This is a genomic window from Billgrantia sp. C5P2 (genome assembly GCF_051062895.2).
On record NZ_CM128542.1, the window covers coordinates 4,139,033 to 4,587,910 of the forward strand.

417 protein-coding genes, 11 tRNA genes, 6 rRNA genes, 1 other RNA gene and 3 pseudogenes (1 of these 438 running past the window's edge) are annotated in these 448,878 nt (G+C 64.8%); 185 read left to right on the plus strand and 253 right to left on the minus strand.

The window, feature by feature from the left end; translation table 11 throughout:
* From ACRWQA_RS19205 to ffh, 8 genes are all read right to left on the minus strand, one after another.
* Positions 1-332, minus strand: the 5' end (the start) of a protein-coding gene (locus ACRWQA_RS19205) for a homoserine dehydrogenase (protein ID WP_263582317.1). 985 nt of this gene lie to the left of the window's left edge; 332 of the gene's 1,317 nt are visible here — the first part of the coding sequence; it begins with the start codon at positions 330-332; its stop codon lies off the left edge, out of view.
* A 75-nt stretch (positions 333-407) separates the two neighbouring features.
* Positions 408-1,163 (minus strand): DsbC family protein, encoded by a 756-nt coding sequence (locus tag ACRWQA_RS19210; protein ID WP_434230378.1) that lies wholly within the window; start codon positions 1,161-1,163, stop codon positions 408-410.
* A 3-nt stretch (positions 1,164-1,166) separates the two neighbouring features.
* Positions 1,167-2,069: a site-specific tyrosine recombinase XerD gene (gene xerD / locus ACRWQA_RS19215; RefSeq protein WP_434230380.1), complete on the minus strand. Its 903-nt coding sequence runs from the start codon at positions 2,067-2,069 to the stop codon at positions 1,167-1,169.
* Positions 2,070-2,156: 87 nt separating this feature from the next.
* Positions 2,157-2,513 carry a 50S ribosomal protein L19 gene (rplS, locus tag ACRWQA_RS19220; RefSeq protein ID WP_263582314.1) on the minus strand — a complete coding sequence of 119 codons (357 nt, stop codon included), beginning with the start codon at positions 2,511-2,513 and terminating at the stop codon, positions 2,157-2,159.
* Positions 2,514-2,667: 154 nt separating this feature from the next.
* Positions 2,668-3,429, minus strand: a complete 762-nt coding sequence (gene trmD / locus ACRWQA_RS19225; RefSeq protein WP_263583904.1) for a tRNA (guanosine(37)-N1)-methyltransferase TrmD — start codon at positions 3,427-3,429, stop codon at positions 2,668-2,670.
* A 26-nt stretch (positions 3,430-3,455) separates the two neighbouring features.
* The gene (gene rimM / locus ACRWQA_RS19230) at positions 3,456-4,013 is read right to left on the minus strand and encodes a ribosome maturation factor RimM (protein WP_434230381.1); all 558 of its coding nucleotides are present in this window, start codon (positions 4,011-4,013) and stop codon (positions 3,456-3,458) included.
* A 23-nt stretch (positions 4,014-4,036) separates the two neighbouring features.
* Entirely contained in the window at positions 4,037-4,285 is a 249-nt protein-coding gene (gene rpsP, locus ACRWQA_RS19235; protein WP_104204845.1) for a 30S ribosomal protein S16, read from the minus strand.
* Between the two features lie 245 nt (positions 4,286-4,530).
* A complete protein-coding gene (gene ffh / locus ACRWQA_RS19240; RefSeq protein WP_263582312.1) occupies positions 4,531-5,940 on the minus strand; it encodes a signal recognition particle protein in 1,410 nt (469 codons plus the stop codon).
* A gap of 298 nt (positions 5,941-6,238) precedes the next feature.
* Between ffh and ACRWQA_RS19245 the strand changes: the two genes are divergently transcribed.
* Together ACRWQA_RS19245 and ACRWQA_RS19250 are read left to right on the plus strand one after the other, a co-directional pair.
* The gene (locus ACRWQA_RS19245; RefSeq protein ID WP_263582311.1) at positions 6,239-7,039 is read left to right on the plus strand and encodes a cytochrome C assembly family protein; all 801 of its coding nucleotides are present in this window, start codon (positions 6,239-6,241) and stop codon (positions 7,037-7,039) included.
* Between the two features lie 75 nt (positions 7,040-7,114).
* Positions 7,115-8,401, plus strand: coding sequence for an HlyC/CorC family transporter (locus ACRWQA_RS19250; protein WP_263582310.1), 1,287 nt, complete (start codon positions 7,115-7,117; stop codon positions 8,399-8,401).
* On the opposite strand, the gene ACRWQA_RS19255 is transcribed toward ACRWQA_RS19250, so the two are convergent.
* Positions 8,402-9,070: a 1-acyl-sn-glycerol-3-phosphate acyltransferase gene (locus ACRWQA_RS19255; protein ID WP_412031212.1), complete on the minus strand. Its 669-nt coding sequence runs from the start codon at positions 9,068-9,070 to the stop codon at positions 8,402-8,404.
* 53 nt (positions 9,071-9,123) lie between these two features.
* Complete coding sequence (locus tag ACRWQA_RS19260; protein WP_263582308.1) at positions 9,124-9,741, minus strand: TetR/AcrR family transcriptional regulator; 618 nt, start codon at positions 9,739-9,741, stop codon at positions 9,124-9,126.
* Between the two features lie 159 nt (positions 9,742-9,900).
* On the opposite strand from ACRWQA_RS19260, the gene ACRWQA_RS19265 reads away from it, so the two are divergent.
* Both ACRWQA_RS19265 and ACRWQA_RS19270 read left to right on the plus strand, forming a co-directional pair.
* The gene (locus ACRWQA_RS19265) at positions 9,901-10,575 is read left to right on the plus strand and encodes an SOS response-associated peptidase (protein ID WP_434230385.1); all 675 of its coding nucleotides are present in this window, start codon (positions 9,901-9,903) and stop codon (positions 10,573-10,575) included.
* Positions 10,576-10,580: 5 nt separating this feature from the next.
* The gene (locus tag ACRWQA_RS19270) at positions 10,581-13,463 is read left to right on the plus strand and encodes an insulinase family protein (protein WP_434230387.1); all 2,883 of its coding nucleotides are present in this window, start codon (positions 10,581-10,583) and stop codon (positions 13,461-13,463) included.
* A gap of 58 nt (positions 13,464-13,521) precedes the next feature.
* Here the strand turns inward: ACRWQA_RS19270 and sbcB are convergent, their stop codons facing one another.
* The 4 genes from sbcB to minC form a co-directional block, all read right to left on the minus strand.
* A complete protein-coding gene (gene sbcB / locus ACRWQA_RS19275) occupies positions 13,522-15,012 on the minus strand; it encodes an exodeoxyribonuclease I (RefSeq protein WP_434230388.1) in 1,491 nt (496 codons plus the stop codon).
* A gap of 61 nt (positions 15,013-15,073) precedes the next feature.
* A complete protein-coding gene (minE, locus tag ACRWQA_RS19280) occupies positions 15,074-15,325 on the minus strand; it encodes a cell division topological specificity factor MinE (protein WP_010630224.1) in 252 nt (83 codons plus the stop codon).
* Positions 15,322-16,140, minus strand: a complete 819-nt coding sequence (minD, locus tag ACRWQA_RS19285) for a septum site-determining protein MinD (RefSeq protein ID WP_167120165.1) — start codon at positions 16,138-16,140, stop codon at positions 15,322-15,324. The genes minE and minD overlap by 4 nt, the downstream gene beginning before the upstream one ends.
* 51 nt (positions 16,141-16,191) lie before the next feature.
* Complete coding sequence (minC, locus tag ACRWQA_RS19290; RefSeq protein ID WP_263582304.1) at positions 16,192-16,938, minus strand: septum site-determining protein MinC; 747 nt, start codon at positions 16,936-16,938, stop codon at positions 16,192-16,194.
* A 254-nt stretch (positions 16,939-17,192) separates the two neighbouring features.
* Here minC and ACRWQA_RS19295 point away from each other — a divergent pair, with 254 nt between their 5' ends.
* Positions 17,193-19,976: a DUF349 domain-containing protein gene (locus ACRWQA_RS19295; RefSeq protein ID WP_434230389.1), complete on the plus strand. Its 2,784-nt coding sequence runs from the start codon at positions 17,193-17,195 to the stop codon at positions 19,974-19,976.
* Positions 19,977-20,037: 61 nt separating this feature from the next.
* Here the strand turns inward: ACRWQA_RS19295 and phbB are convergent, their stop codons facing one another.
* Positions 20,038-20,784, minus strand: a complete 747-nt coding sequence (gene phbB, locus ACRWQA_RS19300; RefSeq protein WP_263582302.1) for an acetoacetyl-CoA reductase — start codon at positions 20,782-20,784, stop codon at positions 20,038-20,040.
* Positions 20,785-20,982: 198 nt separating this feature from the next.
* Between phbB and ACRWQA_RS19305 the strand changes: the two genes are divergently transcribed.
* Positions 20,983-21,059 (plus strand) — tRNA-Met (locus ACRWQA_RS19305).
* Positions 21,060-21,345: 286 nt separating this feature from the next.
* Here ACRWQA_RS19305 and ACRWQA_RS19310 read toward each other — a convergent pair.
* Complete coding sequence (locus ACRWQA_RS19310; protein ID WP_434230392.1) at positions 21,346-22,287, minus strand: GlxA family transcriptional regulator; 942 nt, start codon at positions 22,285-22,287, stop codon at positions 21,346-21,348.
* A gap of 183 nt (positions 22,288-22,470) precedes the next feature.
* Between ACRWQA_RS19310 and ACRWQA_RS19315 the strand changes: the two genes are divergently transcribed.
* Positions 22,471-22,926, plus strand: a complete 456-nt coding sequence (locus tag ACRWQA_RS19315; RefSeq protein ID WP_434230394.1) for an SRPBCC domain-containing protein — start codon at positions 22,471-22,473, stop codon at positions 22,924-22,926.
* Positions 22,927-23,068: 142 nt separating this feature from the next.
* Here the strand turns inward: ACRWQA_RS19315 and ACRWQA_RS19320 are convergent, their stop codons facing one another.
* The 4 genes from ACRWQA_RS19320 to ACRWQA_RS19335 form a co-directional block, all read right to left on the minus strand.
* Entirely contained in the window at positions 23,069-25,045 is a 1,977-nt protein-coding gene (locus ACRWQA_RS19320) for an acyltransferase family protein (RefSeq protein WP_434230396.1), read from the minus strand.
* 130 nt (positions 25,046-25,175) lie between these two features.
* Positions 25,176-26,042, minus strand: a complete 867-nt coding sequence (locus ACRWQA_RS19325) for a PP2C family serine/threonine-protein phosphatase (protein WP_434230399.1) — start codon at positions 26,040-26,042, stop codon at positions 25,176-25,178.
* The gene (locus ACRWQA_RS19330; RefSeq protein ID WP_263582299.1) at positions 26,032-27,015 is read right to left on the minus strand and encodes a kinase; all 984 of its coding nucleotides are present in this window, start codon (positions 27,013-27,015) and stop codon (positions 26,032-26,034) included. Before ACRWQA_RS19330 ends, ACRWQA_RS19325 begins: the two co-directional genes overlap by 11 nt.
* Before the next feature lie 29 nt (positions 27,016-27,044).
* Positions 27,045-27,713, minus strand: coding sequence for a vWA domain-containing protein (locus ACRWQA_RS19335; RefSeq protein ID WP_263582298.1), 669 nt, complete (start codon positions 27,711-27,713; stop codon positions 27,045-27,047).
* 196 nt (positions 27,714-27,909) lie between these two features.
* Here ACRWQA_RS19335 and ACRWQA_RS19340 point away from each other — a divergent pair, with 196 nt between their 5' ends.
* Complete coding sequence (locus ACRWQA_RS19340; protein WP_434230402.1) at positions 27,910-28,842, plus strand: tetratricopeptide repeat protein; 933 nt, start codon at positions 27,910-27,912, stop codon at positions 28,840-28,842.
* Between the two features lie 49 nt (positions 28,843-28,891).
* Here ACRWQA_RS19340 and ACRWQA_RS19345 read toward each other — a convergent pair whose 3' ends face one another.
* A complete protein-coding gene (locus tag ACRWQA_RS19345; RefSeq protein WP_434230404.1) occupies positions 28,892-30,070 on the minus strand; it encodes a MalY/PatB family protein in 1,179 nt (392 codons plus the stop codon).
* A gap of 36 nt (positions 30,071-30,106) precedes the next feature.
* Here ACRWQA_RS19345 and ACRWQA_RS19350 point away from each other — a divergent pair, with 36 nt between their 5' ends.
* The 8 genes from ACRWQA_RS19350 (at position 30,107) to ACRWQA_RS19385 (ending at position 34,858) form a co-directional block, all read left to right on the plus strand.
* A complete protein-coding gene (locus tag ACRWQA_RS19350) occupies positions 30,107-30,541 on the plus strand; it encodes a hypothetical protein (RefSeq protein ID WP_263583903.1) in 435 nt (144 codons plus the stop codon).
* A gap of 30 nt (positions 30,542-30,571) precedes the next feature.
* Positions 30,572-31,387, plus strand: coding sequence for a hypothetical protein (locus ACRWQA_RS19355; protein WP_263582295.1), 816 nt, complete (start codon positions 30,572-30,574; stop codon positions 31,385-31,387).
* Positions 31,388-31,462: 75 nt separating this feature from the next.
* The gene (locus ACRWQA_RS19360; RefSeq protein WP_263582294.1) at positions 31,463-31,876 is read left to right on the plus strand and encodes an acyl-CoA thioesterase; all 414 of its coding nucleotides are present in this window, start codon (positions 31,463-31,465) and stop codon (positions 31,874-31,876) included.
* Complete coding sequence (gene ybaK / locus ACRWQA_RS19365; protein ID WP_263582293.1) at positions 31,873-32,343, plus strand: Cys-tRNA(Pro) deacylase; 471 nt, start codon at positions 31,873-31,875, stop codon at positions 32,341-32,343. Before ACRWQA_RS19360 ends, ybaK begins: the two co-directional genes overlap by 4 nt.
* Positions 32,344-32,429: 86 nt before the next feature.
* Positions 32,430-32,759: a hypothetical protein gene (locus ACRWQA_RS19370; protein WP_434230406.1), complete on the plus strand. Its 330-nt coding sequence runs from the start codon at positions 32,430-32,432 to the stop codon at positions 32,757-32,759.
* Positions 32,731-33,252: a DUF501 domain-containing protein gene (locus ACRWQA_RS19375; protein WP_434230408.1), complete on the plus strand. Its 522-nt coding sequence runs from the start codon at positions 32,731-32,733 to the stop codon at positions 33,250-33,252. Before ACRWQA_RS19370 ends, ACRWQA_RS19375 begins: the two co-directional genes overlap by 29 nt.
* 66 nt (positions 33,253-33,318) lie before the next feature.
* The gene (locus ACRWQA_RS19380; protein WP_434230410.1) at positions 33,319-33,876 is read left to right on the plus strand and encodes an LOG family protein; all 558 of its coding nucleotides are present in this window, start codon (positions 33,319-33,321) and stop codon (positions 33,874-33,876) included.
* Between the two features lie 10 nt (positions 33,877-33,886).
* Entirely contained in the window at positions 33,887-34,858 is a 972-nt protein-coding gene (locus ACRWQA_RS19385) for an NAD(P)H-quinone oxidoreductase (RefSeq protein ID WP_434230413.1), read from the plus strand.
* Positions 34,859-34,875: 17 nt separating this feature from the next.
* On the opposite strand, the gene ACRWQA_RS19390 is transcribed toward ACRWQA_RS19385, so the two are convergent.
* Positions 34,876-35,376, minus strand: a complete 501-nt coding sequence (locus tag ACRWQA_RS19390; protein ID WP_263582288.1) for a hypothetical protein — start codon at positions 35,374-35,376, stop codon at positions 34,876-34,878.
* A gap of 56 nt (positions 35,377-35,432) precedes the next feature.
* Positions 35,433-35,951 carry a tetratricopeptide repeat protein gene (locus ACRWQA_RS19395; RefSeq protein ID WP_434230416.1) on the minus strand — a complete coding sequence of 173 codons (519 nt, stop codon included), beginning with the start codon at positions 35,949-35,951 and terminating at the stop codon, positions 35,433-35,435.
* Between the two features lie 245 nt (positions 35,952-36,196).
* Between ACRWQA_RS19395 and ACRWQA_RS19400 the strand changes: the two genes are divergently transcribed.
* Positions 36,197-37,228: an NADP(H)-dependent aldo-keto reductase gene (locus tag ACRWQA_RS19400; protein ID WP_263582286.1), complete on the plus strand. Its 1,032-nt coding sequence runs from the start codon at positions 36,197-36,199 to the stop codon at positions 37,226-37,228.
* A 112-nt stretch (positions 37,229-37,340) separates the two neighbouring features.
* On the plus strand, positions 37,341-38,120 hold the full coding sequence (gene yaaA, locus ACRWQA_RS19405; protein WP_434230417.1) for a peroxide stress protein YaaA: 780 nt from the start codon (positions 37,341-37,343) through the stop codon (positions 38,118-38,120).
* Positions 38,121-38,124: 4 nt separating this feature from the next.
* Here yaaA and ACRWQA_RS19410 read toward each other — a convergent pair whose 3' ends face one another.
* Positions 38,125-38,700 (minus strand): isochorismatase family protein, encoded by a 576-nt coding sequence (locus ACRWQA_RS19410; RefSeq protein WP_434230420.1) that lies wholly within the window; start codon positions 38,698-38,700, stop codon positions 38,125-38,127.
* A gap of 100 nt (positions 38,701-38,800) precedes the next feature.
* On the opposite strand from ACRWQA_RS19410, the gene ACRWQA_RS19415 reads away from it, so the two are divergent.
* Positions 38,801-39,610 carry a Tim44 domain-containing protein gene (locus ACRWQA_RS19415; protein WP_434230423.1) on the plus strand — a complete coding sequence of 270 codons (810 nt, stop codon included), beginning with the start codon at positions 38,801-38,803 and terminating at the stop codon, positions 39,608-39,610.
* Between the two features lie 3 nt (positions 39,611-39,613).
* On the opposite strand, the gene ACRWQA_RS19420 is transcribed toward ACRWQA_RS19415, so the two are convergent.
* The 10 genes from ACRWQA_RS19420 to ilvC form a co-directional block, all read right to left on the minus strand.
* The gene (locus tag ACRWQA_RS19420; protein ID WP_434230425.1) at positions 39,614-41,560 is read right to left on the minus strand and encodes a methyl-accepting chemotaxis protein; all 1,947 of its coding nucleotides are present in this window, start codon (positions 41,558-41,560) and stop codon (positions 39,614-39,616) included.
* A 125-nt stretch (positions 41,561-41,685) separates the two neighbouring features.
* Complete coding sequence (locus ACRWQA_RS19425) at positions 41,686-41,874, minus strand: hypothetical protein (RefSeq protein WP_263582281.1); 189 nt, start codon at positions 41,872-41,874, stop codon at positions 41,686-41,688.
* 315 nt (positions 41,875-42,189) lie between these two features.
* A 5S ribosomal RNA gene (gene rrf / locus ACRWQA_RS19430) occupies positions 42,190-42,305 on the minus strand.
* A gap of 104 nt (positions 42,306-42,409) precedes the next feature.
* Positions 42,410-45,299 (minus strand): 23S ribosomal RNA (locus tag ACRWQA_RS19435).
* A 303-nt stretch (positions 45,300-45,602) separates the two neighbouring features.
* Positions 45,603-45,678: transfer RNA gene (locus ACRWQA_RS19440), tRNA-Ala, on the minus strand.
* 44 nt (positions 45,679-45,722) lie between these two features.
* Positions 45,723-45,820, minus strand: a tRNA-OTHER gene (locus ACRWQA_RS19445).
* Positions 45,821-45,836: 16 nt separating this feature from the next.
* A tRNA-Ile gene (locus ACRWQA_RS19450) sits at positions 45,837-45,913 on the minus strand.
* 93 nt (positions 45,914-46,006) lie between these two features.
* Positions 46,007-47,546: ribosomal RNA gene (locus ACRWQA_RS19455) — 16S ribosomal RNA — on the minus strand.
* Together the 16S, 23S and 5S rRNA genes with 3 tRNA genes alongside form the textbook arrangement of a ribosomal RNA operon.
* 758 nt (positions 47,547-48,304) lie before the next feature.
* The gene (gene pssA / locus ACRWQA_RS19460; protein ID WP_434232654.1) at positions 48,305-49,186 is read right to left on the minus strand and encodes a CDP-diacylglycerol--serine O-phosphatidyltransferase; all 882 of its coding nucleotides are present in this window, start codon (positions 49,184-49,186) and stop codon (positions 48,305-48,307) included.
* A gap of 150 nt (positions 49,187-49,336) precedes the next feature.
* On the minus strand, positions 49,337-50,353 hold the full coding sequence (gene ilvC / locus ACRWQA_RS19465; protein WP_434232651.1) for a ketol-acid reductoisomerase: 1,017 nt from the start codon (positions 50,351-50,353) through the stop codon (positions 49,337-49,339).
* Between the two features lie 176 nt (positions 50,354-50,529).
* Between ilvC and ilvY the strand changes: the two genes are divergently transcribed.
* On the plus strand, positions 50,530-51,417 hold the full coding sequence (gene ilvY, locus ACRWQA_RS19470; protein ID WP_434232649.1) for an HTH-type transcriptional activator IlvY: 888 nt from the start codon (positions 50,530-50,532) through the stop codon (positions 51,415-51,417).
* Positions 51,418-51,476: 59 nt separating this feature from the next.
* Here ilvY and ilvN read toward each other — a convergent pair whose 3' ends face one another.
* The 5 genes from ilvN to rluD all read right to left on the minus strand — a co-directional run bounded on the left by ilvN (position 51,477) and on the right by rluD (position 58,692).
* Positions 51,477-51,968: an acetolactate synthase small subunit gene (gene ilvN / locus ACRWQA_RS19475; RefSeq protein WP_104205163.1), complete on the minus strand. Its 492-nt coding sequence runs from the start codon at positions 51,966-51,968 to the stop codon at positions 51,477-51,479.
* Positions 51,968-53,692, minus strand: a complete 1,725-nt coding sequence (locus ACRWQA_RS19480) for an acetolactate synthase 3 large subunit (protein WP_434232646.1) — start codon at positions 53,690-53,692, stop codon at positions 51,968-51,970. The genes ilvN and ACRWQA_RS19480 overlap by 1 nt, the downstream gene beginning before the upstream one ends.
* Before the next feature lie 496 nt (positions 53,693-54,188).
* On the minus strand, positions 54,189-56,771 hold the full coding sequence (clpB, locus tag ACRWQA_RS19485) for an ATP-dependent chaperone ClpB (RefSeq protein ID WP_446326214.1): 2,583 nt from the start codon (positions 56,769-56,771) through the stop codon (positions 54,189-54,191).
* 196 nt (positions 56,772-56,967) lie between these two features.
* On the minus strand, positions 56,968-57,723 hold the full coding sequence (gene pgeF / locus ACRWQA_RS19490; protein WP_434231143.1) for a peptidoglycan editing factor PgeF: 756 nt from the start codon (positions 57,721-57,723) through the stop codon (positions 56,968-56,970).
* 9 nt (positions 57,724-57,732) lie between these two features.
* Complete coding sequence (rluD, locus tag ACRWQA_RS19495; protein WP_263581380.1) at positions 57,733-58,692, minus strand: 23S rRNA pseudouridine(1911/1915/1917) synthase RluD; 960 nt, start codon at positions 58,690-58,692, stop codon at positions 57,733-57,735.
* Between the two features lie 119 nt (positions 58,693-58,811).
* Between rluD and ACRWQA_RS19500 the strand changes: the two genes are divergently transcribed.
* Positions 58,812-59,636 (plus strand): outer membrane protein assembly factor BamD, encoded by an 825-nt coding sequence (locus tag ACRWQA_RS19500; RefSeq protein ID WP_434231145.1) that lies wholly within the window; start codon positions 58,812-58,814, stop codon positions 59,634-59,636.
* A 97-nt stretch (positions 59,637-59,733) separates the two neighbouring features.
* On the opposite strand, the gene ACRWQA_RS19505 is transcribed toward ACRWQA_RS19500, so the two are convergent.
* Positions 59,734-61,365, minus strand: coding sequence for an NAD+ synthase (locus tag ACRWQA_RS19505; protein WP_434231148.1), 1,632 nt, complete (start codon positions 61,363-61,365; stop codon positions 59,734-59,736).
* 98 nt (positions 61,366-61,463) lie between these two features.
* On the opposite strand from ACRWQA_RS19505, the gene ACRWQA_RS19510 reads away from it, so the two are divergent.
* The 3 genes from ACRWQA_RS19510 to ACRWQA_RS19520 all read left to right on the plus strand — a co-directional run bounded on the left by ACRWQA_RS19510 (position 61,464) and on the right by ACRWQA_RS19520 (position 62,613).
* A complete protein-coding gene (locus tag ACRWQA_RS19510) occupies positions 61,464-61,727 on the plus strand; it encodes an HTTM domain-containing protein (protein ID WP_263581383.1) in 264 nt (87 codons plus the stop codon).
* 120 nt (positions 61,728-61,847) lie between these two features.
* Positions 61,848-62,375 carry a GspH/FimT family pseudopilin gene (locus tag ACRWQA_RS19515; RefSeq protein ID WP_263581384.1) on the plus strand — a complete coding sequence of 176 codons (528 nt, stop codon included), beginning with the start codon at positions 61,848-61,850 and terminating at the stop codon, positions 62,373-62,375.
* Positions 62,376-62,406: 31 nt separating this feature from the next.
* The gene (locus ACRWQA_RS19520; protein ID WP_434231150.1) at positions 62,407-62,613 is read left to right on the plus strand and encodes a DUF3565 domain-containing protein; all 207 of its coding nucleotides are present in this window, start codon (positions 62,407-62,409) and stop codon (positions 62,611-62,613) included.
* A gap of 23 nt (positions 62,614-62,636) precedes the next feature.
* Here ACRWQA_RS19520 and ACRWQA_RS19525 read toward each other — a convergent pair whose 3' ends face one another.
* From ACRWQA_RS19525 to ACRWQA_RS19550, 6 genes are all read right to left on the minus strand, one after another.
* Positions 62,637-62,816, minus strand: coding sequence for a PLD nuclease N-terminal domain-containing protein (locus tag ACRWQA_RS19525; RefSeq protein ID WP_263581386.1), 180 nt, complete (start codon positions 62,814-62,816; stop codon positions 62,637-62,639).
* 105 nt (positions 62,817-62,921) lie between these two features.
* On the minus strand, positions 62,922-65,258 hold the full coding sequence (locus ACRWQA_RS19530; RefSeq protein WP_434231153.1) for an ATP-dependent DNA helicase: 2,337 nt from the start codon (positions 65,256-65,258) through the stop codon (positions 62,922-62,924).
* A complete protein-coding gene (locus tag ACRWQA_RS19535) occupies positions 65,255-66,985 on the minus strand; it encodes a VRR-NUC domain-containing protein (protein ID WP_434231155.1) in 1,731 nt (576 codons plus the stop codon). The genes ACRWQA_RS19530 and ACRWQA_RS19535 overlap by 4 nt, the downstream gene beginning before the upstream one ends.
* Positions 66,986-67,028: 43 nt before the next feature.
* Positions 67,029-68,069 carry an NAD(P)H-dependent flavin oxidoreductase gene (locus ACRWQA_RS19540; RefSeq protein WP_434231157.1) on the minus strand — a complete coding sequence of 347 codons (1,041 nt, stop codon included), beginning with the start codon at positions 68,067-68,069 and terminating at the stop codon, positions 67,029-67,031.
* A complete protein-coding gene (locus ACRWQA_RS19545; RefSeq protein ID WP_434231159.1) occupies positions 68,066-69,052 on the minus strand; it encodes a YihY/virulence factor BrkB family protein in 987 nt (328 codons plus the stop codon). The genes ACRWQA_RS19540 and ACRWQA_RS19545 overlap by 4 nt, the downstream gene beginning before the upstream one ends.
* Positions 69,053-69,078: 26 nt before the next feature.
* Positions 69,079-69,606 (minus strand): retropepsin-like aspartic protease family protein, encoded by a 528-nt coding sequence (locus ACRWQA_RS19550; RefSeq protein ID WP_263581391.1) that lies wholly within the window; start codon positions 69,604-69,606, stop codon positions 69,079-69,081.
* Between the two features lie 160 nt (positions 69,607-69,766).
* Here ACRWQA_RS19550 and ACRWQA_RS19555 point away from each other — a divergent pair, with 160 nt between their 5' ends.
* The gene (locus ACRWQA_RS19555; RefSeq protein WP_434231162.1) at positions 69,767-71,002 is read left to right on the plus strand and encodes an E22 family MetX-like putative esterase; all 1,236 of its coding nucleotides are present in this window, start codon (positions 69,767-69,769) and stop codon (positions 71,000-71,002) included.
* A 10-nt stretch (positions 71,003-71,012) separates the two neighbouring features.
* Here ACRWQA_RS19555 and ACRWQA_RS19560 read toward each other — a convergent pair whose 3' ends face one another.
* Both ACRWQA_RS19560 and ACRWQA_RS19565 read right to left on the minus strand, forming a co-directional pair.
* A complete protein-coding gene (locus ACRWQA_RS19560; protein ID WP_434231165.1) occupies positions 71,013-71,762 on the minus strand; it encodes a sulfite exporter TauE/SafE family protein in 750 nt (249 codons plus the stop codon).
* Positions 71,759-73,144, minus strand: a complete 1,386-nt coding sequence (locus ACRWQA_RS19565) for an MFS transporter (protein WP_434231167.1) — start codon at positions 73,142-73,144, stop codon at positions 71,759-71,761. The genes ACRWQA_RS19560 and ACRWQA_RS19565 overlap by 4 nt, the downstream gene beginning before the upstream one ends.
* A 120-nt stretch (positions 73,145-73,264) precedes the next feature.
* On the opposite strand from ACRWQA_RS19565, the gene ACRWQA_RS19570 reads away from it, so the two are divergent.
* From ACRWQA_RS19570 to ACRWQA_RS19585, 4 genes are all read left to right on the plus strand, one after another.
* Positions 73,265-74,383 (plus strand): PQQ-dependent sugar dehydrogenase, encoded by a 1,119-nt coding sequence (locus ACRWQA_RS19570; RefSeq protein WP_434231170.1) that lies wholly within the window; start codon positions 73,265-73,267, stop codon positions 74,381-74,383.
* 253 nt (positions 74,384-74,636) lie between these two features.
* Positions 74,637-75,998, plus strand: a complete 1,362-nt coding sequence (locus tag ACRWQA_RS19575) for a substrate-binding periplasmic protein (RefSeq protein WP_434231171.1) — start codon at positions 74,637-74,639, stop codon at positions 75,996-75,998.
* A complete protein-coding gene (locus ACRWQA_RS19580) occupies positions 75,995-77,263 on the plus strand; it encodes a GGDEF domain-containing protein (protein WP_434231174.1) in 1,269 nt (422 codons plus the stop codon). The genes ACRWQA_RS19575 and ACRWQA_RS19580 overlap by 4 nt, the downstream gene beginning before the upstream one ends.
* 70 nt (positions 77,264-77,333) lie before the next feature.
* Entirely contained in the window at positions 77,334-77,678 is a 345-nt protein-coding gene (locus ACRWQA_RS19585; protein ID WP_263581398.1) for a sll1863 family stress response protein, read from the plus strand.
* A 17-nt stretch (positions 77,679-77,695) separates the two neighbouring features.
* Here the strand turns inward: ACRWQA_RS19585 and ACRWQA_RS19590 are convergent, their stop codons facing one another.
* From ACRWQA_RS19590 to ACRWQA_RS19610, 5 genes are all read right to left on the minus strand, one after another.
* Positions 77,696-78,913, minus strand: coding sequence for a toxic anion resistance protein (locus ACRWQA_RS19590; RefSeq protein ID WP_263581399.1), 1,218 nt, complete (start codon positions 78,911-78,913; stop codon positions 77,696-77,698).
* Between the two features lie 61 nt (positions 78,914-78,974).
* Entirely contained in the window at positions 78,975-79,922 is a 948-nt protein-coding gene (locus ACRWQA_RS19595; protein ID WP_263581400.1) for a cobyrinic acid a,c-diamide synthase, read from the minus strand.
* A gap of 72 nt (positions 79,923-79,994) precedes the next feature.
* Entirely contained in the window at positions 79,995-80,693 is a 699-nt protein-coding gene (locus ACRWQA_RS19600; protein WP_434231178.1) for an extensin-like domain-containing protein, read from the minus strand.
* 12 nt (positions 80,694-80,705) lie between these two features.
* Positions 80,706-80,882, minus strand: a complete 177-nt coding sequence (locus tag ACRWQA_RS19605; RefSeq protein ID WP_263581402.1) for a hypothetical protein — start codon at positions 80,880-80,882, stop codon at positions 80,706-80,708.
* An 87-nt stretch (positions 80,883-80,969) separates the two neighbouring features.
* Entirely contained in the window at positions 80,970-82,604 is a 1,635-nt protein-coding gene (locus ACRWQA_RS19610; protein WP_434231181.1) for a BCCT family transporter, read from the minus strand.
* 171 nt (positions 82,605-82,775) lie between these two features.
* Between ACRWQA_RS19610 and ACRWQA_RS19615 the strand changes: the two genes are divergently transcribed.
* From ACRWQA_RS19615 to ACRWQA_RS19640, 6 genes are all read left to right on the plus strand, one after another.
* Positions 82,776-83,771 (plus strand): LLM class flavin-dependent oxidoreductase, encoded by a 996-nt coding sequence (locus ACRWQA_RS19615; RefSeq protein WP_434231183.1) that lies wholly within the window; start codon positions 82,776-82,778, stop codon positions 83,769-83,771.
* Positions 83,768-84,484: an AzlC family ABC transporter permease gene (locus ACRWQA_RS19620; RefSeq protein WP_434231186.1), complete on the plus strand. Its 717-nt coding sequence runs from the start codon at positions 83,768-83,770 to the stop codon at positions 84,482-84,484. The genes ACRWQA_RS19615 and ACRWQA_RS19620 overlap by 4 nt, the downstream gene beginning before the upstream one ends.
* Entirely contained in the window at positions 84,481-84,792 is a 312-nt protein-coding gene (locus ACRWQA_RS19625) for an AzlD family protein (RefSeq protein WP_263581406.1), read from the plus strand. Before ACRWQA_RS19620 ends, ACRWQA_RS19625 begins: the two co-directional genes overlap by 4 nt.
* A gap of 85 nt (positions 84,793-84,877) precedes the next feature.
* On the plus strand, positions 84,878-85,264 hold the full coding sequence (locus ACRWQA_RS19630) for a hypothetical protein (protein WP_434231189.1): 387 nt from the start codon (positions 84,878-84,880) through the stop codon (positions 85,262-85,264).
* 72 nt (positions 85,265-85,336) lie between these two features.
* Positions 85,337-85,699: a hypothetical protein gene (locus ACRWQA_RS19635; protein WP_434231191.1), complete on the plus strand. Its 363-nt coding sequence runs from the start codon at positions 85,337-85,339 to the stop codon at positions 85,697-85,699.
* A 7-nt stretch (positions 85,700-85,706) separates the two neighbouring features.
* Positions 85,707-86,099 carry a c-type cytochrome gene (locus ACRWQA_RS19640; protein WP_434231193.1) on the plus strand — a complete coding sequence of 131 codons (393 nt, stop codon included), beginning with the start codon at positions 85,707-85,709 and terminating at the stop codon, positions 86,097-86,099.
* A gap of 3 nt (positions 86,100-86,102) precedes the next feature.
* Here the strand turns inward: ACRWQA_RS19640 and ACRWQA_RS19645 are convergent, their stop codons facing one another.
* The 8 genes from ACRWQA_RS19645 to ACRWQA_RS19680 all read right to left on the minus strand — a co-directional run bounded on the left by ACRWQA_RS19645 (position 86,103) and on the right by ACRWQA_RS19680 (position 93,931).
* Positions 86,103-86,909: an ABC transporter permease gene (locus ACRWQA_RS19645; protein WP_412031182.1), complete on the minus strand. Its 807-nt coding sequence runs from the start codon at positions 86,907-86,909 to the stop codon at positions 86,103-86,105.
* On the minus strand, positions 86,900-87,670 hold the full coding sequence (locus ACRWQA_RS19650; RefSeq protein ID WP_263581410.1) for an ABC transporter ATP-binding protein: 771 nt from the start codon (positions 87,668-87,670) through the stop codon (positions 86,900-86,902). The genes ACRWQA_RS19645 and ACRWQA_RS19650 overlap by 10 nt, the downstream gene beginning before the upstream one ends.
* Entirely contained in the window at positions 87,667-88,650 is a 984-nt protein-coding gene (locus ACRWQA_RS19655) for a PQQ-dependent catabolism-associated beta-propeller protein (protein WP_434231196.1), read from the minus strand. The genes ACRWQA_RS19650 and ACRWQA_RS19655 overlap by 4 nt, the downstream gene beginning before the upstream one ends.
* 11 nt (positions 88,651-88,661) lie before the next feature.
* Positions 88,662-89,873 (minus strand): ABC transporter substrate-binding protein, encoded by a 1,212-nt coding sequence (locus ACRWQA_RS19660; protein ID WP_434231199.1) that lies wholly within the window; start codon positions 89,871-89,873, stop codon positions 88,662-88,664.
* Between the two features lie 67 nt (positions 89,874-89,940).
* The gene (locus tag ACRWQA_RS19665) at positions 89,941-90,582 is read right to left on the minus strand and encodes a hypothetical protein (RefSeq protein WP_434231202.1); all 642 of its coding nucleotides are present in this window, start codon (positions 90,580-90,582) and stop codon (positions 89,941-89,943) included.
* Positions 90,579-91,421 (minus strand): quinoprotein dehydrogenase-associated putative ABC transporter substrate-binding protein, encoded by an 843-nt coding sequence (locus ACRWQA_RS19670; protein WP_434231204.1) that lies wholly within the window; start codon positions 91,419-91,421, stop codon positions 90,579-90,581. Before ACRWQA_RS19670 ends, ACRWQA_RS19665 begins: the two co-directional genes overlap by 4 nt.
* Before the next feature lie 43 nt (positions 91,422-91,464).
* On the minus strand, positions 91,465-92,004 hold the full coding sequence (locus tag ACRWQA_RS19675; RefSeq protein WP_263581415.1) for a c-type cytochrome: 540 nt from the start codon (positions 92,002-92,004) through the stop codon (positions 91,465-91,467).
* 103 nt (positions 92,005-92,107) lie between these two features.
* On the minus strand, positions 92,108-93,931 hold the full coding sequence (locus tag ACRWQA_RS19680) for a methanol/ethanol family PQQ-dependent dehydrogenase (RefSeq protein WP_263581416.1): 1,824 nt from the start codon (positions 93,929-93,931) through the stop codon (positions 92,108-92,110).
* A 333-nt stretch (positions 93,932-94,264) separates the two neighbouring features.
* On the opposite strand from ACRWQA_RS19680, the gene pqqA reads away from it, so the two are divergent.
* From pqqA to gfa, 8 genes are all read left to right on the plus strand, one after another.
* The gene (gene pqqA, locus ACRWQA_RS19685; RefSeq protein ID WP_081786101.1) at positions 94,265-94,336 is read left to right on the plus strand and encodes a pyrroloquinoline quinone precursor peptide PqqA; all 72 of its coding nucleotides are present in this window, start codon (positions 94,265-94,267) and stop codon (positions 94,334-94,336) included.
* Between the two features lie 92 nt (positions 94,337-94,428).
* Positions 94,429-95,355, plus strand: a complete 927-nt coding sequence (gene pqqB, locus ACRWQA_RS19690) for a pyrroloquinoline quinone biosynthesis protein PqqB (protein ID WP_434231209.1) — start codon at positions 94,429-94,431, stop codon at positions 95,353-95,355.
* Positions 95,356-95,421: 66 nt separating this feature from the next.
* The gene (pqqC, locus tag ACRWQA_RS19695) at positions 95,422-96,204 is read left to right on the plus strand and encodes a pyrroloquinoline-quinone synthase PqqC (protein WP_434231212.1); all 783 of its coding nucleotides are present in this window, start codon (positions 95,422-95,424) and stop codon (positions 96,202-96,204) included.
* Positions 96,204-96,488 carry a pyrroloquinoline quinone biosynthesis peptide chaperone PqqD gene (pqqD, locus tag ACRWQA_RS19700; RefSeq protein WP_263581419.1) on the plus strand — a complete coding sequence of 95 codons (285 nt, stop codon included), beginning with the start codon at positions 96,204-96,206 and terminating at the stop codon, positions 96,486-96,488. Before pqqC ends, pqqD begins: the two co-directional genes overlap by 1 nt.
* Positions 96,481-97,632 carry a pyrroloquinoline quinone biosynthesis protein PqqE gene (pqqE, locus tag ACRWQA_RS19705; protein ID WP_446326215.1) on the plus strand — a complete coding sequence of 384 codons (1,152 nt, stop codon included), beginning with the start codon at positions 96,481-96,483 and terminating at the stop codon, positions 97,630-97,632. The genes pqqD and pqqE overlap by 8 nt, the downstream gene beginning before the upstream one ends.
* Entirely contained in the window at positions 97,629-100,130 is a 2,502-nt protein-coding gene (locus tag ACRWQA_RS19710) for an insulinase family protein (RefSeq protein WP_446326216.1), read from the plus strand. The genes pqqE and ACRWQA_RS19710 overlap by 4 nt, the downstream gene beginning before the upstream one ends.
* A 145-nt stretch (positions 100,131-100,275) precedes the next feature.
* Positions 100,276-101,385, plus strand: coding sequence for an S-(hydroxymethyl)glutathione dehydrogenase/class III alcohol dehydrogenase (locus ACRWQA_RS19715; protein ID WP_446326217.1), 1,110 nt, complete (start codon positions 100,276-100,278; stop codon positions 101,383-101,385).
* A 26-nt stretch (positions 101,386-101,411) separates the two neighbouring features.
* The gene (gene gfa / locus ACRWQA_RS19720; protein ID WP_434229972.1) at positions 101,412-102,143 is read left to right on the plus strand and encodes an S-(hydroxymethyl)glutathione synthase; all 732 of its coding nucleotides are present in this window, start codon (positions 101,412-101,414) and stop codon (positions 102,141-102,143) included.
* Between the two features lie 69 nt (positions 102,144-102,212).
* Here the strand turns inward: gfa and ACRWQA_RS19725 are convergent, their stop codons facing one another.
* From ACRWQA_RS19725 to ACRWQA_RS19875, 31 genes and pseudogenes are all read right to left on the minus strand, one after another.
* A complete protein-coding gene (locus ACRWQA_RS19725) occupies positions 102,213-102,689 on the minus strand; it encodes a MarR family winged helix-turn-helix transcriptional regulator (protein ID WP_434229975.1) in 477 nt (158 codons plus the stop codon).
* A 102-nt stretch (positions 102,690-102,791) separates the two neighbouring features.
* Positions 102,792-103,751: a helix-turn-helix domain-containing protein gene (locus ACRWQA_RS19730; RefSeq protein ID WP_446326218.1), complete on the minus strand. Its 960-nt coding sequence runs from the start codon at positions 103,749-103,751 to the stop codon at positions 102,792-102,794.
* An 86-nt stretch (positions 103,752-103,837) separates the two neighbouring features.
* Positions 103,838-105,166 (minus strand): alginate export family protein, encoded by a 1,329-nt coding sequence (locus tag ACRWQA_RS19735; RefSeq protein ID WP_434229980.1) that lies wholly within the window; start codon positions 105,164-105,166, stop codon positions 103,838-103,840.
* Between the two features lie 114 nt (positions 105,167-105,280).
* Positions 105,281-106,630: an aminotransferase class III-fold pyridoxal phosphate-dependent enzyme gene (locus tag ACRWQA_RS19740; protein WP_434229983.1), complete on the minus strand. Its 1,350-nt coding sequence runs from the start codon at positions 106,628-106,630 to the stop codon at positions 105,281-105,283.
* 83 nt (positions 106,631-106,713) lie between these two features.
* Positions 106,714-108,138, minus strand: a complete 1,425-nt coding sequence (locus ACRWQA_RS19745) for an aldehyde dehydrogenase family protein (RefSeq protein WP_434229984.1) — start codon at positions 108,136-108,138, stop codon at positions 106,714-106,716.
* A 71-nt stretch (positions 108,139-108,209) separates the two neighbouring features.
* Positions 108,210-109,661 (minus strand): APC family permease, encoded by a 1,452-nt coding sequence (locus tag ACRWQA_RS19750; protein WP_434229986.1) that lies wholly within the window; start codon positions 109,659-109,661, stop codon positions 108,210-108,212.
* A gap of 246 nt (positions 109,662-109,907) precedes the next feature.
* The gene (locus ACRWQA_RS19755; RefSeq protein ID WP_434229988.1) at positions 109,908-110,753 is read right to left on the minus strand and encodes an intradiol ring-cleavage dioxygenase; all 846 of its coding nucleotides are present in this window, start codon (positions 110,751-110,753) and stop codon (positions 109,908-109,910) included.
* A gap of 81 nt (positions 110,754-110,834) precedes the next feature.
* Positions 110,835-111,893 (minus strand): maleylacetate reductase, encoded by a 1,059-nt coding sequence (locus tag ACRWQA_RS19760; protein ID WP_434229990.1) that lies wholly within the window; start codon positions 111,891-111,893, stop codon positions 110,835-110,837.
* A gap of 9 nt (positions 111,894-111,902) precedes the next feature.
* Entirely contained in the window at positions 111,903-112,469 is a 567-nt protein-coding gene (locus tag ACRWQA_RS19765) for a nuclear transport factor 2 family protein (protein WP_434229993.1), read from the minus strand.
* 48 nt (positions 112,470-112,517) lie between these two features.
* Positions 112,518-113,444, minus strand: coding sequence for a flavin reductase (locus ACRWQA_RS19770; protein WP_434229996.1), 927 nt, complete (start codon positions 113,442-113,444; stop codon positions 112,518-112,520).
* Positions 113,445-113,477: 33 nt separating this feature from the next.
* Positions 113,478-113,672: pseudogene (thmT, locus tag ACRWQA_RS19775) on the minus strand (2-hydroxymuconate tautomerase); the annotation flags it as partial.
* Positions 113,673-113,690: 18 nt separating this feature from the next.
* Positions 113,691-114,662 (minus strand): PDR/VanB family oxidoreductase, encoded by a 972-nt coding sequence (locus ACRWQA_RS19780; RefSeq protein ID WP_434229998.1) that lies wholly within the window; start codon positions 114,660-114,662, stop codon positions 113,691-113,693.
* Positions 114,663-114,667: 5 nt separating this feature from the next.
* Positions 114,668-115,426 (minus strand): SDR family NAD(P)-dependent oxidoreductase, encoded by a 759-nt coding sequence (locus ACRWQA_RS19785; RefSeq protein ID WP_434229999.1) that lies wholly within the window; start codon positions 115,424-115,426, stop codon positions 114,668-114,670.
* A complete protein-coding gene (locus tag ACRWQA_RS19790; RefSeq protein ID WP_434230002.1) occupies positions 115,426-115,920 on the minus strand; it encodes an aromatic-ring-hydroxylating dioxygenase subunit beta in 495 nt (164 codons plus the stop codon). Before ACRWQA_RS19790 ends, ACRWQA_RS19785 begins: the two co-directional genes overlap by 1 nt.
* A complete protein-coding gene (locus ACRWQA_RS19795; protein WP_434230005.1) occupies positions 115,917-117,185 on the minus strand; it encodes an aromatic ring-hydroxylating oxygenase subunit alpha in 1,269 nt (422 codons plus the stop codon). The genes ACRWQA_RS19790 and ACRWQA_RS19795 overlap by 4 nt, the downstream gene beginning before the upstream one ends.
* 60 nt (positions 117,186-117,245) lie before the next feature.
* A complete protein-coding gene (locus ACRWQA_RS19800; protein ID WP_434230007.1) occupies positions 117,246-117,593 on the minus strand; it encodes an IacB protein in 348 nt (115 codons plus the stop codon).
* Between the two features lie 32 nt (positions 117,594-117,625).
* The gene (locus ACRWQA_RS19805) at positions 117,626-118,771 is read right to left on the minus strand and encodes an acyl-CoA dehydrogenase family protein (RefSeq protein ID WP_434230009.1); all 1,146 of its coding nucleotides are present in this window, start codon (positions 118,769-118,771) and stop codon (positions 117,626-117,628) included.
* Positions 118,752-119,909 (minus strand): amidase, encoded by a 1,158-nt coding sequence (locus ACRWQA_RS19810; protein WP_434230012.1) that lies wholly within the window; start codon positions 119,907-119,909, stop codon positions 118,752-118,754. Before ACRWQA_RS19810 ends, ACRWQA_RS19805 begins: the two co-directional genes overlap by 20 nt.
* Positions 119,910-120,009: 100 nt before the next feature.
* On the minus strand, positions 120,010-121,299 hold the full coding sequence (locus ACRWQA_RS19815; RefSeq protein WP_434230014.1) for a TRAP transporter large permease: 1,290 nt from the start codon (positions 121,297-121,299) through the stop codon (positions 120,010-120,012).
* Positions 121,296-121,772, minus strand: a complete 477-nt coding sequence (locus ACRWQA_RS19820) for a TRAP transporter small permease (protein ID WP_434230015.1) — start codon at positions 121,770-121,772, stop codon at positions 121,296-121,298. Before ACRWQA_RS19820 ends, ACRWQA_RS19815 begins: the two co-directional genes overlap by 4 nt.
* Before the next feature lie 72 nt (positions 121,773-121,844).
* Positions 121,845-122,891 carry a TRAP transporter substrate-binding protein gene (locus ACRWQA_RS19825; RefSeq protein ID WP_434230017.1) on the minus strand — a complete coding sequence of 349 codons (1,047 nt, stop codon included), beginning with the start codon at positions 122,889-122,891 and terminating at the stop codon, positions 121,845-121,847.
* Positions 122,892-123,013: 122 nt separating this feature from the next.
* Positions 123,014-124,720: a DEAD/DEAH box helicase family protein gene (locus tag ACRWQA_RS19830; RefSeq protein WP_434230019.1), complete on the minus strand. Its 1,707-nt coding sequence runs from the start codon at positions 124,718-124,720 to the stop codon at positions 123,014-123,016.
* Positions 124,721-124,813: 93 nt separating this feature from the next.
* Entirely contained in the window at positions 124,814-126,022 is a 1,209-nt protein-coding gene (locus ACRWQA_RS19835) for a benzoate/H(+) symporter BenE family transporter (protein ID WP_434230022.1), read from the minus strand.
* Between the two features lie 100 nt (positions 126,023-126,122).
* Positions 126,123-127,376 (minus strand): benzoate/H(+) symporter BenE family transporter, encoded by a 1,254-nt coding sequence (locus ACRWQA_RS19840; RefSeq protein ID WP_434230025.1) that lies wholly within the window; start codon positions 127,374-127,376, stop codon positions 126,123-126,125.
* A gap of 71 nt (positions 127,377-127,447) precedes the next feature.
* Complete coding sequence (gene benD / locus ACRWQA_RS19845; RefSeq protein WP_434230027.1) at positions 127,448-128,239, minus strand: benzoate diol dehydrogenase BenD; 792 nt, start codon at positions 128,237-128,239, stop codon at positions 127,448-127,450.
* Positions 128,236-129,276 carry a benzoate 1,2-dioxygenase electron transfer component BenC gene (gene benC, locus ACRWQA_RS19850; RefSeq protein WP_434230030.1) on the minus strand — a complete coding sequence of 347 codons (1,041 nt, stop codon included), beginning with the start codon at positions 129,274-129,276 and terminating at the stop codon, positions 128,236-128,238. Before benC ends, benD begins: the two co-directional genes overlap by 4 nt.
* Positions 129,277-129,307: 31 nt before the next feature.
* Positions 129,308-129,793, minus strand: a complete 486-nt coding sequence (gene benB, locus ACRWQA_RS19855) for a benzoate 1,2-dioxygenase small subunit (RefSeq protein WP_263581429.1) — start codon at positions 129,791-129,793, stop codon at positions 129,308-129,310.
* 14 nt (positions 129,794-129,807) lie between these two features.
* Positions 129,808-131,175, minus strand: a complete 1,368-nt coding sequence (locus ACRWQA_RS19860) for a Rieske 2Fe-2S domain-containing protein (RefSeq protein WP_434230032.1) — start codon at positions 131,173-131,175, stop codon at positions 129,808-129,810.
* A 112-nt stretch (positions 131,176-131,287) separates the two neighbouring features.
* Positions 131,288-132,256, minus strand: coding sequence for a catechol 1,2-dioxygenase (gene catA, locus ACRWQA_RS19865; RefSeq protein ID WP_263581431.1), 969 nt, complete (start codon positions 132,254-132,256; stop codon positions 131,288-131,290).
* A 55-nt stretch (positions 132,257-132,311) separates the two neighbouring features.
* Positions 132,312-132,602: a muconolactone Delta-isomerase gene (gene catC, locus ACRWQA_RS19870; RefSeq protein ID WP_434230035.1), complete on the minus strand. Its 291-nt coding sequence runs from the start codon at positions 132,600-132,602 to the stop codon at positions 132,312-132,314.
* Positions 132,603-132,617: 15 nt separating this feature from the next.
* Complete coding sequence (locus ACRWQA_RS19875; RefSeq protein ID WP_434230037.1) at positions 132,618-133,736, minus strand: muconate cycloisomerase family protein; 1,119 nt, start codon at positions 133,734-133,736, stop codon at positions 132,618-132,620.
* A gap of 102 nt (positions 133,737-133,838) precedes the next feature.
* Between ACRWQA_RS19875 and ACRWQA_RS19880 the strand changes: the two genes are divergently transcribed.
* Complete coding sequence (locus tag ACRWQA_RS19880) at positions 133,839-134,741, plus strand: LysR family transcriptional regulator (protein WP_434230039.1); 903 nt, start codon at positions 133,839-133,841, stop codon at positions 134,739-134,741.
* 15 nt (positions 134,742-134,756) lie between these two features.
* Here the strand turns inward: ACRWQA_RS19880 and ACRWQA_RS19885 are convergent, their stop codons facing one another.
* The 4 genes from ACRWQA_RS19885 to ACRWQA_RS19900 form a co-directional block, all read right to left on the minus strand.
* Complete coding sequence (locus ACRWQA_RS19885) at positions 134,757-135,365, minus strand: class I SAM-dependent methyltransferase (RefSeq protein ID WP_434230042.1); 609 nt, start codon at positions 135,363-135,365, stop codon at positions 134,757-134,759.
* Positions 135,366-135,410: 45 nt separating this feature from the next.
* The gene (locus ACRWQA_RS19890) at positions 135,411-136,034 is read right to left on the minus strand and encodes a LysE family translocator (RefSeq protein WP_263581436.1); all 624 of its coding nucleotides are present in this window, start codon (positions 136,032-136,034) and stop codon (positions 135,411-135,413) included.
* Positions 136,035-136,202: 168 nt separating this feature from the next.
* On the minus strand, positions 136,203-136,607 hold the full coding sequence (locus tag ACRWQA_RS19895) for a GFA family protein (RefSeq protein WP_434230045.1): 405 nt from the start codon (positions 136,605-136,607) through the stop codon (positions 136,203-136,205).
* 47 nt (positions 136,608-136,654) lie between these two features.
* Positions 136,655-137,293 (minus strand): LysE family translocator, encoded by a 639-nt coding sequence (locus tag ACRWQA_RS19900; protein WP_434230048.1) that lies wholly within the window; start codon positions 137,291-137,293, stop codon positions 136,655-136,657.
* 246 nt (positions 137,294-137,539) lie between these two features.
* Between ACRWQA_RS19900 and ACRWQA_RS19905 the strand changes: the two genes are divergently transcribed.
* Positions 137,540-138,253, plus strand: a complete 714-nt coding sequence (locus tag ACRWQA_RS19905; RefSeq protein ID WP_434230051.1) for an SDR family NAD(P)-dependent oxidoreductase — start codon at positions 137,540-137,542, stop codon at positions 138,251-138,253.
* A 6-nt stretch (positions 138,254-138,259) separates the two neighbouring features.
* Here the strand turns inward: ACRWQA_RS19905 and ACRWQA_RS19910 are convergent, their stop codons facing one another.
* The 5 genes from ACRWQA_RS19910 to pobA form a co-directional block, all read right to left on the minus strand.
* Positions 138,260-139,483 carry a CaiB/BaiF CoA transferase family protein gene (locus ACRWQA_RS19910; protein ID WP_263581439.1) on the minus strand — a complete coding sequence of 408 codons (1,224 nt, stop codon included), beginning with the start codon at positions 139,481-139,483 and terminating at the stop codon, positions 138,260-138,262.
* A 57-nt stretch (positions 139,484-139,540) separates the two neighbouring features.
* Positions 139,541-141,046: a tripartite tricarboxylate transporter permease gene (locus tag ACRWQA_RS19915; protein ID WP_263581440.1), complete on the minus strand. Its 1,506-nt coding sequence runs from the start codon at positions 141,044-141,046 to the stop codon at positions 139,541-139,543.
* A 38-nt stretch (positions 141,047-141,084) separates the two neighbouring features.
* Positions 141,085-141,585 carry a tripartite tricarboxylate transporter TctB family protein gene (locus ACRWQA_RS19920; RefSeq protein ID WP_434230054.1) on the minus strand — a complete coding sequence of 167 codons (501 nt, stop codon included), beginning with the start codon at positions 141,583-141,585 and terminating at the stop codon, positions 141,085-141,087.
* 78 nt (positions 141,586-141,663) lie between these two features.
* Positions 141,664-142,590, minus strand: a complete 927-nt coding sequence (locus ACRWQA_RS19925; protein WP_263581442.1) for a Bug family tripartite tricarboxylate transporter substrate binding protein — start codon at positions 142,588-142,590, stop codon at positions 141,664-141,666.
* A 256-nt stretch (positions 142,591-142,846) separates the two neighbouring features.
* Positions 142,847-144,031 carry a 4-hydroxybenzoate 3-monooxygenase gene (gene pobA, locus ACRWQA_RS19930; protein WP_434230059.1) on the minus strand — a complete coding sequence of 395 codons (1,185 nt, stop codon included), beginning with the start codon at positions 144,029-144,031 and terminating at the stop codon, positions 142,847-142,849.
* Positions 144,032-144,176: 145 nt separating this feature from the next.
* Here pobA and ACRWQA_RS19935 point away from each other — a divergent pair, with 145 nt between their 5' ends.
* The gene (locus tag ACRWQA_RS19935; RefSeq protein WP_434230062.1) at positions 144,177-145,118 is read left to right on the plus strand and encodes a helix-turn-helix domain-containing protein; all 942 of its coding nucleotides are present in this window, start codon (positions 144,177-144,179) and stop codon (positions 145,116-145,118) included.
* A gap of 27 nt (positions 145,119-145,145) precedes the next feature.
* Here the strand turns inward: ACRWQA_RS19935 and ACRWQA_RS19940 are convergent, their stop codons facing one another.
* The 4 genes from ACRWQA_RS19940 to ACRWQA_RS19955 all read right to left on the minus strand — a co-directional run bounded on the left by ACRWQA_RS19940 (position 145,146) and on the right by ACRWQA_RS19955 (position 148,865).
* On the minus strand, positions 145,146-146,435 hold the full coding sequence (locus tag ACRWQA_RS19940) for a TRAP transporter large permease (RefSeq protein WP_263581445.1): 1,290 nt from the start codon (positions 146,433-146,435) through the stop codon (positions 145,146-145,148).
* Complete coding sequence (locus ACRWQA_RS19945; protein ID WP_263581446.1) at positions 146,425-146,952, minus strand: TRAP transporter small permease subunit; 528 nt, start codon at positions 146,950-146,952, stop codon at positions 146,425-146,427. The genes ACRWQA_RS19940 and ACRWQA_RS19945 overlap by 11 nt, the downstream gene beginning before the upstream one ends.
* A gap of 3 nt (positions 146,953-146,955) precedes the next feature.
* A complete protein-coding gene (locus tag ACRWQA_RS19950; protein ID WP_263581447.1) occupies positions 146,956-147,984 on the minus strand; it encodes a TRAP transporter substrate-binding protein in 1,029 nt (342 codons plus the stop codon).
* Between the two features lie 209 nt (positions 147,985-148,193).
* Entirely contained in the window at positions 148,194-148,865 is a 672-nt protein-coding gene (locus tag ACRWQA_RS19955; protein WP_263581448.1) for a GntR family transcriptional regulator, read from the minus strand.
* Between the two features lie 177 nt (positions 148,866-149,042).
* On the opposite strand from ACRWQA_RS19955, the gene ACRWQA_RS19960 reads away from it, so the two are divergent.
* The 3 genes from ACRWQA_RS19960 to ACRWQA_RS19970 are packed head-to-tail and all read left to right on the plus strand — an operon-like array spanning position 149,043 to position 152,157.
* A complete protein-coding gene (locus tag ACRWQA_RS19960) occupies positions 149,043-150,110 on the plus strand; it encodes an aromatic ring-hydroxylating dioxygenase subunit alpha (RefSeq protein ID WP_434230067.1) in 1,068 nt (355 codons plus the stop codon).
* Positions 150,107-151,075, plus strand: coding sequence for a PDR/VanB family oxidoreductase (locus tag ACRWQA_RS19965; RefSeq protein WP_434230070.1), 969 nt, complete (start codon positions 150,107-150,109; stop codon positions 151,073-151,075). Before ACRWQA_RS19960 ends, ACRWQA_RS19965 begins: the two co-directional genes overlap by 4 nt.
* A gap of 35 nt (positions 151,076-151,110) precedes the next feature.
* Positions 151,111-152,157 carry a TRAP transporter substrate-binding protein gene (locus ACRWQA_RS19970; protein ID WP_434230073.1) on the plus strand — a complete coding sequence of 349 codons (1,047 nt, stop codon included), beginning with the start codon at positions 151,111-151,113 and terminating at the stop codon, positions 152,155-152,157.
* Between the two features lie 67 nt (positions 152,158-152,224).
* Here ACRWQA_RS19970 and ACRWQA_RS19975 read toward each other — a convergent pair whose 3' ends face one another.
* Entirely contained in the window at positions 152,225-153,484 is a 1,260-nt protein-coding gene (locus ACRWQA_RS19975; RefSeq protein WP_263581452.1) for a benzoate/H(+) symporter BenE family transporter, read from the minus strand.
* Between the two features lie 68 nt (positions 153,485-153,552).
* Complete coding sequence (gene salA / locus ACRWQA_RS19980; RefSeq protein ID WP_434230076.1) at positions 153,553-154,857, minus strand: salicylate 1-monooxygenase; 1,305 nt, start codon at positions 154,855-154,857, stop codon at positions 153,553-153,555.
* Between the two features lie 206 nt (positions 154,858-155,063).
* Here salA and ACRWQA_RS19985 point away from each other — a divergent pair, with 206 nt between their 5' ends.
* The 8 genes from ACRWQA_RS19985 (at position 155,064) to ACRWQA_RS20020 (ending at position 164,371) form a co-directional block, all read left to right on the plus strand.
* Positions 155,064-155,969: a LysR family transcriptional regulator gene (locus ACRWQA_RS19985; protein WP_434230079.1), complete on the plus strand. Its 906-nt coding sequence runs from the start codon at positions 155,064-155,066 to the stop codon at positions 155,967-155,969.
* A 218-nt stretch (positions 155,970-156,187) separates the two neighbouring features.
* Positions 156,188-156,958, plus strand: coding sequence for a crotonase/enoyl-CoA hydratase family protein (locus tag ACRWQA_RS19990; RefSeq protein ID WP_434230081.1), 771 nt, complete (start codon positions 156,188-156,190; stop codon positions 156,956-156,958).
* A 10-nt stretch (positions 156,959-156,968) separates the two neighbouring features.
* Positions 156,969-157,754, plus strand: a complete 786-nt coding sequence (locus ACRWQA_RS19995; protein ID WP_434230084.1) for a 3-hydroxyacyl-CoA dehydrogenase — start codon at positions 156,969-156,971, stop codon at positions 157,752-157,754.
* Positions 157,755-157,756: 2 nt separating this feature from the next.
* Entirely contained in the window at positions 157,757-159,541 is a 1,785-nt protein-coding gene (locus ACRWQA_RS20000; protein WP_434230086.1) for an acyl-CoA dehydrogenase, read from the plus strand.
* A gap of 144 nt (positions 159,542-159,685) precedes the next feature.
* Entirely contained in the window at positions 159,686-160,672 is a 987-nt protein-coding gene (locus ACRWQA_RS20005; protein WP_434230089.1) for a helix-turn-helix domain-containing protein, read from the plus strand.
* Positions 160,673-160,740: 68 nt separating this feature from the next.
* Positions 160,741-161,661 carry a SphA family protein gene (locus ACRWQA_RS20010; protein ID WP_434230091.1) on the plus strand — a complete coding sequence of 307 codons (921 nt, stop codon included), beginning with the start codon at positions 160,741-160,743 and terminating at the stop codon, positions 161,659-161,661.
* A gap of 14 nt (positions 161,662-161,675) precedes the next feature.
* Entirely contained in the window at positions 161,676-162,893 is a 1,218-nt protein-coding gene (locus ACRWQA_RS20015) for an MFS transporter (protein ID WP_446326219.1), read from the plus strand.
* Between the two features lie 38 nt (positions 162,894-162,931).
* Positions 162,932-164,371 carry an amidase gene (locus tag ACRWQA_RS20020; protein ID WP_434230553.1) on the plus strand — a complete coding sequence of 480 codons (1,440 nt, stop codon included), beginning with the start codon at positions 162,932-162,934 and terminating at the stop codon, positions 164,369-164,371.
* A gap of 108 nt (positions 164,372-164,479) precedes the next feature.
* Here ACRWQA_RS20020 and ACRWQA_RS20025 read toward each other — a convergent pair whose 3' ends face one another.
* From ACRWQA_RS20025 to dctP (ACRWQA_RS20050), 6 genes are all read right to left on the minus strand, one after another.
* Positions 164,480-165,547 (minus strand): DcaP family trimeric outer membrane transporter, encoded by a 1,068-nt coding sequence (locus ACRWQA_RS20025; RefSeq protein ID WP_434230554.1) that lies wholly within the window; start codon positions 165,545-165,547, stop codon positions 164,480-164,482.
* Positions 165,548-165,668: 121 nt separating this feature from the next.
* A complete protein-coding gene (locus ACRWQA_RS20030; RefSeq protein ID WP_434230555.1) occupies positions 165,669-166,859 on the minus strand; it encodes a thiolase family protein in 1,191 nt (396 codons plus the stop codon).
* Positions 166,860-166,877: 18 nt separating this feature from the next.
* Positions 166,878-168,437: an acyl CoA:acetate/3-ketoacid CoA transferase gene (locus tag ACRWQA_RS20035; RefSeq protein WP_434230557.1), complete on the minus strand. Its 1,560-nt coding sequence runs from the start codon at positions 168,435-168,437 to the stop codon at positions 166,878-166,880.
* Between the two features lie 123 nt (positions 168,438-168,560).
* On the minus strand, positions 168,561-169,859 hold the full coding sequence (locus ACRWQA_RS20040; RefSeq protein WP_263581461.1) for a TRAP transporter large permease: 1,299 nt from the start codon (positions 169,857-169,859) through the stop codon (positions 168,561-168,563).
* A 12-nt stretch (positions 169,860-169,871) separates the two neighbouring features.
* Entirely contained in the window at positions 169,872-170,381 is a 510-nt protein-coding gene (locus tag ACRWQA_RS20045; protein WP_263581462.1) for a TRAP transporter small permease, read from the minus strand.
* Between the two features lie 55 nt (positions 170,382-170,436).
* A complete protein-coding gene (dctP, locus tag ACRWQA_RS20050; RefSeq protein ID WP_434230560.1) occupies positions 170,437-171,570 on the minus strand; it encodes a TRAP transporter substrate-binding protein DctP in 1,134 nt (377 codons plus the stop codon).
* Positions 171,571-172,321: 751 nt separating this feature from the next.
* Here dctP (ACRWQA_RS20050) and ACRWQA_RS20055 point away from each other — a divergent pair.
* Positions 172,322-173,140, plus strand: coding sequence for a LysR family transcriptional regulator (locus tag ACRWQA_RS20055; protein WP_434230563.1), 819 nt, complete (start codon positions 172,322-172,324; stop codon positions 173,138-173,140).
* A 58-nt stretch (positions 173,141-173,198) separates the two neighbouring features.
* Here ACRWQA_RS20055 and ACRWQA_RS20060 read toward each other — a convergent pair whose 3' ends face one another.
* The 3 genes from ACRWQA_RS20060 to ACRWQA_RS20070 all read right to left on the minus strand — a co-directional run bounded on the left by ACRWQA_RS20060 (position 173,199) and on the right by ACRWQA_RS20070 (position 175,253).
* Complete coding sequence (locus ACRWQA_RS20060; RefSeq protein WP_263581475.1) at positions 173,199-173,561, minus strand: hypothetical protein; 363 nt, start codon at positions 173,559-173,561, stop codon at positions 173,199-173,201.
* Between the two features lie 38 nt (positions 173,562-173,599).
* Entirely contained in the window at positions 173,600-173,965 is a 366-nt protein-coding gene (locus ACRWQA_RS20065) for a cupin domain-containing protein (protein ID WP_263581476.1), read from the minus strand.
* A 295-nt stretch (positions 173,966-174,260) separates the two neighbouring features.
* Positions 174,261-175,253 carry a quinone oxidoreductase family protein gene (locus tag ACRWQA_RS20070; RefSeq protein WP_434230565.1) on the minus strand — a complete coding sequence of 331 codons (993 nt, stop codon included), beginning with the start codon at positions 175,251-175,253 and terminating at the stop codon, positions 174,261-174,263.
* Between the two features lie 64 nt (positions 175,254-175,317).
* Here ACRWQA_RS20070 and ACRWQA_RS20075 point away from each other — a divergent pair, with 64 nt between their 5' ends.
* Complete coding sequence (locus ACRWQA_RS20075) at positions 175,318-176,268, plus strand: LysR family transcriptional regulator (RefSeq protein WP_434230568.1); 951 nt, start codon at positions 175,318-175,320, stop codon at positions 176,266-176,268.
* Between the two features lie 34 nt (positions 176,269-176,302).
* Here the strand turns inward: ACRWQA_RS20075 and ACRWQA_RS20080 are convergent, their stop codons facing one another.
* The gene (locus ACRWQA_RS20080) at positions 176,303-178,141 is read right to left on the minus strand and encodes a feruloyl-CoA synthase (RefSeq protein WP_434230571.1); all 1,839 of its coding nucleotides are present in this window, start codon (positions 178,139-178,141) and stop codon (positions 176,303-176,305) included.
* A 336-nt stretch (positions 178,142-178,477) separates the two neighbouring features.
* Between ACRWQA_RS20080 and ACRWQA_RS20085 the strand changes: the two genes are divergently transcribed.
* A complete protein-coding gene (locus ACRWQA_RS20085; protein ID WP_263581483.1) occupies positions 178,478-178,936 on the plus strand; it encodes a MarR family winged helix-turn-helix transcriptional regulator in 459 nt (152 codons plus the stop codon).
* Positions 178,937-178,984: 48 nt separating this feature from the next.
* On the opposite strand, the gene ACRWQA_RS20090 is transcribed toward ACRWQA_RS20085, so the two are convergent.
* The 3 genes from ACRWQA_RS20090 to mdlC form a co-directional block, all read right to left on the minus strand.
* The gene (locus ACRWQA_RS20090; protein WP_263581484.1) at positions 178,985-180,436 is read right to left on the minus strand and encodes an aldehyde dehydrogenase; all 1,452 of its coding nucleotides are present in this window, start codon (positions 180,434-180,436) and stop codon (positions 178,985-178,987) included.
* Between the two features lie 80 nt (positions 180,437-180,516).
* Positions 180,517-181,536: a TRAP transporter substrate-binding protein gene (locus ACRWQA_RS20095; RefSeq protein ID WP_434230573.1), complete on the minus strand. Its 1,020-nt coding sequence runs from the start codon at positions 181,534-181,536 to the stop codon at positions 180,517-180,519.
* A gap of 42 nt (positions 181,537-181,578) precedes the next feature.
* The gene (mdlC, locus tag ACRWQA_RS20100; protein WP_434230575.1) at positions 181,579-183,159 is read right to left on the minus strand and encodes a benzoylformate decarboxylase; all 1,581 of its coding nucleotides are present in this window, start codon (positions 183,157-183,159) and stop codon (positions 181,579-181,581) included.
* Positions 183,160-183,264: 105 nt separating this feature from the next.
* Here mdlC and ACRWQA_RS20105 point away from each other — a divergent pair, with 105 nt between their 5' ends.
* The gene (locus ACRWQA_RS20105) at positions 183,265-184,179 is read left to right on the plus strand and encodes a LysR family transcriptional regulator (protein WP_434230578.1); all 915 of its coding nucleotides are present in this window, start codon (positions 183,265-183,267) and stop codon (positions 184,177-184,179) included.
* Here the strand turns inward: ACRWQA_RS20105 and ACRWQA_RS20110 are convergent.
* From ACRWQA_RS20110 to ACRWQA_RS20175, 14 genes are all read right to left on the minus strand, one after another.
* Positions 184,169-185,350: an epoxide hydrolase family protein gene (locus tag ACRWQA_RS20110; RefSeq protein ID WP_434230580.1), complete on the minus strand. Its 1,182-nt coding sequence runs from the start codon at positions 185,348-185,350 to the stop codon at positions 184,169-184,171. The two genes, ACRWQA_RS20105 and ACRWQA_RS20110, sit on opposite strands and share 11 nt — an antisense overlap.
* A 295-nt stretch (positions 185,351-185,645) precedes the next feature.
* The gene (locus ACRWQA_RS20115; RefSeq protein ID WP_434230583.1) at positions 185,646-186,809 is read right to left on the minus strand and encodes a low temperature requirement protein A; all 1,164 of its coding nucleotides are present in this window, start codon (positions 186,807-186,809) and stop codon (positions 185,646-185,648) included.
* Positions 186,806-187,399 (minus strand): TMEM175 family protein, encoded by a 594-nt coding sequence (locus tag ACRWQA_RS20120; protein ID WP_434230586.1) that lies wholly within the window; start codon positions 187,397-187,399, stop codon positions 186,806-186,808. Before ACRWQA_RS20120 ends, ACRWQA_RS20115 begins: the two co-directional genes overlap by 4 nt.
* A gap of 263 nt (positions 187,400-187,662) precedes the next feature.
* Positions 187,663-188,289 (minus strand): glutathione S-transferase family protein, encoded by a 627-nt coding sequence (locus ACRWQA_RS20125; protein ID WP_434230588.1) that lies wholly within the window; start codon positions 188,287-188,289, stop codon positions 187,663-187,665.
* 218 nt (positions 188,290-188,507) lie between these two features.
* Positions 188,508-188,666: a hypothetical protein gene (locus tag ACRWQA_RS20130; RefSeq protein WP_434230590.1), complete on the minus strand. Its 159-nt coding sequence runs from the start codon at positions 188,664-188,666 to the stop codon at positions 188,508-188,510.
* A 202-nt stretch (positions 188,667-188,868) separates the two neighbouring features.
* The gene (pcaG, locus tag ACRWQA_RS20135) at positions 188,869-189,501 is read right to left on the minus strand and encodes a protocatechuate 3,4-dioxygenase subunit alpha (RefSeq protein WP_434230591.1); all 633 of its coding nucleotides are present in this window, start codon (positions 189,499-189,501) and stop codon (positions 188,869-188,871) included.
* Positions 189,502-189,532: 31 nt separating this feature from the next.
* The gene (gene pcaH / locus ACRWQA_RS20140) at positions 189,533-190,273 is read right to left on the minus strand and encodes a protocatechuate 3,4-dioxygenase subunit beta (protein WP_434230593.1); all 741 of its coding nucleotides are present in this window, start codon (positions 190,271-190,273) and stop codon (positions 189,533-189,535) included.
* Between the two features lie 125 nt (positions 190,274-190,398).
* Positions 190,399-191,340, minus strand: a complete 942-nt coding sequence (gene pcaQ / locus ACRWQA_RS20145; protein ID WP_434230594.1) for a pca operon transcription factor PcaQ — start codon at positions 191,338-191,340, stop codon at positions 190,399-190,401.
* Between the two features lie 9 nt (positions 191,341-191,349).
* A complete protein-coding gene (locus tag ACRWQA_RS20150) occupies positions 191,350-192,543 on the minus strand; it encodes an MFS transporter (RefSeq protein ID WP_434230596.1) in 1,194 nt (397 codons plus the stop codon).
* Between the two features lie 108 nt (positions 192,544-192,651).
* On the minus strand, positions 192,652-193,848 hold the full coding sequence (locus ACRWQA_RS20155; protein WP_263581497.1) for an alpha/beta fold hydrolase: 1,197 nt from the start codon (positions 193,846-193,848) through the stop codon (positions 192,652-192,654).
* A 72-nt stretch (positions 193,849-193,920) separates the two neighbouring features.
* Positions 193,921-195,123 (minus strand): 3-oxoadipyl-CoA thiolase, encoded by a 1,203-nt coding sequence (pcaF, locus tag ACRWQA_RS20160; protein ID WP_263581498.1) that lies wholly within the window; start codon positions 195,121-195,123, stop codon positions 193,921-193,923.
* Between the two features lie 62 nt (positions 195,124-195,185).
* Complete coding sequence (locus tag ACRWQA_RS20165; RefSeq protein ID WP_263581499.1) at positions 195,186-195,959, minus strand: CoA-transferase subunit beta; 774 nt, start codon at positions 195,957-195,959, stop codon at positions 195,186-195,188.
* Positions 195,959-196,789: a CoA transferase subunit A gene (locus ACRWQA_RS20170; RefSeq protein WP_263581500.1), complete on the minus strand. Its 831-nt coding sequence runs from the start codon at positions 196,787-196,789 to the stop codon at positions 195,959-195,961. Before ACRWQA_RS20170 ends, ACRWQA_RS20165 begins: the two co-directional genes overlap by 1 nt.
* A gap of 175 nt (positions 196,790-196,964) precedes the next feature.
* Entirely contained in the window at positions 196,965-198,305 is a 1,341-nt protein-coding gene (locus ACRWQA_RS20175) for a class-II fumarase/aspartase family protein (protein ID WP_263581501.1), read from the minus strand.
* 148 nt (positions 198,306-198,453) lie between these two features.
* Between ACRWQA_RS20175 and ACRWQA_RS20180 the strand changes: the two genes are divergently transcribed.
* The 3 genes from ACRWQA_RS20180 (at position 198,454) to ACRWQA_RS20190 (ending at position 201,124) form a co-directional block, all read left to right on the plus strand.
* Positions 198,454-199,239: an IclR family transcriptional regulator domain-containing protein gene (locus ACRWQA_RS20180; RefSeq protein WP_263581502.1), complete on the plus strand. Its 786-nt coding sequence runs from the start codon at positions 198,454-198,456 to the stop codon at positions 199,237-199,239.
* Between the two features lie 72 nt (positions 199,240-199,311).
* The gene (locus ACRWQA_RS20185) at positions 199,312-200,091 is read left to right on the plus strand and encodes an IclR family transcriptional regulator (protein ID WP_263581503.1); all 780 of its coding nucleotides are present in this window, start codon (positions 199,312-199,314) and stop codon (positions 200,089-200,091) included.
* 76 nt (positions 200,092-200,167) lie between these two features.
* Complete coding sequence (locus ACRWQA_RS20190) at positions 200,168-201,124, plus strand: AEC family transporter (protein ID WP_263581504.1); 957 nt, start codon at positions 200,168-200,170, stop codon at positions 201,122-201,124.
* Between the two features lie 67 nt (positions 201,125-201,191).
* On the opposite strand, the gene ACRWQA_RS20195 is transcribed toward ACRWQA_RS20190, so the two are convergent.
* Positions 201,192-201,743 carry a PaaI family thioesterase gene (locus ACRWQA_RS20195; protein ID WP_263581505.1) on the minus strand — a complete coding sequence of 184 codons (552 nt, stop codon included), beginning with the start codon at positions 201,741-201,743 and terminating at the stop codon, positions 201,192-201,194.
* A complete protein-coding gene (locus tag ACRWQA_RS20200; protein ID WP_434230601.1) occupies positions 201,740-203,239 on the minus strand; it encodes an efflux transporter outer membrane subunit in 1,500 nt (499 codons plus the stop codon). The genes ACRWQA_RS20195 and ACRWQA_RS20200 overlap by 4 nt, the downstream gene beginning before the upstream one ends.
* 91 nt (positions 203,240-203,330) lie before the next feature.
* On the opposite strand from ACRWQA_RS20200, the gene ACRWQA_RS20205 reads away from it, so the two are divergent.
* The 5 genes and pseudogenes from ACRWQA_RS20205 to ACRWQA_RS20225 all read left to right on the plus strand — a co-directional run.
* A complete protein-coding gene (locus ACRWQA_RS20205) occupies positions 203,331-203,948 on the plus strand; it encodes a TetR/AcrR family transcriptional regulator (protein WP_263581507.1) in 618 nt (205 codons plus the stop codon).
* 187 nt (positions 203,949-204,135) lie between these two features.
* Positions 204,136-205,155: an efflux RND transporter periplasmic adaptor subunit gene (locus ACRWQA_RS20210; protein ID WP_446326220.1), complete on the plus strand. Its 1,020-nt coding sequence runs from the start codon at positions 204,136-204,138 to the stop codon at positions 205,153-205,155.
* A complete protein-coding gene (locus ACRWQA_RS20215) occupies positions 205,152-208,238 on the plus strand; it encodes an efflux RND transporter permease subunit (RefSeq protein ID WP_434230606.1) in 3,087 nt (1,028 codons plus the stop codon). The genes ACRWQA_RS20210 and ACRWQA_RS20215 overlap by 4 nt, the downstream gene beginning before the upstream one ends.
* A gap of 16 nt (positions 208,239-208,254) precedes the next feature.
* Positions 208,255-209,061: an oxidoreductase gene (locus tag ACRWQA_RS20220; RefSeq protein ID WP_434230608.1), complete on the plus strand. Its 807-nt coding sequence runs from the start codon at positions 208,255-208,257 to the stop codon at positions 209,059-209,061.
* Between the two features lie 84 nt (positions 209,062-209,145).
* Positions 209,146-209,271: pseudogene (locus tag ACRWQA_RS20225) on the plus strand (beta-ketoacyl-ACP synthase II); the annotation flags it as partial.
* A gap of 27 nt (positions 209,272-209,298) precedes the next feature.
* Here ACRWQA_RS20225 and ACRWQA_RS20230 read toward each other — a convergent pair.
* Positions 209,299-210,672, minus strand: a complete 1,374-nt coding sequence (locus ACRWQA_RS20230; RefSeq protein ID WP_434230610.1) for a GntR family transcriptional regulator — start codon at positions 210,670-210,672, stop codon at positions 209,299-209,301.
* A 217-nt stretch (positions 210,673-210,889) separates the two neighbouring features.
* Between ACRWQA_RS20230 and dctP (ACRWQA_RS20235) the strand changes: the two genes are divergently transcribed.
* The 6 genes from dctP (ACRWQA_RS20235) to ACRWQA_RS20260 all read left to right on the plus strand — a co-directional run bounded on the left by dctP (ACRWQA_RS20235) (position 210,890) and on the right by ACRWQA_RS20260 (position 216,960).
* Positions 210,890-211,879, plus strand: a complete 990-nt coding sequence (gene dctP / locus ACRWQA_RS20235) for a TRAP transporter substrate-binding protein DctP (RefSeq protein ID WP_263581512.1) — start codon at positions 210,890-210,892, stop codon at positions 211,877-211,879.
* A gap of 56 nt (positions 211,880-211,935) precedes the next feature.
* The gene (locus tag ACRWQA_RS20240; protein WP_263581513.1) at positions 211,936-212,457 is read left to right on the plus strand and encodes a TRAP transporter small permease; all 522 of its coding nucleotides are present in this window, start codon (positions 211,936-211,938) and stop codon (positions 212,455-212,457) included.
* Positions 212,458-212,459: 2 nt separating this feature from the next.
* Positions 212,460-213,752: a TRAP transporter large permease gene (locus ACRWQA_RS20245; protein WP_263581514.1), complete on the plus strand. Its 1,293-nt coding sequence runs from the start codon at positions 212,460-212,462 to the stop codon at positions 213,750-213,752.
* Between the two features lie 21 nt (positions 213,753-213,773).
* Positions 213,774-214,220: a type II 3-dehydroquinate dehydratase gene (locus ACRWQA_RS20250; RefSeq protein ID WP_446326221.1), complete on the plus strand. Its 447-nt coding sequence runs from the start codon at positions 213,774-213,776 to the stop codon at positions 214,218-214,220.
* A gap of 180 nt (positions 214,221-214,400) precedes the next feature.
* Positions 214,401-216,143 carry an FAD-dependent oxidoreductase gene (locus ACRWQA_RS20255; RefSeq protein ID WP_434229676.1) on the plus strand — a complete coding sequence of 581 codons (1,743 nt, stop codon included), beginning with the start codon at positions 214,401-214,403 and terminating at the stop codon, positions 216,141-216,143.
* A complete protein-coding gene (locus ACRWQA_RS20260) occupies positions 216,136-216,960 on the plus strand; it encodes a sugar phosphate isomerase/epimerase family protein (RefSeq protein ID WP_434229678.1) in 825 nt (274 codons plus the stop codon). Before ACRWQA_RS20255 ends, ACRWQA_RS20260 begins: the two co-directional genes overlap by 8 nt.
* A 34-nt stretch (positions 216,961-216,994) precedes the next feature.
* Here ACRWQA_RS20260 and ACRWQA_RS20265 read toward each other — a convergent pair whose 3' ends face one another.
* Positions 216,995-217,855, minus strand: coding sequence for a shikimate dehydrogenase family protein (locus ACRWQA_RS20265; RefSeq protein WP_434229681.1), 861 nt, complete (start codon positions 217,853-217,855; stop codon positions 216,995-216,997).
* 80 nt (positions 217,856-217,935) lie between these two features.
* The gene (locus tag ACRWQA_RS20270; RefSeq protein ID WP_434229683.1) at positions 217,936-219,780 is read right to left on the minus strand and encodes a bifunctional sugar phosphate isomerase/epimerase/4-hydroxyphenylpyruvate dioxygenase family protein; all 1,845 of its coding nucleotides are present in this window, start codon (positions 219,778-219,780) and stop codon (positions 217,936-217,938) included.
* Positions 219,781-220,212: 432 nt separating this feature from the next.
* On the opposite strand from ACRWQA_RS20270, the gene ACRWQA_RS20275 reads away from it, so the two are divergent.
* From ACRWQA_RS20275 to ACRWQA_RS20290, 4 genes are all read left to right on the plus strand, one after another.
* Positions 220,213-221,220 carry a tripartite tricarboxylate transporter substrate binding protein gene (locus ACRWQA_RS20275; protein ID WP_434229685.1) on the plus strand — a complete coding sequence of 336 codons (1,008 nt, stop codon included), beginning with the start codon at positions 220,213-220,215 and terminating at the stop codon, positions 221,218-221,220.
* Positions 221,221-221,271: 51 nt separating this feature from the next.
* A complete protein-coding gene (locus ACRWQA_RS20280) occupies positions 221,272-221,748 on the plus strand; it encodes a tripartite tricarboxylate transporter TctB family protein (protein WP_263581521.1) in 477 nt (158 codons plus the stop codon).
* A 15-nt stretch (positions 221,749-221,763) separates the two neighbouring features.
* Entirely contained in the window at positions 221,764-223,266 is a 1,503-nt protein-coding gene (locus tag ACRWQA_RS20285) for a tripartite tricarboxylate transporter permease (RefSeq protein ID WP_434229688.1), read from the plus strand.
* Between the two features lie 67 nt (positions 223,267-223,333).
* Positions 223,334-223,990: an HAD family hydrolase gene (locus ACRWQA_RS20290; RefSeq protein ID WP_263581523.1), complete on the plus strand. Its 657-nt coding sequence runs from the start codon at positions 223,334-223,336 to the stop codon at positions 223,988-223,990.
* A 70-nt stretch (positions 223,991-224,060) separates the two neighbouring features.
* On the opposite strand, the gene ACRWQA_RS20295 is transcribed toward ACRWQA_RS20290, so the two are convergent.
* From ACRWQA_RS20295 to napE, 6 genes are all read right to left on the minus strand, one after another.
* The gene (locus ACRWQA_RS20295) at positions 224,061-224,663 is read right to left on the minus strand and encodes a NapC/NirT family cytochrome c (RefSeq protein WP_434229691.1); all 603 of its coding nucleotides are present in this window, start codon (positions 224,661-224,663) and stop codon (positions 224,061-224,063) included.
* 10 nt (positions 224,664-224,673) lie between these two features.
* On the minus strand, positions 224,674-225,132 hold the full coding sequence (locus ACRWQA_RS20300; RefSeq protein ID WP_434229694.1) for a nitrate reductase cytochrome c-type subunit: 459 nt from the start codon (positions 225,130-225,132) through the stop codon (positions 224,674-224,676).
* A 13-nt stretch (positions 225,133-225,145) separates the two neighbouring features.
* A complete protein-coding gene (napA, locus tag ACRWQA_RS20305) occupies positions 225,146-227,641 on the minus strand; it encodes a nitrate reductase catalytic subunit NapA (protein WP_434229695.1) in 2,496 nt (831 codons plus the stop codon).
* Entirely contained in the window at positions 227,622-227,918 is a 297-nt protein-coding gene (locus tag ACRWQA_RS20310) for a chaperone NapD (RefSeq protein ID WP_263581527.1), read from the minus strand. The genes napA and ACRWQA_RS20310 overlap by 20 nt, the downstream gene beginning before the upstream one ends.
* A 9-nt stretch (positions 227,919-227,927) precedes the next feature.
* Positions 227,928-228,452, minus strand: a complete 525-nt coding sequence (gene napF / locus ACRWQA_RS20315) for a ferredoxin-type protein NapF (RefSeq protein WP_434229697.1) — start codon at positions 228,450-228,452, stop codon at positions 227,928-227,930.
* Positions 228,453-228,535: 83 nt separating this feature from the next.
* Positions 228,536-228,739, minus strand: coding sequence for a periplasmic nitrate reductase, NapE protein (gene napE / locus ACRWQA_RS20320; RefSeq protein WP_263581529.1), 204 nt, complete (start codon positions 228,737-228,739; stop codon positions 228,536-228,538).
* 109 nt (positions 228,740-228,848) lie between these two features.
* Here napE and ACRWQA_RS20325 point away from each other — a divergent pair, with 109 nt between their 5' ends.
* Entirely contained in the window at positions 228,849-229,358 is a 510-nt protein-coding gene (locus ACRWQA_RS20325; protein WP_434229699.1) for a DUF4142 domain-containing protein, read from the plus strand.
* 55 nt (positions 229,359-229,413) lie between these two features.
* Here the strand turns inward: ACRWQA_RS20325 and aroQ are convergent, their stop codons facing one another.
* The 6 genes from aroQ to trmB (ACRWQA_RS20355) all read right to left on the minus strand — a co-directional run bounded on the left by aroQ (position 229,414) and on the right by trmB (ACRWQA_RS20355) (position 235,902).
* Positions 229,414-229,857 (minus strand): type II 3-dehydroquinate dehydratase, encoded by a 444-nt coding sequence (gene aroQ / locus ACRWQA_RS20330; protein WP_263581531.1) that lies wholly within the window; start codon positions 229,855-229,857, stop codon positions 229,414-229,416.
* Between the two features lie 40 nt (positions 229,858-229,897).
* Positions 229,898-232,879 carry a bifunctional [glutamate--ammonia ligase]-adenylyl-L-tyrosine phosphorylase/[glutamate--ammonia-ligase] adenylyltransferase gene (gene glnE / locus ACRWQA_RS20335; RefSeq protein WP_434229701.1) on the minus strand — a complete coding sequence of 994 codons (2,982 nt, stop codon included), beginning with the start codon at positions 232,877-232,879 and terminating at the stop codon, positions 229,898-229,900.
* Between the two features lie 87 nt (positions 232,880-232,966).
* Entirely contained in the window at positions 232,967-233,338 is a 372-nt protein-coding gene (locus ACRWQA_RS20340) for a diacylglycerol kinase (protein ID WP_263581533.1), read from the minus strand.
* A 30-nt stretch (positions 233,339-233,368) separates the two neighbouring features.
* Positions 233,369-234,727 (minus strand): D-alanyl-D-alanine carboxypeptidase/D-alanyl-D-alanine endopeptidase, encoded by a 1,359-nt coding sequence (gene dacB / locus ACRWQA_RS20345; protein ID WP_487247142.1) that lies wholly within the window; start codon positions 234,725-234,727, stop codon positions 233,369-233,371.
* A gap of 138 nt (positions 234,728-234,865) precedes the next feature.
* Positions 234,866-235,198, minus strand: a complete 333-nt coding sequence (locus ACRWQA_RS20350) for a DMT family transporter (RefSeq protein WP_412031234.1) — start codon at positions 235,196-235,198, stop codon at positions 234,866-234,868.
* Complete coding sequence (gene trmB, locus ACRWQA_RS20355; RefSeq protein ID WP_263581536.1) at positions 235,195-235,902, minus strand: tRNA (guanine(46)-N(7))-methyltransferase TrmB; 708 nt, start codon at positions 235,900-235,902, stop codon at positions 235,195-235,197. The genes ACRWQA_RS20350 and trmB (ACRWQA_RS20355) overlap by 4 nt, the downstream gene beginning before the upstream one ends.
* A gap of 320 nt (positions 235,903-236,222) precedes the next feature.
* On the opposite strand from trmB (ACRWQA_RS20355), the gene ACRWQA_RS20360 reads away from it, so the two are divergent.
* From ACRWQA_RS20360 to ACRWQA_RS20370, 3 genes are all read left to right on the plus strand, one after another.
* A complete protein-coding gene (locus tag ACRWQA_RS20360) occupies positions 236,223-238,100 on the plus strand; it encodes a beta-ketoacyl synthase (protein WP_434229766.1) in 1,878 nt (625 codons plus the stop codon).
* A gap of 78 nt (positions 238,101-238,178) precedes the next feature.
* The gene (gene coaD / locus ACRWQA_RS20365) at positions 238,179-238,658 is read left to right on the plus strand and encodes a pantetheine-phosphate adenylyltransferase (RefSeq protein ID WP_263581537.1); all 480 of its coding nucleotides are present in this window, start codon (positions 238,179-238,181) and stop codon (positions 238,656-238,658) included.
* 77 nt (positions 238,659-238,735) lie between these two features.
* Positions 238,736-238,984: a YfhL family 4Fe-4S dicluster ferredoxin gene (locus ACRWQA_RS20370; protein WP_167117662.1), complete on the plus strand. Its 249-nt coding sequence runs from the start codon at positions 238,736-238,738 to the stop codon at positions 238,982-238,984.
* A gap of 87 nt (positions 238,985-239,071) precedes the next feature.
* On the opposite strand, the gene ACRWQA_RS20375 is transcribed toward ACRWQA_RS20370, so the two are convergent.
* Entirely contained in the window at positions 239,072-239,311 is a 240-nt protein-coding gene (locus ACRWQA_RS20375) for a hypothetical protein (protein WP_434229706.1), read from the minus strand.
* 302 nt (positions 239,312-239,613) lie between these two features.
* Between ACRWQA_RS20375 and ACRWQA_RS20380 the strand changes: the two genes are divergently transcribed.
* From ACRWQA_RS20380 to ACRWQA_RS20390, 3 genes are all read left to right on the plus strand, one after another.
* On the plus strand, positions 239,614-241,005 hold the full coding sequence (locus tag ACRWQA_RS20380; protein WP_434229708.1) for an MATE family efflux transporter: 1,392 nt from the start codon (positions 239,614-239,616) through the stop codon (positions 241,003-241,005).
* Between the two features lie 93 nt (positions 241,006-241,098).
* A complete protein-coding gene (locus ACRWQA_RS20385; protein WP_434229711.1) occupies positions 241,099-242,409 on the plus strand; it encodes a short-chain fatty acid transporter in 1,311 nt (436 codons plus the stop codon).
* Positions 242,410-242,479: 70 nt separating this feature from the next.
* Positions 242,480-242,860, plus strand: a complete 381-nt coding sequence (locus ACRWQA_RS20390) for a DUF1622 domain-containing protein (RefSeq protein WP_263581541.1) — start codon at positions 242,480-242,482, stop codon at positions 242,858-242,860.
* A gap of 24 nt (positions 242,861-242,884) precedes the next feature.
* On the opposite strand, the gene ACRWQA_RS20395 is transcribed toward ACRWQA_RS20390, so the two are convergent.
* The 4 genes from ACRWQA_RS20395 to ACRWQA_RS20410 all read right to left on the minus strand — a co-directional run bounded on the left by ACRWQA_RS20395 (position 242,885) and on the right by ACRWQA_RS20410 (position 249,659).
* Entirely contained in the window at positions 242,885-245,020 is a 2,136-nt protein-coding gene (locus ACRWQA_RS20395; RefSeq protein ID WP_434229714.1) for a TRAP transporter permease, read from the minus strand.
* Positions 245,021-245,250: 230 nt separating this feature from the next.
* Positions 245,251-246,279 carry a TAXI family TRAP transporter solute-binding subunit gene (locus tag ACRWQA_RS20400; RefSeq protein WP_434229717.1) on the minus strand — a complete coding sequence of 343 codons (1,029 nt, stop codon included), beginning with the start codon at positions 246,277-246,279 and terminating at the stop codon, positions 245,251-245,253.
* A gap of 202 nt (positions 246,280-246,481) precedes the next feature.
* The gene (locus ACRWQA_RS20405; RefSeq protein WP_434229720.1) at positions 246,482-247,858 is read right to left on the minus strand and encodes a sigma-54-dependent transcriptional regulator; all 1,377 of its coding nucleotides are present in this window, start codon (positions 247,856-247,858) and stop codon (positions 246,482-246,484) included.
* Positions 247,848-249,659, minus strand: coding sequence for a sensor histidine kinase (locus ACRWQA_RS20410; RefSeq protein ID WP_434229769.1), 1,812 nt, complete (start codon positions 249,657-249,659; stop codon positions 247,848-247,850). Before ACRWQA_RS20410 ends, ACRWQA_RS20405 begins: the two co-directional genes overlap by 11 nt.
* Before the next feature lie 171 nt (positions 249,660-249,830).
* Here ACRWQA_RS20410 and ACRWQA_RS20415 point away from each other — a divergent pair, with 171 nt between their 5' ends.
* Positions 249,831-250,349: an acyl-CoA thioesterase gene (locus tag ACRWQA_RS20415; protein WP_434229723.1), complete on the plus strand. Its 519-nt coding sequence runs from the start codon at positions 249,831-249,833 to the stop codon at positions 250,347-250,349.
* 51 nt (positions 250,350-250,400) lie between these two features.
* Here the strand turns inward: ACRWQA_RS20415 and ACRWQA_RS20420 are convergent, their stop codons facing one another.
* From ACRWQA_RS20420 to ACRWQA_RS20430, 3 genes are all read right to left on the minus strand, one after another.
* Complete coding sequence (locus tag ACRWQA_RS20420) at positions 250,401-250,670, minus strand: I78 family peptidase inhibitor (protein ID WP_263581546.1); 270 nt, start codon at positions 250,668-250,670, stop codon at positions 250,401-250,403.
* A gap of 172 nt (positions 250,671-250,842) precedes the next feature.
* Positions 250,843-250,974 carry an entericidin A/B family lipoprotein gene (locus ACRWQA_RS20425; protein ID WP_263581547.1) on the minus strand — a complete coding sequence of 44 codons (132 nt, stop codon included), beginning with the start codon at positions 250,972-250,974 and terminating at the stop codon, positions 250,843-250,845.
* Between the two features lie 105 nt (positions 250,975-251,079).
* Complete coding sequence (locus tag ACRWQA_RS20430) at positions 251,080-251,214, minus strand: entericidin A/B family lipoprotein (RefSeq protein WP_263581548.1); 135 nt, start codon at positions 251,212-251,214, stop codon at positions 251,080-251,082.
* Between the two features lie 138 nt (positions 251,215-251,352).
* On the opposite strand from ACRWQA_RS20430, the gene ACRWQA_RS20435 reads away from it, so the two are divergent.
* On the plus strand, positions 251,353-251,778 hold the full coding sequence (locus ACRWQA_RS20435) for an HIT domain-containing protein (RefSeq protein ID WP_263581549.1): 426 nt from the start codon (positions 251,353-251,355) through the stop codon (positions 251,776-251,778).
* 7 nt (positions 251,779-251,785) lie between these two features.
* Here ACRWQA_RS20435 and ACRWQA_RS20440 read toward each other — a convergent pair whose 3' ends face one another.
* The 4 genes from ACRWQA_RS20440 to ACRWQA_RS20455 are packed head-to-tail and all read right to left on the minus strand — an operon-like array spanning position 251,786 to position 254,471.
* Positions 251,786-252,862, minus strand: a complete 1,077-nt coding sequence (locus ACRWQA_RS20440; protein ID WP_263581550.1) for a nickel/cobalt transporter — start codon at positions 252,860-252,862, stop codon at positions 251,786-251,788.
* Entirely contained in the window at positions 252,853-253,527 is a 675-nt protein-coding gene (locus tag ACRWQA_RS20445) for a DUF1007 family protein (RefSeq protein ID WP_263581551.1), read from the minus strand. The genes ACRWQA_RS20440 and ACRWQA_RS20445 overlap by 10 nt, the downstream gene beginning before the upstream one ends.
* A gap of 33 nt (positions 253,528-253,560) precedes the next feature.
* Positions 253,561-253,920 carry a hypothetical protein gene (locus ACRWQA_RS20450; RefSeq protein ID WP_263581552.1) on the minus strand — a complete coding sequence of 120 codons (360 nt, stop codon included), beginning with the start codon at positions 253,918-253,920 and terminating at the stop codon, positions 253,561-253,563.
* Positions 253,920-254,471: a hypothetical protein gene (locus ACRWQA_RS20455; RefSeq protein ID WP_434229729.1), complete on the minus strand. Its 552-nt coding sequence runs from the start codon at positions 254,469-254,471 to the stop codon at positions 253,920-253,922. The genes ACRWQA_RS20450 and ACRWQA_RS20455 overlap by 1 nt, the downstream gene beginning before the upstream one ends.
* A gap of 275 nt (positions 254,472-254,746) precedes the next feature.
* Here ACRWQA_RS20455 and ACRWQA_RS20460 point away from each other — a divergent pair, with 275 nt between their 5' ends.
* Positions 254,747-255,220 carry a Dps family protein gene (locus ACRWQA_RS20460; protein ID WP_263581554.1) on the plus strand — a complete coding sequence of 158 codons (474 nt, stop codon included), beginning with the start codon at positions 254,747-254,749 and terminating at the stop codon, positions 255,218-255,220.
* Positions 255,221-255,412: 192 nt separating this feature from the next.
* Positions 255,413-255,976, plus strand: a complete 564-nt coding sequence (locus tag ACRWQA_RS20465) for a type 1 glutamine amidotransferase domain-containing protein (RefSeq protein WP_263581555.1) — start codon at positions 255,413-255,415, stop codon at positions 255,974-255,976.
* 84 nt (positions 255,977-256,060) lie between these two features.
* Here the strand turns inward: ACRWQA_RS20465 and ACRWQA_RS20470 are convergent, their stop codons facing one another.
* Both ACRWQA_RS20470 and ACRWQA_RS20475 read right to left on the minus strand, forming a co-directional pair.
* Positions 256,061-257,539 carry an aminoacyl-histidine dipeptidase gene (locus ACRWQA_RS20470; RefSeq protein WP_434229733.1) on the minus strand — a complete coding sequence of 493 codons (1,479 nt, stop codon included), beginning with the start codon at positions 257,537-257,539 and terminating at the stop codon, positions 256,061-256,063.
* Between the two features lie 26 nt (positions 257,540-257,565).
* Positions 257,566-259,707, minus strand: a complete 2,142-nt coding sequence (locus tag ACRWQA_RS20475; RefSeq protein WP_487247143.1) for a tRNA(Met) cytidine acetyltransferase TmcA — start codon at positions 259,705-259,707, stop codon at positions 257,566-257,568.
* 305 nt (positions 259,708-260,012) lie between these two features.
* Here ACRWQA_RS20475 and ACRWQA_RS20480 point away from each other — a divergent pair, with 305 nt between their 5' ends.
* The 7 genes from ACRWQA_RS20480 to ACRWQA_RS20510 all read left to right on the plus strand — a co-directional run bounded on the left by ACRWQA_RS20480 (position 260,013) and on the right by ACRWQA_RS20510 (position 268,420).
* Positions 260,013-261,116 (plus strand): TRAP transporter substrate-binding protein, encoded by a 1,104-nt coding sequence (locus ACRWQA_RS20480; protein ID WP_434229739.1) that lies wholly within the window; start codon positions 260,013-260,015, stop codon positions 261,114-261,116.
* A gap of 80 nt (positions 261,117-261,196) precedes the next feature.
* Entirely contained in the window at positions 261,197-261,796 is a 600-nt protein-coding gene (locus ACRWQA_RS20485) for a TRAP transporter small permease subunit (RefSeq protein ID WP_263581559.1), read from the plus strand.
* 21 nt (positions 261,797-261,817) lie between these two features.
* Complete coding sequence (locus ACRWQA_RS20490) at positions 261,818-263,188, plus strand: TRAP transporter large permease (protein WP_434229742.1); 1,371 nt, start codon at positions 261,818-261,820, stop codon at positions 263,186-263,188.
* A 383-nt stretch (positions 263,189-263,571) separates the two neighbouring features.
* Positions 263,572-264,675 (plus strand): TRAP transporter substrate-binding protein DctP, encoded by a 1,104-nt coding sequence (gene dctP, locus ACRWQA_RS20495; protein ID WP_263581561.1) that lies wholly within the window; start codon positions 263,572-263,574, stop codon positions 264,673-264,675.
* A 68-nt stretch (positions 264,676-264,743) separates the two neighbouring features.
* Positions 264,744-265,244 carry a TRAP transporter small permease subunit gene (locus ACRWQA_RS20500; RefSeq protein WP_434229746.1) on the plus strand — a complete coding sequence of 167 codons (501 nt, stop codon included), beginning with the start codon at positions 264,744-264,746 and terminating at the stop codon, positions 265,242-265,244.
* On the plus strand, positions 265,241-266,575 hold the full coding sequence (locus ACRWQA_RS20505) for a TRAP transporter large permease (protein WP_263581563.1): 1,335 nt from the start codon (positions 265,241-265,243) through the stop codon (positions 266,573-266,575). Before ACRWQA_RS20500 ends, ACRWQA_RS20505 begins: the two co-directional genes overlap by 4 nt.
* 168 nt (positions 266,576-266,743) lie before the next feature.
* Complete coding sequence (locus ACRWQA_RS20510; protein WP_434229749.1) at positions 266,744-268,420, plus strand: ABC transporter permease; 1,677 nt, start codon at positions 266,744-266,746, stop codon at positions 268,418-268,420.
* Here ACRWQA_RS20510 and ACRWQA_RS20515 read toward each other — a convergent pair.
* Positions 268,406-269,503: an ABC transporter ATP-binding protein gene (locus tag ACRWQA_RS20515; protein WP_263581565.1), complete on the minus strand. Its 1,098-nt coding sequence runs from the start codon at positions 269,501-269,503 to the stop codon at positions 268,406-268,408. The two genes, ACRWQA_RS20510 and ACRWQA_RS20515, sit on opposite strands and share 15 nt — an antisense overlap.
* A gap of 284 nt (positions 269,504-269,787) precedes the next feature.
* On the opposite strand from ACRWQA_RS20515, the gene ACRWQA_RS20520 reads away from it, so the two are divergent.
* Positions 269,788-270,816 (plus strand): Fe(3+) ABC transporter substrate-binding protein, encoded by a 1,029-nt coding sequence (locus ACRWQA_RS20520; protein ID WP_263581566.1) that lies wholly within the window; start codon positions 269,788-269,790, stop codon positions 270,814-270,816.
* 100 nt (positions 270,817-270,916) lie between these two features.
* Here ACRWQA_RS20520 and ACRWQA_RS20525 read toward each other — a convergent pair whose 3' ends face one another.
* A complete protein-coding gene (locus ACRWQA_RS20525; RefSeq protein ID WP_263581567.1) occupies positions 270,917-271,834 on the minus strand; it encodes a LysR family transcriptional regulator in 918 nt (305 codons plus the stop codon).
* 156 nt (positions 271,835-271,990) lie between these two features.
* Between ACRWQA_RS20525 and ACRWQA_RS20530 the strand changes: the two genes are divergently transcribed.
* From ACRWQA_RS20530 to ACRWQA_RS20540, 3 genes are read left to right on the plus strand one after another with little or no spacing between them, the layout of a single operon-like run.
* Entirely contained in the window at positions 271,991-273,373 is a 1,383-nt protein-coding gene (locus tag ACRWQA_RS20530; RefSeq protein ID WP_434229754.1) for a uracil-xanthine permease family protein, read from the plus strand.
* Between the two features lie 13 nt (positions 273,374-273,386).
* The gene (locus ACRWQA_RS20535) at positions 273,387-274,868 is read left to right on the plus strand and encodes an amidohydrolase family protein (protein WP_263581569.1); all 1,482 of its coding nucleotides are present in this window, start codon (positions 273,387-273,389) and stop codon (positions 274,866-274,868) included.
* Entirely contained in the window at positions 274,865-275,578 is a 714-nt protein-coding gene (locus ACRWQA_RS20540) for a sulfite exporter TauE/SafE family protein (RefSeq protein ID WP_263581570.1), read from the plus strand. Before ACRWQA_RS20535 ends, ACRWQA_RS20540 begins: the two co-directional genes overlap by 4 nt.
* Positions 275,579-275,584: 6 nt before the next feature.
* Here the strand turns inward: ACRWQA_RS20540 and polA are convergent, their stop codons facing one another.
* Entirely contained in the window at positions 275,585-278,368 is a 2,784-nt protein-coding gene (polA, locus tag ACRWQA_RS20545) for a DNA polymerase I (protein WP_263581571.1), read from the minus strand.
* A gap of 159 nt (positions 278,369-278,527) precedes the next feature.
* Here polA and ACRWQA_RS20550 point away from each other — a divergent pair, with 159 nt between their 5' ends.
* The 3 genes from ACRWQA_RS20550 to speA all read left to right on the plus strand — a co-directional run bounded on the left by ACRWQA_RS20550 (position 278,528) and on the right by speA (position 281,815).
* The gene (locus tag ACRWQA_RS20550) at positions 278,528-278,824 is read left to right on the plus strand and encodes a DUF2782 domain-containing protein (RefSeq protein ID WP_263581572.1); all 297 of its coding nucleotides are present in this window, start codon (positions 278,528-278,530) and stop codon (positions 278,822-278,824) included.
* Between the two features lie 109 nt (positions 278,825-278,933).
* Positions 278,934-279,896, plus strand: a complete 963-nt coding sequence (locus ACRWQA_RS20555) for a homoserine kinase (protein ID WP_263581573.1) — start codon at positions 278,934-278,936, stop codon at positions 279,894-279,896.
* Positions 279,893-281,815, plus strand: a complete 1,923-nt coding sequence (gene speA, locus ACRWQA_RS20560; RefSeq protein WP_446326222.1) for a biosynthetic arginine decarboxylase — start codon at positions 279,893-279,895, stop codon at positions 281,813-281,815. The genes ACRWQA_RS20555 and speA overlap by 4 nt, the downstream gene beginning before the upstream one ends.
* 89 nt (positions 281,816-281,904) lie before the next feature.
* Here speA and ACRWQA_RS20565 read toward each other — a convergent pair whose 3' ends face one another.
* From ACRWQA_RS20565 to ACRWQA_RS20605, 9 genes are all read right to left on the minus strand, one after another.
* A complete protein-coding gene (locus tag ACRWQA_RS20565; RefSeq protein ID WP_263581575.1) occupies positions 281,905-282,570 on the minus strand; it encodes a fumarylacetoacetate hydrolase family protein in 666 nt (221 codons plus the stop codon).
* 108 nt (positions 282,571-282,678) lie between these two features.
* Positions 282,679-283,671, minus strand: a complete 993-nt coding sequence (thpD, locus tag ACRWQA_RS20570; protein ID WP_434232721.1) for an ectoine hydroxylase — start codon at positions 283,669-283,671, stop codon at positions 282,679-282,681.
* A 207-nt stretch (positions 283,672-283,878) separates the two neighbouring features.
* Positions 283,879-283,954, minus strand: a tRNA-Thr gene (locus tag ACRWQA_RS20575).
* A gap of 43 nt (positions 283,955-283,997) precedes the next feature.
* A tRNA-Gln gene (locus tag ACRWQA_RS20580) sits at positions 283,998-284,072 on the minus strand.
* A gap of 6 nt (positions 284,073-284,078) precedes the next feature.
* Positions 284,079-284,154, minus strand: a tRNA-Phe gene (locus ACRWQA_RS20585).
* Positions 284,155-284,246: 92 nt separating this feature from the next.
* Positions 284,247-284,519, minus strand: a complete 273-nt coding sequence (locus ACRWQA_RS20590) for an oxidative damage protection protein (RefSeq protein WP_263581577.1) — start codon at positions 284,517-284,519, stop codon at positions 284,247-284,249.
* Between the two features lie 31 nt (positions 284,520-284,550).
* The gene (gene mutY, locus ACRWQA_RS20595) at positions 284,551-285,642 is read right to left on the minus strand and encodes an A/G-specific adenine glycosylase (protein ID WP_434232341.1); all 1,092 of its coding nucleotides are present in this window, start codon (positions 285,640-285,642) and stop codon (positions 284,551-284,553) included.
* Positions 285,643-285,716: 74 nt separating this feature from the next.
* Entirely contained in the window at positions 285,717-288,065 is a 2,349-nt protein-coding gene (locus ACRWQA_RS20600; protein ID WP_434232344.1) for an AsmA family protein, read from the minus strand.
* Entirely contained in the window at positions 288,062-288,517 is a 456-nt protein-coding gene (locus ACRWQA_RS20605; RefSeq protein ID WP_263581580.1) for a PanM family protein, read from the minus strand. Before ACRWQA_RS20605 ends, ACRWQA_RS20600 begins: the two co-directional genes overlap by 4 nt.
* Positions 288,518-288,704: 187 nt before the next feature.
* Here ACRWQA_RS20605 and hisB point away from each other — a divergent pair, with 187 nt between their 5' ends.
* The 5 genes from hisB to ACRWQA_RS20630 all read left to right on the plus strand — a co-directional run bounded on the left by hisB (position 288,705) and on the right by ACRWQA_RS20630 (position 292,116).
* Positions 288,705-289,298: an imidazoleglycerol-phosphate dehydratase HisB gene (gene hisB, locus ACRWQA_RS20610; protein WP_434232347.1), complete on the plus strand. Its 594-nt coding sequence runs from the start codon at positions 288,705-288,707 to the stop codon at positions 289,296-289,298.
* Positions 289,299-289,328: 30 nt separating this feature from the next.
* Complete coding sequence (gene hisH, locus ACRWQA_RS20615) at positions 289,329-289,970, plus strand: imidazole glycerol phosphate synthase subunit HisH (protein ID WP_263581582.1); 642 nt, start codon at positions 289,329-289,331, stop codon at positions 289,968-289,970.
* 64 nt (positions 289,971-290,034) lie between these two features.
* The gene (hisA, locus tag ACRWQA_RS20620) at positions 290,035-290,793 is read left to right on the plus strand and encodes a 1-(5-phosphoribosyl)-5-[(5-phosphoribosylamino)methylideneamino]imidazole-4-carboxamide isomerase (RefSeq protein WP_434232350.1); all 759 of its coding nucleotides are present in this window, start codon (positions 290,035-290,037) and stop codon (positions 290,791-290,793) included.
* 3 nt (positions 290,794-290,796) lie between these two features.
* On the plus strand, positions 290,797-291,570 hold the full coding sequence (gene hisF, locus ACRWQA_RS20625) for an imidazole glycerol phosphate synthase subunit HisF (RefSeq protein WP_263581584.1): 774 nt from the start codon (positions 290,797-290,799) through the stop codon (positions 291,568-291,570).
* Positions 291,571-291,615: 45 nt separating this feature from the next.
* Positions 291,616-292,116 (plus strand): hypothetical protein, encoded by a 501-nt coding sequence (locus ACRWQA_RS20630; protein ID WP_263581585.1) that lies wholly within the window; start codon positions 291,616-291,618, stop codon positions 292,114-292,116.
* A gap of 17 nt (positions 292,117-292,133) precedes the next feature.
* Here ACRWQA_RS20630 and ACRWQA_RS20635 read toward each other — a convergent pair whose 3' ends face one another.
* On the minus strand, positions 292,134-292,724 hold the full coding sequence (locus tag ACRWQA_RS20635) for a YjaG family protein (protein WP_434232355.1): 591 nt from the start codon (positions 292,722-292,724) through the stop codon (positions 292,134-292,136).
* 54 nt (positions 292,725-292,778) lie between these two features.
* Complete coding sequence (locus ACRWQA_RS20640) at positions 292,779-293,072, minus strand: MGMT family protein (RefSeq protein ID WP_263581587.1); 294 nt, start codon at positions 293,070-293,072, stop codon at positions 292,779-292,781.
* A gap of 52 nt (positions 293,073-293,124) precedes the next feature.
* On the opposite strand from ACRWQA_RS20640, the gene ACRWQA_RS20645 reads away from it, so the two are divergent.
* On the plus strand, positions 293,125-293,820 hold the full coding sequence (locus ACRWQA_RS20645; protein ID WP_434232358.1) for a type 1 glutamine amidotransferase: 696 nt from the start codon (positions 293,125-293,127) through the stop codon (positions 293,818-293,820).
* An 11-nt stretch (positions 293,821-293,831) separates the two neighbouring features.
* Here ACRWQA_RS20645 and mnmH read toward each other — a convergent pair whose 3' ends face one another.
* The 5 genes from mnmH to ACRWQA_RS20670 form a co-directional block, all read right to left on the minus strand.
* Positions 293,832-294,953 carry a tRNA 2-selenouridine(34) synthase MnmH gene (gene mnmH / locus ACRWQA_RS20650; protein ID WP_263581589.1) on the minus strand — a complete coding sequence of 374 codons (1,122 nt, stop codon included), beginning with the start codon at positions 294,951-294,953 and terminating at the stop codon, positions 293,832-293,834.
* On the minus strand, positions 294,950-295,987 hold the full coding sequence (gene selD / locus ACRWQA_RS20655; protein ID WP_263581590.1) for a selenide, water dikinase SelD: 1,038 nt from the start codon (positions 295,985-295,987) through the stop codon (positions 294,950-294,952). The genes mnmH and selD overlap by 4 nt, the downstream gene beginning before the upstream one ends.
* A gap of 53 nt (positions 295,988-296,040) precedes the next feature.
* Positions 296,041-297,417, minus strand: coding sequence for a DNA repair protein RadA (radA, locus tag ACRWQA_RS20660; protein WP_434232361.1), 1,377 nt, complete (start codon positions 297,415-297,417; stop codon positions 296,041-296,043).
* A 108-nt stretch (positions 297,418-297,525) separates the two neighbouring features.
* Positions 297,526-297,975 carry a copper resistance protein NlpE gene (locus ACRWQA_RS20665; protein ID WP_263581592.1) on the minus strand — a complete coding sequence of 150 codons (450 nt, stop codon included), beginning with the start codon at positions 297,973-297,975 and terminating at the stop codon, positions 297,526-297,528.
* Positions 297,976-298,092: 117 nt separating this feature from the next.
* Entirely contained in the window at positions 298,093-298,989 is an 897-nt protein-coding gene (locus ACRWQA_RS20670) for an AEC family transporter (RefSeq protein WP_263581593.1), read from the minus strand.
* A gap of 116 nt (positions 298,990-299,105) precedes the next feature.
* On the opposite strand from ACRWQA_RS20670, the gene hisC reads away from it, so the two are divergent.
* Both hisC and gloA2 read left to right on the plus strand, forming a co-directional pair.
* The gene (gene hisC / locus ACRWQA_RS20675) at positions 299,106-300,161 is read left to right on the plus strand and encodes a histidinol-phosphate transaminase (protein ID WP_434232364.1); all 1,056 of its coding nucleotides are present in this window, start codon (positions 299,106-299,108) and stop codon (positions 300,159-300,161) included.
* Positions 300,162-300,216: 55 nt separating this feature from the next.
* Positions 300,217-300,621 carry an SMU1112c/YaeR family gloxylase I-like metalloprotein gene (gloA2, locus tag ACRWQA_RS20680; protein ID WP_263581595.1) on the plus strand — a complete coding sequence of 135 codons (405 nt, stop codon included), beginning with the start codon at positions 300,217-300,219 and terminating at the stop codon, positions 300,619-300,621.
* Between the two features lie 51 nt (positions 300,622-300,672).
* Here the strand turns inward: gloA2 and rrf (ACRWQA_RS20685) are convergent.
* From rrf (ACRWQA_RS20685) to tyrS, 6 genes are all read right to left on the minus strand, one after another.
* Positions 300,673-300,788, minus strand: a 5S ribosomal RNA gene (gene rrf, locus ACRWQA_RS20685).
* Positions 300,789-300,892: 104 nt separating this feature from the next.
* Positions 300,893-303,782, minus strand: a 23S ribosomal RNA gene (locus ACRWQA_RS20690).
* 199 nt (positions 303,783-303,981) lie between these two features.
* A tRNA-Ala gene (locus ACRWQA_RS20695) sits at positions 303,982-304,057 on the minus strand.
* Positions 304,058-304,174: 117 nt separating this feature from the next.
* Positions 304,175-304,251, minus strand: a tRNA-Ile gene (locus ACRWQA_RS20700).
* Positions 304,252-304,450: 199 nt separating this feature from the next.
* Positions 304,451-305,990, minus strand: a 16S ribosomal RNA gene (locus ACRWQA_RS20705).
* A 780-nt stretch (positions 305,991-306,770) separates the two neighbouring features.
* The gene (tyrS, locus tag ACRWQA_RS20710; RefSeq protein ID WP_263581596.1) at positions 306,771-307,970 is read right to left on the minus strand and encodes a tyrosine--tRNA ligase; all 1,200 of its coding nucleotides are present in this window, start codon (positions 307,968-307,970) and stop codon (positions 306,771-306,773) included.
* A 113-nt stretch (positions 307,971-308,083) separates the two neighbouring features.
* On the opposite strand from tyrS, the gene ACRWQA_RS20715 reads away from it, so the two are divergent.
* On the plus strand, positions 308,084-309,214 hold the full coding sequence (locus ACRWQA_RS20715; RefSeq protein ID WP_434231499.1) for an anhydro-N-acetylmuramic acid kinase: 1,131 nt from the start codon (positions 308,084-308,086) through the stop codon (positions 309,212-309,214).
* A gap of 42 nt (positions 309,215-309,256) precedes the next feature.
* Here the strand turns inward: ACRWQA_RS20715 and ACRWQA_RS20720 are convergent, their stop codons facing one another.
* Positions 309,257-310,399, minus strand: coding sequence for a PilT/PilU family type 4a pilus ATPase (locus ACRWQA_RS20720; protein WP_263581598.1), 1,143 nt, complete (start codon positions 310,397-310,399; stop codon positions 309,257-309,259).
* 31 nt (positions 310,400-310,430) lie between these two features.
* On the minus strand, positions 310,431-311,465 hold the full coding sequence (locus ACRWQA_RS20725) for a type IV pilus twitching motility protein PilT (protein ID WP_263581599.1): 1,035 nt from the start codon (positions 311,463-311,465) through the stop codon (positions 310,431-310,433).
* Positions 311,466-311,543: 78 nt separating this feature from the next.
* Here ACRWQA_RS20725 and ACRWQA_RS20730 point away from each other — a divergent pair, with 78 nt between their 5' ends.
* Genes ACRWQA_RS20730 through ACRWQA_RS20760 form a run of 7 tightly spaced genes read left to right on the plus strand, consistent with a single transcriptional unit; the run spans position 311,544 to position 316,425 of the window.
* On the plus strand, positions 311,544-312,254 hold the full coding sequence (locus ACRWQA_RS20730; RefSeq protein WP_263581600.1) for a YggS family pyridoxal phosphate-dependent enzyme: 711 nt from the start codon (positions 311,544-311,546) through the stop codon (positions 312,252-312,254).
* A gap of 59 nt (positions 312,255-312,313) precedes the next feature.
* The gene (gene proC / locus ACRWQA_RS20735) at positions 312,314-313,138 is read left to right on the plus strand and encodes a pyrroline-5-carboxylate reductase (protein ID WP_434231504.1); all 825 of its coding nucleotides are present in this window, start codon (positions 312,314-312,316) and stop codon (positions 313,136-313,138) included.
* A gap of 55 nt (positions 313,139-313,193) precedes the next feature.
* Entirely contained in the window at positions 313,194-313,784 is a 591-nt protein-coding gene (locus tag ACRWQA_RS20740) for a YggT family protein (RefSeq protein WP_263581602.1), read from the plus strand.
* A 49-nt stretch (positions 313,785-313,833) separates the two neighbouring features.
* The gene (gene metX, locus ACRWQA_RS20745) at positions 313,834-314,991 is read left to right on the plus strand and encodes a homoserine O-succinyltransferase MetX (protein ID WP_434231507.1); all 1,158 of its coding nucleotides are present in this window, start codon (positions 313,834-313,836) and stop codon (positions 314,989-314,991) included.
* Complete coding sequence (metW, locus tag ACRWQA_RS20750; protein WP_263584027.1) at positions 314,991-315,593, plus strand: methionine biosynthesis protein MetW; 603 nt, start codon at positions 314,991-314,993, stop codon at positions 315,591-315,593. The genes metX and metW overlap by 1 nt, the downstream gene beginning before the upstream one ends.
* Positions 315,594-315,630: 37 nt before the next feature.
* Positions 315,631-316,092 carry a DUF4426 domain-containing protein gene (locus ACRWQA_RS20755; RefSeq protein ID WP_434231509.1) on the plus strand — a complete coding sequence of 154 codons (462 nt, stop codon included), beginning with the start codon at positions 315,631-315,633 and terminating at the stop codon, positions 316,090-316,092.
* A 3-nt stretch (positions 316,093-316,095) separates the two neighbouring features.
* Entirely contained in the window at positions 316,096-316,425 is a 330-nt protein-coding gene (locus ACRWQA_RS20760) for a Rieske (2Fe-2S) protein (protein WP_263581605.1), read from the plus strand.
* Here the strand turns inward: ACRWQA_RS20760 and sfsA are convergent.
* Both sfsA and ACRWQA_RS20770 read right to left on the minus strand, forming a co-directional pair.
* On the minus strand, positions 316,384-317,142 hold the full coding sequence (sfsA, locus tag ACRWQA_RS20765) for a DNA/RNA nuclease SfsA (RefSeq protein ID WP_263581606.1): 759 nt from the start codon (positions 317,140-317,142) through the stop codon (positions 316,384-316,386). The genes ACRWQA_RS20760 and sfsA overlap by 42 nt on opposite strands.
* Before the next feature lie 11 nt (positions 317,143-317,153).
* Positions 317,154-318,314 (minus strand): aminotransferase class I/II-fold pyridoxal phosphate-dependent enzyme, encoded by a 1,161-nt coding sequence (locus tag ACRWQA_RS20770; protein ID WP_263581607.1) that lies wholly within the window; start codon positions 318,312-318,314, stop codon positions 317,154-317,156.
* 228 nt (positions 318,315-318,542) lie between these two features.
* Here ACRWQA_RS20770 and dksA point away from each other — a divergent pair, with 228 nt between their 5' ends.
* The 11 genes from dksA (at position 318,543) to ACRWQA_RS20825 (ending at position 330,709) form a co-directional block, all read left to right on the plus strand.
* A complete protein-coding gene (gene dksA, locus ACRWQA_RS20775) occupies positions 318,543-318,980 on the plus strand; it encodes an RNA polymerase-binding protein DksA (protein WP_111415238.1) in 438 nt (145 codons plus the stop codon).
* Positions 318,981-319,067: 87 nt separating this feature from the next.
* Complete coding sequence (gene gluQRS, locus ACRWQA_RS20780; protein ID WP_263581608.1) at positions 319,068-319,946, plus strand: tRNA glutamyl-Q(34) synthetase GluQRS; 879 nt, start codon at positions 319,068-319,070, stop codon at positions 319,944-319,946.
* 9 nt (positions 319,947-319,955) lie between these two features.
* Positions 319,956-320,132 carry a hypothetical protein gene (locus ACRWQA_RS20785; RefSeq protein ID WP_197448823.1) on the plus strand — a complete coding sequence of 59 codons (177 nt, stop codon included), beginning with the start codon at positions 319,956-319,958 and terminating at the stop codon, positions 320,130-320,132.
* Positions 320,122-323,079: an ATP-binding protein gene (locus ACRWQA_RS20790; protein WP_263581609.1), complete on the plus strand. Its 2,958-nt coding sequence runs from the start codon at positions 320,122-320,124 to the stop codon at positions 323,077-323,079. The genes ACRWQA_RS20785 and ACRWQA_RS20790 overlap by 11 nt, the downstream gene beginning before the upstream one ends.
* Positions 323,057-324,451, plus strand: coding sequence for a sigma-54-dependent transcriptional regulator (locus ACRWQA_RS20795; protein WP_263581610.1), 1,395 nt, complete (start codon positions 323,057-323,059; stop codon positions 324,449-324,451). Before ACRWQA_RS20790 ends, ACRWQA_RS20795 begins: the two co-directional genes overlap by 23 nt.
* 859 nt (positions 324,452-325,310) lie before the next feature.
* Positions 325,311-326,714, plus strand: a complete 1,404-nt coding sequence (gene pcnB, locus ACRWQA_RS20800) for a polynucleotide adenylyltransferase PcnB (RefSeq protein WP_263581611.1) — start codon at positions 325,311-325,313, stop codon at positions 326,712-326,714.
* Positions 326,711-327,214 (plus strand): 2-amino-4-hydroxy-6-hydroxymethyldihydropteridine diphosphokinase, encoded by a 504-nt coding sequence (gene folK, locus ACRWQA_RS20805; RefSeq protein WP_434231515.1) that lies wholly within the window; start codon positions 326,711-326,713, stop codon positions 327,212-327,214. The genes pcnB and folK overlap by 4 nt, the downstream gene beginning before the upstream one ends.
* Positions 327,215-327,323: 109 nt before the next feature.
* Entirely contained in the window at positions 327,324-328,115 is a 792-nt protein-coding gene (gene panB, locus ACRWQA_RS20810) for a 3-methyl-2-oxobutanoate hydroxymethyltransferase (RefSeq protein WP_263581613.1), read from the plus strand.
* Between the two features lie 31 nt (positions 328,116-328,146).
* Positions 328,147-328,995 carry a pantoate--beta-alanine ligase gene (gene panC / locus ACRWQA_RS20815; RefSeq protein WP_263581614.1) on the plus strand — a complete coding sequence of 283 codons (849 nt, stop codon included), beginning with the start codon at positions 328,147-328,149 and terminating at the stop codon, positions 328,993-328,995.
* A gap of 36 nt (positions 328,996-329,031) precedes the next feature.
* A complete protein-coding gene (gene panD / locus ACRWQA_RS20820) occupies positions 329,032-329,412 on the plus strand; it encodes an aspartate 1-decarboxylase (protein WP_263581615.1) in 381 nt (126 codons plus the stop codon).
* A gap of 121 nt (positions 329,413-329,533) precedes the next feature.
* Complete coding sequence (locus ACRWQA_RS20825) at positions 329,534-330,709, plus strand: acetyl-CoA C-acetyltransferase (protein WP_263581616.1); 1,176 nt, start codon at positions 329,534-329,536, stop codon at positions 330,707-330,709.
* A gap of 91 nt (positions 330,710-330,800) precedes the next feature.
* On the opposite strand, the gene pnp is transcribed toward ACRWQA_RS20825, so the two are convergent.
* From pnp to rlmE, 15 genes are all read right to left on the minus strand, one after another.
* Positions 330,801-332,933: a polyribonucleotide nucleotidyltransferase gene (gene pnp, locus ACRWQA_RS20830; protein WP_263584028.1), complete on the minus strand. Its 2,133-nt coding sequence runs from the start codon at positions 332,931-332,933 to the stop codon at positions 330,801-330,803.
* A 198-nt stretch (positions 332,934-333,131) separates the two neighbouring features.
* On the minus strand, positions 333,132-333,401 hold the full coding sequence (gene rpsO, locus ACRWQA_RS20835) for a 30S ribosomal protein S15 (RefSeq protein WP_263581617.1): 270 nt from the start codon (positions 333,399-333,401) through the stop codon (positions 333,132-333,134).
* A gap of 102 nt (positions 333,402-333,503) precedes the next feature.
* A complete protein-coding gene (truB, locus tag ACRWQA_RS20840; protein ID WP_434231520.1) occupies positions 333,504-334,421 on the minus strand; it encodes a tRNA pseudouridine(55) synthase TruB in 918 nt (305 codons plus the stop codon).
* Complete coding sequence (gene rbfA, locus ACRWQA_RS20845) at positions 334,421-334,837, minus strand: 30S ribosome-binding factor RbfA (RefSeq protein ID WP_263581619.1); 417 nt, start codon at positions 334,835-334,837, stop codon at positions 334,421-334,423. The genes truB and rbfA overlap by 1 nt, the downstream gene beginning before the upstream one ends.
* A gap of 18 nt (positions 334,838-334,855) precedes the next feature.
* Entirely contained in the window at positions 334,856-337,387 is a 2,532-nt protein-coding gene (gene infB, locus ACRWQA_RS20850) for a translation initiation factor IF-2 (RefSeq protein WP_434231522.1), read from the minus strand.
* Positions 337,388-337,414: 27 nt separating this feature from the next.
* Complete coding sequence (gene nusA / locus ACRWQA_RS20855; protein ID WP_263581621.1) at positions 337,415-338,908, minus strand: transcription termination factor NusA; 1,494 nt, start codon at positions 338,906-338,908, stop codon at positions 337,415-337,417.
* A gap of 52 nt (positions 338,909-338,960) precedes the next feature.
* Positions 338,961-339,422: a ribosome maturation factor RimP gene (rimP, locus tag ACRWQA_RS20860; RefSeq protein WP_263581622.1), complete on the minus strand. Its 462-nt coding sequence runs from the start codon at positions 339,420-339,422 to the stop codon at positions 338,961-338,963.
* A gap of 212 nt (positions 339,423-339,634) precedes the next feature.
* Positions 339,635-339,711: transfer RNA gene (locus ACRWQA_RS20865), tRNA-Met, on the minus strand.
* A gap of 121 nt (positions 339,712-339,832) precedes the next feature.
* Positions 339,833-339,919 (minus strand) — tRNA-Leu (locus ACRWQA_RS20870).
* A 24-nt stretch (positions 339,920-339,943) separates the two neighbouring features.
* Complete coding sequence (gene secG, locus ACRWQA_RS20875; RefSeq protein WP_263581623.1) at positions 339,944-340,303, minus strand: preprotein translocase subunit SecG; 360 nt, start codon at positions 340,301-340,303, stop codon at positions 339,944-339,946.
* 4 nt (positions 340,304-340,307) lie between these two features.
* Entirely contained in the window at positions 340,308-341,057 is a 750-nt protein-coding gene (gene tpiA / locus ACRWQA_RS20880) for a triose-phosphate isomerase (RefSeq protein ID WP_434232751.1), read from the minus strand.
* Between the two features lie 72 nt (positions 341,058-341,129).
* Positions 341,130-342,479, minus strand: a complete 1,350-nt coding sequence (gene glmM / locus ACRWQA_RS20885) for a phosphoglucosamine mutase (protein WP_263581625.1) — start codon at positions 342,477-342,479, stop codon at positions 341,130-341,132.
* Positions 342,472-343,338, minus strand: a complete 867-nt coding sequence (gene folP, locus ACRWQA_RS20890; RefSeq protein ID WP_446326223.1) for a dihydropteroate synthase — start codon at positions 343,336-343,338, stop codon at positions 342,472-342,474. Before folP ends, glmM begins: the two co-directional genes overlap by 8 nt.
* Before the next feature lie 84 nt (positions 343,339-343,422).
* Positions 343,423-345,426, minus strand: coding sequence for an ATP-dependent zinc metalloprotease FtsH (gene ftsH / locus ACRWQA_RS20895; protein ID WP_263581626.1), 2,004 nt, complete (start codon positions 345,424-345,426; stop codon positions 343,423-343,425).
* Between the two features lie 199 nt (positions 345,427-345,625).
* Complete coding sequence (rlmE, locus tag ACRWQA_RS20900) at positions 345,626-346,282, minus strand: 23S rRNA (uridine(2552)-2'-O)-methyltransferase RlmE (protein WP_434230968.1); 657 nt, start codon at positions 346,280-346,282, stop codon at positions 345,626-345,628.
* Positions 346,283-346,447: 165 nt separating this feature from the next.
* On the opposite strand from rlmE, the gene yhbY reads away from it, so the two are divergent.
* On the plus strand, positions 346,448-346,774 hold the full coding sequence (yhbY, locus tag ACRWQA_RS20905; protein WP_263581628.1) for a ribosome assembly RNA-binding protein YhbY: 327 nt from the start codon (positions 346,448-346,450) through the stop codon (positions 346,772-346,774).
* 99 nt (positions 346,775-346,873) lie between these two features.
* Here the strand turns inward: yhbY and greA are convergent, their stop codons facing one another.
* The 4 genes from greA to dapB form a co-directional block, all read right to left on the minus strand.
* Positions 346,874-347,350 (minus strand): transcription elongation factor GreA, encoded by a 477-nt coding sequence (gene greA, locus ACRWQA_RS20910; RefSeq protein WP_263581629.1) that lies wholly within the window; start codon positions 347,348-347,350, stop codon positions 346,874-346,876.
* The gene (gene carB / locus ACRWQA_RS20915; protein WP_434230972.1) at positions 347,347-350,592 is read right to left on the minus strand and encodes a carbamoyl-phosphate synthase large subunit; all 3,246 of its coding nucleotides are present in this window, start codon (positions 350,590-350,592) and stop codon (positions 347,347-347,349) included. The genes greA and carB overlap by 4 nt, the downstream gene beginning before the upstream one ends.
* Before the next feature lie 51 nt (positions 350,593-350,643).
* A complete protein-coding gene (gene carA, locus ACRWQA_RS20920; RefSeq protein WP_434231022.1) occupies positions 350,644-351,789 on the minus strand; it encodes a glutamine-hydrolyzing carbamoyl-phosphate synthase small subunit in 1,146 nt (381 codons plus the stop codon).
* 262 nt (positions 351,790-352,051) lie between these two features.
* A complete protein-coding gene (gene dapB, locus ACRWQA_RS20925; protein ID WP_263581631.1) occupies positions 352,052-352,855 on the minus strand; it encodes a 4-hydroxy-tetrahydrodipicolinate reductase in 804 nt (267 codons plus the stop codon).
* 134 nt (positions 352,856-352,989) lie between these two features.
* On the opposite strand from dapB, the gene ACRWQA_RS20930 reads away from it, so the two are divergent.
* Positions 352,990-354,954: an MBL fold metallo-hydrolase gene (locus ACRWQA_RS20930; protein WP_434230974.1), complete on the plus strand. Its 1,965-nt coding sequence runs from the start codon at positions 352,990-352,992 to the stop codon at positions 354,952-354,954.
* On the opposite strand, the gene ACRWQA_RS20935 is transcribed toward ACRWQA_RS20930, so the two are convergent.
* The 5 genes from ACRWQA_RS20935 to grpE form a co-directional block, all read right to left on the minus strand.
* Positions 354,936-355,865 carry a DMT family transporter gene (locus ACRWQA_RS20935; protein ID WP_434230977.1) on the minus strand — a complete coding sequence of 310 codons (930 nt, stop codon included), beginning with the start codon at positions 355,863-355,865 and terminating at the stop codon, positions 354,936-354,938. The genes ACRWQA_RS20930 and ACRWQA_RS20935 overlap by 19 nt on opposite strands.
* Entirely contained in the window at positions 355,862-356,143 is a 282-nt protein-coding gene (locus tag ACRWQA_RS20940; RefSeq protein ID WP_434230980.1) for a DUF2218 domain-containing protein, read from the minus strand. The genes ACRWQA_RS20935 and ACRWQA_RS20940 overlap by 4 nt, the downstream gene beginning before the upstream one ends.
* Before the next feature lie 179 nt (positions 356,144-356,322).
* Entirely contained in the window at positions 356,323-357,474 is a 1,152-nt protein-coding gene (dnaJ, locus tag ACRWQA_RS20945; protein WP_434230983.1) for a molecular chaperone DnaJ, read from the minus strand.
* Positions 357,475-357,579: 105 nt separating this feature from the next.
* The gene (dnaK, locus tag ACRWQA_RS20950; protein WP_434230986.1) at positions 357,580-359,511 is read right to left on the minus strand and encodes a molecular chaperone DnaK; all 1,932 of its coding nucleotides are present in this window, start codon (positions 359,509-359,511) and stop codon (positions 357,580-357,582) included.
* 122 nt (positions 359,512-359,633) lie between these two features.
* Positions 359,634-360,263 (minus strand): nucleotide exchange factor GrpE, encoded by a 630-nt coding sequence (gene grpE, locus ACRWQA_RS20955; RefSeq protein WP_263581642.1) that lies wholly within the window; start codon positions 360,261-360,263, stop codon positions 359,634-359,636.
* A 218-nt stretch (positions 360,264-360,481) separates the two neighbouring features.
* On the opposite strand from grpE, the gene recN reads away from it, so the two are divergent.
* Positions 360,482-362,158 carry a DNA repair protein RecN gene (recN, locus tag ACRWQA_RS20960; RefSeq protein ID WP_434230991.1) on the plus strand — a complete coding sequence of 559 codons (1,677 nt, stop codon included), beginning with the start codon at positions 360,482-360,484 and terminating at the stop codon, positions 362,156-362,158.
* 86 nt (positions 362,159-362,244) lie between these two features.
* On the opposite strand, the gene fur is transcribed toward recN, so the two are convergent.
* A complete protein-coding gene (gene fur, locus ACRWQA_RS20965; RefSeq protein WP_263581644.1) occupies positions 362,245-362,691 on the minus strand; it encodes a ferric iron uptake transcriptional regulator in 447 nt (148 codons plus the stop codon).
* A 72-nt stretch (positions 362,692-362,763) separates the two neighbouring features.
* On the opposite strand from fur, the gene ACRWQA_RS20970 reads away from it, so the two are divergent.
* Positions 362,764-363,249 carry an outer membrane protein assembly factor BamE gene (locus ACRWQA_RS20970; protein WP_263581645.1) on the plus strand — a complete coding sequence of 162 codons (486 nt, stop codon included), beginning with the start codon at positions 362,764-362,766 and terminating at the stop codon, positions 363,247-363,249.
* Between the two features lie 14 nt (positions 363,250-363,263).
* Here ACRWQA_RS20970 and ACRWQA_RS20975 read toward each other — a convergent pair whose 3' ends face one another.
* Positions 363,264-363,560: an RnfH family protein gene (locus ACRWQA_RS20975; protein WP_263581646.1), complete on the minus strand. Its 297-nt coding sequence runs from the start codon at positions 363,558-363,560 to the stop codon at positions 363,264-363,266.
* Between the two features lies 1 nt (position 363,561).
* Positions 363,562-363,996 (minus strand): type II toxin-antitoxin system RatA family toxin, encoded by a 435-nt coding sequence (locus ACRWQA_RS20980; RefSeq protein WP_167119411.1) that lies wholly within the window; start codon positions 363,994-363,996, stop codon positions 363,562-363,564.
* Between the two features lie 129 nt (positions 363,997-364,125).
* On the opposite strand from ACRWQA_RS20980, the gene smpB reads away from it, so the two are divergent.
* Both smpB and ssrA read left to right on the plus strand, forming a co-directional pair.
* Positions 364,126-364,617, plus strand: coding sequence for an SsrA-binding protein SmpB (gene smpB / locus ACRWQA_RS20985; protein ID WP_263581647.1), 492 nt, complete (start codon positions 364,126-364,128; stop codon positions 364,615-364,617).
* Between the two features lie 122 nt (positions 364,618-364,739).
* Positions 364,740-365,119: a transfer-messenger RNA gene (ssrA, locus tag ACRWQA_RS20990) on the plus strand.
* A gap of 91 nt (positions 365,120-365,210) precedes the next feature.
* On the opposite strand, the gene ACRWQA_RS20995 is transcribed toward ssrA, so the two are convergent.
* Positions 365,211-365,954: a Crp/Fnr family transcriptional regulator gene (locus ACRWQA_RS20995; RefSeq protein ID WP_263581648.1), complete on the minus strand. Its 744-nt coding sequence runs from the start codon at positions 365,952-365,954 to the stop codon at positions 365,211-365,213.
* 352 nt (positions 365,955-366,306) lie between these two features.
* Between ACRWQA_RS20995 and ACRWQA_RS21000 the strand changes: the two genes are divergently transcribed.
* The 3 genes from ACRWQA_RS21000 to ACRWQA_RS21010 all read left to right on the plus strand — a co-directional run bounded on the left by ACRWQA_RS21000 (position 366,307) and on the right by ACRWQA_RS21010 (position 370,097).
* The gene (locus tag ACRWQA_RS21000; RefSeq protein ID WP_263581649.1) at positions 366,307-367,506 is read left to right on the plus strand and encodes a saccharopine dehydrogenase family protein; all 1,200 of its coding nucleotides are present in this window, start codon (positions 366,307-366,309) and stop codon (positions 367,504-367,506) included.
* The gene (gene nspC, locus ACRWQA_RS21005; protein ID WP_434230995.1) at positions 367,503-368,654 is read left to right on the plus strand and encodes a carboxynorspermidine decarboxylase; all 1,152 of its coding nucleotides are present in this window, start codon (positions 367,503-367,505) and stop codon (positions 368,652-368,654) included. The genes ACRWQA_RS21000 and nspC overlap by 4 nt, the downstream gene beginning before the upstream one ends.
* Positions 368,655-368,798: 144 nt before the next feature.
* Positions 368,799-370,097, plus strand: a complete 1,299-nt coding sequence (locus ACRWQA_RS21010) for an aspartate kinase (RefSeq protein ID WP_434230997.1) — start codon at positions 368,799-368,801, stop codon at positions 370,095-370,097.
* A gap of 140 nt (positions 370,098-370,237) precedes the next feature.
* Here ACRWQA_RS21010 and ACRWQA_RS21015 read toward each other — a convergent pair whose 3' ends face one another.
* The 8 genes from ACRWQA_RS21015 to ACRWQA_RS21050 all read right to left on the minus strand — a co-directional run bounded on the left by ACRWQA_RS21015 (position 370,238) and on the right by ACRWQA_RS21050 (position 380,073).
* Positions 370,238-371,365, minus strand: coding sequence for a Gfo/Idh/MocA family protein (locus ACRWQA_RS21015; protein ID WP_434230999.1), 1,128 nt, complete (start codon positions 371,363-371,365; stop codon positions 370,238-370,240).
* Positions 371,366-371,437: 72 nt separating this feature from the next.
* Entirely contained in the window at positions 371,438-372,340 is a 903-nt protein-coding gene (gene iolE / locus ACRWQA_RS21020; protein WP_434231001.1) for a myo-inosose-2 dehydratase, read from the minus strand.
* Between the two features lie 58 nt (positions 372,341-372,398).
* Complete coding sequence (gene iolD, locus ACRWQA_RS21025) at positions 372,399-374,246, minus strand: 3D-(3,5/4)-trihydroxycyclohexane-1,2-dione acylhydrolase (decyclizing) (protein ID WP_434231003.1); 1,848 nt, start codon at positions 374,244-374,246, stop codon at positions 372,399-372,401.
* Positions 374,243-376,195 carry a bifunctional 5-dehydro-2-deoxygluconokinase/5-dehydro-2-deoxyphosphogluconate aldolase gene (locus ACRWQA_RS21030; RefSeq protein WP_434231005.1) on the minus strand — a complete coding sequence of 651 codons (1,953 nt, stop codon included), beginning with the start codon at positions 376,193-376,195 and terminating at the stop codon, positions 374,243-374,245. Before ACRWQA_RS21030 ends, iolD begins: the two co-directional genes overlap by 4 nt.
* 59 nt (positions 376,196-376,254) lie before the next feature.
* A complete protein-coding gene (locus ACRWQA_RS21035; RefSeq protein WP_263581657.1) occupies positions 376,255-377,058 on the minus strand; it encodes a TIM barrel protein in 804 nt (267 codons plus the stop codon).
* Positions 377,059-377,075: 17 nt separating this feature from the next.
* Positions 377,076-377,951, minus strand: coding sequence for an ATP-binding cassette domain-containing protein (locus ACRWQA_RS21040; RefSeq protein ID WP_434231008.1), 876 nt, complete (start codon positions 377,949-377,951; stop codon positions 377,076-377,078).
* A gap of 1 nt (position 377,952) precedes the next feature.
* On the minus strand, positions 377,953-379,083 hold the full coding sequence (locus tag ACRWQA_RS21045) for an ABC transporter permease (RefSeq protein WP_263581659.1): 1,131 nt from the start codon (positions 379,081-379,083) through the stop codon (positions 377,953-377,955).
* A 51-nt stretch (positions 379,084-379,134) separates the two neighbouring features.
* Positions 379,135-380,073, minus strand: coding sequence for a sugar ABC transporter substrate-binding protein (locus ACRWQA_RS21050; RefSeq protein ID WP_434231011.1), 939 nt, complete (start codon positions 380,071-380,073; stop codon positions 379,135-379,137).
* 192 nt (positions 380,074-380,265) lie between these two features.
* Here ACRWQA_RS21050 and ACRWQA_RS21055 point away from each other — a divergent pair, with 192 nt between their 5' ends.
* The 3 genes from ACRWQA_RS21055 to iolB are packed head-to-tail and all read left to right on the plus strand — an operon-like array spanning position 380,266 to position 382,987.
* Positions 380,266-381,129 (plus strand): MurR/RpiR family transcriptional regulator, encoded by an 864-nt coding sequence (locus tag ACRWQA_RS21055; RefSeq protein ID WP_263581661.1) that lies wholly within the window; start codon positions 380,266-380,268, stop codon positions 381,127-381,129.
* Positions 381,130-381,170: 41 nt separating this feature from the next.
* Positions 381,171-382,166 (plus strand): inositol 2-dehydrogenase, encoded by a 996-nt coding sequence (gene iolG, locus ACRWQA_RS21060; protein ID WP_434231014.1) that lies wholly within the window; start codon positions 381,171-381,173, stop codon positions 382,164-382,166.
* Positions 382,167-382,183: 17 nt separating this feature from the next.
* Positions 382,184-382,987 (plus strand): 5-deoxy-glucuronate isomerase, encoded by an 804-nt coding sequence (gene iolB, locus ACRWQA_RS21065; protein WP_434231016.1) that lies wholly within the window; start codon positions 382,184-382,186, stop codon positions 382,985-382,987.
* A 154-nt stretch (positions 382,988-383,141) separates the two neighbouring features.
* Here the strand turns inward: iolB and gap are convergent, their stop codons facing one another.
* Complete coding sequence (gap, locus tag ACRWQA_RS21070) at positions 383,142-384,164, minus strand: type I glyceraldehyde-3-phosphate dehydrogenase (protein ID WP_263581664.1); 1,023 nt, start codon at positions 384,162-384,164, stop codon at positions 383,142-383,144.
* Between the two features lie 364 nt (positions 384,165-384,528).
* On the opposite strand from gap, the gene pyk reads away from it, so the two are divergent.
* From pyk to pgi, 3 genes are all read left to right on the plus strand, one after another.
* Positions 384,529-385,995, plus strand: a complete 1,467-nt coding sequence (gene pyk, locus ACRWQA_RS21075; protein WP_446326224.1) for a pyruvate kinase — start codon at positions 384,529-384,531, stop codon at positions 385,993-385,995.
* Positions 385,992-386,480 (plus strand): methylglyoxal synthase, encoded by a 489-nt coding sequence (locus ACRWQA_RS21080; RefSeq protein WP_434231571.1) that lies wholly within the window; start codon positions 385,992-385,994, stop codon positions 386,478-386,480. Before pyk ends, ACRWQA_RS21080 begins: the two co-directional genes overlap by 4 nt.
* A gap of 68 nt (positions 386,481-386,548) precedes the next feature.
* Positions 386,549-388,201, plus strand: coding sequence for a glucose-6-phosphate isomerase (gene pgi, locus ACRWQA_RS21085; RefSeq protein ID WP_434231568.1), 1,653 nt, complete (start codon positions 386,549-386,551; stop codon positions 388,199-388,201).
* Between the two features lie 23 nt (positions 388,202-388,224).
* Here the strand turns inward: pgi and crcB are convergent, their stop codons facing one another.
* Positions 388,225-388,617, minus strand: a complete 393-nt coding sequence (gene crcB, locus ACRWQA_RS21090) for a fluoride efflux transporter CrcB (RefSeq protein ID WP_434231565.1) — start codon at positions 388,615-388,617, stop codon at positions 388,225-388,227.
* Complete coding sequence (locus ACRWQA_RS21095; RefSeq protein ID WP_434231562.1) at positions 388,614-389,006, minus strand: CrcB family protein; 393 nt, start codon at positions 389,004-389,006, stop codon at positions 388,614-388,616. Before ACRWQA_RS21095 ends, crcB begins: the two co-directional genes overlap by 4 nt.
* Before the next feature lie 279 nt (positions 389,007-389,285).
* On the opposite strand from ACRWQA_RS21095, the gene ybiO reads away from it, so the two are divergent.
* From ybiO to ACRWQA_RS21110, 3 genes are all read left to right on the plus strand, one after another.
* On the plus strand, positions 389,286-391,592 hold the full coding sequence (gene ybiO / locus ACRWQA_RS21100) for a mechanosensitive channel protein (RefSeq protein ID WP_434231560.1): 2,307 nt from the start codon (positions 389,286-389,288) through the stop codon (positions 391,590-391,592).
* A gap of 211 nt (positions 391,593-391,803) precedes the next feature.
* Positions 391,804-392,205, plus strand: a complete 402-nt coding sequence (locus ACRWQA_RS21105; protein WP_263581671.1) for a hypothetical protein — start codon at positions 391,804-391,806, stop codon at positions 392,203-392,205.
* Positions 392,202-394,349 carry a pyrroloquinoline quinone-dependent dehydrogenase gene (locus ACRWQA_RS21110; protein WP_434231557.1) on the plus strand — a complete coding sequence of 716 codons (2,148 nt, stop codon included), beginning with the start codon at positions 392,202-392,204 and terminating at the stop codon, positions 394,347-394,349. The genes ACRWQA_RS21105 and ACRWQA_RS21110 overlap by 4 nt, the downstream gene beginning before the upstream one ends.
* Positions 394,350-394,453: 104 nt before the next feature.
* Here ACRWQA_RS21110 and ACRWQA_RS21115 read toward each other — a convergent pair whose 3' ends face one another.
* The 4 genes from ACRWQA_RS21115 to hemC are packed head-to-tail and all read right to left on the minus strand — an operon-like array spanning position 394,454 to position 398,974.
* Positions 394,454-395,704, minus strand: coding sequence for a heme biosynthesis HemY N-terminal domain-containing protein (locus tag ACRWQA_RS21115; RefSeq protein ID WP_263581673.1), 1,251 nt, complete (start codon positions 395,702-395,704; stop codon positions 394,454-394,456).
* Positions 395,701-397,230, minus strand: coding sequence for a uroporphyrinogen-III C-methyltransferase (locus ACRWQA_RS21120; protein WP_434231554.1), 1,530 nt, complete (start codon positions 397,228-397,230; stop codon positions 395,701-395,703). The genes ACRWQA_RS21115 and ACRWQA_RS21120 overlap by 4 nt, the downstream gene beginning before the upstream one ends.
* Before the next feature lie 6 nt (positions 397,231-397,236).
* Positions 397,237-398,034, minus strand: coding sequence for a uroporphyrinogen-III synthase (locus tag ACRWQA_RS21125; protein WP_434231552.1), 798 nt, complete (start codon positions 398,032-398,034; stop codon positions 397,237-397,239).
* A 1-nt stretch (position 398,035) separates the two neighbouring features.
* Positions 398,036-398,974: a hydroxymethylbilane synthase gene (hemC, locus tag ACRWQA_RS21130; RefSeq protein ID WP_263581676.1), complete on the minus strand. Its 939-nt coding sequence runs from the start codon at positions 398,972-398,974 to the stop codon at positions 398,036-398,038.
* 256 nt (positions 398,975-399,230) lie between these two features.
* Between hemC and argH the strand changes: the two genes are divergently transcribed.
* From argH to ACRWQA_RS21165, 7 genes and pseudogenes are all read left to right on the plus strand, one after another.
* Entirely contained in the window at positions 399,231-400,643 is a 1,413-nt protein-coding gene (gene argH / locus ACRWQA_RS21135; protein ID WP_263581677.1) for an argininosuccinate lyase, read from the plus strand.
* A gap of 32 nt (positions 400,644-400,675) precedes the next feature.
* Positions 400,676-400,786, plus strand: a pseudogene (lptM, locus tag ACRWQA_RS21140) (LPS translocon maturation chaperone LptM); the annotation flags it as partial.
* 60 nt (positions 400,787-400,846) lie between these two features.
* Complete coding sequence (gene lysA, locus ACRWQA_RS21145; protein ID WP_434231549.1) at positions 400,847-402,139, plus strand: diaminopimelate decarboxylase; 1,293 nt, start codon at positions 400,847-400,849, stop codon at positions 402,137-402,139.
* Positions 402,139-402,972, plus strand: coding sequence for a diaminopimelate epimerase (dapF, locus tag ACRWQA_RS21150; RefSeq protein ID WP_434231546.1), 834 nt, complete (start codon positions 402,139-402,141; stop codon positions 402,970-402,972). The genes lysA and dapF overlap by 1 nt, the downstream gene beginning before the upstream one ends.
* Before the next feature lie 34 nt (positions 402,973-403,006).
* Positions 403,007-403,744: a DUF484 family protein gene (locus ACRWQA_RS21155; RefSeq protein ID WP_263581681.1), complete on the plus strand. Its 738-nt coding sequence runs from the start codon at positions 403,007-403,009 to the stop codon at positions 403,742-403,744.
* A complete protein-coding gene (locus tag ACRWQA_RS21160) occupies positions 403,737-404,648 on the plus strand; it encodes a tyrosine recombinase XerC (RefSeq protein ID WP_434231542.1) in 912 nt (303 codons plus the stop codon). Before ACRWQA_RS21155 ends, ACRWQA_RS21160 begins: the two co-directional genes overlap by 8 nt.
* Positions 404,645-405,406, plus strand: coding sequence for an HAD family hydrolase (locus ACRWQA_RS21165; protein WP_434231540.1), 762 nt, complete (start codon positions 404,645-404,647; stop codon positions 405,404-405,406). The genes ACRWQA_RS21160 and ACRWQA_RS21165 overlap by 4 nt, the downstream gene beginning before the upstream one ends.
* An 8-nt stretch (positions 405,407-405,414) precedes the next feature.
* Here the strand turns inward: ACRWQA_RS21165 and yihA are convergent, their stop codons facing one another.
* A complete protein-coding gene (yihA, locus tag ACRWQA_RS21170; protein WP_263581684.1) occupies positions 405,415-406,032 on the minus strand; it encodes a ribosome biogenesis GTP-binding protein YihA/YsxC in 618 nt (205 codons plus the stop codon).
* Positions 406,033-406,292: 260 nt separating this feature from the next.
* Here yihA and ACRWQA_RS21175 point away from each other — a divergent pair, with 260 nt between their 5' ends.
* The 5 genes from ACRWQA_RS21175 (at position 406,293) to ACRWQA_RS21195 (ending at position 410,680) form a co-directional block, all read left to right on the plus strand.
* Positions 406,293-406,913 (plus strand): c-type cytochrome, encoded by a 621-nt coding sequence (locus ACRWQA_RS21175; RefSeq protein WP_434231536.1) that lies wholly within the window; start codon positions 406,293-406,295, stop codon positions 406,911-406,913.
* Positions 406,914-407,099: 186 nt separating this feature from the next.
* Positions 407,100-407,750, plus strand: coding sequence for a thiol:disulfide interchange protein DsbA/DsbL (locus ACRWQA_RS21180; protein ID WP_263581686.1), 651 nt, complete (start codon positions 407,100-407,102; stop codon positions 407,748-407,750).
* Between the two features lie 83 nt (positions 407,751-407,833).
* On the plus strand, positions 407,834-408,589 hold the full coding sequence (locus ACRWQA_RS21185; protein ID WP_434231576.1) for an endonuclease/exonuclease/phosphatase family protein: 756 nt from the start codon (positions 407,834-407,836) through the stop codon (positions 408,587-408,589).
* A gap of 128 nt (positions 408,590-408,717) precedes the next feature.
* On the plus strand, positions 408,718-409,266 hold the full coding sequence (locus ACRWQA_RS21190) for a TRAP transporter small permease subunit (protein ID WP_263581687.1): 549 nt from the start codon (positions 408,718-408,720) through the stop codon (positions 409,264-409,266).
* A 10-nt stretch (positions 409,267-409,276) separates the two neighbouring features.
* Entirely contained in the window at positions 409,277-410,680 is a 1,404-nt protein-coding gene (locus ACRWQA_RS21195) for a TRAP transporter large permease (protein ID WP_434231574.1), read from the plus strand.
* 2 nt (positions 410,681-410,682) lie between these two features.
* Here ACRWQA_RS21195 and ACRWQA_RS21200 read toward each other — a convergent pair whose 3' ends face one another.
* A complete protein-coding gene (locus ACRWQA_RS21200) occupies positions 410,683-411,114 on the minus strand; it encodes a YqaA family protein (RefSeq protein WP_263581688.1) in 432 nt (143 codons plus the stop codon).
* Positions 411,115-411,162: 48 nt separating this feature from the next.
* Between ACRWQA_RS21200 and thiD the strand changes: the two genes are divergently transcribed.
* From thiD to dtd, 3 genes are all read left to right on the plus strand, one after another.
* Positions 411,163-411,975, plus strand: a complete 813-nt coding sequence (gene thiD, locus ACRWQA_RS21205; protein WP_263581689.1) for a bifunctional hydroxymethylpyrimidine kinase/phosphomethylpyrimidine kinase — start codon at positions 411,163-411,165, stop codon at positions 411,973-411,975.
* Positions 411,976-412,057: 82 nt separating this feature from the next.
* Positions 412,058-412,903 carry a universal stress protein gene (locus tag ACRWQA_RS21210; RefSeq protein WP_263581690.1) on the plus strand — a complete coding sequence of 282 codons (846 nt, stop codon included), beginning with the start codon at positions 412,058-412,060 and terminating at the stop codon, positions 412,901-412,903.
* A 60-nt stretch (positions 412,904-412,963) separates the two neighbouring features.
* Positions 412,964-413,401, plus strand: coding sequence for a D-aminoacyl-tRNA deacylase (gene dtd, locus ACRWQA_RS21215; protein WP_434231531.1), 438 nt, complete (start codon positions 412,964-412,966; stop codon positions 413,399-413,401).
* Positions 413,402-413,470: 69 nt separating this feature from the next.
* Here the strand turns inward: dtd and ACRWQA_RS21220 are convergent, their stop codons facing one another.
* A complete protein-coding gene (locus ACRWQA_RS21220) occupies positions 413,471-415,423 on the minus strand; it encodes an ATP-binding cassette domain-containing protein (RefSeq protein WP_434231529.1) in 1,953 nt (650 codons plus the stop codon).
* A gap of 77 nt (positions 415,424-415,500) precedes the next feature.
* Between ACRWQA_RS21220 and ACRWQA_RS21225 the strand changes: the two genes are divergently transcribed.
* The 7 genes from ACRWQA_RS21225 (at position 415,501) to ACRWQA_RS21255 (ending at position 421,546) form a co-directional block, all read left to right on the plus strand.
* The gene (locus tag ACRWQA_RS21225; protein WP_434231527.1) at positions 415,501-416,025 is read left to right on the plus strand and encodes a TIGR02444 family protein; all 525 of its coding nucleotides are present in this window, start codon (positions 415,501-415,503) and stop codon (positions 416,023-416,025) included.
* A 102-nt stretch (positions 416,026-416,127) separates the two neighbouring features.
* Positions 416,128-417,144 (plus strand): TRAP transporter substrate-binding protein, encoded by a 1,017-nt coding sequence (locus ACRWQA_RS21230; RefSeq protein ID WP_446326225.1) that lies wholly within the window; start codon positions 416,128-416,130, stop codon positions 417,142-417,144.
* A 208-nt stretch (positions 417,145-417,352) separates the two neighbouring features.
* Positions 417,353-417,931 carry a TRAP transporter small permease gene (locus ACRWQA_RS21235; protein WP_434232667.1) on the plus strand — a complete coding sequence of 193 codons (579 nt, stop codon included), beginning with the start codon at positions 417,353-417,355 and terminating at the stop codon, positions 417,929-417,931.
* Between the two features lie 24 nt (positions 417,932-417,955).
* Positions 417,956-419,239 carry a TRAP transporter large permease gene (locus tag ACRWQA_RS21240; protein ID WP_263581696.1) on the plus strand — a complete coding sequence of 428 codons (1,284 nt, stop codon included), beginning with the start codon at positions 417,956-417,958 and terminating at the stop codon, positions 419,237-419,239.
* A gap of 30 nt (positions 419,240-419,269) precedes the next feature.
* Positions 419,270-419,713 carry a universal stress protein gene (locus ACRWQA_RS21245; RefSeq protein ID WP_263581697.1) on the plus strand — a complete coding sequence of 148 codons (444 nt, stop codon included), beginning with the start codon at positions 419,270-419,272 and terminating at the stop codon, positions 419,711-419,713.
* A gap of 104 nt (positions 419,714-419,817) precedes the next feature.
* Positions 419,818-420,501 (plus strand): BamJ family beta-barrel-assembly machinery protein, encoded by a 684-nt coding sequence (gene bamJ / locus ACRWQA_RS21250; protein WP_434232671.1) that lies wholly within the window; start codon positions 419,818-419,820, stop codon positions 420,499-420,501.
* Between the two features lie 10 nt (positions 420,502-420,511).
* Positions 420,512-421,546 (plus strand): alpha/beta hydrolase family protein, encoded by a 1,035-nt coding sequence (locus tag ACRWQA_RS21255; RefSeq protein ID WP_434232674.1) that lies wholly within the window; start codon positions 420,512-420,514, stop codon positions 421,544-421,546.
* Between the two features lie 17 nt (positions 421,547-421,563).
* Here ACRWQA_RS21255 and ACRWQA_RS21260 read toward each other — a convergent pair whose 3' ends face one another.
* A complete protein-coding gene (locus tag ACRWQA_RS21260) occupies positions 421,564-422,154 on the minus strand; it encodes an SCO family protein (RefSeq protein ID WP_446326226.1) in 591 nt (196 codons plus the stop codon).
* A complete protein-coding gene (locus tag ACRWQA_RS21265) occupies positions 422,151-422,663 on the minus strand; it encodes a hypothetical protein (protein WP_263581701.1) in 513 nt (170 codons plus the stop codon). The genes ACRWQA_RS21260 and ACRWQA_RS21265 overlap by 4 nt, the downstream gene beginning before the upstream one ends.
* 156 nt (positions 422,664-422,819) lie before the next feature.
* Here ACRWQA_RS21265 and ACRWQA_RS21270 point away from each other — a divergent pair, with 156 nt between their 5' ends.
* Positions 422,820-423,737, plus strand: a complete 918-nt coding sequence (locus ACRWQA_RS21270; RefSeq protein ID WP_434232809.1) for an AEC family transporter — start codon at positions 422,820-422,822, stop codon at positions 423,735-423,737.
* Between the two features lie 424 nt (positions 423,738-424,161).
* Here ACRWQA_RS21270 and trmB (ACRWQA_RS21275) read toward each other — a convergent pair whose 3' ends face one another.
* The 3 genes from trmB (ACRWQA_RS21275) to thiS are packed head-to-tail and all read right to left on the minus strand — an operon-like array spanning position 424,162 to position 425,982.
* Positions 424,162-424,902 (minus strand): tRNA (guanosine(46)-N7)-methyltransferase TrmB, encoded by a 741-nt coding sequence (gene trmB, locus ACRWQA_RS21275; protein ID WP_263581703.1) that lies wholly within the window; start codon positions 424,900-424,902, stop codon positions 424,162-424,164.
* A gap of 23 nt (positions 424,903-424,925) precedes the next feature.
* Positions 424,926-425,723 carry a thiazole synthase gene (locus ACRWQA_RS21280; protein ID WP_263581704.1) on the minus strand — a complete coding sequence of 266 codons (798 nt, stop codon included), beginning with the start codon at positions 425,721-425,723 and terminating at the stop codon, positions 424,926-424,928.
* Positions 425,724-425,781: 58 nt separating this feature from the next.
* Complete coding sequence (gene thiS / locus ACRWQA_RS21285; protein ID WP_434231367.1) at positions 425,782-425,982, minus strand: sulfur carrier protein ThiS; 201 nt, start codon at positions 425,980-425,982, stop codon at positions 425,782-425,784.
* Positions 425,983-426,084: 102 nt separating this feature from the next.
* On the opposite strand from thiS, the gene ACRWQA_RS21290 reads away from it, so the two are divergent.
* Positions 426,085-426,486: a DUF423 domain-containing protein gene (locus ACRWQA_RS21290; protein ID WP_263581706.1), complete on the plus strand. Its 402-nt coding sequence runs from the start codon at positions 426,085-426,087 to the stop codon at positions 426,484-426,486.
* Here ACRWQA_RS21290 and ACRWQA_RS21295 read toward each other — a convergent pair.
* Positions 426,462-426,875: a PaaI family thioesterase gene (locus ACRWQA_RS21295; RefSeq protein ID WP_263581707.1), complete on the minus strand. Its 414-nt coding sequence runs from the start codon at positions 426,873-426,875 to the stop codon at positions 426,462-426,464. The genes ACRWQA_RS21290 and ACRWQA_RS21295 overlap by 25 nt on opposite strands.
* Positions 426,876-427,082: 207 nt before the next feature.
* Between ACRWQA_RS21295 and ACRWQA_RS21300 the strand changes: the two genes are divergently transcribed.
* The 6 genes from ACRWQA_RS21300 to ACRWQA_RS21325 all read left to right on the plus strand — a co-directional run bounded on the left by ACRWQA_RS21300 (position 427,083) and on the right by ACRWQA_RS21325 (position 434,430).
* On the plus strand, positions 427,083-427,835 hold the full coding sequence (locus ACRWQA_RS21300; RefSeq protein ID WP_434231371.1) for a response regulator: 753 nt from the start codon (positions 427,083-427,085) through the stop codon (positions 427,833-427,835).
* Between the two features lies 1 nt (position 427,836).
* Positions 427,837-430,356: a PAS-domain containing protein gene (locus tag ACRWQA_RS21305; protein ID WP_434231374.1), complete on the plus strand. Its 2,520-nt coding sequence runs from the start codon at positions 427,837-427,839 to the stop codon at positions 430,354-430,356.
* A 122-nt stretch (positions 430,357-430,478) separates the two neighbouring features.
* Complete coding sequence (locus ACRWQA_RS21310) at positions 430,479-431,498, plus strand: sugar ABC transporter substrate-binding protein (RefSeq protein WP_434231376.1); 1,020 nt, start codon at positions 430,479-430,481, stop codon at positions 431,496-431,498.
* Between the two features lie 55 nt (positions 431,499-431,553).
* Complete coding sequence (locus tag ACRWQA_RS21315) at positions 431,554-432,639, plus strand: ABC transporter permease (protein WP_263581711.1); 1,086 nt, start codon at positions 431,554-431,556, stop codon at positions 432,637-432,639.
* Positions 432,636-433,415, plus strand: a complete 780-nt coding sequence (locus tag ACRWQA_RS21320) for an ATP-binding cassette domain-containing protein (RefSeq protein WP_263581712.1) — start codon at positions 432,636-432,638, stop codon at positions 433,413-433,415. Before ACRWQA_RS21315 ends, ACRWQA_RS21320 begins: the two co-directional genes overlap by 4 nt.
* 82 nt (positions 433,416-433,497) lie before the next feature.
* Positions 433,498-434,430 (plus strand): substrate-binding domain-containing protein, encoded by a 933-nt coding sequence (locus tag ACRWQA_RS21325; protein ID WP_434231379.1) that lies wholly within the window; start codon positions 433,498-433,500, stop codon positions 434,428-434,430.
* Positions 434,431-434,527: 97 nt separating this feature from the next.
* On the opposite strand, the gene ACRWQA_RS21330 is transcribed toward ACRWQA_RS21325, so the two are convergent.
* Positions 434,528-436,702, minus strand: coding sequence for a malate synthase G (locus ACRWQA_RS21330; RefSeq protein ID WP_263581714.1), 2,175 nt, complete (start codon positions 436,700-436,702; stop codon positions 434,528-434,530).
* A gap of 308 nt (positions 436,703-437,010) precedes the next feature.
* Here ACRWQA_RS21330 and ACRWQA_RS21335 point away from each other — a divergent pair, with 308 nt between their 5' ends.
* Together ACRWQA_RS21335 and ACRWQA_RS21340 are read left to right on the plus strand one after the other, a co-directional pair.
* Complete coding sequence (locus tag ACRWQA_RS21335) at positions 437,011-437,994, plus strand: alpha/beta hydrolase (protein WP_434231382.1); 984 nt, start codon at positions 437,011-437,013, stop codon at positions 437,992-437,994.
* Complete coding sequence (locus tag ACRWQA_RS21340) at positions 437,988-438,482, plus strand: hypothetical protein (protein ID WP_263581716.1); 495 nt, start codon at positions 437,988-437,990, stop codon at positions 438,480-438,482. The genes ACRWQA_RS21335 and ACRWQA_RS21340 overlap by 7 nt, the downstream gene beginning before the upstream one ends.
* 13 nt (positions 438,483-438,495) lie before the next feature.
* Here the strand turns inward: ACRWQA_RS21340 and ACRWQA_RS21345 are convergent, their stop codons facing one another.
* From ACRWQA_RS21345 to ACRWQA_RS21355, 3 genes are all read right to left on the minus strand, one after another.
* Positions 438,496-439,551, minus strand: a complete 1,056-nt coding sequence (locus tag ACRWQA_RS21345) for a sodium:calcium antiporter (protein WP_263581717.1) — start codon at positions 439,549-439,551, stop codon at positions 438,496-438,498.
* A 133-nt stretch (positions 439,552-439,684) separates the two neighbouring features.
* Positions 439,685-441,190, minus strand: a complete 1,506-nt coding sequence (locus tag ACRWQA_RS21350; RefSeq protein WP_434231385.1) for a YifB family Mg chelatase-like AAA ATPase — start codon at positions 441,188-441,190, stop codon at positions 439,685-439,687.
* Between the two features lie 236 nt (positions 441,191-441,426).
* Positions 441,427-441,756: an accessory factor UbiK family protein gene (locus ACRWQA_RS21355; RefSeq protein WP_263581719.1), complete on the minus strand. Its 330-nt coding sequence runs from the start codon at positions 441,754-441,756 to the stop codon at positions 441,427-441,429.
* A gap of 291 nt (positions 441,757-442,047) precedes the next feature.
* Here ACRWQA_RS21355 and ACRWQA_RS21360 point away from each other — a divergent pair, with 291 nt between their 5' ends.
* From ACRWQA_RS21360 to glnK, 3 genes are all read left to right on the plus strand, one after another.
* Complete coding sequence (locus ACRWQA_RS21360) at positions 442,048-442,386, plus strand: P-II family nitrogen regulator (RefSeq protein ID WP_163559241.1); 339 nt, start codon at positions 442,048-442,050, stop codon at positions 442,384-442,386.
* Positions 442,387-442,424: 38 nt separating this feature from the next.
* Positions 442,425-443,747, plus strand: a complete 1,323-nt coding sequence (locus ACRWQA_RS21365) for an ammonium transporter (RefSeq protein WP_434231390.1) — start codon at positions 442,425-442,427, stop codon at positions 443,745-443,747.
* A 136-nt stretch (positions 443,748-443,883) separates the two neighbouring features.
* The gene (glnK, locus tag ACRWQA_RS21370; protein WP_086509163.1) at positions 443,884-444,222 is read left to right on the plus strand and encodes a P-II family nitrogen regulator; all 339 of its coding nucleotides are present in this window, start codon (positions 443,884-443,886) and stop codon (positions 444,220-444,222) included.
* A gap of 142 nt (positions 444,223-444,364) precedes the next feature.
* Here the strand turns inward: glnK and ACRWQA_RS21375 are convergent, their stop codons facing one another.
* The gene (locus tag ACRWQA_RS21375; RefSeq protein WP_263581721.1) at positions 444,365-445,141 is read right to left on the minus strand and encodes a ferredoxin--NADP reductase; all 777 of its coding nucleotides are present in this window, start codon (positions 445,139-445,141) and stop codon (positions 444,365-444,367) included.
* 146 nt (positions 445,142-445,287) lie between these two features.
* Here ACRWQA_RS21375 and ACRWQA_RS21380 point away from each other — a divergent pair, with 146 nt between their 5' ends.
* On the plus strand, positions 445,288-446,214 hold the full coding sequence (locus ACRWQA_RS21380) for a LysR family transcriptional regulator (protein WP_263581722.1): 927 nt from the start codon (positions 445,288-445,290) through the stop codon (positions 446,212-446,214).
* Positions 446,215-446,224: 10 nt separating this feature from the next.
* Here ACRWQA_RS21380 and ACRWQA_RS21385 read toward each other — a convergent pair whose 3' ends face one another.
* Positions 446,225-448,288 carry a methyl-accepting chemotaxis protein gene (locus ACRWQA_RS21385; protein WP_263581723.1) on the minus strand — a complete coding sequence of 688 codons (2,064 nt, stop codon included), beginning with the start codon at positions 448,286-448,288 and terminating at the stop codon, positions 446,225-446,227.
* A gap of 123 nt (positions 448,289-448,411) precedes the next feature.
* Positions 448,412-448,840 (minus strand): host attachment protein, encoded by a 429-nt coding sequence (locus ACRWQA_RS21390; RefSeq protein WP_263581724.1) that lies wholly within the window; start codon positions 448,838-448,840, stop codon positions 448,412-448,414.
* Positions 448,841-448,878: the final 38 nt, after the last annotated feature.

Consider the following 448,878-nt stretch of genomic DNA (forward strand, 5'->3'; position numbering starts at 1 on the left):
TTGCCGTGCACTGCGATCAGCGCCTTGTTGGCGGTAACCACGTGCTTGCCATTGGCGATGGCGGTAAGCACCAGCTCGCGGGCCACGTCATAGCCGCCGACCAGTTCGACGAGCACATCGACATCCGGGTTGCGGGCCACCTCGAAGATGTCGTTGGTGGTCTTGATACCGGTGAGGTCGCACTCCGGGTTGGTGCTGCGCAACGCTACCTGCTCGATGACGATCGGGCGGCCGGCACGCCGCGCAATCTCGTCGGCGTTGCGCGTCAGCACGTTGAAGGTGCCGCCGCCGACGGTACCCAGACCACAGATTCCCACTCTCACCGGTTTCAATGTCCTGCTCCCCTGATGGTGTCAATGTCCAGCATTCGGTTGCATTCGGCAGCTCATGGTCTGCCGTCGCTTATATCACTCTGCCAGGCCGAGCATGTCGGCGAGGCGTTCGGCTGGCACGTAGCCCGGCACCAGCCGCCCATCTGGCAACACGATGGCCGGCGTACCCTGCACGCCCATGGCCATGCCCAGATGATACTGATCCTCGACCGGATTGTCGCAGTCGGCGCTACCTGAAATCGCTTCCTGCCGCTTGCCCGCGTTCATTGCCTCGCTGCGATTGTCGGCACACCAGACCTGCTCGAGTATCCTGGCCCCCTGGGAATTCATACCGGCACGCGGAAATGCCAGGTAGTGCACCTCGATGCCCATCTCGTTGAGTGCCGGCACCTCCTCGTGGAACTGCCGGCAATAGGGGCAGGTGGTATCGGTGAACACGACGAGCGTGGCACGGCCCTCGCCGGTGCCGCGAAACACGACCCGCTCGCTCTCGGGTACCTGGGCGAGCTGCTCGGCGCGCTCCACGTTGCGCGACTGCTCGGTCAGGTTGGTCAGCCCACCCTCGCCATTCTCGTAGAGGTCACCGACCAGAAAAAACTTGCCCTCGGCATCGCTGTAGAACGCCTCGCCGGTTTCCAGGCGCACCTGATAGAAGCCCTCCAGTGGCGTCTCGTGCACACTGGCAACGGGCATCGACTGGCCGCTGACCTGCAGACGCTCGGCCAGGCGTTCGGCACCATCGGCCAGGGCGGCGGCGGGTAACAGGAACGCTGCAAGGGGAACGGCCAGGGCAAACAGGGAACCGGCAAGACGATGGGATAACGCGATCATGATTCAGCCTCGAGGATGATGGTCGGCATGCAGGGCTTCGAGTCGTGCCTGCGCAACGTGGGTATAGATCTGCGTGGTCGACAGGTCGCTGTGACCGAGCAGCAGCTGTACGACACGCAAGTTGGCCCCATGATTCAACAGATGCGTGGCGAATGCATGCCGCAGCGTATGCGGCGACAGCGGTCGCGCGATACCGGCCGCGCGCGCGTGGATCTTGATCCGATGCCAGAAGGTCTGACGTGTCATGCAGTTGTCGCCGCGCCCGGGAAACAGCGCCGGCCGCGTCACGTCGCTCATCAGCGCACCACGGGCGCTGCGCAGATAGCGCGTCAGCCAGTGTACGGCCTCTTCCCCCAGCGGGACCAGTCGATCCTTGTCGCCCTTGCCCCGCACCCGCACCACGCCTTGGCGCAGGTTGACGGCATCCACGCTGAGGCCCACCAGTTCCGACACCCGCAGGCCGCAGCCGTAGAGAATCTCGAGCATGGCGCGGTCACGCAGGCCGATATCGGTGGCAAGGTCAGGCGCGGCGAGCAGGCGCTCCACCTCGTCCTCCTCGAGAGTATCGGGCAGGTTGGGCCTCACCCGTGGCAGGCGCACCTCGGCCAGCGGATCGCGCTCGATACGCTCCTCGGCCAGCGCCCAGCGGTAGAAGCCACGCAGGCTGGAGAGCAACCGGGCATTGCTGCGCAACTGGTAGCCGGCGGCACGACGCTCGTCGAGCCAGGTCGGCAGCAGGCCCGCGCCCGGCGCAAGCAGCGTATCGCCCGCCTCCGCCAAGCGAGCGCACCAGGCCTCCAGGTCCCGGCGATAGGCCGCCAGGGTATGCTCGCTCGCCCCGCGCTCGAGCCATAGGGCGTCCAGGAACGTCTCGACAAGGGCAAGGGACTGAGGGTCGTGTGTCATGTCATCGCCCAATACGGCGAAGCCCCGCCCCGCGTGAGCGGTGGCGGGGCTTCGCGATGGCGCGCAAGCGCCGTCAGCCAACCCGGATCAGGAGAGCTTTTCCTTGATACGGGCAGACTTGCCGCTGCGCTCACGCAGGTAGTACAGCTTGGCCTGGCGCACGTCACCACGACGCTTGACTTCGATGGAGTCGACCAGCGGGCTGTAGGTCTGGAAGGTGCGCTCGACGCCGACACCGTGGGAGATCTTGCGCACGGTGAAGGCGGAGTTCAGGCCGCGGTTGCGCTTGCCGATCACCACGCCTTCGAAGGCCTGCAGACGCTCACGGTTGCCTTCCTTGACCTTGACCTGGACAACGATGGTGTCGCCCGGAGCGAAATCCGGCACCTGCTTGCTCATCTGCTCGGTTTCGAGCGCCTGGATCACCTTGTTCTTGCTGCTCATGACGTAAACTCCTCAATGTTCGGCACCGCCGCTCATTACAAGCAGAGCGGTGCGTGATCCCGGCGCTCGAGCCTGGCTCGAGAGCGCGGGAGATGATGGGTGACGCAAGTCCGCGAGCTCAGCGTGAGCCGGCGTCCTGCACCTCCGCCCCGATCTACCTGGTAGGCGAGGCGTATTCTTCGATGAACTCCTCGAGCAGCGCCTGCTGCTCGGCATCCAGCGCCCTGCCTTCCAGCAGGTCGGGGCGCCTCAGCCAGGTTCGCCCCAGCGACTGCTTGAGCCGCCAGCGCCGGATCTCGCCATGATGGCCGCTTAGCAGCACATCCGGCACCCGCCGCCCGTCGATCTCCTCGGGGCGCGTATAGTGCGGGCAATCCAGCAGCCCTTCGTTGAAGGAGTCCTCGACCGCGGAATCGTGGTGCCCCAGCACACCGGGAACCAGTCTTGCCGCGGCGTCGATCAGCACCATGGCCGGCAGCTCGCCGCCGCTGAGCACATAGTCGCCGATCGACCACTCTTCATCGATGTCGCTCTCCACGATACGCTCATCGATGCCTTCATAGCGTCCGGCCACCACCACCAGCGGGGGACCGGAAGCCAGTTCGCGTACGCCCTGCTGGTCGAGCCTGCGCCCCTGGGGAGACAGGTAGATGACCTTGGGCCGCTGCCCCGTGGCCTCGCTCGCCCGCTTGCGGGCGGCGTGGATGGCCGCGCGCAGGGTGTCGACCTTCATCAGCATCCCGGGGCCACCGCCGTAGGGACGATCGTCCACGGTGCGATGCCGGTCGCTGGCGTAGTCACGCGGATTCCAGAACTCCAGCGCTACCCGCCCCTGACTGACCGCCCGCCCCGTGACGCCGTGCCGGGCAATGGCCTCGAACATCTCGGGAAACAGCGATACGACGCCAACCCACATGCCCGGCGACTCATCCGTTTCGATGGTCAAAACGTCGGATCCCAGTCGACGGTCATGCTGCCTCCCGGCAGATCCACCGCGACGATCACCTCTTCGGGCAGGAAGGGCAGCAGGCGCTCGCGGTCGTCGATGGCCGGCGGCTCCCCTTGCGGGTCGCCCTGGACCACCAGCACGTCGTTGGCGCCGGTCTCGAACAGGTATTTGACGCGACCCAGGACGAGGCCCTCACGGGTCACGACCTCGAGACCTTCCAACTGGTGCCAGTAATACTCGTCACCGGCGAGCGCAGGCAGCTCCGCCTTGGGCAACAGGATCTCGGCGCCGGCCGCACGCTCGGCGGCTTCGCGCGAGTCGATGCCTTCCAGCAGGACCACCAGCCCCTTGCCTTGTCGCCGCCCCTGCAGCAACCGATGTCGCGTCAGGGCATCACCCTGCCTCAGCACCCACGCCGGGTACTCGAGGATGCCGTCCATCGGGCTGGTATGGGAGTAGACCTTGAGCCATCCCTTGACGCCATAGGGGCTGGTCAACTTGCCCAGCACCACATGCTCGTCGCGCTCGTTGCTTGAGGCCTGCTCGCTCATGAGATCACCCGGGCACGACAGGCTCAGGCCTGCTTGCGAGCTTCCTTGACCAGCTCGGCCACGCGGTCAGACATCTGCGCGCCCTGGTCTTGCCAGTGGGCGATGCGGTCCAGGTCGACGCGCAGGCGCTCTTCCTGACCGCGGGCGATCGGGTTGAAGAAGCCCAGACGCTCGATGAAACGACCGTCGCGGGAGTTGCGTGAATCGGTCACGGTCAGGTGGTAGAAGGGACGCTTCTTGGCGCCACCACGTGCCAGACGAATGGTAACCATGGCGTTAACTGTCCTTCGGTTGAGGTTACATTTTATACCGATGCGCCGGACCCGGCTCACGACCGGGATTCTCGGCAACTGCCAGGAAAGCGGGTCCTTGGACCCGCTTTCGCGTCATTCGGTCACTTTCTTAACAAGCGCTTCTTTACAAGCGTGCAGGCGGGCAGAGCCACGGTCCTGCCATGAAGACGCAGCATTCTACGGAAATCAGCCCCACTTTGAAACCCTTTTATCGAGTTCCACCCTCAGCGCCACGGGAAGCCACCAGGGCCGCCCATGCCACCCATTCCTCCAGGGCCACCGGGGCCCCCGCCGCCCATCATGCCGGACATACCGCGCATCATCTTCTGCATGCCGCCCTTCTTGCCCGCCTTCTTCATCATCTTCTGCATCTGCTTGTGCTGCTTGAGCAGGCGGTTGAGATCGGGCACCTGCAGTCCGGCACCGGCGGCGATGCGACGCTTGCGCGAGCCGTTGATGATCTCGGGTTTACGCCGCTCCTGGGGCGTCATCGAGTTGATCAGCGCCTCGAGCTTGCCCAACTCCTTCTCGGGCCCTGGCCCCTGGGCCAACTCGGCCATCTGCCCCATGCCCGGCAACTTGCCGAGCAGGCCGCCCATGCCACCCATCTTCTTGAGTTGCTGGAGCTGGTCGCGGAAGTCCTCGAGGTCGAAGCCTTCGCCCTTCTTGACCTTCTTGGCCAGCTGCTCGGCTTTTTTCTTGTCGACCGTACGCTCGGCCTCCTCGATCAGCGACAGCACGTCGCCCATGCCGAGGATGCGCGAGGCCACCCGATCCGGGTGGAAGGGCTCGAGCGCATCGACCTTCTCGCCCACGCCCATGAACTTGATCGGCTTGCCGGTGATGTGACGTACCGAAAGCGCCGCACCGCCGCGTGCATCACCATCGGCCTTGGTCAGGATGACGCCGGTCAGCGGCAACGCCTCGTTGAATGCCTTGGCTGTGTTGGCGGCGTCCTGGCCGGTCATGGCGTCGACCACGAACAGGGTTTCCTGCGGCTGACAGGCACGGTGCAGCTCGGCGATCTCGGCCATCATGGCCTCGTCGACCGCCAGGCGGCCGGCAGTGTCGACGATCACCACGTCGTGGAACTGGATCCTGGCGTGCTTGATCGCTGCCTCAGCAATGGCCACCGGCTTCTGGTCGGATTGCGAAGGGAAGAAGTCGACGCCGACTTCGCCGGCCAGGGTCTCAAGCTGGTCGATGGCCGCCGGACGATAGACGTCGGCGGAAACCACCAGCACCTTCTTCTTTTCACGCTCCCTGAGGTAGCGCGCCAGTTTGGCCACCGAGGTGGTCTTGCCCGCCCCCTGCAGGCCGGCCATCAGCACCACCGCGGGCGACCCCTTGAGCGAGAGACCCTCGTTGGCCTCGCCCATGATCGCCTCGAGTTCCTGCTGGACGATCTTGACGAACTGCTGGCCCGGCGAGAGGCTCTTCGATACCTCCTGGCCCACGGCGCGTTCGCGCACCCGCTCGACGAAAGCCTTGACCACCGGCAGGGCGACATCGGCCTCGAGCAGCGCACGACGTACCTCGCGCAGCGTATCCTTGATGTTGTCCTCGGTCAGGCGCGCCTGACCCTTGATGGACTTGAGCGTCTGGGAAAGCCGCTCACTGAGGTTCTGGAACATAAGCCACTCCGGCTGTCAGGCTGTCGGCTCGGCACGATGTCTCGCCGCTTGGCGAAGGGGACCTGCGGCGAAGCGACGCGCTCTCCGCAAAGATGATGGTCCATCCGGCGACGCAACAGCCCTGATAAAGCGGTTGAAGAATCTGCGCGCCAGTATACGCCCTGCGGCGGCCAGTCTCCATGCATAGGCCGCGCGCCACGGCTGTGCGCCGCAGCGAGGATTGGGTATAGTGGCCCTCGGCAGACTCCATCCACCCTGGGATCCACAGACGCCGGCGACGGCGCACGGACGACGACTGATGCAGGCGCTTCCTCTGGCCATCATGGCCCTCATCCTTTACCTGGGCGCAGCTTCCTGGCAAGGCCTCACGCTGCTTCGGCGCGTGCCGCAGCGTCCCGCCCTGGTTCGCGTCCTGGGCCTGCTGGGCCTGCTGTTCCACCTGCCCGTGGCCTTCCAATTGATCGACCAGAGCCCCGGCCTGATGCCCGGCCTTTCGACCAGCGCGGTGGTGTTGACCGCCATCATGGTCATCCTGCTGCTCAGCGTGAGCCTGGCCAAGCCGGTACTGAGCGTGGCCGTGGCCCTGTTCCCGGTATCTGGCCTGGCGCTGCTGCTGGCAGTCGGCCTGCCGAGTCCGGAACGCACCGGTGGCATGACACCGGGTATCGCCTTGCATGCCATGAGTTCAGCGCTGGCTTTCGGCATACTCTTCATCGCCGCCTGCCAGGCCATACTGCTGGGGCTTCAGAATCAGGCTTTGCGCCATCATCACACCCGCGGCATGGTGCAGGTGCTGCCGCCGCTGACCACCATGGAGCGGGTGCTGTTCGAATTGATCTGGGCCGGCATGGCGCTGCTCACCCTGTCGATTTTCAGCGGCTTCCTGTTCGTTGAAAGCATGTTCGCCCAACACCTGGCCCACAAGACTATCCTGTCGCTTGCCGCCTGGGTGATATTCGCCATCCTGCTGATCAGCCATCATGTACTTGGCTGGCGTGGCATGCGTGCCGTACGCTGGACGCTGGGCGGCTGCGCCGTACTGCTGCTGGCTTATTTCGGCAGCAAGTTCGTGCTGGAGATCATCCTCAATCGCACCTGAATCGGAAGTCGCCTTGACACTGCCGAACCGAATCCCTACAAACGGGGCTGACACGCTAGTGAGGATCCTACGACCTTGAGCGACGACTTCCCTCTGGGATTGCTGTTCGGCCTGCTTTTCCTGCTCGTCTGTCTTTCCGCTTTTTTTTCGAGCTCCGAGACCGGCATGATGTCGATCAACCGCTATCGGCTGAATCACGAGGCCAATAGCGGAGACAGTCGGGCTCGTCGGGTCCTGAGGCTGCTGGCACGCCCGGACCGGCTCATCGGCGTAATCCTGATCGGCAACAACCTGGTCAACAATCTGGCGGCTGCCATCGCCACCGTGCTCGCCATTCATTTCTTCGGCGAGGTCACCGGTCCGGCAATCGCCCCGCTGATTCTGACCATCGTGATCCTCATCTTCGCCGAGGTCAGCCCCAAGACCTACGCGGCGATCAAGCCCGAACGCGTTGCCTATCCCTCCTCGCTGATTCTCGAACCGCTGCTGAAGGTGCTTTATCCGCTGGTGTGGCTGGTCAACGCCATCTCCAACGGCCTGCTCAGGCTGGTCGGCATCAGGAGCCTCGAAGGCGGCGCGGACAGCCTGACCCGCGACGAACTGCGCACCGTGGTGCACGAAGCGGGCACGCTGATCCCCCACCGCCACCAGGCGATGCTGCTGTCGATCCTCGACCTGGAAAACGTCACGGTCAACGACATCATGGTGCCGCGCCACGAGGTGGTGGGTATCGACCTCGACGACGAACTTGAGGCCATCCTGGCTCAGATCCGCACCAGCCAACATACCCGCCTGCCGGTATTCAAGGGCGACATCAACAACATCATCGGCATGCTGCATCTGCGCAATGCGGCACGCTTCCTGTCGCGCGACGAGGTAACCAAGGCTTCGATCGTGCAGGAGGCGCGCGAGCCCTACTTCATTCCCGAATCGACCCCGCTGCACACCCAACTGCTCAACTTCCAGAAGCAGAAGCGTCGCATCGGCATCGTGGTGGATGAATATGGCGACGTGGAGGGGCTGGTCACGCTGGAAGACATTCTCGAGGAGATCGTCGGCGAGTTCACTACCGACGTGGCCGGCCAGGACCAGGAGATCCATCGCCAGGAAGACGGCAGCCACGTGATCGACGGCACCGCCAACATTCGCGACATCAACCGCGCCCTGGGCTGGAAGCTGACCACCGACGGCCCCAAGACGCTGAACGGCCTGATACTGGAGCATCTCGAGGCCTTCCCCGACGGACCCGCCTGCCTGCAGATTGGCAATGTCCGCATGGAGATTCTCGAGGTTCGCGACAACCTGATCACCTCGGCGCGCTGCTGGCAGGTGGTGCGCAGCGGTCGCCAGCGTCAGCCGTGATCAGCGTCGCCGTGGCGGGGAGGGCATCTCGAGCGGGCAGGCCCAGCCATCGGCCTCGGCCTTGAGCGCCCGCACGCGCGCCTCCAGCAGGTCACGACGCGCCAGCCTGGGCGGAATCGGCTTGCCGAAATAGAGCGCCACCCTGGCACGAAAACGGCGCGGCCCCCTGGATAGCGCCGGCCCATCGCGATGAGAGGTCCACGAGCCCCACAGGCCGGACAGCCCGGCGGGGATCACCGGCACCGGATCGCGCGCCAGAATCGTCTCGAGTCCACGGCGAAAGGCCTGCACCTCGCCATCTGGCGTCAGTCGCCCCTCGGGAAAAAGCATGACCACTTCACCACTGCGTAGCGCCCGACTGACTTCCTCCAGGGCGCGTCGCACGCTGCCGGGATCGCGCCGGTCGGACTCCACCGGGATCGCCCCCACCAGACGAAACAGCCAGTTGAGCCAGGGCGACTCGTAGATCGGCCGGTCCATCAGGAAGCGCAACGGGCGCGGGCTGGCCCCTCCCATGACCAGCGCATCCATGAAGCTGACATGGTTGCATACCACCACTGCGGCCCCACTGGCCGGGATGAAATCACGCCCACGCAGGCGCAGCCGATAACAGCAGTGGACCAACAGGAAGATGAGAAAGCGAATGAACGGCCGCGGCGCACGAGCCACACGCCAGCTCCCGAGCAGCAACAGGGAGCCGAACACCCCGTACAGCACGAGCGTCACGCGATATCGGACCTGTGCTTCAGGCCGGCGAGGATGGTGTAGAGCAGTTGGTCGAGCAGCTCCGGCACTTCGAGCTGCTGCCCCTGCCAGTAGCCCAGGCGCTCATTGAGACCCAACTGCACCAGGCCATGCACGCTGCCCCACAGGGTGCGCCCGAGGCGCCTGGCCTCCAGATCGCCGAGCGCCGGCTGGTACTCCTTGAGGCTCTTCTCGACGCGCAGGAACAGCGCCTCGATCATATCGGACTGGCGCTGGTCGAGTTCCCCCTCCTGGGCCAGCGGATAGTCGAACAACAGCTGCCAGCGAAACGGCTCGCGCTGCGCGAACTGCCAGTAGGCCAAGGCCAGGGCACGCATCTGCCTTTCGGGCTCCGCCCCCTGGGTCAACGGTTCGATGACCATGCGCAACCTTGCCAGGGTCTCGATGTTCACATGCTGAAGCAGGTTGCCGAAACTGCCGTAGAGCTTGAGCAGCGTACTCGGCGCACAGCCTACCTCGCGCGCCAGGGCGCGCAGCGAGAGTGCATGCACAGGGTTATCCTGCAGCCAGTCATCGCATGCAGCCATGACCTGGGCATGGAGCGCTTCGGGCGCATGCTGTCGGGGACGAGCCATCGAGTTCCTCGCAGGAGGTTTCACATCACGGGCGACAGGGCTTCGCTCGGTAGCTTAGGATAGCGCACATCGAACACTGTTTTCGACCATTGCAGACCAACCCTTTTCTGTTTTCTTCGGCTTGGCTAACCTGACGCCATTCCGTCACCCGGAGACTCCATGGCCGGCCGCCTCTACATTCCGCCATTCGACATGGCTCGACTGCTGCCCGAACTTCGCCAGGAGACCCCTCTGCTGACCGCCGTCAACCTGGCGCCAAGGCATCAGGTTTCACACATTCGGCTGGAAGCGGGCCGCGCCAGCCTGACCCAGGTCTTCTGGGGGCTGACGCCCTCCTGGCTGGCCGTGTTCGATCACGCGCCCCACTGTGCTCGGGCCGAGTCGCTCGAGGCCCGCCCCATGTTCCGCGACGCCTTTGTCGCCCGCCGTAGCCTGGTACCGGCGGGGGGCGTCTATGTATGGAAAACGCAGCCGCGCTTCAAGCAGCCTTTCCTGGTGACCCACATCGATCGGAGCCCGATGCTGCTGGCCGCCATCTGGTGTCGCTACCACACGACCCCGACCGAATATGCCGATTCGATGGCGCTGGTGACGGTGCCGACCAGCGATTTCATGGCGCCGCTCAGCGACCGACTGCCGGCGCTGATCGATGCCGCCGATGCCATGCGCTGGCTCGATCCGAACACCCCACCGGAAACCGCTCGTTCGTTGTTGCGTCACGCCCCTCGGGAACTGTTGGGCGCCTTTCCGGTATCAAGAAGGGTGAATGACCCTGCCAACCAGGACCCCGCCTGCGCCCATCCGACGGGCCCCATGCTGCGCTGGAACGAATAGGAGAGATGATGCTCAAGCCCCGCCCGCCCCTGCACTGCCCAGGCCGTCGAGACTCGCGGCCTGGGCTTGCACGCCTGCTGCTGGCCGGCTTCCTGGTGACCAGCCTCGCACAGGCCCAGCCGCCTGACGATACCGCCGCCGAAGAGGCGGTCGATGAGGTCGTGCTTCCCCACGTCAGCCCCCATGACAACCGTGACTATCGCGTGTTGCGGCTCGACAACGGCCTCACCGCCCTGCTCGTCAGCGACCCCGAAGCCGACCGAGCGGCGGCCTCGATGAACGTCGGCGTGGGCAGCGCCCAGGATCCCGATGACCTGGCGGGGCTTGCGCATTTCCTCGAGCACATGCTGTTCCTCGGCACTGAGCCGTTTCCCGAGGCCGATGCCTATCAGGACTACCTGCAACGTCACGGCGGTAGTCATAACGCCTTCACCGCTCCGCAGGACACCAACTACTTCTTCGACATCGAGCCCGAAGCGCTGCCCGGCGCGCTGGATCGCTTCAGCGAGTTCTTTCTCTCTCCTCTGTTCAACGCCGAGAAGCTCGAAAGTGAGCGAAATATCGTGCACTCCGAGTACATGTCGCGCATCCGAGACGACGGTCGGCGCGAGAACGACGTACTCAACCAGGTGCTCAATGCCGACAACCCCACCACCGGCTTCTCCGTGGGCAGCCGCGAGACGTTGGCGGACCGCTCCGAAGGCGAACCCAGCCTGCGTGAACGGGTGATCGATTTCTACGAACGCCACTACGATGCCAATGTGATGCACCTGGCGCTGGTGGCACCACAGCCACTGGACGAACTGGAGGCGATGGTGACCGAGCGCTTCGCCGCCATTGCCGACCGTGGCCTGGAACGCCCGGTCATCGAGGAACCGCTGGTACGGGAGGGAAGCCTGCCGCGCAAGGTGGAATTGCAATCGGTACGCGACAGCCGCCAGGTGAGCTTCATGTTCCCGGTGCCCGACCCCATCCAGCACTATCGGCACAAGCCTGCCGACCTTCTTGCGCACCTGCTGGGCCATGAGGGCGAGGGCAGTCTGTTCGCCGTTCTGCGCGAAGCGGGGCTGGCCGACGGATTGTCCGCCGGCGTGGGGCGCGGTGACGAACGCCACGCGCTGTTCACCGTCAGCATCAGCCTGACGCCCGCCGGTGCCGAGCGCATCGACGAGATCGAAGCCACACTGTTCGCCGCCATCGAGCAGATCCGCGAGCAGGGCTTGGAGGAGTGGCGCTACGCCGAGCAGGCCCAGCTTGCCGAACAGCAGTTCCGCTTCCAGCAGCATGGCTCGACGTTGCAGAGCGCCATGCGCCTGGCCATGAATCTGGCCCGCTTCCCGATGGAAGACGTACAGTACGCCGCCTACCGCATGGACGGCTTCGAGCCCGAACTGGTCGCGGAATATCTCGACGCCCTGCGCCCCGAGTCGCTGCTGCGTGTCTACAGCGGCCCTGATGTGGAGGGCGAGCGCACCTCACCCTGGTTCGACACCCCTTGGCGTGAGATCGAACCCTCAGACGCCTCTGCCCAACCGCTAACGGGCCTTGCCCTACCCGGCCCCAACCCCTTCATCGCCGAGGACCTGGCCCTTCTCGAAGAGCAGGACGAACGCCCCGAGCAGTTGCTGGAAGCACCCGGCTTCGAGCTGTGGCACATGGCGGAAGCCAGTTTCAACACACCCAAGGTGGAGTGGCGCTTCAGCCTGCAGAATCCCGCCGCCAGCAGCGACCCGCACCATGCCGTACTGGCCGACTTGCTGGCCGGCTGGCTGGACGACAGCCTCAACGAGGAGTTCTATGCTGCGCGTCTGGCCGGGCACGATGCCGAGGCGTATGCCCATGCACGAGGCATCACTCTGGCCTTCTCGGGTTGGCGCGACCGCCAGGACCGGGTCATGCGCCGCACCCTCGAGCAGTTGCTCGAGGGTGACATCGATGAGGCGAGCTTCGAGCGCGTGCGCTACCGCCTGCAGCGCGAATGGCGCAATGCCCCCCAGGCAGCCCTGTTCCGCCAAGGACACCGCACTCTGGCCGAGGCCCTGATGCGCCCCCACTGGCCGACTCAGAGCCTATTGGAGGCCAGTCGCGAACTGACGGTGGACGACCTGCGCGATTTCCGTCAGGAGTTCCTCGGCGAGCTTCGCCTGCAGGCACTCGCCATCGGCAATCTCGATGCCGAACTGGCCCGGCGCGAAGGACAGCTCGTGGCCGAGATGCTTGCGCCCACACTGCCTAAGGAGGCGATCCCCGACCTGACACCGCTGCGCATCGACGATGCACTGCCTACCCTGCATCCGCTGACCACCCGCGAGGAGTCGCTGGTACTGCGTTATCTGCAGGGCAGCGACCGCTCACTCGACGCCCAGGCGCGCCTTTCGGTGCTGGGACAGGTGATCGACACGCCCTTCTATCAGCGTCTGCGCACCGAGGAGCAGCTCGGCTATGTGGTCAGCGCCGGCTATTCGCCGCTGCTCGACGCGCCAGGGCTGAGCCTGCTGGTTCAATCACCCGATGCCCGGAGTGACGAGATCCAGACCCATATCGACGCCTTTCTCGAGGCGTTCGGCCAGCGCCTAGCGGAGATGGACGATGCCGACCTGGCCCCCTACCGCCAGGCCGTGCACGACAGCCTGCTGCAACGCGACACCAGCCTGTCGGGGCAGACCAACCGCCTGTGGCGTGCGCTCTCATTCGGCGATACCGAATTCGACCGTCGCGAGCGCCTGGCGCAGCGCGTGCTTGCCGTTACTGCCGACGACCTGCACGATGTCTGGCCTGAGCTGATCGAGTCGCCCAGTGCCATCGTTGCCTATGACCCCGGTGACGAACCCAGCGATGTGGCGGCCCTGAGCCGGCACCTGCAGCCGCTGCCCGAAGCCGACGACTGAATGCCCCATACCAAAGCGCCCGGCCAATGGCCGGGCGCGGTCGTGTTACGTTCTGCCGTCAGCCGAAGGCCTGTGCCGGCATCATTGCCTCCACATGCATGACGAGCTCCTCGAGAATCAGGCGGTCACGGTCGCTCAGGGCAACCTGGTTGAGGCGCTCGATCTCGCGGGCGAAGTCCTTCAGCGTGAACCCGGCCACGGCGCCGTCGTTCATGCGCTCCCAACGGTAAGTCTCCCAGCGCGCCTGCTCTTCACCGCTGAGGGTATCGGGGTAGTTGCGGGCGCGATAACGGAACAGCATCTCCTCCAGGCGGGGGTCCTGAAAGGCGAATCTGGCATCCACCAGGTCCCAGGGCGCCGTTGCGCGCACCCGTTCCATCTGTTGGCGATCGGTAGGCGAGAAGAAACCGCCGCTGTAGAGCATCAGGTCGGGGTCGTGTGGGCCCTCGGGGGGCGGCTGGGCGAAGACCTCCGCGACTTTGTGCGCCACCTCGGGGCTCGCCGCGAGTCGCTTCCAATTGGCACGACACGCGACCAGGTCGAGCCCCAGGCGCTCGACGATCTCACCGTACTCGCCCTGGCGTGGCCCCTCCACATCCTTGAGCGCCGCGGCGGGCAGGATCACCGGGCTGCGATTGATGTGGATGACCTTGAGTGGAATCCGCTCCTCGCCTTCCGCCAGGTCGTCGCTGCTGACGAAGACACGCTGGCGTATCTCCTCGGCGCTCAATTCGAGCAGCGCCTGAGGATCCACCGATAGATCGTAGACGATCACGCCGTTGGAGTTGGTGGGGTGCTCGGCCAGGGGCATCACCAGCGCACTGCAGCCGCGACTGGCCGGGTAGCGACGCGACACGTGCAGCACTGGCTTGCGACCGGTGATGTCGAGGCGCTTGGCCACCTCACGCTTGTTGCGCAGCGCCAGCAGATGGTCGAACAGACGGGGATTGCGCTGCCGCAGCAGCCGCGCCAAGGCGATGGTAGCACGCACGTCGGCCACGGCATCATGGGCGCCTTCGTGGGCGATGCCGTTGGCCGCGGTCAGGTGCTCGAGCCGGAAGCTGGGCGAGCCATCCTCGCGGCGCGGCCACTCGATGCCCGCCGGGCGCAGAGCGTGAAACGCCCTCACCGCATCGATCAGGTCCCAGCGCGAATTGCCGTTCTGCCACTCGCGGGAGTAGGGATCGAGCAGATTGCGGTAGAACAGACAGCGGCTCACTTCATCGTCGAAGCGCAGGCTGTTGTAGCCCAGCGCACAGGTACCGGGCTCGCTCATCAGCGCATGGATACGTCCTGCGAACTCGGCCTCGGGCACCCCGCGGCGGCGCGCCTGCTGCGGCGTGATGCCGGTGATCAGGCACGCTTGCGGGTGCGGCAGGTAATCATCGGCCGGCTTGCAGAAGAGTTCGATCGGCTCGTCGATCTCATTGAAGTCGGCATCAGTACGTATCGCGGCGAACTGCGAGGGCCGGTCGCGACGAGGGTCGGCGCCGAAGGTCTCGTAGTCGTGCCACAGGAAGGTCATCGGGGCGGCATTGGGCTTCGCCATGGGCGCGGTGTCTCCTGACTGCGTCCTGAGTGGCACAGCCTATCATAGCCCCGCGAACGACTCAGCTGCGCGGCAGGGTGACGTTGAGCTCCAGTACCGAACAGTTGTCCTCGCTGTCCAAACTGATGTTGATGGCGTCGTCATCGACCTGCACGTAGCGCCGAATCACCTCCAGCAACTCCTTCTCCAGCATCGGCATGTAGTCGGGTTGGCCACGCTGGCTGCGCTGATGCGCTACGATGATCTGCAGCCGCTCCTTGGCCACCGAGGCGGTTTTCTTGCGTTCGCGCTTCAGAAATTCCAGTAACTTCACCGGCGACCTCCTCCGAACATGCGACTCAGCAGGCTCTTCTTCTGGAGCTCATGGAAACGCAGCGGGATTTCTTCTCCGAGCAGGCGCGAGACGGTATCCATGTACGCCTGACCCGCATCGCTGTTGTCATCATGGGTCACGGGCACCCCCTGGTTGGAGGCACGCAGTACCGCTTCGGACTCGGGAATGAGGCCAATCAGATCAATGGCCAGTATCTCGCGAATATCCTCGAGGTTGAGCATGTCGCCATGATCGACCCGGGTCGCATTGTAGCGAGTGATCAGCAGGTGCTCCTTGACCGGATCCTCGCCGCGCTCGGCACGCCGCGTCTTGGAGGCGAGCAGCCCGAGGATGCGATCGGAATCTCGCACCGATGACACTTCGGGGTTGGTGACCACGATCGCCTCGTCGGCGTAGTACATGGCCAATTGGGCGCCGCGCTCGATGCCGGCGGGGGAATCGCACAGGATGTAGTCGAAGTCCTTGCCCAGGGTATCGAGCACCTTCTCGACGCCTTCGGACGTCAGTGCGTCCTTGTCTCGGGTCTGGGAGGCCGGCAGGATGTGCAGGTTGTCGACCCGTTTGTCGCGAATCAAGGCCTGGTTGAGCCCGGCCTCTCCCTGGATCACGTTGACCAGGTCGTATACCACGCGGCGCTCGCAACCCATGATCAGGTCCAGGTTGCGCAGCCCCACGTCGAAATCGATGACCACGGTCTTGTTGCCTCGCAGCGCCAGCCCGGTGGCGATGGCCGCTGCACTGGTAGTCTTGCCGACCCCACCCTTGCCTGAGGTCACTACGATGATCTTGGCCAAGTTACACGTTCCTTTGGATAGACGAAGAAAGACGAATAGAGCGTAAGCTGCCTAGGCCAGCGAGGTAATTCCCAACTGGGCATCGCGCAGGGTGACCTGAACCGAGGAACCCAGCAAGTGCGGGTCGATGTCCTCGAGACGCTTGTAATTTCCCGCCACCGAGAGCAGCTCGGCACGCAGCTCACGGCAGAAGATACCGGCGGCGGTATCGCCATGGATACCGGCCAGCGCACGGCCACGCAGGGCGCCATAGACGTGAATGCTGCCGGCGGCCAGCACTTCCGCCCCGGCATTGACGGCGCCGATGACCACCAGATCACCATCGGGCGCACTCACCTGCTGTCCCGAACGCACCGTGCCGCGATAGATACGTCCACCGCTGGCCACCGAGGAGGCTCCCGACTCGGGCTCGCCAGCGCCTGGTACCGCCTCTTCGAGAGGCGGTACCTCCTCGAGCGAGCGTGCACGCGACCCGTCGGTGGGCGGAAACCAGCCCAGACCCAGCGCCCAAGCGGACTGCTTCACGGGATCGGCACCGCCACGTACCGCCACCGGCAACAGCTTGTGAGTTCGGCATACGGCACAGATCCGCTCCAGAGCCAGGTGGGGCTCGTCAAGCTTCTCGACGCTGAGGACCACAGGGGTATGCTGAAAGAAGGCAGGAGATTGGCTAAGCTTGCCCGAAAGCTGCTCGCGGATCTGCTCCGGATCCGCACTCGCCAATTCCATCACGGTCATGGGCAGCATGCCCCCCTTGAAGGTGAATGCCATGTCTGCCCTGTCCACTTTGAGGCTCATTGCCGGACTCCACTCGGGTGTTGTCGGGTCGTGGGACTAAAGCTAAGCGACTCCCATCCCCCCTGCAACTGATGATACGGCCAGCCAAGGCTCGATGGCCATTGTCGCCATTCGCCCACACTCTCCTGTTCCAGCAGGCTTTTCCATAACCGCGGCGCGTGCTTAGATAACATACCTTAGACGAAAGACGCCGACTCGACAGCAACAATACGGCTTGCGCGCCAACCGCTGCGCTTCTCACTGCAGGATGTCTCATGCCCGGATTCCTTCGCCGCCTTTTCGCCCCGCGCTGGCAGCACCCCGATGCCAAGGTCCGATCTCAGGCCATCGGCCGGCTCGATCCCGCACGCCCGGAACAGCGTCAGGCTCTGGAAACGCTGTGCCTCGATACGGATGCCACCGTGCGCCAAGCAGCGTTGGAAAGAATCGATTCGCCCGAGACGCTTCTCGTTCTTCTGGCCCGCCAACCGGAACTGACTGAAATCCGCCGCCGCCTGGTCGTGCTGCTCAGCGGCCAGGACGGCGGCCACGACCTGGCCCAGCGCGTGCGTATCGTCGAAAGCCTCGATGACCGGGTCCTGCTGTCGCGCTTGGCGCTGGAGGGCGACAACCAGCAGCTGCGCCTGGCCGCCGTGGAACGCCTGACAGCGGAAGAGGATCTCATCGAGCAGGCCTGCGACAACGGCATCGCCGCCGTACGCCACGCCGCCGCGACGCGTGTGACCAGCGAAGCCGGCCTGCAACGCCTGGTCCAGCAAGCGCGCCGCGACCGCCAGGTCGTACGCCACGCACGCGAGCGCTTGAACCGGCTGCGCAAGGATGCGGCCTCCCTGGCGGCGGCGCAGGCTCAGCGCGAAGCCCTGCTGGCCAAGCTGGAGGCGCACGCCCGGGCTCCCTGGGAACCCCTCTATGCGGGCCGGTTCCGACACTTCGTACGCGAATGGGAAGCGTTCGACGACCTACCCGAAATCGAACAGGAGCATCGCTTTCAGGAAGCCTGCCTGAGCTGCCGCAAGATCATCTCGGATCACGAAGCGCATGAACACGCCATCGCCGAAACGGACCGCCGCCGGGAGCAGGCCGCGGAAGCTCGCGAGTCGCTGCTCGAGGCGCTGGAGGAGAGCCTCGCCGGCCTGCCCCGCGGCGACCGCCTCACGGGGCAGGACATCGCCAGCCTGCGCGCTCAGAAGGTACTGCTGGCCAACCGCTGGCAAACGCTCTCCGACCTGCACGTCACCGACGAGGCGCTGCGACAGCGCTACGACACCGTCCTGAGAAATTACGATGAGGTCCTCGCTGCCTGGGAGCGTTTAGAGAGCCACGCCAGCGATATCGAACAGGCCTTGAAGGAGAAGGACATCGAGCGGCTGCAGAGCGTCATCGCAACGTGTAACTGGCCCGACACGCTACCGAAGTCACCACTGCTCGTCCGCGCGCAGCAGATGCTGTCCGGCCGGGAGGAGCCGGAAGAAGAGGCCTTGGAGGCACGCCTTGATCGCTTCACCCAAGACCTCGAGCAACTAGAGCAGTTGCTCGACCGTGGCGCCTTCAAGGGCGCCAGCCGTCTTCACCAGAGCCTCAGGCATCGCGCCGATACGCTGCCCGCAGCGAAGCTTCGCCCCTACCAGGCCACGCTCAAGCGGCTTGGCGCCCGACTGGCCGAGCTGCGCGACTGGCGCGGCTTCGTCGCCGGCCCCAAGCGCGAACAGCTATGCCAGGCCATCGAACTGCTTGCCGACGATACCACCCTCCCTGATGCCGAGCTCGACCGCCGTCACCGCCAGTTGATACGCGACTGGAAGGGGCTCGGCGATGCCGCCGCCAGCCGCGAGCTCTCCGAGCATTTTCGCAGCGCCTCCGACCGTATCCACGAGCGCCTGGCCCCATGGCGCGAACATCAGGTCCATGAGCGCTCGCGCAACCTCGAGGCACGCATCGCCCTGTGCGAGCAGCTCGAAGCCCTGCTGGACATGCCCGCCGCCGATGCCGACCCGGATGCCCTGAGGCGTATCCGCGACCAGGCGCGTGAAGAGTGGCGCCGCCACTCCCCTGTGCCGCGCGAGCAGGCCCAAGCCATCGGGCGGCGCTTCGGCCGCATCCGCTTCGCGCTGCAAAGCCTGATAGACCAGCGCGCCAAGGAGGTGGCCGACGCCAAACGACAGCTCATCGACGAGGCCCAGGCGCTGATCGAGCGCCCGCTGCCCCCCGATGCCCGAGCGGCACGAGCCAAGAGCCTGCAGCAGCGCTGGCGCGAACTAGGCCGTGCCCCACGCGGGGAAGAACAGACGCTGTGGCGCGAGTTTCGCTCGGCCTGCGACCAGATCTTCGTCCTGCGCGAAGCCCAGCGTGACGACCGCATGCAGCGGGGGCGTCAACGCCTCGACGAGATGCAGGCCCTCATCGACCGGCTCGACGCCTGGCAGCCGACTCGCCACGCCGACGGTGCTGTGCTGGAGCAAGCCATCGACCAGGCCGCCGCCCTGGAACCGCTACCTTCGGGAAGACGCACGGAAGGCATGCGGCGGCGCTGGAGCGGCATCGTTCGCACCCGCCGTGAGCGCCTGGCACGCCTGGCCGTTGTAGAAGAAATTCAGCGCTGGGAGGCCTGCCGCTCACTGCTCGACGCTCATCTGGCAGCGGATGCAGCGTGCCTCGAGGGGAGCGCCTGCGAGGAGGTTCCCTTCGACCAGGGGCTCGACCTGTCCACAGACATGCGCAGCGCTCACGAGCAGCGCAACGCCTCACGGCACAACCCGCCGCCCCCTCAGGAAGTCAGTGAGCAGTTGGCGCGTCTGCGCGTACATCTCTCGCTGCTCGCCATGGGCCGCGTCAGCCAGCATGATGAGCCCCTGCGCCTGGCCATCCAGGTCGAGCGTCTCAACGAAGGGCTTGGCCGCGAACTGAGCCGCGCCGAGGAAGTCAGCATCGTACTGCGCAACCTGTTGGCGACGGGGCCGGTCTCCCCCGAGCAATGGGAACGGGAAGTGGGTGAACTCGACTCGCTCCTCACGCGCCTGACACGCCTGCCACCTCCTTGATGCCCCGGTAGAACGAGAACGGGAGGCCCAGATGGCCTCCCGTAGGACCCCGCTTTGGCATTCAGCCCATGAACTGGCCGCCGTTGATATCGATGTTGGCCCCGGTGATGAAGCCGGACTCCTTGTCGGCCAGGAACACGACCAGCCTTGCGATCTCCTCAGGCGTGCCATAGCGCTTGACCGGGATGGTCTCGCGAATGGCTTCACGCACGTTCTCGGGAATCTTCATGATCATGTCGGTGGCAATGTAGCCGGGCGACACGGTATTGACGGTGATGCCTTTGGTGGCGGTCTCCTGGGCCAGCGCCATGGTCAAACCGTGCATGCCGGCCTTCGCCGCCGAGTAGTTGACCTGGCCGAACTGCCCCTTGCGGCCATTGATCGAGGAAATATTGATGATGCGCCCATGCTTGTGCTCGAGCATGCTCTCGATGACGCTACGGCAGGTGTTGAATACGGTGTTGAGGTTGGTGTCGATGACTTCGTGCCACTGCTCGGGGGTCATCTTCTTCATCGTGCCATCGCGGGTGATGCCGGCACAGTTGACCAGTACGCTGATCGGCCCATGGGCCGCTTCGATCTCCTTGACCCCTCCTTCGCACGCCTGGTAGTCGGTCAGATCGACACCCGACAGGGAGATATTGTCGTATCCGTCGGCCTTCTGAGTCTCGAGCCAGGACTTTGCCTTTTCCGGATTGTGGTAGCCCGCCACCACGTGGTAACCCGCCGATGCCAATGCACGGCAAATCGCCGAACCAATACCACCGGTTCCGCCAGTGACCCACGCTACGGGTGCTGATTGAGTCATATTCCACCTCCCTGATCATGACGCTTGTAATCGCATTGCCGGTCCTGCCGGGGCAGGCCAGCTATAACAGGATGCTGGCAGAAGGGCTCGCCTTCAAGCTTCCCCCTCCTGATTATGGACACAAGCGGCGCCCTTGCACGCACAACGTCGCCCTCCTTGACACAGCGCAGAAAAAGCGTAGTATACGCCTCACGTTGATGCGGGGTGGAGCAGTCTGGTAGCTCGTCGGGCTCATAACCCGAAGGTCGTCGGTTCAAATCCGGCCCCCGCTACCAACCAAAAATTGCAATCGACCCGCCCCTGTGGCGGGTTTTTTGCGTTTAAGAGATTGCAAGAATTCCCGCCCCTACACATCGATGAGCATTTCACTCCCGGCGAGAGTCAAGAATGGTCTCGTCGTTCAAGAGTCGCAGCAACTCAGTTGCTCCAGTCGCCTTCCACGGCTTCGTCCTGCAAAAACGGCTGATAGCTGAACGACGTGCGCCCTCGCTTTCTCAACGGCGGCAGATCCGGCCGGATCGAATCAGAGGCAGGCTCAACGATTCGAGGCAAAAAGGCCATTCACACCAGCAGGCTGCTAAGGCGGTTGCGTTGTCGGTACTGCGCCGGGGTCACGCCCGCACGGCGCTTGAACAGCTTGCGGAAGAAGGTCGAGTCTTCGTAACCTACTGCGGCGGATATCTCTTCAATGCCCATCTCATCGGTTGCGAGCATCTGCTTGGCTTCCTCGATCCTGAGCGCCTGAACATATTCGACAGGTGTATATCCCGTGGCTGCGGAAAAGCGACGTTTGAAGCTACGCTCTGACAGGCCAGAGCGGCCTACCATGGCAGTGACCGGATTCGGCGTGACGTAGTTATCGACGAGCCACTCCTGAATTCTGGATATGACGGCGTCATTATGTTGTCGCGGCCGCGCCATGGATGCAAAGGGCAACTGACCGTAGCCCCTGTCGCCGAGCAGAAAAAGATGTGCAACTCGGGCAGCTTCTTTCGCACCACAAAAACGCCCAATCAGATAAAGGGCAAGGTCCTGCCAAGAGGACGCTCCGCCTGTTGTGATCAGTTGGCCGTTGCGTCCGCTGTCGCATAGGATTCGCTCCGGCCGAAACTTGATGCTTGGATAGCGGTCGCGAAACAGGTCGGCCATGGCCCAGTGCGAAGCCGCCTCGAGGCCATCCAAGAGGCCCGCTTCGGCCAGGAGCACGGAACCGCTGCACGTCGAACATACGAGGGAACCATGATCGAAGTGGCGGCGCACCCACGCGATCTCCTCCGGCCATCGACCTTCAGGTGAGTCATCGAGGTTCAGGTGGATGTCGCAGATGATGATAACGTCAGCACAGTTTCCCTTCAGGCCCTCGTCAGGTGTGACCTGCAACCCGGTGCTGGACCTATACGTCTCGCTGCGGCTCGCAACCAACTTCGGATGAATGGGGCGGGACAGTGCTTTGCTATTCGTTCCCGTGTCTCCAAGGACTTCATGCAAGCCAAAGGCTGCCATCGTCCCACTTTCGGGCAGGCTCAGTATCGAAACTCGAAGCGGATCTGTAGAGCACGGGCGCATTGGCATTCTCGAATTCTGGCACAAATGCCCTGAAATCGTAGAGTCTGCCCCTGAACTTCGCAATTGCTTTGGTCCAATCTGGTGCTGCGTCACAAACACTGCCAGAAAGAGGACATTCGCATGAGCATTGTAGTGGGCACTATTGAACTGAAAAAGGATGTCGATCGACCGCTTAGTGCTGCTTTCTTGGCCTGGTCGAGCGAAGAAGCGCAGCGGGCATGGGGTGATCCAGGAGATGGCTGGGTGATGGCCTTCGACCAGTTCCGCTTCACCGTCGGTGAGTCGGATATCTGCCGCTTCGGTCCCAAGGGTGGTCAGCAATACATTAACGAGAACCATTACCTCGCAATCGAGCCCGAACAGCGCATCGTCTATTCAACATCGCTCAGCAGCGCTGGCCGACTCAACTTTGCCGGCACAGTTGCCATCACATTCGAGGCGACGGATAGCGGGGCGCGCATGAGGCTGATCGAGCAGGGCCTCTATTTCGATGGGCAGGAAGACATAGCAGGCCATCGGTCCGGCTGGGAGGGCATGCTCAGCGCTCTTGGTAAATACCTGCTCAGCCGTCCGTGAGTACCACCGCACAACCTAACCGCCGACTAATAGGTAGCCGGCCTTCTGGTGCCAATCGGCTCGATGGCGCCGGCACACAAAGAACGAGGCCATGAGGCCTCGTTCTTTATGTTCGCTCGGTTACTGAACCGAAGACCGCATACTACAGAAGCCACTCGATATCGTTGCGTGCATGGGGAGAAAGCTCCCTGGCGGCACGAGTCGTGAGATGATGCTCGTCTCGATACACCACCGTATCCCCCAGGAGCGAGTGGCATCTTCCCCCCGGGCATAACCGCGCATAAAAATCGACGATCCTGACGTCCGCTTCTTCCTCGGCTATCTCGTGCATGACGGCAAGGATGGCCTCCCGTCTCTTTTCCAGCCGTCGCTGGAAAGTACTGCATGATTCTACCGTCCGCCTGGCCAGGCAATCCGTCATGGGAACGCTGAAAACGGGTGTGGGCGCCACGACAATCACTCGCAGCCCGTAATCAAGCAGCATATCGACGGTATCCCTGAGCCCCTCTTCCGCCAGGGATAAGTGGGTTTCACTGCTGGGCCGCCCCAGCCAACTGGCACTCAGCACGACCCCCGAGAGCCCCCGCTCCGCCAACCGGGAGAGTTCGCTCGCCATCTCCTCCTTGAACAGCTCGCAGTTCCGGTCGTTCTCCTGGGGATGGCCTTGAGTATAGCCATGGGAATAACCCATCAATGGGGGACAGGTACTAAAGGTTCGTTGGAGAAACGCAAACTGCAAATCATCCGAAAGCTCATCCAGCATCGGTGAATAGTGGTCCGCATGGGAATCACCCCAGAGCAACAAGTCCGGAGCCTCTCTATCGGACCTGTTCACACAAATGGATTCGTCCGGAAGCCCTTGGAAAGGAGAACTCAAATGGCATTTCCCACGAAGGTCGGGCACGTCTTCCGCAGCACTTTCCAACTGGCGATAGAACCCCATGCTCTTCTGTTGGTTGGCATGACTCATCAGCCCGAACGCAGCGAGAGCGAGCAGAACGGAGGAAAAAGCTCCCAACTTGACGAGCTGCTGATTGGATACGGATCGCTGCGTAAAAAATCCTACGACAGGCTTTTCCACCAAACGGTATGTCAGGTAGGCCAGTAAGAACGAAAGGGACGCCAGCGCCACATCGCGTATCAGATCCCCCTCTCCCAGTTGATAGGCTCGCGCCATGGCCAGCAGGGGCCAGTGCCAGAGATACCAGGGGTAAGATATCTTCCCTACGAAGACGAAGGGCCGCGTCGAGAGCAGTCGGGAGACGGGATTCGCACTACTGCCGAACCCGGCCACGATCAGCGCCAATGCCGAGAGGACCGGAAGCACGCCTGCCCAGCCAGGATACGCATGGGAACCTTCGATGACGAATGCCGCGACCAGCAACAGCCCCGCTCCGAACCAAGCCAGCGCAGACACGGCGGCGGGCGAGGCTCGTACGAGCAGCACGCGGCCAACGGCACAGGCCAGCAGCGCACCCGCCAGAAGCTGCCAGCCACGGGAAAGGACGGAGAAGTAAGCCGCGTTCGGGTTGGTGTTGGACAGCCATACGCCATAGAAGAAGGAAGCACCGATACCCAATACAGCCAGCATCGAAATAATCGTCCACGCCCTTTTTTGGTAGCGCTTGGCGATGGCCACGCTGACGATGAGCAGGACAGGCCAGACGGCATAGAACTGCTCTTCCACGGACAGGGACCACATGTGCAACAGCGGAACCTGATCGGTGGGGCCGTCGAAATAACCTCCCGTCGTCGCGATAAAATAATAATTGGCGAAGAATGCAATGGAAGCGATAGCGGACTCGGCAAGACTTTGCTGCTGGCCGATGGGAGTGAGAAGAATATAGCCAAGGACAAGGGAGGCAGTTATCACGACGACCATTGCCGGCATCAGTCGTCGGACACGGCGTCCGTAGAAGGAGAGGAGGCTTATGCTGCCAGTGCTCTCCAACTCTCTTAGCAGTAGGCTCGTGATCAAATAGCCCGAGATGACGAAGAAAACGTCTACGCCAATGAACCCGAACCCAAATCCCGGCACTCCCGCATGGTAGGCGACAACCAGGATGACGGCTATCGCCCTCAGGCCATCGATATCCGGCCTGTACTGCGGTTTCTGCATCCCTTTCCCCATCCTTGGTTCTTCCATTCGAAGCCTGGTGTCGTCTCTCCTACCCAAGGTCGCCGATAGCGAACCATTCCCGGCATTATGGCAAGAAGGCGGTTTCTGGCGACATACAGGAAAGCATAGCCTACGGAGTGCCTACCTCATCCAGGCCCCTGGCCAACAGGGCGATGCTGCGATCGTCGCCGCCGGTGCCACGGCAGAACCCTTCGCTGTAGAAGCAGCGCACCAGATCGCGCTGGCGCAGCCGCCCCTGGCGCAGATCGTCGAGCCAGAGGCTGAGTTGCCCCGAGACCTGCTCGCCATCGAGCGAGACCAGCTTTTCGGCGGCGCCGTCGCTCATCAGGGCGATTCCGGTCAGGGCCGCCATCGGTTCGCAGCCGTACTGCACCTGCGCGAAGACCAGGCGTTCATCGACAAAGATCGTCTGGTTGGCAAACTCGCCCTTGCCTCGCTCGCCCAAGGTGGAAAGGTGCGGCAGCAGCCCGGGCTCTCCTCCCTCCTGCGCGTCGCTGGGCACCGCCCTCTCCAGTACGATCTCGCCATCCCCCACCTTGAGCCACAGCAGCCGCTCGCGACCCACCAGGGCCAGCAGCAACGTACAGCGCAGGTCGCGCGCCGGCCGGCTCTGCTCGGCAGCGCGGTCGACCAGGCTACCCTGGGCATGGCGAGCGAGCAGTTCGGCGAATTGATGCAGCGCCTCCGGGGAGGGCGCAACCCGGCCGTCGAGCAACCAGGCGAGCTGCGCCTCAAGGGTATCGGCCAATCGCAGCATGGCGGCAACCAGGAAACGCGCGCCCAGATCCGAGGCCGGCGAACTGCCTGCACCGTCGGCCACCACCAGCACAGGACGCGAACTTGCCACCGCACCCACGGCGTCCTGACACGGCAATGGCGGCGTGCCCTCGAGGTGGGCCAACCCGGCGGTAGCGACACTCAGAGCCGACCATACGGCCACCGGCTCGCTATTGCGGATATCCGTCTCAACGGGCATGCAGCACCTGCGAGCGCTGAGGCCGCCCCGGCTTGGCCAGATGCACGGCACACTGGCCCGTCGACATCGCCTCGCGATAGTCACTCAACGCGGCATGCCACTGGGCCAGCGTAGCCCGCTGGATGGGCGCGTCGGCCCCTACTGTGAAGGTGGTCACGAACATGTCACGAATGGTGTCGGGCAGTTCGCTCCAGAGTTCGTACCAGACGCCTTGAGGCACGTCGCGCTGGCCGCGGCCGTAGGCGAAGTTGCCGCGCCGCAGGTTGCGCACCGGGTCATCCCCACCGACGATGTCGTAGGGGTGACGACCCAGCATCAGGCACTTGAACAGTACGATGGCCAGCGAGAAGGCCTCGCTGCGCGGCGAACGCACGATATGGCGGAAGGAGACGCCCTGATGCTCCTTGGGCGTCATGTCGGGGCTGCCCACGGGACAAGGGTAGAAGGTGCCGTCGACCCGCAACTGGTAGCTGTCGCAGTCGATCAGTGTCACCTGCTCGGATGCAGGGACACAGAAGACGTTGTTGAGGTTGTAATCGCCGATGCAGACCCCGGCCTCGTGCAACTGCTGCACGATCTCGACGAAGCGGATCAGGTAGCCGACGATCCGGCGCCGATCGAGACCGGGAAAGTAGCGCTGGTAGAGCAGGGCATGGGCGAGGAAGCTCATCTTCACGCCACGCGCGCGATACATGGCGAATCCTATCCAGCGATGCTGTTCGTCGAACACGCGGATCAGGGGCCAGCAAACGTCGCGGGTCATGTGGGCATCGCGCAGGCCGCGCATGGCCTCGACCTTGCGGTGCAGTTCCTCGCCGCGCTTTTCGAGCACCTCGGGGTAGTACCATTTGACGATCACGTCGAGGCGGTCGCGCAGAGCGAAGATCTCGCCCTCGCCTCCGCGCTCGAGACGCTTGCCGAGCCGGCGCTCCTTGCCCTGAGAATCCGTCACTACCAGTGCGCGTGCCAACACTCGGCCTCCTTCGACGTCACGCATCCGTGCTAGATGCTGTCCCAGCTGTCCGTCGGCGGCAGCTTGACCTGGTCGGTGGTCGACGAGGACGCCGAGACGCGGCTCATGCTGGCCGAGAGCCAGAGGAAGAATTCACGGAACTTCAGCCCTTCGAGGCGCTTGGCAGATCGTGTGGAGAAGGCGCTGAGCGCCTCGAGATCGGCCTCCTCGACGCCCACCGGCATGACTACCAGCTTACGCTGCTGGGCCAGGGTACGCGCTCTCACCGAGGCCGCCTGCCACTGATCGGTCGGCACGCCGTCACTGATCACGACGAGCCAGGGCTGGTAGTAGGCCACACCCGCCTTGCGGTAGGCCGCGGTGCGCTCTTCCAGACGATCCAGCGCCAATTCCATGGCACCGCCCAGCGGCGTCAGTCCGGAGGCAGTGAACTGGCGGCACTGCGAGATGTTCATGGCCGTGGTGAAGGGCAACTGCTCGGCCACCTTGCCGCCGGCGGTAATCACACCGAGCTCGACCGAGCAGGCAGCCATGTCGTCTTCCTGAATGGCCGAAATGAAGGCCTGGACGCCAGCGTTGAGCTCACGAATCGGCGGGCCGGACATCGACGCAGACGTATCCAGCACCAGCATGCAGGCACAGCGCGGTGAAGGGTTGTCGATCAGGTCGCTATCGCCGTTGAGTCGGTACGTTGCCATCCACGGATCCTCATGTCTGGATGCCCGGCCCCGATACGGCCGGACGTAGACGAGACTATCACAGCCCCGGGATGGATGCCGTGCCCACGGCGGCCCGCTAACCAACGCGACGGCCAGTCCGACACCTGCCCCTTGAATCCCGCGGCCTTTACCCGCATCTTTCGAACAAACTCACTCTTTGAGCAAGGCCGTTTCCATGTCCATCGTCGACCCTCGCAATGGTGCCCCGCTGACGGCGCCTCAGGATTCTCCCTCTTCCTCGCAGGAAGCGGCGCCCAGCGATGAACAACTGATCATCGATGTCGACCGCAACAATATCCAGCAGGTGCTGGAAGTCTCCATGCAGGTGCCGGTACTGCTCGACTGCTGGGCCCCTTGGTGCCAGCCATGCAAGGCGCTGATGCCGATCCTCGAAAAATTGACCCGGGAGTATCGCGGCACCTTCATCCTGGCCAAACTCAACATCGAGGAGAACCAGGAGATCGCCGCCCAGCTCGGCGTTCGCTCGGTGCCGGACGTCAAGCTGATCAGCCAGGGCGGGCTGGTGGATCACTTCCAGGGGGCGTTGCCCGAGAAGGAAATCCGCGAATGGCTGTCGCGCTACTTCCCTGCACCGGAGCACACCCCGGCCAGCCCCGAGGAGCAAGCTGCTGAAGCCTTGGCCCAGGGCGATGCCGCCACGGCCATCATCCTTTACCAAGAACTCATGCAGCAGCACCCCGAGCACTACCCCTATCAGGTGGAGTTGGCCCGAGCGCTGGTAGCGGAAGGCCGCAGTGAAGAAGCGCTGGCCCTGCTGGATAACCTGCCCCCCGAGGAGCGCGACGCCGCCCCGGCGCGAGGCGTGCGTGCCAGCATCGAGTTCCGCAAGGAGGCGCCGAGCGACGAGGAACTGGCTGCCCTGGCCGGCCGTGACGACAGCGAGGCGAACTTCAAGCGTGCCCTGCGCCAAGTCGCCGACGGCGACTACGAGGCCGGGCTGGAAGGGCTTCTCGACGTGATGCGCAAGGATCGAAGCTACGGAGATGATGCGGCACGCCTGACCCTGCTGCGAGTCTTCGATGCCCTGGGTGCAGATCATCCCTTGACCGTCACCTATCGGCGCAAGCTGTTCACGCTGCTGTACTGATCCGGCACCATCCGATCCATGGCGGCCCTGAGGGCCGCCGCAGCTCTTGTCACCCCTTCAGCACCGTGTCGAGGCGAACCAGCGCCTCTTCGAGCTGTGACGCGGTGGTACCGAAATTGAGCCGCACGAAGCCCGGCCAGCCGAAATCGGCACCGTCGGAGAGCGCCACGCCAGCCTGCTCCATCAGGACCTGCTGGGGCGAGCCTCCATATTGCGCCAGCCCTTCGGCATGGCGCAGGTCGAGCCAGGCAAGATAAGTGGACTGGGGAGCGCTCATGCTGACTCCCGGCCACTGGGCGACACGCTCGACCAGGGCCTGGCGGTGGCCACGCAGCACCGCGATCAGCGCCCGACGCCAGGGATTGCACTGCCCATAGGCCACCTCGGCGGCAACCAGCCCCAGTACGTTCACGTCCGGCATCAAACCTCGCGTTGCCGCGGCAAAGCGTTGCCGCAGCGAGGCATCCGGAATCACCGCACAGGCCGCGGTGAGGCCGGCCAGGTTGAAGGTCTTGGAAGGCGCCCAGAGGGTGATGGTACGTGCCGCCAAGCTCGGGAACGCTGCTGCCAGCGGCCGGTGCACGGCCCCTTCGTCGAGCAGCAGATCGCAGTGCAGCTCGTCGGAAACCACCAGCAGGTCGTGACGCTCGACCAGCTCCGCCAGCCCGGCCAGCTCCTCGTGGCGCCACACCCGACCGGTGGGGTTGTGAGGATGACACCACAAGAGCAGCCGCGTCTCGGGCGTGATCGCCGCCGCCAGCGCCTCCAGATCGAGTCGCCATGGCTCGCCCGGAGCAGCCGGCTCGCCCAGCGGCGCCTGCTGGGCCAGTCGCCCGGTGCGCTCCGCCACTTTGAGAAACGGCGGATAGATCGGTGTGCCGGTCAACACGCCCTGCCCCGGCTCGGTCAGCGCCAGGCTGGCCAGGTGCAGGGCCGGCACCACGCCGGGTAGCCACAGTTGCCACTCCGGCTCGATCGGCCAGTCGTATTCCCGTGCGCTCCACTCGCACAGGGTACGCTTGAGACTGTCGGGGACCAGTCCATAGCCGAAGACGCCATGATCGATCCGCTCTCGCAGCGCCTCGATCACTTGCGGCGGGGAGCGAAAATCCATATCGGCCACCCACAGCGGCAGGATGCTGGCATCATAGCGATGCCACTTCTGCGATGGCCATTCGCCATGATCGGGGTGGCGACGCTCGATGGGCGTGGCAAAATCGAACTCCATGTTCTTTCCTCGGGAAGCAGCAGTATGAGCAAGACCATGCCGCAAAGCGGCTTCTATGCCAAGGTACGTCGGGGCATGCCGGCGCTGATCGGCCAGTGGCTCAAGCTCGGCCAGGGCGAGCCGGACCGCCTCGCCCTGATCCTGGCCGAGACGGCACGAGTGGCCCACCTCGGCGAGCCCGAGTCCACTCCCGATGGGGCAATGCTCCAAGCATGGAGCCAGCCCGAGTCAGGGGACCGCATTCCGCTATGGGCGGCACGCACCGCCACCTTCCTGCTGATACAGATGCCGGCGCGCCCGCTGCCGGAAGACGATGACGAGGCTTGCGCCTGGGCCTATTGCTGGTTGCGCAACCGCGAGTTTGCCAGCGTCGACGAGGCACGCACCGCCCTGCCCGCCCATCTACGTGAGATACTGGCCCACGCGGTGGGCGCCGCCTGGGCCGATCGCCAGGGCCTGCGCCTCGTCTAGTAGCGTTACCTCTCTTTCAAGGAATCAGTCATGGACGTTCCCCTGAGCTGGCAGCTGGCCAAGCTCGCGGTATCGATCGGTATCGTGCTCGGCCTGTCGGTCGTTGCCGAGCGCGTCAGTACCCGTGTGGCCGGCCTGCTTTCCGGCTACCCACTGGGCACTGCCATCGCCCTGTTCTTCATCGGCTTGGAAATCTCACCGGACTTCGCCGCCGAGAGCGCCGTGTTCAGCCTGGCAGGCTTCACCGCCACCATGGCGCTGGGGGGCGGCTACCTGGTTTGCGGGCGCCGCGACGGCCTGGTTGGCGTGCTCGCCGGCACGGCGGGCGGTCTCATCGCCTGGTGGCTCGCAAGCCTCGTGCTGACCCGCTTCGAATTCGATCGCCTGAGCGGCACCCTGGTGACCTTGGTAGCCATTTTCGTCTTTACCTGGCTCTATCGACACGTACCGGAAACCCGGGTCACGGTGCACCATGGCAGCTCACGCTGGAAGCCGCTTGTGCTTCGCGCCGGGCTTGCCACCGCCATCGTCTTCCTGGTCACCGGCCTGGCCCACGTGCTGCCGGTCTCCTGGGCCGGCATGCTGGCGGCCTTCCCGATCTCGATGTATCCGCTATTGGTGATCCTGCACCTCACCCACGGCGCGGCACCGGCCGCCACGGTGATCAAGCACTATCCGGCCGGCCTGGGTGCGCTGCTCTGTTATGCGCTCTGCGTGTCGCTCACCTACGCCACCCTGGGCCTGCTATGGGGCACTCTGGCGGGCTTCGCCGTGGCGACCCTGTGGCTGCTGGCCTGGATGCGCCTGCAGGCGTGGCACGGCGCAAGGCAGGCGGCCCGCACTTGACCTAGCGTTTGCTCGGGGCAATGCTGTTAGCCTGCCAACGACACGCCACAAGACCAGAGTGATAGAGGAATTCCCATGTTCGTGCGCACCATCGAGCCGGCCTTCTACGACACCGATGCCCTCGGGCACGTCAACAATACTCGCCTGCCCGCCTGGTTCGAGCTGGCACGCAACGACCTGTTCCGCCTGTTCACGCCGGACCTGGATCCGCGCAAGTGGCGGCTGATCATGGCGCGCATGGAGATCGACTACCGCGCCGAGCTGCACTATGGCAGCGACATCGAGATTCACACCTACGTCTCGCGGCTGGGCAACAGCTCCTTTACCGTAACCCAGGAGGCGTGGCAGAAAGGCCAGTTGACCAACCTCGGCCATACCGTGATGGTGCACTTCGACCACGCCACCAAGCGCGCCGTGCCTATCGAAGGCGAACTGCGCGCAGCGCTCGAAACCCACCTGCAGCCCATCGCTGAGCCAGCCGACGCATGACTCCGGCCGTCAAGGCGTTGGAACGCGATGGCGCCGCCTTCGAGCTGCTCAGCTATGAGCACGACCCGCGCGCACCGGCCTATGGCGAGGAGGCCGCAAGTGCCCTGGGACTCGACCCGAACACGGTGTTCAAGACCCTGATTGCCCGTCTCGACGATGGCCGCCTGGCGGTAGGTATCGTGCCGGTGACCGGCCAGCTCGACCTCAAGGCGCTGGCCAAGGCGGCCGGGGCGCGTCGCGCCAGCATGGCCGAAGCGGCCGAAGCCGAACGGGCGACTGGCTACGTGTTGGGCGGCATCAGCCCCTTGGGGCAGAAGAGACGCTTGCCGACGTTTCTCGATGACAGCGCTGAGGCGCTAGGGAGACTGCATGTCAGCGGCGGGCGGCGCGGCCTGGAGATTGCCCTGGCGCCTGCCGATCTGATGCGCCTGTGCCAAGCACGCCTGGCCCCGCTGGCACGTGCCTGATCTCATGAGCCGAACCCGGTCTCATGTGGTCAAAACTCCATGACCCGGCAGAACGACGGGCCATTCATCGCTGGCAGGAGTCCATCATGGCCATCCGCTACAACCTCTGGCTCGACCCCGACAACGTGGCCCAGCACCGCGCCGTGGAAGCCGACCTGGAGCGCTACTTCATGGAGCGGTTCGCCGACTTCCCGCATATCCGCTTGTTCGGCGCCGACCCCTACGATTATGATGCGCCGTTCAATCGCCTCTACGACGCGCTGATGGCACGGGCCAACGAGTACTGCGAACGCCAGTGGCGTGGCTACGTGCCCACACCCGAGCAGCTCAACCGAACCTTCTTCCGCGCCGTGGGCCGCTCCAACAAGTTCGTAAGGGAACCCGCCGATGGTGATCCAGACCGACCAGATGCCTGACGCTCGCCAGCTCGCCATCATTACCGAGCAATTAGGCCGTGCTCCGCGCGGTATCGAGGCGGTCGCGGCCGTTGATGGTGAAGGCACTCCGCTGGTGCTGCGCATGGCGCCTATCGTCGATGGCAAGCCCTTTCCCACCCTCTACTGGCTCTGCTCCGAGCAACTCAAGATCGACATCTCTCGCATCGAAGCCAGTGGCGTCATCAAGCAGATCGAGGCAAGACTTCGGGAGGATGGCGACTTTCTTGCCGCCTACCATGCCAGCCATCGCGACTATGTGGAGGCACGCTGGCAAAACATGAGCGCTGCACAGCGCCATGAGGTCGAACGGCTCGGCTATGAGGGCATATTGCGCGAGCGTGGCATCGGCGGCATTGCCAACTGGGACCAGGTGCGTTGCCTGCATACCCAATACGCCCACCACCTGTGCGGTAATAACGTGATCGGTCAGTGGCTCGATGCCGAGTTCGCCGTGGCCGACTACCTGCCCTGACGCTATTTCGACGCTTCCGAAGCCAATCCCTGGCAGCTAGGATAGGAGCTTGCCAAGGAGACGCGCATGTCGAAATTCTGTGTTTACCTGGGCTCCCGCGATGGCCGGGACCCTGCTTTTGTTGAAGCCACCCGTGCCCTCGGGCATGAGCTCGCCGCGCGCGGCCATGGCCTGGTCTATGGTGGTGCTCGTATCGGCCTTATGGGAGAGCTGGCCAACGCCGTACTCGCCGGTGGCGGCGACGTGATCGGCGTGATGCCCGACCATCTGGTGGAGCGCGAGCAGGCCCACGAGGGGCTACCGACGCTGATACGCGTGAACAACATGCACGAGCGCAAGGCCAGCATGGCTGCCCACGCCGACGCCTTCATCGCTCTCCCCGGCGGTATCGGCACCCTGGAGGAGCTGTTCGAGGCCTGGACCTGGCAGTACCTGGGGCTTCACGACAAACCCATCGGCGTGCTCGATATAGCCGGCTTCTATTCCCCTCTGCTGGCCTTCCTCGACCAGACCGTGGAGCACGGCTTCCTCAATGCCCGCACCCGGACCCAGTTGATCGATGCCGAGGAACCCGCCGCCCTGTTGGATGCACTGGAAGCCCGGCTCGCCGAATCCGCCACCTAGGAGGCCCTCCATGCACGCCATCGTCATCGAGCAGGAGCGCCTGCACTGGCGTGAGCAACCGGCCCCCAGAGGGCCCGCTGCCGGCGAAGTGCGCCTGCGCGTCGCCTGGGCCGGCGTCAATCGCGCCGACCTGATGCAGCGCGCCGGTCATTATCCTCCGCCACCCGGAGTCAGCGACATCCCGGGCCTGGAGGTCAGCGGCACAGTGGCCGAGGTCGGCCCCGACGTCGATGGGCTTCGCCCTGGCGACCGGGTCTGTGCCCTGCTGGCGGGAGGTGGCTACGCCGAGGAGGTGGTGGTCGACGCACGACAGGTGCTGCCGCTGCCTGAAGGGTTCGGCCTGCGCGAAGCGGCCGCCCTCCCCGAGGTATTCGCTACCGCCTGGCTCAATCTGTTCATGGAGGGCCAACTGGCCTCCGGTGAGCGTGTCTTGCTGCATGCCGGTGCCAGCGGCGTCGGCACCGCAGCGATACAGCTCTGTCATGCATTTGGCCACCCCTGCTTCGTCACAGCAGGTAGCGACGCCAAGCTCGCCGCCTGCCATGAACTGGGGGCCGACGGCCTCTTCAACCGCCATGAGGGCAGTTTCGTGGATGCCGTGAAGGCCTGGGGCGGTGCCGACGTGATCCTCGACCCGGTAGGCGCTTCCTATCTCTCCGACAACCAGCACGTGCTCAACGCCGATGGCCGCCTGGTGCTGATCGGCCTGATGGGCGGACGCCACGCCGAACTCGACCTGGGGCGCATGCTGATGAAGCGGCAGAGATTGATCGGTTCGACACTGCGCGCCAAGCCCCCGGCAGCCAAGGGCGCCATTCTCGACGCGCTGCTGGCGCATGTCTGGCCACGCCTGACGAGCGGTGAGATCCGACCGCTGATCGATCGCACCTGGCCGATCGACGAGGCCGAAGCCGCCCATGCTCATGTCGAGCGGGACGCCAATATCGGCAAGGTGTTGCTCGCGGTGAGCGGCGAAGGCTGACGCCGACTTCCTGGAGGCTAGCCGCAGTCGGCCTGCTGGCGCGTACGCTGGTAGGTGAGCTGCAGCAGCCGTGCATCCTCGCTGGCACGATGACGGCGGATCCCCAACTCCTTGACCAACGCCTCACGGGTCATGTGCCAGAACACAAGCTGCTGCTCGCTGAGCAGGATACGCAGCGCCTCGAGACGGAACGCCGGCAGCACGCCGGCATGATGGAACAACAGCGACAGCCAGGTATTGTCGTAGCCCCAGCTGTCGCTATAGGCCACCCCGATCTCACTCAACTCGTCGTTGAGCCAGCGCGCCACCTGAGCCACGGGCAGGCCTTCGCGTTGCAGGCGTGCCCGGGATATCCCATGCAACAGCTCGGCCTTGGGGTCCCAATGCGTCCACTCCTCCAAGGGTTGGACGAGGAAGGCACAGCAGCTACCATCGGCCCTTGCCAGGCCGATCTCGATGGGGTAGCTACCGCGCCCGAACCCGGACGCCTCGATATCCAGCAGTGTCGGCAGCGTCACGAATGGGCACGTCCTCGGAAGCAGGGCTGAGTGGTAGGGAGCGCGACAGGTTAGGGTTAGTGTCGGGCCTGGACAACGTCGCTGTCCAGTTCCTCACCCTCCAGCCCGGCATGACGGTCGGCCAAGGCCTGCCAGCGCTCGGCCTGGGCACCATCCACCGGCAGCCCCAGCTCGCCCAGGCGATAGGCCCTGGCCAGGCGCAGCGCAGCGAGCGAATGACCGGCCTCGCCGGCACGCGCATACCAGGTCACGGCGCGCTCCTCACGGCGGGGATACTGGGCGCAGCCGTGTTCGAGAATCAGCCCCGCCTGGTACTGGGCCTTGAGATTACCGGCCTGCGCCGCCTCGAGAACGTAGCGAGCGCCACGCGCCTTGTCCTGTGGACTGATGCCACGATGGAAGAGCATGTGCCCATAGAGCGATAGCGCCGCAGGGTGCCCGGCGTCGGCGCAGCGCTCGAAGAGATGCATGGTCAAGCGCTGGGTACGCGGGGAGCGTGGCAGCCAGCGCGTGTGGAACAGTTGTTCCGCAAGACGATATTCGAGCCGGATGAACAGTGATGATGCCTGCGTCATTTTGCAAACAACCTTGCTTTTGCTTGAAGCTGGCCACATGACGCTGCGCTCACACCCTGTGAACATCGTCATGGCCTGTCTTGAGCTCGCCGCGGGACTCCGCCGGGCCGCTGAGGGTCGCCAGCATACGCTCGCCCCGACGGTGACTCAACCCCCCATGATTTGCTGCTCAGGTAGGCCTCGGCTAGCATGGCTTGGATAAGCCACGAGAACGCTTCCGACCCCTACCTCTTACAGGAGCGATGATGCAGACGCGATTGCTTGGCGACACGGGCATCGAAGTCAGCCGCCTGTGCCTGGGCACCATGACGTTCGGCGAGCAGAACAGCGAAGCCGAGGCCCATGAACAGCTCGACCGCGCCGTAGCCTTCGGCATCAACTTCATCGACGCGGCCGAGATGTATCCAGTCCCACCTCGAGCCGAGACCCAGGGCCGCACCGAAGCCTACATCGGTAGCTGGCTCAAGCGGCGCGAGAGCCGCGACGATGTCATCATCGCCACCAAGGTCACGGGCCCCCGAATGGAACATATTCGCGGCGGCTCGCGCTTGAGCCGCGAGCAGATCCATCAGGCCATCGATGCCAGTCTCATGCGGCTGCAGACCGATTACGTCGATCTCTATCAGTTGCACTGGCCCGAGCGCTCGACGAACTATTTCGGCAAGCTGGGCTATGTTCACGACGACGAGGAGGATACGGTCGCTCTGGAAGAAACTCTCGCTGCACTCAAGGAGTTGGTGGAGGCGGGCAAGGTGCGTGCCATCGGCCTCTCCAACGAAACCCCCTGGGGCGTGATGAAGTCGCTGCAACTGGCCGAGCACCTGAACCTGCCACGCGTCGCCTCGATCCAGAACCCCTATAACTTGCTCAACCGCACCTTCGAGGTCGGTCTGGCCGAGATCGCCCATCGCGAAAACGTTGGATTGCTGGCCTATTCGCCGCTGGCCTTCGGCGTGCTCTCTGGCAAGTATCTGGATGGGGTCCGCCCCGAGAACGCTCGCCTCACGCTCTTCGAGCGTTTCCAGCGCTACACCTCTCCGCTCGCCGAACAGGCCACCCGCGCCTATGTGGACATTGCCCGTGAACATGACCTGGACCCCGCCCAGATGGCGTTGGCGTTCGTCAATTCACGCAGCTTCCTGACCAGCAATATCATCGGCGCCACCACCATGGAACAGCTCGAGGACAACCTCGCCAGCGAATCACTCAAGCTTGAGCAGAGCGTGCTCGATGCCATCGATGAAGTCCATCGGCGCATTCCCAACCCCTGCCCCTGAGGCCCGATCGAGCGTAAGCCTGGGGCTATCGCTGCGATAGCCCCGTCGTCGTGCCGCTGCTGGTATAATCCCGCCATTCCCGACTCGTCTCTTTCAGGTACAGGAGTGCCCCATGCTGAGCGTGATCTCGCCAGCCAAGACGCTGGACTTCGAGACTCCGGCCACGACGGCCATCCACACGCAGCCGGACTTTCTCGACCGGAGCCAGCGGTTGATCACTATTCTGCGAGACTACTCTCCGCAGCAGCTCAGCGATCTGATGGGGATCAGTGACAAACTGGCCGGCCTCAATGCCGCCCGGTTCGCCGAATGGCGACCGCCCTTCTCCCCGGACAACGCCAAGCCGGCAGCCCAGGCCTTCCAGGGCGACGTCTACATGGGACTCGAGGCGGCCACCTTCAGCGACGACGACAATGCCTTTGCCCAGCAGCACCTGCGCATTCTCTCGGGCCTGTACGGCCTGCTGCGGCCACTCGACCTGATCCAACCCTACCGTCTGGAGATGGGCACTCGGCTGCCCAATCCGGCCGGCAAGGATCTCTACGCCTTCTGGCAGGCTTCCCTGACCGAAGCGCTCGACCAAGCCATCACCGATAGCGGCTCGAAGGTGCTGGTGAACCTGGCTTCCAACGAGTACTTCAAGGCCGTCGACGCCAAGCGGCTCGACGCGCGGGTGATCACACCGATATTCAAGGACGAGAAGAACGGCAAGTTCAAGATCATCAGCTTTTATGCCAAGAAAGCCCGGGGACTCATGGCCGCCTGGATGATCCGACAGCGCCTGGACGACCCGGAAAGGCTCAAGGAGTTCGATGTGGCTGGCTATGCCTACAACCCGGCCATGTCGGAGGGCGATACGCTGGTCTTCACTCGCCGCGAAGACCAGCACTGAGCCCCTAGAAGAAGCGCAGCGGGCGAGCCGAGCGCGGCTTGAGAAAACGCTTGTGGATCTGGCGAAAGCGTTCGTCATCACAGCGCTCGAGCCACTCGTAGGCGACCATGTCGGCACTCACTGGGATTGCGCCCGCGCGTACCATGCGTTCGCGGGCGAGCATCGCCTCCTCCGCGCGCCGGCTGACCGATGCCTCGCTGAGCCAATACACTTCATAACCTGCCTCCAATAGCCCCAGGCCGGTCTGCATGACACAGATGTGTGCTTCGCTACCGCACAGCACGATTTGTCGCTTGCCACTCTCCGCCAGCGCACCGGCAAAGTCCGGCTCGGCATGGGCATTGAAATGCACCTTCTGCCACAGCTGGTAGTCAGGGAGCGCTTCAAGCAGCCGTGGATCGCTCCCCCCCAGGCCCTGCGGATACTGCTCGGTCAGCCATACCGGGATGGTCAGCGCGCAAGCGACACCTCCCAACCATACCGCCTCGTTGACGGCTTGATCGCCGCCATCGATTACCGGTAGCAGGCCCGCTTGCAGATCGACGATCAGCAGCAAGCTCTCTTCACTCTTCAGGCGCACGACTTTGCCCCTTTATTTGTCATCACTTTCGACAGCATAGCCGCTAGAATGGGGCCACCAAAATTCCCTTTCTCCTCCATCCCCATAAAGAGATCTTTCGATGCGCCACTTTCTCGTCATGCTCATGGTTGCCGTGCTGGGCTTCGGCCTGGCCGTCGAACATGCCGAAGCCCGCCGACTGGGCGGCGGCAGCAATGTCGGCAGCTTCTCCCGCCAGGCTACCGCACCCAAGCAGGCCGCTCCGGCGCCCCAGGCCCAGCCCACCCGGGCCGCTGGCTCACGCATGCCGGGCATGCTGGGCGGCATGCTGGCCGGAGGTCTGCTGGCGGCGCTGTTCTTCGGCGGCGCCTTCGACGAGCTGCGTATGATGGACATTCTGCTGATGGCCGGCCTCGGCTTTCTACTGTTCCGACTTTTCGCACGGCGCCGTACCTCCGCGGTCGGCGGACCGCCGCCCAGCGAGCGTCAGCCTTACGCCGAGCCCCAGGCTTTCCAGCCGGCACCCGGAGCCACCATGGGCGGTGGTACCTTCAGTAGTCTGCCGGACTGGTTCGACCGTGAGCGCTTCCTGTCGGGTGCCAAGGAGCACTTCATGACCCTACAGCGCGCCTGGGACAACAACGACTTTGGCGGTATTCAAGAGTACGTCACCCCCGAACTCTACAACCTGCTGCGTGAGGAGCGCAGCAAGCAGCCGGCGAACAACCGCACGGAGATCGTGCGCCTGTTCGCCGAACTCGGCGACGTACGCGAGGTAGGCGGTCAGGCCGAAGCCACGGTTATCTTTCACGGCGTTCTCGAAGAAAACGGCGAGCAGACCGAGTTCAATGAGACCTGGCACCTGATTCGCGAGGTGCGTGACGGCGCCCCTTGGTACCTCCAGGGCATTGAGCAGAACGCCGCGGTTTGATCCTTACAGGGCATCCAGTGCCAAGGGTCGGCTTCGCTCCTCGCGGGGCTGGCCCTCAGGCATCCCCACTGCCTGACTCAACCTCTGGAGAGGCACTGGGCAACTCTTCAGCTTGAAGCGCCCCACCATGTCTGCCAGGCGATCTGCCTGCTCCCGCAACTGCTCGGCAGCCGAAGTTGTCTCTTCTGCCAGCGCCGCATTCTGCTGCGTCATTCGGTCGAGTTCCGCCACGGCGATGTTGACCTGGGCGATACCGTCACTCTGCTCACTGGCAGCGTGGCTGATCTCTCCCAGCATGCAAGCAACCCCATCGACCCCCTCCATGAGGCGCTGCATGGCGTCGCCGGTTTCGCGTACCAAGTGCGTGCCGTCCTGCACTTTCTCACTCGACACCTCGATGAGCTGGCGTATGTCACGCGAAGCCGACGCACTGCGCGTGGCCAACTGACGCACCTCACCGGCTACCACGGCAAACCCCCTTCCACTCTCTCCTGCCCGCGCCGCCTCGACCGAGGCATTCAGGGCCAGCAGGTTGGTCTGGAAGGCGATGTCGTCCATGACCTTGACGATATCGGCAACTCGTGAGGAGGCATTCTGAATCTCACCCATCGTCGAGATGACATGCTCGACCCTGCCGGAGGTACGCTGTGCCAGGTCTGATGCCGCCTGCGAAAGAACGCTGGCCTCCTGCGCGGAGCCAGACGTGTTGGCTACGGTGCCATTGATCTCCTCCATCGAAGCCGAGGTCTGCTGGAGGCTGGAAGCGGCCTGGTCGGTGCGGCGTGACATGTCATGACCGCCGCTGGCGATCTCCTGCGCAGCCAGCCGAACCGAATCGCTACTGCTTCTCACCTGCGCCAGAACATCGTGCATCTTGTCAGCAAAGGAGTTGAATTGAATGGCCAGCTCGGTGCTTTCATCCCGGCCTTCGACCGGCAGGCGTAGCGTCAGGTCGCCGTCACCTTCGGCGACTTCCCTCATGGCTTGGGCCGTGCGCCGTATTGGTCGGAATAACGCTCTCAGAAGCAGAGCGATGACGGCCAGGCTTGCCACCAGAATCAACGCCACACTCAGTACGACCAGCAGGACGGCCCGGTTGAGATCCGCGAACAGTTCATTCCGCGGAATCTGGGCAAAGGCAACCCAGTCGGTACCCGGCACGTCGATGGCAGCCACCAATTGCTCAGTACCCTCGGCGTCCTTTGCTATCGCGTAACGATACCCCTCGCCGCTTACCAGCTCTTCCGCTATGTTCTCCCAGCCCGGCAGGGTCTCCATGGGCTCTCCCACCCGGTCAGCCCCCTCGGGATGAATGCTGATGGTGCCATCTCGGTTTGCTAAAAAGACGCTGCCACTCTCGCCCAGCCGATAGTTGCGTATCATCTCCGCCATAGCGTCCAGCGAATAGCCGACACCGGCGATCCCCACACGCTCCCCATCGGCCTCGATGACATGGTTGATGAATACCTGGACCTCTCCGCCTTCGGTATCGACGTTCAACTGGTAGGCCTCACCATCGCTGGCATCCACCAGATCGTAGAACCAATGGTCTCGGTCACGGCTCAGCGTGCGCTCGACGCCATTCCCCGTGTAGTAATTCCCGCTGTGTGCCGAAACGTAAAAGACGATACTGGCACCAGTACGCTGTTGTATATCCTGAAAGTAGTCGGCTGCCTGCGTGGCTCCTTCTTCGGGCTCTCCTGCCGACAGCCAAGCCTGCAGGTAACGGTTGTGCGCCAGGCTCTGGGCAGTAGTAACAGGACCTGTCAGTGTCGCATCGATGTCATTGCGGATACTTTCCAGTGTGGCAGGCAGCTCTGCCGCCGTGACTCGTTCTGTGACCAGATCACCGAAGAGCCTGTATTGGACGATTGTGGAACCGCCGACTATCAACAGCATGCACAGGCTGATACAGAGCAGCAGCTTCTGGGCTATCGTGAGGTTAATCATGGCTTTCCCTTTGGCTGTGGCGCATCGCCAGGGTAAGACGCGCCTATCTTGACCATATGGTCAAGATAGGTATCGGCGGCCAACAGGGAAACTGTAGGGCTAGAGAGGCAACTTACGGAACACCATCATTGCCCCTCCTCTTCAGCGTCCTCTTCGATCTCTTCGCTGACCTCTTCAATGCGTTCTTCCACGCCCTTCATCGCCTCGTCGATATTACGCTCAGTCCTGTCGCCGGGGCCCGTATTGTCGCAGCCCATCAGCCCCGTGCTCACGGCAGCCAGCCATGCAGCTATCAGATATTTTCTTGATTGCATTCACTCTGCTCTTGGCTCGAGGGTTTCTGTGGTTCTACGCTACTCGTAACCTGGCACCCCCGCCACTCGTTGCTGTGTGGGGCTGTTCGCCTTTGTAAGGCCTATTCGCATGCAGCGCGACTTGAGTAACGACTCCTGTCCCGGCCTGACCTCGAGGCAAAGAAAAACCCCGAGCTCTTTCGAACTCGGGGTTTTGGGAGTGATGCCTGACGATGTTCGGGCCGGCCATCCGGCGGGCGGCGCTCCGCTACGCTCCATGGGAGGCTCTGAAACGGCGAAACCCAGCCTCTTTCGAAGCTGGGTTTCTGAATAGATGCCTGACGATGACCTACTCTCGCATGGGGAGGCCCCACACTACCATCGGCGCTGAGCGGTTTCACTGCTGAGTTCGGCATGGGATCAGGTGGTTCCCACTCGCTATGGTCGTCAGGCGAAAACGGTTGGAATCATGCTGGCGTGATCGTCTCGACACGGCGCTCGCCGTGCCTGCGTATCCGTCAATCGTGTGCGCAATGCGCAGACCCCTTGGGGTTATATGGTCAAGCCTCACGGGCCATTAGTACCGGTTAGCTCAACGCCTTGCAGCGCTTCCACACCCGGCCTATCAACCAGCTGGTCTCGCTGGGCCCTTCAGGAGGCTCGAGGCCTCGGGGATGTCTCATCTTGAAGGGGGCTTCCCGCTTAGATGCCTTCAGCGGTTATCCCGTCCGCACGTAGCTACCCGGCAATGCCACTGGCGTGACAACCGGAACACCAGAGGTGCGTCCACTCCGGTCCTCTCGTACTAGGAGCAGCTCTTCTCAAACATCCAACGCCCACGGCAGATAGGGACCGAACTGTCTCACGACGTTCTAAACCCAGCTCGCGTACCACTTTAAATGGCGAACAGCCATACCCTTGGGACCGACTTCAGCCCCAGGATGTGATGAGCCGACATCGAGGTGCCAAACACCGCCGTCGATGTGAACTCTTGGGCGGTATCAGCCTGTTATCCCCGGAGTACCTTTTATCCGTTGAGCGATGGCCCTTCCATACAGAACCACCGGATCACTAGAACCTACTTTCGTACCTGCTCGACGTGTCTGTCTCGCAGTCAAGCACCCTTATGCTCTTGCACTCAATGCACGATTTCCGACCGTGCTGAGGGTACCTTCGTGCTCCTCCGTTACTCTTTGGGAGGAGACCGCCCCAGTCAAACTACCCACCACACACTGTCCTCGATCCGGATCACGGACCTGAGTTAGAACGCCAATGATGCCAGGCTGGTATTTCAAGGTTGGCTCCACCCGAACTGGCGTCCGGGGTTCCTAGCCTCCCAGCTATCCTACACAAGCAACATCAGCGTCCAGTGTGAAGCTATAGTAAAGGTTCACGGGGTCTTTCCGTCTAGCCGCGGGTACACAGCATCTTCACTGCGATTTCAATTTCACTGAGTCTCGGGTGGAGACAGCGTGGCCATCATTACGCCATTCGTGCAGGTCGGAACTTACCCGACAAGGAATTTCGCTACCTTAGGACCGTTATAGTTACGGCCGCCGTTTACCGGGGCTTCGATCAAGAGCTTCGCCCGAGGGCTAACACCATCACTTAACCTTCCGGCACCGGGCAGGCGTCACACCCTATACGTCCGCTTGCGCGTTTGCAGAGTGCTGTGTTTTTAATAAACAGTTGCAGCCACCTGGTATCTTCGACCGGTTCGAGCTCCAGCAGCAAGTGCCTTCACCCTACGCCGGCGTGCCTTCTCCCGAAGTTACGGCACCATTTTGCCTAGTTCCTTCACCCGAGTTCTCTCAAGCGCCTTGGTATTCTCTACCTGACCACCTGTGTCGGTTTGGGGTACGGTCCCACTGTATCTGAAGCTTAGAGGCTTTTCCTGGAAGCGTGGCATCGATGACTTCCTGACCGTGGTCAGTTCGTCTCGCCTCTCGGCCTTGGGGATCCGGATTTGCCTGAATCCCCAGCCTACGGGCTTTCACCAGGACAACCAACGCCTGGCTCACCTAGCCTTCTTCGTCCCCCCATCGCAATACAGTGAGGTACGGGAATATTGACCCGTTTCCCATCGACTACGCCTTTCGGCCTCGCCTTAGGGGCCGACTCACTCTGCTCCGATTAGCGTCGAACAGAAACCCTTGGTCTTCCGGCGGGGGAGTTTTTCACTCCCCTTGTCGTTACTCATGTCAGCATTCGCACTCGTGATACCTCCAGCAGACTTCTCAATCCACCTTCATCGGCTTACACGACGCTCCTCTACCGCTTGCCATTCGGCAAGCCCGTAGCTTCGGTACCTGGTTTAGCCCCGTTACATCTTCCGCGCAGGCCGACTCGACTAGTGAGCTATTACGCTTTCTTTAAAGGATGGCTGCTTCTAAGCCAACCTCCTAGCTGTCTGAGCCTTCCCACATCGTTTCCCACTTAACCAGGATTTCGGGACCTTAGCTGACGGTCTGGGTTGTTTCCCTTTTCACGACGGACGTTAGCACCCGCCGTGTGTCTCCCACGCTTGCACTCACCGGTATTCGGAGTTTGCCTCGGGTTGGTAAGCCGGGATGGCCCCCTAGCCGAAACAGTGCTCTACCCCCGGTGGTGATACGTGAGGCGCTACCTAAATAGCTTTCGAGGAGAACCAGCTATCTCCGGGCTTGATTAGCCTTTCACTCCGATCCACAAGTCATCCAAATCTTTTTCAACAGATCCTGGTTCGGTCCTCCAGTTGATGTTACTCAACCTTCAACCTGCTCATGGATAGATCGCCCGGTTTCGGGTCTATTTCCAGCGACTGGTCGCCCAGTTAAGACTCGCTTTCGCTACGCCTCCCCTATTCGGTTAAGCTCGCCACTGAAAATAAGTCGCTGACCCATTATACAAAAGGTACGCGGTCACATGACTTGCATGCTCCCACTGCTTGTACGCATACGGTTTCAGGATCTATTTCACTCCCCTCGCCGGGGTTCTTTTCGCCTTTCCCTCACGGTACTGGTTCACTATCGGTCAGCCAGGAGTATTTAGCCTTGGAGGATGGTCCCCCCATGTTCAGTCAAGGTTTCACGTGCCCCGACCTACTCGATTTCACATGCTCAGGTTTTCGGCTACGGGACTATCACCCGCTATGGTCGAGCTTCCCAGCTCGTTCGCCTAACCAGTCACATGCTTAAGGGCTAGTCCCCGTTCGCTCGCCGCTACTGGGGGAATCTCGGTTGATTTCTTTTCCTCGGGGTACTTAGATGTTTCAGTTCCCCCGGTTCGCCTCCCAACACCTATGGATTCAGTGTGGGATACCCAGCTTGTGCTGGGTGGGTTTCCCCATTCGGAAATGCCCGGGTCACAGGTTGTTTGCCACCTCACCGAGCCTTATCGCAGGCTACAACGTCCTTCATCGCCTCTGGCTGCCAAGGCATCCACCGTATGCGCTTAATCGCTTGACCATATAACCCGAAAGGGTCTGGTCCGCGATTACGTACGACAATTGCCGGATACGCTTGAGACGTATCACTTTTGCTTTCTCCTTGCGGAGAAAACGTGTCAGCATGATTCACATTGTTAAAGAGCAGACTGTCAATCGACAGTCATAAACCCGACATCGCACGGTGCGACGATGGCTTATGACTGCAGATCCGATCAGGGTAGACTGTGGGGAAGTGGCGAAGCCAAACGATCTGAGGCTAGGCGAAAGGTGACGACGCATAGTTCGCTATGCGAGGAGCCTTTCAACGACGCATCAGGAAGTTTGGTGGAGCCAAGCGGGATCGAACCGCTGACCTCCTGCGTGCAAGGCAGGCGCTCTCCCAGCTGAGCTATGGCCCCGAAAGTAATTTGTGTGAGACTTTCAACAACGTATCACGCAAATTTGGTGGGTCTGGGCAGATTTGAAATAAACCCGGCGACCTCACCCTTCTCTATGACAGAACTTCCGGGGGTGCGCTCTCACCAACTGAGCGACAGACCCGGCCGAAGCTCGAGAATGGTGGGTCTGGGCAGATTTGAACTGCCGACCTCACCCTTATCAGGGGTGCGCTCTAACCAACTGAGCTACAGACCCATTGGTCGCGCTGGGTCCATACCCAAACAGTCTTTGCTCTGGCCGATCAGGTAATTCATTGTGGGCACTTGCCGCGAGGCGTGATACGTCGTTTAAGGAGGTGATCCAGCCGCAGGTTCCCCTACGGCTACCTTGTTACGACTTCACCCCAGTCATGAACCACACCGTGGTGATCGCCCTCCCGAAGGTTAGGCTAACCACTTCTGGTGCAGTCCACTCCCATGGTGTGACGGGCGGTGTGTACAAGGCCCGGGAACGTATTCACCGTGACATTCTGATTCACGATTACTAGCGATTCCGACTTCACGGAGTCGAGTTGCAGACTCCGATCCGGACTGAGACCGGCTTTCTGGGATTAGCTTGCCCTCGCGAGCTCGCAACCCTTTGTACCGACCATTGTAGCACGTGTGTAGCCCTACCCGTAAGGGCCATGATGACTTGACGTCGTCCCCACCTTCCTCCGGTTTGTCACCGGCAGTCTCCCTAGAGTTCCCGACCGAATCGCTGGCAAATAGGGACAAGGGTTGCGCTCGTTACGGGACTTAACCCAACATTTCACAACACGAGCTGACGACAGCCATGCAGCACCTGTCACTCGGTTCCCGAAGGCACTCCGCCGTCTCCGGCAGATTCCGAGGATGTCAAGGGTAGGTAAGGTTCTTCGCGTTGCATCGAATTAAACCACATGCTCCACCGCTTGTGCGGGCCCCCGTCAATTCATTTGAGTTTTAACCTTGCGGCCGTACTCCCCAGGCGGTCGACTTATCGCGTTAACTGCGCCACAAAGTCCGCGAAGGACCCAACGGCTAGTCGACATCGTTTACGGCGTGGACTACCAGGGTATCTAATCCTGTTTGCTACCCACGCTTTCGCACCTCAGTGTCAGTGTCAGTCCAGAAGGCCGCCTTCGCCACTGGTATTCCTCCCGATCTCTACGCATTTCACCGCTACACCGGGAATTCTACCTTCCTCTCCTGCACTCTAGCCTGACAGTTCCGGATGCCGTTCCCAGGTTGAGCCCGGGGCTTTCACAACCGGCTTATCAAGCCACCTACGCGCGCTTTACGCCCAGTAATTCCGATTAACGCTCGCACCCTCCGTATTACCGCGGCTGCTGGCACGGAGTTAGCCGGTGCTTCTTCTGTGGGTGATGTCCTTCCTCCCGGGTATTGGCCGGAAGGCTTTCTTCCCCACTGAAAGTGCTTTACAACCCGAGGGCCTTCTTCACACACGCGGCATGGCTGGATCAGGCTTGCGCCCATTGTCCAATATTCCCCACTGCTGCCTCCCGTAGGAGTTCGGGCCGTGTCTCAGTCCCGATGTGGCTGATCATCCTCTCAGACCAGCTACGGATCGTCGCCTTGGTGAGCCATTACCTCACCAACCAGCTAATCCGACATAGGCTCATCCGATAGCGCAAGGCCCGAAGGTCCCCTGCTTTCTCCCGTAGGACGTATGCGGTATTAGCCTGGGTTTCCCCAGGTTATCCCCCACTACCGGGCAGATTCCTATGCATTACTCACCCGTCCGCCGCTCGCCACCAGGAAGCAAGCTTCCCGTGCTGCCGCTCGACTTGCATGTGTTAGGCCTGCCGCCAGCGTTCAATCTGAGCCATGATCAAACTCTTCAGTTTCAAATCATTGCGGTTCTTACTCATCCCTTCCCGAAGAAAAGGACAAAAGCGAACCAAACTTGGCTCAAGGTCAAAGCTTCTCAAAAAGACCCGAAGGCCTTCGACGAGTCGCTTGCCTCGATATGGTGTGACTTCTCACCACCTCGTCGACAAGCGCCCACATGAATTACCTGATCGATTGTTAAAGAGCGGCTCCAAACCCTCTTCAAAACACAACATGAAGAGTGGAGCGTCTCGCTTGCTGCCGTGGCCGTTCGATCCAAGGACCGTGGGGCCTCGCCAGCGCCCTGCGAGGAAGGCGTATTCTACCGATTCGACCGAACTTGTCAACTCGCTTCATGGTCGTCACCGAGGTGAACCTGACCGTGAAGCCCTGCGTCGCAGGGGTCGTGAGAGCCCTCAGCGAGGCCTCTCATGAGTGGGCGCATTCTACCGAATCCGCCGTGGGCGTCAAGCGGGAATTTTGCGAAGCGATTCGAAAAACCCAAAGCGTGACAGCCACTTACCACTCTCTCCACCGCTGGCAACGTTGCTCGTTGCCGGCAGCGGATGCGTACTTTACGGTTTTCCCCGCGCCCCTGCAAGGGCCGTTTGTAAAAAAGTTTCAGGCGCGTGACGAGGTCGTGTCGGGCCGATGACAGCCAAGCTATTCCCAGGCGTTCTCCACAGGCCCGCATGGCGGGGCCTGTGGATAGAAAAGCGAGGAACGAAGATGACAACGCCCGCTCGAGGCGGGCGTTGGTTCGGCGCGAATACACTTAGCTTCCGGGGGGGGCGTGACGCATCTTGCGCATGATGGCCAGCGTCGGCCCAGAAGCTACGTATGTGCCGAATAGCAGCAGCAGCATCACCGACGGCTCCACCGAGATCACCACGAAGCCGAGCACGATGGCGAGCAGCACCACGAAGGGCACCGGCCCCTTGAGATCGATGTCCTTGAAGCTGTAGTAACGGATATTGCTGACCATCAGTACACCCGCCGCGGCCACTACCAATAGCATCAGCAACTTGAAACCGACGGCGTCGGCGTCGAAGCTGTGAAACGTCCATACGCTTGCCGCCACGAAAGCCGCTGCAGAGGGACTGGGCAACCCGATGAACCATTTCTTGTCGACGCTACCTATTTGCACATTGAAGCGTGCCAGGCGCAGTGCAGCGCAAGCGACGTAGAGAAAGGCCACGACCCAACCGGTCTTGCCAATATCTTGAAGAATCCAGGTAAACGCCACCAACGCTGGCGCCACGCCGAAGGAGAGCATGTCGGAGAGGCTGTCGTATTCGGCACCGAAAGCGCTCTGGGTATTGGTCAGCCGCGCCACGCGTCCGTCCAGGCCGTCGAGCACCATGGCGATGAAGATCGCCACCGCAGCCGCGGTAAAATCGCCATTGATACCAGCCACCACCGAGAAGAAACCGGCAAACAGGGCGGACGTGGTAAACAGGTTGGGCAATAGGTAGATACCCCGGCGCCGGACTTTCTTGCCGTCCTCGATCGACTCCTCTACCACCTCCGTCTCGCGCACGAAGGCAGCCGCCAGATCCTCCTCGTCTGAACGCTGGTCCTTGCCGGCGGCGGGATCTGCGTGGGCGCCACCACAATGGATGTCGTCGTGCTCGGTATTACGGGAATCCTGACTCATTCGTCTCATCCGTTGCCAGAATGGGGACACTCGAAGGTGTTGCCTTCATTCTACACGGTGCTGCCGAGGCGAAAAGCGAAGCGGCTATCAGCCAGATACGACAAGGGCGCGGAAATCCGCGCCCCTGCATGATCAAGACGATCAGATGATTCAGTTCTTGGTCTTGTCGACCAGTTGGTTGGCAGCAATCCACGGCATCATGCCACGCAGCTTGGCGCCCACCTGCTCGATGTCGTGTTCGGCATTCAGGCGGCGACGCGCGGTCATCGAAGGGTAGTTGGTGTTGCCTTCCTGAATGAACATCTTGGCGTATTCACCGGTCTGGATGCGCTTGAGTGCATTGCGCATGGCTTGGCGAGACTGCTCGTTGATCACCTCGGGGCCAGTCACGTACTCGCCATACTCCGCATTGTTGGAGATGGAGTAGTTCATATTGGCGATGCCGCCCTCGTACATCAGATCGACGATCAACTTGAGCTCATGCAAACACTCGAAGTAGGCCATCTCCGGCGCGTAACCAGCCTCGGTCAGCGTTTCGAAGCCGGCCTTGACCAGTTCTACCGCACCGCCACACAGCACGGCCTGTTCACCGAACAGGTCGGTCTCGGTCTCGTCCTTGAAGGTGGTCTCGATGATGCCGCTACGACCGCCGCCGATGGCTGCGGCATAGGAGAGCGCAAGTTCCTTGGCCTTGCCGGAAGCGTCCTGATGGATGGCGATCAGGTCGGGAATGCCGCCGCCCTTGACGAATTCGGAGCGCACGGTATGCCCCGGCGCCTTGGGGGCGACCATGATCACGTCGAGATCGCGACGCGGCTCGATCTGGTTGTAGTGAATGTTGAAGCCGTGGGCGAACGCCAAAGTGGCGCCTTCCCTGAGGTTCGGCTCGATCTGGTTTTCGTAGATCGCCTTCTGGTTTTCGTCCGGCGCCAGGATCATTACGACATCGGCACTCTTGCATGCCTCTTCGACGGAAGCGACCTTGAGGCCGGCCCCCTCGGCCTTGGCCGCGGATGAAGAGCCCGAACGCAGCGCGACGGTAACGTCGACGCCGGATTCCTTGAGATTGTTGGCGTGGGCGTGGCCCTGAGAGCCGTAGCCCACGATGGTGACCTTCTTGCCCTGGATGAGGGAGAGGTCGCAGTCCTTGTCGTAATAGACGCGCATGGTGATGCTCCTGGTATGAAGTCGGTGAAATCAATGTCAGCGTTGATGGCCACCCGCGCCGTCTAACGCGGCACTGGGATTCGGCTCATTCGATGGATCCACCTTAACGCCAGAGTCACGTTGCGTAAAACGCTATATTTGCAACGTTACGTGCCGAATTATGCAATAATCCAGGCATGGACATGCGCCCTCTCAAGCAGTTTCTCACCCTGGCCGATACGCTGCACTTCGGCCGTGCCAGCGAGCTGTGCCATGTGAGCCCCTCGACGCTCTCGCGCACTATTCGTCAACTCGAGCAGAGCCTCGATGCGCCATTGTTCGTGCGCGACAATCGCCACGTCAGCCTGACTCGCCAAGGCCTGGCCTTTCAAGCCTATGCCCGCGAGGCGCTGACCCAGTGGGAGATGCTGCGCCATACCTTGAGCAACCAAGCCGGTGAGCTCGCCGGTGAGATCAGCATCTACTGCTCGGTCACGGCGAGTTACAGCTTTCTCTACGACCTGCTCAGCGATTTCCGCCTGCGTCATCCGCGCATCGAACTCAAGCTGCATACCGGCGATCCGGCTGAGGCCATGAACCGGGTACTGGCCGGCGAAGAGGATATGGCGATCACGCCACGGCCTCGCAGTGCACCGGCGGGACTAGCCTTCAAGTCGCTGACCCGCTCGCCGCTGGTATTCATTGCTCCGGTAGAACAGACATCATGGACCCCGACCACGCCCACCTCCCCTTCCGCCGAGCAGTGGCGAGCCGTGCCGATGATTCTCTCGGAAGCGGGGCTGTCACGAGAGTATGCCGACACCTGGTTCCGGGCACTGGGCGTGGCACCGACCATCTATGCCCAGGTAGCCGGTCACGAGGCGATCGTCAGCATGGTGGGGCTGGGCTTCGGTATCGGCGTGGTGCCGAAGATCGTGCTCGACAACAGCCCGCTCGCCGAACGGGTGCGCGTGCTGCCGGTGAAACCCGAACTCCCCCACTACGATGTCGGCCTGTGCGTGCTCAATCGGCAGTTGAAGAGCCCGCTGATTCAGGCGCTGTGGGATGAGGTCAAGGAGCGTTAGGTCGGAGCCCACGAAAAAGCCGCCCCGAAAGGCGGCTTGTCGATACGCAGGCAACAGAATCAGAGACTGAGAACCTTGTCTCCCCGGGCGATGCCGGATACGCCGGTCCGCGCCACCTCGAGGATCCCCACCGGCCCCATGGCCTGCAGGAAGGCATCGAGCTTGGAAGCATCCCCGGTAATCTGCACGGTGTAGAGGCTCGGCGTCACGTCGACGATCTGCGCACGAAAGATATCCACCGTCCGCTTCACCTCGTCACGCGCTGCTCCCAGCGCCTTGACCTTCACCAGCATCAGTTCGCGCTCGATGTGGTTGCCCTCGGTGAGGTCGACCAGCTTGATCACGTCGATCAGCTTGTTGAGGTGCTTGGTGATCTGTTCGATTACGCGGTCGTCGCCGACGGTGGTCACGGTCAGCCGCGACAGCGACGGGTCCTCGGTGGGCGCCACGTTGAGCGTCTCGATGTTGAAGTTGCGCTGCGAGAACAGCCCTACCACGCGAGACAGTGCGCCCGGTTCGTTTTCCATGAGAATCGAGATGATATGGCGCATCAGGTCCGCTCCGTCTTGGAAAGCAGCATGTCACGCATGGAGCCCAGGGGCACCTGCATCGGATAAACGTGCTCGCGCGGATCGACGATGACATCCACGAACACCAGCTCGTGCTTGTCGGCGAAGGTGCGTTCCAGCGCCGGGCGCAGCTCGTCCATCGTCTCCACCCGCAGTGCGGTGAAGCCATACGCCTCGATCAGCTTGGCGAAGTCGGGCAGCGATTCCATGTAGGAGTGCGCATGGCGCGACTTGTAGTTGAGGTCCTGCCACTGGCGCACCATGCCCAGCGACGCGTTGTTGAGGTTGATTATCTTCACCCCGCCACCGAACTGCTTACAGGTCGAGAGCTCCTGCATCATCATCTGGAAGCTGCCCTCACCCGTGACGCAGATCACCTGCTCCTCGGGGAAGTTCTGCTTGATGCCCATTGCGGCCGGAAAACCGAAGCCCATGGTGCCGAGCCCGCCCGAAGTAATGAAACGGTTGGGCTTGTCGAACTTGTAGTACTGGGCAGCGAACATCTGGTGCTGGCCCACATCGGTGGTCACATACGCCTCGCCGCGCGTCACTTCGCACAGCGCCTCGATAACCTCCTGCGGCTTGAGCTGCTCGCCCGGCTTCGACGGCTCGTAGAGCTTGCCGCGGCGCTCCTCGCGCCAGCCATCGATCTTCTGCCACCACTCGGTCAGCGCCTCGGGATGAGCGATCTCCTTGCCCTGTACCAGACTGATCATTTCATCGATGACGCTGGCCGCCGGCCCCACGATCGGCACGTCGGCACGCACCGTCTTGGACACCGAACTGGGGTCGATGTCGACATGGATGATCTTGGCCGTAGGACAGAACTTGGAGGTGTTGTTGGTCACGCGGTCGTCGAAACGCGCACCGATGGCGATGATCAGATCGGCGTGGTGCATGGCCATGTTGGATTCGTAGGAGCCGTGCATGCCCAACCAACCCAGGCACTGGCGATCGCTCTGCGGATAGGAGCCGATGCCCATCAGCGTAGTGGTGATGGGATAACCAAGCCGCTTGACCAGGTCGGTCAGGCCCTCGCAGGCACGGCCGGTGACCACCCCGCCACCGGTATAGAAGACCGGCCGCTTGGCCTTGAGCATCATCTCCACGGCCTTCTTGATCTGGCCGGTATGCCCCCGCGCCACCGGATTGTAGGAGCGCATCTTGACCTTCTTCGGGTAGACGTACTCGTAGCGCTCGGTGGGCGCGGTCATGTCCTTGGGAATATCCACCACTACCGGTCCGGGGCGCCCCGTCGCGGCCAGGTAGAAGGCCTTTTTCAAAACTTCTGGAATCTCGGTCGGATGCTTGATCGAGAAGCTGTGCTTCACGATCGGGCGAGTCACGCCGATGATGTCGGTCTCCTGGAAGGCGTCATCGCCGATCAGGTGGCTCATCACCTGACCGCACAGCACCACCATGGGAATCGAATCCATGTAGGCGGTGGCAATACCGGTAACGGCGTTGGTGGCGCCGGGGCCGGAGGTGACAAGGACCACGCCGGGCTTGCCGGCAGCTCGGGCGTAGCCGTCGGCGGCATGGGTCGCCGCCTGTTCGTGGCGCACCAGGATGTGCTTGACCTTGTCTTGGCGAAACAGCGCATCGTAGATATGCAGCGCCGCACCGCCGGGATAACCATAGATATACTCGACGCCTTCATCCTGCAGGAATCGGGCGATCATGTCCGCGCCGGAAAGCAGTTCCACTTGTGTATCTCCCCTGGAGGTCTCGAGTGCGATCCGCGCCCAGAATGGGCACGGGGTCGAGTGCGGCGGTACGCCGCTGCCGGCCTTGCCGGCACCTGATGCCAAACCCTGGCATTGGATGCGACCTTGCCGGTACGCATCCTACTGGCCCGGTTGGGGCCTGCACTCTCATCACGGCGGATCGCCGCGTCGGGGCGTTGGCCGGATCCGGCGGTTGGCCGGTTCCGGAATCCTTCGGCGGGTAGAGGCCCGTTGGCCTACCCTTCGCACGGGAATGGGGGGTCACCCTCGGTTATCCGTGCCCGCAAATCAGGAACGCTCAAGATTCCAACAGCCTAGCGGCAGTGTCAACCGTGGCGCGACTGCGTGCATGTCGATAGCGTAAAAAAGCCCGCCGGCAATATGCGGGCGGGCAAGGGGGTTACAGGACGCAACCTATAAAGCAGTGTAGGACGCTCGCCGGCGGCTGTAGCGGCCTAACGCGTAACGTTGTGTATCAGTCGTGAAACACCAGCTTATCGTCCTCTACTTCGACTCGGATGACGTCCCCGGGAACGAACCGGCCGGCCAGCAGATCCTGAGCCAGCGGGTTCTCGATTCGGCTCTGGATCGCCCGCTTGAGTGGTCGAGCGCCGAATACCGGATCGAAGCCCGCCAGGGCGAGCTGGGCCATGGCCTCGTCGCTGACCTCGAGCTGCATGCCGTGCTCGGCCAGGCGAGCGCGCAGGCGGTCGAGCTGGATGCCGGCGATGGCCTCGATCTGCGCCTGACGCAGAGCATGGAATACCACCACTTCGTCGATGCGGTTGATCAGCTCGGGGCGGAAATGCATGCCCACCACGTCCATGACGGCGCTCTTCATCTCGTCGTACTGCTCGTCGGCCCCGCCCATGCGCTGGATGATGTCCGAGCCCATGTTGGAGGTCATTACGATCACGGTGTTGCGGAAGTCGACGGTGCGCCCCTGGCCGTCGGTTAGACGACCGTCTTCCAGCACCTGCAGCAGGATGTTGAAGACGTCAGGGTGGGCCTTTTCCACCTCGTCGAGCAGCAGCACCGAGTAGGGCTTGCGCCGCACCGCCTCGGTCAGGTAACCACCCTCCTCGTAGCCCACGTAGCCGGGAGGCGCACCGATCAGCCGCGCCACGGAGTGCTTCTCCATGAACTCCGACATGTCGATACGCACCATCGCCTCCTCGGTATCGAACAGGAAGCTCGCCAGCGCCTTGCACAGCTCGGTCTTGCCCACCCCGGTCGGACCGAGGAACAGGAACGAGCCGTTGGGCCGGTTGGGGTCGGCAAGGCCGGCACGCGAGCGGCGCACGGCATTGGCCACCGCGGTGACCGCCTCCTCCTGGCCGATGACGCGCTGGTGCAGCGCTTCTTCCATGCGCAGCAACTTGTCGCGTTCGCCTTCGAGCATCTTGGCCACCGGGATGCCGGTCCAGCGCGACACCACCTCGGCGATCTCCTCCTCGGTGACATTGGAGCGAAGCAGCTTGTGCCGCGACGTGTCGGCCTCGGTTTCGCTCGACTCGGCGATTTTCTTCTCCAGTTCCGGGATCACGCCGTACTGCAGCTCCGACATGCGGCCGAGATCACCCTGGCGACGCGCCTGCTCCAGATCGATGCGGGCACGTTCCAGCTCGTCCTTGAACTGCGCCGCGCCCTGGATGCTGGCTTTCTCGGCCTTCCAGATCTCGTCGAGGTCGGCGTATTCGCGCTCCAGATCGTCGATCTGCTCCTGGAGGCTCTCGAGGCGCTTCTTCGACGCCTCGTCGGTCTCCTTCTTGAGGTGCTCGCGCTCCATCTTGAGCTGGATCAGTCGTCGGTCGAGGCGATCCATCTCCTCGGGCTTGGAGTCCAGTTCCATGCGAATGCGCGAGGAGGCCTCGTCGATCAGGTCGATGGCCTTGTCGGGCAACTGACGATCGGTGATGTAACGGGTCGAGAGCTTGGCCGCGGCGATGATGGCACCGTCGGTGATATCGACCTTGTGGTGTACCTCGTAGCGCTCCTTGAGGCCGCGCAGGATCGCCACGGTGTCCTCCTCGGAGGGCTCGTCGACCAGAACCTTCTGGAAGCGCCGCTCGAGTGCGGCATCCTTCTCGATGTACTTGCGATACTCGTCGAGGGTGGTGGCGCCCACGCAGTGCAGCTCGCCACGCGCCAGCGCCGGCTTGAGCATGTTGCCTGCGTCCATGGCGCCCTCGGCCTTGCCGGCGCCGACCATGGTATGCAGTTCGTCGATGAACAGGATCACCCGGCCTTCCTCCTGGGCCAGTTCCTTGAGCACCGATTTCAGGCGCTCCTCGAACTCACCGCGGAACTTGGCACCGGCCAGCAGCGAACCCATGTCGAGCGACAGGACACGCTTGTCCTTGAGCCCCTCCGGCACCTCGCCGTTGACGATGCGCTGGGCCAGGCCCTCGACGATGGCCGTCTTGCCCACGCCGGGCTCGCCGATCAGCACCGGGTTGTTCTTGGTGCGTCGCTGCAGCACCTGGATGGTACGGCGAATCTCGTCGTCGCGACCGATCACCGGGTCGAGCTTGCCGTCGGCGGCACGCTCGGTCAGGTCGAGGGTGTACTTCTCCAGCGCCTCACGCTGCTCCTCGGCGTTGGGGTCGTCGACCCGTTCGCCGCCACGTACGCTGTCGATAGCGCTCTCCAATGCCTTGCGAGTCACGCCGGCCTGGGTCAGCAGCTTGGTCACCGCATGGCCCATCTCAAGAGCGGCAAGCAGCACAAGCTCGCTGGCGATGTACTGGTCGCCCCGTTTCTGCGCTTCACGGTCGGTGAGGTTGAACAGCTTGATCAGGTCGCGCGATGGCTGCACCTCACCGGTGAACTGGCCGACCTGGGGCAGATCGTCCAAATGACCCACCAGGGTGTCGCGCAGACGCGCGGCATCGCCGCCGGCCTTCTGAATGAGCGCCTTGAGGCCGGCATCACGCGTATCCAGCAGCGCCAGCAACAAGTGGCCGGGCTCGAGCTGGTTGTGGCCTCGCCCCACGGCCAGGGACTGAGCGTCGGCCACGGCGTTCTGCAGCTTGGCGGTGAACTTGTCGAAACGCATTCGCTTTCCTCCATCGGGGTGGCGGCGCGTTCGGACGCACCGCTTTGCCCTGTCGTATCGTATTGACAGATTCAATGGAGTCAGCGTGGCCGGCTTTCAAGTCGCCGGCCAGGGAAAGGATGCGTCAGCTTGACGCGGGTCAATGCTGCAGGTTGGGGCAGGAGTCTGGCTCTACGCTCGAAGCTCGTGGCCGGTGCTATCTGAGCCAGATCACGCTGGCCATGCGTCCAGTCTTGCCATCATCGCGACGATGCGAGTAGAAGCGCGACTCGCAGGCGGTGCAGAAGTGGCCGCCGCTGACGTACGCCACGCCGAGTCGCTCCAGGCGCAGGCGAGCGAGCTTGTAGAGATCGGCCATGTAATGACCCAGGCGGTATGGGCTGGGATCGAACGCCGCGGCCGCCTCCGGGTGTACACCGGTGAAGGCCTGCTGCACCTCGGGGCCCACTTCGAACTGGGCGTTGGAAATCGCCGGCCCCAGCCAGGCCATCAGCTCTTCCGGTGGGCTGGAGAGCGCGGCTACCGTGGCCTCGAGTACTCCACCGGCCAGCCCGCGCCAGCCGGCATGGGCCACGCCGACACGAGTACCGCGTCGGTCGCAAAAAAACACCGGCAGGCAGTCGGCGGTCAGCACCACGCAGGCGTAACCGCGATCGAAGGCCACCGAGGCGTCGGCTTCGGGAACGGCCTCGGTATAGTTCGCCTGAACTCGGGCCCCATGCACCTGCTTTAGCCACAGCAGCGGCCGGTCGTCGTCGAGTTCGTTGCCGATCAATCGCCGGCAGAGCCCCACGTGGGCAGGGTTGTCACCCACCCCGTCGGACGGGTTGAAACAGGCGAACTCATCCTGGCTGGGCCCGGCCTCGCGCGTGGTGACGAAGGCACCCACGCTGGCGGGCGCCGGCCAATCGGGCTCGATCAAGGTCGGTTGCAAATGGGGGGCGTCGCTCATCCGGGCTCCTCAGCGCATGATTTCGTGATCGTTACGCAGGTAATCGATCAACAGCAGCAGGTCATCGGGCAGCGGCGCACGGAACTCGACCGGCTCGCCGCTGCCGGGATGCAGGAAAGCCAGCTTCCGAGCGTGCAGCGCCTGGCGCGGAAACTCCCGCAGCAAATTCTTGAGCTCGTCGTTCGCCCCAGCCGGCAGCTTGAGCCGCCCACCGTATACCGGATCGCCGACCAGCGGGAAGCGTCGATGCGCCAAGTGCACACGGATCTGGTGGGTGCGACCGGTCTCGAGCCGGCACCGCACGTGAGTATGGGTACGAAAGCGCTCGACCACGCGGAAGTGTGTTACCGCGGGCTTACCGCTGGCGTGTACCGCCTGGCGCTTGCGATCCTTCGGGTGCCGGCCGATGGGGGCGTCCACCGTACCGCCCGTTGTCATCACGCCGACACAGACCGCATCGTACTCGCGCGACACCGTGCGCGCCTGGAGCTGCTCCACCAGCGCGGTCTGGGCAGCCAGCGTCTTGGCCACCACCATCAGGCCGGTAGTGTCCTTGTCCAAGCGATGCACGATACCGGCCCGCGGCACCGTCGCCAGACTCGGGCAGTGATGCAGCAAGGCATTGAGGAGGGTGCCATCCCGGTTACCCGCGGCCGGATGCACCACCAGCCCGGCCGGCTTGTCGATCACCAGCACCTGTTCGTCTTCATGCACGATATCGAGCGGAATCGCCTCGGGCTCGAAGCGCGCGTCCTCCTCGAGGGTCGCCGCCAGCTGTAGCCACTCGCCGCCGGCCATCTTGTCCTTGGGCTTGCCTGGGCGGCCGTCAACGGTCAGCATGCCCTCCTTGATCCAGCCCTTGAGACGCTCGCGGGAATGGTCGGCGAAGAGTTCGGCAGCGGCCTGGTCGAGGCGGCTCCCGGCCAGGGAAATGGGCACGCGCTGCTGGGCTTCCACGGTCTGGGGCATAGGGGGACTGTCGTTGTCAGCATCCTCGGACTGCGTTTTCACGCGAGGTGCTTTATAGTGGACGGGTTTACGGTCGATTCTACCACGGCCGACACGGCTTGTTAGACACGAGGATCACGATGCGCGTTTCCCCCATCGCCACACGCCTTATTGCCCTGCTCCTGGCCGCCACTCTGGTTACCGGTTGTGCAGGTAGGTCCGACACGGAAGAGGAACAAGACGAGTTCGAGGGCGTTGCCGAGCAGCAGCTCTACGACGAGGCGCGCGATGCGCTCGAGGGCGGACGTTACACCACGGCCATCTCGCGACTGGAGGCCATCGATACGCGCTACCCCTTCGGCCGCCACGCCGAACAGGCACAGCTCGAGTTGATCTACGCCTACTACGAGACCAGCGACTGGGAAGCCACCCGGGCCGCTGCCAGTCGTTTCATTCGTCTGCACCCGACGCATCCGCAAGCCGACTATGCGCTCTACATGCGCGGGCTGGCCTCGTGGCAGGCGGGTCGTTTCAGCCTCGAGCGTCTGCGCTTGATCGATATCTCCAAGCGCGACCTTGGCGCCTCGCGGGACGCCTATACCGATTTCCGCGAGCTGGTGTCGCGCTACCCCGATAGCGAGTACGCTCCCGACGCCGAGCAGCGCATCGTCTACCTGCGCAACGTCCTGGCTCGTCATGAGCTTCACGTCGCCGACTTCTACTTGCGCAAGGGTGCCTACCTGGCCGCCGTCGAACGCGGCCGTTGGGTGGTCGAGAACTATCCCGAGGCCGAGGCCACCCGTGATGCGCTGGCCGTCATGGTCGAAGGTTATCTGGGACTCGACATGCGCGATCGTGCCCGTGAAGTGCTCCAGGTACTGATCGAGAACGACCCGAACAACGACCGCCTGCGCGGACGCACCTTCCAGCCGCAGCACGTGCGGGCGGAATCGCTCTCGGCCTGACAGCTACGGGCTAGTCAAGGCTCAGCCGCCAAAACGCGAACGCCACCGCCCATTCGGCGGTGGCGTTCTTTTTGGCTCGGGCTCGTGGCTCTAGAGCCTACTCGCCAGGCTGCCAGCCGTTGACGATGGGATAGCGACGATCGCGGCCGAACCCGCGCGGCGTGACCCGCACCCCTACCGGCGCCTGGCGCCGCTTGTACTCGTTGCGATCGACCAGCTTGACCACCTGGTAGACGTCATCGCGCTCGAAGCCGGCGTCGATGATCGCCTCGGCACTCATGTCGCCCTCGATGTAGCGCGCCAGGATGGCGTCGAGGGTATCGTAGTCGGGCAGCGAGTCGGTATCCTTCTGGTCGGGTGCCAACTCCGCCGACGGCGGACGAGTGATCACTCGTTCAGGAATTGCCGGCGACTGAGTGTTGCGCCAACGGGCCAGGCGATAGACCCAGCTCTTGTAGACGTCCTTGAGCGCATTGAAGCCACCCACCATGTCGCCGTAGAGCGTGGCATAGCCCACCGCCATCTCGCTCTTGTTGCCGGTGGTCAGCACCATCAGGCCCTTCTTGTTGGAAATGGCCATCAGCAGCACACCGCGGCAGCGCGACTGCAGGTTCTCCTCGGTGGTATCGCGTTCGGTGCCGGCAAAGGTCTCGGCCAGCGTCGACATGAAGGCGTCGACCATCGGCTCGATCGGCAACACCTCGTAATGCACGCCGAGCAGTCGCGCCTGTTCGGCAGCGTCCTCTTGGGACATGTCAGCAGTGTAGCGGTAGGGCATCATCACCGCATGCACCCGCTGCGGCCCCAGCGCATCCACGGCGATGGCCAGCGTCAAAGCCGAATCGATACCGCCGGAGAGGCCCAGCACCACGCCATCGAAGCCACTCTTGTTGACGTAGTCGCGTACGCCGCTGACCAGCGCGCAGTAAAGGCTCTCCTCGGGCTCCTCGTCCGGCTCGATCTCGCCTTCCTGCGGCACCCAGCCACCCGTTTCCTGGACGAACTGCACCGGCATCAGTCCCGCCTGCCAGTAGGGCGCTACCACCCGTACCCGACCCTTGGCATCGACACAGGCCGAACCGCCATCGAAGACCAGTTCGTCCTGGCCACCGATGGTGTTGACGTAGACCAACGGCAGCGACACCTCGGAGGCGCGCTGCTCGAGCAGGCGCAGGCGCTCGGCCGGCTTGTCCTGATGGTAGGGCGAGGCGTTGAGCGTAACGAGAATGTCCGCTCCCGCATCGCGGGCCGCCCGCACCGGCGCCCCATCCCAGATGTCTTCGCAGATCAGCACACCGAGCCTGACTCCCTTGTGCTCGACCACCAGGCTCTGCTCGCCGGTGGAGAAATAGCGCCGCTCGTCGAAGACCTGATAATTTGGCAGCACCTGCTTGGCGTACTCGCCGATCCATTCGCCGTTGTAGAGCAGCCCGGCCATGTTGTAGCCCAGCCCCTCGCGCCGGCCGGGGTAACCGATGATCACCAGCACATCGCGGGACATCTTTGCCGCCATGCGCGAACGCGCCTCACGCAGGCGAGTCTCCATGGAGGGGCGTAGCAGCAGATCCTCGGGGGGATAGCCGCTCAGGAACAGCTCGGGAAACACCACGATGTCGGCGCCATGTTCGATGCGCGCCTCGCGAACGGCTTCGATGGCACGGTCGGCGTTGCCGGGGATGTCCCCTACCAGCGGGTCCAACTGCGCCATCACCAGCGTCAAATCTTGCATGGGCGTAGAAATCTCTTGAGAATCCGAAGTCATTACATTGTCCCGCAAGGGCGCCCGGCTGGCAAAGCCGCTAGCCCTCATCTGGGAGACGAAAAAGGATGAATCTTTTGCTCATTCGCTTGATCATTTTCGCCGTGCTGTTCTTCGCCGGCCTAAAGCTCTACCGCATGTACCGTGAGTGGAAGCTGGAGCGTGAGGGCCAGCTTGACGGCGAGTCGCACCAGGAGGGGGGGCAGATGGTGCGCTGCGCCTGGTGCAAGGTGCATGTACCGGAAGCCGATGCCCTGCGCGACCAGGGTGAATGGTTCTGCAGTAGCGCCCATCGCGACCGCTTCCTGCAGGAGCAACGCCCCGAGGAGTAGGCCGACAAGCCATAGCGGCAATCGCCTACAAACTCCATCGGCAATGGCTGATAGATTCATCTCCAGGCTCGACTAGAGTGAATGCCTCATGACCAGAGGACATCTCTCCAGGAGAGCTTCATGGACGCAGCTCGTGCCTCGCTTACCGTCCCTCAGCGCCAGCGCGGCCTTACCCTTATCGAACTCCTAGTCGTCGTCGCCATGGCCGTCGTGCTGATGGGCTGGGCGGTGCCCGGCCTTCAGGCGATGAACGCCCGCCAGGAAGTCGCCGCCGAGACGCATCGGCTACGGGTAGCGCTCTCCCTGGGACGCAATACGGCCATCACTCGGCGCAGCACGGTCGTCGTCTGCCCCAGCCCCGACCGTAGACGTTGTGACACCAACGACTGGAGCGCCCCGTTGGCCATCGTGCTCGGCCCACTATCGGGCAATGCTTTCGATGAGGATGCCCTGCTGCGAGTGGTCGAAGCCGGTCGCGGCGTGCGCGTCAGCTATCGCCAGGACGGCAAGCCGGTACGCTATGGCACACTGGGACGACCAGCGGGGCATAATGGTACCTTCCGCATCTGCGGTCGCCACGATCAGGGCGCCCAGTTGGTACTCAGCAACTTCGGGCGGGTACGCTCGGGTAGCGCCATCGACTGCTGAGTTCCCCTGCCGCCTCGCCACAGGAGCCTGAATGCGGCAAGCCATCGTGGGTTACCACCTGGACGACGAATGCCACTGGGTTGCCGAGCTGGCGTGCGGCCACAACCAGCATGTTCGTCACCAGCCGCCCTGGGTCGAGCGCCCCTGGGTCACGACAGAGGCCGGACGCCGTTCGCGCCTCGGCCTCGAGCTTGAATGCGTCAAATGCGAACGGGGCGAGCCACGAGACAATCCGTGAGTCGCGGCCCACTGCCCATACCGCTACCCCTTGGGGCCCATCAACAGCCAGATGATCAAGCCAATCAGCGGGAATACCAACAGCACGATGATCCACAGCAGCTTGGCAACGGGGCCGGCCGTACTCTTGGCCACCTTGACGATGGCCCAGACCAGAATGATCAGCCAGATCAGGCCCAGCAGGCCGCCCACTTCGATTCCCATCAGACATCTCCTTGTCCAGCGGTAGGTGATGGTTCAAGAAGTAGCACGCAGCGGCAAAGGTAACAAACCGAAACTGTTACGCCAGGTAAGCTCAGGTAACTCATCTCAGCCGACTTGCCACCACTCGGGCAGCAGCCGTCTCACGTCCCGATGCTGGAAGCGATCGTCCATCAGCACCAGGGTGCCACGGTCCTTGGGGCTGCGGATGACCCTTCCGGCTGCCTGTATCACCTTGATCAGCCCCGGAATGCGATAGGCATAGGCATCGCCATTGCCGAACCGCGCCTGCAACCTGGCCTTGAGGGTTTCGTTGAAGGGATCGAACGGCGGCAAGCCAAGGGTGGCAATGAAGGCACCGACCAACCGCTCGCCGGGCAGGTCGATGCCCTCGCCGAACGCCCCGCCCAGCACCGCAAAGCCGATGCCCTGCCCGCCCGCCTGGAAGCGCGCCAGGAAGGCGTCGCGCTCGGCTTCACTCATGCCGCGAGTCTGGCTCCAGCGGGACAGCTCGGGGTGAAGCCGTGCCAGTCGCGCCTCTACAGCCTGCAGGTAGGCGAAACTGCTGAAGAAGGCGAGATAAAGCCCAGGTCGACGCTGGTACTGCCCGGCCAGCTCGGCAACGATGGGATCGAGCGAGGCCTCGCGATCGCGCAGGCGCGTCGAGATGCCGCCCTGAATGCGCACCTCGAGCTGGTCGGCCCGGAACGGCGAGGCAACCGACTGCCATACGCTATCGCCAGGTAGTCCCAGCAGATCGTGGTGGTAATGGGCGGGGGACAGGGTGGCGGAGAACAGCACGCTGCTGTGTGCCTGGGCGAAGCGCGGCGCAAGGAAGTCCGCCGGGATCAGGTTACGCAGTCCCAGGATCGCATGGCCGCGGCCGTGCCGGGTGAGATCACACAGCGAATGCTCGCCGAACGAATCGGCCAGGCGTATGAATGCCTGGACTTCGAACAGCCGCTCCTGCAAGGCCGGCTCGGCATCGCCTGGATGCTCTGCCAGATAGTCGGTGATGGCTGCCGCCGCCCGCTGCATGGCGCCAACGAGCCGCTCGGGCAGGCCTTCCAGGACCCGATAGGTGGGCCGCCCCGCCTGCCCCTCGTCGGCTCCGCCCTGCTCGCGCACCATCTCCTGCCACTGACGTACCAGCCGCCCGAGAGGTTTGACCAACGGCGCCGGAGCGCTACGGTGCAGCTGGCTGAAAGCACGCTGGTCCAGCTCGATGCTGTACATGCCACGGGCGCGCTCCACCAGGTTGTGCGCCTCGTCCACCAGCAGCGCCAGGCGCCAGGCATTGGCCTGGGCCAGGCCGTGCAGCAGCGCGGAGGCATCGAAGTAGTGGTTGACGTCACCCACGCAGACATCGCTCCAGCGCGCCAGCTCCTGCCCCAGGTAGTAGGGGCAGACACGGTACTCGAGCGCCACTTCACGCAGCGCCTCGCGGCCGAGCCAGCCGCGTGTCACCGCGGCCTGGCGCGCCGCCGGCAGCCTGTCGTAGAAGCCGGCGGCCAGCGGACAGGCATCGCCATGACACGCCTTGTCGGGGTGCTCACAGGCTTTGTTGCGAGCCACCAGCTCCAGCACTCGCAGAGGAAGCCGTCCCCCGCCACTCTCCTCCGGGTTCTGGTCTCTGCTCTCTCCTTCAGCCCCCAGCCGGGCCAGGGATTCCAGCGCCAGGCGCCGACCCGGCGTTTTCATGGTCAGGAAGGCGAGTCGGTCGATGCCTTGGCGTGGCATCGCCTTGAGGGTGGGAAACAGCGTGGCCACGGTCTTGCCGATGCCCGTAGGTGCCTGTGCCAGCAGGCAGCGCCCGGTGGCTGCCGCCTTGTAGACGCCCTCGGCCAGCTCGCGCTGCCCGGGGCGAAACTCGGCGTGGGGGAAGACGAGGCCGGCCAGCGCGGCATCGCGCGCCTGGCGATGGGCCCGCTCCTGCTCGGCCCAGCCCAGGAAGCGCTCGCATTGAGCTTCGAAGAAGGCGGTGAGTTCGCCGGCGCTGGCCTCCTCGGTCAACAGTGTCTCGCGCTCGCTGGCGATGTCCAGATAGACCAGCGCCAGGGTCAGCGACTCGAGCCCCCGTTCCGCACACAGCAGCGCTCCGTAGACCCTGGCCTGAGCCCAGTGCAGGGCGCGCTGGTTGGCGGCCATGCGCGACAGGTCGCCACGATGGGTCTTGATCTCCTCGAGGCGGTTCAAGGCAGGATCGAAGCCGTCTGCCCGGCCACTGACGGCGAGGCCGCGATAGCGCCCACTCAGCGCAATCTCGCTTTCATAGCCGTCGCCACGCCGTCCGGTTACCAGGACATGGCCGGCCATGCCCTCGCGGGCGCTGGGAGAGGGTGTGAAACGATGGTCGAGATCGCCTTCCCGAGCGGTGAAATCGCATAGCGCCCGTACGGCGACCCGGTAGAGCGGCGTTTCGGCACTCTTCACGGCATCACTCATGGCACCGCATCCTGTTGCCAGGTCACGTGGCAGACCACGGCCTCAATGCCTTGGGCCTCGAAGAACGCCAGCCAGCGGCGCTGGTTATCCTGCAGCCTGTCGCCCGGTCCCTTGACCTCGATCAGCCGATAACGAGGCTCAGCGCCGTCTGCTCCGGGCAGGAATTGGATCAGGTCGGGCAGACCGGCGCGGTTGGCCTTGAGGTCGGTCAACAGGCGCTCGAAGCAGGCCCGCAGGTGCACAGCAGGAATGCAGACGAGCGCTTGCTCAATCAGCGCCTCATCGAGCCCCTCCCAGTACACGAAGGGCGATACCACTCCATGCTTGTCATGCCAGACGCGCCAAATGGCCTCACCGTGAGTTCCCTCATCGAGCCGGGCCAGGCAGGCCGCGAACCGCTCGCGGCGGCGAGCCACGAAGTCGTCTCGATAGAGATCCGCCGGCCCGCTGTGGAAGGGGTGGAAGAAGGACCCGGGCAGTGGCGTAAACAGCGCCGGCCAGCAGAGCAGGCCGAACAGGCCGGTCACGAGGGCGTTCTCGACGTAGCGCACAGGCGCTTCGGGGCGGCTCAGGTGCTCGGCTACGGCCTGCTCGACGCTCGGCGTGGCAGGACGCGGCAGGCTAAGGTCCATCCGCCGTGGCACGATTTCGGGTTCGTGACTTGGTGGCGCCAACCCCAACCGGCGACAGAGCCTGGGCATCAGCCGTGCCAATGCCTGGGCCTCCTGCTCGCTGGCAGAAGACGTCCAAGCGTGAGTCGCCAAGGTATGGGCTTGGCGGTATTCGCCCAATCGCTCCAGCAGCCGCAGGCGGCGAATGCGCGCCTCCACCTGACCGCCTGGCTCCTCACCGCTTTCGCCATAGAGCGCCAACGCCAGCGCCTCCTGTCCGGCCCGCTCGGCGGCGTGGCCCAGGCGAAACAGCAGCCGGCCCCGCCGCTGCGCCAACCAGGCGTTGTCTTCCGCGACTGTCGGCACGTCGGCGACCAGCCGCTCGGGTGGCTCGCCCGTCTCGAGGCGCTCGCGCAGCCTGTGCAGGGTCAGGTAGGCATCCACCTCCTCGCGGCGGTGAAAGGCGCGCGAGCCCGGCGTCAACTCGACCCGCTCGAAGCGCTGCAGGCCGAGCTCCGTGAGCACGAACTCGGCCCAGTCCTGATGCAGGTTGCCGAAGAACATCAGTCGCAGCCGATCGCACCATGGCATCACGGCCAAGCGCACGATGCGTACTCCTGCCAGCGCTGCGTCGGCCTCGGGCCACCACTCGGACAAGCGCTTGGCCTGGCTCTCCTGCGCCAGCAGCGCCTCGCCCAGCGCGGTCTTGCTCGCCTTGGGCGAAAGCCCTGCGGCGGCGATCTCCTTCGCCAGCGCCCGGCGCAGTTCGTCCAGGCGCAGCAGGCGGAACAGCTCGTCAAGCGCCAGTGCCGGGTTCGCGTCGACCCAACCGGCCTCGACGAGCGGAGCCATCGCGCGCTGGGTATCACCGATCTCGGCATAGGCGAGTTTGTCGCTGCGAAAGAGCTCGCCCTTGCGCATCACCATGCGGACCAGCAGCGCCTGGGATGGCTGTGGCATGGCTTCGAAGTTCTCAACGAAACCCTGCTCCGCCGCGGTCAGCAGTTCACCGTGACGCTCGCACACCCAGCCGAGGACGAAGCGGAAATTCGCCAAATAGTAGAGCGGATCGTCGAGCGAGGCGGTGACGGGAGCAGTGCCTGGAATACTGTTCATGCATCCATGATATCAGCCCTGCGGCGCCTCGCCATCCTTGTGTTCAGCGCAGGCCTGCGGCGAGTGCGCGCACCACCTCGGAAGCCGATATTTCACGGCAGGCGGTGGCGTTCTGCCCCGCCCACAGCGGCGAGAAATCGGCGCTGCCGGCCGCCTCGGCAGCACTGCGCAACGGCGCAATGGCGGCGGTGGCCAGGGGGAAGGCCGGCGCCACATTGCTGAGCGGGCCGAGCTCGCGCATCAGCCGGGTGACGATCCCGCGAGCCGGTCGCCCGGTGTAGAGGTTGGTCAGCGCCGTATGTCGCGCAGCTTCGCTCTGCAGCGCCTGGCGATGCAGTACCGAGGTGGTGGCTTCATGGCAGCAAAGGAAGGCGGTGCCGGCCTGGACCGCAGACGCCCCCAGGGCAAGAGCGGCCGATACGCCCCGTGAATCGGCAATCCCCCCGGCGGCGATCACCGGCACCGAGACGGCTTCAACTACCTGCGGCAGCAGGGCGAAGGTACCGAGCTGGGTGCTGATATCTTCGCTGAGGAACATGCCGCGGTGGCCACCCGCTTCCATGCCCTGGGCGATCACCGCGTCGACGCCGTGCGCCTCGAGCCAGCGCGCCTCCTCGACCGTAGTGGCGGACGACAGTACCAGCGCCCCCCAGCCCTTGACCCGCTCGACCAGCGACGGCTCGGGCAGGCCAAAGTGGAAGCTGACCACCTCGGGGCGGAAGGGTTCGAGTGCGTCACAGGCCTGATGATCGAACGGGCGGCGCCCGGCCCCCGCCGGCACGCTGTCGATGTCGAGGCCGTACTCGGCGTAATAGGGCGCCAAGGCCCGGTGCCAGCGCGTCAGCCGCGCCTCGTCCGGCGTCGGTGGAGCATGGCAGAAGAAGTTGACGTTGATCGGCCGTGCCGTCGCCCCGCGGATGCGCTGTAGCTCGGCCGCCATGGCCTCGGGCGAGAGCATGGCGCAGGGCAAGGCCCCAAGGCCGCCCGCCTCGCTGACGGCCGCGGTCAGCTCGCCTCCCTGCACCCCGGCCATGGGTGCTTGCAGGATGGCAAGCTCGATACCGATCTGGCGAGTCAGGCTCATGAATCTTCTCCCTCTTGTCGTTTGCGCTGCCACGGCCGCTTCGGCCCCAGGGTATCGGCGGCATAGGCGCCTCGCTCGCCCATGGGCCGGGGCTCGCCCACCGTGGTGTCGCGTCGGGTCTGGCGTTCCATTTCAGCGTTGATCTCGGCGCCGAGCAATACGACGAACGAGGAGAGCCAGAACCACAACATCAATACCACGACGGCTCCCAGGGATCCGTACAGCTCGTCCATATCGGTGAACTTGCCGACATAGAGCGACAGGCCGCCGGAGCCGAGCAGCCACAGCAGCGTCGCCACCACCGTACCCACGCTGACCCACTCCCAGCGCGGCGAACTGCGATAGGGGCCGAAGCGATAGAGCACGGCAATCACGAACATCATCATCAACAGCAGGGCCGGCCAGCGCAGCCAGGTGATCAGCGTGACGAGAGGCCCCTCCAGGATGAGCCAGCCGACAGCTATGGGGTATAGGGCCACGAACACGGTGCCCGTCAGCGACATCACGATCAGCCCGAAGGTCAAGGCGGCCGTCACCAGCATGCGCTGCACCAGGCCGCGCCGGTCTACCTCGCCATAGACCACGTTGAGCCCCACCATCAGGCCGATCACGCCCCTAGAGGCGAGAAGCAATGCCACGGCCAGGCCGAACAGGGCCGTCAGGCTCAGGCCGGTACCGGTGTTTTCACTGACCGCCCGGGCCCGTTCACTGATCAGCCGAGCGCCTCCCGGCGGCATGTAGCGACTCAGTTCGCCGATCTGACTGGCCATTTCGAGCGGATCGAAGGCCAGCGCCCACAGCGAGATGACCGCGCCAATCGCCGGGAAGAGTGACAGCAGCGCATAGAAAGCGATAGCCGCGGCCAGCATGCTGACCCGATCCTCCGCCAACTGCTCCTTGACCCGCCAGAAGACGTCCAACCACCCCGGGCCGGATATCTGGTTCGGATTCTCGGCTCGCCTGCCTCGCCAGACCTTCTTCATGCGCTCCTCAGGATTGCGGCTCGGGCTCAGGGCTTCTGCGCCGGGCGCAGGACCATGCGGGCATCCCGTATCTCGATGTCGAACCGATTCAAGAAGCTCATGCCCAGCAGGGCCACGTCGCCCTCGAGCCCCGGACTGATGGAGCCACGCACCTCAGCGGCGCTGAAGCCTCCCAGGCTGACTTCATCGAGCCATGTGAGGTCGCCGCGCACACGTCCGTTGGCGGTGTTGAACCAGGCGGAACCCGCGCGCTCCAACTCCAGCCGTTCGGCTAGACCAGCGGACACGGCCACGTAGGTAGCGCCGGTATCGAGCAGGAACTCGACCGGCTCGCCGTTGATGCGTCCGGTGGCGATGAAATGTCCCGAACGGTTGCGTTCGAGCACGATCGATTCTTCCGCTCCGACCACGGCATTGACCAGGTGGGCGTTGGGATTGCGCTGGGTCTCGAGGAAGCCGTGGAACCACCAACTGCCGAAGCCGATGAACGCCACCCAGAACAGCAGCATCATGCCCATTCCGGCGCGCCGGATAGAACCGCATTCTCGCTGCATCGACTCCCCCCCCGATTGGCAAAGCCAATCCGCTTTGACACCCTCGAATCCGCTGTCTGTACTGGAGAGCGGTCAGTTTTCTTGGCCAGGCAACCCGAGGCAGGCGCCGGGCACCATCGCCTTTCGACAATATCGATTCGACAAGAACAAGGATAGCCACATGCCAGACAGCATCGGACATTCGACCGCTTTCGTCTTCCGTCATTCCCCAGCCGCTTCAATACTGGCCGGAATCACCCTGGTCACCTCCCAGCTGCTGACCGGCATGCCAGTGGCGGCATGGGACGGGCTGGTGGAAAAGCAGGTCTTCGAGATGGAGGAGTACACCACCGTCGGCGGCGAGGCCATCGCCCCGGTACGCATCGGCTGGGAGGCCTATGGCGAGCTCAACGAAGAGAAGGACAACGTCATCCTGATCACCCACTTCTTCTCCGGCACCAGCCATGCCGCCGGCCGCTACGCGGAAGACGACGCCGCCCCTGGCTACTGGGACACCATCATCGGCCCGGGCAAGCCGCTGGATACCGACGAGTACTACATCATCGCCTCGGACACCCTGGTCAATCTCAACGCCCATGATCCCAACGTGACCACTACCGGGCCGGCAACGACCAACTCCGAAACCGACGAGCCGTGGGGTACCGACTTCCCGCTGGTCACCATTCGCGATTTCGTCGAGGTGCAGAAGGCCCTGCTCGAAAGCCAGGGTATCGAGCGCCTGCATGCGGTAATGGGAGCGTCGATGGGCGCGCTGCAGGCCTACGAATGGGCCAGCGCCTATCCCGAGCGCGTCGAACGACTGATCCCGGTGATCGGCGGCGGCGTTTCCGACCCGTGGCTGCTCGCCACCCTCAGCGCCTGGGGCGCGCCCATTCGCCTCGACGCCAACTGGAACCAGGGCGACTACTACGACGGAGAACCGCCGCTGGACGGCCTGCGCGAATCGCTCAAGCTGGTGACGCTGAACGCCAATCACTGGCAGTGGGCCAACGAGACCTTCGACCGCAGCTGGGCCGACGAGGATGCCGACCCCGCCCGCGAACTCGACGCCCGCTACGCCATCGAGCGGACCCTGGACGACATCGCCGCTTCCCGTGCCGAACTGGCCGATGCCAACCACCTGCTCTACCTGGTGAAGGCCAACCAGGCGTTCATCACCGGCCACGGCGAAAGCCTCGAGGAGGGTCTGGCACGCATCGATGCCCCCACCCTGATGCTCTACAGCGAAAACGACCTGGTCTTCGCCCCGCAGGGCGTACGCAAGACCGCCGAACTGATCGAGGCCGGCGGCAGCGAGGTCGAGCTGATCACGCTGGATGGCAACCGCGGCCACCTCGACGGCGTGCTCTCCATCGACCAGGCCGGCGATCGCCTCCGCGCCTTTCTCGCCGAGTGAGACGTCTTGGCTAGCCCGTCAGCGACCGCAGCAGCAGGTAGGCGCCCATGGCCAACAGGCCGCTGAGGAAGACGCGCCGAAAGGTCGCCTCGGAAAGCCGTTGGCGCAACCGCTGACCGAGCCGCATGCCGATGATGGCCGGTATCACTGCGCCCAAGGAGAGCAGCGCCAGCTCCACGCTGAGCAGGCGCTGTTCGCCCATGGAGACCCCCAGTGCCATGGTAGTCACCACGAACAATACCCCCATGGCCTGGATCAGCATGTCCCGCGGCAGGCCGAGAGACTGCAGATAGGCAACACCGGGAAACACCGAGGAGCCGGTCATACCGGTGAGCAGGCCGGTCAGGGCACCATTCATAGGAGCCGCATGACGGCCACGACTGACCAGCTTGCCGAGGCCGAGGCTGAACAGCCCGGAAAGGGCATAGAAGGCGATCAATACACCTAGCAGGCCGGAAAGCCAGCGAACGTCGACCCTGGCCAACACGCCCACGCCCAGCCACACGGTCACCACCGAGGCCAGCAGGAAGGGCCACAGGCGCCGCAGGATCTGCTGCAGATGGCCGCCCACAAGCGCCTGCCACACATTGGTGACAATGGTCGGCACCAACAGCAGCGCCATGGCAGACGGCAGCCCCACCGTGGCCGTGAGCAGGGCCAGCGACACCGTAGGCATACCCATGCCGACCACCCCCTTGACAAGGCCGGCGACGACGAAGGTTGCCGCCACCAGTGCCAGCAGCAAGGGATCCAGGGTCATCGCTCGTCGTCTCCCGGTATGGCGTGACCATTACGCGCCTCCCACTCGACGGCCGCCTGCTGCCCCCGGGCCTGATCGACCGCCAGGCAGATCAGGATCGCCACGATGAACAGTGCCGCGCACAGCAGGATAGAGGCCTGCAATCCCACCACCGACTGCAACAGCCCCAGGCCGACGATGCCAATGACCCCGGCGAGTTTGTTGGCCAGCCCCCAGAAGCCGAAGAACTCGGCGGCCTTGCGCGTGGGCGAGAACAGCCCCACCAAGGCACGGCTGGCCGACTGGCTCGAGCCCAGCGAGAGCCCGGCCAGGCAACCGACGAACAGGAACAGATGCTGAGCTTCCCAGTCCAGCCCCAGACTGGCATTGAGGAGAGCCGTGACCTCCGGCGTAGCCCAGATGGCAAATATTGCCGCCACCCACAGAAGCAGGGTCAGTTGGTAGGTGAACTTGGTGCCGATACGATCCTGCAGGAAGCCGAAACCGAGAGCGCCGGCCGCAGCGGTGACCTGCACGATGATGAACATGACGTTGCGCACTGACTCGTCCCAGCCGATCACCTGGGCGCCGTAGATGAAGGCGAAGGCGATGATGATGTAGACCCCGGCCATGGAGAACAGCAGCGACACCAGGAAGATCCCCAAGTCACGAAAACGGCGGAGTTCGTGCAGGGTAGTGGAGACGCGCTCCCAGGCGATCTCGCGGTAGGTCCTGGCATGCGGCTGCGGGGTGCCGCGCTCCCTCACCCACAGAAATGTGGGAATGGCGGTGACCAGGAAGAACACCGCGGCGAAGGGGCCCACCCAGCGAATGCGCTCGAAGTTCTCGGCGGTGGCCTCGCCCAGTGCTATCAGGGTGAAACCGGCGGCAAACAGCCCGCCCACGTAGCCCAGCGCCCAGCCGAAGCCGGAAATCTTGCCAAGGTCCTGCGGCGGGCCGAGGTCGGGCAGGAAGGCGGCGATGAACGACTCGCCCATCGAGTAGGCGTAGTTGGACACCACGATCAGCAACAGTCCGAGAAGGACATAGCCCGGCGCCACGAAATAAAGCAACGCGGTGGCCACCACGGTGACGATATAGCTGATGAACAGAAAACGCTTCTTGGCCGCCCGATAGTCCATCACTGCGCCGCATAGCGGACCGGTGATCACCACCAACAGGTAGCTGGTGGCCAGCGCCAGGCTCCACAGCAGATTGGCCAGGCGGAAGCCATCATCGCGATCACCGACGATCACCGTGGTGAACAGCTCGCCGAACACCACGGTGATGATCAGCAGCGTGTAGGCCTGGTTGGCGAAGTCGAACATCGCCCAGCCGAAGATCTCCTTCTTCGGCGCCCGCTGCCGGGGTGCCGTACCGTCAACGGCCGGTATCGCGCTCATCGCCCCTTCTCTCCTGCCTGCCCTGTTCGAAGCGCCTAGACTAGCAGCTTATCGGAGCAAAAATGACGACAAGTCTGCTTTCACTACACTGAGAGCAACATTTCAGACTGGAGGCAAGCAATGGAACGCTTGAGCGCTATTTCCTTGACCATGGCCCTGGCCGTGGCATCGGCGCATGCCGAAGAGAAGCCCATGGACACCGAGCATCAGAACTTGCGGTTGGTACCGGTGGCGGAAAACCTCGAACAGCCATGGGGTGTGGCGGTCCTGCCCGGCGGACTCTTCGTCATCAGCGAGCGCACCGGACAGATCCAGACGTTCTACAACGGCGAACGGCAGGAGGTCGAAGGCCTGCCCGGCATTCACGTCGAGGGCCAGGGGGGCCTGCTCGACATTGCCGCTTCTCCCGACTACCCCGATACCGGCTGGCTCTACTTCACTTACTCGAACGGCGATACCGGCTCCACCGCCACGGCGCTGGCACGCGGCCGCCTGGCCGGCGACCGACTGGTGGACGTAGAGGAACTCTTCGAGCAGAACCGGCGCTCCGAACCCGGCCCTCAAGCCGGCTCACGGCTGGCCTGGCTGGAGGACGACACCCTGCTGATGTCCGTCGGCGACCGGGGCTCCCCTGAGCGGGCCCAGGATACCCAGGACCACGCCGGCTCCATTTTGCGTCTCGACCCGCAGGGTCTGGCGCCGGAGGACAACCCCCTTCTCGAAGAGGCCGGCTACCTGCCCGAGATCTACTCCTGGGGGCACCGACATGTACTCGGCCTGGCCGTGGATGAGGATCGCGACAACATCTGGGCCGTGGAAGCCCGCAGCAACGGACACGACGAACTCCTCCTCATCCAACGCGGGGAAAACCACGGCTGGGCAGACGAGGATGAGGACTCGGGTATGCTGGAACGAGGCGCCAGCAGCGGGTTCTTCAATGAGGATGAAGTCGTCGAGCCCGCCTATCGCTTCTCCGAAGACGTGTCGCCTTCCGGCCTGGCCGTGGTCAACGGCGAGCACTATCCACAATGGCAAGGCAACCTGCTCGTCGGCGGGCTGGAGAGTGAACAGCTTTATCGAATCGAAGTGACCGATGGCAATGAAGTCGCCGGAGTGGAAGAACTGCTCGACGAGCCCCTGGGCCCGGTTCGCGATGTGCGCCAGAGCCCCGACGGCTATCTCTACGTTCTTGTCGGCGACGAGAATGGCATGCTCTATCGGCTCGAGCCCAATGAGTGACGCTGTCAGCCCATTCGGCCGCCCTGCGAGACCAGCGGTCCGGTGTATCCGTTCGCGCAGCGTGGAGAAGGGGGTTCTTCACTTCTCACAGTACGACGGGCATTATCCTTGTTAACCTGGGTTAAGCATTTTTGTCATGCTGTAGGCTTCAACCAGGCGCTACCTGGATGGGCAAGCGCAGACAGGCGGCTCGGAACCGTGACTGACACCGTCACGCGGAGGTCAGAAGAACAAGCAGGCAGGGGTGGGGCGCATGAAAAAGTGGCTGATGCTGATGCTGGTACTGCTGCCTCTCCCGGCGGCAGCCGGCCTGGAAGGGCTGACCTTCATCACCGAAGAGTACCCACCCTACAACTATCGGCAGAACGATCGCCTCGAAGGCATTTCCATCGAGCTACTCGAACGGATCTTCGCCGAGACCGATACCGCGCTATCCCGTGAGGACGTCCTCTACTACCCCTGGGCACGCGGCTACGATACCGCCCTCTCCGAGCCGGGTACGGTACTCTTCTCCACCACACGCACCGAGCAGCGTGAAGAACTGTTCCAGTGGGTGGGGCCGATTGCCACCAACAGGGTCAAGCTGATCGCGCGTCGTGACAGCGACATCCAGCTGAACGACATCGAGGATGCGATTGACGGTGGCTATCGCATTGCCGTCATCCGCGAGGATATCGGTGCCCAGCGGCTCCAGGAAGCCGGAGTACCGGATAGCCAGGTGCATGCGGCGATATCCAATGTCAGCGCCCTGCGCATGCTGGAGCGTGGTCGGGTCGACTTGTGGGCCTATGGCGAGGACGTGGCCTTCTGGCTGATGGAGGAGGAGGGCCTGCCTGCTACCGACTTCGCTCCCGTGCTGACGATCAGTGAATCCGACCTCTACTACGCCCTGCACCGCGACACCGACCCCAGCCTGGTCGCGCGCATGCAGGCGGCTCTGGATCGCTTGCGTGAACAAGGCGTCGTCAGCGAGATCCTTGGCGGTACCATCACTTTCAATACCGAGGAGTATCCACCCTACAACTACCTGGACGAAGACGGCCAGGTGACGGGGAGCGCCACCGAACTGCTGCGGACCGCACTGGATGACGCCGAACTCAACGCCAATTTCCGCCTGCTGCCATGGGCGCGCGCCCTGACCGAGGCCCAGTTGCGCGAGCGCCACTGTGTCTATTCGACTACCCGCACGCCAGAGCGTGAGTCGCTGTTCACCTGGGTGGGTCCATTGGTGTCGAGTACCTGGGCTGCCTTCGCCCTCGAGGAGGCCGATATAGACGCCGACTCGCTGAACGACCTGGCTGAGCTGCGCGTGGGCAGTTTCCGCGAGGATGCCGTCGGCCAGTACGCCGCCAGCCAAGGGGTTCCCATCGTCGTGGCCAGCGCCGAGCGCGAGAACATCGGCCGCCTGCGGGCCGGGCTGATCGACGCCTGGGTCACTGGTGAACAGACTGCCCGACTACTCGCCGAGGAGGCCGATCTGTCACTGCGTCGTCTGTTCGCCTTCAACGAAGTCAACCTCTACCTGGCTTGCCACCCCTCGGTTCCCGATCCGTTCATCGCTCGATTGCAGGCCGCTCTCGATCGGGCACGGGCCGACACGGAGACGCCTCAGTGAGCCCTACTCCTGGCATGGATCGCCAGACCGGCAGGCGTAGCCTGACCGCCAAGCAGGCCGGACTCACCCTGGCCATCGCACTCTTGCTCAGCATTCTCGCCGGCGCCATCGAGCTGGCCCTCGATGCCCGCGAAATGCGCCAGGAGATCGTCAGCGAGACCCGCTACCGCCTCGAGCTGGTGCAGGGCACCGCGGCAGAAGCCGCCTTCCAGCTCAACCCCGACCTGGCGACCCAGGTCGTGGATGGCCTGTTCAACGGCGGCCGTGTCGCCAGCGTGGCCATCCGGGACGACTTCGACCGCACCATGGCCACGCGGCAGCGCGAGTTCGAACCCGTCTCCGGTTGGGTGGCCCACGCCCTGTTCGACGATATCCTCCACTATCAGCAAACGCTGTATTACCTGGCCGGCCCCGGCGACTCGGCCCAGCCAGTCGGTGAACTCGAACTGACCCTGGCGCTCGACCGCCTGGCACGCGACTTCACCGACCGCAGCCTGCTGATCTTCTCACTGGGCGTCGCCAAGTCACTCGCCATTGCGGCACTGCTGGCCCTGGTATTTCACTGGTTCGTGACCCGCCCCTTGCTCCGCGTGCACGCCGCGATTGCCAACACCGACCCGCGCCAACCCGGCCGCTGGCCGAAACCCGCCATGGGCCGTCATGGCAACGATGAGCTGGGGCACCTGGTAGAGAGCGTCGACCAATTGCTGCTGGCCTTCCAGCAGGGTCTCGACCAGCGCGACCAGCTGCATCAGATCTCGACCATGGATGGACTGACCGGTATCGCCAATCGTCGTCACTTCGACGCCTTTCTCGTACGCGAGTGGCAACGTGCCAGGCGCAATGGCCATGCGCTCTCGCTGGTCTTTCTCGATATCGACCACTTCAAGGAGTTCAATGACCACTACGGCCACGTCGCAGGCGACGATACTCTGAGAGCCATCGCTGAAGCGCTCACGCGGGTCGTCCATCGCGCCACCGACCTGGTCGCCCGCTATGGCGGCGAGGAGTTCGTCTGCGTGCTGCCCGACACCGACCTGGAGGGCGCCCTGCGGGTTGCCGAACGGATTCACCTGGAAATACGCGCACTCGACATTCCCCACGCATACGCGACCCGCACCGGCCGGGTCACTGCCAGCCTCGGGGTTGCCAGCAGCACACCGGCACTCGACGATATCGGCCATGAGGAGCTGATGGCCCAGGCCGACAACCAGCTTTATCGCGCCAAGCGCCAGGGCCGCGACCAAGTGGCCGCGCAGACCTGAGAACTTCCGGGGAACCGGCCCGGCAGAGAGGAATCGATAGGAGTAGCATCAGCCAGAGGCGGAGAGCCGCATGAACAGACGCGACGAGTTCATTGAGCAGATGAAGGCCCGACTGGACGAATGGAACACCGAGATCGAGGCACTGGCTGCCCGCGCGCGTAAGGCGGGCGCCGAGGCACAGACCCGGTACCAGGACGACATCGAGCGACTGCGGCGACGCCGCGACGAGACCCGCCGCCGGCTCGAGGAGTTGCAGTATGCCAGCGAGGCGGCCTGGGACTCCTTGAGGCAAGGACTCGATGATGCCTGGGAGCTGATGCGCAAGGCGCTGCGCGACGCCCAGCGGCACGAGCCGCCGCCCAAGGACGTCAATGAAGACGATGGCCCGGGCCACTCCCCGGGGGGCTCGCCCTAGGAAAGCGGAGGCCTGGCCTAAGGCTCATGCTGAGATGGCGGTTCCTTCTCTTCCGAATCGGATGACTGGATCTCATTGCCACGCTGCAGCCTGTCGATGGCGTTGCCGCCGCGGCGCGCCAGTTGCGCCAAGCGGTCGATCTGGGCATCGAGCTGGGGCAGCGCTTCCTGGCGATAGTGAGACAGGTCGTCGATCGCGCCTAGCACGTCGTCGAAGGCCTGCTCCAGCGCCTGCATGTCGAGCTGCGCCGAGGCGGCACGAGTCTGGATCTCCACCCCCTGCTGACGCAGCGTCCTCGCCGTTCCGGCAATCATCTCCGAGGTGGTGGTATTGAGCGACTCGACTCGGTCGAGGACCAGGCGCTGGTTGGCCAGCGCCAGTGCCACGGCCACGGCCACGGTCAGCGCCGACACGGTCACGTGGATGGCTCGGTCGACGCCGCGAATCAGTTCTCGATTGTTGCGGATGATCACTTCCAGGGCCAGCACGCCCTGCTGGCTGACCGCCTGCTGCTGCTGAAGGTCGACGATGCGCTGGCGCAGCGGGAAGAGCAGCTCCTCCTCGATGAAGGCGCGCTGCGGATGCGCGTCGCCGAGCCGTTCCAGTGCCTGCACCAGGCGACGGTCGATCAGCCGACCCAGGTCGACCTGGCGCTGCAGCCGTCCCAGCAGTTGGCGCAGGTTCTCCTGGTCATCGCTGAGCGTTATGTTGTCGCGACGCAGCATGTCGCGCCCCGCTTCCAGGTCGGCGATGATGGCATCCAGCGCCTGCTGGGCATTCTCGAACTTGCGGAAGTAGCGCTGCACGCGGCTGCCGGCGCCGGGAATGCGCGCCAGCAGGCGGTCGAACGGCCCCGCTGACAGGCGATGCTGGTGCGGGTCGAGATCCTGCATGTGCCCGCGCAGATCGATCAGCGCCTTGGCCACCGGGCCGCCCTCGTCGCCCTGATGGGCCAGCTTGCGCAGCGGTGCCTGCAACATCTCGCTGTGATGCGCCGCCTGTTGCTGCAACTCGAGGCCCATCTCATCCACCGCACGCCGCTGGCGCTCGAGGGCGGCGCCTTCGCTGGCCAGCACCTCGTCGACGAAGGAGTCCGCCAACTGCTCGAGCTCCGGGTCATTTATCACGACCTCTTCACTATCCATCGGCTCGGGGGCGACCTCTTCGAGCTCACTGGCGATCTGCTCCACCGGTGGCAGCGAGAGCGGCGAGCCACGTTCGGACGACTGGTTCATAGTGCTTCCCTCCCCCTTCAGGCGCTTACCCACACCTTAGCAACCAAAGTCGGCGCATGGATCAACGGCGCTCATGGCGACTGTAGCGTTCCGCTCCTTCGATGAAGCGTCGCAGTTCCTCGAGCGCCCGGTCGGTGGCAAGCGTGGCCTGAGGACGTCCCGTCTCGACCCGGGCGAGAGCCACCGCCGTATCGTCGAGCAGGGTCAGAGCCGACTCGTTGCGCGCGACCAGGCGGCGCAGGCGGCGGTCGGTTTCCTCGATCAGCTCGAGCCGGCGTTTGAGCGCAATCCGCTCCTCGACGGACAAACGAGCACCCTCCTGCTCCAGGCGCCGGCGCACATAGTCGCCGTCCAGCCCCATCACGCCACGCGCCTGGGCCGCCATGGAGGTGAAGGTATCCACCGCACCGAGGCAGACCTCGGTGATCAGTCCGCGGGAGCGCTCGAAGGCCAGCTCGCTGCGGTCGAAGCGGGCCGCCAACAGCTCCATCACATGGGCATAGCGGGTGTAGAAGCGATCGACCTGGCTCGCCAGGTCGGCACGCTTCACGTCGAGCAGGCCTTGCTTGGCCCGGCACAGCGACAGCACCAGCTCGTCGGCACCCACCGGCGGCCGGGCCGGGTCCAGCTCGGCCACGCCGGTTTCGCGCGCGGCACGTTCCTGCTCGGCGCGCCGCCGCTCGCTTTCGACCGCCAGCCGCTCCTGCAACCGGCGTTGATGCCGCCGAGCACGCCAGCGGCGCCAGCCACGTTCCACGGGCAACGATACGCCCACCGCCACCAGACCGGCGAGCCAACCGCCCAGGCTCGGTCCGAAGCCACCCCACAGCGACGTCAGCCACAGTACCGTGCTGATGAAGGGCACCAGCAGGCAGTAGCGAAACAGCACCTGGAAACGATTGGGGTTATCGGTGGCTACCGCCAGCCGCGGATTGGCCAGCCCAACCAGACACCATGGCAGACAGGTGACGAAGAGCCCGTAAGCGAATCCCTGCAAGAATCCCAGCATAAGCCTCGTGCGCCAGCGGGTAGATGCCTCTGAGTGTACGGGGGCCGACGACAGCGTGCGAGCCTGAAGACTTCAGCGGCACAGACGGAAGCCCCGCATGCCGAAGTGGAAATGGTCGGCATGGGCGCGGTTGTACGCCGGTCCCAGCACGCTGCCGAACAGGTCGCAGGCGCCATCTCTCGCTTCGCGCAGGAAGGCTCCCCGCGAGTTCTCGTCGTCCCAGTGTTCCAGCAAGGTGATCCGACGCCCGTCCTCCAGGCCGAAGGCGGCTATGTCCAGGGCCTCGGCCGTGGCGTGCTCGCTGCGCCGCCCACTCTCGCGTCCGTAGACATTGCGACAGGAGAAGCTCCCGAAATGTTCGACACGTGCCACACGGGTGCCGAAGTGGGTCTCTGCCGCCGGCTGCAGCCGCTGGCGTTCGTACATGACCCAGGCCAGGGCCAGCGGGCAGCTCGCGACGAAGCTGGCATTGAACTCGACATCACTGCCGTGGACGCGCACCACGTTGCTCAGCGGGCAACCGGGGGCCGGCTCGTGGTCGTCGAGCGGCGTCATCCGCAGCGCCTCCTCCGGCGCCGTGCCGAGCGCTGTCAGGCACGCCTCGCGGTCGTCAGCCAGGCGCCGGAGTTTCCACTTGGTGACCGGGGTCAGGGTATCGTCGACGCTCAGCGGCTTCCAAGGATGCCAGTGGGAGGGGATCCGTTCCTCGAACTGCCACCAGGCCACGCCAGCGGCGGCAATCAGTACGACCAGGACCAGCAATGAACGCATCTCGCCTCGGCGCTACAGCAGCAGGTGAAGTACCAACGCCACGCCCCCTACCGTCAAAGCGGTGAGCACGGCAATGTCCACCGCACGGTCTAGCCAGCGATCGAAGCCTCCCGGGCGGCGGTGCTTCGGCTGTCGCCGGCGGGTGGCACCGCGCTGCAACGAGCGCTGGCGTGAGCCGATGAGAGACATGGTCAGCGTCCGGTTCCCCATTTTTCTTAGAGCTTACGACCTGCGCTCCATGCTGGCTACCGGCAATCGCTGTTAGACGCATCTTGCCTAACCGCCTTCGCGGCGGTTGATGCGTCGGTTGACCACATTGGGAGCGCGACGCAACCGCTCCTGTTCGCCCAACAGCTCGGCCTCGAAGGCATCGGCACCCACCGGTGTTTCGCCATGGCGGCGGTAGAGCTGGGTGAGCATGGACTGGCGATCGGCACGCAGCTCACGCACCAGCACCACGATCATGCCGTAGAGAATGAAGGTAAAGGGCAGTGCCGAGAGTACCGCCGCCGACTGCAGCCCGGTCAGGCCACCGGCAGCGATCAGGGTGAGGCAGATGGCCGCGATCAGCACGCCCCAGATCACCCGCTTGAACAGCGGCGGGTTGATCGAGCCGTTGTCGGTCATCTGGGCCACGATATAGGAGGCCGAGTCGGCCGAGGTGACCAGAAAGATGAAGATCAACAGCATGGCGACCACCGAGAGCACGCCGGTAAAGGGCATGAGCTCGAACATCTCGAACAGCGCCACGGTGATGTTGGCCTCGGTGGCGCTCGCCAGGCCGACGTCGCCGGCAAGCTCCATTTGCAGGGCGGCGCCGCCGAACACGCCGATCCACAGGCAGGCCAGCAGCGGTGGCACGATCAGCACGCCGAACACGTACTCCTTGATGGTGCGCCCGCGCGACACCCGTGCCACGAAGGTGCCGACGAAGGGCGACCATGCAATCACCCAGGCCCAGTAGAAGATCGTCCAGTTGGCTGCCCAGGTGTTATTGCTGAAGGGCGAGATACGCAGGCTCATGCCGATGAAGTTCTGCAGGTAGTCGCCGATGCCCAGGGTAATGGTCTCGAGGATCGCCACCGTAGGGCCGGCCACCAGCACGTAGAGCATCAGGCCGATGCACAGGATCATGTTGAGATTGGAGAGCCGGCGGATGCCCTTGTCCAATCCCGACCAGGTGGAAGCCATGTAGGCCAGGAACATGACGAACAGGATGAGGGATTGCCACAGCACGTTCTCGGGCAGACCGAACACGGCATTGAAGCCGCCATTGAGCTGCAGCACACCCAGCCCCAGCGAGGTCGCCACGCCCATCACCGTGGCCACCACGGCGAACACGTCCAGGGTCGGTGCGTAGGGGCGCACCCGGGGGTACTTGGCCGCGATCGACGACAGCACCGAGGAGACCAGCCCGGCCTGTCCCTTGCGGAACTGGAAATAGGCGATGATCAGCCCGACCACGGAAAAGGCCGCCCACTGGTGGATGCCCCAGTTGAAGTAGCTGTACTGGATGGCGTAGCGCGCCGCCTCGGTGCTCTCGGCGGCCACGTCGCCGTAGGGCGGTTCGACGTAATGCAGCATCGGCTCGGCCATGCCGTAGAACACCAGGCCCACGCCGAAGCCCGCCGCCAGCAGCATGCTCACCCAAGAGAAGAAACTGAAACTCGGCGTACTGTCCTGCGGCCCGAGGCGGATCTTGCCGTACTTGCTCAACGCCAGCGCCAGCAGAAAAAGCACGAAGCCGAACACCGAAAAAAGATAGAACCAGCCGAATAGCCGGGTCACGCCGGCGAGCGCCGCATCGGCCGCCTCGCCGAAGGCCTCGGGAAAACCGGCGCCCAGTGCCACCAGCGCCAGAATGATCAGGGCCGATACGGTAAAGACCCGCTGCCCTCCGTGGTTGGCCATGAGGTGCTCCTTGCTTCGTCCTTGAACGCCCTCATCCTAGCAGGCCAACCCTGACGCCACACAATCCACTGTCACTGCCGTCGATTCGGGCCACAAAACCATTGCATCGCGGCCTCGAGACGACGATTCTGGAGAAACCAAGCAGGCTAAAGGTTATAACGAGTCTCGAACATGTCCCGACTTTCCGACACCCCACTGTCCGTCCTCGATCTGGCGCCGATCCGCCAGGCCGGTACCATTGCCGACAGCTTCGCCGAGAGCGTGGCGCTCGCCCGGCTGACCGAACGCCTGGGTTTCACCCGCTACTGGCTGGCCGAGCACCACAGCCTCGACGGCATCGCCAGCGCCGCCACCGCCGTGCTGATCGGTCATATCGCCGGTTCCACCTCACGCATCCGCGTCGGCAGTGGTGGCATCATGCTGCCCAACCATCCGCCGCTGGTGGTCGCCGAGCAGTTCGGTACCCTGGAGACGCTCTATCCGGGGCGTATCGACCTGGGGCTGGGCCGAGCGCCGGGCTCCGACGCCGCCACCATGGCCGCGCTGCGCCGCGACCCCTATGCCGGTGCCGAGAATTTCCCTGAGCTGCTGGCCGAGCTCCAAGGCTTCCTCGGCGAGGAGAGGCCGGGCCAGCGCGTACGCGCCGTGCCCGGCCAGGGCACCAACGTCCCGCTCTGGCTGCTCGGCTCCAGCGGCTACAGCGCCCAGCTCGCCGCCCGCGAGGGGCTGCCGTTCGCCTTCGCCGCCCAGTTCGCCCCCGGCTACCTGCACGAGGCGCTCAGGCTCTACCGCGACAACTTCCGCCCCTCGGCGCTGCTCGAACGCCCCTACGCCATGGTCGGGCTGCCGGTGATCGCCGCCGAGAGCGATGAGCGTGCCCAGTTCCTCGCCTCCACCACCCGCCAGAAGTTCCTCGGCATGGTGCGCGGCCGTCGCACCCGCTCGCTGCCGCCGGTCGAGACCCTCGACTGGACGCCCATGGAACGGGTGCAGGTGGAACAGTTCCTGGGCGCGGCGGTGATCGGCGGACCCGATACCGTGCGCGAGGGGCTCGAGCGCTTCCTCGAGCTGACCGGGGCCGACGAACTGATGCTCAATACCGATACCTACGCCAGCGAGGATCGACTGCGCAGCTACGAGATCGTCAGCGAGGTGTGGCACGCATGACCCCACCTGCACCCGGCGCCCAGCTCGATCTTGCCGGTATTCTCATCGGCATCCGCCGCATGGCACCGCTTTCGCTGTTCGTGGTGGTTTTCGGCCTGGCCTACGGTGTGGCCGCCCTGTCGCGCGGCCTGTCGGGCCTGGAGGCCATGCTGATGAGTGCGCTGGTATTCGCCGGTGCCTCGCAGTTCGCCGCCCTGGAGCTATGGGGGCCGGAAATCCCGCTGCTGCCACTGATCGCCACCACCTTCGCCATCAACGCCCGACACCTGCTGATGGGGGCCGCCATCCAGCCCTGGCTGGCCCACCTGCCTCCCGGCCAGCGCTACACCAGCCTGGTGGTGATGAGCGACTCCAACTGGGCCATGGCCGCCGCCGATCGCCAGCGCGGCGAGACCAATGTCGGCATGCTGGTGGGAGGCGGCATCGCCCTGTGGCTGACCTGGCTTGCGGGCACGCTGCTCGGGGTAATCTTCGGCAGCGGTATCGAGGAGCCCGAGCGCTTCGGACTCGACGTGATCATGGGCTGCTTCCTGCTGGCCATGCTGGTAGGCGGGCGTCGCGACCTGGCGATGCTGCTACCGTGGGGCGCCGCCGCGCTGGCCGCCCTGGCGGCCATGACCTGGCTGCCGCCGCACTCCCATGTGATCGTCGGTGCCCTGGCCGGCGGGCTGGCGGGCATGCTGTTGCCGCGCCGACAGAAGGAGCCCGCATGACCCTGCCCTCGACGACGGCGGGAGCCGTCATTGCCATCATGGTCATGGCGTTGGTTACCTACCTGACCCGCGCCGGCGGCGTGTTCGTGATGTCGCGAATCCCCATCGGCCCCAAGGTGGAACGCTTCATCAATGCCATGGCGGGCTCGGTGCTGGTCGCGGTGATCACCCCCATGGCAGCGCAAGGCGACTGGGGCGCGCGCCTGGCGCTGCTGGCCACGCTCGTGGTGATGCTGACCACCCAGAAGGCCCTTGCAGCGATCAGCGCCGGCATTCTCACCGCTGCCCTGTGGCGACTGGTCGCATAGTTTCCAGGGAACGATCCATGTCCCACAGTCTCAAAGGGACAGTCATTTCGCACGCCGCGCTGCGGCGTCATCATCGGAGACGTGCATGTTCGACCGCAACGATCCTCGCCGCAATGCCGCCTGGCAGGCTGCCCAACAGTGGCGCACCCGGGCGAATCAAGCGCCCCGCGGCCCCCTGGGTGGGTTGAAGCTGATCCTGACCTGGCTGCTGTTCGGCCTGCTGCTGATCGTGGGCACCGTACTCGGTCTGTTCTTTCTGCTGCTCGGCTGGGCCATGCTGCCGATCGTGCGCTACCGCATGAAGAAGCGCCTCGAGCAGATCCGTGCCGAGCAGGCCAAGGATGCCGGCAGCGGCTACCATTACAGCGAGACCCGCTATCGTGAGACCCACCACCGCGGACGCCCCAGCCCCGGGGAGCACGAGCTGCTGGAAGGCGACTACCAGGTGCGCGACGACGAACGCAACGGCTGACCGGTTATGGAAAAAAGCTCTCGATTGCAATAACTTGAAGCCATATCCCTGATGCTTCCGGAGACAACAACAATGCCTCGACTTCGGACGACAGCAGCCGGTGTGCTGCGCCAGACGGTGCTCGCCTGCCTGCTGCTCCCCCTCGCCACGACGAGCCTGGCCAACGACTACCCCACCGAGGCGCGTGTCGACTACGTGCTGGGCTGCATGGCGTCCAATGGCAACGACTACCTGACCATGCAGAAGTGCTCCTGCAGCATCGACGTGATCGCCGAACACTTGCCCTACGAGACCTACGAACAGGTCGAGACGGTGCTGGGTATGCAGGACCAGCGCGGCGAACTCGGCGTGCTGTTCCGCACCGAACGCGGCATGCAGGATCAGGTCGACGCCCTGCATCGGGCCCAGGCCGACGCCAACCTGCGCTGCTTCTGAGGTGCCCGTGTCGCACGCCTTCCGGCTCGGCCTGACGCCGGCCGTCCTCGCCCTGCTGGCGATGCTTTCAACTCCGGTGCCAGGCGCGGCTGACGAACATGCCCAGGGCGAACGATTGTTCCGCTCGCAGTGCATCGGTTGTCACAGCATCGAACCCGGTCGTCACCTGGCCGGCCCCAGCCTGCACGCCCTGGTCGGCCGACCGGCCGGCAGCCTCGAGGACTTCGATTACTCGCCGGTCCTGGAACAAGCCGACCTCACATGGAACCGCGAGAACCTGGACGCCTTCCTCGCCGGACCCCAGGAGTTCCTGCCCGGCACGCGCATGGTGCTGTGGGGGCTCGACGAGCGCTCGCGCCAGCGCATCATCGACTACCTGGAAAGTATCGCCAAGCCCTGAGGCTCAGTCCCCGCCGCCCTTGCGGGCCATCATGCCACGGGAAGGGTTATAGCCGAGGATTGCCAGCGCCAGCAAAATCGCGGCTACGACCACACTGATCGTTGCCGCATCAGCGTTGAAGCGCTCGTACATGGCGAAGCGGATCATCTCCACGGCATGGGTGAAGGGGTTGAGCGCGGCGATCTGGTAGACCAGGTAGCTGCCCTCGCGGATGCGCCATAGCGGATAGAGCGCCGAGGAGAGGAAGAACATCGGGAAGATGACGAAGTTCATCACTCCGGCGAAGTTCTCCAGTTGGCGAATGAAGGAGGAGAGCAGCAGCCCCAGGGCACCGACCATGAAGCCGGTCACCAGCAGCGCCGGCAGCAGGTAGAGGTAGCCCATCAGGGGCGCCTGGATGCCGTAGGCCCAGGCGATGGCAAGAAAGACGTAGACCTGCACCACCGACACCAGGGTACTGGCGAGCAATTTGCACACCAGCAGGTACCAGCGCGGAAAGGGACTGACCAGCAGCACCCGCATGCTGCCCATCTCGCGGTCGTAGACCATCGACAGCGAACTCTGCATGCCATTGAACAGCTGGATCATGCCCACCAGCCCCGGCACGATGTAGACCTCGTAGAGAATGTAGGTCTGGTAGGGCTCGGTCATGGCAACACCAAGCGCCATGCGAAAGCCGGTAGCAAACACGAACAGCCACACCAGCGGCCGCACCAGTGCCGCCAGGAAGCGGCTGCGCTGGTGCAGGAAGCGCAGCAGTTCGCGCCCCACCACGCCGCGCAGGCAGTTCAGCCAAGGCATCAGGCGCATGTACCCTCCCCGCCCACCAGGCGGTCGAAAGCCTCGCCCAGGCTATCGACGCCGAGCCGAGTGGGCAACGCCTCGGCCCGCTCGTCGGCCAGCAGGCGGCCTCGATGCAGCACCAGCACCCGGTCGCCGGGGCGCACCTCGTCGATCAGGTGGGTCGCCCACAGTACCGCCACGCCCTCCTCGGCGCACAGCCGGTGAGCATGCTCGACCAGCTCGCGGCGCGAGGCGATATCCAGCCCCACGGTGGGCTCGTCGAGCAGCAGCAGGCGCGGTGAGTGCATCAGCCCGCGGGCGATCTCCACCCGCCGTCGCTGACCGCCTGAGAGCTGGCGCACCCGCGTGCGACGCTGGTCGGCCAGCCCCACCCGTTCGAGCTGCGCCTCGGCTCGCAAGCTCGCCTCGCGCCGCCCCATGCCGTGCAAGGCACCGTGGTACGCAAGGTTCTGCGCCACGCTGAGGTCGGGGTCGAGGGTCGGCTGCTGGAACACCACGCCGATGCGAGCATGCGCCTGCACTGCCTGACGGCGCACATCGAAGCCGCCGATGCGGATCTCGCCCCGGCGGCGATCGTGAAGACGGGTGATCAGCGAGAACAGGGTGGTCTTGCCGGCACCGTTGGGCCCCAGCAGCACGACGAACTCCCCCGCCGCCATGGCCACGGAGAGTGCCTCGAGCACCGGTTTTCCATCATAAGTGAAGCTCAGCCCGGCAATCTCGAGGGCAGGTGCCGTTCCTCCACGCACAGCGGTCACTTCGCTCACGGTTCGACGATCACTCCCCAGGGGAAGCGCCCCACCGGAATCGACTTGACCGCCCGCAGGCCATCCACTTCGATCATGGTGACGTCTCCGCTGACCCCGTTGGTGGTGTAGAGCCGGCTCTCGTCGCCGTTGAGCGCCAGGTGCCAGACCCGCTGACCGACCAGGATGTAGTCGAGCACCTCGTAGCTCTGCTGGTCGATCACCGCCACGCGGTTGGAGGGGCCCAGGGCGACGAAGGCGTAGCGACCGTCCGAGGTCAGCACGACCCCCACCGCCTGCACGGTCTCACGCGGTACGCCGGGAACGTCGAAGCGAATGGTGTGCTTGATGTCGAAGGTTTCCTCCATGTCGAGGATCGTCACCAGTCCGGCGATCTCCGACGAGACCCAGGCCTCGCGGCCATCATGGGTGAACTCGGCGTGCCGCGGCCGGGCTCCTACCAGGCGATGGTGCACCGCCTCCATGGTCTCGAGATCGATGATGTGTGCCATGTTGGAGGTTTCGGTGGTGGAGATCAGCCAGCGTCCGTCGGGGCTGATGCCGAGCCCCTCGGGCTCGACGCCCACCGGTATCTCGGTCACCAGGGTGCGGCGCTCGTAGTCGAGCACCGAGACGATGTTGTCGTCCTCGTTGGAGACGTAGACGTAGGGTCGGTTGGGGTCGACGCGGATCACTTCCGGGTCCTCCCCGGAGGACTGGCTGCGCACCACCTGCAGCGTCTCGAGATCGATCATGTCGATGGACTCGTCGTCGCCCACCGCCACGAACAGCTCGCTGCCATCGCTGCTGAAGGCCATCGCACGGGGGCGGCGCCCGACGCGTATGGTCTCCACCACCTCGAGGCTCGCGCCGTCGATCACCGAAACGGTATTGTCCTTCTCGTTGGAAACGAAGATACGCTCGGCCTGGGCGGCCAGGGGCAGCATCAGCAGACTCGCCAATCCCAGCCCGAGGGCGGCATGCTTGGTGGCGGGAGGCATGCTCCCTCGGCTCAGAAGCGGCATGTCGATTCCCCCTCGTCGACGCCCAGCGAATCGAGTGGCGTGCGTGGATGCAGGTAGCCCTCCTGCGGCGACACCGAGGCTACCATGCGCGGCCCGGTGACCAGGATGGGCTGGCGCAGTTGGTGGTTCCAGGTGCGGTAACTGACTGGCAGGCCCAGATAGCCGGCGAGCTCGAACTCCTCGCTCAGCATGTACTCGAGGATCGTATCGCGCTCGACGGAACCGGTACGCGCCGCTGCCTCGCCCAGCGAACGCACCGCCAGCCAGGCGCCGAAGTCGCGCGGCGTCATCCAGCGCTCGGTGAGTTCCTCGAAGCGTCGCTGCAACTGCACCGCGCCCCAGGATTCGTGAGCGCGGTGCCAGGATGTGGCGATCAGCCCCTGGGTACCCACCACCAGGCGCGGCGTCCAGGTCTGGTAGGGGAAATATTCACCGAAATAGTCGGTCTCGTCGGCGATCACCAGCACGTCGTGCTCGGGCAAATCCTGGACGAACACCGGGATCTCGCGCTGGATGGCATGGAAACCGCCCTCGGCGCGGCGCGCCAAGGGGTCGTGCGGCCACTGCCGGTCGACCACGATGCGATGGCCGTAGCGTTCGGCCGCGGCGCGCAGCACATCGGCCAGGATACGATCCTCCTCGGTGTTGCCGTAGACCAGCGCCCAGCGGTTCCACTGCTTGAAACCGAGGAACTGGGCCAGGGCGTCGGCCAGCATGCGTCGGCTCGGGGTGGTGTGGTAGAGCTCGGGGTGGCAAGCCTCGCCGCGCAGCTCGTCGTCCGGCGCCCCGGCGTTGAAGACCACGCGGTCGCCGCGGGCGGGGTGCGCCATCACCTCGGTCAACACCTCACCGGGCAGGCCGCTGACGATCCACTCCACACCCTGCTCGACCAGGCTCTGCAGCGCCTCGCCGACGTCACCCCCCTGGGCGACCTCCACCTCGTGCAGGATGAATTCCTGGCCCAGAAACTGCGCCGAGGCGTTGTTGTCGCTGACCCCGAGGCGGGCGCCCTGAATCCCTTCGTCGTCGAGCACGGGGTCGAGCACCGAGAGCGGCTCCCGGTCGTCGGGCCGCTCCATGCCCAGGTAGCCCACGACGATAGGTTCGAGCGTGTCGGCCGAGAGCAGCGGCGACCACCCGAGGCCGCAGGCCAACCCACCTACCGCCAGCCAGCGAAGGGATCGCGGTAGTGTTCTCATGCGTACTCCTCAGGCAGTCGGCGCTGCCGCTGTTGTCGTTATGGTCCTCACTACCAGCCAAGCCAGCTCACGGCATTCGCGCCATGATCTCCCTGACCATGCGAGACAGCCGCTCTTCCAGCAGGTAGGGCTGGTCGCACATGGCCGGTAGCGCCTGCTGGCGATGCTGGAAGGTGCGCTGCTCCCAGAACAACGCCTCGGAGAGCCGCTCGATCTCGGCCGTATCCGCCTCGTCGTCGGCGCGCCGCTCCTCCAGCTCGTCGACCATGGCGGAAACCGTCTCCAGGCGTGTCAATTGGGCGCGCGAGGCTCGGCGAATCCCTTCGATGGCACGCCTGCGCTCGCGGTTGGTGAGTTCGAACAGGCCGGAGAACAGCAGGGTCAGGCGCTGCTCGGCTTCCTCCTCGTCCACCGTATCGATGAACTCCCTGACCCGCGCCAGCGCCTGCTCCTCGGGGGTCGAGCGAGAGGTGGCAAAACGCACCACTCGTCCGATCTCCTCATCCTCCCACCAGTCCTGCTCAAGTTCGTCCAGCGGCGGGCCGGTCCAGATGGTGCCCCAGGCCAGTTCGGGGATCAGCCGCTGCACGCAGGGCCAGTCGGGCGGACCCGCCGCCGCGCGCTGGGCCTCGACCTGAGCCATGCCGCCCAGCATCAAGCCCATGGCGACTCCCAGTGGCAGAAGGCGCAGGCGAATCGCTCGGCTCATGAATCACCTCCCTCGCCCGCCTCGATCAATTGGCCACGCCGGTCGAGCAACGGCACGTGATAGTCGGTCAGGATGGCCTCGATCTCCTCCTGGTGACGGTCGATGAAGTCGTTGATCCAGTCCTTCCAGTGGGGCTCGCCATGGCGAATGCCCATGGTGATGCGGTAGTCGAGCTGCGCCCCGGAGTCATCGCCGACCAAGGGAATGACCTTCAACGGCGGGTCCTGGCGCGCCGCGTAGTAGCCGGCCAGCGGCCCCCACAACACGGCACCCTCGGTGTTGCCCTTCACGACGTCCTCGACGGCGTCGCGCACCGGCGCGCGCACCCGGGTATCGACCATCAGCGGGTAGCTTTGGATCCGCGCCCCGCTGCGCCGCAGTGGCACCAGCGGTGGGGTCTCCGCCACCACGCCGATACGCCGCCCGGCGAAGGCCGGATCGCTCAGGCGGGTCGCCTCGAGTTCGGAGTCCTCGGGCACCACCAGGGAATACACCGAACGATAGTAGGCATTGGTGTTCTGTACGAACCCGTAGCCGGCCACGGCGCCGATCATCACATCGCAGACGCGAAGCTCCAGGGTGTTGCGCACGAAGCCCATCACCTGCGGTGCCCACACGTAGGTCAGCGGCACGCCCAGGTCTTCTGCCATCAGCTCGGCGATGCGGTTCTCGAAGCCTTCGCCGGCCTGGTTGCTGAAAGGGAGATTGTTGCCATCGGCGCAGACCCGCAGGGCCTCGCGCTCCTGGCGCTCGGGGGGTTCGGCGACGGCAGCACAGGCGGCGACCAGGCCCAGGGCCAGCGTCACGGCTCGTACCATCTGACGACAGGCTGCTCTCATGCATCCTCCGCGGGCGGAAATGGCATTGCGAACGGTGCCACGTTTACTCGGCGCTCGCTTCCTCGGCGGCCTCGTCTTTTTCTTCTGCCTCGTCTTTTTCTTCTTCCTCAGCCTTTGCGTCGCTCTCCTCGTCCTGCTCCTGCATCGACTCGATGATCTTCGGGCGACCGCGCCCCAGGCCACCCTCGCCGCGCGCACGCAGATAGCTGAATATCTTGGGGATGTTGCCCATGACGTTGGGGTCATCGGCGAAGGAAGGCATCACCTGGCCAGGCTGAACCTCGCGCCCGGAGGCGATGGTACCGGCGAAATTTTCCCAGCCGCGCCGCTCCACGGCGCGGACCAGATTGGGCGCGAAAGAGGAGCCCATGCCGTCGGGCCCATGGCAAGCCATGCAGACTCGGGTGTAGATGAGGTAGCCCTCGTAGGTGTCGGGGTCGACCTTGCCGTCCTCGACGACGAAGGCGCCTGGGGCCTCGCCGGTGATGCGATGCTCGTCGGCCAGGGCCTGGACCAGGCCCAGCGTCAGCAGGGCGACGAAGATGGAAAGGATAACGCGGCAGGAACGTGCAAATACCGTCATGCAGGACTTCCTTCTACAGCTCGGGCACGTCGTAGGTGACGCTGCCGGAAAGACAAGGTTGGGCGGGCATGGCATCGCCATACCCGCCCGATCATGAACCGGCTCAATCCGGCAGGGCGAAAACCGTCAGCACGCCACCTAGCTTGGTGTAGTCCCCCAGAGCGGAGAAGGCACTCACCGCACCCAGTCCGTCCTCGGGGTTCTCCAGGCCAGCCGCGAGCCCGATGCCGGCCCACCCGCCGACGCCGGAAAGCACGGCCACGTACTGCTTGCCTTCGTGCTGGAAGGTGTTGACGTTACCGATGATCCCGGAGGGAGTCTTGAAGCGCCACAGCTCCTCGCCGGTTTCGATATCGACCGCCTTCACGTGCCCTTCCAGCGTGCCGTAGAACGCCAGGTCACCGGCCGTGGCCAGCGCCCCGCTCCAGACCGCGAAGCGCTCGTCCACTTCCCACACGGTTTCGCCAGCCACCGGATCCCAGGCGATGAAGCTGCCCATGCGGCCTTCCATGCTGCCGTTCTGCGTCGGTGCCGGCATCATGGTCAGGGTGGCGCCGACGTAGGGCTGGCCTGCCACGTATTCGGCTTCGAAGGGCTCGTAGTTCATGCAGATCCGGTTGATACCGGCATAGATCAGCCCGGTGCGCGGCGAGTAGGCACTCGGCTGCATGTTCTTGGCGCCCATGGCGGTGGGGCAGATGTCGGTGGTATTGACGTCCACTCCCTGGCGGTAGGTGCTGTACTGCTCGTTGACGTTGGGCCGGCCGGTCTCCATGTCGTAGTCATCGGCCCAGTTGGTTTCGGGGGCGAACTTCTCCGCCACCAGCAGCTCACCGGTTTCGCGGTCGAGCAGGAAGCCGAAGCCGGTACGGTCGATGATCGCCAGCCCCTTGCGCTGTTCGCCCTCGTATTCGATGTCGATCAGCTGGTTCTCGTTGACACCGTCGTAGTCCCACTCGTCGAAGGGCACCTTCTGGTAGACCCACTTGACCGTCCCGTCCTTGGGGTCGCGGGCAAACACCGTGATCGCCCACTTGTTGTCGGCGGGCTCACCATCCTTGGTGCGCTGCTCGGGGTTCCAGGTGCCGGGGTTGCCGGTACCGTAGTAGACCAGGTCAAGCTCGGGGTCGTAGGTGACCCAGCCCCAAGGAGCACCGCCGCCGCGTTCCCATTCGCCCTCGGGCCAGGTGGAGACGCCAAGGTCGGCCTCACCGATCGGCTCGCCCAGCATGGTGGTGGTCTCGGGATCGATCAGCACTTCGTCGTCGGGGCCGGTGGAGTAGCCGCGCCACACCTGTTCGCCGGTCTCGACGTCATAGGCGGTCATATGGCCGCGAATGCCGTACTCGCCGCCGCTGACACCCATCAGCACCATGTCGTGCACCACCAGGGGCGACATGGTATTGGTCTCGCCGACGGTGTGGTCGCCGTTGCTGACGTCCCACAGCAGTTCGCCCGTCTCGGCATCCAGTGCGATCAGAGTATTGTCGGCCTGGCCAAGGAACAGGCGGCCATCGGCGTAGGCCAGGCCGCGGTTGACCGTGTCGCAGCACATCACCGGTATGACGCGGGAGTCCTGGTCCGGCTCGTAGCTCCAGACCACGCGCCCTTCGTCTTCCAGGTCGAGGGCGAATATCTTGTTGGGGAAGGGGGTGTGGATGTATAGCCGCCCGTCGCCGACATAAAGAGGGCCGCCTTCATGACCGCGCAGCACGCCTGTGGAGAACTGCCAGACTGAGCGCAGCTCGCCCACGTTGTCGCGGTTGATCTGGTCCAGCTCGCTGAAACGGTTGCCGTGATAGTTGCCCAGCTGAGTTGCCCAGTATTCGGGGTTCTGCTGGAGTTCGAGTTGATTCTGGTTGGCGTGTGCCACCGATGCGGCCAGCAATCCCACGGCCGCTAGTGCGTAACCTGTCTCCCTAAGCATGGCGTCGTCTCCGTCTCACTGAAGGTGTGCCTGGGGAAACGGCACATCTTGTATAGTTGTGTTTCAGCTATTGACATTGAGAAGGTCTAGCACAACTTTGCCTAGGCACAGGTCGACAGGGGTAAATTAGGCACCGCTTTGGGCTCAAAAGACTATTGCCCCTTGGCAACAATCCCTTCGCTTCGTTATCGAGCCGCGTCACAGCGGCGTTTCAACGCGTTACATTCGTGCCAGCTTTTCACGCATGCGACTTAGGTCGAAAGGCAACCGCGCCGTTCACTGCTTTACTGGGGAGTGCATGCAAAGAAATCCACCCAATGTGGAGGGCCTCCTATGTGGACCAAGCCTGCGTATACCGATCTTCGTCTCGGTTTCGAAGTAACGCTGTACATCTCCAACCGTTGAACCCGACTCAGGATCAGGATGTAGCATCGACCGGCTGACGCCCACCTCGGGCGTCAGCCGTGTTTCGTTTATCACCGGCAACGGAGCTCTGCATGCATGTACTGGTTCTGGGCGCGGCTGCTGGCGGCGGCTTTCCCCAGTGGAACTGCAACTGTTCACTCTGTCGCGGCCTGCGCGACGGCAGCATCGCGGCCACCCCTCGCACTCAGTCGTCGATCGCCATCAGCAGCGACGGGAAAAACTGGCTGTTGTGCAATGCTTCTCCCGACATCCGCACCCAGCTGGCCACCAATCCCGAACTGCATCCGCGCCGGATCCCGCGCGACAGTGGCATCGGCGGAGTGCTGCTGATGGACGCACAGATCGATCACGCCACCGGCCTGCTGTCGCTGCGCGAAGGCTGCCCCTTTGACGTGTGGTGCACGCCCAACGTGCATCAGGACCTGAGCAGCGGCTTCCCTCTGTTCACCATGCTGAAGCACTGGGGTGGCCTGAACTGGCAGCCCATCGGCGTCGACGAAGCTCATCTCGAGGCCGAATTCGAGGTGCCGGCCTGCCCTGGCCTGATAGTTACCGCCGTGGCGTTGAGCAGCAACGCGCCGCCCTATTCGCCGCGGCGCGGAGCCCCCTCGCCGGGCGACAACATCGGCCTGCTGATCGAGGACCGCGATCGCGGCACGCGGCTGTTCTATGCGCCGGGGCTCGGCCGGCTCGACGAGCGGGTGCGTGGTTTTCTGCGCCGGGCGGACTGCGTGCTGGTCGACGGCACGCTATGGCATGACGACGAGTTGATTCGCGCCGGCGTGGGCCAGGCCACGGGTGCCGACATGGGCCATCTGGCGCTGGCGGGCGTGGACGGTCTGCTGGAAGAACTGGCCGACCTGCCGGCGTCCACCCGTCGGGTGCTGATCCACATCAACAACACCAATCCTATCCTCGACGAGCGCTCGCCCGAGCGAGCCACCCTGGGTGATGCCGGCATCGAGGTTGCCTTCGATGGCATGCGCCTGGAGATATGAACCGGCAACGTCGGATAACGTCACAACAATAACCATCATCACGCCATGCAAGGGAAGGAAGCGTCCATGAGCTCCATCGCATCCCCTTTCGCCGCGGCCGAGACCGACGCGCCGGCCCTCTCTTCCGAAGCCTTCCGCGAGGCCCTGCTGGCCAAGGGCGCTTATTACCATATCCACCACCCCTATCAGGTCGACATGGCCGAAGGGCGCGCCACACCGGAGCAGATCCGCGGCTGGGTGGCCAATCGCTTCTATTACCAGGTCAACATTCCCCAGAAGGACGCCGCCCTGCTGGCCAACTGCCCCGACGCCGCCACGCGCCGCCGCTGGATCCAGCGATTGCTCGACCACGACGGTCACGACAACGATGGCGGCGGCATCGAGGCCTGGCTGACCCTGGGCGAGGCGGTGGGGCTGACCCGCGACGAGCTGTGGGCGCAGGAGCACGTGCTGCCGGGTGTGCGCTTCGCGGTGGATGCCTACGTCAACTTCGTGCGCCGTGCCGACTGGCGCGAGGCGGCCATCTCATCGCTGACCGAGCTGTTCGCCCCCGAGGCACACAGGAGCCGACTCGACACCTGGCCGACCCACTACCCCTGGATCGACGAGGCCGGCTACGGCTACTTCCGCAAGCGCCTGAAGGAGGCGCGCCGCGACGTCGACCACGGCTTGGAGGTGGCACTAGCGGTATGCACCACCGCCGCTGCCCAGCAGCGCGCCCTGGAGATCCTGCAGTTCAAGCTCGACGTGCTATGGTCGATGCTCGATGCCATGACCCTGGCGTACCAGCTCGAGCGGCCGCCCTACCACAGCGTCACCGACCGGCGCGTCTACCACCGGGGGCTATGATGACCATGATCGAACCCGCTATCGTCTACCGCCTGCGCCCCGGCTGGCGCCTGCAGTGGGAGGAGGCCCAGGGCCGCCATGTGCTGCTTTATCCCGAGGGCATGGTGCAGCTCAACGACAGTGCCGGCGCCATCCTCACCCAGCTCGACGGCCAGCGCGACGTGGCGAACGTGGTGGCGAACCTGCAGGCCCGGTTCCCCGATGCTCCCGCCGCGGCGATCGAACAGGACGTGCACGAATTCCTGCTCGATGCCGCCCGACAAGGGTGGATCCAACATGACTGACCGTACCCATACCGCCGCCGTCAACGGCGCCACCGGCGCCCCCCTGTGGCTGCTCGCCGAGTTGACCTATCGCTGCCCGTTGCAGTGCGCCTACTGCTCCAATCCGCTCGACTTCGCCGCGGTGAAGGAGGAGCTAACCACCGACGAGTGGATCGAGGTGCTGACCCAGGCCCGTGCCATGGGGGCGGTACAGATGGGCTTCTCCGGCGGCGAGCCGCTGGTGCGCCAGGACCTCGAGACGCTGGTGGCCGAGGCGCGCCGGCTCGGCTTCTATACCAACCTGATCACCTCCGGGCTGGGGCTCGACGAGGCGCGCATCGCGGCGCTGCACGAGGCCGGGCTCGATCACATCCAGATCAGCCTGCAGGCCTCCGACCCCGAGGTCGCCGCGGCGGTGGCCGGCTCGCCCAAGGCTCACGCCAAGAAGCTGGCCATGGCGCGCGCGGTCAAGGCCGCCGGCTACCCCATGGTGCTCAACGTGGTGCTGCACCGGCACAACATCGACCGCCTCGACGACATCATCGCCCTGTGCGACGAGCTGGGCGCCGACGCCGTGGAGCTGGCCAATTGCCAGATGTACGGCTGGGCCCAGCTCAATCGCGAGGGGCTGCTGCCCAGCCGCGAGCAGCTCGAGGTGGCCGAGGCCACCACCGCCCGCTGGCGCGAGCGGCTGGCGGCGCAGGGGCGCGACATGCGCCTGCTGTTCGTGGTACCCGACTACTACGCCGAGCGCCCCAAGGCGTGCATGGGCGGCTGGGGCGCGATCTTCATGACCGTGGCGCCCGACGGCGCGGTGCTGCCCTGCCACAGCGCGCGGATGCTGCCGATGACGTTCCCCAACGTGCGCGAACGCCCGCTGCGCGAGATCTGGTACGACAGCGAGGCCTTCAACCGCTACCGCGGCGACGCCTGGATGAGCGAGCCTTGCCGCAGCTGCGACGAACGCCACCAGGACGTCGGTGGCTGCCGCTGCCAGGCCTACCTGCTGACCGGCGATGCCACCGCCACCGACCCGGTCTGCTCGCTGTCGCCGGATCATCACCTGATCGAGGCCGCCCGCCGCGAGGCCGACGCCAGCGCACCCTCCATGGAGGCGCTGACCCCACGCAACGTGCACGAGTCGCGGGTGTTCTGCCGTACATGAATGCTCCAACGACTGCCCCCAACGACGACGAGACTGCCCGGCGCGCAGGGCTACCGCCGGGTAGCCGCTTGCATGAGACCCGCTTGGCAAGCGGCCTGACAATCGCTGCAGCGGAGGTGCCAGGCGCTCGCCTGCAACGCCTGGTCGGTGCGGTGGGCGTGGGCTACCTGGACGAACCTGGCGACTGCCGCGGCCTGGCCCACCTGCTCGAACACGCCATGTTTCTGGGATCGGCAAACTTTCCCGACTCGAGCGAACTGGCCTGCTGGGTCGGCGAGCGTGGTGGACGTTACAACGCCCGCACCGAAGAAACCGTCACCGACATTCACCTGCACCTGCCGCCCGGCGATGCCGACGAAGGGCTGGCCCGTCTGGTGGACATGCTGGCCCAACCACGCTTCGAGCTCGAGCGCATCGCCCAGGAAGTGAAGGTGCTCGATGCCGAGTTCCAGGCCCGGCTGGCCGACCCGGTCCTGCACCGGCGAGCAGCGCTCGGCCGGCTCTGTCGCGAGGGGCATCCCGCCCGGCTCTGTCATGCCGGTAACCGCAATACCCTGGGCGATGATACGCCCCGGCTGGTTGCACAGCTCCGCGATTTCCACCGCCTGCACTACGGCGCCGAGCGCATGGTGCTGGTCATGCTGGGGCCGCTGCCGCTCGAGGAACAGTTGGAGCTGCTTGCACGGCACGGTGCGGCGTTACCGGCTCGCGAGGCCAGGGCGCCGATACGAAACTGGCGCTGGAGCGAACCGGGAGGTGTGGCCTGGCATCCGCCCACGGCCAAGGCCGGCACCAAGTCCCGAACGACGACGCTGGAACTCTTCTGGCCCCTGCCCGAGGAACAAGCAAGTGCGCATGCCGACTGGCTGGCCAGCGTGGCGGCCCGGCTGGCCGATGGCCGGCTTGCCGCCACCCTGCAGGCCGCCATTGAGCTGGAGCAGTTGGAAGTCACACTCGCTCCCGATGGCATGGGTAACGCACTGGCTCTGTGCCTGTCGCCGGCACCCGATAGGGAGGCGGTGCAGGCGATGGTGAGCGCCTGTCACAGCGCGTTGGAACGGGCTCTCGCCGCGCCGCTGCCCACCCCACCCGCTGCTCCGCTGGATCTCGATGCCTGGCCGCGCCGGCGCGCCACTGAGTTGGTAGCCAACCACCAGGACACGCCCCAGCCGGCCGACGCGTCTACCGAGCCGCTATTGCCCTGGCTCGCTCCCGAACAGTGCCGGTTACTGTGGCAATCGCCCTTGACGCCGCACCGCTGGGCGACGCTGGCGGAAACCGGCACCGCCTGGCACGCCCTACCGCTGCCGGGCGAGAGCATGCCGCTGCCCTGGCGGGCGCCACCGGCGCTCACCGTCCGCTCGACCCACCCACGCGCCGGCGACCCAACGCCACGTCAGTTGCACCGGAACGAGCAGTTTACGCTCTGGACCGGGGACCCGATTCTATTGCCCGATGCGCCGCCGGCCAGTCTCTGCCTGGGCTGGCCCGCGCCAGCCTCGCAGCAGGCCGCGCGCCTGGCCCAGTGGCGGCAGAACACCCTGCCGCTACGCCAAGCGGCCGCCAGCCACGGCATGCGCTTGAGCTGCGCGGGCGATGCTCGCGGCGATTGGCTCATCGCCACGGGCACGACCGAGCGCCTCGAGGCGCTGGTGGAGCTGGCCGTGGCCTGCTGGCCGGAGAAGACCGCGCCGGCCTCCACTGGCCCGGCCGAAGGACTGCTGGCCCAACGCATGCTGGCGCGGCTCGAGACCCTGCCTGCCCCCGTGGCGCATGACGCCGGGGCCGGAGACCTGCTGGGATGGGCAAGTGGCTGCGCCGATGAACGGGCGGCCGAAGCGCTCATCCGGCATCTGGCCGAACGGCTGGCAGAGGCGCCAGCGCCGGTTGACGAACCGCGGCACGGGGCGCAGGAAGATACGCACTGGCTGCCTCCTCAGGGCAGCGACCATGCCGCCATGCTGGAGCTCCTCGGCCCCGACGACACTCCCCGCAGCCGCTGGCTGCTGCGGTTGCTGGCCCAGTGCCACGATGCCGCCTTTCATCACGAAATGCGCCAGCGCCGCGGCCTGGGCTACGTGGCGGCGGTGCGCTATCGCGAGGCGTCGGGCTTCCCGCGACTGGGCTACGTGATCCAGTCTCCCGGCACCGAGGCAGGCGCTCTGCGCCAGGCCATCCTCGACTTCCTCTCCCGGCAGGGCGAAGCGCTGGCGAAACTCTCCCCAGCAGAGATGATACAGCGCCGGCATGGCTTGCTCAGCCACGCCGGCCGCCCCGAGACTCACGCCGAGGCCACGGCCCGGCTATGGCAGGCACTGCGCCGCCAGGCAGCGGCGGGTAGCGACACCTCGCCCTGGCAGCCACTGCCCTGGGAGGCCGAGGAGCAAGCGCTGGCAGCGCTGCACTGCGACGATCTCCTCTGCCTGGCGAAGGATCTCGCCATGGACCGTTTAGCAATGCGCTGGTGGCTTCACCGCCCGAGCGGGGCAGACGCGTAACCCACGCTGGACAATGTTGCCCGTATGCAACTCTGTTGTGTCACCACGTCACAATCCGTTTGCCCCGGCTCACCTAGACTGTCATCAGCGTCGACCCTTTCACGGCCTAACGCGGCCCTACGACAACAACCCAGGGAGACCTGCCATGAAATCACGCGCCGCCGTCGCCATGGCCGCGGGCCAGCCCCTCGAACTCACCGAAATCGACGTCCAGGACCCCAAAGCCGGGGAAGTGCTGGTGCATATCGCCGCGACCAGCGTCTGCCACACCGACGCCTTCACGCTTTCGGGCGCCGACCCGGAGGGGCTGTTCCCCTCGGTGCTGGGCCATGAGGGCGCCGGCATCGTCGAAGCGGTGGGCGAAGGGGTCACCAGCGTCCAGCCCGGCGATCACGTCATCCCGCTCTATACCGCCGAGTGCGGCCAGTGCAAGTTCTGCCGTTCGGGCAAGACCAACCTGTGCCAGGCGGTACGTGCCACCCAGGGCCAGGGCCTGATGCCCGACGGCACCTCGCGCTTCTCGCTCGACGGCCAGATGTTGCACCACTACATGGGCTGCTCGACCTTCAGCGAGTACACCGTGCTGCCCGAGGTCTCGCTGGCCAAGGTCTCCAAGGAGGCGCCGCTGGACAAGATCTGCCTGCTCGGCTGCGGCGTGACCACCGGCATCGGTGCGGTGCTCAACACCGCCAAGGTCGAGCCGGGCTCCACCGTGGCCGTGTTCGGCCTCGGTGCCATCGGCCTGGCGGTGATCCAGGGCGCGCAGATGGCCAAGGCCAGCCGCATCATCGCCATCGACGTCAACCCGGACAAGTTCGAGCTGGCGCGCCAGTTCGGCGCCACCGACTTCGTCAACCCCAAGGAGCACTCGGACCCGATCCAGCAGGTGATCGTCGACCTGACCGACGGCGGGGTCGACTACTCCTTCGAGTGCATCGGCAACGTCAACGTGATGCGCTCGGCGCTGGAGTGCTGCCACAAGGGCTGGGGCGAGTCGGTGATCATCGGCGTGGCCGGGGCCGGCGAGGAGATCTCGACGCGGCCGTTCCAGCTGGTCACCGGCCGGGTGTGGCGCGGCTCGGCGTTCGGCGGGGTGAAGGGGCGCAGCGAGCTGCCCGGCTACGTGCAGCGCTACATGGACGGCGAGCTCAAGATCGACGAGTTCATCACCCACGAGATGCCGTTCGAGAAGATCAACGAGGCGTTCGAGCTGCTGCACGCGGGCAAGAGCATCCGTACCGTGCTTCGGTATTGACGCGTCCAAGGGACAAGGAGGCAACCATGAGCTTGATGGACATGATCCAGCGCTGGTTCGGCGGCAAGCCCGCCCCGCCGCGTGCCGCGCCTGGCAGCAGCACGAGAACCGCCCCAACGCAGAGCACGCCCCGTACGCCGCCTCCCGCGGCGACAACGACAACACAGGGGAGTCAGCCCACCATGAGCCACCATAGCGTTCACATCCATCCCGCCGTCGACGACGGCGTCAAGCGGGGTAGCGAGAGTTTCACCGGTGGCAAGCTCTACTGCCACTGTAGCAGCAACCAGGTCGAGGTGACGGTCGACGCCCAGTGCGCCCACAATCACGTCTGCGGCTGCACCAAGTGCTGGAAGCCCGAAGGCGCGCTGTTCTCGATGGTGGCCGTGGTACCCCGCGACCAGCTCCGGGTCACTGCCAACGAGGACAAGCTCGAGGTGGTCGATCCGGCCGCCGCCATCCAGCGCCACGCCTGCCGCGAATGCGGCGTGCACATGTACGGCCGCATCGAGAACACCGGCCACCCCTTTCATGGACTGGATTTCATCCATACCGAGCTCTCCTACGACGACGGCTGGGCCGGCCCCGAGTTCGCCGCCTTCGTCTCGTCGATCATCGAGTCCGGCGCCGACCCTGACAACATGAGTAACGTGCGCTCACGGCTCCAGGAACTGGGCCTGCCACCCTACGACTGCCTCTCGCCGCCGCTGATGGACGCCATCGCCACGCATACCGCCAAGGCCAAGGGAGTGCTTTGATCTAACCATAAGGCCCCGGGCTCCTAATCAACAGATGAGGGGTCCGGGGCCTTTCACGTCAAGATCGACTCAAAGCGCGTTGAGATTGCGGAACATCTTGCTCAAACACTGGTTGATGTAGACAACCTCGTCCTTGCGCAGCCCCCTGAAGGCCTTCTCCACCACCTGAGCGGTAAGCTCCCTGGCCACGGCCAGCTTGGCCTCGCCGCCTTCGGTCAGCTCCACTTCCGTGACCCGACCGTCCTGGGGCGAGGGAGCGGTCTTGAGCAGCCCCGCCTCCTGCATCTTGTAGACGATCTTGGTGATGGTGGAGAGCTTGGCCACCGCGTGGATGGCGATATCCGACATGCTCAGGCGGCCTTGCTCGTGCAGGATCATCAGCACCCGCCACTTGGAGGAACTCAGTCCATGGGGCTTGAGCAGCGTGTCCACGTCGGCGCTGTACTTGGCGTTCAGGCGGGCCACCCAGTAGAACGGGAAATCCTGGGCACGATAGTCATCGGAAAGCGGGAAGAAGGAGGATGCCAGCTCGTCCTTGTCGACCATAGGGTGGGCACTCCAGGGCGATAAAATAGTGGAATATTCTAACATGTGCCCACCGTAACGACAGCCGCGACCTGTTATGTCGAGCAGGGATTCGCTCACCACTCACTCCAGCCTTTGTGTCTCGGACGGATACTCCCCGAACAGCTTGTGGTAGCTGGCCGAGAAGTGGCTCAGGTGGCGAAATCCCATCTCGTAGGCCGCATCCCCGACGGTACATTCCCAGGTGGATGTGCTTGCCAACTTCCTGCGTACCGCATTGAGCCGAATGCTACGCAGGAACTCCACCGGGCGAATGCCCACCACCCGCTGAAAGCTGTTCTGCAGCGTTCGGCGACTCACCCGCAAGTGCTCGCATAGATCGAGCACGCTGAGCGGACTGTCCGGATCGGCCAGGACAAGCTCCTGGCTTTTCTTGACGATATACGAACTCACGGCGAGTTCGCTGCGCTTCTTCTCACCATGCGCCTGCAGCAGAAGATCGAGTAGCACCGCCATCAAGGTATCCTCGATGTCCTTCTCGATAATGGGTGCCTCATGCTCCCCCGGACGAATGAAGCCATCGAAGTTCCGGCACACCTGTACCTTTATCTCTTTCAACAGCCGCATCGGCACGTTCATCCCCGGCATGGAGACCAACTGGGCGAACTGGGCCGAACCCAGCTCGATCTCCGCCAGGCGGGTGAATCGCTCGAGATCGACGCCCAACGACATGAACGCCATCCCTTCCGGGGCATGCAGCAGAAACTCTTCGCCATCGCGCAGCAGCAGAACGCTGTTGGAACTGACCTTGCAGCCTTGAATGATGGGTGGCCTTCCCGTGGCAAAGGCCATGCAGAACCGCTGCCTGGGCGCGTGCCCCCGCTGGACGACGCGCTTGTCGAGCACCTCATGGAAGACCTGAAAGCGCTCGCCCGACACCTGGAAAAGCTCGCTGGAAAGGCGGCCGGCGCCAAGTTGGTCGTAGACCTGCCGCCAGCCCTGTATCGCAGCCGCATGCTGCTGAGGGTCATGGAAGGAACGAACTTCATAGCGCATACCCGCCCCCCATGAAAAACGCGTCATTTGAAACTCGGCAGCATGATTCGGTTAACGGCACCAGCCGCCCATCACAATAGAACTAGCAAAAAAGAGCTATCAGAATAGAGTCATCAGAAGAACGCCGCCAAGATGAGCTGGGCGTACACGTTGGTACCGTTGCCGCCCACCTGGGTGCCCCCCTCGGTTTCGTCTCTCCTGGGCTTGTACAAGCCCAGCAAGGGGCTGATGACGATGTTGTCGGTCACGGCCCACTCCAGGTACAGGTCCAGCTCCCTGCCATCCAGATTCAGCGTATCGCGTCCCTTCAGGGTGCTGAAGTCGAAGAACAGCGCCCCCAGGGTGAGGTTCTCCCTGGGGCTGGCCCTCAAGGCGATATGATGAACGTCGTTGTTGCGCGCAAAGGGTCCCGCATAGTTGGCCGCCACTTCGCCCTGGAACCAGGTGCCCAGCTCGGGGCTGCTCAGGCCGGTGAACAGCGAGTCCCACTCCCCCGAATAGCGGGTATAGCGATACGTCAGGCTGGGCGACCAGGGAACATCGGCGAAGGTGTAGCCGGCCTCGGCGTACCAGGCGGTTTCCGAGCCGGCCTCCTTGTCCTGCCAAGCGTATTCGAAGGCGAAGTTGGCGTTCTCGATGCCGACGTCGCCTTCCCCCCGCAGGCTGTAGACGTTCATGCCGTCACGCTGCTCGAGAAATTCGTCGGCCCACTCGCGGTTGACGTCGAGACCGTGCACCCAGGTCAGTCCGATGAGGCCCGCATCGCCGGCATAGTCGAGGGTAGCGGCGGCCAGTTCGGTCTCGGCCTGGGCCAGGTTGTCGGACTTGAGCCAGGCAGCCATCCCGTGCAGGCCCTGCTCCCCGCCGAGGCGCAGCACTGCGGTGCGATCGAAGGCATGCCTGGCCGCCAGGTAGTAGGCGCCACCACGGTCCAGGGCGCCGTCAGCCGGGCCCCGGCCCAGGTTCAGCCCATCGTCATTGATGATGAAGCCCCTGCCGAGCTGGACGACCTGCCGGCCCAGCGAGACATCCACGCCATCCGTCCCGAGGGCGGGAAAGCGATCCGCGGAGCGCCATCCCAGGTAGGCGTCCTCGAGGGTGGTGCTGCGTTCCGTGCCCACGCTGTTGCCGCCGGCATCGCCATCCCCCCAGGTGGCGGAGCTGACCCAGTTGAGGCCACCGTACAGGGTGCCGGTGTATCCCAGCCCCTGATGGCCACTGAAGCCATACTTGATGAAACCCTCGCGCCAGCTCGAGCCATCCTCCCTACCGTCGTAGTTCTTACGGCTGTTCATCCAACCATGGACGGCCAGCAGATCGGCGTTCAATGCCCCGTCGGCACTCGTCAGCAGTTCGTAGGCCTGGGCCTGACCTTCCTGTCCAAGAGAAATCGTCAGCGCGAGGACCCCGCCGGCAACCCAAGTCGTCTTATGAGAGTTCATGTTCGTACCTTGATGTCTTGTTGTTGTCGGCTCGCTCGATGAATGAGCCGCGAGCCGTTCGGGTCGAGCGCGCCCCTCCCCCCCTCTGGGACCACACGCGCTCGTTCACTGCCTCTAGCCCTGCCGCGACAGGGCCACCTCCAGCGCCTGGGCGATCATGCCGGCCTCGTCGGTCGTCAGGGTCAAGGGCGGAGAGAGGATGATCTTGCTGCCGACCGGGCGCACCAGCACCCCCTCCTTGCGCGCCTCCTCGGCGATGCGGGCCGCTTGCCCCCCGGCAGGGTCTATCGGCTGCCGGGTGCGCTTGTCGGCCACCAGGTCGAGCGCGACCATGAGCCCCTTGCCGCGCACTTCACCGACCACGTCGAAGCGCTCGCTCAGCGGCTGCAGCTGCTCGATCAGTCGCGCCCCCACCTTGGCGGCGTTGTCCGGCAAGGCCTCCCTCTCGACGATGTCCAGCACCGCCAGGGCCGCGGCGCAGGCGGTGGGATGGCCGCTGTAGGTGTAGCCATGCATGATGACGTTGCCGAACCCGGGCGAGTTCTCGATCGCCTCGACGATGCGCCGGTTGAACACCGTCGCGCCCAGGGGGATGTAGCCCGCGGATATTCCCTTGGCCAGGCAGAGAATATCGGGCGCCACGCCCCACCCACGGCTGCCCAGCATGCAGCCGGTACGGCCGAACCCCGTGACCACCTCGTCGGCGATCAGCAGGATCTCGTGGCGGTCGCAGACCTCCCGCAGCTGCTGCCAATAGCCGTCCGGCGGCACGATCACTCCACCGGCGCCCTGCACCGGTTCGGCGATGAAGGCGGCAATGGTCTCGGGGCCGAGGAACTGAATCTGCTCCTCCAGCTGACGAATGCAGTGAGCGGTCAGCTCTACCGGATCGCGACAGTCCCAGGGGTTGCGGTAGAGCCAGGGGGTGTCGAGGTGGTAGCAGCCCGGCAGCAGCTGGCCATGGTTGTAGTGGTAGACGCCGTTGCCGCCCACCGAGGTGCCGCCCACATGCACGCCATGGTAGCCATTGCGCAGCGAGAGAAAGCGGGTGCGGCCGGGCTCGCCGGCGGCGATCCAGTATTGACGCGCCATCTTCAGCGCCGTCTCGACCGCATCGGAGCCGCCCGAGTTGAACAGCACCCGCGTCATCTCCTCCTGGGCGAACAACGAGGTGAGCCGCTCGGCCAGGTCGAAGACCCGCGGGTGCGCGATGCCGTCGAAGGTCTGGTAGTAGGCCAGCTCGTCGAGCTGCGCGGCGATGGCCGCCTTGACCTCCGGACGGTTGTGGCCGACGTTGACGTTCCACAACCCGCCGACGCCGTCGAGCATCCGGTGGCCTTCGATATCGGTGATGTAGTTGCCGTCGGCACGGGCGATCACCAGCCGCCGGGCCTGGTTATCCGGCGCCGACGAACTCATCGGATGCCAGAACTTCTTCTCTGCCGTCTTGTATTTCTCGTACATGGCTTGATCTCTCGGGTTCTTATGCAATTTCTTATGCACTGTCTTTTCAATGCATCGCTTGGGTATCGGCCTGAAGTGCCCAATCACGTCTTTGCCGCGGGTTTACGAACGAACAGCAGCTGCGGAGTGGTGAATTCGAGCAGCCCCTCCAGGCCGAACTCGACGCCGAAGCCGGACATCTTGCGGCCGCCGAAGGGCGTGTTGGGCTGGATCTGGGCGTGGCAGTTGACCCAGGCCACGCCGCTCTCCAGTCGGCTGGCGATGGTCTGCGCCCGGGCCTGGTCCTCGCCCCACACCGAACCGCCCAGTCCCATCTGCGATGCATTGGCACGCCGCAGGGCATCCTCGACGTCGTGGTAGGCGATCAATGGCAGCACCGGGCCAAACTGCTCTTCATCCACCAGACGATGGCCATCGCTGACCCCGGTGACGATGGTGGGCGGGTAGAAGAAGCCCGGGCGATCCAGGCGGGCGCCTCCGCACAGCACCTGCGCGCCCTGGGCACGGGCATCGTCGACGAGTTCGCTCACCAGCTCGAGTTGATCGAGGTTCTGGATCGGCCCGAAGGTGACGCCCTCCTCCAGGCCAGCGCCGACCACCTGCCGCTCGGCAATGGCCGCCAGGGCCTCGGCGAACTCCTGGTACTGGGATTCGTGCACGTAGAGCCGCTTCAGCGCCGCACAGGTCTGGCCCATGTTGAGGAACGCCGCCTGGAAGATGTCCTCCACCACAGCGTCCACCGGCGTGCCCGGCAGCACGATGGAGGCATCGTTGCCCCCCAGCTCCAGGGTCAGGCGCTTGAGGTTGCCAGCCGCCGCCTGCATGACCCGCTGCCCCGTCTCGGTGGAGCCGGTGAAGACGATCTTGTCGATGCCGGGATGAGCGGTGATGGCGCTGCCGAAGCCCTGCTCGCCGGTGACGACATTGATGACGCCCCTGGGCACGTGGCGGGCGATGATCTCCACCAGGCGAATCGTGCTCAGCGGGGTGAGACTGGAGGGCTTGCTCACCACGCAGTTGCCCGCCCGCAGCGCCGGCATGATGTGCCACACCGCGATCATGAAAGGCCAGTTCCAGGGCGTGATGGAGGCCACCACGCCCACCGGCTTGTGGTGCAGCTCGATGCGCTGGGTGGGCGTCTCTTCCACCAGCTCCACCGGCACGTCCTGGCTGGCCGCATAGCGTGTCCAGGCCGCGCCGCCGCCCACCTCGGAGTAGGCCAGGGCCAGCGGCTTGCCCTGTTCCATGACGATCAGCCTTGCCAGCTCGACCGCCTCATGCTCGATGTCGTCGGCGATGCGACTGAGCAGCTCGCATCTCTGCGCATGAGAACTGAGCTTCCATTGATCGAAGGCATCGCGGGCGGCGCTGACCGCTTGATCCAGCTGTTCGGTCGAGCCGGCCGGACACCGTGCGAAGGGCGCCCCCGTAGCCGGATCGATGACCTCGAAATGCCCTGCGGCACCCGGTACCTTGTCGCCGTTGATCGACAGTTCGTAGTTACGCATACAGCCGTCCTTCCTGCTTCGATGCCTGGCCGGGAAAGGCAGGCCTTTCCCGGCGATCAAGGCAGAGTGGTTTACAGTCGATGAGAGCCGAGCTGCTGGAATTGCTCGGGAGAGGTTTGGCGCAGGCGCATGGCCATCGCCCCGCCCACGGCAAGCGCCAGGGCGATGAGAATGCAGAGACCGTAGGAGAGCAGTTGGCTGGAACCGGTCAGAACGTCGAAGTGCATCACCGCGATGACCAGCATGGTGAGCAGCGCGAGACTGGAGAATGCGGGAAGAATCTTGCCTCTCCACGGGCCCACAGCCAGCTCGGGATGGCGGCGGAAATAGCGCAATACCGCCAGGGAGGTGATCGCCATCAGCAGGATCAGAGAGAGCGCGGCCAGGCTGGAGAACCAGGCGAACAGCTGCAGGATGGGGTCGCCACCGAAGGCCGCAAAGACCATCACCGCCGTTGCCGCGATCAGCGTCTGCAGTAGCGAGCCGACATGGGGGCTCTGATGCACGGGGTGAGTGGTTCCCAGGGCACTCGGCAGCAGGCCGTCGCGGCCGATGGCATAGAAATAGCGGGCCGCCGAATTATGGAAGGCCACCAGACCGGCATAGATCCCTACCAGGAACAGGACGCGAATGACCTGCGTCATTTCAGGCCCGACGTAGTGGTCGGACAGGCCGTAGATCAGCGTGGTCGGATCCTCGAGCGCGTACAGGGTGGGCACGATCTTGTCGACGCCAACGCCGATGATCATCGACCAGGTGGAGACCGCATAGAAACAGCCAATCAAGAGGATGGCGGAATAGGTCGCCAGCGGAACGTCGCGGCGGGGATTCTTCGCCTCTTCACCATAGATGGTGGTCGCTTCGAAACCGATGAAGGCGGCAAAGCAGAACAGCAGACCGATGGAAGGGGCGCCGCTGAACACATGCTGGGCCTGGAAGGAGTCGAAATTCACTCCGCTGTCGCCACCGCTGGTGAGTATCGCCACGTTCAACACGAGGATGACGAGATACTCCACCATGACGATCACGCAGAGCACCTTGGCCGAGAGGTCGATCTTGCGGTAGCCGAGAAACGCGATGCTTGCCATCGCCACCAGCGAATAGATCCACCATGGCAGGTGCAGATCGAATACGGCGCTCATGGTGCCGGCGGCGACGCCGCCAAACATGCCGTAGAGGCCGATCTGCAGGATGTTGTAGGCAAAGATCGCCAGCCCCGCAGCCGCACCGCCGGCAATCCCGCCCAGGCCCCGCGCCGAGAAGGCATAGAAGCCGCCGGCATTGGTCACGTAGCGGGCCATGGTGGTATACCCCACCGAGAATATCAGCAGAACCGTCAATACGAGGCCGATCAGCACGGGAGTGCCCGCACCATTTCCCAGCATCATGCCGATCGGAAAGCCGCCTGCCAGGACACTGAACGGGCTTGCCGCGGATACGACGAAGAAGATGATGAAACCGACACCCAAGGCGCCACGCCTTAGCTCTGTCGAGACAATCGCAGGGGAGGAAGTTACGCTCATTTTTCGAACCTTCATATTATGATTATAGGAATCACCAACGCCACAGCTTTTATCTTATTACCACTCCGGCAAGTGGCGTTATCCCAAATCGGCACCACGATTCTCTTTTTATTCAATGAGATACATATCAACTACGGACCAAATCCACACTATCCCGCCATCGACTCCAAAAGTAAAAACCGGACAGACTCAGAACTTTTCACGGATGCGAATTACGTCAATAAGCCGCGTTTCTCTTAGAACGATTTATTTCTTCACCATGACGAAGTCGAAGTTGGCCTTCCATTTCACATGGGAGTCCCACACTTCACGATAATCGATGATCAGTGAACTCTTGACGCCGAACACTGCGTCCGATGTCAGGTAGTCATCCCCCGCGACGAAGGTATGGGTGACGATGCGCTCATAGTCGGGGTGCTCGAGCATGAAGTGCATGTGCGCCGGCCGCCACGGATGGCGCCCCAGGCTTGCCAGCATCCGGCCCACCGGGCCGTCATCGGGGATCGGGTAAGGCACCGGCTTGATGCCGATGAAGTCGTAGCGGCCGTCGGCACCGGTAATGAACAGGCCGCGGTTGTTCCACTCCGGCTGCTGGTCCGGCTGCTGGACGTCGTAGAAGCCGTCGCTGTTGTCCGACCAGACGTCGATGCGCACCCCCTCGACGGGGTTGCCCCCCAGGTCGAGCACGCGACCCTGGTAGCGGCAGGCTTCGCCCTTGCCATCCAGCGAGATGGAAGCCCCCATGGGCAGCTCCGGTGCCCCGTCCACGTGGAAGGGACCGAACACCGTGTTCTCGGTCGCGCCCGCCGGGCGGCGGTGCTGAATGGCATCCACCAGCATGGAGACCCCGAGGGTATCGGAGAGCAGAATGAACTCCTGACGCTTGTCGTCGCACTTCTGCCCCGTGCGGGTCAGGAAGTCGATCGCCGCCTCCCACTCGGCCTGGGTCAGCCCCACTTCCTTGACGAAACCATGCAGATGGCGGATCAGCGACGCCATGACCTCACGCAGCCTGGGGTCGGTCTCCTCGCCCATGCGTGCATTGACCGCCTCGACGGAGTTCGCTTCGGTGAAATAGTCGATCTGGGACATGCTTCATTCTCCTCGATGGCCCTTTCGCTCCGGCCTGGGTAAGCCGCTCGGGCCTGAATGAATCGCTCTCGCCTAGGTGAATCACCGGGGCCGGGAACCGCTCCAGGCGCGCTGGAGCAGCTCGCGTATGGCGTCGCGCTCCACCGGCCGGGGGTTCCAGTAGGGGTTCTTGGCCGCCAGGTCGGCCGCTTCGTCCAGGTCGGATTCGCGCAGCCCCAGCGCCTCGAGGGCAAGGGGGGCTCCGAGAGAGCCGGCAAAGTCGTAGAGGCCACCGCCCAGTTCGCCGCCAAACAGGCTCGCCGCCGGCGCCAGGACCTCGGCGGCCGCCTGGGCGTTGTACGCCGCGGTATGCGGCAGCAGGATGGCGTGGGTCTCGGCGTGGGGCAGGTCGAAGCTGCCGCCCAGTGTGTGGCAGAGCTTGTGGTGCAGCGCCATGCCCACGCTGCCCAGCACGGTGCCGCACAGCCAGGCGCCATACAGCGCATCACTGCGCGCCTGTAGGTCCTGCGGGCGTTCGACGATGGCCGGCAGCGCCTGCTTGAGACTGCGCAGGCCCTCCATGGCCATCAGGCCGGTCAGGGGGTTGCGGTCCTTGGCATAGAGTCCCTCCACTGCGTGCGCCATGGCGTTGAGGCCGCTGGTCACGCTGGTCGCCACCGCTAGCCCCAGCGTCAGCTCGGGGTCGTAGATCACCACCTCGGGCAGGATGGCGGCGCCTTTGACGGTGCTCTTCAGGCCGTTCTCGGTCTGCCCCAGGATCGGCGTGACCTCGGAGCCGGCATAGGTGGTGGCCACCACCAGCTGCGGCGCATCGTTGCGATAGGCGATCGCCTTGCCCAAGCCGATGGTCGAACCCCCGCCCAGGGCGACGACGCAATCGGCGGCGGCGTCCTCGAATGCCGACATGGCCTGCTCGGTCACGTGCACCGGGGTGTGCATGACCGCCCCGCTGAAGACCCCGGCCCCCAGTTCGCCCAACTGCACGTTCAGGCGCAGGGCATCCTCGCGTCGCGAATGCGTCGACAGCACCAGGGCCCGGCGACAGCCCAGCAGGCGCACCTCGTCGGCGATCCGGGCCAGGCTGCCGGGGCCAAAAAGAATGCGCGCCGGATTGGCCGTGTACACAAAATCGTGCGACATGACGCCCCCTCAGTCCTTGAGCAGCACCGACTCGGACGGGTAATCAGTCGCCCAGCCCTCTTTCAGCGGCGCGACGAAGACGTTCTCCGTACGCGTTCGGGTGATCTTCCAAGTGCCATCGGGCTCCTTGCGGAAGGCGTTATTGAGCCGAGACGAGCGCAGCAGCGCCTTGCCATCGGAGAAGATCCAGGGCTGGCAGTGCACCCACTGGCCCTCCGCGACGTCGTCCCTGACATGGATCTGCTCCGAGGTCAGGTAGTGCACGTTGAGCAGCAGCTTGGGATCCTGGTCCTTGTTCCAGAACCCCTGGAAATGACGCCGGATGGCCGCCGCCCCTTCGGCGCGGCCGAACTGGTTATCGTAGTACTCGCCAACGCCTTCCCACACGGCGTCTTCGGTATACAGCGCCATGATCAGCTCGATGCGCTCTTCATCGCTCTTCACGCCATATTCGGGAATCGGCGTGTCGCACAGGAACATGTAGCGCGCCTGGAGGCGACGGATCTCTGCCTCGGCCTCCAATGTCTCGATACGCGCCACCAGGGCCTTCATCTCGGCACTCGTCACTTCCGACATGTCTCTCTCCTTTGCTTTCTTCAGCGGAATGGTCTCGCCCGGAGGCGGCTATAGAGGGGCACCGAGGCGCTCTATCACGCGCCCCAGGCCCGACTTGATCGCGCTTACCTCGGCCGGCTCCAGATTCTCGAACAGGCGTCGCTCGTAGTCGTCGGCCATGGCCAGCAGGCGCAGCGCCAACGCCTGCCCCTCCTCGCTGAGCCGGACGCAACCGTCTTCGCCCGGGCCGACCAGGCCACGCTCACGCAGCCCGTCGAGGGTGTCCTCGAGATCCGCCTGGGGCTGGGCCACGCGCTCCGCCAAGGTCTCGGCGGCCTGAGGGCCGCGGTCCGCCAGCAGGGTCAGGATCCGCCACTCGTTGTCGTTGACCCCCAGGCTGCCGAGCCGCGGATAGAAATCGCCGCGGTAGGCGGCCAGCGCCTGGCGCATCAGGTAGAGCAGGTGCTTGCCCAGTCGGCCGTTCAACGCCGGGTGCTCGCCGACATTGAGCAGCAAGGGATGCGGCTCGGGCACGGCATAGCGCCCGTTATGGAAGACCAGGGCGCTGCCCTCGTTGCGATAGGCGTAGCGCACCACTTCACCGACGATGATCAGGTGATCGCCGCCCTCGTAGACGTTCCACGTGCGGCATTCGAAATGGGCCGCGGCCCCCTTCACCTTGGCCACACCGCCGAGGCCCTCCTCGATGGCAATGCCGGCGAACTTGTCCTCGCCCCGCCGCGCAAAGCGATTGGAGATATCGACCTGCTCATTGCTGAGCACGTTGACCACGAAGTGCTCGGCATTGCGGTAGGCATTCAGGCTGTAGGCGCCCTTGTCGATGCTCCACAGGATCAGCGGCGGCTCCATCGACACCGAATTGAAGCTGCTGGCGGTGACGCCATGGTTCTCCTCGCCCTCGCGCGCGGTGACCACCGTCACGCCGGTGGCGAACTTGCCCAACGCGCTACGGAAATCTCTCGTATCGAAGCTCATAAGCGGCTCTCCCTCCCAGACGCGGGATCGTTGTCAGCGCCCTAATTTCTCGCCGGTGGTGCCGGCGATACCGTAGTGGCTCTTGGGTATCTCGCTGATGATGACCCGCACGTTTGCTTCGGGGGCATCGATGGATTCGGCGATGGCGTCCGTCACCTTGCGGATCAGAGTCTCCTTCTGATCCTGGGTACGACCCGCCATCATGTAGACGTGAACGGTTGGCATTGTCTTGTCCTTTTGTTGTCGTCAGAGATCGAGAACGATCCGTTTACCCTTGGCCCGAGAGCAGCAGACGCACATCATCTCGCCCTCCCGCTTCTCCTCCTCGGTGAGAAAGTGATCGCGATGATCGATCTCGCCTTCGAGGACGTCGGCCACGCAGGTACCGCACACGCCCTCCTCGCATTTCACCTCCACTTTCACGCCGGCCTTGGCGAGGGCTTTGGCAATCGTCTCCTCGCTACCGACGGAGACACTGATGCCGGACCTTTCGGCAACCACCTCGAAGGCGTCGCCCGAGACATCGACGTCGGCGGAGAAGAATTCGCGATGAATGCGGTCGTCGCCGATACCGAACGCCTGGGCACGGGAGATCACCCAATCCATGAATCCCTGAGGGCCACATACGTAGACATGCGCACCTTCCCTGGCAGCGGCGAGCTCGGCATTCAGATCGAGCTTGGTCTCGAATTCGTCGTCATGGTGATAGACGACGACGTCGGAAAGCCCGGCCGCCTCCACCTCGCCGCGGAAGGCCGTCAAGCTGCGCGACCGCGTGCAGTAGTGCAGCGTGAAGTCCTTGCCCAGCGCGCGCAGGCGACGGGCCATCGCCATCATCGGCGTGACCCCGATGCCGCCGCCGAACAGCAGGCTCTGCGGCGCCTCTTCGTGCAGCGGAAAGTGGTTTCTCGGCCCTTCGATCTCGAGGGTTTCCCCCTCCCTGGCGATTCGGTGCAGGGTCTCCGACCCACCGCGGCTGTTGGGGTCGCGCAGCACGCCGATCTCGTAGAACTCGCTCACTTGCGGATCCGAGCAGAGCGAGTACTGCCGCCACAGGTCGATCTCGCCATCGCGCACATGCACGTCCAGATGCGCGCCGGCGGTGAAGGGCGCCAGCGGCGCGCCGTCCAGCGAGCGCAGCCGCAGCCTGGCAATCCCGCCCGGCTCGTCGATGCGCCGGTCGATCGCCAGCGTCAGGCGTTGGTTAGCGGTATCCATTGGCATCACCTCATGTAGATTCCACCGTTGACGTCCCAGCAGGCGCCGTTGACGAACGCCGCCCTGGGGCTCGCCAGCAGCACCACCAGCTCGGCGACGAAGTGCGGATCACCCAGGCTGCCCACCGGGATGTTGGCAATGGCCTGCTCGAGATTGCCGCCCAGCACGGAGCGCACCATGGGCGTATCCATCGGGCCGGGCGCGATGGCGTTGCAGGTGACGCCAAAGGGGGCGAGATCGCGGGCAAAGATCTTCGTCAGCGTGAGGATGGCGCCCTTGGAGGCGGCATAGTGCGCCCCGGTGGCCGTGCCGCCGTTCTGCCCCGCCAGGGAGGCGAGATTGACGATTCGCCCGTAGCCACGCGCCTTGAAGTGACGGCCGAATATCTGGCTGCCGGCGAAGGTGCCGCCGGCATTGGTGGCCAGCACGGCATTGAAGTCCGCGGGGTCGATCTCCAGCAGCCCCTGAACGGCCGTGCGCGCCGCGTTGTTGACCAGCACCTCGACCGATCCCCAGCGTTCGATGCACTTGTCGAGCACGGCCTGGAAGTCCTCGGGCCTCGACACATCGAGGGTGGCGGATACGGCGGTGTCGCCCGCCAGGTCGAGTTCGGCGGCAAGCGCCGCGGCCGGCTCGGGTTCGATGTCCGAGATCACCACCCGGAAACCGGCCCGATGCAGGGCGCGCACGGCTTCGGCGCCGAAACCACGCGCCCCGCCGGTCACCACCGCCGTCTGGATCTTGTCAGGAGTCGGCGTAGTCATCAGAACAAATAGCTGAATGAATTCAGCACTCCGTCGGAGTTGAGCAGACGCGCCACCTTGTGGCGGATCTTGAAGCCGCCCGGCGTGACGATGAGGGTGTAGGTCAGGTTCGCGGCCCAGATCCGCTGGCGACCGAACTTGTCTTCGATCAGATGCTCGGCGCAGCGCACCGTCACTTCGTCGCCCTCGGCCTTGTCGATGACGAAGCGCGACACCGTGCGGATGGTGCGGGCCGGCGGCGCCGAGGAGATCGAGAATCCCTGCTGGAAGCGAGTGATGCGATCACGCCGCATCTTGGCATCGTCATGGCAGAGGTTGAGCGCGTTGTCGAAGTCCTCGCTGTCGCCGATCGGCAGGGTGTAGAAGCCTTCCTCGCTCCACAGGGCGAGCCAGGCGTCGTAGTCCTGGCGGTCCAGCATGTCCGCCTCGGCCCAGACGAAGGCCTGCGCATCCTGCAGCAAGAGCTCCTTTTCCATCTTGATCATCTCGTTCATGACTGCATCATCCTCTTCCACATGTCGTACGCCGCCCGCATGCCGGTCTCGGCACTGATATGGCCGCGGGGCCCCACCTCGCCCGGCTGCTCGTCGACGAGACCGCGATTGAGCAGGATGGGCAGCTCCGCCCCGCCCTTGGTGCCGCGCTGGACCCGCTCCCACACCTCCGCATCGTCGGGCGAGCCGAAGCCCATCGGGCCCTGGAAGTGCTCGTGCAGGCGCAGACGTGCCTGGTTGGCCGCCTCGGGGCCGCCATCCATGCCGATGGCAATGTGGCGAATGTCGGTCCGCTCGACGTTCACCGGCGTCAACACGCGGAAGAACGCCAGCGAGAACGAGACGTTGGGGAAGAGATTGAGGTTGAAGCCCGCGCCTCCCACGGCACGTACGATGCGTCTCACCTGCTCGTCGGGGTAGCCGTCGGCGCGCAGCTCCTGGGCCAGCGCCTCGAAGCGCTCGGGGATCGGTGCCTCGAGGTTTTCGTCGAGATCCACCAGCTCGGGGATCATGACCATCACCGAGTGGCCGTTGCCGAGATCCTCCACGTACCCCTTGCCCTGATCCAGGAAGGAGAAGACCTCCTCGGTTTCGTCATCCAACGACTGCAGGAAGGATTTGTGGACGACGGGGAAGTGATAAGCGTCGGTGGTGTTCTCCAACTGGACCTTCCAGTTCATCGGCACACTGAACTGATGCTCGCCCAGCACCTTGACCGGATAACCCGCCCCTTGCTTCATGAACAGGTCGATCCACTTGGTCACCGGGCCGAGGAACTCGACCAGCGGCTCGGCTTCCTCGTTGAAGGTGGCGAAGACCATGCCGGCGTAGGACTCGGTGCGCAGCTTGAGCAGGCCGTGCTGCGCCTTGTCGAAGTCGTCGCCGTACTGCTCGGGATAAGGCAGCGCCCGCAGCGAGCCATCGAGCCCATAGCCCCAGCCGTGGTAGGGGCACTGGAACGAGGAGGTCTTGCCCTTCTTCACCTCGCACACCGTGGCCGCGCGATGGCGGCAGCGGTTCACCATGACGTGGATCGCGCCCTTCCTGTCGCGTACCACGATCACCGGCTCGAGCCCCACCTGGGAAAGCTTGAACGAGCCCTTGTCGGGGAACTCGCTTTCGTGGGCGACCCACACCCAGGTCTTCTTGAAGATTTTCTGCATCTCCTCCTCGAACAGCCTGGGATCCTCGTACATTGGCGTGCGAATGTAATCCTTGAACACGAGTTCGTGAGGGGTGATGTCGATCTTGTTTTGGCTATTCATGATGACCTCGAAATATCTATTGGCCGGCCTTGTTGGCAACGGCTTGTCGATGGTTTTTCGTCATTCGGGCACGACGAGTTCGCGCCCGATGCGCGCCTCGACCCGGCAGTATTTCCAGAGCTTGTAGGTGCCGTCGCCCACCGGCGTGGTGCGGAAGAAGTTGCAGGCCTCGACGATGGATTCGTAGTCCTGCACGTCCGCCATGATGTAGAAGGTCCAGGGGGCGGAGATGGAGGGGCCGACCTGAATGCGGTCGTCGTCCATGATGCCCAGGATCGTCAGGCCGGGCAGGCCGTCGATACCCTGCAGCATCTCGCGGGTGGCCTCCCACACCTGCTTGGCCTCCTCGGCGGTGGCGTTCATGAAGTTCTGGTTGATGCCACAGCAAAACAGTACGCGATGCTTCATGATGATCTCCGTTCTTCAGTGGTCGTTTCGGTTCACAGGTAGCCCGGCAGGGGGGCGTGATCGAAGAAGATGGCGCCGGCGTTCTTCCAGGTGATCTCGCCCATGAAGGCGTGCTGGGTGCACAGCAATGCGTCGCGCAGAATCCGTGACAAGGGGTGGCCGTTCTCGGCACCGGTCATGCCGCTGATCTGGTACACGCTGCGAATGGCCTCGGCGCACTCATGGGTCAGGTGGGTGGCGGAGAGACGCAGCAGGTTGATCTGCTCGCGACTCGGCTCGCCGCCGGCCTCAACGGCGCTCCAGGCCGACTCGGTGCTGTCGTAGAAGAAGGCACGGGCGGCACGCACCCGGGCCTCGGCCTTGGCCAGGCCAATCTGGGCGTACTCGCGCTCGCCCAGATTGGGCGCCCCGGTGACCGACTTGCGCCCCCCGGCCATGGCCCGCACCACGTCCAGTGCCTCCCGGGCCAGTCCCAGGGTGGTGACCGCCAGCACCTGGGTGGCAAAGGAGAGGGCGGGATAGCGGAAGAAGGGCGCGTCGATGGTGGCCTTGGCGCCGCGCACAAAGGTCCACTCCTCGGCGACGTAGGCGTCGTCCACCACCAGGTCGTGGCTGCCGGTGGCGACCATGCCTAGCATGTCCCAGGTGGGGTCGATGCGAACCTGCTCGCGGGGCAGCACCGCCATGCGCGGCAGGGCACCGGGCTCGTCGGGCTGGATCCCGACGCCGCACAGCGAGGCGCTCATGCAGCCGCTGGCGAATTTCCAGCGCCCCTTGATGCGAAAGCCGCGGTCGACCCGCTCGGCGGGATGGGGCGGAAAGATGCCCCCCGCGAACACCACGTCGGGAGAGTCCTTCCAGATCTGGGTGATGGTCGCCTCGGGCAGCGCCGCCAGGTAGGCGGGGTTCATGCCAAAGCTGGCCACCCAGCCGGCGGAGCCATCGGCCGCCGAGATGGCTTCGACCATCTTCAGGAACTCGGCGGGGGACTTCTCATCGCCGCCGTGGCTGGCCGGCACCATGGCGCGATAGACGCCGATGGCCTTGAACTCCTCGACGATGTCCGCCGAGAGGTGTCGCTGTGCTTCGAACTCGTCACGCCGCTGGCGGATATTGTCGAGCAGCGCATCGAAGCGCTCCTCTCCGCCCCACTGGGCTTTATCGACCTGGCTGTGCATGGGCTTCTCCTGTTGTTTGAATGGCCTCGTCATGCCGTGTGCCGATGAGGTAACGCGCGGCCCGGCAGACGCCGGCGTCATCGCCACGCCGGCCGACGAGCTGCAGGCTCACCGGCCGACCCCGGCTGGGGGGCAGAGGCAGGCTCAGGGCGGGATGCCCCGAAAGGTTGAAGGGCCGCACGAGGGAAGAGACGGTCAGATCCTGCCGCCCCTCCTCGGCTGCCGCCCGGGTCAGTGGGAAGTGCGGCAGCGTCGGCAGCGCCAGCACTTCGTAAGTCTCGAGCAGCCGGTCCACGCCGGCCGTGAAGGCCCGGCGTACCGCTTCGGCCTCGCGCAGCTCGGCGTCGGTGGTCTCGGCGGCCGCACGCAGGCGCCGCTCCACGTCACTCCCCAGTCGGCCGCTGTCGAGCCAGGCGGCACAGGCCACGTAGGTTTCGCGGTTGATCAGCGCCATGGCCGCCTCGTAGGCCTCGTCCATCAGGGGCAAAGCGCGCGTTTCACCGGCCAGCCCGGCGCCTTCGAGACACGCCTCCAGCGCGCCGAGGATCGTCGTATCGGCCGCCACCGCCAGCCCGCACAGGCGCGGCATCGCAGCACTGCTTCCTACGGCGAAGCTTGTATCCACGGCCGTCATGAAGGCGATCAGCTCGTCGAGATCGGCACTGAGCGGTCCCACGCAGTCGAGGCTGCTGTGCACGGGCATGACGCCGCGACGCCCGAGCCGGCCGAAGGTGGGCTTCAGCCCGTACACGCCGCAGCAGGCCGCCGGCACCCGGATCGAGCCTCCCGTGTCGGTGCCGATGCCGATCTCCGCCACGCCCGCCGCCACCGCCGCCGCCGAGCCGCTGGACGATCCCCCCGGGATGAACGACGGGAAGCGCGGATTCTCGGGGGTGCCCGTCCAGGCATTGAGCCCGGTCATGCCGAACGCCAGCTCATGCAGGTTGGCCTTGCCGACGATGCGGTACCCGGCTGCCAGCGTGCGCTCGACGATCTCGGCATGCCTCTCCGCTGCCGGCGTATCGGTCAGCGCCGCAGAGCCCGCCCGGGTCGGGTAGCCGGCGATATCGATACTGTCCTTGACCACGACTCGCTTGGGGCCCGTGCCGAGGTCGAGAGGTTGGATGAGAGATGTCATGGCAGCCTTTTGTTTATTTATCACATGAAATTTCAAGTATTTGATGACACTCGGTTTCGCTTCTTGGTCTACTTCCGTTGCCTACAGGCCTACCTTCGCTTCAGAGAGCGAACAGGACGATCTCGGGCACCAGCAGCAGCAGCGCGATACATATCAGGTAAGGCGACATAAAGTAGCCGACGCCGCGAAATATCTCGCCGAAGCTGAGCTCGGGATCGAGGCTCTTGACGATGAAGGCGTTGACTCCCACCGGCGGTGTGATCGCCCCCATGCTGGTCACGATGCAGACCATGATGCCGAACCAGATCGGGTCGTAACCCAGTACCATCGCCACCGGGAAGAAGATGGGGATCGAGATGATCAAGAAGCCCATGGCATCCATCAGCGCCCCGCCGATGACGTAGATCAGCAGCACGCAGGCCATGACCAGCACCGCCGGCAGGGGCAGCGCAGCGGCCCATTCGCCGACCAGGAAGGGCAGCCGCGTGACGGTCAGGAAGCGGCCGAACACCACCGCACCCGCCACCAGCATCAGGATCATGGCGGAGGTTCTGAGGGTGTTGCTCAGCGATTCCCGCAGCATCTCCCAGGACAGCCGCCCGCGCAGGCCGATGATGGCCATGGCGCCGACACAGCCCACCGCCGCCGCCTCGGTTGAGGTGAACCAGCCGGCGAACAGCCCTCCCAGCACCAAGGTGAAGAGCACGAAGATCTCCACCACGCCCTTGAGCGAGGCCAGGCGTGCAGCCCAGGAGGAGCGTTCACCGGCCGGCGCCATGGCCGGGTTGCGCCAGCAGAGATAGGCTATGGTCAGCACGAACAGCGTCATCAGCATCAGGCCAGGCACGATGCTGGCGATGAAGAGATCGCGAATGGCCAGCTCGGCCTGCAAGGCGATCACGATCAGCACCGCGCTGGGCGGGATGATGACGCCCAGGGTGCCGCCGGTGGCGACGCTGCCGGCGCTCAGCGCCCTGTGGTAGCCGAACTTCTTCATCTCCGGCAGGGCGATGGTACCCACCGTGGCGGCCGTCGCGGTGTTGGAGCCGCAAACCGCGGCGAAGCCGGCGCTGCTCAGGATCGTCGTCGTGGCCATGGAGCCCTGGCGATGGCCCGTCCAGGCATAGGCGGCAGCGAAGAGCTTTTCGGTGATTCCCGAGCGAAACAGCAGCTCCCCCATGAAGATGAACAGCGGGATGACGCTCAGGGAGTAGGAGGAGAGCTGTTCCCAGATACCGGAGCTGACGATGTTGTATGCCGCCATGGAACTCGTGATGTGCAGCATTCCAAAGAAGCCGACGATGAACATGGCAAAGCTGATCGGCATCTTAAGGACAATCAGCACGAAAAGGGCCAGCACGCCGATCAGGGCCACCAGGGTGAAGCTCATGACGCCTTCCCCCTCTTCAGGCACTCCAGCACATCCACCAGCAGCACCAGGCAGAACGCGGTGAAGCCGAAGGCGACCAGATAGATGATGGGGTAAACGGCCAGGCGCAGGGATTGAGACAACGTGCCCCGCTGCATGGCAAGCAGACCGTACTGCCAGAGCTTGAACGCCACCATGGCGAAGAACAGCAGGCTCGCCAGCAACACCAGGGCTTGAATCCCATGCTGCAGACGCCGGGGCAAGCGAGCCACCAGCATGTCCAGATCGATATGCGCCTTTGTCACCTGGGCATAGGCCAGGGAGAGCGCAACCACCACCGCCGTCAGCCAACCGACCACCTCGGTGGTACCACCGAACGAGGAGGCGACCTGGCGCATGACGATGTTGGTCACCACCAGGAGCACCATGGCCAGCAAGGCACCGCCGGCGAGGGCGAGCAATAGCCGACTGACCAGGAGAGAAAATCTATTCATGAGCCAGACCCGTCGTGTCGAATGTTTCCCGGGCCGAAGCCCGGGCACCTGTCACTACTGCTGGTCCTGTCACTACTGTTGATATTGCTCGAACAGCTCAAGCATGCGCTCGTTGAACTCGTAGGCGGGAAGGCCTAGCTCGGCAACGTGGGCCAGGCGTTCCTCGTTGATCGGCTCCAGGCGTTCGGTCCAGCGAGCCGCCTCCTCCTCGCTCAGCGAGAGCACCTCGACCCCCTCTTCCTCATGCGCCCAAGCCAGTGACGCTTCGACATGGGAATCGAGATAGTCGCCGGCAAAGAAGGCCATTTCGGCGCCCAGCTCATCGATGACCTGCTGCACGTCCTCGGGCAGCGCCTCCCAGCGCTGACGATTCATGACCGCCACAAATACCGCACTGCTCAATGGGTAGTCGGTCACGTACTTGACGGTGCGCGCATAGCGCAGGTCCCTCAACACCTCCCGTGAACTCACGTAGCCGTCGACGACGCCCGTTTGCAGTGCCTCGCCGGTGTCGGCCTGCGAGAGCGCTATCGGCACCCCGCCCAGTGCCGCCAGAACGTCGGTACTATCACCAGGCACACGAATCTCCTGACCATGCAGCGCGTCCAGGGAAGTCACCGGCTCCTTGGTGTGCAAATAGCCGGGTTCTGAGGTGAAGGCAGTGATGACCTTGTAATCATCAAGGCCCAGCTGCTCGGGGGGGAACTCCTGAATCAACTCATAGACGGTCTGACTCGCCACGGTCGAATTGACCTCCAGCCCAGTCAGGCTGCCGGCCAGGTTGAGCAGCGGGAAGCGGCTCGGCTCGTAGGAGGTGATCGAGAGCCCGATGTCGGCAACGCCGCTCAACACGCCGTCATACATGTTGTTGGCGGATAGCAGCGTACTGCCGGGAAAGGTGTTCACCGTCACCCGCCCGTCGGTGCGGCGCTCAAGCTCCTCCGCCCAACGCTCCATCTGCACACCGGGGAAGGTGCTGGCAGGCGAGATGAAGGCATAACTGAGGGTGATGTCGCTGGCCGAAGCGAGCGGACTTGCCAGGGCACTCATCAGCACACCCGCCAGCCCAATGGCACCCGCCGCGCGCCGAATGTTCGGCACTGTTGTCTTCGTCGTCATGGGGTCTACCTCTGTTTATCGTTGTTGTTGGGTGCTTCTGTGTCACCCAATACAGTCAATATCACATGAAATTTCAAGCAATGCAAATAACGCGCAAAGGTTCGTATTGCGAACATTACTGGCTAGTCCGGCATCCCCAGCACGGCAAACAGCTCGGCGAGCCCCGCCTCCTGGCGCCTGGCCTGCAGCAGCTCGGCATCCTCCACCGCGAAGCGGCCCGAGATGGCGCGCAGGTACGTCTTGCCGCTCGTGGCATCGACGAAGCGGACCTCCGGCACCTTGGCGAGGCACTGCTTGAGGAATGTGCAGTTGTTGGCCACCGCGAGCACGTCGCCGCCAGGATAGACCTCTGCGGGGCACGTCGCCGCGGTGTTGATCTTCTTGTAGCGCTCGATGGCGACCAGGCCCAGGGGATCCAGGATATGGAGCATCTCGCGGGTGCCGTGGGCGACGACCGCCGGCGGGGTGTGCTTGGGCACACTGTTGTCGAGAAAGACGTACTTGAAGCGCGGCCGCGGGCTGTCCAGCCACTTGAAGAACACTCTGGGCATGCCGTCATAGGCTTCCACGCAGTGCCCCAGGAAGTCCGACACCGCCTTGTAGCGCCCCCGCTCCAGCCCTCGCTGCCAGCCCCGCTCCACCGTGGCTTCCGGCGGGGTGATGATGAAGTACATGTGCATCGTAGCGACGTACTTGGCGTAGGTATCGTCGAGGATTCGCGCCACCGTCTCGGTGGAGAAGCTGTCGAAGCGAAAGCGGTCGATCAGCAGATGAGGAATGGTGCCGTCCCGCTGCGCCTTGTCGCGGATGTAGCGATCGAGCTTGGCGTCGATCAGCTTGACCTCCTTGCCCGCCAGGCGACCGGCGTACTTGTAGGCTTCCCCCAGCGCCTCATAGTCGAGCAGCAGGCGACGCCAGATGTCGGGGGTGATGGTGCCGTACCGATCCGGTGGCAGGCCCAGGTCCTGCAGCGTATGTCTCAGCAGGTGTCGCAGGGAGCTCTTGCCAGCCGCCGAGGCACCCTTGAGGCTGACCAGAATCGGCTCGTCGGCAAGAGGCACCCTATCGTAGCCCTCCTGCTCGATGGCCCGCTCGACGTTCGGCGCCAGCAGGTGGCCGATCAGGCGGCTGCCGTAGTCGTTGCAGGCATGCCGAGTGATCAAGCGCACCAGCACTTCGCGGTCCATCCCGATATGGCCCTGGGCAGCGGCAATCGAACTCAGCACACGGTAGGCGCTCTTGTAGACGGCCTGCTCCAGCTCGTCCCGGGCAGCCAGCCCGCGCTGCTTGATACCCTGGATGGCATCGTGGTGGCGCTCCTCCAACGAGCGGCGATCCGGTGGCCGCGGCGGGGCGGGCCGCTTGCCCAGCCAACGAGCCAGCAAGGAGACGGGCTCGGCATCGCTCGCCTCCGGTTCGGGGGCGAAGGCTGCTTCCAGGATCTTCCCCGCCCTGCCTCGTATCGACGCGCAGAGTCGGTCGAATGCCTGCTGGAATGCCGGCAGCTGGGGAGAAAGGTAGTCGGCCAGGATCTTGAGCACGATGCGGCGGAAGTTGTGCCCCAGCACCTCTTCCTGTTCACCCTCATGCACCAGGATGTCGGCGGTGACCCGCACGATCAGCTCGTGCAGCACCAGGCGCTCGGCGCGGAACGCGACCAGCTCCTCCTCCTCGAGCCCGGTGAGCGCCCTTAGTTCGGGAATTTCGGCCAAGTCGGAAGAGACGTTGGCCGGACGATGAATGGTCTCCAGGGGCCGGTAGCGCCTGGGCAGGTCGGCCTCGAGGCCGGGGTTCCACGCCGAGAACTCGGGAGCAGCTCGATCAAGCATAGGCGCCACGCACATGCTGAGGTTTCAGGCCGATGGACGGCGGTCATGCCTCGACATTGGCCGAATTTCTCATGCGGGGCAATCTCGGCTCGATCACGACTTCTCCTCGGCGGCAGCCGCCGCCCGCCGCACCGGCAGCGCCAGGGGCCGGTGCAGGACCAGGTACGCCGCGCAGCCGATCACCACGCCCCAGAAGGCCGAGCCCAGGCCGAACAGGCTCATGCCCGACGCGGTGGCCAGGAAAGTAATGATCGAGGCCTCGAGATGCTCCTTCTCGGCGGCCGCCGCGCTGAGGTTGCCGGCGATGGCGCCGATCAGCGCCAGCCCCGCCAGCAGGGCGACGAAGGTCACCGGCAGCGAAGTGAACAGCAGCACGATGCTGCCCGAGAACAGCGCCCCGAGCAGGTAGAAGCCGCCGTTGGCCACGCCGGCCACATAGCGCCTGGCGGGGTCGGGATGGGCCGCCTTGCCGGTGCACAGCGCCGCGGTGATAGCCGCCACCACCGTGGTGATGCCGCCGAACAGCGCCATCGGCAGCGACACCAGGCTCGTCACGGTGAGAATCGGCCGGGCCTGGACCTCATAACCGGCGCCGCGCAGGATCGCCATGCCCGGCAGGAACTGCCCGGTGAGGCTGACCAGCGCCAGCGGCAGGGCCAGGCTCAGGGTCGCGCCCAGCGTCCACTCGGGGCGAATCGGCTCGGGCGACGCCAGCCGCCACGACACGCCCGCCAGGCTGGCGCCCTCCAACAGCACCGCGAGCACGATCCCCACCAGCAGCAACAGCACCAGGAAGTAGCGCGGGAAGAGCCGCTTGAACCCCAGGTAGGCGGCGAGCATGCCCAGCGCCAGCAGCGGCGCCTCCTCCAGCGAGGTGAACACGCCGACGCCGAACTGGAACAGGATGCCGGCCATCATCGCTGCGGCGATGCCGGGCGGGATCAGCGCGACGATCCGATCGAAGGAGCCGCTCACGCCGACCGCGAAGACGATCAGCGCCGCGGTGAGATAGGCGCCCACCGCCTCGTTCAACGACAGCTCGGGAAACAGTGTGACCAGAAGCGCCGTGCCGGGCGCCGACCAGGCGGTGACGACGGGCACCCTGAGCCACAGGCTCAGCCCGATGCCCGACACCGCGGCGCCGATGGAGATGGCCCACACCCAGGAGCTCATCATCTGGGGGGAGATCTCCGCGCTCTGCGCGGCCTGGAAGAAGATCGCCAGCGGGCCGGCGTAGGAGATCAGCACCGCCACGAATCCGGCCGTCACGGCCGGCAGCGACCAGTCCTGGCGCAATGACATGTTTCACCTCGCATGGAAGAGATGGGGGATTTCAAACGGATAAAAAAGGCCCGTAGCGAGGGATCGACCACGGGCCAACGGAGGAAGGTCTGACCGCCCGCTAGCGCGCCGTGGCGGTCTCCCCCTGCGAGCTGCGAGACTCGCGGGAGAAATCGAAGTCGCGGAACTCCACCAGCATGGAGAGACCCGCCCCCAGCACCAGTGCCCAGAAGGAGGAGCCGATGCCGAGAATCTGGATCCCCGACACGGCGATCAGGAAGGAGAACATCGCCCCCACCTCATGCTTGCCGGAGAAGGTCATGTGCATGGCCGAGCTGATGACCCGCAGAAGCGCCAGCCCGGCGACGATGGCGATGAAGTAGCTCGGCATCGCCTCGATCAGGCTGAACACGAAGCCGTAGAAGGGCGCCGCCGTGACGAAGATGATGCCGACGATCACCGCCGCCACCCAGCGCTTGTCGTGGCTGCCGGCTTCCGGCCCCGAGCAGATCCCGGTCATCGGCGCGGCGATGCAGGTACTGTGCAGGTTGAAGAAGGCCGACACCATGGTGCCGAAGCCGCCCAGGGCGGTGATCGCGTTGGCCGGGGCGCTCTTGTAGCCCATGCCCTTGACCAGCCCCACCCCGGCCGGGGTCTCCATGCCGACGAGAATCAACGCCAGCGGCAGGCCGTAAGCCAGGAAGGCCTCCAGTGTAAAGGCCGGCATGATGAACTCGGGCAGCTTGAAGGAGAACGTCACGCTCGAGAAATCGGCGCCGGAGAGCGCCATGTAGCCAACGCCCACCAGCAGCGTGACCACCAGTGGCGGCACCCGGCGCAGGTAGCGCGCGGCGAAGAAGAAGGAGAGGATCATGATCGCCGCCGGCACCAAGGCATTCTGCAACGGCATCACCATGTTGGTGCCGAACTTGAGCAGGATGCCCGCCACCATGCCCATCACGATGGGCATCGGAATCAAGCGCATGACCAGGCTCATCCACCCCGCCAGGCCCACCACCAGCGCGATGCCCCCGGCGATTAGCGTGGCGCCAAGCGCCTCGTTGAGGCCCACCAGGGGAATGACGGCGGCGAACAGCAGCGCGCCGGGGATCGAGTTGGCCATCGGCAGCGGCAGCCGGTAGTAGGCCGGCAGGAACAGCCCGAACAGGCCGTTGATCATCAGGTAGCTGATCACCCACAGCAGGGTGAATTCCTGGGGGAGCCCCGCCGCGGTGCCGGCGCTGATGTGGATGACGCCGGCGCTGAGGCCGAAGATCCCGGCCACCACGCCGGCACTCAGGTTGTCGGCGTTGAGGTCACGGATGAAGTCGCGTGGCGCCGTGGCGAGTCCGGCGCCCTTCTCGATATGTTTCACGGTGTACTCCAGGGGAATGTTGTTATCGTTGAGTGAGTGGTGCGTACCGGTGAACGTGGCGTGAAGAACGATCAGCCGCTATCACCTCCCGCCACCGGCAATACGCAGCCGGTGATGTAGCCGGCCTCGCGCGAGGCCAGGAACAGGATCGGGCCGGCCTGTTCGTCGAGGGTGCCGTAGCGCCCCATGAAGCTGGTGGCCTTGGTCTGATCGATCAGCTGCTGGTACCACGCCTTCTCCTGCTCGCTGGGCTCGGCGGTGTTGCGCGGGATCACCCGCGGCGGCGCCTCGGTACCGCCGGGGGCGGTGGCGTTGACGCGAATGCCGTGCTCGGCGTACTCGAAGGCCAGCGCCACTGTCATGGCGTTGACCCCGCCCTTGGCGGCGGCATACGGCACCCGGTTGATGCCGCGGGTGGCCACCGAGGAGACGTTGACGATGTTGCCCCGACTCTCCAGCAGGTAGGGCAGCGCCGCGCGACAGCACCACAGGGTGGGAAACAGCGAACGGCGCACCTCGGCCTCGATCTGCTCCGGCCGGTAGTGCTCGTAGGGCTGGGCCCAGATGGTGCCGCCAACGTTGTTGATCAGCACGTCGACCCGGCCGTAGTGCCCCTGGACCTGGCGCATCACGCCCTCGGCGCCTTCCCAGCTCTCCAGGTCGGCCTTCAGGGCGATCGCCTCGATGCCCGCCTCGCGCAGCTCGGCCGCCACTGCATCGACATGCTCGGCGCGATCCACCAGCGCCAGCCGGGCGCCCTCGGCGCCGGCGCGCTCGGCGACGCGCCGGCCGATGCCCTGGGCAGCGCCGGTGATCACCATCACTTGCTCCTGGAAACGTGAGCCTTCAAAACGCGCGCTCATGCCACCGCCTCCTTGGCTGTTTCCGGGGCCAGGCTCGGGGTGAACTTCTCGTAGTGGAAGCTGGCCGGCGAGATGCCCTGCTCGCGGAAGTGGGTGAGCACCGCATCCACCATCGGCGGCGGCCCGCACAGGTAGACGTCGACCTCGCCGTCGTGGAGCAGCTCGGGGGCCATGTGGTGGGTCACGTAGCCCTTGCGTGGATGCTCGCTCGCCGCATCGGCCACCACCGTGGTGTAGGCGAAGTCGGGCAGCGCCTCGGCGAAGGCGTCGAGCTCGTCGAGCTTGACCAGGTGGTCGTCGACGTTCACTCCGTAAAGCAGTCGCACCGGCTGGTCGCAGCCGCGCGCCTGCAGCTGGCGCAGCATGGAGAGGAACGGCGCCAGCCCGGTGCCGCCGGCCAGCATCAGCACGGGGCGCTCGACCTCGCGCAGGTAGAAGCTGCCCATCGGCCCGGTCAGGGTCAGGTCGTCCTCGGGTTTGGCCGCCCCGGTCAGGTAGCCGCTCATCAGGCCATTCGGCACGTTGCGGATGAGGAAGCTGGCACGGCGCCCGCCGGGCAGCGAGCTGAACGAGTAGGAGCGGGTCTCGTCGCGGCCCGGCACCTGGATGTTGACGTACTGCCCCGGCAGGAAGGCGAGCCCCTCGCCTTCGTCAAGGTCGACGACCAGCTCGAAGCTGTCCTCGGAGAGGCGCTCGACTTCGGCGACCCGGCCGGGAAACTCGCCGACGCCGGTCTTGCACAGGGTCGAGGCCACCGGCACCTGCACCACACAGTCCGACGACGGCACCATCTGGCAGGTCAGCACCTTGCCCTCTGCGAGTTCTTCGTCGGAGAGCGCCTCGTCGATGTACTCGTCGCCCAGGTCGAACTCCCCCTGCTCGCAGCTGCCCTTGCAGGTGCCGCAGACACCGTCGGAGCAGTCCATCGGCAGGTTGACCTTGTGGCGATAGGCGGCGTCGAGCACCGTCTCGCCGTCCTTGCAGCTGATGAAGCGGGTCACACCGTCTTCGAAGTTGAGGGCTATGGTGTAGCTCATGCTCGTCTCCTCCCACCGGGATCGCGGTCGCTCAGACGTGGTAGACGTCGATGACCTGGTGGATGTAGTCGTTGTTCAGCACCACCTTCTTGTAGGTGATCAGCGGCGCGACGCCGCTTACGTCCAGGGTGTAGAACGACGTGCCGAAGTAGGCGCTGGTCTGCTGGTAGCGATGGCTCAGGGTGTGCCAGTTGAAGCGCAGCTCGACCGTGTCGCCCTCCTGCGAGAGCACCTCCAGGTTGGAGACCTGGTGGGTGGTGCGCGGCTCGGGAATGCTGGTCGCCCCGGAGCGCTCGGTCTTGATGCGGTAGACGCGGTCCTCCAGCCCCTCGCGGTTGGGGTAATAGATCAGCGAGATCTCGCTCTGCGGGTCCTCGGTCAGCCGGTCGTCGTCGTCCCAGGCCGGCATCCAGAAGACCACGTCCTTGTGGTAGCAGGTCAGCCACTCGTCCCACTGGCGGTCGTCGAGCAGGCGGGCCTCGCGATGGACAAAGGCCTGAATATCGAGATAAGTCATGACGGTGCCCTCCCTCAGGCCGACGCGGTGGCAATGAACTGGCTGCGCTCTTTTTCGATGGCGCGCAGCATCTCCTCGACCCAGTGCTTGTGGTGCATCACGTAGAGGCCCTCGTCCTCGGGCGAGGCGCCGCTGAGCAGCGGCTTCATGTCGATGGCGCGGGCATTGTCGTCGGCGCCCTCGATCCACTGCTTGGCGCCGCGGGAGAGGTCGTTCCACTCGGCGTCGAGGCCGGCGTAGCCGTTCTGGCAGGCGCGGAACTCCTCCAGGTCGTCCGGCGTGCCCATGCCGCTGACGTTGAAGAAGTCCTCGTACTGACGGATACGCAGGGCGCGGTTCTCGGCCGATTCGCCCTTGGGCGCGAAGCAGTAGATGGTGACCTCGCTCTTGTCCACGGCGATCGGCCGGATCACGCGGATCTGAGTGGAGAACTGGTCCATCAGGTAGACGTTGGGGTAGAGGCAGAGATTGCGGGTCTGGTTGACGATGGAGTCGGCCCGCGCCTCGCCGAGCTCCTGCTCGATGCGCTCGCGCTGGGAGTAGACCGGGCGCACCTCGGGGTTGAGCAGGCGCGTCCACAGCATCATGTGGCCGTTCTCATAGGAGTAGAAGCCGCCCATGCTCTTCGACCAGCCATTGGCGTCCACCGCCTTGGTGCCGCCGGCATCGTAGTTGCGCCGCTCCATGGTCGAGGCGTAGTTCCAGTGCACGGTGCTGACGTGATAGCCATCGGCGCCGTTTTCGGCGCCCAGCTTCCAGTTGCCGTTGAAGGTGTAGGAGGAGGTGCCGCGCAGGATCTCGATGCCCTCCGGCGCCTGGTCGACGATGTTGTCGATGATCTTGGTGGTCTCGCCCAAGTATTCGGTGAGCGGGGCGACGTCGGCACTCAGGCTGCCGAACAGGAAGCCGCGGTAGTTCTCGAAGCGCGCCACGCGCTTGAGGTCGTGGGAGCCCTCCTGCTTGAAGCCCTCGGGGTAGGCGCCGGTCTTCTCGTTCTTGGCCTTGAGCAGCTTGCCGTCGTTCTTGAACGACCAGCCGTGGAAGGGGCAGGTGAAGGTGCCCTTGTTGCCGCGTTTCTTGCGGCACAGGGTGGCGCCGCGGTGGGCGCAGGCGTTGATCAGCGCGTGCAGCTCGCCCTGCTTGTCGCGGGTGATGATCACCGGCTGGCGGCCCATGGTGACGGTCATGTAGTCACCCGGTTCCGCGACCTGGCTCTCGTGGGCCAGGAACAGCCAGTTGCCCTCGAAGATGTGCTTCATCTCCAGCTCGAAGAAGGCCGGGTCGGTGAACATGCTGCGATGGCAGCGGAAGATGCCGTTCTCGGGGTCGTCGACGACGGCTCCGCGAACGCGCTTCTTGAGACGATCAAGCTGTGCGGTCATGGCTCCAACTCCTCGTGGCTCTTGTCAGGTCGTGAGGCTCCCCTACCCGCCGGCCAAGGCCGGCGGGGGAGCGCTTCGTATCGTCAGGTGACTTGCGGAAAGCGTCGGGCGATCAGGCCTCGGCGGGCTCACGCTTGCCCGCTGCCGCCTCGTCCTCCAGCGCACGCGGGCGCTTGTGGCGGCTCTGCAGTTCGGGGTCGGCGGTCGAGGCTAACTCGACGTCGAATACCACCTCGGTGAAGGGGGCTTCGAGCCCGCGCTTGGCGGCCTCGGCTGCGTCCTCGATGCGGGTGGCCTCGACCACCAACTCCTCGCGGGTGGCGAAGGCGAAGTCGTCGTAGGTGTACTCATCGCCGGCCAGATTGATCTGGGTGGTCAGGTGACGATGACCCGGCGCGGAGACGAAGAAGTGGATATGCGCGGGGCGCTGGCCGTGGCGACCCAGCAGCTTGAGCACCTGGTCGGTGGGGCTGCCTGCCGGCACGCCGTAGCCGGAGGGGATGATGCTGCGCGCGCGGTAGCGTCCCTCGGCGTCGGCGAGGATGGTGCGGCGCAGATTGTATTCAGACTGCGAGGGATCGAAGAACGAGTAGTTGCCCTTGGAGTCGGCGTGCCAGATCTCCACCTGGGCGCCGGGGATCGGCTTGCCCTGGGTGTCGCGCACCTGGCCGGTCAGCCACATGACCTCGGCGTCCGTGTCGCTACCGTCGTCCATGCGCGCCTCGCCCTCGGCCACCGGTGCGCCCGCCACGTAGAGCGGGCCCTCGATGGTGCGCGGCGTGCCGCCGGTCAGGCCGGCCTGCTCGTCGGCAGCGTCCATGCGCATGTCGAGGTAGTGGTCGAAGCCGAGCCCCGGGGCCAGCAGGCCGAACTGGCTCTCCTTGCCCAGCTCGTTGAGCAGGCTGACGGCGGACCAGAACTCCTCCGGGGTGACGTCGAAGTCGTCCATCAAGCGATAAACGTCGGAAAGCAGGCGATGCAGGATCTGCTTGGCGCGGTGGCTGCCGCCCTGCTGGTCGAAGCCGGCCACGGCCTTGAGAAAGTTCTGTACCTCGGGGGTGTCATGGATCTTCACGGTCATGGGTCTGTCCTCGTTGTCGTTGGTTGCCCCACGGGGCTGGCGTGAATCGTCGGGATCAGCTGTCGTCGTCACGAATGGATGAGGGGTGGCGGCACAGCGGCTTGACGCCGATCTCCATCCACGGGAAGAGCGGCAGGCCCGCGACGATCTCCTGCAGCTCGGCGTTGTCGCGCACGTCGAAGATGCTGACGTTGGCGTAGCTGCCGGCGACCCGCCATAGGTGGCGCCACTTGCCCTGCCGCTGCAGCTCCTGGGCGTACTCCTTCTCGCGTGCCTTGATCGCGGCGGCCTCTTCGGCCGGCATCGACGGCGGCAGCTTGACGGTCATTTCCACCTGAAAAAGCATGAGTGCGTTCTCCTGTCACTGGCGGGTGTAGTGGGCGAGCTTGTCTTCATCCAGGGTGATACCCAGCCCCGGCCCTTTCGGCAGCTCCACGCCGAACTCGCCGTAGGCCAGCGGCTCGGCGACGATATCGTCCTTGAGCAGCAGCGGGCCGAACATCTCGCTACCCCAGGCCAGCTCGGGCAGCGTCGCCCAGGCGTGCAGCGAGGCGGCGGTGCCGATGGTGCCCTCGAGCAGGGTGCCGCCGTAGAGGCCGATGCCGGCTGCCTGGGCGACCTGGGCCAGCGCCAGGGCACCGCGCGGGCCGCCGGCCTTGGCGATTTTCAGCGCATAGGCGCCGCTGAAACCGGCCGCCGCCAGGGCGAAGCCGTCGCGGGCGTCGGCCACCGCCTCATCGGCCAGCATCGGCACTTCGAAGCGATCCGCCAGACGAATCAGCCCGGCATGCTCGCGGGCGGGTATGGGTTGTTCGATCAGCTCGATGCCGGCGGCCTGCAGCGCGGCGATGCCGCGCACGGCGGTGCTCTCGTCCCAGGCCTGGTTGACGTCGACCCTGATGCTCGCCCGCTCGCCCAATGCCTCCTTGATCGCGGCCACGTGGCGCACGTCGTCGTCCACGGCGTTGGCGCCGATCTTGAGCTTGAAGTCGCAGTGACGGCGCTGCTCCAGGCGCTGGAAGGCCTCGTCGATGTCGCGGCCGGTGTCGCCGCTGGCCAGGGTCCACAGCACCGGCAGGTGGTCGTGGCGCGCGCCGCCGAGCAGCTCGGCCACGGGCAACCCCAGGCGCTTGCCCTGGGCATCGAGCAGCCCGGTTTCCAGCGCCGACTTGGCGATGGCGTTGCCTCGGGCATGGCGGTCGAGGCGTGCCCGCAGCGCCGCAACGGCGCCCGCCGGCTGACCGATCAGCAGCGGCGCCAGGTAGGTGTCGATGTTGCGCTTGATGCTCTCGGGGCTCTCGGGGCCGTAGGCAAGCCCGCCGATGGTGGTGCCCTCGCCCAGGCCCTCGACGCCGTCGGAGTCGCGCAGACGCACGATGACCAGCGTCTGATAGGCCATGGTGGTCATGGAGAGCTTGTGGGGGCGGATGGTCGGCAGGTCGACCAGCAGCGTTTCGATGGACTCGATGACAGATGACATGCGCGCTCCGGCGGTTCGGTGTTTCGATACCTTGGCAGTCTGCTTGCCCCGACGCGGCCGAACCAATATCGTTTAGGTCCCGAGCCATACCCTGGAGGTATCATGGAGCTGCGACACCTACGCTATTTCTGCATGGTCGCAGACGAGCTCAACCTGACCCGGGCAGCCGCCAAGCTGCACATGGCCCAGCCACCTTTATCCAGGCAGATCAAGCAATTGGAGAGCGAGATAGGCGCAGAACTGTTCGAGAGGAGCGCGCGTGGGTTGCGCCTGACGCCGGCGGGACAGTTCTTCCATGAGCATACTCTGCAGATACTGGAAAAGGTCGACACCACCGTCGCAGCCACCCAGCGCCTGGCCCGCAGCAAGCGCGTGATGTTCGGCATCGGCTTCGTTCCTTCGGTGTTCTACGGGCAGTTGCCGCTGCTGGTGCGGGAATTACGACAAAAGGATAACGTCGAGCTGATGCTGGCCGAGCTGACCACGGTGCAGCAGATCAAGGCGCTCAAGAGCGGACGCATCGACATGGGCTTCGGCCGCATGCGTATCGACGACCCCGATGTAGAGCAGGAGAACCTGTTCGACGAGCCACTGATGGCGGCGCTGCCCGAAGGGCATCCGCTGTCAGAGACCAAGCCGACCCTGGCCCAGCTCGCCGAATATCCGCTGGTGCTGTTTCCCGCCCAACCGCGCCCGAGCCTGGCCGATATGACGCTGGGGCTGTTTCGCCGCCGCGGCCTCAAGGTCACCGTGGCGCAGGAGGCCAACGAGCTGCAGACGGCGCTGGCACTGGTCGCCTCGGAAATCGGCATCACCCTGGTGCCGGAGCAGGTCAAGCGCGTGCGTCGCGACGGCATCGTCTACGTCTACCTCGCCGACCCGGGCCTGACCTCGCCGGTGATCTGCAGCCGGCGCAAGGGCGAGGCGCCCTCGACGATCATGCAGGAGGCCAATGCCATTCTCGAGGTGCTGGTGGAGAATCGCCGCAGCGGTAGATATCCATGAACTGTCGGTGAAGGGTCAGTCGACTGGCCGGGCCACGACCAGGCACGATGTCCGACTGCCATGACGCGACAGAAGCGTGAACTCCTCCAGCGCCAGGCCGGCGTCGCGAATCTGTTCCTTGAAGGCATCCTCGTAGGTCACCTGGCCGAAATCGATGCTGGTGAGCCGCTTGAGCATGGGCTTGAGGCGCTCCATGAAGCGTGAAGGCCGCTGCTGGATGGTCTGGGTGAAGTAGAGTCGTCCGCCCGGATTGAGCAGTGTGCGGCAATGGCGCAGTGCCCGCTCGGGCTCCGGCAACAGCATGAAGCTGGCGGAGAAGTAGACCGCATCGTAGGGCCCGCCGCGATGATCGTAGACGGACTCGAGACGCACCTCGGCACGCTCGATCAATAAGGAATCGTGCAGCCGCCTACGGGCACGTGCGACGTAGTCGGCGTCGATATCGATGCCGGTAATGCGCAGGCGCTTTTGCTGCACCCGTTCGGCGTTGGCCAGCAGCGCCCCGGCGGTACCGACCCCGACGTCCAGCACCGTCGCCCCCTCGGGCAACCGCTCGAGTACCTCGGCGTACCAGCGGGCGGTGAGCCGCAGAATCAGGGTGTCGTAGAGCAGGCTTCGGAGCATGTCTCGCATCTCAGCAGAACGGAGGCGCGCACCGATGAACCAGTGCTATCGGCTCAAGATAAGTCGTAGCCCCAAACCTCCCAGGCAGCTGGCTGTCACCCGGTCGATGATGCTCTTGAAATGCATGTAACCATCTCGAAAACGTGGGATGGAAAAGGCACAGGCGACAAAGGAAAACCACACGAACTCATTCAGAAAAACAACCAGCAGAAGCGCGGCTATCAGGCCATTCGAAGGCTGTGGAGGCAGCAGCGTGATCAGGATCGAACCCATGAAGACAACCACCTTCGGATTCGACAACTGTACCAACAACCCTCTAAAGAATGATTTGCACTGTGAAACGGCTGGCTTGGCAACTGAGACATCAAAGTGCATGGGTAATTTGGCATTTCGCCAGAGCTGAAACGCGAGATAAAAAAGATAGGCAGCACCGACGACCTTCATGCCGGTATAGACCCAGGGGGCCATGGCGAACAGCAAATGAAGCCCGAACAACGCGGCAAGCACCCAAATCACCGATCCCACCCCAATGCCGAGTGCCGTCCAGATTGCCGCATTCCGCGAGGTGGAGATCGCTGATCGGGCCACTACGAGCAGGCTCGGTCCTGGGCTGATAACGGCCAGTAGATGTGCAACGCCGACTCCAACCAGAATCAAGAGGAGTTCCATGGGCTACCTCGTTAAATTAAATGGCGGCGGGTCAATAAGCGCATTCTGGACCAGTTCGGCACTCTTTGCCTTGCGAAGGAACGGAATGTGGCCAACGAGCAGCAGAACTCGCCGGTGACTTGCAGCCGCCGCAATGGCGACTCGTGGCACTCCGAGAGGGACGGATCGTCATTTGCCCTGGCGGTCCGAGGGATGGTTGATGCCATCCGATACCAGCACCTCGCCCAGCTCGAAAGGATTGACGCCCTCCAGGCAGCCGACGTTGTAGCCATATTCATTGGGATCGGAACGCCGCTGGTGGTGCGTATAGATCCCGCAGTTCGCGCAGAAATAGTGTTTCGCTGTCCTGGTGTTGAACTGGTAGAGCCTCAAGACATCCTCGCCCTTGACGACGCGCAGCCCATCGAGACCCACCGAAGCGACGATGGCGCCTTTTCGCCGACAGAGGGAGCAGTCACAGCGTCTCGGGTTCTCGATCCCGTTGGGAAGTGTCAGCTCGCGTTCGACCGCACCGCAGTGGCAGGTCGACTTGTGCTTGAGCCGTATCTCGGTATTGCCGACGTTCCTGATCATGTCCCTACCTAAACATTTCTGGATTGGCACGTATCTCTTTAACGCCATCACCTTGCACTGGGTCTCTCAAGGAGCGCAACAGACAAGCCAGCCGCAATGAATGCCGCTCCCGCACCCAAATTGAGCCCCAGGATTGTCCGTGGACTTTTCTGCAACCACTGCGACAGGAAAGAGGAAAAGATACCCAGGAGAGTGAAAGTCACGAAGGCCAGCAGCACGAGCCATATCCCCAGAACCAGCGACTGCCACTCAACGGCACCCTGCACAGGCGACACGAACTGAGGAAGGAAGGCAAGAACGAACAGCGCCGGCTTGGGGTTGAGAAGATTGGTAAGGAATCCCGATACGAACATGGATGACATCGTCGTCCGTTTCTCGGGGAACAGAGAAATCATATCTCTCGAGCGCAGGATATTCAGCCCGACCCATATCAAGTACGCAGCGCCGACAATCTTCACTACGGTGAAAGCCACTACCGAAGTCTGCATGAGCACCACCAACCCGAAAACTGCAGCCAGCACGTGAATCATGAGCCCGCATGAAGCTCCCGCACTGGACACCAGTGCCGCCAGGCGCCCTTGGCTGAGCCCACGGCTAATCGCCAGAATATTGTCCGGCCCGGGAGCTAGAATGATCAGGATGCAAGCGGCGGTATAGGCGATCCACGTTTCGATCGATATCAGCATTCCCTTCCTCCCCTCGTCGAATACCGTTCGAATCACGCTACGACGCAGCACCCCGGCATCTTCGGAATGAGGCGTCATTTGACACTAGCACCAACAGGGAAGAGGCAACAGACAGTTGATCCTCCAGCTCTCTGTAAAAACCGTCCCAGACCAAGGTCGGGTTGCGACGCGTCTGCTGGAGCGCAACCATTTGGCGAACGCATGTGCGCCAGGTGCACTCACGATCTCGCTTACCAAGGTCCGAACATGACAGAACCCTGCGCAATCGTCACCGGCGGCGCCCGCAATATCGGTCAGGCGATTGCCCTGCGCCTGCAACAGGACGGCTACCGGACCATAGTGCTGGACATCGTCGAGCCAGAGGCCGGGTCGCTCAGGGCCGATGCACGCCAGGTCGACCTCGCCGAGGTTGAAGCGACTCGGGCGGTACTCGCGGAGATCGTCGAGACCCATGCCGTGGAGTGCCTGGTCAATAACGTGGGAATCGTCGCACCCGCGCTGCTCGACGAGACGCGAGTGGAGGATTTCGATCGCCTGATGCACCTCAACGTGCGCTCGGCACTGGTCTGCACCCAGGCGCTGTTGCCAGGCATGCGCGAAAGGCGCCACGGTCGTATCGTGATCAACGCCAGCCGTGTGGTGCTGGGCAAGGAGGCGCGCAGCCTCTACAGCGCAACCAAGGGTGCGCTGCAGTCCATGGCCCGCACCTGGGCGCTGGAGCTGGCCGGGGACGGCATCACGGTCAACTGCGTCGCACCCGGCCCCATCGCCACCACCGCCTTCTGGGAGAACAACCCGCCGGACTCCGAGCGTGCGCGGCGCATCATCGACAACATCCCGGCGCAGCGCATGGGTCAGCCCGAGGACGTGGCCCAGGCGGTGAGCTTCTTCTGCGACGCGCGCAGCGGCTTCATCACCGGCCAGACCCTGTTCGTCTGCGGCGGCGTCAGCGTCGGCTGATTCGCTCTAAACGACCCCGCGCTTTCTCAGTTCGGCAACCTCCCCCGGTGCCTTGCCGAGCAGTCGCGCCAGCACGGCCTCGGTATCCTCGCCAAGAGCCGGCGGCGCCTTGCGATACTCGATCCGCGTGCGTGAGTACTTGATCGGGTTGGCCACGCCGGGTACCGGTCCGTGATTGGACTCGAGTTCGATCTTCATCTCCCGCGCCTTGACCTGGGGGTCGTCGAAGACCTGGGTGATGTTCTGGATCGGCCCGCAGGGCACCGCGATCTCGCTGAGCAGCGCTATCCATTCTTGGCAGGTGCGCGTACGCGTGATCTCGACCATCAGCGGCACCAGCTCGAGGCGATGTCGGACCCGCTCGGGATTGGTGGCGAACCGCACATCCTCAGACAGCTCGGGCCGTCCCACCGCCCGGCAAAAGCGCTGGAACTGGCCGTCATTGCCGATGGCGATGATCACTTTCTCGCCGTCGGCAGTGGGAAACGGCTGATAGGGCACCAGGTTGGGGTGGTACTCGCCGGTGCGGCTGGGCGACGTGCCGCTGCAGAAATAGTTCTGCGCCTGGTTGGCCAGCCAGCTCACCTGCACGTCGAGCAGCGCCATGTCGATGTACTGCCCTTCGCCGGTCAGGTGACGATGATGGAGCGCGCCGAGGATGGCGATGGTGGCGTTCATGCCGGTGGTCAGGTCTGCCACCGCCATGCCGACCCGCTGCGGACCGGCGCCGGGTTCGCCGTCGGCCGCGCCGGTAATGCTCATCAGCCCGCCCTGGGCCTGGATCAGGTAGTCGTAGCCGGCCTTGGCGGCCATCGGCCCGGTCTGGCCGAAGCCGGTGATGGAGCAGTAGATCAGCCCGGGGTTGATGGCCTCGAGGGTGGCATAGTCGAGCCCCTTGCGCGCCAGGCCGCCACTCTTGAAGTTCTCCACCAGGATGTCGCTCTGGGCGGCCAGCTCGCGGATCAGCGCCTGACCCTCGGGCTTGCTCATGTCCACGGTCACGGAATGCTTGCCACGGTTGGCCGAAAGATAATAGGCCGACTCGCGGGTCTCGTTGCCGTCGCGATCCTTCAGCCAGGGCGGTCCCCAGTGGCGCGTGTCATCGCCGCTCACCGGACGCTCGACCTTGATCACTTCCGCGCCCATGTCGGCCAGTATCTGGGTGCACCAGGGGCCGGCCATCACGCGGCTCAGGTCGAGCACGCGCAGGCCTGTCAGCGGTCCCGCCATGTCATTGTCTCCGCTCGCTGTGGTTCCACCCTTGTGGATTCCGCCTGTGCTTGGTGTTTACGGCGTCTCCTGCGTCGTCTCGCTGGTTGTCGGCTGGCGACGCGCAGTGGCGTAGCGGTAGAGCGCCAGCAGGATCGAGCCCAGCGTCAGGGCGATGAAGAACCAGGTGATCGGACCACGCACGAAGATCGAGAGATCGTTATGGCCGATCAGCAGCGAGCGACGCAGATTGTCCTCGAACATCGGCCCGAGGATGAAGCCGATCAGGAAGGGGGCCGCCGGAATCGCCGCCCGGTTGAAGATGTAACCCAGTACGCCGAAGCCCAGCATCAGCCAGACGTCGAAGGTGTCGTTGTTCACGGCATAGGCACCGTAGACGCAGAACATCAGCACGATGGGAAAGAGGATCTCCTTGGGGATGTCCGCGATCAGCGAGAAGTACTTGATGGCGCCGTTGCCCACCAGCAGCAGCACCAGCGAGCTGAACATGATGCCCATGAACAGGGCATAGATCAGCGGCAGGTTCTCCTGGAACATGAGCGGGCCAGGCGTCAGGCCATGAACCATGAAGGCGCCGAGGATGATGGCGGTGATCACGTCCCCCGGAATGCCCAATGACAGCAGCGGAATCAGGGTCGCCCCGGCCACGCCGTTGTTGCCCGCCTCGGCCGCGGCCACGCCTTCCACCTCGCCCTTGCCGAAATTGTCGCGATTGGGCGAGCGGCGACGGGCGTCGCTGTAGGAGATGAAGGCCGCGGCGGTGGCCCCGGTGCCGGGAATGGCGCCGATGATCACGCCGATCAGGCTGCCGCGGATGATGCTCTTCAGGCAACGCTTGAGCTCCGCCAGCGAGAGGCCCGCGCCGCTGGCCTTGGCCTTGAGGTGAGGCAACGCCTTCTTGCGATAGAACTCGATGATCTCGGGAATGGCGAACAGCCCGATCAGCAACGGGATGAACGAGATGGAGTCCATCAGGTTGTAGTTGCCGAAGGTCAGCCGCTGGGAGCCGAAGACCTCGTCCAGTCCCACCAGCGAGAGCAGGATGCCCATCAGCGCGGCGAGCAGCCCCTTGATCATCGAACCGCTGGCCAGCGAGATGATGATGGTCAGCGAGAAGCAGATCAGCCAGAAGAACTCGGGGGCACCGAAGTTCAGCGCGATCTTGGCCAGGTAGGCGGCAAAGAAGATCAGCGCGATATTGGAGATGAAGTCGGCGATCACCGATGAGTAGAGTGCCGTCTTGAGCGCCTTCTTGGCATGGCCCTGCTGGGCCATGGGGTAACCGTCGAGCAGCGTACAGGCGGAAGCCGGCGAGCCCGGGGTACGGATCAGGATGGCGGTGATCGAGCCGCCGTACATGCCGCCCTTGTAGATGCCCACCAGCAGCAGGATGGCCGCCACCGGCTGCATGGAGAAGGTGAACGGCAGCGCCAGGGCCACCGCCATGGTGGCGGTCAGGCCGGGGATCGAACCCACCACCACGCCGATGACGACACCCAGCGCAATGGCCAGGAAGTTATCCAGGCTGAGGAAGAGATCGAGGACTTCCGACAACATATCCATAGGTCACCGAAGGCGGGGGTGAGAGCGAGCACCTTTCATCAGAACGGCATCAGCGGCAGCGGTACGTTCATGACCTTCACGAACAGGAAGGTGACGGCAACGGGAAACACGAATGCCAGGCCATAGACCCACCAGGTCCTGACCGGATGCGCGGCAAACAGGATCAGGGTGGCCAGGATGCCGCTGATCACCGCGCCCAGCGCCTCGAACAGGCCCACATAGACGACCAGGGCCACCACCATCATGGCGGAGCGCAGCCAAGGCCCCTTCTCGATACGCCGGCCGTCCTCCTTGTCGGTGTTGTCGACCAGCAGCCCCTGAACGATCAGCAGGCACGAGAAGCCGAGCATCAGCCAGCCCACGATGCGCGGCAGCCAGCGCGGCGACATCATCGGGTTCTGCAGGATGGGCGGCTCGCCAATGTAGTTCGGAATGAGATAGAACAGCAGTGCGGCAGCGGCGGCCAGCAGCACAGACCCTGCCAGAACATCGCCGGGGTCACGGAGCGCCCTGACACGCTTGGGAAACGAGGTCGACATGACACCCCTCCACGGACACACGAGCGAGGCGAGGACGATGCCCTCGCCTCAGCGGCTGTTTGCGTTCGGCCCTCCGCGTTACTGGCTGATGCCAGCCTGCTCGGCAACACCCTGCCAGCGCTCGACTTCTTGCGTGATGAATTGCTTGAACTCCTCGCCGGCCACCTGGCCCGGCTCGGCGCCCAGTTGATTCGCAAAGTTCACGAACTCCTCGCGCTGCATCACGGCGTCGAGCGCCTCGCGCATGGTGTCCTGGGCGTCCTGGGGGAAGGACTCATGGGCAATCAGGCCGAACCAGGCGGTGGTTACGAACTGATCGAGGTTGTAGTCACCGATCTCGGTCAGGGTCGGCACGTCCGGCAGGTGCTCGGAGCGTTCGGCGGAGGTCACCGCCAGGGCCTTCAGGTCGCCGGATTTGATGTGCGAGAGCACGGTCGGCATGTTCTCGAAGGAGACGTCGACGTCGCCACCCAGCAGGGCCGGCAGCGCCGCGCCGCTGCCGGCGAAGGGAACGGCCGTCATGTTGGTCTCGGTCAGCGTCTTGAACAGCTCGCCCGACATGTGGATGGAGCTGCCCACCCCACTGTGACTGAAGGTCATGTTCTGCTCGCGCGCCGCCTCGACGAACTCCTCGACGCTGTCATAGGGGCTGTCGGCCGGCACCACCATCACGTTGGGGATGTCGATCAAGTTCTGCAGGAAGACGAAATCCTCGACCGGGTCGTAGGCCAGGTCGGGATAGATCGCCGCGCCGATGGTGTGGCCAGGGGACGCCATCAGGATGGTGTGATCGACGTCGCGGCCGCCGCGTGCCAGGCGGCCGGTGGCCACGGTGGAGCCCGCACCGGGGCGATTCTCGACTACCACGTTGGCGTCCAGTTCCTCCTGCAGCAGATCGGCAACGCGACGCGACAGCACGTCGGTGGTACCGCCCGGCGCGTAGGGCACGACGAGACGCACGTCGTCGGTCGGCCAGTCGTTGGCTTGGGCCGTCGAAACGGACATCGCAACAGCCAGACCACCGCTGCATGCCGCCAGGCATGCCTTCCTGAGTAAGCTCGTCATCACGCCACCTTTTCTTGGTTTAGCTTCGCCAGATTTGTTCGCTTAGCGCACATCTATTCGTAATTTGATCGAGGTTACTGCGTTACGACTTGGCCCCAAACCCGACCTTAGTCTTATTCAGAGCTCTCGCGAGGAAAGGAAAAACCCGGGCCAATCGCTTGGACCCGGGTCAAGGAGGAAACACTGGAGGGTGGGGTCACTCGAGGGGCTCGTAAGGCAGGCCGACGTAGTTCTCGGCGATAGTCGTGAGGCCCGCTTCCGATGAGGTGAGGTAGTCGAGTTCAGCCTGTTGCATGCGGGTCTCGAAGTCTTCCTCGTCGGAGAACTTGTGCAGCAGCGAGGTCATCCACCAGGAGAAGCGCTCGGCCTTCCAGATGCGCTTGAGGCAGGTCTGCGAGTAGCGGGGGATCAGGTCGGTGCGGCCCTCATGGTAGACCTTGACCAGCAGCCGGTAGAGCGTGTTGACGTCGCTGGCGGCGAGATTGAGCCCCTTGGCGCCGGTGGGCGGCACGATATGGGCGGCATCGCCGACCAGGAACAGCTTGCCGTACTGCATCGGTTCGACCACGAAGCTGCGCAGCGGGGCGATGCTCTTCTCGATAGAGGGGCCGGTGACCAGCTTCTCGGCCACGTCGTCGGGAATCCGCCGCTTGAGCTCCTCCCAGAAACGCCCGTCGGACCACTCCTCGACCTTCTCGTCGAGCGGCACCTGCACGTAGTAGCGGCTACGTGTCGGCGAGCGCATGCTGCACAGGGCGAAGCCACGCGCGTGGCGGGCGTAGATCAGCTCATCGGAAACCGGCGGCGTATCGGAGAGCACGCCGAGCCAGCCGAACGGGTAGACCTTCTCGAACACCTTGAGGCGATCGGCAGGGATCGACCGCCGCGATACGCCGTGGAAGCCGTCGCAGCCGGCCACGTAGTCGCAGTCGAGGCGCAGCGTTTCGCCGTCCTTGTCGAAGGTGACATGGGGGCTGTCGGATTCGAGATCGTGGGGTTGGACGTTGTCGGCCTCGTAGATCGTCGTGCCGCCGCTTGCCTCGCGGGCCGCCATCAGGTCGCGGGTCACCTCGGTCTGGCCGTAGACCATCACGGTCTGGCCGCCGGTCAGACCGGCCAGGTCGACCCGCACACGGCGGTTGTCGAAGGCGAGCTCAACGCCGCTATGCGGATGGCCCTCCGCATTCATGCGCTCGTCGACGCCGGCCTCGCGCAGCAGGTCGACCATGCCTTGCTCCAGCACACCGGCCCGAATGCGGCTGAGCACGTAATCGCCGCTCTTGCGCTCGAGAATCACGTTGTCGATGCCGTGGCGGCTCAGCAGTTGGCCAAGCAGCAGCCCGGATGGGCCAGCACCGATGATGGCTACCTGGGTCTTCATGGAGCAATGCCTCGTCGCGTCGGGGATGACATGAGTTGCATTTTTCAATGAAACGAAACGGCTTTTAAGGCAAGATTGGCACCAATACTTGGACTTTTTACGCATCCGGCATCGACTTTGGTCGAGCCAGATCCAGGAGGCGCCCATGTCACGCTCAGCGCAGGCTTCCGTCCCCGTTTTCAAGCTCTATGGCGAGACCCACCACTGGCCAACGCCGGACCTGCTGCACTGCGAGTCGATACCCGAACGCAGCCGGCTGCACGACTGGTACATACGCCCCCACCGGCATGCCGACCTGGTGCACGTGCTGCATGTCGCCAGCGGGCAGGTAGAGCTGGAACTGGAGGGCTCCCAGCACGCCCTCCAAGGCCCGCTGGTGATCGTGGTACCGGCCATGACGATTCATGGATTTCGCTTCTCTCAGGATATCGAGGGGCACATCGTCACCTTGGCACAGCCGCTGGCCGAGCAACTTGGCCAGCGGCTAGAGGAGCAAGCCAAGGTGCTCAAACACCCTGACTACCACCTACTGGGGCAACCGCCGAAGGCGCGGCGCCTGGCCACCCTGATGTCACAGATCGATGCCGAGTATCGTCAGCCCGCGCCGGGGCGAGATCGCATGCTGGGTGGCCTGATCCAGGCCCTGGCGGTAGAGCTCGCCCGGCTGGCCGAACCGCACGGCCTGACCGGCACCGCCGCCCCCGGGCCACGTCAGCGCGACCGCGGCCACGAGCACCTGGCAAGCTTCCAGGCGCTGATCGAGGCGCAGTACCGCCAGCAGCCCAGCATCGAGCGGTTTGCCGAACAGCTCGGCATGAGCAGCGCACACCTCAACGCCCTGTGCCGCCGCCTGGCCGACCGCAGCGCACTGCAGCTGCTTCACGAACGCCTGCTGCTGGAGGCCAAGCGCCAGCTCACCTATACCAACATGACCATCAGCCAGGTTGCCGACAGCCTCGGTTTTTCCGAGCCGGCCTATTTCACCCGCTTCTTCAAGCGCAACACCGGCCTCTCGCCGCGGGACTTCCGGCTGCGGCAGCATGCAGCGGAACCGCAGATGCATGACGCCCCCGGTCAGGCGAGCTGACCGGGGGCAAACCATGACGCGAAGGGTCTAGAGCAGAAACAGCGTCGTCAGCACCGGGAACGCCACCAGCAGCGCCAAGCGGATGAAGTCCGAGACGATGAAGGGCGCCACGCCACGGAAGATCTCGCCCAGCCCCACGTGGGGCGCCATCGCCTTGATCACGAACACGTTCATCCCCACCGGCGGCGTGATCAGCCCGAGCTCCACGGTCAGCACCGTGATGATGCCGAACCACACCGGATCGATGCCCAGCGACTGAATGATGGGATACACCACCGGCACGGTGATCACCAGCATGGCGATGGAGTCCATGAACATGCCCAGCACGAAGTAGAGCAGCAGGATGCACAGCACCACCACCATCGGGGTCAGGTCCGCGCCGTAGAGGAAATCGCTGATCGAGAACGAGATGCGCGACACCGAGATGAAGTAGCCCAGGGTCTCGGCCCCCACCAGCATGAAGAACACCACCGCGGAGAGCGCCAGGGTCTCCTGCACGCTCTGCCATAGCCCATGCCAGCGCATGCCCTTGGCCAGTGCGTAGAGCAGCGTGGCGAACGCCCCGACGCTGGCCCCTTCGGTGGGGGTGAAGGCGCCGAAGTAGATGCCCAGGATCATCACCAGGAACACCGCGAAGAAGGGCACCAGCCCGCCCATCGAAAGCAGCTTCTCCTTCCACGGCGTGGGCTCGCCGGCCACCGCCAGGGAGGGGCGCAGGCGCATCACCACGCTGACCGTGAGCGCATACATCACCAGCCCCATCAGCCCCGGCACCAGGCCGGCCATGAACATGTCGCCCACCGACTGCTCGGTGAGGATGGCGTAGATCAGCAGCGCGATGGAGGGTGGGATCATGATGCCCAGGGTGCCGCCGGCGGCCAGCGCGCCGGTGGCCAGGCCGCGATTGTAGCCGTAGCGCTCCATCTCCGGCAGCGCGACCCGGGTCATGGTGCTGGCGGTGGCCAGCGACGAACCGGAGATCGCCGAGAAGACCCCACAGGAGCCAATGGCAGAAATTGCCAATCCGCCTTTCCAGCCGCCGCAGATGCTGCGTGCAGAGTCGAACAGCTTGCCGGCCATGCCGGAGTGCGCCGCCAGCACGCCCATCAGGATGAACATTGGCACGGCGCTGAAGCTGTAGTTGGAGAGCACCTCTACCGGCACGGTCTTCACCTGGGCGATGGCAGCATCCCAACTGATCACCTGGGCGAAACCCACCATCCCGACGATCAGCATGGTCAAGGCTACCGGCACGCGCAGCACCATCAGTACCAACAGCATGCCAAGCCCGATGGCGCCGATCATCTCACTCCCCATGGGACACCTCCTGTTCGACACCGAAGACTGCGCCGAGCAGCGCGTGGATCAGGCTACGCACGCCGAGCAGCAGGCTGAGCGCCGCGGCCGCCTGGTAGATGGGGCCCATGGGCAGGCGCAGGTCCTGGGTGACCTCGCCGTGACGGGTCGCCGCCACGGCCGAATCGAGCAAGCCGAGGAATAGCACCAGGCCGAGAGCCGCGAAGCCCAGCAGGTAGAAGCCGTGCAGACGGTTCTTGATGGCGGGCGCGAGACCATGGGAGAAGGCCTCCACCACCACCTGGCTTTTCTCCACGTTGGCCGCCATGGCGGCCAACAGCGCACAGAGCATCAGGTAGCTCACCAGCTCCACGCTGCCGGAGACGCGCAGAGCGATGGCTCCTTCGGTGAGACGATAGAGGTAGCGGGTGCCGACGTCGGCGATGGTCACCGTCAGCAGCGCCAGCAAGGCGACACCGGCGACGACGCGACAGACCAGGGCCAGCCAGTGGCTGGCCCGTTCGAGGAAGGCCCGCATGGCTTACCCCTGATCGCCCGCGCAGGACTCGCTGGCGGCAAGCGCGGCCTCGTATACCTCACGCGCAGGGAGGCCGCGCTCCTCGACTTCCGCCAAGTAGCTCTCGATACCGTCCTGGAGCGGCCCCTGCCAATCCGGGTTCTCGAGCGGGTTCTCGATCTCGCGGATGGTGTGGCCGGCGTCCCTGGCCTCCTGCTTGCCCTCGACGTCGAGCCGGTCGAAGACGGCGCCGGCGTTCTCGGCCCACTTCATGCCGGAGTTGGCATCGATCACGGCCTGCTGCTCGGCGCTCAGGCCGTCATAGGTGCGCTGGCTCATGGTGGCGACGAAGATCAGCGTGTAGAACGGCACCTCGGTGTGATACTCGACCAGTTCGTTGATGCGGAAGCCCTTGAGGCCTTCCCACGGGAAGCTCAGGCCATCGACCACGCCGCGCTGCATGGCGGAGTAGATCTCCGGCGCCGGCATGCCCACGGGGTTGGCACCCATGTTCTCGAGCATCTGGCCGGCCACGGCGGTCGGCCGACGAATGCGCAGGCCCTCGAGGTCGGACGGCACCTGTACGTCGGTGTCGATGGTGTGGATCCCGCCCGGCCCGGTGGTGAACATGAACAGCGGCCGCGTGTCGCCATACTCCTCGTCGAGATGGCCTTCGTCGTAGAGTGTCTGGAGCACGCAGGCGCCCTGGGTGGCGGTGCTCGCCACGCCGGGCAGCTCGACGATCTGCGACAGGGGGAAACGACCGGCGGTGTAGCCCTGTGCCGTGGCGCCGATATCGGCGATGCCGTTGCCGACTGCGTCATAAATGGCGTCGGGCTTGGCCAGGGTGCCGGAGGGGAACATCTCGACGCGCAGCTCGCCGCCGGACTCCTCCTCGATGGTCTTGGCCCAGGCCTCGAAAATGTCCTGGTTGATGCCCGAGGCACCCGGCCAGAAGTGGGCCATGCGCAGGGTGGTCGCGGCTTGCGCCGAAGCTACGGTGAGACTGGCGATGGATGCCGCCAGCAGACAGCGCGTCAGGATACGGTTCATGGGGTGCCTCCGAGTATCATTATAATGATCAGCGCATTTGTTCGGCATCCGAATATACGTTCGGATTTATGGATAAGCTACCCCACCAATACGCATTCCGATAATCGACATTAGTCTAGGGTGCTTGGATTTTTCACTTATCCAACTAGTTGATTCAAAGCATAATGTTTGCCCCAACAAGGATTATTGCCACCCTTTTCTTGGACTTTTCACGCACCCAACAACTCCCCATAGCGCAGGCCAATGAAGGCGTGTTCGCGCATCAGCATCTCGGCCCGGGCACCCTCGCCGTGGCGCAGTGCCTGGACCACCAGCTCATGCTGCACCTGGGCCAGCTGCAGCTTGCGGAATTCACGATCGAGCGCCTCGCTATCGATGATGATGGAGTCGGCAGCCGCGAAAGGCAGATGATTATTGCGGGCAATGGCGTCGCCGATCACCGGGCTGCCGGACGAACCGACGATGGTCTGGTGAAAGTGGCGGTTGAGCTCGCTCCAGACATCGACGTCGCGCTCCTCGAGAAACCCCTTGGCCAGCAGCTCACGCCCTCTTTGGATCCAAACTTCCAGTTCGGCATCCAGTTCCCTGGTAATGCCCTGCTCGGCCAGTCGCCGCGCCGCCAGCCCCTCGAGCACCCCACGCACCTCCACGGCACAGAGCACATCGGCCTCGGTGAACTCCCGCACCATGAAGCCGCGCTTGCCGGCTCGCTGCAGCAAGCCCTCCTGTTCCAGGGTGCGGAAGGCCAGGCGCACCGGCGTCCGTGAGACGCCCAGCTGTTCCGACACCGCCACCTCGCCGAGGCGCTCCCCCGGCCGATAGGTTCCCTCGCCGATCAGCTTGCGCAACCGGCTCACTACGCTCTTGTCGCTGTTAGTCACTCGATCTCCTTGATGTCCTTACCCATTCTCGCCACCCCCCGCCTGGATCCAACTAAAGCATAAGTTGACCAATTATACGCCTTGAAGCTCTACTTTGGATCCAAACATAACATTCTCAGCAAAGACGGAAGCGCCGCTTCATGCCGTGACCATGAACCGCTCCCGAGGAGAAGAACCGTGACTCACCATGCCCCCTATCCCAAGAATACCTGGTACGTCGCCTGCACCCCGGACGAGATCGAGGACAAACCGCTCGGACGCACCATCTGCAACGAATCGGTCGTCTTCTTCCGTGGCGACGAAGGCCGCGTGGCCGCGGTCGAGGACTTCTGCCCCCACCGCGGCGCCCCACTATCGCTGGGCTTCGTACGCGACGGTAAGCTGGTCTGCGGCTACCACGGCCTGGAGATGGGCTGCGACGGCAAGTGCGCCAGCATGCCGGGCCAGCGAGTGCGCGGCTTCCCCAGCATTCGCGCCTACCCGGTGGTGGAACGACACGGCTTCGTGTGGCTCTGGCCGGGCGACCCGGAGAAGGCAGATCCCGACCTGATTCCATCTCTGCACTGGGCCGACAGTCCCGACTGGGCCTACGGCGGCGGGCTCTACCATGTCCGCTGCGAATATCGCCTGATGATAGACAATCTCATGGACCTGACCCATGAGACCTATGTGCACGCTTCCAGCATCGGCCAGCCGGAGATCGAGGAAGCCGCTCCCGAAACCCGCGTCGACGGCGACGAAGTCATCACCAGCCGGCACATGGAGAACATCCCGGCCCCTCCCTTCTGGCAGGCGGCTCTGCGCGGCTGCGGCCTGGCCGATGACGTGCCGGTGGACCGCTGGCAGATCTGCCGCTTCACCCCGCCGAGCCACGTGCACATCGACGTGGGCGTGGCCCATGCCGGAAACGGCGGCTATGACGCCCCGGCGGAGGTCAAGGCGTCGAGCATCGTGGTCGATTTCATCACCCCCGAGACCGACACCTCGATCTGGTATTTCTGGGGCATGGCGCGCAACTTCAAACCCGAAGACGGCGAACTCACCGCCAAAATTCGAGAAGGACAGGGCAAGATCTTCGCCGAAGACCTGGAGATGCTCGAAGCCCAGCAGCGCAACCTGCTGCGCTATCCCGAGCGCCAGCTGCTCAAGCTCAACATCGACGGCGGCGGTGTCCAGGCGCGACGCATCATCGACCGGCTACTCACCGAGGAGCGCGAAGCCAGCCAAGAGGAGGCCTCGGCATGAGCGGCACGCCCCTCTCGCTGATCGTCGAGGTCAAGGCGCGTCACGATGAAGCCCAGGATATCGCCAGCTTCGAGCTGGCCGATCCCCACGGTCGGCCGCTACCGGCGTTCAGCGCCGGGGCGCATATCGACGTGCGGGTGAAGGATGGGGTGATCCGCCAGTATTCGCTGTGCAACCACCCCGAAGAGCGCGACCGCTACCTGATCGGGGTACTGCGCGACCCCGCTTCACGGGGCGGCTCGGTGGCCATGCACGAGGAGATCAAGGTGGGCGATCTGGTCCAGATCAGCGCACCCAAGAACCACTTCGCGCTCAAGCCGGCCGGGCGTACGCTGCTGCTGGCGGGCGGCATCGGCATCACGCCCCTGCTGTGCATGGCCGAGCGCCTGGCCCACACCGACGCCGACTTCGTACTGCATTACTGCACCCGCTCCGCCGAGCGCACTGCCTTTCGTCAGCGCATCGCTGCCTCCGGCTTCGCCGAGCGGGTGCACTTCCACTTCGACGACGGCGCAGCGGAGCAGAAGCTGGACCTGGAAGCCCTGCTGGCCACGCCGGAGCCCGACACCCGGGTCTATGTATGCGGCCCCACCGGCTTCATCGAAGCGGTGCTGTCGACCGCCAAGGCCAGCGGCTGGCCCAGCGAACGGCTGCACACCGAGTACTTCGCCGGCGCCGTGGCCGACACCAGCGACGACGGCAGCTTCGAGGTCAAGATCGCCAGCAGCGGCGCCAGCTTCACCGTACCCGCCGACAAGACGGTGTACGAGGTCCTCGCCGAGAACGGCATCGAGATCATGGTCTCCTGCGAACAGGGGGTCTGCGGCACCTGCCTGACCCGTGTACTGGAGGGAGAGCCCGACCACCGCGACCTCTACCTGGACGACGACGAGCACGCCGCCAACGACCAGTTCACCCCCTGCTGTTCACGAGCAAAGAGCAAGGTCCTGGTGCTGGACCTGTAAGCGTTTCAACAACATAACGACAAGAGGAACCCCCCATGACACCCAGCAAGACCGTGCCCCCAATCACTCGTATGAGCACCCTGAACCGCGCCCTGACCGGCGCACTGGCCGTCGCGCTCGTCGCCATCCCCTCCCTGGCCGAGGCGAATACCCTGCGCATCGCCCATGTCTGGCCCGGCGGTTCGCTGATCGACCGCGAGCTGTTCCAGGCCTGGGGGGAAAGCGTCGAAGCGGCCTCGGATGGCCGTCTCAAGGTGGAGATCTACCCCAGCCAGACCCTGGCCAAATCCGACAAGACCTACGAAAGCACCACCAGCGGCGTCGCCGATATCGGCGCCTCGGCCCAAGGCTACAATGCAGGGCGCTTCCCGCTCACCCAAGTGGTAGAACTCCCCGGCGTCTCGGCCAGCAGCCGTCAGGGCTCCTGCATCCTGCAGTCCCTCTACGAGCAAGGCCACTTCGCGGAGGAATACGCCGATACCCGACCGCTGTTCATGTTCACCACCGGCCCCGGCTATCTGCACACCAAGGAGCGCCTGATCGAGACGCCCGAGGACCTGGAGGGTCTGCGCCTGCGCCGCCCCACGCCGGTGGTCGGCGACATGTTCACCCGGCTCGGCGCCCAGGCCGTGGGCATGCCCGCCCCCGAGGTCTTCACCGCCATGCAGCGCGGCGTAGTCGATGGCCTGAGCTTCAACTGGGAGGGCATGAAGACCTTCCGCCTCAACGAACTGGCCAGCTACCACACCGAGGTGCCGCTCTACGACCTGTCGCTGTTCGCCACCATGAGCCAGCGCACCTATGACGGCTTGCCCGAGGATCTGCAGCAGGTGATCGACGACCACAGCGGCATGGAGTGGTCGCTGCGCGCCGCCGACGTCTACGACGAACTGATCCGCCAGGGCCGCCAGGACGCCGAGGAAGCCGGCCACGAATTCCTGGTCATCGAGGATGCCCTCGGCCACCCCGAGTGGGGGCCCGTGCTGCAGCAAACCATCGAGGGCTACCTGGAGGAAACCGGCAGCAAGGCCGGCGAGATCTACGAGGCTGCGATGCAACTCAAACAGAGCTGCGAGGCCTGATTTCAGCACACACACAGGAAAACACCGACGGCGGGCCCTAGGCCCGCCGTCGGCATTCTGGCGAGGCTCAGCCGCCTTTCTTGCTCAATGAAGGCCGCTTGGCCAATGGCCGGCCGAAAGTGAACTCGAAATCCCTGGCCTCGAAGATCAGCGAGACGAAGACGCCCAGTACGAGTGCCCAGAAGGAGCCCCCGATGCCCAGAACCTGCAGTCCAGACGCGGCGATCAGGAAGGAGAACATGGCTCCCACCTCATGCTTGCCCGTGAAGGTCATCTGCATCGCCGAGCTAATTACCCGCAGCAGCGCCAGGCCGGCAATGATGGCCATGAAATAGCCCGGCATCGCCTGGATGAGGCTGACCACATAACCGTAGAAGGGGGCGCCCAGCATGAAAATGGCGCCGGTGATGACTGCCGCCACCCAGCGCTTGTCCTGCGCGCCAGCCTCCGGCGAGGCGCAGATGCCGGTGGCAGGGGCAGCGATGCAAGTACTGTGCAGGTTGAAGAAGGCGGAGATCATGGTGGCAAAGCCGCCCACCGCGGTGATGGCGTTGGCCGGCACCTCCTTGTAGCCCATCCCCTTCACCAGGCCCACCCCGGCGGGGGTTTCCATCCCCACCAAGATGAGGGCCAGTGGCAGACCATAGGCCAGGAAGGCCTCCAAGGTGAACTCCGGGACGATGAACTCGGGAAAGGTCACCGAGAACTCGACGCCAGTCAGATCAACACCCGACATGGCCATGTAGGCGATACCGGCCAGCATGGCGACAATCAGCGGCGGCACCCGACGCAGCAGGCGGGCCGAGAAGAAGAAGGCCAGGATCATGATGGTGGCCGGCAGCAGAGCGCTCTCCAGCGGGGCCACCATATTGAGGCCGAACTTGAGCAGGATGCCGGCAACCATTCCCATCACAATCGGCATAGGGATCAGCTTCATAACGAGGCTCATCACCCCTGCCAGACCGGCCACCAGCGCAATGACGCCGGCTACCAGTGTCGCCCCCAGGGCCGCCTCGAGCCCCACCACGGGAATGATCGCTGCGAATAGCAGGGCGCCGGGGATGGAATTGGCCATGGGCAGGGGGAGCCGGTAGTAGGCTGGCACGAAGAGGCCGAACAGGCCATTGATCAGTAGGTAGCTGACGACCCAGATCATGATGAAGTGAGAGTCGAGCCCTGCCGCCGTGCCGGCACTGATATGGATGATGCCGGCGCTGAGACCGAAGATGCCGGCAACGATGCCCGCGCTGAGGTTATCGCCGTTGAGGTCTCTGAGGAAGTCGCGGGGGGCGGACCTGAGGCCGACGCCCTTCTCGATGTGTTTCATGGTGTGCTCCAGGGGTTGTTATCGTTGTCTTCAGGGTTTGAGGAGAAACCTCCCATGTCAGCGCGGGGTTAGGCCGTTGCGAAAGACGCCGCCGACTCCCATCCCAAGCGCACTCTGGCCGCAGCCACGTCATCCCGTAGGTCATGGTTCCAGAGCCAGTCGAAACGGGTCTCCAGGTCGGCGGCGAGCCGTGCCTCGTCGTCGCCAATCCCTGGCGCGCTGTACTCGTAAAGATCTCCTGCCTGGTGGGAGGTGCGCTGTACCTTGCAGGTGCGCTCATGACGAACCGCCTCGAACGCCGCCAGGACCTGCTGAACGTTCTGTCGGGTGCAGGCCTGATCGGTAAGCAGGCTGGCCAGCACGTAGGCGTCTTCCAACGCCTGACCGGCTCCCGCTCCCTGATGCGGCACCATGGCATGGGCCGCATCCCCCACGATCAACACCCGGCCACAGTGATAGCGAGGCAGTTGCGGCAACTCATGCAGCGCCCAGCGCGTTGGCTCGGGAATACAAGCGAGAATGGCCTGGGAGGCGGCGCCCCAGCCCGCAAAGACTGCCAACATCTCCTGCTGGGAGACCGCCTTGAACCACTCCTCGCCCTCGGGAAGCCGGGGGTTCGGGGTGGAGCGGTCGGTGACGAAGGCCACCACGTTGATCAATTCGGACTGCTTCACCGGGAAGGTCAGGATGTGGCGATCGGGGCCAAGGTACATCTGCGGCACCAGTGCCAGGCGCTTGTCGGCCCCCCGGGCCTCCAGCGCCGCCTCCAGTTGCGTGGTGGGAATCATGCCGCGATAGGCATGGGTGCCGCTCCAGAACGGGCCGAGGTCGCCGTACTGCGCCGGCGGCAGCACGTGCTCACGCACCGCCGACTTGATGCCGTCGTAGCCGATCAGGATATCGGCAGTAAACGAAGAGCCGTCTTCAAAGCGTGCGGTGGCACCACCACCACTCTGCTGCACTTCGATACAGCGCTTGCCGAAGTGGGCGATCCCCTCCGGAAGGTTAGCGACGATAGCGTCCAGGAAATCGGCCCGGTGTACCGAGGACTGGCCGCAGCCAGGCGCCAGACTAGCGGTCAGGCAGGTGTCGTCGAGGCCGCGACGCCACTCGAACCAGACGTCCTCGAAGGGAGCCGGAGAGGCGTCGGCGATGCGACAATAGGAAGCCTCCAAACCGAGCAACTGGATCGCTCGAACGGCGTTGGGCCCGAAGGAGACACCGGCGCCAATCTCAGAGAATCGCTCCGCGGCCTCGAAGAGGTGCACATCGAGGCCGAAATCCCGCGACAGAGCCACGGCGAAGGCCACACCGCCGATGCCGCCGCCGATGATGCCGATGGAAAGGCGTTTTTGTTGGTGGTTGGTTACCATGATCATGCTCCCATGCACTGACTGAGGGTATGCCCCCACGCTAGGCGCGCCGCTTACCGGCCACCACACAGCACCCTGCATTCACTGCATAAGCACCACTAATAAATTGACGAAACAAAGACCTGGACTATTTCTTGCCCACCCGGACTCGACCTTTGTCCAATACCGGGATCGGATGGTAAACCACCGCTAATGACAGGAACGCCATGATCAAGCTGTCGGAGGTCGACATGAACTTGCTGGTGGTATTCGACCTCCTCTACCAGGAGCAGAACACCCAGCGCGTGGCGCTGCGCCTCGGCATCACCCAGCCCGCGGTCAGCCATGCCCTGAAGCGGCTGCGCAACCTGCTTGGCGACGAACTCTTCGAGCGCACCTCCCAAGGCTTGATGCCGACACCGTTGGCCACACGCCTGCACCCCGCCATCGCCCAGGCCCTCGCCCAGCTACAAGAGACGCTCAATCGGCCGGATGACTTCAACCCAGCGACAAGCAAGCGCATCTTCAATATCGCCATGACCGACATCGGCGAGATTGTCTTCCTGCCTCGCCTACTCGAACGCCTGGCCCGGGAGGCACCGGGTATCTCCCTGAGCACGGTGCGCAGTCAGCACGAGGACTTGAAGCGGGAGATGGAAGAGGGGCGAACCGATTTGGCCATCGGCCTGATTCCCCAACTCGGCGCTGGCTTCTATCAGCAAGGCCTCTTCGTGCAGCGCTATGTCTGCCTGATGCGGGCGAGCCACCCCCTGACAGTGGGCGAGTTCGACCTGGATGCCTTCGTCACCGCCCAGCATGCCGTGGTGGTGGCCCAGGGTACCGGCCATGGCATCGTGGAGGAGCATCTGGCGAGGGCGCGCGTCACAAGGCCGGTCAGGCTAGAGCTTCCCCACTTCGCCGCCGTGCCCTACATCGTCAGCAGCACCGACTTGGTGGTGACCGTCACCGACAAGCTGGCCGAGGTAACCCGAGAGCGATTCCAACTAGCGATGCGCGAGCATCCGGTACCCTTCCCCGAGATCCCCATCAATCTCTTCTGGCATCGACGTTTCCATCAGGATGCCGGCAACCGCTGGCTGCGTGGTCTTATTTTCGACATGTTTGCGGAATGACGGCACTTCTCTTCGCACTTCTCTTCCCACTTCACGGCAGCCTTCGGGCTGCCGTTTTCGTTTCTCACCGACGCACCCGAAGCCAACACAAGACTAAAGTCGTGGTGCAGTAGGAATGACCCGGCAGGAGAACTGTTGTAGCCTCTATATTGTTTATATTTACAACAGTATTTTCTCGCAACAAGCGCTCAGCCTGACGAACCACTGCCGAGGCCCACATGACCGAAACTCTCGTCAAGACGACTCTGGACGACAGCATCTACACCATTACGCTGGCACGACCGGAGAAGCGCAATGCCGTCAGCGATCGCCTGCTCAGCGCTCTGGAAGACGCTCTGATTGCCATACCGGAAGACACCCGGGTCATCATTCTTGCCGCCGAAGGCAAGCACTTCTGCGCTGGGCTCGACCTGGCCGAACACCAGCACCGCGAGCCCTTCGGTGTGGTACAGCACTCCCGTAGTTGGCATCGCATCTTCGACCGGCTGCAGAACGGCGGCATACCGGTGGTAAGCGCCATGCAGGGCGCCGTGATCGGCGGCGGCCTGGAACTGGCCACCGCCACCCACGTGCGGGTCGCCGAAGCCAGCACTGTTTACCAGTTGCCCGAGGGGCGCCACGGCATCTTCGTCGGCGGCGGCGCCTCGGTGCGGGTAGCCAATATCATCGGCCCCGGCCGCCTGTGCGAGATGATGCTCACCGGCCGTGTCATGGAGTCCGACGAGGGGCAGCGCCTGGGCCTCTCCCATTATGTGGTCGGCGATGGGGAGAGCCTCGCCAAGGCCCGCCAGTTGGCCTCCCGCATTGCCGAGAATGCCCCCATGGCCAACTGGGCCATGGTGTCCGCCATCTCTCGCATCGACAACATGTCCAGCGACGACGGCCTGTTCGTCGAGTCACTCACCGCCGCCCTGACCCAGACCAGCCCCGAAGTTGCCGAACGCATCAGCCATTTCTTTGCCAAGAAGGGCCAGGGCCCGCGTACCTGAGGAGATCATCATGAAGTTTCAGGACAACACCTTCATCGTTTCCGGCGGCGCCTCGGGCCTCGGCGAAGCCACCGCGCGTGCCCTGCACGAGGCAGGTGGCAACATCATGATCGCCGACCTCAATGTCGAGCGCGGCGAGGCGCTGGCAGGCGAGCTGAACGCTAGAAGCGCCACTGATCGCGCGCTCTTCCAACGCACCGACGTTACCAGCGAAGCCGATGCCCAGGCCGTGGTGGCGCTGGCCGTGGACACCTTCGGCAGCCTGCAGGGGCTGATCAACTGCGCCGGGGTCGGCGACCCCGCCAAGGTCGTCGATCGCCACGGCGAGCCCCTGCCACTGGAAGCCTTCTCGCGCATCGTCAACATCAACCTGCTGGGCAGCTTCAACATGCTGCGCCTGGCCGCCGCCGCCATGGCCAAGGGCGAGCCCCAGGCCGATGGCGAGCGCGGGGTGATCATCAACACCGCCTCCGTGGCGGCCTTCGACGGCCAGATCGGCCAGCCCGCCTATGCGGCCTCCAAGGGTGGCATCGTCGCCATGACCCTGCCCATCGCCCGGGAGCTGGCCCGCCACGGCATCCGCGTGATGACCATCGCCCCGGGGCTGTTCAAGACCCCGCTGATGGACGCCCTGCCGGAGGAGGCGCAGCAGTCACTGGCGGCATCCATCCCCTTCCCCAATCGCCTGGGCGACCCCGACGAGTTCGCGCGCCTGGCCTGCCATATCGTCGATAACGCCATGCTCAACGGCGAGACGATTCGGCTGGATGGATCGATCCGCATGGCCCCACGTTAACCATGCTCGACTACCAAGCGCCGCTGCGCGACATGCAGTTCATCCTCGAGGCGCTGGCCGGTCTCGAGCGGATCGGCGAACTGCCCGGCTGCGAGGACGCCTCGTCCGACCTGGTGAGCGCCGTGCTCGAGGAGGCCGGCAAGTTCGCCGCCGGCGTGCTCGTCCCCCTCAACCCGGTCGGCGATCGGCAGGGCTGCCGCCTGGAGGGCGAGCGGGTAAGCGTGCCCGACGGCTGGCAGGCGGCCTATGACCAGTTCCGCGATGCCGGCTGGATCAGCCTCTCCCTGCCGCCGGAACATGGCGGCCAGGGGCTGCCCAAGCTGGTTTCCACCCCCGTGTGGGAGATGTGGTTCTCTGCCAACATGGCCTTCGCCATGCTGCCCCAGCTCAACGTGGGCCAGACCGAAGCGCTGATGATCGCCGCCAGCGAGGAACAGAAGGCCATCTGGCTGGAGAAGGTAGTGAGCGGCGAGTGGGCCGCCACCATGAACCTCACCGAGCCCCAGGCCGGCTCCGACCTGGCCGCCACGCGCATGCGCGCCGAGCCCACTGACGGCGGCGCCTACCGCCTGTTCGGCCAGAAGATCTTCATCTCCTACGGCGAGCACGAGCTGACCCCCAATATCGTGCACCTGGTGCTGGCCCGGCTGCCCGACGCCCCGCCCGGGGTCAAGGGGCTATCGCTGTTCCTGGTGCCCAAGTACCTGCTCGACGAACGGGGCGAGCCGGGCCCGCACAACGACATCCACTGCATCGCCATCGAGCACAAGATGGGCATCCACGGCAGCCCCACCTGCACCCTGAGCTACGGCGATGATGGCGGCGCCCTCGGTTACCTGGTCGGCGAGCCGCATACCGGCCTGGCCACCATGTTCGTGATGATGAACGAGGCCCGCTTCAACGTGGGCGTGCAGGGCGTGGCGCTGGGCGAGCGCGCCTACCAGGCGGCCCTCGCCTATGCCCGGGAGCGGGTTCAGGGGCGCGATGTCGTCACCGGCGAAGTCGGCCTACCGATCCTCGCCCACCCCGACGTCAAGCGCATGCTGGTGTCGATGCGCGCCCGACTGATGGCCATGCGTGGCCTGCTCTACAGCGCCGCCGGCTGGTTCGATCTCGCCCGTCATCACCCCGACGCCGAGATCGCCGACAAGTACCGCCGCTACGTCGACCTGCTGATGCCGGTGGCCAAGGGCTGGTGCACCGAGGTGGGCAACGACCTCTGCGACGAGGCGATCCAGGTGTTCGGCGGCATGGGCTTCGTCGAGGAAACCGGGGTCGCCCAGCTGTTCCGCGACGCCCGCGTCATCACCATTTACGAAGGCACCACCGGCATCCAGGCCAACGACCTGCTGGGCCGCAAGATCCTGCGTGAGAACGGCGCCACCCTGCGCGAGCTGATTGCCGATATTCGCGAAACGGCCGGACAGCTCGAATCTCATGCAAATCTCGGTGGCCTGGCGCAGTCGCTGCACGACCAGGCCAATCTGCTCGAGGAGACCACCGACTGGCTGCTAGAACGCCGCGCCGATACCGCCGATCTCTACGCCGGCGCCGTACCCCTGCTGCACCTGCTCGGCATCGCCTGCGGCGCCTGGCAGATGGTCCGCCTGGCACTGGCCGCCCAGGCCCGGCACGAGCAAGGAGAGAGTGACGCCGAGTACCTGCAGGGGCTCATCGAACTGGCGCACTTCTATATGGCCACCCAGGCACCCCAGGCTTACGCCCACGGCCATACCCTGCGCCATGCCGGGGCGGTGCTGAGCCGCTTTTCCGCGAGAGGGCTTTAAGAGAGGGCTAGGAGAGAGGGCTAGGAGAGAGGGCTAGGAGAGAGGGCTAGGAGAGAGTGGGCTTTGAGCCGGCGCCGCTAGGCAATCAACTCGCAGCCGCATAGCATAAGCACCAATAACAACAAATGACGGAGACGTTCCCTGATGCACACGACCGTCACCCCCATGACACAGTTTCCAGGCTTCCGCCATCGGCAGAGCAGCGATGTCGAGGAGCATGCACGACAGCTCAGCGGCTGGCAGTGCCGCTACGACCAGGTCACCCCCGGCCGTTTCGCCGGCAGCGTGACCGAGCTTCACCTGGAAGGCATGCAGATGGCGCGCGACCGGGCCAATCAGGCCATCGTCAAGAATGGCAACGCCTGGCCCAATGCGATTACCTTCAGCCTGCCACTCGAGACCAGAGATCCCGGCTTTCATTGCGATGGCCACGCCGTCAGTGGCCCGTGTCTGCTGACGGCCCATAGCGACCGACTCCCCGAGGTGCGCGCGCCCGCCTATCTTGACCTGCTACGCGTCACCATCGACGAATCGCTGCTCGAGGAGGTGCAGGGGCACCAGCAGCGCAGCCTGAACCTGCCCGCGGTGGCCCATTGCTACCGGCTGGGCAGCCACGCCGAGCGGGACGAGCTGATTCCGCTGGCACGTAGTCTCATGCAAGGGGACAGCCCCCGCAGCCAGGCACTGTTGACCCACGCCGCCATCCGCAGCGGTTTCCGGGATATGGTACTTATGCATCTGCTCGATCTGATCGACAACGAACGCATCACGCTGCTGGCGCCCCATGCGCGCAAGCGTATCGTCGACCGCGCCTGCGACTATGCGCTGGCACATTGCGATGCGCCTCCCTCCATCGTCGATCTGTGCAACCGGGTCGGTGCCAGTCGACGCAAACTGCAGTATTGCTTTCAGGAAACGCTGGGCATCAACCCGGTTGCCTACTTGCGCACTCTGCGTCTGAACGGGGTGCACCGCGACCTGTTGCAGGCGGACAAGAACGTCCAGGACACGGCCTCGCACTGGGGCTTCTGGCACCTGAGCCGCTTCGCCGCCGACTATCGACAGCTTTTTGGAGAGCATCCTTCGGAGACCCTCCAACGCGCCAAGCGCGATTTTGCCGAATACGGATAACCCCCCTCTGAGGCTCTCTGTAGTGTGTTTGTTGACAACCACAACAAACACACCAAGAGAGTTGCCCCATGCGTTATCCCAACCTGACGTCCGCCTTTCTCGGCGCGGCCTTGGTCTTCTTCTCCACAAGCGGCCATGCCACGGAGAATGGTGCCCCCACGACACCCGCAGGGCTCTATGACTTCGGCGCCGGTTTCACGCCACCCGCTACCCCCACAGGCACCTTCGGCATTCGCACCGCCCTTTATTCGGCCAGTACGCTCAAGGATGGCAACGGCAACGACCAGCCGGTGGCCTTCTCCCTCGATGTGCTATCCGTCGGGCTGGCCTACCTGCGCATGACCGACCAGCAAATCTTGGGTGCCCGATACGGCTGGGGAGCGGTGCTGCCGTTCTTCGCGATGAATGCCTCGCTCGAGGTACCCACCCCCTTCGGCACCTTCTCCGACAGCGCCAATGTCTTACGGCAGGCCGATCTCCAGGTGCTTCCCTTGATCCTGCAGTGGAACCCCTCGCCCAACCTGGGCATCAACACGCAGTTCCAGATCCAGGCCCCCACCGGCGATTACGACGAGGACCGCCTGGTCTCACCCGGCCTGAACCGCTGGGCCTTCTCACCCATTCTCAATGCCACCTACATCACCGATGGCGGCTTCGAGGTCTCCTCCAGCTTTCAGCTAGATTTCAATACCCGCAATCCCGACACCGACTATCGCAGCGGCGTGGAGTATCGCCACGAGTTCGCCCTGGGCCAGCACATCGGTAGCTGGACGGCGGGCCTCGGCGGCTACTACTACCGCCAGCTAACCGATGACGACGGCCCGGGCCTGACCGACGGCAATCGTGCCCAGGCACTGGCGCTGGGACCGGCGGTCAGCTTCTTCAAGCCAGGCCTGCCGGCGGTGTGGCTTCACGCCTACAAGGAGTTCGAGGCGCGCAACCGCGCCGAGGGCTACACCGTGGCGCTGCGCATCGGCAAGACCTTCTGACGGGGAGCCTCATCATGACAGAACATAATGTGAGCCCCCGTCAGGCGACGGGGCGGCGGGAAGGTACGGTGATCCTGCTGGGTAGCAGCCTGACCATCGTCGGCTCGGTCATGGTCGCACCGATCCTGCCCAAGCTCTTCGCGGAATTCGGCCCGGTGGAACCGAACGCAGAGCTCCTGGTGCCGCTGGCGATCACCGGCCCGGCCCTGGCGATTGCGCTCTGCGCTCCTCTCGCCGGCTGGCTGGCGGACCGCTTCGGCCGCAAGAATCTGCTGATACTGGCGACCCTGCTCTATGCCCTGCTGGGCGCCACCCCGGCGCTGCTGAACGACCTCACCGCCATCGTCGGCGTCCGCCTGCTGTTCGGCTGCGCCGAGGCGGCGATCATGACCTGTTGCGCCACGCTGATCGCCGACTACTGGAGGGGCGAGGAGCGGTTCAAATACGTCAACTATCAGGTGGTCACCATCGGCGTGATGGGTGCCCTCTTCTTCGTCATCGGCGGCGTCCTGGGCGAACACTCCTGGCGTACCCCCTTCTATCTCTACCTGCTGCCGATCCTGCTGGTACCGGCGATGCTGAAGATACTATGGGAACCGCCGCGCCAAGCCACCGCACTGACGGCCGAACTTCCCGAAGGGAGGGTCAACGTCGGCGCCCTGCTGATCGGTTACCTGCTGATATTCTCCGGCATGGTGCTGGGCTTCATCGTCACGGTGCAGACACCGATCCTGCTGGTCGGCCTGGGCATCACCTCCAGTACCATGATCGGCATGGCCGCCGGGTTTGGCCTGCTCTCCACACTGCTCGGCTCGCTGCTGTGGCCACTCATGCGCCGAATGCTCGGGATTCGCGGCTGCAATGCCCTGCTGCTGACGCTGCTTGCCCTGGGGCTGTGGCAGCTGGCCAACGCCCAGAGTTACAACGCGGTCCTGCTGGCGGTCTTCTTTCACGGCATCGGCGCCGGCCTGCTCGTTCCCAACGCCATGGCGCCCGTCATGAACGCCCTTACTCCCCGAACCCTGGGCCGCGGCATGGGCGGCTTCACCGCCAGCCTCTACATCGGCCAGTTCGCCAGCCCACTGGTGGTCGCCGCCGTGACCGCCCTGGGTATCGACCTGCGCGGCGCGATCTCGGCACTCGCCCTGGCCAGCCTGGGCGGCGCCTGCCTCTGGCTATTGGCTCAGCTGCGCACGCGCTCGACCCAATCGACGCCGACCTCGGCCTCCTGAGTCCCCCGCATCCGTTTTCCCATTGAAAGAGTCATGCCATGCACGATATCCACACCTTGATCGACCAGTCGGATGCCACCACCTTGGCGGAGCTCGTCAAAGGCGGCGATCTCCAGGCGAGCGAACTGCTGGAGGCAACGATCCAGCGCCTGGAGAGGGTCGAGCCACAGCTCAACGCGGTGGCGGAAAAGCTCTACGACCAGGCCCGGCAGCAGCAGCCGGCCGTGGGGCCCTTCAGCGGCGTTCCCACGCTGGTGAAGGACCTGTTCGCGCCACTGGCCGAGGCGCGCATGACCAACGGCTCCCTGGCCCTTGGTGAAGCGCGCCCGGGCATGGACGACGAGATGGTCAGCCGCCTGCGCCGGGCCGGCTGTGTCTTCGTCGGCACCAGCACCTCTCCCGAGTTCGGGACTTCCTACAGCACCGAATCGACCCGCTTCGGCGCCACCCGCAACCCCTGGAACCTCGTGCATAGCGCCGGCGGCTCCAGCGGCGGCGCGGCGGCACTGGTGGCCGCCCGGGCGGTCCCCTTCGCCCACGGCAACGACGGCGGCGGTTCCCTGCGCGTGCCCGCCTCCTGCTGCGGCGTGTTCGGCCTCAAGCCCAGTCGCGGCCTGATGCCCAACGGGCCATTGGCCGGCGAAGGCTGGGGCGGCATGGGCGTGGCCCATGCCATCACGCTCTCGGTGCGCGACAGCGCGGCACTGCTGGATGCGACCGCCGGCGCCGACCTGGGAGCCCCCTACGCTGCCCCTGCCCGACCTTCCAGCTATGTCGAGGCGATGCAGCGCTCGCTGCGGCCGCTCAAGATCGCCCTGGTGGAACACCTCGAACCCTGGCCGTCGTCGGCGGAAGCCCTGGCCGCCATACGTCATTCCGCCACCCTGTGTGAGCAACTCGGGCATCAGGTGACTCCGGCCACCCTGCCGGTCGATCTTCCCCGCTTCCTGGACCAGGCTTTCGACATCATCGGGCCCAATACCCGTAATTACCTCGACCTGCTCGGCCAGATGCGCGGTGCACCGGTGAGCGAAACCGAGCTGGAGCCACGCACCCGCATCTACCTCAGGGAAAAAGGGGATATCGGCGCGGTCCAGTATGTACAAGCCATCGAAGGGATCCATGCCCTCGGCCGTACCTTCGCCAATTTCATGCGCGACTACGACCTGATCCTGACCCCCGCACTGACACGCGAGCCACCGCGCATCGGTACTCTGGACGTCACCGACGACCGGGCCGACCTGGCAACACTGATCGAGTGCTTCCACAGCTACTCGCCCTTCACGGCGCTGTTCAACGCCACCGGCCAGCCCGCCATGTCGGTGCCGCTGTACTGGACCAACGGCGGTCTGCCGATAGGTGCCCACTTCGCCGGCCGTTTCGGCGACGAAACGACCCTGCTGACCCTGGCCCATCAACTGGAAACGTTGCAGCCCTGGGCGCAACGCCGGCCGCCGGTAAATGCCTGCGCGACGTAATGTGCGTACCGCTTGCCCACGAAAAGGGGCGAATCATCGAATAATCGATGATTCGCCCCAAATGAAGCGATCGAAATCAGGAACGTACGATTAGGCGATAGACGCCTGCTAGAACTTGTACATCGCCATCAACTCCACCTGCTGCCCGCCCGGACGCAACGGCATGGTCGACGCATTGCGGTCACGCCACTCGATGCCGAAGTCCAGGTTGGGCAGGTAGGTATAGATCAGGTTGACGTTAATCATCTCGAGCGTGTCATCGGCAACGGTCGGCGCCACCTCATCCGCTTCCACCTGGGCGTAGCGGATATTGCCGCGGAACTGCTCATTGAACCGATGACTCAAGCCTGCACTCAACCCCGTCGTACTCACCAGATCGCCAGACGCATCGACCTCCCCTCGCGCAGCAATGGTGCTGGGGTTCGTTGCACCGTTGTATCCCCAGCCGGAGTAGACGTTATTGCCCTTGCCCGTGTAGCCACTCAGGGCAAGCGAGGTATTGCCGAAGTTGAGCTTTGCTGCCAGGGAGAACGCGGCGCCGAATTTTGAATCGTCGATGCCGGTCTCGACCTCCCGCCCGGTGACGGCGGCGTTGAAGGCGTGCCCCGACGGGGTGCGATGCGTGTAGGAGGCCACCATGTCCGGAAAGTCGGCATCCTGGTAGACCGGGTCCTGCAGGCTGAAGCGGAACCCACCCGGCGTATAGTGCAGGACCACGTCGGGTCGAACGACCGCGCCGCTACCGGAGACACTACCGACACCTGTGCCATAGAAATCGAGTATCTCGACATCGAATGGCGCGTTGGCAAAGAACTGGCCGGACCAGGTCTGCCCGAGTGTAAAGTTGTCAACCTGGATGTAGGCGTGACGCAATCGCATGGCGTAACTCGTATCCGATGCGTCCGTCGCATTGTCCCAGAAGTCACCCTCGATGAAGCCCGTCACGTTATGGCCCTGTATTTCCTTGTCGATCTTGAAGTTGATGCGTGACTGGCGAGCGCTCGCATCGAAGTTCCTGTCCCCCCCATCGGGGTCGGTAAAGATTCCCTCGGCCTTGACGTAACCACCGATGCTGAGATTCGCACCACCGACTTCACCCAGATCCAGGGCATGTGCCTGGGCAGTAACGGCTGAAAGCGCTACCGCCATGGCCAGTCTTTTCTTATTTAACTTCATTGTTCATCTCCGTGTTGTTCTAGTTCGATAACAGCTGCTTGCTACTCATGTCCCTTGCGCTCTTTCTTGCACCCGCCAACTCCCTTGTCGGGCTCTTCCGGTTGGAATAACCGGTGAGAATTCAGCCCACCTTGACGATCAGCGCCGCGGCGGAGTCGCCGGCCGCACAGCCGGTGACCAGGGCGTAGCCGCCACCCTTGAGCGCGGTCTCCTCGATGGCCTCGATCAGCAGGCGCGCCAGCGTCGGCGCCTGGGGGTGCCCGTAGACCAGCGAGGTGCCGTAGTTGTTGAAGGTGTTGGCATCGAGCCCCAGCGCCTTGGCCAGGTGCAGGTCGTTGGCAATAAACGGCGAGTGGTTCTTGATCGTCTTGATCTGGTCGAGGGTCAGGCCGGCCCGCTCAAGTGCACGCCTGACCGATTCCGCCGGCGCCATGGGCATATGCGCCGGCTTGGTACGGGCATGGCCGTAGGCCACCACCTGGACGGCCAGTTGGGGATCCGTGCTGAGCTCGACGGCGCGCTCGCGGGTGGTGACGACGATGCCGGCATTGGCATCGGCCGGATGGGTCTGGGCACCGTAGGTATGAATGCCGTCGGGCTGCACCGTGCGTAGCCTGGCCAGGCCTTCGGCGGAGGTCGCGGTTACGCCCTCGTCGGCCTCGACGAGCTTGGTCTCCTTGCGCGAGACCGCCACCTCGACGGGAAACATGTAGCGCTTCTGGAAGGCACGGTCATCGGCCAGCGCCTCGGCGTACTGCTCATAGCGGCGCAGGGTCAGCTCGTCGGCCTGCTCACGGCTGAAGCCATGCTCGCGCGCGACGTTCTCGGCGGTGGTCAGCATGTCCTTGCCGGTGGCCGGGTCGGCGGCGATGTTGTCCATGTTCCAGTTCTCGGCGATCACCTCGCCGCCCGGCCCGTTGGGATTGGGCCAGATGGTATGCGGGCCGTTGGAGGGGCGATCGGCGAGCAGGCAGTAGGTCGTGTCGAAGCTGCCGGCATCCACCGCCAGGGCGGCATTGAAGACTGCCGTGGTGGCGGTGGCGCAGGCCTGGGTGATGTTCTGGCCCGGCGCCTGGCCGGCGCCCATCATGGCCGCGGCCCAGGGCGCCCCGTAGAAGATCGACTTCTGGCCCACCGAAACGCCCAGGTAGAGGTAGTCGATGATCGTGGGGTCGATGTCGCGGCTGGCGAACCAGCGCTTGCTGGTGGCCGCGCCCAGCTCGATGGAATTGGCGTTGGCCAGGCTTCCCATCCACTTGCAGAAGGGGCTGGAGTAGTAGCCGCCGTAGGGGATGTAGGCGTTCTTGAACATGTCATTTCTCCTCGATGTTCAGTCGCGCGCCAGATGCTCGCGCAGGCCGCCCCAGTGGGGCTGGAAGAGCGCCTCCGGCATCTTGCGCAGCTCTGCGGCGATGCACGGCACGAAGTCCATGGCCGCCAGGATGTCGCGCTCGATATCGATGCCCGGGGCGATCTCGGTGAGGGTGACCTCGCCGTCGAGCAGCTCGAAGACGCAGCGCTCGGTGACGAACAGCACCGGCTTGCCGGTCTCCTGGGCGTAGCGGCCGCTGAAGGTGATCTGGTCGACGCGCTGGACGAACTTGCGGCGATGGCCCTCCTGGCGGATAGCGAGGCGGCCGTCCTCGATCGCCAGCTCGCCGCCGTTGGTGAAGGTGCCGCAGAACACCACCTTGCGGGCGTTCTGGCTGATGTTGATGAAGCCGCCCGGCCCCACCACCTTGTCGCCGAACTTGCTGACGTTGAGGTTGCCTTCGTGATCGGTCTGGGCCAGGCCGAGGAAGCAGACGTCGAGGCCGCCGCCGTCGTAGAAGTCGAACTGGTAGCCGTGGTCGATGATCGCCTCGGCGTTGTAGGAGGTGGCGAAGTCGCCGCCACTGGCGGGCACGCCACCGTAGGTGCCGAGCTCGGTGGTCAGGGTCATGAGGTCACTGACACCCTCCTCGGCGGCCACGCTGGAGACCCCTTCGGGCATGCCGATACCGAGGTTGACGATGCCCCCCGGCACCAACTCCATGGCGGCGCGCCGGGCGATCACCTTGCGTGGATCCAGAAGCAGCGGCTTGATCCCGCCCAGCGGCATCTTGAGATCGCCGGAAAGCGCCGGATTGTAGGTCGTGGTAATGGTCTGCATGTGATGTTCGGGCTCGGCCACCACCACGTAGTCGACCAGGTCGCCCGGCACCTTGACCTGCTTGGGGTGCAGGCTGCCCTGGGTGGCCAGGTACTCCACCTGGGCGATGACGATGCCGCCGCTGTTCTTCGCCGCCTGGGCCATGGAGAGCTGCTCGAGGAACAGCGCCTCGCGTTCCATGCTCAGGTTTCCGCGCTCGTCGGCGGTGGTGGCGCGAATCACCGCCACGTCGACCGGGAAGGTGCGATAGAGCAGCCACTCCTCGCCTTCGAGCTCGACCAGCTTGACCAGGTCCTCCCCGGCGGCGGCGTTGGCCTTGCCACCCTCGAAGCGCGGGTCGACGAAGGTGCCCAGCCCCACCTTGCTGAGCACGCCGGGCTTCTTGCCGGCAATGTGGCGCCATAAATGGGCCAGCACGCCCTGGGGCAGCAGGTAGCCCTCGACGCGGTTCTCGCGAATCAGCTCTCCCATGCGCGGGGCCTGGCCGGTGTGACCGCTGATCAGTCGCTTGACCAGGCCGGCATGGCCCAGGTGGTTCATGCCACGGGTCTTGCCGTCGCCGCAGCCACAGCTGTGCGCCACGGTGAGGTTGCGGGGGCTGCCGGTCTCGAGGAAGCGCGCCTCCAGTGCGGTGGCCACGGCTTCGGCGAAGCCGCTCAGGCCGGCAGTGGTCCAGATGACGGTGTCGTCATCCCGAAACAGGCCCGCCGCGGTAGTGCTGTCGATGATCTTGTTCACTCTCTCGGCCCTCCTTGGGGAGGCATTTCATATTGAAGAATAAATATATTGTTGTATAAACAAATCAATAGATCCGGACTTGAGCCGACAATGGCGAGCGTCAGCCGCTCGCCCTCTGTCGTATCAGCCGCCGGTCAACACCAGCACGATCTGGGGATAGAACACCACCAGCGCGACGACCACGATGTCGGCCACCAGAAAGGTCGACACGCCACGAAAGATATCCATCAGCGAGGCGTACTGCCCCGCCACGCCCTTGATCACGAAGATGTTCATGCCCACTGGCGGGGTGATCATGCCGATCTCGAGCAGCTTCACCAGCAGAACGCCGAACCAGATCAGGCTCACGTCGTAGAGTTCGAATACCGGCAGCAGCACCGGCAGGGTCACCAGCATGGCGCCGAAGGGCTCCATGAACAGCCCCAGGAAGAGGTAGATCAGCACCACCACCAGCATCAGTTCGAGATAGGAGAGCTCCCAGCCGGTCACCGCGCCGGTGATAAAGCCGGCCAGGCCGCTCAGACTCAGGAAAAGGGTGAACATGCTGGCCCCGACACCGATGATCAGCAGCGCCGAGGTAGTGGAAAGGGTCTCGAGCAGCGCGGCCTTCATCGCCTGGCCGTTCAGACGCCCCAGCAGCAGGCCGATGAGAATCGCCCCGGCGGCCCCCACGGCACCGGCCTCGGTGGCGGTAAAGAACCCCGAAAACAGGCCGCCGAACACCAGCACCCCCAGCACCAGCACCGGCCAGATGTCGAGCAGCGCCTGCCGGGCGGTAATGTCGCGAGCCCCTACGGCTTCCCGCGGCACGATGTCCGGCCGCAGCCAACTGACCATCAGGATCACCAGGCTATAGCTCAGGGCCGTCAACAGGCCGATGGTGATGCCCCCCAGGAATACCTGGGTGATCGACACCTGGGCGAAGACGCCATACACGATCATCAGGATGCTGGGCGGAATCAGCGCGCCGATGGTGCCACCGGCAGCGATGGTGCCGCAGGCGAAGCTCGGCTTGTAGCCACCGTTCACCATCTCGGGAATGGCGATGCGCCCCATGGCCGCCGAGCAGGCCACGCTCGAGCCGCTCACTGCGGCGAAGCCGGAGCTGGCCACGATGCTGGAGATCGCCACCCCGCCAGGCAGCCATCGAAACACCACCTTGGCGGCACTGAAGAGCCCGTTGGTCAAACCGGTGTGATAGCAGACGAAGCCCATCAGCAGGAACATCGGCACCGCGCTGAGCGTCCACTTTGCGATGAATTCATAAGGCGTAGAGGAGAGCATGCCGATGGCGGTATTCCAGCCGAACATCAGCGTCATGCCGCCCAGCGCAACCACGACCAGCGAGAGCGCCACCGGCACCCGCAGCGCCAGCAGCAGCATCAGGATGGCGAGGCCGTAGAAGCCAATGTCAACGGACATGGAGATCACCTTTCATGATGTGCCGGAAGAAGAGGTCGTGTCTCTGAGCAGGAACGGCAGGCGCACCACACAGACCATCGCTGCCAGGGCGAAGGCAGCGGGCAAGGCGAAGTAGGTCGGCCAGACCGGCATGGGGAAGTTCAACGACATCACGTAGGAGCCGATGTCGTACTGCTCCATGGCCTTGCCCCAGGTGGTCACGGCCAGGACGCCATAGACCGCAGCCGAAAGCAGCGACACCAGCACATCGGACAGACGCACCAGCCAGGGCTTCATCAGCCCCTCCAGGGCCTCCACGGCGATCATCTCCCGGCGCCACTCCACCCACCCCAACGGCAGCAGTGCCAGGGTGATCAGGTAGTAGCGGGTCACCAGCTCCACGGTGGCGGGGATCGACACGGACAGCGTGGCGCGCAGCAGCACATCGAGGGTGATGTGGATCACCATCAGCAGGATGCCGAGCGTCCCCAGCAGGGCCAGCCCGACGGCGGCCCGATTGGTGAGGCGGTAGAGAGCGTCCATGACGTGTCTCCAAGAAGCGGCGATAACGCAGGCCGGCGTGCCGGCCCGCGTGACATCAGGTCCCGTAGGTGGAGAAATCCACCCCGGCCCAGATCTCGCGATTCATGGCCTCGGCAACCGCCTCGGGATCCGCGCCGACCTCCTCGACGATGGCGGTCCACTTCTCCACCAGTGACTGGAAGCGCTCGATCTTGGCCGCCGCTTCTTCTACGCCGTGGCGGCTCTCCGCCTGCTCCGCGGCATGGACCAGATCTTCCTCGAGGAAAGCCTCGATGGCCTCCAACAGCTCGGGCTCGGGTTCCAGAATCTCGATACCGTTTTCGAGTGCGACCTCGCGAGCCTCGGCTGCCATCTCGTATCCCCAGCGCTGGGTAATGGCGGCGGAGGCCTCGACCGAGGCATGCACCAGTGCTTCACGCTGCTCGGGAGTGAGCGTGCTCCACGCCTGCTGACCAACCGCATGGGAAATGGTGCTATGGAAAGTGCCCAGCTCGACATCGGTGACATAATTCAGCACGTCATCCAGTCGAAAGGAGATGATGTCGGCAATGGAAGCAATGGTGCCCTCGATCACACCCTGAGAGAGCGATTCGTACGTCTCCCCTACCGGCATGGATGCCGGCGACACCCCCACCGATTCGGCCCAGCGGGAATACTGGGGTCCGCCCACTCGCATGCGCAGCCCCTGGAGGTCGTCGAGAGAGCGTACCGGCTCGGTACTCAGTATTCGGTAGAGATCCGAAGCATGAGAGCTGGTATAGACGACACCCAGTTGCTTGAGCTCCTGCTGGCACTCGTCACAAGTGACGATGTACTCGGTTGCCGCCGCTCCCATGGCATGGGGGTTGGTGCCCAGGAAAGCCAGGTCCCCGACCAGGTTGATCTCGGGCAGGTCGGCCGGGAAGTAGGCCGGCAGGAAGAGCCCCACCTCTACCAGGCCGCTGCGGATGGCGTTGCGCATGTTGCCGATGTTGGCCACCTCGGTTCCCAGCAGGTTGCCCGTCAAGTCGCCATCGGTCTTCACGGCCAGACGCTCGGCGAATTCGGTGAACATCGGATCATAGGCGGGATGCGCCGGCGGCACCCCAGGCGCCATGCGCAGATCGCGGGCCTGGGCTTGGCCGGTGAGCGCCAGGCTCCCGACGGTAGCGGCGACGGCAAGGGTCTTGAACAGCGTGCGACGTGTCATGGGGTTACCTCGGCGGCTTATATTTGTTTGTGTATAAAACAATGGTCATTACCATCTATTTGAAAACCGATTATAGTCCAGACAGCAACCCCTCCCGATACCCGACTTTGGTATAGGCAACCAGGCCTGCGAGCTTCCCTAGGCACACAGGGGTGCTGCCCCCGTCGCGGGGGCAGAAGGAGATCTTTTCATGATGGAATGGGGCGTAGCGCGGCTCAGCTTTCCACCGCTGCGAACGCCTCGGCGATGGTGTGGGCCATGGGCTGGGATGACACCGCCTTCGACCTTCTGGGGTAATCACCTCTCTTTCGGGGTTGAGAGAAAATCCTGCTTCCGGTGCTCACCTTGCATGAGGTCCGGGCAATCGGAGTTCTTCCTGACTAAAGTCCCCCACAGGATTTTTTGAGTTATCAGGGTGTACAGATCTCGAAAAAGCGATAGATCAGATGGGCCACCCAGTTTCCATGTTCCTCATAGAACTGGTCTTCCTGTAGCCCTTCTTCACCCCACGGGTTCTTTGTGCTGCCAACCATCTGGAAGCCAACCATAAGAGTCCGCCCACTAGCATCTGGGTATAGAGGAAAAATAAAATGCACTTTTCATCCTCTTGTTTCGAAGGTTAATCTACGAGTTCAAAAGCCGGCACCTCAGAAAGAAACTATCGAACCAGCCTTACAATGCAATCCACTTCATGGCAATTATATTAACCACCTCTCACAAGACTAGAGTTTAAGAATGAAAAGGCCTTTTCATGGATAAAAAGCATATTGATTGGGAAGCTCTGGCTCTCTTCATAACTGTCGCTCGTGAACAGGGCTTGTCGGCAGCAGCCCGCCGGATCGGCACGAGTGCTCCCACTCTCAGTCGCCGGATGCTGTCCTTGGAACGGAGCCTAGGTCGCCAATTGTTTGTGCGAGGCAGGCTGGGTTATTCCCTGACGGAAGACGGCCAAGCGTTGTTGCAAGGGCTCGAGGAGGTCGAGACTCGCATTGAACGGCTGACCCAGCCAAGCGAGAAGATCAAGCCCACCGTGAAGATTTCGGCCGGTAGCTGGACGGCTCTTTTCTTGATGGAACGGTTGGACCTGGTTACGGGCCAGCCGCCTGACATCAAACCCTGTTTCATAACCAGCGAGAAGGTGCTCAGTATACGGCACCGGGAGGCGGTGATCGGTTTTCGGAACCAGCGACCCACGGAGAAGACGCTGGTAGCGCGGAAGCTCAATCCTGTCGAGTTTGCTCCCTACATAGCGGCCAACGCTCCGGAACGCTGGATCAAGGTGCTGGCGGACACACCATCGGCGCGCTGGGTGGACCGGGAAGTCAGTGAAGAAGACATCGTTTGTGAAATCAGCCAGCCTCGCGCCGCTCTTGACCTTGCACTCACGGGTATTGGTATCGCGCTTTTGCCTACCTTTATCGGAGATGCGCAGGATCGTTTACGCCGCGTTCAGCCTCCGATCGACGAGTTGAGGCATGAGCAATGGCTGGTTACCCATCAGGACGACCGCAACCTGCCGGAGGTTCGGAAGACGATTGATAGGATCTATACATTCATGCGGGATGATTGACGGTAACGCTGCAGAGCGGTGGATGCAGCGAACCGTGGGTGAGTGAGTAAGTGACTGGTTAGACCACCAGACGAGAGAGCATGTAGCTTTCGCCGTCCTCAGCTATGACGCGAACTGAAGACGAAGCGGCCAAGGTAAGCAACTCTTCCAGCGAAACCTTGACGGAAGAAAGATCGATCGTCTGCTGCGCAAGATCGCTCGTGTCGATGGGCTGACGCTTGTGGGGCTCGGATATGATTTGCTTGTTTGAGATCTCTACGCGTCCGGCCATAAGCAATCGCATGTCCCGAATCAGGTACGCGGCAAGCTGGTCGTCCGAAATATCTTCGCCAGGAATATCGAGACGGAAGTCCTCTGCAGAAAGACTCCCGCCATTCGTAAAGTGAACGGTGAAATCGAATTTCACACGATAGTCGCCCATACCCACCCCTGCAGCCTAACTGACAGAATTGGACCAACTCAGATCCAGACGTCGTTCTCGGCGGTCCGCTCGCCCCCGGCCTGACCCGTATTCAGGACCCCACGCGGCTCGATCAGCATCACTTCCGCCTCCTGCTCGGCGAAAGGCTTGTGCTCGACGCCCTTCGGGACCACGAACATCTCACCGGCAGCCAGATTGACCGCGCCATCACGGAAGTCGATGCGCAGGTTGCCCTTGATCACCAGGAACACCTCATCCGTCTCGGGATGATCGTGCCAGACGAAATCTCCCTCGAGCTTGACCACCTTGAACTGGTAGTCGTTCATCTCGGCGATCACCCTGGGTGACCACTGCTCGTGGAGCAGGCCAAGCTTCTGTTGGATATCGATCGCCTTGTAGTCCATCTTCCCCTCTCCTCGTCGGATACCGTCCGAGTCACCGAATTGGCGCGGCGCTGCTGTCGAGCCGCGATATAGCAACGTCAGGCTTCGTCTGAAAAATCGGCGAGCAAAGGCCAGACAAGGCAAAAACCAGCGAAAAGACGGAGTTTACGTGGTGTAAAATGAGCACTTTGAGCTGGTTTTTAACGCAGTATGGGCAAGCGTAGCCAGTTTTCAGATAAAGCCTAGCATCAACGAGGCGAGACAAAACAGAGACAGTTATGCACCATTCCGCGCATGACAGTTGAGACCTTGTCCATCACCACCCCGGCAACAAGACCAGCTTGCCGAGATAATGCTCGCCCAGGGCTTGGTGGGCATCGGCAGCCCGCTCCAAAGGGAAGGTTTGTGCAATGTGAACCTCAAAGGGACCTGATGAGATCAAGCGGTTGAGCTTCTCGAAATCCTCAAGACGGGCATCGTCACCGACATACTGTTTGATATTCATGCCAGGGCGCGCTTTGGGCTGCGGCTGGACACCCCTGGGATAGGCGATTCGTCCACCATCGCGTAATGTCGCAAGGGCGCGTTCGGCCACCTCGCCGCCAGCGGTGAGCAGCGCCGCATCGATGCCGTGGGGCGCGAAAGCGCGGGAAGCGGATGCCACATCGTCTTTGCGTCCATCCACCGCCGCATCGGCTCCCAGGCGCCTTACGAGTTCTACCCCATCCTCACCCGAGGCGACAGCAAATACACGAGCCCCCATGCGCTTGGCCAGTTGTACCGCCAAGTGGCCAAGACCACCACCAGCTCCGAAGATCAGCACCGTTTCACCCGGCGAAAGGTCGAGAACATTATCGAGCCCCAACAGGGCGGTAATCGCGTCGACTGGCATGGCGCCTGCTTCCTCGACAGTAAGTCCGTCAGGAATAGGGACCACATGGCCAGCGTCGACAGCGACATACTCGGCATAGAAGCCGCCCTTGGGATTGATGTGGTGGTCGGCATAGACGCGATCGCCCACCTGGAAGCGAGTGACGTTGCTTCCCATCGCTACCACAGTGCCTGCCCCCTCGAAGCCGATCACGTAGGGGAATGTCGGTTCGGCGCCATACCGCTCGCAGAAGAGCTGGCGGAAAGCCCCGTCGCGCTCCCACATGTCCCACACGCCGACACCTATGGCCATGAGTCGAATCAGTACCTCATCGGGGCCGATGTCGGGAACGGGCAGAGTTTGCCAAGTGAGTACTTCAGGCCCACCGAATCGGTCGATAGCGACGGCTTGCATGGTGTCCGGAATCGATTGGGACATGACACACCTCGTTGGTAGCTGGGATTGAATCCTTACCGTATCCGACGCAGAATCGTTCCGATACATGAATGAGTGGATAGATAATTTCCGAAAAATGGATAAATCAGATATCACGCTGGAGAGGATGCGCAGCTTCGTTCGGGTTGCCGAGCGAGGGAGCCTGTCGGCGGTCGCACGAGAAATAGAAGTCGGGCAATCGACGATCTCACGACACCTGCGGGAACTCGAGGAAGCCGTCGGCGTGCCTCTACTCAGCCGGACCACTCGACGTGTCACGCTTACGGAGGAAGGAGCCCGTTACTATTCAAGCTGCATTCAGATTCTGCGGCTTCTGGAGCAGGCCAATGACGAGGTGCGCGGCACACGCGGCGCGACGGCCGGTACCATTCGAATCTCCTGCACGGCCGCCTTCGGCGTCCTGCACCTCAGCCGATTGATCTACGGCTTCCAGGATCAATTTCCCGAGATCGGGATTGATCTGAGCTTCACCGACGAGCGGGTCGATCTTGTACGGGAGGGAGTGGATATCGCGCTTCGCCTGGGACCGCTCACCGACAGTTCCATGAAGCTGAGAGCCATCGGTGAATGCACGCGCCTTCTCGTGGCCGCACCCGCGTACCTGGCAAAGCGGCAGATACCGACTGTCCCACAGGATCTGGCTCAGCATGAAGGCGTCCGGATGTCGAACGTGGCAGGTAGCAACACGCTGGTTCTGCAAGGCCCAGACGGCGAACGCCATGGAGTACCGTTCGGAGGACGCCTACGAGTCGATCATGGGCTCGCCGCGCGAGAAGCCTTTGTCGCCGGGCGTGGCATTGGACCTGCCCATCAGTGGCTAGTCGACGATCTCCTGGCCGCCGGCAAGCTCAAGACAATCTTGCCGGAATACTCGCTTCCCCCCGTTCCCCTGAGCATGCTGATCGTCCCTGAACGGGCGAACATCGCCCGGGTCCGGCTGCTGATCGATTTCCTTGTCGAGCAGATTCGCAGTATCCCCGGAGTAAATGTCCCCTAGCCCGCTGGGGCACAGCCTTCAGCTCGTAGGGCGCTCAATCGAACCGCAACACACTCGGCGGCGGCGAATCGCGATAAAGCTTGTCGACGATGTCGGCCCGGTTCTCCAGCACGGCGCGCTGGTTGATCGAGCCCTTGTCGGTGATCTCGTGGGCATCCAGGCGCGGCGGTTCCTCGAGCAGCACCGCCCGACGCACCCGGGTGGAGCTGCCCGTGCTGTAGGCGTCCAGGTCACGCAGCATCTGCAGGAATCGCTCGCGCACCGGTTCGCTTGCCAGCACCGTGGCGGCATCGGTCTCGCTCCCCAGCCCTGACAGTTCGCGACACTTCTCAAGGTCCGGGAACACCATGACCGAGACATAGGGCTTGTCGAGCCCGGCGATCACCACGTCCTTCACATGGGGGGCGCCAGCTTCGATGATACGCGCCCGCAGCGGCCCGACACTGACCCAGGTGCCGGTATCCAGCTTGAAGTCCTCGGAGATGCGTCCGTCGAAGCGCATGCCGCGTTGGGGGTCGTCCGGGTCGATGAACTTGACCGCATCGCCCAGGCAGTAGAAGTCTTCCTCGTCGAAGCTCTTCGCGGTGACCTCGGGCTGGCGCCAGTAGCCCGGCATCACGTTGGGGCCCTTCACCCGGCACTCCAGCTTGCCGCCGTTGGGCACCAGCTTGATCGTCACCCCGCGGGCGGGCAGGCCCACCACGCCGGACCTGGACTCCTCCAGCGAGGCGAACATCGCCGAGGGAGCGGTCTCGGTGGCCCCCAGGCCGGTCAGCATGCCCACCTTGCAGCCCAGGGTCTGGATGGCCAGGCGGTCGAGTTCGTCCCAGATGTGCTGGGAGAGCCCCGCCGCGGCGAAGAACATCAGGTTGAGGCGGGAGAAGAAGGTCTCGCGCAAGCTGTCCTCGCGCTTCAGGTAATCCACCAGGATCTCGAAACCCTTGGGCACGTTGAAGTAGACCGTCGGGGCGATCTCGCGCAGGTTGGCGATGGTGGTCTCGAACTCGCCCGGCACCGGGCGGCCGTCGTCGATATAGAGGCTGCCACCGTTGTAGAGCACGATGCCGACGTTGTGGTTGCCGCCGAAGGTGTGATTCCACGGCAGCCAGTCCACCAGCACCGGGGGCTCGTCGCGCATGAAAGGCATCAGGGAGGCCAACATCTCCTGATTGGCGCAGAGCATGCGGTGGGTATTGATGACCCCCTTGGGCATGCCGGTGGAGCCGGAGGTGAACAGGAACTTGACGATGGTGTCGGGGGTGACGGCCCCGCGGGCTTCATCCACCGCCGCGGTCACGGGCGTATCCAGTAACGTGTCGAAGGCGCTTATACCTGGAAATCCTGCCGGATCCACAGCCACGCAGTCGCAGTCGGCCGGCTGCACCGCCGCCAGGGCCGGAGCAAAATCCTCGGCCTTGTCGACCATCAGCAAGCCCGGCGTGAGCAGCTCGACGACATGGCGCAGCTTGCCGAAGTCGCGACTGACCAGCGAATAGGCCGGCGATACGGGGGCAAAAGGAACACCAACGTACATCGCCGCCAGCGCCATCAGCAGGTGCTCGATGGAGTTGCCGCTGAGGATGGCCAGGGGCCGCTCGGCGCTCAGGCCGTGGTTCAGCAGCCCTTGCGCCAGGCTACGTACTCGCGTCAGGGTCTCGGCATAGCTCAGGCGCTGCCACTCGCCGCCGGCATCGCGTCGTGCCACGAAGGTGCGGTCCGGTGCTTCGTGGGCCCAGCGCTCCAGGCAATCGAGCAGGGTGTCGGGATAGGCGCCGAGGGGTTCCTCGACGCTGAGAAGTCGGGTTCCGTCATCGCGCAGAGTCAGCTTGGCAGTGGCGGTGCCCAGGTGGACATCGCGAAAGGAGTGAGACATGGGCGCTCCGGCTGTTTGTGATCGTTATCAGCATCGAAAGGGGCATCTCGCTACCCTCGGCATGGGAGCCTTGGTAACATGGAGTCCAGTATTTTTTTAAATTGTTGGTGTGTCAAACATTTCGCCAGCATAACATTATAGTTCGATGAGCCGAAGGCATATAACGAAAGCTTTCCAATCAAAGGGATAGGCGCGGAAAGGCGTATATGGGAGACGGTTGTCCTGGCTGAGCTGCGACTAAAGTTGATGCCCTCGCGGGCCTCGCCGACCTGTATCCGATAGGCTATTCGCTGCTTGCCGCTTCATGGCTCACCCAACGTCAGGGCCGACCAACCTATGAGCAACGACGACCAGAACGGTATCGACTACTCCATGCTGCAATCGCGTCTCGGCTACAAGCTACGCCGAGCGCAGCTCGTCTACTTCGACGTGTTCTTCGAAGCCTGTGCCCAGGAAGGCATTACCCCGGGGCTGTTCAGCATCCTCGCCATCATCTATCACAACCCGGGGCTTACCCAGTCCGCGGTTTCCACGGCCCTGGATGTGGACCGTTCGGCCATGGTGGCGGCCATCGACAAGCTGGAGAGCATGGAGGTAGTGGAGCGTCGCAAGTCGAAGAACGACCGTCGCTCCTATGCGCTCTACCTGACGGAAAAGGGCAAGACCTTCACCGAACGGCTCAACCGCAAGGTCGCCGCGGGGGAAGACAACTTCGACAGCTTCATGAAGGAAGGTGAGCGCGAGTGGCTGCTCGATCTTCTCGACCGCATCATCGCGGCCCGCAAGGGAGGCTGATGCCAGCCTCCCATCATCATCGGATATAGCCAGATCGGCTAAATGGGCCTAGATGGGGTAGTGCCGGGGCCCGAGCTGGATCGTGATCCAGCGCAGCTCGGTGAACGCCTCGATGCCCGCCTTGCCGCCGAAGCGCCCGTAGCCGCTCGACTTGGTGCCGCCGAAGGGCATCTGCGGTTCGTCGTGCACCGTGGGGGCATTGATGTGGCAGATGCCCGATTGGATCCGTCCGGCCACCTTCATTGCACGTGCCGTATCGCGACTGAACACCGCCGCCGACAGGCCGTACTCGCTGTCGTTGGCGACCCGAACGGCCTCCTCCTCGCCCTCGACACGCATCACCGCCACCACCGGCCCGAAGGACTCCTCGCTGTAGAGGCGCATTTGCGGCGTCACGCCATCCACCACCGTAGCCGGCATGACCACCCCTTCTGCCTTGCCGCCACTGGCGAGCCGCGCCCCGTGGTTCACGGCATCGTCGAGCAGGCCATTGAGCTTCTGCCCCGACTCGGCGTTGATCAGGGTGCCCAGCGCATTGCCCTCCCCGCGCGGATCGCCGGCCTTGAGCGCCGCAGCCCGCACGGCCAGCTTGTCGACGAAGGCGTCGGCCACCGAGGCATCGACGATCAGCCGCTCGGTGGACATGCAGATCTGCCCCTGGTTGAAGAAGGCGCCGAAGATCGCCGCGTCCACGGCGGCGTCCAGGTCGGCATCGTCTAGTACCAGGAAGGGCGCCTTGCCGCCCAGCTCCAGCAGCACCGGCTTGAGGTGGCGCGCCGCCTTCTCGGCGATGATGCGCCCCACCGGAGTGGAGCCGGTGAAGTTGATGCGTCGTACGGCGGGATGCGCGATCAGCGCCTCGACCAGCTCGGGCGCGTCGGCCGGGGCGTTGGTGATCACGTTGACCACGCCCTCGCCGAGCCCCGCCTCCACCAGCACCTCGCCGATCAGGTGATGGGTCGCCGGGCACTGCTCCGAAGCCTTGAGGATCACCGTGTTGCCGCAGGCCAGCGGCGTGGCCACGGCCCGGGTGCCGAGGATGATCGGCGCGTTCCACGGCGCGATGCCGACCACCACGCCGCAGGGCACCCGCACGCCCATGGCCAGGTTGTCAGGCACGTTGGAGGGAATCACGTCGCCCTGGATCTGGGTGGTCAGCGAGGCCGCCTCGCGCAACATGCCGGCGGCCACCATCACGTTGAAGCCGGCCCAGGCCGGTGTGGCGCCGGTCTCGTCCACCATGCGTTCGATGAACTCGGCCTGGCGTGCCTCCATCAGCTCGGCGGCCTTGAGCAGCTTGCCGCGCCGCTCGCCGGGGCCGCTCTGCGACCAGCTTTCAAACGCCTTTCCTGCAGAATCGGCGGCCGCCTTGGCGTCCGCAACCGAGGCGGCCGCCGCCGTGGTCGTGGTCTGGCCAGTAAAGGGGCTGGCGCGCTCGAAGGTCGCGGATTCCTGGGCGGGCCGGGATTGGCCGCCAATCAGCAGGTCCAGGGTATTCATGGCGAACTCCTCATTGTTGTAGTGACGATTCCTAACGCCGTATGGCCGAGCGCAGGCACCTTTCGGACAGAGCCTAGCACTTACGCCTCGCACTGCTCGCGCAGGCCCATGGCTTTCTCGTAGATGGCGCGGGCCTCATCCAGGCCACGCTCCTCGAGCCGCTTGAGGTAGTTCTCGGTGCCCTCCTCAAGCGGACCTGACCATTCAGGGTCATTGAGTGGGTCTTCGACGACGTGGATGGTATCGCCCTGGGCCACGGCCTCCTCGCGCCCGGCCTTGTCGAGCTCGTCGAAAACCCGCCCCGCCTGCTGGGCCCAGGCCATGCCACTGTTCTCGTCGATCACCGCCTGCATCTCGGGGGAGAGCCGCTCAAAGCTCGCCTGGCTCATCGTCGCCACGATGGCGCCGGCATAGTACGGCACCTGGAGGTGGTACTTCGTCAGCTCGTTGATGCGGAACACCTTCATCGCCTCCCACGGGAAGCTCAGGCCATCCATCACCCCGCGCTGCAGCGAGGTGAAGATGTCGGGCGCCGGCATGCCCAGGGGCTGGGCGCCCATGCTGGCGAGCATCTCGCCGGCCACCTCGCTGGGGCGACGGATGCGCAGCCCCTCTAGGTCGGCGGGCGTGCGGATCTCGGTATCGCGGGTATGCAGGTAAGCCGGCCCGGTGGTGAACAGGAACAGCACGCGGGTATCGTCGTACTCCCCGGCGATATCGCCTTCATCAAAGAGCGTCTGCAGGATGCACGCGCCCTGGGAGGCGCTGTTGACGATCCCAGGTAGCTGCACGATCTCGGTGAGCGGGAACCGCCCGGCGGTGTAGCCCTGCAGCGTGACGGCGATATCGGCGATGCCGTTGACCGTCGCGTCATAGGCCTGGTCGGCCTTGCTCAAGGTCTGCGAGGGGTACATCTCGACCTTGAGTTCGCCGCCGGAATCCTGCTCCACCTGTTCCGCCCAGGCGCGGTAGATCTCCTGGTTGACCGCCGAACCCTCCGGCCACAGATGTGCCATGCGCAGCGTGGTTTCCGCGCCGGCCGAGGCGCAAAGCCCCAGCACGGAAGTGGCAAGCAGCAGGCGTGAGATGGCGTGTTTCATGACGGTGTCCTCTTTGTCGTTGTATTGGTTATGTGATGGGGCTCAGGTAGGCAGGGTCGGCACCTCGATCAGCAGCGGCCGGTCCATCGCGAAGCCCTCCTGCAAGGCAGCCTCCAACGCCTGCCGCGAGTCGGCCAGGCGCGCCTCGACCCCGTAGCCGCGTGCCAGCGCGCAGAAATCGATGCCCGGCACGTCGAGCCCGGGTGCGTCGTCTACCGCCATGTGACGGGCGAAGCCGCGCAGGGCGCCGTAGGTATCGTTCCTGAGGATGATCAGCACCGCCGGAATGCGGTACCGCGCGGCGCTCCACAGCGCGGTGATGGCGTAGCTGGCCGAACCGTCGCCGATCACCCCGATGACCTGGCGCTGCGGCTGGGCGAGCTGCACACCGAGCGCCGCCGGCAGGCCGAAGCCGAGCCCACCCGCAGCGGGAAAGAAGTAGCTGCCGGGCTGGCGCATCGCGACGCGCTCCCAGAAGATCTCCACCGTCGAGGTCGATTCCTTGACGTAGATGGCATCCTCCGGCGCCAGGGCATCGAGGGTGTCGAACACGTTGACCGGGGCCAGGCGCCCCTCGCCATCCTCGGCCGCTGCCGGCTTGGGCAGCGGCTCGGGCATGGCCCGCTCGCTCGGCGCGATGTGCGGCAGTAACGCCTCGAGCGTGGCGTGAACGTCGCCCACCAACGCATCGCCCATGGGGGCGCGGGCCGCCTCGTTGGCGTCCCCGGTCAAGTGCACCAGCCTCGCCCCCTCGGGCAGGTAACGCCCCGGCGCGTACTTGTGATAGCGAAACACCGGGGCGCCGACGACCACGACCAGGTCGTGCCCCTCCAGCTCCGCGGCGATGCCGGCAATGGCCGCCGGCAGCACGCCGCGAAAACAGGGGTGGCGATTGGGGAACGGGCAGCGCGAGGCGGAAGGCGCCACCCACACCGGCAGGCGCAGGCGTTCGGCCAGCTCCACGGCCAGCCCATTGGCCTGGCGAGCGTCGACCTCGGGCCCCAGCACCAGCACCGGGTTGTCGGCGGCATTGAGCCGCTGAGCCAGCCGCTCGAGCTGCGCGGGCGACGGCACACCAGCGTGGTCGATCTCGCGCTCGATCACCAGCGCGGCGTCCTCGCCGGCTTCGCGATCCCAGTCGTCGTGGGGAATCGAGACGTAGACCGGCCCGCGCGGCGGCAGCGAGGCGCTGTGGATCGCCTGGCTCAACGCCCGCGGCACGTCCTCGGGGCAGGCCGGCTCGTAGCTCCACTTGACCAGCGGCTTGGGCAGCTGCGGCGCCTCCACGTTGGCCAGCATCGACTCCACGCCGATCATCGAGCGCGCCTGCTGCCCGGCGGTGATCACCAGCGGCGAGTGGGAATACCAGGCGTTGGTCAGCGCGCCCATGGCGTTGCCGGTGCCCGCCGCAGCGTGCAGGTTGACGAATGCGGGCCGGCCGCTTGCCAGCGCGTAGCCGTCGGCCATCCCGGCCACCACGCCTTCGTGCAGGCCGAGCACATAGCGGAAGTCCTCGGGAAAGCCCTTGAGAAAGGGCAGCTCGTTGGAGCCGGGATTGCCGAAAACGGTGGTGATGCCCTGGCGGCGCAGGAGTGAATAGGTGACGGCGTGAACGCTCGGCATGCTCGATTCCTTGTTCTTGTGCAGTACGTGTCTTCACGCTAGTCGCCGCTGCTACAATCAAGCAAATCGATACTCTTTCTATCAAAAATAAAGTGTGTCTATGCGATGAATCACATCGACCTCAACCTCATGCGCACCTTCGTGCTGCTGTACGAAACCGGCAGCGTGACCCAGACGGCCGAGCGCCTATACGTCACCCAGCCCTCGATCAGCTATGCGCTGGCCCGGCTACGCGACCTCTTCGAGGACCGCCTGTTCGTGCGCACCCGCCAGGGCATGGAACCCACCATTGCCGCCCACCAGCTCTACCCCTCGCTGCGCGATGCCCTGCAGCAGCTCCAGGACACCATCGAGAGCAGCCGCGACTTCGACCCGGCGACCTGCACCCGCCGCTTCCGGCTGGCGCTGACCGACCTGGGGGAAATGGCGCTGCTGCCGAAGCTCATGAGCCACCTGCACGACCAGGCGCCGCAAGCCGAGCTGGAAGTGGTACCGCTGGAGATCGAGCACGCCGAGGAGTGGCTGGCCGCCGGCCGGGTCAACGCGCTGATCTGCAGCCGCCCGCTGACAGGCGCGGCGATTGCGCGCCATGTGCTCTTGAGGGATCGCTACGTCTGCCTGCTCAACCAGGAGCGCTTCGGCAAAGGCCCACTGACCCGCGAGCGCTTCATCGCCGCCCGCCACGTCGCCGTGACCTCCTCTTCCGGGCATGGAATGGCCGAAGAAGTGATGCGCCAAGAGGGTATACAGCGCAAGGTGAGCCTGGAGATCCCACACTTCTCGGTGCTGCCACGGGTGCTCCACGACAGCGACCTGATCGCCATCATGCCGCTGCAGGTCGCCGCCAGCTTCACCGAAGGCTCGCCGCTGACCATCCATGAACTGCCCTTTCACGTGCCCGAGTTCGAGGTCGCGCTGCACTGGCAGGCCCAGGCCAGCCGCTCCCCGTCACAGCGCTGGTTCTGCGAGAGCATTATTGAGGCGATCGGGGAGCGGGAGGGAGCCGCGTTCACCGATTAGCAGCCAGCACCACCGCGAGGCCTTCCTGCAGGTCTTTGACGAAATAAGCGGGCACCTCCAGCGACGGAAAATGCCCTCCCTTTTCGGGCGTCCTCCATCGCACGATCTGCCGATAGCGCTGCTCTGCCCAGGGGCGCGGGCACTTCTCGATGTCGCGGGGGTATATGGTGATGGCAGAGGGAACATCAACCTGCAGTTCGGGGTCGAGCGCGTTAACTCCGCCGTGGCTTTCATAGTAGATGCGGGCCGCCGAGGCGCCGGTCCGCGTCAGCCAGTAGAGGGTGACGTCGTCAAGAATGCGATCTCTGGAAATCGTCTCGAACGGGCTATCGTCGGTATCCGTCCACTCGGCAAACTTGTCGAGAATCCAGGCCAGAAGCCCGATGGGTGAGTCGACAAGCGAGTAGCCGATGGTCTGCGGTCGGGTCGCCTGCTGCTTCGCATACGCCGCGCGGTAGAGCCAGAAGTCGCGGGTGTCCTCGGCCCATTGGCGCTCGGTCGCCGTCAGGCCGTCCATCGTCAAATCGGGCGGTGCCTGGGCCAACGTTGTGTGGATGCCGAGAACGTTTGCAGGGAACTTGCCGCCGAGCACAGTGGTGATGACACCTCCCCAATCGCCGCCGTGGGCGACGAACTTGCCGTAGCCGAGCCTTTCCATCAGTTCCACCCAGGCGGCTGCGATCTTACCGGCACCCCACCCGGTAGTGGCCGGTTTATCGCTGAAGCCAAAGCCCGGCAGCGACGGGACCACGACGTGGAACGCCGGCGTGTCTGGATCTTTCGGCTCTGCCAGTTCGTCGGCGATATCGATGAACTCGGCAATGCTCCCCGGCCAGCCGTGCGTCATGATCAGGGGAGTGGCATCGGCGCGAGCGGATCGGCGGTGCAGGAAGTGGATGCCGAGACCGTCAATCGTGGTGCGGAACTGGCCGATACGCTCAAGGCGCGCCTCGAACGACCGCCAATCGTACTCGGTGCGCCAGTAGTTCACGATATCGACGAGGTCGGCGAGAGGAACACCCTGATCCCAGCGGCGAGGATCGGGCGCGGGGCGATAGACCGTCTCGGTCTCCGGTAGCCGCGCCGCGGCCAGTCGCGCGCGCAGGTCGTCGAGGTCAGCATCGGTTGCACGGGCTTTGAATGCTTGAACGTCCCTGTTTAGGCGATTCATGAGTTGTTCCTTAAGCCTAAGTATTAACACCGATGGCGACGGAGCCGAAGGCACGGCATGGCCTTGCGCAATCCTCGCCTGGCACCCGCAATTAGCTTGGCAAAGAATTCGCCGCACAACCGAGCATTGCGCCGCTCGATATCACGCATTTTTGGGTCCGGGTTATGGAAGGCTATGACTGTCACCCACTGCTGTATCAAGCACACTGGAGGCATATCATGGGGTCACAGCACCTGTCGAGATGAGCAGTAGATGCACCCAGCGTTTCCGTCCGGCACCACAGGCGCCTGGGTGCTTAGAGCGGGTGGTCGAGTGCTCTCAACTCCCAGAAAGCCACCACCGCCAACGTGCCGACTACCAATATGGCTAGCGTCAGCACCGTCAGCCCGGTTGCAGTCAGTGCCAGCACGGCCAACAACGCCAGGCCTACGCAGTGGGATAGCGGTACACGGCCCCAGGCAATGGTCTTGAACAGCAAATTGCCGATCAGATACACCGCCGGGCCGCCAATCAGTGCGCTGCCCCATTTCCAACCAGCCACATCCTGCGGATGAGCAAGCAGAAACTCAGCCCCCACGGCAGTCAGGATAATACCGGCCACTAATGGGATATGGGCGTAGGTATAGGCCAGTCGTCCCAGCGCACCAGGATTATCCGAGGTCTTGATCAGCTCTGCCGCACGCTGGTGGCCGAAGCGGAAGTAAATCCACCACAGCAGAATGGTGGTGACAAACGCCGTGACAAAGGCCAGGAACAGTGTCGGTGAAAGCTCCAACCTGGTCAGGGTATTGCCCATCACCAGAATGGTTTCGCCAAGGCAGATGATAATAAACAGCGCGCAGCGCTCGGCCATGTGCGCACCGGAAATTTCCCAATCTCGCCCCGTGGAACACCCCAGCACCGGCAGCCAAAACCCAACGGCGGCAGACAGGTATTCAATGCCCAAGGCTATGCCCCACAGCAACATACGGCGGTCGCCTTCATCCAGCGCCCCGGCCACCCAAAACACTCCGGCCAGTGCCAGCCAACTGGTGATGCGAATAAAATTTCGGTAGTTACGCTCATCCACTCCACGTAGCAGGCACATCACGACTGCCGAACGCCCCACCTGCATAACGGCAAAAGCAATACCAAAAATCAGCCCACGCTCGCCAAACGCCTCGGGGATGGAGGTGGAGAGCAGCAGGCCAACCAGCATCAACCCCAGAAACAGGCAGCGGCTGATCCAGTGTTCCGGATTGATCCAGTTGGCCACCCAAGTGGTGTACACCCATACCCACCAGATTGCCAACACCAGCATAATGCCTTCGATAAACCCGCGAGGGGTGTAATGGTGCGCCAAGGTGTGAGAAAGCTGGATGATGGTAAATACAAATACCAGATCGAAGAAAAGTTCAATAAAAGACACATGATCGGCGTCGGCGCTGCCACGCTGGCGAAATAGATGGACAGGGCTCATTTACTGGCTTCCTGATGATCGTTCAAGGCACGGGCTATACGCGAATCCGGCACAAACCACAGCACGGCCACGGTCGCATACAACAGCCAGGACAATACCGGTTGAACGATCGCCAATCCGATACCCACGGCGTAGAGCACCGTTGAGGTTTTACCCTTCCAGTCGTAGCGAAAGGCATGACGCAGAGGGTGGTCATGCTCGTGCTGGTCGAGAATACGCTTTTGCAGATAAAAATAGGCCAGCGCCGCCATCAGCAACACCGCGCCATACACCGCGCTGGGCACAGGCGCAAAGGGGTAACTGCCCACCCAGCGCGTGGCAAAGGGAATCAGCGATAGCCAGAACAGCAGATGCATGTTGCCCCACATCACCGCCGGACTGAGCTTGCGGCAGGCCGAGAGCAAGTAGCTGTGGTTATTCCAGTAAATGGCGATATAGACAAAGCTCAGCGCAAAGCTTAGCAGCACCGGCCATAAAGCCAGAAGATCCGACAGTTGGTCACCGGTGGTGACAGTAATGTCGAATACCATGATCGTTATAATTATGGCCAATAGGCCGTCAGTCAGCGCTTCAACTCTTCCGGTATTCATCTTGGTCTTTGTTCGCTCTCATGGGATGGAAGAGAATACTGCCTGTCCCTCGCGCCGGATGACTATCGATTTATTATTCGCAGCATTGCTGCGATTATCGGTTCCAATTTCAAACGTACATGTGATCTCAGGGTAGCCGCCTGGTCTGGCTTGCACCAGAGGCTCAAATCAACGCAAGCCAGATAGATGATATGCGCAAATGACCACGCACCGAAAGTCGGCCCGTGGTCGTGAAAGGGGTAAGGGATTGAGGCAATGGCGGCCTAGCCCTCCATCGCCGCGAACGCTTCGGCGATAGTGGGCGGCGCCGTGGGACGGGTGTACATCGCCTTCAGGTAGTCCTTAAGCCTGGGTGCGTCGCCAAGCATTTCCTCTTCGTTGGCCCAGTCCAGGGTGTAGGCGGCGTTGAAGTCGGCGACGCTGAGCCGGTCGCCGACCACGTACTCGCGCTCCTGCATGTGATGTTCGAGCACCGCTACCATCTCCAGGCACTCCTGCCTGGCCAGGTCGACGTCCTTAGGCAGGCGCTTCTCGTCCGGGTAAACGAAGGTGTGGCGAGCGATACGCCATAGCGGCTGCTCGATCTCCGTCACCAGAAAGAAGTTCCAGCGGTACATCTGGGCTCTCTCTTCCACAGTGTTCGGAATGAACCCCGCCTGTGGATATTTTTCGGCCAGGTAGAGCTGGATCGCGGCCGATTCGGTGATGATCTGGTCACCGTCAACCAGCACGGGGACCTTGGCGGCAGGGTTGAGCGCAAGGAAATCGGGCTGGAGATGCTCCCCTTGCATAAGGGCCACCGGGACCAACTCATACTCCAGGCCCAGCTCATTGAGCAGCCAGATGACGCGCAGTACGCGAGTCGGCGGCGTTCCATAGAGTTTCAACATTTTCCGGCTCCATCGGTTGGCAGGCCTCTGCTGTTTTGCAGGCTTCCTGATCCTGTCGAGCGGGTGCTGGGGGAATCGACACCAGCGGGAGGAAGGCATCGCTGCCTGAGCTCGAGATTCGGTCGCCCCCATTCACAAATGAGAAGAGCCAGCGCAGTGCGCTGGCTCTTCTCGCTGTGCCTTGTTGCGGCCCATCGTGGGCCAGGCATGGCTAACCGTTAGAGGTAGTAGTGGTTGCGCAAGCGAGGTGCATGCTGACGATAGGCCGCTTCGCTCATCCGCTCGAGCAGACGATAGGCGGTACGACCGATGCGCTTGCTCAGGGGAGCGCTGGTGTTGGGGGCGGTCGCACTGTGGGGAAGCGTCTGGGTGGTCATGGTGGCGGTTCTCGGTTACTTCATGAGGATGCTAACAGAATAGCCGAGATTTAGACTTTGGTCTAACCTATTCGCCTTTAGTCGCACATGATCGCCAGCGAAGCCTCAAAAACGAGAGCCAGCACAATGCGCTGGCTCGCTTGCTGCCGGCCCACTAAGGGCCGGGTTCGCTATGGTGCCGCCGAATCAGAAATCGAAGCGCTTAGAAGTCAAAAAAGACGGTCTCGCCTTCGCCCTGCAGCTTGATGTCGAAGCGGTAGCGCACCTTGCCGCCGGCCTCTTCGCGCTTGGCGATGAGGGTCTGCCGGCGGGTCGGCGATTCGATGCGGGAGAGCACGGGGCACTCGGCGTTGGCGTCGGCTTCGTCCTCGAAGTAGAGCCGGGTCTGCAGCTGGATGTTCACCCCGCGGGCGAAGATCGCGAGGTTGATGTGCGGCGCCATGGGCTGGCCGTTGGGGTGAGCTACCGGGCCAGGCTTGATGGTGGTCAGCGACCACTCGCTACCCTCGTCGGCGGTGGTGGCGGTACGTCCGAAGCTGTTGAACGGTTTCTTCAGGTCGAACTCGGACTGGTAGCGGCCCTTGCTGTCAGCCTGCCAGGCCTCGAGCAGGGCGTCGCGCACCAAGTCGCCGTTGCCGTCGATCACGGTACCGACCACCTCGATGTGCTCGCCCTCGGCCTCGGGACTGGCCATCCGGCTCCAGATCTCCTCGTCTCGCTCGGGCAGGCCGGCCACGTGAAGGGCCAGGCCGATGTGCACGTAGGGGCCGGCGGTCTGGGAGGCGGTCTCGCGCAGCATCAGCTCGCTGCAGGGTTGGGAATTCGGCTGTTTCATCTGGTTGCCCCTTGCTGGTTCTCGAACCCGCTTACTGGTTTTCAAAGAAGGTCTGCAGTTCGCCGCGCACCACCAGGTCGAAGCGGTAGGCCAGGCAGTCCATGGGCTTGCTGCGCGCCATGTCGAGGCGGCCGATCATGGTCTCGACCGCAGCCGGATCCTTGATGGTGTTGACGATGGGGCACAGCGGAATCAGCGGATCGCCTTCGAAGTACATCTGGGTGATCAGGCGGGTGGAGATCGAGGGGCCCATCACCGAGACGTGGATGTGCGAGGGGCGCCAGCTGTTGGGGTCGTTTGGCCAGGGGTAAGGGCCGGGCTTGATGGTGCGGAAGCGGTACCAGCCCTGCTCGTCGGTCAGGGTGCGGCCCACGCCGCCGAAGCCCGGATCCAGCGGCGCAAGATAGCCATCCTTCTTGTGGCGATAGCGTCCGCCGGCGTTGGCCTGCCACATCTCCACCAGGGTATGCGGTACCGGCTTGCCGAACTGGTCGACGACACGCCCGAACATGATGATGCGCTCTCCGACCGGCAGGCCAACCGCCCCTGCCAACGCGGGGTCTTCGCGATAGTTGAGCAGCAGGTCGTTGTCGTGGGGGCCCATGCGCAGGTGGCGAAAGCTCGGACCGGAAAGCTCGGAGGTGCTGGCTTGCTGCATGCTGACCAGCGCCTGCTGCGGCGAGCGGGCCACGCTGGTCTTGTAGCCGGGGGCGTAGGCCGGGGGGTGCCAGTTGCGGTCGCGCTCTACGAAGCGCTTGTTGTGATCTTGCATGGTGGTCGTCTCTTGGGGAGAGTGGTCTTGTCTCGCCCAGTGTGGCGCCTTGTCGCAGGTGCGCCAATTGACGACTCGGGCAGCCCCCATAACCGCTGGGTTATGCTGCACTGCCGCTACGACGGCTACCTGGCACGGCTACCCGAACCGCGCCAGGCGCTGACCTCACGCAGTACCTCGCAGAAGGCTTCCCGCGCCAGCGAGGCTTCCATGCTGGCATTGAAGCAGAGCCCCACGGAGCCGCCTTGCGCTTCCAGGTCGATGGCTAGCCGACACAACCGCCCTACCGACACGTCCTCGGCAATGGCCTCCTCGGGGGCGACCCAGATGGCGTCACTCTCCAGGGTGTAGCGTCGGCTGATGGGCAACGAGAGGGTCTCCAGCCGCTGGCTCATCAATGTCAGCGAATGACGCACGCAGAAGCTGTCGACCTGCTGGCGCAGGGTGGTCTGGGGCGGCGGCAGCACCCAGGGGAAGTCGCCCAGCCGGGCGGCTTCGAGGGGCGCGGTGCCTGCCAGGGGGTGGCCGCTGCGCACGCACAGCAGCAGCGGCTCGTAGTAGAGGTGCTCGAAGGCCAGGTCGCGGATTTCGCGGGCCTCGGTCATGCGCCCGACGACCAGATCGAGCTCGCCACGGCGCAGCCGCGAGAGCAAAAAGGCGCTGGAGCCGGTTACCACGTTCACACCCACCTCGTTCTGCCCGTCGGGCTCGGCATGCCAGCGCCGGATGGCCTCGGGCAACAGTTGGCTCTCCACCGTGGAGAGCGCACCCACGCGCAGCCAGCGGTCGCCGCGGTGGGTATCGCCGACGGCAGCCACGCCTTCTTCCAGGGCGCGCATGGCCGGCCCGGCGTGGCGCAGCAGGGTCAGGCCCGCCTGGGTCAGCGCCACGCCCTGGGGCGTACGTTCGAACAGTGAAGCGCCGAGACTCTCTTCAAGCTCGCGAATGGTCTTGGAGATACCCGGCTGGGTGATCGCCAGCCGCTCGGCGGCCCGGGCGAAGCTGCGCTGGCGGGCCACTTCGAGGAAGGCCTGCAGGTGACGCAGCTTGATGCGGGCGTTGAGCATGCGGGTTTCCTACTGACGGGAAGCGAGCAGCCGCGGGGTGACGGCCATGGCCACCAGGCTGATCAGCAGCGTGGGCAGGAAGGCCAGCGCCACGGTGCCTGACATGTCGTTGAGCCAGCCGCCCACCACGGTGATGGCGAATACCAGAAGGTACCCGAAGAACAGCATGCCGGCCATCAATCGGGGCAGCGCCTCGAGGCGCACCAGCCACGCCGGCAGCGCCAGCACGAAGATGAACAGCGCGCTGGTGAAGAAGCCGAAGACACCGGAAGCCCACACCACGTGGCCCCCCGGCAGCCAAAGCATCAGCGGCAGGGCCAGCAGCGCCAGGGCGGTGATGCCGATCAGCGGCCTGGGCCGGCCCATCAGCCGGTCGGCGTAGAAGATCAGCAGCGCCGAGGAGAGCATCTGGGCGCCGTTGAGCGCGGTGAGGCTGGGCGCCAGCAGCGACAGGCGTTCACTGGCCTCGAGCAGCGGCGGCAGGAAGACGTTGCCGGTGAAGTAGAGCGCCGCCGCCGCGCCGAGCAGGGCCACAAGGCGCCACATACGCACGTCGCGTGGATCCGGCAGGGTCAGGCTCGCGGCGCGGGAGCCGTTGGCCATGGCCGGAAGGTGCCGACAGCCGACTCTCAGCGCCAACATCAGCAGCGGCACCGGGGCGACCCACAGGGCAAAGGCCCACTGCCACTGGGCACCGAGCCAGGCCGCGGCCATCGGCCCGGTGGCGCCCGCCGCCAGCAGCTCGCCCACCAGCAGGCCGTTGGTGTACACCGCCGAGGCGCGCCCGATGCGGCCGGGCGCCCACAGCTTGGCGATTACCGGCATCGCGGTTTGCATGAAGGCGATGCCCACCCCCATCAGCACGGTCGCCAGCAGGAAGGGCAGGAAGCCCTCCGGCAGGCTGCGCAGTGCGCTGCCGATGGCCATGATCGCCAGCCCCAGCAGCATGCAGGAGCGTGTACCGACCCGCGCCAGCAGCCACCCTGCCAGCAAGGCACCGAAGGCCAGCGTGACCAGCGGCAGGCTGGTGGCGATTGCCACGTCGCTGCTGGAGAAGCCCAGCACCGCCTTGAGCTGGGGGATCAGCGGCGGCACCACCAGCACCGTGAGGCGCAGGTAGAGCCCCAGGCACCACAGCAGGCCGTAGGCCAGCAGCGCCTGGCGCAGCTCGCTCGGCGGTGGTGAGGTGGTGTCCTGCGCCATGGCCTGCTCTCCTGCGTTCAAAATATTCTGCTCCTAAAGCCGAAACCGGCCAGAAGGCCGGTTCGGATCATGCCATGCGGCACGCCTTGTTAGCACCCTAACGAAAGTCTAGGGCTTCTCGCCCCAGCCCAGCTCTTTCGCCAACGCAAACGCATGGTTCGCCGCCGGCACGCCGCCATAGACGGCCACGTGCATCAGCACCTGGCGTAGCTCCGCTTCGCTGAGGCCGATGCGCTTGGCGGTCTTGAGGTGCAGTACCAGCTCCTCGCGCCCCAGCACGGCGAGGATGCCGGTGGTGATCAGGCTGCGCTCGCGCCGGGTGAGGTCGTCGTTGCTCCACAGCTCGCCCCAGGCCAGCCGGGTGATCATCTGCTGGAAGGGGGCGTCGAGACTGTTGGCGTTTTCGGTGGAGCGGGCCACGTGCTCCTCGCCAAGCACCTGCTTGCGGGTCTCGAGACCTTCGGCATAGCTCACGCCATGCTCGCCGACGCTTTCACGATCGGCGGCCATCCACAGCAGCAGTCGCTTGGCCGTGGCGGTGGGGTCCTCCACCGAGGGCACGTGGGCGAAGCCTTCGAGAATTTCCAGCGGCGCGCCGCCGCACTCGGCCGCCAGCGCCTGCAGGGTCTCGGGCGGCGTGGCTACGTCCTCGCTGCCGCCGAGCAGGTGCACGCTGACGTTCGGATGCTGCGCCAACGGCCCCTTCAGCTTGCCGCGGAAGTCGGTGCGGCCGAGCATCTCGCAAAGCCGGGCATAGGATTCGCCGTCGGTACGTGCCATCTGGGTGCGCCAGCCGGCTTCCAGGGCGGGTTCTGCCTTGAGCCTCTGGGCCGAGAACCAGCGCGGCACGATCTCGCCGGACATGGCCGCCAAGCCTTCGTCGCGCACACGCCCGGCGCGGGTGGTCCATAGTTCGCTGTTGCCGATGACCGCGCCGGTGTTGGTCAGCTTGGCGGAATAGAGCCGCTCGGCATGCTCGGCGATCAGCTGCTGGCCCACCACGCCGCCGATGGAGGTGCCGACGAAATGAAAGCGCGAGGCGCCGGCATGCTCGGCCAATGCCAGGGCCTCGCGGGCCAGCGCTGCCGGGGTGATCTCTCCGTCCGCCTCCGGCCAGGCCTGGCTGGCGCCGTGGCCGGGCAGGTCCCAGGTCAGCACTCGGTAGCGCGGCAACAGCGCCGGCAGCAGGTCGTCCCATACCGCCTGGGTCATGCCCAGCGGATGCGCCAGCACCACCAGCGGCAGCGCCTCGGGGCCGAGCAGGCGATAGGCGACGCTGCGGCCATCGACGTTCAGAAATGCCATGTTCCTTCTCCCAGCAGTGCAACGGGAAAAGCCGGCAGTTCGTCACCGCCGGCCTGGTTCCACTCTATTCTCTTAGGCCTTCTCGATCAGGGTCGCAATCCCCTGCCCCACGCCCACGCACATGGTGCACAGCGCATAGCGCTTACCGGTGCGCTGCAGTTCGTGAGCGGCGGTCATCAGAAGGCGGGCGCCGGACATGCCCAGCGGGTGGCCTAGGGCGATGGCCCCACCGTTGGGGTTGACCCGCGGGTCGTCATCGGCGAGCCCCAGGTCTCGCGTGCAGGCGAGTGCCTGGGCGGCGAAGGCCTCGTTGAACTCGAAAATATCGATCTCGTCCATCGTCACGCCGGTGCGCTCGAGCAGCTTGCGCACCGCCGGCACCGGGCCGTAGCCCATGATGCGCGGCTCGACGCCGGCGGTGGCCATGCCGATGATCCTGGCCATCGGCTTGAGGCCGTGCTGCTCCACCGCGGCCTGGCTTGCCACCAGCATGGCGGCCGCGCCGTCGTTGACGCCGGAGGCGTTGCCCGCTGTGACGCTGCCGCCCTCACGGAACGGCGTCGGCAGCCCGGCCAGCTTCTCCAGGGTGGTCTCACGCGGATGCTCGTCGGTATCGAACACCAGCGGCTCCTGCTTGCGCCGGGGAATCTCGATCGGCGTGATCTCGATGGCGAAGCGGCCCGCCTTCTGGGCGGCGGCGGCCTTCTGCTGCGAGCGCAGGGCGAAGGCGTCCTGATCCTCGCGGGAGATATTGAACTGCTCGGCGACGTTCTCGGCGGTCTCCGGCATGGAGTCGATGCCGTGGGCCTTCTTCATCAGCGGATTGACGAAGCGCCAGCCGATGGTGGTGTCCTCGATCTTCTGGCCGCGGGAGAAGGCGCTGTCGGCCTTGCCAAGCACATAGGGTGCGCGGGACATGGATTCCACGCCGCCGGCCAGGGCCAGTTCCATCTCGCCGGCCTTGATGGCGCGGAAGGCGGTGCCCACCGCGTCCATGCCGGAGCCGCACAGGCGGTTCATGGTGGTGCCGGGCACCGAGGTGGGCAGGCCCGCCAGCAGCGCCGACATGCGCGCCACGTTGCGGTTGTCCTCGCCGGCCTGGTTGGCACAGCCCATGAAGACCTCGTCGATGGCGGCCAGGTCGAGATCGGGCGCATCATTCAACACCGCCTTGAAGATGGTGGCGGCGAAGTCGTCGGGGCGCACGCTGGCCAGGGTGCCGCCGAAGCGGCCGATGGCGGTGCGCCGCGGATGGCAGAGAAAGACGTCAGTCATAAATAGAATCTCCTGTGATTCACGCTTAAAACGCGACGAATGCAGCCCGTTTCAAGGCGAATTTATGCGCCCGCGTGCTTACGCTCGGTCCTCGCCTTCAACTCGCGCAGGATCTCGAGTTCGTGGGCGCTGGGCTCGGGCGTGGTTTCGAGCGTGTCGGCGAAGCGGATCTCCCAGCCGGTGGCCTCGATCACGTCCTCGCGGGAGACGTTCGGGTGCAGCGATACGACCACCAGCTCCTTGGTCTCGGGGTCGGGCTTCATCACGCACAGGTCGGTGATGACCCGGGTCGGCCCCTTGCCGATGTTGGGCACGCCGTCGCGGCCCTTGCCGTCGCGGCCGAAGCCCAGGGTGGTGATGAAGTCGACGTCCTTTACGAAGGCGCGCTTGGAGTGCTTCAGGGTGATGAAGACCTCGCCGGCGTTGGTGGCGATCTCCGGCGCCCCGCCGCCGCCCGGCAGGCGCACCTTGGGATCATGGTAGTCGCCGATCAGCGTGGTGTTGAGGTTGGCGAAGCGGTCGATCTGGGCAGTGCCGAGGAAGCCCACGCTGACCTTGCCGCCCTGCAGCCAGTAGCGGAACATCTCCGGCACCGAGACGGTGGTCAGCGCCGATTCGCACAGCTCGCCATCGCCGATGGAGAGCGGCAGCACCTCGGGCTTGGTCTGTAGGGTGCCGGATTCGTAGATCAGCACCACCTCTGGCGCGTGGGTCAGGCGCGCCAGGTTGGCAGCCTCGCTGGGCAGGCCAATGCCGACGAAGCAGGTCATGCCGTTTTCGAGCGCGCGAGCGGCGGTGACGCTCATCATTTCCGCTGAGGTGTAATCGAGGCTCATCAGGCGTTCCCCCCTGCATTCATGACGTTCTCATCGATCCACCGGGTAAAGGTGTCACGGTCGCGAGCGATGGCGTCCCACTCTTTGTAGAAGGCGTTGTTGCGCGGGTAATAGCCGTGGGCATAGGAGGGCAGCGAGCCCTTCTCGGCCACGGCAATGGCGCTGACCGCCCAGCCCGGAATGATGCAGGCGTTGGGGTGATAGCCCGGCTCGGCGCGCAGGTCGTCGACGATCTCCTCGACGGTGACGATGCTCTTCTTCGCCGCCAGTACGGCTTCCTTCTGCACGCCGATGATGCCCTCGACCAGCACGTTGCCGGCGCGGTCGGCCTTCTGTGCGTGGACGATGGAAACGTCGGGGCGCACCGAGGGCACCGCGGCCAGGCGCTCGCCGGTGAAGGGGCACTCGATGAACTTGATCTGGTCGTTGACGCTGGGCAGCTCGCTGCCCACGTAGCCACGCAGCACGGCCAGCGGCAGCCCGGCGGCGCCGGCCTCGAAGGCGCAGGCCATGGCGGCGTGGCTGTGCTCGAGGATCTCGACCTTGTGCGGCCAGCCCTTCTCCACGGCATCGCGCAGGCGGTGCAGCGAACCCACGCCGGGGTTGCCGCCCCAGGAGAAGATCACCTTCTTGGCGCAGCCGGCACCGATCATCTGGTCGTAGACCAGGTCGGGCGTCATGCGGATCAGGGTGAGGTCGCGCTTGCGCTGACGGATCACTTCGTGACCGGCGGCGAAGGGAATCAGGTGGGTGAAGCCCTCCATGGCCACGGTAGCGCCGTCTTCGACGTAGCGTGCCACCGCGTCATGCAGGCTGAGGAACTCGGCCATGGTCGTCCTCCTGGCGGGTATTCTCAAATAAGTTCGAATAGCGAACTTTGTTTTGTGATGCGAACAAGTTACCGCCAAGCCAAGGTGCCGTCAAATTCGCCGTATCTGAAAAAGCACAAGGGGAGGCCAGGCCTCCCCTTGCTTGGGACATGCAATACCGTGATTTTTCAGCGAATCATTCCCGCTGAAGCCAGGCAATGGCGCGCTGCACCTGGGCTTGGCTGCTACCAAGGTATAAGGCAGGATCCGTCGCCTGACGCAGCGCCTCGACCTCAAGCTTGTCCCCGATTTCGGCTTTCACCTCGGCATGCGCTTCAAGCGCCTCGGCATAGGGCATGCCCTGGAGGCGTGCCGTTTCGGCAGCCTCGGCGCTGATGCGCTTGGCGGCGTCCTGGCCCAGCACCGGCGCCAGCAGGCGCGACACCGGCTCGGCCATGATGCCGCCGCCGGTAGCCGCCAGGTTGCGGCGCATCGCCTCGGGATTCACCTCGAGCCCCTCGAGCAGCGTGGCGGCCTGCTCCAGCGCACCCTCCAGCAGCAGGGCGCTGTCGACCAGCGGCGACCACTCGGCGTGCCACTCGCCCAGCCCGCGCTCCAGCGGCTGGGCGGCAGCATTGAGCAGCACCGTGGTGTAACCATGTACCTGCCGCGCCGCACCGCGGATCATGGCACAGCGTACCGGGTTGCGCTTGTGCGGCATGGAGGAGGACTCACCCATGCCCGGGGCGGAGGGCTCGGCGACTTCCCCTACTTCGGTCTGGGTCAGCAGCGAGATATCGAGGGCCAGTTTTTCGGCCGCCCCTGCTGCCGCATCCAGTGCCGTTCCCAGGGCATGGATCGGCTGGCGGTCAGTGTGCCAAGGGAGCACCGGTGCACTCAGACCGAGGCGTTGCGCCAGGGCGTCCATGAAATCGAGGCCCGGCTCGTCCAAACCAGAGTGCACCCCCACGGCGCCACCGAACTGCACCGGCAGCTCGACCTGCGCCAGGCGGCGGCGCGCCTGCTCCAGGCCGATGGCCCAGTGCGCCACCCTGACGCCGAAGGTGATCGGCAGCGCCTGCTGCATCAGGGTGCGCCCCACCATGACAGTGCGCTCATGGGTCTTCATCAGCTCGACCGCGGCGACGCGACAACGCACCAGCAAGGCGTCCAGCGCAGCCAGCCGCGGCTTGAGCAGCAGCATCAGCGCCGAGTCAATCACGTCCTGGCTGGTCGCACCCATGTGCCAGTAGCGCTTGAGTTCGTCCGGCAGCGCGGCGCGGGCCTGCTTGACGAAGGGAATCGCCGCGTTGCCGCCACTGGCGATACCGGCAGCGATGGCGGCATCATCGAAGGCGTGCTCCGAGAGCACCTGGCGCATTTCCTCGCTCGCCCCGACGGGCACGGCGCCATGCTCCTCCTGCACCTCGGCCAGCGCCAGCTCGAAAGCGAGCATGGCCTGGACCATGGCCTGGTCATGACACTGTGCCAATGCCGTTTGGCTCATGAAAGGGTGCCGAAGCAGGGCGTCAGGCATATCATGCTCTCCGCAGAAAGGATTGGCTCATGCTCAGACTTAAGGCTCAAGCTTAGCCCATAGTCGTACATATGTTCGCAAAACGAACACTATGCTAGATTGAAGGGCTCCGATGGAGCAACTCATCCAAGACGACAACGGAACAGAAATGGCACCCGAGGAAGAGGTACTCAGCCCGGACGACCGGGACTTCGTCACCGCCCTGGCCAGCGGCCTGGAGGTCATCCTGGCCTTCGACGAGACGCACTCGCGCATGACGCTGAGCGAAGTCGCCAGCCGTACCGGCATGAACCGTGCCCGCGCCCGGCGCTTCCTGCTCACCCTGCATGCCCTTGGCTATGTGCGCAAGCAAGGCCGAAACTTCGAGCTGGCCCCGCGGGTGCTGCAGCTCGGCTACGCGTTTCTCTCCGCCAACAACTATCGTAGCGTGATCCAGCAGGTGCTGGAGGACATCACCGCCGAGAGCGGCGAATCCTCTTCCCTGGGCGTGCTCGATGGCGACGAGGTCACCTACGTGGCGCGCTCCTCGGCCCGCCACCGGCTGATGGCGATTACCCTCTCCGTCGGCACCCGGCTGCCTGCCGCCCATACCTCTATGGGGCGGGCGCTGCTGGCCCAGCTTCCCGATGCCGAACTGGATGCCTTCCTGGAACGGGTCACGCTTACGCGCTACACCGACAAGACAGTGACCGACAAGGCCGCGCTCAAGAAGTGCATCCTCAAGGTGCGCCAGCAGGGCTACGCCATCGCCGACCAGGAGCTGGACTCGGGGCTTCGCTCGCTTGCCGTGCCGGCCTTCGATGCCAACGGCAAGCTGCTCGGCGCCATCAACATCAGCACCAATGCCGCCCGGGTGGATCTGGATACCCTGATGAAGGAGTACCTGCCGCTACTCCAGCAGAAGGCACGCGATATACGCGCCACTGTCAGTTGATGAGACGAGCGGAGGCATGACTTTTCTTGAACACCATTCTAGAATGCCTTATTTAGCCAGCGAGACATCCACATGGCGGGCAGTCTGATCGAACGCACCCTCGGGGTGCTTGAAGCCCTTTCCGAAGATGCCGACGGCCTGCCGCTGTTGATCGTCGCGGAACGCCTGGGCATTCCCAAGAGCGCGGCTCACCGTATCTGCCACGAGCTGATCCGTCTGGGCCATGTGCGTCAGGACCCGGCCAGCCAGCGCTATCAGCTCACTACCCGGTTGGTGGCACTGAGCTTGCGCTATCTCTCCAGTACCGGCGCCAGCGACATCGTCCAACCGGTGCTCGATCGACTGGCCGAACAGAGCGGTGAGCTGGTGCGCCTCTCGGTGATCGAGGGCAGCCGACTGACCTGGATCGCCAAGGCCCAGGGTGCGCGCAGCGGCCTGCGCTACGACCCCGACATGGGCAAGGAGGCGCCGTTGTTCTGCACCGCCAGCGGTCACGCCTGGCTGGCGGCCCTGAGCGACGAGGAGGCCCTGGCGCTGGTCGACACCCAGGGCATGGAGACCGACCACCCGCTGGGACCCAACGCCCCACGCAGCAAGGAAGCCCTGCTCGAGCACTTGCAGCAGACACGGCAGCGCGGCTACAGCTGGACTCACGACAGCATGGGGCCCGGTACCGCCGCCATGGCCGCCTTGGTGCGTCATCCCCTGGATCGCCATCCCCAAGGGGTGCTGAGCATCGCCGGCCCCAGCGTGCGGCTCGACGAGCAGCGCGTGAAGGAACTTGGCCCCGCCCTGGTGACCGCCGCCGAGGAACTCTCCCAGGCCACGCCCTCCTCGCGCCTCTTTACCTGATTTCTTCCTCTTTCTAAAAGCGGCTGGCCGGGATAGTTCCCGGCCAGGTCGTGGTTGCCTTGGCACGGAGGCCCGCATGCTCGAAATACTCGCCATTACCACGCCGATCTTCTTGCTGATCGGTGCCGGCTACCTGGCCATGGGCACACGGCTGGTGAACCGGGAACAACTTCAAGGCGTGGCCACCTTCGTGCTCTACTTCGCCCTGCCGGCCCTGATCATACGTGCCCTGACACAGAACCCTCTCGACCAGGTGCTTCATACGCCCTACCTGCTGGCCTATGGCCTGGGCTCGGTGGCGGTATTCGCGTTTGCCCTGCTGCTGACGCTGGGCCTGCAGCGCAAATCGCTCAGCGAGGGCGCCATGCACGCGCTGGGCATGTCCGCCTCCAACAGCGGCTTCATCGGCTACCCGGTTGCCGCCATGGTGCTCGGCAGCTCGCCGGCGGCCATCCTCATGGCCCTGAACATGGTGATCGAGAACCTGCTGATCATTCCGGCCGCCCTGATCCTGGCCGAGGCAGGTCGCCAGAGCGGCGCCGGTATCGTCACGGTGGCCCGCAAGACCCTGGTGCGGCTGGTGCGCAATCCCATCCTGATCGGCCTGGCGGCAGGCCTGGCATTGGCCGTGACGGACACTTCCCTGCCGGGCCCCCTGGCCCAGGTCATCGACATGCTGGCCAGCGCCGCCGGCCCTGCGGCACTGTTCGTCATCGGCGGCACCCTGTTCGGGCTCCAGGTACGCGGCATGGTCAACGACGTCGGCCAGATCGTCACCGGCAAGCTGATCCTGCATCCCCTGGCGGTGCTTGGCCTGTTCCTGCTGATGCCGTCGGCGGATCCGGTCCTGCTGGCCGGTGCCCTGCTGTTCGCCTGTGCGCCGATGGTCAGCATCTATCCGCTGCTCGGTCATCGCTACGGTATGGCCGGTGTCAGCGCCGCCGCGCTGATGGTGGCTACCCTGGCGGCTTTCGTGACCCTGAGCCTGGCTATCTGGCTGATGAATTCCGCTGGCCTGCTGCCCACGGGGTAGCGATGTGCCGTAATAGCCAAGAATGGAACGTCACACTGCGGAAAGACATCGCGATGCATGTGCACCCTCACGAAGCCTGGTCCAGGACCAGGCAGGTCGTACTCGCAAGGGCGTAGAGCTTGCCGTCCGGTCCGTAGAGCTGGCCTTCCGCCACCGCCATTCGGCGACCACCGTGAACCAGCCGACCTTCCGCGCGAACCAGCGGTATCGCCTCGGTGAGGGCCCGGACGATATTGAACTTCAGCTCCAGGGTCGTGTACGTCTTGCCAGGCGGCAGTGTCGAATGCACGGCGCATCCCATCGCCGTGTCGAGCATGGTCGCAAACCAGCCGCCGTGCACCGTACCCATCGGGTTGTAGTATCTGGAGCCCGGCCGTCCCTGGAATACCGCACGTCCAGGCTCGATGCACACCGGGACGCAGCCGAGTGTGACGACCATCGGGGGGAGCGGCAGCTCGCCGGCAAGGATCGCTTCGAATATCTGCAATCCACTTCGGCCGGCGACCTGATCAGGCGACGCCACACCGGGAACGGTCTGAAGATGGGCACGCACGGCCGCTTCCTCGGCCTGCCAGCGAGCCAGCGTTTCTTCGGAATTCATCGCGTCGGTTGTGGTCATTTCGCATCCCCGTCGACGGTGATGGAGAGATCGCTGTAGAGGCGGTTGCTGCTGGCAGGTCGCGCCTCCCAGCCGCCTCCCAAGGCCCGGAAGGAGGCAATGGCGGCGCGCGCCGCTTCGGTTTGCGCCTGGGCCTTGGCGTCGCGCACCTGCAGCAGGCTGCCGTCGGCATTGAGTACCTCGATCAGGCTGACGATGCCGCCTTCGTAGGCGGCAAGCGAGTTCTCGCGGGCACTGGCGAGCGACGCTTCCCCCTGCGCCAAGATGTCGACCTGGGCCTCGCGTTGGACGAGGGCGGAAAAGGCGTTCTCCACTTCCTCGGCCGCCCGCAGCACGGCCAGCCGGTAGGCCGCGAGCGCTTCGGCCTCCTGGCCACGCGCAGCGGCGATCTGCGCCTCGACGCGGCCGAAGTCGAACAGACGCCAGCGCAGCCCAAGGACACCCTGGGCCTGGCTGGCATCGCCAGAGAAGAGGTTGCCGCTCGAGATCGTAGTGGCGCTGCCAAGCAGGGCACCGAGCGAGAGCTTGGGATAGTACTCCGACATCGCCACGCCGATACGCGCATTGGCGGCTGCGAGGCGCCGCTCGGCCACGATGAGGTCCGGCCGGCGCCGAATCATCTCGGCCGGGGTGCCGGTCTCGGCCAGCCCCGGTGCGACCGGAACCGGCTCCGCCGGGCTCAAGTCGGCGCGGTAGGTCCCAGGCTGCGCGCCAAGCAGCACGTCCAGCGCGTTCATCGCCGCGTCGAGACCCGTTTCCAGGACGGGAATCTGCGCCTCGACTTGAGCGAGCGACCCCTCGGCCTGGTGCATCTGCAGCTCGGCCGCGATCCCCTGCTCGTACTGGAACCTGATCGTGTCGAGCAGTTGGCGACGGGTCTCGGCCTGTTGCCTGACGATTGCGAGGCGCTCCTGCAGGCCTCGGATCGTGACGTAGACATCCGCCGTGTGTGCGGCCACGGCCAGCCGTGTCGCGACAGCGCCAGCTTCGGATGCCGCGTACTCCGCGCGCGCGGCTTCCCGTCCTCGCCGCAGGCCGCCAAACATATCGACCTCCCAGCCCACCTCGAGGTTGGCCTCGTAGGCACTGCCGCTGCGATCGAAATCGGGCGTGGCAGACAGCACCCGCCCCAGCGGGGTCTCGATCGACTGGTATACTTCCGCACCGTGAGCGTTCACGTTGGCCGATGGCAGCAGTGCGGCATCGGCCTGGCGCAGCGAGGCACGCGATTGGGCGACACGGGCCGCCGCTTGCGCAATGTCCAGGTTCTGCTCGAGGGCGAGGCTGACGAAGCGCGCCAGCAAGGGATCGTCGAAGGCGGCCCACCAGGCCTGGAGGTCCGCCTGGCTCTGGACTTCCCGCTGCTCGACGCTCTCCTGCCCGATGAAGCGAGCCGACAGGGCAGTTTCGGGCGGCCGGTAGTCCGGGCCGACTGCGCAGCCCGTCAAGACGCTGACACTCAGCAGAAGGGCGAGAGAGCGGGGGCGGGCAAGCATGGGAGTCTCCAGAGGGTGGAATTTGTCGAAGTGACTATAGTCCAATATAGTCACAAGTTGTCAAACCCAAAATATCGAGGTGTGGTGTCTCATGAGTGAAAACGCGTCTTCCGCCCCCCAATCGCGCGGCCCTGCCGATCACAATGTTCGCGAGCAGATCGTGGAGGCCGCCGAAGAGCACTTCAGCCACTACGGTTACGACAAGACCGCGGTCTCCGACCTGGCCAAATCAATTGGTTTTTCCAAGGCTTACATCTACAAGTTCTTCGATTCCAAGCAGGCCATCGGCGAGGCCATCTGCGCCAAGACCTTGAGCGCCATCATCGTCGCGGTCGAAGAGGCCGTGGCCGACGCGCCCACGGCAACGGAGAAATTCCGCAGAATGTTCAAAAGCTTGGTATCGACTGGTGTGAGCCTGTTCTTCAATGATCGCAAGCTGTACGACATTGCCGCGCACTCGGCCGGCGAGGGCTGGCCATCTGCCCGCGCCTACGGTGAGCGCATCGAACAGATCCTGTTGGAGATCGTCCGCGAGGGGCGCGAGAGCGGCGAATTCGAGCGCAAGACGCCGCTGGACGAGACGGTGAAAGCGATCTTTCTGGTCATTCAACCCTACGCGAATCCGCTCCTGCTCCAGTACAACCTCGATCTCGTCGAGGAGGCGCCGGTGCAGCTGTCGAACCTGGTGCTGCGCAGCCTGGCTCCCTAGTGCCCTAGCGAACCCAGAGAGTGACTATTTACAAATCTAGTCACTCGTCATAAGCTGTGAGATATCCGTCTTCCCGGAGATCTCCATGCTCAAGCGCCGTGATGTCCCATTCCTTACCGTCATCGCTCTGCTGCCGCTTGCCTTGGCAGCGTGCAGCGATGCCACCTCTTCAATCGATCCGCGGACGGTGAGTCCCCTGGTGCGGGTAGCGGAGGTGGCGCCTTCCGCCCAGGCGGAGCGTTCGTTCACCGGCGTCATTGCGGCGCGAGTGCAAAGCGACCTCGGCTTCCGCGTACCCGGCAAGATCCTCGAGCGCCTGGTCGATACCGGGCAGACCGTCGAACGCGGCCAGCCACTCATGCGCATCGATCCCACGGATCTGCAGCTCGCCACGCGCGCCTTTGAGGAGGCCGTGGCCGCCGCCAGGGCGCGTGCACGCCAGACCGCGGATGACGAGGCGCGCTACCGCGCACTCGTTACCCGGGGCGCGGTGTCGGCATCGGCCTACGACAACGCCAGGGCGGCCGCCGAGTCGGCACGGGCGGAACTCAATGCAGCCGAGGCCCGGGCCAATGTTGCTCGCAACGAAGCGAACTATGCGGTCCTGCTCGCCGACGCGGACGGCGTGGTGGTGGAAACCCTGGCGGAGCCGGGCCAGGTCGTCGCGGCCGGCCAGGTGGTCGTACGTGTGGCGCATGCCGGACACCGCGAGGCGGTCGTCGCGTTGCCCGAGACCCTGCGCCCGACGCTCGGCTCCACCGGCCGTGCGACCTTGTATGGCAATGGACTCACGGGTGCTGCGACGCTTCGCCAGTTGTCGGATGCCGCCAACTCTCAGACCCGGACCTTCGAGGCCCGCTACGTGCTGGCGGATGGACTGGCGGATGCACCACTGGGCTCGACCGTTTCCATTCATATTTCTGACCGTCGGTCCGACTCGGCACTGCAGGTACCGATCGGCGCCATCTTCGATCCGGGCAAGGGGCCCGGCGTATGGCTGGTCGAAGGAGAAACGCCCCGGGTCACTTGGCAGGCCGTACAGGTGGCCGGCCTCAGCGATGAAACGGCGTCGATCGTCGGCGACCTCGAAGCGGGCGATCGCGTCGTGGCGCTCGGCGCGCATCTGCTGCACGAGGGCGAGCAGGTGCGATTCGCCGAGAGCGAGGTTACACCAGGCTTGGCCGTTAACGGCGGAGAGCAGCGATGAGCGGCTTCAATCTCTCCGCCCTCGCGGTACGCGAGCGCTCGGTCACCCTGTTTCTTATGGTGGCGATCTTCATCGCCGGCATCGTGGCCTTCCTGACGCTGGGCCGGGCAGAGGACCCCGCCTTTACCATCAAGCAGATGACCGTGGTCACGGCCTGGCCCGGGGCCACGGCCCAGGAGATGGAGGAACTGGTCGCCGAGCCCCTGGAAAAGCGCATGCAGGAACTGCGCTGGTATGACCGGACCGAGACCTTTACGCGACCGGGCCTGGCCTTCACCACGGTGTACCTGCTCGACAGCACGCCGCCTGCCGAGGTCCCCGAGCAGTTCTACCAGGCGCGCAAGAAACTCGGCGACGAGACCGGCAACCTGCCGCGTGGCGTCATCGGCCCGATGGTGAACGACGAATACGCCGATGTGACCTTTGCGCTCTACGCGTTTAAGGCCACGGGCGAGCCTCATCGACATCTCATCCGTGAGGCAGAGAGCCTGCGCCAGCGCCTGCTTCACGTGCCGGGCGTCAAGAAGGTGAACATCATCGGCGAGCAGGCCGAACGGATCTTCGTCGAATTCTCCCATGACCGCCTCGCGACCCTGGGCGTCTCCCCTCAAGCCCTCTTCGCGGCACTGAACGGGCGCAACGTGATGACGCCCGCCGGCTCGATCGAAGCCCACGGTCCGCAGGTCTTCATCCGGCTGGACGGGGCGATCGATGACCTCGAAGCGATCCGCAATACCCCGGTCACCGCGCAAGGCCGTACGCTGAAGCTCGGCGACATCGCCGAGGTGAAGCGGGGCTACGAGGATCCAGCCACCTTCCTCATCCGCAACGACGGCGAACCGACCTTGCTGCTCGGCGTAGTCATGCGCGAGGGGTGGAACGGCCTCGAGCTCGGCGAGGCACTGGAGGCGGAGGCAGCGGCGATCAACGCCGAGATGCCGCTGGGCATGAGCCTGTCCAAGGTCACGGACCAGTCGGTCAATATCAGTTCGGCCGTCGATGAGTTCATGCTCAAGTTCTTCGCCGCCCTCGGCGTGGTGATGCTGGTGGGCTTCCTCAGCATGGGCTGGCGCGCCGGCATCGTGGTCTCGGCAGCGGTGCCCCTGACCCTGGCCGCGGTCTTCATCGTCATGGCGGCCACCGGCAAGGACTTCGACCGGATCACGCTGGGCTCGCTGATCCTGGCGCTGGGGCTTTTGGTCGACGATGCGATCATCGCCATCGAGATGATGGTGGTGAAGATGGAGGAAGGCTACGACCGCACCCGCGCTGCGGCCTATGCCTGGAGCCATACCGCCGCTCCCATGCTCTCCGGGACCTTGGTGACGGCGATCGGCTTCATGCCGAACGGCTTCGCCAGGTCCACCGCCGGCGAGTACGCCGGCAATATGTTCTGGATCGTCGGCATGGCGTTGATCGCGTCGTGGATCGTGGCCGTCGTGTTCACGCCCTACCTGGGGGTGAAGCTGCTCCCGAACTTCGAGAAACGTGAGGGCGGGCACGGGGCGATCTACGATACGCCACGCTACAACAGCTTCCGCCGGTTGCTGGGTTCGGTGATCCGGCGCAAATGGCTGGTTGCGGCGGGCGTGATCGGTGCCTTCGTCGTCGCGGTCCTGGGCATGGGCGTGGTCAACAAGCAGTTCTTTCCGACTTCCGATCGGCCCGAGGTGCTGGTCGAAGTGCAGATGCCGTATGGCACCGCGATCGAGCAGACGAGTGCGGTGACCGCCAAGGTCGAGGCCTGGCTGGCCGAGCAGCCGGAAGCGACGATCGTGACCGCCTACGTCGGCCAGGGGGCGCCGCGCTTCTACCTCGCCATGGCGCCGGAGCTGCCCGATCCCTCGTTCGCCAAGATCGTCGTCCTGACGGACGACCAGGCGGCGCGTGAGGCACTCAAGCTCAGGCTGCGACAGGCGGTGGCCAACGGCCTGGCGCCGGAGGCGCGCGTACGGGTGACCCAGTTGGTGTTCGGCCCCCCCTCGCCGTTCCCCGTGGCCTTCCGCGTGATGGGGCCCGCCCCCAACACGCTGCGCGACATCGCGGGAGAGGTGCGTGCCGTGATGCAGGCCTCTCCCCAGATGAGGACGGTCAATACCGACTGGGGCGAGCGCGTGCCCACGCTGCGTTTCTCGCTCGATCAGGACCGGCTGCAGAGCCTCGGCCTGACCTCGAGCGACGTGGCCCAACAGCTGCAATTCCTGTTGAACGGCGTCCCCATTACCGAGGTGCGCGAAGACATCCGGTCGGTGGAGGTCGTAGCCCGCTCTGCCGGAGACTCGCGGCTCGATCCGAGCAAGATCGACGATTTCACCCTGGTTGGCGCGACCGGTCAGCGGATTCCGCTGTCGCAGATCGGGACGGTGGACGTCCACATGGAAGACCCGATCCTGCGCCGCCGCGATCGCATGCCGACGATCACCGTGCGCGGCGACATCGCCGAGGGCCTGCAGCCGCCGGACGTGTCCACCGCCGTGTGGAAGGAACTGCAGCCGATCATCGCCGAACTGCCGACCGGCTACCGGATCGAGCAAGGCGGTTCCATCGAGGAATCCGGCAAGGCGAATCGCGCCATGGCGCCGATCTTCCCCATCATGATCGCCCTGACGCTGATCACGATCATCTTCCAGGTCCGCTCGATCTCCGCCATGACGATGGTCTTCGCCACCGCGCCGCTGGGCCTCATCGGGGTCGTGCCCACCCTGCTGGTGTTCCAGCAGCCGTTCGGCATCAACGCCCTCGTTGGCCTGATTGCGCTGGCCGGCATCCTGATGCGCAACACCCTCATCCTGATCGGCCAGATTCACGACAACAAGAAGGCAGGACTCGCACCCTTCGACGCCGTGGTCGAGGCCACCGTGCAGCGCGCCCGCCCGGTCATCCTGACCGCGCTCGCCGCCATCCTGGCCTTCATCCCGCTCACCCAGTCGGTGTTCTGGGGAACGCTGGCCTACACCTTGATCGGCGGCACCTTCGCCGGGACGGTGCTGACCCTGGTGTTCCTGCCGGCGATGTACGCCATCTGGTTCAGGATCAAGCCGGCCCCATCGCAAAGCTGGTCGCCATCACCCCACTCCCCCTAAATAGAGAGAAACTGCCATGTCAAATTCCAAAGTTGTCGTCGTTACCGGCGTGTCATCGGGCATCGGACGTGCCGCCGCGGTGAAGTTCGTCGAGCAGGGCTGCCGGGTGTTTGGCACCGCACGCAACACGGCAAAGGCACAGCCAATACCGGGAGTCGAGCTGGTCGAGATGGATATCCGTGACGAAGCGTCAGTTCAACATGGAATCCAGACCGTCATCGCTCAGGCAAAACGCATCGACGTGCTCGTCAACAGCGCTGGCGTGACCCTGCTCGGCGCAACGGAGGAGACGTCGATTGGCGAAGCCCAGACGCTGTTCGACACCAACCTCTTCGGCCTCTTGCGCACGACCAGGGCGGTGCTGCCGCACATGCGCGAGCAGCGTGCTGGTCGCATCGTCAACGTCAGCTCGGTGTTGGGCTTTCTGCCTGCGCCATACATGGGACTCTATTCGGCATCCAAGCATGCCGTCGAAGGGCTATCCGAGACCCTGGATCACGAGGTGCGTCAATTCGGCATTCGCGTGGCACTTGTCGAACCCTCCTTCACCAAGACCAACCTGGATCTCAATGCGCCCCAGACAGCTTCCAGAATCCCTGACTACAGCAAGGAGCTAGGCGTCGTTTCCCAAGCCATCCAAAACAATGTCCAAAAAGCGCCTGAGCCCGATGGGGTCGCCACCACGATTGTCGATGCCGCGTTGGGTGCATGGAAGATGCGGCACACGCCGAAAGGCGAGGCTTCTCTTCTGAGGAAATTACGCCGCTTCATGCCCGCTGGCCCGGTCGAGAAAGGCCTCAGAAAAACGTTTGGGCTCGCCTGAATTGCTCCTCTACTTTCTCACCAGAGTATGAGCCTTACAGGCATCACGAATGGCAAACGAGGAATCGAGTATGCGTGAGTTGTGGTGGCTGGCTTGGGGCTGGTTTCTCCTTTGGCCGTAGGTGTAGAGGCCACCTGGGTCCGGCTCTTGAAGGGAGAGTCCGACATCAGGCACTTGCCCGAAACCAAGTACGGCACTAGGCATCTGGCTCCTCGTGTCACTCCAGATACAGAGTCGTCAGGCGGCGATGGTCCCCGTCGCCAGGGCGTGCTCCGTTCCGCCCCGCAGGTGGCGCTGCAGGATTTCCTGCGCACCCTCGGCATCTCGCCGCAGGGCGCAGTCGTAAAGCGCTCGGTGCTCGTCGGCGGCGATGCGGCCCCGGTAGGAGAGGGCAATGAGCTGATAGCGCAGGTACTTGTCGAAGACCGCGTTGTGCAGGTGCATCAGTACCTGGGAGCCGCAGGCCGAGGTCAGCGCTTGGTGAAACTGCCAGTCATACCGCTTCCAGAGTTCGGCGACCTGTAGATTGCCGCTCGCCATCTCCGCCTCCATGGTGGCGAGCTTGTGGTAGGCCGCTACGACTCTCGCTTCCCAGTCGATGTCCCCATGCGCAAAGGAGTCCTCCAGCGCCCGCCCCTCCACCAGAAGCCGCAATTCGGCCAGCTCGCGAGCATTCTCGGCCGATATCGGCGCGACTTCGAAGCCACGCTGACCCTCGGCGACGACGAATCCTTCCGAGGTCAGCCGGTTGAGAGCTTCGCGCAGTGTGGTCACGCTGGTGTCGTAATCCTCCTGCAGGTTGCTCAATTTCAGCTTCTTCCCCGGGGGCAGCTTGCCGGCGATGATGTCGGCGCGTATGCAGCGCCAGGCCGTCTCGCCCACCGAGGCCAGCGCCTCTGACTTGTTCAGCCTTCCGTGAATTGAGGGCGTTGGGTCCGAAGCGGCGGAGGAGAGCTGACCGGTCTCCACCGTATGTGCCACGCAGGCTGCGATATGCTGGTGCAATATACCGGCGGCACGCTCGGCGTCGCGTGCCAGGGCTGCATCCAACAGCATGCGGTGTTCCTGAGCCGCGGGTTTGCCACGAAAGATGACGGCAACGATCTGGTAACGCTGGTAGCGGTCGAAGATAGCGCCATAAATCTGGAGCAGCTCCGCCGAGCCGCACGCGGAAATCAGGGTATGGTGGAATTCACGGTCATAGCGCTTCCATTCGCCGCTGCGGCTGGTATCGCCCGCCATCATCAGGCGTTCCATGGACTCGAGCTTGTGGTACGCGCCGACCACCCGCCCTTCCCACTCCAGGTCACCCTTGTGGAATGCCTCGCGCAGGGCGTGGCACTCCAGCAGTTCGCGCAGATCGGCGAGTTGCTGAAACTCCTCCTGGGTGACGGCGGCGACCTCGAAGCCGCGCTGGCCTTCGGAACGAACCAGGCCTTCGGCGGATAGCCGATAGAGGGACTCGCGCAGGGTGCTGACGCTGGCCGAGTAGCGCTCCTTCAACGCTTCCAGGCGTAGCCGGGAGCACGGCGCCAGACGACCGCCAATGATGTCGCTGCGGATGGACCGGTAAGCGCTTTCACCCGCCGTTTCCTGTGGTACAGGCAGCAAGACCCACCTCCCTTGTTGGTACTGACCATTTTGTTCCTCGCCCGTGAAGCCAGCAAGAGAAAAACTCAATTCAAATGACATTATCAAAAATATCGTAAGAAATCGCTAAAAGCAGTTGATCACCGAAATGCGTGATGTAGCATGGAGCTGTCCAGCGTGGGTGCAAGGCATCTCGCCGCGGGCGCATCACAACGACAAGATAAAAAGGAGGCACTCCATGCCCATTCCCGCCCAATGCCGCGGCTTTCTTGCCGCCGGTGTCATGATGTTCGCAGCGACCACATCAGCCGTGACCGTCGCGCAAGACAACCCCACGCTGCGTTTCTCGGCGGTGTTCTCCGAGCAGGACATCCGGGCCGAGATGATGCAGCGCTTCGAAGAAGCCATCGCCGATGACTTCGATATGGAACTGCATTATGGCGGCACGCTCTTCAGCCAGGGCTCGGAATTGGTCGCGCTCCAGCGTGGCAACCTGGAAATGAGCAACGTCGCGCCGCAGGACGTCGCCAACCAGATCCCGGCCTGGTCCATTCTGACCTCCGCCTACCTCTTCCGTGATGCCGAGCACCTGCTGACGTTCTTCGACAGTGAAGCCGGGGAAGAAATGAAGGCCATGGCCGAGGAGCAGTTGGGTGTTCACATCCTGGGCCCGACCTTCTTCGGCACCCGCCATGTAGGGCTGGTGGACGATGAGCGGATCGAAACTCCCGAGGATATGTCCGGCGTGCGGCTACGCATGCCGCCGGGTGAGTCGTGGCAGTTCTTGGGCGAGGCGCTCGGCGCGAATCCGACCGCCATGGCTTATGCCGAGGTCTATACAGGCCTGCAGACCGGCGCCATCGACGGTCAGGACAATCCCCTGCCGAACGTCCAGAACATGCGTTTCTACGAAGTGATGGATCAGATCGCGCTGACGTCGCATCTCGTGGCGTTCGACCTGCTGATGGTTTCCTCCAGCGTCTGGAACGACATGACGCCGGAGCAGCAGCAAGCCTTCCAGGCCGCTGCTGACGAGGCGATTGCCTGGAGCACGGCGGAACATCAGCGCAAAGAGCAGGAACTGGCTGACTTTTTCCGCGAACAAGGACTCGATGTCTACACGCCGGATATCGATGCCTTCCGCGAGTACGCGCAGCAGCGGTACCTGGAATCCTCGATCTCCGACGCATGGCCGGAAGGCATGCTCGAGCGCATCAACAACCTTTGATGGCTGATGGATCGGCCGCGTCGCGGTCGATCCCACTCCACCCTGGAGGTACGCAGATGCGCCAAAGGATTCTCCGGTGGGCGGCATGGCTGCGCCATGGCGCCGAGGCCGTTGCGGCCGCCATGCTTGCCGTCATGTTCGCTTCGTTCCTGATCACGGTGCTGTTCCGCTACGTTCTTAACTGGCCGGCGGGCTGGGCCTCGGAACTGAGCACCGTGATGTGGGTCTGGCTGGTGCTGTTCGGTGCGGCCTTTCTGCTCCGCGAGCGTGACGAGATCCGCTTCGACATCTTCTACAGCAATGTTCCGCCTCCCATTCGCCGTATGATGACGGTGCTTTTCTCCCTTGGCGTCGTCGGCCTTTTCCTGGTTTCCCTGCCCGCGGTCTACGACTACGTGACCTTCATGAAGGTACAGCGCACGTCGTATCTGCGTATCCGCTACGACTGGCTGTACTCGATCTACGTGGTCTTCGCCGTGGCCATCATCATCCGCTACGGCTGGATTGGCACTCGCGCCGCACTGGGGCACGACCCGATGGCCAAACGCGACGCCGACGACGAAACACAGCGAGGTTAAGGATGGATCCCTTTACGCTCACGCTTCTGGCAATCATCGCCCTGGCGCTGTTGGGGCTGCCCATCGGGCTGTCGATGATTTCGGGCTCCATCGTCTACCTCCTCATGAACGGAATGGACATGGGGCTGGTGGCCGAGCGGTTGCTGAACAGCATGTTCACCGGCTACGTCATTCTCGCGGTGCCTCTGTTCATCCTCGCCGCGGAATTGATGAACATCGGCACCATGACCAATCGCCTGCTGCATTTCTGTAATGCCCTGGTCGGACGCTTTCGTGGCGGCCTGGCCTACGTCAACATCGCGCAGTCGATCATCTTCTCCGGCATGTCCGGGTCGGCCTTCGCCGATGCGGCAGGCTCGGGCCGGATCATCGCCAACATGATGATCCAGGACGGACGCTACACCCGCAGCTTCGCCGCTGCCCTGACGGCGAGCGCAGCGGTCATCGGGCCGATCATTCCCCCCTCGATTCCGATGGTGCTCTATGCCCTGGTGTCCAACGCCTCCATCGGCTACCTGTTTCTCGGCGGCATCATTCCCGGCTTGTTGATGGGCGCCATGCTGATGATCGTGGTGATGGTCACGGCGCGGCGCCGGCGGTTTCCGGTGGAGGAGCCCACGCCAGTACGGGAGTTGCCGGGCATTACCGTTCGCGCGTTCCCGGCGCTGATGCTACCGGTGGTACTGCTGGGCGGGATCTACAGCGGAGCGATGACACCCACCGAGGCAGCCGCCGTCGCCGCGGCCTACGCCTTCCTGATCTCGGTCCTGCTTTACCGCAACGTCAGTGTGCGCCAGGTTTACGATTCTCTCGTCGCCAGCGCCCGCTCCTCCGTCGCCATCGGCATGCTGATCGCGGGGGCACTGGTGTTCAACTACGTGGTGACGTCCGAGAACATTCCACAGGCACTGCGCATCTTCCTGGCCGATTACGACCTTTCGGCGTTGCAGTTCCTGCTGCTCGTCAATCTCGTGCTGCTTCTGCTGGGCTGTCTGCTGGAAGGCACGGCCATCATCCTGATCATCGTGCCGGTGTTCATCCCCACGGCGAATGCCCTGGGCGTCGACCTGGTGCATTTCGGCGTCATCGCGGTGGTGAACATCATGATCGGGCTGGTGACGCCGCCTTACGGGCTACTGATCTTCATCATGCAGAGCATTACCCGCGCCCCATTGCGCAGCCTGTTCCGCGATCTCGTCCCGTTCATCGCCGCGCTCTTCGTGTCGCTGGCGGTCATCACGCTCTTTCCCGATCTCGTCCTCTGGCTACCGCGACAGTTCGGCTACCAGGGCTGAATAACGATAAGAGGTAATGCCATGCCCAGCCCCATTCACGTTCTCAACGGCCCGAACCTCAACCGGCTCGGCAAGCGCGAACCGGAGATCTATGGCCATACCACGCTGGCGGAGGTCGAATCTCTGTGCCGGCAGGCCGCCGGCACCCGGCCGTTGGTGTTCCGCCAGTCCGGCTACGAAGGCCAGTTGGTCGAGTGGATTCATGAGGCCATCGATGAGCCCGCTGCCGCCATCGTCATCAACCCGGCGGGGCTGACCTTCACCTCGATCCCGATCCTCGACGCGCTCAAGATGTTTCCCGGGCCGATCATCGAGCTGCATATCTCCAACATCCATCGACGCGAGGAGATCTATCATCGCTCGCTCGTCTCGCGCATCGCCACGGCCGTGATCGCGGGGCTGGGGCCGTCCGGCTATCGGACGGCCGTCGAGGCCGCGCTACGCCTGGTCGAAGGCACCGATCCATAACCGTGTCTGGTTAATCAAGATCTGGTTAATCAAGCGCCCCAATGGCGGCCCCTTTTCAGGGGCCGCTCTCGTTTAATGGCTCCCATTTCATCCCCCCAAGAGTCTCCGGCCTGTCTGGCCATTGCATAAATTGGAACAAAGTTCTAAATTATTCAAAACAGCTTCTCAGCGAACCTCTACATGGCCGACATACGACAGGATTACGACCTGGTGGTGGTAGGTTCCGGCGCCGCCGGCCTCGCCGCCGCCGTCACCGCCGCCTACCAGGGTCTCGAAGTAGCCGTGGTAGAAAAAGCCGATGCGCTGGGCGGCGCTACCGCCTGGTCAGGCGGCTGGATGTGGGCCCCGCTCAATCCGCTGGCCAAGGCGGCCGGCATCGATGAAGATCCAGAGACCGTGCGTACCTACCTGCGTCATGAGCTGGGTGAACACTATGACGCGGCGAAGATCGACGCCTTCCTCGACGCCGCACCGCGGATGGTCGCCTTCTTCCATGAGAAAACCGCGCTGCAGTTCGCCGACGGCAACGCCATCGCCGACATCCACGGCGACACGCCCGGGGCCGGCACCGGCGGCCGCTCGGTGATCGCCGCTCCCTTCGACGGACGCCAACTGAGCAGTGCGACATTGGCCAAGCTGCGCAAGACCATGCCGGAGACAGCCTTCCTCGGCATGCCGATCCAAGCCGGGCCGGACCTCGCGGCCTTCCTGACCGCTACCCGCTCGCTGAAATCCTTCGTGCACGTGGCCCGACGCCTCACCCGCCATTGCCTCGACCTGGCCCGCTACGGCCGTGCCATGCAGCTGGTCAACGGGGTGGCCCTGATAGGGCGATTGGCCAAGTCCGCCGAGAACCTGGGCGTGGAGATGCACGTCTCATCCTCGGCGAAACGCCTGATCAAGGAGGATGAACGGGTCACCGGCGTGGTGGTCGAGGGCTCGCAGGGGCAGGTGACCCTGCGAGCCCGATGTGGCGTGGTGCTGGCCGCCGGTGGCTTCCCCTGGGACGTCGAGCGCCGCCGGGAACTCTTCCCGCGCACGCCGACGGGCCAGGAGCACTGGCCCCTGCCGCCCCCCTCCGCCAATGGCGACGGCCTGCGTCTGGGCGAGTCGGTGGGCGGCACGGTGGCCACCGACCTCCACTCACCGGTGGCCTGGGCACCGGTGTCGCTGGTGCCCTGGGGTGATGGCCGTGTCGGTCACTTCCCGCATATCATCGACCGCGGCAAGCCGGGCCTGATCGGCGTCCTGCAAAGCGGCAGGCGCTTCGTCAACGAGGCCGGCGGCTACTACGACTACGTGGACGCCATGGTCAAGGCGGTGCCCGAGGGCGAGGAGGTCTGCTCCTGGCTGATCTGCACGCACCACTTCCAGCGTCGTTATGGCCTCGGCATCACCCGTCCGGCGCCGGTCCCCTTCAGGCACTGGATCCGCAAGGGCTACCTCAAGCGCGGCAGGACACTCGCCGAGCTGGCGCAAGCCTGCGGTATCGACCCGGACGGCCTCGCGGCCACCGTGGCCGACTACAACCGCCACGCCGCCCGGGGCGAGGACCTCGAGTTCGGCCGTGGCTCCACTCCCTACAACCGCAAGCAGGGCGACCCTGCCCACGGCCCCAATCCCTGCGTAGCACCCCTGGACCAGGGTCCTTTCTATGCAGTGAAGGTAGTCCCGGGCTGCTTCGGCACCTTCGCCGGCCTCGGGACCAACGAGCATGCCCAGGTGCTGAACGCCCAGGGCACGCCGATCGAGGGCCTCTATGCGGCGGGCAGCGATATGGCCAGCCTCATGGGTGGCTTCTACCCGGCCGGCGGCATCAACCTGGGCCCGGCCATGACCTTTGGCCATATCGCCGGCCTGCATGCCGCGGGACGGATACGGCACGACGCCGCGAACGCCGGAGCCGACACCGCCCATGCGTGAGCCGATCTTCTCCCTCGCCGCCCTCACCGTACTCGAGCTGTCGCCCCCCGAGATGGTCGAGGTCGCCGCCCAGGCCGGCTATGAGGCCGTGGGCCTGCGGCTGATTCCCGCCACGCCGAAGGAGCACCACTTCCCGCTGGCCCAGGATGCCGGTCTGTTATGGCGTACCCGGCAGCGCCTGCGCGAAACCGGGCTACGAGTGCTTGATATCGAGATCCTGCGCCTGAAGCCCGACACCGCCGTGGGCCGGGATTTCCGCCAGGTGCTGGAGATCGGCGCCGAGCTGGGCGCCAGCGAGGTGCTGGTGGCGGGGAACGACGACGATGAGGCACGTACCGTCGACAACTTTGCCGCCCTGTGCGAGCTGGCCGCCCCGCTGGGCCTGCATCCGCATCTGGAGTTCATGCCCTGGACGGGAGTGAAGAACCTGGCCCAGGCGCACCGCATCGTCGCCGCCGCGCGCCAGGCCGGGCAGGGCAACGCCTGCCTGCTGGTCGACGCCTTCCATTTCAACCGCTCGGCCAGCCGCCTGGGGGATCTTGTGCAGGTGCCGCCGGACTGGCTGCGCTACGTGCAGCTGTGCGACGTGGCCGGCCCGATTCCGGACAGCATGGAAGCGATCCTGCATGAGGCGAGGCAGCAACGCCGCTTCCCCGGTGATGGCGATATCGACCTGGCAGCCCTGCTGGCAGCCCTACCCTCGGGCCGGCCGTTAAGCCTCGAGATTCCCACTGAATCGCTGCGTCGCCGAGGCGTCACCGCACTGGAGCGGGCACGGCGGGCGCTCGAGGCGGCACGTGCCGTCGTTGTCGGTTGATACTGGTTCGCTGAGAAGCGGCGCCGGCGAACGATCATGGCTCCCTGAGCAGCTCACGGCGGTAATGGGCATAGAGGGTGGCGGCCTGCTCGTCGGCAGCGGCGCGCTTGGCCTCGTCCTCGCAGAAGCGCTTGAAGGCGTCGACACCCTGGAAGACGAATAGCCCGACACCACTCATCACCTCTGCCCCCGCAGCCTTGGCGGCAGCGACGAACTCGGTGATTGCCGGCACATAAACGGCATCGAAGATCCAGTGGTGCGCCACGATCAGCTCCGCGGGCAGCGGGCAGCCCGGGCTCTTTTCGTGGCCGATGGGGGTGCAGTTGACCAGGCCGTCGCAGGCCGGCACCGTCTCGGCCAGTTGTTCCGGGGTAATGGTGGAGGCGGCAAATCCCTGGGCCTTCAGCTCCTCGGCCAGCTGACGCGACTTCGTCGGGTCCAGGTCCATCAGCACTATCTCTGAAGCGCCGAGCCGGCCCAGGCCGAAGGCGACCGCCTTGCCCACGCCTCCGGTACCAAGCAGCAATACCCGCCCCGGCTCACGCTCGCCGAGAGTGGCACGAAAGCCGCTGATGAAACCGGTGAAATCGGTATTCTCGGCGAAGATGCCATCCTCTTCGAAGACCAGCGTATTGGCGGCTCCGACCATCCGCGCCCCCTCGGAAGCGCGATCGGCAAGGCGCACGGCATCCTCTTTCCAGGGATAGGTGACATTGACGCCCCGGTATCCGACGGCCATCACCTTCCTTACCTGACTCTCGAGCGATTCGATCGGCTGCTCGTTGGCGTCGAACAGGTCATAGGTGGCGGGTATGCCGGTCAACTTACCGAGCCGCACATGCAGATCCGGCGAGCTGGAGTTCATTATTGCCTTGCCGATCAAGCCCAATTTCATAACGCCGTCTCCTGAACGGGGCGAACGAGTTCGCATAGATCGCGAAAATCAATCCCGGAACAACCACTCACTGTTAGTTCTCAGCCGGCCTTGGCCTGGGCCGCGAGGCGGATGCCGGCGTTGGCCTCGCCGAACTTCTGGTAGTCGCCGCGCCGTTCGACGATCTCGAAGAAGAAGCGCCCCGAGAAGGTCTCGGTATAGGCATGCAGGAAGTCGCCGTCCTCGTTGCGATCGAACAGGATGTTGCGCGAACGCAGGGCGTCGAGCAGTTCCGGGGCGATGTCGAAGCGTGTCTCCAGGTCGTCGTAGTAGTTGCGCGGAATCTTCAACAGCGGCAGCCCGCGGGCCAGGATTTCGTCCACGGTGGCGATGATGTCGCGGCTCTCGAAGGCAATCTGCTGCACGCCGCCGCGAAACTCGCTGAGGAAGCGCCCCGGCTGGGTCTCGCGAGCCTGGGAGACGGTGAGCGGCAGGCGAATGCTGCGGTCGGGGCTGACCACCGCCTGGCTGACCATCATGCCGTGAGGGTCGACGATCTCGTTCTCTGCCTCGGCGGCAAAGCCGAATACGGTGCGGTAGAACAGCTGCCAGCCCAGCAGTTGCGTCGCCGGCAAAACGTATGAGAGATGGTCGATACGCACCAGGCCCGCTTCGTCGCGGCTCTCCTGGTCGAAAAGCTCGAAGTCGGTGCGCCACTGCAGGTCGTCGGCGGCCGCCTCGTCCACCAGGTAGATCAGGCTGCCCTCGACGCCACGCAGCGCCGGGATTTCCATCTCCCCCTCCCCCACCTGGCTGCGGAACAGCGGCGCCTTGAAGGCCCGGGCACGCTCCAGCGCCCGCACCACGTCGTCGACCCGAAAGCCCACGGCGCACACCGAGGTGCCATGCAGTAGCCGAAAGGTGTGGGCGAAGCTGTCGGTCTCGAAATTGAGTACCAGGTGGATCTCGCCCTGCTTCCATAGCTCCACGTTCTTGGAGCGATGGCGCCCCACATGGCGAAAACCCAGCGCATCGATGAACTCGCCCAGGGGGCCGGCGCTCTCCTCGTCGAGGGTGAACTCGATGAAATGCACACCATGGTAGTGTGGCGCGGCTGGCAGCTCGCTCGCCCAAGGCCCGGCATCGACCAGGTTCTCGAGCCAGATCAGCGAGCGCAGGCCATCTAGGGCAGTCACCTCGGTCGGGGCGGCGCGGAAGGCATCACTGAAGATCTCGAGCGAAAGGGGCCCGTCATAGCCCGACTTGCCCAGCTCGGCCATGAAAGCCTGGAGCGGCAGGCGTCCCTGGCCGGGAAAGCAGCGGAAATGTCGGCTCCACTGCAGGATGTCCATGTCCAGCAGCGGCGCATCGGCCAGTTGGACGAAGAAGATCTTCTCCTTGGGGATCTTGCCGATGGCGGAGAGGTCGTGCCGGCGAGAGAGGATATGGAAACTGTCGAGTACCACACCAAGATTGGGATGGTCGGCACGGCGAACCACCTCCCAGGCGTCGCGATAGTCGGAGATATGGCGCCCCCAGGCCAGTGCCTCGAAACCAATACGAATGCTTCGCCGGGCGGCCCGTTCCGCCAGCTCGCGCAGATCGGCCACGGTGCGATCCATATCGTCGATGCTCTGGGGCGAGACGTTGCTGCACACCAGCAGGAAATCGGTGCCGAGCTGCTCCATCAGGTCGAACTTGCGCTCGGCACGCTGAAAGTTGCGGCTACGCTGTGGCTCGGGCATGGCCTCGAAGTCGCGAAACGGCTGGAAGGCGACGATGGCCAGACCCAGACGCTCGCAGAGCCGGCGCACCTCCTCGGGTGAGCCGTCGAACGAGAGCAGATCGTTCTCGAAGATCTCCACACCCTCGAAGCCCGCACGAGCGATCGCTTCCAGCTTGGTCCTGAGATCGCCGCTCAAGCAGACCGTGGCAATGGCACGCATCCTCATCCCCTCCCGGCCCCTATCGCCTGACAGCGATGAGCAGCCTTCTTGTTCGTTCAAGATTCCATCGTCCCGCCTCGCGCAGAACTGGAACACGGTTTCGATGTTCGCATGACGGCCTTAAGTTCGCAATATCTACGGCTCTCGTCGAGTTCCCATCGGGATGAGCCTTTCTTGGGCTTCGAGGAATATCATAGAGGTGCACTTTGCCCTTGGCTCCCTTCTTTGCTTTTTGGCGCACCAGCGTTGGCAGCGCCATGTATTAAACCTTCGTCGCAGAAAACCCTCTGGGCATTGACAGTATTGGAAGGGAGTTCTAGTGTTCGCAAAAAGCACTATCGTTCGCAAAGCGAACACAAGTTCACTCCTGCCAAGACAGGAAGCGTCATCAGTCGACATAACAACCAATCACAACACCCCCCGGAGGATTCCATGTTCAAACCACTTATCACATCCCTGGCCGTTATCCTCGGCTCGCTGGCCATGGTCGGCAGCGCGCTCGCCGACTATCCGGAGCGCAACATTCAAGGCACCATCCAGTGGGGCGCAGGTGGCGCCACCGATAACGTCGCCCGCAGCCTCACGCCCCATGTCGAGGAGATCCTGGATACCACCATCGTGCTGACCAACCGCCCTGGCGGCACCGGCGTGATCGGCATGAACCATGTCATGCAACAGCGCCCCGACGGCTACAACCTGCTGATCGGCGCCGAGAACCCGCAGCTCTATCCGCTGATGGGGCTGGCCGACTTCACCTACGACGACATGCATACCGTCAACATCATCGGCCAGGGCCTGGTGGTGATCGCGGCTCCGGCGGATAGTCCCTTCGACAGCTTCGCCGACCTGCTCGAGCATGCCCAGCAGAACCCGAACGAGCTGCGCATGGGCGGCACCGGCGCCGGCGGCCTGCCAAGCACCGTACACGCCATGATCAATGCCGTGGACGAACTCGACGTGCGAACCGTCACCTTTGGTGGCGATGGCCCCGGTATCACCGCCATGCTGGGCGGCCACATCGACTTCATGCCGCTGAGCCTGGCCGCCGCCGGCGAACAGATTCGTGGCGGCAAGATGAAGGGGCTGGCCGTGCTCACCACAGAGGAGATCGAATTGCTGCCAGGCGTACCGCCGATCACCGAGGCGCTGCCCGACATCGAGGCCTTCCTGCCGTGGGGGCCGTTCTGGGGCGTCTTCGTCCATCAGGACACTCCGGACGATATCAAGGCCATCCTGGAAGACGCCTATGAGCAGGCCGTTGCCGAGGAGGAGTTCGTCGAATTCCTGCACAACTTCGGCGCCGAACCGCTGAACCTGCGCGGCGAGGAAGCTCAGCAGTACCTGGACAGCTGGCAGTCGGTTACCGCCTGGTCCATGTTCGAAGCCGATGCCGAGACACTGAAAGCCACGCCTGAAGAGCTCGGCATTCCGCGTCCGTAACCCATCTTCGCGGTGAAGGGGGCGGCAAAGCCTCCCCCTTGGAGTCTGTTGATGAGCAAGAAAATCGAGCGCGTACAGGCGGGTGAAAAGGTCTTCGACTGGCTGCTTCTTCTGTTGAGTATCGGTGTACTGGTCGAGGCTTACCGCATCGACGGTGGATTGAGGCTCAACTCGGCCGGCTCCTTCCCGGTGGGCCTGGCCCTGGTGATGCTGGCCTCGTCGCTGGCCATTCTGTTCAGCCACCGCTACAAGCGACGTGATGAGCAGATTGGTGGTGCCCGCCAAGAGTTACGCGCATTCTTCCACGAGCACTTCCAGCCCCATATCGTGGTCTTCTCCGTGGCCGCGGTGATCTATCTCGCGGCCATCGTCTGGGCAAGCTTCTACGTCAGTACCTCCATTTTCCTGGCAGCGATGTTCATCTACCTCCGCCAGGGCAAGGTCGTCAGCTCACTGCTCATTACCGCGGTGGCTCTTGTGATCATCTATGTCCTTTTCACCGTGGTCTTCCGCGTCTACCTTCCCTGACCTTCGAGGCCTTCGATGAGTGACACCCTTTCCTTCCTGCTCATGGCCTGGCTCGACCCGGGCCTGCTCGGCCTGACCGCCCTCGGCGTGCTGGCCGGCATCTATATCGGCGCCATCCCCGGCCTCTCCGTAACCATGGCCGTGTCGATCCTGATCTCCTTCACCTTCTCCTGGGACATCAACAATGCCCTGGCGCTGATGGTCGGCATCTATGTGGGTGGCGTCTATGGTGGCTCGCGTACCGCCATCCTGCTCAACATCCCCGGCGCTCCCTCGGCGGTGACCACCGCCTTCGACGGCTACCCGCTCGCACAGCGCGGCGAGGCCGGCCGCGCCATCGGCCTGAGCACCGTGATGTCGGTGATCGGCGGACTGATCGGCGTCGCCGTACTCGCCGGCACCGCCCCTTATCTCTCCGACCTGGCCCTGCAGTTTGCGCCTCGCGATTACTTCCTGATCGCCGTTCTCGGCCTGCTGCTGGTCAGCTCGCTCTCCGGCAAGTCGCTGTCACGCGGTATTTTCTCGGTGGCATTGGGCAGCGTCATTGGCCTGGTGGGCATGGACATGGTCACCGCCCAGCCGCGCCTCACCCTGGGGCAAATGGAGCTGCTCGGGGGCATTCACTATGTGGTGGTGATGATCGGCCTGTTTGGCGTGGCCGAGGCACTCTACCAACTGCACAACCTGGCCAAGGTGCCGATCAAGCAGAACGTCGACAAGATCGTGCCGCCGCTGAACATGGTGCTGAAATTCCTGCCCCTCTCGATACGTACCGCGGTGATCGGCGTCATCGTCGGCGCACTACCCGGCACCGGTGGCGATATCGCTTCGCTGTTTGCCTACGATCACGCCAAGCGCACCGTCAAGAACCCCAGCCGCCCGTTCGGCGAAGGGGCCTACGAGGGCCTGGTGGCACCGGAGACGGCCAACAATGCCGCGGTAGGCGGTGCCTATGTGCCGATGCTGACCTTGGGCATGCCCGGCGATGCGGTGACCGCCGTGATCATCGGTGCCCTGGTCATCCACGGGCTCAACCCCGGGCCCATGCTGATGATCGAAACCCCGTATATTTTCTGGTTCACCGTGGGCAACCTGGCACTGGCGAACATATTCCTGCTGATATTCGGGCTCACCGGCATCAAGATCTTCTCGAAGATCGTCGAGGTACCCAAGGCGGTGCTGATCCCGCTGATCCTGGTGCTCTGTGTCGTCGGTACCTACTCCATCAACAGCAACATGATGGAGGTCTACTGGATGCTCGGCTTCGGCATCCTCGGCTACTGGCTCAAGGTATTCGGCTTCCAGATGGGCCCGATCATCCTCGGCGTCATCTTGGGCCCGCTGCTCGACGAGTCCTATCGCCAGGCAATGTCCTCGGTAGGCGACCGTGGCGGGGATTTCCTGCTGGCCCTGGTCACCAACCCGCTGTCCCTGGTGTTGACCAGCGTGATTACACTGGTGCTGCTGAGCAATACCCCGCTCAAGAGCTGGGTGGCCAAACGCTTCAGCAGGGCCTGACGCACCCTGGCGCGGCCATGCCCGGTCGCGCCAACGGTGAAAAAAACCAAGGACAAAGGGGAGAAGTGTGATCGGTCCACCCCTTCACTATGCGCTGGTCTTCGACTTCGATGGTGTGGTGCTGGACTCGGCCACCCTCAAGCGTCAAGCCTTCGCCGATCTCTACGCCGAGGCGCCTGCCCCCCAGTACCAGGCCGTATGCGCCTACCTGAACCGAAAGGGGGGTCAGCCGCGCGAGGTCAAGTTTCGCCACATCGAGGCGCATATCTTTGGCCGCCAAGCCAGCGAAGCACGCATCCGGGAACTCTGTGCCCTCTTCAAGGCAAGCGTCGAGCAGCGCCTTTTGCAGGCCCCGGCCATTCCCGGCGCCGTGGAATTTCTCGCCCGCTGGGCCGGCAAGCGTCCGCTCTATCTGCTTTCGGCCACTCCCGAGGCCGAGCTGAAGGCCATCGTCGAGAAGCGCGAGCTCGCACGCTATTTCAGTGAGGTCGTCGGCTCGCCTCCCGACAAGGTCACCGGCTTGCGTAACCTTCTGGTTCGCTGCGGACATGCCGCACACGAAACGGTGATGATCGGCGATTCGTACAACGATTTTCGTGCCGCCCGCTCCAACGGCACCCGCTTCGTCGGCGTCACCGCCGACCCGGGCGCATCCCCTTTCCCTGACGACACCATTACCGTCCGCGATTTGCACGGTCTGGAAGCCGCGTTGCAGGAACTCTGACCAGGAAAGCCCGAGTCATTACTCTTGCCGTTCCACCTCCTGCCCCTTCTGCCCTGGCTCTATCGTCGCTTCATTCCCAACCTTCGACGCCCGCCATGTCGGGCAGCTCATGGGCGATCCCCTTGTGACAGCTGATGCAGGTATCGTCGCCGTCGATCAACCCGCGCCGATGCGCCGCGGCCGCCCTGGGACTTTGCCGGGTAAAGTCCATGGCACCCTCGTCGTGGCAGTTGCGGCACTCCAGCGAATCGTTGGCCTCGAAGCGACGCCACTCGCGCGAGGCCATCTCCAGGCGATGATCGAGGAACTTCTCGCGGGTATTGATGGTGCCGAAGATCTTGCCCCAGACCTCCTTCGAGGCCTGCATCTTGCGCGCGATCTTGTCGGTCCAGTCGTGCGGCACGTGGCAGTCCGAGCAGACCGCCCTCACCCCCGAGCGATTGGTGAAGTGAATCGTCGGCTGGATCTCTTCGTAGACGTTGGCGCGCATCTCGTGGCAGCTGATGCAGAACCGCTCGGTATTGGTCGCCTCCATGGCGGTGTTGAAGCCGCCCCAGAACAGCACCCCGCCGATGAAGCCCCCCACGGTGAGAAACCCCAGGCTGAAGTAGCCGCTGGGCGAGTTGAAGACGCGCCAGAAGACCGAGAGCAGGTTCTTGATACGTTTGATCATGCAGCGGACCTCACTCTTCCGGCTCGCGTGGCTGGCGGAGAATTTCGGCGATATCGACGAAGCGGTTCTCGACCGCCAGCGGCGCATCCGTCTGCGGCACGTGGCACTGGTTGCAGAAGTAGCGCCGCGGCGAGAGTTCGGCGAGGAAGTTGCCTTCGCGGTCCATGTAGTGGGTCACGCTGATCATCGGCGCCTGGGTGTCGCCGACCCGCTGGCGGCTGTGGCAGCTCATGCAGCGGTTGGCGTTGAGATCGACCTGATAGTTGTCGATCTTGTGCGGGATGGTCGGCGGCTGCATCGGGTAGGCCCGGATGCGACGGCGATCATGGTTCTCGACGTTGTAGAGCGGCTCGGGAGTGCGCTCCTCGAGCAGCGGCACGTGGCCGCGCAGGGCATCGAGCTCGCCCTCCTGGGCGAGCACTCCTAGGCTGATTCCCAAAATGGCGACGGCAGTAGCGATCATTCGCATCGTGCTTCCCTCCCTAGACCGGTTCGATCCGGCAGGCGCACTTCTTGAAGTCCGTCTGCTTGGAGATGGGGTCGGTGGCATCCAGCGTGACCTTGTTGATCAGCTGACTGGCGTCGAACCAGGGCACGAACACCAGCCCCCTGGGCATGCGGTTGCGCCCGCGCGTCTCGACGCGGGAATTCATCTCGCCGCGTGGGCTGATGATGCGCACCTCGCTGCCGCGGCGCACGCCGAGTTGGCGTGCGTCCTCGGGATGCAGGTAAACCACCGCCTGGGGAAAGGCGCGATGCAGCTCCGGTACGCGTCGGGTCATCGAGCCGGAGTGCCAATGCTCAAGCACCCGGCCGGTGACCAGCCACAGCGGGTACTCCTCGTCGGGCGACTCGGCGGGCGGCTCGTAGGGCACGGCGTAGATGACGGCGCGGCCGTCCTTGTGGCCGTAGAACTGGAAGTCGCGCCCCTCCTCCACGTAAGGGTCGTACTCGCCGTTGTAGCGCCAGCGCGTCTCCTCGCCGTCGACCACCGGCCAGCGCAGCCCGCGCTCCTGGTGATAGCGTTCGAACGGGGCCAGGTCGTGGGCCTTGCCGCGGGTGAACTTGGCATACTCCTCGAACAGCCCCTTCTGCACGTAGAAGCCGAAGTGGCGGGCCTCGTCGTTGTCGTACTCCTCGTCGAGCTCGTCGAGGCCGAAGGCGTCCACCTGGCCGTTGCGGAACAGTACCTCGAACATCGACTTGCCGCGGTACTCCGGGTTGGCCTCGAGCATCTCCTCCGGCCACACCTCCTCGATCTGGAAGCGCTTGGAGAACTCCATCATCTGCCACAGGTCGGAGCGCGCCTCGCCGGGCGCCTTGACCAACTGGTGCCAGAACTGGGTGCGTCGCTCGGCATTGCCGTAGGCGCCTTCCTTCTCGACCCACATCGCCGCCGGCAGGATCAGGTCGGCCAGCTCGGCGGTCACGGTGGGGTAGGCGTCGGAGACGACGATGAAGTTGTCGGGGTTGCGATAACCGGGATAGGTCTCCTCGACCAGGTTGGCCGCCGCCTGGACGTTGTTGTTGCACTGTACCCAGTAGACGTTGATATCGCCGTCCTTGAGCATGCGGTTCTGCAGCACGGCATGCGCGCCGGGCTTCTCCTGGATGGTGCCCTCCGGCACCTTCCAGGCATTCTCGGCGAAGCGGCGGTGGTCGGGATTGGTCACCACCATGTCGGCCGGCAAACGGTGGGAGAAGGTGCCGACCTCGCGCGCGGTGCCGCAGGCCGAGGGCTGGCCGGTCAGCGAGAAGGGACTGTTGCCCGGGGTGGAGATCTTGCCGGTCAGCAGGTGGATGTTGTAGATCATGTTGTTCGCCCAGACCCCGCGGGTGTGCTGGTTGAAGCCCATGGTCCAGAACGACATCACCTTGGTGTCGGGGTCGGCATAGAGTTCGGCCAACTGGTCGAGCTGGCGCTGGGGCACGCCGGAGAGCTCGCTGACCGTCTGGGCATCGTACTGCTGCAGGAATTCCCGATAGCGCTCGAAGTCGATGTCGCGGGCGCCGCCGCTGTCAGCGGCATTCTCGGCCGCCAGCTCCAGGCGATGCTCGGGGCGCAGTCCATAGCCGATGTCGACGTTGCCTTCCATGAAGCGCACGTGCTCGTTGACGAAGTCCCAGTTCACCCGGTCGTTCTCGATGATGTAGCGCTGGATATAGTTGAGGATCGCCAGGTCGGCCTGGGGCGTGAAAATGATCGGCTGGTCGGCCAGCTCGAAGGAGCGGTGCTCGAAGGTGGAGAGCACTGCCACCTTGACGTGCGGCGCCGAGAGCCGGCGGTCGGTCACCCGGGTCCACAGGATGGGGTGCATCTCGGCCATGTTGGAGCCCCACAGCACGAAGGCATCCGCCGCCTCGATGTCGTCGTAGCAGCCCATCGGCTCGTCCATGCCGAAGGTGCGCATGAAGCCGAATACCGCAGAGGCCATGCAGTGGCGCGCGTTGGGGTCGATGTGATTGGAGCGGAAACCGGCCTTCATCAACTTGTTGGCGGCGTAGCCCTCCCACACCGTCCACTGGCCGGAGCCGAACATGCCGATGCCCTGCGGCCCCTTCTCGCGCAGCACCGCCTTGTACTTGTCGGCCATGACGTCGAAGGCCTCGTCCCAGCTCACCGGAGTGAATTCGCCCTCCTTGTCGTAGACGCCGTCACGCTTGCGCAGCAGCGGCTGGGTGAGGCGGTCCTCGCCGTACATGATCTTCGAGAGGAAGTAGCCCTTGATGCAGTTGACGCCGCGATTGACCGGCGAATTGATGTCGGCGTGGGTGGCGACCACCTGGTTGTCGCGCGTCGCCACGTTGACCCCGCAGCCCACGCCACAGAAGCGGCACGGCGCCTTCGACCACTTCAGCTGCGATTGGCTGGCGTCGGTGACCACGTTTTGCGCCTGGGCCGTTGCGCTGATCCCTGCCGCCGCGGTGGCTGTCGTCGCCGCCGTGGCCTTGATGAAGTCACGTCGCGTCAGCGTCATTACTCATCTCCTCCATCTCCCTGTCCAGTTCCGCAGCACTTTCCGCATGGTGATACACCAGGCTCACCGACAGCACGCCGGGCGCTCGCTGAAGCCCTTCGATGAATTCCACGATCTCGCGCTGCCCCGCCGTCTCCAGCAGCAGCACCATCTTGCCGCACGGGTCCGTGGCGTGAACCTCGACGCCCGGGTGGGCCTGGCAGTGCCGTCTGGTCTCGTCTATGCGCTCCGGCTGGAGCTGCACGACGAGGCTCGAAATATGCACCTGGGCGTTCATGTCCCCTCCTCAAAGGCGGGTTGTATGCAGGCGGGTCGAATGGCCTGATTCCAGCGGGCCGACCGCCACCGCCTGGGTGGGGCACACCGATACACAGGCCCCGCAGCCGTTGCAGGCCGCACTGTCGACCGTCGGCTCCGGCACGCGCCGGGCATTGAAGGCGAAGTGGATCGCACCGGCCTCGCAGCTCTCGCCGCAGCTACGGCAGTAGACGCCCTGCGGCCCCAGGCATGCCGAGCCGATAGCAGCGACGTGTCGCCACGGCGGTTCGCGCTCTGGGTCGCGAAAGACATCTTCCTCACAGGCCTCGACGCAGGCTCGACAGAAAGTACATTCGCCCAGCCGAAAATCGACCTGCGGAAAACCGGCTGCATCGCGCACGATGATGTCGGTTTCGCAGGCCTGGAGGCAGTCGCCGCATTGGCTGCAATTCGCCAGGAATTTGGGCTTTTCACGGGCCCAAGGGGGGCGCAGCGCAGGGGAATATTCGAGGCGCCCCTTGAGCAGAGCTCGTCGCGAGGGTTCCACGCCCATTTCGGTTCTCCACGGTCTTTTTATTTCATTCTTGTGTCGCGATTCTTCTTTCTTTCGTTCTGGCTAACCTACCTCTCGACCCGCTAACCGGGCGGCCCGGGAGGTCCCGCAAAGATCTGGAAGATCCACACGGCGAAGCCGTAGCCGGAGACTACGAGCACGGCGAGGATCGGAAACAGGATGCCGGCGAGAAACAGGAAGACCAGCAGTTCCCGCTTCTTTTGCTGCCGCTCTTCGGGCGTTTGCGGCTTGGGTTTTCGGCTAGGCTTGTCGAGCGTTCTTTGCATGAATCGGCACCAGAGCGAGACGTCTTGTACTACCGTAGGAAGCAAAGAGGTATTGCGCAAACCGGATTCAAGCTCGCTCAGCATCCAGGAAATAAGCAGGAGCAACGGAATGAAAATCTTTCTCTCGAAGGGCTCGACTTTCCTAGCGGTTGCGCTGGCCTGCCTGCTGGCCGGTCCTCCGGCCCTGGCGCAGGAGAGCGATGACCGTGAAGCGATCCAGGCCAGCCTGCGGGCCCTGCATCAGCATCAGGCCGACCTGGCGGAGCTGGCCGAGGAGCGTGCCGAAGATGACGAGATCGTCCAACTGGCCAACACGCTGCGGCGCGACCATGCCATTCTCGACGAGTGGCTGGCCGAGGCCAGCGAGAACAGCGACACCCCGCACGACGAGCACGCCCTCCACGACCGCGAGTCCTTCGAAGCGTTGCGCGAGCTGGAAGGCGAGGCGTTCGACGAGACCTTTCTGTCCTACCAGATGGAGCTGCACATGGCCGCGATCGAGTACCTGGAGCAGAACCGCCCCCAGGGGGACGAACAGCTCGACGAGTTCAACAACCACCTGCTCGTCACCCACGAGACGCTACTCGTCAATAGCGAGCTGATCGACTCGTTGCTCTAAGGGGGAGTGTCGTGCCAGGGCCCGCTGCCGTGGGGTACGACAACGGGCGCCAGGTTCAGGCGCGCTCGGCGGCGCGGATCACGGCATCCAGCGCGGCCAGGTAGCCCTGGCTGCCGAGGCCGGCGATCACACCATCGGCGCGCAACGAGACGTAGGAGTGGTGACGGAAGCTCTCGCGCTTGTGCACGTTGGAGAGATGCACCTCGATCACCTTGCCCTCGAAGGCGTTGAGCGCATCGAGAATGGCCACCGAAGTGTGGGTATAGGCGGCGGGGTTGATGACGATCGCCGCGGTGCCATCCTCACGCGCGGCGTGAATGGCGTCGATCAGCACACCCTCGTGGTTGCTCTGTAACGCCTTGATGTCCCAGCCGTTGACGGCGGCTTTCTCGTACAGCGCGTTGTTGATGTCGTTCAGCGTCTCACGGCCGTATATTTCGGGCTGGCGGGTGCCCAGCAGGTTGAGATTGGGGCCGTGCAGGATCAGGACCTTGTTCATCGCTAGCTCTCTCGGGGGAACGGAATCGGGCGGGAGGGACTCATGCCTGCGGCTCCAGCAGCCGCTGCCAGGCGTCGATCACCGCCTGGCGGTGGGCGTGGAAATCGGCGTCGCGGCCGCGGGCGGGCTCGCGGGTCAGCGAGGCGCGATGCGCGGTGCTGCGCAGGGCCAGGTAGGCCTCGCGCAGGCGCTGGCACTCTTCGGCGGGCAGCCGGCCGGTGCTCTCCAGGGTCTCGAGGATGCGCATGTTGTCGCTCCACTGCAGTAGCTCGGGTGTCTCGTGGCCCATGGAGAGCACCGCGAACTGGCACAGGAACTCGATGTCGATCATGCCACCGGGGTCGTGCTTGAGGTCGAACTCGCCCTGCCCGGCCTTGCCACCCAGGTGGTCGCGCATCTTCTGGCGCATCTTCACCACCTCCTCGCGCAGCGCCAGACAGTCGCGCTCGCGCCCGAGAATCTCGCGGCGCACCGCATCGAAGCCCTCGGCCAGGCGCGGGTGGCCAGCCACCACGCGGGCGCGCACCAGCGCCTGATGCTCCCAGGTCCAGGCTTCGCGGCGCTGGTAGTCGCCGAAGGCATCGAGCGTGGTGGCCAGCAGCCCGGCGTTGCCCGAGGGGCGCAGGCGCATGTCGACTTCGTAGAGGGTCCCGGCCGGGGTGACCGCGGTAAGCAGGTGAATGATGCGTTGTCCCAGGCGTGTGAAGAACACCGGGGTGTCGATGGGCCGCGCGCCGTCGGTCTCGCCCTGGGAATCGGCATCGTGAATGAAGACCAGGTCGAGGTCCGAGCCGTAGCCCAGTTCGATGCCCCCCAGCTTGCCGTAGCCGACGATCAGGAACTCCGGCTCGGCTCCGGCACGCGAGCCGTCGCGGCGCCGCGGATAGCCGTGCTTGCGCACCAGGTGGCGCCAGGCCATGGCCAGCACCTTCTCCAGCAGCACTTCGGCAATATAGGTGAGATAGTCGCTGACCTTCATCAGGTGCCGGGTACCGGCGATGTCCGAGGCGGCGACGCGCAGCACGTGAGCGTGCTTGAACACGCGCAGCGCCTCAAGCTGGGCCTCCTCGTCATCCTCCGGGATACGCCCCAGGACCTGGCGCAATTCGTCGGCCAGACGTGCCTTGTCGGCCGGGGTGTAGAGCGTATCCGGCGTCAGCAACTCGTCGAGCAGCAGCGGGTAGCGGGCCAACTGCTCGGCGATCCAGGGGCTGGCACCGCACAACCCCATCAGGTGGCTCAGCGCCTCGGGGTTCTCGCGCAGCAGCGCCAGGTAGGCGGTTCGCCGCAGCACCGACTCGATCAGCGGCAACACCCGTTCAAGCGCGGTATCGGGTGTGTCGCTTGCGGCCACGGCGTCCAGCAGCAGTGGCATCAGCGCCTCGAGGCGGTCGTAACCGATGCGCTGCATGGATTGCACCTGGCGCGACTGGCGCAGGGTCGTGAGGCGCCGCAGTGCCATCTCGGCCTGCTCGAAGCCCACCTCGGCGAGCATCGTCTGCGCCTCCTCGGCCTCGAGCTCGCTGCACCACAGCGCGCGCCACTCCTCGAGCGACAGGGCCCCCTCTCCCGGAGCCTCGCTCGACTCCTCAACCTCCTCCTCGGGATCGGCGATCACCGCGTCGAAGTGGTCGCGTACCCGGCTGCGCACCTCGTCGAGCCGCGCCACGACCGCCGGCCAGTCCTCCATGCCCAGCGCCTGGGCGACGCGCTCGCGGTCGAGGTCGTCATCGGGCAGGCTCTGGGTCTGGCGATCCTCGAGCGCCTGCAGCGCGTGCTCGAGGTCGCGCAGGAAGACGTAGTCGGGCTCGAGCTCATCGACCACACTCTGTGGCAACAGACCAAGCGCGGGCAGGCGTGCCAGGGCGGAACGCAGCGAGGTGACCTGCAGCTCGGTATCGCGTCCGCCGCGGATCAACTGGAAGGCCTGCACCACGAATTCCACTTCGCGGATACCGCCGGGGCCGAGCTTGATGTTGGCCTGCATGCCGCGGCGTTTGACCTCGCGGTTGATCAGCGCCTTCATCTCGCGCAGCGATTCGATGGCGCCGAAGTCGAGGTATTTGCGATAGACGAAGGGCCGCAGGTTGCCGAGCAGCTCGCTCCCGGCCCCCAGGTCGCCGGCCACCGGCCGCGCCTTGAGCAGGGCGTAGCGCTCCCACTCCCGGCCCTGGTCCTGATAATAGGCCGCCAGCGAACTGAAATTGCCGACCAGCGGGCCGCCTTCGCCCAAGGGTCGCAGGCGCATGTCGACGCGAAAGGCGAAGCCGTCGGCGGTGACCGCATCCAGCGCGGCGATCAGCCTCTGCCCCAGCTTGGTGAAGTACTCCTGGTGTTCGAGCGACTTGCGCCCGCCCTCGGTCTCGCCCTTTTCGGGGTAGGCGAAGATCAGGTCGATATCCGAGGAGAGGTTGAGTTCACCGGCGCCGAGCTTGCCCATGCCCAGCACCACCAGGCGCTGCTCGCTGCCATCGGCGCGCGGCGCCGGACGCCCCCAGCGCGGCTCGAGGTGCGCCTCGAGCCAGCCCAGCGCCCCTTCGAGACACACCTCGGCAAGCCGCGACACAGAGGCGGCCGTGGCCCACATGTCGGTGCCCGCCGGCCGCGTCAGGTCACGCCAGACGATGCCCAGCATGCGCGCCCGGCGGAAGCGGCGCAGCGCCGCGTGCAGGGCGGCCTCGTCCTCGGCGCTCTCCAGCCGCTCGGCCAGCCAGGCGCCGAGCGTATCGGCGCCTGGGGCTGTATCGAGCTCGCCGTTGGCATCGAGGTGCTGCAACCAGTCGGGGTAGCGCACCAGCGTATCGGCCGCGAAGTCGGAAATGGCGATGACGCGCGCCAGTTGGCGCCGACGCTCGGGATCGAGCCCCTGCCAGTTCTCCGACGGGAGTTCCTGGCCGGTCATCTCGGCAACGCTGTCGCTGCGTGCCAGGCTTTCGCCGAGACGCTGCCAGGCCTTCTCCAGTGCAGGCACGAGTGCGGGGGGAAGATCGACGGCGGGCAGGAAGTCATCGGGTAAGGGCATGGCAACGGGCCTTGTCGCAGCTGGGTCACCCTCAGCATATCGAAGGCGCCGGCTGTGCGGCACCCCTGAACCGGGGCGTTGCGGCATTCAGCCGAAGAATTTCTGCCAGGCGAGCAGCCCCCAGGTCAGGCCGGCGGCCAGCAGCGCGATCATTACCGCCGCCGAGCCAATGTCCTTGGCGCGCCCCGACAGTTCATGGTGCTCGGTGCCGATGCGGTCCACCACGCTCTCGATGGCACTGTTGATCAGCTCCACGGTGAGTACCAGCAGGCAACTGCCGACCAGCAGTATCCACTCCACCGGACCCGAGCCGACCCACCAGGCCAGCGGCAGCATGACCACGCACAGAGCAAGTTCCTGCCGGAACGCCGTCTCGTGGCGAAAGGCGAATTTGAGCCCCTTGAGCGAGTAGCCCGTGGCATCGAAGAGGTGCCGCCAACCGGTACGTGCTGGTTTCATCGTCTCGCTATCCTTACTTGCGGGTAGACGTCAGTGCGCTTCGATCATGCGCTCCAGATCCTGGGTCAAGGGATCCAGCACCTGGGCCCAGTTGAGCCAGGGCGTGGAAGCGGTACCGTTGACCAATACCGTGAACACACCCCAGCGCCCCGAGCGGGTACGGAAGTACCCGCTGGCGGCGCGCACCGCATGGGGCTGGTTGAGAGTGCCGGTCTTGAGCATGAGGTGGTCCTGGACCAGCGGCGAACCACGGCGAATGAAGCGCGACACGCCGTTGGACGGCGACTGGAAGCTGGCGACGAAGCTGGGAAACAGCGACGAGCGGTGGAACATGCTCTCCAACAGCGTGTTGGCGCCCTGTGCCGAGGTACGGTTCTCGGTGGTCAGGCCGCTGCCGCTGAACATGATCACCGGGCCGTGATCGGGTAGCCCGGCCACGTAGTCCTGGATCGCTTCCCCTGCCTGGAGCAGGGTCGCCCGGGGTGTATCGACCAGATTGAGCGCGAGCACGTCAGCCATGAAGTTGTTGGAGTAGTTCATGACGTGCAACAGCAGCTCCTGTAGCGACTTGCCTTCCACTTCTGCCAGGGAGCGGGCGGAAGCGGGAGGTGGCTCGATGCTGGTGGCATAGCCATCGCCGATGGAAATTCCGGCCTGTTCGAGCATGGCCGTGAGGGTACGCGCCGTCTGGCGAGCAGGGTCGCCGCTGGCACGATAGACGTCACGAGGCGCGGCATCGAGCGCGATGTGACCGCGTAGCAGCATGACATCCCCCTCTTCGCGAGTGACGCGCTCGGCGCTGAACTCGGTGCCGGTCCCGGCCGCGCGCGTTTCGACCTGGTTGTCGATGCCCACGATCAGCGACTGGCTGTCGCAGCTGGTGACCCGAGCCGGCTCGCCCGACACTCCAGGAGCCACGTTGACGCACCAGTTGCCATGGTTGACCCCGGCCGACGAGAGCAGCGCACTGTAGCTGTTGGCGGCGCGCGACTGGGCCTCGCAGCGATCGGTGGTGATGCACTCCACCGGGCCGAAGCGCCACTGGCTTACCACGAGGCGCCCTTCGATCTCGCGCACGCCGGCCTGATGCAGCCGCTGTGCCAATCGCCACAGATCCTCGCTGGCCAGCGCAGGGTCGCCACCACCATCGAGTATCAGGTCACCGCGCAATATGCCGCTGGCGTCGAGGTCGGCAGTACTGACCAGTCGCGTGGTGAAACGATGCTGGGGGCCCCAGCGGTCTAGCGCCGCCGCCGCCAGGTAGGCCTTGGATACCGACGCCGGCGATAGCTGGCGCTGCGGCTCGATGGCACCCAGCACCTCGCCGGAGCGCCCGCCGTCCCCCAGCAGCCGGGCCTCGGCGCTGATCTGAAAGCCCTTCTCGAGCATTTTTTCCAGCTCCGGAAAACCTGCCGCGGAGGCGGCCAGGGGGAGCCATAATCCTAGGAACAGAGCCAGGCAACCCAGCCTGACGGCAGCAATCGATAGCATCTCGGTCAAACCCATCCAACGCCCATCGAATCCGGTTCAATGGGCGGAAACGCGTGAAAAGAGCTGGATCACCACCACACCGGTAATGATCAGGCCGATGCCCAGCACGGCCGGCAGGTCGGGCCTCTGGCCGTACACCACGGCACCGACCATGGCCACCAGCACGATACCCAGGCCGGCCCAGATTGCATAGGCGATGCCGACCGGGATGGTGCGCAGCACCAGCGACAGCATGAAGAAGGCGATAAAGTAGCCGACCACCACCACCAGGCTGGGGCCAAGCCGGGTAAAGCCATCGGTGGCCTTGAGCGCACTGGTCGCCACGACTTCCGCCACGATCGCCAGCGCCAGGTAGATGAATGCCATCAGCCAACCTCCTTTGCACCGCCCGGGACGAGCTGCGGCGCGTAGGGCAAATCTGCTACCAGGCGCCAGAGAGACTGACCGCTCAAGTGGTACTTGCGTTCAAAGGGCGTCAGGTATCGCTCGCCGGGAACGAAGGTTTCCACCGCGGCGTCAATGCCGGTGACCTGCCTGAGCGCCTGGGCGAACTCCTCCACGTAGAGCTGCCAGTTGGAGCGCAATTCCAGCCGGCCGCCAAGCGCCAGGATCACCGGCAGCACCGGGTGGCCATGCCAGCGCTGCTTGAGGTGCGCCGACTTGGGATAGGGATTGGGATAGAGCAGGTAGTGCCGCGCCGGCTGCCAGCCGGCGGCCAGCGCCAGTCGCCAGAAGTCCACCAGGTCGGCGCGTACCAGCAGGGCGTTGCCCCCCACCTCGCCATGCTCCCGCGAGAGCCGATCGGCACTGCGATCCACGCCGATGACCAGGTGATCGTCGAAACGGGCAGCCAGTTGCCGCGTCGACAGCCCCACGCCGCAGCCGGCATCTAGGATCAACGGGTGTCGCCCACCATCGCGCTCGTACCAGGCACGGGCGCGATCGAACGCCTCGAGCGTATGCTCGGCTACGGGCTTGCGCAGGGGATGACTCAGGGCGCGCTCGACCCTTCGTGCAATGTCCTTGTGCGGGCCGAGCTGGTTGGTGGCGATGGCACGGGAAGTGGCATGCATGGCGGAAGCGGTTCGGTAGCGGACGAACTGGCCATTCTAGCAGCCATGACGCAGCAGGCGAGGGGCAAAAAAAAGGCGCACCCAATATCGGGAGCGCCCACATACCCACTCGTATGACTCAAACAGCGTCGACAGCATAACCCTTCTCGCGCCTTTTTTCAAACGTTTGTTTTATCCTTCTCGGTCAGAACTTGCACCGCACGCCCATGACGGCGTCCCGAGGCGGGTGCTATGATCTTCTCCCTTATATCTTCATTACTGACTCGCACGAACAGCACAACGAGGAAAGCGGCTTGTCACACTTACCGGTGATCGTCGGCATGGGCGGCGTCAACGCCGCCGGTCGTACCTCAGGCCATCAAGCATTTCGTCGCACCGTGATCGACGCCCTTCCCGAAGCCGAGCAGCAAGCCCTGCTGCTCGGCCTGGCCGCCCTGATGGGGCTGGGCAGCTGCCGGGAAGGCGCCTGGTACGACGCCGCCGGAAATCCCATCGCCGCCAGTCGGCTGGCCGAGAACTGCCGTGCGCAGGTGCTCGACCATACCCTGATCCGGCGTATCGAAGATCCCCGCTTCAACGACGACGGGCTACCGGCCAATCGTCGCGCCGGCCTGGGCCTGGGATCGGAACTGACCTTCAGCATCCGCCGCCGCCAGCTCCCCGAGCGGCTGCCGCCGACCTGGCAAGTCCGTGAGCTGGACCGTCACACCCTGGAGGTCACGGTGCCCCCGGGTGAGCTCGACGTGCTGCTGCCGGAGACCCGACCGGCCCAGGTGCGGGCTGCCGGCCAGCTGCCCAGCGGCTTCGATCCCAGCCGCTACTACCGCAGCGTGCACCATCCCCGCGGCCTGTCGATGTCGATTTTCGCGGCCAGTGACTGCCTGGCCAGCAGCGGCCTGGAGTGGGAGACCCTGCGCGACCGCCTGGACCCCGACGACATCGCCGTCTATGCCGGCAACTCCATCGGTCAGCTCGACGACGAGGGCTGGGGCGGGCTGCTCAAGAGCTTCGTCTCGGGCAACCGCGCCACCTCCAAGCAAATGCCGCTGGGCTACGGGCAGATGCCCGCCGATTTCCTCAATGCCTACGTACTGGGCAGCGTCGGTGGCACCGGTGCCGTTCTCGGCGCCTGCGCCAGCTTTCTCTACAACCTCCGTCTGGGCGTCGAGGACATCCGCAGCGGCCAGCGCCGTGCGGTCATGGTGGGCACCTCCGACGCCCCGGTAACGCCCGAGATCATCGAGGGCTTCCGCGCCATGGGCGCCCTGGCCGACGACGAGAGCCTCAAGGCGCTGGATGCCCTGGAACTGCTCACCGATGCCGACTACCAGCGCGCCTGCCGCCCCTTCGCGCGCAATTGCGGCTTCACCATCGCCGAGGCCAGCCAGTTCGTACTGCTGCTCGACGACGCCCTGGCGCTGGAGCTCGGCGCCGAGATCCTCGGCAGCGTGCCGGGCGTGTTCGTCAATGCCGACGGCTGGAAGCGCTCCATCTCCGCTCCCGGTATCGGCAACTACATCACCCTGGGCAAGGCGGCCTCACTGGTACGCGACATGCTGGGTGAAGAGGCGCTGCGCGAACGCACCTTCCTGCATGCCCACGGCACCAGCACGCCCAAGAACCGGGTGACGGAATCCCACGTCTTCGACCTGGTCGCCCGGGCCAACGGCATCGAACACTGGCCGGTCGTGGCGGTGAAGGCCTTCGTCGGGCACTCCCAGGGCAGCGCGGCCGGGGACCAGCTGACCAGCGCGCTGGGCAGCTTTGCCCATGGCATGCTGCCGGGTATCCCCACTCTCGACGCGGTGGCCGCCGACGTTCACGCCGAGCGGCTGCGCTTCTCGTGTACACCGGTGCCCTTCGCTGCCGACGCCGCCTTCATCAATGCCAAGGGCTTCGGCGGCAACAACGCCACCGGCGTGGTGCTGTCGCCCGCCGTTACCGAGCGCCTGCTGGTGAAACGCCATGGCGAAGCCACCATCGCGGCCTGGCGTGAGCGACGCGAAGCCATCCGCCAAGTCAGCCAGGCCTATCTGGCCCAGGCCGATGGCGGCCACTACCAGGCGCGCTACCGCTTCGGCGAAGGGGTGCTGGAAGGACCCGAACTCGACGTCAGTGCCACCAGCATCACCATTCCCGGCTACACACGCCCGGTGTCACTGGCGGTGGACAATCCCTTCGGCAAGCTGGACGACTGACCCGCCCGGGCGGCATTGTCGGTCCGGTCGCGGGCGTTTACCCTAGCCTTCTTGAGCTGCAAACGTGAGCGGAGCGCCATGAAAATCGCGGTCTACCCGGGCACCTTCGACCCCATCACCCACGGTCACTACGATCTGATCGAGCGGGCCTCCCTACTGTTCGACAAGGTAGTGGTTGCCATCTCGGCCAGCCCCGGCAAGAACCCGGCGCTGGATCTCGACACCCGTATCGCCCTGGCCCGCGAGGTTTCGGCGGGGCTCGACAACGTCGAAGTGATCGGCTTTTCGGGACTTCTCACCGACCTGATGACCGAACAGCAGGCCCATATCATCCTGCGCGGCCTGCGTGCGGTTTCCGATTTCGAATACGAACTGCAGTTGGCCAACATGTACCGCGCCCAGGCACCCGAGCTCGAAAGCGTGTTCCTCACCCCGGCGGTGGAAAACTCCTACATCTCCTCGACCATCGTGCGCGAAATCGCCAAGCTGGGTGGCGACGTGTCCCGGCTGGTGCACCCCAGGGTCGCCGAAACGCTGCGCAAGCATTACAATACCTGACCGTATTACTCGGTAATTCCCGAGCCGCTTTATCCTGGGCACGGCCGGACGCGGCCTGCCCGATCGCGAGGTAACCCATGGCCCTGATGATCACCGACGAGTGCATCAACTGCGACGTCTGCGAACCCGAGTGCCCCAACGATGCCATCTCGGCGGGCGAGGAGATCTACATCATCGATCCCAGCCGCTGCACCGAGTGCGTCGGCCACTACGATGAGCCGCAGTGCCAGCAGGTGTGTCCGGTCGACTGCATTCCGCTCGACCCCGAGCGCCGTGAGAGCCGCGACGAGCTGATGGCCAAGTACCGCCTGATCACTGCTGCCTGAAGCATCCGCAGTAGCGGACCGGCAGCCCACGCCAGGCCCCGCTCATGCGGGGTTTGGCGTTCATGTGCCCGCAACCGTGCGTACTGGTCATCGCTCGCCCTGCCCGGGCCGAGGATTGATCGAGGTGCACCCCAGACAGCGGCGGAACGTCGCCTCCGCCGGCGTCTTGACCAGGGTTTCGGCAGCGGCATCGACATTGCCGCCCATGGCCGAGAACGGTAGCGAAACGACGAACAGCGCCGTACCGCCGAGCGTGGCCACCAGCAGCAGCGGCCGGGCGATCAGGGCGTCGGCGACCATCGCCCCACCGCTCGGCCGTGCCTCCATACGCTGCTCCTGGGCTTGAGCTTGCATACCGCCTAGCATCAATACCATTGCCATACCCAGAGCCATCGTCCCTCTCGTCGCCACTTTTTTCGCCCCTCTTTTCGCCATTCCCAGCGTCACACTTTCCAGATGTTTCATCTCACCCCCTCCTGGCACCCTTATCCTGAGTATCGCCTCCACGATACTCCCCTGCCGCCTCTGAATCCCATAGACGAGGCCAACATCCGGTCGCTGCATGCCTCGGTTGCGTCAAACCGACTCACCCCCCATGCTGCTCGATTCGTCAATCATAGGGACAAGACGTGGCAACCCCGCTAGCCGAGACACCTGCCGCCGCCCGCCGGCGCATCTGGACCCTGGCCTGGCCGATCATTCTCTCCAACGTCACCGTGCCGCTGCTGGGGCTGGTGGATACCGCCGTGGTCGGTCACTTGCCGGACTCGCGCTATCTGGCCGGCGTGACGCTGGGGGCCACCCTGTTCAGCTTCCTCTACTGGGGCTTCGGCTTCCTGCGCATGGGCACCACCGGGCTGACTTCACAGGCGGTGGGGCGTGAGAGCGACAGTGAGGTGCGCAACCTGCTGGGCCAGGCGCTGCTACTGGCCATGGGCATCGGGGCGCTGCTGATTCTGTTTTCCAACCCGTTGATCACCCTTGGCCTATGGCTGCTCGACGGCAGCGAGGTCGCCACTTCCCTGGCCGCCGAATATGCCCAGATCCGCATCCTTTCGGCACCGGCGGTGCTGGCCAACTACGCCATCCTCGGCTGGTTCCTGGGCCAGCAGAACTCACGCGTGACGTTGGCCATCCTGGTACTGACCAACAGCGTCAACATCGCGCTGGACCTGCTGTTCGTGGTCGGGCTCGGCATGACCAGCGACGGCGTGGCCTGGGCCACGGTGATCGCCGACTATACCGCGCTGGCCTTCGGCGCCTGGTTGGTCGCCCGCCAGTTGAAGCTGCTGCAGGGTCGCTTCCTGCGCGAGCGGCTGTTCCGCCTGAGCGCTTACGGCGAGCTGTTCCAGGTCAATGCCAATCTCTTCCTGCGCACCCTGGGGCTGCTGTTCGCCATGGCGTTCTTCACCTCACGCGGGGCGGCCCAGGGCGACACTGTGCTGGCTGCCAACGCCGTGTTGATGCAGTTCATCATGCTTATCAGCTATGCCCTGGACGGCTTCGCCCATGCCGCCGAGGCCACCACCGGTCGCGCCGTGGGCCGGCGACGCTGGGACGAGTTCGGTACCGCCGTGCACGCCGCCGCCTGGTTCTCTCTGGTCACGGCCGCTACCGCGGCGCTCGCCTTCGCCTTGGGCGGCCACTATCTCATCGCCCTGTTGACCGGCCTGCCAGAAGTACGGGAAACGGCCGGCGAGTACCTGCCCTGGATGGTGGCCATGCCGTTGATTGCGGTGTGGAGCTATCTGCTCGACGGTGTCTTCATCGGCGCCACCGCGATTCGCGAGATGCGCAACAGCATCTTCGTTGCCTTGGTCGCCTACCTGCCTATATGGTGGCTGGCACGGGCGTTCGCTTCACCTGACCACGAGAATCATGCCCTGTGGCTGGCGTTCCTCGCCTTCACCGTGGTGCGGTCGCTGGTGCTGGTCACTTACTATTGGCATCATCGGCGCACCCGCTGGTGCTATCGAATGGACGACGAAGCGACGCCACGGATACCTGATCGTTCTTGCTGAACCTGCAAATGCCCGTTTTTATTAGGGCAAGCTGATGACATTGCGCTATTTTTCTCAGACGCACTCCAGACAATCAGAAGAAGCGACGCCGCCATGCTAAGAATGCTGTCCAGACCCGCCGTCCGGCTGGTCGATCGTTACTTGCCGGACCCGTTCATCTTCGTGCTGCTGCTGACGATCATCGCCGCTGCCGCCGCCATCGGCGTGGAGCGCCAGACGCCTCTCGCCGTCATGCGCTTCTGGGGCGATGGCTTCTGGAACCTATTGACGTTTTCCATGCAGATGCTGCTGATCCTGGTGACCGGCTTCATGCTGGCCAGTTCGCCACCCATCAAGCGCCTGCTGCAGCGGCTCGCCGGCCTGGCCAAGAACGCCGGTCATGCCATCCTGCTGGTGACACTGGTCTCGCTGGTGGCCAGTTGGATCAACTGGGGCTTCGGCCTGGTGGTGGGCGCGCTGTTCGCCAAGGAACTGGCACGCCTGGTGCGGGTCGACTATCGCCTGCTGGTGGCCAGCGCCTATTCCGGCTTCGTGGTCTGGCACGGCGGCCTGGCCGGCTCCATTCCGCTGACCATCGCCACCGAGGGCCACTTCACCGCCGACCTGATTGGCGTCATCGGCACCGGCTCGACCATCTTCGCCTTCTTCAACCTGGCGCTAGTGGCCTGTCTGTTCGTCGCCATCCCGCTGGTCAACCGGGCCATGCTTCCCGAGGAAAAGGACAGCGTCTACATCGACCCCAAGCTGCTCGACGACGACACCACGACGCGGGCGCGAATCACTCGACCGGCCGAGCGTCTGGAGAACAGCGTCACCCTGGCCTGGCTGGTCGGCATACCCGGGGTGATCTTCCTGCTCGACCACTTCGCGCTGCGCGGCGGCGGCCTGAACCTGAATATCGTCAACTTCATGTTCCTGTTCCTGGCCATCGTGCTGCATCGCACCCCACGCAGCCTGCTGGAAAGCCTCAACGAGGCGATCAAGGGCGGCGCCGGCATTGTCATCCAGTTCCCCTTCTATGCGGGGATCATGGCCATCATGGTGCAGTCGGGGCTGGCGGAAACCATGTCCGAGGGGCTGATTTCCTTCGCCACCGAGGCCTCTCTGCCATTCTGGTCGTTCATCAGCGCCGGTATCGTCAACCTGTTCGTCCCCTCTGGCGGCGGGCAGTGGGCAGTGCAGGCACCGGTCATGCTGCCGGCAGCCGAAGCGCTCGGCGTGGACGTCTCGCGCGTGGCCATGGCCGTGGCCTGGGGCGATGCCTGGACCAACCTGCTGCAACCGTTCTGGGCCCTGCCGGTACTCGCCATCGCCGGCTTGAAAGCGAAGGACATCATGGGCTACTGCCTGATCCAATTGGTCATCACTGGGGTGATCATCTCGGTGGGCCTGACCTGGTTCTGAGCACGGCCCTACCCGTTGAGCGGCCCCGGCAAGTGTCGGGGCCGTCGCCTCCTTCGACGCCACGAGCCATATGCATCATTTCATTGAAGCCATTGATACGATTGCACTGCTCATCGAGGTACTCGGGGTCGCCATCATCGTCGGCGGCTTCGCCATTACCTCCTGGCGGTTCCTGCACCATCGCATGTTCCATGAGCAGCAGGCCTTCATGCACTATCGCCACGGCATCGCCCGTTCGCTCATTCTGGGGTTGGATTTCCTGATCGCCGGCGACGTGATCAAGACGGTCATCATCGCCAACACCAGCCAGCAGGTCGCCACCCTGGGCATCATCGTGCTGATCCGCGCCTTCCTCGGCTTTACCCTCCACGTCGAGGTGGAAGGGCACTGGCCGTGGCAGGACAGCCGCTACAAGGATGCAGGTGGCTCCCAGCGTGACAAGAACGAATGAAGAAGCATCGAGCTGCTAGCCCGGCTAAGCCATCGCCGACCGTACCGGTGCGCGCCCCATGCGCGCACTCCACCATAGGGCGCCCAGGAACAGCACCAGCCCCAGGCCGTCCAGCGCCAGCTGGCCATGCGGCCACAGCATCAGCGCGCCGATGGGGAACATCGCCAGGCGCACCCACCACGGCAGCTCGTGCTCCAGGAAGCCCTCGAGCCCGGCGATGATGGCATAGATGCCGAACAGGGCGAAGGCGAACACCGTGGCCATCTCCAGAGGCGTGCCGCCGATCAGCGGCGACCAGACGAACAGCAGCGGGATGATGTAGAGCCCCTTTGCGATCTTCCAGGCGGTGAAGCCGGTACGCATCGGCGGCGTCTTGGCGATGGCCGCCGCGGCGAAGGCAGTCAGGCATACCGGCGGGGTGACGTTGGAGTCCTGGGAAAGCCAGAAGATCACCATATGGGCGGCCACCAGCAGCATGGCCAGGCTATGCGACGACAGGGCCTGCTCGTAGAGCTGGCTGCGGAAGTCGTCCGGCACCAGGGTCAGCAGCTCGCGGGCGCTGGCGGCGTCCATCGGCGCAGCCAAGGCTTCCAGGCTCTCCGGCGCGGCGAGCATGAAGATCGCCCGGGCCTGCTCGGGCAGCTCGCCGGCCATCAGCAGATCCACCAGTTCACCATGAGCCATCAGGCCGTAGAGGGCCGGTGCCGAGAGCGTGCCGAGCACGATATAGGCAGCGGTGACCGGCAGCCCCATGCCCAGCACCAGCGAGGCAATGGCGATCAGCACCAGGGTGATCAACAGGCTGCCGCCGGCCCAGTCGGTGATCATCAGCGAGAAGGTGTTGCCGATGCCGGTGGTGGAGACCACGTTGACGATCAGGCCCACGGTGAGCAGCAGGATCGCCGTGGTGACCATGTTGCGGGTACCCAGCACCAGGGCCTCCAGTACCACCTTCGGCGTCATGGGCTGCTTCGACAGCCAGGAGGCCACCACCACCGAGAGGATGGCGATACCCGCGGCATAGGTGGGGGTGTAGCCGTGGATCAGCGATGCCACCAGCACTACCAGCGGCAGCAGGAAGTGCCAGCCGCCCTTGAGCACCTCGAGAAGCCGCGGTGCCTCCTCGGTCTCGATGTGCTGAGTGTTGCTGCGCTTGGCCTCGATACGCACGAACATCGCCACCGAGAGGAAGTAGAGCAGCGCCGGCAAGGCCGCCACGCCGATGATGGTGAGGTAGGAGACCTGGGTATAGGAGGCCATGATGAAGGCCCCGGCCCCCATGACCGGCGGCATCAACTGGCCACCGGTGGAGGCGGCCGCCTCGACGCCGGCGGCGAAACGCGGCGGGAAGCCGGCCTTGCGCATCAGCGGGATGGTGATCACCCCCGTGGAGACGGTGTTGGCCACGCTGGAGCCCGATACCGAGCCCATCAGCCCCGAGGAGAACACCGCCACGAAGCCGGGGCCGCCAATGAAACGCCCGGCCGCACAGCGGGCCAGCTCGATGATGAAGTCGCCGGCGCCGGAGCGCACCAGGAAGGCGCCGAAGAGGATGAACATGAATACATAGGACCAAGAGATACGGGCGATGGAGCCCAGCATGCCGTCGCCGCCCAGGTAGCTGCGGTAGAGCACCGTCTCCCAGGTCAGGCCGGGGAAGCCGAACACGCCGCTCACATGGCGGCCCCACCAGGCCACATAGGTCAGCGCCACCAGGCACAGCAGCGGGATGAACCAGCCGGTGGTGCGCCGGGCGAACTCCAGCACCAGGGCCAGGGCGACGATGGAGACGACCCAGTCAGCGGTGGAGAAGCGCACGCCGCGGGCGTAGAGGGCGTCCTCGAAGCCGATCAGGTAGAAGGCGCAGCCCAGCGCGGCAAGGCCGAGCAGTATATCGACCGCCAGCACCAGCCGGGCGCCGTCGGCGGAGCGCGCCTTCAGCATCGGCACCGAAAGGGCGCAGAGCAGCCCGAACATGCCGAAGTGCAGGGCGCTGACCCACACCTCGGAGAGGGTACCCAGGGTGTTGAAGTAGAGATGCGACAGGGCGACGACGATGGCCAGGGCGAACAGCACCCGGCCGAGCCAGGGGTGGTCGAGGCGCTCGGGCGCTTCGCTGGCGGCCTCGTCGCGCACCTCGGGGATAGGCGTTGCGTTCATGGGCATTCTCACGGAGCTGGCGTGGATGGGAAGGCGTTGCCGGTGGCCTGGTTCGGGGCTTTGCCGGGCGCAGGCCCCGAAGTGTCGGACCATCGAGGAGGCGCTGTGGACCCTTCCTTGGGCGCTACTTTCTCCTTCCCTGGAAAAAGACCTCCTCTTCGGCCTGCCCCCGGCGCCCCTCACCGGGAATGGCTCGGCAGCAGGCTCTGGCAAGGTTTGGAAAGGCGTGCTTAGCTCTCCAGCAGATGTTCGGGGATCTCGAGCCCCTGCTCCTGGAAGTAGCGGGCCGCGCCGGGGTGCAGCGGCATGGGCAGGCCATCCAGCGCCTTCTCCAGCGACATGTCGCGGGTCGCAGGGTGGATGTTGTTGAGGAACGGCAGGTTTTCGAACATTGCCTTGGTGATCTGGTAGACGTGCTCCTCCGGCACGTCGGCGTTGACCACCAGGATGTTGGGCTGGGCGATGGTGTGAACTGCCTCGTCCTGGCCCGGGTAGGTGCCGGCGGGGATCTCGAAGGCAGACCAGACCGGGTACTCGCCGTTGATCCGCTCGAGCTGTTCTTGCGTGACGTTCAGGATGGAAATATTGCTGCCCATGTTGGCGAAGGCGCTGGTCACCGCCGAGGCGGGCACCCCGGCGGGAACGTTCATGCCGTCGATGTTGCCGTTCTGCATGGAGTCGGCGCTGGGGCCGTAGCCCAGGTAGGCCAGGTTCATCTGCTCCGGGTCTATCTCCAGGCCGGCAAGAATCTGCCGACCCGAGCCCTCGGTGCCGGAGTTGCGCGCGCCAATGGAGAAGCCGCGACCGTAGAGGTGGGCCAGGTCATCGATGGTGCCGGTCTCGACCCGGTCGCTGCGCATCACGAAGTGCTCGACGTTCTGCCACAGCATGGAGACGGAGCGGACGTTGTCGTAGGTCTTGGGAACCGGGCCTTCACCATTCCAGGCCCAGGCGCCGTAGAGGGCCTGGAGGATGCCGAACTGGGCCTCGTCGTCGTCCATCAGGCGCAGGTTCTCAGCGGAACCGGCAGAACTGATGGCCGATACGGAGAGACCGTGGGTCGGTTCGAGCTTGACCCGCACCAGGGTGGAGAGGGCCACGCCCACCGGGTAGTAGGTGCCGCCAGTGGTAGCGGTGCCCATGATGTATTGACCACCCTCACTGCCATTCTCCTGGGCAGCGAGGCCGGTGGCTGTGATGCCGAGCAGGCCGGCGGTGGCGAGACACATGGCGGACTTGAGGAACTGGCGCTTGTGCATGGAGCTTCTCCTATCGATGGGAGCCTGTTGTGGTTATGCCCCATGTCGATAGCGAGAAGCCTGCCAGCTGAGATAGATCGCTTGTTGCATCAATGAATTGCATGGCGTTCAGTCAGGCCGGCCATCCGCCTCACCATTGCCATCGGCAAGAACTTGCCGATGGCAATGGCCCGCACCGGCAAGTTCTTGCCGATGCGGGCCGTCACGCCGGTGTCGGCGGTTCGACTCCGCCGGTGAAGGCCTCGCGACGCAGCCCATGCTTCTGCATCTTCTGGTTGAGGGTGCGGCGCGGCAGCTCCAGCTCTTCCAGTACCGCCTGGATGTTGCCGCCATGACGGCTCAGTGCCTCCCGCAGCAGCGCCGCCTCGAAGGCCGCCAGCTGCGCCGCCAGGGAGCCCTCCTCCGGCGCGGCGTCCGCGGCGAGCCACGGCAGCTCCAGTCCGAGGATGAAACGGGTCGCCGCATTGCGCAGTTCGCGCAGGTTGCCCGGCCACGGGTGGCGCCCCAGGGCAGCCAGGAGCCCGCCCTCCGGCTCCTGCGGCGGACGCTGGTGCACCTCGGCGGCCTGATGGCAAAAATGCTGGAACAGCAGCGGGATGTCCTCGCGACGTTCTCGCAGCGGGGGGATGGTCAGCTCGGCAATGGCCAGTCGATAGTAGAGGTCCTCGCGGAAGCCTCCCTCCGCGGCCAGGGCCAGCAGGTCGACCTTGGTGGCCGCCACCACCCGTAGATCGACCCCGCGCACGGCATTGCTGCCCAGCCGGGTGATCTCGCCCTCCTGCAGGGCGCGCAGCAGCTTGACCTGCGCCGCCAGCGGCAGCGACTCCACCTCGTCGAGAAACAGGGTGCCGCCACTGGCATGTTCGAGGGTGCCGATGCGCCGTTCGCTGGCGCCGGTGAAGGCGCCCTTCTCGTGGCCGAACAGCTCCGACTCGATCAGCTCGGAGGCGATGGCGCCACAGTTGAGGGCGACGAAGGGGCCTTTCGTCCCGCCGGCCTCGTGCAGGCAGCGCGCCACCACCTCCTTGCCGCTGCCGGTCTCTCCCAGCACCAGTACATTGGCGCGGGTCGTCGCCAGATTGGCGACCTGCTGGCGCAGGCGCACGATACCCGGGGCCTGGCCGAGCAGCCGGGCGGCGAGGCTTCCTTCGCGCAACGCCTCGCGCAGCCGGCGGTTCTCCAGCGCCAGGCGGCGGCGCTCCAGGCCACGGCGCACGCACTCCTCCAGGCGCTCGGGCTCGAAGGGTTTCTCGACGAAGTCCCAGGCCCCGGCCTGCATCGCCTCCACCGCCATGGGCACGTCGCCATGCCCGCTGATCAATATCACGGGCGGCGGGTCGTCGAGGGCCTGCAGGGCCCGTAGCAGGGCCAGGCCATCGAGGCCCGGCATCTTGACGTCGCTGACCAGCACGCCACAGGCATCGCCGGCCTGCAGTGCCTCCAGGGCCGCCTGGCCGCGCGCGAAGGCACGCACCGCAAGCTCGGAGATCTCCAACCACTGGCTGAGGGATTCCCGTACGTCCGCGTCGTCGTCGACCAGCCAGATCGGCAGGGTATCGGGGCACACATCATGGTTCATCCTGACTCTCCCGAATCGAACAAGAGGGCGCGAGACCCGTCGTCTGGGCCCGGGGCAGCTCGACACGAAACCAGGCGCCTCCCGATGGGCGATTGCCGGCATGGATGCGCCCGCCGAGATCCTGGACGATGCCGTAGCTGATGAACAGGCCCAGCCCCAGGCCGTCCCCGACCGCCTTGGTGGTGAAGAACGGATCGAAGAGCTGCTCCAGCAGCGCTTCGGGGATGCCTGCGCCGTTGTCGGCGACCGTCACCACCAGACGCTCGGCCTCGGCTTCGACGGCAACCTCCAGACACGGCTCGGACACCCCGCGCAGGGCGTCCAGGGCATTGCGCAGCAGGTTGGTCAGCAGTTGCTCGACACGCACCTCGTCGCCCAGTACCCACGGCCCCGCCTGCGCCTTGTCCACGCGGCGCTGGGGCTGCACCCCCTGCTCGCGACAGCGCTCCGCCAGCAGCTCGAGAACGAAATCGAGCCGCGCCACCAGGTCCACCGGCTCCCGCGCCCCGCCCTTGCGGGCGAACAGCTTGAGCTGGCGGATCAGGCCGCCGAGCCGCTCGCAGAGCGCCTGGATGCGCTGGAAGTTGTCGTTGGCGGCCTCCGGGCGCCCCCGGCCCAGCAGCCGCTGGCCGTTGGCCGCATAGGTACGGATCCCCGAGAGAGGCTGGTTGAGCTCATGGGCGATACCGGCGGCCATGGTACCCAGGGCCGCCAGCTTGCCGGCCTGCACCAGTTCCGCCTGGGCCTCCTGCAGCTCGCGCGTGCGCTCCACCACTCGCGCTTCCAGCCGCTCGTTGGCCTCGCGAATGATCGCCGCCTCCCGGTCCCGCAGCCGCTGCCGCTTCTGCCGCTCGCGCAGCCACAGCGCCAGCAGCAGTAGCGCCAGCCACACCGCCACGCCGCCCATCAGGGCATTGCGGGCGCTGACATAGAGTGGCCGTACCGGCACCAGGTAGTGCATCGTCCAGCCCAGGGTCTCCAGGGTGAGGGTATTGTCGATCAGGCGCTCGCCGTATCCCGCCCCTCCTGCCAGCAGCGAACCGTCACGCAGGCGCCGTCCCAACGGCTCGAGCGGCTCGTCCATGAACTGACGCTGCCGGAGAATCTCCTCGCGGGCCTGGGCCGTCAGCTCTGCCAGGCGGCGATAACGCCACTCGGGTCGGCTGGAGAGAATCACCACGCCGTTGGCATCGGTGAGTAGCACCTTCTCGCCGGCGCGGCGCCAGTCCGCCTGCAGCGCCTCCAGCGAGACCTTGGCCACCAGGACGCCCCGGGGTGCTTCCGTCTCGCCGGAGCCCACGGCGGCGGAGACGAAGTAGCCGGGGCGCCCCGTGGTGCTGCCCACGGCAAAGAACTCTCCCTGCCCCGTGGCCATGGCCTCGTAGAAGTAAGGGCGGAAGCGGTAGTCATGGCCGACGAAGCTGTCGGCCTCGGCATGGTTGCTGCTGGCCAGGGTCAGGCCCTCGGCGTCCAGCAGGAAGATCACCTCGGCGCCGGAGCGCTCGGCCACCAGCGCCAGGAAGTCATTGACCTGGGGCACGAGGATGCCGGCAGGGTCGAGCAGCGCCGCCTGTATCTGGGTCTGTTGCGCAAGCAGCCCCGGCAGGTAGCTGGAACGCTCGAGCGCCCCTTGCAAGCTGCTGCCGTAGAGCGACAGCCGGTTGTCGGCATGACGACGCGCCTCCGCCTCCGACTGGGCATACTGCCAGTGCCACAGCCACCAGAGGCTGGCCAGCGCCGCCCCGACCAGGCACAGGGTCAACAGGCGTCGCTGCCAGTTCAAGGCAGCGGCTCCAGGCATGGCGGCCACATGGGGTCTCCTCCTGTCCGGTCGGCGGCATCGGTCTTGGTGTCCGGATTGCAGAGATCATACCACTCCGACAAGACGGAGACGGCCGTGCACCCGATAGCTGACCCCATCCTGCGGCGAAGGCGTTATGCTGTGGGAAAATCCGACAATGGAAGCGCCTCGATGGACGAACATGCCCTGCCCGGCCAGCATGAATTGATCATGACCGTACTGATGACCCCCGATATGGCCAACTTCAGCGGCAAGGTGCACGGCGGCGCCATTCTCAAGAAGCTGGACGAAGTGGCCTACGCCTGCGCCAGCCGCTACTCAGGCCACTACGTAGTGACGCTGTCGGTCGATCAGGTGCTGTTCAAGCAGCCGATCCACGTCGGCGAACTGGTCACCTTCCTGGCCTGCGTCAATCACGTGGGACGCTCCTCGATGGAGATCGGCATCAAGGTAGTGGCCGAGGACATACAGCAGAAACTGATCCGCCATACCAACAGCTGCTACCTGACCATGGTGGCGGTGGATGCCGACGGCAAGCCGGCTAAGGTGCCGCCACTAAAGCTGGAGACGCCGATGCAGCAGTTGCGTTTCGACAAGGCGGCGCTACGCAAGAAGCTGCGCAAGCAGGCCGAGGAGGCCGAACGCCAGACCCAGGCGGAGCATGGTCGAGGCAGGCACGGCGCAGAGTAGACATGGGCAGGCGGAAGGCACGTGTCGCCCGCCCGTCGAGAGAAACGAGCGTCAGCCGCAGCCGATGTCGGTGATGGTATCGCTGTCGTCGATATGGACGTTGATGCGGTCGCCCCGGTACTCCATGGTGTAGGCATGCCCCGGGCGGATGACCCGCAGCGTGGCGGCGCCGCTCTGCTGGCGTATCGACTCGCCCAGCGCCTCGTCGTAGCGTCGACCGACCCGATCCTGCACGCGCTGCGCGCCGCAGTCGTCTTCGCTCTCGCCTACTTGAGGCGGCTTGGGGGCGGGATCATGAGAGGCGTTGTTGGCATTCGACATGGAATTACAACCTGTCAGTAACGTCAGGCCGACAGACATCAGGCACAACCGCAGAGGGCTTACCATGCACAAGGTCTCGCTAAAAATGAGAAGAAGCAGTCAACAGCTGGCTCAGGCAGCACACGGGAAACCGCTAGGCCACCCGTGCGCTGCCAGGCCATACCGTATGAACTTACTCGGCGGCGTCCTGCACGGCCTGGCCGCCGCGCTCGACGTCTTCGCCGGCACCCTGCATGGTGTTGCAGCCCGCCAGGGTACCGGCGGCCATCAGCAGGGCGAAACTCAGGGCAATTGCTTTCTTCATGGTCTATCTCCTTGAAATGATAAAGGGAAATCCATTCCTTGCCTGAAGCAATGGCCACTTAAGCGTAACAGCCCTTTGCCGCTTTGCATAACCGCTAAATAAAGGTTACGACGATGACTGCCGCTGGATCGCCTCGCCCCCCTGTTCGATATCCTCACCCATACCGCGCATGGTATTGCAGCCACTGAGCAGTGACAGCGCCATGAGCGCCGCCAACAATACCGCTACCGTTCGCTTCATGTTGCTCTCCTCGTTTGCGTCCAGGCTCACTCTCTCACTTTAGCTGCTGTCGATTCGCTTCGCTTGTTTCTCATGCCAGGCGCTTCCCGTCGGCCTGTGTCATGATGGATGACACCGTCACCGTGAGGGAGAGGGAAGATGTCGTCAGTACTGCTGGATGAGCGCTTGGTCAGGGACAGCTACCCAGTAACGGAGCTGCCGCTGTGCCAGCTGCGCCTGATGGACGATACCCGTTTCCCCTGGCTGATCCTGATTCCTCGTCGCGCCGAGGTCAGCGAGGTGTTCGACCTGGACGAGGCGGACCGGCAGCAGCTATGGCGCGAGGCCAGCGAGGTGGGGCGTATGCTCAAGGCCCTGAGCCTGGCCGACAAGATCAACGTGGCCAACCTGGGCAATGTGGTGTCCCAACTGCACGTCCACGTCGTCGCTCGCCGGCGAGACGATGAGGCCTGGCCGGGACCGGTATGGGGGCAGGGTCAGCCGCAGCCCTACGACATGAACGGCCTGGCCGGCATGCGCGACCATCTGCTGGCGCGGCTGGACGGGTTGAAGCAGCGACTCTGAGCCATGCTCACCCTCCCAGCGGGTGCCCGCCGGGAGGTGACGAAGGCTCTGCCGGGCCTGTACGGGCGGGCGGCTCCCCCAGCAGGGGTGCCGAAGCGGGCTGGGTCGCCCCGGTGATCGTGAGCGAGATACCCAGCGCCATGATGGCAAACCCGCCGCCCAGGGCAGCCCAGCTCAGCAGGCGCCCCACCCGTTGCATACCGCCCTGCTTCACCAACTGCCGTTCGGCCCAGCCGCGCGCCATCACGCTGGCCAGCGCCAGGCCGGAGACCGTCAGCGCCGTGCCCAGCGCCATCACCATGACCGCGGCCACCCCGACCGCGAACTGACCCAGCAGAGTGGCCGCACCCAGCAACAGCACACCACCGCTGCAGGGACGAATGCCGATGGCAACCACCGTGGCCAGCGCGGTACGCCAGTCGGCGGCCTGGCTCGGGTCGACGTGATGATGACCGCCACAGCAGACAGGATCGTGGGCGTGGTGGTGAACATGTTCCTGGTGGTGGTCATGGTGGTGGCCATGCCGTTCGTGTTCATGCGCCGGCCTATCGGCAGTGCGCCGCAGCTGGCGAATCGCCCGCAGGCACAGCCAGCCTCCCAGCAGCGTCACCATCAGGAAGCTGGCCTGCTCGACCCAGACGACGCTCCCCATCGCCTGGCGGGTGACCCAGCCCAGGCCGTGCACCAGCACCACGACCAGACCGATGGCCACCAGCCCCTGCAGCAGCGAAGCGGCAAAGGAGAGCGCCAGCGCCCGACGCACCTCCCCCCCCTGAGAGAGCAGGTAGGTCGTCAGCACCGCCTTGCCATGCCCGGGCCCGGCGGCATGGAAGACACCATAGCCGAAGCTGACGCCCAGTAACGCCGCCCAGGCACCCGGCGTGGGCGTGCCGGAGAATTCGGTGATGGCCATGGTCAGGGCACGATGGAAGTCGCGCTGCCAGCTCAGCAATTGAAAGCTCACTGCATGCAGCCCGCCCTGGCTGAAAAAATGCAGCGTCAGTGCGGCAAGGGCCAGCAGTCCGAGCCCGACCAGCCAAGCTCTGGCAGGAGTTCCTGCGATCATCCTGGCCATCACTCGCATGTCACGACTCCGGTCTCGGCGAAATGCCGCCCCATGCCGGGCTCGGCTTCATCATTGATATCGAGCATGGCGGCTTCCGCCACCAGTTCGGGATCGGGATCGGCGGGCAGGATGCGGGTGGTGCAACTCAGCTCGCCGCCGACCGTCAGAGCATCGTCCTTTGGCGTGTCGCCCTCCGCCTCGTGGACGACTTCCAGGTAGTAGGTCGGATCGAAGACCTGATACTCCAGCGTCTGCTCGCCCAGCGCCTGCGGCTCCTCGAGCGGCAGGAGAAAAACGAACTCCACCCGGCCGTTGCGCTCCATCACGGTGTATTCGGTCACGTCGCCAAGGCTCAGCTCGTCATCGCCCATGCGCACTTCGGTGAAGAAATCGAACGGTGCCAGGTTGCCGCGAATCTCGCCGCCCAGCCGGTCGAGGCCCGCTTCAAGCCCGCCTTCGGTCCGGCTCAGTTCCTCGATGAGCACCAGGCTATAGAAAGGATCCATGCGCCAGGCCTGATGCAGCGCTTCGACTCGCCCCTCCTCGTCGACCACCAGGCGTACCCGAATATCGATCCAGCCATGCGGATGGGCCTGGGCCAGGCCGGGCAGCAACAGGGAGAACAGGCCCGCGAGCCAGGCTCGCCTCGTTCCTGCGCGGCAGAGTTGACGCAAAGCATTCATGTGGCAATTGAGCTCATGCAAACGGGTTGAGAATCATCGCGGCGCCAGCCCCAGCCGGCGCTGCAGTTCGGCCAGCAGCGGGTCGAGCAAGTGTGGCGGCAGCGGCCTGCCTCCCCGGGTCGCCGTCAGCGAGGCCCGGGCGCCTTGGCCTTCGGAGGTCACCTCGGCCCGCACTCGGTAGCCCGGCCAGCGAGCGAGTACCGCCTCGACGCGCCCCAGATCGGCATCGGCATGGCGAATCACGTAGCCCTCTTCCATCAGCAGGCCGATGACTTCCTGCAGGGTCGCCTCGGGCGCCGCCGCGAGCGCCAGTTCGCGTGGCTCCGGTGGCTGCATGGTGGTGGCACAGCCCGACAGCACGACGAGCAGCAGCGCAATGGCAAGACCACGCATCAGGGCTCCTCCCTCGCCGGGGCGGCCTGCATGGCCTGACGCAGCGAACCGCAGAAGGCGGCATCGCTGCCACTTCGCGTTTCGCGCAGCTCGCCCCGCCAGTCGATCACCTGGATGTCGCGGCTGGCTCGCACCCAGCCGCCATCGGCGACGACCGAGACGCGTTCGAGCTGAGTGGCATCCTGTGTGATGCTGCCGCCGGCACCACCGAAGCCGATCATCACGCCGGTTGACACGCCACGGCCGCCACCCAGGCCAAAGCCGCCGAAGAAGCCGGTCCGCTCCCAGCTATCGTAGCGATCGCCATAGCCCGGAATGGTCCGGGTGCGCTCGGCGCTGATCACCCCCAGTGCCAGTTCGGTATCGCGCACGACGAAATCGTCCGCTTCCAGCGCATCGAGGGCACGACGTACCCACTCGCGGGACTCGATGCCCTCGGCCTCCCAGCGGCACTCGGCTGCGGGTCGCGGCTCTGCCGATGGCAGAGTCGACGGGGTCGTCTGGCAGCCGACCAGCAAGGCCAGGCCGGGCATCATCCACCACAGGCGCATGGAGGTTCTCCTGTTCGTCATTGGGACGCAGTCTACGCCGCCCGGCCCACCGTGCAAGGACGTCACTGACGCCTTGAGAGTCCCGGCAAGCCCAAGGGTTCCCGAGCGGCCGGCATTCGCGCGCGATGCGAGCGCGCATCGCCTGGACACCAGCGACCGAGGCCGCCCCCTCATGCACACAGTCTATCGCAACCATGGCCAGATATTGTTTAAGCAACCCTTGCTGGGACCTTAGACTTGGCTGCAACGCATTCACACGCCAAAGGAGTACGCACATGAGCGACACCAACGCCATCGGTCTGCATCAAGGCAGCGCCAGCCAGCTCGCAGAGAAGCTCAACCTTCTGCTGGCGAATTACCAGGTCCTCTACATGAACGTGCGCGGCTACCACTGGAACGTGAAGGGTCCGCAGTTCTTCGAGCTGCATGCCAAGTTCGAGGAGCTCTACACCGACCTGTTGACCAAGGTCGACGAAGTCGCCGAGCGCATCCTGACCCTGGGGCACCAGCCGGTACACGCCTACAGCGACTACGTCTCGATGGCACAGATCCGCGAGGACAAGGACGTGCACGACGGCGAAGCCTGCGTGCGCGGCGTGCTCAAGGGCTACCAGACCCTGATCGAACTGCAGCGCGATCTGCTCTCCGCGGCCTCGGATGCCGACGACGAGGGCACCGCCGCCCAGGCCGGCGACTACATCCGCGAGCAGGAGAAGACCGTCTGGATGCTCAACGCCTACCTGGGCTGAGCGACATCCTGCCGGAGCCGGGCGCAGCCCGGCTCCCCGCGCATGCGGACCACACGCCGACACCCCGTTTGACGATTCGCAACATTCCCACCCTTGTCTTCGACGCCATCCGCTACAACCCTTGGGTAAGTACAGACGCGACTCGCCCCATGCTGGCGGAGCCAGCGAACATTGATTGCAAGGAGGTAGCACATGAGCGAGAAGCTGAGAGGCAAGACCGTCGCCATCCTGGCCACCGATGGCTTCGAGGAGTCGGAACTCACCGAGCCCAAGGCGGCACTCGAGCGCGAAGGCGCGACGGTACACGTGATCGCGCCGGACAAGGACAGCATCCGCGCCTGGGCGAAAACCGACTGGGGCCCCTCCTATGACGTCGACCGTCACCTGGAGCAGGCCAATGCCGACGACTACGACGCGCTGGAGCTTCCCGGCGGCCTGTTCAATCCCGACGCCTTGCGCCAGAACCAGCAGGCGCTGGCCTTCACCCGGCGTTTCTTCGAAGCACACAAGCCGGTCGGCGCGATCTGCCACGGCCCCTGGGTGCTGATCAATGCCGGCGTCGCCAAGGGCCGCCGCATGACCTCCTATCCTTCGGTGGAACAGGACCTGCGCAACGCCGGAGCCGAGTGGGTCGACCAGGAAGTCGTGGTCGACAGCGGCCTGGTCACCAGCCGCAAACCCGACGATCTCGAGGCGTTCTGCAGCAAGCTCGTCGAGGAGATAGCCGAAGGCAAGCACAGCCGGCAACACGCCTGATGCGCCGAGCTTTCGTCTCCCGCCGCTCGCCCCAGCGAGCGGCGGTTTCTCCTGGTCGTTCTTGCCAGGAAGTTCTCTGCCGGCTCAGGCGCCCTGCTCCGCCGTGTCGCTGGCCAGATCCGCGACCAGCGCCCGCAGCAGTACCCAGAACTCCTCTACCGAACTCAACTCCACCCGCTCGTCGGGCGAATGTGCCCCGCGGATCGAAGGGCCGAACGAGATCATCTCGAGGTTGGGGTACTTGCCGGCCAGAATCCCGCACTCCAGTCCGGCGTGGATCACCTTGACCGCCGGCTCGCTGCCCACATGCCGTCGATGCAGGCGACGGAAACGTGCCAGCAGCGCGCTGTCGGGCGCGGGCGTCCAGCCGGGATAGGCATTCTCGACCCGGGTCCGCGCGCCGATGAGGTCGAACAGGCCGCGGAAGCGGTCGGCCATGGCCTCCACCGCGCTGTCGCGCAGCGAGCGTACCAGGGCGCAGAGGTGGAAGCGGCCCGCGTCGAGGCTCACTACGCCAAGGTTGTTGGAGGTTTCCACCACGCCGGGCACCGAGCTGCTCATGCGCTCCACGCCGTAGGGCGCCACGTTGAGCGCCGCCAGCAGCATGTGGCTGGCATGGGCATTGAGCGCCTGGGCGGGCGCAGCCTCGAGCGGCGTCATGGTCAGCGTCAGATTCTCCTCGACCCCGGCCAGCTCGCTGCGCAGCTCATGCTCCAGCGCCGCCACGCGGCTCTGGGCGGCATTGACCTCATCGGCGGGCAACATCAGGGTGGCGAAGGCCTCGCGCGGGATGGCGTTGCGCAGGGTGCCGCCACGATAGCTGACCAGGCGAATGTCGTAGGCCTCCAGCGCCCGCAGCACCCGGACCAGCAGACGGTTGGCATTGCCGCGACCGCGATGGATGTCGATGCCGGAGTGGCCCCCCAGCAGGCCGGTCAGGGAGAGCTGCACGGCAACGTCATCGGAACTCGGCTCTGCCGTGGGCAGTTGGGCCTCCACCACGATGTCGGCACCGCCAGCACAGCCGATAAATACTTCGCCGCGATCTTCCGAATCCAGGTTGAGCAGCACGCGCCCCTCGAGCCAGTTCTCCGCCAACTGCAATGCGCCGCCCATCGAGGTCTCCTCCTCGAGGGTGAACAGCGCCTCCAGCGGACCGTGGACCAGCGCCTCGTCTTCCAGGAGTGCCAGCGCCGCCGCCACGCCGAGGCCGTTGTCGGCGCCAAGCGTGGTGTGCCGAGCCCGCAGCCAGCCATTGTCCACGTAGGTCTCGATGGGGTCGCGGGTGAAGTCGTGGGGATGATCGGCGTTGGCCTGGGCCACCATGTCGAGATGCCCCTGCAGGATGACGCCCGGAGCGCCCTCCTTTCCCGGCGTGGCCGGCTTGCGAATGCGCAGGTTGCCGAAGCCGTCGCGATCGTGTGCAAGTCCGTGCCGCTCGGCCCAGCCCTCGAGAATGGCCACCAGCTGGGCTTCGTGTCCCGAGGGCCGCGGCGTGTTGCACAGGGTACGGAAATGACGCCACAGCGGTTGCGGCGCGAGTTGCTCGAGATGTTCGTTCATGATCCGTCTGCTTGGGGATAACCGGGCTACCTTACCGGGCCGCCGGCGCCGGGAAAAGCCCGGTCAAGGCATGTGTCGTGGATGCGGGCCACGACGTCGCGCAGACGCTCCATGACCTGGCGGCGCCCCTTGACACCGGACTGGGCGGCGAGCCAGGCCATGTCGCGGCCCTGGAAGGCCCAGGCGACCAGCCAGGCCAGCTCGCCCTCCCGCCGCCCCGCCGCCGCCGCCCATCGCACCAGCCCCTGCAGGGCCGGGCGTGCCAGGGCCGGTTCGCGATGGCCATGGGCCACATCGCCAATATCGCGGCGCTCGGCATCGCTCAAGGGTGGGGGCTTCCCCTCGGCCAGCAGCGCCAGCGCCACCTCGGGGTCGAGGTCGGCAAGCTCGAAGGCCAGCAGGGCGGGCAGGAGCCGTTGGAAGCGCTCGACCAGCGTCTCGGTCAGCGCTTCGCCCTTGGGGCCGAGCGGGGCGACGACCATGACGGCGTGCTCGCCGGTGGAGGTTTCCCGCGACAGCCCCAGGCGCACCGTACGGAAGCCCAGCGCCTGCCAGAACGCCAGCAGCCCAGGCTCGGCGCCGAAGCTTGCTCCCAGCAGGTCGAACCCGGCCTCACGGGCGACCTCGCGCTCATGCTCCAGCAGCCGACGGCCCAGCCCCTGGCGCCGACACTGTGGACTCACCGCAATGCGCTGCACGCGGCGTAGACGCGCCATCAGCGCCTCGCGGGAACCGGCATGGGCGGCCAGCGATTGCGCCAGCAGGTGTCCGGGCAGGCGTCGCTCGCCCCGCGCCACCCGCTCGGCCAATCCGGGTTCGAAGCCACCCTCGTCGGCACACACCGCGACGGCCTGAGTATGGACGCCGTCGGTCAGGGTCGTGATGTTGAGCCCCGGCTCGTCGAGCAGGCGCTGCAGGTCGGCCGGCGTGGTACGGTAGTGCGCCTGCACCAGCAGGCCGAAGAGCTCGCGCAGGACGGCCTCATCGGCAGCAAGCGTCGAGCGTTGCCAGCGCACCGTCTGCAGCGACGTCGCAGCTATGGAGGGAAGTGGGGTCACCGGCTCGGCATCGAGCAGCAGCAGGTCGTTGACCAGGCGCTCCAGAGGGTCGCCCTCGGCCCAGCGCACCGGCGTTGCAAGGTGAAGTTCGCGCCAGTCGGGTGCCACCCGCGCGAGCCGCTCGCGAAAACGCAGGGCGAAACCGCGACCGGAACCCTCGTAGCCATGCACGGTGGTGGCAAAGGCGATCCGCGGGAACGCCGTGAGCCACTGCCCCAGCATGGTGGCGGGAATGGCAGCGGCCTCGTCCACCAGCAGCCAGCTACCCTGGCCGCCAGCCTCGCTGCGCTCGACCCTGGTGCTCAGTTCGTCGGGGGCAACGAACTCGACCCGTCCGCCCTGCGCGTCGACAAAGCGATTGCCTTCACGCCAGCCCTCGGGACGCAGCGCTTCCAGGCGCTCGAACAGTGCCGCCACTGCCTGCGGGCGCGGCGCCGTCACCCATATCTCCTCCTGGCCCGCCGCTATCAAGCGCGAGCATGCAATGCCCAGCGCTGCCGTCTTGCCGCGGCCACGGTCGGCGGTGAGTACCAGCGGCCGACGTCGCCGCAGGCCGACCAGGCGCCTCACGGCATCGGCCTGATCTGGCGTCAGGCAGTCCGGATCAGCGCTGGCACGACCCGAGCGGGACCGTACGTCGCCAAGCTCGGGCAGCTGGGGAGGCATGCCCGCTGGCCAGCGCACCACACCGGCGGCCTGCGACAGCCGTTGTCGCAGGCGGTCCATATAGCGGCTCGGCGCGGCATCTTGAGTCGGCATCAGCAGTACCAGCAGGCCGCCGGCACGCAGGGTGCCGCTCAGTGCACCGAAGGCATCCGCATCGAGATCGGCCCCTGGCGAGGCGGCATCGAAGACGACCAGGTCGTGCTCGCTCCCCAGGCGCGTCCTGGCCTTGGCGGGTGGCAGCCAGGCTCCGTCGCACGGCGCCCCTGGCGGCGTCGGCGACACCCAGCAGGGCGACAGCCATCTTCCCGCCTGCCACAGGGCGATGGCCTGGTCCCGAGCCGGCTCGGCAGCCGCGACCAACCACACCAGCCCACGCCAGCCGCGCAAGCGCATTTGGTCAGACCAATTTAATATTGCCAGCTCCCTCGATTCGTTCACGCGCACTCTATCTCCGCTTTCCCACCTTCGCCTTTCTTAACAATTGGTAGCATTCAACTCGCCAAAGAAATATATGAGCCTGCTAAATATAAGCAGAAAATCTCTTATTTTGGCGGCACGTTTTGAGAAAATCGCGACAAGACACACGTTCCGATACAAACTTCCACGCTCTTCACGTTCGCCTCAAGCACCAGCAGTTTTGGTCTTACCAATTTTCCACTCTTGCTATGCAACCAGAAGCCATGGCTAATTCGTCGCTGGAATAGGCCTTTCCTAGAACAATACCCGTCACAACAAGTGGAGTCGCGTCTATGCAAGTCTCAACTGGCCTCAAGGTGTCCGCTCGCTTCAAGCTGGCCGGCACGGCCGCCGCCGTGATCGTGGCCGGTGCCGCCCTGGCCGGCACCGCCAACGCTCAGGAGAGCGTTCGCTGGCAGGTCCCCATTGCCTTCCCTTCTCACCTGGTCGGCCTGAGTACACCGGTGGTGCACCTTTCCGAGACGCTTGAGGCGATATCAGGGGGCAACATCAACCTGCGCTACTACGAGCCGGGCGAGCTGATACCGCCGTTCGAGATTCTCGACGCCGTCTCGGAAGGTCGTTATCCGGCAGGCTATACCTGGATCGGCTACGACCAGGGCAGCATCCCGGTGCTGCCGTTGCTGTCCGGCCCTCCCTTCGGCATGGAACCGCCCGCCTTCATGGCCTGGCACTATTTCGGCGACGGCGATACGCTGCTGCAGGAAGTGTACGAGCCTTATGGCGTCAAGGCGCTGCTGTGCGGCGTCATCGGGCCGGAAGCCGCCGGCTGGTTCGCCGAACCACTGGAGTCGCTGGACCAGATCGATGGCCTGCGCATCCGTTTCGCCGGCATCGGCGGGCGGGTGATGGAAGAACTGGGGGCCTCGGTCACCATGCTGCCCGGTGGCGAACTCTATCAAGCCATGGAGCGCGGCACGATCGATGCCACCGAGTTCTCCGCCCCGGCCGTCGACCGTATCCTGGGCATGCAGGAGATCGTGCAGAACTACGTCATGCCGGGCTGGCACCAGACCTATACCACCTCGCATCTGCTGGTGAACCAGGAGATGTGGAACGATCTCTCCGACCTGAGCCGCGCCCAGATCGAGACCGGCTGCCGCTCCGCCACGCTGTTCGGCTTCTCCGAGAGCGAATGGGAAAACCCCCAGGCGCTGGCCGGCTTCGAGGCCGAGGGCGTAAATGCCCAGACCCTGTCGCCGGAGATACTCGCCGAGCTGGAGACCGTTACCATGCGCGTGCTGGACCAGATGGCCGGTGAGGACGAACTCTTCAACCGCGTGCTGGAAAGCCAGCGTGAATGGATGGGCGTGCACGGCAACTGGCACTCGAAAGGCTACCTGCCGCGCTCCTACTACGCACCCAGCTCCAACTGATCAGCAACGGTAGAGTGACGGCCGCCGGAGTCCTGGCTCCGGCGGTCGTCTTCCCGGCTTGCGAAATATGAGGCTGCTCGATGTCAACACCCTGCCCCGCCCCCTCTTCGAACAACTCCGAGAACTTCCAGCCGGAACTGCCCACGAACCGTATCAGCCACACAGTGGACACGGCCATCGCCGTACTCGGCAAGGGGCTCTCCTGGCTGTGGCTTGCCACGCTCGTCGTGGTACTCACCAACGTGTTCAGTCGCTTCATTCTGGGACGGGGCTCCATCGCCCTGGAAGAGCTCTCCTGGCACTTCTTCGGTGCCACCATGATCCTCACCCTGGCCTATGCCGTGGTCACCGACGACCACGTTCGCGTCGACGTGCTGCGTGAGCGCTTCACACTACGCTTCCAGGCCTGGGTCGAACTGCTGGGAATTCTGCTGCTGGTACTTCCCGTCCTCTATTTCATGGTCGACGGCCTGGCCGAATACGCCTACCGCTCCTTCGAACGCGGCGAGCGTTCACAGGCGCCGAGCGGGCTGCCCTATCGCTTCATCATCAAGAGCACGCTGCCCCTGGGCATGGCACTGATCGCCCTCGCCCTGTCGTCACGGGCGCTGCGCTGCTGCACCTATCTCTTCGACTTTCCCCGGAAGCTGCCGCTGCGCCGCCCGGTGGACTACCGCTAACGTGCCTGAGCGAGGATCGTCATGGGTCTGGAAGAACTTCTCGTCATCGGCATGTTCGCCGGCTTCATGGGGCTGTTGCTGCTGGGCTTCCCGGTGGCCTGGGCGCTGGCCGGCATCGGCTTCCTGTTTGCCGTCATCGGCCACGTACTGGTCGAAACCTTCAATGCCGACGTCTGGTTCACTTGGGGCGGCACCATCGGTGTGCTCGACAGGCGTCTCTACGGCATCGTCGCCAACGAATTGATGGTGGCCCTGCCGCTGTTCATCTTCATGGGCATCATGCTCGATCGCTCGGGTATCGCCGAGCGGCTGATGAACTCCCTGGTTCGCGTGCTGGGCGGGCTGCGCGGCGGCTATGCCGTCACCGTGGTCATCGTCGGCGTGCTGCTGGCGGCTTCCACCGGCATCGTCGGGGCTTCGGTGGTACTGCTCGGCATGCTCTCCATCGGTCCCATGCTGCAGGCCAAGTACAACAAGTCGCTGGCCGTAGGCACCGCCTGTTCGGTAGGCACCCTGGGCATCCTCGTGCCGCCGAGCATCATGCTGGTGCTGATGGCCGACCGGCTGGGCACCTCGGAGGCCTCGGTCGGCCGGCTGTTCATGGGTGCATTGATTCCCGGCGTGATGCTGGGGGTGATGTATATCGCCTATATCGTGATTGCCGCCTATATCAAGAAGGACCTGGCTCCGGCACCGGAAAACAGGCAACCGCTGAACGCCCGTGCGCTGCTGGAGGTGCTGATTGCGGTACTCCCGCCGATGGCGCTGATCGTGGCGGTGCTGGGCTCGATCTTCACCGGCTTTGCCACTACCACCGAAGCCTCCGCCGTGGGCGCGCTCGGCGCCATGCTGCTCGCGCTGTTCAATCGACGCCTGAGTTTCGATATCGTCTCCAAGGCGCTGTTCCAGACCACTCGCACCACCGCTTTCATTTTCGGCATTTTCGTCGGCGCCACCGTCTTTGCCGTGGTGCTGCGAGGGCTCGGCGGCGACGACGTCATCCGTAGCGCGATCACCGGGTTGCCCTTCGGGCCCGCCGGTGTGGTGCTCACGGTCATGCTGGTGGTGTTCCTGCTCGGCTTCTTCCTCGACTGGGTGGAGATCACGCTGATCATCCTGCCGCTGGTCGCCCCGGTGGTCTTCAGCCTGGGCGTCGATCCGGTATGGTTCGCCATTCTCTTCGCCATCTGCCTGCAGACCTCGTTTTTGACCCCGCCGGTGGGTTTCGCGCTGTTCTACATCAAGGGGGTTTGCCCGCCGGAGATCAGCACGCTCGACATCTACAAGGGCGTGGCTCCCTTCGTGGCGCTGCAATTGCTGGGATTGTTCCTGGTGTTCTTCTACGAGCCGCTGGCGACCTGGCTGCCGGCCCAGATCTACAGCGGACGCTGATCCATGGCACCGAGAGGCGCCCGAGCCGATCCGGGCGCCTCCTCGGATTTCATGCCCAATCGGTCAGACTTTGGTCTATCGCCCCTCTCGCCCCCGCACTTCCCCCTTCTTGCCGTCATGTTGTCATTTTGCCTTCCAATACAGGCACATCTACTTGGCATATTTCTTAATTAAACGCTACTGATCACCGGCACGGTCGGGCCCGAGCCGCTACCCTAGCCAAAGCAAGCTATCGATTCCGATCGTGCCAGCATGCTAGCTTGTCGATGTTTGCCGAACGGCCAGCCTGGTGATCCCAGCGGCTGCGGGCCCCCTCGGTGCCCCGCCTCGGCACATGGCTCTTCCATTGCGGCACTACAACAAGACCCACAAGGGAGCACGAGATGAAGATGAAGTCGAAATTCGCACTTTCCGGCCTGGCTGCCGGCATCGCCCTGGCAGCCTTCGCCTCCGCCGCCCAGGCTCAGGAACAGTGGACCATGACCACGACCTGGCCGGACAACCTGGACCTGATCGAGATCGACCGCCACTGGGCGGAGCTGGTCAACAAGCTCGCCGGCGACGAGCTGCAGATCGAGTTCCGCGCCGGCGGCACGCTGATGCCCGGCACCGAAGTGTTCGACGCCACCGAGACCGGCAGCATCGAGGCCGCCGGCGACTGGCCCGGCTACTGGGCGGGGCGCAGTTCGGCGTTCTCCCCCCTGGCCGCCACGCCCAGCCTGTTCAATGCCATGGACTATCTCAACTGGATCCAGCAGTGGGGCGGCTTCGAGCTCTACCAGGAGGTCTACGGCCAGTACAACATGGTCTACCTGCCCTACGGCATCACCAACAACGAGTCGGGTTTCATGGGGCGCACCCCCATCGAGAGCCTGGCCGACCTGGACGGCAAGCGCCTGCGTCTCTCCGGTCGCGACCAGGGCCGGGTACTGGAACGCCTGGGCGGCTCCCAGGTCACCCTTTCCGGCGGCGAGATCTACCAGGCGGTGGAACGGGGCGTGGTGGACGGCGCCGAGTTCTCTACCCCGGGCGTGGATTACAACGCTGGCTTCGCCGAGGTGGTCGAATACTGGGCGACGCCCGGCTGGCACCAGTCCGCCAGCGTGTTCGGCGTGATGATCAACAAGGACGCCTGGGACGCCCTCTCCGAGGAGACCCAGGAGAAGCTGAAGATCGCCGCCGACGCCACCCTGGCCTGGTCGCTTGCCTGGTCCGAACGCGAGTCGACCGAGGGTACCGTCAAGTTCCAGGAAGCCGGCGTGGAGATCTCCACCTATGGCGACGAGGACATGGCCCGTATCCAGGAAGTGGCCAACGAGGTGATCGTGGAAGGCGCCTGCGAGGACCCGATGCACGCCAAGGTCTACCACTCCATGGTCAGCTACCTGCAGCACTACGCCAACTGGCGGGATGTCTCGGTGCCCTACAACATGAGCCGCAGCTTCGACAACCTGCCCGACCTCGAGGCCATCGAAGCCTGCCTGTAAGGCGCTCCTCACGTCGCCCCGGCTCTCACGCCGGGGCGTTTCAGTCCTGAGGTCGGAGACCGTATGCCATGAATGCGATTGCCAAGGCGATCGACACCCTCAACGAGGTGTTCGGGCGGATCATCGCGCCGCTGATCGCCATCGTTACCCTGGTGGTGCTCTACGACATCGCCCTGCGCCTGTTCACCGGGCGACCCAGCGACTGGGCCTTCGACATCACCAAGATGCTGTTCGGCGCCCACTTCATGCTGATGGCCGCCTACGGCCTGCGCCACCATGCGCATGTCGAGGTCGACGTGCTCAAGCGCCTGCTCTCGCGCAGGAAGCAGGCCGCACTCGAGATACTCGGCTATCTGATCTTCTTCGTGCCCTTCATCTGGATGCTGTTGACCCTGGGCTGGAGTTTCTTCATGCGCGCCTTCAGTCGCGGTGAAACCACCTATGGCATCGTCTCGATTCCCGTCTATCCGGTGAAGGGCGTGATCGTGGTGGCCGCGGTGCTGATCCTGCTCCAGGCCATCGCCATCGTGATCCGCGCCATCCAGCAGTTGCGAGAGGAAGTCGCATGAGCCTTAGCCCCGAAATGCTGACTCTGGTGATGTTCGGCGGCCTGCTGGTGGGGCTGTTCATGGGCCATCCGCTGGCCTTCGTGCTGGGCGGCGTGGCCGTCATCGGCGCCTACCTGGGCCCCGGCCCCCGCGTACTCGGCACCATCATCAACAATATCTACGGCAACGCCATGGACAATTATGTCCTGGTGGCCATCCCGCTGTTCGTGCTGATGGCACGCTTCCTCAACGACTCGGGGGTCACCGAGAAAATGTTCGAGTCGATGCGCCTGCTGCTGGCCAACCTGCGCGGCGGCCTGGCGCTGACCGTGGTCATCGTCTCGGTACTGCTCGCCGCGACCACCGGCATCGTCGGCGCCTCGATCGCGGTGATGGGCATGATCGCCCTGGCCCCGATGCTCAAGTACGGCTACCACAAGGGGCTCAGCACCGGTGTGATCATGGCCAGCGGCTGCCTCGGCATCCTGATCCCGCCGAGCATCATGCTGATCCTGATGGCGAGCTATTCGCCGGTGTCGGTGGGGGCGCTGTTCGCCGGCGCCTTGGTCCCGGGATTGCTGCTGGGCGCCATGTATGCCCTCTACGTGCTGGTGATCTGCCTGGTGAAACCGAGCTACGGCCCGCCGGTTCCTCCCGAGGAGCGCGCCGAGACCAGCACCGGCGAGCTGTTGCTGATGCTGGCCAAGTACGTGCTACCGCCGATGGCGCTGATCCTCGGCGTGCTGGGCGCGCTGTTCACCGGCGTCGCCACCGCCACCGAGGCCTCGGCCATCGGGGTAGGCATCGCCTTCGTGCTGTTTTTGATCTTCGGCGACCGCAAGATCTCCACCTGCTTTCGCACCCTGATCGACGCCAGCAAGACCACCACCATGGTGATGTTGGTACTGGTCGGTGCGACCGCCTTCACCGGGGTGTTCTCCCGCGGCGGTGGCATGACGGTCATCCACGAGCTGGTCATGGCCATGCCCGGCGGCACCACCGGCGCCTTGATCCTGATGCTGTTCCTGGTCTTCGTCCTGGGCATGTTCCTCGACTGGACCGGCATCGTGCTGCTGAGCTTTCCGATCATGCTGCCGATCGTCGCCGACATGGGGATCGACATGCTGTGGTTCGTGGTGATGGTGGCCGTGGTGCTGCAGACCTCCTTCCTCACGCCGCCGTTCGGCTACGCACTGTTCTACCTCAAGGGCGTGGCACCGAAAGGCGTGGAGATCATCGATCTCTATAAGGCGGTGATCCCCTTCTGTGCGCTGATCGTGCTGGCTTGCCTGCTGATGGCCTTCTTCCCGGTGCTGGTGACGGGCCTGCCCTCGCTCATGCTCGGTTACTAGCTCAGCGCACACTTCGACTTCGGCGCCCGTATCGCAAGATGCGGGCGCCTTTCCTTGATGCCGGTCAGTTGGCGCAAGCTGCAGCCGCACGCGGCAACTGGTATCATTTCCGGCCGTTACCGCCTCGCATTACTGCGCTGTTGCGCCGGCCAGTGAAGGAGTTCCCGCTTGTTCCGATCCGCGACTACCGGCCTTTCCTCGCTGTCTCGCCGCCTGAGCCTCTGGACACTGCTGATCCTGACCGTGGCACTCGTCGTCGCCCTGCCGGTCATCGTGGTGCTGGCCCATATCGTGATGCCGACCCAAGGCGTCTGGCAGCACCTGGCCAGTACGGTGCTGGGCCGTTACCTGGGCAATACCTTCTACCTCGCCGTCACGGTGGGGCTCGGCAGCATGGTAATCGGCACAGGTGCCGCCTGGCTGGTGGTGATGTGTCGCTTCCCGGGTCGGCGAATCTTCGAGTGGGCGTTACTGCTGCCGCTGGCCGTGCCCACCTATGTGATCGCCTATGCCTATACCGACTTACTGCAATATGCAGGCCCTGTGCAGAGCTGGCTGCGCGAGATCTTCGAGTGGGGGCGCGGTGATTATTACTTTCCCAATATTCGCTCATTGGGCGGCGCCGCCACGCTGATCACCCTGGTGCTGTACCCCTACGTCTACCTGCTGGCCCGGGCCGCGTTCCTGGAGCAATCGGTGTGCGTGCTCGACGTTGGCCGTACGCTGGGGCGCGGCCCGTGGAACCTGTTCGCCAGCGTGGCCGTGCCGCTGGCACGTCCGGCCATCGTTGGCGGCGTCTCGCTGGTATTGATGGAAACCCTCAACGAATTCGGCGCGGTACAGTTCTTCGGCGTCGACACTTTCACTACCGGTATCTATCGCACCTGGTTCGGCCTGGGCGAGCAGGTCGCCGCCGCCCAGCTAGCCGCCTGCCTGCTGCTGTTCGTCATCGCACTGGTACTGCTGGAGCGCTGGTCGCGGGGCAAGCGCCAGTATTTCCATACCACCAACCGCTACCAGCAGTTGCCCGAATACCGCCTGCAAGGCTGGCGGGCCGCTACGTCTTTCATGGCCTGTGCCCTGCCGGTACTGATCGGCTTTTTGATCCCCTGTGGCCTGCTGTTGCAGATGGCCATCGCCAAGGGCGATGCGCTGCTCGGCACCCGCTTCCTCGACTTCGCCTGGAATAGCCTGCTGCTGGCCGTCATCGCCTCGGTGATCGCGGTGGGCCTGGCCGTCGTTCTCAGCTATGGGGTGCGCCTTCACGACAGACCGCTGACGCGCATCGCCACGCGGATCGCCTCGATGGGCTACGCAATTCCCGGCTCGGTGATCGCGGTGGGTATCCTGATTCCCTTCGCCTGGCTCGACAACACCCTGAACAGCTGGCTACACGCCCACTACGGCAAGATCGTCGGGCTGATCTTCAGCGGTTCGGCGTTCATCCTGGTGTATGCCTACGTCGTACGCTTTCTGGCGGTGTCGTTCAATACCGTGGAGGCCAGCCTGGGCAAGGTAACGCCGAGCATGGACGCCGCCTCACGCACTCTGGGCCAGACGCCGACCGGCACGCTCAAGCGGGTGCATACACCAATCATGCGCGGCAGCCTGATCGCCGCCGGCATCCTGGTCTTCGTCGATGTGATGAAGGAACTGCCGGCGACCATCATCCTGCGCCCCTTCAATTTCGATACCCTGGCGGTCAGGGCCTACAGCCTGGCTTCGGACGAGCGCCTCGCCGAGGCCTCGACGGCCTCACTGGCCATCGTCGTCGTCGGCATCGTTCCGGTGGTCCTGCTGAGCATGGCGATGCGCCGCTCGCGCCCCGGCTCAGGCAGCCGCTGAGGGAAAAACGAAGACCTGCGACAGGTCGAGGTGTATGTCGACCCGCTGCCCTTCGGCAGGCAGGAAGACGCCGGGTACCCTGGCATGCAGGTGGGCCTCGCTGCCATCCTCGCCGTGGGCGCAGATGTGCAGCAGGCTGCTGCGCCCCAGCAGCTTGGCCATGACCACATGGCTGTAGCGATGCTCCGGCGCCGGCTCGAAGTGCTCGGTGATGCGCAGCGCCTCGGGCCGGATCATTACCAGTGCCTGGCTCCCTTCGGGCAGCCAGCCGGCCTCCACCGGCCCCACCGGAGTCTGCACACGACCACCCTGTACCACGCCACTCAGCTCGTTCACCTCACCGAAGAAGGCGACGACGAAAGGATCGCAGGGCGCGCAATAGAGCTCCCGAGGCGTGCCCATCTGCACGATGCGACCATTACGCATCAGGGCGATACGATCGGCCATGAACATGGCCTCTTCGGGATCGTGGGTCACCAGCAGGGTAGCGGCACCGACCTTCTTGAGCACGTGCAGGGTATCGTCGCGGATACGGTCGCGCAGGCGCGCGTCGAGGCTGGAAAAGGGCTCGTCGAGCAGCATCAGCTGCGGGGCCGGCGCCAGGGCGCGGGCCAGCGCCACGCGCTGCTGCTGCCCTCCGGAAAGCATGTGCGGGTAGCTTTCGGCATAGGCGGCCATGCCCAGTTGTTCGAGCAGCGCCAGGGCCCGCTCGCGGCGCTGCCGGGGCGGCTCGCCCTTCAGACCGAAGGTGACGTTCTCGATCACCGTGAGATGCGGGAACAGCGCCGAGTCCTGGAAGGCCAGGCCGACGTTGCGCTTCTCCGGCGGCACGTGGCGCCCCTTGGGCACGGCAATCTCACCACCGTTGAGGGATACACGTCCCTGCTGCAGTACCTCGAGCCCCGCCGCGATACGCAGCAGGGTGGTCTTGCCGCAGCCTGACGGCCCCAGCAGGCAGACGACCTCGCCGGGCGCCACGTCCAGGTCGACACCACGCACGGCGGCCTGGCGGTCGAATGTGTGGTGCACCCCCTCCATGGACAGCGCAGTGGTCTGACGGTAGGGAGCGTGTCCGACTTCCATTGGCTTCGATTGGCTAGTCATAGAGCAGGCGACATGATCCAAGGGGAAATGACAACCTTCATCCTACCCGAAATGTCCAGCAAATACGTTTGAAATCAAATCGCATTTGCCAATTTTTTCGCATTTTCTTGCTTCCGGTCAGCTTCGCCGCACCCCGCACGCATGGGCTTCCTGCGGCAGGCTTGACGGCTTGTACGCAAAACGCTTCAATAGCGCTCAACGTAATGCAACGTATTATCATTGCTTCAACAAAAACCTAGTCAGCCTCTCGAGGTGAAACCATCATGATCCACCGTCATCGTCTCGTCGCTCCGCTCGCCGCCATGCTGGCGGGCTCCGCACTGGCCAGCACGGCAGCCGCCGATGAGCTCAATCTCTATTCGGCTCGCCACTACGACTCCGACGAGAAGCTCTACCAGGCTTTCACCGAGCAGACCGGGATCAAGGTCAACCTGCTGGAGGGCGACTCCGACCAGCTGATCGAACGCATCCAGCGCGAGGGCGTGGCCAGCCCTGCCGACGTGATGATCACGGTCGATGCCGGTCGCCTGTGGCGCGCCGAGCAGGACGGCATCTTCCAGAGTGTCGAATCCGACGTGCTCGCCGAGCGTCTGCCGGAAGCCATGCGTCACCCCGAAGGCAAGTGGTTCGGCTTCAGCCAGCGCGTGCGGGCGATCTTCTACAACCCCGAAAATGTCGATCCCAACGAGATCACCTCCTACGAGGACCTGACTGATCCGCGCTGGGAAGGCGAGGTGTGCATCCGCTCCTCCAACAACATCTACAACCAGTCGCTGCTGGCCTCGATGATCGAGCACCACGGTGCGGAAGGTGCCGAGGAGTGGGCCCAGGGCATCGTCAACAACATGGCGCGCGATCCCGAAGGCGGCGACACCGACCAGATCAAGGCAGTCGCTGCCGGTGAGTGCGACCTGGCCGTGGCCAACCACTACTACTACGTGCGCCTGCTCGAATCCGAGGAAGCCGCCGACCGTGAAGTGGCCGAGAAAGTCGGCATCCTGTTCCCCAACCAGGACGACCGCGGCATCCACATCAACGTCGGTGGCGCCGGCGTGGTCGAAGGCGCACCCAACCGGGAGAATGCGGTTCGCTTCCTCGAGTTCCTGGCTTCCGACGAAGCCCAGGAGATCTTCGCCGCCGGCAACTACGAGTTCCCCGTGGTCGAGGGCGTGAAGATGAGCGAGACGCTGGAGTCCTGGGGCGAGTTCAAGAAGGACGACCTCAACGTCAACATCCTGGGTGAGAACAACCCGGAAGCGATCCGCATCTTCGATCGCGCCGGCTGGCGTTAAGCCTTACCGTGCAAGAACGCCCGCGGCCATGGCCGCGGGCGATTGCGTTTGAGGTGTCAGGATCGACCAGTGGCCGCCGTCTGCCGACCGGGCCAGGCGACTAATCCGCCGACCCAGGTTCGATAGACAGCATCGCCTCGCGCAGCCGTTCCGCCAAAATGGAGGTAGCCATGGGCAGGGCACGGTCGCTGTGGGCACAAAGGGTCAACTGCGCCTTGGCGATATGCCGATCGAACAACGGCTTGAACATCAGCTCGCCATGGGCGAGTTCGCGAGCGATGTCGAGTCGGTTGAGGAAGGCGACACCAAGCCCAGCTCGTGCCAGCGACTTGAGGGTGAGGATCCGGTTCCCCGCAGCGACAGGCTCCAGCTCAAGGTCTGCCCTGGCCAATACCTGCTGGAGGGTCGAGCCATGAAACATCTCGGAACTGGGCAACAGCGCCGGATAGGCTAGGCATTCTTTTAACCACAGCGCCTCGCGTTCGGCCAATGGATGACTTGGCGCCAGCACGGCCCCGAACTCCAGGCCAACCTGCTCGATGAAACGGACCTTGGGCGTGATAGGGGGATTGATACACAGTCCGATATCGGCATCCCCCGTGACCACCTGCTCGAGGATGGCATCGGTCATGCCGGTCACCAGCTTGAAGCGCACCTGAGGGAAGCGCTCATGAAAGGCAGCCAGCACCTGGGGCAGTAGCTGGTCCGTCAGTGACTCCACGCTGGCAATACGTACCTCTGCGCAACCGGTACCGCGGATCTCACCCAGATACTCCTGCAAGCGTCTCTCGTCACGTTGCCATTGGCGAATCTGGTGAAGCATCAGCTCTCCCGCTGGGGAGAGCCGCAACCCGCGGGGCAGACGCTCGAAAAGTGGAACCCCGAGCTCGTCTTCCAGCTTGAGGATCTGTCGATTGATCGCCGACGCCGCCACGTGCAAACGCTCGGCAGCCTTCCGCAACGACCCCTGCCGCGCCACCTCTTCGAAGTAACGTAATCCAGGCAGCAGCAGATGCATGCCCTCTCCTTGCTCAATCGTTGCTTTTTCGGCAACAGTTGTCACGAAATTTTATTATGGACCAGAACAGATCAGCCCCGCTAGGGTGATTTCAGGATGCCAAGTCGGCTCTCTGCCTCAGCCCTCTACCGGGCCACCACAACAACAAGAGGATCCATGATGAACACCACTCCCAACCCACCCGATGCGACGGTCGAACCCGTCGATGAGCGCTTGCCGTTGGGCACCATGCTGCTCTACGGCTTACAGCACGTATTGGTGATGGCGGCCGCCCCCATTACCGCCGCCTTCCTGATCGGTCATACCCTGGAGCTGCCGGACAATGTCACCGTCGGTCTGATGAGTGCCATCTTCCTGGCCTGTGGCCTGGCCGGCATCCTGCAGTCGGTTGGGGTATCCGGTTTCGGTGCTCGCCTGCCTTTCGTTCAGGTACCCGGAGGCGCCCCGCTGGTGATCTTCCTGGCCATCGCCCAGGCCACGGATCTGCAGACAGCCACCGGCGCCGTGATCCTGACGGGCCTCTTCTACTTCCTGGCCCTGCCCTTCTTCACCCGGGTGCTGAGATTCTTCCCACCCATCGTGATCGGCACCATGCTGCTGCTGGTGGCCGTCAATCTGATTCGCATCTTCGGCGGCCTGATCACCGGCCGTCCAGGGTCCCCGGAGTTCGCCGCCATGGGCAACATCGGCCTGGCCCTGGTCACCATCGCCTGTACCGTGATCTTCGCCCGCTGCTTCACCGGCATGTGGCAGCGCATCGCCGTGATGCTGGGGCTGCTGGCCGGTGCCGCGGTGGCCGTTGCCTCGGGCGCGATGTCCTTCTCGGGCGTGCTGGAGGGGCCGATAGTGGCATTCCCACAGCCTTTCCCCTTCGGCATGCCGAAGTTCGACCTGTTCGCTTCGCTGCCACTGATCATCTTTTCCGTGGTATCGATGACCGAGGCAACGGGCCAGACACTCGCCACCGCCGAGATTGTCGAGCGCAAGGGCGACCATAAGGCCATCGTGCCGCGCAACATCCGTGCCGACGCCCTTGGCTCGCTGTTCGGCGGCTGCTTCGGCACCTCACTGATCATCACCAGCGGCGAGAATATCGGCATCATCCGCGCCACCGGCGTACGCTCCCGCTACGTGACCATCGCCGCCGGCGCCATGCTGGTGCTGCTGGCCCTCTGCGCGCCCTTGGGGCGGCTGGCCTATGCCATCCCCACCGCCGTGGTGGCGGGCACAGCAGTGATCGTCTTTGCCATCATCGGCGTCATGGGCATCAATATCCTGCGCCGGGTCGACTTCAATCAGAACGGCAACATGTTCACGCTGGCCGCGGCGCTGGCCATGGGCCTGATTCCCATCGTCGTGCCCGGCTTCTACAGCGCCTTCCCGCAGCACCTGCAGATCGTCCTTGGCAATGGCCTGGCCATGGGCACGCTGACAGCAGTGCTGGTCAATATCCTGTTCTATCACCTGGGTCATTCTCGCACCCCGGCACCGGCCACCAAGCAGGTCGACCTCGCCGGCGAACACATCAAGAGCAAGTAAAAAGGGAACCCCCATGTCCACTCCTTCACAGGCCCGCGACACCGCGGGCCAGGGAATGCTTTCCCCTGAGTTTTTCGACGCCGACACCCTTCTACTGCTCCCCGAGGAGGTACTGCTCGGAAGCGGCTGCGCCAAGGGCCAGGCGGTTCTCGTCTCCGAGGGAAAGTTCACCGAGATCGGCGAGCGCGCCGCCTTGCTCGCCCGTCATCCCGAGCTGACGCCGATCGAGCTGCCGGGCAAGCTGCTGATGCCCGGCTTCATCGACACCCACCATCACCTGACCCAATCGCTGGGCAAGTCGCTGGTGTTCGGCGAGCCCTCCGAGATCTTCAAGCGCATCTGGGTCCCGCTCGAGGCCAGCCTCGACGAGCAGACGCTTTACCTCTCGGCCAAGCTTGCCGCGCTGGAGGCGCTGCGCGGAGGTTTCACCACCGCAGTGGATGCCGGCACCCGCGCCTCGGCGGAGATCGGCAGCATCGCCCAGGCCGCCGAGGAGACCGGCCTGCGCTGCGTGTTGGGCTTCATCTGCAACGATAAGGGCGGCACGGAAGCCACCGCGAATGGCGCCGAGATCCGGCGCGACGCCGAGCGGCATCTGTCCCGCTGGGCGGGGCATGCGTTGATCGCGCCTTCGCTGGCGGTGTCGATTCCCGAGGTGGCTAGCGACGCCATGCTGCATGCCGTCTCCTCGCTCTGCGCCGAGGCTGGCACCATCTTCCAGACCCACGTCAACGAACACCTCCAGGCCGTGGAACGCTCCTTGGTGGCACGTCGCCAGCGTCCCCTGGAACACCTCCACAGCGTCGGCGCCCTGGGCCCGCAGGCGCTGGTGGCTCATGCCACCCTGGTCACATCAACGGAACTCAACCTGCTGCGCGACACCGGCACCGCGGTGGCCTTCAATCCGGTTGCCAGCTCGTGGAAGGGCAACGCCGTGGCGCCCGCCCTGCAGATGGCCGCGCTGGGCATCCGCTTCGGCCTGGGCACCGACGGCACGCGCAGCGACGCCTTTCGCCTGATGGATGCCGCCGAGACCAGCCAGCGCCTGACCGTCGGCCTGGCGACCGGAGATTCGTCCTGTGGCGGCGGCTGGCTGTGGCTCGAACACGCCACCCGTGCCGGTGCCGATGCGGCGGGGCTCAAGGAATTGACTGGCGAGGTCGCTCCGGGCCTGGCCGCCGACTTCCTGCTTGTCGATCTCGATGTGCCGGAGATGACGCCGTCCTGGGATCGTCCGTGGGAGCTGGTGCGCTACGCCAATCGAGACCAGATAGACGCCGTGTTCACCAACGGTCGGCTGCGCCTGTGGCAGGGCTGGCCGGTGGAATGGGATGCCCGCGCGCTGCTGCGCGAGGTGCGCGAGGTGGCCGGCGCCGCAGTGGAACGCGCACCGATCTACCGAGTGCACCCGCCGTCCTCGGCGCAGCGGGCAACGGTCAACGGGGTTCAGGGAGCCGACGCTAAGATGACCGCAGGAGCGGCTCGCCCGTCATGAACGAGATCGCCGTCTTCGTCATCATTGCCGCCGCCACCGGCATCGCCGCCTTCGTACAGGGCGCGATCGGTATCGGCTTCGCGTTGATCGTCGCCCCGGTGCTGGGCTTCCTGCGCCCGGACCTGCTGCCTATCGCGCTGCTGATTCTGATGTTGCCGCTCAATCTTTATGTCGGCCTGCGTGAACGCGAGGCAATCGACTGGAAGGGTGTCGGCTGGATCAGCCTGGGTCGTCTGCCCGGCACCTTCCTCGGCCTTTGGATCCTGGTCGTCCTGAGCGCCGACGGTCTCAACCAGTTGGTCGGCGCCTCGACGGTAATCGCCGTGCTCGCCGCCCTGTTCGCCCCGGTGTTTCGACCACAGCGCAGTGCTTGCGCCACCGTCGGCGTCATCACCGGCATCACCGAGACCGCCACCGGGGTCGGCGGCCCGCCCCTGGCGCTGCTCTACCAGCATCGCCCAGGACCGGAACTGCGCTCGACCATTGCCTGCTGCTTCCTGGTCGGCGAGATCATCTCGCTGATCATTCTGGCCGCGGCGGGCAAGTTCCACCTAAACCAGCTGCTCTGGGCCCTTTACCTGCTGCCCCCGCTGGTCATCGGCAGCGTCGCCAGCCGCGTGACACATCACCGCATCGACGCCAGGCGTCTGCGCCAGGGCGTGCTGCTGTTCGCGCTGGTGTCGGGCGTCATCCTGATGACCCCCTTCTAGCGTCCCCTAGTGCGCCTCGTCCCAGTTGACGCCGCTCTCGGCCTCGACGATCAACGGCACGCTGAGCTCGGCGGCGGCCTGCATGCGTGCCTTCACCTCGCCAATGAACTCTTCCACCTGGTTCTCGCCGACTTCGAACACCAGTTCGTCGTGGACCTGCATCACCATGCAGGCGTCGAAGGCGCTTTCCTGCAGCCAGGCGTCGACCTCGATCATGGCGCGCTTGATGATGTCCGCCGCGGTGCCCTGCATCGGCGCATTGATCGCGGTGCGTTCGGCGGCCTGGCGCCGGGCATGGTTCTGGGCGCGAATTTCGGGCAGGTAGAGCCGGCGGCCGTACACGGTCTCGACGAAACCATCCTCGGCGGCCTGGGCGCGGATGCGGTCCATGTAACGCGCTACCCCCGGGTAGCGGTCGAAATAGCGGTCGATGTAGGTCTGTGCCTGGCTGCGGTCGATGTGCAGCTGTTTGCCCAACCCCCAGGCGCTCATGCCATAGATCAGGCCGAAGTTGATCGCCTTGGCGCTGCGTCGCTGTTCGCCCGAGACCTTCTCCAGCATCACGCCGAAGACCTCGGCCGCCGTGGCGGTGTGGATGTCGCGCCCCTCGGCGAAAGCGGAAAGCAGCCCTTCGTCCCCGGAGAGATGCGCCATGATACGCAGCTCGATCTGCGAGTAATCGGCGGCGACGATGCGATAGCCGGGCCGGGCGATGAAAGCCTGGCGAATCTTGCGCCCCTCCTCTGTACGGATGGGAATATTCTGCAGGTTGGGGTCACTCGATGAGAGCCGCCCGGTGGCGGCCACCGCCTGGTGATAGCTGGTGTGCAGCCGCCCGGTGCGCTTGTTGACCAGCCGCGGCAGCTTGTCGGTATAGGTCGACTTGAGCTTGGCCAGCCCGCGATGCTCCATGATCACCTTGGGCAGCGGGTAGTCCAGCGCCAACTCCTCGAGCACCGCCTCGGCAGTGGAGGGTGCGCCCTTGGGCGTCTTCTTGAGCACTGGGATCTTCTGCTCGTCGAACAGGATCTCTCCCAACTGCTTGGGCGAGCCGAGGTTGAACTCGCGCCCGGCCAGCTCGAAGGCGCGCGTCTCGAGCGTCTGGATGCGCGCTTCGAGCTCCTGGCTTTGGGCGTGCAGGCGCGCGGCGTCGATCGCCACCCCGGTGCGTTCGATGCGCGACAGCACCGGGATCAGCGGGAGCTCGATGTTGTCGAGCACTTCGGCCAGGCGCCCTTCCGCCTCGATGCGAGGGCGCAGTTCGCAATGCAGGCGAAGGGTGACGTCGACGTCCTCGCAGGCGTAGGGCACGGCCTGCTCGAAATCGATCTGGTTGAAGGTGAGCTGCTTGGCGCCCTTGCCGGCGATCTCCTCGAAGCTCACCGTCTTCTGGCCGAGATACTTGAGGGCCAGCGAATCCATGTCGTGGCGGGTGGCCGTGGAGTTGAGTACGTAGGATTCGAGCATGGTATCGGTCAGCGGCCCACGCACATGGATGTCGTAGTTGGCCAGCACCGAGATGTCGTACTTGAGGTTCTGGCCGATCTTGCCGCGGCAGGGATCCTCCAGCAGCGGCTTCAGTGACGCCAGCACGCTGGCACGGTCGAGCTGGTCGGGTACGTCGATGTAATCGTGGGCGAGCGGCACGTAGGCCGCCTCTCCAGGCTCCAGCGCCAGCCCCACGCCGACGATCTCGGCATCCATGTAGTTGAGACTGTTGGTCTCGAGATCGAAGCAGAAGGCTTCGCAGGCATCAAGCCGAGCCAGCCACGCGTCGAGCTCCGCCTGGGTCAGGATCAGGTGGTTCTGGCACGCCGCTACGCTGGCCGGCGGCGCGTCGGGGTCGAGATTGCCCGCTGCCGCCGTACCCACCACCCCGGCGCCACGCTGGACATCGTCGACACCCTCGTCCTTGCCGGCCAGCAGCTCGGAGAGCCAGGCCTTGAATTCGAGTTCGGTGTAGAGCCGCTTGAGCGCCTCGCGATCGGGATGAGCGATGTCGAGGTCGTCGAGCCCCACCGGCAGTTCGCAGTCGGTCTTGATGGTGGCCAACTGGTACGAGAGGTAGGCCATATCGCGATGCTCGTCGAGCTTCTTGGGCAAGGTCTTGGCACCGCGGAAGTCGAGCGTCCTGACCTTGTCCAGATCGGCGTAGATGGCATCCAGCCCCCCGCCCACGCCCTGCAGCAGGCCCAGAGCGGTCTTCTCGCCCACCCCCGGCACGCCGGGGATGTTGTCCACCTTGTCGCCCATCAGCGCCAGGAAGTCGATGATCAGCTCAGGCGGCAGGCCGAACTTGGCCTTGACCCCCTCCACGTCGAGGAGCTCGTCCTTCATGGTGTTGACCAGCGTGATATGGCCGTTGACCAGTTGCGCCATATCCTTGTCGCCGGTGGAGATCACCGCGTCGCGGCCGGCCTCGGTGGCGAGACGGGCCAGGGTACCGATGACGTCATCGGCCTCGACTCCCTCGACGCACAGCAGCGGCAGCCCCAAGGCACGCACGCAGGCGTAGAGCGGTTCCACCTGGCTGCGCAGGTCGTCGGGCATCGGCGGACGCTGGGCCTTGTACTCTTCGAAAAGCTCGTCACGAAAGGTCTTGCCCTTGGCATCGAACACCACCGCCATGGGGCTGTCGGGGTAGTCCTTGATCAGCCGCTTGAGCATGTTGAGCACGCCCTTGATGGCGCCGGTGGGCTGACCCGTGGAGGTGGTCAGCGGCGGCAGGGCGTGAAAGGCGCGGTAGAGATAGGAGGAACCGTCGACGAGAACGATGGGCGTATCGGCCATGAATCGGCATCCGTTGGGTCTGTGCAGGAAAATGTGATTCTGATCAGCCATGATACGCATTGCACGCCACTTTTGCCGCCATCGTTGGGATCACGCTGTCCAACGTCATACACTGGAATCAGTGGCAGCGATCGTCGCATGTGCACTTGGGAGGCCATCATGAACGTTTTTCGTCGTTTCCTGGCTGTAGCACTGCTTTCCCTCGGCCTCGGGCTGGCGGCGGCCACGCCCGCTTTGGCCCAATCCTCCGCCGATGTCGAGCCCGACATCACCATCCGCCAGGAGGAAGATCGCACCATTCGCGAGTACCGCGTCAACGGCCAGCTCTATGCCATCGAGATCCGCCCGCGGCAGGGCGCCAGCTACTTCCTGGTCGACCATGACGGCGACGGCAACTTCGAACGCCAGGAGGGCGACCGCGTCGCCGTACCTCAGTGGGTACTGGTTCGCTTCTAGCCGCCATGCCGCGCTCTATCCCAGGTGAATGCCGTAACGTGTCCAGCAGACGTGCATCACAGTGCCAAGACGCTACAATAGGCGGCTTGGCAACCTGGGCGAGAGACACATGGCCGTATTCACCCCGTTGAGCGACGCACAGGTCGCGGAGTTTCTCAGACGTTTCGATGTCGGCAACCTGGTCTCCCTGGAGGGAGTCGCCGGTGGCACCGAGAACACCACCTTCTTCGTCACTACCGACCGCCGCGAGCTGGTATTGACGCTGTTCGAGCAGGGGGAGCACGAGGAGCTGCCGTTCTTCGTCGACCTGCTCGATTATCTCGACGAGCATCGCCTGCCCGTGCCGGGGCCGGTACACGATCGCGAAGGCGTCGCCCTGCACAGCCTGGCCGGCAAGCCGTCGTTGCTGTTTCCACGGCTGCCCGGTCGCCACCCGATGGCGCCCAACCGGATGCAGTGCCAGGCCCTGGGCGACGCACTGGGGCGCATGCATAGCGTGTCCCAGCATTTTCCCGGCCATCGCCCCAACCCGCGTGATCTCAACTGGCTCGTCGCCATGCACCACAAGGTGCTGGGCTACCTCTCGCCCGAGGATCAGGCCCTGATGAAGGACGAGGTGGAGATCTACCAGGGCGTGTTCGGCGGCGCCCCCGAACTGCCCCATGGTGCGCTGCACGGCGACCTGTTTCGCGACAATACCCTGTTCGAGGGCGACCGCTTGGGGGGCATCATCGATTTCTACAACGGCTGTACCGGTGATTTGCTGTTCGATCTGGCCATCGTGATCAACGACTGGGCGTCGGGGCCCGAGGGTCAACTGGATCGCGAACGCCACGACGCCATCCTGCACGCCTACCAGGCCCGCCGGCCGCTGACCGCCGTCGAACGCGAGGTGTGGCCGACGATGCTGCGCATGACGGCACTCCGCTACTGGCTGTCGCGCCTGCTGGTGGTCTATGTGGACCCACCGGCCCATGACCTGACGCCCCACGACCCGGCGCAGTTCCATACCATTCTCACGGCACGCCTGAAACATGGCGCTTTGCCCCTGCCCGAAGCGAGCAACACATGAGCCTATCCATGGGAGCTGCCTCCGGCCCTGCCCAGCAGGCGCGCCGTACCTGGAACATCGACCAGTGGGGCAGTGGCTATTTCGACGTCGACGACAGCGGTCATGCGCTGGTGCGCCCGCTCGGCAGCGAGGCCGAAGGTCCGGCCTTGCCGCTGGCCCCGCTGGTGGATCAGCTGCGCGAGGCCGGTTTGCGCCTGCCAGTACTGGTCCGTTTCAGCGATATTCTGCACGACCGCGTCGAACAGCTGTGCGAGGCCTTCGACCTGGCCATGAGCGAGGAGGAGTACATCGGCGGCTACACCGCCGTGTACCCGATCAAGGTGAATCAGCAGCGCCGCGTGGTCGAAGAGATCCTCGCCACCCGCGAGCGCGGCCACGGCCGGGTCGGCCTCGAGGCCGGCAGCAAGCCAGAGCTGCTGGCGGTTCTGGCACTCTCCGCCGACGGCCCCTCGCTGATCGTATGCAACGGCTACAAGGACCGCGAGTACATTCGCCTGGCGCTGATGGGCGAGAAACTCGGCCACCGCGTTTATCTGGTGGTGGAAAAGTTCTCCGAACTGCCGCTGATTCTCGAGGAAGCCCAGAACCTCGGTGTTACCCCGCGCATCGGCCTGCGTGCCCGCCTGGCCTCGGTGGGCATGGGCAAGTGGCAGGATACAGGCGGTGAAAAGTCCAAGTTCGGGCTCACCGCCAGCCAGATGCTGGCGGTGGTGGAGCGCCTGCGCGAAGCCGATTCACTGGCCAGCCTGCAGCTGGTGCATTTCCACCTGGGCTCTCAGATCGCCAATATTCGCGACATCCAGGTCGGCCTGCGCGAGTGTGCGCGCTTCTACCAGAGCCTGCTGGCGCTGGGAGCACCGATCGACACCGTCGATGTCGGCGGTGGCCTGGGCATCGATTACGAAGGCACCCGTTCGCGCAGCTTCTGCTCGATCAACTACTCCATGCGCGAGTATGCCCGTAACGTTGTCAGCGCCTTCGCCCAGGCCTGCAATGAGGCAGAGATCCCCCATCCACATCTGATCAGCGAGTCCGGCCGTGCCCTCACCGCACACCATGCGGTGCTGATCGCCAATGTGATCGGCGAGGAGCGGGTCAACGACGAGGCGCCTGCGCGCCTGGCCGAGGACGACCCGCAGCTGGACGAACTGTGGCGCGTGCACGATCTGCTGGGCAACTCGGTGGAACCGCGCGAGCTGGTGGAGGCCTGGCACGACCTGCTGCAGGCGATGAGCGAGATGCACGACCGCTTTCTCATGGGGCTCGCCGACATCACCGTTCGCGCCGAGTCGGAAGGGGTCTACTTCGCCGCCTGTGCCCGCCTGCGCGAGAAACTCGACAGCCGCAATCGCGCCCACCGCGAGATCATCGACGAGCTGGCCGAGAAGCTAGCCGACAAGTTGTTCGTCAACTTCTCGCTGTTCCAGTCGGTGCCCGACGTCTGGGGCATCGACCAGATCTTCCCGGTACTGCCGCTGACCGGACTCAACCGCGAGCCCACCCGCCGTGGCGTGATCCAGGACATCACCTGCGACAGCGATGGCCGCATCGACGGCTACGTAGACGGCCAGGGTGTGGAGACCACCCTGCCACTGCCGGAATGGCGCGAAGACGAGGAGCGCCTGCTGGGCTTCTTCCTGGTCGGCGCCTATCAGGAGATCCTCGGCGACCTGCACAACCTGTTCGGCGACACCGACTCGGTCGACGCCGCCCTGGACGAGAACGGCGACTGGGTGCTCAGCCATGCCCAGCAAGGCGACCGCGTCTCCGACGTGCTCGCCTACGTCAACTTCGATGCCAAGGTGCTGCGTGACCGCCTGGCCGGACAGTTGCAGGAGAGCGGCCTATCCGCCGAGGAGCAGGAGCAGTTCCTCGACGATCTCTCCGCCGGGCTGCAGGGATACACCTACCTGGAGTGATCGGCCTCCCGCTGTAGCAGCAAGACACACCCCCTCGGCCTGGCAGGCCGAGGGGGTGTTGCGTTGAGGCTGGAGATCAGCCGGGTTGCCTACTCCGCCACCTGCCCGCGGGCTTCCAGTCCGCCGGTCAGGGTCAGATACAGGTTCGCGCCACGCGGCAGTTCGCCTACGCCCGCTGGCGTGCCGGTCAACACCACATCGCCGGGCTCGAGGGTGAAGTGACGGCTCATCTCGGCCACCAGGGTCGGGACCGGGAACAGCATGTCGGCCCCTTCGCCATGCTGGCGAAGCTCGCCGTTGATCTGAAGTTCGAAGGTCAAGGCATTCCAGTTCGGCGCGCGATTCAGCGGCAGGAAGTCAGTCAGCGGGCAGGCGCCGTCGAAGGCCTTGGCTACCTCCCAGGGCTGGCCCTTCTCCTTGAGCCGCGCCTGTACGTCGCGCAGGGTCAGGTCGAGGGCCAGGCCGATACCGACGATGGCCCGCTCGGCCTCGTCGGGTGTGGCGTGGGTCAGCCGCTCGCCGATCAGCAATGCCAGCTCGGCCTCGAAGTGTACCTCGCCGCGTGCAAATGGGGCCTGGATGGGTGCATCGAAGCTGGCCGCGCTGGTCGCCGGTTTGATGAACAGCAGCGGCTCGGTGGGTATCGGGTTGTTCAGTTCCTTGGCGTGATCGGCGTAATTGCGACCGACGCAGACGATCTTGCCAAGCGGATGGGAAAACGCCTGGCCATCGGTGAAACGGGGGACAAAGCGCATGGCGGGTCTTCTCCTTCTCGTTAGGCGTCCGCATTTCGGCGACAAGCCTAATAGTCTACCTCACCATGCGCCCTGTTCCATCCAATCGTCCGCAGCCCGACGATGAGATCAGCCTTCCGGCGCCCATGGCTTATCCGGTGAATGCGCCAGGAAGCTCGGTCGACGATGCCGTGCGGCGAAGGGCTCGACACAGGCGTTGTCGCGTCGATTGTAGACGAAGAAAACGTTGCTGCGCGGGTCCGGCGACATGTTGGCATTGGAGCCATGCAGGACATTGCAATCGAACAGCAGCAGCCCGCCAGCGGCCCCTTTCGGTGCCTCGATGCCATGACGGGCGACCAGCTCACGCAGCGCCTCGCGGCCCGGTACGCCGAACTCCTGACGCTTGAGCGACTGGCGGTGATGATCGTCAGGCGTTTCGCCCAGGCACGGCACGAAGACCTTGTGCGAGCCTGGGATCAGCATCAGCGGGCCATTGAATTCGTGGTTGTCGGTCAGCACGATCGAGGCACTGACGGCGTGCATGGCCGGCATACCATCCTCGGCGTGCCAGGTCTCGAAGTCGGAGTGCCAGCTGAAGCCCTTGCCCTCGAAGCCCGGCTTGTAGTTGATGCGCGACTGATGCACGTAGGCATCGCCGCCAAGGATCTGGCGCACCCGGCCGACCAGGCGCTCGTCACTTGCCAGGGCGTCGAAGCGCTCGGACAGGTAGTGCACCGCAAACAGCGAGCGGATCTCCTGGCTATCGGGCTCGGTGATGCTGAAGTCGCGACCGCGAAAGTCGTCGCGATTGAGCAGCTCGCTCAGTTCCCGGCGCAGCTCGTCGAGCTCCTCACCGCTGATGAAGTTGGGTTCGAACAGAAAGCCCTTGCGCTCGAACTCGTCGAGTTGCGCCTGACTCAGCGGCCCCTGCTCGGCACGGCCGCGCACGACATCTTCCTGGCGCTCCAACCACAGGGAATCGAGTGGCCCGGCCAGCCGGGTGGGATACGGATCGCGCATGCGATCGAGCGTGTTCTCGACCTGAGCGGTCATGGTGTCGGCGTCGACGTAATCGGTCGCCTGTTTCAGCTTACGGTTGGACGAAGTCTGCACTGTCATCCAATCACCTCCTGTGTATCCGTGATCAGTTTCAGTCCCAACTCGTGCAACGGCGTGCAGCCGTGGAGGGGAGTCCCGGAGGACCATGCACCTTCGATGTGGTGGCGTTGCGGTGCGCTTTCAAGAGCGACAAAAAAACCGCCTTCAAGGGCGGTTTTAATAGCTGCAAGTCGCTAAAATCCCGAATCTTCACCACTAGTTCAGTGATGGTGCCGGCACCAGGAGTCGAACCCGGGACCTACTGATTACAAGTCAGTTGCTCTACCAACTGAGCTATGCCGGCTCGGGACCGATCCAGGCGAATTGCAGATCGGAAAGGGTTGGCGTGGCTGGGGTACCAGGATTCGAACCTGGGAATGCCGATACCAAAAACCGGTGCCTTACCACTTGGCGATACCCCAGCAGATTGGTGGCCAGAGACGGAATCGAACCGCCGACACGGGGATTTTCAATCCCCTGCTCTACCGACTGAGCTATCTGGCCGCTGCCAACGGTGCGTATTAAACAAGATCGCATCCGCAGCGTCAAGCCTTTCGTTTCATGCAGATGCCGCGGCCCAGCCGGTGTCGTTCAGGCTAGCGCTCGCGCGGCACGTAGCCTTCCGCCTGGTCGGTTTCAAGATTGTCGAGAAAGCGCTCCATCTGCTCGTTGAGGTAGGCCCGCGCCTCGGGATCGAGCATGTTGAGGTGCTTCTCGTTGATCAGCCGGGTCTGCAGCGCCTGCCACTCGTCCCAGGCGCGCTTCGACACGCTGCCCTGGATGTCCTGGCCCTTCTTTCCCGGCAGCGGCGGGAATGGCAGCGCCTCGAGTTCTTGCTGGTACTTGCGACAGAAAACGGTCTGGCTCATTTGATCTCCTGATGTGTAGATGGCCGGACACTCAAGGTCCCTCCGATGCAGTCAGTGCAAACGGAGCGAGCGAGGCCAGCAGCGACTTCACCGGCGCCGCCAGGCCGATGCGCCCGGGATTGCCTGGATCGTACCAGCATCGCGCCTCGCCGACCGAATCCAGCCCGCCGATCCGCGCCGGCTGCGGCGTGATATCTAGCCTGAAGTGACTGAAGGTGTGGCTGAAGGCCGGCCAGTTCGGCTGGAGTGCCGCCCCGGGGGCATGTACATCGAGCCAGGCTCGAAGCGCCACCAGATCGTCGAACTGGGGCAAGCCCCACAGCCCGCCCCACAACCCACTGGCCGGGCGCTGCTCGAGCAGCACGCGACCTTGGTCGTCCTGCAGTACCAGCATCAGCGTAGTGCGTGTCGGCAGTGCCTTCTTGGGCTTGGACTCGGGAAAGCGGCGCTGCTCGCCGCGGGCATGGGCCACGCAGACATCGGCGAACGGGCAGCGACCGCATTCGGGCGTGCCGCGCCGGCACAGGGTAGCGCCGAGATCCATCATCGCCTGGGTGTGGTCGGCTACGCGATGCTCGGGCGTGTAATGCTCGGCCAGCGCCCACAGCCTACGCTCCACCGCTGGTCGCCCCGGCCAGCCCTCCACGGCGTGCAGTCGCGACAGGCTGCGCTTGACGTTGCCATCCAGGATCACCGCTCGCTGGCCGGTACTCTGGGCAATGATTGCCCCGGCGGTGGAACGGCCGATGCCGGGCAGCCCAGCCAAGGCGTCGAGGCTTGCCACCGGCAGCTCGCCGCCATGCTCGCTCATCACCTGCTGTGCCGCCTTGTGCAAGTTGCGCCCGCGGGCGTAGTAGCCGAGCCCTGTCCACAGATGCAGCACCTCGTCTTGAGAGGCCTCGGCGAGCTCGGCAAGCGTAGGGAAGCGGCCCATGAAGCGCTCGAAATAGGGAATCACGGTCGCCACCTGGGTCTGCTGCAGCATGATCTCGGAAACCCAGACCCGGTAGGGCGTGCGCTCACGCTGCCAAGGCAGGTCGTGGCGACCGTGACGATCGAACCAGTCCAGCAGGCGGCGCTGGAATTCGGCGGCTTCTAGAACCGGTTCAGGCTTTTCGCGCATGAACCACCTTCACGCAGACGTGGCGAAAAAAAGCGCCGACTGTGAGTCGGCGCAGAGACTGGCTTGTTGGGTCATCAATTCAACAGACCACGCAAGGTGTCGCGAAGTTCCCGACTGGCTCCCTCGCCCAGGCGTTCTTCGAGTTTCTCGAGCGGGCGCTCGAGGCGCTCCTCCAGCTCATCGCCGGCACGGCGGGAGACTTCGTCGCGCAGCAGCTCGGCCAGGGTCGCCTGAAACGCCTCGCGATCGAAGCGGCACCATTCCCCGCTGTCACCGGAGAACTCACCGCTACAGCGCACCGGCAGCGGCACGCGCTCCAGGCGCCGATTGACCGGGCAGGCGGCATCCGCACCATCGACGAAGCGGGCAGCGGCACGCAGGTCGAAGCGTTCGCTGCCCAGGTCCAGCTCGCCGGTGCCGCCCAGCTCGATGCCGGGAATGAGAACCAGGATGTCTTCACTGCGAGCAATGCCATCGTTGATGCGCAGGCTCGCTTCAGCGCGTTCGAAGCGCGTATCGGCGCTCCAGTCGCGGCTCGTCTCGCGCCCCTCGATCGCAGCCGCCAATGAGCACAGCTCTTGTGAGACGTTGACGTCGAGTATGGCCCCCTCGTCGATCTGCCCCGCCATGCGTCCGTTGAGATTGCGCTTGAGCGCCGGCCAGCTGTTGGCGCGCGTTTCGAGCTCACCGTCGAGCGTGAGCCGACCACGTAGCGGCGCAGGGCTGTCGTCCTCGCTCAGCGCCTGCAGCAGCGGCTCCAGGCGTACCCGTGAGAGGCTGGGGTTGAGCTGCCAGCGAATCGGCTCGCGGGTGAGGTCGAGCGCTCCGCTGGCGCTCAACTCACCGTCGTAGAATGCCGAATGGAAGCGTTCGAGGCGCTGCTGGCCGTCGCTACCGGACATGGCCAACCCCACCTCGGTGAAGTCGAGCCCCGACAAGCGCAGCTGTGCCAGGTCCAGCGCCCCATTCAAGTTCAGTCGAGCCAGCCACTCGGCAGGGACCAGCTCGGCCGTGTCGTCGGCATGGGCCTTGCCGACACCCAGGAGATTATTCCGGGCAGCACTCTGGTCGACGGGCTCGGCAGGCGGCAGGTAGCCGTCCAGGTCGAGACGGTCGCCTTGCAGCTCGAAGTCGAGCAGGTGGCCGTCGAAGCCGGCGTTCAGCTTGCCGGTGAAGGTACTGCCATCGAGTACCATGGTCAGGCCCGCCAACTCCAGACGCTCCATATTGCCTCGCACCGGGCTGGTCAGGGCCACGTCGGAGAGCGCCTGGGGATCCGCCATCTCGGGCATTTTGCCCAGGCGCGAGAGCCATGGACGCAACGAGAAGGGCGCCACGCTGACCTGCCCGCTGTAGGCGGGTGCCTGGTCGAGGCCGGTGAGGTTGAGGTGCCCGCTCAGGCGCAGCTCATCGGGCCCGGTCAGCTGCAGGTCGCGCAGCTGTGCCGTGTTCTCGGCCAGGTCGGCATCCAACGCCAGCGCCAACGCCAATGGTATGGGACTCTCGCCCAGGGCAGGGTGTTGCAGCCCAGCCTCGAGCCGGCCCTCCTGAAGCTGTAGCCGCTGCTGCGAGAGGTCCAGGATAAGCTGTTGTCCGCTCAGGTCGAGTTGCTGCCGACCCTCGATGCCCGCCAGCAAGCTTGCGGAACTGAGCTTCAATCCCTCCAGTACGTAGCGGCGCTCGGCAAGGGCCAGCCGCATCCGCCCTTCGAGCGAAATGTCGCTCGCCAGTGCCGGGCTGCGTTCGAGCTCCCGCCAGTCGAGGGTGGGATACGATCTCAGTTGGAAGGAGGATTTGAACGGAAAGGCGCGCTGGGGATTGACGTTGGTGCCGGAAAGATTGATCTCCTCGACCAACCACTCCGTTCCCGACGCGAGATCCCGATACCTTGCCGACCCGTTGCGTACCTGAACGCTGGCGATGTTGAGTGCCACGGCCAGATTGCCGCTCTCCCGGTTGGGCCCGGCGCTGGCCGGCGCCAGCGCCGACTCGGCGCCTTCGCGGCCCTCGTCGAGGCGCTGCAACAGAGTCTCCCAGTTACCGCGTCCCTCCTCGTCACGCGCCAGGCGCAGCTGCATCCCGTCGAGCGTCAGCCCTTCGATGGCGATCTCCCCGCGCAGCAACGGTGCAAAGGCAAGGCTGACCTCGGCATGGGCGAAGGCAAGGAAGGGCTGATCTTCGGCACTCTGCTCCGGAAGGCGGCCTTCGGCTTGCTCCACGCTCACGCCCAGGCGCGGGTAGAACGACCAGGAGAGCGGGCCGTCCAGGGTCAGCTCCAACCCGCTCTGCTCGCGCACCACCTCGACCAGCCGCGGCTTGAAGTCCTCCGGGTCGAGAAAGGTCGTGACGTAGACCACAGCCGCCGCCACCACGACGCCGAGCACCCCGATGGCAGCCAGCAGCATCTGCAGCAATCGCTTCATGTGTTACCGCCTCCTTGCAGCGGTGGAGCCAATACGAAATAGTCACCCGTGATATCCAGGCGATATCCCAGGCGCGTCAGCAGCACCTGGTCGGCGACCGGAAGCTGCGAGGAGAGTATGCACAGTTCACGGCCCGCGGCACGCGCTGCATCGCTGACTAGTGCCAGCAGTCGCGCGCCGACTCCGCGCCGCCGGGTAGCCTTGCGCACGCACAGCTCCGACAGCCACCAGGCCCGATCGTCGTCGCTCACCGCTACCGCGCCCAGCAGGCGATCGTTGAAGTGTGCGCAACCGAAGAAGTGGCCGGCCTCGAGGTGCCCGCGAAGAAAGGACTCCACCGGCACTGCCAGGCGCTCGGCCGGCGCGTCGGCATAGATCCGCTGCAGGTCGTGCTGTATCTGTGGGTCTGACGCCCAGACGGCCTTGTCTACGAGGTGAAGCGTTACCGGCATGGCGGTCTCCCTGGGCCGCGGCATGGAGCCGCCGCTATGATGGGCGCATTGTAGCGGATGGGGGGGGCGATTCTCTATAATGGACGGCCCATGACGGCAAGCGCAGCACCTTGCCCGCCCGGAAGCCGCCTTCGGCCATGCCGGGCCCATACCATGCGACGCGCACCAGCGCCAGAGAGAGGCCGACATGTCCGAGCGAATCGCCACGGTAACCCGTGACACCAAGGAGACCCAAATCACGGTCACCGTGAATCTCGATGGCGAAGGCCGGCTGAACTGCGAGACCGGTGTTCCCTTCCTCGACCACATGCTGGATCAGGTGGCACGCCATGGCCTGATCGACCTGGACGTCAAGGCGGTGGGCGACCTGCATATCGACGACCATCACACCGTCGAGGATCTCGGCATCACCCTCGGTCAGGCCTTCGATCAGGCCATCGGCGACAAGCGCGGTATTCGTCGCTATGGTCATGCCTATGTGCCGCTGGACGAAGCGCTGTCACGGGTCGTGGTAGACTTCTCAGGTCGCCCGGGCCTGTTCATGGACGTCGAGTTCACTCGCGCCAGCATCGGCCGTCTCGACACCCAGCTGTTCTGGGAGTTCTTCCAAGGCTTCGTCAATCACGCCCGGGTCACGCTGCACATCGACAACCTGAAGGGCTTCAATGCCCACCATCAGGCGGAGACCATCTTCAAGGCCTTCGGCCGCGCACTGCGCATGGCCGTGGAGCCCGACCCGCGCATGGCCGGGCAGATGCCGTCCACCAAGGGCTGCCTGTAGCGCAGACGTCCGAACCTGAGAGGAGCCTCCATGACCATTGCCGTCATCGACTACGGAATGGGTAATCTGCATTCAGTTGCCAAGGCGCTGGAGCACGTGACCCACGAACGCGTGGTCATCACTCGCGACCCGCGCCGCATCCAGGGTGCCACCCGCCTGGTGCTGCCCGGCCAGGGAGCGATCCGCGACTGCATGGGCGAGCTCGAAAAGACCGAGCTGCGAGGGCTGGTACAGGAGCTGCTGACCAGGCAGAGCAAGCCGCTGCTGGGCATCTGCGTCGGCCAGCAGATGCTGCTCGACCACAGTGAGGAGAGCGGCGGCATCCCCTGCCTGGGCTTTCTTCCCGGCGAAGTGAAGCGTTTTCCCACCGATATGGTCGACGACCACGGGCAGCGTCTCAAGGTGCCCCACATGGGCTGGAACCTGGTGCACCAGCACCACGAGCACCCGTTGTGGCAAGGCATCGATCAGGACGAGCACTTCTATTTCGTGCACAGCTATTACGTGGCGGCAGAAGACGACGCCTGCGTCTACGGCACCACCCGCTACGGAGGGGTCGACGCCCACGTGGCCATCGGCCGTGACGCCACCTTTGCCGTGCAGTTCCACCCGGAGAAGAGTTCACGGGCCGGGCTCAAGCTGCTGGAAAATTTCGTCAGCTGGGCGCCCTGAGCCGCCTTCATCGCCGAGCCGTTATGACAAACCCGGTGCGCACACGCACCCGAGAGGACACGACATGCTGGTAATTCCCGCCATCGATCTCAAGGACGGCAAGTGCGTTCGCCTCAAGCAGGGACGAATGGACGACGCCACCACCTACGGCGACGATCCGGTGGCCATGGCGGCCCGTTGGGTCGAGGCCGGTGCTCGCCGCCTGCATCTGGTCGACCTCAACGGCGCCTTCGAGGGCAAGCCGATCAATGGCGAGGCGGTGACCGCCATCGCCCGGCGCTGGCCTGAACTGCCCATCCAGATCGGTGGCGGCATCCGTAGCGCCGAGACCATCGAGCACTATCTCGCCGCCGGCGTCTCCTACGTGATCATCGGCACCAAGGCGGTCAAGGAACCGGATTTCGTCGGCGAGATGTGCCGCGCCTTTCCCGGCCATGTGATCGTCGGCCTCGATGCCCGTGACGGCTTCGTCGCCACCGACGGCTGGGCCGAGGTCTCCCAGGTGAAGGCGGTGGACCTGGCCAAGCGCTTCGCCGATGACGGTGTCTCCAGCATCGTCTACACCGACATCGCCCGCGACGGCATGATGAACGGCGTCAACGTCGAGGCCACCGCCCAGCTAGCTCGCGAGGGTGGCCTGCCGGTGATCGCCTCCGGTGGCGTGACCGATCTCGACGACCTGCGCGCCCTCGTGGCAGCGGGCGAACCGGGCATACTCGGTGCCATCACTGGCCGGGCTATCTACGAGGGCAGCCTCGACGTGGCCGAAGGCCAGAAGCTGTGCGACGACCTGACTGCAGGGCTCGACCGAGCCGGGAGCTGAATCATGGGACTGACCAAGCGCATCATCCCCTGTCTCGATGTCGACGCCGGCCGGGTGGTCAAGGGCGTCAATTTCATCGGTATCCGCGATGCCGGCGACCCGGTCGAGATCGCCCAGCGCTACAACCTGCAGGGCGCCGACGAGATCACCTTCCTCGACATCACCGCCAGCCATGAGGATCGTGACACCACGGTGGAGATGGTCGAGCGCATCGCCGGCGAGGTGTTCATACCGCTGACCGTGGGCGGCGGCATCCGCACCTGCGACGATATCCGCACCATGCTCAATGCCGGTGCCGACAAGGTCTCGATCAATACCGCCGCGGTCACCAACCCCGACTTCGTGCGCGAGGCCGCCGAGCGCTTCGGCAGCCAATGCATCGTCGTGGCCATCGACGCCAAGCGTGTCTCCGCCGAGGGCGAGTCGCCACGCTGGGAGATATTTACCCACGGCGGACGGCGCCCCACCGGCTTGGACGCGGTCGAATGGGCGAAAAGAATGGTCGAGTATGGGGCCGGCGAGCTGCTGCTGACCAGCATGGACCGCGACGGTACCAAGGCCGGCTTCGACCTGGGCGTGACCCGCGCGATCAGCGACGCCGTGACGGTGCCGGTGATCGCCTCCGGCGGCGTCGGCAATCTCGATCATCTCGTGGACGGCGTGATAGAAGGCGGAGCCGATGCGGTACTCGCCGCCAGCATCTTCCACTTCAGCGAGTACACCATACCCGAGGCCAAGCGCTACATGGCCGACCGCGGCATCGAGATGCGCCTGTAACAGAAATCAAGGAGAGTGAACTTGCGGGTTTCTTGGAAGGACGCCATGCGCCGGAGCTTCATCACTCTCGCCGCATTCATGCTGGTATCACCAGCGCTTCGGGCCGAACAAAAGCCGATCTGGCCACCGCTTCTCGAACTCGATCACGTATTGCTGCAGACCAGTCTCTACACGCGCCACTTCGACCCCGAGCCCGATCACAACAACCGGCAGAACCTGATCGGACTCGAGCTGCACAACACGCAGCGCTGGCTGGTCGGCGGCGCCCGCTTCCTGAACTCCTTCGACCAGGCGGCCCTCTACCTCTATGCCGGACGCGAGTTCCCCCTCTGGGAGCCACGCGACAACCTCATCGTGCGCGCCAAGCTGTCGGCAGGCCTGCTGCACGGCTATCGCGGCGAGTACCAGGACAACATTCCCTTCAACCGCCATGGCGTGGCACCGGCCGCGCTGCCCAGCCTAGGACTGCAATGGGGGCGCTTCGAGACCGACCTGATCGTCTTCGGCACTGCCGGGGCCATGGTCATCGGCGGCATTCGCTTCTAGACCGCGAGCCTATCCGGCTAACCGGCCTCTAGCCCAAGGTTGCTTATTCCATCGTTTCGTCCAAGCCGCCGTATCGCCTTGAGCGTATCTGGATCAAGCGGGCCTTCCGCGGCTTCCAACACGGCATCCTGGAAATCGTTCTCGTCCGCCATGAGGGGGTGCTCGCGCACCAGCTTCGCCAGCTTGCCGGCGTCCTCCTCGCCCTCGGCCAGTTCGATGAAGGCACGCACGCCAGCCTTGGAGATGCGGCTGACCTCGAGCACGGCATCGGGGGAGTCACCGCGCAATGTATCGAGCAGCGAAGCCAAAGCGACCACGACTTCCATGGCGCGCCGAGCACCGAAGCTGTCGTCGTCGGATGGAGGTTCTAGCTCGGCAAGCTTCTCTGCCTGGCGTTCGAAGTCGATACGCGCCTCTCGCACGCTGAGCTGCTCCCACACCAGATCGAGAATCGCCTTCACCCCCGCCGGATTTCCCGCCCCGGTCATTTTCGCGTAGAGCGCATAGTTGGGTAGCAACCGTTCGCACAGCGCCGCCATGAAGGCTTGTTGCTGACGCGGCGCGAGTGCCTGGAGCCGCTGGTGGAAGCCCCCTGTTGGCTGGCTCATGGATACTCCTAATGAATTGACGGTCAGATGGATAAAGTATGAGAAGTCATCGGCTCATGGCCACAGCGCTTCAGGCGCCACTCGTCCTCGCGCATCGAACAATACGCCTTCGGCAATCAACCGTTGACGCTGCTCGATGGCACCGGGATGGTCGGCCACACGGCGCGAGGCCGTGATGACGCGAAACCAAGGCAACCCATGCTCGTCTGGCAGTTCACGCAGCGCCCTTGCCACCAGGCGGGGGGTGGCGCCTTCGGTCATGGCGGCAATACGGCCATAGGTGGTCACCCGCCCCGGCGGTATTGCGGCCAGGATGGTCAGGATCTGTTCCCGCAGTGCCGGTTTCATGTACGCTGCCGCTCCCCCCCTTTCCGTGTCACCCCTGAATGGCGAGGTTTCCATGCACCTGCACCTTCTTCAACACAGCCCGCATCAGGGCCCGGGACGCATCGCCGATTGGCTGACCAGCATGGGACACAGCCATACCGTCTTCCATCTCCATGCGGGCGAACTTCCCCCGAGCCTGGCCGATGGCGACGCATTGATCCTGCTCGACGGCCCCATGGACATATTCGACGACGAACGCTACCCCTGGCTCAAGCGTGAGCGCAAGCTGATTGCCAAGGCGTTGGACGGCAACAAGCCGCTGCTCGGCATCGGCATGGGCGCGAGGATGATCGCCGCCGAGCTGGGCGCCACGGTGGGCCACGGCACCTTCGCCGAGGTCGGCTGGCACGAGGTGACCCTCGCCCCGGAAAGCCCCTTCGATCTGCCGGAGCGCTTCACCGCCTTCATGTGGCATCGCGATGTCTTCGCCCTGCCCGACGACGCCCTGCCGCTGGGTGGCAGCCCCGGCAGTCCGGTACAGGGCTTCGCCTGGGATGCCGGGCGTGCGCTGGGGCTGCTGTGCCATTTCGAGGTCACGCCAGCCAGCGTCGACGCACTGCTGGCGAGTAACGAGAGGCCAACAGGGAGCGAGGCCAGCCCCCACGCTCAGCCCGCCGAAAGCATCCTCGCCGATGCCAGGCGTTTCGACCGACTGGCGCCGCTGCTCGACCGTCTGCTCAGCCAGTGGATACGCAGTGCAGCGGCCTGATGATAGAAGCTTCAAGCCGGCAAAGGCTGCTCGGCAGACTGCCGTGCCGCCTCGGCCGACCACTCTCGAGCCGCGGCCAGGCAGCTGTCCCAGTCGCCGATGTGCAGGAAGCGTCCCGGGTCGCGCTTCTCCAACTGATAGCGATACATGGGGTCGTAGTATTCGGTGAGCAGCGGTGCCAGCCATGCCTCATGGGCCTGACGGTTGCCGCGCTCGTGCTCTCGGAAAGCGAGCTGCTGCAGCCGCTGGAGGCGTGCCAGACGTGCACGGCCCAGGCGCTTTTTCAGTCTCACCAGCGCACTCGAGAGCTGCTTGCGCATCAGCGCCCAGCCCAGCCACTCGCCGAACTGATGACGATAGATCGCCCACAGGTCATCTATGTAATCCTTATGAATCTGAGCCAGGCGCCAGTCGAGGGGCATCTCCACCCGGATTCGAGGAGCGCGCTCCATCGACCGCCAGAAGGCGAGCGGCACATTGGCCGCACCGATATGGCGCGACTCGTCCTCCACCACCAGCGGGCCAGGGAGCTCCAGCAGGCGCAGTCCCATGGCGTGCTCGAAGTCGATCTGGCTCGGCGCCGGCAGAGGGTGTCGACCAAAGGCCGAACCCTTGTGCCGGGCGCAGCCCTCGAGATCCAAACCATTGGGCAGTGCCTGAATCAGCGCCGTCTTGGCGCAGCCGGTAAGGCCGCCGACCACCAGCAACGGCTGCTCGGCCGCCGCGTCGATACGCTGGCACAGCGCCTGGCGCATCGCCTTCCAGCCGCCACGGATGCGTGGCCGCGCCATACCACTCTCGGCCAGCCACTGCTGGGCGATCTGCGAGCGCAACCCGCCGCGATAGCAATAAATCACGGCGTCTGGATGTGTCTCGACCATGCGTCGCCAGGCATCGATCCGTATCGCACGAATGCCGCCACTGACCAGCCGCTGGCCCAGCTCGATAGCCGCCTGCTGACCGTGATGCTTGTACTCGATGCCCACCAGACGACGCTCCTCATCGTCCATCAGCGGCAAGTTGATCGCCCCGGGCAGGCCGCCCTGGGCAAATTCCACCGGCGCCCGCACGTCAATCAGCGCACACCCCTCGCGCAGCAGGGAGAGGTCGGGCTCGATCAGGGGCAGGTTCACCCGCGCACCTCGATCACCGCCTGCCCCTCGGCCTTGATCACCTCGCCGAACGGCGCCAGTTCGATGCCGTGCTCACGACCGATGCGCTCGACATCGTCTTGCCAGGAAGGGTGCACCGAGAGCAGCAGGCCACCGGAGGTCTGCGGATCGCACAACCATTGCCAGTGCGGCTCGTCCATGTCCTTGAGCGCCGCGCCAAGCGCGTTGCGGTTGCGATGGGTCCCACCGGGCACCGCGCCACGGCGGCGATAGGCCTCGGCTTCGGCAAGCCGCGGTAGGCGCCGGAAGTCGATGCGTGCCGCCACTCCGCTGGCCTGGCACACCTCTGCGAGGTGACCCGCCAAGCCGAAGCCGGTAACGTCGGTCATGGCGTTCACGCCCTTTACCTTGGCCAGCGCCATGCCGATCTGGTTGGGCTTCAGCATGGTCTCGCGGGCCAGGTTCTGATGGCCGGACTCGAGCAGCCCCTTCTTCTCTGCGGTGGTCAAGAAGCCCACACCCAGCGGCTTGGTCAGGAACAGCAGGTCGCCCACCTGGGCACCCTTGTTGAGTTTCAAATGTTCAAGATCGACCAGGCCGTTGACCGCCAGGCCGAAGATCGGCTCCGGCGCATCGATGGAATGTCCGCCGGCCAGCGCCAGACCCAGCTCGCGGCACACGCCCTGGGCGCCCGCTACCACGTCGCCGGCGATCTCCGGCCCCAACTTGTCCAGCGGCCAACCGAGAATGCCCAACGCCAGTACCGGCTTGCCGCCCATGGCATAGACGTCACTGATGGCATTGGTGGCGGCGATGCGGCCGAAGTCGAAGGGATCGTCGACGATGGGCATGAAAAAATCTGTAGTGGCGATCATCCCGCGACCGTCACCCAGGTCATACACCGCTGCATCCTCGCGGCCCTGGTTGCCCACGATCAGACGCGAATGGGTTGCCCCCGGCCCGGCTTTGGCCAGGATACTATCGAGTACGTCAGGGGCAATCTTGCAGCCACATCCGGCCCCATGGCTGTATTGAGTCAGGCGAATCGCGCTCATGTCGTTCTCCTTGGCAATCGTATCGTCATTCTACCGCAGTGGAGGTCCTTTCCTCACAGCGCCTCGAGGGCATCGGCCAGCTTGTCCACGGCGACGACCTCCATGCCGTCGGGGGCACGCTTCGGCGCATTGGCCCGCGGCACGATGGCCCGGGTGAAACCATGCTTGGCTGCCTCGACGATACGCTCCTGGCCGCTGGGCACGGGGCGGATCTCACCGGAAAGGCCCACCTCGCCGAAAACCACCAGTTCCCGTGGCAAAGGACGGTTCTGAAGACTCGACACCACCGCCAGCAGCACGGCCAGGTCGGCACTGGTCTCGAGCACCTTGACGCCTCCAACGACGTTGAGGAACACATCCTGGTCGCCGGTGAACAGCCCGCCGTGGCGGTGCAGCACCGCCAACAGCATGGCAAGGCGATTCTGGTCGAGGCCCACCGCAACCCGCCGCGGATTGCCCAGCGCAGACTCGTCGAGTAGCGCCTGCACTTCCACCAGCAGCGGACGCGTGCCCTCCCATACCACCATCACCAGGCTACCCGACGCCTGCTCCTCGCTGCGGGAGAGGAAAATGGCGCTGGGATTCTTCACCTCTTTCAAGCCGTGTTCGAGCATGGCAAACACGCCCAGCTCGTTGACCGCACCAAAGCGGTTCTTCTGGCCGCGCAGGGTACGGAAGCGCGAGTCGGCGCCACCCTCGAGCAGCAGCGAAGCATCAATCATGTGTTCAAGTACCTTGGGGCCGGCCAGGGAGCCGTCCTTGGTCACGTGGCCCACCAGCAACAGCACGGTATCGGACTGTTTGGCGAAGCGCGTCAGCACTGCGGCGGACTCACGCACCTGGGCCACGCCGCCAGGGGCCGAGGAGATGTCCTCCAGGTGCATGGTCTGGATCGAGTCGATGACCAGTATCTCGGGGCGTTCGCGCTCGGCTACCGCCAATATCGTCTCGACGCTGGTCTCGGCCAGCATCTTGAGGCCCTGGGTGGGCAGCTGCAGCCGGTGCGCCCGCATTGCCACCTGCGAGAGCGACTCCTCGCCGGTGACGTACAGCACCTTGCGCGTCTGGGCCAGCTTGCAGGCGGTCTGCAGCAACAGGGTCGACTTGCCGGCACCGGGATGGCCCCCCAGCAGCACCGCCGAACCCGGCACCAGGCCGCCACCCAGCACGCGATCGAACTCGCCGAAGGTAGAGGAAAGGCGAGGCACCGCGGTGAGATCGACGCTGCCAAGATCCACCACGTCCTTCGACAGGCTGCCGGCATAGCCGGAACGGCCGGCGCCACTCGCAGGCGCAGCGCCCGGGCGGGGCGTACCCAGCCGCACCTCGCTCAAGGTGTTCCACTCCAGGCAACTTGAGCACTGCCCCTGCCACTTGCCAAACTCCGCCCCGCACTCGGTACAGACGAAGGCACTCTTCGCTTTGGCCATGCTGGCCTCTCTTCGGCTTCTGTATGGGCCTCATTCTAACAGGCCCTGTCGATGGCCAGACGCACGAAGGCGGCCCGAAGGCCGCCTTCACCACTGCCTTGCAAGTTCTTACTGGCGCTGCAGCTGCAGAGCTTCGTTGTTCTGGAACCGACGACGCTGAGGATCGATCAATTCCAGGGTCTGCTCGTCGACGCGCAGGAAGTAGTAGATCTGCCCCTCCCCATCAGGCGTCAGCTCGTACACAGTGGCATCGGGGTCGACGGCGGTACCGCTGAGTACCTCCCAGTTGCCCGCATACTCTTCATCCGGCGGTTCCTGAGGGTGCTCTTGATAGCTGGCACGCAGGTCGAAGGTTCGCTCCTCGAGCGATGCCTGCTCGTCACCGCGCAGTGTCACGTTCAGATCGATACCCGCGCAGTTGCGGCAGGGTAGCGTGCCTTGATAAACGACTTCGGCACCGTCCATTGCCGTGTCGGCACGGTCATCAGCCGGGCCGGCCGCACAACCAGCCAGAAAGGCCAGCATGGCCGAGCCAGCCAGCAGGGTCCTTACTTGCATTTGCTCACTCCTAACCTATGGGTTTGTCACCATGTACCATATTTCAGCGTATGCCACAGCATAACCCCTTAGAGCGCCGGCAGACAGCCCGACTGTTCTTGCCTGCTATCGCCGCCCTTACGCCAGCCCCGGATAGACGCGCGTGAATACCAGAGCCAGCACCACGGGCATCACGATCAAGCTGCCCAGGTTGCCGATCAGCACCAAGGAGGCCACCTTGTGAGGCTCCTGTCGATACTGCTCGGCTACCAGGTAGTTGAGCACGGCGGGAGGCAGCGCGGCAAATACCCATAGCGCCGCCGCCTGCAACCCCGTCAGGTCGAGCCACAGGATCATCGGCACAGCCAGGAGGAGGCCAGAGAGGGGGCACAGCACCGCGCCGAGCAGGCCGGTCTTCCAGTCGCCGAAATCGATGTCGAGCATGCGTACCCCGAGCGCAAACAGCATCAGCGGGATGCACACCCCACCCAGCATGTGCAGTGCCTCGAGCAGCCACCCGGGCAGCGGCACACCGCCCAGGTTGACGCCCAGACCCGCCAGGCTGGCCAGCACGATCGGCATGCGCAGCAGCCGCCACAGCGGCGTATGCGGACTCAACATGTAGAGCCCCACCGAAAAGTGCAGCAGCATCTCGACGATGAACACCACCACCGCGGCGGGCAGAGCCGCCTCCCCGAAAGCCAATACCAGCAGCGGTATGCCCATGTTGCCGGAATTGTTGAACATCATTGGGGGCAGGAAGGTCTTGGGATCGAGCTTGAGTAGCTTGACCAGCGGCCACAGCACCACGCCGGAACCCAGCACCACGACGGCAGCCCCTAGTGCCAGGCCGGCATACTCCGCCAACGGTGCCTGTCGATCCGCGAGCACGGCGAACACCAACATGGGCACGAAGATCTCCATGTTCAGGGTATTCAGGCTGCGAATGTCCGGCGTGCGAAAACGGCCATACAGGGTGCCGCAGCCGGCGATCAGGAAAACCGGCAGCAGCGTGGCAATGATCTGGGCGGTCATGAACGAGTTCCGATATTCACGCGAAAGCGCCTAGGCTAGCACGCCGCCGGCTTGCGCGGTCAGCCCGCACCGGTCAACATGGCCTAAAGTCCTGTCGCTGCGAGAAACGAGACCCCATGAGCCAGTTCTGGAGCCCGGCGGTACGCGAGCTGACGCCCTACGTACCGGGAGAGCAGCCGCGCGAGAAGCTGATCAAGCTGAACACCAACGAAAACCCCTACCCGCCGGCCCCCGGCGTCGAAGCGGTGCTGCGGGAATTTCCCGTCGATCACCTGCGCCTCTATCCCGATCCGCAATCCCTTGCGCTGCGTGAGGCGCTCGCCCGAGAGCATGGCGTCGAGGCAGGGCAGGTCTTCGTAGGCAACGGCTCCGACGAGGTGTTGGCGCTGGCCTTTCAGGCCTTCTTCTGCCACGATCGCCCGCTCGAGATGCCGGATATCACCTACAGCTTCTATCCGGTCTATTGCAAGCTGTACGACATCGAGCGGCGCAGCCTTCCCCTCGACAGCAAATGGCAGGTCGACCTCGATGCCTTTACCAGCGACAGCGGCGGTGCCATCTTCGCCAACCCCAATGCGCCAACGGCACATGGCCACTCTCGCCGTGCCATAGCCAGCCTGCTCGAACGTCTGACTGATCAGGTCGTGCTGGTCGACGAGGCCTATGTCGACTTCGGCGGTGAGAGCGCCGTGCCGCTGATCGAACGTTTCCCCAATCTGCTGGTGACCGGCACCTTTTCTAAATCGCGCAGCCTGGCCGGCCTGCGCCTGGGCTATGCCATCGGCTCCCGCGAGTTGATCGAGGGCCTGGAGCGGGTCAAGGACTCCTTCAACTCCTACCCCATCGACAGCCTGGCCAGTGCGCTCGCCATCGCCTCGCTGGCGGACCAGGAGCATTTCGACGCCTGCCGAGAGCGCGTCATCACCACCCGTGAGCGTACCGCCAAGCGGCTTGGCGATCTCGGCTTCGACGTGCTGCCCTCCCAGGCCAACTTCATCCTGGTCAGACACGCCGAGCACGATGCCGCCCAACTCTTCGTCGGCCTGCGTGAACGGGGCATCCTGGTGCGCCACTTCAATACCGAGGCGCTGCGTGATTTCCTGCGCATCTCGATCGGCACAGACGATGAGATGGACAGCCTGATCGAAGCCTTCGAACTGCTCTGCCATTGATGAGCCATCCCCGAGGGCGCCGCGAGGCGCCCATATCGTTCCGGAGACTCACGCCATGCGTACCGCGCACCTTCCCTTGGCAGGCATTCATCATGTCGCCCTGATTACCGCCGATTACCCTCGTGCCAAGCATTTCTATCTCGACGTACTGGGCGCCGAGGTGCTCAACGAGAGCTACCGCGCCGAGCGTGACAGCCACAAGCTGGACCTGAGGCTGCCCGGCGGCATCCAGCTCGAACTCTTCTCCTTTCCTTCGCCCCCGGCACGTCAGAGTTATCCTGAAGCCTGCGGCCTTCGTCACCTCGCCCTGGCAACACCAGACCTGGATGGCTGTGTGAGGATGCTCGAAGCGCGCGGCGTCCAATCCGAGCGCATCCGAATCGACGCCATCACCGGCGCCCGCTTCACCTTCCTAAACGATCCCGACGGCACCCCCATCGAGCTTTACGAAGTGAACTGACAGGCAAAGAAAAACCCCGAGCTCTTTCGAACTCGGGGTTTTGGGATAGATGCCTGACGATGACCTACTCTCGCATGGGGAGGCCCCACACTACCATCGGCGCTGAGCGGTTTCACTGCTGAGTTCGGCATGGGATCAGGTGGTTCCCACTCGCTATGGTCGTCAGGCGAAAACGGTTGGAATCATGCTGGCGTGATCGTCTCGGCACGGCGCTCGCCGTGCCTGCGTATCCGTCAATCGTGTGCGCAATGCGCAGACCCCTTGGGGTTATATGGTCAAGCCTCACGGGCCATTAGTACCGGTTAGCTCAACGCCTTGCAGCGCTTCCACACCCGGCCTATCAACCAGCTGGTCTCGCTGGGCCCTTCAGGAGGCTCGAGGCCTCGGGGATGTCTCATCTTGAAGGGGGCTTCCCGCTTAGATGCCTTCAGCGGTTATCCCGTCCGCACGTAGCTACCCGGCAATGCCACTGGCGTGACAACCGGAACACCAGAGGTGCGTCCACTCCGGTCCTCTCGTACTAGGAGCAGCTCTTCTCAAACATCCAACGCCCACGGCAGATAGGGACCGAACTGTCTCACGACGTTCTAAACCCAGCTCGCGTACCACTTTAAATGGCGAACAGCCATACCCTTGGGACCGACTTCAGCCCCAGGATGTGATGAGCCGACATCGAGGTGCCAAACACCGCCGTCGATGTGAACTCTTGGGCGGTATCAGCCTGTTATCCCCGGAGTACCTTTTATCCGTTGAGCGATGGCCCTTCCATACAGAACCACCGGATCACTAGAACCTACTTTCGTACCTGCTCGACGTGTCTGTCTCGCAGTCAAGCACCCTTATGCTCTTGCACTCAATGCACGATTTCCGACCGTGCTGAGGGTACCTTCGTGCTCCTCCGTTACTCTTTGGGAGGAGACCGCCCCAGTCAAACTACCCACCACACACTGTCCTCGATCCGGATCACGGACCTGAGTTAGAACGCCAATGATGCCAGGCTGGTATTTCAAGGTTGGCTCCACCCGAACTGGCGTCCGGGGTTCCTAGCCTCCCAGCTATCCTACACAAGCAACATCAGCGTCCAGTGTGAAGCTATAGTAAAGGTTCACGGGGTCTTTCCGTCTAGCCGCGGGTACACAGCATCTTCACTGCGATTTCAATTTCACTGAGTCTCGGGTGGAGACAGCGTGGCCATCATTACGCCATTCGTGCAGGTCGGAACTTACCCGACAAGGAATTTCGCTACCTTAGGACCGTTATAGTTACGGCCGCCGTTTACCGGGGCTTCGATCAAGAGCTTCGCCCGAGGGCTAACACCATCACTTAACCTTCCGGCACCGGGCAGGCGTCACACCCTATACGTCCGCTTGCGCGTTTGCAGAGTGCTGTGTTTTTAATAAACAGTTGCAGCCACCTGGTATCTTCGACCGGTTCGAGCTCCAGCAGCAAGTGCCTTCACCCTACGCCGGCGTGCCTTCTCCCGAAGTTACGGCACCATTTTGCCTAGTTCCTTCACCCGAGTTCTCTCAAGCGCCTTGGTATTCTCTACCTGACCACCTGTGTCGGTTTGGGGTACGGTCCCACTGTATCTGAAGCTTAGAGGCTTTTCCTGGAAGCGTGGCATCGATGACTTCCTGACCGTGGTCAGTTCGTCTCGCCTCTCGGCCTTGGGGATCCGGATTTGCCTGAATCCCCAGCCTACGGGCTTTCACCAGGACAACCAACGCCTGGCTCACCTAGCCTTCTTCGTCCCCCCATCGCAATACAGTGAGGTACGGGAATATTGACCCGTTTCCCATCGACTACGCCTTTCGGCCTCGCCTTAGGGGCCGACTCACTCTGCTCCGATTAGCGTCGAACAGAAACCCTTGGTCTTCCGGCGGGGGAGTTTTTCACTCCCCTTGTCGTTACTCATGTCAGCATTCGCACTCGTGATACCTCCAGCAGACTTCTCAATCCACCTTCATCGGCTTACACGACGCTCCTCTACCGCTTGCCATTCGGCAAGCCCGTAGCTTCGGTACCTGGTTTAGCCCCGTTACATCTTCCGCGCAGGCCGACTCGACTAGTGAGCTATTACGCTTTCTTTAAAGGATGGCTGCTTCTAAGCCAACCTCCTAGCTGTCTGAGCCTTCCCACATCGTTTCCCACTTAACCAGGATTTCGGGACCTTAGCTGACGGTCTGGGTTGTTTCCCTTTTCACGACGGACGTTAGCACCCGCCGTGTGTCTCCCACGCTTGCACTCACCGGTATTCGGAGTTTGCCTCGGGTTGGTAAGCCGGGATGGCCCCCTAGCCGAAACAGTGCTCTACCCCCGGTGGTGATACGTGAGGCGCTACCTAAATAGCTTTCGAGGAGAACCAGCTATCTCCGGGCTTGATTAGCCTTTCACTCCGATCCACAAGTCATCCAAATCTTTTTCAACAGATCCTGGTTCGGTCCTCCAGTTGATGTTACTCAACCTTCAACCTGCTCATGGATAGATCGCCCGGTTTCGGGTCTATTTCCAGCGACTGGTCGCCCAGTTAAGACTCGCTTTCGCTACGCCTCCCCTATTCGGTTAAGCTCGCCACTGAAAATAAGTCGCTGACCCATTATACAAAAGGTACGCGGTCACATGACTTGCATGCTCCCACTGCTTGTACGCATACGGTTTCAGGATCTATTTCACTCCCCTCGCCGGGGTTCTTTTCGCCTTTCCCTCACGGTACTGGTTCACTATCGGTCAGCCAGGAGTATTTAGCCTTGGAGGATGGTCCCCCCATGTTCAGTCAAGGTTTCACGTGCCCCGACCTACTCGATTTCACATGCTCAGGTTTTCGGCTACGGGACTATCACCCGCTATGGTCGAGCTTCCCAGCTCGTTCGCCTAACCAGTCACATGCTTAAGGGCTAGTCCCCGTTCGCTCGCCGCTACTGGGGGAATCTCGGTTGATTTCTTTTCCTCGGGGTACTTAGATGTTTCAGTTCCCCCGGTTCGCCTCCCAACACCTATGGATTCAGTGTGGGATACCCAGCTTGTGCTGGGTGGGTTTCCCCATTCGGAAATGCCCGGGTCACAGGTTGTTTGCCACCTCACCGAGCCTTATCGCAGGCTACAACGTCCTTCATCGCCTCTGGCTGCCAAGGCATCCACCGTATGCGCTTAATCGCTTGACCATATAACCCGAAAGGGTCTGGTCCGCGATTACGTACGACAATTGCCGGATACGCTTGAGACGTATCACTTTTGCTTTCTCCTTGCGGAGAAAACGTGTCAGCATGATTCACATTGTTAAAGAGCAGACTGTTCAGAGAACAGTGGGAAGTCTGACGACTTGCCGCTGGTCTCTGCAGATGAAGACTGGCTTGGAGAAGATGGTGGAGCCAAGCGGGATCGAACCGCTGACCTCCTGCGTGCAAGGCAGGCGCTCTCCCAGCTGAGCTATGGCCCCACTGATTCCGACCTTCCCTCAGGGGACGGTTCGGTTAATTTTATTCAGGTCAAGGCATTTCGTGCCGACGCATAGCCTGCTATGCGAGTCACGAAATAACGCAGGACTGGATAAAATTGGTGGGTCTGGGCAGATTTGAACTGCCGACCTCACCCTTATCAGGGGTGCGCTCTAACCAACTGAGCTACAGACCCGGCACTGTACCGTTGCAAGCTTGCTGGCGATCTGCTGGCCGACCTCACCCTGCTTTCCATTTAAGGTCAGGGGGTGCGCTCCAACCAACCGAGCGACAGACCCGGCTAACAACCACTGGGTCATCGACCCAAACAGTCTTTGCTCTGGCCGATCAGGTAATTCATTGTGGGCACTTGCCGCGAGGCGTGATACGTCGTTTAAGGAGGTGATCCAGCCGCAGGTTCCCCTACGGCTACCTTGTTACGACTTCACCCCAGTCATGAACCACACCGTGGTGATCGCCCTCCCGAAGGTTAGGCTAACCACTTCTGGTGCAGTCCACTCCCATGGTGTGACGGGCGGTGTGTACAAGGCCCGGGAACGTATTCACCGTGACATTCTGATTCACGATTACTAGCGATTCCGACTTCACGGAGTCGAGTTGCAGACTCCGATCCGGACTGAGACCGGCTTTCTGGGATTAGCTTGCCCTCGCGAGCTCGCAACCCTTTGTACCGACCATTGTAGCACGTGTGTAGCCCTACCCGTAAGGGCCATGATGACTTGACGTCGTCCCCACCTTCCTCCGGTTTGTCACCGGCAGTCTCCCTAGAGTTCCCGACCGAATCGCTGGCAAATAGGGACAAGGGTTGCGCTCGTTACGGGACTTAACCCAACATTTCACAACACGAGCTGACGACAGCCATGCAGCACCTGTCACTCGGTTCCCGAAGGCACTCCGCCGTCTCCGGCAGATTCCGAGGATGTCAAGGGTAGGTAAGGTTCTTCGCGTTGCATCGAATTAAACCACATGCTCCACCGCTTGTGCGGGCCCCCGTCAATTCATTTGAGTTTTAACCTTGCGGCCGTACTCCCCAGGCGGTCGACTTATCGCGTTAACTGCGCCACAAAGTCCGCGAAGGACCCAACGGCTAGTCGACATCGTTTACGGCGTGGACTACCAGGGTATCTAATCCTGTTTGCTACCCACGCTTTCGCACCTCAGTGTCAGTGTCAGTCCAGAAGGCCGCCTTCGCCACTGGTATTCCTCCCGATCTCTACGCATTTCACCGCTACACCGGGAATTCTACCTTCCTCTCCTGCACTCTAGCCTGACAGTTCCGGATGCCGTTCCCAGGTTGAGCCCGGGGCTTTCACAACCGGCTTATCAAGCCACCTACGCGCGCTTTACGCCCAGTAATTCCGATTAACGCTCGCACCCTCCGTATTACCGCGGCTGCTGGCACGGAGTTAGCCGGTGCTTCTTCTGTGGGTGATGTCCTTCCTCCCGGGTATTGGCCGGAAGGCTTTCTTCCCCACTGAAAGTGCTTTACAACCCGAGGGCCTTCTTCACACACGCGGCATGGCTGGATCAGGCTTGCGCCCATTGTCCAATATTCCCCACTGCTGCCTCCCGTAGGAGTTCGGGCCGTGTCTCAGTCCCGATGTGGCTGATCATCCTCTCAGACCAGCTACGGATCGTCGCCTTGGTGAGCCATTACCTCACCAACCAGCTAATCCGACATAGGCTCATCCGATAGCGCAAGGCCCGAAGGTCCCCTGCTTTCTCCCGTAGGACGTATGCGGTATTAGCCTGGGTTTCCCCAGGTTATCCCCCACTACCGGGCAGATTCCTATGCATTACTCACCCGTCCGCCGCTCGCCACCAGGAAGCAAGCTTCCCGTGCTGCCGCTCGACTTGCATGTGTTAGGCCTGCCGCCAGCGTTCAATCTGAGCCATGATCAAACTCTTCAGTTTCAAATCATTGCGGTTCTTACTCATCCCTTCCCGAAGAAAAGGACAAAAGCGAACCAAACTTGGCTCAAGGTCAAAGCTTCTCAAAAAGACCCGAAGGCCTTCGACGAGTCGCTTGCCTCGATATGGTGTGACTTCTCACCACCTCGTCGACAAGCGCCCACATGAATTACCTGATCGATTGTTAAAGAGCGGCTCCAAACCCTCTTCAAAACACAACATGAAGAGTGGAGCGTCTCGCTTGCTGCCGTGGCCGTTCGATCCAAGGACCGTGGGGCCTCGCCAGCGCCCTGCGAGGAAGGCGTATTCTACCGATTCGACCGAGCTTGTCAACTCGCTTCATGGTCGTCACCGAGGTGAACCTGACCGTGAAGCCCTGCGTCGCAGGGGTCGTGAGAGCCCTCAGCGAGGCCTCTCATGAGTGGGCGCATTCTACCGAATCCGCCGTGGGCGTCAAGCGGGAATTTTGCGAAGCGATTCGAAAAACCCAAAGCGTGACAGCCACTTACCACTCTCTCCACCGCTGGCAACGTTGCTCGTTGCCGGCAGCGGATGCGTACTTTACGGTTTTCCCCGCGCCCCTGCAAGGGCCGTTTGTAAAAAAGTTTCAGGAACAGGACAGGGCGATGACAAGATGAAGACGGCGAACTGTCCACAGGCGCTCGCGCCCAAGGGCCTGTGGATGAAACGACGCTGCCGCCAGAGACGACAACGCCCGCACAGGGCGGGCGTTGGCAGAGCAACTGACTTGTCATCAGTTGCTCCGGGAAGCGGCGGAATGGCTCAGCGCAGCGTCACCCTGGCGTAGCGTTTCTTGCCCGCCTGGATCACGTAGCTCTTGCCGGTATCGAGCATGAGATCCTTGGCGACCACTTCGCCGTCGACCTTGACCCGGCCGTTGCCGAGCATGTCCTTGGCCTGGGCGCTGTTGTTGGCCAGGCCAGCCCGGTTGAGCACCGCGGCGATCGGCGCCTGGGCGCTGCCTTCGAAGTCGACCTCCACCTCGGGCAGGTCCTCTGGCAGCTCGCCCTCGGCCAGGCGGTTGCCGGCCGACTTGTGAGCGCTGGCCGCAGCCTCTTTGCCGTGGTAGCGCCCGATCAGCTCACGCGCCAGGACCATCTTGATATCACGAGGGTTAGCCCCAGCCTCGACGTCGCGCTTGAGCGATTCGAGCTCTTCGTTCGACTTCAGCGAGAGCAGTTCGAAATAGCGCCACATGAGACTGTCGGGCATCGACACGAGCTTGTTGAACATTGAGCCCGGCGCCTCGTCGACGCCGACGTAGTTGCCCAGCGACTTCGACATCTTCTGTACGCCGTCGAGGCCCTCGAGCAGCGGCATGGTGATGACCACCTGAGGCTCCATGCCGAAGTGCTTCTGAATCTCGCGTCCCATCAGCAGGTTGAACTTCTGATCGGTGCCGCCCATCTCGATGTCGGCTTCGAGGGCCACGGAGTCGTAGCCCTGCACCAGCGGGTAGAGAAACTCGTGGATGGAGATCGGTTGGCCCGACTTGTAGCGCTTGTCGAAGTCGTCGCGCTCGAGCATGCGCGCCACGGTGCTCTGGGCCGCCAGCTCGATCATCTTGGCCGCGGTGAGTTCGCCGAACCATTCGGAGTTGAAACGCACCTCGGTCTTGTCGGGATCGAGGATCTTGAAGACCTGTTCCTTGTAGGTCTGGGCGTTGGCACGCACCTCATCCTCGGTGAGCGGCTTGCGGGTCACGTTCTTGCCGGTGGGGTCGCCGATACGCCCGGTGAAGTCGCCGATCAGGAAGATGATCTGGTGGCCGAGGTCCTGGAACTGACGCATCTTGGTCAGCAGGACGCTATGGCCGAGGTGAAGATCGGGAGCCGTTGGGTCAAAGCCCGCCTTGATGCGCAGCTTGCGGCCGGACTCGAGCTTCTTGACCAGCTCATCCTCCAGCAGGATCTCCTGGGTGCCTCGCTTCAGCAGCGCCAGCGCGCTTGCGACATCGCTCATTTTCTCCCACTCCAAAATACGTTGTTCGCCCATACGGGCAGGGGCCATTAAATGGGGCACGATGTTAGCATGACTTGAAACCCCGCGGGGCGACCACGTTTGGGAGAGAAAAGATGGCACTGTTGGTTGGCTTGATGTCCGGCACCAGCCTGGATGGTATCGATGCTGCCCTGGTCGAAATCGAGCCGTCGGGCCACCCCCGGCTGCTTGCCTCTCACGCCGAGCCGATGCCCGACACGCTGCGCGAGCGCTTGCTGGCGCTGTGTCAGGCCGAGCGGGTCGCCTTCGCCGAACTGGCCTGCGCCGAGGATGCCTTCAGCCGACTGCAGGCCGATGCCGTAACGCGGTTGCTGGCCTGCAGCGGCACGCCGGCAGAGCGGATCCATGCCATCGGCAGCCACGGCCAGACCATCGAGCATGCGCCCCGGGGGCACGCTGACGGGCCTGCCTATACGCTGCAGCTCGACAACCCCAGCCTGCTGGCCGAGCTAACCGGCTGCATGGTGGTGGCCGACTTTCGTCGCCGCGACCTGGCCGCCGGCGGTCAGGCCGCCCCCTTGGCTCCGGCCTTCCATGAGGCGCTGTTCCGCCGTGCGGGACAGTGGCAACTGGCACTCAACCTGGGCGGCTTCGCCAACCTGACGCTGCTGCCTCCAGCGGAAAGCGACGCCGAGGTCATCGGCTTCGATACCGGCCCGGCCAACGCCCTGCTCGATGCCTGGCATGCCCGCCACCGCGGCGGCCGCTTCGACGCCGACGGCGCTTGGGCCGCGTCAGGACGAGTGGACGAAACCCTGCTGGAGCGCCTGCTCGCCGAGCCCTTCTTTCACCGCCCGCCTCCGCGCAGCACCGGACGCGAGGAGTTCCATCTCGACTGGCTCGAAAACCATCTCACCGGGAAGGAGAGCCCCGTTGACGTTCAGGCCACCCTGGCGGAGCTGACCGCCACGAGCGTCGCCTTGGGTATCGAGATGGCGCGTGAGCTGGTCGGCGCACCGGTAGCCAGGGCACTGATCCCCTGCGGCGGCGGCGCGCACAACCTCGACCTGCTCAGCCGTCTGGCACGCCATCTGCCCGAGACCGCCCTCACACCCTGCAGCGACTGGGGCTGGCCCGCCGACTGGCTGGAAGCCGGCGCCTTCGCCTGGCTCGCCTGGCGCCGCCTGGAAGGGCTGCCCGGCAACCTGCCCAGCGTCACCGGCGCCGCCGGGCCGCGCGTCCTCGGCGGCGTCTATGCGCCCTAGAGCAGGACCCAAGCAAGCGCTGTAGCATGGATTCCGTGCTTCCTAGAAGTCGTCGTCGTCGCGCAGCGAGAACCGCTGCACGCCCTCCTGCGCCTTCGTCAGCACGTCGCTCTTCTCGTCGCCGTACTTGATCATCATGCGCAGCTCGTTGGCCGAGTCGGCGTGCACCATGGCTACCTCCTCGCTGATCTTGCCGGCCTTGTAGAGATCGAACAGCGCCTGATCGAAGGTCTGCATGCCCTGGTCGCGCGAGCGGGCCATGACGTTCTTGATCTCGCCTACGTCACCCTTGCGGATCAAGTCGGCGATCAGAGGTGTGCGCAAGAGGATCTCGATGACCGGGGTGCGCCCGCCGTCGCGGGTCGGCAGCAGTTGCTGGGCAACGATGGCATGCAGATTGAGCGACAGGTCGAGCCAGATCTGTTCATGTCGCTCGTGGGGGAAGAAGTGAATGATGCGGTCCAGCGCCTGGTTGGCGTTGTTGGCGTGAAGGGTCGCCAGGCACAGGTGGCCGGTTTCGGCGAAGGTCAGCGCATGCTCCATGGTCTCGCGGGTACGCACCTCGCCGATCAGGACCACATCCGGCGCCTGGCGCAGGGTATTCTTCAACGCCACCTCGAACGACTCGGTATCGATGCCCACCTCGCGCTGATTGATGATCGCCTTCTTGTGCGGATGCACGTATTCGATGGGATCTTCAACGCTGATGATATGCCCGCCCACGGTCTCGTTGCGCTGCTGGATCATCGACGCCAGGGTAGTCGACTTGCCGGTGCCGGTACCGCCCACTACGAACACCAACCCGCGTTTCATGTTGGCCAGCTCGCCCAGTTGCGGCGGCAGGGAGAGCTCCTCGAGGTGAGGTATCTCATAGGCAATGCGACGGATGACCATGGCCCACTGGTTGCGCTGCTGGAAGGCGCTGACCCGGAAACGCCCACGACCGGAAAGGCTTAGCGCGAAGTTGGCCTCGCGCTCCTGCAAGAAGCGTTCCTTGAGCCCCTCCGGCACGGCGGTATTGACCAGCTCACGCACCTGCTCCACCGAGAGCCGCTGATCGCCGAGCGCCGTGAGCTTGCCGGCAGTCTTGATCGTGGGTGGCGCCTGCACCGAGATCAGCAGGTCCGAGGCCTCCTGGCGGGCCATGATGTCGAGCAATTGCTCCAGCCATTCTTGTGCTTTCATCTCCCCGCTCCCTTGTCCGATGGCTTGGCGATCAACTGGTCAGCGCACTCTTGGCGCGGGCCTGGGCCTCGTCGCGATTGACCACGTTCTCGGCCACCAGCTTGGCCAGGGCGGCATCGAGGGTCTGCATGCCGATATTGCCGCCGGTCTGGATGGCCGAATAGATCTGCGCCACCTTGTCCTCACGGATGAGGTTGCGCACCGCCGCATTGGCGACAAGGATCTCGTGGGCCGCCACTCGCCCGCCGCTGCGGCGCTTGAGCAGTGTCTGGGAAATCACCGCCTGCAGCGACTCCGACAGCATCGAGCGCACCATGGCCTTCTCCTCGCCGGGGAAGACGTCGATGATACGGTCGATGGTCTTGGCCGCCGAGGTGGTATGCAGGGTGCCGAATACCAGATGGCCAGTCTCGGCGGCGGTGAGCGCCAGCCGGATGGTCTCGAGGTCGCGCATCTCGCCGACCAGGATCACATCCGGGTCCTCGCGCAAGGCGCTGCGCAGCGCCTGGGCGAAACCGTGGGTGTCACGATGCACCTCGCGCTGGTTGATCAGGCAGCGCTTGCTGCGATGCACGAACTCCACCGGATCCTCGATGGTGAGGATGTGGTCGTATCGATGATCGTTGATATAGTCGATCATGGCGGCCAGGGTCGTGCTCTTGCCCGAGCCGGTGGGGCCGGTGACCAGCACCAGGCCACGCGGCAGCAGTGCCAGGCGGCGGAAGACATCGCCCAGCTCCAGGTCCTCCATGGTGAGCACCTCGCTGGGGATGGTACGGAACACCGCGCCGGCCCCGCGGGCCTGGTTGAAGGCGTTGACCCGGAAACGCGCAACGCCGGGGACTTCGAAGGAGAAGTCGGTCTCGAAGAACTCCTCGTAGTCACGGCGCTGGCGGTCACCCATGATGTCGTAGATCAGCTTGCGGACTTCACGGTCCTCCATGGCCGGCACATTGAGACGGCGAATATCGCCATCGACACGAATCATCGGCGGCAAGCCGGCCGATAAATGCAGGTCGGAGGCGTTCTGCTTTGCCGAGAACGCCAGCAGTTCGGTAATATCCATGCGTTTCCCCTGCTCCCCGGTTAAGGTTCTTGCGAGTATGACAGACCTTGAGGACATGACGGACTTCATGTGGATGAGATGACGGATACCATGCTTTCCGAGTCGCTGGCCAGTGCTCGCGAGCGTCTGGCCGAGGCACTGACGGCGGCGGGCCGCCCTGTCGGGTCGGCAAGGCTGCTAGCGGTCAGCAAGACCAAGCCAGCCAGTCTGGTCCGCGAGGCCTGGGAGCTTGGCCAGCGGGAGTTCGGCGAGAACTACGTACAGGAAGCACTGGAGAAACAGGTCGAGCTGGCCGACCTCGACGGCATCGTCTGGCATTTCATCGGCCCGCTGCAAACCAACAAGACGCGCCCCGTGGCCGAGCACTTCGACTGGGTCCACAGCGTCGACCGCGAGAAGATCGCCCGGCGCTTGAGCGAACAGCGCCCCGAAGAGTTGGGGCCGCTGCAGGTCTGCCTGCAGGTCAACGTCAGCGACGAAGCCAGCAAGTCGGGCATCGCTTTCGACGAATTGGAGGGGCTGGCGGAGACGGTACTTGCATTGCCTCGCTTGCGCCTGCGCGGGTTGATGGCCATTCCGGCACCGGCCGAGGACATGGCGCGCCAGCGCGAACCCTTGGCGCGCTTGCGTCGGGCTCTGGAGGCGCTGCGTGAACGCTTTCCCGAGGCGCCACTGGATACCCTGTCGATGGGCATGAGCGACGATCTGGAAGCCGCCGTGCTCGAAGGTGCCACCCTGGTACGCCTCGGCACGGCCATCTTTGGCGCACGAGACACTTCGCGTCGCTAGACGGCGTACCCGCACCGGCCATAAGCCGGTTGCTCAATGACAGCATAAGGACAGATCGAATGGCCAGCAGAGTCACCTTCATTGGCGCCGGCAACATGGCCAGCGCCATCATTGGCGGAATGATCGACAATGGCCATCCGGCTACCGCCATCACCGCTACCTCGCCCAGCGACGATTTCCTCGCACCGCTTCGCGAACGCCTCGGCATTCACACCGATACCGACAACGCCGCGGCGGTAAGCGAGGCCGATATCGTCGTACTGGCCGTCAAGCCTCAGATCATGCGCGGGGTTTGCGAGGGGCTGCGCGATACCCTGCAGCGCCAGCGGCCGCTGGTCATTTCGGTGGCGGCCGGGCTCACTGCCGAGTCGCTGCAAGCCTGGATGGGCGGCGGCCTGCCGTTGGTACGCTGCATGCCCAATACGCCATCGCTGGTCGGCGCCGGCGCTGCTGGCCTGTTCGCCACGCCCGAGGTCAACGCCGCGCAGCGCGACCAGGCCACCGAGCTGCTCGAGGCCGTGGGGCTGGTCGAGTGGGTGGAAGAGGAGAGCTTGCTGGATGCGGTCACCGCCGTTTCGGGCAGCGCCCCTGCCTATTTCTTCCTGATGTTCGAGGCCATGGAAGAGGCCGGCGCCAAGCTCGGCTTGCCGGCCGAGACCGCGCGACGCCTGGCGATCCAGACGGCCTTGGGGGCAGCCCGCATGGCGCAGGGCAGCGAACTCACTCCGGATCGCCTCAAGCGCAACGTGATGTCGCCCGGTGGCACCACCGAGCGCGCCGTGGAACACCTCGAGCAGGCCGGCCTGCGGAGAATCCTGAGCGAGGCCATGGAGGCTTGTGCCGCCCGCGCCCGCGAGATGGCAGAAGAACTCGGCAAGCGTTAGCCTTTCAGGTCGCTCCGATATCGGAGCGGCCGTTCGACGATATGGAGGAGCCCATATGGGCCAATTGGGAAGTGCCGGCCTGCTGCTGGTCAACACCTTGATCAACATCTACCTGTTCCTGATGATGCTGCGCTTCCTGCTGCAGGCATCCCAGGCCGACTACTACAACCCCATGAGCCAATCGGTAGTGAAGATCACCCAGCCGGTGGTCAGGCCATTCCAGAGTTTTCTCGGCCCGGTGATGGGACGCTTCGACCTGGCCACCCTCGCCGCCGCTTTCGTGCTCAAGGCGGTCAGCATCGTCGCGATCCTGCAGATCGCCGGCATCGGCATGCCGCCGATTACCCAGGTGGCAATCGGCGCCGTGGCGGCCATTGCCAACGCCATTCTCAAGATCTACTTCTTCGCCCTGATCGTGATGATCATCCTGAGCTGGGTCGCCCCCAATGCCAGCCACCCCGGGGCGCTGCTGGTGATGCAACTGGTGGAACCGATCATGGCGCCGGTGCGCCGGGTCATACCGCCGCTGGGCATGATCGACCTGTCGCCGATCGTGGTCTTCATCGCCATCAGCATCATCGACGGGATGGTGGTCGGTGCACTGACGCGTGCGGCCGGTATCGCCGGCGCCCTGGTGGGCCTGTAAGGCACGGCTTGCCCATGGCGAACCTCAACGACAGGACGTAGAACGACACATGCCCGAGTATCCCGATGACTCGGTCGGCCTGGTGACGCCGCAAACGGCGCACTTCGACGACCCCCTGGCCCTGGCCTGCGGCAGGATCTTGCCGGCCTACGATCTGGTCTATGAAACCTATGGTTCACTCAACGCGAAACGCTCCAACGCGGTGCTGATCTGCCACGCCCTGTCGGGACACCACCACGCCGCCGGCTACCATGGCGCCGACGAGCGCAAGCCGGGCTGGTGGGACGCCCACATCGGCCCGGGCAAGTCCATCGATACCAATCGTTTCTTCGTGGTCTCGCTGAACAACCTGGGCGGGTGCCACGGCAGTACCGGCCCGATCAGCATGAACCCGACCACCGGGCGCCAATGGGGACCCGATTTCCCCATGGTCACGGTGAGCGACTGGGTGCACAGCCAGGCGCGCCTGGCCGATCGACTGGGGATCGAGCGCTTCGCCGCGGTAGTCGGCGGCAGCCTGGGCGGCATGCAGGCGCTGCAGTGGGCCCGGATCTATCCCGAGCGGGTCGCCAATGCCGTGATCATCGCTGCCACCCCCAAGCTCTCGGCGCAGAACATCGCCTTCAACGAGGTGGCGCGCCAGGCGATCCGATCCGACCCTGACTTTCATGACGGCTGGTACGCCGAGCATGACACCGCTCCGCGACGCGGTCTCAAGCTGGCACGCATGGTGGGACACATCACCTACCTTTCGGAAGACGCCATGGGCAGCAAGTTCGGCCGCGACCTGCGCAGCCAGGACCTGAACTTCGGCTATGACGTCGAGTTCCAGGTCGAGTCCTACCTGCGCTACCAGGGCGATACCTTCTCCACCACCTTCGATGCCAACACCTACCTGCTGATGACCAAGGCGCTGGACTACTTCGATCCGGCGGCGGAGCACGGCGGCGTGCTGGCCGACGCCGTCGCGCCCTGCCAATGCCCCTTCCTGGTGGTGAGTTTCACCAGCGATTGGCGCTTCCCGCCATCGCGCTCGCGAGAGCTGGCCAATGCCCTGACCCGCGCCGGCAAGCCGGTGAGCTACGTCAACATCGACTCGCCTCACGGCCACGACGCCTTTCTGCTGCCGGAGCCGCGCTACCAGGCGGTGTTTGCCGCCTTCATGTCGCGAGCCTCCCGTGAGCTGGGCCTGAAGGAGTCCGCATGATGCGCGCCGACCTGGAACTGATCCATCGCTGGGTGCCCGAGGGTGCCCATATCCTCGACCTGGCCTGTGGCGACGGCATCCTGCTCGAGGCCCTGGCGCGGGACAAAGGCGTCACCGGTTACGGCCTGGAGATCGATCCCGACGGCATCACCGCCTGTATCGCCAAGGGAGTCAGCGTGCTCGAACAAAACCTCGACGAGGGCCTGGTCAACTTCGAGGACGACACCTACGACCTGGTGGTCATGACCCAGGCGCTGCAGGCGCTGCGCCGCCCCGACCGCATGCTCGACGAGATGCTGCGCGTGGCCGACGAATGCATCATCACTTTTCCCAACTTCGCCTACTGGCGACATCGGGTACACTTGGGCATTCGCGGCTACATGCCGGTCTCCAAGTCGCTGCCCCATGCCTGGTACGATACCCCCAACATTCACCTGTCGACCTTCAACGACTTCGAGCACCTGTGTCGTGAGAAGGGGCTGCGAATTACCGACCGGGCCGTGGGGATCGGCGATCATGAAGGCCACTGGGCCACACGACTATGGCCCAATCTGTTCGGCGAGATCGCGATCTTTCGCGTCGAGCGCCAGAGTCGCCAATGACAACCAGCCGTCGATCGGTATGTCCAAGGAGAGCGCCGTGCTGAAACGCTTCGTGTCGTGCCATCGTGCTCTGGCCATTGCCCTGCTGCTGGGGCTGCTGCCGCTTTCTGGCCAGGCCCAGCAATTCGAGCAGGTCGGCGACTACCAGATTCACTACAGCGCCGTGAGCACCAACTTCCTGCCTCAGTCCGTGGCCGAGGCTCATGGCATCCAGCGCAGTCCGGCCATGGCGCTGCTCAATGTCAGCGTGCTCGAGGAGGTCGACGGAGAGCTGCGCCCGGTCAACGCACCGGTCAGCGGCACGTTCGGCGAGGTTCAGGATAGCGAGCGCACGCCGCTCTCCTTCCGCACCCTGCGCAGCGGCGAGACACAGTCACAGGTGGCGGTGTTCCGCATCCGCGAAGACACGCCGATGCACTTCACCCTCGAGGTGAGCTACGACCGCAACCGTGAGCCGGCCGAGGTGAGCTTCATCCAGCGCTTTCACATCGACCGCTGAACCATGGCCGCCATCCTCGCCCACCTGCATGACCTCGATGCCGCCCCCTCACGCGGCGTCACGCTACCCGATGGGAGGGATGCCTTCCTCGTGCGCGTGCACGGCCGGGTCAGCGCCTTCGTCAATCGCTGCCCGCACCAGCAGGTGCCGTTGAACCTGCCGGACGGGGCGTTTCTCGACGCGGGCGGCGAGCTGGTCCAGTGCGGCATGCACGGGGCGCTGTTCCTGCCCGAAAGCGGCGAGTGCGTGTTCGGCCCCTGCCAGGGCCGCTTCCTGGAGCCCGTGGCGATCTCAATCGACGCCGAGGGCAATGTCTACTTGGCGAGTAAGTGACACCGAAAGCCGGGCGCTCAGGGTGATCGACACCGGCCGGCCCTCGCGCCAGCCGATCTCGCAGCCATGGGCCATGACTTCCACGCCTCGCTCGGCCACGGCCTTCAGCGTGGCAGCATAGAGCGGATCGAGGTGCGCCGCCGGTGCCACGTCGCGGATGCCGGTATGCGCCACGCAAAACAACAGCACGGCGCGCTGGCCCCGCTCGGCGAGGGCCGCAAGCGCCAGCAGGTGCTTGCGCCCGCGCTCGCTCACCGCATCGGGAAAATAGCCGTGGCCGTCGAATTCCTTGAGGGTCACCTGCTTGACCTCGACGAAGGCGGTGCCCTTGACGGGGTCATCGAGGCGAAAGTCGAGTCGCGCACCCTCCACCTTGGCCTCGCGTTTCAGCGTGGCGTAGCCGGTCAGGGCCGGCACGCGCCCGGCGTGCAGCGCCTCTTCGACGATACGGTTGGTACGTCCGGTATGCACCGAGGCCAGCGCCACGCTGCCGTCGGGCTGGGTCAGCTCGATCAGTTCCCAGGTCCAGGCCAGCTTGCGCGCCGGGTTGCCGCTCGGCGCCAGCCACACGCGGCAGCCGGGCACGTTCACCGCCCGCATCGAGCCGGTATTGGGACAGTGCGCCACCACCTCACGGCCATCGTCGAGGCGCACGTCGGCCAGGAAGCGCTTGTAGCGGCGTAGCAGTACGCCTGGGACCAGGGCGGGGTATTGCACAAAGACGCTCCCTATTGCCGCGCCAGAAAGCGCTCGAGACGGCTTACCGCCTCCTCCAGGCGGGAAATACCGGTGGTGAAGGCGATACGCACGTGGTACTCGCCGCCACTCACGGCGAAGTCGACCCCGGGCGTGATGGCGACGTTCTCCTCCTCCAGCAGGCGCTGACAGAAGACCTGGCTGTCGCTGCTGTAGCGCGAGATATCGAGCCACAGGTAGAAGGCACCCTGGGGCGGCAGCGACGGCGCCAGGTCCAGCCGGGCCAGACCGGCCAGCAGCGCATCGCGGCGACGACCCAGCTCGCGGCGGCGCTCCTCGAGCAAGTCATGACATTCAGGCGTAAAGGCCGCCAATGCCGCATGCTGGGCCGGGGTGGGGGCGGCGAGGAAGACGTTCTGAGCCAGCCGGATCAGCGGCTCCACCGCATCTTCCGGTGCCAGAAGCCAGCCCAGGCGCCAGCCGGTCATGCCGAAGTACTTGGAGAAGCTGTTGACCACGAAGGCGCCGGACGTGAGCGACGCCACCGACAGCGGCTCGATGTCGTAGCTGAGCCCCTGGTAGATCTCGTCCACCAGCAGATGGCCGCCCTTGGCCGCCACCGTGTCGATGACACGCTTCAACTGTGCCTCATCGAGCATATGGCCGGTGGGGTTGGAGGGCGTGGCCAGCATCGCCAGCCGCGTGGTATCGCGCCAGTGATGGGCGACGAGGTCGGCGTCAAGCTGCCAGCCGCTCTCCAGGCCCACGGGAACGGTATCCACTTCGGCGCCGGCCAGGGCCATGAAATGCCGGTTGCAGGGGTAGTTGGGGTCGGCCATCAGCACCCGGTCGCCGGGGCCGACCAACAGCTGGCTGGCAAGCAGCAGCGCCCCGGAGGCGCCGGGTGTGACCAGGATACGCCGGGGGTCGACGTCGGCGCCGAAGTGCTCGCCGTAGTGGCCGGCGATCGCCTTGCGCAGTGCCGGCAGCCCTGCGGCCGGGCTGTAGCGCGTGTATCCTGCCGACAGCGCCGCCTGCCCGGCCGCCACCACCGGCTCGGGTGTGGGGAAGTCGGGCTCGCCCACCTCGAGATGGATGACGTCATGGCCGGCTGCCTCGCGCGCCTGGGCGGCTTCCAGCAGACTCATCACACGGAAGGGTGCAACGCGACCAACGCGTGGATTCCACGACATGACAAACTCCCAAACGCAAGACAGATGGCCGTTGGTGGGCACTTTTCCCCTTTCCACGGTCAAAAAACCATACCATCGATTTGACCTGCAGGGAGGCCTCGATCGTTCTCGGTAGGTATTGCAAAACTCGTCGAATTCCGATAAACAAGCATGCCTTTGGCGTGAGATACCTTGCACCACGTTGCGGCGGGTATTGATCAGCAGTCACTCAAGTAATGAGGCAGTCCCATGCCAGTAGCAGACAAGAAAGCGGAAGCGCCCAAAAAGTTCACCCCGTACGAGGCGGCACCGGGTGAAGAGTACATGAACGAGCAGCAGCTTGAGCACTTCCGACAGATCCTGCTGGGCTGGAAACAGGAGCTCATGGAAGAAGTCGATCGCACGGTGCGCCACCTGCAGGAAGAGGCGAACAACTATGCCGATCCCGCGGACCGGGCGACCCAGGAAGAGGGCTTCAGCCTGGAGCTGCGGACCCGCGACCGCGAGCGCAAGCTGCTCAAGAAGATCAACGAGACGCTAGAGAAGATCGATGAGGACGATTATGGCTTCTGCGAAGCCTGTGGCGTCGAGATCGGCATCCGTCGCCTGGAGGCTCGCCCCACCGCCACGCTGTGCGTCGATTGCAAGACCCTGGCCGAACTCAAGGAAAAGCAGCTCGGCGGCTGATGCTGGCGTGGTACGCCTCGCTCTCCTTCGCAACGGGCACCGCTGGGTGCCCGTTTGCGTGTCGGCTCCCGCTGCCAGGAGCCAGCCATGACCGGCTATCGCGGTCGTTTCGCGCCTACGCCATCCGGTCCGCTGCATTTCGGCTCGCTGATCGCCGCCCTGGCCAGTTTTCTCGACGCGCGCAGGGCCGGTGGCGAGTGGCTCGTACGCATCGAGGACATCGATCCACCACGCTGCCCGGCGGGAGCTGCCGATACCATCCTGCGCCAACTCGAGGCCTTCGGCCTGCATTGGGATGGCTCCGTGCTTTGGCAAAGCGACCGCGCCTCCGCCTACGCTACTGCGCTCGAACGGCTGAAGGCGCGAGGCCTGGCCTATCCCTGTAGCTGCTCACGCAAGCAGTGGCGCGAGTACCCGATCTATCCCGGGTGGTGTCGTGAAGGCGTGCTCGAGCCGGGCAAGCCGGTGGCCTGGCGGCTGCGCAGCGACCTCGGCCTGCGCCCGGTAATGTGGCACGACCGGCTGTTCGGTGAGCAGCGCTTCGACCCGGCAGAACTCGGCGACGTGGTCCTGCGGCGCAAGGATGGCTTGTGGGCCTATCAGCTCGCCGTGGTAGTGGACGATGCCGACCAGGGCATCAGCGATGTGGTCCGCGGCTTCGACCTGCTCGACAACACGCCCTGGCAGCGTCAGCTGCAGCATGCGCTGGACCTGCCCGAGCCTCGCTACCTGCATCTGCCCTTGATCGTCAATCATGAAGGTCAGAAGCTGTCCAAGCAGAACCTGGCCCCGGCATTACCGCTGGAGGAGAAGATGGTGCGCCCATTGCTCCATCGTGCGTTGGTGGCACTCGATCAGGCACCGCCCTTCGAGCTGGCCACGGCGCCGGTAGCCGAGCAGCTCGCCTGGGCCAGCGGCCACTGGGAGCCACGCCGCATCTGCCCCGAAGCCCACCGCAGGGAGTGAGGAGCGTTCATGTACGTCTATCGCATCATGCTGTTCCTGGTCTTCGGCGGCTACCTGCTGTCGCCGCTGCTGATGAGCGGCTGGTCGAGCCCCGGCGTGGCCTGGTATCGCCCCTTCGCCATCTGGGGCGTGCTGATCGCCCTGACGCTGTGGCTGGAGCAGAAGAGGAAGCTCGATGAGCGCTAGCCTGGTCGGCGTCTTCGCCCTCGGCGGTGGCTACCTGCTGCTGATGTTCCTCTGCGCGCTGGCGGTGGAGCGAGGCTGGCTCAGCCGCCGCGTGACGCGTCATCCCGCGATCTACACCCTGGCACTCGGCGTTTACGCCAGTGCCTGGGCGATCTACGGCAGCCTGGAGCTGGCAGCCGGCTCGGGCTATGGCTATCTGGCCTACTACCTGGGTGTGGCGGGTGCCTTCCTGCTGGCGCCGGTACTGCTGGTACCGATCCAGCGCATGACCCGCACCCACCAGCTCGCTTCGCTGGCCGACCTGTTCGCCTTCCGCTTCCGCTCGCGCTGGGTCGGCACTCTCATCACCGTGATCAGCCTGCTGGCCGTGATGCCCCTGTTGGCGCTGCAGGTCCAGACCCTGGGCGATGCCATCCACCTGATGACCGGCGCCGCCTCACCGTCCCTGCTCGCCCTGGTCCTGTGTCTGCTGATCGCACTGTTCGCGATGATCTTCGGCACCCGTCACGACAAGGGGGCCGTGAGGCACGACACATTGCTGGCCGTGATTGCGCTCACCTCGGTGGTCAAGCTCGTCGCCATGCTGGCGCTGGGTGCGTTCGCCCTGTTCGTGGTCTTCGACGGTCCTGCCGACCTGCAGACCTGGCTGGATGGGCCCGGACAGGTCTATCAGGCGAGCGTGGTACAGCCGGACGCAGCCCACTGGCGCACCCTGCTGTTGCTGTTCTTCGCCGCCGCACTGCTGATGCCGCACATCTTCCACGTCACCTTTGCCGAGACCCTCACGCGGCACACCCTGCTGCAGGCGAGCTGGTCGCTGCCGCTGTTCCTGCTGCTGATGGCGATCCCGGTGCCGCTGATCCTGTGGGCGGGTCAACGGCTGGGTAGCCATGAGGTGATCGGTGCCGCCTACCTGGCCTTCGGCCTGTCCGACGCGTTCTGGGTCCAGGCACTGGCCTTCCTTGCCGGCCTGGCCGCCACCAGCGGCACCATGGTGATCATTGCCATGGCGCTGTCGGGCATGATCCTCAACCATGTGCTGCTGGTGGCTCACCCACCCGAGGCCCAGCCCAACCTCTACCGCTGGCTGCGCTGGCTGCGCCGAGCGCTGATGACCACGGTGATCCTCGGCGGCTGGCTGTTCTACCGCACGGTGGGCGTCCACCACGACCTGACAACGCTGGGGCTGGCAGCCTTCGTCGGCATGGCCCAGTGCCTGCCGGGATTGCTGGCGCTGCTCTACTGGCCGGGGGCCAATCGCAAGGGCATGGTCTCGGGCCTGCTCGTCGGTGTACTGATCTGGCTCGCCGGCCTGTGGCTGCCGCTACTCACGGGCCTGCCCACCTTGATCCTGATCCCCCCGGGCCTGGAACTGCTCGTCGGCGAACCCAACTGGTACGTGGTGACGCTGGTGTCACTGGCGCTCAACGTCCTCGTCTTCATCATCGTCTCGCTGGCCACGCCGACTTCCGAGGGTGAACGCGCCGCCGCCGAGGCGTGCTCGGTGGATGCCGTGATAAGACCCAAGCGGCTGCCGCTGCTCGCCACCACCGGGGAGGAATTCAAGCAACCGCTGGCCCAGGCGCTGGGCGAGGACGTCGCACAGCGCGAAGTGGAGCGCGCGCTCACCGACCTCGGCATGTCACCGCTCGACGGGCGCCCCTATGCCCTGCGCCGACTGCGCGACCGCATCCAGGCCAACCTTTCCGGGCTGATGGGCCCCTCGGTCGCCCAGGACATCGTCGATCGCTACCTGCCCTACCGGCGCAGCGGCCAGGAGCCCACCGACGACATTCACTTCGTCGAGAGCCGGCTCGAAGCCTACCGCTCGCGGCTTACCGGGCTCGCCCGCGAGCTCGATGGCCTGCGCCGCTACCATCGCCGCATCCTCGCCCGTCTACCCGTGGGTCTGTGCGCCTTCGGCGTCGATGACGAGCTGCTGATGTGGAACGATGCCTTGGCGGAGCTTTCCGGTATCGACGGTGCGAGCGTCGTGGGGTCGCGCCGCGACGGCTTGCCGGCTCCTTGGGGGGAACTGCTGGGACGCGCTCTGGGCGAGTCCAGCGCTCCTCTCTACAAACAGCCGGTCGAACTCAAGCGGGGAACACGCTACCTGACACTACATCGCGCCGAGCTGCAGGCCGACGACGATGTGCGCGGAGGAACCGTGATCCTGATCGAGGATCACAGCGAAATGAAGTGGCTAGAGGACGAATTGGTTCACGCCGCACGCCTGGCCTCGATCGGCCAGTTGGCCGCCGGAGTCGCCCACGAGATCGGCAATCCCATTACCGGCATTTCCTCACTGGCCCAGAACCTGCGCTACGACACCGACGATCCCCAACTGCTCGAGACCGCGGGGCAGATCCAGCAGCTCACTGACCGCGTCTCGCGGATCGTCTCCTCACTGGTCGGCTTCGCCCACGGCGGCCGCCATGTTGCGGGACAGGCCTTCGCCCCGGTGCCGATCGCCGCCGTCACCGACGAGGCGCTGCACTTGATCCACCTGGCCCGCTCGGGGGAGGATGTCCGTTACCGTAATCTCTGTTCCGCGGAACTCGAAGTACTCGGCGACGCCCAGCGACTCCAGCAGATCATGGTCAACCTGCTGAGCAATGCGCGTGACGCCAGCGAGCCGGAAGGAGAGGTGGTCATCGATGCCGAGCCGGAAGGCGACATGTTGAAGGTCACCGTCACCGACGAGGGGCATGGGCTCGACGATCGGGTTCGCGAGCACCTCTTCGAACCCTTCACCACCACCAAACCGCCGGGTGAAGGCACAGGACTCGGCTTGCCGCTGGTCTACAGCATCATTGCCGAGCATCATGGCAGGATCGAAATCGAATCACCGCCCCCAGGGCAGGAACGCGGCACCCGCATCTGCCTGTGGCTGCCCACCGAACGAAAGGATGGTGAACATACCGATGAGCCGGATTCTGATCGTTGAAGACGAAGCCATCATCCGTACGGCGCTGCGCAGACTGCTGGAGCGTCACGCTTATGAGGTCAGCGAGGCCGGCTGCGTAGACGAGGCACTGGCCCTGGAGCCCCGCGGCTTCGACCTGGTGATCAGCGACCTGCGCCTACCCGGAGAGCCCGGCACCGACCTGATCGAGCACGCCGCACCGGTGCCGGTATTGATCATGACCAGCTATGCCAGCATGCGCTCGGCGGTGGAGTCACTGAAGCAGGGTGCCGTCGACTACGTGGCCAAGCCCTTCGACCACGACGAGCTGCTGGAAACCGTGTCCCGCGTACTCCACCAGCAGTCTGCGCATCGCGCCCCGCCACCCGACATCACCGATGCCGGCGGCTCGCGCCAGCAGATGATCGGCGAATGCCCAGCCATGCAGTCTGTCTACACGCGCATTCGCAAGACCGCGCCGGCCGACGTCACCGTGCTGATCCAGGGCGAATCCGGAACCGGCAAGGAGCTGGTGGCGCGAGCCATTCACCAGCAAAGCCAACGCATTCATGCGCCGCTCATCTGCGTCAACTGTGCCGCCATTCCCGAAACTCTGATCGAATCGGAGCTGTTCGGCCACGAGAAGGGAGCCTTCACCGGCGCCAGTGCCGCTCGCACCGGCCTGGTGGAAGCTGCCGACGGCGGCACCCTGTTCCTCGACGAGATCGGCGAGTTGCCGCTGGATGCCCAGGCCCGCCTACTGCGCGTGCTGCAGGAAGGCGAGATTCGCCGCATCGGCTCGGTGGAAACCCGCCATGTCGACGTGCGCCTGATCGCCGCCACCCACCGCGACCTGAGGGCCTTGTCCAAGACCGGCGAATTCCGCCTCGACCTCTACTACCGGCTCAACGTGATGCAGATCGACCTGCCTCCGCTGCGCGAGCGCGAGGACGATATCCTGCTGATCGCTGAAGTGCTGCTGGAAAAGGCCTGCCGGCGCCACCGCCGAGACGGGCTGCGCCTGTCACGGGCGGCGCACCGCGAAATTCGCGATTACCCATGGCCCGGCAATGTTCGGGAACTCGAGAACGCTCTCGAGCGTGGCGTCATCCTGGCCGAAGGCCATCTGATCCATCCCGACGATCTGGGGCTGCACCCGAGCTCGGCCCCCCCTTCACGCAGCATCGTCGAACCCCGGACAATGCCCACCGACCCGCAGCGGGACGAGGAAGAGGACGACGAAGAGGATCTCTCGCTCGAAGACTACTTCCAGCACTTCGTGCTGGAGCATCAGGATCACATGAGCGAGACCGAGCTCGCCCAGAAGCTGGGAATCAGCCGCAAATGTCTTTGGGAACGGCGTCAGCGCCTGGGTATTCCGCGCAAGAAGCAGGCCCGGCGAAGCAGCGCCTGACACTGAAACACCTCCCCCTACGACTAACGTCCAAGCGCCTCGGCCAGCTCGTCGAAGGCGCTTTTTCATGCCCCGCCGAACTCATTTGCACCAGGTGTTACCTTCCCACCCAGAATTTGCCCCGACATGGCGCAGCAGGGGTAACACATTTGCCATGCCGAGCTGAGGCGCACCACAGGCTAACTCTCAAGCCATTGTTTGTTTGTGGGTTTCGACCACCTTGGCATGTGCCGTGCAATATCCAAGGCAAGAAAAACAACATCCGGCTGCCACCCGAGTCGACAACAATAACAAGACATCAGGGAAGGCAGGGCCTGCGCCAATAACAACAACTGGCAGGCTATGAAGAGGATGCGGCTAGGGGCAACAACGACAAAACGCCCCAGAGAAGCCGCCCTTCGCTTTGTTTGTCCAACAACAACAAGACCTGAGCGAAGCACCGGATCCATCAGGACGCGACGCGCCAACCCCGGCCTCCAACAAGAACAACGGCCGCAAAAGCGCACCTTCGGCAATAACATCAACAAGCCGAAGGCAGGCATACCTCCTGTGCCGTCGTGGTTGGATTATTGTTTTGAATACGAGGCGGTCGCAACCAGGAACGTCAACAATCACAACAACATTGTTGCCTGTGACTCTTGGTGACTGTGGTGCGTATTCAAGGCGATGCGCCATCACGAAGAAGAAACAGCCGCAAGGACGCAGCACCGTTTAGCTTGTCAGAGGAGGCCCAACGGCCTCCTCTTTTGCTTTGTGTTCTCCTGCCAGTTCCTTGCGGCGAATTCGTCCGCCGCTTTGCAAGGTGTCGGTGGTCGGCTACACTCTACAACTTTCGCACACTGCGAGTCGAAATCACCGCATGTTCAAAGGATTTACCCGCTTTCTGCAGAGCCCTGGCACACACCTCAGGACACTCTTCGGCCCCCAGGATGCCTCCGGAGGGCAGGCCGGCCCTCGAATCATCCCTCGCGATCAGCATCCCGTTTCGCGTCAGCACTTCAGCGAATCGGCCCTGAAGGTACTCTATCGTCTGCATAACGCCGGGTTCGAGGCCTACCTGGTGGGCGGCTGTATTCGCGACTCCTTGCTCGGCAGGATGCCCAAGGATTTCGATGTCGCGACGAATGCCACGCCTGAACAGGTGCGGGAGCTGTTTCGCAACTCTCGCATCATCGGCCGGCGTTTTCGCATCGTGCATGTGCGTTTCGGCCGCGAAGTCATCGAAGTGACCACCTTTCGCGGCACCCACGGCGACGACCACGGCGACCACATTGCCCAGCAATCGGAACATGGCCTGCTGCTGCGCGACAACGTATGGGGCAACATTCAGGAAGATGCCATTCGCCGCGACTTTACCGTCAACGCGATCTACTACAGCATCGCCGATTTCTCCATCCATGACTTTGCCGACGGCATGCACGATATCGAGTCGCGCACCCTGCGCCTGATCGGTGATCCTGCCGTTCGCTACCGTGAGGATCCGGTACGCATGCTGCGTGCGGTTCGCTTCGCGGCCAAGCTCGATTTCCATATCGCTCCGGACTCGGAAGCACCGATCGGCAAACTGGCCCCGCTGCTGCTGCAGATTCCTCCTGCCCGGCTGTTCGACGAAGTGCTCAAGCTGTTCATGGCCGGCCATGGCGTGGAAACCTTCCGCCTGCTGCTCCACTACGGCCTGTTCGCCATGCTCTTCCCCGAGACCGACGAGGCCATGGCCGAATTGCCCTGGGCGGAATCACTCATCGAGCAGGCCCTGGCCAGCACCGACCGACGGATCCACGAAGAGAAACCGGTGACCCCGGCCTTTCTTTTCGCCGCCCTGCTGTGGGGGCCCGTCCAGCACCGTCAGGCGGCGCTGGAAGCCGAGGGCATGCCACCCATACCAGCGCTGCAGCTCGCTTCACAGCAGGTCCTGTCGCGCCAATTGAAGCATATCTCGATTCCCAAACGCTTCAGCATGCCGATGCGCGACATCTGGGACCTGCAGCAACGCCTGCCCCAACGACGCGGCAAGCGCGCCCTGCAGACCCGCGAGCATCCACGCTTCCGTGCCGCCTACGACTTCCTGCTGCTGCGCGAGGCCGCTGGCGAGATCGAGCCCGGTCTCGGCGAATGGTGGACGGCCTATCAGGAGGGTGACGAGCACGAGCAGAGGCGGCTGCTGGAGAAGGCCGGTGCCGACACCGGCCCTCCCGGTGACAACAGCCCGCGTCGCCGGCGCCCCCGCAAGCGTCGTCGGCGTGGTCCCCCCAACCCTTCATGACACCGCTAGTCCACGTGTATGTCGGGCTCGGTAGCAATCTCGACGACCCCGCCGATCAGGTCCGCCGCGCGCTAGATGAACTCGACTCCCTACCGCTGACCCGGTGCCTGGCTGCATCGCGGCTGTATGCCAGCCGTCCGGTCGGCCCTCAGGACCAGCCGGACTTCATCAATGCCGTCGCGCATCTAGGCACCCGGCTTTCCCCCCTCGCCCTGCTCGACCAACTGCAAGCGCTGGAACAGCGTCACCGGCGGATTCGCCAGCGTCACTGGGGACCCCGCACCCTGGATCTCGACCTGCTACTGTACGGTAACGAGACCCTGACATTGCCACGGCTACAAGTGCCGCACCCTGAAATGACAGCCCGTGCCTTCGTGCTGTTGCCTCTTGCCGAGCTGTCGCCGCGCCTGCCGCTACCCGACGGGCGTCGCATCGCGGAGCTGGCGGGAGCGCTTGCTACGCCTGGCGAGATCGAAGTGTTACCTGAGAACGCGAACTGAGGAGCGAGGTGTTACCAGTCGACACGACCGTCTTATTCTGGTAACAATCACGCGCAGCACCGGCGCCAAGGCTCCACGCCGGTCGCCCGAGACACAACGAGAGCACGCCATGAAAACCATCACGCTAAGCACACTGCAGGCCTACAAGCGCGCAGGTGAGACCTTCAGCTGCCTGACTGCCTACGATGCCTCCTTCGCGCGCACCGCCGCCGAAGCGGGTATCGAAGTGCTGCTGGTCGGCGATTCGCTGGGCATGGTCTTGCAGGGCCACGCCAGCACCCTCCCGGTGACCCTCGACGATATTTGTTACCACACTCGCTGCGTGGCACGCGCCAAGGACACGAGCCTGTTGATGGTGGACCTGCCATTCATGAGCAATGCCAGCACCGATCGACTGCTGAACGATGCCGGCGAGCTGATGCGCGCCGGTGCCGAGCTGGTGAAGGTGGAAGGCGAGGCGTGGATGGCCGAAGGCATTCGCGAAATGACCCGCCGCGGTGTGCCCGTGTGCGCCCACCTGGGCCTGACACCCCAGACGGTCTACCAGCTCGGTGGCTACAAGGTCCAGGGTCGCGACGCCGAGCGCGCCGCACAGATCCTCGAGGACGCCCGTACCCTGGTCGACGCCGGGGCTTCGGTCATTCTGCTCGAGTGCGTGCCGGCAAGCCTCGGCCGCGCGATCACCGAGGCCCTCGACGTGCCCGTGATCGGCATCGGTGCCGGCCCGGACACCGACGGCCAGATTCTCGTCATGCACGACGTGCTCGGTGTCACCCATGGCCGCACGCCGCGCTTCGTCAAGAACTTCATGGCCGAGGCCGACGACATCGCCGGCGCCTTCCGTCGTTATCATGAGGACGTCAAAGCGCGCCGCTTCCCGGCCGAGGAGCACAGCTTCTAGTTCCGCTCGTTCCAATCCAGGAGGCCCGCTGATGCGTACTCTGCGAGACATTCCTGCGCTGCGTGAGATTCTCGGCGAATATCGCCATCGAGGACAGCGCATCGGCCTCGTGCCGACCATGGGCAACCTGCACGACGGACACCTGTCGCTGGTGGACGCCGCCCAGCAGCATGCCGACGTTGTCGTGGCCACCATTTTCGTCAACCCGCTTCAGTTCGGTGCGGGCGAGGATCTCGATGCCTATCCGCGCACCCTGGCCGACGATCAGGCGAAGCTCGAGGCGGCCGGCTGCGATCTGCTGTTCACTCCCACGGTGACCACGCTCTACCCCCGCGGGCTGGACAACCAGACCCGCGTTTGCGTTCCCGCCGTCAGCGAAGGGCTGTGCGGCGGCTCACGGCCCGGCCATTTCGACGGTGTCTCCACCGTGGTCAGCATCCTGTTCAACCTGGTGCAGCCCGACGTGGCCTGCTTCGGCGAGAAGGATTATCAACAGCTGGCGGTGATCCGCAAACTGGTCGAGGACCTGCATTTCCCCATCGAGATCGTCGGCGTTCCCATCGTACGTGCAGAAGATGGCCTGGCGCTCTCCTCGCGCAACGGCTACCTCGACACCGCCGAGCGTGCCACGGCACCCGAGCTGCAGCGCATCCTGACCACGCTGCGCGTGGCACTCGAGGCCGGCGAGCCCGTCGATGCCACCCTGGAAACCGGCATGGCCCGGCTGCGCACGGCCGGTTTCGAGCCCGACTACCTGGAGCTGCGAGCCGCCGACCTGGGGCCGGCCACCCCCACTACCCGCGAGGCCGTCCTGCTTGCGGCCGCCCGCCTGGGCAAGACCCGCCTGATCGACAACCTGACCCTGACCCTGCCGCGCTGAGGCGGCGTTCGTACGCACCCGGAGGAAGAAGCCCGCATGTTCACCGTCATGCTCAAGGCCAAGCTGCACATGGCCCGCGTCACCCATGCCGTGCTCAACTACGAAGGCTCCTGCGCCATCGACGGCGAGTTGCTGGACATGTCCGGCATCCGCGAGAACGAGCAGATCCAGATCTACAACGTCGAGAACGGCCAGCGCTTCACCACCTATGCCATACGGGCCGAAGAGGGTTCCCGGGTCATCTCGATCAACGGCGCCGCCGCTCACCTGGCCGGCCCCGGCGACCGCGTGATCATTTGCAGCTATGCTCATTACAGCGAGGCCGAACTGGATAACCATCATCCGAGCCTCGTCTATCTGCAGGAGGGTAATGTCGTCAGCCATACCAGCCATGCCATTCCCGTCCAGTTCGCCTGACGGCCAGCGGCACGGTTGGCGACACGTGAGAGGGGCCATTTCCCGATGAGGCATTGTCGCAGCGCACAATAGTCGCCTATGCTGGTCCCTCAGCGTCCGTGAACGACTCAGGAGAATTCCAATGCAAGATGTGGTGATCGTTGCCGCTCGCCGTACCGCCATCGGCTCCTTCGGGGGGTCGCTTGCCGGCATCCCTGCCAGCGACCTCGGTGCGTTGGTAATCAAGGACATCCTGGCCTCCACCGGTGTGGCCCCCGACCAGGTCGACGAGGTGCTGCTCGGCCAGGTGCTCACCGCCGGTGTGGGCCAGAACCCGGCGCGTCAGGCCGCCATCAAGGCCGGCCTGCCCGCGGCCGTACCCGCCATGACCATCAACAAGGTGTGCGGCTCCGGCCTCAAGGCGCTGCATCTGGCGACCCAGGCGATCCGCTGCGGCGACGCCGAGCTGATCCTCGCCGGCGGCCAGGAGAACATGTCCGCCTCGCCCCACGTACTGCCCAATTCGCGCAACGGCCAGCGCATGGGCGACTGGAAGGCCATCGACACCATGGTCCACGACGGCCTGTGGGACGCCTTCAACAACTTCCACATGGGTATCACCGCCGAGAACCTGGCCGAGAAGTACGCTATCACCCGCGAGGCCATGGACGAGTTCGCCGCCGCCTCCCAGCAGAAGGCCGCCGCGGCCATCAAGGAGGGCCGCTTCAAGGGCCAGATCGTTCCCGTGGAGATTCCCCAGCGCAAGGGCGACCCGGTGATCTTCGACACCGACGAGAACCCGCGCGAAGTCACCGCCGAAAAACTCGGCACCATGAAACCCGCCTTCAAGAAGGACGGCACCGTCACCGCCGGCAACGCCTCCTCGCTCAACGACGGCGCTGCTGTGGTAATGATCTGCTCCGCCGACAAGGCGCGCGAACTCGGCCTCGAGCCGCTGGCGCGCATCGCCGCCTACTCCAATGCCGGTGTCGACCCGGCGATCATGGGCATTGGCCCGGCGCCGGCCACCCGCCGTTGCCTGGAGAAGGCCGGCTGGAGCCTGGACGATCTCGACCTGGTCGAGGCCAACGAGGCCTTTGCCGCCCAGGCGCTCTCGGTCAACAAGGAACTCGGCTGGGATGTCTCCAAGGTCAACGTCAACGGCGGCGCCATTGCCCTGGGCCACCCGATCGGCGCCTCCGGCTGCCGCGTGCTGGTCTCCCTGCTGCACGAGATGATCGCCCGCGACGCCAAGAAGGGCCTGGCCACGCTGTGTATCGGTGGCGGCCAAGGCGTTGCCCTGGCGATTGAAAGGTAAAGTCGCTGCGCTAGCAGCGTGACGGCAATCAAAAAAACCGCCCCCATGGCATGGCCATGGGGGCGGTTCGCTTTTCTGCTTCGAGTGACGCTTACAGCGCGGTCTCGGCCTGCTCGGATTCGAAGGCGGCCTTCTCTTCCGGCGTGATCTCCTTGATGGTGAGCTTCACGCGGTTGCGGTTGTCGATGTCGAGCACCTTGACCACCACCTCGTCACCCTCGTTGAGGAAATCGCGCACGTCGTTGACCCGCTCGGGCACGATCTGCGAGATGTGCACCAGGCCGTCGGTACCCGGCATGATGTTGATGAAGGCGCCGAAGTCGGCGATGCGTACCACCTTGCCGCGGTAGAGCTTGCCGATCTCGGCCTCGGCGGTGATCGACAGCACGATGTCGATGGCCTTCTTGGCCGCCGCCTTGTCCTCGGCGTAGATGCGCACGGTGCCATCGTCGTCCAGATCGATGGAAGCGCCGGTATCCTCGCAGATCTTGCGGATGGTGGCACCACCCTTGCCAATGACGTCGCGGATCTTCTCCGGGTCGATCTTGATGGTAGCCATCGAGGGCGCGTTCTCGGAGACCTCGGAGCGGCTCTGGTCGATCACCGTGTTCATCTGCTCGAGAATGTGCAGGCGGGCCTCATGGGCCTGCTGCAGGGCGACCTCCATGATCTCCTCGTTGATACCCTCGATCTTGATGTCCATCTGCAGGGCGGTGACGCCGGCAGCGCTGCCTGCCACCTTGAAGTCCATGTCGCCGAGGTGATCCTCGTCACCGAGAATGTCGGTGAGTACGGCAAAACCGTCGTCGTCCTTCACCAGACCCATGGCGATACCCGCGACCGGTGCCTTCATCGGCACGCCGGCATCCATCAGCGCCAGTGACGCACCGCACACCGAGGCCATGGAGCTCGAGCCGTTGGACTCGGTGATCTCCGATACCACGCGAATGGTGTAGGGGAAGTCCGCCTCGTCGGGCAGCATCGCCTGAACGCCACGCCGGGCCAGACGGCCGTGACCGATCTCGCGGCGCTTCGGGCCGCCCATGAAACCGGCCTCGCCCACGCTGTAGGGCGGGAAGTTGTAGTGCAGCAGGAAGCGGTCCTTGCGCTCGCCTTCCAGCGACTCGATCAACTGGGCATCGCGCAGGGTGCCCAGGGTCGCGATGACGATCGCCTGGGTCTCGCCGCGGGTGAAGATCGCCGAGCCGTGGGTCTTGGGCAGGCTGCCCACCTCGATGGCCAAGGGGCGCACGGTCTTCTGGTCGCGCCCGTCGATGCGTGGCTCGCCCCTGACGACGCGGCTACGCACCACGCGCTTCTCGAGGCCGGCGAAGGCACCCTTGACCTCGTCGGCGTCGAACTGGCCCTCTTCCTCACCGGCCAGTTGCTCGACCGCCTGCTCCTTGAGCGCGGCGAGGGCGTCCTGACGGGCCATCTTGTCGGTGATGCGGTAGGCTTCGCCGACCTTGGCCTCGAAGGCCGTGGCAATGGCCTGCTTGAGCGCCGTGTTTTCCGCGGGTGGCTGCCAGTCCCACTTGGGCTTGCCGGCTTCGGCGACGAGCTCGTTGATGGCGCGGATGGCGACCTGCATCTCCTGATGGCCGAAGAGTACGGCCCCCAGCATTTCATCCTCGAGCAGTTCATCGGCCTCGGACTCGACCATCAGCACGGCCTTCTCGGTACCAGCGACGACCATGTCCAGCTCTGAGCCAGTCAGTTCTTCCACGGTGGGGTTGAGGAAATATCCCTTGTCCTCATTGAAGCCGACGCGTGCGGCAGCGATGGGGCCCTTGAACGGCACGCCGGAGATCGACAGCGCCGCGGAGGTGCCGAGCATGGCGGCAATGTCGGGGTCATGGTTGCGGTCGGTGGAGAGCACCGTACAGATGACCTGCACCTCGTTCATGAAGCCCTTGGGAAACAGCGGGCGAATCGGGCGGTCGATCAGCCGCGAGGTGAGGGTCTCCTTTTCGGTGGGACGCCCCTCGCGCTTGAAGAAGCCGCCGGGGATCTTGCCCACCGCGTAGGTCTTCTCCTGATAGAACACCGCCAGGGGGAAGAAGTCCTGGCCTGGCTTGACGTCCTTCTTGGCGACCACGGTGCACAACACCACGGTGTCATCCATGGTGACCATGACGGCAGCGGTGGCCTGGCGAGCGATACGCCCGGTTTCCAGGGTGACGGTGCTGCGACCGTACTGAAACGTTTTCTTGACCGGATTCACGGCGACTTCCTTCAACTTGTCTCTACTCATGTATGGGTCTTTTGACTCGGCGACCATTTTAGGGGTTGACGCGCGTGAGAGCCACCTATACCACCGTTTTCGGCCCCGGAAACGCAAAACGGGCAGCCCCCTGTGGGGCTGCCCGTTTCGAAGTGCCGTAGAAAAAAGCGAATTTCGCGTTACGAAATACCCTTTTTCTTAGCGGCGCAGGCCGAGGCGCTGGATAAGAGCCTGATAGCGCGAGAGATCCTTGCGCTTCAGGTAGTCCAGCAGTTTGCGGCGCTGGTTGACCATGCGGATCAGACCACGACGGGAGTGGTGATCCTGCTTGTTGGTCTTGAAGTGATCCTGCAGGCCGTCGATATTGGCGCTCAGCAGGGCCACCTGAACCTCGGGGGAACCGGTGTCGTTGTCGCCTCGGCCGTATTCCTTGACGATTTCGGCCTTCTGTTCAGCGGTAAGTGCCATCTGTTTCTCCAGTAAGCAATATGCCTGAAACGTGAATTTGTGAGACCACGCATATTTGCAGTCTCGGGCGTTTCTCCTTGTGAGACGCGATCAAGCCGCGTCTCAGTCGGCTGCCGTACTGAGCAGCCGCTTGGGAGCCACCTCCTGTGGCCCCTTCACCACGCCGAGGCCGATGAAGACCTCGCCGCTGTAGAGTCTCGCCGTCGCCCCAGGGGCGAGAGCGGTAGGCTCGACGCCGGCCGCCTGGCCGTGCATGAGCCGCTGTCTTGCCGCTTCATTCACATCGAGCCGCGGCAGGTGCGCCACCAGCACGTCGACCGGCAGCAACGCGGCCTCGCGCTCGCTCTGGCCCGGCAACGCCTCGAGGGCATCCAGGGCCAGCATCCCCTCGCTATCGAAGGGGCCGGTGGCGAGCCGGCGCAGGGCGGTGATATGCGCCCCACAGCCGAGCGCACGACCGATATCCTCGGCCAGGGTGCGGATGTAGGTGCCCTTGCTGACCCGCGCTTCGAGCTCGAAGGCATCGCTCTCGAAGGCAAGAAGCCGGGCATGATACACCGTCACACGCCGTACTGCACGCTCGACGCTCTTGCCCTCGCGGGCCAGCTCGTAGAGCTTGCGCCCTTGATGCTTGAGCGCAGAGTACATTGGCGGCGTCTGGTCGATCTCACCGCGAAAGCGCTCGAGCACCCGCTCGACGTCCTCGGCCGTGAGTGGCGGCACATCGCAGCGCTCGACCACTTCGCCCTCGGCGTCACCGGTATCGGTCACCGCGCCGAGCTGCACCCGGGTGCGGTAGACCTTGTCGGCCTCGAGCAGGTGGGCCGAGAACTTGGTCGCCTCGCCCAGGCACACCGGCAGCAGCCCGGTCGCCATGGGGTCCAGCGTGCCGGTGTGGCCCGCCTTCTGCGCCTGCAGCAGACGCCGGGCCCGCTGCAGGGCGTGATTGCTCGAGGCGCCCTTGGGCTTGTCGAGCAGCAGCACGCCGTTGACCGGCAGGCCGCGACGCCGCCGCGCCATCAGCCGCGCTCTCCCTCGTCGCCGCCACCCGGCTCGCCTTCCTCGTCAGGATGACGGGAACGGTCGCTTTCGACCGCCTCGTCGATCAGCGAAGAGAGCCGTTGACCGCGCACCACGCTTTCATCGTAGTGGAAGCGCAGTTCCGGCACGTGGCGCAGCTTGATGCGCCGGGCGATCTGGCTGCGCAGGAAGCCTGCCGCCTGCTTGAGTACCTTGAGGTTCTCCTTGATGCGCTCGGGGCTATCCTCGCCCAGCAGGGTCACGTAAACGTCGGCATAGCCGAGGTCACGGCTGACCGTGACCCCACTGACGGTGACCATGCCCAGGCGCGGGTCCTTGACCTCGCGCTGGATCAGCACGGCCAGCTCCTTCTGCAGCTGGTCACCGACCCGGTCGGTACGCTTGAACTCCCGCATGCTCCACTCCCGCTGCGATTACAGCGTCCGCTCGACCTTGACCTGATCGAAGACTTCGATCTTGTCGCCGACCTGGACGTCGTTGTAGTTCTTCACGCCGATGCCGCACTCCATGCCGCTACGCACTTCGTTGACATCGTCCTTGAAGCGACGCAGCGACTCGAGCTCGCCCTCGTAGATGACCACGTTGTCGCGCAGTACGCGGATCTTCTTGTTGCGATGCACGCTGCCCTCGACCACCATGCAGCCGGCCACGGCGCCGATCTTGGGCGCGCGGAAGACGTCGCGGACCTCGGCCACACCGACGATCTCTTCCTTCCACTCAGGTGCCAGCATGCCGCTCATGGCCTGCTTGACCTCATCGATGAGCTGGTAGATGACGCTGTAGTAGCGCAGATCCAGCCCCTCGCGCTCGATGATCTCGCGGGCAGCAGCATCGGCACGCACGTTGAAGCCGACCACGATGGCTTCGGAGGCCAGCGCCAGGTTGGCGTCGGTACCGGTGATGCCGCCCACGCCTGAGGAGACCACGGCCACCTGCACTTCCTCGGTGGAGAGCTCTTCGAGGGCACCCTTGATCGCTTCCAGCGAGCCCTGCACATCGGCCTTGAGCACGATGTTGACCTTGGCCACCTCGTCCTGGCCCATCTGGCTGAACATGTTCTCCAGCTTGGCCTTCTGTTGGCGGGCCAGACGCACTTCGCGATACTTGCCCTGACGGAAGTTGGCAACCTCGCGAGCCTTCTTCTCATCGGCCACGACCATGAAATCGTCACCGGCATCCGGGGTACCGTCGAGGCCCTGGATCTCCACCGGCATGGCGGGACCCGCCTCCTCGACCTGCTGGCCGAGCTCGTTGGTCAGCGCACGCACGCGGCCGTAGTGCAAGCCGGCGAGAACGATGTCACCGCGCTTCAGAGTGCCGTTCTGCACCAGCACGGTGGCCACCGGGCCACGCCCCCTGTCGAGACGCGACTCGACCACAACGCCCTTGCCTGGCGCTTCCGGCACCGCCTTGAGCTCGAGCACCTCGGAGACCAACTGGATCGCTTCCAGCAATTCCTCGATGCCTTCGCCGGTATGTGCGGAGACGTGCACGAACTGGGTGTCGCCGCCCCACTCCTCGGAGATCACGCCGTGCTGCGAGAGCTCGTTCTTGATTCGGTCCAGGTCGATGCCCTGCTTATCGATCTTGTTGACCGCCACCACCATGGGCACTTCGGCCGCCTTGGAGTGCTCGATCGCCTCGACCGTCTGCGGCATGACGCCGTCGTCGGCCGCCACCACCAGGATGACGACGTCAGTGGCCTTGGCACCGCGGGCACGCATGGCGGTGAACGCCGCGTGGCCAGGGGTATCGAGGAAGGTCACGCCGCCGTGCTGGTCCTCGACGTGGTAGGCACCGATGTGCTGGGTGATGCCGCCAGCCTCGCCGGTGGCCACCTTGGCCTTGCGGATGTAGTCGAGCAGCGAGGTCTTGCCGTGGTCGACGTGACCCATCACCGTGACCACCGGCGAACGGGTGATCTCCTCGCCCTCGTAGGAGATGCCTTCGAGCATTTCGGTCTCGAGCGCGTCGTCCTTGATCAGCTTGGGCTTGTGGCCCATCTCCTCGACCACGATGGCCGCGGTGTCCTGATCGATGGTCTGGTTGATGGTTACCGCCGCGCCCATGGTGAACATGGTCTTGATGACCTCGTTCGCCTTGATCGACATCTTGTCTGCCAGCTCGGCAACACTGATCGATTCGGGGATCGAGACCTCGCGCACGATCGGCTGCGTCGGCTTCTGGAAGCCGTGCTTGCCGCCGCCCTGGCTGCCCCCGCGGCGCCCGCCGCGGCGCTCGGCGCGCTTGACCTTCTTGCCACCGCCACGGCGACGCTCCTCGCGATCACCGCGGTCGTCCTCCTCGCGGTCGTGACGCCCCTTCTTGGCCGAAGCCTTCTTGGGCGGCGCGGTGCGGCGATCGGTGCGGCCCTCCTTGGGCGGCGCCGGCGGCTCGGATTCTCCGGCCGGCTCAGTGGACGCCTCCAACTCGGGAACCGGAACCTCGGGCTCGGCAGCAGCCCGGGACGGCTCGACCTTGGCTGCCTCCTCGCTGGCCGCCTGCTCGGCGGCACGCGCTTCGGCCTGCTCGGCTTCCAGTGCCTCCTGAGCCTCACGCTTGGCCTGCGAGTCGGCCATGTCGCCCACCAGCTGGCGCGGTCCGCTCTCTTCCACCAGCTCGGGCGCAGAGGCCTCTTCCTCCTCGGCACGCTTGACGTAGGTACGCTTCTTGCGCACCTGAACCTCGATGGTCTTGCCCCGCTCCCCGGTCTTGATCCGGCTGCGAGTCTTGCGCGTCAGCGTGATACGGTTGCGCGCGCCGGCACCAGCGCCGCTACCGCCATGACTCTTGGTCAGGTAGTCGAGCAGCTTGCGCTTGTCCTCTTCGGACACGGCATCGCTTTCGGACTTGTGCTCGAGCCCGGCTTCTTTCATCTGTTCCAGCAGGCGAGGCACGTCGCGCCCCACCTTCGCTGCAAAATCCTTAACGGTCATTTCCGACATCTCGACCCTCCTCAGCCCGTGACCCGTTTACTGTTCGTTCTCGAACCAGGGCGCACGGGCAGTCATGATCAGTGCTGCAGCGCGCTCCTCGTCCATGCCCTCAATGTCCATCAAATCGTCGACGGACTGCTCGGCGAGGTCCTCCATGGTGACGATGCCCCGGCTCGCCAGGATAAAGGCCAGGTGACGCTCCATGCCGTCCATCTCCAGCAGGTCGTCGGCCGGCTGTGCGCCGTCCAGCGCCTCCTCGGAGGCGATGGCCAGCGTCAGCAGCTCATCCTTGGCGCGAGCGCGCAATTCTTCCACCAACTCTTCGTCGAGCTCCTCGATCTCGAGGATCTCCTCGAGGGGCACGTAAGCGATTTCCTCCAGCGTGGTGAAGCCCTCCTCCACCAGCAGCCGGGCGAGGTCGTCCTCGATCTCCAGATGCTGAATGAAATGCTCGACCAGGCTATCGATCTCCTGCTCGCGCTTGTCTTCCGCCTCATCCTCGGTCATGACGTTGATTCGCCAGCCGGTGAGTTCGGAGGCCAGACGTACGTTCTGGCCACTGCGGCCAATGGCCTGAGCCAAGTTGTCCTCGGCCACCGCCACGTCCATGGCGTGGGCATCCTCATCGACCAGGATCGAGCCGACGTCCGCCGGCGCCATGGCATTGATGACGAGCTGGGCGGGATTGTCGTCCCACAGGATGATGTCGACCCGCTCGTTCTGCAGCTCGCTCGATACCGCCTGGACGCGGGAACCGCGCATGCCCACGCAGGCGCCGACCGGATCGATGCGGCGGTCGTTGGTCTTGACCGCAATCTTGGCCCGCGAGCCAGGGTCACGCGCCGCGCCCTTAATCTCGATGAGCTGCTCGGCAATCTCCGGCACCTCGATCTTGAACAGCTCGATGATCAGTTCGGGGCAGGTGCGCGACAGGATCAGCTGGGCGCCGCGCGCCTCGGCATCGACCTTGGTCAGCAGCGCACGTACACGGTCATTCATGCGGTAGCGCTCGCCGGGGATCATCTCGCTACGCGGCAGGAAGGCCTCGGCATTGTCGCCCAGATCGATGATCAGGCCGTCGCGGGTGGTCTTCTTGACGATGCCGGCCACCAGCTCGCCTTCGCGTTCGGCATACTGCCGTACCACTTCGGCACGCTCGGCCTCGCGCACCTTCTGCACGATGACCTGCTTGGCGGTCTGGGCCGCAATGCGCCCGAAAGCGGCGTTCTCGATCTGCTCCTCGACCACGTCGCCCAGCGTGAGCGGGGGATCGCGGCGCTCGGCGAAGGACTGCTTGATCTCGGCGTCAGGGTTCTCGAACTCGTCATCCTCCACCACTTCCCAGCGGCGGAAGGTCTCGTAGTCGCCGGTTTGGCGATCGATGTGCACGCGTACGCTGACCTCGTGCCCTTCGAAGCGCTTGCGTGACGCACTCGCCAGTGCCGCTTCGACGGCCTCGAAGATCACTTGGCGCGGAACGCCCTTCTCATTTGAGATCGCATCCACGACCGTCAGAATTTCTTTACTCATGCCTATGCCTCGCCAGAAAACCTGTTCTTGTGCACCAGCCTTGGCCGGCGACTCAGTCTTCGAACCGGGGAACCACCCGCGCCTGATCGATGCTTTCGATCGGAAAGCAGTACTCTTCGCCGTCCAGTTGCAGCAGCACCTCGTCTTCCTCGACGCCGGCCAGCAACCCCTGGAACTTGCGCCGCCCGTCGAACGGTACGCGCAGCTTCAGCGCCACCTGATGTCCGGCAAACCGTGCGAACTGGTCGAGGGTGAAGAGCGGACGGTCCATGCCCGGCGACGACACCTCCAGGCGATACTCCCCGGGAATGGGATCCTCCACGTCGAGCACGGCACTGACCTGGCGACTGACATCGGCGCAGTGATCCACGCTCACACCGTCGGCATGATCAATGTAGATCACAAGGCGGGAGTGCTTGCCCTGGGGGCGATAATCGATGCCCCAGAGCTCGAAACCCATGGCGGTTACCACCGGCTCGATCAGCGCATACAGCGCAGCGTCCTTGAGTGCCACAGAGAAAGCTCCTACAGCCGTTGCATCAGGCACCTGGCCGGGAGTGAACAGGAAAGCTAGGTGGCTGATTGGCGTTGCCCGAACAAGCACTGCCGGCCGGAACCGGCAGTATGCTGCTAACAAAAAGCCCCTTCACAGGAAGGGGCCTTTCACAAGAAACCTGTAGTACCACTTACGGCATCTTGCATCCCATTCGGACGCTTGCCGGAAGATGGTAGCGGGGACCGGATTTGAACCGATGACCTTCGGGTTATGAGCCCGACGAGCTACCAGACTGCTCCACCCCGCAACATTCCAGGTCGGCGATTGTAGGCGCGATACAGGCCTAAGTCAAGCCGGCGCCTACATTCTTCCTGGTGCCAATCCTGCTTCTGACGACTCGCGACCCCATGGGACCGCAGCGTTTCAGATGGTGCCGAAGGCGGGACTTGAACCCGCACGACCATAAGGTCACTACCCCCTCAAGATAGCGTGTCTACCAATTCCACCACTTCGGCTTGTTTGACTGCCGGAACCGCGACTCAGCCGTCGCTTTCCTCCAGCACTGGCGCGGTATTATCCACGTCATTGGCGTCGTCGTCAAGCGTCGGCAACCCGCGCTGCTGCTCGATCAGGCGCGAGTCGGGAATGCCCGCTTCAGGTGCCTGGCCCGCCTGGCTGGCAAAATAGGCCAGGGTCAGCGAGGTGGCGAAGAAAGCTGCCGCGAGTAACGCAGTGGTACGCGACAGGAAACTGCCTGAGCCGCGCGAGCCGAACACGGTCTGCGAGGCGCCACCACCGAAGGCGGCGCCGGCTTCGGCACCCTTGCCCTGCTGTAGCAGGATGAGAACGACCAGGGCGATGGCGATCGCCACGTGGATCATGAGAATGGCAACTTGCATGGGTTCAACCTGCTGACTGACAAATGGCTAGGAAATCGTCGACCTTGAGCGAAGCGCCGCCCACCAGGCCGCCGTCGATGTCGGGCTGAGCCAACAGCTCAGCCGCGTTGCCGGCGTTCATGCTGCCGCCGTACAGCAGGCGCAGGCCTGCCGCGAGTTCACGGTCGAAGCCGGCCTGGTATTCCCGGATGGCGGCCATGACCTCCTGAGCCTGCCCCGGCGAAGCGGTGCGCCCGGTCCCGATGGCCCAGACCGGTTCGTAGGCAATGATCACACGCTCGCGCTGACCGGGTTCCAGGCGCGCCATCACGTAGCCCACCTGGCGTAGCACGACTTCCAGGGTCTTGCCCGCGTCACGCTCCTCGAGGGTCTCGCCGACGCACAGGATCGGCGTGATATCGGCGTTCAGCGCCGCCAGCAGCCGATCATGCACGGCCTCGTCGTCTTCGCGGTAGAGCTGGCGGCGCTCGGAATGACCCGCCAGAGCGTATTCGACGCCGAACTCCTTGAGCATTCGACCGCTCACCTCGCCGGTACGGGCACCGGAGTGGAGCGGATTCAATGTCTGAGCACCCAGCCGCAGCGCAGTGCCGTCGAAGGCGCGTCGCGCCGCATCCAGGTAGGGAAAGGGCGGCAGGATGACCACGTCCAGCGGCGCCGGGAGCGTCGCTTCGGCAAAGGCACGGCCGAACTCTTCGACCAGCGCGGCCGAACCGTTCATCTTCCAGTTCCCGGCGATCAGCGGCGTTCGCATTCGGCGTCCTCTTTCAAAGTGGAGCGAAATGGTATAGGAGGTGCCAGGCCAAGACAACCGTCGCAGCGGATGTCAACCCAACTCGTTCTCGACCTGTGAGGCCAGGCGGCTCGCCAACCCTTCGACATCGAGGTGCGCCCGACCTTCGACCATCACACGAATCAGCGGTTCGGTGCCGGACGGGCGCAGCAGCACGCGGCCCTCGGCGCCCAGCTCCGCCTCCACGCCGGCCACTGCCTCCTGAACGGCCGGACTCGCCATCAGCGCCTTGGCATCGCTGCCCGGCGTCAGACGCACGTTGACCAGCACCTGGGGTACCTTCTCCAGCCCGGCCAGCAAGGTCTGGAGCGGCTTGCCCTCGCTGACCATGAGTGCCAGGACCTGCAGCGCCGACACGATACCGTCACCGGTGCTCTGCACGTCGGCACAGACGATATGACCGGAGGATTCGCCGCCGAGCTGCCAACCGTTGGCGGCCAATCGCTCCACCACATAGCGGTCGCCCACCTTGGCGCGCTCGAAGGGAATGCCCATCTCCTCGAGCGCCATGGCCAGCCCGAAATTGGTCATCAGGGTACCGACCACGCCGCCGATCAGTTGGCCGCGCTCGTGACGGTCGCGGGCGATCAGGTAGAGGATGTCGTCGCCGTCGATCTCGCGCCCGTTGGCATCGACCATCAGCACCCGATCACCGTCACCGTCGAAGGCGATGCCCAGATCGGCGCTTTGCTGGATCACCGCGGCGCGCAGCGTGGCCGGCGAGGTGGAGCCGACGTCGCGATTGATGTTGAGGCCGTCGGGGGTGGCCCCGACCAGACTGACTTCGGCGCCGAGTTCGCGAAACACGCTGGGAGCGATGTGGTAAGTGGCGCCGTGGGCGCAGTCAAGCACCATGCGCAGCCCGTGCAGGCTGACGCGATTGGGGATGGTCGACTTGCAGAATTCGATGTAGCGGCCTGCGGCATCGTCGATACGCATCGCCTTGCCCAGCTTGCCCGCCGCCACCGTGGTCAACGGTTCATCGAGCATTGCTTCGATGCGCTCTTCGATCGCATCGGCGAGCTTGGTCCCTTCACTGGAGAAGAACTTGATGCCGTTGTCGGCAAAGGGGTTGTGCGAGGCCGAGATGACGATCCCGGCATCGGCGCGGAAGGTCCGCGTCAGGTAGGCGATACCCGGCGTGGGCATCGGCCCCAGCAGCGCCACGTCGACGCCGGCCGCCGATAGCCCCGCCTCGAGCGCCGATTCGAACATGTAGCCCGAGATGCGCGTGTCCTTGCCGATCAATACCCTCGAGCGACCCGACTCACGCGCCAGCACCCGACCCATGGCCCAGCCCAGCTTGAGCATGAAGTCCGGGGTGATGGGGTACTCGCCGACCGTTCCGCGTATGCCATCCGTACCGAAGTATTTTCTAGTCATTCTCGCAGCCTTCCCTTAGCACGGCCCAGGTCATGTTCACGGCGTCCATGGTCGGGCCAACGTCATGGACGCGAAGAATGCGGGCACCCCGCTCGACCGCCAGCGACGCCAGCGCCAGACCGCCGGGCAGGCGCTCCTCCACCGGTCGCCCCAGCACCTTGCCGATCAAGCTCTTGCGCGACAGCCCCACCAGCAGCGGCAGGTTCAGGCGGGACAAGCGATCCATGCGCTTGAGCAGGCGCAGGTTATGCTCGACGGTCTTGCCGAAACCGAAGCCGGGGTCGAGCAACAGGCGCTCGCTGCGCAGCCCGGCGGCCTCGCAGGCCGCCACGCGCGCTTCGAGAAAGCCGATGACCGCCTCTTCGATGGGGGCATCATAACGGGGCGCCTGCTGCATGTCCTGCGGCTCGCCCTGCATGTGCATCAGGCACACCGGCAGGCCTGTGCCCAGTGCCGCTTCCAATGCTCCCTCGCGCGTGAGGGCGCGCACGTCGTTGATCATGCCGGCGCCCAGCGCTGCGGCTTGACGCATCACCTCGGGATTGCTGGTATCCACCGACACCAGCGCATCGAGTTCGCAGACCAGCCGCTCGACCACCGGCGCCACCCGGTCCAGCTCCTGCTGCGTCGTGACCGCCTGGGCTCCCGGGCGGGTCGATTCTCCACCCACGTCGATGATCGCCGCCCCCTCGGCCAGCATGCGCTCGGCATGGCGCAGCGCGTCGTCGATGGCGACATGGCGACCGCCATCGGAGAAAGAGTCGGGAGTGACGTTGAGTATGCCCATGACCCGGGGGTAGGAGAGGTCGAGGCGATGCCGCCCACAGGGCAGCCAGGTCGGCGAGGGGGTGTCGGTCATGTCATGGATCCTATGGCACGGGCCTGGACACGGGAGCACACGGCAAAGGCGCCCCGATGGGGCGCCTGGCTTCATGCCGGGTCGTCACGACCCGGCTGGACCGCCCAGCGGGTCGGAGGGACGGCGGCGCGGCTCCTCGTCTTCGTCCTCGTCACCACGATCGCCATCGCCGTCGGTCGGTTCCTGAACGGGCTCGTCGGCGCCCTTGGGCTCGGCCTCGCCGGTAACGGGAGCGCCGCTGCCGGAGTCACCGTCCTCCCAGTCCTTGGGCGGCCGCGGCTTGCGGCCTTCCATGATGTCGCGAAGCTGGTCGGCATCGATGGTCTCGTACTGCATCAGCGCCTCGGCCATGGCATCGAGCTTGTCGCGGTTCTCCTCGAGGATCTGCTGCGCCTTGGCGTAGCACTCGTCGATGATCTTGCGTACTTCCTTGTCGAGGCGGGTGGTGGTTTCGCCGGATTTGAGCTTGCCGCCGCTCTGGCCCGGGCCGCCGAGGAACTGGTGCGACTCGTCCTCGTCGTACATGATCGGCCCCATCTCCTCGGAGAGGCCCCACTTGGCGACCATGTTGTGGGCCAGCTCGGTGGCGCGCTTGATGTCGTTGGAGGCCCCGGTAGTGACGCCATTCGGCCCCAGCGTCATCTCCTCGGCAATGCGTCCGCCGAACAGCGAGCAGATCTGGCTGATGATCTGCTGGCGCGACAGGCTGTAGCGATCGGCCTCGGGCAGGAACATGGTCACGCCCAGGGCGCGGCCACGCGGGATGATGGTGACCTTGTAGACCGGGTCGTGTTCCGGCATCACCAGGCCGATGATGGCGTGGCCCGACTCGTGATAGGCGGTGTTGAGCTTCTCCTTGTCGGTCATGACCATGGAGCGGCGCTCGGCGCCCATCATGATCTTGTCCTTGGCCAGCTCCAGCTCCTCCATGCCGACCAGGCGCTTGTTGCGCCGCGCGGCGAACAGCGCCCCCTCGTTGACCAGATTGGCCAGATCGGCGCCGGAGAAGCCCGGCGTGCCGCGCGCTATCAGCGACGGCTTGACGTCATCGGCCAGCGGGACCTTGCGCAGGTGCACGTTGAGGATGTGCTCGCGACCGCGGATATCGGGCAGCGGCACCACCACCTGGCGGTCGAAGCGGCCCGGGCGCAGCAGCGCCGGATCAAGCACGTCGGGACGGTTGGTGGCGGCGATGACGATGATGCCTTCGTTGGCCTCGAAGCCGTCCATCTCCACCAGCAGTTGGTTCAAGGTCTGCTCACGCTCGTCGTTGCCGCCGCCCATACCTGCACCGCGCGAACGACCCACGGCGTCGATCTCGTCGATGAAGATGATACAGGGCGCCTGCTTCTTGGCCTGTTCGAACATGTCGCGCACGCGGGAAGCGCCCACACCGACGAACATCTCGACGAAGTCGGAACCGGAAATCGAGAAGAACGGCACCTTGGCCTCGCCGGCGATGGACTTCGCCAGCAGCGTCTTGCCCGTGCCCGGCGGGCCCACCATCAGTACGCCGCGGGGTATGGTGCCGCCCAGGCGCTGGAACTTGGAGGGGTCGCGCAGGAAGTCGACCAGTTCCTCGACCTCCTCCTTGGCCTCGTCACAGCCGGCCACGTCGGCGAAAGTGGTCTTGATCTGGTCCTGGGAGAGCAGCTTGGCCTTCGACTTGCCGAAGCTCATCGGCCCACCCTTGCCACCGGCGCCGCCCTGCATCTGCCGCATGAAGAACATGAAGATGGCGAGAATCAGCAGGATCGGGAAACTGGCGATCAGCAGGCGCGTCCACAGGCTCTGCTGCTGCGGCTCACGGCCGATGACGGTCACGTTGTTGGAGAGCAGGTCATCCATCAGCTTGGGGTCTTCCGCCGCCGGCCGGATGGTCTGGAACTGCGAACCGTCGGCACGCTCACCATTGATGGTGTAGCCATCGATGGTCACGCTGCGGATCTGCTGGTTCTGCACCTGCTGGACGAACTGCGAGTAGTTCATCGTCTGCGGCGTGCCATCGACGGAAAAGTTGTTGAACACCGTCAGCAGCACTGCCGCGATGACCAACCACAGGATCAGGTTCTTCGCCATATCGTTCAAGGGACCACCCTCATTGCAAGCATCTCTCGGCCATAACGCCTGGCATTATTGACCACAGGCGGGCATGGCATGTTCCACCCCGACCTTCCTGGCCCCACTGTGACACAGTTGGGCCGCGCTGTCCGGTCATTGCACCGTTAGTCTGTCGCTATCAGGACCAGTCTGGCTGGTCGGGAAATGCCGAGCCGATGAAACCGACTCAGCCACGGAAACCATCCGCCAGCAGGTAGACTTCGCGCGAACGGGCGCGAGAGGCTTCCGGCTTGCGTGTCACCACCTTGGAAAAGCTGTCGCGCAGCTCCTTCAGGTAGGCATCGAAACCCTCGCCCTGGAACACCTTGGCCAGGAATCGGCCACCGGGACGCAGGGTCTGGCGCGCCAGGTCCAGGGCCAGCTCCACCAGGTACATCGCCTGGGGCTGGTCGATGGCGCTCATGCCACTCATATTGGGGGCCATGTCGGACATCACAAGGTCTACCGGCCGACCGTCCAGCACAGCGAGGATCGCCTCGAGCACGGCCTCCTCGGTGAAGTCGCCCTGGATGAATTCGACGCCGGCCAGGGCGTCCATCTCGAGGATATCGGAAGCGATCACCATGCCCCGATCGCCGACCTTGTCCGCCGCCACCTGGCTCCACCCGCCGGGCACCGCCCCCAGATCGATCACCGTCATGCCCGGCTTGAACAGGCGATCCTTCTCGTCGAGCGCAAGCAGCTTGTAGCTGGCGCGACTGCGATAACCGTCCTGCCAGCTCTGCTGCACGAAACGATCATCGAAGTGCTCCCTGAGCCAGGAGGCCGAACTCTTGCTGGCAGCCTGCTTGCCACCGCGGGGCGAGGAAGTGGATCGGACCACACGATCACCTTGACTGAAGATTCCGAACGTTGCGTAGGCACGCCGGCCCGGTTCGGTATGACGCGGAGCTGGCCGAGGCCGAACTCAGGCCTCGCCATGCTTTCGCCGGCGCGCATTTCACCGTACCATGGCAGGTTACGCGCAACCGGGAAGACGCAAGATACCATGAGCTTGTCACAGGCACAAAAGAAAGCATTCCGCAGCATCGGTCACCATCTCAACCCGGTGGTAACGGTGTCGGAGAACGGTGTTTCCGAGGGCGTGCTGGCCGAACTCGACCGGGCGCTGGCCGACCACGAGCTGATCAAGGTGAAGCTGGCCCTGCCGGAGCGCGACGACCGCACCGCCATGCTCGAGGAACTGCTGGCCGCCAGCGGTGCCGAGCGCGTGCAGACCATCGGCAAGATGGCGCTGCTCTACCGCAGGAACCCCCAGGCCAACCCGAAGCTGTCCAACGTCAAGCGCTTCGAGGGGCACCACGGCCGGCACTAGGCGCTGACGCGCCGGCGCCGAGCCTCGGGCTGCGAGCACTCCACAAAAAAGCCCGCGACACTTTGTCGCGGGCTTTTTCACTGGCGCGTAGCTCGTCGCTCAGAGATGCCGAACGCTGGCGACCTCGTACTCCACCTCGCCGCCCGGCGTGGCGACCACCACCACGTCGCCCTCCTCCTTGCCGATCAGGGCACGGGCGATGGGCGAGGTGACGGAGATCTTGCCGCTCTTGATGTTGGCCTCATCCTCGCCGACGATCTGGTAGGCGACCTCCTCGTCGTTATTGAGATTGATCAGCTCGACGGTGACGCCGAAAATCACCTTGCCGGTCTGGGGCAGCTTCTGCACGTCGATCACCTGGGCATTGGAGAGCTTGCTCTCGATCTCCTGGATCCGTCCCTCGATGAACCCCTGCTGCTCGCGCGCCGCATGGTATTCGGCGTTCTCCTTCAAATCGCCGTGCTCGCGCGCCTCGGCAATGGCGTTGATCACCCGAGGACGCTCGACACCCTTGAGCTGTTCCAGCTCCTCACGCAGGCGTGCCTCGCCTGCGACGGTCATCGGGACTTTATTCATTGTGTCGCTCCTGCATGCAGTTCCTGTAACCGCCGCACCGTAATCGCGTTGCCATATTCGAGCGCCATGCAAACGGCACTGGCCCCGGCCAGGGTGGTGGCATAGGGCACCTTGCGGGCGAGCGCGGTACGACGGATCACCGAGGAGTCGTTGATGGCCTGACGCCCCTCGGTGGTATTGACGATATAGGCGATGTCGTCGTTCTTGAGCAGATCGACGATATGCGGACGGCCTTCGTAAACCTTGTTGACGACCTCCACCTCGAGCCCGGCGGCTTCGAGGGCGACAGCGGTGCCGCGGGTCGCGCACAACGTGAACCCCAATCCTAGCAGAGAACGGGCGATCTCGATAACGCCGACCTTGTCCGGGTCGCGCACCGAGAGGAACGCCTTGCGCTCGCCTTCGAGCTTGGGAATCGCCTCGCCGGCCCCCAGCTGCGCCTTGTAAAAGGCCTCGGCGAAGGTCTCGCCCGAGCCCATCACCTCACCAGTGGACTTCATCTCCGGCGACAGGATGGGGTCGACACCGGGGAACTTGTTGAACGGGAACACCGCCTCCTTGACGCTATAGAAGTGCGGCACGATCTCGCGGGTGAAGCCCTGCTCGGCCAAGGACTTGCCGGCCATGCAGCGGGCGGCGATCTGGGCCAGCGAAGTGCCGATGCACTTGGAGACGAAGGGTGCAGTGCGCGAGGCGCGCGGGTTGACCTCGATGACGTAGATCTCTCCATCCTGCCACGCCAGCTGGACGTTCATCAGGCCTACCACGCCGAGCTCGACCGCCATGCGCTTGACCTGGTCGCGCATCTCGTCCTGTACGTCGGCGGGCAGCGAGTAGGGCGGCAGCGCACAGGCGGAGTCGCCGGAATGCACGCCGGCCTGCTCGATGTGCTGCATGATGCCGCCGATCACCACCTCGTGACCGTCGGAGACGGCGTCGATGTCGATCTCGATGGCGGCGTTGAGGAAGTGGTCGAGCAGCACCGGCGAGTCGTTGGAGACCTTCACCGCGTGGGTCATGTAGTTCTCGAGCTCGGAGGCGTCGTAGACGATCTCCATGGCGCGGCCGCCGAGCACATAGCTCGGGCGCACCACCAGCGGGTAGCCGATCGCCTCGGCCTTGGCGAAGGCCTCGTCGAAGCTGCGCGCGGTGGCGTTGGGCGGCTGCTTGAGGCCCAGCTTGTCGATCATCTGCTGGAAGCGCTCGCGGTCCTCGGCGCGGTCGATGGCATCAGGCGTGGTGCCGATGATCGGCACACCGGCAGCCTCGAGCTCGCGGGCCAGCTTGAGCGGGGTCTGGCCGCCGAACTGCACGATCACGCCGACCGGCTGCTCCTTGTCGGCGATTTCCAGCACATCCTCCAGGGTGACCGGCTCGAAGTAGAGACGGTCGGAAGTATCGTAGTCGGTAGAGACGGTCTCGGGGTTGCAGTTGACCATGATGGTCTCATAGCCGTCGTCGCGCATGGCGAAGGCGGCATGGACGCAGCAGTAGTCGAACTCGATGCCCTGGCCGATACGGTTGGGCCCGCCGCCCAGCACCATGATCTTCCGGCGATCGGAGACATCGGCCTCGCACTCCTCCTCGTAGGTGGAGTACATGTAGGCGGTGTTTGATGCGAACTCGGCGGCGCAGGTGTCGACGCGCTTGTAGACCGGGCGGATGCCGGCCTTCTGGCGCGTGCGGCGGAACTCCTTCTCGGAGACCCCGAGCAGCCCGGCCAGGCGCGCGTCACTGAAGCCCTTGCGCTTGAGGCCGAACAGCTCACGCGGGGTGAAATCGGAGAGCGAGCGCTTGGCCACGTCCTGCTCGATGCGCACCAGCTCCTCGAGCTGGACCAGGAACCAGGGGTCGATCCTGGTCAGGGTGAAGATCTCCTCCACGCTCATACCGGCGCGCATGGCGTCGGCGATGAAGAAGATGCGCTCGGCGCCGGCCGCCTGCAGCTCGCCCTTGATGTGGGCCATGGCGTCGTCGCTGAACTCCCCGGCCTTGAATTCAGGAAACTTGGGGTCGAGGCCGTCGTTGCCGGTCTCGAGCCCGCGCAGCGCCTTCTGCAGCGACTCCTGGAAGGTGCGACCGATGGCCATCACCTCGCCCACCGACTTCATCTGGGTGGTGAGGCGATCGTTGGCCTGGGGGAACTTCTCGAAGGTGAAGCGCGGAATCTTGGTGACCACGTAGTCGATCGACGGCTCGAACGAGGCCGGGGTGCGCCCGCCGGTAATGTCGTTGGAGAGCTCGTCCAGGGTGTAGCCCACCGCCAGCTTGGCGGCGATCTTGGCGATCGGGAAGCCGGTGGCCTTGGAGGCCAGCGCCGAGGAGCGCGACACCCGAGGGTTCATCTCGATCACGACCATGCGACCGGTCTGCGGGTCGACACCGAACTGCACGTTGGAGCCGCCGGTCTCGACACCGATCTCGCGCAGCACCGCCAGCGAGGCGTCGCGCATGATCTGGTACTCCTTGTCGGTCAGCGTCTGCGCCGGGGCCACGGTGATGGAGTCGCCGGTGTGCACGCCCATGGGGTCGAAGTTCTCGATCGCACAGACGATGATGCAGTTGTCGTTCTTGTCGCGAACGACCTCCATCTCGTACTCCTTCCAACCCAGCAGCGACTCGTCGATCAGCAGCTCATGGTTGTTGGAGAGCTCGAAACCGCGGGTACAGATCTCCTCGAACTCCTCCTTGTTGTAGGCCACGCCGCCGCCGGAGCCGCCCATGGTGTAGGAGGGGCGGATGATCACCGGGAAACCCAGCGACTCCTGGATGCGCCAGGCCTCCACCATGGAGTGCGCCACCTCGGCCTTGGGGCACTCCAGGCCGATGCGCTTCATGGCCTGGTCGAACAGGTCGCGATCCTCGGCCTTGTTGATGGCATCGGCGTTGGCGCCGATCATCTCCACCCCGTACTTCTCGAGCACGCCGTGCTTGTCGAGCTCGAGCGCGCAGTTGAGCGCGGTCTGGCCGCCCATGGTGGGCAGGATGGCGTCGGGGCGCTCGGCCTCGATGATCTTCTCCACCGCCTGCCAGGTGATCGGCTCGATGTAGGTGGCGTCGGCCATCGCCGGGTCGGTCATGATGGTGGCCGGGTTGGAGTTGACCAGGATGACCCGGAAGCCCTCCTCGCGCAGCGCCTTGCAGGCCTGGGCGCCGGAGTAGTCGAACTCGCACGCCTGGCCGATGACGATGGGGCCGGCGCCAATGATCAGGATACTGTTGATGTCGGTACGCTTGGGCATGTCGGTTCCCGCAAAATATGGTGACGAATGGCGACGTTTCTCGGGCTCGGCCTAGCGGCGGGCCTTCATCATCTCGACGAAGCGATCGAACAGCGGCGACACGTCGCGCGGCCCGGGGCTCGCTTCCGGGTGACCCTGGAAACTGAAGGCCGGCCGATCGGTCAGCTCGATGCCCTGCAGCGTGCCGTCGAACAGCGAGCGGTGAATGGCGCGCACGTTGCCCGGCAGGCTCGCCTCGTCGACGGCGAAGCCGTGGTTCTGGCTGGTGATCATCACGTGGCCGGTCGCCAGATCCTGCACCGGGTGGTTGGCACCGTGGTGGCCGTGGTTCATCTTCACCGTCTTGGCACCGGCCGCCAGCGCCAGCAGCTGGTGGCCCAGGCAGATGCCGAACACCGGAACCTCGGTTTCGAGGATTTCCTGGATCGCGGCGATGGCATAGTCGCAGGGCGCGGGGTCGCCAGGGCCATTGGCCAGCAGAATGCCGTCAGGGTTCTTGGCCAGCACCTCGGCGGCCGGGGTCTGTGCCGGCACCACGGTGAGGCGACAGCCGCGTGAGGCAAGCATGCGCAGGATGTTGTACTTCACACCGTAGTCGTAGACCACCACGTGGAAGAGACGCTCACTGCCCGTGGCATCGATATTGCCCTGGCCCAGCACCCACTCGGCCTCGCTCCATTCGTAGGCCTGCTTGCACGAGACCTCCTTGGCCAGGTCCATGCCCTTGAGCCCGGGGAACTCCCGTGCCGCGGCCAGCGCGCGCTCGACGGCATCGTCGCCTTCGGCCTCGGTGCCGGCCAGAATCGCCCCGTTCTGGGCACCCTTGTCGCGCAGGATGCGGGTCAGGCGGCGGGTATCGATATCGGCGATGCCGAGCACGTTCTGGCCCTTGAGGTAGTCGGAGAGCGACTGCTCGGAGCGGAAGTTGCTGGCGATGAGCGGCAGATCGCGGATCACCAGGCCGGCGGCGGCGATCGAGCCCGACTCGACGTCCTCGGCGTTGACGCCGGTGTTACCGATGTGCGGGTAGGTGAGGGTCACGATCTGTCGGGTATAGGAGAGGTCGGTGAGGATCTCCTGATAGCCGGTCATGGCCGTATTGAACACCACCTCACCGCTGGTTCGTCCATCGGCGCCGATGGCCGTGCCGTGGAAGATACTGCCGTCTTCCAGGGCCAATATCGCGGGTCTGTTCAATGCGGGGCTGTTCAAGACAAGGTCCTCCCATGCTGAGGCGAGCCTGAGGGGCGCAGGCTCGGCGGCTATCGTCATTGCGACAGATTCGGCTCGTAAAAAAGCGGGACGAAGCCGATAAGGAACCGGTTTCATCCCGCTTGTTGTCTTTGCTCGGGGGCTGGCCACGCAACAAGCGCGCAGTGTTGGACTGCTGTATTTCAGGCGCCCGGCCAAAATTTTGGAGATGTTACAGGATTCGATCTCATTTGGCTACCGCGATGGCTCACAAACCCAATACATCCTGCATGCCGTACCGACCGTTTTCTTGATCGGCGACCCAGCGCGCCGCGCGCACCGCGCCCTTGGCGAAGGTCATGCGGCTAGAGGCCTTGTGGGTGATCTCGATGCGCTCGCCCTCGGTGGCGAACATCACCGTGTGCTCGCCGACGATGTCGCCGGCGCGCACCGTGGCGAAGCCGATCTCCTTGTCGGTGCGCGGCCCGCACTGGCCGACGCGCTCGAACACGCCGTGCTCCTTGAGCGTGCGATCCAGCGCCTCGGCCACGACCTCGCCCATCTTCAGCGCCGTGCCGGAGGGTGAATCGACCTTGTGGCGATGATGAGCCTCGATCACCTCGATGTCATAGCCCTCGTTGCCCAGCGCCTTCGCCGCGGTCTCGAGCAGCTTCAGGGTCAGGTTCACCCCCACGCTCATGTTGGGGGCGAAGACGAAGGGCAGCCTGTCGCGGTAGCCGTCGAGTTCGGCCAGCTCGTCGTCGGCGAGCCCGGTGGTGCCGATCACCATGCGCTTGCCATGCTCGGCGCAGAAGGCCAGGTTGGCCAGCGTCACCTGGGGCGCGGTGAAGTCGATCAGCACGTCGAAGTCGTCGACGATGGCATCGAGCGAATCCACTGCCGTCACGCCCAGCCTACCGAGGCCCGCCAGCTCGCCGATGTCGGCTCCGGCCAGCGTGCTGCCCGGCTCGACGATGCCGCCGGCCAGGCTGGCCCCGGCATCCTGCTGCACGGCGTTGACCAGGGTGCGGCCCATGCGGCCGGCGACACCGACGATGGCGATACGGGTCATGCGGACTCCTGCAAGTCTGAAGAGTGGGATCGAGGGGCAGTATACCAGAGCACGGGCCCGCAGGGCCGAGCGCTTGGGCAAGGAGGGCGCTTTCGCCCACACTGGGCATAGCGAAGCATCAAGCAAGGAGCGCCATGCCCACGACACCGGAGCCGTCCCACGACAACCCGCTGCTCGACCTGCTGCGCCGCCACCCCCGCGTATTGCTGACCGGCCCGCCCGGCAGCGGCAAGACCACGCTCGTGCGCCGCGTGGCCGCCCAGCTTGCCGATCAGGGCCAGGCTTGCCATTGCCTCGCCGCCGACCCCGGCCTGCCCGGCTTCGGCCCACCCGGTGCCATCTGCCTGGGGCGCTGGGACCCGATGCGGGGGGAGGGTGGCGAATGGCACCTGGAGACCATCGAGGCCCTAGGCACCCTGGACAGTGCGCGCTTTCGCCTGCCGCTGGTCGAGGCGGTGCGTCGTCTTGCCGAACGGGTCGAGGCCGGGCCGCTGCTCCTCGATGCGCCGGGCGTGGAGCGTGGCATCGGCGGCGCCGAGCTGCTCGCAGCACTCGTCAGCGCCAGCCACGCCAGCGCCGTGGTGCGGCTGGCGCCGGAAAACGCGCCCGACCCTTACGCGCAGGAGCGTGTAGCGCTGGACCTGGAAGTACTGAAGTTGCCCGCCGCCGCGGAGGCACGCCACCCAGGGCGCCAGCTTCGCACCCAACGACGTACCGAGGCATGGGACACCTACCTGACCGAAGCCGTGGAGCAATCGCTCGATCTCGTCGGCCTGGCCATTACCGGCACCCCACCTCCGCGCGACGCCCCCCACGCTTGGCACAGGCGCCAGGTCGGCCTGCTCGACGCTACCGGCCGCACCCTGGCCATGGGGGAAGTGCTGGCTCTGGAAGGTGAGCGGCTCAAGCTGCTGGCTCCGCCACTGGGCGACACCCCGCGCACCCTGGTGATACGTGACGCCATGCGCCATCCCGAGGGCCATCTCGGCACGGCGCGCCCCTATCGTGCCCCTTACCCAGCGACACCCGACGAACCATCCCTGAGGCTACCGTTACAGGAAGCCATCGACGGCCCGCGGCCGACGCTGCGCCTCGATGGGGTCCGCGCCACGCTGGTCAACGGCGTGTTCGGCGACCCGCTGCTGCATCTGCGCCTGCGTCATCGCAAGCGCAGCCTGCTGTTCGACTTGGGCGACCCCGGTCGGCTGCCGGCGCGGCTGGCCCACCAAATCAGCGACGTCTTCATCAGCCACGCCCACTTCGACCATATCGGCGGTTTCCTGTGGCTGTTGCGCTCGCGCATCGGCGATTACACGCCGTGCCGGGTCTACGGCCCACCCGGGCTCGCCGGTCACCTGGACGGCTTGATGCGCGGCATCCTGTGGGATCGTGTCGAGGAGAAAGCGCCTCGCTTCGAGGTCTTCGAGCTGCACGACAAGCGCCTGGCCCACTATCGCCTGGTGGCCGGCCAGCCGATGAAGGCGCTCTCGCCGCGCGAGGTCGATGACGGCGTGCTGCACGTGGAGCCCGGCTTTCGCGTGCGAGCGGTCACGTTGGATCACGGCACGCCGGTGCTGGCCTTTGCCTTTGAGCCGGACGTCGAGGTCAAGGTGCGCAAGGAGCGCCTGGATGCGCATGGCTGGGCACCCGGCCCATGGCTCGGCGAACTCAAGCAGCATGTACACGCCGGCGTGGACGAGACGGTGATCGAACTGCCCGATGGCCGCCAGCGGACGGTCGCCGAACTGGCCCAGCACCTGCTACTTTCGCAACCTGGGAAGCGCCTCGTCTATGCCACCGATTTCGGCGATACGCCCGATAATCGCGAACGCCTGCTCACGCTTGCCCGCGGTGCCGAGGTGCTGTTCTGCGAGGCCTCGTTTCGCGAGGATCAGGCGGAGCAGGCCCGGCGTACCGGCCACCTGACTGCCCGCGGCTGCGGCGAGATCGCCGCCGCGGCCGCGGTCGGCCAACTAGTGCCGTTCCACTTCTCGCGTCGCCACGTCGACGACGTGGGCAAGCTCTACGAAGAGATTCGCCGGCATTTTCCGCGCCTGGCCGCCACACCCGGCAGCGAACCCTATTCCGAAGTGGATTGACACTTCTGGGCGCCCTTGCCGTTCTGGCGCAACAGCATGCCGATGGCGGCCAGCACCAGGGCGCTGCCCGGCAGCCACTGCCAGCCGATCTGCTCGGGCGCGGTGGCGAACAGCAACAGCATCGAGACGAAGGGCACCATGTAGCCGTAGGCGGTGACGGCCCCGGGCGTGAGCACGGAGGTGGCACGCTGCATCAACCAGAAGGTGAGCGCGCTGGAGAAAAGCCCCAGATAGACCACCAGGGCGACGTCCTGCCAGCGCATGCCGGCCAGTTCGGCAGCGGGCTCGATGGCAAGCCCCAGCAGGCCGATGGCGAGCCCTCCCAGCCCCAGGCTCCAGAAGGTGCGCACCGCCGCCGACTCCGGCAGCCATTCGCGGGCCAGCCCCCACTTGCTCAGCACCGGGTAGAGTGCCGACGACACGCAGCCGAGGAAGAACACTGCCTCACCGATACCCAGCTGCAGGCCTTTGCCGTGGCTGAGGGCTTCGGCAAAGGCGAGCCCCAGCGCCCCGCAGGCACCCAGCGCCAGGATCGCCGGCAATTGCCAGCCCAAGCGCTCGACGCGAAACCCGAGCCCCAGCAGGTAGGCCAGCAGCGGCACGGTGACGTAGAGCGTGGCCATGGAGAGCGCGGTGGCATGGTGGGCGGCCCAGAACATGGCTGCGAAGAAACCGGCCAGGCACAGCCCCATCAGTGCGTAGAGCGGCAACAGCCGCCAGGGCGGCAGGAAGTCGGGCGAGCGCCGTGCCAACCACCATAGCCCGGCACAGGCGATGGCGAAGCGCAGGGCGGTGAGCGAAAGCGGTGGCAGCTCGCCCATCAACCCCACGGCGGGAAACGACAGCCCGACCAGCAGCGACCACAGCAGCATGCCCAGGTGGGCAAGCCGGGGCGTTATCGGCGCGCTCAATTTTCCCAGACGATCGCCAGGTCCTCGTCGCCCGCCATGCGCTGCAGGTGGGAGTCGACGACGCCTTCCAGGCGGTCGAGACTCTCCTCCTCCAGCGCCTCGATGGCCACTACCAGCTTGCCCGGCTCGACGCGCATCACGCAGGAGCCCTCATCGAACACCACCCGGCTCTCGGTCTCGCCCTGCTCCACCTCCAGCTTGTGCGCCCAGTGCTTGCACAGCCGGCTCATCAGCCTCGCCCCGGACTCCGTGGCGATCTCGGCACGCGACATCGGCATAGCAACGATCTCCATTCGTATTGGAGCTAACAGACTAAGACGCGCGACGGGATCGGCGCCAGTCCTGGCTGGCCCATACGGCGCAACATTACGCTCAGCCGAGCGATACGGCAGTGCGCCAGATGAAAAAAGCCCTCGATACCTGAGGCACCGAGGGCTGCTAATGAGGCGGCCGGGACTTACGGCTTCATATCCTCGAAGAACTTCTTCACGCCGTCGAAGAAGCCGCTCTTCTTGGGCGAGTGGTGGGCGCTGTTGCTGCCCCCCAGGCTCTCCTGGAACTGACGCAGCAGCGCCTTCTGCTCCTCACTGAGATTGACCGGGGTCTCCACCACCACCTTGCACAGCAGATCGCCGGGCGGGCCGCCACGCACCGGCTTGACGCCCTTGGCGCGCAGGCGGAAGAGCTTGCCGGTCTGGGTCTCGGGCGGGATCTTGAGCTTGACCCGGCCGTCCAGCGTGGGCACTTCGAGCTCGCCGCCCAGCGCGGCATCGACGAAGTTGATCGGCACCTCGCACTGCAGGTGCTTGCCGTCGCGCTGGAAGATGTGGTGCGGCTTGATCGCCACCTGCACGTAGAGATCGCCGGGCGGGCCGCCGTTGATGCCGGATTCGCCCTCGCCGTTGAGGCGGATGCGATCGCCGGTGTCCACCCCGGCAGGAATCTTCACCGACAGGGTGCGGGTCTCGCGCATGCGGCCCTCGCCGTGACACTTGTGGCACGGCACCTTGATGTGCACGCCGCTGCCGTGGCAGGTGGGACAGGTCTGCTGCACGGCGAAGAAGCCCTGCTGCATGCGCACCTGGCCATGGCCGTTACAGGTGGGGCAGGTCTCCTTGGTGGAGCCAGGCTCGGCACCCTGGCCGTCGCAGCGGTCGCATTCCACGTGACGCGGCACGCGGATATCCACCGTGGTACCGGCGACGGCACTCTCGAGATCGAGCTCGAGGTTGTAGCGCAGGTCACTGCCGCGCTGCGGCGCATGGGGGCTGCGCCGCCCGCCGCCGCCACCGAAGATGTCGCCGAACACGTCGCCGAAGATGTCGCTGAAGCCGCCGGCACCCGCACCGCCGAAGCCGCCACCGCCGAAGCCTCCGGCCTGGCCGTCTACGCCGGCATGGCCGAACTGGTCGTAGGCGGCGCGCTTCTCGCTGTCGGAGAGGATCTCGTAGGCCTCTGAGACCTCGCGAAACTTCTCCGCCGAAGTGTCGTCACCCGGGTTACGGTCCGGGTGGTACTTCTGCGCCAGCCGTCGGTAGGCCTTCTTGATGTCTTGGGTCTCGGCCCCACGCTCTACGCCGAGCACCTCGTAATAATCGCGTTTGGACATGGGTCCATGCGCCTCCTGGTCTAGGCAGCTCTGCCCGATCCGCGGAAACGGCAACGCGGGAGTCGTCCCCCCGCGCTACCGTCGCCCGTGGCATCGCCTTGGCGATTACTGCTTCTTCTGGTCGTCGTTGACTTCTTCGTACTCGGCGTCGACCACGTCTTCTTCCGGCTTGGCGCCGTCCTCCTGGCCTTCGCCACCGCCCTGCTGGGCAGCCTCGGCCTGAGCGGCGTACATCTTCTGCGCCAGGTTGCCGGAGGCCTCGGTCAGCTTGTCCAGCTTGGCCTGGATGTCGTCCTTGTCGTCACCCTTGAGCGCTTCCTCGAGTTCGGAGGCGGCCGTCTCGATGGCCTGCTTCTCCTCGTCGGTGGCGTGCTCACCGGCTTCCTGGACGGTCTTGCGTGCCGCGTGGACCATGCCGTCGGCCTGGTTGCGCAGGGCCACCAGCTCTTCGAACTTCTTGTCTTCGTCGGCATGGGCCTCGGCGTCGCGCACCATCTGCTCGATCTCTTCATCGCTGAGGCCGCTGGAGGCCTTGATGACGATCGACTGCTCCTTGCCGGTGGCCTTGTCCTTGGCCGAGACGTTGAGGATGCCGTTGGCGTCGAGATCGAAGGCGACCTCGATCTGCGGCACGCCGCGCGGCGCCGGCGGAATGTCGGCCAGGTCGAAGCGGCCCAGTGACTTGTTGCCGCCGGCCTGCTTGCGCTCGCCCTGCAGCACGTGGATGGTCACGGCCGTCTGGTTGTCATCCGCGGTCGAGAAGGTCTGGGTCTTCTTGGTCGGAATGGTGGTGTTCTTCTCGATCAGCGGGGTCATCACGCCGCCCAGGGTCTCGATGCCGAGCGTCAGCGGGGTGACGTCGAGCAGCAGCACGTCCTTGACGTCGCCGCCCAGCACGCCGCCCTGGATCGCCGCACCCACGGCCACGGCCTCGTCCGGGTTGACGTCCTTGCGCGCTTCCTTGCCGAAGAAGTCGGCGACCTTCTTCTGCACCAGCGGCATGCGGGTCTGGCCACCGACCAGGATTACGTCGTCGATCTGGGAGGCGGACAGGCCGGCGTCGGAGAGCGCGGTCTTGCACGGCCCCATCGAGCGCTGGACCAGGTCTTCCACCAGCGACTCCAGCTTGGCCCGGGTCACCTTCACGTTGAGGTGCTTGGGCCCGGTGTTGTCGGCGGTGATGTAGGGCAGGTTGACGTCGGTCTGCTGGGCGCTGGACAGCTCGATCTTGGCCTTCTCGGCGGCTTCCTTGAGGCGCTGCATGGCCAGGTTGTCGCCCGAGAGGTCGATGCCGCTGTCGGCCTTGAACTGATCGACCAGATAGTTGATCAGCGCCATGTCGAAGTCTTCACCACCCAGGAAGGTGTCGCCGTTGGTGGCCAGCACCTCGAACTGGGTCTCGCCGTCGACGTCGGCCACTTCGATGATGGAAATATCGAAGGTACCGCCGCCCAGGTCGTACACGGCGATGGTCTTGTCGCCGCGCGACTTGTCCATGCCATAGGCCAGCGCCGCCGCGGTGGGCTCGTTGATGATGCGCTTGACCTCGAGGCCGGCGATACGCCCGGCATCCTTGGTGGCCTGACGCTGGGAGTCGTTGAAGTAGGCCGGCACGGTGATCACCGCCTCGGTGACGGGCTCGCCCAGGTAGTCCTCGGCGGTCTTCTTCATCTTCTTCAGCACTTCGGCGCTGACCTGCGGAGGTGCCAGCTTCTTGCCCTTCACCTCGACCCAGGCGTCACCGTTGTCGGCCTCGACGATGCCGTAGGGCACCATCTTGATGTCCTTCTGCACCACGTCATCCTTGAAGCGACGACCGATCAGGCGCTTGATCGCGTACAGGGTGTTCTGCGGGTTGGTGACCGCCTGGCGCTTGGCCGACTGCCCCACCAGGATCTCGCCATCATCGGTGTAGGCGATGATGGAGGGCGTGGTGCGGGCGCCTTCGGCGTTCTCGATCACCTTAGCACTGTCGCCGTCGAGCACGGCCACGCAGGAGTTGGTAGTCCCCAGGTCAATACCGATGATGCGTCCCATAGGAAATCCTCGAAAATTCGTTTGCCTTTGATCCATCTCAGCGGCAGTTGCCGCGGTTGACGTCTATCTGGGGGGCGGGGCAAGAATTTTCAAGCCCCGCCACCGTTTTCATCCACTCGAATTCAGCCGGCGGCCTGGCTGACCACCACCATGGCCGGGCGGACGAGGCGGCCGTTGAGCAGATAGCCCTTCTGGATCACTTCCATGACGCTGTTGGGCTCGAGCTCGGGGTTGGGCACCATGGCCATGGCTTCGTGGTACTGCGGGTCGAACGGTTCGCCAGCGGGGTCGAGCGATTCGACGCCGAACTTGGCCAGCACGTCGTGCTGCATCTTCAGCGTCATGGCCACGCCCTCTTTATGAGCCTCGGTGGCATCGTCGCCCATGGCCTCGAGCGCCTTTTCCAGACTGTCGACCACCGGCAGCAGCTCCTTGACGAAGCGCTCCAAGGCGAACTTGCGCGCCTTCTCGGCCTCCTGCTCGGCACGGCGCCGTACGTTCTGCGCCTCGGCGGCGGCACGCAGCGCCTGATCCTTGGCGTCAGCCAGGCTCTGCTCGAGTTCCTCCACCTGGGCGGCCAGCATGTCGGCCTCGGGATTGTCGCTCACCGCCGTCGGCTCCTCGGAGGCAACGCCCTCCTCGTCCCCGGCGACGATGGCATCGTCCAGCTCGCCTTCCATCGGCTCCGGCCGAGCCTCTTCCTCGCGCCGTTCCAGCTCATCGTCGAGCGGGGTCTGGGGTTCTTTAGCCATGCGTATCTCCTGAAGCGTGGTTCGGCCATGCGGCCGCAACGGGTTCGGTTGGGAGAAAGTCTCGAATCTGCCGCCTATATGGGGGCCCTGTCGGCAATCTCAAGAGAGTGGAAGCGTTGATGTACCCTGCGTGCGTTGAGAGAGGGCCTCGACTACTGTATAAAAACGCAATAATGTGTATGGATATCCAGCCCTTTTGCCGGCCGCCGGGAGGTCCCATGCTGATTCAGCTCGCCATTCGCGATTACGCCATCGTCGACAGCCTCGACCTGGAACTTGCCGGCGGCATGACGGCCATCACCGGCGAGACCGGCGCCGGCAAGTCGATCCTGCTCGGCGCACTGGGGTTGTGCCTGGGCGAACGTGCCGATGCCGGCAGCGTGCGTCACGGCTGCGAACGCGCCGACCTCTCGGCGCGCTTCGACATCGCCAGCCTGCCGGCCGCCCGCGCCTGGCTCTCGGAACGCGAACTTCCCGCCGATGACTGCCTGCTTCGCCGCGTGGTAACGGTCAATGGCCGCTCCAAGGCGTGGATCAACGGCCAGCCGGCCACCGTGGCCGATCTCAAGGCGCTGGGCGAACGCCTGGTCGAGATCCACGGCCAGCACGCTCATCAACTGCTGCTGCGCGAGGAGACTCACCTGCGCCTGCTCGATGACTTCGCCGGCAACCGTGGCGCCGTGGGCGAGCTGACCGAGACCTTTCGCCGCTGGCAAGCAGCTCGGCGCCGTCTGAAACAGCTGACCGAGAGCGGCGACGAGGTGCAGGCGCGCCGCCAGTTGCTGCGCTACCAGGTCGATGAGCTCGATCTCCTGGCATTGGGCGAGGAAGAACTCGCCACTTTGGAGCACGAACAGGAGCAGCTCGCTCACGCCGAGGAGACGCTACGCGAGGCGCAGGTGGCGGCCGAATGCTGCGATGGCGACGAAGGCGGCGTGCTGTCACTGCTCAACCAGGCCACGCAGCGGCTCGACCCGCTGCCGGGAAGCGACCGCGGCACGTTGGCCGAGGTACTGGCCATGCTTGGCGAGGCGCGCATCCAGGTCGAGGAGGCCGTACGCGAACTCAACCGCTTCGCCGATACCACCGAGCTGGACCCCGAGAGGCTAGCCTGGGTGGAGTCGCGTCTCAGCGAGGTCCACCGCATCGCGCGCAAGCATCACGTGATGCCGGAGGAGCTGCCCGCACTCCATCAGCGGCTGCAATCCGAACTGGAGAGCCTCGAAGGCGGCGAGCACGACCTCGAGGCGCTGCGCGGCGAGGTCGAGGCGCTGCGCGATGCCTGGCGCGAACAGGCGCGCGCGGTCGGCGAGGCTCGCCGCCAGGCGGCGGGAAAGTTCGGCAAGGCGGTACAGGAGCAGCTCGCCTTCCTGGCCATGGGCAAGGCGCGCTTCGAGGTGGAAGTCGAGGCCCGACAGTCACCGCAGCCGGACGGCATGGAGGAGGTACGCTTCCTGATCAGCGCCAATCCCGGCCAGCCGCCGCGCCCGCTGGCCAAGGTCGCTTCCGGCGGCGAGCTGTCGCGTATCAGCCTGGCGATCCAGGTAGTGGCGGCACGCCACTCGACCATCCCCAGCCTGGTGTTCGACGAAGTGGACGTGGGCATCTCCGGCGCCACCGCTGAAATCGTCGGCCAGCTGTTGCGTCGACTGGGCGACAATGGTCAGGTCATGACCGTGACCCACCTGCCCCAGGTGGCGGCCCAGGCGCATCACCACCTGCATATCGAGAAACAGGCCAAGCGCAATGCCACTCTGACGCGCATGGCGCTGCTCGACGAAGCCGGCCGGGTCAGCGAGCTGGCGCGCATGCTCGGCGGGGTCAATCTTTCCGATCGCACCCTGGCCCATGCCCGGGAAATGCTCGATGCCAGCCAACTGGGTGCCTCGCACTAGGGCCCGCCGAAGGGAATACACCGCTACGCAAACGGCCCCGATCGTGGATCGGGGCCGTTTCGTATCGCCGGGCAGGAAGTAAGAGCTTACTTGCGAGTCGAACCGTCCTGACGCGTGGTATTGGAACCGCGCGGACGCACGTAGAGCACCAAGGCATGATCGACGAGCTCGAAGCCGTGCTCCTCGGCGATCTCCCGCTGGCGGCGCTCGATGGTCTCGTCGAAGAATTCGATGATCTCGCCGCTGTCGAGGCACACCATGTGGTCGTGGTGCTCCTCCTGGGAGATCTCGAACACGGCATGGCCGCCATCGAAGTTGTGGCGGATCACCAGGCCTGCCGACTCGAACTGGGTCAGCACGCGATAGACGGTGGCCAAGCCAACGTCCTCCCCGGCTTCCAGCAGGGTCTTGTAGACATCCTCGGCGCTCAGGTGGTGCTGACCCGTGGCATTCTCGAGGATCTGCAGGATCTTCACTCGGGGCAAGGTGACCTTGAGGCCCGCCTTGCGCAGTTCATGGTTCTGGTCGGCCATGTTCGCTCTTCGCAGTATCAGGTAGGGTCGGGTATGATCGACCGAATCCACGATAGTGAAGAACGGACACAAATGCAAAAGCTGATCAAAACCCTCCCCCTCGTCATCGCCCTGACCGTGGTCAGCGGCTGTGTCTACAAGCGTGACCTCCCCCAGGGCAACTACATCACCGAGGGCATGGTCCAGCAGCTCCAGCCCGGCTTGAGCCGCGCCCAGGTCGTCGACCTGCTGGGCAGGCCGCTGCTGGAAGCGCCCTTCGATGCCAATCAGTGGGATTACGTGTTCCGCCTAGACGAGGCCTACGGCGGCGTGCAGCAGCGGCGGCTGACGCTGACCTTCGACGGCGAGCGTCTGGTCAACATCCAGCAGGAAGGTAACTTCGCCGAGGACATCGAACTGCGCGCGCAGGACGACATCGGCCCGGCGGCCGAGGGTTCCGACCCCGCCGGCATGATGCCCCAGAGCCAGCCCGAAGCGGTACCGGAGCGTGCGCCTGACGCCGGCGGCACGTTGCCGCAAGGCGGCGAGCCGGCGTCGACCGAACCGCTCGTTCGCTAGCCCAGCGCGCTTCGCTAGCGCCCGGCACGCTCTGCGCGCCGGGCTCGTTCCGCCTTGGGGTCGATTTCGAGCGGACGATAGACCTCGACCCGGTCGCCGTCGCGCAGGCGGTGGTCATCGGGGTCGCGCAGCAGCTTGCCGAAGATGCCCAGGTCCGCCTCGGCAAAAGTCGCGGCTGGAACTTCGGGGAACAGCCTGTCCAGCTCGGCCAGGGCGACGGCTTGTCGCGCCGTGGTACCCACCGGTACCTCGAGCGCGACGATGCGCTGCTTGTCCGGCAGGGCAAAGGCAACTTCCACCGCGAGCTCCATGTCAGCGCCCGTACAGCTCGTCGGCGCGCCGTGTGAAGGAGTCGACCAGTTGGCCGGCCACCTGCTGGAACAACTTGCCGAAAGCCATGCCCAGCAGGCGGTTGGCAAATTCGAACTCCAGCTCCAGGCACACCTTGCAGGCGCCTTCGCCCATCGGCAGGAACAGCCAGCGCCCACGCAGGCGCTTGAAAGGACCGCTGACCAGCGACATCTCGATGCGCTCGGGTTCGATCAGGTCGTTGCGAGTGGTGAAGCTCTGCTCGAGACCCGCCCGGCCCAGGGTCATCTCACCGATCAGGTGCGACTCGTCGCGCTCGAGCAGCCGCGCCCGCCGACAGCCCGGCAGGAACTCCGGATAGCGCTCGAAGTCATTGACCAGTTCGAACATGTCCCGAGGGGTGTGCCGCACCAGGGCGGACCGATTGACCATTGGCATTGAGCTCTCCGCTGACTTCACAGTGCCCAGGGCGTATCATGAGCGGTTATTTCACGCCTTGAATGGTACCACGCTTCCCCCCACATCGAAGGGGACGTCGCCATCGGCAGAACATTGACACGAGGTTCCATGGCCAACAAGAAAGGCAAGGGCAAGGGCCCCGGCAGCAGCATGATCGCCCAGAACAAGAAGGCTCGCTTCGAATACCACATCGACGAGACCTTCGAGGCCGGCCTGGTGCTGGCCGGCTGGGAGGTGAAGAGCCTGCGCGCCGGCAAGGCCCAGCTCACCGATACCTACATCCTGATCAAGGACGGCGAGGCCTGGCTGCTGGGCAGCCACATCACGCCGCTGAATACCGCCAGCACTCACGAGATCGCCGACCCTTCCCGCACGCGCAAGCTGCTGCTGCATCGCAAGGAGATCGCCAGGATCTTCTCGCGCTCACAGGAGAAGGGGCACACCTGCGTGCCGCTCAAGCTCTACTGGAAGGGCAACAAGGTGAAGTGCGAGCTGGCGCTGGTAACGGGCAAGAAGCTGCACGACAAACGGGCTACCGAGAAGGACCGCGATTGGCAGCGGCAGAAAGGGCGCATCATGCGGGAACACACCAAGGCCTGAGGTGTCATATGATGTGCCACGTCAGGTGGCTCCCCGGAATCGGCAAGAATCGGGGAAACGATGGAACCAACCCATCCAACAGGTGTCATAGTGTTACCCATGCTGGTAAGATGGGTCGTTACGGGGGCGACATGGCTTCGACGCCGGTGACAACCTCCTAGGTGCATGCCGAGAGCGTGATGTATCTCGTAAATCCAACATCACGACTAAATAGTCGCAAACGACGACAACTACGCTCAGGGCGCGCTGGCAGCTTAATAGCTGTTAGCTTCTAGTCCGGCCCCAAAGCGATGTGCCCATTCATCGCGGAGGGGATATGAGCCAAGAATGATGGGATCGCGGTTGGTGGTGTCCTCTCGCCAATCGCTAAATCTTAGAGGAATCGCGTAGCTGGATCCTGCCCGTTGGAGCCAGATGCGTTAAACCAAAAAACGGACCTAAGCATGTAGAGCCGAAGAGCGAGTGCCGGCGGACGCGGGTTCGATCCCCGCCGCCTCCACCAATCAAGCGAAAAAAGCACCTCCTTGAGGTGCTTTTTTCGTTTCTGCGATTCTGCTGCGACCAGCAAGCGGGTTCGGTCAGAGGCCGCGCCGCTAGGCGAAGCTCTGGAAGACAGGCGGCAAGGCTTCGTCGATATAGGTGTCGTTGAACTCGACCAGCCGAGCCAGTGCCGCCGGATCGGGCAACGTCACGTGCTGACGGTCGCGCACGACCAGCTCCTCGTCGCGCAACATGGAGAAGGTCCGACTCACGTGCACCGCACTCAGCCCCAGCGCATCGCCGACCTGCTCCTGCGACAGCGGCATGAAGAAGCCGTTGTCCTCCACGGCGCCGATCCGCTTGAGGCGCAGGTAGAGCTCGTAGAGAAAGTGGGCCAGCCGCTCGTGGGCGGCATAGCGTCCAAGGTAGACCAGCCGCTCGGTGAGTATCGCCTGCTGGCGCACCGCCATGGCGATGATACCGGCAGCCAGGGCCGGCGAGCGTCCGAAGAGCTCGAACAGCTGCTGATACGCGAACGGGCTGATCATGCCATCGTTGATCATCGCCACGCCTGCCAGCCGCCTGGAGAAGCCGAAATCGCGCATGCCGATGATATCGCCGGGCAGGTAGACCTTGAGGATCTGCATCGAACCATTGCCAAGATTACGATAGGAGTAGGCCCAGCCCTCCTTGATCACGCAGAAGAGGTCCACATCCGCACTCTCCTGCCACAGCACTTCCCCGGCCGACACGCGCCTTGAATTGAGCTCGAGGCCCAGCAACAGGGCCTTGTCTTCAGCCGTCAGCGCTCCGTGACGGTCAAGTCCCTGCATCACTACACTGTCGAGTAGGGTCACACTTGCCTCTCCGGCTTGTGGTTAGGTCGCGACATACTAAAACACAAGCTTATATAGACATTCATAACGCAGGTTATCGACGCTCGAGAATGATTGAACGCCCCCCGAGCGAGGCCGTCGTGCCGGCATCGGAGCCGCTTGGCCAGAAGCACCGCTGCAACTCCGTCGCCCCCTGCTTTGGTCTAACGACTCATCACAAAATCACTTGCCCCTGGCTTCACGGGAAGCCATCATCTGCGCGCAAGCGATGCAAGACCGGGGTGGCATCGGGCACGGGCATGACGAGATGGCCGAAAATCCGATAAGACCCTACCCTTTCATAGACATTCCCCGATCTGGATTCGAGAGGCCCATGAGCAAAGTCCTGATTATCGGCGCCGGTGGCGTCGGAGGCGTCGTCACCCACAAGTGTGCCCAGCACCCCGAAGTCTTCAGCGAGATCTGCCTGGCCAGTCGCAACGAAGAGAAATGCAAGGCCATCGCGGCCCAACTGAAACGTCCTATACAGACGGCCCAGGTGGACGCTGATAGCGTCGACGACCTCGTTCAACTGATCGAGTCGTTCAAGCCGGACGTGCTGATCCACGTGGCCCTGCCCTATCAGGACCTGACCATCATGGAGGCGTGCCTGAAGACCGGCGTGCCCTACCTCGACACGGCCAACTACGAGCACCCGGACGAGGCCAAGTTCGAGTACAAGGAGCAGTGGGCGTTCCACGGCCGCTACGCCGAGGCCGGCAACATGGCCACCCTGGGCTGCGGCTTCGACCCGGGCATGACCAACATCTACTGTGCCTACGCCCAGAAGAACCTGTTCGACGAGATCCACCGCATCGACATCCTCGATGCCAATGGCGGCGATCACGGCTACCCCTTCGCCACCAACTTCAACCCGGAGATCAACATTCGCGAGATCACCGCGAACGGTCGCTACTGGGAAAACGGCGAGTGGGTGGAAACCCCGCCGCTGGCCGAGAAGCGCAAGTTCGACTTCGACGGCATCGGCGAGAAGGACATCTACCTGCTCTACCACGAGGAGCTCGAGTCGCTCAGCCGGAACATCAAGGGACTGGAGCGCATCCGCTTCTGGATGACCTTCTCCGAGAAGTACATCACCCACCTCAAGGTGCTCGAGAACGTCGGCATGACCAGCATCGAGCCGATCGAGGTGAACGGCTGCGAGATCTCGCCGCTGCAGTTCCTCAAGGCGGTGCTGCCCGACCCGGCCTCGCTCGGCCCGCGCACCAAGGGCAAGACCAACATCGGCATCATTGCCGACGGCATCAAGGACGGCAAGCGGCGCAAGGTGTATATCTACAACATCTGCGACCACGAGGCGTGCTACCGCGAGGTGCAGTCCCAAGCGATCTCCTACACCACCGGCGTGCCGGCGGTGACAGGCGCCATGCTGATGCTGGAAGGCATCTGGAAGGGCGCGGGCGTGTTCAACGTCGAGCAGCTCGACCCGGACCCCTTCATGGAGCGCATCGGCGACATGGGCCTGCCGTGGCAGGTGGTCGAGCTGGATCCGGAGCACGATCCGCTGGCATGACACGACTCGACTTCGACATCCATGCCTGCCCGTCGCCGGCCTATGTGGTCGACGACGCGCTGCTGCGCCGCAACCTTGAGCTGCTGCGGCAGGTCCAGGAGGAGAGTGGCGCGAGGATCCTGCTGGCGCTGAAGGGCTTCGCCATGTGGGACACCTTCCCGCTGGTCAGCCAGTACCTGGTCGGCACTACCGCCAGCGGCCAGGACGAGGCGCGCCTGGGCGCGGAGACCTTCGGCGGCGAGGTGCATGTCTACTCGCCCGCCTTCACCGAGGAGGAGATGGGCGTGGTGCTGCAGTACGCCGACCACGTCAGCTTCAATTCCCCGGGGCAATGGCAGCGCTTCCGCGATACCGTCGCGGCGGCGCCGCGCGAGGTCTCCTGCGGATTGCGGGTGAACCCGGAGTACTCCGAAGGCAAGGTGGCGATCTACGATCCCTGTGCGCCCGGCTCACGGCTGGGCACGCGGGCGGTGGATTTCGAGGGGGCCGACCTCGCCGGGATCGAGGGGCTGCACTTCCACACCCTGTGCGAGCAGAACAGCGACGCCCTGGAGCATACGCTGGAGGCGTTCGAGGCCAAGTTCGGGCAGTACCTCGCCGACAAGCAATGGGTCAATTTCGGCGGCGGACATCACATCACCCGCCCCGACTACGACATCCAGCGGCTGGTGCGGGTGATTCGCGGGTTTCGCGAGCGCCATCCGCATCTCACCGTCTACCTGGAGCCAGGCGAGGCGATCGCGCTGAATACCGGCTACCTGGTGTGCACGGTGCTGGATATCGTCGAGAACGACGGCCCCAACGCCATCCTCGACACCTCCGCCACCGCACATATGCCCGATGTGCTGGAGATGCCCTATCGGCCGCACATCATCGACGCCGGCGAGCCGGACGAGAAGGCTCATACCTATCGCCTGGGCGGCACGACGTGTCTCGCCGGCGACGTGATCGGCCGCTACTCGTTCGACGAACCGCTCGAGATCGGCGACCGCCTGGTGTTCACCGACATGGCCCACTACACCATGGTCAAGACCACCACCTTCAACGGCATTCGCCTGCCGTCGATCTGCCGGGTCGACGAGGTCAGCCGCGAGGTGCGCACGGTGAAGCGCTTCGGCTATGAGGCCTACAAGGAGCGCCTGAGCTAGGCGCTCAGCCAGCCAAGAAAAGCCCCTTCGGGGGCTTTTTTCGTTTCTGCACCGTTACTTGCATAGCAAGCCGGGTGCCCCTTTCGCTATCCGCAGATATGCACCATGGTTAAGGCACGATGACACCAGACAGGGAGAGTCGGAATGACGACCGTGTTCAAGTTCGGCGGCGCCTCGATCAAGGATGCCGATGCCATTCGCCACCTGACCCCGTTGATCGAGGCCCACGAGAACCGACCGCTGGTTGTGGTGGTCTCGGCCATGGGCAAGACCACCAACAAGCTGGAAGCGCTTCTCGCCGCCGCCCGCGACGAGGGCCGAAGAGACGATTACCGCGAGTGCCTCGAGGCGCTGCAGGCCGAGCATCGCGAGGCGATCGAGTCCCTGTTCGGCACTTCGCGGGATTCACCTGCCGAGCGCGTCGATACCCTGTTCGATGAACTCGATGCCCAGCATCGCAAGCATCGGCGTGACACCTATGCCAAGCACTACGACCAGACCGTCTGCTACGGCGAGCTTATCTCGACCACCATCGTCGCGGCCTGGCTCAACCACAGCGGCATTGCCACCGACTGGCACGATGCCCGTGAGCTGGTACGCACTGACGCCTGCCACCAGGCCGCCAACCTCGACTGGGCGGCCACCGCCGAGACCGTCTGCGGACGCCTGGCGCAAAGCGAGCGGGTGGTCCTGACCCAGGGCTTCATCGGCGGCACGGCGGAAGGTGATTCGACCACGCTGGGGCGTGAGGGCTCGGACTTCAGCGCGGCGATCTTCGCCCACTGTCTCGATGCTCGCGAGGTGGTGATCTGGAAGGACGTCGCCGGGCTCTACAACGCCGATCCCCGGCGCTTCGACAACGCCGTGCAGCTCAAGCGAATCTCTTATGCCGAGGCCACCGAACTGGCCTGGCACGGCGCCAAGGTGATCCATCCCAAGACCTTGGGCCCGCTGCAGGAGAAATCGATTCCGCTCATGGTGCGCTCCTTCGAGACGCCCGACGCCGCCCCCACCGTGATCGACGCCGAGCGCCGCTTCGATGCCGACGTGGCCTCCTGCACTCTGCGTGAAAACCAGGTCTGGCTGGAGGTGCGCCCGCGTGACTTCTCGTTCATGGACGAACCGCGCCAGCACGATATCCTCGGCCGCCTGGTGGAGGCCGGCCTGCACGCGAACCTGATCGACAGCAGTGCCATGCGCTTTGCTCTCTGCCTCGACGACAAGCCCGAGCGGCTGAAGCCCATGATCGAATCACTCGAAGCCGACTACGAGGTCGCCCGGCGGGACGAGCTGACCCTGCTGACCGTTCGTCATCCCCGTCCGGGAATGATGGATACCCTCAGCGAGGGTCGCGAAGCGCTTGCCGAGCGTCGCAATGCCACCACCGCCCAGCGCCTGTTCCAGAGCCGGGAGTGCCCGGAAACCTGGCATATTCCCGAGTAACCTCTCTCTTCATGGGAAAAACCGCGCACGCTTGGGCGTGCGCGGTTCGATCGGCTCGACCGGAGGCCGGCCAAGGCAGCCTCAATCGTCGAGGTCGATATCGTCCTCGTCGGTGGCCGCCCCGGCAGGCCATCGGTGTATCACGCCACGACGCGAACCCATCTCCCTTCGACATGCGACCGCTCGATGGCCTCGATCATGCAATTGACCCGCCATGCCTCGCGGAAGTCGGGATAAAGCGGCCGCCCCGTCACGATGCCTTCCACCAAGTCGCGTATCTCGATGACCTTCTGGTCGTTGTAGCCCAGCCCATGGCCCGGGGCGGGGCTGAATGCGGCGTAGTCGGGGTGCTCGGGGCCCATCAGCAGCGTGCGGAAACCGCGGCGCTCCTTGGACCCTTCGTTCTGGTAGAGCTGCAGCTCGCTCATGCGCTCCTGATCGAAGAGGATCGAGCCCTTGGTGCCGGTAAGGGTATAGGCGAGGCCCATCTTGCGGCCGACAGCGACCCGGGATGTCTCGATATTCCCGATAAGGCCGCTATCGAAGCGCAGCAGCGCCTGGGCCTGGTCGTCGTTCTCCACCTCGCCCATGCCGCTGCCGTCTATGAGAGGCCGGCGAGAAATGACCGTCTGCAGTTGCCCGAACACCTCGGCGACTCGCTGGCCAGTGAGATATTCCGCCATGTTGAGGATGTGCGACCCCACGTCGCCCAGCGCCCCGGCCCCTGCTGCCTCGCGCCGGGTGCGCCAGCCGTGGGGCAGCTCGGGGTCGGCCATGTAGTCCTCGTTGTGGCGACCGCGGAAATGGATCAGCTCGCCGATTTCGCCGCTGGCGACGATTTCCCGGGCCAGTTGGGACGCCGGGTTGCGGATATAGTTGAAGCCCACCAACGTCCGCACCCCGGCTCGTTCGGCGGCCTCGACCATCTCTTGCGCATCGCCGGCCGAAAGTGCCAGCGGCTTCTCGGCGTAGACATGCTTGCCGGCGGCGATGGCGGCAAGCGCCATCGCCTTGTGCAGGAAGTTGGGCGAGCAGATGTCTACCACATCGACATCGGGGTCGCTGATTAACGCCTTCCAGTCGCCGGTGGACCGGGCGAAGCCCAGCTCTCTGGCCTTGCGCGAGGCCAGTTCGTCGTCGACCTCGGCCAACAGTTCGCAGACCGGGTGAGTGGGCAACTGGAAGACGACGGGGGCGGCCCTGAGGGCGATCGCATGGGCCTTGCCCATGTAACCGGTACCGATAAGACCAAATTTCAGCGTCTGCATCCTGACCGCTCTCCTGACAAGTCTGCGGGACGAAACGGGGCCATGAACCACGTCGCGGGTCGCATGGGAAGATCAATCGACGATCCGGAACCCGGCCTGCTCGGCCAGGGCGCGCAGATTGCGATACCCCATGCGGGCATAGGTGAGTGGATGCGCGATCTCTGGGTCCTGTTCGGCCTCCACCACCAGCCAGCCGCGGTAGCCGGTCTCGCGCAGGAGGGTCAGGGTGGGCAGGAAGTCGACGTCGCCATCGCCCGGCACGGTGAACAGGCCGTCGAGGACAGCATCGAGGAAGCTCTTGTCGCGATTGCGCAGCTCCTCCAGGACCGGATAGCGCACGTCCTTGCAGTGCACGTGCCTGATCCGCGAAGCGTAGCGCTGGGTGATGGCGAGAGGGTCGCCGCCGGCGCCACGCAGGTGGCCCAGGTCGAGCAGCAGGCCCACGCAGTCACGGGTATTGTCGAGCATGCGCTCGACGTCCTGCTGGCTCTCCACCACGGTGCCCAGATGATGGTGGTAGACCAGCTGAATGCCTTGCTCTCTGAGGTAGTCGCCGACCACGTTCAATCCTTCGGTGAGACGCTGCCAGTCGGCATCGTCCAAATGCGGCCGCTGCGATAGAGGCACTCCCCGGTTGCCGTGGACACAGCGACTCACCTCGCAGAACACCATCACCTTGGCGCCACACTGCTTGAGCAGCTCGAGATGATCCTGAACGGCTTCGACCTCCTCCTCGGGGCTGCGCTCGAGCAATCGGGCGGAATACCAGCCGGAAACCAGCGCCAGATCGAAGCGATCCAGCACCTCGGAAAGTGCCCCGGGCGTGCGCGGAAACTTGTTGCCGAGCTCGAAACCGGCGAAGCCGGCCTCGCGCCCCTCCTCGAGGCAAACCTCCAGCGGCGTGTCGGCGCCGAGGCTCGGCAGGTCGTCGTTGGTCCAGGTGAGGGGATTGATCCCCAAGCGTACACTGCTCATCGGCATGCTCCTTGGCGAAGCGGACGGCGCCATCCGCCATGTTCTTTATCGAATGGAATCAACGCTGCTGGCGCTGCTTGGCCTCGCAGTATCCCGCATACGCCTGGCGGACTTGCTCGCGCTCGGAGACCTCGGGAACCGCCACGTCCCACCAGGCACCGCCCTCCTCGGTGCTGGGCAGCGGATCGGTGTCGAGAGCGATGACATAGGTGCCGCTGGCCTGGCGGGCCCGTACCAGGGCCTGTTCCAGCCCGGCGATGCCGCGCACGCTCTCGGCCCGGCAACCCAGCGCGCGGGCATGGGCGGCGAAATCGGTCTTGGGTGCCCCTTCCGGCACTGAGCGACAGTCCGCCAGCAGGTTGTTGAAGCCGGCACCGCCGGTGGCCTGCTGCAGGCGGTTGATGCAGCCGAAGCCGCGATTGTCGAGCACCACCACGACCAGCTTGTGACCCAGCATGACCGAGGTGGCGAGCTCCGAGTTGTGCATCAGGTAGCTGCCGTCGCCTACCATGACGAACACCTCGCGCTCGGGCCGGGCCATCTTGACCCCCAGGCCACCGGCGATCTCGTATCCCATGCAGGAGTAGCCGTACTCCACGTGATAGCTGCCGGGGCCAGCGCACTGCCACAGCTTGTGCAGCTCACCGGGCAGCCCGCCGGCGGCGCACACCACCGTGCCATCCTCGCCGGCCTGGCGATTGACGGCACCGATCACCTGGGCGTCGGTGGGCAGGTCGCGGCCATCGTCGGCGGTGACCCGCGCCACTACTTCTGCCCATGCCCGCTTGAGGCTGCCTGCCCGCTCGCGCCAGCCGTCGCTGGCGCGCCATTCGGCGAGCCCAATGTCGAGTGCCGTCAGACCATCGAGGGCATCGCCGGTCAACGGCACAGCGCGGTGCTTGAGGCTATCGAAGCGACCCACGTTCAGGGCCACCAGGGTCAGGTCGTCGCGCTCGAACAGCGCGCGCGATCCCGTCGTGAAGTCCTGGAGCCGCGTGCCCACGGCCAGGATGACATCGGCCTGCTCGGCCAGGCGATTGGCGGCCTCGCTGCCGGTGACGCCGATGGCGCCCATCGCGCAGGGGTGAACATCGGGCAGAACCCCCTTGCCGGCCTGGGTCTCGGCCACCGGTACGCCATGAGTCTGGGCGAAGTCGGCGAGTCGCGCGCAGGCGTCGGCATAGTGCACCCCGCCCCCGGCGATGATCAGCGGGCGCTCGGCGTCGGCCAGAGCGGCGATGGCCGCCTCCAGTTCCCGGGGATCCGGCTGGGGGCGACGAAGGCGATGAACCCTCGGCGCGAAGAAGGCCTCGGGATAGTCGTAGGCGAAGGTCTGCACGTCCTGGGGCAGCGCCAGGGTCGCCGGGCCGCAGTGTTCGGGGTCGAGCAGCGTGGCGATCGCCTGGGGCAGGCTGGTCAGCAGTTGCTCGGGCCGGGTGATGCGGTCGAAGTAGCGCGATACCGGGCGAAAGCAGTCGTTGACCGTTATCGTCGGGTCGCCGAAGTGCTCGACCTGCTGCAGCACCGGGTCGGGCTCGCGAGTGGCGAAGGTATCGCCGGGCAGCAACAGCACCGGCAGCCGGTTGGCGTGAGCCAGCGCTGCGGCAGTGACCATGTTGGTCGCCCCCGGCCCGATGGAGCTTGTCGCGGCCATCATGCGTCGTCGCCCATGCGCCTTGGCGAAGGCGATGGCGGCATGGGCCATGGTCTGCTCGTTGTGGGCGCGCAGTGTCGGCAGCGCATCCCGGACGTGATAGAGCGCTTCGCCGAGACCGGCCACGTTGCCATGACCGAAGATGGCGAAGACACCGGCGAACAGAGGCATCTCCTGGCCCTCGCTCTCGATGCGCTGGGCCGCCAGGTAGCGAACCAGGGCCTGGGCCATGGTCAGACGTACGGTGCTCATGTCAGTGCCTCCTCCCGCTGGGGAGCGGCATGGCGCAGGCGCTGCCACTCCTGGATCAGTTCGGCATAATTGGCTGCCACCCGCTCGATCAGTTGAGCGTCATTGATGCCCCCCGCCAGCCACTCGCGGCTGGCGGCGGCAAACAGCGTCCGGCCTACGGTGAAGCCCTTGCACTGAGGCTGTCGAGCCGCGGCCACGAAGCCGCGCTTCATTTCCTCCATGGGCGCATCCAGCCCCAGCAGCACCACGCCCCGGCAGTGCGGGTCCTGTGCGTCGATGACCCGACCGACCGCCTGCCAGGCAGCATCCGAGAGCGTCGGCAGCTTCCACCAGTCGGGACGTATCCCCAGGTGGTAGAAGCGCTGCAGGCTACGCGGCAGTGTCCTCTCGTCCATCGGCATGTCAGCCGGCGGGATTACCTCCAGCAGCAGTTCCAGGCCGCTCTCGCAGGCGACCCGGTAGAGCTGGCGCAGGCGGGCTTCCTGGTCCAGGCGAAGCGCCAGCGGGTCGTCCGGATGGTAGAACACCAGGCACTTGATGATGTGCTCGCGCGGCCATTGATCCAGCCGACTGCCCAGGTCGTCGCCATGCTGGAAGCGCAGCGGGCGCGAGCCGGGCAGCTCCACGGGTCGCCCCATCCACCAGCCGCGGCCGGTGGCATCATTGAGCGCATCCTGGCCGAAGACATCGTCGACCAGGATGGCCGGCTGAGATATCCCGGCCTGCCGAGCCCCGCTCTCCGCAGCACGTACCAGTAGCCGCTTGAGTTCCGGAATGCGCTGCGGATCGGCCCGCACTTCGCGAGCCATATCGGTGAGTTGACGACGATGGTCGAAGGCCAGTCCGCACACTTCCGGCCACTCGGTGGGCGAGCGGGTGGTGACGCGATGCAGATGGTTGAGGCGCTCGTCCTTGTCGGGGTGCGCCACCGCGTCGCGGCGGGCCAGGTAGTCGAACAGCTCCTCCTCGGTGGGCATGGCCGGAGCGCAGCCATGGCGCGACACCACCAGAGCGCCGCAGGCATTGGCGTAGGTGGCGCTGGTCGCCCAGTCCTCGTCGTACAGCCAGCCCCGCAGCAAGCCGCTCATGAAGGCGTCGCCGGCCCCCAGCACGTTGAGCACCTCCACCGGCACACCCTCGACCAATAGGCCTTGCTCGATGCGATCGGGGATCTCGCCCTCGAAGATCACGCAGCCCTGCGCACCCAGCTTGCAGACCAGGGTGGCGTCGCTGATCTCGCGCACCGCATGCAGCGCTGTCAGAGTATCGGTGCAGCCCCCGGCGATGTGGAACTCCTCCTCGGTGCCGACGATGAGGTCGAAATCGGGTAGCCAGCGCTGAAGGTCGGCGGTGACCTCGGCGTCGGCGACGAAACGCGTCTCGCCGTCGCCGGGGCTCGTCAGGCCCCACAGTACCGGCCGATAGTCGATGTCGAGTACGCGCTTGACGCCGTGTTCGCCGGCCGCGTCCAGTGCCTTGCGGCAGGCGCGCCGAGTCGCCTCGGTGGAGAGATGGGTCCCGGTGATGGCCAAGGCCCGAGCGCGACCGACGAAGGCCGGGTCGATCTCTTCGCTGTCGATGGCCATGTCGGCGCAATCGCGACGATAGAACAGCAGGGGAAACGTCTCGCGATCCTTCAGCGCCAGCAGCACCAGGCCGGTATGACGCTCCGGGTCGGTCTGCAGCGCCGTGGTGTCGACCCCCACGCGCTCGAGCTCCTCGCGCACGAAGTTGCCCATCTGCTCGTTGCCCACCCGCGAGAGCATGGCCGACCTCAACCCCAGTCGGGCGGTGCCGTAGGCCACGTTGCCGGAGCTGCCACCCAGGTACTTGGCGAAACTGGCGACGTCCTCCAGACGGCTGCCGAGCTGTTGTGCATAGAGATCGACGGCGACGCGGCCGAGGCAGATCAGGTCCAGCGGCCTGTCGTCGTGTTGGGAATCATGCATGTCGTCTCTCCACGTCGCATGTCGTACGCTCGCCTCGGGGCGAGCCCGAGGCGAGGGAATCAAAGGGTGAAGGCATCCGCGAAACGGCGCAGGGCGAGCTCGTCGTCGCCCGACGCCCAGCCTTCGAAACCGACACAGCCTCGATAGCCGATATCGCGTAGCGCCCGGGCGATGGCGGGGTAATGGATCTCGCCGGTACCGGGCTCGCAGCGCCCGGGCACGTCGGCAACCTGCACTTCGCCGAGGTAGGGCGCGCAGCGGCGTACCAGCTCGATCAAATTGCCCTCGCCGATCTGCGCGTGGTAGAGGTCCAGCATCATGCGTACCTCCGGCCGATCGACGCTGGCCACCAGCGCCATCACGTCGCTCGCCCTGGCGAACGGCACGCCCGGGTGATCCACGGCGGTATTCAGGTTCTCCAGCACGAAAGTGACGCCGTGAGCCTGGCCCAGGTCCGCCAGACGGTTCAGGGTATCGTGGGCCTTGAGCCACATGGCCCCGGTGGTCTCGCAGACCGGCTCGACCGGCATGCCACGCCCGTCGAGACCGGTGCCATGCAGGTTCAGCCGCGGGATGCCCAGCTTTCTGGCGACCTCGAGGGACTCCCGTGCCGTGCGCACCATCTCCTCGGCCCCCTGCTCATCGGCCAGCGTGCCGCGCACGTAGCCTGTCATTGAGGAGAAGGTGGCACCGGTGCGGGCGAGCGCGTCGACGTCATGGCGTGTCCAGTCCCAGATCTCCACCTCGAAGCCGAGCGCATCGATTCGCCGCACCCTCTGCGCCATCGGCAGCTCACGGAACACCATCTCGGCGCAGACCGCCAATACGAAGGGCGACGCTCTCCCCGGCACATCCGTCGTCATCGCGCACTCCTTGACGCTCATTGGTCACCCGCGGCGTAAGCCTGCTGGGGGCCGCCCGGAAGGGAAGCCGTGTTGCCGTCTCGCTTCGCCTTGCCCTCCTGGTCGCTGCGCTGGAACTCGGCGAGTTCCGCATCGAGGCTCTCCATCTCGGCCCCGCCCGCCATCATGTTGAGCACCTCTTCGCGGCTTATCGCCTCCTTGCGGAAGGTGCCCAGGCTGGTGCCACGCTTGAGCAGGGTGAAGGCATCCGCCACGGGGTAGGCATGGTGCACGTTGTGGGTAATGAAGATGACCGCCAGGCCATCGGCCCGGGCCTTGGCGATGTAACGCAGCACGACCGACGCTTGCTTGACGCCCAGCGCCGAGGTCGGCTCGTCGAGGATCAGTACCTTGGCGCCGAAGTAGACTGCCCGGGCGATGGCCACGCATTGGCGCTCGCCGCCCGAGAGCGTGCCTACCGGCTGGCCGGGGTCGCGTACGTCGATGCCGATCTTGGCCATCTCCTGCTTGGCGACTCGGTCGGCATGCTTCCAGTTGATGCGCTTGAAGGGCCCCCACCCCACGGTGGGTTCGCGGCCCATGAAGAAGTTACGCGTGATCGACATCAGCGGGATCATCGCCAGGTCTTGATAGACGGTGGCGATGCCGGCATCCAGGGCGTAGGCCGGCGACTTGAAGCGGACCGGCTTGCCCTCGAGGAGCAGTTCCCCTTCGGTGGGCCGGTAGACCCCCGACAGCGTCTTGATCAGCGTCGACTTGCCTGCACCGTTGTCGCCGAGCAGGCACATGACCTCGCCGGCATGCACCTTCATCGAAATCTCGCTCAAGGCGATGACGCTGCCGAAATGCTTGCTGACGTTGTGCATCTCGATCGTGGGCGTACGTTCGCTCATGTCACTTGGCCTCCATCGCCTTCTTGCGCATGAAATTGTTGAACAGCACGGCCACCAGCAGCATCGCGCCGAGGAAGACCTGGAACCAGTCGGTGTTCACCCCCGTATAGAAGATCCCCATCTGCACCAGCCCGAAGATGAGCGCCCCCAAGGCCGCGCCGATCGCCGAGCCGTAGCCCCCGGTGAGCAGCGCACCACCGATCACCACGGCAATGATCGCCTCGAGCTCCTTGAGCAGTCCGCGAATGGTATCGGCCGAGCCGGTATCCATTACCTGCAGGCAGGCGAAGACGGTGGCCGAGAAGGCAGTGAACATGAACAGCGAGATCTTGACCCGATGCACTGGAACGCCGGAGTTCCGCGCGGCATTGGCATCGCCACCGCTGGCGAAGATCCAGTTGCCGTAGGGGGTGCAGAGCAGGACCCAGGTCGCCACGGCGGTCAGGCCCAGCCACCAGACGATGGAGATCGGGATGCCGGTGACCACCGGGTTGCCAGCGAAATTGGTGGCGATCCAGCCCTGCGCCGCCATCCAGCCGAACAGTCCCGTCGCGACCTCGCCCGAGAACAGGGCGGCCATCCAGTCGCCGGGTACGTGCTGGTGAATGCCGCCGATCTGGGTGCGCCCCGTCAGCAGACGGCTGATGCCGATGGCCAGACCGCGCAGAATGAACAGGAAGCCCAGCGTGACGATAAAGGACGGCAACCCGGTCCGGTTGACCAGGTAACCGTTGGTGGCGCCCACCAGCGCCGCACAGGAGAAGGCCAGCAGAATCGCCGCCCACAACGGCCAGCCGTATTGCACCACGGGGATGGCGATCAGGATGCCGGCCAGCCCGATCATCGAACCGATGGAGAGATCGAATTCACCGCCGATCATCAGCAGTGCGGCGGCGGTGGCGATGATGCCCAACTGTGCTGCCACCTCGAGGAAGTTGAGGACGCCGGACGGCGTGAACATGCCGGTCCCCCTGGCGACGACGAGAAAGAACACCAGGACCAGGATGGTACCGGCCAGCGCGCCAAGCTCGGGGCGGCTCAACGCCTTCTTCCAGAACGGGATCCTCCGCAGGCGCTCATCCTGCGGTGCCAGCGCCGCGTCGGCGGGTTGAGGGGATGCGTTGGACTTCATGGTCGACTCCCACGGCCCGGCCGTTGCCGGGCCATTGCGGTTACGTTGCGGTCAGCGAATTCCCTGCTTGCTCAGCTCGATCACCTGGCTGGCATTCTGCTGGGTCACGAAGCCCGGACCCGTCGGTACGTCCCCGGCCGGCAGCATGCCGTTCTTGACGAACTGATCGAGGAAGATCACCGGCAGATAGCCTTGCAGGTACTGCTGCTGGTCGATGGCAAAGTCCAGCTCGCCCTGCTCCAGCGCCTCGAGCGTGCTGGGAGAGAGATCGAACGTGCCCAGGGTGAACATGTCCGTGGCCCCGTGTTCGCGCATGGCACGGACCAGCGGCTCGGCGGCCAGCGTCCCCAGGGTCAGGATGGCGTCGATATCGTCGTGCTGGTTGAGATAGGCCACGATGGCGTTACGGATCTCGACAGGGTCGTGGGAGGTGGCCAACTGCTCGGCGTTGCCGTCGAAGCCTTCGCTGAACCCGTCACAGCGGCGGTCGAGCCCCTGGTTGCCCTGCTCGTGGTTGACGCAAAGCCCCTTCTCCGCGCCCATCTCCCGCATGCGTTCGGCGGCCTGCTTGCCCGCCTCGTATTCGCTCTGCCCGATATGCAGCCGGGTGCCGTACTGGCTCGCCACGTCCCCACCGGAATTGATGGTGATCACCGGAATGTTGTTGTCGGCGGCCTTCTGGACGACACCGCCCAGGGCGTCCTCATCGGTAAAGGAGACGATCAGGCCATCCGGGCCCGACGCGACGGCGGCATCGATGAGCTGCTGCATCTGGGCCATGTCGAAGGTGGAGGGCGCCCGGTACTCCAGCGTCGCGCCGACCTGCTCGGCGGCATCTTCGGCGCCGTTCTTGACCACGGACCAGAACGGGTCGGAGGGAACGCCGTGGGTCACCATGATGAAGCGGGAACTGTCCTGAGCCTGGGCCGACCCTGCCATGAGAGCCGCTGCCATTGTCGAGGCGAGCAGCCTGTGAATGAGACGTGCCATGGGTTGTTTCCTCTTGTTGTCGTTTGCCTATCGGTAGCGATGCGGCGTATGAAATATAGATTCCATTCTTGAAATTTAACAAATCATTTATTCTATACTTTGGTATAAATGGAATATTTATTCCAAGATACTAGACTGCGATCAGCGACTCGACACAGAGCCGTAATGCGACCGGGCGAGGCAGGCCACCACATGAATCAGACACCGCAGGATTTCAACGAGCTGGAGGCACGCGTCACGGAGGAGTACGCCTCCCTGAGTCGCCGTCTGCAGCAGACGGCTCGCTTCCTGCTCGACCACCCCCAGGAGGTGGCCTTCGCCACCGTCGCCAGGCTGGCCGAGCAGGCGGGCGTCACTCCCTCCACCCTGATCCGTTTCGCCAATTCGTTTGGCTTCAAGGGATTCTCGGAGATGCAGCAGCTGTTCCGCTCACGCCTGGTGGACGAGCTGCCCAACTACACCGAGCGCATTCGCGCCGTTCGCAGCGCCACGGGAGAGACGCCCGACAGCACCCAACTGCTGTGGGAATTCGCCGAGGCGAACCGTGACGTGCTCGACCAGTTGCCGGCGCGTATCGACCCGCAGAACCTGGAGCACGCTCTCGATCTGCTCGAGCAGGCCGAGATCGTGCACGTGCTTGGCACGCGCCGAAGCTTCGTGGTGGCGAGCTATGCCGCCTATGCGTTCCACCACATCGAGAAGCGGGCCTTCTTGATCAACGGCCTGGGCGGCATGCAGGGTGAGCAGGTCAAGGCCATCGGCGCGCGCGATGCCCTGCTGGTGGTGAGCTTTTCGCCCTACGCCGAAGAGAGCCGGCAGGCGGCCGACGAGGCGCGACAGCGCGGCATTCCCCTGGTGGTGATCACCGACTCGAGCTTGAGCCCGCTGGCGCGGATTGCCGATGTCGCTCTGATCGTCCACGAGGCCGAGGTGAAGAGTTTTCGCGGGCTGGCGGCCTCACTGTGCCTGACCCAGACCCTGGCGATCGCCCTGGGGGTTCGTCAGGAAAAGGCCCGAGACCGCTCCGCGAGCGACAGCGACATCGAGCGCGCCTGAAGTCATCGCGGCCATTGCCGAACGAGAGAGAGGAATCCTTCATGAAGCTCGCCCTGATCGGCGCCGGACGCATTGGCAAGGTCCATGCCCAAGCCATCGACCGACACCCCGATGTGACGCTCGCCGCCGTGGCCGATTACCACAGCGAGGCCGCCGAGGCGTTGGCCTCGACCTACGGCTGCCGTGTGCTGAGCGCAGATGCGGTATTCGAGACCCCGGATATCGATGCCGTGCTGATCGCCTCCAGCACGCCCACCCATGCCGACTACCTGGAGCGCGCCGCGCGCGCCGGCAAGGCGATACTCTGCGAAAAGCCCATCGCTCTCGACCTGGCGCGCACTCGAGAGGCGCTCCAGGTGCTGCAGGCGCATCCGGTCACCTGCGCCCTGGGGTTCAACCGTCGGCACGATCCGCAATTCGTCGCCCTGAAGCGGGCAGTGAGCGAGGGCCGGATCGGCAGCCTCGAGATGCTGACCATCATCAGCCGCGACCCGGCGCCGCCGCCCGCCGAGTATATCGGCGCCTCGGGCGGTCTGTTCCGCGACATGATGATCCACGACTTCGACATGGCCCGCTGGCTGCTCGACGAACCGATCGCCCACGTCCACGCCGAGGGCAGCTGCCTGATCGACCCCGCCATCGGCGAGGCCGGCGACATCGACACCGCCATGGTCACCCTGACCACCGGCAGTGGGCGCCTCTGCCATATCGGCAACTCGCGCCGCGCCTGCTACGGCTACGACCAGCGCATCGAGGCGTTCGGCAGTGCCGGCATGCTGCAAGCCCAGAACGAGAGCGAGACACGGCTGCGTTTTACCGGCGAGCCCGGCCAGGTGGAAGAGAAGCCCAAGTGGTTCTTCCTGGAGCGCTATGCCGAAGCCTACCGTCGAGAAATCGACGACTTCGTGAACGCCTGGCGGGAGCGGCGTGCCCCGCTGGCCGGTGCCCGGGATGGCCTCGAGGCGCTGCGCCTGGCCGAGGCCGCCGAACGCTCGCTGCGCGAAGGACGTCGTATCGCGCTGGACTCCATTCACTGATCGCGACAGGAGGGATCATGGCAACGCTACTGGTACGTCCACAGCCACCCGATGCCCAGGGCACCGTGCTGGAAGTCACCCCCGAATCCGCCGGCTGGGAATACGTCGGCTTTCGCGTGCACCGGCTCGTTCCCGGGCAGCGAATCGAGGCCAGCACCGAAGACCGCGAGCACTGCCTGGTGCTGCTCTCCGGCCGCGCCACCGTCAGCAGCGGCGAGCACCGCTGGGAGAACATCGGCGAACGCATGGATGTCTTCGAGAAGCGCCCGCCCCTTGCCGTCTATCTTCCCGACGGGGTGAGCTACAGCGTCGAGGCCGTCACCGACCTCGAGCTGGCGGTTTGCAGCGCGCCCGGCCATGGCAACCACGAGCCACGCCTGATCGACCCGGGACGGATCAAGCGCAGCACGCGCGGAAGCGGCACCAACACGCGCCATATCCAGGACATTCTGCCGGAAACCGAGCCGGCGGACAGTCTGCTGGTGGTGGAGGTCTACACCCCCGCCGGTAATTGGTCCAGCTACCCGCCGCACAAGCACGATGAGGATAATCTGCCGCAGGAGTCATTTCTGGAGGAGACCTACTACCACCGTATCGATCCCCCCCAGGGTTTCGCCTTTCAGCGCGTCTATACCGACGACCGAAGCCTGGACGAAACCATGGCGGTGGAGGATGGCTGCTGCGTGATGGTGCCGCGTGGCTACCATCCCGTGGGTGCTCCTCACGGCTACGAGCTCTATTACCTGAACGTGATGGCGGGTCCCAAGCGCAAATGGAAGTTCCACAACGACCCGGCCCACGAATGGATTGCCAAGCAATGAGCCGGTAGCCGCTCCATCAGCGATGCTTGGCCATGACGTCTCTTCACCCTGCTTCGGCGGGGATTTTTTGTCGCCGCTTTCTTGCTTGGACAACAGAAAACCGGAGCGCCTCGGCGCTCCGGTTTGCGTTCCTGCCACTGGGGACTCGCTCGTATCAGGCCGCTTCGCGCTTGGCGTCGCTGGCGGCCTGCATGGCCAGGGCGGTATCGAGCATGCGGTTGGAGAAGCCCCACTCGTTGTCGTACCAGGCCATCACCTTCACCAGGCGACCGTTCACCCGGGTATGGTTGGCGTCGAAGGTGGAGGAGTTGGCGTCGTGGTTGAAATCGATCGACACCAGCGGCTGGGCATTCACTGCCAGTACCGGTGAGGCGTCGGCAGCCTTGGCCAGGATGGCGTTGATCTCTTCCTTGGTGGTATCGCGGCTGGCGGTGAAGACCAGATCCACCAGCGAGACGTTGATCACCGGCACGCGCACCGCCAGGCCGTCGAACTTGCCGGCCAGTTCCGGCAGCACCAGGCCGACCGCGGCGGCGGCACCGGTCTTGGTCGGAATCATGGAGTGGGTCGCGCTACGCGCCCGGTAGGGGTCGCTGTGGTAGACGTCCGACAGGTTCTGGTCGTTGGTGTAGGCGTGCACCGTGGTCATCAGTCCGTTCTCGATACCCACCGTGTCGCTGAGCGCCTTGGCCACCGGCGCCAGACAGTTGGTGGTGCAGGAGGCGTTGGAGACCACCTTGTGCTCGGGCTTGAGCACGTGCTCGTTGACGCCATAGACCACGGTGGCGTCGGCGTCCGGGCTCGGCGCGGAGATCAGCACGCGCTTCGCTCCCGCTGCGAGATGCTTGGCAGCCGCCTCGCGCTTGGTGAACAGGCCGGTGCACTCCATCACCAGGTCGACGCCCAGCGTCTGCCACGGCAGCGCGGCCGGATCGCGCTGGGAGAGGATGGCGATGCGGTCACCATCCACGCTCATGCTCTCCTCGTCGTGCTCCACCTTGAACGGAAAGTGGCCATGCACGGTATCGTGGCGCAACAGGTGGGCGTTGAGGGCGGGGTCGCCCAGGTCGTTGATGGCCACCACCTCCACTCGATTGCGGTAGCCATTCTCGTACAGAGCACGCAGCACGTTACGACCGATGCGACCGAAGCCGTTGATGGCAATCTTGAGCGTCATGTCCTCTCTCCTCCAGAGCGTCTCTGTAGCTTTCAGGGTAGGGATATAGAGCCGATGGGCAGAGATCGGGCATCGGTGATGCCGGCTGGGTAGCCTGCGGCTCCTGTCAGTATGTCCCTCAATGTGACGCAAACCTGTCAAGGACTCAAGATTTTTTTGGTAACTTTACAACATAACGGGTTAGATGAATCGATACACCGGAACCGATCCCGATCGGAGATTCCTTTTGCAGCCTAGCGAAATCACCAAGCCAGGCAAGCCGGAGGGAGGAAATCTCTTATCACGACAGAATGTAGTAAACTTACCGCATAACCGCTATTGTTGTAGTCTAACGACATCCCCTTCCTTCAGGAGGCGCCTCGCCATGCCGAAGCCATCGCCGCACACCCCCATCCGCCGCACCAAGATCGTCGCCACCCTGGGCCCGGCCAGCGATCGCGAGGGCGTGCTGGAGGCGATGATCCGCACCGGCGTCGACGTGGTGCGCCTCAACTTCTCCCACGGCAGCGCCGCCGACCACCGCCGCCGGCTGATCGCCGTGCGCGAGATCGCCGACCGCCTGGGGCGCAGCGTCGCCGCCCTGGGTGACCTGCAGGGGCCCAAGATCCGCATCGCCCGCTTCAAGGAGGGCGCGGTGGTGCTCGCCGAGGGCCAACCCTTCGTCCTCGACATGGCCATGGACACCGAGGCCGGCGACGCCAGCCGCGTCGGCTGCGAGTACACCCAGCTGGCCGACGACGTCACCGCCGGCGACCGCCTGCTGCTCGACGATGGCCGCTTGGTGCTCGACGTCACCCGGGTCGAGGGCCAACAGGTCCACACCACCGTGGTCACCGGCGGCAAGCTCTCCAACAACAAGGGCATCAACAAGCAGGGCGGCGGGCTCTCGGCCCCGGCGCTCACCGACAAGGACAAGGCCGACCTGCAGACCGCCATCGAGATCGGCGTGGACTACCTCGCCGTCTCCTTCCCGCGCCACGCCGAGGACATGTTTGAGGCGCGTCGCCTGCTCGGCGACGCCGGCCGCGAGATCGGCCTGGTGGCCAAGCTCGAGCGCGCCGAGGCGGTGGCCGACGACGCCACCCTCGACGGCATCATCGAGGCCTCCGAGGCGGTGATGGTGGCGCGCGGCGACCTCGGCGTGGAGATCGGCGACGAGAAGCTGATCGGCATGCAGAAGCGCATCATCAAGCGCGCCCGCACGCTCAACCGCGCGGTGATCACCGCGACGCAGATGATGGAGTCGATGATCGGCTCGCCGCTGCCCACCCGCGCCGAGGTGTTCGACGTCGCCAACGCCGTGCTCGACGGCACCGACGCGGTGATGCTCTCGGCCGAGACCGCCGCCGGCGACTACCCGGTGGAGACGCTGGAAGCGATGCGCCGGGTGTGCCTCGGCGCCGAGCGCGAGCGCATCGCCCAGGAGTCGGGCCACCGCATCCACGAGGGCTTCTCGCGCATCGACGAGACCATCGCGCTGTCGGCCATGTACGCCGCCAACCACCTCACCGGGGTGGCCGCCATCGCCTGCATGACCTCGACCGGCTACACCCCGCTGATCGCCTCGCGCATCCGCTCGGGGCTGCCCATCGTCGGGCTGGCCCACAGCCCCATCGCCCAGCGGCGCATGGCGCTCTACCGCGGCGTGGTCTCGCTGCCCTTCGACACCACCGCGATGGCCGCCGGCGAGCTCAACGACCGCGCGCTGGCGCTGCTGGTGGAGAAGGGGATTGCCGAGCCCGGCGATCATGTCATCCTGACCCGGGGCGACCACATGAACGCCCACGGCGGAACCAACACCCTGAAGATTCTCGAGGTAGGCCAACCATGACCGACAACCGCCCCCGGCGCAGCGTGCGACGCACCCTGCCGGCACGCAAGCGCATCGCACTGATCGCTCACGACGGCAAGAAGGGTGAGCTGCTGGAATGGGCGGAACGCTGGCGCGACACCCTGATCGAGCACGAATTGGTGGGAACGGGCACCACCGCCGGGCGCCTCTCGGCCAGCCTCGGGCTCGAGGTGGAGGGACTGATGAGCGGGCCGCTGGGCGGCGACCAGCAGATCGGCGCACGCATCGCCGAACAGCGCCTCGACCTGCTGATCTTCTTCTGGGACCCCTTTGCCCCCCAGCCTCACGACCCCGACGTCAAGGCGCTGCTGCGCCTGGCCGCGCTGTGGAACGTACCGGTGGCCTGCAATGCCGCCAGCGCCGACTTCATGGTCAGCTCGCCGTGGCTCGGCCAATCTTATGAGATGTCCATTCCCGATGCCGAGGCCTGGGTAGCTTCTCGCAACCCCGAACAAGCCCCGTAAACCAGAACAAACCCGTAACCCAGAACAATGAGAGAGGCGGGCCAGGCCCGCGAACTTGTGAGGAAACCATGTTCCAGCTTACCCGCAGCGTCACCTGGCAGGCCCTGAAGCGCCTGCACGAGCAGACCGCCGACGACCGTATTCGCGACTACTTCACCGCCGACCCGCAGCGCTTCGAGAAGATGAGCCTGCGCGTCGGCGGCTTGTTCCTCGATTACTCCAAGCACGCCATCTCGGGCGCCGTGCTCGACAAGCTGATCGAGCTGGCCGACCACTCGGCGCTGGTGCAGCGCCGCGCCCAGATGTTCTCCGGCGACATCATCAACGTTACCGAGGACCGTCCGGTGCTGCATACCGCCCTGCGCAACCAGGGCGAGGGACCGCTGATGGTCGACGGCCAGGACGTGATGCCCGAGATCCAGCGCACCCGCGAACAGATCAAGGCGTTTTCCGAGGCCGTGCGCAGCGGCGAATGGAAGGGCTACAGCGGCGAGCGCATCAAGGACGTGGTCAATATCGGCATCGGCGGCTCGGACCTCGGCCCCAACATGGCCAGCCGGGCGCTGCTCAAGTACCGTCACCCCGAGCTCAACTTCCACTTCGTCTCCAACGTCGACGGCGCCCATATCCAGAAGGTGCTCAAGCGGCTCGATCCGGCCACCACCCTGTTCATCGTCTCGACCAAGACCTTCTCCACCCAGGAGACGCTGCTCAACGCCAAGACCGCGCGCCGCTGGTTCCTCGACAACGCCGGCGAAGATGCCGACGTCGGCGCCCATTTCATCGCCGCCTCCACCAACCGGCAGGCGGCCATGGAGTTCGGTATCCGCGAGGAGAACGTCTTCGAGTTCTGGGCCTGGGTCGGCGGGCGCTACTCGATGTGGTCTTCCATCGGCCTGCCCATCGCCCTCTCCATCGGCTTCGACGGCTTCATGGAGATGCTCGAGGGCGCCTACGAGATGGACCAGCACTTCCTGGCCGCCCCCTTCCGCGAGAACATGCCGGTGCTGATGGCACTGATCGGCATCTGGTACATCAACTTCGTCGGCGCCGAGACCCAGGCCATCGTGCCCTACGACCAGGCGCTGCATCAGTTGCCTTCGTTCCTGCAGCAGCTCGACATGGAATCCAACGGCAAGTCGGTGGACATCTTCGGCCACCCCGTCGACTACAAGACCGGCCCCATCGTCTGGGGGCAGACCGGCTCCAACGGCCAGCATGCCTTCTTCCAACTGCTGCACCAGGGCACCCGCTACGTGCCCATCGACTTCATCGCCTCGCTGAAGCCCGAACCGGGGATGGAGGATCACCATTTCGCGCTGCTCACCAACATGCTGGCCCAGGCCAACGCCTTCATGGAAGGCAGCCAGAGTGGCAGCCGGCTCGACCCCTACAGCTGCCCCGGCAACCGTCCCTCCAGCGTGCTGCTGCTCGACGAGCTGACACCGAAAAACCTGGGGGCGCTGATCGCGCTCTACGAGCACAAGGTGTTCGTGCAAGGGGTGATCTGGAACATCAACTCGTTCGATCAGTGGGGCGTGCAGTTGGGCAAACGCATCGCCGGCGAGATCAGCGAACGCATCGACGAACACAGCCAGGACTTCGACGCCTCGACCCAGGGGCTGCTGGCACTGGTGCGCGAGCATTTCCGCCCCGACACCAGCGCCCCGGCCACGGCCAGCAAAGCGAAGAGAAAGGCGACGGAAAAGGCCAAGCGCTGAAGGCATCAAGCGCGGCGGGCACGTCAGCCATGGCGTGCCCGCACGAAGCGGTCGCCCAGCCAGGCCGCCGCCAGCCACAGCGGGACGCCGAGCAAGGCGTAGAGCAGCGCCAGGCCGGGCCGGCCGTTTTCGAGCAGGTGGAGCGTTTCCAGGCTGAACAGCGAGAATGTCGTGAAGCCACCGCAGAAGCCGACCGCCAGGAAGGGCTGCCAGCGGGCCATCCTGCCGCCGCCCCGGCAGGCGACATGGGCAGCAAGAGCGGCGATCAGCCAGGAGCCCAGCAGGTTGACGACCAGCGTGCCCCAGGGAAAGGCCGGTCCCAGTGCCGCCAGCATGGCCAGCGACACCAGATAGCGCATGACCGTACCCAGGGCACTGCCGACTCCGACCGCCGCGTAGTCGCGCCAGCCGCTCATGCCAGCCTCCCCGTCAGCCACCAGCCCAGGGCGGCCAGCGCCAGCCCGGCGACCACCGTTGCCGCTACGTTGGCGAGTGCCGTACCTCGGCGTCCGCTCTGCCACAGGGCCAAGCTCTGCAGGCTCAGCGAGGAGACGGTGGTATAGCCGCCCAGCAGCCCCACCACCAGCAGCAACCAACCGCCCGGCATGCCCCCCTCATGGGACATGCCGAACCAGCCGGCCAGCCCGCCCGCCAGCAGCGCTCCGCTGAGATTGACAGCCAGCGTGCCCCAGGGAAAGGCCCTCCCCAGCCGCCTCGCGAGCAGATTGGAGACTGCCAGTCGCGCCATGCCCCCCAGCGCCCCTCCCGCTGCCATCATCAGCAGTAGCCCCATGCTCGCGTTCATTCGGCTCCCTCGCTATCGCCAAGGGCCGATGCTAGCCGAGTCGAAGCATGCGAACAAAAAAAGAAGCCATCCGGAGGGCGGATGGCCAATATAGGGCTTCGTTCAGGGAATCGCGTCCTGGGGAAGGACACAAGGCAAATATGACACAAAAGGATAGTTATGTACAATGTCTGCACAACTAATAATCGCTCATTCGTCCCCCGAGCCCTAACGCCCTATCATTAGCGGGCCGAAATACATATCGTTCCCCGCCCGACACGCCCGAGATGGAGGTCACGCGTGATAGCACACCGGTTTGTCCCCTGGCTGTTCGGCTGGCTGATACTCGCCCTGCTGGTCGCCGCACCGGCCCAGGCCCAGCCTGCCGACGATGCCGTTCCCGCCCCGGAAGCCCTTGCCGAGCTGCTCGAGAACGAGCAGACGCGGCAGCAACTGATCGATCACCTGCGCCGCCAGGCCGCCGACCCAGAACTGGCCGACGAGACGGGCCAGGTAGAGGAGGCGATATCGCTGCCCAGGCGGCTGGCGGAAATTTCCAGCCGCGTCGTCAGTGATGTCGGCGGCGAGGTACGCAACCTGTTCGACATCGTGGCGGGATTGTTCAGCGCCGATGCCACTGCCCTGAACTGGGGCGACTTCATTACCGCGCTGACCAACCTGGGGCTGGTGATCCTCGCCACCTTCCTCCTGTTCATGGGGTTTCGCCATCTGTCACGGCCGCTCTTCACGCGGCTGAGCCAGTGGTCGCGGCAGGAAAGCGGGCTCAATCCGACCATCCGCCTGGTGCTGTGTGTCGCCGCCGCGGCGCTGACCGACGCGCTGGTAGTGGCACTGGCCTACGTGGGCGGCAACCTGATCGCCACCTTCGCCATCGGCGAAAGCGGCGAGCTGTCGACCCGCGCCTCGCTGTTTCTCAATGCCTTCTTGATCATCGAGCTGATCAAGGCGGCTCTGCGCATGCTGTTCTCGTCGCGCTACGAGGGGCTCAGGCTGTTGCCCATCTCGGCCAGCGAGGCCTCCTACTGGAATCGCTGGCTGGCGCGACTGGTCGGCCTGGTGGGCTACGGCCTGCTGGTGGTGGTGCCGCTGGTCAGCGTCTATCTGGCGCCCACGCTGGGCCAGGGTATCGGCGCGCTGATCATGTTCGGCGCCTTCTTCTATGCCGTGGCGGTGGTGCTCAAGAATCGCACCCGCATTCGCGATGAGCTCAATGCCATGGCGGCACGTTCCGACTTCACCGCCACCCGGATCTCGCTGCAGCTGTTCGCGCGCACCTGGCACCTGTTCGCCCTGGCCTACTTCCTGATGGTGCTGGTACTGACCCTGACGCGTCCGGTGGACGCCCTGCCGTTCGTGCTCTTCGCCACGCTCAAGACCGTGGTCGTGGTGGTGGTCGGCATGCTGCTGTCGAGCTTGCTGACACAAATCATCGGCCGGCGCATCCGGCTCTCCGACGATCTGCGCCGCAAGTTGCCGCAGCTCGAGCCGCGGCTCAACAGCTACATACCCAACGCGCTGCGGGTGATCCGCACCGTGATCCTCGTCGCGGTGGTGATGCTGGTGCTCAACGCCTGGGGCGCCTTCGACCTGGCCGCCTGGTACGCCTCCGAACCCGGCCGTGGACTGATCGGCACGTTGGTCAGCGTGGCCGTGATCCTGCTGGTCGCCATTGCCGTATGGCTGGCGCTGGCCAGCGTGATCGAGCACAAGCTCAATCCGGAAACCGGTACCGGTGAACCGGATGCCCGCGCCAAGACCCTGCTGAGCCTGTTCCGTAACGCACTCGCCATTGCCCTGATCACCATGACCGTGATGATCGTGCTGTCCGAGATCGGCATCAATATCGGACCACTGATCGCCGGTGCCGGTGTGCTGGGCCTGGCAATCGGTTTCGGCTCCCAGAAGCTGGTGCAGGACATCATTACCGGTGTCTTCATCCAGGTGGAAAACGCCATGAACACCGGCGACGTGGTCTCGGTGGGCGGTATCACCGGCACCGCCGAGCGGCTCAGCATCCGCTCGGTGGGCATCCGCGATCTCTTCGGCACCTACCACATCGTGCCCTTCTCCAGCGTCGATACCGTCTCCAACTTCATGCGCGAGTTCGGCTATCACGTCGGCGAGTACGGCATTGCCTATCGCGAGAGCATCGACGAGGCGATCGTCGCCCTGCGCGAGGCCTTCGACGAGCTGGCCGCCGACGACGACCACAAGATGAATATCCTCGCACCGCTGGAAGTGGCCGGCGTCGTCGCGCTGGCCGACAGCTCGGTGAACATCCGCGTGCGCATCAAGACCACCCCGGGCACTCAATGGGGCGTCGGCCGCGCCTACAACCGCCTGGTCAAGCTGCACTTCGACGCCAAGGGCATCGAGATCCCCTTCCCCCACACCACGCTCTACTTCGGCGTGGGCAAGGAAGCCGAGGCGCCGCCGGCCAACGTGCGCCTCATGCAGCAGAACTTCGATATCGACGGACGCCCAGGCGGCCAGCCCCGCTCCGGCGAGAGCAGCCGCGAAAGCGAGAACGACCCGCGCGCCAAGTCCGACCCACCCCCTCAGGGCGACTACGACGAACGGGATTGAGCCCACGCGCCCATGACCGCTCTCGCATCCTGATGCGCCTCCCACTCCAGGGTGGGAGGCGTTGCCGTCTCGGCCCCTGGAAGCGAGCCCACGCCGGCATGAAGAATCTCGTATCGTGCCTATACTGTCCCTGGGCTCTGGCGAAGCGCGGTCTCACGCTCCGGCAGTGCGGCCAACCATGCTTCGAAGGCGTTCAAGGGATGGGACTTCCATGACAAGCAAAGCGCAAGGCACCGCCTACGGCGCCTGGCTGCTGCTCGCGATTTCGGCCATTTCGCTGGTCCTCGCGGCAGTCGCCACGTTCAATGAAGGCAACGGCATTGCCTACACCCCGGGCACCTACCTGGTGCTGGTCTCCACCGCCCTGATGCTGGTCGGCTCGCTGCTGCTGGCTCTGGCACGCGGCATGCCGCGCTGGCTGGGTGGGTTGCTCACTTTCCTGCTGTTGCTCGACCTGCTGGGCACGGGCCTGGCGGCCTATCTGCTGCAGGCCGAGTGGCTGCTCGGCTGCATGGGGGTCGGGCTGGTGGCCTGGCTCATCCATGTGATTGCCGACCCCGCCACGGGCAAGCACGACCGCCACATGACGCCACGCCAGGAGGCCGCTTCATGAAACGCCAAGACCTCATCGCCATTTTCGCCTCGCTGCTACTGTCGGGCTCCCTCGGCTACGCACAGGCGCAGGAGGAAATCTCTTCCGACGAGGAAGGCGGCCAGCCACAGGGCATCACCGAGACCCAGGACGAAGAGTCCGAACAGGACGCCAGCGACGACGAAGCGCAAGCGGACCGGGACGCGGACGACAGCGAAGATTCCTCGGTCACGCCGACCGGCCCCGGTGGCCGTGTCGAGACGGGGCCTGCCGGGCAGCCGCCCAGCGGCGACGGCCAGCCCGAGCCGCCGCGCCAGGGCCCGGACGCCTGGATGGAGTCGTCGGACAGCTGGGCGACCTTCAATGGCGACCTGCGCGCCCAGAAGTACTCGCCCGCCGACCAGATCACGCCGGAAAACGTCGGCGAACTCGAACAGGCCTGGGAGTACCATACCGGCGACGTCGCGGATGGCAGCGACGACGTGCCCATGTCGGTATGGTCGGCAACCCCCCTGTTCGTCAACGACACGCTCTATCTGGGCACGCCCTTCTATCGCATCATCGCCCTGGATCCGGGCAGCGGCGAAGAGAAGTGGATTTTCGATCCCGAGGCCCCCCTGGAGGCCCTGACCCAACCCAACATGAAGGGGCGCGGCGTGGCCTACTGGGAGGCCGACGAAGCGCAGGCGGGAGAAGCCTGCCAGAAGAGGGTCTACATCGGCACCATGGACGCCAAGCTCTATGGCGTCGATGCCGATACGGGGGAACCCTGCGCCGACTTCGGCGACAACGGCATGGTCGACGTCAACCAGTGGAACACCGTCAACGACAAATGGCCGCTGTCGCTGTTCCAGCCGCCCACGGTGTACAACGACACGCTGTTCCTCGGCTGGGCCGGCAAGGATTGGGAAGATTCCGTCGCGCCGCCGGGTACGGTCTTCGCGCTCGACGCGCGTACCGGCGAGCGCAAGTGGACCTTCCATGCGCTGCCCGAAGAAGTGGTCGATCGGACCGGCACGGCCAATGTCTGGGCGTCGATGTCGCTGGACCCCGAAACCGGGCTTCTCTACATCCCGATCAGTTCGCCGAGCCCCAACTACTACGGCGGCGAGCGTACCGAGGAGCTGCCACTGGCCACCTCGGTGACGGCGCTGGACACCGAGACCGGCGAGGTGGTGTGGAGCCGGCAGCTCGTGCATCACGACATCTGGGACTACGATACCGTCGCACCGCCCACGCTGGTCGACATCGTGAAGGATGGCGAGACCGTTCCCGCCCTGGTGCAGCCATCCAAGCAGGGCTTCCTCTTCGTGCTGAACCGGGAAACGGGCGAGCCCGTGTATCCGATCGAGGAGCGCGAGGTGCCGGCCTCGGACGCCGAGGGCGAACAAGCCTCCCCGACCCAGCCGTTCGTCGACGTGCCTGAACCGGTGGTGCCGGACGAGTGGCCGGGCATCTCCCGGCTCGCCGACATCGTGGGCCTGGGCGAGTGCAGCCGCAAGGCAGAGGGCCTGCGTTACGAAGGCCGCTTCACGCCACCGAGCGTCGAGGGCACGCTCACCTATCCGCCCACCACTGGGGGCTCGCAGTGGGGCGGCGGCGCCGTCGACCCGGAAAAGGGCGTGTTCGTGATCAATTCCAACAGCGTGGTGCAGATCTATCGCCTCATCCCGCGCGACGAATACCAACAGCTGGAGCAGTCGGGCGAGACCGGTGGCTACTACGCCCAGGGCGACACGGCCTACGGCTTCCAGCTCGAAACGTTCCTCAACTGGGCCGGCATGCCGTGCTGGAAACCGCCCTACGGCACCCTTGCCGCCTACGACCTCAATACCGGTGAGCGGCTGTGGAACGAGCCGTTCGGCCAGGTGCAGAAGCACGGCTTCTACATGCCCGAGTCATGGGGGTCGGTCACCATTGGCGCGCCGGTGATCACCCGCTCGGGGCTGATCTTCATCGGCGCCTCGATGGATTCACGCGTGCGTGCGATCGATCTGGAGAGCGGTGAGGTGTTGTGGAAACACCTGGTGGATGCCCCCGCCGTCTCGATGCCGGCGGTCTATACCTACGAAGGCAAGCAGTACGTCACCTTCGCCGTGGGCGGCAATTCCATCCTGCTGCCCAAGGTCAGCGACCAGGTGATATCCTTCGCCCTGCCGGACTGAGCCATCGTCCGGCGAAGCGGAGCTGGACGGCTGAGCCAAAAAACAGGGTGCCTCGCGGCACCCTGTAGTCTTGCCCGTCGGTAGGGCTCACGGAGCCGGGCCGCTCAGGAGGGCGTCTTGCCGTCCTTGCCGGCCGCTTCCAGCTCGGCGGGCTGCGGCAGCGAGGGCAGCGACTTGTCGAGCAACTCGACGCTCTGACGGTAGTAGAGCTGGCTCTTGTTGTGCTCGCCCAGGTTGGCATAGAGCCGCGCCAGTTCGGCACACACCACGCCGCTGGGACGCTGGCGCTGGCTGGCCTCGAAGTACTCCTGCGCCTTGCCCCAGTAAGCATTGCGCAGCGCCAGGCGGCCCAGGGTCAGCAGCAGGTCGGGGTCGTTGGGACGCTCCTGCAGCCACTTCTCGGCGTGCACCAGCTGGCGCGCCGGGTCGACGCTGAGCAGCCCGTAGCGCAGCACCAGCCGGCTGTCCCAGTGCTCCTTGAGCGAGTGGCGCAGCAGCCGCTCGGCGATGCCCTCCTCGCCTCCACGTACCAGCGCCTCGGTATAGAGCACCACCAGTTCGACGTTGCCGCGCAGCGAATCCGGCATGTCCGCCCACAGACTGCGAATGCGCTCGACGTTGCCCGGGTCGCGCGCCTCGTGAACCAGCAGCTCCTTGTAGGCACGCAATTCCAGTTGGTTGCGCTCCTGGGGCGAGATCAGCTGGCGCGACGCCAGGCGCGGCATCAGCCGGCGCAGGCCGTCCCAGTCGTTGACGCTGAGGTAAGCCTGCTTGAGCTGCTTGAGCACCTGGGGGTGATTGGGCATCTGCCTATCGAGGCGGGTGAGGATGGCCAGCGCCTCCTCGTACTGCTGCCGATCCAGCATCAACTGGACCTGCATCAGGCCCACCGCGCTGTCAGCCCCCTCGGTGGAGAGGTGGGCCCGCTTGAGCAGCGTGTCCGCCTGCTCGTAGCGGCCCTGATAATGAGCGGCCAGCGCGGCGGAAAGGTAGTTGACCAGCGGCGTGCTGGAGTCGTCGGCGGCCTTGACCAGCGACTTCTCGGCGCGCTTCCAGCGCCCCTCGGCCAGCGCCACCAGGCCGCGCACGGTGCGCTTCATGGCGTTGCGGTGGCGGGTCCGCCGGTTCCATACCTTGAGTCGGCTGACGGGATGGCTGAGGCGCATCAAGATTCGCAGCACGAAGTGCAGGACCAGGAACGCCGCCAGCAGCAGCACCAGGCCGAACCAGAAGGAGGTCTGGTAGGAGGTATCACCCACGCGAATCAGCCAGTAGCCCGGCACCGAGACCATCAACTGGCCGAACAGCGCCCCCAGCGCCAGGCCGAGGAGAACGATCAGCAGAACTTTTCTCATGCCTCATCTCCCTGGCCGCCGCGCGAACCGAAACGACGCTCGATGAATTCGGCCAGGGCCTGCTGGGAACCGCTGATGTCGGGCAGCTCGGGCTGGATGGTCTCACCCTTGAGCTCCTCGAGCCGCTGCATGACCGCCTGAACCTCGCTGCGCTCGGTATCGTAGTAGCCGCGAATCAGCTCCAGCGCCTTGTCGATGCTGGCCTCATACAGCTCCTGCTCCTCCTTGAGCAACGCCAGTTGGGCCTGCTCCAGCACCAGGCGTGCGCTCTGGCGCAGGTAGGATTCCTGTTCCGGCGTAACCAGCCCTTCGAGCGCCTCGTCGTGATGGCGAATGACGACCAGATCCTTGAGCTCCTGACCGAAGCGCGAGAGCTGATCCTGCCAGCCACCGCTGGGTGCCTCCTCGATGCCGGAGCGCGCCGGGATCTCTTCGAGTTCACGCGACAGCGGCAATTGCGCCAGGCGCTCCTGCTGGGAGTTCAGGGCGAGATAGAGGCCGGTACGATCGACCTCGGGCACGCCATCCAGAATCGACAGCTCCGAGGCGATGGCACGACGTACCGAGAGCAGGGCCGGGTTGTCGGCTTCGTTCAGGCGGGCATCGGCGGTGCGCAACAGTGCCGCGGCGCCTTCCACGTCGCGCTCGAGCTGCAGGCGCTGGTTGGCCAGGCGCAGCAGGTAGGCCGCCTCGGCGTGCAGCCATTCACGCTCGTCGGTGTCCTGTTCACGGGAGAGTTCGTCGAGCACCTGATCGAGCGTCTCGTCGACCTCGCTGCGGTAGCTGGCGAACTCGCCCTGCATCGATTCGACCGCCTCTGCCAGGGCGGCGTCGCGCTCCTGTTCGCCGCTCTCGAGCCGGTCGCGCAGGCTGGCGAAATCATCGGCCGAGGTGCTGGCACGCTCGTCGAGTTCGGCCAGCCGCTGCTGCTGGGCATCCAGGCGCTCCCAGGTATTCCAGGCAAAGAGGCCCGCGCCGATGCCGAGGAACAGTACCAGGATCAGCGCCAGCACGCCGGCGACATTACTGCTGCCCTTGCCACCGGCGCTGGTCGCGGCAGGCGGCGTGCCGCCGCCCCCGGGCGATGCCGCCTTGGCGGTGTTGCCATCGGGCTTGTCGCTGGCTGGGGTCTTGCCGGCGGCGGCCGGCTTGGCATCGCCCCCCTTGCTGCCGGTCGTGGCCGGCTTGTCACTTTCCGGCTTAGCGGCGGTGGGCTTGTCACTTTCCGGCTTGGCGGCTGCCTGGTCCGGGGCCGGGGCGGTATCTGCCGACTTGGCGGCGGAAGGAGCGGGGCCATCTACCGTGGCGCTCTTGCCCTGGCTCACGGGAGCGTCGGCGGGAGCCGCCGGCTGCTGCTCGCCCGCCTTGCCTTCCACGGGCGGCGGTGATGAGCTGCCACGCTGAGAACGACCCTTGCCGGCGCCGCTGCCGGGCTCGTCCTTGGCCGCGGCCTTGCGGCCCTTGTCGTCCTGGCCCTTTGCGGAAGGCGCCTTCTGCTCGTCCTGCTCGTTGGTCTGCTTGCTCATCAGTCGCTAGCCCTTTTCGAGATCATCTTGATCGACATCGGCATCCTCCTGGTCACAGGCCGCGGCCACGGCGCCGGCAAGCGCTGCCGGTGTGGCTCCCGGTGCCACCACGGGAGTGCGAAACCCCAAGTCGTCGGCAAGTGTAGCCAAGCGACGACTGGACACGATTAACGGTTGGTTCAAGGTGGCCCTGGTGCACCATCTTGCCAGATGTTCGAGTAATTCTCCGCTACTCACTACCAGTGCCCGGTACCGGCCCCGCGCGAGGCACTCCTGCAAGGCGGCGGGTGGCGGCTGGAGGCGCCGCCGATAGAGCGCCAGCCGGGTGACCCGCGCACCGCGCGCCGCCAGGGTATCGGCCAGCAGCGCACGGCCGCCCTCGCCTGCCGCCAGCAGCACGCGCTGGCCTTCGAGCGAGCGCAGCGAGGCGAGCTCGAGCAGCGCCTCGCTGGTATCCTCGCCAGCGGCGGCCGGCGGCAGGTGCACCCTCACGCCGAGGTGCTCGTGCAGGGCTTCGGCGGTGGCAGCCCCCACCGCATACCAGGCCGTACCCAACGGCAGCTGCGGCCAGTAGCGGTCCAGCGCCTGGCAGAGGCGCTCGGCGGCGAAGGGGCTGACCACCACCACCTTGTGGAAATGATCGAAGTCGAGCCATGCCTGGCGCATCGCCGGGGTCTCGGGCAGCGCCTCCAACGCCATGGCATCGAGATTCACCACCGGGAAGCCGGCGGCCTCGATGGCCGCCGTCAGGGCAGCGGCACGCTCGCCCGGCCGGCAGATCAGGACGGGTAGCCCGGCAGTCATGTCAGGCGCCGTAGACCTGCGCCAGGATCTCGCCGGCGCCCTGCTCCAGCAGCTCTTCCGCCACCCGTACGCCGAGGGCTTCCGGCTCGTGGATCGAGCCGCGTCCCTCGGCGCGCAGCACTTCGGTGCCTTCGGGGTTGCCCACCAGTGCGCGCAGCCACAGGGTCTGCCCATCCTCCTCGAAAACGGCATAGCCGCCGATCGGCACCTGACAGCCCCCTTCCAGCCGCGTGTTCATGGCGCGCTCGGCGCGAACCCGCGTGGCGGTGATCGGATCGTCCAGCGGCGCCAGCAGCGAGATCAGCTCCGGGTCGTTGAGGCGACACTCGATGCCCAGCGCACCCTGCCCACAGGCGGGCAGGCACACCTCGGGGGGCAGCTCCTGGGCGATGCGCTCGCCGAGCCCCAGGCGCTTGAGCCCGGAAGTGGCCAGGATGATGGCATCGAACTCACCGGCGTCGAGCTTGGCCAGACGGGTCTGGACGTTGCCGCGCAGGGTGAGGATCTCCAGGTCGGGCCGCTGCTCGCGCATCTGCAAGCCGCGGCGCAGGCTCGAGGTGCCGATGCGTGCCCCCTGGGGCAGCTCCTCGAGCGAGCCATAGTCGTTGGAGACGAAGGCGTCGGTGGGCTCGGCGCCGGCGAAGATCACCGAGAGCCCCAGGCCCTCGGGAAAATGCATGGGCACGTCCTTCATCGAGTGCACGGCGATGTCGGCGCGACCATCCAGGATCGCCTCTTCCAGCTCCTTGACGAACAATCCCTTGCCGCCGATCTTCGCCAGCGGCGTATCGAGGATCTTGTCCCCCCGGGTGGACAGCGCGACCAACTCCACCTCGAGCCCCGGATGCTCGTCCATCAGCAGGTCGCGAACGTGCTCGGCCTGCCACATGGCCAGCAGGCTCTTGCGGGTGGCAATGCGCAGCGTAGTGTTGGATCGCACGTGGTTCTCCCATGCAGCGGGCCTGGACGGCCTCGGCTCAGCGGTATTTGCCGCAACATTATCGGTCACGGCCGGTAGGGCAGTCATTGACACTCATCATAAAGCACCGGGCGAAGCAGGAAAAATGGGGACTTCGTCCGCCACCACCGCCCCTCGCCACCTGCGCCGACTCTGGTACACTGCAAGACCTGACTGATGCCGCCGACGCGGCTTCCCGAGAACGCCACAGCATGCAACACGCAGGATGCCCACGCCGATGAGCCCTAGTTCCACAAACCCCGGCACCAACCAGTCCTGGGGCGGTCGCTTCAGCGAACCCACCGATGCCTTCGTCGAACGCTTCACCGCTTCGGTCGATTTCGACCAGCGCCTCGCCCTGCAGGACATCCAGGGCTCCATCGCCCATGCCACCATGCTGGCCCGGGTCGGCGTACTGACCGACCCCGAGCGCGACGCCATCGTCGCCGGCCTCAGCGAGATCCGCGGAGAGATCGAGCGCGGCGAGTTCCAGTGGTCGGTGAAGCTCGAAGACGTGCACATGAACATCGAGGCACGCCTGACCGACAAGATCGGCATCACCGGCAAGAAGCTGCACACCGGGCGCTCGCGCAACGACCAGGTGGCCACCGACATCCGCCTGTTCCTGCGCGACGAGATCGACGTGGTCGAGGGTGAGCTGGCGCGCCTGCGCGCAGGGTTGATCGAGCTCGCCGAGCGCGAGGCCGACACCATCATGCCCGGCTTCACCCACCTGCAGACCGCCCAGCCGGTGACCTTCGGCCACCACCTGCTGGCCTGGCACGAGATGCTCGCCCGCGACCACGAGCGCCTGCTCGACTGTCGCAAGCGCGTCAATATCATGCCGCTGGGTGCGGCGGCGCTGGCCGGCACCACCTACCCCATCGACCGCCATGTCACCGCCGAGCTGCTGGGCTTCGAACGCCCCGCCGAGAACTCGCTGGACGCAGTCAGTGACCGCGACTTCGCCATCGAGTTCGCCAGCTTCGCCAGCATCCTGCTGATGCACCTGTCGCGCATGAGCGAGGAACTGGTGCTGTGGACCAGCGCCCAGTTCGACTTCATCGACCTGCCCGACCGCTTCTGCACCGGCAGCTCGATCATGCCGCAGAAGAAGAACCCCGACGTGCCCGAGCTGGTGCGCGGCAAGACCGGGCGCGTCTACGGCCACCTGATGGGCCTGCTGACGCTGATGAAGTCGCAGCCACTGGCCTACAACAAGGACAACCAGGAGGACAAGGAGCCGCTGTTCGATACCCTCGACACGGTGCGCGACTGCCTCAAGGCGTTCGCCGACATGGTGCCGGCCATCGAGGCGCGCAAGGCGAGCATGTATGAAGCCGCCCGCCGCGGCTTCTCCACCGCCACGGATCTCGCCGACTACCTGGTGCGCCGCGGCGTGGCCTTCCGCGATGCCCACGAGATCGTCGGCCAGTCGGTGGCCTTCGGCCTGCGTGAGAAGAAGGACCTCTCCGAGATGAGCCTCGCCGAGCTGCGCCAGTTTTCCGAGGTCATCGAAGACGACGTCTTCGACGTGCTGACCCTGGAGGGCTCGGTGGCGGCGCGCAACCACATCGGCGGCACCGCGCCGGACCAGGTGCGAGCCGCCGCGCAGCGCGCCCGCGACGCCCTGGCGGCCTTGGGCCGGTAGCCATGAGAACGGCGAAGACGACAACCGTGCGCATGCAGCGCCCGCTGGCACTGGCGGCACTGGCACTCCTGCTGCTGGCCGGGTGCGGCCAGAAGGGGCCGCTCTACCTGCCCGGTGACGAGGCCGCCGAGGAGCGCTACGGTAGCCCCGCGGCGCAACAGGATGAGCAGAACGACGCCGACGACGAGGACACGGACTGAATCATGGATCACTTCGAATATCGCGACGGCGTTCTCTACGGCGAGGAAGTCCCGCTGACCCAGGTGGCCGAAGAGATCGGCACGCCCTGCTACGTCTACTCCAAGGCGACCCTGACGCGCCACTTCCGCGCCTATACCGAAGCGCTGGGCAGCCACCCGCACCTGATCTGCTACGCGGTGAAGGCCAACTCCAACCTGGCGGTGCTGGGCTTGCTGGCACGCCTGGGCGCCGGCTTCGACATCGTATCGATGGGCGAACTCGAGCGCGTGCTGGCTGCCGGCGGCGACCCGGCCAAGGTGGTGTTCTCCGGCGTGGCCAAGCAGGAGGCCGAGATGGCCCGGGCGCTCGAGGTCGGCATCAAGTGCTTCAACGTCGAGTCGCGTCCCGAACTCGAACGCCTCAGCGCCGTGGCCGAGCGGCTGGGCAAGGTGGCGCCGGTGTCGCTGCGGGTCAATCCGGACGTCGACGCCGGCACCCATCCCTACATCTCCACCGGACTCAAGGACAACAAGTTCGGCATCCCGGTGGACGAGGCGCTGGCCGTCTACGAGCTGGCTGCCCGCTTGCCGGGCTTGAAGATCGTCGGCCTGGATTGCCATATCGGCTCGCAGCTCACCGAGCTGGCGCCCTTCCTCGACGCCCTGGATCGCCTGCTGGTACTGCTCGAGCTTCTGCGCGAGCGCGGCATCACGATCGAGCACCTGGACCTGGGCGGCGGGCTTGGCGTGCCCTACCGCGGCGAGCGTCCGCCGCAGCCCTTCGACTATGCCGCCTCACTGCTCGAACGACTGGCCCGGTGGGAGCACGGCACCGGCCTGACCCTGCTGTTCGAACCGGGTCGCTCGATTGCCGCCAATGCGGGTGTGCTGCTGACACGGGTCGAGTTCCTCAAGCCCGGCGAGACCAAGAATTTCGCCATCGTCGATGCCGGCATGAATGACCTGATCCGGCCGGCACTGTACCAAGCCTGGCAGGCGATCATCCCGGTCGATACCCGCCATGTGCGCGAGAGCGCCACCTATGACGTGGTCGGCCCGGTATGCGAAACCGGCGACTTCCTGGGCAAGGAGCGCGAGCTGGCGATCGGCGCCGGCGACCTGCTGGCGGTGCGCTCCGCCGGCGCCTACGGTTTCGTCATGGCCTCGAACTACAACAGCCGGCCGCGCCCCGCCGAGGTGATGGTGGACGGCGAGACCTTCCACGTGGTGCGCCGCCGCGAAACCGTGGCGTCGCTTTGGGCCGGCGAGTCGCTGCTGCCCGAACCGGCGGTGGCACAGGACGGAGAGCACCGCTGATGCTGCTGCACTTCACCAAGATGCATGGCCTCGGCAATGATTTCATGGTGATCGACCTGGTCACCCAGCGGGCACGGCTGCGTGACGAGCAGATCCGCCAGCTCGCCGATCGCCGTTTCGGCATCGGCTTCGACCAGCTGCTGGTCGTCGAGCCGCCACGCGACCCCGACATGGACTTTCGCTACCGGATCTTCAACGCCGACGGCAGCGAGGTAGAGAACTGCGGTAACGGCGCGCGCTGCTTCGCCCGCTTCGTGCGCGACCAACGCCTGACCCACAAGCATGAGATCCATGTCGAGACCGCCGGCGGTCCGTTGACGCTGGTGATACAGGACGACGGGCAGGTGACGGTGGACATGGGCGCCCCGCGCTTCGCACCGGACGCGCTGCCCTTCGATGCCGCCGAGGACCGTCCGCTGCACCGGCTCGAGGTGGATGGCGAAACGGTCGAGATCGGAGCCGTCTCGATGGGCAACCCCCACGCGGTGCTGCGCGTCGACAGCGTCGACACGGCACCGGTCGAACGTCTCGGCCCACTGATCGAACGTCACCCGCGCTTCCCGCAGCGGGTCAACGTGGGCTTCATGCAGGTGGTTTCGCCCCACGAGATTCGCCTGCGGGTCTTCGAACGCGGCAGCGGCGAGACACTGGCGTGCGGCACCGGCGCCTGTGCCGCGGTGGCCAGCGGCATGCGCCTGGGCCTGCTGGAAACCCCCGTCACCGTACACCTGCGCGGCGGCGACCTGCGCATCGATTGGCCCGGTGACGATGCTCCGCTGCTGATGACCGGCCCCGCCGAACGCGTCTTCGAGGGGCGCATCGCCCTGGCCTGACAGGCCGGGACCACCCGAACCGAAGGAGTCAAGCATGACCCGAGCCGTCCCCGAACCGCGCAAGACCCTGGATCCGGACCGGGTAGCCGAGTGGCTGGCCCGGCATCCGGACTTCTTCGTCGGCCGCGAGGGGCTGCTGCAGCAGCTCAAGGTGCCGCATCCCGAGGCCCATGGCACCACCTCGCTGCTGGAGCGCCTGGTCTACGACCTGCGCCGCCGCGCAGAGCAGGCCGAATGGCGACTGGAGCAGCTCCTGGAGTCGGCGCGTCACAACGAGGTGCAGTATCGTCGCACCCGCGAACTGGTGCTGGCCCTGCTGGAGGCCGAGGATGCCGACGCCCTGGGTCAGGCGCTGGCGACGCAGATGAGCGAGCACTTCCAGATCCCGGCCGTGGCGCTGTGGTGCCCGGCCCAGCTCACCGACCACGAGCCATTGCCGCCGCAGCCGCCGCGCCATGTGCTCGACGAGCACGCCGGCGTACGCCTGGCCGCGCTGCTCGACGGACGCGCCAGCCGCTGCACCCGGCTCACGCCCACCGACTGGGGGCGCCTGCTGCCCCACGTGCGGCCGCCGCGCCAGGCCGGCTCCTGCGCCCTGGCGCGGCTGACCCTGGGCGAGCCGATGGGCTACCTGGTGCTGGCCAGCCCCGACCCCGATCACTTTCGCGCCAGCATGGACACGCTGTTCACCGAATACCTCGGCGACGTGGTGGCACGGCTGTTGCTGCGCCATGCTCCACCAACCCACGAGACCCCGCCGAAGCATGGCTGACAACCCTCTGCGGCAGCAGCTGGGCTCCTGCCTGGCGACGTTGGCGCGCACCGCAAGCCCGGCGACGCTTAGCGCCTACCGCCACGATCTCGAGGCGCTGGCGGAATTTCTCGAGGCCCGCGACGTCCTCGACGGCGGTTATCTGGACGTCGGCCTGGTGCGCCGCTTCCTCGGCGCCGAGCGCAGTCGGGGCCTGGCGCCACGCAGCCTGGCTCGCCGGCGCGCGGCCGTGTCGCACTTTGGTACCTTCCTGGTCAAGGCGGGGATTCTCGGCCACAACCCGGCCGAACTGGTACCGGCGCCGCGCCAGCCCGCGCACCTGCCCAAGCCACTGGACGTGGACCAGCTCGCCCAGCTGCTCGACACCCCACATGATGGCTCGCCGCTGGCGCTGCGCGACCAGGCGATGCTGGAGCTGTTCTACTCCAGCGGCCTGCGCCTGGCAGAGCTGGCCGGCCTCGATCTCGGCGACCTCGACAGCCGCCGCGTGCGGGTTCTCGGCAAGGGCAGCAAGCCGCGCCAGGTGCCGGTGGGGCGCAGCGCCCGGCGCGCGCTCGACGCCTGGCTGGCGTGCCGCTCGACGCTGGCCGCCCCCGGGGAGACGGCGCTGTTCGTCGGCAACCGCGGTCAGCGGCTCGGCCATCGCGCCATCCAGAAGCGGATGACCGAAGTGGCACGTCGGCGCGGCCTGCCCGAGCACCTCCACCCGCACCGGCTGCGCCACTCCTTCGCCAGCCACCTGCTGGAATCGAGCCAGGACCTGCGCGCGGTGCAGGAACTGCTGGGGCATGCCAACCTCTCTACCACCCAGGTCTATACCAAGCTCGACTGGCAGCACCTGGCCGCTAGCTACGACGCGGCGCATCCGCGCGCGCGCCGCCGCAACGAACCGGACACGCCATGACCCGCCAGGCCCTGCGCCTCGAAGCCATCACCTTCGACCTCGATGACACCCTGTGGGAAAACCATAGCGTCATGGTCGCCACCGAGACCGGCCACTATGCCTGGCTCGACCGCGAGCTCGCCGCCTGGCGGCAGACCCGCGGCGCCGCTGCATCGCCGACCTTCGCCGAACGCTTCCCGCTGGAGTGTTTCGAACGGCGCCGCCGGGCGCTGGCGCACGCCCATCCGCTGCGCCGCGGCGACTTCACCTGGCTGCGTGAACGAGCGCTTCGCGAAATGCTCGGGGAATACGGGCTCGACCCGGCCTCGGCCAGGCTCTGGGCCAGTGCCGCGATGGAGCGCTTCATGGAGCTGCGCCATCGGGTTGCGCCGCACCCGGAGGTCGAGTCATTGCTGACTGAGCTGGGTCGGCACTACCGCCTGGCCAGTATCACCAATGGCAACGTGGACATTCAGCGTCTGCCGCTCGGCCGCCACTTCCCGGTGGCCATCGCCGCCGGCGAACTGCTCGCCCCCAAGCCCGACCCGCGCCCTTTCCTGGCAGCGCTGGCGCAACTGGGCGCCGCTCCCGGCCGCTCCCTCCACGTGGGCGACTCCTGGCGTGAGGACGTCGAACCGGCGCGGCGGCTGGGCATGCAGGTGGCCTGGATCTCGCCGCATGTCGACGACCTGCCCCTGCCACCCGGCATCCATCGTCTCGAGCATGTCCGCGAGCTGCCCGCGCTGCTGCGCCGGCTGGGCCAGGCGTCGCCGGGCTGAGGCGTTCGCTACACTCCGTCGGAGTCGGCCAGCCAGCCGTCCAGGCGGGCGCAGGCTTCTTCGACGCCCTCGCGCTTGAGCGACGAGAACAACTGCACCGTGACCAGATCTTCCCATTCGCGCAGGCGGCTGCGCACCTGCTGCAGGGCATTCTTGGCCGCGCCGGACTTCAGCTTGTCGGCCTTGGTCAGCAGGATGTGCACCGGCATGTCCTGCTCGTCGGCCCAGCCCAGCAGGGTCTGGTCGAATTCGGTGAGCGGATGACGCACGTCCATGACCAGCACCAGGCCACGCAGGGAGCCACGCCCTTGCAGGTACTCGGCCAGGTGGCGCTGCCATTCGAGCTTGACCGCTTCCGGCACCTTGGCATAGCCGTAGCCGGGCAGGTCGACCAAGCGACGGGCAGTGTCATCGCCCAGGGTGAAGAAGTTGATCAACTGGGTGCGCCCCGGCGTGCGCGAGGTGCGTGCCAGCGCCTTCTGCCGGGTCAGGGTGTTGATTGCGCTGGACTTGCCGGCGTTGGAGCGACCGGCAAAGGCCACCTCGGCGCCGTCATCGGACGGGCACTGGGCCAGCGTGGGCGCGCTCGTCAGGAAGCGCGCGCTCTGGTAGTTCATTCGGGTCATGACCTCAACTTCCTGCCGGTAATATCGAAGTGGGCACCGTCGGGTCCTTGCCCTGCATTTCCGATGCCGGCTTGTTTCGTTATAATGCAGTGTCTTTTTTCTGCGACCTGGGCGCGCTAGTGTAGCATCGTGCTCTTGTCGGCAGCGACCGACCCGATCGGCACTCCGACAGCAGGGCAAGGCCGGCCTGGTACCAGCAAGGCTGGGCAGCTCCCAGGAATGCGTACCGGTATAATCCATAACGGCATAGTGAAACAGCGATGAGAAAGTTACTGGCAAGCCTGGCAATTACCCTCGGCGCCGTTGGCGTCGCTCACGCCGACCTGGAAGCAGACGCCGACGCTGCCGCCGGTCGCGAGAAAGCCCAAAGCTGTGCGGCCTGCCATGGCCAGAACGGCATCAGCTCTGCGCCCTCTTTCCCTCACCTCGCCGGCCAGCAGACGACCTACCTGGCCAAGCAGATCATCGACATCCGCGATGGTAAGCGCCTGGTGCCGGAGATGGCCGGTCAGGTCAACGACTTCTCCGACCAGGATGCCTGGGACGTCGCCGCCTTCTTCACCCAGCAGGATGCCAACATCGGCCAGGCCGACCCGGAAGAAGAAGCGCTGATGCGCGGTCAGGAGCTCTATCGCGCCGGTGACATGGCCAAGGGCATCCCCGCCTGTGCGGCCTGCCACGGGCCCAGCGGTGACGGCATCAATACCGCGGTCTACCCGGCCCTCTCCGGTCAGTTCCCGCAGTACGTGGTGGCCACGCTGCAGGATTTCGCCGCCGGCGAGCGCACCAACGATCCCAATGGCATGATGGGCGACATCGCCGCCAAGATGAGCGATGCCGACATGCAGGCCGTCGCCAACTACATCAGCGGCCTGCACTGAGCGCATCGTTGTCTGGCAGCTTGCCGGTCCCCAGCCGGCAACGAAGGCGGCCCCGGGCCGCCTTCTCCGTCTTGGCGCTCGCCATCGATCGGGAACCGTAAGCGGCATCCACGCTCAAAGTGATCGACGCAAGCGCCAAGATGGTCAGCCGCCGCTTCACGGCGAACTTCCAAGGAGTCCTAGTCCATGTTCAAACCCTTTCGTATCCTTCAGTCAGCCGCCTTTGCCATCGCCGGTCTCGGCCTGGCGACGCTGGCCGCCGCCGACAACCTGGTCGAGGGACAACACTACGAGAAGCTGCCCGAGCCCATCGAGACCAGCGCCGGGGAGGGCCAGGTCGAGGTGACCGAGGTGTTCTGGTACGGCTGCCCGCACTGCTACAACCTGCAGAGCAGCGTGACCGACTGGTACGAGACCTTGGACGAGGACGTCAAGGTGGTGCACATGCCGGCCACCATGGGCGGCGACTGGAACACCCATGCGGCGATGTTCTATGCCGCCGAGGAGCTGGGTATTCGCGAGGAGGCCCACGCCGACTTCTTCCATGCCATTCACGAGGAGGGGCAGCGTCTCAACAATGCCGACAGCATCGCCCGCTTCCTCAGCCAGTACGACGTCAGCGAGGAGGAGGCGCGCCAGACGCTTGATGCCTTCGGGGTCAAGGCGCAGGTCAACAAGGCCCATGCGCGCATGCGCGCCATGCGCCTGATGGGCGTGCCGGCCTTGGTCGTCGATGGCCGCTACCTGGTGACACCCAGCAGCGCCGGCAGCCTCGAGAACATGCCGCAAATCGCCGACGCGCTGATCGAACGCGTGCGTCAGGAGCGCAAAGACTGACCGTGTCCGTCGAGCATTCGCACCTGGTCGACGCCAGGAACCCGACCCTGGAAGGTGGGCACCTCAAGCTGCTCACCTTCAACATGCAGGTGGGCATCCAGACGTCGGCCTATCATCACTATCTGACCCGCAGTTGGCAGCACCTGCTGCCCCATCCCCACCGCACGCGGCGGCTGGACATGGTCAGCAACGTACTGAGCCGCTTCGATATCGTCGGCCTGCAGGAGGTCGACGGCGGCAGCTTTCGCTCCAGCCACGTCAACCAGGTCGAGTACCTGGCCACGCGCGGCGGCTTTCCCCATCACTACCAGCAGCTCAACCGCAACCTGGGCCGGTTCGCCCAGCACAGCAACGGACTGCTGTCGCGCCTCGCTCCGAGCCAGGTCGAGGAGCACCGCCTGCCCGGCACGCTGCCCGGGCGCGGCGCCATTCATGCCCGCTACGGCGACGGCCCGGACGCGCTGCACCTGTTCGTCGCCCACCTGGCGTTGAGCCACCGGGGTCGGGTGCGCCAACTCGACTACCTCAGCGAAATCATCCAACCGCTGCAGCACGTGGTGGTCATGGGCGATCTCAACTGCACGCCGGACCAGTTGCACACCCACACGCGCTTCTGCGCCTCGCTGCCGCTGCATCCGGTGCGGCCACTGCTCAGCTACCCTTCCTGGCAGCCGCGCCGGGCACTGGACCACATCCTGATCTCCAGCTCGCTCAAGGCCCAGGACGTACGCGTGCTCGACCACCTCTTCTCCGACCACTTGCCCATCGCCGTCGACGTGGAACTGCCAACGGGCTGTCTGAAGGTGCTCGAGAAGCTGCGTAAACGCCAGAACCTCTAGTGCTGCCGCTGCGTCGCGAGGGCAGCGAGACTCCACGCTGACAACTCGGGCGTTGAGGCCCAGGGATGACGCCCGCCGTGGAATCGGCGATGATGCGGTCCCTGAATTGCTTCGACACGAGACTCCCCATGCAAACTGCGAACCGCGATCCGGTCCTGCTCGCATGGCTCGACGGCTTTACCGAGGTCGTGGGCCGCTCCATCGCCTGGCTGGTGATCCTCATGATGGCGGTACAGTTCGCCATCGTGGTGATGCGCTACGTCTTCAGCCTCCATAGCGTGGTCATGCAGGAATCGGTCATGTACATGCATGCCATGGTGTTCATGCTCGGGGCGGCCTGGACGTTGCGCCATGACGGTCATGTCCGCGTCGACATCTTCTACCGCAAGCTCTCTGCCCGTGGCCGTGCCTGGATCGACCTGCTGGGCACCCTGTTCCTGCTGTTTCCGGTCGTGCTGTTCATTGCCATCTCGAGTTTCGGCTACGTGAGCAGCAGCTGGGCGATTCTCGAACGCTCGCCGGACGGCGGCATACCCGGTGTCTTTCTGCTCAAGTCGCTGATTCTGATCATGATGGCGCTGCTGCTGCTGCAGGGCGTGGCGCAGGTGATGCGCCAGGTCCTGATCCTGCGCGGCAAGGCCCCAGGCAACACGCCCGACCACGACGAGGTGATCTGACGTGGAAGCCCTGCTCGAGTTCATGCCGCTGTTCCTGTTCCTCACCGTCTGCACCGTGCTGATGCTGGGCTATCCGGTCGCCCTGGCACTGGCCGGCACCGCGCTGATCTTCGCTGGCTTCGGCCACCTGCTGGTGCAGATGGGCGTGCCGGTGCCCTTCGAAGCGCGCATGCTGGGCGCCATGCCCAACCGCCTCTACGGCATCATGACCAACCAGACGCTGTTGGCGGTGCCGCTGTTCGTGCTGATGGGGGTGCTGCTGGAGAAATCGCGGGTCGCCGAGACGCTGCTCGACGCCATGGCGCTGCTGTTCGGCTCGTTGCGCGGCGGGCTGGGCATCTCGGTGATCCTGGTCGGCATGCTGCTGGCCGCTTCCACCGGCATCGTCGGCGCCACGGTGGTTACCATGGGCCTGCTGTCGTTGCCGACGATGCTCAAGCGCGGCTACTCGCCTTCGCTTGCCACCGGCACCATCTGTGCCACCGGCACCCTGGGCCAGATCATCCCGCCTTCCATCGCCCTGGTCCTGCTGGGCGACGTGCTGTCGAATGCCTACCAGCGAGCCCAACTGGCCATGGGCGTGTGGAGCCCCAAAACCGTATCGGTGGGCGATCTGTTCGTCGGCGCCCTGATCCCGGGACTGCTGCTGGTGGTGGCCTATATCGTCTATCTGCTGGTGGTGGCCTGGTGGAAGCCGGAGTGCGCCCCGCCCGCCGATCGCGAAGCGCTCAAGCAGGAGCTTGGCCATACCGGCAGCATCCTGCCGCTGCTGGTCAAGGGGCTGATCCCCCCCGTGCTGCTGATCGTCGCCGTACTGGGTTCGATCCTCGGCGGTTTCGCCACGCCCACCGAGGCCTCGGCGGTTGGGGCCATGGGTGCGCTGCTGCTGGCACTGACCAACCGCCGGCTGAACATGCCGATGCTGCGCGAGGTAGTGCACACCACCGCCAAGGTCACCAGCATGGTGTTCCTGATCCTCATTGGCGCCGCGCTCTTCTCGCTGGTCTTTCGCGCCTACGGCGGTGAGGAACTGGTCACGCACCTGTTCGAGGCGATGCCCGGCGGGGTAGTGGGTGCCACCCTGGTGGTGATGCTGGTGATCTTCCTGCTCGGCTTCATCCTCGATTTCATCGAGATCACCTTCGTGGTGGTACCGATCGTCGGGCCGGTACTGCTGATGATGGGCCTCGACCCGATCTGGCTGGGCATCATGATCGCGGTGAACCTGCAGACTTCGTTCCTGACGCCACCGTTCGGCTTCGCACTGTTCTACCTGCGCGGCGTGACACCGGACTCGGTGCCGACTTCGGCCATCTACCGCGGTGTGATTCCGTTCATTGTGCTGCAGCTCGGCATGCTGGTGGCGCTGGCGCTGTTCCCGGGACTGGCCACCTGGCTACCTTCCCTTCTGTAGACTCAGCCGCATAGGGGGGCTAGCCACGCCTGGGCCAGGTAGAGCACCACGGCGTAGCGCGCTCCCTTGGCCAGGGTGATCAGCAGGATCGCCCGCCACCACGGCAGGCGGAAGATACCGGCGAGCACGGTGAGCGGGTCACCGACCAGCGGCGCCCAGCTCGCCAGCAGGCTCCATTCGCCGAAGCGCAGGTACCAGCGCTCGGCACGGGCCAGCCCCTGCGGCGAGGCAGGAAACCAGCGCCGGTCCTGGAAGCGACGCGCGTAGCGTCCCAGCCAGACGTTGACCAGGCTGCCCAGGGTATTGCCGGAGGTCGCCACCAGCCACAGCGCCAGCAGCGGCTGGCCCAGGCACCACTGGCGCGCCAGCCAGACTTCGGAGCCACCCGGCAGCAGCGTGGCGCTGACGAAGGCCACCAGGAACAGACTCAGCACGCAACGCCTCCCATACACCACCCGTTTCCGTTTGCAGGACGAGACGCCATGACGAACGAACGCCCCATCCCCAACGTTCTCACCATCGCCGGCTCCGACCCTAGCGGCGGCGCCGGCATCCAGGCCGATCTCAAGACCTTCTCGGCGCTGGGCGCCTATGGTACCAGCGTCATCACCGCGCTGACCGCTCAGAACACCTGCGGCGTACGCGGCGTGCAGCCGGTGCCGGTGGATTTCATCCGCCTGCAGCTCGACACCCTGCTCGACGACGTGGCAATCGACGCGGTGAAGATCGGCATGGTCGCCAGCCGTGAAGTGGCGGAAACCATCCGCGACGCCCTGCAGGCCAAGCGCCCCCGCTGGATCGTGCTCGACCCGGTAATGGTGGCCAAGAGCGGCGACATCCTGGTCGACGATGTCGGTATTGCCGCGGTGCGCGAAGTGCTGGTGCCGCTGGCCGACCTGATCACGCCCAACCTGCCTGAAGCCGCCGTGCTATTGGCAAGCCCGGCGCCGGGCACTCGCGACGAGATGCTGGCCCTGACGTCCGGCCTGGCGGCGCTGGGCGCCGGTGCCGTGCTACTCAAGGGTGGCCACCTGCGTGACGAAAGCTGCCCCGATCTGTTGATCGAGCACGCCCAGGCGACATGGCTCGAGGGCACCCGTATCGCGACCTCGAACCTGCATGGCACCGGCTGTTCGCTCTCTTCCGCCATCGCCGCGCGTCTGGCGCTGGGGGATACCTTGCCGCAGGCGATCGCCACGGCCAAGCAGTGGCTCGAGGCGGCGCTGACGGAGAGCCGACGGCTCGATGTCGGCCAGGGCCACGGCCCGGTGCATCATTTCCACCTGTGGTGGTAGCGAAACGGCGCTTGCGCCATTGCCGGGCGCCGCCCATGCTGAAGTCTGTCCTGCCAGGCTCATCCGCAACGGAGAGACTTCGATGACTCAGACCCTGCTGTTTGCCTGTGACCTCTCGGCCGAGAATCGCGCCGCCTTCGCCCGGGCCATACGCCTGGCCAACGAGAGTGGCGCGCGCCTGGACGTCATTCACGTGCTCGACCCCTACCTGCCCCGACGCGTCCTGCATGACCTGGAAGAGGCAGTGGTGGCCGACATGCAGGCTATCCTGACGGATGTTCGCGAGGACTATGCGTTGCCGGAGCCGAGCGTGATGCTGCAGACGGTAGCCGGCGCCACCTACGCCGAGATCATCCGCGAGGCGCACGATCGCGAGGTGGACATGATCGTGCTGGGCTCCCATCGCAAGCGCGGCCAGCCCGACCTGGTCGCCGGCACCACGCTGGCGCGAGTGCTGCGCAGCGCCCCCTGCCCGGTATTGTCGGTCTCCCAGCCTGCCAACCGCGATTGGCAGGAAATCCTGGTGCCGGTGGATTTTTCGCTGGCCAGCCGCAACACCCTGCGCGAGACGCTCAAGCGCTTCCCCGAAGCACGTCTGACCCTGCTGCATGCCTGGGACATTCCCGGCGAGCGCGAACTGGGCTCCGACAGCGATTACGCCCGTTGGCGCGACCGTGAGGTCGAACGCCTGCGCTGCCAGCTCGAGCGCGAGACCGACCAACTGATGGGCGAACTCGACAGCGTGCCGGAAGTCGAACTGATCCTCGAGCAGGGCGAGCCGCTCGAGGTGCTGCTGACCCAGCTGCGACGCCAACCGCCCGACCTGCTGTCACTGAGCAGCCGCGGCCAGTTGGGTCGTCATAGCCACATCACCGAGGCGCTACTCGCCGAGCCGCATTGTGACATCATGTTGTGCCGCGCCTGGTAACACCGATTACGTCACGTGGTACCCTTCCGGCGAGCTCATCGCCAGGAGGAAACCCGCCGTATGAAAGCCCTGATACAGCGCGTGCGCCGCGCCAGCGTGACGGTGGATGAACGAGTGGTTGGCGCCATCGATCACGGCCTGCTGGCGCTGGTGGGGGTCGAGAAGGGCGACGACGAGATCGCCGCCGAGCGCCTGCTGCACAAGTTGCTGCACTACCGTGTCTTCAGCGACGAGGCGGGCAAGATGAACCTCGACCTGCAGCAGGTCGAGGGCGGGCTCTTACTCGTATCGCAGTTCACCCTGGCGGCCGATACCCGCAAGGGGCTGCGCCCGAGCTTCTCCAGCGCCGCGCCGCCGGCCGATGGCGAGCGGCTGTTCCACTACCTGCTCGAATGCGCCCGGGTCGCCTGGCCCAAGGTCGCCAGCGGCGAGTTCGCCGCCAACATGCAGGTCGAGCTGGTCAACGATGGGCCGGTGACGTTTCTACTAGAAAGTTGAGGGGGCCTGCCTCCGGCGCCGCTCGCTTAGGCTAGCCATCGGCACCGTGATGTCTTTGTTCCGGGCATGTCAGGCCCCGCTTTCGAGAAGCTCCGCTTCCATCGCTTCGAGCGCCTCCTCGGCGGCCAGCCACTCGGCCTCCAGCTCCTCCAGCAGCGACTTGAGCTCGCCCTGGCGGGCCAACCGCTCGGTGAGCTCGGCCTTGCGCGCCGGGTCGGTGTAGAGCTCAGCCTCGCCTAGCGCCTCTTCCACTACGGCGAGTTCGCCCTGCGCCTTCTCCATGGCCTGTTCGGCGCGATCGCGCGCCTTCTTCAGCGGGCGCAGCTTCTCGCGCAGCTCGGCGGCGGCGCGGCGGGCCGACTTGCGGTCCTCCTTGGGCGCGGCACTCTCCGCCTGACGCTCGGCCTTGTCGACCCGCGCCTCGCGGCGCTCGCTCTCCAGCCGCGCCTTGAGCCAGGCGCGGTAATCCTCCAGGTCGCCGTCGAAGGGTTCAACGCGGTGGTCGGCCACTTTCCAGAACTCGTCAACGGTCGCGCGCAGCAGGTGGCGGTCGTGGGAAACCAGGATCACCGTGCCCTCGAAGCTGGCCAACGCCTCGGTGAGCGCCTCGCGCATCTCCAGGTCGAGATGGTTGGTGGGCTCGTCGAGCAGCAGCAGGTTGGGCTTGCGCCACGCCACCAGTGCCAGCGCCAGGCGCGCCTTCTCGCCGCCGGAGAAACGCCCCACCTCGCCGAAGGCGTCGTCGCCCTTGAAACCAAAGCCGCCGAGGAAGGTACGGATCGACTGGTCGCTGGCGGTGGGCGACAGCCGCTGCACATGCATGAACGGCGTCGCCGTCATGTCGAGCCCCTCGAGCTGGTGCTGGGCAAAATAGCCGACGGCGAGGTGCTCGCCGGGGATACGCCTGCCCGCCAGCAGCGGCAGCTCGCCGGTCAGCGACTTGATCAGAGTCGACTTGCCGGCCCCGTTGGGACCCAGCAGGCCGATCCGCTGCCCCGGAAGCAGGGTCAGCTTGACCTCGTCGAGCTGAGCTTTTTCCGCCCCGCCCTCATCCCGATAGCCAAGCCTCGCCCGGTCCAGCACCAACAGCGGGTGCGACGTCTTGGCCGAGGCGGGAATGGTGAAGTGGAACGGCGAGTCGGCATGCGCCACGGCGATATCGCCCATGCGCTCGAGCATCTTCATGCGGCTCTGGGCCTGGCGCGCCTTGCTCGCCTTGGCCTTGAAACGCGCCACGAACTGCTCGATCTCCTCACGCCGCGCCTGTTGCTTGGCGGCTTCGGCCTGCTGCAGGGCCAGCTTCTCGGCACGGGTACGCTCGAAAGTGGAGTAGTTGCCGCGGTAGAGCACCAGCCGACGCCGGTCGAAGTGGACGATGTGGTCGCATACCGCATCGAGGAAGTCACGGTCGTGGGAAATCAGCAGCAGGGTGCCGGGATAGCGCATGAGCCACTGCTCGAGCCACAGCAGGGCATCGAGATCCAGGTGGTTGGTAGGCTCGTCGAGCAGCAGCAGGTCCGAGGGCATGAACAGCGTACGCGCCAGGTTGGCGCGCATGCGCCAGCCGCCGGAAAAGGCCGACAGCGGTCGCTCGAGGTCGGCCTGGGTGAAGCCCAGCCCGATCAGCAGCTGGGCGGCACGGGCCGGGGCACTGTAGCCGTCCAGCGCCTCGATCGCTCCATGCAGCTCGGCCTCACGATGGGCATCGCCGTGCTCGCGCGCCGCTTCCAGGCCGGCCTGGGTCTGGCGCAGCTCAGTGTCGCCGTCGAGCACATAGTCGATGATGGCGCGATCCAGCGCGTCGACCTCCTGGGCCATATGAGCGATGCGCTGTCCTCCGCTCATCTCGACCTCGCCTCGGTCTGGTGCGAGCGTGCCCAACAGCAGGCCGAACAGGCTGGACTTGCCGGCGCCGTTGGGACCGACGATACCGGCCTTGTGGCCGGCGTGCAGGGTCAGCTCGGCATCCTCGAGCAGGGTCTGGGTGCCGCGTTGCAGGGCAACCTGGCGCAGTGCAATCATGCAGGCTCCAACTGACAGAGAGGGTAACGACGCCGCACAGGGCCCTATTAGAAGGCCCCGCCGGCGACGACCGGATCATGAAGAACGATTCTACCGCAACGGCCACCGCTCTGCGGGCCGGACTTGCCACCGACCCGCTGTGGGATTTCGCTCTGGACTTCTACGCTCGCCCGGGCGTGGAAGCCGCCTGCCTGTTGCTGCAGGACGAGGCTGGCGTCGACGTGTGCGAGCTACTATGGCGCTGCTGGCTCCATCGCCATGGCCTGGCCTTGGCACAGGAACCAGCCGGCCTCGCGGCCATTCGCTGCTGGCAGGAGGAGGTGACGCAGCCCCTGCGCACCCTGCGCCGACACTTGAGGGCCCAAGCCGCATACAGTGCCGGTGTCGCCGAGGTACGCCAGCAGATCCAGCAGGCCGAGCTGGCGGCCGAGCGCGAAACCCTGGAGCGCCTCCAACACCTTGCCGAGCAGGCCGAGGAGCTGGCCCCTCTGTCCGTCGCTGCTCCAAGTCTCGAAATTTCCCTGGCAAGTCGCTGGAAATTACAGAAAAAAGCGCAACTTTTGGCAGCACAAACCCTCGAATACCGCCTTGACCCTCTGTAGGGGGCACGCTAGCCTGAAAAAAGCTGTGTAGCCATTTGTGGCTACCAATGCCTGTTGATGTGGCTTTTTTTCACGGGCCCAACCTGCGAGGAGAACATAATAATGAAGGCAACCAAGCTGTTGACCACTGCCAGTATCGGCGCAATGCTGTTCGGCATGTCGGCTGCCGCCCATTCCGCCAATTGGCGCTATGCGCATGAGGAATTCGAGGGTGACGTTCAGGACGTATTTGCCGTCGCCTTCAAGGAGTACATTGAGGAAAACTCCGACCACACCGTACAGGTTTATCGCTTCGGCGAGCTGGGTGAATCCGACGACATCATGGAGCAGACCCAGGCCGGCATCCTGCAGTTCGTCAACCAGTCGCCCGGCTTCACCGGGGCCCTGATTCCCGAAGCCCAGATCTTCTTCATTCCCTACTTGCTGCCTACCGACGAAGAGACTGTTCTCAAGTTCTTCGACGAGAGCACGGCCATCAACGAGACGTTCCCGGAACTCTACGCCGAGCAGGGTCTCGAGCTGCTCAAGATGTACCCGGAAGGCGAGATGGTCGTGACCGTGGACGAACCGATCCGCACCCCGGACGACCTGCACGGCAAGAACATCCGTACCATGACCAACCCGTTGCTCTCCGAGACCTACCGGGCCTTCGGCGCCACCCCCACGCCGCTGCCCTGGGGCGAGGTTTATGGCGGCTTGCAGACCGGCATCATCCAGGGCCAGGAGAACCCGATCTTCTGGATCGAGTCCGGCGGCCTCTACGAAGTCTCCCCGCACCTGGTGTTCACCGGGCACGGCTGGTTCACCACGGCGATGATGGCCAACCAGGACTTCTTCGACGGTCTTTCCGAGGAAGAGCAGCAGCTGGTGCGTGACGCTGCCGACGCGGCCTACGACCACACCATCGAGCACATCTCCGGCCTGGCCGAGGAGTCGCTCGAGAAGATCCAGGAAGCTTCCGACGAGGTCACCGTGACACGCCTCGACGAGGACGAGATCGAGGCCTTCCGCGAGCGTGCCCCTCAGGTCGAGGAGCGTTTCATCGAAATGACCGGCGAGCGCGGTCGCGAACTGCTCGAGCAGTTCAAGGCCGACCTGGAAGCCGTGTCCGGCGAGTAAGCCCCAGTCAGGGCACTCACCGCGAACGCATGAAGGGGTAGCCGGCCGGCTGCCCCTTCATGTTTCCGGCCAGCGTGTTTTCCCGGCCAACCAGCGTTGAAGCCGCCGCACTTTTGACGGGCTCATGTTGTTACCCTTTGGCGAGAGAAACACGCTTAACTATCTTGCAGGGAGCCCTTGCAGGAGAAGCCTCCAGGAGACCGGTCGCATGACAGAAGAAGATTCGGAAAAGAACTACCGTTCCACGCTCCCCGGCCCGCTTGGCATCGTCGATACCTGGATCAGCCGCGCCGAGTCGGTCATCCTGGCATTGGGCGTCATCCTGATGGCGGTGAATACCGTGGCCAACGTGATCAGCCGCTTCGTCCTCGGCGAAAGCCTGCACTTCTCCGAAGAGATCAACCGCATCCTGATCGTGATGATCACCTTCGCCGGACTCGGCTATGCCGCCCGTCACGGTCGCCACATCCGCATGTCGGCGATCTACGATGCCCTGCCCACCGGTGGCCGTCGCTGGTTGATGATCGTGATCAGTCTGTTCACCTCGCTGGTGATGTTCGTGCTCTGCTACTTCTCGATCGGCTACATCGAGACCCTGTACGGTCGCGGTCGCGTGCTGCCATCTCTGAGTATTCCGGTATGGACGATCTACCTCTGGGTGCCCATCGGCTTCGCCATCACCGGTATCCAGTACCTGCTCACCGCGATCAAGAATCTCACCTCCCATGACGTCTATCTGTCGACCCATGTGGTCGATGGCTACAAGGATACCGAGACGGAAGTCTGACGCAGGGCGCGAGGAACAATAACCATGACATCCATCATAATTTCCATCATGATCGTGCTCCTGCTGCTGGGGTTTCCGATGATGATCCCGCTGGCGACGGCTGCCTTCGTCGGCTTCTTCATGACCTTCGGCGGTCTCGGGCAAATGGAAACCCTCATCCAGCAGATGATGGGGGGCATTCGGCCCACGGCACTGATCGCCGTGCCCATGTTCATCCTGGCCGCCGACATCATGACCCGCGGCCAGTCGGCCGGGCGTCTGATCGACATGGTCATGAGCTTCGTCGGGCACATCAAGGGCGGGCTCGCGGTGAGTACCGCTGCCTCCTGCACCCTGTTCGGCGCCGTCTCGGGTTCGACCCAGGCCACCGTGGTGGCGGTGGGTTCGCCGCTGCGGCCGCGCATGCTCAAGGCCGGCTACAAGGACTCCTTCACCCTGGCGCTGATCATCAATTCCAGCGACATCGCCTTCCTGATCCCGCCCAGCATCGGCATGATCATCTACGGGGTCATCTCGGGCACCTCGATCGGCGAATTGTTCATCGCCGGCATCGGCCCGGGCCTGCTGATATTGGCCATGTTCTCGGTCTACTGCATCATCTACGCCATCGTCCATCAGGTGCCCACCGAGCCCAAGTCGAGCTGGCGGGGACGCGCCCTGGCGGTGCGTGACGCGCTGTGGCCGTTGGGCTTTCCGGTACTCATCGTGGGCGGTATCTACGGCGGCATCTTCAGCCCCACCGAGGCCGCCGCGGCCTGCGTACTCTATGCCGTGCTGCTGGAGTTCGTGATCTTCCGTTCGCTGAAAATGCCGGACATCTACGCCATCGCCAAGTCCACCGGCCTGATCACCGCGGTGGTCTTCATTCTGGTGGCCGTGGGCAACGGCTTCTCCTGGATCATCTCCTTCGCCCAGATCCCCCAGACCCTGCTGGGGGCATTCGGCATCAACGAGGCCGGCCCCGTCGGCGTGCTGGTGGCCATCTCTGTGGCCTTCTTCATCGCCTGCATGTTCGTCGACCCGATCGTGGTGATACTGGTGTTGACGCCGATCTTCGCTCCGGCAATCGCCGCCTCCGGCCTCGACCCGGTACTGGTGGGCGTGCTGATCACGCTACAGGTGGCGATAGGCTCGGCGACGCCACCTTTCGGTTGTGACATCTTCACCGCCATCGCCATCTTCAAGCGACCCTACTGGGAGGTCATCCGCGGCACGCCCCCCTTCGTGTTCATGCTGATCCTGTCGGCGGCACTGATCATCATGTTCCCGCAGATCGCCCTGTTCCTGCGCGACCTGGCCTTCCGCTAGCGAACCGCCCGATGCTGAGGAGACGCTGAGATGTTCAATCGCATACTGGTACCGGTGGACGGTTCGAGGGGTGCCCTGAAGGCGCTGGAGAAAGCCGTTGGCCTGCATCTGCTCACCGGCGCCGAGCTCTACGTGCTGTGCGTGTTCAAGCACCACAGCCTGCTGGAGGCGTCGCTCTCCATGGTGCGCCCCGCAAGGCTCGACATTCCCGACGATGCCTTGAAGGAGTACGCCACCGAGGTCGCCGTGCACGCCAAGAGCGAAGCGGTCGAGCTCGGCGCCGACCCGGCCCGGCTGCGCGCCTTCGTCAAGGGCGGACGCCCTTCACGCACCATCGTGCGCTTCGCACGCAAGCGGGAATGCGACCTGATCGTGATCGGCGCCCAGGGCACCAACGGCGAGAAGAGCCTGCTGCTGGGCAGCGTGGCTCAGCGCGTAGCGGGCTCCGCCCACTGCCCCACCCTGGTGGTATGAGCCCGCCGAGGCCGGAACCGTTCGACAAGTGCGGAACCGGTCCCGCCCTGATAGAGTCCGATTACTGTTGCACGCCGCTCAATGACTAATCGATAGGACTCTGCATGAAGATACTGCTGACTTCCGCCTCCATGGTTGCCCTGGTGGCCGCGGCGCCGCTCGTTCTGGCTGCGCCGGAAACCGAGGACGAGCGTCTCAGCTACAGCCTGGGCGTCGCCTATGGCCAGAGCATCGCCCAGGAATATCCCGAGCTCGACATCGAGGCTTTCACCGACGCCATTCGCGACCTCATCGAAGGCAACGACCTGGCCATGGACGCCGACGAAATGGCCGCGACCCTAAGCCAGTTCCAGCAGGAGGCACTGGCCGCCCGCCAGGCCGAGGCCGAGGAAATGGCCGAGCAGAACCTCGCCAATGGTCAGGCCTTCATGGCCGAGAACGGCGAGCGCGAGGAAGTCACCACTACCGACTCGGGGCTACAGTACGAAGTGCTTGAGAGTGGCGACGGCGAGAGCCCAGGGCCGAGCTCCCATGTCGAAGTGCACTACGAGGGCACCCTGGTCGACGGTACGGTGTTCGACAGTTCCTTCGACCGCGGCCAGCCGCTGAGCTTTCGCGTGGATCAGGTCATCGAGGGCTGGCAGGAGGCCCTGCAGTTGATGAGCGTAGGCGACACCTGGATGCTCTTCATTCCCCCGGAGCTTGGCTACGGCGCCCAGGGCCAGGGTCCCATCGGTCCCAACGAGACGCTGATCTTCCGCGTCGAGCTGCTCGATGTCGTGGAATGACACCAGCCGAATGAAGGCTTCGTTACTGCTGGCCGCCGGGCTGCTGCTGGCTTCTACCGCAAGTGCCGATGAGCGGCTGCCGGAGCTTCCCCGGCTCGCCATTGCCTCCGGCGATACCAGTGTGATCGGCATCTCCTCGGGAGGCTACATGGCCACTCAGTTGGCCATCGCCTGGCCGGAGCGATTCCTGGGCGTGGCCGTGCTCGCCGCCGGCCCCTGGAGCTGCGCCGAGGGCGGTCTGGGCCAGGCGCTGGGCCGGTGCATGGCGACACGACGCGGATCACCCGACCTGGATGGCCTGGACGTGCGCCTGCGCGACTACCAGGCGCGCGATCTGGTGGGCGACAGCGAGTCCATCGCCGAACTGCGCGCCTTCGTCTGGCATGGTGAGGCGGATAGCGTGGTGGACCCTTCTCTCGGTATGGCGCTGGCCGAGCAGTTGAGTGGCTGGCTGAGAGATCCCGATGAGCAGTTGAAACTCGTCAAGGCGCCCGGCGTCGGCCATGGTTGGCCCATTACGGGCGACGTGCAGGTCCCTCCCAGCCAGATGGCCCAGTGCGACAACGGTGGCGGCACCCACATGCTGGCCTGCGGCATCGATATCGCCGGTGAAGCATTGGCCTGGCTGCATGGACCCCTGGAACCGGCCCAGGCCACGTCATCGGCCCAGTTGCTGCGCTTCGACCAGGCGCCCTTCGACGCACGCGGCCTGGGCGATGCCGGCTATGTGCTGGTTCCGGACGACTGCGAGGCGGGTGGTTGCAGCCTGACGCTGGCACTGCATGGCTGCGGAATGGCCGCAGAGCAGATCGACGAGGCCTTCGTACGCCATAGCGGCCTCAACGAATGGGCCGCGGCCAACCGCCGCGTCGTGCTCTATCCCCAGGCCAGTTCCAGCCTTGCCAACCCTCAAGGCTGCTGGGACTGGTGGGGGTTTGCCGAGAGCACCTGGCAACTCGACCCGCTGCACGACAGTCGGGAGGGCACTCAGGTCAAGGCGCTGATGGCCATGATCGAGCGACTCGAGGAAACACCGGAGCAGTAGGTGTCGGGCCGCCCCTCCTATCCGCCAAGCTCTTGCTCCAGCGCCGCACGCAACGGATGCGGCGTGGGCGAGTAGAGCACCCGCTGCAGGATCGTGCCCTCGCGATCGACCAGAAAGAGTGAGGAGCTGTGGTCGATGGTGTACTCCATTGCCGAGTCGGGGGTTTCCACCCGGCGCCATACGACCCCATAGCGGCCGGCCAGCTCCTCGAGCTGCTCCTGGCTGCCGGTGGCGCCGACGAAGTCGTCGCCGAAATAGCCGACGTACTCGCTGAGACGCTCCAGCGTGTCGCGCTCGGGGTCCAGCGAAACCAGCACCGGAACCACACGGCGCCGTTGCTCCTCGTCCAGCCCCTGCATCACCTGGCGCATGACCGCCATGCTCATCGGGCACACGTCCGGGCAGTAGGTGTAGCCGAAGAACAGCACGGCCAGTTGGTCGTCCTCGAGCTGGGTCAGTGAGAAATCGCCTTGGGTCGAGGGCAGCTCCACCGGCCCGCCGCGCGGATTGCCGTCATCCTGTTGTCGGAGCTGCTGGTAACCGAACAGGCCACCGAGGGCCACCACGACGATCAGCGCGCCCATAGCCCAGATACGTTGCTGCTTCATGGCAAACTCTGCTCCACCGTGAAATCGAATCGGCTTCCCAGCCGGCCTTCAGGGGTTTCCACCACGACCTGTGCCTGCCAGGGCATGACCGACTCGGTGCAGATCGGCACCTGGCCAACTCCCTCGAAGTGCCCCTTATCCTGATGGCTCAGCGTAAAGCGATGCAAGCCCATGTCCATGTCGCGACCCACGAAGTCGACGTTGGCCGACTGCACCTCGACGCCATCCACGCGCACCGTCAGCGGCAGGCGCTCCAGTGCCCGGATACCCTCGGGGGCGTCGACGCTCAGGGTGAGTGTGCGCCCCTCGCCGAGGTTGGCACTGCAGGCGCCCCGATGAAGGTCGCAGGGCAGCGTAGCGAGATGCCAGTCGACGTCGGATTCGCCGCGCAGCAGGTGTGCTGCCAGATACCACAGCGCCACACAGAGGGTCAGCAGCGTCGCCAGCATCATCAGGCGCAGCCTCGGGAAGCGGGATTCACCAGACTCGGGCAGGGAGGGTGAGGTCATGGCAGCAAAAGCAGCACTTTAACGGATGGAGCGGGTAAGCTTAACAGCATTTGCTTCACGGCCTGGCGTGTACCGTTGTCGCAGGGTTTAACGCTCAATCAATGGCCAATAGCCAATAGCCAATAGCCAATAGCCAATAGCTACAAGGATACCGACATGCAAGGCGTCGCCGATGCACTTGGCCCGCTGTTCCTGCTGATACTGCTGGGTGCTGCCCTGGGGCGATTGCGTCAGCCCAACGGCGAGTTCTGGGCGCAGCTCGAGAAGGTCATCTATTTCCTGCTCTTTCCCGCCATGCTGGTCGCTACCCTGGCGACTGCCAACGTGGGCGAAGTGCCCGTGGTTCGCCTGGCAATTGCCCTGCTCGGCGGCATGGCGGTCTTCGCCGGGCTGCTCTGGGCCACTCAGCGTCGTCTGGGCCTCGAGCCCGCCGCCTTCACGTCGGTGTTCCAGGGGGCGCTGCGCTTCAACACCTATGTGGGGGTCGCCGGCGCCGCCGCGCTGCACGGTTCGGCCGGTGTCACGGTGGCAGCGGTCGCCGTGGCACTGATGGTCCCGGTGGTCAACGTCTTGTGCGTGGCCAGCTTCATCGCCGCCGGCACGCTCGGCCCTTCCAGCCTGGGCAAGAGCCTGGCGGCACTGGTACGCAACCCGTTGATCCTTGCCTGTCTGTTTGGTATCGGCCTCAATCTCTCGGGCATCGGCCTGCCCGGCTGGAGCGGCGCGGCAGTCGAGTTGCTCGGGCGGGCCGCCCTGCCGCTGGGCCTGGTCGCGGTGGGCGTCGCGCTGCGCCCGCAGGCACTGCTGCGAGTCGACCGCGGGGTGTGGGCATCCAATCTGGTCAAGCTCGTGCTGATGCCGGCCTTGGTGCTCGGTGTGGCGCTGCTGCTCGGTCTGGATGCCGTCAGCCGTGACGTGGCACTGCTGTTCGCCGCCCTACCCACCGCCACTTCGGCCTATATCCTGGCGCGCCAGCTGGGCGGCGATGCCGAGCTGATGGCCGCCCTAATCACTGGCCAGACGCTGCTCGCCATGCTCACGCTGCCCGTGTGGCTGCACTTGGCCGGAAGCTGAAATAAAAAACATTCGCATTCGTGTTGACAGCGATAATGAGAATGGATTACATTGAAGGCGTGGTGTTGATGAGGCATCACGGCCATTAGGGGAACCGCCAGTTTCCCGCTATGGTTTCTCCCCCTCATTGCTAGTCACGGTCTTGCCTGCGCCTCCTCTGGAGGCGCTTTTTTTTGCCTCGCAGGCCGGGTTCCCACTCATTGCTGCTTTTCACAAGCCCAGGGTCTTGCCTGCGCCCTCCTCTGGAGGCGCTTTTTTGCCTCGCAGGCCGGATTCCCCCTCATTGCTGCTTTTCACAAGCCCAGGGTCTTGCCTGCGCCTCCTCTGGAGGCGCTTTTTTTACCTTGAAGGAGTGGCGCCCCAGGTCGCCACTCCTTCGCCCGATCTGCCTCGCCCAGCACGCCAATCGCGAGGTGCCGGCTCGCTACTCGCAGCGCTCGAAGATCAGGTCCCATACGCCGTGACCCAGACGCGCCCCGCGCGCCTCGAACTTGGTCAGCGGGCGAAACGCCGGACGCGGCACATAGGGCGCCGTCTCGGGCGTCGCCGTATTGGCGTAGCCCGGCGCCGCTGCCATCACCTCGGCCATCCACTCGGCATAGGCCTGCCAGTCGGTGGCCATGTGCAGCTTACCGCCCGGCTTGAGCCGGGTGCGGATCAGCTCGACGAAGGCGGGCTGGACGATGCGCCGCTTGTGGTGCTTCTTCTTCGGCCAGGGGTCGGGAAAGAACAGCTGCAGGGTGTCGATGCTGGCTTCCGGCAGACACTGCTCCAGGACCGCCAAGGCGTCCTCGCGATAGAGGCGTATATTGCCGAGGCCGCGCTTGTCGGCCTCGTCGAGCAGCTTGCCCACGCCCGGCGCATGCACCTCGATGCCGATGAAGTCGGTGTCGGGATGGGCCTCGGCCTGCTCGATCAGCGAGGCCCCCATGCCGAAGCCGATCTCCACCACCCGCGGTGCCCGGCGCCCGAACAGGGCGTCGAGGTCCTGGCGCCCGTCGGCCAGGGTCAGCCCCAGCCGCGGCCAGACCTCTTCCAGGCCGCGGGTCTGGGCCTGGGTCATGCGGCCGGCACGCAGCACGTAGCTCTTGATGCCGCGACGATGCAGCGGGGCGTCGGGCCCTTCCGGGCCGGTGGTGGCGGGGTCGCGTTGCGGGTCACTCATGGAATTCGTGCTGCTCCGGTGGTTCAGCCGTTGATGCGGCCGGCAAAGGGCGAGGAGGGGTCGGCGCTCTGGCGGCGCGGCATGCGCCCGGCAAGGAAGGCCTCGCGCCCGGCCTCGACGGCCTTCTTCATGGCGCTGGCCATCAGCACCGGCTGGCGCGCATGGGCGATGGCGGAATTCATCAGCACGCCATCGCAGCCCAGTTCCATGGCCATGGCGGCGTCGGAGGCGGTGCCGATGCCGGCATCCACCAGCACCGGCACGCTGGCCTGCTCGATGATCAGGCGGATGTTGTGCGGGTTCTGGATGCCGTGGCCGGAGCCGATCAACGAGCCCAGCGGCATGATCGCACAGCAGCCCAGGCGCTCGAGCTCACGCGCCACGATGGGGTCGTCGCTGGTATAGACCATCACGTCGAAGCCGTCGGCAAGCAGCTCCTCGGCCGCCTTCAGGGTTTCGGTCACGTTGGGGTAGAGCGTCGAGTCGTCGCCCAGCACCTCGAGCTTGACCAGCTTGTGGCCGTCGAGCAGCTCACGCGCCAGCTTGCAGGTACGCACGGCATCCTTGGCGGTGTAGCAGCCGGCCGTATTGGGCAGCAGGGTGAAACGATCCGGCGGCACCACGTCGAGCAGGTTGGGCTGCCCGGCCTCCTGGCCAAGGTTGGTGCGGCGCACGGCGAAGGTGACCACTTCGGCGCCCGAGGCGGCAATGGCATCGGCTGTCTCGTCGAAGTCCTTGTACTTGCCGGTGCCGACCAACAGGCGGGAAGTGAAGGCGTGGCCGGCAATCTGCAGCGGCTGATCCTGGAAGTAGTCTGTCATCGCATGGCCTGTATCTGTAGCGGAGTCTGGATCGGGAAACGGTCGGGCAGGAGCGCCTCTAGCCGCCCCCGATGGCGTGGACGATTTCGATACGGTCGCCGTCGGTCAGGGGGGTGGCGCCGTGCTCGCTCTTCGGCACGATCTCCTCGTTGCGCTCGACGGCAATGCGCCGTCCGCTCAGGCCGAGGCTGTCGATCAATTGCGCCACCGTGAGGCCGGGGGCAAGGTCTCGGGCCTCACCGTTGAGCTGGATCTGCATGGCATCCTCTCTACGTTGACGAGTGTCGCGGGCCGATATTGTAGCTCCTTCACGCCCCCCGCGGTACGGTAGGCGGCAATCCCTTGTCCAGGAGAAACACGAATGCACGATCGCGGGTGGTGGTGCCTGGCGGCGTTCTCGGGCGCCCTGGCGGTAATGGCAGGCGCCTTCGCCGCCCACGCCTTGCAAGGCCAGTTGCCCGAAAGGCTGTTCGCCGCCTTCGAGACCGGCGTGCGCTACCAGATGTGGCACACCCTGGCGATGCTCGGCATGCTGGCCTGGCGCGCCGCGCGGCCAACCCGCGGCCAGCGCCTCGTGCTGGCTCTTTGGACAGCGGGAATCGTGCTGTTCTCCGGCTCTCTCTATCTGCTGGCGCTGACAGGGCTGCGCGGCCTGGGGATGATCACGCCATTCGGCGGCGTGCTGATGATCGCCGGATGGCTGGCGCTTGCCGTGTGCGGGCTGCGTGCGCGTCCCGATCAGTCGGAATCGGGCAGGACATAGGTGGCGGTGACCAGCGCTACGGGGCGCTCGTCGCCGGCGGAGAACAGCTGCACCTCGCCCACCGCCAGGCGCCGCCCCAGCTTGAGCAGGCGCGCCGTGGCGATGACGTCGCGGTCACCCCGCGGGCGGCGCAGGAAACGACAGTGCAGGTCACTGGTGACCGCCATGGGCTCGGGGCCGATCTGACCGAGGATGGCCACGTAGAGGCAGACATCGGCCAGCCCCATCAAGGTGGGGCCGGAGACGCTGGCGCCGGGCCTCAGGTGCTCGTCCTCGATGGCCAGGCTCATGGTGGCGCGCATGTCGTCGACGGCCTCGATGGTCCCGATACGCTGAGGGAAGACCTCGTCGAGAAAATCCTCGATGGCGGCGGCGGTCATCACGGTCATGAGGCTCTCCTGGCAGCGTGCGGCGGTAAACATTGAGGCTCAAGATAACGCAAGCCTGGTCTTCCGCACAGTCGCCCATCCAAGGACAGCCACATAGTGACCTTCCAACGATGATCGCACCGTCAATAATGAAATCTTCCGTTAACATGGCGCTGCAAGGATTCATTGGTGCAAGATCGGGGGCGCTTCGCCCTGGCGGGAGGAACAATGACAACGCCCAACCCCGTGGCAAACCAGGCTCGGCATCATATTGCCGTGGTGGACGATGAAGCCGATATGCTCGACGTCCTGCAGGATGTGCTGCAGGAGGAGGGCTACCGGGTAAGCGCCCTGAGAAGTGGCCAGGCACTGCATGAACTGCTCCTCCGCGACCCGGCGGACCTGATCGTGCTCGACCTGAAACTGGCCGGCGAGAATGGCCTGCAAGTGGCTCGCGAGATTCGGGCGACCAGCCCGGTACCGATCATGATGCTGACCGGCAAGGGGGACGAAACCGATCGCATCCTGGGTCTGGAAGTCGCGGCCGACGACTTCCTTATGAAGCCCTTCAATCTGCGTGAGCTGATGGCGCGGGTGCATGCCCTGCTGCGCCGCTCCAAGCAACTCAGCGTGACGCTGCAGGCCGTTGCAGACCAGGATCATGAATGCCTGTGGTTCGACGACTGGCGACTCGACCTGACCCGGCGCATGCTCTACGACCCCCGCGGCCAACCGGTCAACCTGACGTTCGGCGAGTACAATCTGCTGGAAAGCCTGGTCACGTCGGCCAATCACGTACTCAGCCGCGACAGCCTGCTGGAACGTACGCGTGGCACCGACAGCGACTCCTTCGACCGCAGCATCGACGTGCTGATTCTGCGCCTACGCCGCAAGATCGAAGCCAACCCCAAGCATCCCCGCTACATTCTCACCGAACGCGGCCTGGGCTATGTTTTCCAGGCCCAGGTTCGCAAGCGCTGAGATGGGGCGTTGGACACTGCAGCGCCGTGCCCTGGCGGCACTGGTCGTGGCAACGCTATTGGCGGTCGGCCTGGTGTTGGTCGCCTGGTTTGGCCTGACCCAGACCCGCAATGCCGTCAGCCAGTTCGAGGCCCGCACGCTGCCGGAGATTCGAACCGCACTGACACTGTCCGAGGAAGTGGCCCAACTGGCCGCTCTGGCGCCCTACGTGGCTTCGGCGACCAAGCCCTTCTTGCTGCAGATCGAGCGCGATCGCTTGACCCAGCGCTTCCAGTCGCTGGTGGCAGTGGCCGCCTCGATCCACGACAGGCCCTTCCGTCAGATGCTGGAAGCCCAGCTAAACGCGTTGCAGGCCGACATCGAGCGCCTGACCGACCTGATGGAGACCGAGCTGTTCATTCGCGAGGACCTGCTGACGGCCCAGTTCGAAGCCACCCAGATCGCCGGGCAGAGCGCCGAGGTCGGCGGGAAACCCTCCTTGACGCACTGGCAGATACTGCAAGCGCTTTATCAAGGACTCAGCGACCCTGACCAGTGGATCGAACAGTGGGCCATGTTGGCGGAACCGCCTGTTCCCGAGATGCCGCATGCATCGGCTTACCGGCGACTGTTGGAGCTGGCGGAAGCCAGCGCCGGCCGGATGGCGCAGATCACTCAGCAGAAAGCCTTCCTGCTGGCCAGCCTGCGCGCCAGATCCGAACGCTTGACCCGCGAGGTCAACGGCTTCGCCGGCACCCTGCAGCGCCAGGTCGTGATCCAGCAGCAAACGGTGCACTCCCAGGTCGACCGGGTACTGTTCGGGATGATGCTGATGACCGGACTGTTGATCCTGGGCGTCATCCTGCACTACCTGAGCAACCTGAAGACGATACGCGACCTGGGGGTCGTCACGCAGGACATGGTTCAGCTGGCGCAGGGCGGTGAAGCCCCCAAGCACATCGCCGTCACCCGTCACGACGAAATCGGCACGCTGGCCCGAGCCTACGAAGTCTTTCGCGATCACGCCGGGCGCATCGAGCAGGCGGGACACGACCTGCGCGCCCAGAAGCACCTGCTGGAGACGGTGTTCAATGAAATCCAGGATGGGCTCAGTGTCTTTTCCGCCGATGATCGGTTGGTCGCCTGGAACCGCCGCTATCTGGACATGTTCGGCCTGGCTCCTGGCACGATCGGCATTGGCATGCCCTTGGCCGAGGTACAACGCCAGATGGCGCGACATCCTCATCGCAACGTGACGCTGGCCAACCACTCGGTCGACATGAGCACGATCAATGTCCGCCGCCACCAGGTCTACCAGAGCTTCGAGCGCCACTACGACGACGGCCGGGTGATCGAGTTTCGCAGCCAGCCCATGCCCGGCGGCGGCTTCGTGACGCTCTACAGCGATCTCAGCGACCGGCGGACGATCGAGCAGCAACTGCAACAGGCCCAGAAGATGGAGGTCCTGGGTCAATTGACCGGCGGTGTGGCCCACGATTTCAATAATCTGTTGGCGGCGATTCTCGGCAACCTGCAACTGCTTGAACAGCAGGCCGACCTGCCCGACAGGGCACGCCGGTACACCGAGCGTGCCCTGGACGTCGGTGAACGGGGCACGCAGTTGGTGCAGCGCCTGCTGGCCTTCAGCCGCAAGCAGCACCTGCAGCCGGAGTGGGTCGATATCGATGCCCTGATCGACGGTCTTGAAGAGCTGCTCGAGTACAGCGTCTCGGCGCATGTCCAACTGCTGATCCGGCTGCAGGCCCCGGATACCCGGCTCTATATCGATCCTTCGCAACTGGAAAACGCGATTCTCAACCTGGCCTTGAACAGCAGTGCGGCCATGCCACAGGGCGGCCAACTCGTCATTGCCACCGGCTTCACACCAGGCGAGCAGCCGGTAGTAACCATCACCGTCAGCGATACCGGCCAAGGCATACCGGCCGAACTGCAAGCACGGGTACTGGAGCCCTTCTTCACCACCAAGCCCATGGGCCAGGGCAGCGGCCTGGGGTTGAGCAGTGTGTATGGCTTCGTCACCCAAAGTGGCGGCGAGTTTCGCATGGAGTCCGAACCGGGCCGGGGCACGGCGGTGCGCTTGAGCTGGCCGGTGCAGGCCGTCGCGCCCCACCCCACCCCGTCTATCGCCTCAGTGCTCGCCGTGGCGGTACCCAGCGACAAGACCGTGGTCGTGGTCGAAGACGACGCCGAGGTCAGACGGGTGACCGCGGAGCTCATCGCCGCCCACCGTCCCGTCGAGTCGTTTCGTCATGCCGAACAGGCGCTTGACTGGCTGCGGGAAAATGCCGCGTCGGCTGGCCTGGTTCTCACCGACGTCAACTTGAACGGTGCGCTCAGCGGGGTCGACCTGCGTGAGCAGGTACGCTGCCACTGGCCCATGATCCCGGTCGTGCTGGCATCGGGCATGCCGCGCGAAGCCCTGGAGCGCGAGTACGGGCTCTCCATGGGTGATGCCTTCCTGCAGAAGCCGATCCGCCCCGAGCAGTGGCGAGCCTTCTTCACCCCCTCTGCCGACCGCTGAAGCCGAGCGACAAATATTTCAAATATTTCACGTCGCTGCGCGGCAATGAAATCGTTGGTTAGCATCCCGCTGCCATGGTGCCTCGAGTCACTGGTCACAATAACAACGCTCAGGAGTACACCATGAAGAAGTCCCTCTCCGCGCTGGCCTTGGGTTTGACGGCCACCTTCGTTACCCCCGCGATCATGGCCGACGAGGTACTGGTGGGCCTCATCACCAAGACCAATACCAATCCTTTCTTCGTCAAGATGCGCGAGGGCGCGCAGGCCCAGGCCGATACGCTGGGGGCCGAGCTGCGCACCTTTGCCGGCCGCTTCGACGGCGACAACGACTCGCAGGTACAGGCCATCGAAAACCTGGTCTCTGCCGGGGCTCAGGGCATCCTGATCACCCCCAACGACCCGGTGGCGATCGTGCCCACCATCGAGCGTGCCCGCCAAGCCGGGGTCATGGTCATCGCCCTCGATACCCCCCTGAACCCGACTGATGCCGCCGACGCCACTCTGGCTACCGACAATTTCAAGGCCGGTGAGCTGATCGGCCAGTGGGCTCGGACCAGGATGGGCGACGAGGCCGACAATGCCAGAATCGCGCTGCTCGACCTGAGCAGCAGCGAGATCACCGTCGACGTCGCGCGTAATCAGGGCTTCCTGCAGGGCTTCGGCATCGATCTCAACGACCCCAACGACATCGGCGACGAAGACGACCCGCGTATCGTCGGCAACGATGTGACCCAGGGTTCCGAGGAGGGTGGCAGGCGGGCCATGGAGAACCTGCTGCAGAAGGATCCCGGCATCAACCTGGTCTACACCATCAACGAGCCGGCCGCTGCTGGCGCCTATGAAGCCCTGAAAGCCGCCGGCCGAGAGAATGCGGTGACCATCGTCTCGGTCGATGGCGGATGCCCGGGCGTGCGCAACGTCGCGGATGGGGTCATCGGTGCCACCTCGATGCAGTTCCCCTTGCGGATGGCATCCATGGGGGTCGAGACGATCGTCAATTACGCCAGGACCGGTGAAAGGCCGCAGGCATCGGACGGGCTCGACTTCGTGGATACCGGGGTGGAGCTGATCACCGATTCCCCGGTAGAGGAGATCCCTTCGGTTTCATCCGACGCCGGCCTGGAAACGTGCTGGGGCTGAGTAGTCGTTGCTTGTCGGCGTCCTTCCTGGGCGCCGACCTACCAACAGGTGAGTTATGACACAACCCAACCCATCAGGCCCGCACGACCTGACCGCCCACGAGCGCCTGGCGGACACCTCGTCCGGTCAGGTGGCCCGGTTCGAGGAGGAGGCCCTCTCCCTTGGCCGGCGAATCCATCGCTTCTTTCATGCCCATCCGACGGCAGCACCTGCATTGGTCCTGGTCGCCTCCGTGCTGGCCTTCATGCTGCTGGTGGGTGAGCGCTTCCTGGCACCGTTCAACCTGTCGCTGATACTGCAGCAGGTGACCATAATCGGCACACTGGGCATCGCCCAGACGCTGATCATCCTGACCATGGGCATCGACCTTTCCGTTGGCGCCATCATGGTGCTCACGTCGGTGGTCATGGGGCGAATGGCCATCGACTACGGGTTGCCCCCCTCACTGGCACTGGCCATCGGCCTGCTGACAGGCGCCATCTGTGGCCTGCTCAACGGTACTCTGGTGACACGGCTGAAGCTGCCGCCGTTCATCGCCACCCTCGGCACCTGGAACATCTTCTTCGCCCTGAACCTATGGTATTCCAAGAGCGAGGCCATTCGCTCGCAGGAGATCGCGGCAACGGCGCCACTGTTGCAATGGGGCGGCACCGCCTTCGAGCTGTTCGGGGCTCGCTTCACCTATGGCTCGATCCTCATGCTCGCCATCTTCTGTGCCGTCTGGTACGCGTTGAACTGGACGGCCTGGGGCCGGCATGTCTATGCCACCGGTGACGACAAGGATGCCGCCGAACTGGCCGGAATTCGCACGCGCCGAGTCTTGCTGTCGGTCTACATCGTCGCCGGCCTCATCTGCGCCATCGCCGCCTGGCTGCTGATCGGACGTACCGGCTCGGTCAGCCCGCAGGCGGGCTATACCGCCAACCTCGACAGCATCACCGCCGTGGTGATCGGTGGTACCTCCCTGTTCGGCGGGCGAGGCTCCATTTTCGGCACCCTGATCGGCGCCCTGATCGTCGGCGTATTCCGCAACGGGCTGGCCCTGGCCGGGGTCGACGTGCTGTGGCAGGAGTTTACCGTCGGCATGCTGATCATCGTCGCCGTGACCACCGACCAGTGGATTCGGAGGGTATCGGCATGAACAGCACTTCTCCCATACTGGAAGCGATCGGATTGATCAAGCGCTATGGGCGGGTCACCGCGCTGGACCGGGCGGATTTCGACCTGTACCCCGGCGAAGTGCTGGCGGTGATCGGCGACAACGGGGCAGGCAAATCGACGCTGATCAAGGCCCTGTCCGGCGCCGTGGTACCCGACCAGGGCGAGATCCGCATGCACGGCAAGCCCATTCGCTTCAGTAACCCGATGGAAGCGCGTGCCGCCGGCATCGAGACGGTCTACCAGACACTTGCCGTCTCGCCGGCGCTGGGCATCGCCGACAACCTGTTCCTGGGCCGCGAGCTGCGCAAGCCCGGCATCCTGGGTTCCGTGTTTCGCATGCTCGACAAGGCGGAGATGCAGCGCCAGGCGCGCAAGGAACTGTCCGATCTCGGGCTGCTGACGATCCAGAACATCAATCAGGCCGTGGAGACGCTCTCCGGTGGCCAGCGTCAGGGGGTGGCGGTGGCCCGCTCGGCGGCCTTCGGCAGCCAGGTGGTGATCCTGGACGAGCCGACGGCAGCCTTGGGCGTCAAGGAATCGCGCCGGGTGCTGAACCTGATCGCTCAACTGCGCGACCAGGGGCTGCCGATCGTCCTGATCAGCCATAACATGCCCCATGTGTTCGAGGTTGCCGATCGGATTCATGTACATCGCCTGGGCCGCCGGGCTGCCGTGATCCGTCCGGATACGCATAGCATGTCCGATGCCGTCGCCATCATGACCGGCGCCACGGAGGTAGAACCCGGCGTGGCATGACCCGGGAGTTATGCGGCAATATCCGGTGCGAAGCGGTGGCGAAACCCGTCGCCGCTTCGCGCTTTTCGCTCAGGAAGCCCGTATGCGCAAGCTGCTCATCGCCCTGCTCTCGCTATATGCCGCTCATCTCCACGCCGAGCCATTGAGGATCGGCGTCAGCGTGGCGGATCTCGGCAACCCCTTCTTCGCCACCCTGGCAGTGGCCCTCGGTGAGTCGGCACGGGCGATGCACCCCGGCGACGTCACCCTGGAGGTAAGGTCGAGCGCCTACGACCTTGAGCGCCAGGTCAACCAGGTCGACGCCTTCACGCAAGCGCGCATGGACATCATCGTGCTGGCCGCCGCCAACAGCGAGGCCATCGGGCCGGCCGTCCGGCGAGCCCAGCAGGCCGGTATCGTCGTGGCGGCGGTCGACATCAATGCGCAAGGGGCAGACGTTACCGTGACCACCGATAACGTTCAGGCGGGGGCGATGGCCTGTGGCTACATGGCCGAGAGATTGGGGCACAGCGGGCGCGTGGCGATCATCAATGGTGCGCCGGTCTCGTCGGTGACCGACCGAGTCGCCGGTTGCCGTGCAGTGTTGAACGAGTATCCTCGGATCGAGCTGCTCAGCGATGACCACAACGGCGGTGGCACCTACAGTGGCGGTCTCGAGGCCATGACCTATCTGATCAATGCCTACCCCGACCTTGAGGCGGTCTTCGCCATCAACGACCCCTCGGCCATGGGAGCGGCCAGTGCCGCGCGCCTGGCCGGGCAGACCCATCTGTTCATCGTTGCGGTGGATGGTTCTCCCGAGGGTATTGAAGCGCTACGAGAGTCTCCCCCCTTGCTGGTTGCCAGCGCCGCGCAATCCCCACGTCAAATGGCCGAAACGGCCATTCGCGAAAGCCTGAGACATCTGGCGGCGAGCGGACGGCAGGAAAACCAAGTGATCCGGCTCTCCACCCACCTGGTCACTAGGGAGAATGCCGAGACTTTCGATCATTGGGGCGGCGTTGCCCCAGAGTGACGCGATGCTGGAGCGTCGACCCGCTGCCCGAGAACAAGACGCCCCCGCCGGTCTCCCGGCGGGGGCGTTCCTGCTTGTCCCGTCGCGGGAAGCGGGCTTACTTGGCCTTGTGCACGGCACGCCAGTGATGCAGCAGCGGCTCGGTATAACCGGAGGGCTGCACGCGACCCTTGAAGATCAGGTCGCTGGCCGCCTTGAACGCGGTCGAGGCGTCGAAGTCGGCGCTCATGGCGGTATAGGCCGGGTCGCCGGCATTCTGCTCGTCGACCACCTTGGCCATGCGCTCCAGGGTCTTCTGCACGCGCTCGGCATCGACCACACCATGGTGCAGCCAGTTGGCGATGTGCTGGCTGGAGATACGTAGCGTGGCGCGATCCTCCATCAGGCCCACGTCGTGGATGTCGGGCACCTTGGAGCAGCCCACGCCGTGCTCGACCCAGCGCACCACGTAACCGAGGATGCCCTGGCAATTGTTGTCGAGCTCCTGTTGCCGTTCCGCTTCGGACCACTCGGCCTTCTCGGCCACCGGCACGGTCAGCAGGTCGTCGAGCAGGTCGGGTTCGCCCTTGGCCTCCAGCTCGCGCTGGATTTCGGCGACGTCGACCTGATGGTAGTGCAGCGCGTGCAGCGCGGCAGCGGTGGGCGACGGTACCCAGGCGGTGTTGGCGCCGGCCTTGGGGTGGCCGATCTTCTGCTCGAGCATGGCCGCCATCAGGTCGGGCATGGCCCACATGCCCTTGCCGATCTGGGCACGGCCGCGCAGGCCGCAGGCCAGGCCGACCTGGACGTTGTTGCGCTCGTAGGCGCCGATCCAGGCGGCGTTCTTCATGTCGCCCTTGCGGATCATCGGGCCCGCTTCCATGGCGGTGTGCATCTCGTCGCCGGTACGGTCGAGGAAGCCGGTATTGATGAACACCACACGGGAAGTGGCCTCGGCGATACACGCCTTGAGGTTGACCGAGGTGCGCCGCTCCTCGTCCATGATGCCCATCTTGAGCGTGTCTCGAGAGAGACCCAGCAGGTCCTCGATGCGGCCGAACAGCTCGTTGGAGAAGGCGACCTCCTTCGGCCCGTGCATCTTGGGCTTGACGATGTAGACCGAGCCCTGGCGCGAATTGCGCGCCTCGCCTTCGCCCTTCTTGAGGTCGTGCATGGCCAGCAGGCTCGTCACGATGCCGTCGAGGATGCCTTCGGGCAGCTCGTTGCCGTCGGCATCGAGCACCGCCGGAGTGGTCATCAGGTGGCCGACGTTGCGCACGAACATCAGCGAGCGCCCCGGCAGGGTCAGGCTGCCGCCGTTCGGCGTGGTGTAATCGCGATCCCCGTTGAGGCAGCGGGTGAAGGACTTGCCGCCTTTCTCGATGGCTTCTTCCAGGTCGCCCTTCATCAGGCCCAGCCAGTTGGCGTAGACGCCGACCTTGTCCTCGGCGTCGACCGCCGCCACGGAGTCTTCGCAGTCCATGATCGCGGTCAGTGCGGCTTCGATCAGGAGGTCCTTGACGCCGGCCGGGTCGGTCTTGCCGATCGGGTGGCTGGGATCGATCTGGATCTCCAGGTGCAGGTCGTTGTTGGCCAGCAGGATCGCCTCGGGGCTACCCGCCTCGCCACGATAACCGATCAGCTTGCCCGGCTCCTTCAGGCCGGTTTCTCGCCCGCCCTCGAGGGTCACGACCAGATGGCCGTCACGCAGCGCGTACTTGACGGCATCACGGTGGGAGCCCGTGGCCAGCGGTGCGGCCAGATCGAGTACACCGCGGGCGTAGGCAACGACCTTCTCGCCGCGCTTGGGGTTGAAGCTTGCGCCCTTCTCGGCACCATCCTCCTCGGAGATGGCATCGGTGCCGTAGAGCGCGTCGTAGAGGCTGCCCCAGCGGGCATTGGCGGCATTCAGCGCATAGCGGGCGTTGCTTACCGGCACCACCAACTGCGGGCCGGCCTGAACGGCAATCTCGCGATCGACGTTGGCGGTGGATACCGTGACCTGGGAAGGCGCCTCCACCAGATAACCGATCTCCTCGAGGAAGGCGCGGTAGACGCTCATGTCCCGGACCGGGCCGGGATTCTCGCGGTGCCAGGTATCCAGCTGTTTCTGAAGACGCTCCCGCTCGGCGAGCAATTCCCGGTTTTTTGGTGTCAGATCATGAAAGATGGCATCGACCCCGGCCCAGAAGCTCTCGGCGTCCAGGCCGGTGCCGGGGAGGGCCTGGTCGTTGATGAAGCGGTCGAGTTCAGCGGCCACCTGGAGACGATGGCGAGTGACACGTTGGGACATGGGAAGTCTCCTCCTGCGTGGCGGCCGATTGACATCTGCTCGGCCAGCCGCAATTCGTGGGGGTGATACCACTGCGAAGGCGCCAATTTTGTGGAAAACTCTTCCATATGTAAACCCAAGGTAAGGTCTACCCTACTAGACATAGGGTTAAGATCCGACATTTTGACCAAATGGTCAGAAAAAGTGTGCCGAATCACAGTGATAGCTCACCTCATAGCATGGCCGGCAGTTAAACTCGTTGCACGCTCGCGCACCTCTGCAGACGAAAGGATTCGAGGGGACAATGTCTTGATCCGTTGGAGAACGCCATGACCGACTTCACCCCCCTGCAGGCCCTGGGGCCGATCGCCCCCTTCCGGACCGATGGAGACCCCTCGCTGACCGGCTACCTGGCGCATTACGGCCTCGCTCCGCTGCTCACCGAGCAGGTCGGTCTCTACGTCGGCTACGTGGACGCACAGCGTTACCAGCTATGGACCCAGGTGTGGAGCCCGGAGGAACCGGTCGGCACGGCATTCGTGGTGCATGGCTACTACGACCATCTCGGTCTCTATCGCCATCTGCTGGAACGGCTGCTCGAACGCGGCTGGCGGGTCGTGCTGTGGGATCTGCCAGGGCACGGACTGTCCAGCGGCAAACGCGCCTGCATCGATGACTTCGCCCACTATGGAGAATGCCTGCACGCCCTGCAGGCACAGTTGGATGCCGGAGGTCTTGCCCCGCGGCCCTGGCTAGGCATCGGACAGAGCACTGGTGCCGCCATTCTCGCCACCGATGCCTTGAGCCGGCCTGGCGAAGGGCACTGGTCGGGCCTGGCCCTGCTCGCCCCCCTGGTGCGCCCTTTCGGCTGGCCCCAGGCGGGATGGCTGCACACCCTGGTGGGACCTTTCGTCCAGAGCGTACCGCGCAAGTTCCGCGCCAACTCAACCGATGCCGATTTTGCCGCTTTCCTGCGCGAACGCGACCCGCTGCAGCCGGAGCATCTCTCGCTCAACTGGGTCGGCGCCATGCGCCGCTGGATGCCGCAACTGCTCGCCCTCCCCCCCTGCGACATTCCCACCCTGATCCTGCAAGGCGAGCAGGACCTCACTGTCGACTGGGAGTGGAACCTGGCGGTGCTGGCGGACAAGTTTCCCAACGCCCGCATCCAGCGTCATCCGGAAGCACGCCATCATCTGGTCAACGAAGCCGAACCCATTCGTGACGCCCTGTTCGCTTCGCTTGACGCCTTCGTTGACGAACTGGCACAGGACTTCTCGCCGGCCGCACAGGAGCGTCTCTCCCGATGCTGAAACGTATCGCTCTGCTCGTGCTGATAGCCCTACTCGCCGGATGCGCCACCCAGCCCCCCGAACCCGACCCCATTCGCCGCGCGCTGCAGAACCTGAGCGACCGCGCTGTCGCCAGGGTAATGGACGTGGACGCCCTGCAGCCTCCCGAGGAACAAGTGCTGCTGCTGGTACCGCCGCAGGTGGATGCCGACCTGGAAATCGGCAGCGCGCGCTTCCTGGAGAGCCTCACTCGTGCCCTGCTGGGCGCAAGCGAAGGCCCTCAGGTGCTCGACTGGCGCCCCGCCATGGGCGGCGAGGGAGGCGAGGGAGGAGATCATCAATGGCGTATGGAGAGCCGCCTGGAGGCCACCGCGCCACGCCTGCGGCTGACCGACCGCGACCTGCTGCCCTACCGACTGACCCTGTCGCTCTATCGCTCGGACGCGGACGCGGATAGCGCGCTGTGGGAGACCGAGATCGAGGGTGCCTTCGACGCCACGGCGCTGTAGTCGCGCGGCGCGCCTAGTCGGCGCGCCCGCCCTCGCCGCCGATCAGCACCATGGCGATCCCGAGCAGGTAGCAGACCAGTATGGCCACGCTCTCGAAACCGATTCGCCCCGGCCCTTGTTCCTCGCGACGGATCAGCCCAACAAGCAGGATGCCGGTCATCAGCAGCGACAATCCGATCCATAGCGATACCGAGTCCGGCATGGCGTGGTAGATCGAGCCCTCGCGATAGGCCAGGTCGGCGGCGGCAGCGAACAGCGTATCGAAGGCATTGCCGCCGATGATCCCGGCCACCGCCAGGGTCAAGGCACCGCGCCGTACCGCAGCGACCGTTGTCACCAGTTCCGGCAAAGAAGTGGCGACCGAGGTTAGCAGGATGCCGATCGCCGCCTGATCGAGGCCGGTGGTCGCGGAGAGTGCCGTGGCGCTGCGCTCCATCAGCCAGCCGGCCACGCCCAGCGTCGCGGCGAGTGCGACGAACGAGAGCCAGAGCCCGGTCAGAGATCGCCCCGCCGAGGTGGCATCCGGCTCGTCGGGACGCGTCTCGAGGGTCTGGGCAGGGCTCCACATCGGCTCGAACTTCGCCTGGTGGATCAGGTGCAAGCCGAACACGTAGGCGAAGAACAGCAGCGGCGTGACCGGGTGGACGTGCCACAGCGTCAGCTCGGGGGAGAAGCGCCCCACCAGCAGCAGGGACAGCAGGCAGAGCAGCAACGCCCCCTGCAGGAGGTTGCCGAGGGAGGCCGCCGCATGCTCGAGGTTGGCGCGTCGGTAGGAGATGTCGGCGACGGTCAGGAACAGGGTCTGGGCGGCGATGCCGCCCAAGGCATTGCTCATCGCCAGCTCCGCGCGCCCGCCCCAGGCCGCCGAGACCGACAGCACGATCCCCGACAACGACGTCGCGAGTCCCAGCAGCACCGCCCCGGCAATCGCCTCGCCCAGCCCCGTCCGATCGGCCAACTCATCGACGATGCGCGCCAACCGCGTCCCCACCATGCCGATCACTGCCGCCGTGGCGAGGAACAGTCCGATGGCCAGCGGCAATGACAGGCTTGCCGGGTTCAGGAACATGCAGCGCGCCAGTGGTGGCGGGCAAGGGTCGGTAGGCGATTGTGCATGGGGCCTCCCTGGCCTTGGACGGCGAAGCGGCTCGCCACCCTCATGGCGAGCCGCTTCTAAGCGTAGTCGCCCTTCGCGAACGCCCTCAACCCTGGCGCAGTTGACGATCGAGCTGGCGGTAGCCGATCGCCTCCATCAGCTCGCCGCGCTCCGGATGCGGCTTGGCGGCGAGGTCGGCCAGTGTCAGCGCCACCCGCAGCACGCGGTGGTAGGCGCGCGCCGAGAGGCGCAGGCGCTCGAGCACGCCGGCCAGCCAGGCGCGGTCCGCCGTGGAGAGCGCGCATGCGGCTTCCAGCTCGCGCCCGCCGAGGTGGGCGTTGAGCGCGCCACGGGCGTACTGGCGCTCGCGAGCGGCCACGACCCGGGCGCGTACCTCGGCCGAACTCTCGCCTACCTCGCGCGACGTGAGCTGCTCCGGTGGCAGTGCCGGCACTTCGATCTGCAGGTCGATGCGGTCGAGCAGCGGCCCCGAGAGCCGCGACTGGTAGCGCTGGATCTGCGCCGCGGTGCACTGGCAGGCTTGGCGCGGGTCGCCCAGGTGGCCGCAGGGGCAGGGGTTCATGGCCGCTACGAGTTGGAAGCGCGCGGGGAATTTACGCTCGTGATTGGCCCGGGCGATATGGATGCGGCCCGACTCCATCGGCTCGCGCATCACCTCGAGCACGTGGCGGCTGAACTCGGGCAGTTCGTCGAGGAACAGCACACCGTGGTGGGCCAGCGAGATCTCGCCCGGCCGCGGCCAGGAGCCGCCGCCGACCAGGGCCACGGCGCTGGCGGTGTGGTGCGGCGCACGAAAGGGCCGACGCCCCCACTGCTCGGCCAGCGGCAGGCCGCACACCGAACGAATGGCGGCCACTTCCAGCGCCTCCTCCTCGGTGAGTTCCGGCAGGATGCCCGGCAGGCGGCTCGCCAGCATGGTCTTGCCGGTACCGGGTGGCCCGGCGAAAAGCAGGTTGTGCGAGCCGGCCGCGGCAATCTCCAGCGCGCGGCGGGCCTGGTGCTGGCCACGCACCTCGGCCAGGTCGCCCTCGCGGGAGTCGACGATGGGTGGCGCCTCGAGGCGGTGCGCGGCGATCGGCTTCTGCCCCTGCAGGTGCGCCATGACGTCGAGCAGGTGCTCGGCCGGCAGTACCTGAAGGTCACCGGCCAGCGCCGCCTCGTCGGCATTCTCCTTGGGCACGATCAGCTTGCGCCCCGCCCGGCGTGCGGCGAGTGCCAGCGGCAAGACCCCGCTGATGGGGCGCAGGCGGCCGTCCAGCGCCAGCTCGCCGACGCTCTCGATCTCCTCAAGCGCCTCGCCGGGAAGCTGACCCGAGGCGATCAGGATGCCCAGCGCAATGGGCAGATCGAAGCGCCCGCCAACCTTGGGCAGGTCGGCGGGCGCCAGGTTGAGCACGATTCGACGGGTATTGGGGAAATCGAAGCCGGCGTTGGTGAGGGCGCTGCGCACCCGCTCGCGGCTCTCCTTGACGGCGGCCTCGGGCAGGCCGACCAGGGTCATCCCCGGCAGGCCGTTGGCCAGGTGTACCTCGACCTGTACCTCGGGCGCTTCCAGCCCCAGGCCGGCCCGTGTGGCAACGATCGCCAGCATCGTGCAGTCCCTCGCAGTCCATTAGAGAAGCGCTGAATAAATTGGCGAGCGAGATGAAGCGCAAGGCGCACGGAGCACAGGAACCGGAGCATATGGGGTATATGTGAGGATTCCGACGGTCCGACGCTTCGGCACCGCGCAACGCAGCGATTCGCTCGCGCAGGCATTTATGCAGTGTTTCATTAGCGTAAGGGCTAGATACTAGCACTGTGCCAGAACGGGCTCTCCACGCTGGCTCAGCGCTTGGCGTCTCCGGGTGCGGCCGTGTCCGTACCTTTGTCCTCGGGCGGCGTGAGGGTCGCCTGGGTCACCGGAGTTTCGCGTGCCGCCAGCGCCTTCTCCAGGGCCGCGACCTGCTGCTCCAAGGCTTCGACGCGGATCCGCGTGCGCTGCAGCACGTCCATCAGGATGTCGAAATCCTCTCGCGATACCAGCTCGAGGCGGTCGAAGGCACCACGCACGATCTGCTGCACGCCCTTCTGAAATTCCTCCGGCGCCTGAGCCGCGCCCTGCAGGCGCTCGCCCAGCTGTTGTGCCAGCCGGCTGATGGGATCCTGATTCGCCATGGTGCGCTTCTCCTGTTGGCTTACACATGTTGCTCTACAGCATACGCAAGGCCCCGCCGCGACGCATGCCCTTCTATTGCGCTCTCATGGCGCACTTGCACTACACGGAAGCACCACCCTGGTGCAAGGCGACGGTAGCCGTTGCGCCATTGGAGCGCATGGCGGAAACCCATGTAACTGCAAGTCACTGTTTAAGAGCAGCAAAGGCTCAGCCTGGCATGGTCTGCGCATTACGCGCAGTACAGCCGGCTGGCGACCCCCGCCGCCTTTATTCCAGCAGGGAGAGATGCGATGAAGCTAATCACCGCCATCATCAAGCCATTCAAGCTCGACGACGTCCGCGAGGCGCTGGCCGACAACGGCGTCCAGGGCATCACCGTCACCGAAGTGAAGGGCTTCGGCCGCCAGAAGGGCCACACCGAACTCTATCGTGGCGCCGAATACGTGGTCGATTTTCTGCCCAAGGTGAAGGTCGAGGTGGCCGTGGACGACTCACGCCTGGAATCCGTGCTCGACGCCATCTGCAGTGCGGCCAACAGCGGCAAGATCGGCGACGGCAAGGTCTTCGTCACCCCGCTCGAGGATGTGATCCGCATCCGTACCGGTGAGCGCGGCGCCGACGCCGTGTAACGGCTTCCCCCAAAACAAGAGCAGCGATGGAGAACCCCATGATTGAACTTGCCGAGTTGAGCTACGCGCTCGACACCTTCTACTTCCTGATATGCGGCGTGCTGGTCATGTGGATGGCCGCCGGCTTCTCGATGCTCGAGGCCGGCCTGGTCCGCGCCAAGAACACCGCCGAGATCCTGACCAAGAACATCGCCCTGTTCGCCATCGCCTGCACCATGTACCTGCTGGTGGGCTACGCCATCATGTATTCGAGTGACGCCGGCGGCATCCTGCCCAATCTGGGCGTACTGATAGGCAGCGAAAACGGTGTCGATGCCGTGACTGCCGGTGGCGACGACGCCCCCTACTACTCCATGCGCGCCGACTTCTTCTTCCAGGTAGTGTTCGTCGCCACCGCCATGTCGATCGTCTCCGGCGCCGTGGCCGAGCGCATGAAGCTGTGGGCCTTCCTCGCCTTCGCCGTGGTCATGACCGGCGTCATCTACCCGGTATCCGGCTACTGGACCTGGGGCGGTGGCTGGCTTTCCGAGCTGGGCTTCTCCGACTACGCGGGCTCCGGCATCGTGCACATGGCCGGCGCCGCTGCGGCACTCGCCGGTGTACTGGTCCTAGGTCCACGCAAGGGCAAGTACGGCAAGGACGGCAGCATCCATGCGATCCCCGGCGCCAACCTGCCGCTGGCGACCGTGGGCACCTTCATCCTGTGGATGGGCTGGTTCGGCTTCAACGGCGGCTCCGAGCTCAAGCTCTCCGACGTCGCTTCGGCGAACAACGTGGCCCAGGTGCTGGTCAATACCAATGCCGCTGCCGCGGGCGGTGTGATCGCCGCGCTGATCCTGGCCAAGCTGTGGTTCCGCAAGGCCGACCTGACCATGGCGCTGAACGGCGCGCTGGCCGGCCTGGTGGCCATCACCGCGGGCCCGCTGGAGCCCTCGGCGCTGGGTGCCACGCTGATCGGTGCCGTGGGCGGCATCATCGTGGTGGCTTCCATCGTGACCCTGGACAAGCTCAAGATCGACGACCCGGTCGGCGCCATCTCGGTGCACGGTGTGGTCGGTCTCTGGGGCCTGCTGGCAGTGCCGCTCTCCTCGGACGCCAGCTTCGGCGCCCAGATCATCGGTGCGATCGCCATCTTCGCCTGGGTCTTCGTTGCCAGCCTGGCCGTGTGGCTGATCATCAAGGCGATCATGGGCGTTCGTGTCAGCGAAGAGGAAGAGTACGAAGGGGTCGACCTGGCCGAGTGCGGCATGGAAGCCTACCCCGAGTTCAGTGTCGCCAGGGTCTATGGCGGCAGCGGCGGCCGCCCGCAGTCCGGCGGCTACGGTGCCGGCGCACCGATCGGCCAGCCACACGCCGAATAAGCGCGACCGACTTGCCAAGGCTCCCCGCGGGGAGCCTTTTTTCTTCCAGCCGAGGGCGGTGTATGCTTGAGGCCAACGATCCGTACCCGCTCGGGTTCGACCAATGAACCCACGCCCGACCATGAGGAAACAGACCATGAAACTGGTGACCGCCATCATCAAGCCGTTCAAGCTCGACGACGTTCGCGAGTCGCTTTCGGAGATCGGGGTACAGGGCATCACCGTCACCGAGGTGAAGGGCTTCGGCCGCCAGAAAGGCCATACCGAGCTCTACCGCGGCGCCGAGTACGTGGTCGACTTCCTGCCCAAGGTGAAGGTCGAGATCGCCATCGACGACGACCTCGTCGAGCAGGTCATCGACGCCATCACCCAGGTCGCCAATACCGGCAAGATCGGCGACGGCAAGATCTTCATCACTCCGCTGGAGCAGGTGATCCGCATCCGTACCGGCGAAACCGGCAAGGATGCGGTGTAAAGCCCGAAGCCCGAAGCCCGAAGCCCGAAGCCCGAAGCCCGAAGCCCGAGGACAGCACAAACCAAACCGCCTCCGTAGCAGAGCTAAGGAGGCGGTTTTGCTTCCAGCCTCGAGCTGATGGCAGCAGCTCGGGCGAAACGGATCACTTCTCGACGAAGGCGCGCTCGATCACATAGTCGCCCGGCTCACCCATGCGCGGCGAGATGTTGAAGCCCAGGTCGTCGAGTAGCGCGCTGGTCTCGTCGAGCATCGCCGGGCTGCCGCAGATCATGGCGCGGTCCTGCTTGGGATCCATCGGTGCCACGCCGGTGTCCTCGAACAGCTTGCCGCTGCGGATATGGTCGGTGAGGCGGCCCATGGTGTGGAACTCCTCACGGGTCACGGTGGGGTAGTAGACCAGCTTCTCGCGGATCTCGTCGCCCAGGTACTCGTGGGCCGGCAGCTCCTTCTGGATGAAGTCGGCATAGGCAAGCTCGCTGACGCTGCGCACGCCGTGCACCAGGATCACCTTCTCGTAGCGCTCGTATACCTCCGGGTCCTGGATCAGGCTCATGAACGGCGCCAGGCCGGTACCGGTGGAGAGGAAGTAGAGGTTGCGCCCCGGCAGCAGGTCGTCGGTGACCAGGGTACCGGTGGGCTTGCGGCTGACCATGATCTGATCGCCCACCTTGAGGTGCTGCAGGCGTGAGGTCAGCGGGCCGTCGGGCACCTTGATACTGAAGAACTCGAGATGATCCTCATAGTTGGGGCTGGCGATGGAGTAGGCTCGCATCAGCGGCTTGCCGTTCACTTCCAGGCCGATCATCACGAACTGACCGTTCTTGAAGCGCAGGCTGCGCTCGCGGGTGGTGCGGAAGCTGAACAGGGTGTCGTTCCAGTGATGAACGCTGAGAACGTCTTCCAGTGCGAACTTGCTCATGCCGGCTCCTATCTATTCCAATATCGAATAACTCGAAGGTGAAAACGATTTGCTTGCATTATAAGAGCGCAAGGTTTATCTGTTAATTGGATTGTATGGATATCCTTTATCTAGATTCCTGATATAGATCAAAACCGAGCCGTTTCATGCATTTCACCCTGCGCCAACTCGAGGTCTACGTCGCCGTCGCCCAGCACGAGAGCGTCTCGCACGCCGCTCGCGCCCTCTCCCTGTCGCAATCGGCGACCAGTACCGCCCTGGCCGAGCTCGAACGCCAATTCAACTGCCAGCTGCTCGACCGCGTCGGCAAGCGGCTACGGCTCAATGCGCTGGGCTTCCAGCTGTTGCCCAAGGCCGTGGCGCTGCTCGACCGCGCCGAGGAGATCGAAGAGATCCTGCACGGCCAGCAGGGCATCGGCTCGCTCGATGTGGGCGCGACCCTGACCATCGGCAACTACCTGGCGACGCTGTTGATCAGTGACTTCATGCAGCGTCATCCGGGCAGCCGGGTGCGGCTTGCGGTGCGCAACACCCGCGAGATCGTCGACCGCGTGCGTCAGCACGAACTGGACCTGGGGCTCATCGAGGGGCACTGCGAGGAGGAGGACGTGATCACCCAGCCGTGGGTGGAGGACGAGCTGTCGGTGTTCTGCTCCCCCCGCCATCCGCTGGCCGGGCAGGGGGCGGTGGAACTCGACCGCCTGCTGCGCGAGGCCTGGATCATGCGCGAGCAGGGCTCGGGCACGCGCATGACCCTGGAGCAGGCCGCGCGTCACCGGCGCGGACGCTTCAATACCCTGCTGGAGCTGGAGCACACCGAAGGCATCAAACGGGCGGTGGAGTCGGGTCTCGGCATCGGCTGCGTATCGAAGCTGGCGCTACGCGATGCCTTCCGCCGCGGCAGCCTGGTGCCGATCCCCACCCCGGAGCTCGACCTGAGCCGCCAGTTCGCCTTCATCTGGCACCGTCACAAGTACATGGCCACCGGCATGCGCGAGTTCCTGCGCCTGTGCCGGCAGATGACCGAGGGGGTCAGGCGCAGCGACGAGATCGACCTGCCGCCAGTCTCCTGACCCCAACCCGCTAGCGGTCGCGTAGCTTGAAGCCGCCTACCACGCTGGCCAGGCGGTCGGCCTGTTCGCTCAGCTGTTCGGCGGCGGTGGTCGACTCCTCCACCAGCGCCGCGTTCTGCTGGATCGTGCGGTCGAGGTCGGCCACCGCCACGCTGACCTGGCCGATGCCGTCGCTCTGCTCGCCGGCCGCCATACTGATCTCGCCGAGCATGTTGGCCACCCGGTTCACGCTGGCCACCAGTTCGCCCATGCTTTCACCGGCGCGACCCACCAGCTCGGTGCCATTGACGACCCGCTGGGCCGAAGCGTCGATCAGCGCGCGAATGTCGCGCGAGGCTTCGGCGCTGCGAGTGGCGAGCTGGCGCACCTCGCCGGCGACCACGGCGAAGCCGCGACCGTGTTCGCCGGCCCGGGCCGCCTCGACCGAGGCGTTCAGCGCCAGCAGGTTGGTCTGGAACGCGATGCCGTCGATGACCTTGACGATCTCGCCGATCTTCTCCGAGGAGCGGCTGATCTCGCCCATGGTCTCCACCACCTGGCCAACCGTCTCACCCGAACGATGGGCGACCTCGGCGGCCGACTTCGACAAGCCGTTGGCCTCCTTCGAGGAGGCCGAGGTGTGCTCGACGGTGGCCGAAATCTGCTCCATCGAGGCCGAGGTCTGCTGCAGGCTGGCGGCGGCCTGCTCGGTACGCCGCGACAGGTCCTCGCCGCCGCTGGCGATCTCGCTGGCCGCTATACGCACCGACTCGCTGCTGTCGCGCACGTCGACCAGTACGTCATGGATCTTGTCGACGAAGGCATTGAACTGGGTGGCGAGCTCGGCACTCTCGTCGCGCCCGCGCACCGGCAACCGCTGGGTCAGGTCGCCGCCGCCGGAAGCAATGTCGCGCATGCGATCGGCCAGCAGCCGCAGCGGCCGCGAGACCCGGGTACCGACCCACCACAGCGCCGCTAGCCCCAGTGCCGCCAGCAGCAGGCCGACCAGCGCCATGCCCAAGGTGTCGGCACGGCGCTGCTCGCCCATTACCTCCTGCAGCGCGGCCAGTTCGGCCATCACGGCGGCTTCGGGCAAGCGGATCAGCAGCGTCCAAGGCGTTTCGCTAGCGCCGATGGTGAAGGATTGGTAACGCTCCAGCATACCCTCTCGCGCCTGGCTCACGCTGCCGCCCTCAGCCCGCGCCTGCTCGATGGCGCTCAGCACGTCATCGTCGAACGCCTCGCTCGCCGAGGCACCGAGGCGTTCGGCGTCACCGGTATGCGCCACCAGGCCACCGCGCCCGGCGATCAGCGCCATCTCACCCGCCCCGTCATAGAGCGACTGGTTGGCCTGCAACAGCAGTTCCTGGATGAAATCGAGCGCCAGGTCGACACCGGCCACACCGCGGAACTCGCCATCGGCCAGAATCGGCACGTTGAACGAGGTGACCAGCAGCGTCTCGCCGCCGTAGTCGTAGGGCGCCGGGTCGATGATGCAGGGGGCGAGGGTCTCGCGGGGGCAGAGATAGTACTCCCCTTCGCGCACGCCGCTGGCGAGAAGCGTGGCGCTCTCCATGGTTTCGCCCAGCGGGAGTACCTCAACATCGCTTTCCCCGGTGCGATACCACCAGGGCATGAAGCGCCCGCTGCCATCGTAGCCCTCGCTCTCACCGAGTTCGGTATACAGCGCGTCACGTCCGAAGGCGTCGGGCTCCCAGCCGATGAAGGCGTCCAGCAGCGAGGGGTTTTCGACTACCGTCTGGCGAACCAGGTTGGAGAGTTCGCGCCGGCTCAGGGAGAGGGCACGGCGACCGCTGGCGTCCCGCTGCCCCATCAGCGCATTGGTGTCGGCCAGCTGCGTGGCCAGCGTCAGCGCATGCTCGAGCTCGCGCTGGATACGCCCGGCCTCGGCATTCGCCAGCACCGCCAAGCGCTCGTCGATGGCCCCTTCGAGCAGAACACGGGTATGGGTCTCGACGGTCTGCTGGGTACGCGCGGAGGAGAACAGGCCATAGACGACCAAGGCCACGACCACGGCCAGCAGGCAGGGGCCGGCCAGCAGAATCACGAACTGGCGGATTGATCTGAGATGCATGGGCGCTCACGCTGAAGTAGGAAGCAGGTTGTGGCGAAGAAAACTTCGCATCCGTGCTCCCTTCTATCGGCAAGAGCGCCCTTTTCTTGAGACCAAAGTTCGAGATGAAAGTCGCAAATGCAATCAGCGCATATCGCTGACGGCCTCCTGGATATCGTTGAGCGGCGCCTTGGACAGATCCTTGTCCAGCGTATGGATGATCAACTTGCTGGTCGATCCGTCGAGTTTGTTGCGCAGCACGCCCAGAAAGCGGGGCGGGGCGACGAGTATCAGCTTGTCCATGCTGTTGTCGACCCGAGCCTTGTAGATGCGCTCGGCGATCTGCTTGGCGAATATCTCCGCCTCGTGGTCCAGGGCCACGCTGTCGCCGCGGCTGGATCGCCGGGTGTGGGAGGTCGACTCGTCGACGCTACCCGTCGCACCAGTGACCAGGTCTCCCTCGTGCAGGCGCCCTTCGGCGTGCACCAGGCTCTCCTTCTCCTCCAGCTTGAGCGCATCGCGGGTGAACACGCGCGCCCGCGCCGCATCGGCCACCACGATATACGTTGTCATAGCCTCTCCTTGAGTCGGGTTGAAGGAAATGACCGCCA

Bases quoted from the DNA above. Each gene is read 5' to 3' on its own strand.
- ACRWQA_RS19210 (WP_434230378.1), bottom strand. From the start codon at position 1,163: ATGATCGCGTTATCCCATCGTCTTGCCGGTTCCCTGTTTGCCCTGGCC.
- xerD (WP_434230380.1), bottom strand. From the start codon at position 2,069: ATGACACACGACCCTCAGTCCCTTGCCCTTGTCGAGACGTTCCTGGAC.
- rplS (WP_263582314.1), bottom strand. From the start codon at position 2,513: ATGAGCAGCAAGAACAAGGTGATCCAGGCGCTCGAAACCGAGCAGATG.
- trmD (WP_263583904.1), bottom strand. From the start codon at position 3,429: ATGTGGGTTGGCGTCGTATCGCTGTTTCCCGAGATGTTCGAGGCCATT.
- rimM (WP_434230381.1), bottom strand. From the start codon at position 4,013: ATGAGCGAGCAGGCCTCAAGCAACGAGCGCGACGAGCATGTGGTGCTG.
- rpsP (WP_104204845.1), bottom strand. From the start codon at position 4,285: ATGGTTACCATTCGTCTGGCACGTGGTGGCGCCAAGAAGCGTCCCTTC.
- ffh (WP_263582312.1), bottom strand. From the start codon at position 5,940: ATGTTCCAGAACCTCAGTGAGCGGCTTTCCCAGACGCTCAAGTCCATC.
- ACRWQA_RS19245 (WP_263582311.1), top strand. From the start codon at position 6,239: ATGCAGGCGCTTCCTCTGGCCATCATGGCCCTCATCCTTTACCTGGGC.
- ACRWQA_RS19260 (WP_263582308.1), bottom strand. From the start codon at position 9,741: ATGGCTCGTCCCCGACAGCATGCGCCCGAAGCGCTCCATGCCCAGGTC.
- ACRWQA_RS19265 (WP_434230385.1), top strand. From the start codon at position 9,901: ATGGCCGGCCGCCTCTACATTCCGCCATTCGACATGGCTCGACTGCTG.
- ACRWQA_RS19270 (WP_434230387.1), top strand. From the start codon at position 10,581: ATGATGCTCAAGCCCCGCCCGCCCCTGCACTGCCCAGGCCGTCGAGAC.
- sbcB (WP_434230388.1), bottom strand. From the start codon at position 15,012: ATGGCGAAGCCCAATGCCGCCCCGATGACCTTCCTGTGGCACGACTAC.
- minC (WP_263582304.1), bottom strand. From the start codon at position 16,938: ATGAGCCTCAAAGTGGACAGGGCAGACATGGCATTCACCTTCAAGGGG.
- ACRWQA_RS19295 (WP_434230389.1), top strand. From the start codon at position 17,193: ATGCCCGGATTCCTTCGCCGCCTTTTCGCCCCGCGCTGGCAGCACCCC.
- phbB (WP_263582302.1), bottom strand. From the start codon at position 20,784: ATGACTCAATCAGCACCCGTAGCGTGGGTCACTGGCGGAACCGGTGGT.
- ACRWQA_RS19310 (WP_434230392.1), bottom strand. From the start codon at position 22,287: ATGGCAGCCTTTGGCTTGCATGAAGTCCTTGGAGACACGGGAACGAAT.
- ACRWQA_RS19315 (WP_434230394.1), top strand. From the start codon at position 22,471: ATGAGCATTGTAGTGGGCACTATTGAACTGAAAAAGGATGTCGATCGA.
- ACRWQA_RS19320 (WP_434230396.1), bottom strand. From the start codon at position 25,045: ATGCAGAAACCGCAGTACAGGCCGGATATCGATGGCCTGAGGGCGATA.
- ACRWQA_RS19325 (WP_434230399.1), bottom strand. From the start codon at position 26,042: ATGCCCGTTGAGACGGATATCCGCAATAGCGAGCCGGTGGCCGTATGG.
- ACRWQA_RS19335 (WP_263582298.1), bottom strand. From the start codon at position 27,713: ATGGCAACGTACCGACTCAACGGCGATAGCGACCTGATCGACAACCCT.
- ACRWQA_RS19340 (WP_434230402.1), top strand. From the start codon at position 27,910: ATGTCCATCGTCGACCCTCGCAATGGTGCCCCGCTGACGGCGCCTCAG.
- ACRWQA_RS19345 (WP_434230404.1), bottom strand. From the start codon at position 30,070: ATGGAGTTCGATTTTGCCACGCCCATCGAGCGTCGCCACCCCGATCAT.
- ACRWQA_RS19350 (WP_263583903.1), top strand. From the start codon at position 30,107: ATGCCGCAAAGCGGCTTCTATGCCAAGGTACGTCGGGGCATGCCGGCG.
- ACRWQA_RS19355 (WP_263582295.1), top strand. From the start codon at position 30,572: ATGGACGTTCCCCTGAGCTGGCAGCTGGCCAAGCTCGCGGTATCGATC.
- ACRWQA_RS19360 (WP_263582294.1), top strand. From the start codon at position 31,463: ATGTTCGTGCGCACCATCGAGCCGGCCTTCTACGACACCGATGCCCTC.
- ybaK (WP_263582293.1), top strand. From the start codon at position 31,873: ATGACTCCGGCCGTCAAGGCGTTGGAACGCGATGGCGCCGCCTTCGAG.
- ACRWQA_RS19370 (WP_434230406.1), top strand. From the start codon at position 32,430: ATGGCCATCCGCTACAACCTCTGGCTCGACCCCGACAACGTGGCCCAG.
- ACRWQA_RS19375 (WP_434230408.1), top strand. From the start codon at position 32,731: ATGGTGATCCAGACCGACCAGATGCCTGACGCTCGCCAGCTCGCCATC.
- ACRWQA_RS19380 (WP_434230410.1), top strand. From the start codon at position 33,319: ATGTCGAAATTCTGTGTTTACCTGGGCTCCCGCGATGGCCGGGACCCT.
- ACRWQA_RS19385 (WP_434230413.1), top strand. From the start codon at position 33,887: ATGCACGCCATCGTCATCGAGCAGGAGCGCCTGCACTGGCGTGAGCAA.
- ACRWQA_RS19395 (WP_434230416.1), bottom strand. From the start codon at position 35,951: ATGACGCAGGCATCATCACTGTTCATCCGGCTCGAATATCGTCTTGCG.
- ACRWQA_RS19400 (WP_263582286.1), top strand. From the start codon at position 36,197: ATGCAGACGCGATTGCTTGGCGACACGGGCATCGAAGTCAGCCGCCTG.
- yaaA (WP_434230417.1), top strand. From the start codon at position 37,341: ATGCTGAGCGTGATCTCGCCAGCCAAGACGCTGGACTTCGAGACTCCG.
- ACRWQA_RS19415 (WP_434230423.1), top strand. From the start codon at position 38,801: ATGCGCCACTTTCTCGTCATGCTCATGGTTGCCGTGCTGGGCTTCGGC.
- ACRWQA_RS19420 (WP_434230425.1), bottom strand. From the start codon at position 41,560: ATGATTAACCTCACGATAGCCCAGAAGCTGCTGCTCTGTATCAGCCTG.
- ACRWQA_RS19425 (WP_263582281.1), bottom strand. From the start codon at position 41,874: ATGCAATCAAGAAAATATCTGATAGCTGCATGGCTGGCTGCCGTGAGC.
- pssA (WP_434232654.1), bottom strand. From the start codon at position 49,186: ATGAGTCAGGATTCCCGTAATACCGAGCACGACGACATCCATTGTGGT.
- ilvC (WP_434232651.1), bottom strand. From the start codon at position 50,353: ATGCGCGTCTATTACGACAAGGACTGCGACCTCTCCCTCATCCAGGGC.
- ilvY (WP_434232649.1), top strand. From the start codon at position 50,530: ATGGACATGCGCCCTCTCAAGCAGTTTCTCACCCTGGCCGATACGCTG.
- ilvN (WP_104205163.1), bottom strand. From the start codon at position 51,968: ATGCGCCATATCATCTCGATTCTCATGGAAAACGAACCGGGCGCACTG.
- clpB (WP_446326214.1), bottom strand. From the start codon at position 56,771: ATGCGTTTCGACAAGTTCACCGCCAAGCTGCAGAACGCCGTGGCCGAC.
- pgeF (WP_434231143.1), bottom strand. From the start codon at position 57,723: ATGAGCGACGCCCCCCATTTGCAACCGACCTTGATCGAGCCCGATTGG.
- rluD (WP_263581380.1), bottom strand. From the start codon at position 58,692: ATGCCCCAGACCGTGGAAGCCCAGCAGCGCGTGCCCATTTCCCTGGCC.
- ACRWQA_RS19500 (WP_434231145.1), top strand. From the start codon at position 58,812: ATGCGCGTTTCCCCCATCGCCACACGCCTTATTGCCCTGCTCCTGGCC.
- ACRWQA_RS19505 (WP_434231148.1), bottom strand. From the start codon at position 61,365: ATGCAAGATTTGACGCTGGTGATGGCGCAGTTGGACCCGCTGGTAGGG.
- ACRWQA_RS19510 (WP_263581383.1), top strand. From the start codon at position 61,464: ATGAATCTTTTGCTCATTCGCTTGATCATTTTCGCCGTGCTGTTCTTC.
- ACRWQA_RS19515 (WP_263581384.1), top strand. From the start codon at position 61,848: ATGGACGCAGCTCGTGCCTCGCTTACCGTCCCTCAGCGCCAGCGCGGC.
- ACRWQA_RS19520 (WP_434231150.1), top strand. From the start codon at position 62,407: ATGCGGCAAGCCATCGTGGGTTACCACCTGGACGACGAATGCCACTGG.
- ACRWQA_RS19525 (WP_263581386.1), bottom strand. From the start codon at position 62,816: ATGGGAATCGAAGTGGGCGGCCTGCTGGGCCTGATCTGGCTGATCATT.
- ACRWQA_RS19530 (WP_434231153.1), bottom strand. From the start codon at position 65,258: ATGAGTGATGCCGTGAAGAGTGCCGAAACGCCGCTCTACCGGGTCGCC.
- ACRWQA_RS19535 (WP_434231155.1), bottom strand. From the start codon at position 66,985: ATGAACAGTATTCCAGGCACTGCTCCCGTCACCGCCTCGCTCGACGAT.
- ACRWQA_RS19540 (WP_434231157.1), bottom strand. From the start codon at position 68,069: ATGAGCCTGACTCGCCAGATCGGTATCGAGCTTGCCATCCTGCAAGCA.
- ACRWQA_RS19545 (WP_434231159.1), bottom strand. From the start codon at position 69,052: ATGAAGAAGGTCTGGCGAGGCAGGCGAGCCGAGAATCCGAACCAGATA.
- ACRWQA_RS19550 (WP_263581391.1), bottom strand. From the start codon at position 69,606: ATGCAGCGAGAATGCGGTTCTATCCGGCGCGCCGGAATGGGCATGATG.
- ACRWQA_RS19555 (WP_434231162.1), top strand. From the start codon at position 69,767: ATGCCAGACAGCATCGGACATTCGACCGCTTTCGTCTTCCGTCATTCC.
- ACRWQA_RS19560 (WP_434231165.1), bottom strand. From the start codon at position 71,762: ATGACCCTGGATCCCTTGCTGCTGGCACTGGTGGCGGCAACCTTCGTC.
- ACRWQA_RS19565 (WP_434231167.1), bottom strand. From the start codon at position 73,144: ATGAGCGCGATACCGGCCGTTGACGGTACGGCACCCCGGCAGCGGGCG.
- ACRWQA_RS19570 (WP_434231170.1), top strand. From the start codon at position 73,265: ATGGAACGCTTGAGCGCTATTTCCTTGACCATGGCCCTGGCCGTGGCA.
- ACRWQA_RS19575 (WP_434231171.1), top strand. From the start codon at position 74,637: ATGAAAAAGTGGCTGATGCTGATGCTGGTACTGCTGCCTCTCCCGGCG.
- ACRWQA_RS19585 (WP_263581398.1), top strand. From the start codon at position 77,334: ATGAACAGACGCGACGAGTTCATTGAGCAGATGAAGGCCCGACTGGAC.
- ACRWQA_RS19590 (WP_263581399.1), bottom strand. From the start codon at position 78,913: ATGAACCAGTCGTCCGAACGTGGCTCGCCGCTCTCGCTGCCACCGGTG.
- ACRWQA_RS19595 (WP_263581400.1), bottom strand. From the start codon at position 79,922: ATGCTGGGATTCTTGCAGGGATTCGCTTACGGGCTCTTCGTCACCTGT.
- ACRWQA_RS19600 (WP_434231178.1), bottom strand. From the start codon at position 80,693: ATGCGTTCATTGCTGGTCCTGGTCGTACTGATTGCCGCCGCTGGCGTG.
- ACRWQA_RS19605 (WP_263581402.1), bottom strand. From the start codon at position 80,882: ATGTCTCTCATCGGCTCACGCCAGCGCTCGTTGCAGCGCGGTGCCACC.
- ACRWQA_RS19610 (WP_434231181.1), bottom strand. From the start codon at position 82,604: ATGGCCAACCACGGAGGGCAGCGGGTCTTTACCGTATCGGCCCTGATC.
- ACRWQA_RS19615 (WP_434231183.1), top strand. From the start codon at position 82,776: ATGTCCCGACTTTCCGACACCCCACTGTCCGTCCTCGATCTGGCGCCG.
- ACRWQA_RS19620 (WP_434231186.1), top strand. From the start codon at position 83,768: ATGACCCCACCTGCACCCGGCGCCCAGCTCGATCTTGCCGGTATTCTC.
- ACRWQA_RS19625 (WP_263581406.1), top strand. From the start codon at position 84,481: ATGACCCTGCCCTCGACGACGGCGGGAGCCGTCATTGCCATCATGGTC.
- ACRWQA_RS19630 (WP_434231189.1), top strand. From the start codon at position 84,878: ATGTTCGACCGCAACGATCCTCGCCGCAATGCCGCCTGGCAGGCTGCC.
- ACRWQA_RS19635 (WP_434231191.1), top strand. From the start codon at position 85,337: ATGCCTCGACTTCGGACGACAGCAGCCGGTGTGCTGCGCCAGACGGTG.
- ACRWQA_RS19645 (WP_412031182.1), bottom strand. From the start codon at position 86,909: ATGCGCCTGATGCCTTGGCTGAACTGCCTGCGCGGCGTGGTGGGGCGC.
- ACRWQA_RS19655 (WP_434231196.1), bottom strand. From the start codon at position 88,650: ATGCCTCCCGCCACCAAGCATGCCGCCCTCGGGCTGGGATTGGCGAGT.
- ACRWQA_RS19660 (WP_434231199.1), bottom strand. From the start codon at position 89,873: ATGAGAACACTACCGCGATCCCTTCGCTGGCTGGCGGTAGGTGGGTTG.
- ACRWQA_RS19665 (WP_434231202.1), bottom strand. From the start codon at position 90,582: ATGAGCCGAGCGATTCGCCTGCGCCTTCTGCCACTGGGAGTCGCCATG.
- ACRWQA_RS19670 (WP_434231204.1), bottom strand. From the start codon at position 91,421: ATGAGAGCAGCCTGTCGTCAGATGGTACGAGCCGTGACGCTGGCCCTG.
- ACRWQA_RS19675 (WP_263581415.1), bottom strand. From the start codon at position 92,004: ATGACGGTATTTGCACGTTCCTGCCGCGTTATCCTTTCCATCTTCGTC.
- ACRWQA_RS19680 (WP_263581416.1), bottom strand. From the start codon at position 93,931: ATGCTTAGGGAGACAGGTTACGCACTAGCGGCCGTGGGATTGCTGGCC.
- pqqB (WP_434231209.1), top strand. From the start codon at position 94,429: ATGCATGTACTGGTTCTGGGCGCGGCTGCTGGCGGCGGCTTTCCCCAG.
- pqqC (WP_434231212.1), top strand. From the start codon at position 95,422: ATGAGCTCCATCGCATCCCCTTTCGCCGCGGCCGAGACCGACGCGCCG.
- pqqD (WP_263581419.1), top strand. From the start codon at position 96,204: ATGACCATGATCGAACCCGCTATCGTCTACCGCCTGCGCCCCGGCTGG.
- pqqE (WP_446326215.1), top strand. From the start codon at position 96,481: ATGACTGACCGTACCCATACCGCCGCCGTCAACGGCGCCACCGGCGCC.
- ACRWQA_RS19710 (WP_446326216.1), top strand. From the start codon at position 97,629: ATGAATGCTCCAACGACTGCCCCCAACGACGACGAGACTGCCCGGCGC.
- ACRWQA_RS19715 (WP_446326217.1), top strand. From the start codon at position 100,276: ATGAAATCACGCGCCGCCGTCGCCATGGCCGCGGGCCAGCCCCTCGAA.
- gfa (WP_434229972.1), top strand. From the start codon at position 101,412: ATGAGCTTGATGGACATGATCCAGCGCTGGTTCGGCGGCAAGCCCGCC.
- ACRWQA_RS19725 (WP_434229975.1), bottom strand. From the start codon at position 102,689: ATGGTCGACAAGGACGAGCTGGCATCCTCCTTCTTCCCGCTTTCCGAT.
- ACRWQA_RS19730 (WP_446326218.1), bottom strand. From the start codon at position 103,751: ATGACGCGTTTTTCATGGGGGGCGGGTATGCGCTATGAAGTTCGTTCC.
- ACRWQA_RS19735 (WP_434229980.1), bottom strand. From the start codon at position 105,166: ATGAACTCTCATAAGACGACTTGGGTTGCCGGCGGGGTCCTCGCGCTG.
- ACRWQA_RS19740 (WP_434229983.1), bottom strand. From the start codon at position 106,630: ATGTACGAGAAATACAAGACGGCAGAGAAGAAGTTCTGGCATCCGATG.
- ACRWQA_RS19745 (WP_434229984.1), bottom strand. From the start codon at position 108,138: ATGCGTAACTACGAACTGTCGATCAACGGCGACAAGGTACCGGGTGCC.
- ACRWQA_RS19750 (WP_434229986.1), bottom strand. From the start codon at position 109,661: ATGAGCGTAACTTCCTCCCCTGCGATTGTCTCGACAGAGCTAAGGCGT.
- ACRWQA_RS19755 (WP_434229988.1), bottom strand. From the start codon at position 110,753: ATGTCCCAGATCGACTATTTCACCGAAGCGAACTCCGTCGAGGCGGTC.
- ACRWQA_RS19760 (WP_434229990.1), bottom strand. From the start codon at position 111,893: ATGTCGCACGATTTTGTGTACACGGCCAATCCGGCGCGCATTCTTTTT.
- ACRWQA_RS19765 (WP_434229993.1), bottom strand. From the start codon at position 112,469: ATGTCGGAAGTGACGAGTGCCGAGATGAAGGCCCTGGTGGCGCGTATC.
- ACRWQA_RS19770 (WP_434229996.1), bottom strand. From the start codon at position 113,444: ATGAGCTTCGATACGAGAGATTTCCGTAGCGCGTTGGGCAAGTTCGCC.
- ACRWQA_RS19780 (WP_434229998.1), bottom strand. From the start codon at position 114,662: ATGGATACCGCTAACCAACGCCTGACGCTGGCGATCGACCGGCGCATC.
- ACRWQA_RS19785 (WP_434229999.1), bottom strand. From the start codon at position 115,426: ATGACTACGCCGACTCCTGACAAGATCCAGACGGCGGTGGTGACCGGC.
- ACRWQA_RS19790 (WP_434230002.1), bottom strand. From the start codon at position 115,920: ATGAACGAGATGATCAAGATGGAAAAGGAGCTCTTGCTGCAGGATGCG.
- ACRWQA_RS19795 (WP_434230005.1), bottom strand. From the start codon at position 117,185: ATGAATAGCCAAAACAAGATCGACATCACCCCTCACGAACTCGTGTTC.
- ACRWQA_RS19800 (WP_434230007.1), bottom strand. From the start codon at position 117,593: ATGAAGCATCGCGTACTGTTTTGCTGTGGCATCAACCAGAACTTCATG.
- ACRWQA_RS19805 (WP_434230009.1), bottom strand. From the start codon at position 118,771: ATGCACAGCCAGGTCGATAAAGCCCAGTGGGGCGGAGAGGAGCGCTTC.
- ACRWQA_RS19810 (WP_434230012.1), bottom strand. From the start codon at position 119,909: ATGACATCTCTCATCCAACCTCTCGACCTCGGCACGGGCCCCAAGCGA.
- ACRWQA_RS19815 (WP_434230014.1), bottom strand. From the start codon at position 121,299: ATGAGCTTCACCCTGGTGGCCCTGATCGGCGTGCTGGCCCTTTTCGTG.
- ACRWQA_RS19820 (WP_434230015.1), bottom strand. From the start codon at position 121,772: ATGAATAGATTTTCTCTCCTGGTCAGTCGGCTATTGCTCGCCCTCGCC.
- ACRWQA_RS19825 (WP_434230017.1), bottom strand. From the start codon at position 122,891: ATGACGACGAAGACAACAGTGCCGAACATTCGGCGCGCGGCGGGTGCC.
- ACRWQA_RS19830 (WP_434230019.1), bottom strand. From the start codon at position 124,720: ATGCTTGATCGAGCTGCTCCCGAGTTCTCGGCGTGGAACCCCGGCCTC.
- ACRWQA_RS19835 (WP_434230022.1), bottom strand. From the start codon at position 126,022: ATGTCATTGCGCCAGGACTGGTCGCTGCCGGCCGTGACGGCCGGATTC.
- benD (WP_434230027.1), bottom strand. From the start codon at position 128,239: ATGAGCGCGCGTTTTGAAGGCTCACGTTTCCAGGAGCAAGTGATGGTG.
- benC (WP_434230030.1), bottom strand. From the start codon at position 129,276: ATGAGCTACACCATAGCCCTCAACTTCGAAGACGGTGTGACCCGCTTC.
- benB (WP_263581429.1), bottom strand. From the start codon at position 129,793: ATGACTTATCTCGATATTCAGGCCTTTGTCCATCGCGAGGCCCGCCTG.
- ACRWQA_RS19860 (WP_434230032.1), bottom strand. From the start codon at position 131,175: ATGACCGCACAGCTTGATCGTCTCAAGAAGCGCGTTCGCGGAGCCGTC.
- catA (WP_263581431.1), bottom strand. From the start codon at position 132,256: ATGACCGTGAAGATCCATGACACCCCCGAGGTACAGAACTTTCTCAAG.
- catC (WP_434230035.1), bottom strand. From the start codon at position 132,602: ATGCTTTTTCAGGTGGAAATGACCGTCAAGCTGCCGCCGTCGATGCCG.
- ACRWQA_RS19875 (WP_434230037.1), bottom strand. From the start codon at position 133,736: ATGTCATCTGTCATCGAGTCCATCGAAACGCTGCTGGTCGACCTGCCG.
- ACRWQA_RS19880 (WP_434230039.1), top strand. From the start codon at position 133,839: ATGGAGCTGCGACACCTACGCTATTTCTGCATGGTCGCAGACGAGCTC.
- ACRWQA_RS19885 (WP_434230042.1), bottom strand. From the start codon at position 135,365: ATGCTCCGAAGCCTGCTCTACGACACCCTGATTCTGCGGCTCACCGCC.
- ACRWQA_RS19890 (WP_263581436.1), bottom strand. From the start codon at position 136,034: ATGGAACTCCTCTTGATTCTGGTTGGAGTCGGCGTTGCACATCTACTG.
- ACRWQA_RS19895 (WP_434230045.1), bottom strand. From the start codon at position 136,607: ATGATCAGGAACGTCGGCAATACCGAGATACGGCTCAAGCACAAGTCG.
- ACRWQA_RS19900 (WP_434230048.1), bottom strand. From the start codon at position 137,293: ATGCTGATATCGATCGAAACGTGGATCGCCTATACCGCCGCTTGCATC.
- ACRWQA_RS19905 (WP_434230051.1), top strand. From the start codon at position 137,540: ATGACAGAACCCTGCGCAATCGTCACCGGCGGCGCCCGCAATATCGGT.
- ACRWQA_RS19910 (WP_263581439.1), bottom strand. From the start codon at position 139,483: ATGGCGGGACCGCTGACAGGCCTGCGCGTGCTCGACCTGAGCCGCGTG.
- ACRWQA_RS19915 (WP_263581440.1), bottom strand. From the start codon at position 141,046: ATGGATATGTTGTCGGAAGTCCTCGATCTCTTCCTCAGCCTGGATAAC.
- ACRWQA_RS19920 (WP_434230054.1), bottom strand. From the start codon at position 141,585: ATGTCGACCTCGTTTCCCAAGCGTGTCAGGGCGCTCCGTGACCCCGGC.
- ACRWQA_RS19925 (WP_263581442.1), bottom strand. From the start codon at position 142,590: ATGTCCGTTTCGACGGCCCAAGCCAACGACTGGCCGACCGACGACGTG.
- pobA (WP_434230059.1), bottom strand. From the start codon at position 144,031: ATGAAGACCCAGGTAGCCATCATCGGTGCTGGCCCATCCGGGCTGCTG.
- ACRWQA_RS19935 (WP_434230062.1), top strand. From the start codon at position 144,177: ATGTCACGCTCAGCGCAGGCTTCCGTCCCCGTTTTCAAGCTCTATGGC.
- ACRWQA_RS19940 (WP_263581445.1), bottom strand. From the start codon at position 146,435: ATGGGGAGTGAGATGATCGGCGCCATCGGGCTTGGCATGCTGTTGGTA.
- ACRWQA_RS19945 (WP_263581446.1), bottom strand. From the start codon at position 146,952: ATGCGGGCCTTCCTCGAACGGGCCAGCCACTGGCTGGCCCTGGTCTGT.
- ACRWQA_RS19950 (WP_263581447.1), bottom strand. From the start codon at position 147,984: ATGAACCGTATCCTGACGCGCTGTCTGCTGGCGGCATCCATCGCCAGT.
- ACRWQA_RS19965 (WP_434230070.1), top strand. From the start codon at position 150,107: ATGAGCGGCACGCCCCTCTCGCTGATCGTCGAGGTCAAGGCGCGTCAC.
- ACRWQA_RS19970 (WP_434230073.1), top strand. From the start codon at position 151,111: ATGACACCCAGCAAGACCGTGCCCCCAATCACTCGTATGAGCACCCTG.
- ACRWQA_RS19975 (WP_263581452.1), bottom strand. From the start codon at position 153,484: ATGAAACACATCGAGAAGGGCGTCGGCCTCAGGTCCGCCCCCCGCGAC.
- salA (WP_434230076.1), bottom strand. From the start codon at position 154,857: ATGGTAACCAACCACCAACAAAAACGCCTTTCCATCGGCATCATCGGC.
- ACRWQA_RS19985 (WP_434230079.1), top strand. From the start codon at position 155,064: ATGATCAAGCTGTCGGAGGTCGACATGAACTTGCTGGTGGTATTCGAC.
- ACRWQA_RS19990 (WP_434230081.1), top strand. From the start codon at position 156,188: ATGACCGAAACTCTCGTCAAGACGACTCTGGACGACAGCATCTACACC.
- ACRWQA_RS19995 (WP_434230084.1), top strand. From the start codon at position 156,969: ATGAAGTTTCAGGACAACACCTTCATCGTTTCCGGCGGCGCCTCGGGC.
- ACRWQA_RS20000 (WP_434230086.1), top strand. From the start codon at position 157,757: ATGCTCGACTACCAAGCGCCGCTGCGCGACATGCAGTTCATCCTCGAG.
- ACRWQA_RS20005 (WP_434230089.1), top strand. From the start codon at position 159,686: ATGCACACGACCGTCACCCCCATGACACAGTTTCCAGGCTTCCGCCAT.
- ACRWQA_RS20010 (WP_434230091.1), top strand. From the start codon at position 160,741: ATGCGTTATCCCAACCTGACGTCCGCCTTTCTCGGCGCGGCCTTGGTC.
- ACRWQA_RS20015 (WP_446326219.1), top strand. From the start codon at position 161,676: ATGACAGAACATAATGTGAGCCCCCGTCAGGCGACGGGGCGGCGGGAA.
- ACRWQA_RS20020 (WP_434230553.1), top strand. From the start codon at position 162,932: ATGCACGATATCCACACCTTGATCGACCAGTCGGATGCCACCACCTTG.
- ACRWQA_RS20025 (WP_434230554.1), bottom strand. From the start codon at position 165,547: ATGAAGTTAAATAAGAAAAGACTGGCCATGGCGGTAGCGCTTTCAGCC.
- ACRWQA_RS20030 (WP_434230555.1), bottom strand. From the start codon at position 166,859: ATGTTCAAGAACGCCTACATCCCCTACGGCGGCTACTACTCCAGCCCC.
- ACRWQA_RS20040 (WP_263581461.1), bottom strand. From the start codon at position 169,859: ATGTCCGTTGACATTGGCTTCTACGGCCTCGCCATCCTGATGCTGCTG.
- ACRWQA_RS20045 (WP_263581462.1), bottom strand. From the start codon at position 170,381: ATGGACGCTCTCTACCGCCTCACCAATCGGGCCGCCGTCGGGCTGGCC.
- dctP (WP_434230560.1), bottom strand. From the start codon at position 171,570: ATGACACGTCGCACGCTGTTCAAGACCCTTGCCGTCGCCGCTACCGTC.
- ACRWQA_RS20055 (WP_434230563.1), top strand. From the start codon at position 172,322: ATGGATAAAAAGCATATTGATTGGGAAGCTCTGGCTCTCTTCATAACT.
- ACRWQA_RS20060 (WP_263581475.1), bottom strand. From the start codon at position 173,561: ATGGGCGACTATCGTGTGAAATTCGATTTCACCGTTCACTTTACGAAT.
- ACRWQA_RS20065 (WP_263581476.1), bottom strand. From the start codon at position 173,965: ATGGACTACAAGGCGATCGATATCCAACAGAAGCTTGGCCTGCTCCAC.
- ACRWQA_RS20070 (WP_434230565.1), bottom strand. From the start codon at position 175,253: ATGTCCCAATCGATTCCGGACACCATGCAAGCCGTCGCTATCGACCGA.
- ACRWQA_RS20075 (WP_434230568.1), top strand. From the start codon at position 175,318: ATGAATGAGTGGATAGATAATTTCCGAAAAATGGATAAATCAGATATC.
- ACRWQA_RS20080 (WP_434230571.1), bottom strand. From the start codon at position 178,141: ATGTCTCACTCCTTTCGCGATGTCCACCTGGGCACCGCCACTGCCAAG.
- ACRWQA_RS20085 (WP_263581483.1), top strand. From the start codon at position 178,478: ATGAGCAACGACGACCAGAACGGTATCGACTACTCCATGCTGCAATCG.
- ACRWQA_RS20090 (WP_263581484.1), bottom strand. From the start codon at position 180,436: ATGAATACCCTGGACCTGCTGATTGGCGGCCAATCCCGGCCCGCCCAG.
- ACRWQA_RS20095 (WP_434230573.1), bottom strand. From the start codon at position 181,536: ATGAAACACGCCATCTCACGCCTGCTGCTTGCCACTTCCGTGCTGGGG.
- mdlC (WP_434230575.1), bottom strand. From the start codon at position 183,159: ATGCCGAGCGTTCACGCCGTCACCTATTCACTCCTGCGCCGCCAGGGC.
- ACRWQA_RS20105 (WP_434230578.1), top strand. From the start codon at position 183,265: ATGAATCACATCGACCTCAACCTCATGCGCACCTTCGTGCTGCTGTAC.
- ACRWQA_RS20110 (WP_434230580.1), bottom strand. From the start codon at position 185,350: ATGAATCGCCTAAACAGGGACGTTCAAGCATTCAAAGCCCGTGCAACC.
- ACRWQA_RS20115 (WP_434230583.1), bottom strand. From the start codon at position 186,809: ATGAGCCCTGTCCATCTATTTCGCCAGCGTGGCAGCGCCGACGCCGAT.
- ACRWQA_RS20120 (WP_434230586.1), bottom strand. From the start codon at position 187,399: ATGAATACCGGAAGAGTTGAAGCGCTGACTGACGGCCTATTGGCCATA.
- ACRWQA_RS20125 (WP_434230588.1), bottom strand. From the start codon at position 188,289: ATGTTGAAACTCTATGGAACGCCGCCGACTCGCGTACTGCGCGTCATC.
- ACRWQA_RS20130 (WP_434230590.1), bottom strand. From the start codon at position 188,666: ATGACCACCCAGACGCTTCCCCACAGTGCGACCGCCCCCAACACCAGC.
- pcaG (WP_434230591.1), bottom strand. From the start codon at position 189,501: ATGAAACAGCCGAATTCCCAACCCTGCAGCGAGCTGATGCTGCGCGAG.
- pcaH (WP_434230593.1), bottom strand. From the start codon at position 190,273: ATGCAAGATCACAACAAGCGCTTCGTAGAGCGCGACCGCAACTGGCAC.
- pcaQ (WP_434230594.1), bottom strand. From the start codon at position 191,340: ATGCTCAACGCCCGCATCAAGCTGCGTCACCTGCAGGCCTTCCTCGAA.
- ACRWQA_RS20150 (WP_434230596.1), bottom strand. From the start codon at position 192,543: ATGGCGCAGGACACCACCTCACCACCGCCGAGCGAGCTGCGCCAGGCG.
- ACRWQA_RS20155 (WP_263581497.1), bottom strand. From the start codon at position 193,848: ATGGCATTTCTGAACGTCGATGGCCGCAGCGTCGCCTATCGCCTGCTC.
- pcaF (WP_263581498.1), bottom strand. From the start codon at position 195,123: ATGACTGACGTCTTTCTCTGCCATCCGCGGCGCACCGCCATCGGCCGC.
- ACRWQA_RS20165 (WP_263581499.1), bottom strand. From the start codon at position 195,959: ATGAGCCTCGATTACACCTCAGCGGAAATGATGAGCGTCACCGCCGCT.
- ACRWQA_RS20170 (WP_263581500.1), bottom strand. From the start codon at position 196,789: ATGGCCGAGTTCCTCAGCCTGCATGACGCGGTGGCACGCTACGTCGAA.
- ACRWQA_RS20175 (WP_263581501.1), bottom strand. From the start codon at position 198,305: ATGCCTGACGCCCTGCTTCGGCACCCTTTCATGAGCCAAACGGCATTG.
- ACRWQA_RS20180 (WP_263581502.1), top strand. From the start codon at position 198,454: ATGGCACCCGAGGAAGAGGTACTCAGCCCGGACGACCGGGACTTCGTC.
- ACRWQA_RS20185 (WP_263581503.1), top strand. From the start codon at position 199,312: ATGGCGGGCAGTCTGATCGAACGCACCCTCGGGGTGCTTGAAGCCCTT.
- ACRWQA_RS20190 (WP_263581504.1), top strand. From the start codon at position 200,168: ATGCTCGAAATACTCGCCATTACCACGCCGATCTTCTTGCTGATCGGT.
- ACRWQA_RS20195 (WP_263581505.1), bottom strand. From the start codon at position 201,743: ATGACCACAACCGACGCGATGAATTCCGAAGAAACGCTGGCTCGCTGG.
- ACRWQA_RS20200 (WP_434230601.1), bottom strand. From the start codon at position 203,239: ATGCTTGCCCGCCCCCGCTCTCTCGCCCTTCTGCTGAGTGTCAGCGTC.
- ACRWQA_RS20205 (WP_263581507.1), top strand. From the start codon at position 203,331: ATGAGTGAAAACGCGTCTTCCGCCCCCCAATCGCGCGGCCCTGCCGAT.
- ACRWQA_RS20215 (WP_434230606.1), top strand. From the start codon at position 205,152: ATGAGCGGCTTCAATCTCTCCGCCCTCGCGGTACGCGAGCGCTCGGTC.
- ACRWQA_RS20220 (WP_434230608.1), top strand. From the start codon at position 208,255: ATGTCAAATTCCAAAGTTGTCGTCGTTACCGGCGTGTCATCGGGCATC.
- dctP (WP_263581512.1), top strand. From the start codon at position 210,890: ATGCCCATTCCCGCCCAATGCCGCGGCTTTCTTGCCGCCGGTGTCATG.
- ACRWQA_RS20240 (WP_263581513.1), top strand. From the start codon at position 211,936: ATGCGCCAAAGGATTCTCCGGTGGGCGGCATGGCTGCGCCATGGCGCC.
- ACRWQA_RS20245 (WP_263581514.1), top strand. From the start codon at position 212,460: ATGGATCCCTTTACGCTCACGCTTCTGGCAATCATCGCCCTGGCGCTG.
- ACRWQA_RS20250 (WP_446326221.1), top strand. From the start codon at position 213,774: ATGCCCAGCCCCATTCACGTTCTCAACGGCCCGAACCTCAACCGGCTC.
- ACRWQA_RS20255 (WP_434229676.1), top strand. From the start codon at position 214,401: ATGGCCGACATACGACAGGATTACGACCTGGTGGTGGTAGGTTCCGGC.
- ACRWQA_RS20260 (WP_434229678.1), top strand. From the start codon at position 216,136: ATGCGTGAGCCGATCTTCTCCCTCGCCGCCCTCACCGTACTCGAGCTG.
- ACRWQA_RS20265 (WP_434229681.1), bottom strand. From the start codon at position 217,855: ATGAAATTGGGCTTGATCGGCAAGGCAATAATGAACTCCAGCTCGCCG.
- ACRWQA_RS20270 (WP_434229683.1), bottom strand. From the start codon at position 219,780: ATGCGTGCCATTGCCACGGTCTGCTTGAGCGGCGATCTCAGGACCAAG.
- ACRWQA_RS20275 (WP_434229685.1), top strand. From the start codon at position 220,213: ATGTTCAAACCACTTATCACATCCCTGGCCGTTATCCTCGGCTCGCTG.
- ACRWQA_RS20280 (WP_263581521.1), top strand. From the start codon at position 221,272: ATGAGCAAGAAAATCGAGCGCGTACAGGCGGGTGAAAAGGTCTTCGAC.
- ACRWQA_RS20285 (WP_434229688.1), top strand. From the start codon at position 221,764: ATGAGTGACACCCTTTCCTTCCTGCTCATGGCCTGGCTCGACCCGGGC.
- ACRWQA_RS20295 (WP_434229691.1), bottom strand. From the start codon at position 224,663: ATGATCAAACGTATCAAGAACCTGCTCTCGGTCTTCTGGCGCGTCTTC.
- ACRWQA_RS20300 (WP_434229694.1), bottom strand. From the start codon at position 225,132: ATGCGAATGATCGCTACTGCCGTCGCCATTTTGGGAATCAGCCTAGGA.
- napA (WP_434229695.1), bottom strand. From the start codon at position 227,641: ATGACGCTGACGCGACGTGACTTCATCAAGGCCACGGCGGCGACGACA.
- ACRWQA_RS20310 (WP_263581527.1), bottom strand. From the start codon at position 227,918: ATGAACGCCCAGGTGCATATTTCGAGCCTCGTCGTGCAGCTCCAGCCG.
- napF (WP_434229697.1), bottom strand. From the start codon at position 228,452: ATGGGCGTGGAACCCTCGCGACGAGCTCTGCTCAAGGGGCGCCTCGAA.
- napE (WP_263581529.1), bottom strand. From the start codon at position 228,739: ATGCAAAGAACGCTCGACAAGCCTAGCCGAAAACCCAAGCCGCAAACG.
- ACRWQA_RS20325 (WP_434229699.1), top strand. From the start codon at position 228,849: ATGAAAATCTTTCTCTCGAAGGGCTCGACTTTCCTAGCGGTTGCGCTG.
- aroQ (WP_263581531.1), bottom strand. From the start codon at position 229,857: ATGAACAAGGTCCTGATCCTGCACGGCCCCAATCTCAACCTGCTGGGC.
- glnE (WP_434229701.1), bottom strand. From the start codon at position 232,879: ATGCCCTTACCCGATGACTTCCTGCCCGCCGTCGATCTTCCCCCCGCA.
- ACRWQA_RS20340 (WP_263581533.1), bottom strand. From the start codon at position 233,338: ATGAAACCAGCACGTACCGGTTGGCGGCACCTCTTCGATGCCACGGGC.
- dacB (WP_487247142.1), bottom strand. From the start codon at position 234,727: ATGCTCGAGAAGGGCTTTCAGATCAGCGCCGAGGCCCGGCTGCTGGGG.
- trmB (WP_263581536.1), bottom strand. From the start codon at position 235,902: ATGCATGCCACTTCCCGTGCCATCGCCACCAACCAGCTCGGCCCGCAC.
- ACRWQA_RS20360 (WP_434229766.1), top strand. From the start codon at position 236,223: ATGGGCGGCGTCAACGCCGCCGGTCGTACCTCAGGCCATCAAGCATTT.
- coaD (WP_263581537.1), top strand. From the start codon at position 238,179: ATGAAAATCGCGGTCTACCCGGGCACCTTCGACCCCATCACCCACGGT.
- ACRWQA_RS20370 (WP_167117662.1), top strand. From the start codon at position 238,736: ATGGCCCTGATGATCACCGACGAGTGCATCAACTGCGACGTCTGCGAA.
- ACRWQA_RS20375 (WP_434229706.1), bottom strand. From the start codon at position 239,311: ATGGAGGCACGGCCGAGCGGTGGGGCGATGGTCGCCGACGCCCTGATC.
- ACRWQA_RS20385 (WP_434229711.1), top strand. From the start codon at position 241,099: ATGCTAAGAATGCTGTCCAGACCCGCCGTCCGGCTGGTCGATCGTTAC.
- ACRWQA_RS20390 (WP_263581541.1), top strand. From the start codon at position 242,480: ATGCATCATTTCATTGAAGCCATTGATACGATTGCACTGCTCATCGAG.
- ACRWQA_RS20395 (WP_434229714.1), bottom strand. From the start codon at position 245,020: ATGAACGCAACGCCTATCCCCGAGGTGCGCGACGAGGCCGCCAGCGAA.
- ACRWQA_RS20400 (WP_434229717.1), bottom strand. From the start codon at position 246,279: ATGCACAAGCGCCAGTTCCTCAAGTCCGCCATGTGTCTCGCCACCGCC.
- ACRWQA_RS20405 (WP_434229720.1), bottom strand. From the start codon at position 247,858: ATGAACCATGATGTGTGCCCCGATACCCTGCCGATCTGGCTGGTCGAC.
- ACRWQA_RS20410 (WP_434229769.1), bottom strand. From the start codon at position 249,659: ATGCCTGGAGCCGCTGCCTTGAACTGGCAGCGACGCCTGTTGACCCTG.
- ACRWQA_RS20415 (WP_434229723.1), top strand. From the start codon at position 249,831: ATGGACGAACATGCCCTGCCCGGCCAGCATGAATTGATCATGACCGTA.
- ACRWQA_RS20420 (WP_263581546.1), bottom strand. From the start codon at position 250,670: ATGTCGAATGCCAACAACGCCTCTCATGATCCCGCCCCCAAGCCGCCT.
- ACRWQA_RS20425 (WP_263581547.1), bottom strand. From the start codon at position 250,974: ATGAAGAAAGCAATTGCCCTGAGTTTCGCCCTGCTGATGGCCGCCGGT.
- ACRWQA_RS20430 (WP_263581548.1), bottom strand. From the start codon at position 251,214: ATGAAGCGAACGGTAGCGGTATTGTTGGCGGCGCTCATGGCGCTGTCA.
- ACRWQA_RS20435 (WP_263581549.1), top strand. From the start codon at position 251,353: ATGTCGTCAGTACTGCTGGATGAGCGCTTGGTCAGGGACAGCTACCCA.
- ACRWQA_RS20440 (WP_263581550.1), bottom strand. From the start codon at position 252,862: ATGCGAGTGATGGCCAGGATGATCGCAGGAACTCCTGCCAGAGCTTGG.
- ACRWQA_RS20445 (WP_263581551.1), bottom strand. From the start codon at position 253,527: ATGAATGCTTTGCGTCAACTCTGCCGCGCAGGAACGAGGCGAGCCTGG.
- ACRWQA_RS20450 (WP_263581552.1), bottom strand. From the start codon at position 253,920: ATGCGTGGTCTTGCCATTGCGCTGCTGCTCGTCGTGCTGTCGGGCTGT.
- ACRWQA_RS20455 (WP_434229729.1), bottom strand. From the start codon at position 254,471: ATGCGCCTGTGGTGGATGATGCCCGGCCTGGCCTTGCTGGTCGGCTGC.
- ACRWQA_RS20460 (WP_263581554.1), top strand. From the start codon at position 254,747: ATGAGCGACACCAACGCCATCGGTCTGCATCAAGGCAGCGCCAGCCAG.
- ACRWQA_RS20465 (WP_263581555.1), top strand. From the start codon at position 255,413: ATGAGCGAGAAGCTGAGAGGCAAGACCGTCGCCATCCTGGCCACCGAT.
- ACRWQA_RS20470 (WP_434229733.1), bottom strand. From the start codon at position 257,539: ATGAACGAACATCTCGAGCAACTCGCGCCGCAACCGCTGTGGCGTCAT.
- ACRWQA_RS20480 (WP_434229739.1), top strand. From the start codon at position 260,013: ATGCAAGTCTCAACTGGCCTCAAGGTGTCCGCTCGCTTCAAGCTGGCC.
- ACRWQA_RS20485 (WP_263581559.1), top strand. From the start codon at position 261,197: ATGTCAACACCCTGCCCCGCCCCCTCTTCGAACAACTCCGAGAACTTC.
- ACRWQA_RS20490 (WP_434229742.1), top strand. From the start codon at position 261,818: ATGGGTCTGGAAGAACTTCTCGTCATCGGCATGTTCGCCGGCTTCATG.
- dctP (WP_263581561.1), top strand. From the start codon at position 263,572: ATGAAGATGAAGTCGAAATTCGCACTTTCCGGCCTGGCTGCCGGCATC.
- ACRWQA_RS20500 (WP_434229746.1), top strand. From the start codon at position 264,744: ATGAATGCGATTGCCAAGGCGATCGACACCCTCAACGAGGTGTTCGGG.
- ACRWQA_RS20505 (WP_263581563.1), top strand. From the start codon at position 265,241: ATGAGCCTTAGCCCCGAAATGCTGACTCTGGTGATGTTCGGCGGCCTG.
- ACRWQA_RS20515 (WP_263581565.1), bottom strand. From the start codon at position 269,503: ATGGAAGTCGGACACGCTCCCTACCGTCAGACCACTGCGCTGTCCATG.
- ACRWQA_RS20520 (WP_263581566.1), top strand. From the start codon at position 269,788: ATGATCCACCGTCATCGTCTCGTCGCTCCGCTCGCCGCCATGCTGGCG.
- ACRWQA_RS20525 (WP_263581567.1), bottom strand. From the start codon at position 271,834: ATGCATCTGCTGCTGCCTGGATTACGTTACTTCGAAGAGGTGGCGCGG.
- ACRWQA_RS20530 (WP_434229754.1), top strand. From the start codon at position 271,991: ATGATGAACACCACTCCCAACCCACCCGATGCGACGGTCGAACCCGTC.
- ACRWQA_RS20535 (WP_263581569.1), top strand. From the start codon at position 273,387: ATGTCCACTCCTTCACAGGCCCGCGACACCGCGGGCCAGGGAATGCTT.
- ACRWQA_RS20540 (WP_263581570.1), top strand. From the start codon at position 274,865: ATGAACGAGATCGCCGTCTTCGTCATCATTGCCGCCGCCACCGGCATC.
- polA (WP_263581571.1), bottom strand. From the start codon at position 278,368: ATGGCCGATACGCCCATCGTTCTCGTCGACGGTTCCTCCTATCTCTAC.
- ACRWQA_RS20550 (WP_263581572.1), top strand. From the start codon at position 278,528: ATGAACGTTTTTCGTCGTTTCCTGGCTGTAGCACTGCTTTCCCTCGGC.
- ACRWQA_RS20555 (WP_263581573.1), top strand. From the start codon at position 278,934: ATGGCCGTATTCACCCCGTTGAGCGACGCACAGGTCGCGGAGTTTCTC.
- speA (WP_446326222.1), top strand. From the start codon at position 279,893: ATGAGCCTATCCATGGGAGCTGCCTCCGGCCCTGCCCAGCAGGCGCGC.
- ACRWQA_RS20565 (WP_263581575.1), bottom strand. From the start codon at position 282,570: ATGCGCTTTGTCCCCCGTTTCACCGATGGCCAGGCGTTTTCCCATCCG.
- thpD (WP_434232721.1), bottom strand. From the start codon at position 283,671: ATGACAGTGCAGACTTCGTCCAACCGTAAGCTGAAACAGGCGACCGAT.
- ACRWQA_RS20590 (WP_263581577.1), bottom strand. From the start codon at position 284,519: ATGAGCCAGACCGTTTTCTGTCGCAAGTACCAGCAAGAACTCGAGGCG.
- mutY (WP_434232341.1), bottom strand. From the start codon at position 285,642: ATGCGCGAAAAGCCTGAACCGGTTCTAGAAGCCGCCGAATTCCAGCGC.
- ACRWQA_RS20600 (WP_434232344.1), bottom strand. From the start codon at position 288,065: ATGAAGCGATTGCTGCAGATGCTGCTGGCTGCCATCGGGGTGCTCGGC.
- ACRWQA_RS20605 (WP_263581580.1), bottom strand. From the start codon at position 288,517: ATGCCGGTAACGCTTCACCTCGTAGACAAGGCCGTCTGGGCGTCAGAC.
- hisB (WP_434232347.1), top strand. From the start codon at position 288,705: ATGTCCGAGCGAATCGCCACGGTAACCCGTGACACCAAGGAGACCCAA.
- hisH (WP_263581582.1), top strand. From the start codon at position 289,329: ATGACCATTGCCGTCATCGACTACGGAATGGGTAATCTGCATTCAGTT.
- hisA (WP_434232350.1), top strand. From the start codon at position 290,035: ATGCTGGTAATTCCCGCCATCGATCTCAAGGACGGCAAGTGCGTTCGC.
- hisF (WP_263581584.1), top strand. From the start codon at position 290,797: ATGGGACTGACCAAGCGCATCATCCCCTGTCTCGATGTCGACGCCGGC.
- ACRWQA_RS20630 (WP_263581585.1), top strand. From the start codon at position 291,616: ATGCGCCGGAGCTTCATCACTCTCGCCGCATTCATGCTGGTATCACCA.
- ACRWQA_RS20635 (WP_434232355.1), bottom strand. From the start codon at position 292,724: ATGAGCCAGCCAACAGGGGGCTTCCACCAGCGGCTCCAGGCACTCGCG.
- ACRWQA_RS20640 (WP_263581587.1), bottom strand. From the start codon at position 293,072: ATGAAACCGGCACTGCGGGAACAGATCCTGACCATCCTGGCCGCAATA.
- ACRWQA_RS20645 (WP_434232358.1), top strand. From the start codon at position 293,125: ATGCACCTGCACCTTCTTCAACACAGCCCGCATCAGGGCCCGGGACGC.
- selD (WP_263581590.1), bottom strand. From the start codon at position 295,987: ATGAGCGCGATTCGCCTGACTCAATACAGCCATGGGGCCGGATGTGGC.
- radA (WP_434232361.1), bottom strand. From the start codon at position 297,417: ATGGCCAAAGCGAAGAGTGCCTTCGTCTGTACCGAGTGCGGGGCGGAG.
- ACRWQA_RS20665 (WP_263581592.1), bottom strand. From the start codon at position 297,975: ATGCAAGTAAGGACCCTGCTGGCTGGCTCGGCCATGCTGGCCTTTCTG.
- ACRWQA_RS20670 (WP_263581593.1), bottom strand. From the start codon at position 298,989: ATGACCGCCCAGATCATTGCCACGCTGCTGCCGGTTTTCCTGATCGCC.
- hisC (WP_434232364.1), top strand. From the start codon at position 299,106: ATGAGCCAGTTCTGGAGCCCGGCGGTACGCGAGCTGACGCCCTACGTA.
- gloA2 (WP_263581595.1), top strand. From the start codon at position 300,217: ATGCGTACCGCGCACCTTCCCTTGGCAGGCATTCATCATGTCGCCCTG.
- tyrS (WP_263581596.1), bottom strand. From the start codon at position 307,970: ATGAGCGATGTCGCAAGCGCGCTGGCGCTGCTGAAGCGAGGCACCCAG.
- ACRWQA_RS20715 (WP_434231499.1), top strand. From the start codon at position 308,084: ATGGCACTGTTGGTTGGCTTGATGTCCGGCACCAGCCTGGATGGTATC.
- ACRWQA_RS20720 (WP_263581598.1), bottom strand. From the start codon at position 310,399: ATGAAAGCACAAGAATGGCTGGAGCAATTGCTCGACATCATGGCCCGC.
- ACRWQA_RS20725 (WP_263581599.1), bottom strand. From the start codon at position 311,465: ATGGATATTACCGAACTGCTGGCGTTCTCGGCAAAGCAGAACGCCTCC.
- ACRWQA_RS20730 (WP_263581600.1), top strand. From the start codon at position 311,544: ATGACGGATACCATGCTTTCCGAGTCGCTGGCCAGTGCTCGCGAGCGT.
- proC (WP_434231504.1), top strand. From the start codon at position 312,314: ATGGCCAGCAGAGTCACCTTCATTGGCGCCGGCAACATGGCCAGCGCC.
- ACRWQA_RS20740 (WP_263581602.1), top strand. From the start codon at position 313,194: ATGGGCCAATTGGGAAGTGCCGGCCTGCTGCTGGTCAACACCTTGATC.
- metX (WP_434231507.1), top strand. From the start codon at position 313,834: ATGCCCGAGTATCCCGATGACTCGGTCGGCCTGGTGACGCCGCAAACG.
- metW (WP_263584027.1), top strand. From the start codon at position 314,991: ATGCGCGCCGACCTGGAACTGATCCATCGCTGGGTGCCCGAGGGTGCC.
- ACRWQA_RS20760 (WP_263581605.1), top strand. From the start codon at position 316,096: ATGGCCGCCATCCTCGCCCACCTGCATGACCTCGATGCCGCCCCCTCA.
- ACRWQA_RS20770 (WP_263581607.1), bottom strand. From the start codon at position 318,314: ATGTCGTGGAATCCACGCGTTGGTCGCGTTGCACCCTTCCGTGTGATG.
- dksA (WP_111415238.1), top strand. From the start codon at position 318,543: ATGCCAGTAGCAGACAAGAAAGCGGAAGCGCCCAAAAAGTTCACCCCG.
- gluQRS (WP_263581608.1), top strand. From the start codon at position 319,068: ATGACCGGCTATCGCGGTCGTTTCGCGCCTACGCCATCCGGTCCGCTG.
- ACRWQA_RS20785 (WP_197448823.1), top strand. From the start codon at position 319,956: ATGTACGTCTATCGCATCATGCTGTTCCTGGTCTTCGGCGGCTACCTG.
- ACRWQA_RS20790 (WP_263581609.1), top strand. From the start codon at position 320,122: ATGAGCGCTAGCCTGGTCGGCGTCTTCGCCCTCGGCGGTGGCTACCTG.
- ACRWQA_RS20795 (WP_263581610.1), top strand. From the start codon at position 323,057: ATGAGCCGGATTCTGATCGTTGAAGACGAAGCCATCATCCGTACGGCG.
- pcnB (WP_263581611.1), top strand. From the start codon at position 325,311: ATGTTCAAAGGATTTACCCGCTTTCTGCAGAGCCCTGGCACACACCTC.
- folK (WP_434231515.1), top strand. From the start codon at position 326,711: ATGACACCGCTAGTCCACGTGTATGTCGGGCTCGGTAGCAATCTCGAC.
- panB (WP_263581613.1), top strand. From the start codon at position 327,324: ATGAAAACCATCACGCTAAGCACACTGCAGGCCTACAAGCGCGCAGGT.
- panC (WP_263581614.1), top strand. From the start codon at position 328,147: ATGCGTACTCTGCGAGACATTCCTGCGCTGCGTGAGATTCTCGGCGAA.
- panD (WP_263581615.1), top strand. From the start codon at position 329,032: ATGTTCACCGTCATGCTCAAGGCCAAGCTGCACATGGCCCGCGTCACC.
- ACRWQA_RS20825 (WP_263581616.1), top strand. From the start codon at position 329,534: ATGCAAGATGTGGTGATCGTTGCCGCTCGCCGTACCGCCATCGGCTCC.
- rpsO (WP_263581617.1), bottom strand. From the start codon at position 333,401: ATGGCACTTACCGCTGAACAGAAGGCCGAAATCGTCAAGGAATACGGC.
- truB (WP_434231520.1), bottom strand. From the start codon at position 334,421: ATGGCGCGGCGGCGTCGCGGCCTGCCGGTCAACGGCGTGCTGCTGCTC.
- rbfA (WP_263581619.1), bottom strand. From the start codon at position 334,837: ATGCGGGAGTTCAAGCGTACCGACCGGGTCGGTGACCAGCTGCAGAAG.
- infB (WP_434231522.1), bottom strand. From the start codon at position 337,387: ATGTCGGAAATGACCGTTAAGGATTTTGCAGCGAAGGTGGGGCGCGAC.
- nusA (WP_263581621.1), bottom strand. From the start codon at position 338,908: ATGAGTAAAGAAATTCTGACGGTCGTGGATGCGATCTCAAATGAGAAG.
- secG (WP_263581623.1), bottom strand. From the start codon at position 340,303: ATGCAAGTTGCCATTCTCATGATCCACGTGGCGATCGCCATCGCCCTG.
- tpiA (WP_434232751.1), bottom strand. From the start codon at position 341,057: ATGCGAACGCCGCTGATCGCCGGGAACTGGAAGATGAACGGTTCGGCC.
- glmM (WP_263581625.1), bottom strand. From the start codon at position 342,479: ATGACTAGAAAATACTTCGGTACGGATGGCATACGCGGAACGGTCGGC.
- folP (WP_446326223.1), bottom strand. From the start codon at position 343,338: ATGACCGACACCCCCTCGCCGACCTGGCTGCCCTGTGGGCGGCATCGC.
- yhbY (WP_263581628.1), top strand. From the start codon at position 346,448: ATGAGCTTGTCACAGGCACAAAAGAAAGCATTCCGCAGCATCGGTCAC.
- greA (WP_263581629.1), bottom strand. From the start codon at position 347,350: ATGAATAAAGTCCCGATGACCGTCGCAGGCGAGGCACGCCTGCGTGAG.
- carB (WP_434230972.1), bottom strand. From the start codon at position 350,592: ATGCCCAAGCGTACCGACATCAACAGTATCCTGATCATTGGCGCCGGC.
- dapB (WP_263581631.1), bottom strand. From the start codon at position 352,855: ATGACCCGTATCGCCATCGTCGGTGTCGCCGGCCGCATGGGCCGCACC.
- ACRWQA_RS20930 (WP_434230974.1), top strand. From the start codon at position 352,990: ATGCCCACGACACCGGAGCCGTCCCACGACAACCCGCTGCTCGACCTG.
- ACRWQA_RS20940 (WP_434230980.1), bottom strand. From the start codon at position 356,143: ATGCCGATGTCGCGTGCCGAGATCGCCACGGAGTCCGGGGCGAGGCTG.
- dnaJ (WP_434230983.1), bottom strand. From the start codon at position 357,474: ATGTCCAAACGCGATTATTACGAGGTGCTCGGCGTAGAGCGTGGGGCC.
- dnaK (WP_434230986.1), bottom strand. From the start codon at position 359,511: ATGGGACGCATCATCGGTATTGACCTGGGGACTACCAACTCCTGCGTG.
- grpE (WP_263581642.1), bottom strand. From the start codon at position 360,263: ATGGCTAAAGAACCCCAGACCCCGCTCGACGATGAGCTGGAACGGCGC.
- recN (WP_434230991.1), top strand. From the start codon at position 360,482: ATGCTGATTCAGCTCGCCATTCGCGATTACGCCATCGTCGACAGCCTC.
- fur (WP_263581644.1), bottom strand. From the start codon at position 362,691: ATGGCCGACCAGAACCATGAACTGCGCAAGGCGGGCCTCAAGGTCACC.
- ACRWQA_RS20970 (WP_263581645.1), top strand. From the start codon at position 362,764: ATGCAAAAGCTGATCAAAACCCTCCCCCTCGTCATCGCCCTGACCGTG.
- ACRWQA_RS20975 (WP_263581646.1), bottom strand. From the start codon at position 363,560: ATGGAGCTCGCGGTGGAAGTTGCCTTTGCCCTGCCGGACAAGCAGCGC.
- ACRWQA_RS20980 (WP_167119411.1), bottom strand. From the start codon at position 363,996: ATGCCAATGGTCAATCGGTCCGCCCTGGTGCGGCACACCCCTCGGGAC.
- smpB (WP_263581647.1), top strand. From the start codon at position 364,126: ATGGCCAACAAGAAAGGCAAGGGCAAGGGCCCCGGCAGCAGCATGATC.
- ACRWQA_RS21000 (WP_263581649.1), top strand. From the start codon at position 366,307: ATGAGCAAAGTCCTGATTATCGGCGCCGGTGGCGTCGGAGGCGTCGTC.
- nspC (WP_434230995.1), top strand. From the start codon at position 367,503: ATGACACGACTCGACTTCGACATCCATGCCTGCCCGTCGCCGGCCTAT.
- ACRWQA_RS21010 (WP_434230997.1), top strand. From the start codon at position 368,799: ATGACGACCGTGTTCAAGTTCGGCGGCGCCTCGATCAAGGATGCCGAT.
- ACRWQA_RS21015 (WP_434230999.1), bottom strand. From the start codon at position 371,365: ATGCAGACGCTGAAATTTGGTCTTATCGGTACCGGTTACATGGGCAAG.
- iolE (WP_434231001.1), bottom strand. From the start codon at position 372,340: ATGAGCAGTGTACGCTTGGGGATCAATCCCCTCACCTGGACCAACGAC.
- iolD (WP_434231003.1), bottom strand. From the start codon at position 374,246: ATGAGCACCGTACGTCTGACCATGGCCCAGGCCCTGGTTCGCTACCTG.
- ACRWQA_RS21030 (WP_434231005.1), bottom strand. From the start codon at position 376,195: ATGCATGATTCCCAACACGACGACAGGCCGCTGGACCTGATCTGCCTC.
- ACRWQA_RS21035 (WP_263581657.1), bottom strand. From the start codon at position 377,058: ATGACGACGGATGTGCCGGGGAGAGCGTCGCCCTTCGTATTGGCGGTC.
- ACRWQA_RS21040 (WP_434231008.1), bottom strand. From the start codon at position 377,951: ATGAGCGAACGTACGCCCACGATCGAGATGCACAACGTCAGCAAGCAT.
- ACRWQA_RS21045 (WP_263581659.1), bottom strand. From the start codon at position 379,083: ATGAAGTCCAACGCATCCCCTCAACCCGCCGACGCGGCGCTGGCACCG.
- ACRWQA_RS21050 (WP_434231011.1), bottom strand. From the start codon at position 380,073: ATGGCACGTCTCATTCACAGGCTGCTCGCCTCGACAATGGCAGCGGCT.
- ACRWQA_RS21055 (WP_263581661.1), top strand. From the start codon at position 380,266: ATGAATCAGACACCGCAGGATTTCAACGAGCTGGAGGCACGCGTCACG.
- iolG (WP_434231014.1), top strand. From the start codon at position 381,171: ATGAAGCTCGCCCTGATCGGCGCCGGACGCATTGGCAAGGTCCATGCC.
- iolB (WP_434231016.1), top strand. From the start codon at position 382,184: ATGGCAACGCTACTGGTACGTCCACAGCCACCCGATGCCCAGGGCACC.
- gap (WP_263581664.1), bottom strand. From the start codon at position 384,164: ATGACGCTCAAGATTGCCATCAACGGCTTCGGTCGCATCGGTCGTAAC.
- pyk (WP_446326224.1), top strand. From the start codon at position 384,529: ATGCCGAAGCCATCGCCGCACACCCCCATCCGCCGCACCAAGATCGTC.
- ACRWQA_RS21080 (WP_434231571.1), top strand. From the start codon at position 385,992: ATGACCGACAACCGCCCCCGGCGCAGCGTGCGACGCACCCTGCCGGCA.
- pgi (WP_434231568.1), top strand. From the start codon at position 386,549: ATGTTCCAGCTTACCCGCAGCGTCACCTGGCAGGCCCTGAAGCGCCTG.
- crcB (WP_434231565.1), bottom strand. From the start codon at position 388,617: ATGAGCGGCTGGCGCGACTACGCGGCGGTCGGAGTCGGCAGTGCCCTG.
- ACRWQA_RS21095 (WP_434231562.1), bottom strand. From the start codon at position 389,006: ATGAACGCGAGCATGGGGCTACTGCTGATGATGGCAGCGGGAGGGGCG.
- ACRWQA_RS21105 (WP_263581671.1), top strand. From the start codon at position 391,804: ATGACAAGCAAAGCGCAAGGCACCGCCTACGGCGCCTGGCTGCTGCTC.
- ACRWQA_RS21110 (WP_434231557.1), top strand. From the start codon at position 392,202: ATGAAACGCCAAGACCTCATCGCCATTTTCGCCTCGCTGCTACTGTCG.
- ACRWQA_RS21115 (WP_263581673.1), bottom strand. From the start codon at position 395,704: ATGAGAAAAGTTCTGCTGATCGTTCTCCTCGGCCTGGCGCTGGGGGCG.
- ACRWQA_RS21120 (WP_434231554.1), bottom strand. From the start codon at position 397,230: ATGAGCAAGCAGACCAACGAGCAGGACGAGCAGAAGGCGCCTTCCGCA.
- ACRWQA_RS21125 (WP_434231552.1), bottom strand. From the start codon at position 398,034: ATGACTGCCGGGCTACCCGTCCTGATCTGCCGGCCGGGCGAGCGTGCC.
- argH (WP_263581677.1), top strand. From the start codon at position 399,231: ATGAGCCCTAGTTCCACAAACCCCGGCACCAACCAGTCCTGGGGCGGT.
- lysA (WP_434231549.1), top strand. From the start codon at position 400,847: ATGGATCACTTCGAATATCGCGACGGCGTTCTCTACGGCGAGGAAGTC.
- dapF (WP_434231546.1), top strand. From the start codon at position 402,139: ATGCTGCTGCACTTCACCAAGATGCATGGCCTCGGCAATGATTTCATG.
- ACRWQA_RS21155 (WP_263581681.1), top strand. From the start codon at position 403,007: ATGACCCGAGCCGTCCCCGAACCGCGCAAGACCCTGGATCCGGACCGG.
- ACRWQA_RS21160 (WP_434231542.1), top strand. From the start codon at position 403,737: ATGGCTGACAACCCTCTGCGGCAGCAGCTGGGCTCCTGCCTGGCGACG.
- ACRWQA_RS21165 (WP_434231540.1), top strand. From the start codon at position 404,645: ATGACCCGCCAGGCCCTGCGCCTCGAAGCCATCACCTTCGACCTCGAT.
- yihA (WP_263581684.1), bottom strand. From the start codon at position 406,032: ATGACCCGAATGAACTACCAGAGCGCGCGCTTCCTGACGAGCGCGCCC.
- ACRWQA_RS21175 (WP_434231536.1), top strand. From the start codon at position 406,293: ATGAGAAAGTTACTGGCAAGCCTGGCAATTACCCTCGGCGCCGTTGGC.
- ACRWQA_RS21180 (WP_263581686.1), top strand. From the start codon at position 407,100: ATGTTCAAACCCTTTCGTATCCTTCAGTCAGCCGCCTTTGCCATCGCC.
- ACRWQA_RS21185 (WP_434231576.1), top strand. From the start codon at position 407,834: ATGCAGGTGGGCATCCAGACGTCGGCCTATCATCACTATCTGACCCGC.
- ACRWQA_RS21190 (WP_263581687.1), top strand. From the start codon at position 408,718: ATGCAAACTGCGAACCGCGATCCGGTCCTGCTCGCATGGCTCGACGGC.
- thiD (WP_263581689.1), top strand. From the start codon at position 411,163: ATGACGAACGAACGCCCCATCCCCAACGTTCTCACCATCGCCGGCTCC.
- ACRWQA_RS21210 (WP_263581690.1), top strand. From the start codon at position 412,058: ATGACTCAGACCCTGCTGTTTGCCTGTGACCTCTCGGCCGAGAATCGC.
- dtd (WP_434231531.1), top strand. From the start codon at position 412,964: ATGAAAGCCCTGATACAGCGCGTGCGCCGCGCCAGCGTGACGGTGGAT.
- ACRWQA_RS21220 (WP_434231529.1), bottom strand. From the start codon at position 415,423: ATGATTGCACTGCGCCAGGTTGCCCTGCAACGCGGCACCCAGACCCTG.
- ACRWQA_RS21225 (WP_434231527.1), top strand. From the start codon at position 415,501: ATGAAGAACGATTCTACCGCAACGGCCACCGCTCTGCGGGCCGGACTT.
- ACRWQA_RS21230 (WP_446326225.1), top strand. From the start codon at position 416,128: ATGAAGGCAACCAAGCTGTTGACCACTGCCAGTATCGGCGCAATGCTG.
- ACRWQA_RS21235 (WP_434232667.1), top strand. From the start codon at position 417,353: ATGACAGAAGAAGATTCGGAAAAGAACTACCGTTCCACGCTCCCCGGC.
- ACRWQA_RS21240 (WP_263581696.1), top strand. From the start codon at position 417,956: ATGACATCCATCATAATTTCCATCATGATCGTGCTCCTGCTGCTGGGG.
- ACRWQA_RS21245 (WP_263581697.1), top strand. From the start codon at position 419,270: ATGTTCAATCGCATACTGGTACCGGTGGACGGTTCGAGGGGTGCCCTG.
- bamJ (WP_434232671.1), top strand. From the start codon at position 419,818: ATGAAGATACTGCTGACTTCCGCCTCCATGGTTGCCCTGGTGGCCGCG.
- ACRWQA_RS21255 (WP_434232674.1), top strand. From the start codon at position 420,512: ATGAAGGCTTCGTTACTGCTGGCCGCCGGGCTGCTGCTGGCTTCTACC.
- ACRWQA_RS21260 (WP_446326226.1), bottom strand. From the start codon at position 422,154: ATGAAGCAGCAACGTATCTGGGCTATGGGCGCGCTGATCGTCGTGGTG.
- ACRWQA_RS21265 (WP_263581701.1), bottom strand. From the start codon at position 422,663: ATGACCTCACCCTCCCTGCCCGAGTCTGGTGAATCCCGCTTCCCGAGG.
- ACRWQA_RS21270 (WP_434232809.1), top strand. From the start codon at position 422,820: ATGCAAGGCGTCGCCGATGCACTTGGCCCGCTGTTCCTGCTGATACTG.
- trmB (WP_263581703.1), bottom strand. From the start codon at position 424,902: ATGAGTGACCCGCAACGCGACCCCGCCACCACCGGCCCGGAAGGGCCC.
- ACRWQA_RS21280 (WP_263581704.1), bottom strand. From the start codon at position 425,723: ATGACAGACTACTTCCAGGATCAGCCGCTGCAGATTGCCGGCCACGCC.
- thiS (WP_434231367.1), bottom strand. From the start codon at position 425,982: ATGCAGATCCAGCTCAACGGTGAGGCCCGAGACCTTGCCCCCGGCCTC.
- ACRWQA_RS21290 (WP_263581706.1), top strand. From the start codon at position 426,085: ATGCACGATCGCGGGTGGTGGTGCCTGGCGGCGTTCTCGGGCGCCCTG.
- ACRWQA_RS21295 (WP_263581707.1), bottom strand. From the start codon at position 426,875: ATGACCGTGATGACCGCCGCCGCCATCGAGGATTTTCTCGACGAGGTC.
- ACRWQA_RS21300 (WP_434231371.1), top strand. From the start codon at position 427,083: ATGACAACGCCCAACCCCGTGGCAAACCAGGCTCGGCATCATATTGCC.
- ACRWQA_RS21305 (WP_434231374.1), top strand. From the start codon at position 427,837: ATGGGGCGTTGGACACTGCAGCGCCGTGCCCTGGCGGCACTGGTCGTG.
- ACRWQA_RS21310 (WP_434231376.1), top strand. From the start codon at position 430,479: ATGAAGAAGTCCCTCTCCGCGCTGGCCTTGGGTTTGACGGCCACCTTC.
- ACRWQA_RS21315 (WP_263581711.1), top strand. From the start codon at position 431,554: ATGACACAACCCAACCCATCAGGCCCGCACGACCTGACCGCCCACGAG.
- ACRWQA_RS21320 (WP_263581712.1), top strand. From the start codon at position 432,636: ATGAACAGCACTTCTCCCATACTGGAAGCGATCGGATTGATCAAGCGC.
- ACRWQA_RS21325 (WP_434231379.1), top strand. From the start codon at position 433,498: ATGCGCAAGCTGCTCATCGCCCTGCTCTCGCTATATGCCGCTCATCTC.
- ACRWQA_RS21330 (WP_263581714.1), bottom strand. From the start codon at position 436,702: ATGTCCCAACGTGTCACTCGCCATCGTCTCCAGGTGGCCGCTGAACTC.
- ACRWQA_RS21335 (WP_434231382.1), top strand. From the start codon at position 437,011: ATGACCGACTTCACCCCCCTGCAGGCCCTGGGGCCGATCGCCCCCTTC.
- ACRWQA_RS21340 (WP_263581716.1), top strand. From the start codon at position 437,988: ATGCTGAAACGTATCGCTCTGCTCGTGCTGATAGCCCTACTCGCCGGA.
- ACRWQA_RS21345 (WP_263581717.1), bottom strand. From the start codon at position 439,551: ATGTTCCTGAACCCGGCAAGCCTGTCATTGCCGCTGGCCATCGGACTG.
- ACRWQA_RS21350 (WP_434231385.1), bottom strand. From the start codon at position 441,190: ATGCTGGCGATCGTTGCCACACGGGCCGGCCTGGGGCTGGAAGCGCCC.
- ACRWQA_RS21355 (WP_263581719.1), bottom strand. From the start codon at position 441,756: ATGGCGAATCAGGATCCCATCAGCCGGCTGGCACAACAGCTGGGCGAG.
- ACRWQA_RS21360 (WP_163559241.1), top strand. From the start codon at position 442,048: ATGAAGCTAATCACCGCCATCATCAAGCCATTCAAGCTCGACGACGTC.
- ACRWQA_RS21365 (WP_434231390.1), top strand. From the start codon at position 442,425: ATGATTGAACTTGCCGAGTTGAGCTACGCGCTCGACACCTTCTACTTC.
- glnK (WP_086509163.1), top strand. From the start codon at position 443,884: ATGAAACTGGTGACCGCCATCATCAAGCCGTTCAAGCTCGACGACGTT.
- ACRWQA_RS21375 (WP_263581721.1), bottom strand. From the start codon at position 445,141: ATGAGCAAGTTCGCACTGGAAGACGTTCTCAGCGTTCATCACTGGAAC.
- ACRWQA_RS21380 (WP_263581722.1), top strand. From the start codon at position 445,288: ATGCATTTCACCCTGCGCCAACTCGAGGTCTACGTCGCCGTCGCCCAG.
- ACRWQA_RS21385 (WP_263581723.1), bottom strand. From the start codon at position 448,288: ATGCATCTCAGATCAATCCGCCAGTTCGTGATTCTGCTGGCCGGCCCC.
- ACRWQA_RS21390 (WP_263581724.1), bottom strand. From the start codon at position 448,840: ATGACAACGTATATCGTGGTGGCCGATGCGGCGCGGGCGCGCGTGTTC.